Origin of the sequence: Stakelama sediminis, assembly GCF_014199335.1 — a bacterium.
Classification (GTDB): Bacteria; Pseudomonadota; Alphaproteobacteria; order Sphingomonadales; family Sphingomonadaceae; genus Sphingomonas; species Sphingomonas sediminis.
The window spans coordinates 113114-563679 of the sequence record NZ_JACIJI010000001.1 but is presented as its reverse complement, the minus strand read 5'-3'; the positions used below and the strand labels follow the sequence as shown (position 1 = coordinate 563679).

457 protein-coding genes, 5 tRNA genes, 2 pseudogenes and 1 riboswitch (2 of these 465 running past the window's edge) are annotated in these 450566 nt (G+C 62.3%); of the genes and pseudogenes, 267 read left to right on the top strand and 197 right to left on the bottom strand.

The features are described from left to right. From rplB to FHR23_RS02685, 39 genes are all read left to right on the top strand, one after another. On the top strand, nucleotides 1-629 hold the 3' portion of the coding sequence (gene rplB, locus FHR23_RS02875; RefSeq protein WP_184001407.1) for a 50S ribosomal protein L2. The gene continues 208 nt to the left of window position 1, outside the view; the window shows 629 of its 837 coding nt (coding positions 209-837); the start codon falls outside the window, past its left edge; its stop codon occupies nucleotides 627-629. 6 nt (nucleotides 630-635) lie between these two features. Next, nucleotides 636-911, top strand: a complete 276-nt coding sequence (gene rpsS / locus FHR23_RS02870; RefSeq protein ID WP_184001406.1) for a 30S ribosomal protein S19 — start codon at nucleotides 636-638, stop codon at nucleotides 909-911. Next, on the top strand, nucleotides 911-1288 hold the full coding sequence (rplV, locus tag FHR23_RS02865) for a 50S ribosomal protein L22 (RefSeq protein WP_184001405.1): 378 nt from the start codon (nucleotides 911-913) through the stop codon (nucleotides 1286-1288). Before rpsS ends, rplV begins: the two co-directional genes overlap by 1 nt. A gap of 3 nt (nucleotides 1289-1291) precedes the next feature. Further along, entirely contained in the window at nucleotides 1292-1999 is a 708-nt protein-coding gene (gene rpsC / locus FHR23_RS02860; protein WP_184001404.1) for a 30S ribosomal protein S3, read from the top strand. Between the two features lie 17 nt (nucleotides 2000-2016). Further along, nucleotides 2017-2448 (top strand): 50S ribosomal protein L16, encoded by a 432-nt coding sequence (rplP, locus tag FHR23_RS02855; protein WP_184001403.1) that lies wholly within the window; start codon nucleotides 2017-2019, stop codon nucleotides 2446-2448. A gap of 5 nt (nucleotides 2449-2453) precedes the next feature. Continuing rightward, on the top strand, nucleotides 2454-2657 hold the full coding sequence (gene rpmC, locus FHR23_RS02850) for a 50S ribosomal protein L29 (protein ID WP_184001402.1): 204 nt from the start codon (nucleotides 2454-2456) through the stop codon (nucleotides 2655-2657). Between the two features lie 13 nt (nucleotides 2658-2670). Further along, nucleotides 2671-2943, top strand: a complete 273-nt coding sequence (gene rpsQ / locus FHR23_RS02845) for a 30S ribosomal protein S17 (protein ID WP_184001401.1) — start codon at nucleotides 2671-2673, stop codon at nucleotides 2941-2943. A gap of 90 nt (nucleotides 2944-3033) precedes the next feature. Continuing rightward, complete coding sequence (gene rplN, locus FHR23_RS02840) at nucleotides 3034-3402, top strand: 50S ribosomal protein L14 (protein ID WP_184001400.1); 369 nt, start codon at nucleotides 3034-3036, stop codon at nucleotides 3400-3402. Continuing rightward, nucleotides 3402-3719 (top strand): 50S ribosomal protein L24, encoded by a 318-nt coding sequence (gene rplX, locus FHR23_RS02835; protein ID WP_184001399.1) that lies wholly within the window; start codon nucleotides 3402-3404, stop codon nucleotides 3717-3719. Before rplN ends, rplX begins: the two co-directional genes overlap by 1 nt. Further along, nucleotides 3712-4290 (top strand): 50S ribosomal protein L5, encoded by a 579-nt coding sequence (gene rplE, locus FHR23_RS02830; protein WP_184001398.1) that lies wholly within the window; start codon nucleotides 3712-3714, stop codon nucleotides 4288-4290. The genes rplX and rplE overlap by 8 nt, the downstream gene beginning before the upstream one ends. A gap of 19 nt (nucleotides 4291-4309) precedes the next feature. Beyond that, on the top strand, nucleotides 4310-4615 hold the full coding sequence (gene rpsN / locus FHR23_RS02825) for a 30S ribosomal protein S14 (RefSeq protein WP_184001397.1): 306 nt from the start codon (nucleotides 4310-4312) through the stop codon (nucleotides 4613-4615). A 12-nt stretch (nucleotides 4616-4627) separates the two neighbouring features. Beyond that, the gene (rpsH, locus tag FHR23_RS02820; protein ID WP_184001396.1) at nucleotides 4628-5023 is read left to right on the top strand and encodes a 30S ribosomal protein S8; all 396 of its coding nucleotides are present in this window, start codon (nucleotides 4628-4630) and stop codon (nucleotides 5021-5023) included. Beyond that, nucleotides 5023-5556, top strand: a complete 534-nt coding sequence (gene rplF, locus FHR23_RS02815) for a 50S ribosomal protein L6 (protein ID WP_184001395.1) — start codon at nucleotides 5023-5025, stop codon at nucleotides 5554-5556. Before rpsH ends, rplF begins: the two co-directional genes overlap by 1 nt. Further along, nucleotides 5556-5912, top strand: coding sequence for a 50S ribosomal protein L18 (rplR, locus tag FHR23_RS02810; RefSeq protein ID WP_184001394.1), 357 nt, complete (start codon nucleotides 5556-5558; stop codon nucleotides 5910-5912). Before rplF ends, rplR begins: the two co-directional genes overlap by 1 nt. 2 nt (nucleotides 5913-5914) lie before the next feature. Next, on the top strand, nucleotides 5915-6640 hold the full coding sequence (gene rpsE, locus FHR23_RS02805; RefSeq protein WP_246359669.1) for a 30S ribosomal protein S5: 726 nt from the start codon (nucleotides 5915-5917) through the stop codon (nucleotides 6638-6640). A 6-nt stretch (nucleotides 6641-6646) separates the two neighbouring features. Further along, nucleotides 6647-6844, top strand: coding sequence for a 50S ribosomal protein L30 (gene rpmD, locus FHR23_RS02800; protein ID WP_184001393.1), 198 nt, complete (start codon nucleotides 6647-6649; stop codon nucleotides 6842-6844). 91 nt (nucleotides 6845-6935) lie between these two features. Further along, nucleotides 6936-7466, top strand: a complete 531-nt coding sequence (gene rplO, locus FHR23_RS02795; protein ID WP_184001392.1) for a 50S ribosomal protein L15 — start codon at nucleotides 6936-6938, stop codon at nucleotides 7464-7466. A gap of 113 nt (nucleotides 7467-7579) precedes the next feature. Then, on the top strand, nucleotides 7580-8944 hold the full coding sequence (gene secY / locus FHR23_RS02790; protein ID WP_184001391.1) for a preprotein translocase subunit SecY: 1365 nt from the start codon (nucleotides 7580-7582) through the stop codon (nucleotides 8942-8944). A 48-nt stretch (nucleotides 8945-8992) separates the two neighbouring features. Beyond that, nucleotides 8993-9649 carry an adenylate kinase gene (locus FHR23_RS02785; RefSeq protein ID WP_184001390.1) on the top strand — a complete coding sequence of 219 codons (657 nt, stop codon included), beginning with the start codon at nucleotides 8993-8995 and terminating at the stop codon, nucleotides 9647-9649. 125 nt (nucleotides 9650-9774) lie between these two features. Then, a complete protein-coding gene (locus FHR23_RS02780) occupies nucleotides 9775-10467 on the top strand; it encodes a winged helix-turn-helix domain-containing protein (protein WP_184001389.1) in 693 nt (230 codons plus the stop codon). Further along, nucleotides 10467-11819, top strand: coding sequence for a sensor histidine kinase (locus tag FHR23_RS02775; RefSeq protein WP_246359668.1), 1353 nt, complete (start codon nucleotides 10467-10469; stop codon nucleotides 11817-11819). Before FHR23_RS02780 ends, FHR23_RS02775 begins: the two co-directional genes overlap by 1 nt. Before the next feature lie 217 nt (nucleotides 11820-12036). Further along, nucleotides 12037-12405 (top strand): 30S ribosomal protein S13, encoded by a 369-nt coding sequence (gene rpsM, locus FHR23_RS02770; protein ID WP_184001387.1) that lies wholly within the window; start codon nucleotides 12037-12039, stop codon nucleotides 12403-12405. 92 nt (nucleotides 12406-12497) lie between these two features. Next, the gene (gene rpsK, locus FHR23_RS02765; RefSeq protein ID WP_184001386.1) at nucleotides 12498-12887 is read left to right on the top strand and encodes a 30S ribosomal protein S11; all 390 of its coding nucleotides are present in this window, start codon (nucleotides 12498-12500) and stop codon (nucleotides 12885-12887) included. A gap of 91 nt (nucleotides 12888-12978) precedes the next feature. After that, nucleotides 12979-14037, top strand: a complete 1059-nt coding sequence (locus FHR23_RS02760) for a DNA-directed RNA polymerase subunit alpha (protein ID WP_184001385.1) — start codon at nucleotides 12979-12981, stop codon at nucleotides 14035-14037. Nucleotides 14038-14238: 201 nt separating this feature from the next. Continuing rightward, on the top strand, nucleotides 14239-14661 hold the full coding sequence (gene rplQ, locus FHR23_RS02755) for a 50S ribosomal protein L17 (RefSeq protein WP_184001384.1): 423 nt from the start codon (nucleotides 14239-14241) through the stop codon (nucleotides 14659-14661). Between the two features lie 92 nt (nucleotides 14662-14753). Then, entirely contained in the window at nucleotides 14754-16910 is a 2157-nt protein-coding gene (locus FHR23_RS02750; protein ID WP_184001383.1) for a prolyl oligopeptidase family serine peptidase, read from the top strand. A gap of 88 nt (nucleotides 16911-16998) precedes the next feature. Further along, a complete protein-coding gene (gene guaA, locus FHR23_RS02745) occupies nucleotides 16999-18558 on the top strand; it encodes a glutamine-hydrolyzing GMP synthase (protein WP_184001382.1) in 1560 nt (519 codons plus the stop codon). Nucleotides 18559-18578: 20 nt separating this feature from the next. Then, entirely contained in the window at nucleotides 18579-19112 is a 534-nt protein-coding gene (locus FHR23_RS02740; protein WP_184001381.1) for a hypothetical protein, read from the top strand. Further along, nucleotides 19112-20065: a cobalamin-binding protein gene (locus FHR23_RS02735; protein ID WP_184001380.1), complete on the top strand. Its 954-nt coding sequence runs from the start codon at nucleotides 19112-19114 to the stop codon at nucleotides 20063-20065. The genes FHR23_RS02740 and FHR23_RS02735 overlap by 1 nt, the downstream gene beginning before the upstream one ends. Next, a complete protein-coding gene (locus FHR23_RS02730; protein WP_184001379.1) occupies nucleotides 20056-20691 on the top strand; it encodes a hypothetical protein in 636 nt (211 codons plus the stop codon). The genes FHR23_RS02735 and FHR23_RS02730 overlap by 10 nt, the downstream gene beginning before the upstream one ends. Nucleotides 20692-20711: 20 nt before the next feature. Then, complete coding sequence (locus FHR23_RS02725; RefSeq protein WP_184001378.1) at nucleotides 20712-21320, top strand: hypothetical protein; 609 nt, start codon at nucleotides 20712-20714, stop codon at nucleotides 21318-21320. Then, nucleotides 21317-21664, top strand: coding sequence for an ArsC family reductase (locus tag FHR23_RS02720; RefSeq protein WP_184001377.1), 348 nt, complete (start codon nucleotides 21317-21319; stop codon nucleotides 21662-21664). The genes FHR23_RS02725 and FHR23_RS02720 overlap by 4 nt, the downstream gene beginning before the upstream one ends. Nucleotides 21665-21726: 62 nt before the next feature. Next, entirely contained in the window at nucleotides 21727-22164 is a 438-nt protein-coding gene (locus tag FHR23_RS02715; protein WP_184001376.1) for a hypothetical protein, read from the top strand. A 122-nt stretch (nucleotides 22165-22286) separates the two neighbouring features. After that, nucleotides 22287-23162 carry a 3-methyl-2-oxobutanoate hydroxymethyltransferase gene (panB, locus tag FHR23_RS02710; protein ID WP_184001375.1) on the top strand — a complete coding sequence of 292 codons (876 nt, stop codon included), beginning with the start codon at nucleotides 22287-22289 and terminating at the stop codon, nucleotides 23160-23162. A gap of 59 nt (nucleotides 23163-23221) precedes the next feature. Next, a complete protein-coding gene (locus FHR23_RS02705) occupies nucleotides 23222-23944 on the top strand; it encodes a tetratricopeptide repeat protein (RefSeq protein WP_184001374.1) in 723 nt (240 codons plus the stop codon). After that, nucleotides 23941-25260: an outer membrane protein assembly factor BamB family protein gene (locus FHR23_RS02700; protein ID WP_343042954.1), complete on the top strand. Its 1320-nt coding sequence runs from the start codon at nucleotides 23941-23943 to the stop codon at nucleotides 25258-25260. Before FHR23_RS02705 ends, FHR23_RS02700 begins: the two co-directional genes overlap by 4 nt. A 121-nt stretch (nucleotides 25261-25381) precedes the next feature. Then, complete coding sequence (der, locus tag FHR23_RS02695; RefSeq protein ID WP_184002140.1) at nucleotides 25382-26734, top strand: ribosome biogenesis GTPase Der; 1353 nt, start codon at nucleotides 25382-25384, stop codon at nucleotides 26732-26734. A gap of 1 nt (nucleotide 26735) precedes the next feature. After that, entirely contained in the window at nucleotides 26736-26930 is a 195-nt protein-coding gene (locus FHR23_RS02690) for a sulfurtransferase TusA family protein (protein WP_184001373.1), read from the top strand. Between the two features lie 309 nt (nucleotides 26931-27239). Then, on the top strand, nucleotides 27240-27665 hold the full coding sequence (locus tag FHR23_RS02685; RefSeq protein ID WP_184001372.1) for an Hpt domain-containing protein: 426 nt from the start codon (nucleotides 27240-27242) through the stop codon (nucleotides 27663-27665). 17 nt (nucleotides 27666-27682) lie between these two features. Here FHR23_RS02685 and bfr read toward each other — a convergent pair whose 3' ends face one another. Continuing rightward, complete coding sequence (bfr, locus tag FHR23_RS02680; RefSeq protein WP_184001371.1) at nucleotides 27683-28168, bottom strand: bacterioferritin; 486 nt, start codon at nucleotides 28166-28168, stop codon at nucleotides 27683-27685. Nucleotides 28169-28276: 108 nt separating this feature from the next. Here bfr and FHR23_RS02675 point away from each other — a divergent pair, with 108 nt between their 5' ends. After that, nucleotides 28277-28726: a nucleoside deaminase gene (locus FHR23_RS02675; RefSeq protein ID WP_246359666.1), complete on the top strand. Its 450-nt coding sequence runs from the start codon at nucleotides 28277-28279 to the stop codon at nucleotides 28724-28726. A 29-nt stretch (nucleotides 28727-28755) separates the two neighbouring features. Here FHR23_RS02675 and FHR23_RS02670 read toward each other — a convergent pair whose 3' ends face one another. Next, nucleotides 28756-29442 (bottom strand): YiaD family glycine zipper/OmpA-like lipoprotein, encoded by a 687-nt coding sequence (locus FHR23_RS02670; RefSeq protein WP_184001370.1) that lies wholly within the window; start codon nucleotides 29440-29442, stop codon nucleotides 28756-28758. Nucleotides 29443-29577: 135 nt separating this feature from the next. Between FHR23_RS02670 and FHR23_RS02665 the strand changes: the two genes are divergently transcribed. Beyond that, nucleotides 29578-30894 carry a hemolysin family protein gene (locus tag FHR23_RS02665; protein ID WP_184001369.1) on the top strand — a complete coding sequence of 439 codons (1317 nt, stop codon included), beginning with the start codon at nucleotides 29578-29580 and terminating at the stop codon, nucleotides 30892-30894. A 30-nt stretch (nucleotides 30895-30924) separates the two neighbouring features. On the opposite strand, the gene FHR23_RS02660 is transcribed toward FHR23_RS02665, so the two are convergent. Both FHR23_RS02660 and purD read right to left on the bottom strand, forming a co-directional pair. Next, entirely contained in the window at nucleotides 30925-31551 is a 627-nt protein-coding gene (locus tag FHR23_RS02660) for a hypothetical protein (RefSeq protein WP_221227329.1), read from the bottom strand. 105 nt (nucleotides 31552-31656) lie between these two features. Beyond that, nucleotides 31657-32922: a phosphoribosylamine--glycine ligase gene (gene purD, locus FHR23_RS02655; protein ID WP_184001368.1), complete on the bottom strand. Its 1266-nt coding sequence runs from the start codon at nucleotides 32920-32922 to the stop codon at nucleotides 31657-31659. On the opposite strand from purD, the gene xseA reads away from it, so the two are divergent. From xseA to FHR23_RS02640, 3 genes are read left to right on the top strand one after another with little or no spacing between them, the layout of a single operon-like run. Continuing rightward, nucleotides 32921-34303: an exodeoxyribonuclease VII large subunit gene (gene xseA / locus FHR23_RS02650; RefSeq protein ID WP_184001367.1), complete on the top strand. Its 1383-nt coding sequence runs from the start codon at nucleotides 32921-32923 to the stop codon at nucleotides 34301-34303. The two genes, purD and xseA, sit on opposite strands and share 2 nt — an antisense overlap. Before the next feature lie 33 nt (nucleotides 34304-34336). Continuing rightward, nucleotides 34337-34537 (top strand): DUF2093 domain-containing protein, encoded by a 201-nt coding sequence (locus FHR23_RS02645; RefSeq protein ID WP_184001366.1) that lies wholly within the window; start codon nucleotides 34337-34339, stop codon nucleotides 34535-34537. After that, the gene (locus FHR23_RS02640) at nucleotides 34537-35478 is read left to right on the top strand and encodes a peptidoglycan DD-metalloendopeptidase family protein (RefSeq protein ID WP_184001365.1); all 942 of its coding nucleotides are present in this window, start codon (nucleotides 34537-34539) and stop codon (nucleotides 35476-35478) included. Before FHR23_RS02645 ends, FHR23_RS02640 begins: the two co-directional genes overlap by 1 nt. Before the next feature lie 33 nt (nucleotides 35479-35511). Here the strand turns inward: FHR23_RS02640 and FHR23_RS02635 are convergent, their stop codons facing one another. Beyond that, complete coding sequence (locus FHR23_RS02635; RefSeq protein ID WP_184001364.1) at nucleotides 35512-35991, bottom strand: hypothetical protein; 480 nt, start codon at nucleotides 35989-35991, stop codon at nucleotides 35512-35514. Between the two features lie 287 nt (nucleotides 35992-36278). Between FHR23_RS02635 and FHR23_RS02630 the strand changes: the two genes are divergently transcribed. From FHR23_RS02630 to FHR23_RS02615, 4 genes are all read left to right on the top strand, one after another. Then, nucleotides 36279-39512 carry a TonB-dependent receptor domain-containing protein gene (locus tag FHR23_RS02630; protein WP_184001363.1) on the top strand — a complete coding sequence of 1078 codons (3234 nt, stop codon included), beginning with the start codon at nucleotides 36279-36281 and terminating at the stop codon, nucleotides 39510-39512. Between the two features lie 148 nt (nucleotides 39513-39660). Then, nucleotides 39661-41184: a putative 2OG-Fe(II) oxygenase gene (locus FHR23_RS02625; protein ID WP_184001362.1), complete on the top strand. Its 1524-nt coding sequence runs from the start codon at nucleotides 39661-39663 to the stop codon at nucleotides 41182-41184. 65 nt (nucleotides 41185-41249) lie between these two features. Continuing rightward, entirely contained in the window at nucleotides 41250-43070 is a 1821-nt protein-coding gene (locus tag FHR23_RS02620) for a tetratricopeptide repeat-containing sulfotransferase family protein (protein ID WP_184001361.1), read from the top strand. Between the two features lie 233 nt (nucleotides 43071-43303). Continuing rightward, nucleotides 43304-46363 carry a TonB-dependent receptor domain-containing protein gene (locus FHR23_RS02615; RefSeq protein WP_246359665.1) on the top strand — a complete coding sequence of 1020 codons (3060 nt, stop codon included), beginning with the start codon at nucleotides 43304-43306 and terminating at the stop codon, nucleotides 46361-46363. A 46-nt stretch (nucleotides 46364-46409) separates the two neighbouring features. On the opposite strand, the gene clpB is transcribed toward FHR23_RS02615, so the two are convergent. Continuing rightward, nucleotides 46410-48989 (bottom strand): ATP-dependent chaperone ClpB, encoded by a 2580-nt coding sequence (gene clpB / locus FHR23_RS02610; RefSeq protein ID WP_184001360.1) that lies wholly within the window; start codon nucleotides 48987-48989, stop codon nucleotides 46410-46412. 127 nt (nucleotides 48990-49116) lie between these two features. Here clpB and FHR23_RS02605 point away from each other — a divergent pair, with 127 nt between their 5' ends. Together FHR23_RS02605 and FHR23_RS02600 are read left to right on the top strand one after the other, a co-directional pair. Further along, nucleotides 49117-51252, top strand: a complete 2136-nt coding sequence (locus FHR23_RS02605) for a penicillin acylase family protein (RefSeq protein WP_184001359.1) — start codon at nucleotides 49117-49119, stop codon at nucleotides 51250-51252. 214 nt (nucleotides 51253-51466) lie between these two features. After that, nucleotides 51467-51766, top strand: a complete 300-nt coding sequence (locus tag FHR23_RS02600) for a hypothetical protein (RefSeq protein WP_221227328.1) — start codon at nucleotides 51467-51469, stop codon at nucleotides 51764-51766. Nucleotides 51767-51996: 230 nt separating this feature from the next. Here FHR23_RS02600 and radC read toward each other — a convergent pair whose 3' ends face one another. Further along, a complete protein-coding gene (radC, locus tag FHR23_RS02595) occupies nucleotides 51997-52680 on the bottom strand; it encodes a RadC family protein (RefSeq protein WP_184001357.1) in 684 nt (227 codons plus the stop codon). Nucleotides 52681-52783: 103 nt separating this feature from the next. On the opposite strand from radC, the gene FHR23_RS16750 reads away from it, so the two are divergent. From FHR23_RS16750 to FHR23_RS02505, 18 genes are all read left to right on the top strand, one after another. Continuing rightward, entirely contained in the window at nucleotides 52784-55978 is a 3195-nt protein-coding gene (locus FHR23_RS16750) for an intermembrane phospholipid transport protein YdbH family protein (RefSeq protein WP_184001356.1), read from the top strand. Then, nucleotides 55975-56211, top strand: coding sequence for a YnbE family lipoprotein (locus FHR23_RS02585; RefSeq protein ID WP_246359664.1), 237 nt, complete (start codon nucleotides 55975-55977; stop codon nucleotides 56209-56211). Before FHR23_RS16750 ends, FHR23_RS02585 begins: the two co-directional genes overlap by 4 nt. 5 nt (nucleotides 56212-56216) lie before the next feature. Further along, nucleotides 56217-56600, top strand: coding sequence for a YdbL family probable chaperone protein (locus FHR23_RS02580; RefSeq protein WP_184001355.1), 384 nt, complete (start codon nucleotides 56217-56219; stop codon nucleotides 56598-56600). 167 nt (nucleotides 56601-56767) lie between these two features. Next, nucleotides 56768-57076, top strand: a complete 309-nt coding sequence (locus tag FHR23_RS02575) for an AtpZ/AtpI family protein (RefSeq protein WP_184001354.1) — start codon at nucleotides 56768-56770, stop codon at nucleotides 57074-57076. A 12-nt stretch (nucleotides 57077-57088) separates the two neighbouring features. Further along, nucleotides 57089-57847, top strand: coding sequence for a F0F1 ATP synthase subunit A (locus tag FHR23_RS02570; protein ID WP_221227327.1), 759 nt, complete (start codon nucleotides 57089-57091; stop codon nucleotides 57845-57847). A 39-nt stretch (nucleotides 57848-57886) separates the two neighbouring features. Continuing rightward, nucleotides 57887-58114 carry an ATP synthase subunit c family protein gene (locus FHR23_RS02565; RefSeq protein ID WP_184001353.1) on the top strand — a complete coding sequence of 76 codons (228 nt, stop codon included), beginning with the start codon at nucleotides 57887-57889 and terminating at the stop codon, nucleotides 58112-58114. A gap of 34 nt (nucleotides 58115-58148) precedes the next feature. Continuing rightward, nucleotides 58149-58631: a F0F1 ATP synthase subunit B gene (locus tag FHR23_RS02560; protein WP_184001352.1), complete on the top strand. Its 483-nt coding sequence runs from the start codon at nucleotides 58149-58151 to the stop codon at nucleotides 58629-58631. A gap of 2 nt (nucleotides 58632-58633) precedes the next feature. Further along, entirely contained in the window at nucleotides 58634-59203 is a 570-nt protein-coding gene (locus tag FHR23_RS02555; protein ID WP_246359663.1) for a F0F1 ATP synthase subunit B family protein, read from the top strand. Between the two features lie 95 nt (nucleotides 59204-59298). Further along, nucleotides 59299-59619, top strand: coding sequence for a DMT family transporter (locus FHR23_RS02550; RefSeq protein WP_184001351.1), 321 nt, complete (start codon nucleotides 59299-59301; stop codon nucleotides 59617-59619). Nucleotides 59620-59843: 224 nt separating this feature from the next. Further along, nucleotides 59844-61610: a glucans biosynthesis glucosyltransferase MdoH gene (gene mdoH / locus FHR23_RS02545; protein ID WP_184001350.1), complete on the top strand. Its 1767-nt coding sequence runs from the start codon at nucleotides 59844-59846 to the stop codon at nucleotides 61608-61610. A 92-nt stretch (nucleotides 61611-61702) separates the two neighbouring features. Further along, nucleotides 61703-62035: a hypothetical protein gene (locus tag FHR23_RS02540; RefSeq protein ID WP_184001349.1), complete on the top strand. Its 333-nt coding sequence runs from the start codon at nucleotides 61703-61705 to the stop codon at nucleotides 62033-62035. A gap of 62 nt (nucleotides 62036-62097) precedes the next feature. After that, the gene (gene uvrC, locus FHR23_RS02535) at nucleotides 62098-64044 is read left to right on the top strand and encodes an excinuclease ABC subunit UvrC (protein WP_184001348.1); all 1947 of its coding nucleotides are present in this window, start codon (nucleotides 62098-62100) and stop codon (nucleotides 64042-64044) included. Between the two features lie 161 nt (nucleotides 64045-64205). After that, complete coding sequence (locus FHR23_RS02530; RefSeq protein WP_221227326.1) at nucleotides 64206-66980, top strand: DUF3857 domain-containing protein; 2775 nt, start codon at nucleotides 64206-64208, stop codon at nucleotides 66978-66980. 109 nt (nucleotides 66981-67089) lie between these two features. Continuing rightward, the gene (locus FHR23_RS02525) at nucleotides 67090-68043 is read left to right on the top strand and encodes a polysaccharide deacetylase family protein (RefSeq protein ID WP_184001346.1); all 954 of its coding nucleotides are present in this window, start codon (nucleotides 67090-67092) and stop codon (nucleotides 68041-68043) included. After that, complete coding sequence (locus tag FHR23_RS02520) at nucleotides 68040-68957, top strand: GNAT family N-acetyltransferase (RefSeq protein ID WP_184001345.1); 918 nt, start codon at nucleotides 68040-68042, stop codon at nucleotides 68955-68957. Before FHR23_RS02525 ends, FHR23_RS02520 begins: the two co-directional genes overlap by 4 nt. Before the next feature lie 269 nt (nucleotides 68958-69226). Continuing rightward, entirely contained in the window at nucleotides 69227-69958 is a 732-nt protein-coding gene (gene recO / locus FHR23_RS02515; protein ID WP_184001344.1) for a DNA repair protein RecO, read from the top strand. Nucleotides 69959-70016: 58 nt separating this feature from the next. Further along, the gene (gene leuB, locus FHR23_RS02510; protein ID WP_184001343.1) at nucleotides 70017-71066 is read left to right on the top strand and encodes a 3-isopropylmalate dehydrogenase; all 1050 of its coding nucleotides are present in this window, start codon (nucleotides 70017-70019) and stop codon (nucleotides 71064-71066) included. Continuing rightward, a complete protein-coding gene (locus FHR23_RS02505) occupies nucleotides 71063-72181 on the top strand; it encodes a glycosyltransferase (protein ID WP_184001342.1) in 1119 nt (372 codons plus the stop codon). The genes leuB and FHR23_RS02505 overlap by 4 nt, the downstream gene beginning before the upstream one ends. On the opposite strand, the gene FHR23_RS02500 is transcribed toward FHR23_RS02505, so the two are convergent. Beyond that, nucleotides 72182-73474, bottom strand: coding sequence for a phospholipid carrier-dependent glycosyltransferase (locus FHR23_RS02500; protein ID WP_184001341.1), 1293 nt, complete (start codon nucleotides 73472-73474; stop codon nucleotides 72182-72184). It lies immediately after the preceding gene. A 99-nt stretch (nucleotides 73475-73573) separates the two neighbouring features. On the opposite strand from FHR23_RS02500, the gene FHR23_RS02495 reads away from it, so the two are divergent. Further along, the gene (locus tag FHR23_RS02495; protein WP_184001340.1) at nucleotides 73574-74881 is read left to right on the top strand and encodes a M28 family metallopeptidase; all 1308 of its coding nucleotides are present in this window, start codon (nucleotides 73574-73576) and stop codon (nucleotides 74879-74881) included. A 24-nt stretch (nucleotides 74882-74905) separates the two neighbouring features. Here FHR23_RS02495 and FHR23_RS02490 read toward each other — a convergent pair whose 3' ends face one another. The 4 genes from FHR23_RS02490 to FHR23_RS02475 all read right to left on the bottom strand — a co-directional run bounded on the left by FHR23_RS02490 (nucleotide 74906) and on the right by FHR23_RS02475 (nucleotide 77681). Beyond that, entirely contained in the window at nucleotides 74906-76003 is a 1098-nt protein-coding gene (locus tag FHR23_RS02490) for an RcnB family protein (protein WP_184001339.1), read from the bottom strand. A 144-nt stretch (nucleotides 76004-76147) separates the two neighbouring features. After that, nucleotides 76148-76624, bottom strand: coding sequence for a GAF domain-containing protein (locus FHR23_RS02485; protein ID WP_184001338.1), 477 nt, complete (start codon nucleotides 76622-76624; stop codon nucleotides 76148-76150). Between the two features lie 6 nt (nucleotides 76625-76630). Further along, a complete protein-coding gene (gene arfB / locus FHR23_RS02480; RefSeq protein WP_184001337.1) occupies nucleotides 76631-77038 on the bottom strand; it encodes an alternative ribosome rescue aminoacyl-tRNA hydrolase ArfB in 408 nt (135 codons plus the stop codon). Then, entirely contained in the window at nucleotides 77031-77681 is a 651-nt protein-coding gene (locus tag FHR23_RS02475; protein WP_184001336.1) for an RluA family pseudouridine synthase, read from the bottom strand. The genes arfB and FHR23_RS02475 overlap by 8 nt, the downstream gene beginning before the upstream one ends. A gap of 73 nt (nucleotides 77682-77754) precedes the next feature. Here FHR23_RS02475 and FHR23_RS02470 point away from each other — a divergent pair, with 73 nt between their 5' ends. Next, nucleotides 77755-78510 carry a M15 family metallopeptidase gene (locus tag FHR23_RS02470; RefSeq protein ID WP_184001335.1) on the top strand — a complete coding sequence of 252 codons (756 nt, stop codon included), beginning with the start codon at nucleotides 77755-77757 and terminating at the stop codon, nucleotides 78508-78510. Here FHR23_RS02470 and FHR23_RS02465 read toward each other — a convergent pair. The 3 genes from FHR23_RS02465 to FHR23_RS02455 form a co-directional block, all read right to left on the bottom strand. After that, complete coding sequence (locus FHR23_RS02465) at nucleotides 78500-79504, bottom strand: zinc-dependent alcohol dehydrogenase family protein (protein WP_184001334.1); 1005 nt, start codon at nucleotides 79502-79504, stop codon at nucleotides 78500-78502. The two genes, FHR23_RS02470 and FHR23_RS02465, sit on opposite strands and share 11 nt — an antisense overlap. Before the next feature lie 98 nt (nucleotides 79505-79602). Beyond that, a complete protein-coding gene (wrbA, locus tag FHR23_RS02460; RefSeq protein ID WP_184001333.1) occupies nucleotides 79603-80205 on the bottom strand; it encodes an NAD(P)H:quinone oxidoreductase in 603 nt (200 codons plus the stop codon). Between the two features lie 82 nt (nucleotides 80206-80287). Beyond that, nucleotides 80288-80986, bottom strand: a complete 699-nt coding sequence (locus FHR23_RS02455; protein ID WP_184001332.1) for a pirin family protein — start codon at nucleotides 80984-80986, stop codon at nucleotides 80288-80290. Nucleotides 80987-81066: 80 nt separating this feature from the next. Here FHR23_RS02455 and FHR23_RS02450 point away from each other — a divergent pair, with 80 nt between their 5' ends. From FHR23_RS02450 to ctrA, 3 genes are all read left to right on the top strand, one after another. After that, the gene (locus tag FHR23_RS02450) at nucleotides 81067-81966 is read left to right on the top strand and encodes a LysR family transcriptional regulator (protein ID WP_184001331.1); all 900 of its coding nucleotides are present in this window, start codon (nucleotides 81067-81069) and stop codon (nucleotides 81964-81966) included. Nucleotides 81967-81970: 4 nt separating this feature from the next. Then, complete coding sequence (locus FHR23_RS02445) at nucleotides 81971-83014, top strand: AI-2E family transporter (RefSeq protein ID WP_184001330.1); 1044 nt, start codon at nucleotides 81971-81973, stop codon at nucleotides 83012-83014. 172 nt (nucleotides 83015-83186) lie between these two features. Next, the gene (ctrA, locus tag FHR23_RS02440) at nucleotides 83187-83894 is read left to right on the top strand and encodes a response regulator transcription factor CtrA (protein WP_184001329.1); all 708 of its coding nucleotides are present in this window, start codon (nucleotides 83187-83189) and stop codon (nucleotides 83892-83894) included. Nucleotides 83895-83979: 85 nt separating this feature from the next. Here the strand turns inward: ctrA and FHR23_RS02435 are convergent, their stop codons facing one another. From FHR23_RS02435 to FHR23_RS02410, 6 genes are all read right to left on the bottom strand, one after another. Further along, entirely contained in the window at nucleotides 83980-84264 is a 285-nt protein-coding gene (locus FHR23_RS02435; protein ID WP_184001328.1) for a PspC domain-containing protein, read from the bottom strand. Between the two features lie 173 nt (nucleotides 84265-84437). Then, nucleotides 84438-84974 carry a GNAT family N-acetyltransferase gene (locus FHR23_RS02430; RefSeq protein WP_184001327.1) on the bottom strand — a complete coding sequence of 179 codons (537 nt, stop codon included), beginning with the start codon at nucleotides 84972-84974 and terminating at the stop codon, nucleotides 84438-84440. Beyond that, complete coding sequence (locus FHR23_RS02425; protein WP_184001326.1) at nucleotides 84971-85762, bottom strand: LysR family transcriptional regulator; 792 nt, start codon at nucleotides 85760-85762, stop codon at nucleotides 84971-84973. The genes FHR23_RS02430 and FHR23_RS02425 overlap by 4 nt, the downstream gene beginning before the upstream one ends. 7 nt (nucleotides 85763-85769) lie before the next feature. Then, nucleotides 85770-86168 carry a Co2+/Mg2+ efflux protein ApaG gene (apaG, locus tag FHR23_RS02420; RefSeq protein ID WP_184001325.1) on the bottom strand — a complete coding sequence of 133 codons (399 nt, stop codon included), beginning with the start codon at nucleotides 86166-86168 and terminating at the stop codon, nucleotides 85770-85772. Further along, entirely contained in the window at nucleotides 86165-87370 is a 1206-nt protein-coding gene (locus FHR23_RS02415; protein ID WP_184001324.1) for a trans-sulfuration enzyme family protein, read from the bottom strand. The genes apaG and FHR23_RS02415 overlap by 4 nt, the downstream gene beginning before the upstream one ends. A 69-nt stretch (nucleotides 87371-87439) precedes the next feature. Further along, nucleotides 87440-87895, bottom strand: coding sequence for a universal stress protein (locus FHR23_RS02410; protein ID WP_184001323.1), 456 nt, complete (start codon nucleotides 87893-87895; stop codon nucleotides 87440-87442). Nucleotides 87896-88046: 151 nt separating this feature from the next. On the opposite strand from FHR23_RS02410, the gene FHR23_RS02405 reads away from it, so the two are divergent. The 5 genes from FHR23_RS02405 to FHR23_RS02385 all read left to right on the top strand — a co-directional run bounded on the left by FHR23_RS02405 (nucleotide 88047) and on the right by FHR23_RS02385 (nucleotide 92138). Next, nucleotides 88047-89345, top strand: coding sequence for a pyruvate dehydrogenase complex dihydrolipoamide acetyltransferase (locus FHR23_RS02405; RefSeq protein WP_184001322.1), 1299 nt, complete (start codon nucleotides 88047-88049; stop codon nucleotides 89343-89345). A 21-nt stretch (nucleotides 89346-89366) separates the two neighbouring features. Further along, entirely contained in the window at nucleotides 89367-89573 is a 207-nt protein-coding gene (locus tag FHR23_RS02400; RefSeq protein WP_221227324.1) for a hypothetical protein, read from the top strand. Beyond that, nucleotides 89566-89949, top strand: a complete 384-nt coding sequence (locus FHR23_RS02395) for an acyl-CoA thioesterase (RefSeq protein WP_184001320.1) — start codon at nucleotides 89566-89568, stop codon at nucleotides 89947-89949. Before FHR23_RS02400 ends, FHR23_RS02395 begins: the two co-directional genes overlap by 8 nt. 29 nt (nucleotides 89950-89978) lie before the next feature. Beyond that, complete coding sequence (gene lpdA / locus FHR23_RS02390) at nucleotides 89979-91376, top strand: dihydrolipoyl dehydrogenase (protein ID WP_184001319.1); 1398 nt, start codon at nucleotides 89979-89981, stop codon at nucleotides 91374-91376. 120 nt (nucleotides 91377-91496) lie between these two features. Further along, nucleotides 91497-92138, top strand: coding sequence for a DUF4142 domain-containing protein (locus tag FHR23_RS02385; RefSeq protein ID WP_184001318.1), 642 nt, complete (start codon nucleotides 91497-91499; stop codon nucleotides 92136-92138). Between the two features lie 9 nt (nucleotides 92139-92147). On the opposite strand, the gene FHR23_RS02380 is transcribed toward FHR23_RS02385, so the two are convergent. From FHR23_RS02380 to FHR23_RS02370, 3 genes are all read right to left on the bottom strand, one after another. Beyond that, entirely contained in the window at nucleotides 92148-92951 is an 804-nt protein-coding gene (locus FHR23_RS02380; RefSeq protein ID WP_184001317.1) for a glycosyltransferase family 2 protein, read from the bottom strand. Beyond that, nucleotides 92948-94006, bottom strand: coding sequence for a glycosyltransferase (locus FHR23_RS02375; RefSeq protein ID WP_184001316.1), 1059 nt, complete (start codon nucleotides 94004-94006; stop codon nucleotides 92948-92950). Before FHR23_RS02375 ends, FHR23_RS02380 begins: the two co-directional genes overlap by 4 nt. Before the next feature lie 89 nt (nucleotides 94007-94095). Next, nucleotides 94096-95214 (bottom strand): glycosyltransferase, encoded by a 1119-nt coding sequence (locus FHR23_RS02370; protein WP_184001315.1) that lies wholly within the window; start codon nucleotides 95212-95214, stop codon nucleotides 94096-94098. Nucleotides 95215-95453: 239 nt separating this feature from the next. On the opposite strand from FHR23_RS02370, the gene FHR23_RS02365 reads away from it, so the two are divergent. After that, on the top strand, nucleotides 95454-96431 hold the full coding sequence (locus FHR23_RS02365) for a hypothetical protein (RefSeq protein ID WP_184001314.1): 978 nt from the start codon (nucleotides 95454-95456) through the stop codon (nucleotides 96429-96431). Nucleotides 96432-96569: 138 nt separating this feature from the next. After that, on the top strand, nucleotides 96570-96872 hold the full coding sequence (locus tag FHR23_RS02360) for a hypothetical protein (protein ID WP_184001313.1): 303 nt from the start codon (nucleotides 96570-96572) through the stop codon (nucleotides 96870-96872). A 67-nt stretch (nucleotides 96873-96939) separates the two neighbouring features. Here FHR23_RS02360 and FHR23_RS02355 read toward each other — a convergent pair whose 3' ends face one another. From FHR23_RS02355 to gpmA, 4 genes are all read right to left on the bottom strand, one after another. Beyond that, nucleotides 96940-98010: a 5-(carboxyamino)imidazole ribonucleotide synthase gene (locus FHR23_RS02355; RefSeq protein ID WP_184001312.1), complete on the bottom strand. Its 1071-nt coding sequence runs from the start codon at nucleotides 98008-98010 to the stop codon at nucleotides 96940-96942. Beyond that, the gene (gene purE / locus FHR23_RS02350) at nucleotides 98007-98492 is read right to left on the bottom strand and encodes a 5-(carboxyamino)imidazole ribonucleotide mutase (RefSeq protein ID WP_184001311.1); all 486 of its coding nucleotides are present in this window, start codon (nucleotides 98490-98492) and stop codon (nucleotides 98007-98009) included. The genes FHR23_RS02355 and purE overlap by 4 nt, the downstream gene beginning before the upstream one ends. Nucleotides 98493-98623: 131 nt before the next feature. Continuing rightward, the gene (locus FHR23_RS02345; protein WP_184001310.1) at nucleotides 98624-99454 is read right to left on the bottom strand and encodes a TIGR00266 family protein; all 831 of its coding nucleotides are present in this window, start codon (nucleotides 99452-99454) and stop codon (nucleotides 98624-98626) included. A 29-nt stretch (nucleotides 99455-99483) separates the two neighbouring features. Further along, complete coding sequence (gpmA, locus tag FHR23_RS02340; RefSeq protein ID WP_184001309.1) at nucleotides 99484-100170, bottom strand: 2,3-diphosphoglycerate-dependent phosphoglycerate mutase; 687 nt, start codon at nucleotides 100168-100170, stop codon at nucleotides 99484-99486. 173 nt (nucleotides 100171-100343) lie between these two features. On the opposite strand from gpmA, the gene FHR23_RS02335 reads away from it, so the two are divergent. Further along, nucleotides 100344-101168, top strand: a complete 825-nt coding sequence (locus FHR23_RS02335) for a hypothetical protein (protein WP_184001308.1) — start codon at nucleotides 100344-100346, stop codon at nucleotides 101166-101168. Between the two features lie 109 nt (nucleotides 101169-101277). Here the strand turns inward: FHR23_RS02335 and FHR23_RS02330 are convergent, their stop codons facing one another. From FHR23_RS02330 to FHR23_RS02315, 4 genes are all read right to left on the bottom strand, one after another. Beyond that, nucleotides 101278-101439: a hypothetical protein gene (locus FHR23_RS02330; RefSeq protein ID WP_184001307.1), complete on the bottom strand. Its 162-nt coding sequence runs from the start codon at nucleotides 101437-101439 to the stop codon at nucleotides 101278-101280. Between the two features lie 62 nt (nucleotides 101440-101501). Then, nucleotides 101502-101984, bottom strand: a complete 483-nt coding sequence (locus FHR23_RS02325; RefSeq protein ID WP_184001306.1) for a GNAT family N-acetyltransferase — start codon at nucleotides 101982-101984, stop codon at nucleotides 101502-101504. A gap of 26 nt (nucleotides 101985-102010) precedes the next feature. Beyond that, the gene (locus FHR23_RS02320) at nucleotides 102011-103129 is read right to left on the bottom strand and encodes a M14 family metallopeptidase (protein WP_184001305.1); all 1119 of its coding nucleotides are present in this window, start codon (nucleotides 103127-103129) and stop codon (nucleotides 102011-102013) included. Beyond that, a complete protein-coding gene (locus FHR23_RS02315) occupies nucleotides 103126-103737 on the bottom strand; it encodes a DUF4136 domain-containing protein (RefSeq protein ID WP_184001304.1) in 612 nt (203 codons plus the stop codon). Before FHR23_RS02315 ends, FHR23_RS02320 begins: the two co-directional genes overlap by 4 nt. A 192-nt stretch (nucleotides 103738-103929) precedes the next feature. Here FHR23_RS02315 and ykgO point away from each other — a divergent pair, with 192 nt between their 5' ends. Both ykgO and FHR23_RS02305 read left to right on the top strand, forming a co-directional pair. Then, nucleotides 103930-104055: a type B 50S ribosomal protein L36 gene (ykgO, locus tag FHR23_RS02310; RefSeq protein WP_184001303.1), complete on the top strand. Its 126-nt coding sequence runs from the start codon at nucleotides 103930-103932 to the stop codon at nucleotides 104053-104055. Nucleotides 104056-104062: 7 nt separating this feature from the next. After that, the gene (locus FHR23_RS02305) at nucleotides 104063-104692 is read left to right on the top strand and encodes an HAD family hydrolase (RefSeq protein ID WP_184001302.1); all 630 of its coding nucleotides are present in this window, start codon (nucleotides 104063-104065) and stop codon (nucleotides 104690-104692) included. Nucleotides 104693-104698: 6 nt separating this feature from the next. Here the strand turns inward: FHR23_RS02305 and FHR23_RS02300 are convergent, their stop codons facing one another. Together FHR23_RS02300 and FHR23_RS02295 are read right to left on the bottom strand one after the other, a co-directional pair. After that, entirely contained in the window at nucleotides 104699-105214 is a 516-nt protein-coding gene (locus tag FHR23_RS02300; RefSeq protein WP_184001301.1) for a GNAT family N-acetyltransferase, read from the bottom strand. A gap of 13 nt (nucleotides 105215-105227) precedes the next feature. Beyond that, a pseudogene (locus tag FHR23_RS02295) lies at nucleotides 105228-105524 on the bottom strand (4a-hydroxytetrahydrobiopterin dehydratase); the annotation flags it as partial. A gap of 62 nt (nucleotides 105525-105586) precedes the next feature. Here FHR23_RS02295 and FHR23_RS02290 point away from each other — a divergent pair. Genes FHR23_RS02290 through FHR23_RS02280 form a run of 3 tightly spaced genes read left to right on the top strand, consistent with a single transcriptional unit; the run spans nucleotide 105587 to nucleotide 107216 of the window. Further along, complete coding sequence (locus FHR23_RS02290) at nucleotides 105587-105982, top strand: metallopeptidase family protein (protein ID WP_246359661.1); 396 nt, start codon at nucleotides 105587-105589, stop codon at nucleotides 105980-105982. Continuing rightward, nucleotides 105982-106575 carry a heme ABC exporter ATP-binding protein CcmA gene (gene ccmA / locus FHR23_RS02285; protein ID WP_184001298.1) on the top strand — a complete coding sequence of 198 codons (594 nt, stop codon included), beginning with the start codon at nucleotides 105982-105984 and terminating at the stop codon, nucleotides 106573-106575. Before FHR23_RS02290 ends, ccmA begins: the two co-directional genes overlap by 1 nt. Further along, nucleotides 106572-107216 carry a heme exporter protein CcmB gene (locus tag FHR23_RS02280; protein ID WP_184001297.1) on the top strand — a complete coding sequence of 215 codons (645 nt, stop codon included), beginning with the start codon at nucleotides 106572-106574 and terminating at the stop codon, nucleotides 107214-107216. Before ccmA ends, FHR23_RS02280 begins: the two co-directional genes overlap by 4 nt. A 65-nt stretch (nucleotides 107217-107281) precedes the next feature. On the opposite strand, the gene hemW is transcribed toward FHR23_RS02280, so the two are convergent. Continuing rightward, nucleotides 107282-108448 carry a radical SAM family heme chaperone HemW gene (gene hemW, locus FHR23_RS02275; RefSeq protein ID WP_184001296.1) on the bottom strand — a complete coding sequence of 389 codons (1167 nt, stop codon included), beginning with the start codon at nucleotides 108446-108448 and terminating at the stop codon, nucleotides 107282-107284. Nucleotides 108449-108472: 24 nt separating this feature from the next. Here hemW and FHR23_RS02270 point away from each other — a divergent pair, with 24 nt between their 5' ends. Beyond that, complete coding sequence (locus tag FHR23_RS02270) at nucleotides 108473-109045, top strand: CAP domain-containing protein (RefSeq protein WP_343042950.1); 573 nt, start codon at nucleotides 108473-108475, stop codon at nucleotides 109043-109045. A 130-nt stretch (nucleotides 109046-109175) separates the two neighbouring features. Here the strand turns inward: FHR23_RS02270 and rdgB are convergent, their stop codons facing one another. Together rdgB and rph are read right to left on the bottom strand one after the other, a co-directional pair. Continuing rightward, nucleotides 109176-109826: an RdgB/HAM1 family non-canonical purine NTP pyrophosphatase gene (rdgB, locus tag FHR23_RS02265; protein ID WP_184001295.1), complete on the bottom strand. Its 651-nt coding sequence runs from the start codon at nucleotides 109824-109826 to the stop codon at nucleotides 109176-109178. After that, the gene (gene rph, locus FHR23_RS02260) at nucleotides 109823-110539 is read right to left on the bottom strand and encodes a ribonuclease PH (RefSeq protein WP_184001294.1); all 717 of its coding nucleotides are present in this window, start codon (nucleotides 110537-110539) and stop codon (nucleotides 109823-109825) included. Before rph ends, rdgB begins: the two co-directional genes overlap by 4 nt. A 143-nt stretch (nucleotides 110540-110682) precedes the next feature. Between rph and hrcA the strand changes: the two genes are divergently transcribed. The 3 genes from hrcA to FHR23_RS02245 are packed head-to-tail and all read left to right on the top strand — an operon-like array spanning nucleotide 110683 to nucleotide 115133. Then, nucleotides 110683-111726, top strand: coding sequence for a heat-inducible transcriptional repressor HrcA (gene hrcA, locus FHR23_RS02255; protein ID WP_184002132.1), 1044 nt, complete (start codon nucleotides 110683-110685; stop codon nucleotides 111724-111726). A gap of 32 nt (nucleotides 111727-111758) precedes the next feature. After that, complete coding sequence (grpE, locus tag FHR23_RS02250; protein ID WP_184001293.1) at nucleotides 111759-112340, top strand: nucleotide exchange factor GrpE; 582 nt, start codon at nucleotides 111759-111761, stop codon at nucleotides 112338-112340. Nucleotides 112341-112385: 45 nt separating this feature from the next. Further along, nucleotides 112386-115133, top strand: coding sequence for a [protein-PII] uridylyltransferase (locus FHR23_RS02245; protein ID WP_184002131.1), 2748 nt, complete (start codon nucleotides 112386-112388; stop codon nucleotides 115131-115133). Nucleotides 115134-115144: 11 nt separating this feature from the next. On the opposite strand, the gene FHR23_RS02240 is transcribed toward FHR23_RS02245, so the two are convergent. Next, a complete protein-coding gene (locus tag FHR23_RS02240) occupies nucleotides 115145-117031 on the bottom strand; it encodes a cation:proton antiporter (protein WP_184001292.1) in 1887 nt (628 codons plus the stop codon). 95 nt (nucleotides 117032-117126) lie between these two features. Between FHR23_RS02240 and FHR23_RS02235 the strand changes: the two genes are divergently transcribed. Both FHR23_RS02235 and FHR23_RS02230 read left to right on the top strand, forming a co-directional pair. After that, nucleotides 117127-117513 (top strand): VOC family protein, encoded by a 387-nt coding sequence (locus FHR23_RS02235; RefSeq protein ID WP_184001291.1) that lies wholly within the window; start codon nucleotides 117127-117129, stop codon nucleotides 117511-117513. Nucleotides 117514-117570: 57 nt separating this feature from the next. Continuing rightward, nucleotides 117571-119412, top strand: coding sequence for an AsmA family protein (locus FHR23_RS02230; protein WP_184001290.1), 1842 nt, complete (start codon nucleotides 117571-117573; stop codon nucleotides 119410-119412). 9 nt (nucleotides 119413-119421) lie between these two features. On the opposite strand, the gene pth is transcribed toward FHR23_RS02230, so the two are convergent. Together pth and FHR23_RS02220 are read right to left on the bottom strand one after the other, a co-directional pair. Continuing rightward, the gene (gene pth, locus FHR23_RS02225; RefSeq protein WP_184001289.1) at nucleotides 119422-119997 is read right to left on the bottom strand and encodes an aminoacyl-tRNA hydrolase; all 576 of its coding nucleotides are present in this window, start codon (nucleotides 119995-119997) and stop codon (nucleotides 119422-119424) included. Between the two features lie 111 nt (nucleotides 119998-120108). Continuing rightward, the gene (locus FHR23_RS02220; protein WP_184001288.1) at nucleotides 120109-120765 is read right to left on the bottom strand and encodes a 50S ribosomal protein L25/general stress protein Ctc; all 657 of its coding nucleotides are present in this window, start codon (nucleotides 120763-120765) and stop codon (nucleotides 120109-120111) included. 156 nt (nucleotides 120766-120921) lie between these two features. On the opposite strand from FHR23_RS02220, the gene FHR23_RS02215 reads away from it, so the two are divergent. Beyond that, nucleotides 120922-121575, top strand: a complete 654-nt coding sequence (locus tag FHR23_RS02215; RefSeq protein WP_184001287.1) for a GNAT family N-acetyltransferase — start codon at nucleotides 120922-120924, stop codon at nucleotides 121573-121575. Nucleotides 121576-121577: 2 nt separating this feature from the next. On the opposite strand, the gene FHR23_RS02210 is transcribed toward FHR23_RS02215, so the two are convergent. After that, the gene (locus tag FHR23_RS02210; protein ID WP_184001286.1) at nucleotides 121578-122459 is read right to left on the bottom strand and encodes a TraB/GumN family protein; all 882 of its coding nucleotides are present in this window, start codon (nucleotides 122457-122459) and stop codon (nucleotides 121578-121580) included. A 162-nt stretch (nucleotides 122460-122621) separates the two neighbouring features. Between FHR23_RS02210 and FHR23_RS02205 the strand changes: the two genes are divergently transcribed. The 3 genes from FHR23_RS02205 to ppdK all read left to right on the top strand — a co-directional run bounded on the left by FHR23_RS02205 (nucleotide 122622) and on the right by ppdK (nucleotide 128756). Beyond that, nucleotides 122622-123488: a glycine--tRNA ligase subunit alpha gene (locus FHR23_RS02205; RefSeq protein WP_184002129.1), complete on the top strand. Its 867-nt coding sequence runs from the start codon at nucleotides 122622-122624 to the stop codon at nucleotides 123486-123488. Then, nucleotides 123485-126004: a glycine--tRNA ligase subunit beta gene (locus tag FHR23_RS02200; protein WP_184002130.1), complete on the top strand. Its 2520-nt coding sequence runs from the start codon at nucleotides 123485-123487 to the stop codon at nucleotides 126002-126004. Before FHR23_RS02205 ends, FHR23_RS02200 begins: the two co-directional genes overlap by 4 nt. An 88-nt stretch (nucleotides 126005-126092) precedes the next feature. Beyond that, entirely contained in the window at nucleotides 126093-128756 is a 2664-nt protein-coding gene (ppdK, locus tag FHR23_RS02195) for a pyruvate, phosphate dikinase (RefSeq protein ID WP_184001285.1), read from the top strand. A 165-nt stretch (nucleotides 128757-128921) separates the two neighbouring features. Here ppdK and FHR23_RS02190 read toward each other — a convergent pair whose 3' ends face one another. From FHR23_RS02190 to FHR23_RS02145, 10 genes are all read right to left on the bottom strand, one after another. Next, on the bottom strand, nucleotides 128922-129848 hold the full coding sequence (locus FHR23_RS02190; protein ID WP_246359660.1) for a hypothetical protein: 927 nt from the start codon (nucleotides 129846-129848) through the stop codon (nucleotides 128922-128924). A gap of 94 nt (nucleotides 129849-129942) precedes the next feature. Continuing rightward, the gene (locus tag FHR23_RS02185) at nucleotides 129943-131721 is read right to left on the bottom strand and encodes an adenylyl cyclase (RefSeq protein ID WP_246359659.1); all 1779 of its coding nucleotides are present in this window, start codon (nucleotides 131719-131721) and stop codon (nucleotides 129943-129945) included. Between the two features lie 101 nt (nucleotides 131722-131822). Beyond that, nucleotides 131823-132371 carry a hypothetical protein gene (locus FHR23_RS02180; protein WP_221227323.1) on the bottom strand — a complete coding sequence of 183 codons (549 nt, stop codon included), beginning with the start codon at nucleotides 132369-132371 and terminating at the stop codon, nucleotides 131823-131825. A 75-nt stretch (nucleotides 132372-132446) separates the two neighbouring features. Beyond that, nucleotides 132447-133445, bottom strand: coding sequence for a type II secretion system F family protein (locus FHR23_RS02175; RefSeq protein ID WP_184001283.1), 999 nt, complete (start codon nucleotides 133443-133445; stop codon nucleotides 132447-132449). 14 nt (nucleotides 133446-133459) lie between these two features. Then, nucleotides 133460-134434, bottom strand: coding sequence for a type II secretion system F family protein (locus FHR23_RS02170; protein ID WP_184001282.1), 975 nt, complete (start codon nucleotides 134432-134434; stop codon nucleotides 133460-133462). A 48-nt stretch (nucleotides 134435-134482) separates the two neighbouring features. Further along, nucleotides 134483-135763, bottom strand: a complete 1281-nt coding sequence (locus FHR23_RS02165) for a pilus assembly protein CpaE (protein ID WP_184001281.1) — start codon at nucleotides 135761-135763, stop codon at nucleotides 134483-134485. Continuing rightward, nucleotides 135760-136398, bottom strand: a complete 639-nt coding sequence (locus FHR23_RS02160) for a CpaD family pilus assembly protein (RefSeq protein ID WP_184001280.1) — start codon at nucleotides 136396-136398, stop codon at nucleotides 135760-135762. The genes FHR23_RS02165 and FHR23_RS02160 overlap by 4 nt, the downstream gene beginning before the upstream one ends. Before the next feature lie 26 nt (nucleotides 136399-136424). Continuing rightward, nucleotides 136425-137975 (bottom strand): type II and III secretion system protein family protein, encoded by a 1551-nt coding sequence (locus FHR23_RS02155; RefSeq protein WP_184001279.1) that lies wholly within the window; start codon nucleotides 137973-137975, stop codon nucleotides 136425-136427. A 2-nt stretch (nucleotides 137976-137977) separates the two neighbouring features. Further along, nucleotides 137978-139009: a Flp pilus assembly protein CpaB gene (gene cpaB, locus FHR23_RS02150; RefSeq protein WP_184001278.1), complete on the bottom strand. Its 1032-nt coding sequence runs from the start codon at nucleotides 139007-139009 to the stop codon at nucleotides 137978-137980. 50 nt (nucleotides 139010-139059) lie between these two features. Beyond that, on the bottom strand, nucleotides 139060-139533 hold the full coding sequence (locus tag FHR23_RS02145) for an A24 family peptidase (protein WP_184001277.1): 474 nt from the start codon (nucleotides 139531-139533) through the stop codon (nucleotides 139060-139062). A gap of 49 nt (nucleotides 139534-139582) precedes the next feature. On the opposite strand from FHR23_RS02145, the gene FHR23_RS02140 reads away from it, so the two are divergent. The 4 genes from FHR23_RS02140 (at nucleotide 139583) to mgrA (ending at nucleotide 143038) form a co-directional block, all read left to right on the top strand. Then, nucleotides 139583-140530 carry an alpha/beta fold hydrolase gene (locus FHR23_RS02140; protein ID WP_184001276.1) on the top strand — a complete coding sequence of 316 codons (948 nt, stop codon included), beginning with the start codon at nucleotides 139583-139585 and terminating at the stop codon, nucleotides 140528-140530. Next, a complete protein-coding gene (locus tag FHR23_RS02135) occupies nucleotides 140530-141609 on the top strand; it encodes an NAD(P)/FAD-dependent oxidoreductase (RefSeq protein ID WP_184001275.1) in 1080 nt (359 codons plus the stop codon). Before FHR23_RS02140 ends, FHR23_RS02135 begins: the two co-directional genes overlap by 1 nt. A gap of 59 nt (nucleotides 141610-141668) precedes the next feature. Beyond that, nucleotides 141669-141845 carry a YegP family protein gene (locus tag FHR23_RS02130; RefSeq protein ID WP_184001274.1) on the top strand — a complete coding sequence of 59 codons (177 nt, stop codon included), beginning with the start codon at nucleotides 141669-141671 and terminating at the stop codon, nucleotides 141843-141845. Nucleotides 141846-141976: 131 nt separating this feature from the next. Then, nucleotides 141977-143038: an L-glyceraldehyde 3-phosphate reductase gene (gene mgrA / locus FHR23_RS02125; protein ID WP_184001273.1), complete on the top strand. Its 1062-nt coding sequence runs from the start codon at nucleotides 141977-141979 to the stop codon at nucleotides 143036-143038. A gap of 24 nt (nucleotides 143039-143062) precedes the next feature. Here mgrA and FHR23_RS02120 read toward each other — a convergent pair whose 3' ends face one another. The 4 genes from FHR23_RS02120 to ispH form a co-directional block, all read right to left on the bottom strand. Beyond that, nucleotides 143063-143716: an FABP family protein gene (locus FHR23_RS02120; RefSeq protein WP_184001272.1), complete on the bottom strand. Its 654-nt coding sequence runs from the start codon at nucleotides 143714-143716 to the stop codon at nucleotides 143063-143065. Between the two features lie 81 nt (nucleotides 143717-143797). After that, the gene (rnhA, locus tag FHR23_RS02115) at nucleotides 143798-144241 is read right to left on the bottom strand and encodes a ribonuclease HI (RefSeq protein ID WP_184001271.1); all 444 of its coding nucleotides are present in this window, start codon (nucleotides 144239-144241) and stop codon (nucleotides 143798-143800) included. Then, a complete protein-coding gene (thrB, locus tag FHR23_RS02110; protein WP_184001270.1) occupies nucleotides 144238-145203 on the bottom strand; it encodes a homoserine kinase in 966 nt (321 codons plus the stop codon). Before thrB ends, rnhA begins: the two co-directional genes overlap by 4 nt. 6 nt (nucleotides 145204-145209) lie before the next feature. Next, complete coding sequence (ispH, locus tag FHR23_RS02105) at nucleotides 145210-146160, bottom strand: 4-hydroxy-3-methylbut-2-enyl diphosphate reductase (RefSeq protein WP_184001269.1); 951 nt, start codon at nucleotides 146158-146160, stop codon at nucleotides 145210-145212. Nucleotides 146161-146283: 123 nt separating this feature from the next. On the opposite strand from ispH, the gene FHR23_RS02100 reads away from it, so the two are divergent. The 8 genes from FHR23_RS02100 (at nucleotide 146284) to FHR23_RS02065 (ending at nucleotide 153987) form a co-directional block, all read left to right on the top strand. Next, nucleotides 146284-146937 carry a hypothetical protein gene (locus tag FHR23_RS02100; RefSeq protein ID WP_425506348.1) on the top strand — a complete coding sequence of 218 codons (654 nt, stop codon included), beginning with the start codon at nucleotides 146284-146286 and terminating at the stop codon, nucleotides 146935-146937. A gap of 107 nt (nucleotides 146938-147044) precedes the next feature. Next, nucleotides 147045-147139, top strand: a riboswitch (glycine riboswitch). Nucleotides 147140-147317: 178 nt separating this feature from the next. Next, nucleotides 147318-148448, top strand: a complete 1131-nt coding sequence (gene gcvT, locus FHR23_RS02095) for a glycine cleavage system aminomethyltransferase GcvT (protein ID WP_246359658.1) — start codon at nucleotides 147318-147320, stop codon at nucleotides 148446-148448. Continuing rightward, nucleotides 148445-148816, top strand: a complete 372-nt coding sequence (gene gcvH / locus FHR23_RS02090) for a glycine cleavage system protein GcvH (RefSeq protein WP_184001267.1) — start codon at nucleotides 148445-148447, stop codon at nucleotides 148814-148816. Before gcvT ends, gcvH begins: the two co-directional genes overlap by 4 nt. Nucleotides 148817-148925: 109 nt before the next feature. After that, on the top strand, nucleotides 148926-150284 hold the full coding sequence (gcvPA, locus tag FHR23_RS02085; RefSeq protein ID WP_184001266.1) for an aminomethyl-transferring glycine dehydrogenase subunit GcvPA: 1359 nt from the start codon (nucleotides 148926-148928) through the stop codon (nucleotides 150282-150284). A 29-nt stretch (nucleotides 150285-150313) separates the two neighbouring features. Continuing rightward, entirely contained in the window at nucleotides 150314-151852 is a 1539-nt protein-coding gene (gene gcvPB / locus FHR23_RS02080; protein WP_246359720.1) for an aminomethyl-transferring glycine dehydrogenase subunit GcvPB, read from the top strand. A 36-nt stretch (nucleotides 151853-151888) separates the two neighbouring features. Next, on the top strand, nucleotides 151889-152773 hold the full coding sequence (locus FHR23_RS02075; RefSeq protein WP_184001264.1) for a formate/nitrite transporter family protein: 885 nt from the start codon (nucleotides 151889-151891) through the stop codon (nucleotides 152771-152773). Nucleotides 152774-152834: 61 nt separating this feature from the next. Beyond that, the gene (locus tag FHR23_RS02070) at nucleotides 152835-153362 is read left to right on the top strand and encodes a CcdC protein domain-containing protein (protein WP_184001263.1); all 528 of its coding nucleotides are present in this window, start codon (nucleotides 152835-152837) and stop codon (nucleotides 153360-153362) included. Beyond that, entirely contained in the window at nucleotides 153355-153987 is a 633-nt protein-coding gene (locus FHR23_RS02065; protein WP_184001262.1) for a DUF938 domain-containing protein, read from the top strand. The genes FHR23_RS02070 and FHR23_RS02065 overlap by 8 nt, the downstream gene beginning before the upstream one ends. A gap of 3 nt (nucleotides 153988-153990) precedes the next feature. On the opposite strand, the gene FHR23_RS02060 is transcribed toward FHR23_RS02065, so the two are convergent. Beyond that, nucleotides 153991-154884, bottom strand: coding sequence for a DMT family transporter (locus FHR23_RS02060; protein WP_184001261.1), 894 nt, complete (start codon nucleotides 154882-154884; stop codon nucleotides 153991-153993). 145 nt (nucleotides 154885-155029) lie between these two features. On the opposite strand from FHR23_RS02060, the gene proS reads away from it, so the two are divergent. The 5 genes from proS to FHR23_RS02035 all read left to right on the top strand — a co-directional run bounded on the left by proS (nucleotide 155030) and on the right by FHR23_RS02035 (nucleotide 160081). After that, nucleotides 155030-156565: a proline--tRNA ligase gene (proS, locus tag FHR23_RS02055; protein WP_184001260.1), complete on the top strand. Its 1536-nt coding sequence runs from the start codon at nucleotides 155030-155032 to the stop codon at nucleotides 156563-156565. Between the two features lie 90 nt (nucleotides 156566-156655). Then, nucleotides 156656-157939 carry a DUF2254 domain-containing protein gene (locus FHR23_RS02050; RefSeq protein ID WP_246359657.1) on the top strand — a complete coding sequence of 428 codons (1284 nt, stop codon included), beginning with the start codon at nucleotides 156656-156658 and terminating at the stop codon, nucleotides 157937-157939. A gap of 62 nt (nucleotides 157940-158001) precedes the next feature. After that, nucleotides 158002-158862, top strand: a complete 861-nt coding sequence (gene nadC, locus FHR23_RS02045; protein ID WP_184001258.1) for a carboxylating nicotinate-nucleotide diphosphorylase — start codon at nucleotides 158002-158004, stop codon at nucleotides 158860-158862. Nucleotides 158863-158930: 68 nt separating this feature from the next. Next, a complete protein-coding gene (locus FHR23_RS02040) occupies nucleotides 158931-159371 on the top strand; it encodes a hypothetical protein (RefSeq protein ID WP_184001257.1) in 441 nt (146 codons plus the stop codon). Next, complete coding sequence (locus FHR23_RS02035) at nucleotides 159368-160081, top strand: ribonuclease T2 family protein (protein ID WP_184001256.1); 714 nt, start codon at nucleotides 159368-159370, stop codon at nucleotides 160079-160081. The genes FHR23_RS02040 and FHR23_RS02035 overlap by 4 nt, the downstream gene beginning before the upstream one ends. A gap of 136 nt (nucleotides 160082-160217) precedes the next feature. On the opposite strand, the gene FHR23_RS02030 is transcribed toward FHR23_RS02035, so the two are convergent. After that, the gene (locus tag FHR23_RS02030; protein WP_184001255.1) at nucleotides 160218-160676 is read right to left on the bottom strand and encodes a copper chaperone PCu(A)C; all 459 of its coding nucleotides are present in this window, start codon (nucleotides 160674-160676) and stop codon (nucleotides 160218-160220) included. 167 nt (nucleotides 160677-160843) lie between these two features. Here FHR23_RS02030 and dnaK point away from each other — a divergent pair, with 167 nt between their 5' ends. Next, nucleotides 160844-162772 (top strand): molecular chaperone DnaK, encoded by a 1929-nt coding sequence (gene dnaK, locus FHR23_RS02025; protein ID WP_184001254.1) that lies wholly within the window; start codon nucleotides 160844-160846, stop codon nucleotides 162770-162772. A 105-nt stretch (nucleotides 162773-162877) separates the two neighbouring features. Next, nucleotides 162878-164008: a molecular chaperone DnaJ gene (dnaJ, locus tag FHR23_RS02020; protein ID WP_184001253.1), complete on the top strand. Its 1131-nt coding sequence runs from the start codon at nucleotides 162878-162880 to the stop codon at nucleotides 164006-164008. A gap of 161 nt (nucleotides 164009-164169) precedes the next feature. Here the strand turns inward: dnaJ and FHR23_RS02015 are convergent, their stop codons facing one another. The 3 genes from FHR23_RS02015 to purB form a co-directional block, all read right to left on the bottom strand. Beyond that, entirely contained in the window at nucleotides 164170-166728 is a 2559-nt protein-coding gene (locus FHR23_RS02015) for an HWE histidine kinase domain-containing protein (protein WP_184001252.1), read from the bottom strand. Between the two features lie 2 nt (nucleotides 166729-166730). Further along, complete coding sequence (locus FHR23_RS16745) at nucleotides 166731-167207, bottom strand: biliverdin-producing heme oxygenase (RefSeq protein ID WP_343043040.1); 477 nt, start codon at nucleotides 167205-167207, stop codon at nucleotides 166731-166733. Between the two features lie 65 nt (nucleotides 167208-167272). After that, entirely contained in the window at nucleotides 167273-168583 is a 1311-nt protein-coding gene (gene purB / locus FHR23_RS02005) for an adenylosuccinate lyase (protein WP_184001251.1), read from the bottom strand. Between the two features lie 268 nt (nucleotides 168584-168851). On the opposite strand from purB, the gene FHR23_RS02000 reads away from it, so the two are divergent. Further along, the gene (locus FHR23_RS02000; protein ID WP_184001250.1) at nucleotides 168852-169157 is read left to right on the top strand and encodes a hypothetical protein; all 306 of its coding nucleotides are present in this window, start codon (nucleotides 168852-168854) and stop codon (nucleotides 169155-169157) included. Between the two features lie 70 nt (nucleotides 169158-169227). Here FHR23_RS02000 and pyk read toward each other — a convergent pair whose 3' ends face one another. Then, a complete protein-coding gene (gene pyk, locus FHR23_RS01995) occupies nucleotides 169228-170691 on the bottom strand; it encodes a pyruvate kinase (protein WP_184001249.1) in 1464 nt (487 codons plus the stop codon). A gap of 72 nt (nucleotides 170692-170763) precedes the next feature. On the opposite strand from pyk, the gene FHR23_RS01990 reads away from it, so the two are divergent. The 9 genes from FHR23_RS01990 to ruvB all read left to right on the top strand — a co-directional run bounded on the left by FHR23_RS01990 (nucleotide 170764) and on the right by ruvB (nucleotide 176545). Further along, entirely contained in the window at nucleotides 170764-171150 is a 387-nt protein-coding gene (locus FHR23_RS01990; RefSeq protein ID WP_184001248.1) for a DUF1244 domain-containing protein, read from the top strand. A gap of 112 nt (nucleotides 171151-171262) precedes the next feature. Then, nucleotides 171263-171505 carry a GapR family DNA-binding domain-containing protein gene (locus tag FHR23_RS01985; protein ID WP_221227382.1) on the top strand — a complete coding sequence of 81 codons (243 nt, stop codon included), beginning with the start codon at nucleotides 171263-171265 and terminating at the stop codon, nucleotides 171503-171505. Nucleotides 171506-171705: 200 nt separating this feature from the next. Next, nucleotides 171706-172449 (top strand): YebC/PmpR family DNA-binding transcriptional regulator, encoded by a 744-nt coding sequence (locus tag FHR23_RS01980; protein WP_184001246.1) that lies wholly within the window; start codon nucleotides 171706-171708, stop codon nucleotides 172447-172449. A gap of 130 nt (nucleotides 172450-172579) precedes the next feature. Then, the gene (gene ruvC, locus FHR23_RS01975) at nucleotides 172580-173071 is read left to right on the top strand and encodes a crossover junction endodeoxyribonuclease RuvC (RefSeq protein ID WP_343042944.1); all 492 of its coding nucleotides are present in this window, start codon (nucleotides 172580-172582) and stop codon (nucleotides 173069-173071) included. A gap of 87 nt (nucleotides 173072-173158) precedes the next feature. Then, entirely contained in the window at nucleotides 173159-173488 is a 330-nt protein-coding gene (locus tag FHR23_RS01970) for a WYL domain-containing protein (protein WP_184001244.1), read from the top strand. Nucleotides 173489-173548: 60 nt separating this feature from the next. Continuing rightward, nucleotides 173549-174148, top strand: coding sequence for a Holliday junction branch migration protein RuvA (gene ruvA / locus FHR23_RS01965; RefSeq protein WP_184001243.1), 600 nt, complete (start codon nucleotides 173549-173551; stop codon nucleotides 174146-174148). Between the two features lie 13 nt (nucleotides 174149-174161). After that, nucleotides 174162-174704, top strand: a complete 543-nt coding sequence (locus FHR23_RS01960; protein WP_184001242.1) for a DsrE family protein — start codon at nucleotides 174162-174164, stop codon at nucleotides 174702-174704. An 81-nt stretch (nucleotides 174705-174785) separates the two neighbouring features. Next, a complete protein-coding gene (locus tag FHR23_RS01955) occupies nucleotides 174786-175526 on the top strand; it encodes a ParA family protein (RefSeq protein ID WP_246359654.1) in 741 nt (246 codons plus the stop codon). Continuing rightward, the gene (ruvB, locus tag FHR23_RS01950) at nucleotides 175523-176545 is read left to right on the top strand and encodes a Holliday junction branch migration DNA helicase RuvB (protein WP_184001240.1); all 1023 of its coding nucleotides are present in this window, start codon (nucleotides 175523-175525) and stop codon (nucleotides 176543-176545) included. Before FHR23_RS01955 ends, ruvB begins: the two co-directional genes overlap by 4 nt. A gap of 426 nt (nucleotides 176546-176971) precedes the next feature. Here the strand turns inward: ruvB and FHR23_RS01945 are convergent, their stop codons facing one another. The 3 genes from FHR23_RS01945 to FHR23_RS01935 all read right to left on the bottom strand — a co-directional run bounded on the left by FHR23_RS01945 (nucleotide 176972) and on the right by FHR23_RS01935 (nucleotide 179414). Beyond that, complete coding sequence (locus FHR23_RS01945) at nucleotides 176972-178408, bottom strand: hypothetical protein (RefSeq protein WP_246359653.1); 1437 nt, start codon at nucleotides 178406-178408, stop codon at nucleotides 176972-176974. Further along, the gene (locus FHR23_RS01940; protein WP_184001239.1) at nucleotides 178405-179139 is read right to left on the bottom strand and encodes an ABC transporter ATP-binding protein; all 735 of its coding nucleotides are present in this window, start codon (nucleotides 179137-179139) and stop codon (nucleotides 178405-178407) included. Before FHR23_RS01940 ends, FHR23_RS01945 begins: the two co-directional genes overlap by 4 nt. Before the next feature lie 80 nt (nucleotides 179140-179219). Beyond that, nucleotides 179220-179414: a hypothetical protein gene (locus FHR23_RS01935; RefSeq protein ID WP_184001238.1), complete on the bottom strand. Its 195-nt coding sequence runs from the start codon at nucleotides 179412-179414 to the stop codon at nucleotides 179220-179222. 142 nt (nucleotides 179415-179556) lie between these two features. Between FHR23_RS01935 and ybgC the strand changes: the two genes are divergently transcribed. The 9 genes from ybgC to FHR23_RS01890 all read left to right on the top strand — a co-directional run bounded on the left by ybgC (nucleotide 179557) and on the right by FHR23_RS01890 (nucleotide 185610). After that, the gene (gene ybgC, locus FHR23_RS01930) at nucleotides 179557-180012 is read left to right on the top strand and encodes a tol-pal system-associated acyl-CoA thioesterase (protein ID WP_184001237.1); all 456 of its coding nucleotides are present in this window, start codon (nucleotides 179557-179559) and stop codon (nucleotides 180010-180012) included. 17 nt (nucleotides 180013-180029) lie between these two features. Then, entirely contained in the window at nucleotides 180030-180710 is a 681-nt protein-coding gene (gene tolQ, locus FHR23_RS01925; protein ID WP_425506338.1) for a protein TolQ, read from the top strand. A 3-nt stretch (nucleotides 180711-180713) separates the two neighbouring features. Continuing rightward, nucleotides 180714-181151: a protein TolR gene (gene tolR / locus FHR23_RS01920; protein WP_184001235.1), complete on the top strand. Its 438-nt coding sequence runs from the start codon at nucleotides 180714-180716 to the stop codon at nucleotides 181149-181151. 13 nt (nucleotides 181152-181164) lie between these two features. After that, nucleotides 181165-182010 carry a cell envelope biogenesis protein TolA gene (locus FHR23_RS01915; RefSeq protein WP_184001234.1) on the top strand — a complete coding sequence of 282 codons (846 nt, stop codon included), beginning with the start codon at nucleotides 181165-181167 and terminating at the stop codon, nucleotides 182008-182010. Between the two features lie 16 nt (nucleotides 182011-182026). Next, nucleotides 182027-183373, top strand: coding sequence for a Tol-Pal system beta propeller repeat protein TolB (tolB, locus tag FHR23_RS01910; RefSeq protein WP_184001233.1), 1347 nt, complete (start codon nucleotides 182027-182029; stop codon nucleotides 183371-183373). A gap of 81 nt (nucleotides 183374-183454) precedes the next feature. After that, nucleotides 183455-183976, top strand: coding sequence for a peptidoglycan-associated lipoprotein Pal (pal, locus tag FHR23_RS01905; RefSeq protein ID WP_184001232.1), 522 nt, complete (start codon nucleotides 183455-183457; stop codon nucleotides 183974-183976). Between the two features lie 139 nt (nucleotides 183977-184115). After that, complete coding sequence (locus FHR23_RS01900) at nucleotides 184116-185015, top strand: SPFH domain-containing protein (protein ID WP_184001231.1); 900 nt, start codon at nucleotides 184116-184118, stop codon at nucleotides 185013-185015. A 15-nt stretch (nucleotides 185016-185030) separates the two neighbouring features. After that, nucleotides 185031-185237 (top strand): type II toxin-antitoxin system antitoxin, encoded by a 207-nt coding sequence (locus tag FHR23_RS01895; protein WP_184001230.1) that lies wholly within the window; start codon nucleotides 185031-185033, stop codon nucleotides 185235-185237. A 91-nt stretch (nucleotides 185238-185328) separates the two neighbouring features. Then, complete coding sequence (locus FHR23_RS01890; protein WP_184001229.1) at nucleotides 185329-185610, top strand: hypothetical protein; 282 nt, start codon at nucleotides 185329-185331, stop codon at nucleotides 185608-185610. Nucleotides 185611-185626: 16 nt separating this feature from the next. Here the strand turns inward: FHR23_RS01890 and FHR23_RS01885 are convergent, their stop codons facing one another. From FHR23_RS01885 to FHR23_RS01870, 4 genes are all read right to left on the bottom strand, one after another. Then, on the bottom strand, nucleotides 185627-185998 hold the full coding sequence (locus FHR23_RS01885) for a DUF1801 domain-containing protein (RefSeq protein ID WP_184001228.1): 372 nt from the start codon (nucleotides 185996-185998) through the stop codon (nucleotides 185627-185629). Between the two features lie 99 nt (nucleotides 185999-186097). Then, a complete protein-coding gene (locus FHR23_RS01880; protein ID WP_184001227.1) occupies nucleotides 186098-186952 on the bottom strand; it encodes a S1/P1 nuclease in 855 nt (284 codons plus the stop codon). A gap of 60 nt (nucleotides 186953-187012) precedes the next feature. Then, nucleotides 187013-187969 (bottom strand): isoaspartyl peptidase/L-asparaginase family protein, encoded by a 957-nt coding sequence (locus tag FHR23_RS01875; protein ID WP_246359717.1) that lies wholly within the window; start codon nucleotides 187967-187969, stop codon nucleotides 187013-187015. A gap of 76 nt (nucleotides 187970-188045) precedes the next feature. Continuing rightward, nucleotides 188046-189224, bottom strand: coding sequence for an acyltransferase family protein (locus tag FHR23_RS01870; protein ID WP_246359651.1), 1179 nt, complete (start codon nucleotides 189222-189224; stop codon nucleotides 188046-188048). 129 nt (nucleotides 189225-189353) lie between these two features. Here FHR23_RS01870 and ispG point away from each other — a divergent pair, with 129 nt between their 5' ends. Continuing rightward, entirely contained in the window at nucleotides 189354-190478 is a 1125-nt protein-coding gene (gene ispG / locus FHR23_RS01865) for a flavodoxin-dependent (E)-4-hydroxy-3-methylbut-2-enyl-diphosphate synthase (protein ID WP_184001225.1), read from the top strand. Nucleotides 190479-190485: 7 nt separating this feature from the next. Here ispG and FHR23_RS01860 read toward each other — a convergent pair whose 3' ends face one another. Beyond that, entirely contained in the window at nucleotides 190486-191136 is a 651-nt protein-coding gene (locus FHR23_RS01860) for a DUF1345 domain-containing protein (RefSeq protein ID WP_343042939.1), read from the bottom strand. A gap of 64 nt (nucleotides 191137-191200) precedes the next feature. Here FHR23_RS01860 and FHR23_RS01855 point away from each other — a divergent pair, with 64 nt between their 5' ends. Both FHR23_RS01855 and FHR23_RS01850 read left to right on the top strand, forming a co-directional pair. Then, on the top strand, nucleotides 191201-192088 hold the full coding sequence (locus FHR23_RS01855; protein ID WP_184001223.1) for a DMT family transporter: 888 nt from the start codon (nucleotides 191201-191203) through the stop codon (nucleotides 192086-192088). Next, nucleotides 192085-192567, top strand: coding sequence for a GNAT family N-acetyltransferase (locus tag FHR23_RS01850; protein WP_184001222.1), 483 nt, complete (start codon nucleotides 192085-192087; stop codon nucleotides 192565-192567). The genes FHR23_RS01855 and FHR23_RS01850 overlap by 4 nt, the downstream gene beginning before the upstream one ends. Before the next feature lie 41 nt (nucleotides 192568-192608). On the opposite strand, the gene FHR23_RS01845 is transcribed toward FHR23_RS01850, so the two are convergent. Beyond that, nucleotides 192609-192685: transfer RNA gene (locus tag FHR23_RS01845), tRNA-Pro, on the bottom strand. 157 nt (nucleotides 192686-192842) lie between these two features. On the opposite strand from FHR23_RS01845, the gene yajC reads away from it, so the two are divergent. The 4 genes from yajC to FHR23_RS01825 are packed head-to-tail and all read left to right on the top strand — an operon-like array spanning nucleotide 192843 to nucleotide 196123. Continuing rightward, nucleotides 192843-193187: a preprotein translocase subunit YajC gene (gene yajC / locus FHR23_RS01840; RefSeq protein ID WP_184001221.1), complete on the top strand. Its 345-nt coding sequence runs from the start codon at nucleotides 192843-192845 to the stop codon at nucleotides 193185-193187. After that, nucleotides 193187-194779 carry a protein translocase subunit SecD gene (secD, locus tag FHR23_RS01835; RefSeq protein ID WP_184001220.1) on the top strand — a complete coding sequence of 531 codons (1593 nt, stop codon included), beginning with the start codon at nucleotides 193187-193189 and terminating at the stop codon, nucleotides 194777-194779. Before yajC ends, secD begins: the two co-directional genes overlap by 1 nt. A 10-nt stretch (nucleotides 194780-194789) precedes the next feature. Further along, nucleotides 194790-195749: a protein translocase subunit SecF gene (gene secF / locus FHR23_RS01830; RefSeq protein WP_184001219.1), complete on the top strand. Its 960-nt coding sequence runs from the start codon at nucleotides 194790-194792 to the stop codon at nucleotides 195747-195749. Continuing rightward, nucleotides 195749-196123 (top strand): Mth938-like domain-containing protein, encoded by a 375-nt coding sequence (locus tag FHR23_RS01825; RefSeq protein ID WP_184001218.1) that lies wholly within the window; start codon nucleotides 195749-195751, stop codon nucleotides 196121-196123. The genes secF and FHR23_RS01825 overlap by 1 nt, the downstream gene beginning before the upstream one ends. On the opposite strand, the gene FHR23_RS01820 is transcribed toward FHR23_RS01825, so the two are convergent. The 3 genes from FHR23_RS01820 to FHR23_RS01810 form a co-directional block, all read right to left on the bottom strand. After that, a complete protein-coding gene (locus tag FHR23_RS01820; RefSeq protein ID WP_184001217.1) occupies nucleotides 196108-197286 on the bottom strand; it encodes a glycosyltransferase in 1179 nt (392 codons plus the stop codon). The genes FHR23_RS01825 and FHR23_RS01820 overlap by 16 nt on opposite strands. A gap of 117 nt (nucleotides 197287-197403) precedes the next feature. Continuing rightward, nucleotides 197404-197772: a glycine zipper 2TM domain-containing protein gene (locus FHR23_RS01815; protein ID WP_246359650.1), complete on the bottom strand. Its 369-nt coding sequence runs from the start codon at nucleotides 197770-197772 to the stop codon at nucleotides 197404-197406. Between the two features lie 57 nt (nucleotides 197773-197829). Beyond that, on the bottom strand, nucleotides 197830-198153 hold the full coding sequence (locus FHR23_RS01810; RefSeq protein ID WP_343042936.1) for a glycine zipper 2TM domain-containing protein: 324 nt from the start codon (nucleotides 198151-198153) through the stop codon (nucleotides 197830-197832). A 161-nt stretch (nucleotides 198154-198314) separates the two neighbouring features. Between FHR23_RS01810 and FHR23_RS01805 the strand changes: the two genes are divergently transcribed. Further along, nucleotides 198315-198746 carry a cupin domain-containing protein gene (locus FHR23_RS01805; RefSeq protein WP_184001216.1) on the top strand — a complete coding sequence of 144 codons (432 nt, stop codon included), beginning with the start codon at nucleotides 198315-198317 and terminating at the stop codon, nucleotides 198744-198746. 699 nt (nucleotides 198747-199445) lie between these two features. On the opposite strand, the gene FHR23_RS01800 is transcribed toward FHR23_RS01805, so the two are convergent. Continuing rightward, nucleotides 199446-200885: an NAD-dependent succinate-semialdehyde dehydrogenase gene (locus FHR23_RS01800; protein ID WP_184001215.1), complete on the bottom strand. Its 1440-nt coding sequence runs from the start codon at nucleotides 200883-200885 to the stop codon at nucleotides 199446-199448. A 204-nt stretch (nucleotides 200886-201089) separates the two neighbouring features. Here FHR23_RS01800 and FHR23_RS01795 point away from each other — a divergent pair, with 204 nt between their 5' ends. The 7 genes from FHR23_RS01795 to FHR23_RS01765 all read left to right on the top strand — a co-directional run bounded on the left by FHR23_RS01795 (nucleotide 201090) and on the right by FHR23_RS01765 (nucleotide 211700). Continuing rightward, on the top strand, nucleotides 201090-203483 hold the full coding sequence (locus FHR23_RS01795; RefSeq protein ID WP_246359649.1) for a hypothetical protein: 2394 nt from the start codon (nucleotides 201090-201092) through the stop codon (nucleotides 203481-203483). A gap of 156 nt (nucleotides 203484-203639) precedes the next feature. Beyond that, nucleotides 203640-206672, top strand: a complete 3033-nt coding sequence (locus FHR23_RS01790) for a YncE family protein (RefSeq protein WP_246359648.1) — start codon at nucleotides 203640-203642, stop codon at nucleotides 206670-206672. A 170-nt stretch (nucleotides 206673-206842) separates the two neighbouring features. Then, nucleotides 206843-207550 (top strand): CoA transferase subunit A, encoded by a 708-nt coding sequence (locus FHR23_RS01785; protein WP_184001214.1) that lies wholly within the window; start codon nucleotides 206843-206845, stop codon nucleotides 207548-207550. Continuing rightward, nucleotides 207550-208443 carry an HAD family acid phosphatase gene (locus tag FHR23_RS01780; protein ID WP_184002118.1) on the top strand — a complete coding sequence of 298 codons (894 nt, stop codon included), beginning with the start codon at nucleotides 207550-207552 and terminating at the stop codon, nucleotides 208441-208443. The genes FHR23_RS01785 and FHR23_RS01780 overlap by 1 nt, the downstream gene beginning before the upstream one ends. A 2-nt stretch (nucleotides 208444-208445) precedes the next feature. Then, nucleotides 208446-209081: a CoA transferase subunit B gene (locus FHR23_RS01775; protein WP_184001213.1), complete on the top strand. Its 636-nt coding sequence runs from the start codon at nucleotides 208446-208448 to the stop codon at nucleotides 209079-209081. Next, nucleotides 209078-209944 carry an alpha/beta hydrolase gene (locus tag FHR23_RS01770; protein WP_343042934.1) on the top strand — a complete coding sequence of 289 codons (867 nt, stop codon included), beginning with the start codon at nucleotides 209078-209080 and terminating at the stop codon, nucleotides 209942-209944. The genes FHR23_RS01775 and FHR23_RS01770 overlap by 4 nt, the downstream gene beginning before the upstream one ends. Before the next feature lie 268 nt (nucleotides 209945-210212). Continuing rightward, nucleotides 210213-211700, top strand: coding sequence for a SulP family inorganic anion transporter (locus FHR23_RS01765; RefSeq protein WP_184002116.1), 1488 nt, complete (start codon nucleotides 210213-210215; stop codon nucleotides 211698-211700). Nucleotides 211701-211989: 289 nt separating this feature from the next. On the opposite strand, the gene FHR23_RS01760 is transcribed toward FHR23_RS01765, so the two are convergent. Beyond that, a complete protein-coding gene (locus FHR23_RS01760) occupies nucleotides 211990-212865 on the bottom strand; it encodes an aldo/keto reductase family oxidoreductase (RefSeq protein ID WP_184001212.1) in 876 nt (291 codons plus the stop codon). Between the two features lie 97 nt (nucleotides 212866-212962). Here FHR23_RS01760 and FHR23_RS01755 point away from each other — a divergent pair, with 97 nt between their 5' ends. The 10 genes from FHR23_RS01755 to FHR23_RS01710 all read left to right on the top strand — a co-directional run bounded on the left by FHR23_RS01755 (nucleotide 212963) and on the right by FHR23_RS01710 (nucleotide 221532). Next, nucleotides 212963-213880 carry a LysR family transcriptional regulator gene (locus FHR23_RS01755; RefSeq protein WP_184001211.1) on the top strand — a complete coding sequence of 306 codons (918 nt, stop codon included), beginning with the start codon at nucleotides 212963-212965 and terminating at the stop codon, nucleotides 213878-213880. A 65-nt stretch (nucleotides 213881-213945) separates the two neighbouring features. After that, nucleotides 213946-215388 carry a 3-isopropylmalate dehydratase large subunit gene (gene leuC, locus FHR23_RS01750; RefSeq protein WP_184001210.1) on the top strand — a complete coding sequence of 481 codons (1443 nt, stop codon included), beginning with the start codon at nucleotides 213946-213948 and terminating at the stop codon, nucleotides 215386-215388. Continuing rightward, nucleotides 215385-215528, top strand: coding sequence for a hypothetical protein (locus tag FHR23_RS01745; RefSeq protein ID WP_184001209.1), 144 nt, complete (start codon nucleotides 215385-215387; stop codon nucleotides 215526-215528). Before leuC ends, FHR23_RS01745 begins: the two co-directional genes overlap by 4 nt. Before the next feature lie 112 nt (nucleotides 215529-215640). Then, a complete protein-coding gene (gene leuD, locus FHR23_RS01740; RefSeq protein WP_184001208.1) occupies nucleotides 215641-216282 on the top strand; it encodes a 3-isopropylmalate dehydratase small subunit in 642 nt (213 codons plus the stop codon). Further along, a complete protein-coding gene (locus FHR23_RS01735) occupies nucleotides 216245-217246 on the top strand; it encodes an NADPH:quinone oxidoreductase family protein (RefSeq protein WP_184001207.1) in 1002 nt (333 codons plus the stop codon). The genes leuD and FHR23_RS01735 overlap by 38 nt, the downstream gene beginning before the upstream one ends. 129 nt (nucleotides 217247-217375) lie before the next feature. After that, nucleotides 217376-218806 carry a serine hydrolase gene (locus FHR23_RS01730; RefSeq protein WP_221227321.1) on the top strand — a complete coding sequence of 477 codons (1431 nt, stop codon included), beginning with the start codon at nucleotides 217376-217378 and terminating at the stop codon, nucleotides 218804-218806. Between the two features lie 89 nt (nucleotides 218807-218895). Beyond that, nucleotides 218896-219219, top strand: a complete 324-nt coding sequence (locus FHR23_RS01725; protein ID WP_184001206.1) for a DUF1476 domain-containing protein — start codon at nucleotides 218896-218898, stop codon at nucleotides 219217-219219. A gap of 3 nt (nucleotides 219220-219222) precedes the next feature. Beyond that, the gene (locus tag FHR23_RS01720; protein ID WP_184001205.1) at nucleotides 219223-219462 is read left to right on the top strand and encodes a BolA family protein; all 240 of its coding nucleotides are present in this window, start codon (nucleotides 219223-219225) and stop codon (nucleotides 219460-219462) included. A 4-nt stretch (nucleotides 219463-219466) separates the two neighbouring features. Continuing rightward, the gene (gene grxD / locus FHR23_RS01715; RefSeq protein WP_184001204.1) at nucleotides 219467-219793 is read left to right on the top strand and encodes a Grx4 family monothiol glutaredoxin; all 327 of its coding nucleotides are present in this window, start codon (nucleotides 219467-219469) and stop codon (nucleotides 219791-219793) included. Between the two features lie 185 nt (nucleotides 219794-219978). After that, complete coding sequence (locus FHR23_RS01710) at nucleotides 219979-221532, top strand: glycosyltransferase family 39 protein (RefSeq protein ID WP_184001203.1); 1554 nt, start codon at nucleotides 219979-219981, stop codon at nucleotides 221530-221532. A 380-nt stretch (nucleotides 221533-221912) separates the two neighbouring features. Here the strand turns inward: FHR23_RS01710 and FHR23_RS01705 are convergent, their stop codons facing one another. After that, nucleotides 221913-222197, bottom strand: a complete 285-nt coding sequence (locus tag FHR23_RS01705; RefSeq protein ID WP_184001202.1) for a hypothetical protein — start codon at nucleotides 222195-222197, stop codon at nucleotides 221913-221915. Nucleotides 222198-222490: 293 nt separating this feature from the next. Here FHR23_RS01705 and FHR23_RS01700 point away from each other — a divergent pair, with 293 nt between their 5' ends. Then, nucleotides 222491-223513 (top strand): M48 family metallopeptidase, encoded by a 1023-nt coding sequence (locus tag FHR23_RS01700; protein WP_221227320.1) that lies wholly within the window; start codon nucleotides 222491-222493, stop codon nucleotides 223511-223513. A 15-nt stretch (nucleotides 223514-223528) separates the two neighbouring features. Here FHR23_RS01700 and FHR23_RS01695 read toward each other — a convergent pair whose 3' ends face one another. The 3 genes from FHR23_RS01695 to wecB form a co-directional block, all read right to left on the bottom strand. After that, nucleotides 223529-224332, bottom strand: coding sequence for a metallophosphoesterase family protein (locus FHR23_RS01695; protein WP_184001200.1), 804 nt, complete (start codon nucleotides 224330-224332; stop codon nucleotides 223529-223531). A gap of 146 nt (nucleotides 224333-224478) precedes the next feature. Further along, a complete protein-coding gene (wecC, locus tag FHR23_RS01690; protein ID WP_184001199.1) occupies nucleotides 224479-225780 on the bottom strand; it encodes a UDP-N-acetyl-D-mannosamine dehydrogenase in 1302 nt (433 codons plus the stop codon). Nucleotides 225781-225882: 102 nt separating this feature from the next. Beyond that, nucleotides 225883-227019 carry a non-hydrolyzing UDP-N-acetylglucosamine 2-epimerase gene (gene wecB, locus FHR23_RS01685; RefSeq protein ID WP_184001198.1) on the bottom strand — a complete coding sequence of 379 codons (1137 nt, stop codon included), beginning with the start codon at nucleotides 227017-227019 and terminating at the stop codon, nucleotides 225883-225885. Between the two features lie 101 nt (nucleotides 227020-227120). Between wecB and FHR23_RS01680 the strand changes: the two genes are divergently transcribed. Next, entirely contained in the window at nucleotides 227121-227597 is a 477-nt protein-coding gene (locus tag FHR23_RS01680) for a low molecular weight protein-tyrosine-phosphatase (protein WP_184001197.1), read from the top strand. Next, the gene (locus FHR23_RS01675) at nucleotides 227594-228397 is read left to right on the top strand and encodes a fructosamine kinase family protein (protein ID WP_343042933.1); all 804 of its coding nucleotides are present in this window, start codon (nucleotides 227594-227596) and stop codon (nucleotides 228395-228397) included. Before FHR23_RS01680 ends, FHR23_RS01675 begins: the two co-directional genes overlap by 4 nt. Nucleotides 228398-228519: 122 nt before the next feature. Here the strand turns inward: FHR23_RS01675 and FHR23_RS01670 are convergent, their stop codons facing one another. Then, the gene (locus FHR23_RS01670; protein ID WP_184001196.1) at nucleotides 228520-230787 is read right to left on the bottom strand and encodes an NADP-dependent malic enzyme; all 2268 of its coding nucleotides are present in this window, start codon (nucleotides 230785-230787) and stop codon (nucleotides 228520-228522) included. 202 nt (nucleotides 230788-230989) lie between these two features. Here FHR23_RS01670 and FHR23_RS01665 point away from each other — a divergent pair, with 202 nt between their 5' ends. The 4 genes from FHR23_RS01665 (at nucleotide 230990) to FHR23_RS01650 (ending at nucleotide 235815) form a co-directional block, all read left to right on the top strand. Continuing rightward, complete coding sequence (locus FHR23_RS01665; protein WP_184001195.1) at nucleotides 230990-232006, top strand: SDR family oxidoreductase; 1017 nt, start codon at nucleotides 230990-230992, stop codon at nucleotides 232004-232006. Further along, on the top strand, nucleotides 232003-233814 hold the full coding sequence (locus FHR23_RS01660) for a glycoside hydrolase family 15 protein (RefSeq protein ID WP_221227319.1): 1812 nt from the start codon (nucleotides 232003-232005) through the stop codon (nucleotides 233812-233814). The genes FHR23_RS01665 and FHR23_RS01660 overlap by 4 nt, the downstream gene beginning before the upstream one ends. An 88-nt stretch (nucleotides 233815-233902) precedes the next feature. Beyond that, nucleotides 233903-234850 (top strand): right-handed parallel beta-helix repeat-containing protein, encoded by a 948-nt coding sequence (locus FHR23_RS01655; protein WP_184001194.1) that lies wholly within the window; start codon nucleotides 233903-233905, stop codon nucleotides 234848-234850. Between the two features lie 62 nt (nucleotides 234851-234912). After that, nucleotides 234913-235815 carry a mechanosensitive ion channel family protein gene (locus tag FHR23_RS01650; RefSeq protein WP_184001193.1) on the top strand — a complete coding sequence of 301 codons (903 nt, stop codon included), beginning with the start codon at nucleotides 234913-234915 and terminating at the stop codon, nucleotides 235813-235815. Here FHR23_RS01650 and FHR23_RS01645 read toward each other — a convergent pair. Further along, a complete protein-coding gene (locus FHR23_RS01645) occupies nucleotides 235770-236501 on the bottom strand; it encodes a L,D-transpeptidase family protein (protein ID WP_246359647.1) in 732 nt (243 codons plus the stop codon). The two genes, FHR23_RS01650 and FHR23_RS01645, sit on opposite strands and share 46 nt — an antisense overlap. Nucleotides 236502-236929: 428 nt before the next feature. Here FHR23_RS01645 and rplJ point away from each other — a divergent pair, with 428 nt between their 5' ends. The 3 genes from rplJ (at nucleotide 236930) to FHR23_RS01630 (ending at nucleotide 238964) form a co-directional block, all read left to right on the top strand. Further along, nucleotides 236930-237445, top strand: coding sequence for a 50S ribosomal protein L10 (gene rplJ / locus FHR23_RS01640; RefSeq protein ID WP_184001192.1), 516 nt, complete (start codon nucleotides 236930-236932; stop codon nucleotides 237443-237445). 52 nt (nucleotides 237446-237497) lie between these two features. Then, nucleotides 237498-237875: a 50S ribosomal protein L7/L12 gene (gene rplL / locus FHR23_RS01635; RefSeq protein WP_184001191.1), complete on the top strand. Its 378-nt coding sequence runs from the start codon at nucleotides 237498-237500 to the stop codon at nucleotides 237873-237875. Nucleotides 237876-238052: 177 nt separating this feature from the next. After that, nucleotides 238053-238964 carry a S1 family peptidase gene (locus tag FHR23_RS01630; protein ID WP_184001190.1) on the top strand — a complete coding sequence of 304 codons (912 nt, stop codon included), beginning with the start codon at nucleotides 238053-238055 and terminating at the stop codon, nucleotides 238962-238964. 77 nt (nucleotides 238965-239041) lie between these two features. On the opposite strand, the gene FHR23_RS01625 is transcribed toward FHR23_RS01630, so the two are convergent. Next, a complete protein-coding gene (locus FHR23_RS01625) occupies nucleotides 239042-239671 on the bottom strand; it encodes a hypothetical protein (protein ID WP_221227318.1) in 630 nt (209 codons plus the stop codon). After that, nucleotides 239668-241296 (bottom strand): amidohydrolase, encoded by a 1629-nt coding sequence (locus FHR23_RS01620; protein WP_184002110.1) that lies wholly within the window; start codon nucleotides 241294-241296, stop codon nucleotides 239668-239670. The genes FHR23_RS01625 and FHR23_RS01620 overlap by 4 nt, the downstream gene beginning before the upstream one ends. Nucleotides 241297-241448: 152 nt before the next feature. Between FHR23_RS01620 and FHR23_RS01615 the strand changes: the two genes are divergently transcribed. Together FHR23_RS01615 and FHR23_RS01610 are read left to right on the top strand one after the other, a co-directional pair. Then, a complete protein-coding gene (locus FHR23_RS01615) occupies nucleotides 241449-242693 on the top strand; it encodes a threonine ammonia-lyase (protein ID WP_184001189.1) in 1245 nt (414 codons plus the stop codon). Nucleotides 242694-242930: 237 nt separating this feature from the next. Next, entirely contained in the window at nucleotides 242931-243713 is a 783-nt protein-coding gene (locus tag FHR23_RS01610) for an arginyltransferase (protein ID WP_184001188.1), read from the top strand. A 33-nt stretch (nucleotides 243714-243746) separates the two neighbouring features. On the opposite strand, the gene FHR23_RS01605 is transcribed toward FHR23_RS01610, so the two are convergent. From FHR23_RS01605 to FHR23_RS01585, 5 genes are all read right to left on the bottom strand, one after another. Beyond that, the gene (locus FHR23_RS01605) at nucleotides 243747-244565 is read right to left on the bottom strand and encodes a transglutaminase family protein (protein WP_184001187.1); all 819 of its coding nucleotides are present in this window, start codon (nucleotides 244563-244565) and stop codon (nucleotides 243747-243749) included. Next, nucleotides 244565-245500 carry an alpha-E domain-containing protein gene (locus tag FHR23_RS01600; protein ID WP_184002109.1) on the bottom strand — a complete coding sequence of 312 codons (936 nt, stop codon included), beginning with the start codon at nucleotides 245498-245500 and terminating at the stop codon, nucleotides 244565-244567. Before FHR23_RS01600 ends, FHR23_RS01605 begins: the two co-directional genes overlap by 1 nt. Before the next feature lie 13 nt (nucleotides 245501-245513). Then, nucleotides 245514-247004 (bottom strand): circularly permuted type 2 ATP-grasp protein, encoded by a 1491-nt coding sequence (locus FHR23_RS01595; RefSeq protein ID WP_184001186.1) that lies wholly within the window; start codon nucleotides 247002-247004, stop codon nucleotides 245514-245516. A 94-nt stretch (nucleotides 247005-247098) separates the two neighbouring features. After that, complete coding sequence (locus tag FHR23_RS01590) at nucleotides 247099-247710, bottom strand: redoxin domain-containing protein (protein WP_184001185.1); 612 nt, start codon at nucleotides 247708-247710, stop codon at nucleotides 247099-247101. A 17-nt stretch (nucleotides 247711-247727) separates the two neighbouring features. Then, nucleotides 247728-249800 carry a thioredoxin family protein gene (locus tag FHR23_RS01585; protein ID WP_184001184.1) on the bottom strand — a complete coding sequence of 691 codons (2073 nt, stop codon included), beginning with the start codon at nucleotides 249798-249800 and terminating at the stop codon, nucleotides 247728-247730. A gap of 139 nt (nucleotides 249801-249939) precedes the next feature. On the opposite strand from FHR23_RS01585, the gene FHR23_RS01580 reads away from it, so the two are divergent. Further along, nucleotides 249940-251571 (top strand): alkaline phosphatase family protein, encoded by a 1632-nt coding sequence (locus FHR23_RS01580; protein WP_425506347.1) that lies wholly within the window; start codon nucleotides 249940-249942, stop codon nucleotides 251569-251571. Between the two features lie 18 nt (nucleotides 251572-251589). Here FHR23_RS01580 and FHR23_RS01575 read toward each other — a convergent pair whose 3' ends face one another. The 3 genes from FHR23_RS01575 to rplK form a co-directional block, all read right to left on the bottom strand. Further along, nucleotides 251590-253392: a diguanylate cyclase gene (locus FHR23_RS01575; protein WP_184001182.1), complete on the bottom strand. Its 1803-nt coding sequence runs from the start codon at nucleotides 253390-253392 to the stop codon at nucleotides 251590-251592. A 108-nt stretch (nucleotides 253393-253500) separates the two neighbouring features. Continuing rightward, the gene (gene rplA, locus FHR23_RS01570; protein WP_184001181.1) at nucleotides 253501-254199 is read right to left on the bottom strand and encodes a 50S ribosomal protein L1; all 699 of its coding nucleotides are present in this window, start codon (nucleotides 254197-254199) and stop codon (nucleotides 253501-253503) included. 4 nt (nucleotides 254200-254203) lie between these two features. Then, nucleotides 254204-254635 carry a 50S ribosomal protein L11 gene (gene rplK, locus FHR23_RS01565; RefSeq protein WP_184001180.1) on the bottom strand — a complete coding sequence of 144 codons (432 nt, stop codon included), beginning with the start codon at nucleotides 254633-254635 and terminating at the stop codon, nucleotides 254204-254206. A 320-nt stretch (nucleotides 254636-254955) separates the two neighbouring features. Here rplK and FHR23_RS01560 point away from each other — a divergent pair, with 320 nt between their 5' ends. Further along, nucleotides 254956-257103 (top strand): TonB-dependent receptor, encoded by a 2148-nt coding sequence (locus FHR23_RS01560; RefSeq protein ID WP_184001179.1) that lies wholly within the window; start codon nucleotides 254956-254958, stop codon nucleotides 257101-257103. A 189-nt stretch (nucleotides 257104-257292) separates the two neighbouring features. On the opposite strand, the gene nusG is transcribed toward FHR23_RS01560, so the two are convergent. The 3 genes from nusG to FHR23_RS01545 form a co-directional block, all read right to left on the bottom strand. Beyond that, complete coding sequence (gene nusG, locus FHR23_RS01555; RefSeq protein WP_184001178.1) at nucleotides 257293-257829, bottom strand: transcription termination/antitermination protein NusG; 537 nt, start codon at nucleotides 257827-257829, stop codon at nucleotides 257293-257295. 12 nt (nucleotides 257830-257841) lie between these two features. Then, nucleotides 257842-258039, bottom strand: a complete 198-nt coding sequence (gene secE, locus FHR23_RS01550; RefSeq protein ID WP_184001177.1) for a preprotein translocase subunit SecE — start codon at nucleotides 258037-258039, stop codon at nucleotides 257842-257844. Nucleotides 258040-258229: 190 nt separating this feature from the next. Continuing rightward, complete coding sequence (locus tag FHR23_RS01545) at nucleotides 258230-258694, bottom strand: carboxymuconolactone decarboxylase family protein (protein ID WP_184001176.1); 465 nt, start codon at nucleotides 258692-258694, stop codon at nucleotides 258230-258232. Between the two features lie 66 nt (nucleotides 258695-258760). Between FHR23_RS01545 and FHR23_RS01540 the strand changes: the two genes are divergently transcribed. Continuing rightward, the gene (locus FHR23_RS01540; RefSeq protein WP_184001175.1) at nucleotides 258761-259258 is read left to right on the top strand and encodes a MarR family winged helix-turn-helix transcriptional regulator; all 498 of its coding nucleotides are present in this window, start codon (nucleotides 258761-258763) and stop codon (nucleotides 259256-259258) included. 26 nt (nucleotides 259259-259284) lie between these two features. Here the strand turns inward: FHR23_RS01540 and FHR23_RS01535 are convergent. The 3 genes from FHR23_RS01535 to FHR23_RS01525 form a co-directional block, all read right to left on the bottom strand. Next, nucleotides 259285-259361: transfer RNA gene (locus FHR23_RS01535), tRNA-Trp, on the bottom strand. Between the two features lie 49 nt (nucleotides 259362-259410). Then, nucleotides 259411-261768, bottom strand: coding sequence for a putative bifunctional diguanylate cyclase/phosphodiesterase (locus FHR23_RS01530; RefSeq protein WP_343042929.1), 2358 nt, complete (start codon nucleotides 261766-261768; stop codon nucleotides 259411-259413). An 86-nt stretch (nucleotides 261769-261854) separates the two neighbouring features. Next, the gene (locus FHR23_RS01525) at nucleotides 261855-263606 is read right to left on the bottom strand and encodes a fatty acyl-AMP ligase (protein WP_184001174.1); all 1752 of its coding nucleotides are present in this window, start codon (nucleotides 263604-263606) and stop codon (nucleotides 261855-261857) included. A gap of 126 nt (nucleotides 263607-263732) precedes the next feature. Between FHR23_RS01525 and FHR23_RS01520 the strand changes: the two genes are divergently transcribed. From FHR23_RS01520 to FHR23_RS16740, 5 genes and pseudogenes are all read left to right on the top strand, one after another. Then, the gene (locus FHR23_RS01520) at nucleotides 263733-264266 is read left to right on the top strand and encodes a regulatory protein RecX (protein WP_184001173.1); all 534 of its coding nucleotides are present in this window, start codon (nucleotides 263733-263735) and stop codon (nucleotides 264264-264266) included. Between the two features lie 79 nt (nucleotides 264267-264345). Beyond that, a complete protein-coding gene (locus tag FHR23_RS01515; protein ID WP_184001172.1) occupies nucleotides 264346-264918 on the top strand; it encodes a cold-shock protein in 573 nt (190 codons plus the stop codon). Between the two features lie 10 nt (nucleotides 264919-264928). After that, nucleotides 264929-265429: a DUF192 domain-containing protein gene (locus FHR23_RS01510; protein ID WP_184001171.1), complete on the top strand. Its 501-nt coding sequence runs from the start codon at nucleotides 264929-264931 to the stop codon at nucleotides 265427-265429. A 97-nt stretch (nucleotides 265430-265526) separates the two neighbouring features. Beyond that, nucleotides 265527-265919 (top strand): NADH:ubiquinone oxidoreductase subunit NDUFA12, encoded by a 393-nt coding sequence (locus FHR23_RS01505; protein WP_184001170.1) that lies wholly within the window; start codon nucleotides 265527-265529, stop codon nucleotides 265917-265919. Then, nucleotides 265916-266377, top strand: a pseudogene (locus tag FHR23_RS16740) (DUF2155 domain-containing protein); the annotation flags it as partial. The gene FHR23_RS01505 and the pseudogene FHR23_RS16740, both read left to right, overlap by 4 nt. 23 nt (nucleotides 266378-266400) lie before the next feature. On the opposite strand, the gene aat reads toward FHR23_RS16740, so the two are convergent. The 3 genes from aat to FHR23_RS01485 all read right to left on the bottom strand — a co-directional run bounded on the left by aat (nucleotide 266401) and on the right by FHR23_RS01485 (nucleotide 269073). Next, on the bottom strand, nucleotides 266401-267168 hold the full coding sequence (gene aat, locus FHR23_RS01495; RefSeq protein WP_184001169.1) for a leucyl/phenylalanyl-tRNA--protein transferase: 768 nt from the start codon (nucleotides 267166-267168) through the stop codon (nucleotides 266401-266403). A gap of 121 nt (nucleotides 267169-267289) precedes the next feature. Beyond that, the gene (locus FHR23_RS01490) at nucleotides 267290-267670 is read right to left on the bottom strand and encodes a hypothetical protein (protein WP_184001168.1); all 381 of its coding nucleotides are present in this window, start codon (nucleotides 267668-267670) and stop codon (nucleotides 267290-267292) included. 107 nt (nucleotides 267671-267777) lie between these two features. Continuing rightward, nucleotides 267778-269073: a Y-family DNA polymerase gene (locus tag FHR23_RS01485; protein ID WP_184001167.1), complete on the bottom strand. Its 1296-nt coding sequence runs from the start codon at nucleotides 269071-269073 to the stop codon at nucleotides 267778-267780. Between the two features lie 104 nt (nucleotides 269074-269177). Between FHR23_RS01485 and FHR23_RS01480 the strand changes: the two genes are divergently transcribed. Genes FHR23_RS01480 through FHR23_RS01470 form a run of 3 tightly spaced genes read left to right on the top strand, consistent with a single transcriptional unit; the run spans nucleotide 269178 to nucleotide 270947 of the window. Further along, the gene (locus tag FHR23_RS01480) at nucleotides 269178-269513 is read left to right on the top strand and encodes an Mpo1-like protein (RefSeq protein ID WP_184001166.1); all 336 of its coding nucleotides are present in this window, start codon (nucleotides 269178-269180) and stop codon (nucleotides 269511-269513) included. A gap of 57 nt (nucleotides 269514-269570) precedes the next feature. After that, the gene (locus FHR23_RS01475; protein WP_184001165.1) at nucleotides 269571-270554 is read left to right on the top strand and encodes a cysteine synthase A; all 984 of its coding nucleotides are present in this window, start codon (nucleotides 269571-269573) and stop codon (nucleotides 270552-270554) included. Nucleotides 270555-270596: 42 nt separating this feature from the next. After that, a complete protein-coding gene (locus FHR23_RS01470; RefSeq protein WP_184001164.1) occupies nucleotides 270597-270947 on the top strand; it encodes a hypothetical protein in 351 nt (116 codons plus the stop codon). A gap of 57 nt (nucleotides 270948-271004) precedes the next feature. On the opposite strand, the gene FHR23_RS16445 is transcribed toward FHR23_RS01470, so the two are convergent. Beyond that, nucleotides 271005-271265, bottom strand: a complete 261-nt coding sequence (locus FHR23_RS16445; protein WP_221227317.1) for a hypothetical protein — start codon at nucleotides 271263-271265, stop codon at nucleotides 271005-271007. 715 nt (nucleotides 271266-271980) lie between these two features. Here FHR23_RS16445 and FHR23_RS16735 point away from each other — a divergent pair. The 24 genes from FHR23_RS16735 to nagZ all read left to right on the top strand — a co-directional run bounded on the left by FHR23_RS16735 (nucleotide 271981) and on the right by nagZ (nucleotide 300530). Further along, nucleotides 271981-272487, top strand: a complete 507-nt coding sequence (locus FHR23_RS16735; protein WP_184001163.1) for a division/cell wall cluster transcriptional repressor MraZ — start codon at nucleotides 271981-271983, stop codon at nucleotides 272485-272487. Then, nucleotides 272484-273434: a 16S rRNA (cytosine(1402)-N(4))-methyltransferase RsmH gene (rsmH, locus tag FHR23_RS01460; protein ID WP_184001162.1), complete on the top strand. Its 951-nt coding sequence runs from the start codon at nucleotides 272484-272486 to the stop codon at nucleotides 273432-273434. Before FHR23_RS16735 ends, rsmH begins: the two co-directional genes overlap by 4 nt. Beyond that, a complete protein-coding gene (locus FHR23_RS01455) occupies nucleotides 273431-274027 on the top strand; it encodes a hypothetical protein (protein ID WP_184001161.1) in 597 nt (198 codons plus the stop codon). The genes rsmH and FHR23_RS01455 overlap by 4 nt, the downstream gene beginning before the upstream one ends. Then, nucleotides 274024-275751 (top strand): peptidoglycan D,D-transpeptidase FtsI family protein, encoded by a 1728-nt coding sequence (locus FHR23_RS01450; protein ID WP_246359646.1) that lies wholly within the window; start codon nucleotides 274024-274026, stop codon nucleotides 275749-275751. Before FHR23_RS01455 ends, FHR23_RS01450 begins: the two co-directional genes overlap by 4 nt. Further along, on the top strand, nucleotides 275748-277163 hold the full coding sequence (locus FHR23_RS01445) for a UDP-N-acetylmuramoyl-L-alanyl-D-glutamate--2,6-diaminopimelate ligase (protein ID WP_184001160.1): 1416 nt from the start codon (nucleotides 275748-275750) through the stop codon (nucleotides 277161-277163). Before FHR23_RS01450 ends, FHR23_RS01445 begins: the two co-directional genes overlap by 4 nt. Further along, nucleotides 277160-278536 carry a UDP-N-acetylmuramoyl-tripeptide--D-alanyl-D-alanine ligase gene (locus tag FHR23_RS01440; RefSeq protein ID WP_184001159.1) on the top strand — a complete coding sequence of 459 codons (1377 nt, stop codon included), beginning with the start codon at nucleotides 277160-277162 and terminating at the stop codon, nucleotides 278534-278536. Before FHR23_RS01445 ends, FHR23_RS01440 begins: the two co-directional genes overlap by 4 nt. Continuing rightward, the gene (mraY, locus tag FHR23_RS01435) at nucleotides 278536-279606 is read left to right on the top strand and encodes a phospho-N-acetylmuramoyl-pentapeptide-transferase (RefSeq protein WP_184001158.1); all 1071 of its coding nucleotides are present in this window, start codon (nucleotides 278536-278538) and stop codon (nucleotides 279604-279606) included. The genes FHR23_RS01440 and mraY overlap by 1 nt, the downstream gene beginning before the upstream one ends. Beyond that, nucleotides 279603-280886: a UDP-N-acetylmuramoyl-L-alanine--D-glutamate ligase gene (gene murD / locus FHR23_RS01430; RefSeq protein ID WP_184001157.1), complete on the top strand. Its 1284-nt coding sequence runs from the start codon at nucleotides 279603-279605 to the stop codon at nucleotides 280884-280886. The genes mraY and murD overlap by 4 nt, the downstream gene beginning before the upstream one ends. Continuing rightward, nucleotides 280883-282109 carry an FtsW/RodA/SpoVE family cell cycle protein gene (locus FHR23_RS01425; protein ID WP_184001156.1) on the top strand — a complete coding sequence of 409 codons (1227 nt, stop codon included), beginning with the start codon at nucleotides 280883-280885 and terminating at the stop codon, nucleotides 282107-282109. The genes murD and FHR23_RS01425 overlap by 4 nt, the downstream gene beginning before the upstream one ends. Then, nucleotides 282106-283239: an undecaprenyldiphospho-muramoylpentapeptide beta-N-acetylglucosaminyltransferase gene (murG, locus tag FHR23_RS01420; RefSeq protein ID WP_184001155.1), complete on the top strand. Its 1134-nt coding sequence runs from the start codon at nucleotides 282106-282108 to the stop codon at nucleotides 283237-283239. The genes FHR23_RS01425 and murG overlap by 4 nt, the downstream gene beginning before the upstream one ends. Further along, nucleotides 283239-284672 (top strand): UDP-N-acetylmuramate--L-alanine ligase, encoded by a 1434-nt coding sequence (gene murC / locus FHR23_RS01415; protein ID WP_184001154.1) that lies wholly within the window; start codon nucleotides 283239-283241, stop codon nucleotides 284670-284672. The genes murG and murC overlap by 1 nt, the downstream gene beginning before the upstream one ends. 2 nt (nucleotides 284673-284674) lie before the next feature. Continuing rightward, complete coding sequence (murB, locus tag FHR23_RS01410; protein ID WP_184001153.1) at nucleotides 284675-285571, top strand: UDP-N-acetylmuramate dehydrogenase; 897 nt, start codon at nucleotides 284675-284677, stop codon at nucleotides 285569-285571. Further along, entirely contained in the window at nucleotides 285564-286508 is a 945-nt protein-coding gene (locus FHR23_RS01405) for a D-alanine--D-alanine ligase (RefSeq protein WP_184001152.1), read from the top strand. Before murB ends, FHR23_RS01405 begins: the two co-directional genes overlap by 8 nt. Beyond that, the gene (locus FHR23_RS01400) at nucleotides 286505-287473 is read left to right on the top strand and encodes a cell division protein FtsQ/DivIB (protein ID WP_184001151.1); all 969 of its coding nucleotides are present in this window, start codon (nucleotides 286505-286507) and stop codon (nucleotides 287471-287473) included. Before FHR23_RS01405 ends, FHR23_RS01400 begins: the two co-directional genes overlap by 4 nt. Nucleotides 287474-287503: 30 nt before the next feature. Next, on the top strand, nucleotides 287504-288763 hold the full coding sequence (gene ftsA / locus FHR23_RS01395) for a cell division protein FtsA (protein ID WP_184001150.1): 1260 nt from the start codon (nucleotides 287504-287506) through the stop codon (nucleotides 288761-288763). Nucleotides 288764-288864: 101 nt separating this feature from the next. Further along, nucleotides 288865-290358 (top strand): cell division protein FtsZ, encoded by a 1494-nt coding sequence (ftsZ, locus tag FHR23_RS01390; RefSeq protein ID WP_184001149.1) that lies wholly within the window; start codon nucleotides 288865-288867, stop codon nucleotides 290356-290358. A 148-nt stretch (nucleotides 290359-290506) separates the two neighbouring features. Next, the gene (locus FHR23_RS01385; RefSeq protein ID WP_246359645.1) at nucleotides 290507-291808 is read left to right on the top strand and encodes an SPOR domain-containing protein; all 1302 of its coding nucleotides are present in this window, start codon (nucleotides 290507-290509) and stop codon (nucleotides 291806-291808) included. Then, nucleotides 291809-292987 carry a deoxyguanosinetriphosphate triphosphohydrolase gene (locus FHR23_RS01380; protein ID WP_184001147.1) on the top strand — a complete coding sequence of 393 codons (1179 nt, stop codon included), beginning with the start codon at nucleotides 291809-291811 and terminating at the stop codon, nucleotides 292985-292987. It abuts the gene before it with no gap. A gap of 66 nt (nucleotides 292988-293053) precedes the next feature. After that, nucleotides 293054-294493 (top strand): DUF1800 domain-containing protein, encoded by a 1440-nt coding sequence (locus tag FHR23_RS01375; protein WP_184001146.1) that lies wholly within the window; start codon nucleotides 293054-293056, stop codon nucleotides 294491-294493. 3 nt (nucleotides 294494-294496) lie between these two features. After that, nucleotides 294497-295651: a DUF1501 domain-containing protein gene (locus FHR23_RS01370; protein WP_184001145.1), complete on the top strand. Its 1155-nt coding sequence runs from the start codon at nucleotides 294497-294499 to the stop codon at nucleotides 295649-295651. Between the two features lie 341 nt (nucleotides 295652-295992). Beyond that, entirely contained in the window at nucleotides 295993-296916 is a 924-nt protein-coding gene (gene rarD / locus FHR23_RS01365; protein WP_184001144.1) for an EamA family transporter RarD, read from the top strand. Nucleotides 296917-296984: 68 nt separating this feature from the next. Beyond that, a complete protein-coding gene (gene argS / locus FHR23_RS01360) occupies nucleotides 296985-298712 on the top strand; it encodes an arginine--tRNA ligase (protein ID WP_184001143.1) in 1728 nt (575 codons plus the stop codon). Continuing rightward, nucleotides 298712-299440: an SPOR domain-containing protein gene (locus FHR23_RS01355; RefSeq protein WP_184001142.1), complete on the top strand. Its 729-nt coding sequence runs from the start codon at nucleotides 298712-298714 to the stop codon at nucleotides 299438-299440. Before argS ends, FHR23_RS01355 begins: the two co-directional genes overlap by 1 nt. A gap of 82 nt (nucleotides 299441-299522) precedes the next feature. Continuing rightward, a complete protein-coding gene (nagZ, locus tag FHR23_RS01350) occupies nucleotides 299523-300530 on the top strand; it encodes a beta-N-acetylhexosaminidase (protein ID WP_184001141.1) in 1008 nt (335 codons plus the stop codon). Between the two features lie 60 nt (nucleotides 300531-300590). Here the strand turns inward: nagZ and FHR23_RS01345 are convergent, their stop codons facing one another. The 11 genes from FHR23_RS01345 to hisB all read right to left on the bottom strand — a co-directional run bounded on the left by FHR23_RS01345 (nucleotide 300591) and on the right by hisB (nucleotide 307692). After that, on the bottom strand, nucleotides 300591-301229 hold the full coding sequence (locus tag FHR23_RS01345; RefSeq protein WP_184001140.1) for a septation protein A: 639 nt from the start codon (nucleotides 301227-301229) through the stop codon (nucleotides 300591-300593). A gap of 23 nt (nucleotides 301230-301252) precedes the next feature. Then, nucleotides 301253-302182, bottom strand: a complete 930-nt coding sequence (ftsY, locus tag FHR23_RS01340; RefSeq protein WP_184001139.1) for a signal recognition particle-docking protein FtsY — start codon at nucleotides 302180-302182, stop codon at nucleotides 301253-301255. Continuing rightward, nucleotides 302179-303411, bottom strand: coding sequence for a tRNA (N(6)-L-threonylcarbamoyladenosine(37)-C(2))-methylthiotransferase MtaB (gene mtaB / locus FHR23_RS01335; RefSeq protein ID WP_184001138.1), 1233 nt, complete (start codon nucleotides 303409-303411; stop codon nucleotides 302179-302181). Before mtaB ends, ftsY begins: the two co-directional genes overlap by 4 nt. Before the next feature lie 71 nt (nucleotides 303412-303482). Beyond that, a complete protein-coding gene (locus FHR23_RS01330; protein WP_184001137.1) occupies nucleotides 303483-303809 on the bottom strand; it encodes a phosphoribosyl-ATP diphosphatase in 327 nt (108 codons plus the stop codon). A gap of 31 nt (nucleotides 303810-303840) precedes the next feature. After that, nucleotides 303841-304047 carry a hypothetical protein gene (locus FHR23_RS01325; protein ID WP_184002237.1) on the bottom strand — a complete coding sequence of 69 codons (207 nt, stop codon included), beginning with the start codon at nucleotides 304045-304047 and terminating at the stop codon, nucleotides 303841-303843. A 58-nt stretch (nucleotides 304048-304105) separates the two neighbouring features. Then, a complete protein-coding gene (locus FHR23_RS01320; protein ID WP_184001136.1) occupies nucleotides 304106-304336 on the bottom strand; it encodes a PEP-CTERM sorting domain-containing protein in 231 nt (76 codons plus the stop codon). Between the two features lie 136 nt (nucleotides 304337-304472). Further along, a complete protein-coding gene (gene hisF / locus FHR23_RS01315; RefSeq protein WP_184001135.1) occupies nucleotides 304473-305231 on the bottom strand; it encodes an imidazole glycerol phosphate synthase subunit HisF in 759 nt (252 codons plus the stop codon). A gap of 97 nt (nucleotides 305232-305328) precedes the next feature. Further along, nucleotides 305329-306057, bottom strand: coding sequence for a 1-(5-phosphoribosyl)-5-[(5-phosphoribosylamino)methylideneamino]imidazole-4-carboxamide isomerase (gene hisA, locus FHR23_RS01310; protein ID WP_184001134.1), 729 nt, complete (start codon nucleotides 306055-306057; stop codon nucleotides 305329-305331). A gap of 127 nt (nucleotides 306058-306184) precedes the next feature. After that, nucleotides 306185-306787 (bottom strand): imidazole glycerol phosphate synthase subunit HisH, encoded by a 603-nt coding sequence (gene hisH, locus FHR23_RS01305; RefSeq protein WP_184001133.1) that lies wholly within the window; start codon nucleotides 306785-306787, stop codon nucleotides 306185-306187. Further along, entirely contained in the window at nucleotides 306784-307071 is a 288-nt protein-coding gene (locus FHR23_RS01300; protein WP_184001132.1) for a YciI family protein, read from the bottom strand. The genes hisH and FHR23_RS01300 overlap by 4 nt, the downstream gene beginning before the upstream one ends. 27 nt (nucleotides 307072-307098) lie before the next feature. Next, a complete protein-coding gene (gene hisB / locus FHR23_RS01295; protein WP_184001131.1) occupies nucleotides 307099-307692 on the bottom strand; it encodes an imidazoleglycerol-phosphate dehydratase HisB in 594 nt (197 codons plus the stop codon). A 73-nt stretch (nucleotides 307693-307765) separates the two neighbouring features. On the opposite strand from hisB, the gene FHR23_RS01290 reads away from it, so the two are divergent. The 3 genes from FHR23_RS01290 (at nucleotide 307766) to galU (ending at nucleotide 310756) form a co-directional block, all read left to right on the top strand. Continuing rightward, nucleotides 307766-308242: an SspB family protein gene (locus tag FHR23_RS01290; RefSeq protein WP_184001130.1), complete on the top strand. Its 477-nt coding sequence runs from the start codon at nucleotides 307766-307768 to the stop codon at nucleotides 308240-308242. 89 nt (nucleotides 308243-308331) lie between these two features. Further along, a complete protein-coding gene (gene fumC / locus FHR23_RS01285; RefSeq protein WP_184001129.1) occupies nucleotides 308332-309723 on the top strand; it encodes a class II fumarate hydratase in 1392 nt (463 codons plus the stop codon). A gap of 166 nt (nucleotides 309724-309889) precedes the next feature. After that, entirely contained in the window at nucleotides 309890-310756 is an 867-nt protein-coding gene (galU, locus tag FHR23_RS01280) for a UTP--glucose-1-phosphate uridylyltransferase GalU (protein WP_184001128.1), read from the top strand. 73 nt (nucleotides 310757-310829) lie between these two features. Here galU and FHR23_RS16730 read toward each other — a convergent pair whose 3' ends face one another. From FHR23_RS16730 to FHR23_RS01230, 10 genes are all read right to left on the bottom strand, one after another. Continuing rightward, nucleotides 310830-312278 carry a sugar transferase gene (locus FHR23_RS16730; protein WP_343042926.1) on the bottom strand — a complete coding sequence of 483 codons (1449 nt, stop codon included), beginning with the start codon at nucleotides 312276-312278 and terminating at the stop codon, nucleotides 310830-310832. A gap of 255 nt (nucleotides 312279-312533) precedes the next feature. Continuing rightward, entirely contained in the window at nucleotides 312534-312896 is a 363-nt protein-coding gene (locus FHR23_RS01270; RefSeq protein WP_184001127.1) for a DsrE family protein, read from the bottom strand. Beyond that, nucleotides 312875-313627 (bottom strand): HesA/MoeB/ThiF family protein, encoded by a 753-nt coding sequence (locus FHR23_RS01265; RefSeq protein ID WP_184001126.1) that lies wholly within the window; start codon nucleotides 313625-313627, stop codon nucleotides 312875-312877. Before FHR23_RS01265 ends, FHR23_RS01270 begins: the two co-directional genes overlap by 22 nt. Continuing rightward, entirely contained in the window at nucleotides 313624-314031 is a 408-nt protein-coding gene (locus FHR23_RS01260) for a hypothetical protein (protein WP_246359644.1), read from the bottom strand. The genes FHR23_RS01265 and FHR23_RS01260 overlap by 4 nt, the downstream gene beginning before the upstream one ends. After that, a complete protein-coding gene (gene dut, locus FHR23_RS01255; protein WP_184002104.1) occupies nucleotides 314028-314477 on the bottom strand; it encodes a dUTP diphosphatase in 450 nt (149 codons plus the stop codon). The genes FHR23_RS01260 and dut overlap by 4 nt, the downstream gene beginning before the upstream one ends. Beyond that, the gene (locus tag FHR23_RS01250; RefSeq protein WP_246359643.1) at nucleotides 314474-315280 is read right to left on the bottom strand and encodes an alpha/beta hydrolase; all 807 of its coding nucleotides are present in this window, start codon (nucleotides 315278-315280) and stop codon (nucleotides 314474-314476) included. The genes dut and FHR23_RS01250 overlap by 4 nt, the downstream gene beginning before the upstream one ends. Further along, nucleotides 315270-316451 (bottom strand): bifunctional phosphopantothenoylcysteine decarboxylase/phosphopantothenate--cysteine ligase CoaBC, encoded by a 1182-nt coding sequence (gene coaBC / locus FHR23_RS01245; protein ID WP_184001125.1) that lies wholly within the window; start codon nucleotides 316449-316451, stop codon nucleotides 315270-315272. The genes FHR23_RS01250 and coaBC overlap by 11 nt, the downstream gene beginning before the upstream one ends. Continuing rightward, nucleotides 316448-317557, bottom strand: coding sequence for a hypothetical protein (locus FHR23_RS01240; RefSeq protein ID WP_184001124.1), 1110 nt, complete (start codon nucleotides 317555-317557; stop codon nucleotides 316448-316450). Before FHR23_RS01240 ends, coaBC begins: the two co-directional genes overlap by 4 nt. Next, nucleotides 317557-319089 (bottom strand): 2-polyprenylphenol 6-hydroxylase, encoded by a 1533-nt coding sequence (gene ubiB, locus FHR23_RS01235; protein WP_184001123.1) that lies wholly within the window; start codon nucleotides 319087-319089, stop codon nucleotides 317557-317559. The genes FHR23_RS01240 and ubiB overlap by 1 nt, the downstream gene beginning before the upstream one ends. 28 nt (nucleotides 319090-319117) lie before the next feature. Then, nucleotides 319118-319849 (bottom strand): class I SAM-dependent methyltransferase, encoded by a 732-nt coding sequence (locus FHR23_RS01230; RefSeq protein ID WP_184001122.1) that lies wholly within the window; start codon nucleotides 319847-319849, stop codon nucleotides 319118-319120. Between the two features lie 129 nt (nucleotides 319850-319978). Here FHR23_RS01230 and mutM point away from each other — a divergent pair, with 129 nt between their 5' ends. The 4 genes from mutM (at nucleotide 319979) to dnaA (ending at nucleotide 323033) form a co-directional block, all read left to right on the top strand. Next, nucleotides 319979-320791: a bifunctional DNA-formamidopyrimidine glycosylase/DNA-(apurinic or apyrimidinic site) lyase gene (gene mutM, locus FHR23_RS01225; RefSeq protein WP_184001121.1), complete on the top strand. Its 813-nt coding sequence runs from the start codon at nucleotides 319979-319981 to the stop codon at nucleotides 320789-320791. A gap of 95 nt (nucleotides 320792-320886) precedes the next feature. After that, nucleotides 320887-321150: a 30S ribosomal protein S20 gene (gene rpsT / locus FHR23_RS01220; protein WP_184001120.1), complete on the top strand. Its 264-nt coding sequence runs from the start codon at nucleotides 320887-320889 to the stop codon at nucleotides 321148-321150. 69 nt (nucleotides 321151-321219) lie between these two features. Beyond that, on the top strand, nucleotides 321220-321411 hold the full coding sequence (locus FHR23_RS01215; protein WP_184001119.1) for a hypothetical protein: 192 nt from the start codon (nucleotides 321220-321222) through the stop codon (nucleotides 321409-321411). A 167-nt stretch (nucleotides 321412-321578) separates the two neighbouring features. Beyond that, nucleotides 321579-323033: a chromosomal replication initiator protein DnaA gene (dnaA, locus tag FHR23_RS01210; protein ID WP_184001118.1), complete on the top strand. Its 1455-nt coding sequence runs from the start codon at nucleotides 321579-321581 to the stop codon at nucleotides 323031-323033. A gap of 80 nt (nucleotides 323034-323113) precedes the next feature. Here dnaA and FHR23_RS01205 read toward each other — a convergent pair whose 3' ends face one another. Further along, the gene (locus FHR23_RS01205; RefSeq protein WP_184001117.1) at nucleotides 323114-324160 is read right to left on the bottom strand and encodes a rod shape-determining protein; all 1047 of its coding nucleotides are present in this window, start codon (nucleotides 324158-324160) and stop codon (nucleotides 323114-323116) included. Between the two features lie 219 nt (nucleotides 324161-324379). On the opposite strand from FHR23_RS01205, the gene FHR23_RS01200 reads away from it, so the two are divergent. After that, nucleotides 324380-326611, top strand: a complete 2232-nt coding sequence (locus FHR23_RS01200; RefSeq protein ID WP_184001116.1) for a DPP IV N-terminal domain-containing protein — start codon at nucleotides 324380-324382, stop codon at nucleotides 326609-326611. Nucleotides 326612-326627: 16 nt separating this feature from the next. On the opposite strand, the gene FHR23_RS01195 is transcribed toward FHR23_RS01200, so the two are convergent. Then, nucleotides 326628-327437 (bottom strand): DUF2189 domain-containing protein, encoded by an 810-nt coding sequence (locus FHR23_RS01195; RefSeq protein WP_184001115.1) that lies wholly within the window; start codon nucleotides 327435-327437, stop codon nucleotides 326628-326630. 225 nt (nucleotides 327438-327662) lie between these two features. Between FHR23_RS01195 and FHR23_RS01190 the strand changes: the two genes are divergently transcribed. The 3 genes from FHR23_RS01190 to FHR23_RS01180 are packed head-to-tail and all read left to right on the top strand — an operon-like array spanning nucleotide 327663 to nucleotide 329906. After that, on the top strand, nucleotides 327663-328691 hold the full coding sequence (locus FHR23_RS01190; protein ID WP_184002102.1) for an aspartate-semialdehyde dehydrogenase: 1029 nt from the start codon (nucleotides 327663-327665) through the stop codon (nucleotides 328689-328691). Nucleotides 328692-328708: 17 nt separating this feature from the next. After that, nucleotides 328709-329155, top strand: a complete 447-nt coding sequence (locus FHR23_RS01185) for a GFA family protein (RefSeq protein ID WP_184001114.1) — start codon at nucleotides 328709-328711, stop codon at nucleotides 329153-329155. After that, entirely contained in the window at nucleotides 329136-329906 is a 771-nt protein-coding gene (locus FHR23_RS01180) for an alpha/beta fold hydrolase (RefSeq protein WP_184001113.1), read from the top strand. The genes FHR23_RS01185 and FHR23_RS01180 overlap by 20 nt, the downstream gene beginning before the upstream one ends. A gap of 111 nt (nucleotides 329907-330017) precedes the next feature. Here FHR23_RS01180 and FHR23_RS01175 read toward each other — a convergent pair whose 3' ends face one another. The 3 genes from FHR23_RS01175 to FHR23_RS01165 all read right to left on the bottom strand — a co-directional run bounded on the left by FHR23_RS01175 (nucleotide 330018) and on the right by FHR23_RS01165 (nucleotide 332320). Further along, nucleotides 330018-331457, bottom strand: a complete 1440-nt coding sequence (locus FHR23_RS01175) for an AMP nucleosidase (RefSeq protein ID WP_184001112.1) — start codon at nucleotides 331455-331457, stop codon at nucleotides 330018-330020. A gap of 65 nt (nucleotides 331458-331522) precedes the next feature. Continuing rightward, entirely contained in the window at nucleotides 331523-331735 is a 213-nt protein-coding gene (locus FHR23_RS01170) for a hypothetical protein (RefSeq protein ID WP_184001111.1), read from the bottom strand. 105 nt (nucleotides 331736-331840) lie between these two features. Beyond that, nucleotides 331841-332320, bottom strand: coding sequence for a peroxiredoxin (locus tag FHR23_RS01165; RefSeq protein ID WP_184001110.1), 480 nt, complete (start codon nucleotides 332318-332320; stop codon nucleotides 331841-331843). 119 nt (nucleotides 332321-332439) lie between these two features. Here FHR23_RS01165 and FHR23_RS01160 point away from each other — a divergent pair, with 119 nt between their 5' ends. Then, nucleotides 332440-333000: a YqgE/AlgH family protein gene (locus tag FHR23_RS01160; protein WP_184001109.1), complete on the top strand. Its 561-nt coding sequence runs from the start codon at nucleotides 332440-332442 to the stop codon at nucleotides 332998-333000. A 129-nt stretch (nucleotides 333001-333129) separates the two neighbouring features. After that, nucleotides 333130-334533 carry an adenosylhomocysteinase gene (ahcY, locus tag FHR23_RS01155; RefSeq protein ID WP_184001108.1) on the top strand — a complete coding sequence of 468 codons (1404 nt, stop codon included), beginning with the start codon at nucleotides 333130-333132 and terminating at the stop codon, nucleotides 334531-334533. Nucleotides 334534-334609: 76 nt separating this feature from the next. On the opposite strand, the gene tyrS is transcribed toward ahcY, so the two are convergent. Beyond that, complete coding sequence (gene tyrS / locus FHR23_RS01150) at nucleotides 334610-335836, bottom strand: tyrosine--tRNA ligase (protein WP_184001107.1); 1227 nt, start codon at nucleotides 335834-335836, stop codon at nucleotides 334610-334612. A gap of 66 nt (nucleotides 335837-335902) precedes the next feature. Between tyrS and FHR23_RS01145 the strand changes: the two genes are divergently transcribed. From FHR23_RS01145 to FHR23_RS01125, 5 genes are all read left to right on the top strand, one after another. Beyond that, nucleotides 335903-336460: a DOMON-like domain-containing protein gene (locus FHR23_RS01145; protein WP_184001106.1), complete on the top strand. Its 558-nt coding sequence runs from the start codon at nucleotides 335903-335905 to the stop codon at nucleotides 336458-336460. A gap of 100 nt (nucleotides 336461-336560) precedes the next feature. Continuing rightward, a complete protein-coding gene (locus tag FHR23_RS01140; RefSeq protein ID WP_184002101.1) occupies nucleotides 336561-337760 on the top strand; it encodes an exo-beta-N-acetylmuramidase NamZ domain-containing protein in 1200 nt (399 codons plus the stop codon). Between the two features lie 62 nt (nucleotides 337761-337822). Next, nucleotides 337823-338998 (top strand): hypothetical protein, encoded by a 1176-nt coding sequence (locus FHR23_RS01135; protein WP_184001105.1) that lies wholly within the window; start codon nucleotides 337823-337825, stop codon nucleotides 338996-338998. Nucleotides 338999-339098: 100 nt separating this feature from the next. Then, nucleotides 339099-340187 (top strand): DUF2336 domain-containing protein, encoded by a 1089-nt coding sequence (locus FHR23_RS01130; RefSeq protein WP_184001104.1) that lies wholly within the window; start codon nucleotides 339099-339101, stop codon nucleotides 340185-340187. Continuing rightward, nucleotides 340180-341559 (top strand): PAS domain-containing sensor histidine kinase, encoded by a 1380-nt coding sequence (locus FHR23_RS01125; protein ID WP_184001103.1) that lies wholly within the window; start codon nucleotides 340180-340182, stop codon nucleotides 341557-341559. The genes FHR23_RS01130 and FHR23_RS01125 overlap by 8 nt, the downstream gene beginning before the upstream one ends. Before the next feature lie 91 nt (nucleotides 341560-341650). Here FHR23_RS01125 and FHR23_RS01120 read toward each other — a convergent pair whose 3' ends face one another. Beyond that, entirely contained in the window at nucleotides 341651-342934 is a 1284-nt protein-coding gene (locus FHR23_RS01120; protein WP_184001102.1) for a citrate synthase, read from the bottom strand. A 33-nt stretch (nucleotides 342935-342967) separates the two neighbouring features. Continuing rightward, complete coding sequence (gene gltX / locus FHR23_RS01115) at nucleotides 342968-344407, bottom strand: glutamate--tRNA ligase (RefSeq protein WP_343042923.1); 1440 nt, start codon at nucleotides 344405-344407, stop codon at nucleotides 342968-342970. 79 nt (nucleotides 344408-344486) lie between these two features. Here gltX and FHR23_RS01110 point away from each other — a divergent pair, with 79 nt between their 5' ends. Next, nucleotides 344487-346625, top strand: coding sequence for a ComEC/Rec2 family competence protein (locus tag FHR23_RS01110; protein ID WP_184001100.1), 2139 nt, complete (start codon nucleotides 344487-344489; stop codon nucleotides 346623-346625). Here FHR23_RS01110 and lexA read toward each other — a convergent pair. The 7 genes from lexA to FHR23_RS01075 form a co-directional block, all read right to left on the bottom strand. Beyond that, entirely contained in the window at nucleotides 346619-347293 is a 675-nt protein-coding gene (gene lexA, locus FHR23_RS01105; protein ID WP_184001099.1) for a transcriptional repressor LexA, read from the bottom strand. The two genes, FHR23_RS01110 and lexA, sit on opposite strands and share 7 nt — an antisense overlap. 56 nt (nucleotides 347294-347349) lie before the next feature. Then, entirely contained in the window at nucleotides 347350-348537 is a 1188-nt protein-coding gene (locus FHR23_RS01100; protein WP_184001098.1) for a molybdopterin molybdotransferase MoeA, read from the bottom strand. A gap of 9 nt (nucleotides 348538-348546) precedes the next feature. Further along, on the bottom strand, nucleotides 348547-349353 hold the full coding sequence (locus FHR23_RS01095) for a hypothetical protein (protein WP_184001097.1): 807 nt from the start codon (nucleotides 349351-349353) through the stop codon (nucleotides 348547-348549). A gap of 110 nt (nucleotides 349354-349463) precedes the next feature. Beyond that, nucleotides 349464-349931, bottom strand: coding sequence for a cyclic pyranopterin monophosphate synthase MoaC (gene moaC, locus FHR23_RS01090; protein ID WP_184001096.1), 468 nt, complete (start codon nucleotides 349929-349931; stop codon nucleotides 349464-349466). Next, nucleotides 349928-350716 carry an indole-3-glycerol phosphate synthase TrpC gene (gene trpC, locus FHR23_RS01085; protein WP_184001095.1) on the bottom strand — a complete coding sequence of 263 codons (789 nt, stop codon included), beginning with the start codon at nucleotides 350714-350716 and terminating at the stop codon, nucleotides 349928-349930. Before trpC ends, moaC begins: the two co-directional genes overlap by 4 nt. Then, a complete protein-coding gene (trpD, locus tag FHR23_RS01080) occupies nucleotides 350713-351708 on the bottom strand; it encodes an anthranilate phosphoribosyltransferase (protein WP_184001094.1) in 996 nt (331 codons plus the stop codon). Before trpD ends, trpC begins: the two co-directional genes overlap by 4 nt. Then, nucleotides 351705-352289, bottom strand: a complete 585-nt coding sequence (locus tag FHR23_RS01075) for an anthranilate synthase component II (RefSeq protein WP_184001093.1) — start codon at nucleotides 352287-352289, stop codon at nucleotides 351705-351707. Before FHR23_RS01075 ends, trpD begins: the two co-directional genes overlap by 4 nt. Before the next feature lie 122 nt (nucleotides 352290-352411). On the opposite strand from FHR23_RS01075, the gene FHR23_RS01070 reads away from it, so the two are divergent. Next, entirely contained in the window at nucleotides 352412-352867 is a 456-nt protein-coding gene (locus tag FHR23_RS01070; RefSeq protein ID WP_246359642.1) for a hypothetical protein, read from the top strand. A gap of 105 nt (nucleotides 352868-352972) precedes the next feature. Here the strand turns inward: FHR23_RS01070 and trpE are convergent, their stop codons facing one another. Together trpE and FHR23_RS01060 are read right to left on the bottom strand one after the other, a co-directional pair. Beyond that, entirely contained in the window at nucleotides 352973-354475 is a 1503-nt protein-coding gene (gene trpE / locus FHR23_RS01065; RefSeq protein WP_184002099.1) for an anthranilate synthase component I, read from the bottom strand. Between the two features lie 2 nt (nucleotides 354476-354477). Then, nucleotides 354478-356427 (bottom strand): peptidylprolyl isomerase, encoded by a 1950-nt coding sequence (locus tag FHR23_RS01060; protein ID WP_184001092.1) that lies wholly within the window; start codon nucleotides 356425-356427, stop codon nucleotides 354478-354480. A gap of 157 nt (nucleotides 356428-356584) precedes the next feature. Here FHR23_RS01060 and tpiA point away from each other — a divergent pair, with 157 nt between their 5' ends. After that, complete coding sequence (gene tpiA / locus FHR23_RS01055; RefSeq protein WP_184001091.1) at nucleotides 356585-357334, top strand: triose-phosphate isomerase; 750 nt, start codon at nucleotides 356585-356587, stop codon at nucleotides 357332-357334. 110 nt (nucleotides 357335-357444) lie between these two features. Here tpiA and FHR23_RS01050 read toward each other — a convergent pair whose 3' ends face one another. From FHR23_RS01050 to secB, 5 genes are all read right to left on the bottom strand, one after another. Next, complete coding sequence (locus FHR23_RS01050) at nucleotides 357445-358836, bottom strand: leucyl aminopeptidase family protein (protein WP_184001090.1); 1392 nt, start codon at nucleotides 358834-358836, stop codon at nucleotides 357445-357447. Between the two features lie 70 nt (nucleotides 358837-358906). Further along, on the bottom strand, nucleotides 358907-360373 hold the full coding sequence (locus tag FHR23_RS01045) for a serine hydrolase domain-containing protein (RefSeq protein WP_184001089.1): 1467 nt from the start codon (nucleotides 360371-360373) through the stop codon (nucleotides 358907-358909). Between the two features lie 114 nt (nucleotides 360374-360487). After that, complete coding sequence (gene trpS, locus FHR23_RS01040) at nucleotides 360488-361495, bottom strand: tryptophan--tRNA ligase (RefSeq protein ID WP_184002098.1); 1008 nt, start codon at nucleotides 361493-361495, stop codon at nucleotides 360488-360490. 41 nt (nucleotides 361496-361536) lie between these two features. Further along, nucleotides 361537-363123: a murein biosynthesis integral membrane protein MurJ gene (murJ, locus tag FHR23_RS01035; RefSeq protein ID WP_184001088.1), complete on the bottom strand. Its 1587-nt coding sequence runs from the start codon at nucleotides 363121-363123 to the stop codon at nucleotides 361537-361539. Nucleotides 363124-363161: 38 nt separating this feature from the next. Beyond that, the gene (gene secB, locus FHR23_RS01030) at nucleotides 363162-363677 is read right to left on the bottom strand and encodes a protein-export chaperone SecB (protein WP_184001087.1); all 516 of its coding nucleotides are present in this window, start codon (nucleotides 363675-363677) and stop codon (nucleotides 363162-363164) included. Between the two features lie 161 nt (nucleotides 363678-363838). On the opposite strand from secB, the gene FHR23_RS01025 reads away from it, so the two are divergent. The 4 genes from FHR23_RS01025 to FHR23_RS01010 all read left to right on the top strand — a co-directional run bounded on the left by FHR23_RS01025 (nucleotide 363839) and on the right by FHR23_RS01010 (nucleotide 368022). After that, the gene (locus tag FHR23_RS01025; RefSeq protein ID WP_184001086.1) at nucleotides 363839-364483 is read left to right on the top strand and encodes a Tim44/TimA family putative adaptor protein; all 645 of its coding nucleotides are present in this window, start codon (nucleotides 363839-363841) and stop codon (nucleotides 364481-364483) included. A gap of 4 nt (nucleotides 364484-364487) precedes the next feature. After that, nucleotides 364488-365738 (top strand): murein transglycosylase A, encoded by a 1251-nt coding sequence (mltA, locus tag FHR23_RS01020; RefSeq protein ID WP_184001085.1) that lies wholly within the window; start codon nucleotides 364488-364490, stop codon nucleotides 365736-365738. Beyond that, nucleotides 365719-366291, top strand: a complete 573-nt coding sequence (locus FHR23_RS01015) for a Smr/MutS family protein (RefSeq protein ID WP_184001084.1) — start codon at nucleotides 365719-365721, stop codon at nucleotides 366289-366291. The genes mltA and FHR23_RS01015 overlap by 20 nt, the downstream gene beginning before the upstream one ends. A gap of 72 nt (nucleotides 366292-366363) precedes the next feature. Next, a complete protein-coding gene (locus tag FHR23_RS01010) occupies nucleotides 366364-368022 on the top strand; it encodes a putative bifunctional diguanylate cyclase/phosphodiesterase (protein WP_184001083.1) in 1659 nt (552 codons plus the stop codon). Here the strand turns inward: FHR23_RS01010 and dapE are convergent. Continuing rightward, entirely contained in the window at nucleotides 368012-369154 is a 1143-nt protein-coding gene (gene dapE, locus FHR23_RS01005) for a succinyl-diaminopimelate desuccinylase (protein WP_184001082.1), read from the bottom strand. The two genes, FHR23_RS01010 and dapE, sit on opposite strands and share 11 nt — an antisense overlap. An 11-nt stretch (nucleotides 369155-369165) precedes the next feature. Between dapE and FHR23_RS01000 the strand changes: the two genes are divergently transcribed. Further along, the gene (locus FHR23_RS01000; RefSeq protein ID WP_184001081.1) at nucleotides 369166-369612 is read left to right on the top strand and encodes a cupin domain-containing protein; all 447 of its coding nucleotides are present in this window, start codon (nucleotides 369166-369168) and stop codon (nucleotides 369610-369612) included. Nucleotides 369613-369761: 149 nt separating this feature from the next. On the opposite strand, the gene FHR23_RS00995 is transcribed toward FHR23_RS01000, so the two are convergent. Together FHR23_RS00995 and FHR23_RS00990 are read right to left on the bottom strand one after the other, a co-directional pair. Beyond that, nucleotides 369762-369968, bottom strand: a complete 207-nt coding sequence (locus FHR23_RS00995; RefSeq protein ID WP_184002236.1) for a glycine zipper domain-containing protein — start codon at nucleotides 369966-369968, stop codon at nucleotides 369762-369764. After that, entirely contained in the window at nucleotides 369940-370602 is a 663-nt protein-coding gene (locus tag FHR23_RS00990; protein ID WP_184001080.1) for a glutathione S-transferase family protein, read from the bottom strand. Before FHR23_RS00990 ends, FHR23_RS00995 begins: the two co-directional genes overlap by 29 nt. Before the next feature lie 147 nt (nucleotides 370603-370749). Here FHR23_RS00990 and FHR23_RS00985 point away from each other — a divergent pair, with 147 nt between their 5' ends. Next, nucleotides 370750-371664 carry an MBL fold metallo-hydrolase gene (locus FHR23_RS00985; RefSeq protein WP_184001079.1) on the top strand — a complete coding sequence of 305 codons (915 nt, stop codon included), beginning with the start codon at nucleotides 370750-370752 and terminating at the stop codon, nucleotides 371662-371664. 11 nt (nucleotides 371665-371675) lie between these two features. On the opposite strand, the gene FHR23_RS00980 is transcribed toward FHR23_RS00985, so the two are convergent. Next, complete coding sequence (locus tag FHR23_RS00980) at nucleotides 371676-373403, bottom strand: M1 family metallopeptidase (protein WP_425506337.1); 1728 nt, start codon at nucleotides 373401-373403, stop codon at nucleotides 371676-371678. Between the two features lie 52 nt (nucleotides 373404-373455). On the opposite strand from FHR23_RS00980, the gene lon reads away from it, so the two are divergent. The 3 genes from lon to FHR23_RS00965 all read left to right on the top strand — a co-directional run bounded on the left by lon (nucleotide 373456) and on the right by FHR23_RS00965 (nucleotide 376428). Further along, nucleotides 373456-375858 carry an endopeptidase La gene (gene lon, locus FHR23_RS00975; protein ID WP_184001078.1) on the top strand — a complete coding sequence of 801 codons (2403 nt, stop codon included), beginning with the start codon at nucleotides 373456-373458 and terminating at the stop codon, nucleotides 375856-375858. Between the two features lie 146 nt (nucleotides 375859-376004). Further along, nucleotides 376005-376277 carry an HU family DNA-binding protein gene (locus FHR23_RS00970; protein ID WP_184001077.1) on the top strand — a complete coding sequence of 91 codons (273 nt, stop codon included), beginning with the start codon at nucleotides 376005-376007 and terminating at the stop codon, nucleotides 376275-376277. A gap of 76 nt (nucleotides 376278-376353) precedes the next feature. Beyond that, nucleotides 376354-376428 (top strand) — tRNA-Val (locus tag FHR23_RS00965). 224 nt (nucleotides 376429-376652) lie between these two features. Here FHR23_RS00965 and FHR23_RS00960 read toward each other — a convergent pair. The 4 genes from FHR23_RS00960 to FHR23_RS00945 all read right to left on the bottom strand — a co-directional run bounded on the left by FHR23_RS00960 (nucleotide 376653) and on the right by FHR23_RS00945 (nucleotide 379183). Continuing rightward, the gene (locus tag FHR23_RS00960; protein ID WP_184001076.1) at nucleotides 376653-377324 is read right to left on the bottom strand and encodes a prolyl hydroxylase family protein; all 672 of its coding nucleotides are present in this window, start codon (nucleotides 377322-377324) and stop codon (nucleotides 376653-376655) included. 52 nt (nucleotides 377325-377376) lie between these two features. Beyond that, nucleotides 377377-377616 (bottom strand): hypothetical protein, encoded by a 240-nt coding sequence (locus FHR23_RS00955; RefSeq protein WP_184001075.1) that lies wholly within the window; start codon nucleotides 377614-377616, stop codon nucleotides 377377-377379. Between the two features lie 62 nt (nucleotides 377617-377678). Then, nucleotides 377679-378221, bottom strand: coding sequence for a 16S rRNA (guanine(966)-N(2))-methyltransferase RsmD (gene rsmD / locus FHR23_RS00950; protein ID WP_184001074.1), 543 nt, complete (start codon nucleotides 378219-378221; stop codon nucleotides 377679-377681). Then, a complete protein-coding gene (locus FHR23_RS00945) occupies nucleotides 378218-379183 on the bottom strand; it encodes a pseudouridine synthase (RefSeq protein WP_343042921.1) in 966 nt (321 codons plus the stop codon). Before FHR23_RS00945 ends, rsmD begins: the two co-directional genes overlap by 4 nt. Nucleotides 379184-379308: 125 nt before the next feature. Between FHR23_RS00945 and FHR23_RS00940 the strand changes: the two genes are divergently transcribed. Both FHR23_RS00940 and FHR23_RS00935 read left to right on the top strand, forming a co-directional pair. Next, entirely contained in the window at nucleotides 379309-379740 is a 432-nt protein-coding gene (locus tag FHR23_RS00940; RefSeq protein WP_184001073.1) for a response regulator, read from the top strand. 97 nt (nucleotides 379741-379837) lie between these two features. Beyond that, complete coding sequence (locus FHR23_RS00935) at nucleotides 379838-381178, top strand: AmpG family muropeptide MFS transporter (RefSeq protein ID WP_184001072.1); 1341 nt, start codon at nucleotides 379838-379840, stop codon at nucleotides 381176-381178. On the opposite strand, the gene FHR23_RS00930 is transcribed toward FHR23_RS00935, so the two are convergent. From FHR23_RS00930 to FHR23_RS00895, 8 genes are all read right to left on the bottom strand, one after another. Next, a complete protein-coding gene (locus tag FHR23_RS00930) occupies nucleotides 381175-381603 on the bottom strand; it encodes a DUF6628 family protein (RefSeq protein ID WP_184001071.1) in 429 nt (142 codons plus the stop codon). The two genes, FHR23_RS00935 and FHR23_RS00930, sit on opposite strands and share 4 nt — an antisense overlap. A gap of 71 nt (nucleotides 381604-381674) precedes the next feature. Beyond that, on the bottom strand, nucleotides 381675-382997 hold the full coding sequence (locus FHR23_RS00925) for a bifunctional folylpolyglutamate synthase/dihydrofolate synthase (RefSeq protein WP_184001070.1): 1323 nt from the start codon (nucleotides 382995-382997) through the stop codon (nucleotides 381675-381677). A 23-nt stretch (nucleotides 382998-383020) separates the two neighbouring features. Then, the gene (gene accD / locus FHR23_RS00920) at nucleotides 383021-383875 is read right to left on the bottom strand and encodes an acetyl-CoA carboxylase, carboxyltransferase subunit beta (protein WP_184001069.1); all 855 of its coding nucleotides are present in this window, start codon (nucleotides 383873-383875) and stop codon (nucleotides 383021-383023) included. Continuing rightward, on the bottom strand, nucleotides 383872-384726 hold the full coding sequence (gene trpA, locus FHR23_RS00915; protein WP_184001068.1) for a tryptophan synthase subunit alpha: 855 nt from the start codon (nucleotides 384724-384726) through the stop codon (nucleotides 383872-383874). Before trpA ends, accD begins: the two co-directional genes overlap by 4 nt. A gap of 75 nt (nucleotides 384727-384801) precedes the next feature. Next, nucleotides 384802-385071, bottom strand: a complete 270-nt coding sequence (locus FHR23_RS00910; protein ID WP_184001067.1) for a hypothetical protein — start codon at nucleotides 385069-385071, stop codon at nucleotides 384802-384804. Nucleotides 385072-385137: 66 nt separating this feature from the next. Further along, nucleotides 385138-385365 (bottom strand): hypothetical protein, encoded by a 228-nt coding sequence (locus tag FHR23_RS00905; RefSeq protein WP_184001066.1) that lies wholly within the window; start codon nucleotides 385363-385365, stop codon nucleotides 385138-385140. Then, nucleotides 385362-386591: a tryptophan synthase subunit beta gene (gene trpB / locus FHR23_RS00900; RefSeq protein WP_184001065.1), complete on the bottom strand. Its 1230-nt coding sequence runs from the start codon at nucleotides 386589-386591 to the stop codon at nucleotides 385362-385364. The genes FHR23_RS00905 and trpB overlap by 4 nt, the downstream gene beginning before the upstream one ends. 47 nt (nucleotides 386592-386638) lie before the next feature. Continuing rightward, nucleotides 386639-387277 carry a phosphoribosylanthranilate isomerase gene (locus FHR23_RS00895; protein ID WP_184001064.1) on the bottom strand — a complete coding sequence of 213 codons (639 nt, stop codon included), beginning with the start codon at nucleotides 387275-387277 and terminating at the stop codon, nucleotides 386639-386641. 105 nt (nucleotides 387278-387382) lie between these two features. Here FHR23_RS00895 and FHR23_RS00890 point away from each other — a divergent pair, with 105 nt between their 5' ends. Further along, entirely contained in the window at nucleotides 387383-387532 is a 150-nt protein-coding gene (locus FHR23_RS00890) for a lmo0937 family membrane protein (RefSeq protein WP_184001063.1), read from the top strand. Between the two features lie 11 nt (nucleotides 387533-387543). Here FHR23_RS00890 and pyrF read toward each other — a convergent pair whose 3' ends face one another. From pyrF to FHR23_RS00845, 9 genes are all read right to left on the bottom strand, one after another. After that, nucleotides 387544-388218 carry an orotidine-5'-phosphate decarboxylase gene (gene pyrF, locus FHR23_RS00885; protein WP_184001062.1) on the bottom strand — a complete coding sequence of 225 codons (675 nt, stop codon included), beginning with the start codon at nucleotides 388216-388218 and terminating at the stop codon, nucleotides 387544-387546. Then, nucleotides 388218-388595: a LapA family protein gene (locus FHR23_RS00880; RefSeq protein ID WP_184001061.1), complete on the bottom strand. Its 378-nt coding sequence runs from the start codon at nucleotides 388593-388595 to the stop codon at nucleotides 388218-388220. The genes pyrF and FHR23_RS00880 overlap by 1 nt, the downstream gene beginning before the upstream one ends. Before the next feature lie 68 nt (nucleotides 388596-388663). Beyond that, the gene (locus tag FHR23_RS00875; protein WP_184002096.1) at nucleotides 388664-390955 is read right to left on the bottom strand and encodes a patatin-like protein; all 2292 of its coding nucleotides are present in this window, start codon (nucleotides 390953-390955) and stop codon (nucleotides 388664-388666) included. A gap of 28 nt (nucleotides 390956-390983) precedes the next feature. Further along, complete coding sequence (locus tag FHR23_RS00870) at nucleotides 390984-391676, bottom strand: endonuclease/exonuclease/phosphatase family protein (RefSeq protein ID WP_184001060.1); 693 nt, start codon at nucleotides 391674-391676, stop codon at nucleotides 390984-390986. A 59-nt stretch (nucleotides 391677-391735) separates the two neighbouring features. Next, a complete protein-coding gene (locus FHR23_RS00865; RefSeq protein ID WP_343042920.1) occupies nucleotides 391736-393082 on the bottom strand; it encodes a sensor histidine kinase in 1347 nt (448 codons plus the stop codon). Then, complete coding sequence (locus FHR23_RS00860; protein ID WP_184002094.1) at nucleotides 393079-393798, bottom strand: response regulator; 720 nt, start codon at nucleotides 393796-393798, stop codon at nucleotides 393079-393081. Before FHR23_RS00860 ends, FHR23_RS00865 begins: the two co-directional genes overlap by 4 nt. Nucleotides 393799-393916: 118 nt before the next feature. Continuing rightward, the gene (locus FHR23_RS00855) at nucleotides 393917-394633 is read right to left on the bottom strand and encodes an EF-hand domain-containing protein (protein WP_184001059.1); all 717 of its coding nucleotides are present in this window, start codon (nucleotides 394631-394633) and stop codon (nucleotides 393917-393919) included. 125 nt (nucleotides 394634-394758) lie between these two features. After that, complete coding sequence (locus FHR23_RS00850; protein ID WP_184001058.1) at nucleotides 394759-395457, bottom strand: glutathione binding-like protein; 699 nt, start codon at nucleotides 395455-395457, stop codon at nucleotides 394759-394761. 94 nt (nucleotides 395458-395551) lie between these two features. Further along, complete coding sequence (locus tag FHR23_RS00845) at nucleotides 395552-396796, bottom strand: TetR/AcrR family transcriptional regulator (protein ID WP_184001057.1); 1245 nt, start codon at nucleotides 396794-396796, stop codon at nucleotides 395552-395554. 166 nt (nucleotides 396797-396962) lie between these two features. On the opposite strand from FHR23_RS00845, the gene FHR23_RS00840 reads away from it, so the two are divergent. The 3 genes from FHR23_RS00840 to FHR23_RS00830 are packed head-to-tail and all read left to right on the top strand — an operon-like array spanning nucleotide 396963 to nucleotide 400084. Then, a complete protein-coding gene (locus FHR23_RS00840) occupies nucleotides 396963-398246 on the top strand; it encodes an acyl-CoA dehydrogenase family protein (protein ID WP_184001056.1) in 1284 nt (427 codons plus the stop codon). 9 nt (nucleotides 398247-398255) lie between these two features. Continuing rightward, nucleotides 398256-399281 (top strand): phosphotransferase family protein, encoded by a 1026-nt coding sequence (locus FHR23_RS00835; protein WP_184001055.1) that lies wholly within the window; start codon nucleotides 398256-398258, stop codon nucleotides 399279-399281. Further along, nucleotides 399278-400084 (top strand): SDR family NAD(P)-dependent oxidoreductase, encoded by an 807-nt coding sequence (locus FHR23_RS00830; protein ID WP_184001054.1) that lies wholly within the window; start codon nucleotides 399278-399280, stop codon nucleotides 400082-400084. Before FHR23_RS00835 ends, FHR23_RS00830 begins: the two co-directional genes overlap by 4 nt. 235 nt (nucleotides 400085-400319) lie before the next feature. Here the strand turns inward: FHR23_RS00830 and FHR23_RS00825 are convergent, their stop codons facing one another. Then, nucleotides 400320-402986: a TonB-dependent receptor gene (locus FHR23_RS00825; RefSeq protein WP_184001053.1), complete on the bottom strand. Its 2667-nt coding sequence runs from the start codon at nucleotides 402984-402986 to the stop codon at nucleotides 400320-400322. A gap of 208 nt (nucleotides 402987-403194) precedes the next feature. Between FHR23_RS00825 and folE the strand changes: the two genes are divergently transcribed. Then, nucleotides 403195-403818: a GTP cyclohydrolase I FolE gene (gene folE / locus FHR23_RS00820; protein WP_184001052.1), complete on the top strand. Its 624-nt coding sequence runs from the start codon at nucleotides 403195-403197 to the stop codon at nucleotides 403816-403818. Between the two features lie 30 nt (nucleotides 403819-403848). Here the strand turns inward: folE and FHR23_RS00815 are convergent, their stop codons facing one another. Next, complete coding sequence (locus tag FHR23_RS00815) at nucleotides 403849-405726, bottom strand: energy transducer TonB (RefSeq protein WP_184001051.1); 1878 nt, start codon at nucleotides 405724-405726, stop codon at nucleotides 403849-403851. Nucleotides 405727-405859: 133 nt separating this feature from the next. On the opposite strand from FHR23_RS00815, the gene FHR23_RS00810 reads away from it, so the two are divergent. Continuing rightward, nucleotides 405860-406423, top strand: coding sequence for a TlpA family protein disulfide reductase (locus tag FHR23_RS00810; protein WP_184001050.1), 564 nt, complete (start codon nucleotides 405860-405862; stop codon nucleotides 406421-406423). Here the strand turns inward: FHR23_RS00810 and leuA are convergent. The 7 genes from leuA to miaA all read right to left on the bottom strand — a co-directional run bounded on the left by leuA (nucleotide 406404) and on the right by miaA (nucleotide 414034). Next, nucleotides 406404-408071, bottom strand: coding sequence for a 2-isopropylmalate synthase (gene leuA / locus FHR23_RS00805; RefSeq protein WP_184001049.1), 1668 nt, complete (start codon nucleotides 408069-408071; stop codon nucleotides 406404-406406). The genes FHR23_RS00810 and leuA overlap by 20 nt on opposite strands. Nucleotides 408072-408276: 205 nt before the next feature. Next, a complete protein-coding gene (locus FHR23_RS00800) occupies nucleotides 408277-408882 on the bottom strand; it encodes a TMEM175 family protein (RefSeq protein WP_184001048.1) in 606 nt (201 codons plus the stop codon). 1 nt (nucleotide 408883) lies between these two features. Further along, nucleotides 408884-409492 (bottom strand): YceI family protein, encoded by a 609-nt coding sequence (locus FHR23_RS00795; RefSeq protein ID WP_184001047.1) that lies wholly within the window; start codon nucleotides 409490-409492, stop codon nucleotides 408884-408886. Between the two features lie 107 nt (nucleotides 409493-409599). Further along, nucleotides 409600-410619, bottom strand: coding sequence for a ketol-acid reductoisomerase (ilvC, locus tag FHR23_RS00790; protein ID WP_184001046.1), 1020 nt, complete (start codon nucleotides 410617-410619; stop codon nucleotides 409600-409602). 115 nt (nucleotides 410620-410734) lie between these two features. Beyond that, complete coding sequence (ilvN, locus tag FHR23_RS00785; protein WP_184001045.1) at nucleotides 410735-411250, bottom strand: acetolactate synthase small subunit; 516 nt, start codon at nucleotides 411248-411250, stop codon at nucleotides 410735-410737. A 4-nt stretch (nucleotides 411251-411254) separates the two neighbouring features. Then, the gene (locus FHR23_RS00780; RefSeq protein ID WP_184001044.1) at nucleotides 411255-413003 is read right to left on the bottom strand and encodes an acetolactate synthase 3 large subunit; all 1749 of its coding nucleotides are present in this window, start codon (nucleotides 413001-413003) and stop codon (nucleotides 411255-411257) included. Nucleotides 413004-413086: 83 nt separating this feature from the next. Beyond that, entirely contained in the window at nucleotides 413087-414034 is a 948-nt protein-coding gene (gene miaA, locus FHR23_RS00775; protein ID WP_184001043.1) for a tRNA (adenosine(37)-N6)-dimethylallyltransferase MiaA, read from the bottom strand. On the opposite strand from miaA, the gene serB reads away from it, so the two are divergent. The 3 genes from serB (at nucleotide 414027) to FHR23_RS00760 (ending at nucleotide 417194) form a co-directional block, all read left to right on the top strand. Beyond that, nucleotides 414027-414908, top strand: coding sequence for a phosphoserine phosphatase SerB (gene serB, locus FHR23_RS00770; RefSeq protein WP_184001042.1), 882 nt, complete (start codon nucleotides 414027-414029; stop codon nucleotides 414906-414908). The two genes, miaA and serB, sit on opposite strands and share 8 nt — an antisense overlap. A gap of 94 nt (nucleotides 414909-415002) precedes the next feature. Then, nucleotides 415003-415992 carry an aspartate carbamoyltransferase catalytic subunit gene (locus tag FHR23_RS00765; RefSeq protein ID WP_184001041.1) on the top strand — a complete coding sequence of 330 codons (990 nt, stop codon included), beginning with the start codon at nucleotides 415003-415005 and terminating at the stop codon, nucleotides 415990-415992. Continuing rightward, complete coding sequence (locus tag FHR23_RS00760) at nucleotides 415989-417194, top strand: dihydroorotase (protein ID WP_184001040.1); 1206 nt, start codon at nucleotides 415989-415991, stop codon at nucleotides 417192-417194. Before FHR23_RS00765 ends, FHR23_RS00760 begins: the two co-directional genes overlap by 4 nt. A 34-nt stretch (nucleotides 417195-417228) precedes the next feature. Here FHR23_RS00760 and FHR23_RS00755 read toward each other — a convergent pair whose 3' ends face one another. Genes FHR23_RS00755 through FHR23_RS00745 form a run of 3 tightly spaced genes read right to left on the bottom strand, consistent with a single transcriptional unit; the run spans nucleotide 417229 to nucleotide 419969 of the window. After that, on the bottom strand, nucleotides 417229-418590 hold the full coding sequence (locus FHR23_RS00755) for an SPOR domain-containing protein (protein WP_184001039.1): 1362 nt from the start codon (nucleotides 418588-418590) through the stop codon (nucleotides 417229-417231). Nucleotides 418591-418606: 16 nt separating this feature from the next. Next, complete coding sequence (locus FHR23_RS00750; RefSeq protein ID WP_184001038.1) at nucleotides 418607-419248, bottom strand: hypothetical protein; 642 nt, start codon at nucleotides 419246-419248, stop codon at nucleotides 418607-418609. 4 nt (nucleotides 419249-419252) lie between these two features. Beyond that, on the bottom strand, nucleotides 419253-419969 hold the full coding sequence (locus tag FHR23_RS00745; RefSeq protein WP_184001037.1) for a ParA family protein: 717 nt from the start codon (nucleotides 419967-419969) through the stop codon (nucleotides 419253-419255). A gap of 172 nt (nucleotides 419970-420141) precedes the next feature. Here FHR23_RS00745 and FHR23_RS00740 point away from each other — a divergent pair, with 172 nt between their 5' ends. Continuing rightward, nucleotides 420142-421104 carry an SPOR domain-containing protein gene (locus tag FHR23_RS00740; protein WP_184001036.1) on the top strand — a complete coding sequence of 321 codons (963 nt, stop codon included), beginning with the start codon at nucleotides 420142-420144 and terminating at the stop codon, nucleotides 421102-421104. 3 nt (nucleotides 421105-421107) lie between these two features. On the opposite strand, the gene ruvX is transcribed toward FHR23_RS00740, so the two are convergent. From ruvX to FHR23_RS00725, 3 genes are all read right to left on the bottom strand, one after another. Beyond that, a complete protein-coding gene (gene ruvX, locus FHR23_RS00735) occupies nucleotides 421108-421572 on the bottom strand; it encodes a Holliday junction resolvase RuvX (RefSeq protein ID WP_184001035.1) in 465 nt (154 codons plus the stop codon). Between the two features lie 87 nt (nucleotides 421573-421659). Continuing rightward, the gene (locus tag FHR23_RS00730; protein WP_184001034.1) at nucleotides 421660-422082 is read right to left on the bottom strand and encodes a DUF4168 domain-containing protein; all 423 of its coding nucleotides are present in this window, start codon (nucleotides 422080-422082) and stop codon (nucleotides 421660-421662) included. A 120-nt stretch (nucleotides 422083-422202) separates the two neighbouring features. After that, nucleotides 422203-423312, bottom strand: coding sequence for a DUF3089 domain-containing protein (locus tag FHR23_RS00725; protein ID WP_184001033.1), 1110 nt, complete (start codon nucleotides 423310-423312; stop codon nucleotides 422203-422205). A 173-nt stretch (nucleotides 423313-423485) separates the two neighbouring features. On the opposite strand from FHR23_RS00725, the gene gatC reads away from it, so the two are divergent. From gatC to FHR23_RS00700, 5 genes are all read left to right on the top strand, one after another. After that, entirely contained in the window at nucleotides 423486-423773 is a 288-nt protein-coding gene (gene gatC / locus FHR23_RS00720) for an Asp-tRNA(Asn)/Glu-tRNA(Gln) amidotransferase subunit GatC (protein WP_184001032.1), read from the top strand. Between the two features lie 109 nt (nucleotides 423774-423882). Continuing rightward, the gene (gatA, locus tag FHR23_RS00715) at nucleotides 423883-425367 is read left to right on the top strand and encodes an Asp-tRNA(Asn)/Glu-tRNA(Gln) amidotransferase subunit GatA (RefSeq protein WP_184001031.1); all 1485 of its coding nucleotides are present in this window, start codon (nucleotides 423883-423885) and stop codon (nucleotides 425365-425367) included. Between the two features lie 96 nt (nucleotides 425368-425463). After that, the gene (gatB, locus tag FHR23_RS00710) at nucleotides 425464-426966 is read left to right on the top strand and encodes an Asp-tRNA(Asn)/Glu-tRNA(Gln) amidotransferase subunit GatB (RefSeq protein ID WP_184001030.1); all 1503 of its coding nucleotides are present in this window, start codon (nucleotides 425464-425466) and stop codon (nucleotides 426964-426966) included. Next, nucleotides 426959-427363, top strand: coding sequence for a GFA family protein (locus tag FHR23_RS00705; RefSeq protein ID WP_184001029.1), 405 nt, complete (start codon nucleotides 426959-426961; stop codon nucleotides 427361-427363). Before gatB ends, FHR23_RS00705 begins: the two co-directional genes overlap by 8 nt. Before the next feature lie 22 nt (nucleotides 427364-427385). Then, nucleotides 427386-428072, top strand: a complete 687-nt coding sequence (locus FHR23_RS00700) for a peptidylprolyl isomerase (protein ID WP_343042917.1) — start codon at nucleotides 427386-427388, stop codon at nucleotides 428070-428072. On the opposite strand, the gene FHR23_RS00695 is transcribed toward FHR23_RS00700, so the two are convergent. Further along, nucleotides 428035-428982 (bottom strand): acyl-CoA desaturase, encoded by a 948-nt coding sequence (locus tag FHR23_RS00695; protein WP_184001027.1) that lies wholly within the window; start codon nucleotides 428980-428982, stop codon nucleotides 428035-428037. The two genes, FHR23_RS00700 and FHR23_RS00695, sit on opposite strands and share 38 nt — an antisense overlap. Nucleotides 428983-429065: 83 nt before the next feature. Between FHR23_RS00695 and FHR23_RS00690 the strand changes: the two genes are divergently transcribed. Both FHR23_RS00690 and FHR23_RS00685 read left to right on the top strand, forming a co-directional pair. Then, a complete protein-coding gene (locus FHR23_RS00690; RefSeq protein ID WP_184001026.1) occupies nucleotides 429066-429401 on the top strand; it encodes a metalloregulator ArsR/SmtB family transcription factor in 336 nt (111 codons plus the stop codon). Then, a complete protein-coding gene (locus FHR23_RS00685; protein ID WP_184001025.1) occupies nucleotides 429398-430351 on the top strand; it encodes a cytochrome c oxidase assembly protein in 954 nt (317 codons plus the stop codon). Before FHR23_RS00690 ends, FHR23_RS00685 begins: the two co-directional genes overlap by 4 nt. A 143-nt stretch (nucleotides 430352-430494) precedes the next feature. On the opposite strand, the gene FHR23_RS00680 is transcribed toward FHR23_RS00685, so the two are convergent. Further along, nucleotides 430495-431118 (bottom strand): SCO family protein, encoded by a 624-nt coding sequence (locus FHR23_RS00680; RefSeq protein ID WP_184001024.1) that lies wholly within the window; start codon nucleotides 431116-431118, stop codon nucleotides 430495-430497. A gap of 41 nt (nucleotides 431119-431159) precedes the next feature. Next, nucleotides 431160-431399 carry a hypothetical protein gene (locus FHR23_RS00675; protein ID WP_184001023.1) on the bottom strand — a complete coding sequence of 80 codons (240 nt, stop codon included), beginning with the start codon at nucleotides 431397-431399 and terminating at the stop codon, nucleotides 431160-431162. 116 nt (nucleotides 431400-431515) lie between these two features. Between FHR23_RS00675 and FHR23_RS00670 the strand changes: the two genes are divergently transcribed. From FHR23_RS00670 to FHR23_RS00660, 3 genes are all read left to right on the top strand, one after another. Beyond that, nucleotides 431516-431600 (top strand) — tRNA-Leu (locus tag FHR23_RS00670). 71 nt (nucleotides 431601-431671) lie between these two features. Then, the gene (gene tig / locus FHR23_RS00665) at nucleotides 431672-433396 is read left to right on the top strand and encodes a trigger factor (protein ID WP_184001022.1); all 1725 of its coding nucleotides are present in this window, start codon (nucleotides 431672-431674) and stop codon (nucleotides 433394-433396) included. Between the two features lie 89 nt (nucleotides 433397-433485). Beyond that, entirely contained in the window at nucleotides 433486-434418 is a 933-nt protein-coding gene (locus FHR23_RS00660; protein WP_184001021.1) for a glycosyltransferase family 2 protein, read from the top strand. Here FHR23_RS00660 and FHR23_RS00655 read toward each other — a convergent pair. Continuing rightward, nucleotides 434388-435758, bottom strand: coding sequence for a hypothetical protein (locus FHR23_RS00655; protein ID WP_184001020.1), 1371 nt, complete (start codon nucleotides 435756-435758; stop codon nucleotides 434388-434390). The two genes, FHR23_RS00660 and FHR23_RS00655, sit on opposite strands and share 31 nt — an antisense overlap. 123 nt (nucleotides 435759-435881) lie before the next feature. Between FHR23_RS00655 and FHR23_RS00650 the strand changes: the two genes are divergently transcribed. From FHR23_RS00650 to FHR23_RS00640, 3 genes are all read left to right on the top strand, one after another. Next, nucleotides 435882-436523, top strand: a complete 642-nt coding sequence (locus tag FHR23_RS00650; protein ID WP_184001019.1) for an ATP-dependent Clp protease proteolytic subunit — start codon at nucleotides 435882-435884, stop codon at nucleotides 436521-436523. Between the two features lie 219 nt (nucleotides 436524-436742). After that, nucleotides 436743-438011 carry an ATP-dependent Clp protease ATP-binding subunit ClpX gene (gene clpX / locus FHR23_RS00645; protein ID WP_184001018.1) on the top strand — a complete coding sequence of 423 codons (1269 nt, stop codon included), beginning with the start codon at nucleotides 436743-436745 and terminating at the stop codon, nucleotides 438009-438011. Nucleotides 438012-438101: 90 nt separating this feature from the next. Then, entirely contained in the window at nucleotides 438102-438800 is a 699-nt protein-coding gene (locus tag FHR23_RS00640; protein WP_184001017.1) for a phytanoyl-CoA dioxygenase family protein, read from the top strand. A 13-nt stretch (nucleotides 438801-438813) separates the two neighbouring features. Here FHR23_RS00640 and yihA read toward each other — a convergent pair whose 3' ends face one another. From yihA to FHR23_RS00610, 6 genes are all read right to left on the bottom strand, one after another. Then, complete coding sequence (yihA, locus tag FHR23_RS00635) at nucleotides 438814-439461, bottom strand: ribosome biogenesis GTP-binding protein YihA/YsxC (RefSeq protein WP_184001016.1); 648 nt, start codon at nucleotides 439459-439461, stop codon at nucleotides 438814-438816. Continuing rightward, complete coding sequence (gene yidC, locus FHR23_RS00630) at nucleotides 439458-441170, bottom strand: membrane protein insertase YidC (RefSeq protein WP_184001015.1); 1713 nt, start codon at nucleotides 441168-441170, stop codon at nucleotides 439458-439460. The genes yihA and yidC overlap by 4 nt, the downstream gene beginning before the upstream one ends. Nucleotides 441171-441189: 19 nt before the next feature. Further along, nucleotides 441190-441429 (bottom strand): membrane protein insertion efficiency factor YidD, encoded by a 240-nt coding sequence (gene yidD, locus FHR23_RS00625; RefSeq protein WP_184001014.1) that lies wholly within the window; start codon nucleotides 441427-441429, stop codon nucleotides 441190-441192. Continuing rightward, entirely contained in the window at nucleotides 441426-441752 is a 327-nt protein-coding gene (gene rnpA, locus FHR23_RS00620; protein ID WP_184002093.1) for a ribonuclease P protein component, read from the bottom strand. Before rnpA ends, yidD begins: the two co-directional genes overlap by 4 nt. Continuing rightward, entirely contained in the window at nucleotides 441749-441883 is a 135-nt protein-coding gene (gene rpmH / locus FHR23_RS00615) for a 50S ribosomal protein L34 (protein ID WP_010545931.1), read from the bottom strand. The genes rnpA and rpmH overlap by 4 nt, the downstream gene beginning before the upstream one ends. Nucleotides 441884-441973: 90 nt before the next feature. Continuing rightward, nucleotides 441974-442261 carry a hypothetical protein gene (locus FHR23_RS00610; RefSeq protein ID WP_343043036.1) on the bottom strand — a complete coding sequence of 96 codons (288 nt, stop codon included), beginning with the start codon at nucleotides 442259-442261 and terminating at the stop codon, nucleotides 441974-441976. Nucleotides 442262-442377: 116 nt separating this feature from the next. On the opposite strand from FHR23_RS00610, the gene FHR23_RS00605 reads away from it, so the two are divergent. From FHR23_RS00605 to FHR23_RS00595, 3 genes are all read left to right on the top strand, one after another. Beyond that, nucleotides 442378-443886 carry a YifB family Mg chelatase-like AAA ATPase gene (locus tag FHR23_RS00605; protein WP_184001013.1) on the top strand — a complete coding sequence of 503 codons (1509 nt, stop codon included), beginning with the start codon at nucleotides 442378-442380 and terminating at the stop codon, nucleotides 443884-443886. 67 nt (nucleotides 443887-443953) lie between these two features. Next, a complete protein-coding gene (locus FHR23_RS00600; protein WP_184001012.1) occupies nucleotides 443954-444466 on the top strand; it encodes a DUF805 domain-containing protein in 513 nt (170 codons plus the stop codon). Nucleotides 444467-444531: 65 nt separating this feature from the next. Beyond that, nucleotides 444532-444616 (top strand) — tRNA-Leu (locus FHR23_RS00595). Nucleotides 444617-444656: 40 nt separating this feature from the next. Here the strand turns inward: FHR23_RS00595 and pyrC are convergent. Further along, nucleotides 444657-445688, bottom strand: a complete 1032-nt coding sequence (pyrC, locus tag FHR23_RS00590; protein ID WP_184001011.1) for a dihydroorotase — start codon at nucleotides 445686-445688, stop codon at nucleotides 444657-444659. An 88-nt stretch (nucleotides 445689-445776) separates the two neighbouring features. On the opposite strand from pyrC, the gene ygfZ reads away from it, so the two are divergent. Further along, nucleotides 445777-446490, top strand: coding sequence for a CAF17-like 4Fe-4S cluster assembly/insertion protein YgfZ (gene ygfZ, locus FHR23_RS00585; RefSeq protein WP_184001010.1), 714 nt, complete (start codon nucleotides 445777-445779; stop codon nucleotides 446488-446490). 110 nt (nucleotides 446491-446600) lie between these two features. Here the strand turns inward: ygfZ and FHR23_RS00580 are convergent, their stop codons facing one another. Further along, a complete protein-coding gene (locus FHR23_RS00580) occupies nucleotides 446601-447074 on the bottom strand; it encodes a MaoC family dehydratase (protein ID WP_343043034.1) in 474 nt (157 codons plus the stop codon). Nucleotides 447075-447179: 105 nt separating this feature from the next. Between FHR23_RS00580 and FHR23_RS00575 the strand changes: the two genes are divergently transcribed. Both FHR23_RS00575 and FHR23_RS00570 read left to right on the top strand, forming a co-directional pair. Then, nucleotides 447180-448058: an HpcH/HpaI aldolase/citrate lyase family protein gene (locus FHR23_RS00575; RefSeq protein ID WP_184001008.1), complete on the top strand. Its 879-nt coding sequence runs from the start codon at nucleotides 447180-447182 to the stop codon at nucleotides 448056-448058. Between the two features lie 60 nt (nucleotides 448059-448118). Further along, nucleotides 448119-449762 carry an acyl-CoA dehydrogenase family protein gene (locus FHR23_RS00570; protein WP_184001007.1) on the top strand — a complete coding sequence of 548 codons (1644 nt, stop codon included), beginning with the start codon at nucleotides 448119-448121 and terminating at the stop codon, nucleotides 449760-449762. Nucleotides 449763-449769: 7 nt separating this feature from the next. Here the strand turns inward: FHR23_RS00570 and FHR23_RS00565 are convergent, their stop codons facing one another. After that, nucleotides 449770-450566, bottom strand: partial view of an efflux transporter outer membrane subunit gene (locus tag FHR23_RS00565; RefSeq protein WP_184001006.1) — the 3' portion only. Its footprint extends 622 nt past the window's final position; 797 of the gene's 1419 nt are visible here — the last part of the coding sequence; the start codon falls outside the window, past its right edge — the gene reads right to left on this strand; the stop codon is at nucleotides 449770-449772.

Genomic DNA, 450566 nt, shown 5'->3' with positions numbered 1-450566 from the left:
GCAAGTGGGACGTTGAGGGTACGGTTGAACGGATTGAATATGATCCCAACCGCACCGCGTTCATCGCGCTTATCAAGTATGACGATGGCGAGCTGGCCTATATCATCGCACCGCAGCGACTTGCTGTTGGCGACAAGGTAGTTGCGGGCAAGAAGACTGATGTGAAGCCGGGCAACGCCATGGAACTTGGTCAGATGCCGGTCGGCACCATCATCCACAATGTGGAGATGAAGCCGATGAAGGGCGGTCAGATTGCCCGGTCGGCAGGTGCCTATGTGCAGCTCGTCGGTCGCGATCGTGGTATGGTGATCGTTCGCCTGAACTCTGGTGAGCAGCGCTATATCCCCGCTAACTGCATGGGGACGGTCGGCGCGGTGTCGAACCCTGACAACGCCAACCAGAATTTCGCCAAGGCGGGGCGCACCCGTTGGAAGGGCCGTCGTCCGCTGACCCGCGGTGTCGCGAAGAACCCGGTCGATCACCCGCACGGCGGTGGTGAGGGCCGGACCTCGGGCGGTCGCCATCCGGTGACCCCGTGGGGCAAGCCGACCAAGGGCGCGCGTACGCGCAATAACAAGAAGACCGACCGGATGATTATCCGTTCGCGTCATGCGAAGAAGAAGGGCTAAGCGCACATGGCTCGTTCGGTTTGGAAAGGTCCGTTCGTCGACCTCCATCTGCTGAAAAAAGCGGAAGCCGCGCAGGAGGCCGGTGGCCGCGCGCCGATCAAGACCTGGTCGCGTCGCTCCACCATCCTGCCGCAGTTCGTAGGACTGACGTTCAGCGTCTATAACGGCCGCAAGTTCGTGCCGGTGTCGGTGAACGAAGACATGGTCGGCATGAAGCTGGGTGAATTTGCGCCGACGCGCTTCTTCCCCGGTCACGCTGCCGACAAGAAGGGTAAGCGCTGATGAGCAAGCAGGCAGCTCCGCGCCGCGTCGCCGATAATGAGGCGCTTGCGGTGGGTACCACCATTCGCGGTTCCGCGCAGAAGCTCAATCTGGTCGCCGGTCTGATCCGCGGCAAGAAGGCGGGCGATGCGATGAACATTCTCGCTTTCTCCAAGCGGGCAATGGCAGTCGAGGCGCGCAAGGTGCTCGCATCGGCGATCGCCAATGCGGAAAATAACCACAATCTCGACGTCGACGCACTGGTCGTCGCCGAGGCATCGGTCGGCAAGTCGATCACGATGAAGCGGTTCCACACCCGTGGCCGCGGCAAGTCGACGCGCATCCTGAAGCCGTTTTCGAAGCTTCGGATCGTCGTGCGCGAAGAGGAAGAGGCGTAAGTCATGGGTCAGAAGAGCAATCCGATCGGGCTGCGGCTCCAGATCAACCGCACCTGGGACAGCCGCTGGTTCGCCGAAGGTCATGACTATGGGCGTTTGCTCATGGAAGACATCAAGATCCGCAAGTATATCCTGAAGACGGTGCCGCAGGCAGCGATCTCCAAGGTAGTGATCGAGCGTCCTGCCAAGCTGTGTCGCATTTCGATCTATGCTGCGCGTCCCGGCGTCATCATCGGCAAAAAGGGTGCGGACATCGAAAAGCTGCGCCGCACGCTTTCCGACATGACGCAGAGCGATGTGAGCCTGAATATCGTCGAAATCCGCAAACCGGAAATCGACGCCAAGCTCGTTGCTCAGGGTGTTGCCGATCAGCTGGAGCGCCGCATCGCCTTCCGTCGCGCCATGAAGCGCGCGGTGCAGTCGGCGCTGCGTCTGGGTGCGGAAGGTATCCGTATCAATTGCGGCGGTCGTCTGGGCGGCGCGGAAATCGCGCGGACCGAATGGTATCGCGAAGGTCGCGTTCCGCTGCACACGCTGCGCGCGAACGTCGATTATGCCGAGGCCGAAGCGCACACCGCCTACGGCGTTTGCGGCGTGAAGGTCTGGATCTTCAAAGGCGAGATCATGGCGCATGATCCGCTGGCGCAGGACCGCTTGATGATGGAAGCGCAGACTTCGGGCGTTCGCCCGGCGCGCGACGATCGTCGCTAAGGTTGGGATAAGAGAAAATGCTGCAACCGAAACGCACCAAGTTCCGCAAGGCCTTTAAAGGCCGCATCCATGGTGAGGCCAAGGGTGGCACGTCGCTGAACTTCGGCTCTTACGGGCTGAAGGCGATGGAGCCGGAGCGGATCACCGCTCGCCAGATCGAGGCTGCTCGTCGTGCGATCACGCGTCACATTAAGCGTCAGGGACGTTTGTGGATCCGCGTGTTCCCCGATGTGCCGGTATCGAAAAAACCTGCCGAAGTTCGTCAGGGTAAGGGTAAGGGTTCGCCGGAATATTGGGCGGCCCGTGTGAAACCCGGTCGTATTCTGTTCGAGCTGGACGGCGTTGCCGGCCCGCTCGCCGCCGAAGCGTTTGAGCGTGCGGCGATGAAGCTGCCGATCAAGACCAAGGTCGTGGCGCGTCTTGGCGACACGTCGCACCTGGAGGGTTGAGGACAATGACGAAGACCGCTGATCTTCGCGTGAAGAGCGATGACGAACTGGCTACCGAGCTGGGCAACCTGAAGCGTGAGCAGTTCAATCTGCGCTTCCAGGCCGCAACCCAGCAGCTCGAAAAGTCGAGTCGGGTGCAGGAAGTCCGCCGCGACATTGCGCGTATCAAGACGCTGCAGAACGAGCGCGTGCGCTCGGCTGCGAAGTAAGGAGTTCGACAACATGCCGAAGCGCGTGCTGACGGGAGAGATCGTCTCCGACAAAACGGACAAGACCGTGGTGGTCAAGGTAGAGCGCAAGGTGAAGCACCCGCTCTACGGCAAGATCATGCGGCGTTCGAAGAAGTATCACGCCCATGACGAGGCGAATGAGTACAAAGCTGGTGAAACGGTGCGGATCGAAGAGACCAAGCCGATTTCGAAGCTGAAAACCTGGAAGGTCATTGCTCGGGTCAACACCCATGCAACGCCCGAAAAGGCTTCGGCAGAAGGCTGAAACGTGGTTTGGACGGCTGGTCCGTCCGACGATTGAGCAACGGAACTACCGGGCATGTCCCGGCAAGCCTAGTGAGAAGGAATTGGATCGATGATCCAGATGCAATCCAATCTCGACGTCGCCGATAACAGCGGCGCGAAGCGGGTGCAGTGCATCAAGGTGCTGGGCGGCTCGAAGCGCCGCTTTGCCGGCGTGGGCGACATCATCGTCGTCTCCGTCAAGGAAGCAGCACCGCGCGGCCGCGTGAAAAAGGGTGACGTCCACCGCGCGGTGATCGTGCGCACTGCCAAGGACATCCGTCGTCCCGACGGTTCGGTAATCCGCTTCGATTCGAACGCGGCCGTGCTGGTCAGCAAGAACGAGGAGCCGATCGGCACCCGTATCTTTGGCCCGGTGGTCCGCGAACTGCGTGCAAAGAAGCACATGAAGATTATCAGTCTTGCGCCGGAGGTGCTGTAATGGCTGCCGCGAAGATCAAGAAGGGCGATCAGGTCGTCATCCTGTCCGGCAAGGATAAGGGGCGCACCGGTGAGGTCGTCAAGGCGATGCCGCGTGAGGACAAGGTCGTCGTGTCGGGCATCAACGTGATGGCGCGCCATCGCAAGCCGACGCAGGAAAATCCGCAGGGCGGGATCGAGCGCCGTGAAGCGCCGCTCCACATCTCCAAGGTCGCGCATGTGACCAAGGACGGCAAGCCCACTCGCGTCCGCTTCGAAGAGCGTGACGGCAAGAAGGTCCGTGTGGCCGTGAAGTCCGGGGAGGTCATCAATGGCTGACAAATATGTGCCGCGGATGAAGAAGCTGTATGACGATGAAGTCGCCAAGGCGATGCAGTCGAAGTTCGGTTACAAGAACATCATGGAAGTTCCGCGGATCGAAAAGATCGTGCTCAACATGGGTGTCGGCGAAGCCACCCAGGACCGTAAGAAGGTCGAGCAGGCGGTTTCCGAAATGGAACTGATCGCGGGCCAGAAGCCCGTCGTCACCCGTGCCAAGAAGTCCATCGCCCAGTTCCGTCTGCGCGAAGGCATGGCGATCGGTTGCAAGGTCACGCTGCGTCGCGAACGCATGTACGAGTTTCTCGATCGTTTCGTGACGATCGCGATGCCGCGCATCCGCGACTTTCGCGGCCTGAACCCGAAGTCCTTTGACGGTCGTGGCAACTATGCCATGGGCGTGAAGGAACAGATCGTGTTCCCCGAAATCAACTATGACCGCATCGATAAGGTGCGCGGCATGGACGTGATTGTCACCACCACCGCGAAGACCGACGACGAAGCGCGCGAGCTGCTGCGTCTCTTCGGCTTCCCGTTCCCGCAGGATGCGGAAGCGAAGCAGGCGGCATAAGGAAGGAAGAACTTAAGTCATGGCGAAACTGAGTTCGATCAACAAGAACGAACGGCGCAAGAAGCTTGTTAAGAAGTATGCGCCTAAATATGCGAAACTGAAGGCCATCGCGAACGACAAGTCGCTCGATGAGACCGAGCGTCTCATCGCACGGCTCAAGATGGCGGAGATTCCGCGGAACGGTAATCCGACCCGCGTGCGTAATCGCTGCGAGCTCACAGGGCGTCCGCGCGGTTATTACCGTAAGTTCCGTCTGGCGCGCGTGATGCTGCGCGATCTTGCCAACAAGGGCATGATCCCCGGCCTCACCAAGTCGAGCTGGTAAGGATATTCAAAGATGGCATTGACCGATCCTTTGGGTGATATGCTCACCCGCATCCGCAACGGCCAGCGCGCGCGTAAGGACTCTGTCCTGACGCCGGCGTCGAAGCTGCGCACCCGCGTGCTCGACGTTCTGCAGCGTGAAGGTTTCATCCGCGGCTATTCCGAAGAGCAGATGGGGCCGGCAGCCGGCATCCGCATCGAGCTGAAATATTTTGAGGGCCAGCCTGCGATCAAGAAAATCGCGCGCGTCTCGAAGCCCGGCCGTCGCGTCTATTCGGGGTCGAAAGACCTGCCGCGCGTGCGCAACGGCCTGGGCATCACCATCGTTTCGACGCCACGCGGCGTTCTGTCCGACGCTGAGGCGCGTGACCAGAATGTCGGCGGCGAAGTGCTGGCGGAGGTGTTCTGATGAGTCGTACAGGCAAACGGCCGGTCGCGATTCCGGCGGGTGTCACCGCCAATATCGACGGCGACGAAATTTCGGTGAAGGGGCCGAAGGGTGCGCTCACCATGCCGAAGGATCCGCTGGTCTCTTATGAGATGACCGATCGCGGTATCCAGTTGCAGCCGGCGAACGACACCAAGCGCGCACGCTCCTTCTGGGGCATGCAGCGTACGCTGGTGCAGAACCTGGTGACGGGTGTGACCGAGGGCTTTTCGAAGCGGCTTGAGATCAACGGTGTTGGCTATCGTGCCAGTGCGCAGGGCAAGAAGCTTAAGCTTCAGCTCGGTTTCAGCCACGATGTCGATATCGACGTGCCGGAAGGCATCGAGATCAAGACGCCGGACCAGACAACGGTCGAAATCTCCGGCATCGACAAGCAGAAGGTTGGTCAGCTCGCGGCTGAAATCCGGCGCTGGCGTCGTCCCGAGCCCTATAAGGGCAAGGGCATCAAATATGCGGGCGAGTATATCTTCCGCAAGGAAGGGAAGAAGAAGTAATGACCAAGGGTCTTTCCCTCTTCGAGAAGCGGCGTCGCCGCAACCGCAGTGCGCTTCGCGGACGCGCCGGTGGCCGTCCCCGGCTGTCGATCCATCGTTCAGGCAAGCATATCTATGCTCAGGTGATCGACGATCAGGCGGGCAAGACCGTCGCTGCTGCGTCGACACTGGAGAAGGATGTGCGCGGCACCTCCGGCGCCACCATCGACGCTGCCAAGGATGTCGGCACGCGCGTTGCAGAGGCCGCGAAAAAGGCTGGTGTGACGCAGGTCGTGTTCGATCGCGGCGGGTTCCTGTTCCACGGTCGTGTCAAGGCGCTTGCCGATGCGGCGCGTGAAGGCGGATTGGAGTTTTAAGAATGGCTGACGAAAATACGACCGGCCAGGGCAATCAGCCCGAAGCGAAGACTGCGCCCGAAACCACGGCGCAGGATGCCACCCAGCCGCAGCAGAATCGCGGCGGCCGTGGCGGTCGCGGACGCGGCGGTGACCGTGGTGATCGGGGCGGCCGTGGCCGTGGTCGTCGCGACGACCGTCGCAACAATCAGGACGACGGCGAAGAGCTGATCGAAAAGCTGGTGCATATCAACCGCGTCTCCAAGACGGTGAAGGGTGGTAAGCGCTTCGGCTTTGCTGCACTCGTCGTGGTCGGTGACGGCAATGGCCGGGTCGGCTTTGGTCATGGTAAGGCGCGAGAAGTGCCTGAGGCCATCTCCAAGGCGACCGCCTCCGCAAAGAAGAAAATGATTCGCGTGCCGCTGCGCGAAGGCCGGACGTTGCACCATGACGGTCGCGGCACCTTTGGCGCTGGTCGCATTTATGCGCGTTCAGCACCTCCGGGAACCGGCATCATCGCTGGCGGTCCGATGCGTGCGGTGTTCGAGGCGTTGGGCGTTGCGGACGTCGTGACCAAGTCGGTAGGCACGTCGAACCCCTATAACATGATCCGTGCGACCTTTGAGGCACTGGGCGATCAGTCCAGCCCCAAGGCGGTGGCACAGCGTCGCGGCAAGAAGGTCGCCGACCTGCTGGGCCGTGGTGGATCGCAGACCGCCGAGGCCGATGCCGCGGCGATCACGGAGTAAGGCCCCATGGCTGCGAAGAAGAACGCGAAAAAGACGGTGAAGGTTACCCAGACGGGTTCGCCCATTCGCCGTGACAAGAGCCAGCGCGCGACGCTGATCGGTCTGGGCCTCAACAAGATGCACAGGACGGTCGAATTGGAAGATACGCCGGATGTACGCGGCATGATCGCCAAGGTCGCCCATATGGTGTCGGTCGAAGGCTGAACGCCTTTTCGATCGTGACAAACACGGGGTAGGGGGCTAATGGCCCCCTTCCTCTATTTCAGCGCGAACAAAGCGAAAGCGAGTGCATATTATGAAAATCAACGAACTCAAGGACAATGAAGGCGCTCGTAAGGGCCGGATGCGCATCGGGCGCGGGATCGGTTCGGGCAAAGGCAAGACCGGCGGTCGTGGTCAGAAGGGTGCGAAGGCGCGCTCGGGCGTCGCGATCAATGGCTTTGAGGGCGGTCAGATGCCGCTTCACATGCGCCTGCCGAAGCGCGGCTTCAACAACATCTTCGCCAAGGATTATGCCGAAGTGAACCTGGGCGCGGTGCAGAAGGCCGTCGATGCAAAGAAGCTCGATGCCAAGGCCACCGTGGACCATGACGCGCTGAAGGCTGCCGGTCTGGCACGTGGCGGCAAGGACGGTGTGCGTCTGCTGGGCAAGGGGGAACTGTCGGCAAAGCTGAAGTTCGTTGTCGCCGGTGCGTCCAAGTCAGCCAAGGAAGCTGTCGAAAAGGCAGGTGGTTCGGTCGAGGTGATCGAAGTCGTCGCCGCTTCGGAAAAGGCCGCTGCCAAGAAGGGCAAGGGCCAGTCCAGAGGAAAAAAGGCGGACGCTTAATCGGCACGCCGCGCAATCGGGCTTAGACAAGTCGGATTGCATGACTATATGAAGCGGCGGGGGCGGAGGAACCGATCCCGCCGCTTTGTTTATATCGGGATTCAGAAACGATTATGGCAAGTGCTGCCGACCAGATGTCCGCCGGGTTGAGCCTGGCCAATTTCAGCAAGGCGACGGAGCTGAAGAAGCGCCTGTGGTTCACCATCGGTGCGCTGATTATCTTCCGCATGCTGACCTATGTGCCGCTACCCGGAATCGACCCCACCGCACTTGGCGTGCTGGCCGAGCGCACCTCGGGCGGGGTGCTTGATTTCTTCAACAACTTCTCAGGCGGATCGCTCAAGCGGATGAGCATCACTGCGCTTGGCGTGATGCCCTACATCACCGCCTCGATCGTGGTGCAGCTCGCGACATCGCTCAGCCCGCAACTGGCGGCGATCAAGAAGGAGGGCGAATCGGGCCGGATGCGCCTGAATCAATATACGCGCTATGGCACGGTCGCGCTGACCGCGGTGCAGGGCTATGCGCTTGCCGCCGGGCTTGAATCGTTCGGCGCATCGGCAGGCGTGCATGCGGTGGTGCAGCCGGGATGGTTGTTCCGTATCGGCGCAGTCGTCAGCCTGATCGGCGGTACGATGTTCCTGATGTGGCTGGGTGAACAAATCACCAGTCGCGGTGTTGGCAACGGTATCAGCCTGATCATCATGGCGGGTATCGTCGCGCGGCTGCCTATCAGCCTTGCCCAGTTGTTCGAAGGCGGCCGTTCGGGCTCGGTCAATCCGCTGACCGTGGCGGTGCTGATCGCGGCGGTGGCAGCGATCGTACTGTTTATCTGCTTCATGGAACATGCTCAGCGGCGAATTCTGATCCAGTATCCCAAACGCCAGACGGCACGCGGTATGCAGGCGGAGCGCAGCCATCTGCCGCTGAAGATCAACACTTCGGGTGTGATTCCGCCGATCTTCGCGTCGTCGCTGCTGCTGCTGCCGCTGACCATCACGCAGTTCGCGGGCAACCACGTCGCGGGTCAGAGCTGGTGGGGCGATGCCATTATTACGCTCAACCAGTATCTGCAGCACGGGTCGCTCACCTATATGCTGCTTTATGGCGCGGGTATCGTCTTCTTTGCTTTCTTCTACACCGCTGTGGTGTTCAACCCGGAAGAGACTGCGGACAATCTGAAGCGCTATGGCGGGTTTATTCCCGGCATTCGTCCGGGTAAGAATACCGAGGTCTATCTCGATTATGTGCTGACCCGGATTACCGTGATTGGTGCTGCCTATCTGGCGCTGATCTGTCTGGTGCCCGAATATCTGGTTTCGGCGATGGGCATTCCCTTCTACCTTGGTGGGACTAGCCTTCTGATCGTGGTCAACGTAACCATGGACACGGTTGCACAGATTCAGTCGCATCTGCTTGCCCATCAATATGGTGACCTGATCAAGAAGGCCAAGCTGAAGGGCGGCCGCAGGCGCTAAGGCCGGGCTGGCAGACTCAAGACTGACGAGAAACAGGGGGGAAAGCCTGTGAACATCATTCTGCTCGGCCCGCCGGGAGCTGGCAAGGGCACTCAGGCAAGCCGCCTGGAACATGATCGCGGTATGGTCCAGCTATCGACCGGCGACATGCTGCGCGCTGCGGTGAAGGCGGAAACCCCGGTGGGGTTGAAAGCCAAGGCGGTGATGGAGGCGGGCGAACTGGTGTCCGACGATATCGTCTCTGCGATTATCGGCGAACGCCTCGATCAGCCCGATACCGAAAAGGGAGCGATCTTCGACGGCTACCCCCGGACAGCGGCACAGGCGGAGTCGCTTGACGGGCTTCTGGCCGAACGCGGACGCAAACTCGATTATGTCATCGAACTGAAGGTCGATGAGGATGCGCTGGTCGATCGCATCGTCGGTCGTTTCACCTGCGCGAACTGCGGTGAGGGCTATCACGACAAGTATAAGCTGCCGAAGGTTAAAGGCACTTGCGATGTGTGTGGCGGACATGAGTTCAAACGTCGCCCGGACGACAACGCCGAAACCGTACGTACTCGCATGGCTGAATATCGCGCCAAGACTGCGCCGATCCTGCCGATCTACGAAGCGCGTGGTCTGGTTCGTCGAGTCGACGGCATGGCTCAGATCGATACGGTGACTAAAGAAATCGAAGCGGTACTCGACGGCAAGGTCATCTGAATCGGTTCCACGAATGCCGGTGAATCGTCTGCGTCGCAAAGGCGTGGGCCATCTATGCTTTACTGCCCCTTTTCCGCGCGTGGACGGGCGGCTATAGCGGCGGAAACTGTAATGGCGTGGATACTATGTCCGGCAAGCTCCTGTTGATCGAAGACGACGATGCAACCGCGGCCTATATGGCCAAGGGGCTGAAGGAGGCGGGCTTCGTCACCGAGCATTGCGACAACGGCCGAGACGGCCTGAAACTTGCGGGCGAGGGCGTTTTCGACCTGATGATCGTCGACAGGATGCTGCCCGGCATGGACGGCCTGTCGATGATCGGGGCAGCACGGGATTCGGGCAATCGCATTCCGGCGCTTGTTCTGTCGGCGCTGGGAACCGTCGATGACCGGGTCGACGGCCTGCAGGCAGGAGCGGACGACTATCTGACCAAGCCCTTTTCCTTTACCGAATTACTGGCGCGGGTCGAGGCGCTGCTACGGCGCGCGCGGCCTGATGACGAAGCCACCGAACAGGCAAAATTGCGGGTGGGCGATCTGGAAGTCGACTTGCGTGCTCGCCGGGCAACACGGCAAGGGTGCATGATCACGCTGGGTGCACGGGAATTCAGCCTGCTTGAATATCTTGCGCGTAATGCCGAACAGGTAGTGACCCGCACGATGATGCTGGAAAAGGTCTGGAATTATCATTTCGATCCGGGGTCGAATGTCGTCGATGTGCATATCGCGCGCCTGCGCCGCAAGATCGATGACGGTTTCGAACAGCCATTGCTTCATACCGTACGCGGCGCGGGATATATGTTGTCCGTGCAGAATTGATGCGCGTTACGATTACCGCCCGGCTGGCGCTGCTGGCGGTGACGATGACATTGGCGACGAGCCTGTTGCTGATCGGGTTCATCTGGCAGCAAAGCCATGGCGACGCGATTAATGAGCTACGCCGTGATACCATCGAGCAATCCGACACGCTGACAGCGTTGTGGCGGTCGGGCGGAATGCCTGCCCTGCGTCAGACGATATCGAATTCGGTGGGCGCAGGCGACCGGGCAATGATTGCCGAAGTGGTAACTGCACAGGGTCGCCGGATCGCCGGACAGGGACCGCTTGCGCCTTCGGTGCCGCTGACACGGGATCGTTTCCGGATCGGCAAGATCGCGCAATCAGGCCAGTGGTCTGAGCGGGAAGCGGGCGTGGCCATCCAGCCGGTCGGGCAGTTCTGGCTGATCAACGGCCATATGCTCGATGATGTGCAACATGCGCAGCGGACGATCGAGCGTGCGCTGTTGCTGGCACTGGGACTGGCACTGATATTGGGATGCCTGGGCGGATGGGTGTTGACGCGCTACGTCACCCGTCGCCTGAACCGAATTGCCAATGTTGCCGAAGCGGTGACGCAGGGCGCGCTGAGTCATCGGGTCGGTGCGCCGAAACATAGTGCCGATTCATTTGACCGACTTGGTCGGCAGATGGATGGGATGCTGGACAGGGTCAACGCGCTGGTCGCGGAGCTGCGGCTGGTTACCGATAGTCTGGCGCATGATTTGCGTTCGCCGCTCGCTCGCTTACGCACCCACGCTGTAACGGCAGCCAAGGCCGACGACCCACTGGAACGCGATTCGGCGCTTACCGCATTGATCAGCGAAGCCGATATGATGACGCGGCTGTTATCGACCATGATGGAAATCACGCGCTCAGAAGCAGTTCCGGCCGACTCACTGAAGCCTGCCTCTCCATTGTCCGTGGTTCAGGAACTGGCCGATCTCTACGCGCCTGTAGTGGAGGAACATGGCCTGAACTTTGCATTTCACGGTGAAGTGCAAGCCTCCCTGAAAATACCGCTGCATCGCCAGTTGCTGTCACAGGCGCTGGCAAATCTCATCGAGAACGCCATGGTCTATGGCAAATCCGGTGACACGGTCGAACTGACCATCGTGCTGAATGGCGGGGAAGTGCGCATTGAAGTCGGCGATCATGGACCGGGTATTGCGCCCGAAGACCATGACCGAGCCCTCAGCCGGTTCGGGAGGCTGGATGGAGCGCGCACCACGCCGGGGGCGGGGCTGGGGCTGGCACTGGTGGCGGCGGTCGCGCGAATGCATGGTGGCCGATTCGAACTGAGGGATAACATGCCGGGGTTGCGGGCAACGCTCATTTTGCCCGCGGTCGGATGAAAAGCCCGTTGAGCAGTGATTTATATCGCTTGACAGTGCGGGCTTCGCTTGACAACAAAAGCGACCGCCCCTAATTGGGCGCCATTCCGAAACACCGGTGATTCCGGCGGCGCTATTTTGCGCACGCCGCTGTCATGCTTTGTTGTCGGATTGAAACGCGACGAGATGGGGCGAATGCTGCCATGCTGCGCCTCGTGGAGCTGGGAGAATATAATCCATGGCACGTATTGCGGGTGTTAACATCCCGACCAACAAGCGCGTAGTGATCGCGCTTCAGTATATTCACGGCATTGGCCAGGCCAAAGCCAAGGAAATCACGACCAAGCTGAACATCGCGCCGGAGCGCCGGGTTCAGGATCTGACCGATCAGGAAGTGCTGCAGATTCGTGAGGCGATCGATGCCGGTTACACCGTTGAGGGTGACCTGCGCCGTGAAACCGCGATGAACATCAAGCGGCTGATGGATCTGGCCTGCTATCGCGGCCTTCGCCATCGTAAGGGCCTGCCGGTTCGCGGTCAGCGTACGCATACCAATGCGCGCACCCGCAAGGGCAAGGCGAAGCCGATCGCAGGCAAGAAGAAGTAATTCGCGCGACGCGTGAATTACTCCGCCGGAGGCAGGCTTGGGGCTGATCGCCCGCCGGTTTCCGCATAGAGATTTCAGGTCAGGAACACCAAATGGCACGTGAACCACAGCGCATTCGCCGTCGCGAGCGCAAGAATATCACCGCCGGCGTCGCCCATGTGAACGCCAGCTTCAACAACACGATGATCACGATCACGGACGCGCAGGGCAATGCGATTTCTTGGTCGTCGGCCGGGATGATGGGTTTTAAGGGCAGCCGCAAGTCGACGCCTTATGCTGCTCAGGTCGCCGCTGAAGATGCGGGCCGCAAAGCAGCCGATCATGGCGTCCGCACGCTGGAGGTTGAGGTCAAGGGTCCGGGTTCGGGTCGCGAATCCGCCCTTCGCGCGCTGCAGGCGGTCGGATTCCAGATCACCTCGATCCGTGACGTGACGCCGATCCCGCACAATGGCGTGCGTCCGTCCAAGCGTCGCCGCGTCTGATTTTTCGCCGTTCGGCCGTTCCTTCAAGGGGCGGCTTTTCGGATTTTTCGGCGGGAGGTGCCCCTCTTCCCGCCCAACCTAGGGGAAGCCCGTGTCTGTCAACGCAAAGAACTGGCAGGAACTCAAGAAGCCCAACGGCCTCGACAAGAAGCCCGGTGGCGATCCCAAGCGCAAGGCAACGTTCGTCGCGGAGCCGCTGGAACGCGGCTTTGGCCTGACGCTCGGCAATGCGCTGCGTCGCGTGTTGCTGTCGTCGCTTCAGGGCGCGGCCGTAACGTCGGTCAAGATCGAAAATGTCCTGCACGAATTCTCGTCGCTTGCTGGCGTGCGTGAGGATGTCACCGATATCGTCCTGAACGTAAAGCAGATCGCACTGAAGATGGAGGGCGAAGGTGCCCGCCGGCTTCAACTCTCTGCAACCGGTCCCGGTGCGGTAAAGGCCGGTGACATCGCAGTTTCCGGCGATATCGAGGTCATGAATCCCGATCTGGTCATCTGCCACCTTGACGATGGCGCAACGCTGAACATGGAACTGACTGCCGATACCGGCAAGGGCTATGTTCCTGCGGTTGCAAACCGTCCGGCCGATGCGCCGATCGGCCTGATCCCGGTCGATGCGCTGTACTCGCCGGTGCGTCAGGTCAGCTACAAGGTCGATCCGACCCGCGTCGGGCAGGATCTGGACTATGACAAGCTGGCGCTGACCATCGAAACCGACGGAACCGTGGCACCGGAAGATGCGCTGGCCTATGCCGCGCGTATTCTTCAGGACCAGCTCACGCTGTTCGTGCACTTCGACGACTCGGCAATGCCTGCACAGGCACCGGCCGGGCAGGCACAGCAGTCGGGCGAGGGTTCGGGCGATGCCGCTCAGATCAACCGCTATCTGCTCAAGAAGGTCGACGAGCTGGAACTGTCGGTGCGTTCGGCCAACTGCCTGAAAAACGACAACATCATCTATATCGGCGATCTGGTCCAGAAGACCGAGGCCGAGATGCTGCGTACGCCGAACTTCGGCCGCAAGTCGCTCAACGAGATCAAGGAAGTCCTGTCCTCGATGGGTCTGCGCCTTGGCATGGAAATCCCCGGCTGGCCGCCCGAGAATATCGAGGAAATGGCCAAGAAGCTGGAACAGGAAATCCTCGGCTGATAACGCAGGAGCTTATTCTGTCATCCCGATAAAGATTGGGGTCGCTGGCCGTAGTAAATGCGTATGCGGTTGGCGATTCCAGCGTTGGCTGGAATGACGGTTAAGGGTTTGTTGGCGGTGGCCCGAAACACTGCCTGGTCTGGGGTACCTGGGGGGGGGAATTTCCCTCGCGCGGCCCCTTAACGAACGAAGGAATGAACTATGCGTCATCGTTATGGCGGCCGTAAGCTGCAACGTACCTCCGCCCACCGTATTGCGCTGCTGCGCAACCTGTCGGCGGCGCTCATCAAGCATGAGCAGATTACCACGACCGTCGCGAAGGCGAAGGAACTGCGCCCTTACGTCGAAAAGCTGATCACGCTGGCGAAGAAGGGTGGCCTGTCCAACCGTCGTCTCGCCCATGCTCGGCTTCTCGATGACACGCAGCTGGTGAAGCTGTTCGACGTGCTGGCGGAACGCTATGCCGATCGCAACGGCGGCTATACCCGCATCATCAAGGCCGGCATTCGCGCATCCGACGCATCGCCGATGGCGGTGATCGAATTCGTCGACCGCGATGTCGATGCCAAGGGGCAGGACTCCGGTCCGGTCCAGGGCGACGAGGACTTTGAGGACGCGGCCTGATTTCCCCCCAATTGATCAGGTTCGCGATTGCTCGAACGGAAGGCCGCACCTAAGGTGCGGCCTTCTTTGTTTTCGGGGGGAAACCAGTCACCATGCGTCGCCTGAGCCTGATCGCTTTGCCGCTTCTATTCGCTACCGGGCCCGTTTTGGCCCAGGACAAGCAGGAGACAACTGTCACCATGTCCGCACCTCTTTCCTATCCGCAGACCCGCCGCGACGATATTGTCGAGGACCATTTCGGCATCAAAGTCGCCGATCCCTATCGCTGGCTGGAAAACGATGTTCGTACCGACAAGGAAGTCGCCGATTGGGTGGCAGCAGAAAACAAGGTGACGAACACCTATCTGAGCACCTTGCCGGGGCGTGACATTTTCAAGAAGCGCCTGGAAACGCTGATGGATTATGCGCGATCGGGAATGCCGGTGCGCAAGGGCGGGCGCTATTTCTACATGCACAATGCGGGCCTGCAGAATCAGGCGGTGCTGTATGAACGCGACAGCCTGAACGGTGAGGGCCGGGTGCTGATCGACCCGAATACATGGTCGAAGGACGGTGCAACCGCGATGGCGGAATGGGTCCCGTCGGAGGACGGCACGCGCATTGCGTACGGTGTGCAGGACGGCGGCACCGACTGGCGCACGATTCGGGTGCTGGATGTAGCGACAGGCGACGTGCTGCCCGACGAAGTCAAATGGGTGAAGTTCAGCAATATCGCCTGGGTCAAAAACGGCTCGGGCTTTTTCTATTCGCGCTTTCCCGAACCGGCGGCAGATGCGGAATATCAGGCGCTGAACATGAATCAGACCGTCTATTTCCACAAGCTCGGTACCCCGCAATCGAGCGATATCAAGGTCTATGCGACTCCTGATCGGCCAAAACTGGGCCATTTCGGGCAGGTGACGGACGATGGGCACTGGCTGGTCATCACCAGTTCGGAAGGCACCGACAGCCGCTATGAAATCACGCTGATCGACCTGACCGATCCTAAGATGAAGCCGGTGAAGCTGATCCGCGGTCTCGAACATGACTGGCAACTGGCGGGCAATGAAGGCAGCACCTTTTATTTCCTGACCGATCTCGATGCGCCGCGCGGGCGTGTAGTGGCAATCGATGCCTCCAGTTCGGTTCGCAAGATGCAGGAGGTGGTGCCGCAGCAGCAATCAACGCTGCAGGGGGCAAGCATCGTCGATGGCGTGCTGCTGACCAATTATCTGGAAGATGTGAAGTCGGCAGTGAAACGCTACAGCCTTGACGGTAAGCCGCTGGGGGATGTCACGCTGCCGGGTATCGGCACCGCTTCCGGGTTCGGCGGCGAGCCGGGCGACCCCGAAACCTTCTTCGCCTTTACCAGCTTCGCGACGCCGACCACCATCTATCGCTATGATGTGAAGACCGGGGAAGCAAGCATCTGGTCAAAGCCCGATGTCGATTTCGACCCTGCCCAGTATGTGGTTCGCCAGCGTTTCTTCACGTCGAAGGACGGAACGCGCGTGCCGATGTTCATTGTCCATAAAAAGGGCATTACCGAACCTGCACCGACGATCCTGTACGGCTATGGCGGCTTCGACATTTCGCTGACGCCGGGCTATTCCTCCACCCGGCTGGCCTGGATGGAGCAGGGCGGCGTGTTCGTCGTTGCCAACCTGCGTGGCGGCGGAGAATATGGCAAGGCCTGGCACGATGCCGGACGCCTGCATAACAAGCAGAATGTGTTCGACGACTTTATCGCCGCGGCTGAGGATCTGATCGCCGAGGGCGTGACGACGAAACAGCAGCTTGCGATACAGGGAGGGTCGAACGGCGGTCTGCTGGTCGGTGCGGTTACCAATCAGCGGCCTGATCTGTTTGCGGCGGCACTGCCTGAAGTCGGCGTCATGGACATGATCCGTTTCGACAAGTTTACCGCCGGACGCTATTGGGTCGACGATTACGGCTATCCGGAAAAGGAGGACGATTTCAAAGTCCTCTACAGCTATTCGCCCTACCATAATATTCATTCAGGCGAGACCTATCCGGCGATTATGGCACTGACCGCCGATACCGACGACCGCGTGGTGCCGGGTCATACGTTCAAATATACCGCCGCGCTTCAGCATGCGGATATCGGCGACAAGCCGCATATCGTCCGTATCGAGACTCGCGCCGGGCACGGTTCCGGCAAGCCAACCGACAAGATCATCGAGGAATATGCCGATATGTGGGCCTTTGCCGCGCACTGGACCGGTATGAGAGTGAAACCGGTCGAATAGGGCGATTGCCGGTTCGAATGCGGCGGGGCGCGAGGCATTCGCGTCCCGCGCGCTTTACATGCGTGCACAGGCTTCCTATCGCGCGTCCATGAGCGCGCATCCGTCCGATTCCATCCTGATCGTCGATTTCGGCAGCCAGGTGACTCAACTTATCGCCCGTCGCGTGCGCGAAGCGGGTGTCTATAGCGAAATTTCGCCGTTCAGCATGGCCGAAGAGGCGTTTGAGCGGTTGCAGCCCAGGGGGGTGATCCTGTCCGGCAGCCCTGCCTCCGTGCTGGACGAGGACAGTCCACGCGCGCCCGATTGCGTGTTCGAAAGCGGCGTGCCCGTGCTCGGCATCTGCTATGGCCAGCAGACGATGATGGCGCAGCTTGGCGGCGCAGTGCAGTTGGGCGACTCAGGCGAGTTCGGACGCGCCTTCATTTCCATCGACGACCGTTGCGAACTGTTCGACGGGCTGTGGACCGAAAGCGAGACGCATCAGGTCTGGATGAGCCATGGCGATAAGGTGACGGCGCTGGCCGAAGGCTTTCGTGTCGTCGCCACCAGTGAAGGCGCGCCTTATGCCGTGATCGCCGACGACACGCGGCGCTATTACGGGATGCAGTTTCACCCCGAAGTCGTGCACACGCCGGACGGTGGGCGCCTGATCGCCAATTTTGCGCGCCATGTCTGCGGGCTGGCGGGCGACTGGTCGATGGCGGAATTTCGCGACGCGAAGATTGCCGAGATCCGCGAACAGGTTGGTGACGGCCGGGTGATCTGCGGCCTGTCGGGCGGTGTCGATTCAGCGGTCGCTGCGGTGCTGATCCACGAAGCGATCGGCGACCAGCTTACTTGCGTGTTCGTCGACCACGGCCTGATGCGCGCTGGAGAGGCGGAGCAGGTCGTGGGACTGTTCCGCAACAGCTATAATATTCCGCTGGTGCATGTGCAGGCGGAGACGCTGTTCCTGAACGGGTTGAAGGGTGTCACCGATCCTGAGGCCAAGCGCAAGTTCATTGGCAAGACTTTCATCGATGTGTTCGAGGAAGAGGCGAAGAAGATCGGCGGCGCGGAATTTCTGGCGCAAGGCACATTGTACCCCGATGTGATCGAGAGCGTCAGCTTTACCGGCGGTCCGAGCGTGACGATCAAGAGCCACCATAATGTCGGTGGCTTGCCCGAACGCATGAACATGAAGCTGGTCGAGCCGCTGCGTGAGTTGTTCAAGGACGAAGTGCGCGCGCTGGGACAGGAACTGGGGCTGCCCAAGGCATTTGTCGGGCGGCATCCCTTTCCCGGACCGGGACTGGCGATCCGTATTCCCGGCGAGGTGAGCAAGGACCGTTGCGACATTCTGCGCAAGGCCGATAGCATCTATCTGGCGGAAATCCGCAATGCCGGTCTCTATGATGCGATCTGGCAGGCGTTTGCGGTGCTGCTGCCCGTGCGGACAGTGGGCGTGATGGGGGACGGGCGCACCTATGACCATGTCCTCGCCCTGCGCGCGGTAACCTCCACCGACGGCATGACGGCGGAAATATATCCTTTTCCCAGCGAATTTCTGGCGCGGGTCGCGACAAGGATCGTCAATGAGGTGCGCGGCGTGAACCGTGTAGTATATGATTATACGTCGAAACCCCCCGGCACGATCGAGTGGGAATAGGCATAACAAGGGATACAGACATGCAGACGACCAACCCTGTGATTCGCACGGTCCTGTGGCCGGTAACGCTGGCGATCTTCGCGGTTGCCGGGTCGTGGGTGTTCAAATGTGTGACCCCGTTCGTCGCGCTGTCGGTTGCGGCGGCGGTAACGATGGACAAGCGCCGCGGTGCGCTGACCGTACTGGCATGCTGGCTGGCCAATCAGGCGATGGGATATTGCGTTTCGGACTATCCGGTCGACGCCTATTCGATCGGCTGGGGTGCTGCGATTGCGGGCGGGACGATGCTGTCCTATTTCGTCGCACGCAAGGTTGCGGGAGAGAATGCTGCGCTGCCCAAGGTGCTGTTGGCGGCGATTGCGGCATTCATTGCTTATGAAGGTTCGCTCTACATCGTCGCACTGTTCTTTGGTGGCCTTCCGACTTTTGCGCCGCAGATCGTGCTGGGCATTCTGGCCAATGACGCGCTGTGGCTGGCTGTGCTGCTGGCTGCACATGCACTGCTCGCCAGCACGTCGCCGCGCCTGTTCGGTTCGCGCCTCCGCCTCGCCTGATGCAGGGCGCCGGTTCGCGCATCGTTTCCCTGCTCCCCAGCGCGACGGAGATTGCCGTAGCGCTGGGTTTCGGTGACGCGCTGGTCGGACGCAGCCATGAATGCGACTGGCCGGATGGCGTATCGGCACTGCCGCCGGTCACGCGCAGCAAGCTGGAAAAGGGGCTGACATCGCGTGCGATCGAGGATCGGGTGCAGGAAATCGTCGCCAGCGGTCTGTCGGTGTATGAAGTCGATGCGGCTCTATTGCGGAGACTCGACCCGCAGGTCATCCTGACCCAGACACAATGTGCCGTGTGTGCGGTGACGCCCGACGACCTGACCCAGGCGCTGAACGACTGGACCGGTGCAAAGCCGGACTTGGTCAGTCTGGCGCCGGATGATCTTTCTGATGTCTGGGGCGATGTACGGCGGGTGGCCGACGCGCTGGATGCGCCGGAAGCGGGCGAGCGGCTAGTGACAGAGTTACAAGCGCGGCTGGCGAGTGTCGCTGCGGTAGTCGAGGGGCGCTCGCGTCCGAAGGTTGCTGCGATCGAGTGGATGGACCCGTTGATGGTGGCGGGTAACTGGGTGCCCGAACTGATCGATGTAGCAGGGGGCGAGTCGGTCCTGGCGACGCCGGGGCAGCATTCGCCCTGGATTGGCTGGGAAGCGCTGGCCGAAGCCGATCCCGACATGCTGGTGCTGATGCCGTGCGGATACCGGATCGCCCAGACGCTTGCCGAACTGCCGACGCTTGCCGCCGATCCGCGCTGGCAGGACTTGCGCGCGGTGCGTTCAGGGCAGGTTTTCGTCACCGATGGTCAGTATTTCTTCAACAGGCCAGGGCCGCGCCTGATCGAATCGGCCGAGATTCTGGCTGAAATCGCGCACCCCGATATTGCCCGATTCGGACATGAAGGCACGGCGTGGATTCGCGCCTCCAAAACGGTGGAGGCTGCGTCATGCGCGTGACGGTTGTGGCGCTGCTGGCAGGGCCGATGCTGCTCGCCGCCTGCAACAGTTCAACCCGTATGCCCAATAGCGAGCAGAGTGCGACACCTGATGCGAATGTAGAGAGTGCGATGCCGGCCGGTGTCGCCGCCAATAGCACGGCGGAAAACAGCACGGTCGCGACTCTTGCATCGAAGCTGTTACTGAATATCGCCCCGGACGGGCTGACACTTGTCGATCCGCAAAACGGACACAGTCGCCAGTTGCCGTTCGGCACTGCACAGGATGTCGTACTGTCGGCGCTGAGTCAGATAGCAGGCGAGCCGGTGAAACAGGAGCGCAATGGCGAATGTCCCGCAGGCGCGATGGATATCGCTCAATTCGCAAACGGGCTGCGCCTGTCCTTTCAGAATGCGACATTCGTCGGCTGGACAGTGCCGAATGACACCGGAAAGCTGACGACCGCGGCCGGTGTGGGAATCGGTTCCACGCTGAACATGTTGAAATCGGCCTATGACGTGCGGCTTTCGACAAGTTCGCTGGGGCAGGAATTTCGGGCAGGGGATATGGCAGGACTGCTCGGCGGCAGCGGTTCCGATGCAAGGATTACGACATTATGGGCGGGGACGACCTGCATCTTTCGCTGAAGCGCCGAGTATATGGCGCCATGGCGACTGCGCTTCTGATGCTGTGCGCTGCCTGTTCATCCTCGGACAAGGGGGCGGACAATACGACAGATACGGTGGAGCCGCTGAACGTCGTTGGTGCGGCGGCGAAATCCGTGCGTTCTCCCAATGACGATAATGAACCGCCGCTGGTAAAGCCCACTCCGGCCCCGCCGGGCACCGCGATGCCGCCACTACCACCGCGTGAGGGGCATTGGAGCTTTCAGGAGGATAGCAACGGGGCGGTGGCGCTATTTGGCTCGGGCAGTGATGACGCAAGCCTGTCGGTACGCTGTGACCGCGCCGATAATGCCCTGACCTTCAGTCGTCCCGACGAGGAGGCGACCGCTCCGGTGGAAATTCTCAACCTGTCGCTTCCCGCCGGAAGCACGCTGGTGCGGGTGTTTCGGGAAGACGATGGCAAGGAACGGAGCGGGGGCAGTGCGCGCTATTCGGGCAAGATGCCGTTGCGCGCGCCCTGGCTGAGCATCTTGATGCAATCGAGCGGTACACTGGAAACCGACCTCGGCGGGCGAGTGCCGCTGTCGGTGCCGGTGGAGGATGCGCTCAAACAGGTGGTTGCACGCTGCCGCGACGGAGAGAGAGAATGACAATACAGCTTTATGGCATCCCCAATTGCGACACGATGAAGAAGGCGCGGCTGTGGCTGGATGAGAACGGCATTTCCTATACCTTCCATGATTATAAAAAGGAGGGGGCGGATGCGGCGCGGCTGGCGCGCTGGGCCGAAGCGGTGGGCTGGGAAAAGCTGCTCAACCGGGCAGGCATGACCTTTCGCAAACTGCCCGATGCCGACAAGCAGGATATCGATCGCGACAAGGCAATCGCGCTGATGGTCGCCAGTCCGTCGATGATCAAGCGGCCGGTGCTGGAATATCCCGGTGGGGTGCTGGTCGGGTTTTCCATCGACCGCTACGCCGACGCCTTGCTGTAGCGCAGGCTTGCAATTCCCCGGCATTGCGCGAAGATCGCGATACAATTTGGGGGAGAGGTCGAATGGCTTCGCAATTTGAGAAACGGCCGCCGCTGTGGTTCAGCATCGTGGCAATCATCCTGATCGTCTGGAACGCTTTGGGCGTGCTTGCCTTTTATGCCGATGCGATGATGTCGCCCGCTCAGGTGGCGGCAATGCCCGAACCCGATCGCCTCTTGCGCGCATCGATTCCGGTGTGGCTGCACTGGGTTTACGGCATAGCCACCTGGGGCGGCCTGCTGGGCGCGATTATCCTGTTGTTGCGCCGGTGGTACGCCGTGCCGCTGTTCGCGCTGTCCTTTATCGCGGTGGTGTTGCAGTTCGGTTATTTGATCGGTGCGACCGATATTCTCGCGCTGCGCGGCATGGCGTCGGTCATTTTTCCGCTGATCGTCATCCTGATCGCTGCGGGTGAATGGTGGTTTGCCGCCCGGTCGCGCCAGCGCGGCTGGATTCGCTGAGGGCGTATAGACAGGGCCTGGCATTCCAGTTTTGCCCCGAACGCATCGTTTAACGCCAAAATCCCGGCTCATGGTCGGGAATTCCTTGGCGAAGCATGCGGATATTCGCTAGAGCGCGCTGCATGTCCACCACCTATACGATCGACACCGCGACCAGCCGTGCGAATCCGACCCCGGCGCCGATGAAGCGGGTGACGGTGCCCGCGATCCGGCGACGCAAGGCCGGGGCGGAAGCGTGCGGCGAACCGCTGGTGATGCTGACCGCTTATACGGTGCGCATGGCGCAGTTGCTCGATCCGCATTGCGATATGCTGCTGGTCGGCGACAGTCTGGGCCAGGTGATTTACGGTTTGCCGTCGACGGTACCGGTGACGCTGGAGATGATGGCGGCGCATGGCGCGGCGGTGGTGCGCGGCAGCTATCACGCGCTGGTCGTGATCGACATGCCGTTCGGCAGCTATGAAGGTTCACCCGAACAGGCCTTTGCCAGCGCATCCCGGCTGCTCAAGGAAACGGGCGCTGCGGCGGTGAAGATGGAAGGCGGCGAGGCGATGGCCGATACCGTCCGCTTCCTGACCGAACGCGGCATTCCGGTGATGGGCCATGTCGGCCTGACCCCGCAGGCGGTAAACATGCTGGGCGGCTATGGCGCGCGCGGACGCAGCGAGGCCGAGGCGAAGAAGATTGTCGGGGACGCTACAGCAGTGGCGCAGGCAGGTGCTTTTTCGGTGGTGATCGAAGGCGTGGTCGAACCGATCGCGGTGGAGATCACGCAGGCCGTTGATTGCCCGACCATCGGTATCGGTGCATCGGCGCAATGCGACGGGCAGGTGCTGGTGGCGGAAGATATGCTGGGCCTGTTCGAACGTACGCCACGTTTCGTGAAGAAATTCGACGATATGGCTGGCCGTATTTCCGCCGCGGTTGGGCAGTATGCGTCCGATGTGCGCAGCAGGGCCTTTCCGGGTGAGGAACAGATTTACGTTCCGAAAAACTGAACTAGGTTTTCCGGCGGCGCGCGGTTAAGGTCCGGCGCCCTTATCCATGGAGTTTTCGTTTGGCGCAGTCCCCCCAATCCAATGAAGTCTTTTTCCGCGAGGTCGATGAGGAACTTCGCCGCGAGGAACTGGCCGAGTTCGGCAAGCGCTGGGGCTTGTGGATCGCCGTTGCGGTGGTTCTGGCGATTGTGGCCGCCGGTGGCTGGATGTACTGGCAACATCATCACAATACTATCGCCGGCGAGCAGGGGCGCACCTATGACGACGCGCTGAAGCAATTGTCGGGTACCGAGCCGCAAAAAGCCGCACAGCCGCTTGCGAAGCTCGCCGATTCGAAGATTGCGGGCTATCGCGCGATGGCGCTGTTCTCCGAAGGCGACATGCTGCTCGATAAGGGCGACGAGAAAGGCGCAGCCGCCAAGTTCGCGTCCATTGCCGCTGACAACAGCCTGCCGCAGCCGTACCGCGATCTCGCCACCATTCGCGAGACGGCGGTGCAATTCGACACGATGAAGCCGGATGCGATCATTCACCGGCTCAGCCCGCTGGCGACGAAGGGAAGCCCCTGGTTCGGTAGTGCGGGCGAAATGGTTGCCATCGCCTATCTGCGCGCCAATCGCCGCGATCTGGCGGGCAAGATGTTCGGCGATATCGCCGCCGCCGACAAGGTGCCGGACAGTATCCGGCAACGTGCGGTTCAGATGGCGGCCGTATTAGGGGTGGATGCGGTCGACAAATACAAGGGCGCTGACACGGATGCTAAGGACAAGACTGCGGGATGATGAAATTAAGAAGCGGCGCCGCCATCGCGGCGCTCATGGCGCTTAGCGCGTGCGGGATTTTCAAGGCCAAGACGAAGACGACGCCGGTGCTCGGCGCGCGGATTCCGATTCTGGCATCCGAAGACGACATCACCGTCGACAAAACGATCAAGGATGTGCGGGTCACGTTGCCCGCGCCAACGGTCAACCCCAGTTGGGCGCAGCCGGGCGGTAGCGCGGCCAAGTCGGGCGGCAGCTTTGCGCTCAACGACAATCTGACACTTGCCTGGAGCGCGCGCATTCCCGGCAGTACCAATCGTACCCGGCTGGCGGCGGCGCCCGTTGTCGCCGACGGCCATCTGTACGTTATGGATACCGACGGCGTGGTCCATGCCTTTGCGGCCGATACCGGCAAGCAGCTCTGGACCAAGGATACCGACAAGAGCAAGGCGGACAGCCGCGTCGTATTCGGCGGTGGTGTCAGCTACAGCGACGGGCGGCTGTTCGCGACCAACGGCATCGGCGAAGTGATCGCGATGGATGCCAGCGACGGCAAGGAATTGTGGCGTCAGAAGCCGGGTGGCCCGCTGCGCGGTTCGCCGACTGTCGCAGACGGCAATGTCTATGTGCTGAGCCAGGACAACCAGCTCTTCGCGCTTTCCTATGATGACGGGCATGTCGTCTGGACCCAGTCGGGGTCGATCGAATCGCAGGGCGTGTTCGGCGTAGCGGCTCCGGCGGCGGGACGCGGCAGTGTGATCGCGGGCTTCTCCTCCGGCGAGCTCAATGCCTATCGCTATGAGAATGGCCGCAACCTGTGGGGCGACGTATTGGCGCGTACGCGCATGTCGACCTCGGTGTCGTCGCTGGTGGATATCGATGCTGACCCGGTACTCGATAATGATCAGGTCTATGCCATCGGGCAGGGCGGCCGGATGGTTGCGCTCGATATTCTGAGCGGACGCCGTTTGTGGGAACAGAATATCTCCGGCGGATCGACGCCGTGGGTCGCGGGGAACTGGATCTTCGTCGTCACTGACAATGCCAAATTGCTATGTATGGCGCGCGATACCGGCAAGATCCGCTGGATTGCCCAGCTTCCCGAATATCGTAAGCCCAAGAAAAAGAAGGATGCGATCAGTTGGGTAGGTCCGGTACTGGCGGGCAACAAGCTGTTGCTGACCAATAACCTGGGTCAGGTGACCTTTGTCGAACCGACCAAGGGCATGATCGGCAAGACGATGGAGCTGAAGGGCAGCTTTTATCTGCCGCCGGTGGTGGCGAACAATATGCTGTATCTGCTCACTGATAATGGCGACCTGAAGGCCTATCGCTGATAACGAGGTGGGGCGGTCAGGTTTCGCCCCATTATCGCCCATGATCTGAAACCCTGCGCCGTTTGGCCATGACCGTTGATTGGGCGTGGCGAAGCGGCGCGCTTTGGCTATACCCTTTGTTATGCAGCTTCCCACCGTTGCCATTATCGGCCGCCCCAATGTCGGCAAATCGACGCTGTTCAACCGGCTGGTCGGCAAGCGGCTGGCGTTGGTCGACGACCAGCCCGGCGTGACCCGTGATCGGCGGGAGGGCGAGGCGCATCTGCTCGACCTCGATTTCCGGGTGATCGATACCGCAGGCTATGAGGATGAGGACGCCGCCACTCTGCCGGGGCGGATGCGCACGCAGACCGAAGCGGCAGTGCGCGATGCCGATGTCGCGTTGTTCCTGATCGATGCGCGTGCCGGCATTACGCCGCTGGACGAGGAAATCGCCCGCTGGCTGCGCGTCTCGGAAACGCCGGTCGTGCTGGTCGCGAACAAGGCCGAGGGTCGTGCGGGTGAGGCAGGTGTGATCGAGGCGCTGGCGCTGGGCATGGGCGATCCCGTGCAGCTTTCGGCCGAACATGGTGAAGGTGTCGCCGACCTGTTCGAAGCGCTGTTGCCGCATTGCGAGCGCATCGAGCAGGAAAATGCCGAAGCAGAGGAAGACGATTCTCCCGATGCGCCGCTCAAACTGGCGATCGTCGGGCGGCCCAATGCGGGCAAGTCGACGCTGATCAACCGGATGCTGGGGCAGGACCGGCTGATTACCGGGCCGGAAGCCGGAATTACCCGCGATTCGATTGCCATCGACTGGGAATGGCAGGGCAGGCGGGTACGGCTGATCGATACCGCCGGAATGCGCAAACGTGCGCGTGTTCAGGAAAAGCTGGAGAAACTGTCGGTTGCCGACGCCCTGCGCGCGGTGGATTTCGCTGAGGTCGTGGTGCTGCTGCTCGACGCCACCAAGGGGTTGGAGGTACAGGACCTGAAAATCGCCGACACCGTGCTTCGCGAAGGTCGTGCGCTGGTCATCGCACTCAACAAATGGGATGTTGCGGAAAATGCCAGCAGCCTGTTCAACGGGGTGAAAGGCGCGCTTGACGAAGGGCTGGCACAGGTGAAGGGCGTGCCGCTGCTCACCGTGTCGGCAGCGACCGGCAAGGGGATCGACATGCTGATCAAGGTCGCGTTCGAAACGCGCGATGCCTGGTCGCGGCGCGTGTCGACGGGCGCGCTCAACCGCTGGTTCGAGCGTGCGATGGAGGCCAATCCACCGCCTGCACCGGGCGGTAAGCGGATCAAGCCGCGCTATGTCACGCAAGCGAAGACGCGGCCGCCCAGCTTCATCCTGTTCGGCACGCGGGTCGACCTGTTGCCCGAAAGCTATCGTCGCTATCTGATCAACGGCATCCGGCGCGAATTCGGCTTTGGCGCGGTGCCGGTACGGCTGACCGTGCGCGCACCGCGCAACCCCTTTGACCGGGACTGACATGCGGATAGACGCCAGAGGGATGCGTTGCCCCTGGCCCGCGATACGGCTGGCGAAAGCGCTTCGCGAGAATAGCGGCACCGTGGAAATTCTGGCCGATGATCCGGCAGCGGAAAAAGAATTAGCGGCAGTTGCCTCGCAAGCAGAGCGCGAATTCGAGCGGATTGCAGTCGATCGGTTCCGAATAGTGGGCTAGGGTCAGGCCCCATTGATTTCGTGGTCGTGACGGAGGCAGCAAAGTGGTGGAACAAGGCGCGCGTGCAGGCAGATAGCAGCGCTATCTGCCAATCGAGCAACGCCGTCCCGGCGCTTTGCTGCCCCGCCCTTCGGGTGCCGCCCCGCCTTCGGCCATTTTCCTCGCCACAAAACCGCATGGCGATATCACGATCCACGAAGTTAATGGGGCCTGACCCTAAAATCGGATAGCGATATCAATCGGCTGTTTACACTCTTTGCGATACTAAGGGGCCGTGTCCGGTAAAAGTAAGCTTGGAGATTGAGTATTATGAACGGAGCGAGCGCAGAAAGGGGGCTGATCGACTGGACTGCCTTTGCGAGCGCACGTGCCCAGCTCGGCGCCAATTTCGTTCGAATCCTTGGGTATTTCCGGGAAGACGGGACTAAATCGGTCAGCCAGATCGAGCAGGCGATGCGCGCCCAGGACGCTGCGGCGCTGGTCATCCCGGCCCATACGCTGAAGGGCGAATCACGGCAATTTGGGGCCGAGGCGCTGTCGGAACTGGCAGAAACGGTGGAAGTGATTGCGCGTGCCTGTGTCGAACGGCGCGAGCAGCCGGGCGATGCGTTACAGCATGTCGTAAAACTGCGCCCGTTGTTCGAATCTACCTTGTCAGCGCTGGAAAGCGAAGCCAATCCGCTGGTCTCACGTAAATCCGGCGGCTTCGGACGCCGCAACACCGCGATGCATTGATCGCGATAGGCGAGGATTCAGTCCTCGCCTTCTTCCGGTTTGGCGTTGAGCTGAATGTAGTTTTCCAGTCCCATCCGTTCGATCATGTCGAACTGACGCTCCAGCGTGTCGATATGCTCTTCCTCACTGTCCAGAATGCGGCGGAACAGGTCGCGGCTGACATAATCACGCACTTCCTCACAATGGGCGATGGCATCGCGCAGGTCGGTGACCGCTTCCATTTCGAGTGCGAGGTCTGATTTAAGGACTTCCTCGACCGTTTCGCCGATGCGCAACCGCCCGAGCAATTGAAAATTGGGCAGGCCATCCAGAAACAGAATGCGTTCCGACAGCCAGTCGGCATGTTTCATCTCGTCGATCGATTCATGCCGTTCAAATTCGGCGAGCCGTTTGACGCCCCAATGATCGAATAACCGGTGATGCAACCAATATTGGTTGATCGCGGTCAACTCGTTCTTGAGCACGGTGTTGAGAAATTCGATGACGCGATCGTCGCCCTTCATAGATCCTCCTGACGGCAGCCTGTGAGACCCTAGGCTGTGGCGCCGATGGGTTCAATAACGACGGGATCGCAATTGCCTTGGATAGGGGCGCAGTTTAGGCAGTGCGCCATGTTTCCCTTGCCCGACCCCATGCGAGCGGCGCTGGAGGCCGCACAGGCGGCGGCCGATGCCGGTGAAGTGCCGGTCGGTGCAGTGGTGGTGCGCGATGGTGCGATTATCGCGGTTGCGGGAAATGCGCCGCGCAGTCTGTGTGATCCTACCGCTCATGCCGAAATGCGCGCGATTCGGGCGGCCGCGCGCGCGCTGGGGCGTGATCGACTGAACGGATGCGATTTGTGGGTGACGCTGGAACCCTGCGCGATGTGCGCGGGCGCGATCAGTCATGCGCGGATCGACCGGCTTTATTACGGGGCCTCCGATCCGAAGGGCGGGGCGGTCGAGCATGGCCCGCGTTTCTTTGGGCAGTCCACCTGCCATCACCGGCCCGAAGTCTTTTCCGGCATCGGTGAAGGCGAGGCGGCAAAGATGCTGCGCGCCTTCTTTGCCGACCGGCGGTGAAGGCGCGCAGTTTCGTTAGTCGTTAAAGATCAATAGCCGCTTTGTACGTCGCTCCGGCTGATCGGGACCAGCTTGATTTCGACACGGCGGTTTTCCGCACGGCCCTCTTCGGTATCGTTGGATGCGATCGGCTGGGTCTCGCCGAAACCGCGCGTGGCGATCCGCGCGGCCTGTACGCCGTGGCTGGTCAGATAGCCCGCGACCGACTGCGCGCGGCGTTCGGACAATGCCTGATTATATTGGGCCGAGCCGGTTGAATCGGTATGGCCGTACACATCGACATAGGTGTCGGGATATTGTTGCAGCACCTGCGCGACCTGATCCAGCGTTGAGCGGAACTGCGGCTGGATATTGGCGCTGTCGGTGGCGAAGGTGATACCCGACGGCATCCGCAACAGCAGATCGTCGCCCTGGCGAATCACCTGCACGTCGGAACCGGCGGTGCGCTGACGCAGGTCGCGCTCCTGCTTGTCCATATAGGCCCCGATGCCAGCACCGGCGATGCCGCCGATCCCGGCACCGATGATTTTCTCGGTACGGTCATGGCGTCCGCCGACCAGATCGCCGAGCAGATAGCCGCCCACCGCGCCGCCGATGCCGCCGATCGCGGCTTTCGAAATCTTGCGCTGGCCAGTCACCGGATCAGTGACGCAGCCACTGGTGAGCACCAGTGCCGATAAGGCGCCTGCAACGGCCAGTTTAGATGTGAATCGCATCAAAATCCTCCCTTTGTAATCAAAATACTGTCTGGAAACGCTACAATTATACGCTCTGTTCCGCATCCGGCATGAACAGGCGCTTGCCGGATATTGTCGAACCGCCCCGGTTGCGGCTATGGGCAACAAACGCCAATGGACGCGCTTGCTCCCTATCCCTGGTTCGACGTGGTGATCATCCTCGCGCTGATTGCCCTGAACGGACTGTTCGCCATGTCGGAACTGGCGATCGTATCTGCGCGCCGTGCACGGCTGGAGGGTGCGTCGCGCGCGGGCAAGCGCGGGGCCGAAACCGCCATCCGGCTGGCGGAAGACCCCGGCAAGTTTCTGTCCACGGTACAGATCGGCATCACCCTGATCGGCATTCTGGCGGGTGCCTATTCGGGGGCGAGCCTGGGCGAGCCGACGGCGGCACGGTTGCAGGCGATGGGGGTCGCAGCGGATACCGCACAATCGCTCGGCTTTGCGCTGGTGATCGGGGTGACGACCTATGTCTCGCTGATCATCGGTGAATTGGTGCCCAAGCAGTTCGCGCTGCGTTCGCCCGAGCCGATTGCGATGCTGGTGGCGACGCCGATGCTGTGGCTCGCGCGAATCACGGCACCGATCGTCTGGCTGCTCGATTCGACCAGTGCGCTGCTGTTCCGGATCATGGGGCTGAAGCGCGAATCGGAAAACCGGGTGACGGCGGAGGAACTGCAACTGATCGTTGCCGAGGCGACCCGGTCGGGTGTGATCGAAGAGCATGAGCGGTCGATCATCTCCGGCGTTGTGCGGCTGGCCGACCGGCCGGTGCGTGAGGTGATGACACCACGCACCGATGTCGACTGGCTGGACGTTGATCTGGATGCCGACGCGATCCGTGAAGCACTGCTGGCAACGCCGCATACGCGCCTGCCGGTGGCGGAAGGATCGGTCGATTCGGTGATCGGTGTGGTGCAGTCGCGCGATATCGTCGCCGCATTGTTCCGGCATGAGCCGCTCGACCTGCGCGCGCTGATGCGGCCCGCGCCGGTGCTGCCCGATCAGGTCGATGCGATGGATGCGCTCGATGCCTTGCGCGTGGCCGAGGTGCCGATGGGTTTCGTGCATGACGAATACGGCCATTTCGAAGGCATTGTGACGCCTTCCGACCTGCTCGCCGCGATTGCGGGCGAGTTTGCCTCGGACGTCGAGCACGGTGAATCACCGCATGTCGTCGAGCGCGAGGACGGCAGCCTGCTGGTGTCCGGGCAGATGCCCGCCGACGCGCTGGCCGACCGGCTCGACATCGACCTGGACGAGGATCGCGATTACGCCACCGTTGCCGGACTGGCGCTGGCGGTGCTCAAGCACCTGCCCGAAGAGGGCGAGCATTTCGTCGAACAGGGCTGGCGCTTCGAAATTGTCGATCTGGACGGACGCAAGATCGACAAGCTGCTGGTCAGCGCAGCGCGAGACGACGAGGAATAAAGCGTTTTTCCGTGAAATCCGTGGCTGGTTTCAGCCGAGTTTGCCGAATTTCGCTTCAAAACCTTCGCGGTCGCCTTTTGCCAGGAATTCGGCCTGTTCCTGCCAGCGGTCGCGCGCCATCCGTCCTTTGAAGTTGCCAAGCTGCCCATCAAGCGCTGCCGCCTGATCCGGGGTGAGCGTCGCGATCTGCTCAAAGCGGATGATGCCCAGCTCGTTCAGTTTCGTCGCGAGTTTGGGACCGACGCCTTTCAGCATCAGAAGGTCGTCGCCCCCTGACGATGTGGCGGCCTGCGGTTTTGCGGGCGCAGAGGGTTGGGGCGCTGGAGCGGGCGGTGTCGCCGGGGCGGGAGCCTTCGCAACGGTTTCGCTGTCGGCAATGGGCGGCGGGGGAGGGGCTACCGGCGGCGGTGCGGTTTTGATGGGCGGGGGAGGCGGGGCTTTCTCTTGAACGGGCGCATCGGCGTCGGCGCGTTCCAGCCGTTGTTCTTCTTCCAGTTCGTGCAGCGCCTCGTTGTTCTTGCGGCGCATGCGGACGCCCCACCAGATTGCGATGATCACGGCGATGGCAAACAGTGCAATCAGGATGAGATGGGTAATGGTGAACGGCAGCATGTGGTCCGCGACCCCCACTGGCGATTGCGCTTGCTGTTCGTCCATTCGTCATTCTCCCGCAGGCATGGCAACTATGTCTTGCAGTGCTTTTAGCGTGGCTGTCGCGTCAGTCCAATGCGGGATCGGCTGCGCAGTAGCCCTTCGGCACCGTCAGCCTGCTTCGCGTTCCACTTCGCGCCAGCCGATGTCGGTGCGATAGAAGCCGGTGGGGAAATCGACCGCCTCAACTGCCGCATAGGCGTTGCGTTGCGCTTCGGCCACAGTCGCGCCGGTCGCGGTGACGTTGAGGACCCGGCCGCCATTGGCGATTAGTGTGCCGCCTTCTTCGCGGGTACCCGCCTGAAACACTTTCGCGCCGGTGGCTTCGGCCGCGTCGATACCGTCGATCGTACCGCCCTTTTCCGGCGTGCCGGGATAGCCCTTTGCCGCCATGACCACGGTAAGCGCGGTTTCGTCGCGGAATGTCGGGGCGGGCAAATCGGCCAGCGTGCCGCTGGCAGTCGCCAGCATCAGGTCGAGCAGGTCGTCTTCCAGCCGCAGCATCAGCACCTGGCATTCGGGATCACCGAAGCGGACATTATATTCGATCAGCTTCGGACCCAGATCCGTCAGCATCAGCCCGGCATAGAGTACGCCCGAATAGGGCGTTCCGGCATCGGCCAGCGCCTTCACCGTCGGGCGGATGATCCGGTCCATCGCCTCGCGTTCCAGCTTCGGCGTCAGTACGCTCGCGGGGCTATAGGCGCCCATGCCGCCGGTATTGGGGCCGGTATCGCCGTTGCCGACGCGCTTGTGATCCTGCGCCGAACCGATGGCCATGACCGCTTCGCCGTCGGTTAGGACGAACAGGCTGGCCTCTTCGCCGGTCAGGAACTCCTCGATCACCGCCTCGCCGCCCGAACGGTCGAACAGGTCGGCGACCGCGGCTTCGGCCTCTTCGGGCGTATAGGCGATGGTGACGCCCTTGCCCGCAGCCAGCCCGTCCGCCTTGATGACGACCGGCAGACCGAAATCGTTGAGTGCTGCACGCGCGCCCTCAATCGATTCGACGCGGACATAGCCTGCGGTGGGGATTTCCGCTGCCGAGCAGAGATCCTTGGTAAAGCCCTTTGACCCTTCCAGCTGCGCTGCCTCGCGGCCCGGTCCGAACACCGCAATGTTCATGGTACGCAGATTGTCCGCCAGCCCTTCGACCAGCGGTGCTTCCGGCCCGATTACGACAAATTCGATCGAGTTGCGCAGGCAGAAATCGATAATTCCGCGCTGGTCGGTTGCAGAGATGTCGGTACATTCGGCATAATCGGCGATGCCGGGATTGCCCGGTGCCGCATATAGTTTAGTCAGACGGGGCGATTGCGCCAGCTTCCACGCCAGCGCATGTTCGCGCCCTCCCGATCCGATCAGCAGGACGTTCATGCCCGATTCCCCCTTTGATTCCGGTTCGCAGCGACTGGTAGCCGAGAGCCAGCCCGGCGACAACGCCGCAGCCGTCAGTGTCAGCGATTTGTCCAACCGGTTGAAACGCATGGTCGAGGGGGAGTTCGGTCATGTGAAGCTGCGCGGCGAAATTTCCGGGTTCAAACGCGCGGCATCGGGCCATGTCTATATGGCGCTGAAGGACGACAAGGCGGTGATCGACGCGGTGATGTGGCGCGGCACGGCATCGGCGGTGCCCTTTGCACCGCAGGACGGGATCGAGGTGATCGCCACGGGGAAGCTGACCACCTATCCGGGCCGGTCCAAATATCAGATCGTTATCGAACGGATGGAACTGGCGGGCGAAGGCGCGCTGATGGCGCTGTTCGAGAAGCTGAAGGCAAAGCTGGGGGCGGAGGGGCTGTTTGATAGCGAGCGTAAGAAGCCGCTGCCGTTCCTGCCCAGGATGATCGGTGTTGTAACCTCGCCCACCGGCGCGGTGATCCGGGACATTCTCCATCGGCTGGAGGATCGCTGTCCCAGCCATGTCGTATTGTGGCCGGTCAAGGTACAGGGCGAGGGTTCCGCCGAAGAGGTGGCGCGCGCGGTACGCGGTTTTGATGCACTACCGGGCCAAGGAGGGGCGGTGCCGCGCCCCGACCTGCTGATCGTCGCGCGCGGTGGCGGGTCGATCGAGGATTTATGGGCGTTCAATGAGGAAGTGGTGGTGCGCGCCATTGCCGATTGCTCGATTCCCGTCATCTCGGCGGTCGGGCATGAAACCGATACCAGCCTGTCGGACCATGCCGCTGATCTGCGTGCGCCGACGCCGACCGCTGCCGCCGAACTGGCGGTGCCGGTGGTGGCCGAATTGCGTAACGGCATCGCCACTTTCGGCCTGCGCGCGGAACGCTGCGCGCGGCGGTATCACGAGCGTGGACAGGAGCGGCTTTCGGCACTGGTGCGTGTATTGCCCAGGCGGGATGCTCTGCTGGGGCCGCAGCGGCAAAAGGCCGATGATCTGGGCCATCGGCTGGGACTGGCACTGGAACGGCGCGTGGCATTGGCGCGCCGCCAGCTTGACCGCAGCACCGGAGCGTTGCGTCCGGCAATGTTGGAACAGCGATTGAAGGCGGCGCGACAGCGGCTGGACGGGGCGGGGCGGTTGCTGGACTCAGTCCATCCCAACAAGCCGCTGGAACGCGGCTATGCCTGGGTATCGGCGCGTACCACCGGGCAGGTGACGGCCAATGCGCAAGCGGCGCGTTCGGCGGGTGCTCTGACACTGCATTTCAACGATGGCGAGGTCGATGTGCGGGTTGAGCGCAGCGGCACCAAAGCCTATATCCCGGACAAGCCGGAGCAGCCGAAACTGCTTTGATCCCCAGTATCTTCGTATCCACGGGAGCCAATCATGCTGATGTCCAACCGTTCGCGCACCGCGCGGCTTCATTATCTCGCCAACGGATTCCGGGTGCTGTCGCCGGGCGATCATGTGCTGTGCGCGATATCGGGGGAGGCCATTCCGCTGGATGATTTGCGCTATTGGGATGTGCGCTCGCAACAGGCCTATGCGACTGCGGAGATTGCCACCAAAGCGCTGCTCGACCAGTAATGCGGATCATCGGCAAGGAAATCGTCGGCGCGGCGGCACTGGTCCTGCTCGCCGGATGTGCAGTTGTTCCCAACGGGGCTGAGGCGGCGGCGCCTGCGGGCACTCAGGCGCAGGTGCCGGGTGACCGGGTTGCGTCGCCACCGGTGGCGCCCGCCACGCCGGTACAGGCTCCGGTTTCAGAGACATTTACCCTGAACGGTCATTTCGAACAGGGCGGTGCGGTGCTGGGCACGGTACCGACAGGCACGACGACACTGACGTTCGACGGAAAGACGATTCCCGTCGCTTCCGACGGCGAATTCCTGATCGCGTTCGACCGCAATGCCGGGCCGCAGGCAACGCTGGTCGCGACACTGGCGAACGGTGCGCAGCTGACGCGCGATATTAGCGTCGCACCGCGTGCGTGGAAGATTTCGCGCCTCAACCGCCTGCCGAAATATCCTGTGCCTTCCGCCGAGTTCAAACGGCTGCGCCCACCCGAACTGGCGCAGATCCATGCCGCGCGTGCCATGACCACCGATGCACATGGCTGGCGGCAGAAGTTCATCTGGCCCACCACCGGGCGCATCTCTACGCTGTTCGGTGCGCAGCGTATCTATAAGGGCGGACAGAAGGGCTCCTATCATTCCGGTATCGACATCGCGGTGCCGGTCGGGACCCCGGTGCGCGCGCCCGCCGATGGTGTGGTGATTCTGGCCACGGCCAAGCCCTTCACGCTGGAGGGCAATCTGCTGATGGTCGATCACGGTATGGGGCTGAACAGTGCGTTCCTGCACCTGTCGAAAATTCTGGTGCATGTCGGCGATCATGTGAAGCAGGGGCAGGTCATCGCCTATAGCGGTGATACAGGCCGTGCCACCGGCCCGCATCTGCACTGGGGCCTGAAATGGGATGCGGCGCGCATCGACCCGCTGCTGCTGGCGGGGCCGATGCCGCAATAAGTGTGTTTCGTCCCGTCGGGGTCGTTCAGAGCGTTATTTGACGCGCTGAACCCGCATCGAACTGCTGCCCTTGAAGTCGGCAAAATAGCTTCCAAAGGCAGCGGTCTTGATCGTGACCTGCGTGCCGGGACGGACGCCGACGACCACGCGGTCGCCAATCTGATGCCACTTGGCGCCGCCCTTCACGGTGAAGATCATGCGGTTGTTCTGATCGTGCGATATTCCCGTAACAATGGTTGTAATGTGGTCGATCTGATCCTTGTCACCACCGAACAGTTTGATTTTCGGAAGCGAGAAACCGAACAGCGATTTGCGGGCTTTATGCACCTGATCGCGATCGACGATGTAAACCTCGTCCTTCTTTTGGGCCGCATCGAGCGCACCAACGGTGCGGTCGTAACAGGCCAGCCGTTGATCGCTGTCGGCGATCTTTCGACACGCCACTGCCTGATCGAAAAGCTGTGAGCGCTCATCGGACTTATTTTGCGCTGCGGCAAGGTGAGGGCTAAGCAATCCCAATCCCATGACCAGGACGAACGTGTTTCGTATTTGCCTCTGCATGCAGCGCTCCCAAAACCAGTATTTTCTTTACATTCCGCGCTTGGGGGGCGGTGTCAACGGGGTGAATTGTTGCAAACAGGCTACACTCTATAATGAATGCGCCCTGTACGGAGAATTCAGTGTTTACACGCATACGCACAATAGCGCATCGGGGGCACATTCGTCGACATGCTGCTAAAATAGCGTGATTCAGGCGAGGGATTGGCCCGAAAAGGGCCGTCAAAAAAGGGATTAGTATCTTGACCAAGCATCAGCTCATATCCGCGCTGAAGTCGGGCGCTGCGCCGTTCGTTCTCAGCCTTGCTGTCGTGGCTGCGCCTGCGTACGCGCAAACTACGACCGGCAGTACGACTTCCGACCAGGATTCGACCGCCGTCTCATCGCAGGACAGCACGACCGCCACTCCGGCTGCTACTGCTCAAGGCGCTGCAACGCAGGGACAGGACCTGATCGTTACCGGTTCGCGCATTCCTCAGCCGAACCTGACGTCGGTCAGCCCGGTAACCGTGGTTAACAGTCAGGAGTTCAAGCTCACCGGCACGACTCGTACCGAGGATTTGCTGAATTCGCTGCCGCAGGTGTTTGCGGACCAGGGCGGCGGCATCGCCAACGGTGCGACCGGTACTGCAACCGTCAACCTGCGTAACCTTGGTGCCAACCGTACTCTGGTCCTGATCGACGGTCGCCGACTTGTCCCGGGTGACCCGACGGATTCCGCAGCTGACCTTAACTTCATTCCTGCTGCGCTCGTGAAGCGCGTTGACGTGCTGACCGGCGGTGCGTCGTCCACCTATGGTGCGGACGCTGTCGGCGGCGTTGTCAACTTCATCATGGATAAGGATTTTACCGGCTTCAAGATTGATGGCCAGTATAGTTTCTATCAGCATAGCAACAGTGCAAGCAGTGCCATTCGCGATGCTCTGGACGCGCGCAACTTCGGTTACCCCAGCGGTGATGTCGCGGATGGGGGTACCGTTGATACCACCGCAGTAATTGGTGCTGGGTTTGACGATAATCGTGGCCACGTCGTAGCATACGCCGGATATCGTCGGATCAACGCAGTTACGCAGGCCGCGCGCGATTACAGCGCCTGTGCATTGGGGGCTTCTGCATCGGGCTCTCTCAGCTGTGCGGGTTCGTTCAACTCGGCAAACGGTTCCATCGTCTCTTACGGGGACGGCACTCCGGGTTACGTTGATCCGGATAGCGGCCAGGCTCTGCCTTACGGTGATGGTACATCGCTGTCCTATCAGATCGGCCCGAACCAGACCATTATTCCGGGCTATACGCCGTATAACTATGCGCCGTATAACTATTATCAGCGTCCGGACGAACGCTACACGGCCGGCTTCTTCGCGCATTACGATGTCAGCGATCATTTCAAGCCCTATATGTCGGGCATGTTCATGGACGATCGTTCGGTCGCCCAGATCGCGCCGTCGGGCACGTTCGGTAACGTCTATTCGATCAACTGCGATAATCCGCTTCTCAGCGCACAGCAGAAGAGCATTATCTGTTCGCCGGGCAATCTTGTAACGTCCTCGATCGACCCGGTTACCGGCAATCTGGTGCCCCCGCCGATGAATGCTCCGCCGACGACGGTTACGTCGGCTGCTCAGGCAGGCTATGCGCTGACGCCGTATCAGTTCACTGATGCCAGCGGGAACACCTATGAGCGTGGCTTCGCACAAATCTACAAGCGCAATGTCGAAGGTGCGGCGCGTCAGGACGACCTGCAGCATACGGCGTATCGTCTGGTTGTCGGTGCCAAGGGTGATATCAATGACGCATTCACCTATGATGCATACTATCAGTATGGTCGGACCAACTTTTCCGAAACCTATGTGAACGATCTGTCGATCAGTCGTATGCGCAAGTCGCTTGACGTGGTCACCGATCCGAACACCGGTCAGGCGGTTTGTCGTTCGGCTCTGGATGGTTCAGATCCGAACTGTGTTCCGTACAATATCTTCACCGCTGGTGGAGTGTCGCAGGCCGCGCTGAACTACATTACAGCGCCCGGTTTCCAGCGTGGTATCGTGTCGGAACAGGTGGCGTCGGTCAACGTGACCGGCCTGCTCGGCAAATACGGTGTCAAGTCGCCCTGGGCCGAAGACGGTGTGGGTATCAACGTCGGTACGGAGTATCGTCGTGAAGCCCTCGACTTCAAATCGGACCTTGAATACCAGACGGGCGACCTTGCCGGTCAGGGTGCGGCGACGTTGCCGGTCAGCGGTGCGTTCAACGTATATGAAGCCTATGCTGAACTGCGCGTTCCGATCGTGCAGGACAGCTTCTTCTATGACCTGTCATTCGATGGCGGTTACCGTCATTCACGCTATGAAGTTGCAAGCCGCAACTACAGCACTGACACCTATAAGCTGGGTGCGGACTTCGCGCCGATCCGTGCGATCCGCTTCCGCGGTGCATATAATCGTGCGGTTCGCTCGCCGAACATTCAGGAGTTCTTCGCACCGCAGCGTGTTGCTCTGGACGGCAGCACTGATCCCTGTGCGAAGGTTGACAAACAGGGTAACCCGGTTCCGATTACGGCTGCGGATACCGGATGCCTTGCTCAGGGCTTGACCGTGGGTCAGACGGTTGTCGGTAACCCGGCGGCGCAGTATAATGGCCTAATCGGTGGTAACATCAACCTGGAACCGGAAATCGCAGATACCTACACGGCGGGCCTCGTGCTGCAGCCGGGTGATTTGGTGTCAGGCCTGCGTGGTCTCGCTCTGACTGTTGATTATTACAACATCAAGGTGAAGAACACCATTCAGGGTATCGGGGCTGATACGATCGTTCAGAGCTGTACTGCAGATGCAAACTCGCCTCTGTGCGATTATGTGCATCGTGATGCTACCGGATCGCTGTGGCGCTCCTCAAATGGCTATGTGGTCGATCTGACGCAGAACATCGGTAGCGTGAAGACCAGTGGTGTTGATGTCGGTGCCAGCTATTCGCGTGATCTGGGCTTTGCGCAGATCAACATGAATTTCAACGGCACCTATCTCGACAAGTTTGTCACCGACAATGGCGTTTCTACGCCATATGACTGCGCGGGTTACTATGGCGTTCAGTGCGGCACGCCGATGCCGAAATGGCGGCACAAGCTGCGGGTCGGCTTCACACTTCCGAGCGGCATTGGCTTGTCGGGTGCATGGCGCTACTTTAGCGGTGTCGACGTGGACAAGAGCAGCAGCAATCCGTCGCTGGCGGGTAACTACTCTCAGTTTGCTGCGCATCTTCCGGCACAGAGCTATTTCGACCTGACGATGACAGCGAGCATCGCGGATCATTATCGCTTCCGTCTTGGTGTGCAGAATCTGCTGGATCGCCAGCCGCCGATCGTTTCCAGCTCGGGCAGTTTGTCGAGCTGTGCGTCGGTCTATTGTAACGGCAACACCTATCCGGTGGTGTACGATTCGCTGGGTCGTTACATCTTCACCGGCATTACGCTGGACTTCTAATTCAGAAGACAGTGTGGATTTCGGAGGGTCGGCAGAGCATTCTGCCGACCCTTTTTTTATGCAATTCGTAGAACGGCTTGCCTAAGGCCAATTGGGTTTTGGCAACGGCTTTGATAAAGTTTCCGGCACAGTTGCGCGAGGAAGGTGAATGGCAAGCCACAGGCCGGGCTTTAGTGCGAGCGTCATGGCACCGGGCGACTTTGCAGCCCTGGCGTCGCGGGCGCTGCGTGAACAGACCGAAGAACAGGCAATTCCGGTACTGAAAGAGGGCATTCGCCGCTTTCCGAACATCGCCGCGCTGCACCAATGGCTGGCGCTGCTGCATCGCGCGCTGGACCAGAGGGAATCGGCCCTGCGCGCATTTGTGGAGGCCAGGAAACTCTCCCCGACAGATGGTAAAATAGCGCATGGACACGCGCGAACCCTGTTGGAAGCCGGGTTGCCTGCCGTTGATGCTTTTGAAGAGGCCCGGCGACTGACACCGCAGGACGGAAGCGTTGTGCTGGGGCTCGCAGCCGCAAGCTTTGCGGAAGGGGATGTGGAACGCGCCATAGCGCTGGTGGCAGACGCGGTACGCTTTAACCCCGGCTGGCTGGATGGACATGCGCAACTGGCGAGATTGCGTTGGATGGCCGGGCAGCAGGACGACCACATGCAGTCGTTCGAACAGGCGGTAGCAGATGGGAACGATAGTGCTGATCTCTGGCACCTGTGGTTGCTGACGCTGCAACAGGCGGAAGCGTATGAAGATGCCGCTGTCATATCGGGGCGGGCACGAAAGCGGATTGGCGACGTACAGTTTCTCGACGCAACCGACGCGGTTATTGCGTCTGAGACCGGTCATAAGGAACGGGCGGATCAACTATTTGACATGCTCTCGTCATTGGAAGACCCGGCTTTCGATGTGCGCAAGGTCCGGCATTATCTGCGAACCGCACAAATTGAGCGCGCGCTTCCGGTCATTGACAAGGCGCTGGGCGGGACAGGGGCAGCGATCATGTGGCCTTACGCTTCGATCGCATGGCGGCTGTCCGACGACGCCAGAGCGGATTGGCTCGATCGCCCGGAAGCGCTGGTGCAATATTATGATCTGAGAGAATTTCTTCCGCCGCTGGAGGTGTTTACCGATCATCTGCGCGGTCTGCACCAGGCACGCGCGCAGCATCTCGATCAATCGGTTCGGGGCGGTACACAGACCGATGGTGCGCTGTTCGCGCGGATCGAACCGCAAATTCGTACATTGCGCGAAGCAATCGTCAAGGCGGTGCAGCGCTATATCGATGCTTTGCCTTCGCAGGAAGATGGCCACCCGCTGCTGGACGTTCGGCGGGATCGACCGGTGCGGTTCGCCGGGTCATGGTCAGTGCGGCTGGCAGGGAAGGGGCATCACGCCAATCATGTGCATCCCGCCGGCTGGATCAGTTCAGCACTCTATGTCTCGCTTCCGGAAGAGGTGCTCGCATCGCAGGCCGATGGCGACACAAAGGATGGCGCACTTGTTCTTGGTGAACCGCAGAAGGAGCTCGGAATCGCACTGCCGGCATATCGCACTATCCAGCCAAAACCGGGACATCTCGCGCTGTTTCCGTCGACCATGTGGCATGGAACCCGACCTTTCGACACTGGTGAGAGGTTGACAGTTGCGTTCGACGTTGCGCATCCAGCGGCATGACTGCTCCCACCCAAGAAACCAATGCGTCGCTGCTTCGAGCACTTGAAAAATATCAAGCCAGAGATTTGAACGGTGCCCTGAAGATTGCCGAAGAGGCTATCTCATCGGGGGACGATTTCGCGCCCTTATTGTCTTTCGCCGGGTTGGTATCTTGCCAGCTCGGTGATCCCTCCCGCGGTGTCGAATATCTGCGTCCGGCCAGTGCGGCGTTGCCCGAAGACCTTTCCGTTCGCCGTAATCTGGTCACGGCGCTGATAGAAACAGGGCAGTGGGAGAATGCAGAAAAGGAAGCGACGGCTGTTTCCGAGGATATTTCGCTGCGTCGTCTGGCGGCCTATGTGCAGCAGCATCTCGGCAAGCTGACCGATGCGGCAAAATCCTATGAATATGTGCTGGCACAGGCTCAGAACGATTTTCAAAGCTGGAACAACCTGGCCAATATTCGCTCGGCGCTCGGTGATCGAAACGGGGCGATCGACTGCCTCTATAAAGCGATGCGACTGGCCCCGGGAGAAGTCCCGCTGCAAAAGAATCTCGCTTATCTGCTCAACGATGCCGAACGGTTTGAAGAGCGCTTTCAACTGCTGCGCCGAACCCGGGATATGGCACCGCTCGACGCGGAAGTGCTGACGGAGTTTGCGCGTGCTGCGGCCAGCGTGCAGCGACTGGAGCAGGCGGAAAGCGCCTTTGCCGATGCGATTGCTGCGAACAAGCATTATTTGCCCGCATATCTCGAACTCGGCATGTTATTCGAAAATCTCAACCGGTTGGACGCACTGTATCGCCTTGCCGATCTGGCAGAGGAGAATGGCCTGCCGGAAGCGGAAGTGCGTTTCCTCAAAGCATGGGCCTTGTTTCGGCAGGGGCGAGCTGTCGATGCCCTGCCGTTAGCGGAAAATGCTGCGGATACAATCAACCCTGTGCGGCGGTCGCATTTGATTGCCGGGATCGCTGAGCGACTGGGCGACACCGATAAGGCATTCGCCGCCTATAGCGACATGAATCGCGCCGCAGTCGAAGCCAGGCCGCAGGCGCCGTTCCAGGCCGCCGGATATCTGGAAGAGGTGCGGGCCTATACAGCACAGCTTGAACCCAAAAAACTTGCTGGCTGGACGACGGTGAGCGTACCGAAAGAGCCAGCCTCCCCGATCTTCATTGTCGGCTTTCCACGTTCGGGAACGACGCTGCTTGATACTCTGCTGATGAATCTTCCCGACGTGCATGTACTGGAAGAGCAAATGGTGTTGCGCCCGGTGGAAACGATGCTGGGCGATATCGACCGCATCGCAACACTGACGCAGGGCGATATAGTGAAGTTGCGCAATGCCTATTTCGACGCGCTGCGCATTATCGCATCGCCGGAACCGGGCCAGACGGTTATCGATAAATTTCCTCTGCACATGGTAAAGATGCCCCTGATTCATCGCATCTTTCCCGATGCGAAGGTGGTGTTCGTCGAGCGTCATCCCTGTGACGTCGTGCTAAGCTGCTTCATGGCGAATTTTCAGCTCAACCGCGCAATGGCCAATTTTACGACACTCGAAGATGCGGCGCGCCTTTACGATGCGGCGCAAAGCTGTTGGACGCTGGCTGAGCGAAATTTGCCGCTGAACGTGCACCGCATCCGCTATGAGCGGATGGTTTCCGATCTGGAAGGTGAGATGCGGCCGTTGCTGAAATTTCTGGACATCGATTGGGATCCGGCGGTGCTCGATAATCAGGCCAGTGCGGCCCGGCGCGGGCAGATCAAGACGGCCAGCTATTCGCAGGTGACCGAGCCATTATATACCCGCGCCTCCGGGCGATGGGAACGGTATCGCCATCATCTGGAGCCGGTATTGCCGACGCTGAAACCATGGGCAAAAAGCATGGAATATGACCTTTAGGTAAGATGGTCAGCGCAGGTAATCTTCGCGTCATGGCGGTGTGATATTTCTGTTACACATCCCCTAAAAGGGAAGGTGGTGTCGAGCGACCCCTTTACAGTTTCCTGAACCCTCGTTCATTCTGAATACATGTTGGCAACCGGCGCGTGTGGCACGTTGCGTCAAAGCCAGCGGGGGTCTCGCAGAAGCAGTCTGAAAGGATTGCAGCTGTGGATAAACGAGGGAAATAGTACATGAAATCGAACGATAGCCTGACGCGAACGAAGCTTCGTGGAAGTACCGCCTTGCAGGCGTTGGCACTAATTTGCATGGGGAGCGCAATTTCGATTGCTAGTCCGGCTGCAGCGCAAACAAACGATCAGAATGCGTCCGATCAAACGGCGGTTAAGACGCAGCAGGCGCAGCAAAAGCAGGGCAAGGCAGGCGACAACGTCGTCGCACCGGAAACCGATAACGGCGATATTGTTGTGACGGGTTCGCTTATTCGTCGCGATGCGTTTTCAACGATGGAGCCGCTGACTGTCATTACGGCGGATGAAATTACACAGTCCGGATTCGACTCCGCTGCTTCAGCTTTGCAAAGCACTGCGGTCACCCAAGGTGCCAGTCAAATCAACAACTATTTTGGCGGCTATGTCACGAACGGCGGCACGGGTGCGAATACGCTTGGTTTGCGTGGCCTTGGTCCAAACCGCACCCTTATTCTGTTGAATGGCCATCGCTTGGCACCTGCTGGCACGCGCGGTTCGGTCGGTGCGGCCGATCTGAACGTTCTGCCGACTGCATTGATCAAGCGTATTGAAATCCTGAAGGCGGGCGCTTCGTCCATTTATGGTTCCGACGCTATCGCAGGTGTTGTGAACATTATTACCGACACTGAGCTGAACGGACTGGTGCTCGATGGGCAGGTCAACGTTCCTGAAGTTGGAGCAGGTACCTCTTATCGTCTGTCGGCATCCTTTGGTTATTCCGGCGAGCGGTTGAAATTGATCGGTTCGCTTGAATATTACAAGCGGCAGAGTCTTGCCAGAGAAGATGAAAACTTTACCAAATGCCCGATTGGTGGATACCTCTCTGGTGAAGGGACTGCTTTTGGCTCGGGTGATTATATCGACCCTGCCACGGGTAAGCCAAAGTGCTTTACGCTCGACAACGGCGGCGTAACCATCAATACGGTCGCCCTTCCTACGCGTCAGGCCTATGATCGGCTCACGGGTGCTTTGGGTAACTATAACCGGTTTGTTCCGGCCCCGTCCGTTACCGGTGGTCCCACGCCGGGTTTGCTGGGCGTCGATTACTATACCCGTGACAGCTTCGATCCGCGTCAGGAGAAGGAGCAACTCGTAACCCCTGCGGAAATCTACACCGGCTATCTTCAGGCCGGCTATCAGCTTGATATTTTGGGGGATGCCGAGGTTTACGTCGAGCTTCTCGGTAACCAGCGGCATTCATCCAATTTGGGCTATCGTCAGCTTACTCTCGATTATGCGCAGGGTAGTCCGTTACTTCCTGCTGAATATCGCAACGGAGCGCTCTACAATCCAAATGAGATTTCGAACGGCAATATTGTCGCCGCGCGTTCATTCATCGGATATGGTAACCTCAACTCGAAACAAGAAGTCAGCTTTGCTCGCCTCGGTGGCGGGCTTCGCGGCAATTTCTTCTTCTCTGGCTGGAAATATGATTATTTTGCCAGCAAGACATTCAGTGACGGTACGTACGAGACTGAAACGTTCCTGACAGATCGTATCGCGCGGTCTCTTGATGTCGTTTCCGACGGCAACGGCGGGTTTGTCTGTGCTACGACGACGGATCCGAACTGTGTGGCTGCGCCGCCGCTCAATGCCGCGTCGGTTGGTGGTAATCTGTCCGATGCGTACAGGAATTATATCACGAAGAATGTCGTCGGTACGACGAAATATCGTGAATTCCTGACGTCGTTGAACGTCAATGGTCCGATCTTCCACTTGCCGGGCGGTGACGCGCAGCTTGCTCTTGGTCTCGAGTACCGCGATGCCAGTATCAACGATACTCCGCCTCAGGATAGTCAAGATGGAAATCTTTATAACCTGACATCAGCAGCTATCACACGCGGTAGCGACAATGTGTGGGAGGCGTTTGGCGAAGTCTATCTGCCGTTGGCTGCAAATGTGCCATTTGCCTATCGGCTCAACCTGGATGCTTCGGGGCGGTACACCGATTACAAATCCTATGGATCGGGCTGGACGTACAAGGTTTCCGGTGAGTGGCAGCCGGTTCGCGGAGTCGGCTTCCGGGCCAGCTATGGTACGTCCTATCGTGCTCCTGCGCTGTTCGAACAATTCCTGGGTGCGACCAGCGGCTTCTTGTCCAGTTCAACAGACCCGTGCGACGATTACGCGAACTCACAGAATCCGATTATCCAGAAAAACTGCGCGGCGATCGGCCTTCCGGCCGATTTCCAACAAACTAGTGGTGTTACAGTACTTAGCGCAGGTGGTCGAGAATCAGGGCTGAAAGCGGAAACCTCCACCAACTTCTCAGGTGGGATTGTATTGCAGCCGGTATTGCCGCAGTCCGTGGGTTCTTTCTCTCTGTCGGTTGATTATTTCAGAATTGAAGTAAGTAACGGCGTTAACCGCGCTGGCGCAGCGAATATTCTGAACTTGTGCTACGGCGATACTAATTTTCAGCCAGGCCAAGGCTATTGTCGATTGGTTAATCGAGACAATAACAACGCTCTAACGGTCAATAATAACTACATCAACCTGTCGACCGATATTCGACGGGGTGTCGAAGCGAATATCCGTTACTCGCGTGACATCGGCCCCGGCCGCTTTATCCTGAACGGAAACGTAATCCATTATCTGGAGCAGTCGAGCAAATTGTTTCCGGATGATCCGCTTGAGGATGCGAATGGAACAATTACGACACCGGATTGGGTCGGGAGTTTCAATGCGAGCTATCGCATTGATCAAGTAACCTTCCACTATGGCCTAGATTGGATCACTGGAGACAAGAATGCGACCTATAATTACTTTTCATTAAATCCAGATGGTACGATTGATCAGGATTATAAGCAGTTCCTTAAGGACAATTACTACTTTGAAGTTCCTGACTATTTTCTTCACAATGCGTCTGTACAAATTTCTCTTAAAAAATTCCAGATTACTGCTGGTGTGCGTAACCTGTTCAATGCAAAGCTGCCCCGCATTACTGCTGGGGGCTATAATATGGTAGGAAATACCCCGCTTTATTCGGGATATGATTATGTTGGTCGTACGTTCTTTGTGAATACAACCGCAAAGTTCTGATTTAATATGAAATTAAGGGGGTTCCAGAAAACTGGAGCCCCCTTTTTTAATTTACTCTCAGCGCCAACGACCCATCACCTTCGTCGATCTTAACCGTGGCGCCGTCCTTGACCTCGCCTTTCAGGATCAGGTCGGCGAGCGGGTCCTGCAGATATTTCTGCACCGCGCGTTTCAACGGACGGGCGCCGTAGACGGGATCGTAGCCGACCCGGCCCAGCCAGGCGCGTGCCGCGTCGGTCAGGTCGAGGCTGATCTTGCGATCGGCCAGCAGCTTTGCAACGCGGTTGACCTGAATATCGACGATCGGTGCCATATGCTCCGCACCCAGCCGGTGGAACAGGATGACCTCATCCAGCCGGTTGAGAAATTCCGGTCGGAAATGTGCACGTACGATATCCATGACCTGCGGCTCGACCGACTCCACGCTCTCGCCGTCGCCCAGATTGGTCAGCAACTGGCTGCCCAGATTGGAGGTCAGGATGATGATCGTGTTGGAGAAATCGACCACGCGGCCCTGACCGTCGGTCAGGCGACCATCGTCGAGTACCTGCAACAGCACGTTGAACACGTCGCCATGGGCTTTCTCGACCTCGTCGAACAACACGACCTGATAGGGGCGGCGGCGAACGGCCTCGGTCAGCACGCCGCCTTCTTCATAGCCGACATAGCCCGGAGGCGCGCCGATCAGCCGCGCGACCGCGTGCTTTTCCATGAACTCGCTCATGTCGATGCGGACCATGGCGTTTGAATCGTCGAACAGAAATTCGGCGAGCGCCTTGGTCAGTTCGGTCTTGCCGACGCCGGTGGGGCCCAGGAACAGGAAGCTGCCCAGCGGCCGGTTCGGATCCTGCAACCCGGCCCTTGCGCGGCGCACCGCGGTGGAGACGGCCCTGACCGCATCGGCCTGACCGATGACGCGCTTGCCCAGCTGATCCTCCATATGGAGCAGCTTTTCGCGTTCGCCTTCCAGCATCCTGTCGACGGGCACGCCGGTCCAGCGGCTGACCACGGACGCAATGTCGTCGGCGGTCACCTCTTCACGCAGCATTGCGCCTTCGGTCGCGCCATGCGCCTCAGAGAGCTGCTTTTCGAGCTCGGGAATGGTGCCATAGGACAGCTCGCCGGCACGCCCCAGATCGCCTGCGCGCTGCGCCTGTTCCAGTTCGATGCGTGCGGCGTCAAGCTGCTGCTTGAGCGTTGCTTCGGACTGAATCTTCACCTTTTCCGCTTGCCAGCGTTCGGTGAGCGCAGCCGATTCCGCTTCCAGTCCGGCAAGTTCGTCCTCAAGCCGTTCCAGCCGATCGCGCGATGCGTCGTCGGTTTCTCGACTCAGCGCTTCGCGTTCGATCTTGAGCTGGATGATGCGGCGATCCAGCGCCTCGATCTCCTCCGGCTTGGATTCCACTTCCATGCGGATGCGCGAGGCGGCTTCGTCCATCAGGTCGATGGCCTTGTCGGGCAGGAAGCGGTCAGTGATGTAGCGGTTGGACAACGTTGCCGCAGAAACGATTGCGCCGTCGGTGATCCGCACGCCATGGTGCAGTTCGTATTTCTCCTTCAGCCCGCGCAGGATCGAGATGGTGTCCTCGACCGTCGGTTCGCCGACGAACACCGGCTGGAACCGCCGCTGAAGTGCCGCATCCTTTTCGACATATTTGCGATATTCGTCGAGTGTCGTCGCGCCGATACAATGGAGTTCGCCGCGGGCTAGGGCGGGCTTGAGCAAATTGCCCGCATCCATCGCGCCCTCGCTTTTGCCCGCACCGATCAGGGTGTGCATCTCGTCGATGAACAGGATGATCTGACCCTCGGCACCTTTCACTTCGTCGAGCACGCCTTTCAGCCGTTCCTCGAACTCGCCGCGATATTTGGCACCGGCGATCAGGCTGCCCATGTCGAGCGCCATCAGCTGCCGGTCTTTCAGATTGTCGGGCACGTCGCCATTGGCGATGCGCAGCGCCAGCCCCTCGGCAATCGCGGTCTTGCCGACGCCGGGTTCGCCGATCAGTACGGGGTTGTTCTTGGTGCGCCGCGCGAGAATCTGGACGGTGCGACGAATTTCCTCATCACGCCCGATTACGGGGTCCAGCTTGCCGTCGCGCGCTGCCTCGGTCAGGTCGCGGGCGAATTTCTTGAGTGCGTCATAGCGATCCTCGGCGCTGGCGGTGTCGGCGGTACGGCCGCCGCGCAGATCGTTGATCGCGGTATTGAGCGCTTCGGCGGTGACGCCGGCATCCTTCAGCGCCTTACCGGCGGCAGTGTTCTGCGACAGCGCGAGTGCCAGCAACAGCCGTTCGACAGTAACATAGCTGTCCCCCGCCTTTTGCGCGACCTGCTCAGCCTGATCCAGCACGCGCACGGCATCATTGTCGAGACCCGGCGTCTGCTGCGCGCCGGAGCCGGACACAGACGGCACTTTGGCCAGTGCCAGATCGATATCGGACTGCGCGCGTTTGGGATCGCCGCCTGCCTTTTGAATCAGGCCGGACGCCATGCCCTCATTGTCTTCGAGCAGTGCTTTCAGCAGATGCTCGGGTGAAATCCGCTGATGCGACATGCGGATGGCAACGGTTTGCGCCGATTGAAGAAAACCCTTGGCGCGATCAGTAAATTTTTCGAGATTCATGGTGATTCCCTGCTACGCTTTGATCCAAGAGATAGTGTTGTAAATTTACAACACAAGGGGGTGTTCGACATTTCGACTATCTGTGTTGTCGCGGTGTGGGATGCAATCGGTACGGGGGAGGAAAACTATGCGTCGGGTGTGGCGGATCGGCGGCGGAATATTCGTTTTGGTGCTGCTGGTCGCGATCGGGTTGATGGTGTGGGAGCCGCTCACGGCGCATCGCGCATCGCCCCCGCCGCAGCATCGGTACGATGTTGTCATCAAGCGTGACACATTCGGTGTGCCGCATATCTTCGGAAAGACCGATGCCGGTGTCGCCTATGGCATTGCCTATGCCCATGCCGAGGATGATTTTCCGACCTTGCAGGAAGTCATGGCGGCGACACGCGGGCGGCTGGGGGCGCTGACCGGAGAGGACGGTGCCAGAACCGATTATATCGTCCACCTGCTCGATGTGCGCGGTACGGTGGCACGGCATTATGACGAGCAGCCCGCCGATGTCTGGGCGCTGCTCGACGGCTATGCGGCGGGCCTGAACCATTATGCCGATACCCATCATGACGAGGTGAAACTGTCCCGCCTGTTCCCGATCGACGGGCGGGATGTAGCGGCTGCCTTTGTACTGCGCTCTCCCTTTTTCTTCGGACTGGGCGATCAGTTGAAGGCATTGAGCGGCGGCGATCCCTTGCCGAAGGAAAGCGCAGGCGCGATGCCGCAGGCACCGAACATCACGCCGGGCGGTCCGCCCGAAGTGCGCAACGGCTCCAATGCCTTTGCCGTGGCACCCGGCCGCTCCGGCACCGGCGTGACACGGCTGGTGTCGAACTCCCACCAGCCATGGAGCGGTGCGGTCGCCTGGTACGAACTGGTCGTGCATTCCGGGCAGGGATGGGACTTTGCCGGGGCAACCTTTCCCGGCGCGCCTTATCCGTTGCTGGGGCATAACAGGACGCTGGGCTGGACCAACACCGTCAACCGCCCGGACCTGACCGATATCTACAAGCTGGTGCTCGACAAGGCGGGCGACAAATATCGTTTCGACGGAGTGTGGCGGCCGCTTGAAAAGCATCGCGTCTGGTTACGGGTCAGGATGGGGCCGTTCGTGCTGCCGGTGCCGAAAATGGTCTATCGCGCGGTGCAGGGACCGGTGATCGAGAACGCAAAGGGCGCCTTCGCCATCCGCTATGCCGGGATGGATGAATTGCGCATGGTCGAGCAATATTATCGCCTGAACAAGGCGCGCAACTGGACCGAATGGAACCGGGCGATGGCGTTGCAGGGGGTGCCCGCCACCAATTTCATCTATGCCGATGCGGCGGGCAATATCGGCCTGATCTACAATGCGATGTTTCCAAAGCGGAAGCCGGGATATGATTACAGCAAGATCCTGCCCGGCGATACGTCAAAGGATTACGAGCCCGGCACCGTGCCCTGGTCGATGGTGCCGAAAAACATGAATCCCAAATCGGGGTTCATCATCAACGCCAACGATACGCCTTATCTGGCGGCGGGGAAGGGCAGCGAGCTTGATCCGAAGGATTTCTCGCCCTTGCTGGGCATCGAGACCGATCTGACCAACCGCGCGGTGCGTGCGGTCGAGCTGATGGAGGGAGCGCCCGAAATTACCGAGCAGGCGCTGGAAAATATCAAGTTCGACACCGGGGTGAGTCGGCAAAGCTGGGCCTATGGCTGGATGCGGTCGGTGCAGGCGGTCGACCCGAAGGGCGACCCCCTGTTGCAGCGCGCGCACGACGTGCTGGCACGCTGGGACTGGAACTTTGACGGACATGGTCCCGCCGATGCGCTTGCCGCGATGGTGATGCGCGACGGCGTTGTGCGGAACTATCCGCGCAAGCCGCTCGGCAACCCGCGGACGGCGCTGCGCAAGGCGGCGGAGCATTTGCAGAATTATTTCGGCAGGCTCGATCCTCCGCTGGGGCAGGTGCTGCGCCTGCACCATGGCAAGGTGGATTTGCCGCTCGACGGCGGGCCGGATGTGCTGCGGGCGATGGGGCGCTGGGAATCCGGTCCCAATGGTCGCCTGAAGGTGGTGCACGGCGACAGTTTCATCATGTTCATGATCTGGGACCGGAACGGCAAGGTGCATTCGAAATCGATCGTGCCCTATGGCGCGGCGACGAGCCGACCCGACTCCCCGCATTATTCGGATCAGGCGCCGCTTTTCGTCGCTCATCGATTCAAGCCGGTTTTATTTACCTCAGATGAACTAAAGGGGCATGTGGAAAAAAGTTACAGACCCTGAAAAACAAACTTCTATTTCATTTTATCGCGAATCACGCACAAATTCCGATGATATGCCCGGATCGGTAGATGGAAGACGCAAGGAGCGGAGCCGGAATGGGATCGAATTAAATGCGATGCGGTTTATTTCCTCGTGAACTGACTGAAAGAGTTTCAGTCCTTACATGGAGAGAATAATGCGTATCAGTTCAATTTCTTTCGCTGGAGCAGCTCTTTTGGCACTGCCGATGGCTGCGCAGGCGCAGGCGCCACAAACCACGCCTCCGGCACAGCCCGGCATGACGACCCCGGGGGCACCGATGCAGACAACGCCGCCGCAAACTCCGCAAACCATGCCGGAAACGACGCCCCCTCCATCGGCAACCCCGAACAGCGACGACGATACCGACAACAGCATGGCGCCGGATACGAATACGACGCCTGATGCCAACAGTTCGGACGATGCGGACACTTCCAACAGCATGGCGCCGTCCGACCCCCATTCCACCCCGAATACGGACGAACCGCACCTGTAATATCCGTTTCTGTCCTACGGAAAATACCCGCATCGTTTTCGGTGCGGGTATTAGGCCGTAAACCCATAAACGGCACCGTTGAGTCGCCCAAATGGCGAACAGATCGGGCCGAACGACGCGCGGCAAAGGCTCTTTGCCTTTGCAAGCGGCGTTCGGTTCGAGATGGAAGCCATTTTGGCCCAAACCGCGATGGTGCCGTTTATAGGTTTACGGCTTAGTGTGTCCGGATGTTACAACAGCCCCATGGCACGCAGGCTGCTATGTCCCTGCGTGCCGATGATGATGTGATCATGGACGGCGATTTCCAGCCGCTTACCCGCTTCGATGATGGCGCGGGTAATATCGATGTCCGCGCGGCTGGGGGAGGGGTCGCCGCTGGGGTGGTTGTGGACGAGAATGATCGCGGCTGAGCCGATATCGATCGCGCGGCGGATGACTTCACGGACATAGACGGCGGCTTGATCGATCGAGCCCTCACTCATCAATTCGTCGCGAATCAGCATGTTGCGGGTGTTGAGATGCAGCACGCGCACTCGTTCAATCGGCGAATGCGCCATCTCGGCACGCAGATAGTCGAGCAGTGCCTGCCAGTTGGAAAGAACCGGCCGCTCGGCAACTTCGGCACGCAGCAGGCGGATGGCGGCGACATGCGCGATTTTGACCGCCGCTATTGCGCTTTCGCCCATGCCCGGCACGCGTTGAATTGCGTCGGAATCTGCGGTCAGCAGGCCCGCCAGCCCGCCGAATTCGCGTAACAATGCCTTGGCCAGCGACTTGGTGTCGCGGCGCGGGATGGCCAGCGTCAGCAAATATTCAACTAACTCATGATCTAGTAGCGCATCGCCGCCGGTGCCCAGCAGGCGCTGGCGAAGCCGGGCGCGATGGCCGGCATTGTCTTCGACGGAACCTGCCATGGTTCAGACGATTAAGGCGAAGTGGCGATAGACGCAATCGCAATGGCTTGACCTTGGGCCGGGCAAAAGCAAGGTAACGGGACGGGTCGTGTGAAAGGGTGGCGTGACAGCGGAAATCGAACAGGATGACGATTCCGCAGGCGCGCCCCGACGGGTCCGCCGCCTGATACCCGCGTCAGTCATCGGTCGGGTGCTCGCGGTTTTCGCGCTCATCCTGCTGATCATCGTCCTGTTCATCTGGATTCAGCGCAAGCCGATTGCCAACGGCTATATTCAGCGCGCACTGGCCAAGCGCGGCGTCACCGCACGCTATCATATTGCCGATCTGGGCATTTCGACCCAGCGCCTCACCAATGTCGTGATCGGAAATCCCAATCATCCCGATCTGGTTGCCGACTGGGTGGAGGTCGGTACGCATGTTTCGCTGAACGGAGTCAGCGTGCAGGCCATTCGCGCCGGTCATGTGCGAATTCGCGGCAAGCTGGTGAACGGGAAGCTGTCATTGGGGGAGATCGACCGCCTGATGCCGCCGTCGACCGGCAAGCCATTTGCGTTGCCTACGATCGATGCAGACATACAGGACGCCCGGATGCATCTGGAAACGCCTTACGGCACGGTGGGTCTGAAACTGACCGGCAGCGGCGAACTGGACGATGGTTTTTCGGGTGTGCTGGCGGCGGTGACATCGAAGCTGACGGTCGCGGGATGCAGTTTTGACCGTGCTTCGGCCAAGTTGCGGATCGCGGTGTCGGATACCCAGCCGCTGATCAAGGGGCCGCTGGGTGCGCAGCAAATCCGTTGCGGCAATGTCGCGCTCGACCACCCTGCCTTACAGGTCAATGCGCTGTTGAACGGGGCGCTTGACCGGTGGAAGGGGCAGGCAGGGTTGAATGTGCGGACGATGGAAAGTGCGGCGGGACGCGCACAGTCTCTGTCGGGTGCCGTCCATTTCAATGGCGGCCCGGAGCGCACGACCGGAACGGTGGATCTGAACGGCCAGTCCTTCGCGACGAAGAGCGCCAGTGGCGGCGTTTTTGCGCTGGACGGAAATTATACCGCAGGCAGCGCGGGTAACAGTTTCGACGGCACCGTTGCGGCGCATAATGCACAACTCGCCCCCGCCATGATGGCGTCGTTCATCCGGGTGCTGCACGGCACCCAGGGCACACCGGTTGGCCCACTCGCCGCTAAGCTGGGTAGTGCGGCATTGCGTGCGGCGCGGGATGCCGATCTGAACGCGCAGCTTGCGGTCGATATGAACAGCCGGATTGTTGCGGTATCGCGGCTGAACCTGACTGCGGCAAGCGGCGCGCAGGTGGCGATTTCGGGCAATCAGGGCGCGCGATATCGCTGGTCGGACGGCGCGCTGACGCTCAACGGGCTGGTGTCCACCAGTGGTGGTGGCCTGCCCGAAACGGCGATTCGCCTTGCACAGGAGGCCCCGGACGGTGCTGTGACCGGCACCGCGATCATGCGCCCCTATCAGGCGGGAAGCGCACGGCTGGCGCTGACTCCGGTCAGGTTCAGTGCAGGGGGCGGCGACAGTACCCGCATTTCAACACAAGTCACCCTGTCCGGGCCGCTGGGTAATGGCGCGGTCGACCGGATCAGCATGCCGGTCGATGCGCGTTGGAACGGGGCCGGGCGACTGGACATCAATCGCGGCTGTGCGCCGCTTACTTTTCGGAAGCTGGCGGTGTCGGGGCTGGTCCTTGATCCGGCGAAGCTGCTGGTCTGTCCCCAAAGCGGAGCGCTGCTGACGGTGCAGAAGGGGCGCATGCGCGGTGGTGCGCAGATCGCTGCCCCGCAATTGAGCGGCCATATCGGCAGCACACCGCTGACGCTCGCTGCCAAGGGTTCGGAATTCCGTTTCGCCGATAACGGCTTTCACCTCGCCGATGTCGCCGCGCGACTGGGCAGTGCGGATAGCATGACGCGGCTGGACATCGGATCGCTCGACGGGAAAATTCAGGGCGGAAGCGTCGGCGGCAGCTTTGCCGATTCCGCCGGACAGATCGGCAATGTACCGCTGCTGATGTCGAAGGCCGCAGGCGACTGGAAATTGATCAATGGAGCGCTGACGCTTGATGGCGGGCTTCAGATCGCGGATGCGCAGACCGACAGCCCGCGCTTCAAGCCGCTTGTCAGCGACGATTTTCACCTCAAGCTGGTGTCGAGCGACATTACCGCCGGTGGAACGCTGAAGACGCCGCAGCGCGGTGCGCTGGTGACAAAGGTGGCGATTACCCACGATCTGGCCACCGGTACGGGACATGCCGACCTCGACGTGCCGGGAATATCCTTCAAGACCGACGGCCTTCAACCCGACGATGTGACGCCGCTGACCTATGGTGTGATCGCCAATGTCGACGGGACGGTATCGGGGCAGGGGCATATCGCCTGGAATGCGAAGGGGGTGACCAGCAACGGCGATTTCAAGACGACGGGCACCAACCTTGCCGCAGCCTTCGGCACGGTGACCGGGCTTTCGACCACGGTGCATTTTACCGATCTGCTCGGCATGGTGTCCTCACCCGACGAAGTGGCAACAGTGGCGGAGGTGAATCCCGGCATCGCGGTTGAGAACGGCGTGGTGCATTATAGTCTGCCGGGCGATCAGCGGGTGAAGGTTGCCGGTGCGCAATGGCCCTTTGCCGGCGGGCAGCTCGTGCTGGAACCGACGCTTCTCGATTTCCATGCACATCAGGAACGGCACATGACCTTTCGGGTCAGCGCGCTGGATGCGGCGCAGTTTCTGCAACAGTTCGATTTTGACAATCTGAACGCTACCGGCACGTTTGACGGTATCCTGCCGATGGTATTCGACGATAATGGAGGCCGGATCGTCGACGGGCATCTTGAATCACAGGGTGGCGGAACGCTCGCCTATGTCGGATCGGTCAGCCAGAAAGATCTCGGCACATGGGGCAATATGGCGTTTCAGGCGCTCAAATCGCTCAAATATCGTAACCTGAATATCACCATGAACGGGCCGTTATCGGGTGAAATGGTCACCAGGGTCCGGTTCGGCGGCGTGAAGCAGGGCAAGGGAACGAAGAGCAATTTCCTGCTCAAGCGCCTGACGAAGCTGCCGATCGTGTTCAACGTGACGATTCGCGCGCCCTTCCGCCAACTGATCGATTCGGTCCGTTCCTATTACGACCCCACCACAATGATGCAGCAGAACCTCCCCGCCCTGATCGAGGCGGAAAAAGCCAAGGACGAGAAGAATGCGGCTGAAAGCAAAACAGCGCCTGACGCGAGCGTTCAGCCCCCGGAAAGCAGGAATATGCCATGATCGAAACAATGTTGATTAACCGGGTGCGGCAGGCAATGATTGCACCCATGTGGAGAAAGACGGCCCTTGGCGTACTGATGTCCGGTATGGTTGCATTGACCGGGTGCGTTACGATCAATGCACCGACAAAACCGATCCAGATCGACCTGAATATCAATATTTCTCAGGAAGTGGTCTATAAGCTGGACAAGGACGCAAAGAGTCTCATCAAGGATAATCCGGGTATTTTCTGATGAAAATGATGACCAAAAAAATGCTGATGGCGCTGGGCGCGGTGGCGATGCTGGGTGGCGTTGCAAGCGCGGCCTATGCGCAGCGTGATCCTGCCTATTCTGCTGCGAAGGCCAAGGGATTGGTCGGCGAACAGCCCGATGGGTATCTGGGGATTGTCGGCTCCGCAACGCCGGAGCTGCGCAAGATGGTGAATAACATCAATATTCAGCGCAAGGCGGTCTATACCCAGAAGGCGCAGGCTACCGGCTCTACGGTCGAGCAGATGGCCTTCACCACCGGGTGTAACCTGATCGCCAACCTGTCGGCGGGCGAAAAATATCAGACGCCGTCGGGTCAGTGGAAAACCATGACCTCGGCCCCGCCGGAGCGGGACGCGCGCTGCGTGTAATCAGACAAATCGTAAGCGACTGAACGCCTTGCCGTAGTCGACTCTCAAGGTTGACTTGGCGGGGCGCGCTTTTTAAACGGGCCAGCAATCGGGGGCATAAGTCCGCGATGGTGTATGTATGTCGCCGCCCGATTGGTGTGGCGGCATTTTCATATCAGGATTGAACCTTGTCTGACGACCGCCGAAACGGCCAGGATGATCTCGAACGCCGCATCGCCGATGCGAAAGCCCGTAACACCCACAAGGTGCACGGGCCGCAGGAAGGCGTGTCGGAAAACCGCGGCTGGGCGGTCGGCATCGAATTTGTCGGCTCCGTACTGGTCGGTGCCGTTGTCGGCCTGCTGCTCGACAAGTGGCTGGGCACCGCGCCATGGATCATGATCGTGCTGCTGCTGCTCGGCTTTGTTGCCGGGCTTCGCCGCGCAATCACCATGTCGAAACAGTTCGACACCGATTTCACGAACGACAAGCAATAGGCCGTAAAGACCATGTCCTCCGCCACCAACCCGATGGAACAGTTCGCGATCACGACGATCCACCCGTTGAGCGTCTTCGGGCAGAACGTGTCGTTCACCAATTCCGCGCTGTGGATGCTGATCGCGCTGGGTATCGTCGCGACCTTCCTGATCGTCGGCACGATGAAGCCGCAAATGGTGCCGGGCCGCTGGCAGGCGGCGGTCGAATATATGTACGATTTCGTGCTGGGCGTGGTGGATGAGAATATCGGACCGAAGGGCAAGGCATACGTCCCGCTGATTTTTTCGGTCTTCGTGTTCGTGCTCGCCTGCAACCTGCTCGGCATGATCCCCTGGGTGGGGTCGTTCACGCCGACCAGCCATATCGCGGTGACACTTGCACTGGCGCTGATCGTTTTCGCGATCGTGCTGGTGGTCGGTTTCGTGAAGCACGGGCTGCACTTCCTGACCTTTTTCTGGCCGAAGGGCATGGCCTGGCCGCTGGCGCTGTTCATCATGCCGATCGAGGTGGTGAGCTTCTTCGTACGGCCCTTCACTCTGGCCATTCGACTTTTTGCCAATATGACGGCGGGTCACGTTCTGCTGAAGGTGTTCGGTACCTTCGTCGTGGCGCTGGGGTCGTTCGGCGCGCTGCCCTATGTCTTCGGTGTGGTGCCGCTGGCGGTGAACGTGGCGCTGTCCGCGCTCGAACTGCTGATCGCGCTGATTCAGGCTTATGTTTTCGCACTGCTCGCTTCGATCTATCTGAACGACGCGATCAACCTTCACTGATTTTTTCAGCACTATATTTGACCAAAAAGGGTATCTGAAATGGACGCAGAAGCAGCAAAATATATTGGCGCCGGTCTTGCCGCCATGGGTGCGGGTCTCGCCGGTATCGGTGTCGGCTACATCTTCGGTTCGCACCTGCTCGGCGCGTTCCGCAACCCCGATGCAGAGCCGCGCATTGCCGGTCGTCTGTTCCTCGGCTTCGCCGTGGTCGAGGCTCTGGGCCTGATCGCTGCGGTTGTCGCGCTGTACCTCGCCTTCGCGGGCTGAACCTGAAATCCGGCGCTTGTCGGGAGTTTGACCAATGCCTCAGTTTGAACCGGGTAATTTCATCCCCCAGATGGCGTGGCTCGTCGTCGCGTTCGCGATCCTGTATTTCGTGATCGTGCGTTCGACTCTGCCGCGTCTGGGGCGGACGATCGATGCCCGCACCAATCAGATATTGGGAGACCTCGACAGCGCCCAGCAGGCGAAGACCGAGGCCGACCGCATGCAGGCCGAATATGATGCCGGTGTCGCGTCGGCGCAGGACAAGGCACGTGCCCGGCTGGCCGAAGCACGCACCGGGTCTGCCAAGGTGATTGAGGCGAAACTCGCCGAATCCAATGCGGTTCTTCACGACAAGGCGGAAGCCGCGCAGGCGTCGCTCGACGCCGCGCGTGCCAAGGCGGTCGGAGAGATTGAGGCCATTGCTGCCGACGCCGCTGCCGGGATCGTCGAAAAGCTGACGGGCACCCGCCCGGCAGACAGCGATGCGACATCGGCTGCCCGGGCGGCATTGGGCTGACGATGATGATGGTCAATACGGAACATGTGGTGGACGCAATCGACGCACATCAGACAGTAGGACACGGAGCGCACGGACCCGAACTGCTGGGTCTGAGCGCCGAGGGCTGGGTCTATGTCGGGATCACGATCTTCCTGATCCTGGCGTTCACCAAGTTCAAATTTCATCGCCTGATCGCGGATGCGCTGGACAAGCGCATTGCCGAGGCGAAGCAGCAGCTTGAAGAAGCCAAGGCTATCCGAGCCGAGGCCGAGAAGCTGCTTGCCGATGCCAGGGCGCGTCATGCCGCGAGTGCTGGCGATGCCGATGCGATCATCGCCCATGCCGAGGAAGAGGCGAAGGCGATGCTGGCCAAGGCCGAAAAGGACGCCGCTGAGCTGACTGTCCGGCGCGCCAAGATGGCCGAGGACAAGATCGAGGCTGCCGAGCGTCAGGCGTTGGCGGAAGTACGCGCGACCGCCGCCGAAGCCGCCGCCAAGGCCGCCGGGACGATCATCGCGCAGAAACACGGTGCCGACGCCGACAAGGCGCTGGTCGACCGCACCATTGCGGGGCTGAACCGCCTCAATTAATTTTCCGGGGCGTTTCATGCCCCGTTGCCTATCAGCCGCTCGCCCTTCGGCGGGCGGCTTCTTTATTGATTGATTAGCTGCACGGAGCCGCTTGCATGGCCTGGATCATATTGGGAATCGCCGTATTCACCGAAATCAGCTGGGCACTGAGCCTCAAATGGGCATCGACGGCAGGGAACTGGATGGTGTCGATCGTGCCCATCGTCCTGTCTTTCGTGAATATGGGGCTGCTGGCGCTTGCCATGCGCGGAATCCCGGCGGGCACCGCTTATGCGGTCTGGACCGGGCTGGGAGCGGTCGGCGTGATTATCGGCGGCGCGGTGCTGTTCGGTGATAAGGTGTCGGGTGTACAGGCGCTGTTCCTCGCGCTCATCGTGATCGGCGTGGTGGGTGCCAAACTGACCTCGGCGAGTTAGGCCGTACGGTCTTTGTGCACGCAATTTATGGGAACTGCCCCTCGATTACCCCGTAATATCTGAATCGTTGCCGCATGGAGCGATACAATGCCGTGCTGCCGACTGTGCGATGTCGGCATAGGGCAAGCAGTGCGACAACGATCAGGCGGATGGATGCGGGCAGTTGATGGAATGGCGGCACGGGGCCGACGGTCGGGCGCGCCATATGTTGTGCTTTCTGTCCGATGACCCGGCCGCCGCTTCTTCCGCTGGAGTCGCCGCTCGATATGCCGGGACAGGTGTCGCAGGTGATGGCCGAAGCATATCGGCCGCCCCGATATCTGATCGTGCGGCGGGCGGCGTTGCTGGGCATCGCGTTGGTGCTGGCAATAGCGGCAACATCGGCATTCGCTATCGCCTTGCTCCGTGACGGGTGGCAGGTTGGGGATGTCGCCCTTCCGGCCCTGTTTTTCCCGCTGTTCGCCGGTGCCGGGTTCGGTTGTGCCGAGGCACTGGCCGGATTTGTGACGATGGTTGCTCAGGGCAAGCATCCCGCCTTTGTGCCGTTGCTGCGGCCACGCGGCGATCTGGTGGCACGGACGGCGGTGCTGGTTTCGATCTGCGATCAGGATGCTGATGCGGTGTTTACCCGGATCGCCGCGATGATCCGGTCACTGTCGCGCGCGCAGGGGTATGACAGTTTCTGCTTTTTCGTTTTAAGCGAATCTACCGATGAAAAGGATGCGGCGGAGCGGGGCGCATGGGAAAAACTGGCGGTGCGTTCCCCCGTGCCGGTCTATTATCGTAAGCACTCGCCAACGTTATCCGATTCAGTCGACGGTATCACGGCATGGGTGCGCAGCTTCGGCGGCGGTTACGATCATATGCTGATACTCGACGCCGATAGCCTGATGAGCGGGCGGGCCATGATCGGTCTGGCCGCGATCATGCAGGAACGGCCATCGATCGGATTGTTGCAGACCGTGCCGACGATCATCGAGGGGCGCACCCTGTTCCAGCGATGGCAGCAGTTCGCCGATCGTCTTTATGCTCCCCTGAGCACGGCGGGAATATTGTGGTGGTCGGGACAGGAGGCAGCCTTTCAGGGTACCAATGCGATGATCCGTACCCGTGCCTATGCCCAAAGTTGCGGCGCATCGCTTCCGGCGGCGACGGGTAAATTGCGCTTCGAAAGGACTGCAAGCAGCAGCGATCCGGCGGTGGCATCCTTATTGCGCTGGCGCGGCTGGGAAACGCATATAGTGGTGATGGACGGCAGCTATCGTGAATGGTCGCCGACCATGCCCGATCAGGCCGTATTCGATCGCCAGAAGCTGACGGGACGACTGGCACTGTTCCGGCTGTCCGATGCGCCGGGCTTCAGTGTTTCAGGCAGTATGCCGATGTTGCGGACGATGGCAGCCTATGGGGCGTCACTGCTGTGGCTGGCGACGCTGGGTATGGTCTGGATCAGCGCGATGGTCCGGCGCAACATGCCGATGGGAACGTTGCTATGGATGACCATATCGTTGCTGCTTCTGCTATGGTTGCCAAAGGTTCTGGCCACTGTCTGGACGATGGTTTCGGGCGAACGGCGCGGCCAGTTTGGTGGCGGCCGTGCGACCCTGCGATCCCTGTCGGCTGAATGGTGCCTGTCCCTTCTGTCGGCGCCTGTATGGATGGTAAGCCGGGCCATCGATCTGGCCGAAACGTTACTATCCGAATTCTGCCGAAAGCAGGGCGATCACAAACCGCCGATGGGAGAGGTGATGGCGCAATATCGCTGGTATCTCGCATTCGGGCTGTTGCTGCTTACCCTGATCCCGCGCGCGCCGATACTGGCGGCATGGCTGTCGCCGGTGATGCTGAGCCTGATATGCGCTCCGTGGCTCGTGAAGTGGACTGCCGACCCGGCGCTGGGCGTCCGGGCGGGGCGCGCGGGGCTTTTCATCGGTATGGCACTGCCGGGAAGCCGGATTTCCGCCGACAATCTCAGCCCGATTTACAAGTAGTGTCATTGCGGCTTTGCCGTGGAACCTTTGGCGGGCTAAAAGCGGTTTGTGGTTGCCGCGCCCCGCGTGCGGTTTGTTGAGAGTATATGGTTATGAAGTTGTTTGTCGTCTTGCCGTTACTGATGGCCGTTACCACGGTGCCCGCCTTTGCTCAGGATGCTGCGCAAAAGCCCGCAAAGACCCCTGAATCCGCCGATGCCGGATTTCAGATGTCGCTGTTTACGCTGGATACGCCCATCGAGACGCTGATCGCGGACAAGCGGTCGCGAGCGGTGCTCGACAAGGATTTGCCGGGGCTGAGCACCGACGAAAATCTCGACAAGTTCAAGGCTATGAGCCTGCGCAAGTTTCAGCCTATGACCGGCGGTCAGCTTACCGATGCAATGATGCATAAGGTTGCGAAGGATCTGGCCGCGATCCAGTAATTGCGTGGCTGGCGGGTGGTGCACGGCTTCCCGCCGATGATGCTTGCCATTACATAGTTTTCATGCCGCCCAGTAAAGCCGACCGCCCCGATCTGCCCAACGCTGCCTCCCGCTTCAATGAGGAGAAGCAGACCTATACCGTGCGCGGGTCGGAGCAGCCCGATCTGGAAGCCGGGGTGGCGGCAATCCGCAATGTACTGAACACGCTGCCCGCGCGGCCCGGCGTCTATCGGATGCTCGATGCGCGGGGTGACGTGCTGTATGTCGGCAAGGCGCGGGCGCTGAAAAACCGCGTCACCAACTATGTACAGGTCAATCGCCTGCCGAAGCGGTTGCAGCGCATGGTCGCGCAGACCCGCGACATGACCATCGTCACAACGAACAATGAGGCGGAGGCGCTACTGCTGGAGGCGCAGCTTATCAAGCGCTACCGCCCCGCCTACAACGTACTGCTGCGCGACGATAAAAGTTTCCCCTTCATCCTGTTGCGTGCCGATCATGATTTTCCGCGCATCCAGAAACATCGCGGCGCGCGGCGGGCGAAGGGTAATTATTACGGCCCGTTCGCCAGCGCCGGATCGGTCAACAACACGCTGAATGCCTTGCAGAAACTGTTCCTGTTGCGGTCGTGCACCGACAGCTTCTTCAACAATCGCGACCGGCCCTGCCTGCTCTATCAGATCAAGCGTTGCTCGGCACCGTGCGTCGGGCGGATCGATGCGGCGGGGTATGCCGAGCTGGTCAGCGATGCGAAGGACTTCCTCGCGGGGAAATCGACCAGCGTGCAGGAAAAGCTGGGCGCGCAGATGGAGGCGGCGGCTGAAAACCTTGATTTCGAACATGCCGCGATTCTGCGCGACCGGCTGAAGGCGCTGACCTTCATTCAGGGCAGTCAGGCGATCAATGCCGAGGGAGTGGGGGACGCCGATATTTTCGCCATGGCGATGAAGGAAGGCGCGACCGGCATTCAGGCGTTTTTCATTCGCGGCGGGCAGAATTGGGGACATCGCAGCTTCTTTCCGCGCCATGCCGGCGATGTGCCGGAGGAAGAGGTGCTGCAAAGCTTCCTCACCCAGTTTTATGAGGAGGTGCCGCCGCCGCGCACGCTCCTGCTCGACCGCATCCTGAGCGACGGCGACCTGCTGGCCGAAGCGCTGGGCGAGCGTGCGGGACACAAGGTGGCGATTTCGGTGCCGCAGCGCGGGAGTCGCCGCAAGCTGATCGATCAGGCGACCCGCAACGCGGTGGAGGCGCTCGACCGGCGGTTGGCGGAAAGCACGACACAGGCGAAATTGCTGCGCGAGGTGGCGGACCTGTTCGAACTGGACGGCCCTCCCGACCGGATAGAGGTATACGACAACAGCCATATTCAGGGTACGAATGCACTGGGCGCGATGGTGGTCGCGGGGCCGGAAGGGTTTCGCAAGGGCCAGTATCGCAAGTTCAATATCAAACGGAAGGAAACCGAACCCGGCGACGATTATGCGATGATGCGGGAGGTGTTCGAACGCCGCTTCGCGCGCGCACAGGCGGAAGACCCGGATCGCGACCGCGGCGACTGGCCCGATCTGGTGCTGATCGACGGCGGACGCGGGCAGTTGAACGCGGTGATGGGCGTGCTGGAGGAAATTGGGATCGAGGACGTCAATCTGGTCGGCGTGGCCAAGGGACCGCATCACGGACGCGAGGGGCGGGAGATATTTCACCTGATGGACGGGCGCGAACTGACGCTGCCGGTCAATTCGCCGGTGCTGTTCTATCTGCAACGATTACGCGACGAGGTGCACCGCTTCGCCATCGGCGCGCATCGGCAGAAACGGGCAAAGGCGATGGGCGCGTCCCCGCTCGATGAGGTGCCCGGCATCGGCCCGGCACGCAAGAAAGCACTGCTGATGCATTTCGGCACCGCGCGCGCGGTGCGTAACGCCAGTCTCGACGATCTGCAACGCGCGCCGGGCGTCAGCAAAGGTGTGGCACAGCAGGTCTATGATTTCTATCATGCGCGGTAGGATGCGGCTTTCTGGCAGCGTGCAACCGTTGCCTTCGGCAGTCATGATTTCTCAATTGATTCTGCACAGGCTTTTCACTTGCCTGATCGCAGCGGCGCGATAGGCTGTGCTGAAAATACGGGGAGCAGTATATGTTGTTGAGGGGTTTGGCGGTCACCACCATGTTGGTCAGTGCGACCGCCGCCTGGGCCGGAGAAAAGCCGGTCTATGCACCAGCGCCGAAATGGGTGAAACCGGCGCCGCCGATCGACAGCACGAAGCTGACCGATGCATCCCCCATCCTGTTGCGCAGCGATCAGCAGCAGCGGCTGGAGAAGGGGGAGGTCTGGTCCTATACCGACACCGCAATCCGCATCGCCAGCAATCAGGTGCTGACTCAGGTCGGTACGCTGACCCTGCCGTGGAAGCCGGATTCGGGCGACCTGATCATTCACAAGGTCGAAATCCTGCGCGACGGCAAACACATCAACGTGCTGGACAACGGCAGCAAGTTCACGGTGCTGCGCCGTGAACAGCAACTGGAACGATACGAACTCACCGGCATCCTGACCGCGACCATGCCGGTACAGGGTCTGCGTGTCGGGGACGTGCTGCATGTCGTCGCGTCGATCACCGTCAAAGACCCGGCGCTGAAAGGCAATGTCCAGACGGCGGTGCCGCTGATTTCAAAGCCGGTGCGCGTCGGTTTTGCCCGCGCCATCCTGTCCTGGCCGAAGGGGGAGGCGATCCACTGGAAGTTGCAGGACAAAGACCAGCATCCTCAGGTCGTCGACGATAACGGCTATTCGACGGTGCAGGTGCAACTGCCGCTCGACAAGGCGCCGGAACTGCCGGACGATGTGCCGCAGCGGTATCAGCGGCTGCCGATCCTTGAGGCGGGCAGTTTCGCCGACTGGCAATCGGTGTCGAAGGTGATGGCACCGCTCTACAAGACCGACGGGCTGATCGCACCCGATGGCCCGATTGCTGCCGAGGTTGCGGCAATCGAGAAGAAAACGACCGACCAGAAAGTGCGCGCCGCCATGGCACTGCGCGTGGTGCAGGACAATATCCGCTATCTTTTCAACGGCATGGCCGGCGGCAATTACGTGCCGCAGACCCCGGCGGACACCTGGAAGCTGCGCTATGGCGATTGCAAGGCGAAGACGCTGCTGCTGCTTGCCATGTTGCGCGATATGGGGATCGAGGCCGAACCTGTGATGGCCAGCAGCAAGCTGGGCGGTACGCTGGTCGAGCGGCTGCCCGATCCGCTGGCGTTCGATCATGTGCTGGTGCGTGCGACCATTGACGGGCAATCGCTGTGGCTCGACGGCACGCGCACCGGAGACCGGCTGGCCGATATCATGGACACACCCGATTTTCATGAGGTGCTGCCCATTCGCCCCGATGGCGCGAAACTGATGCCGATCCCGATGCGGGTGCCGGGACGGCCATCGGTGAAGGTGGCGATGACGCTGGACGAGACGGCGGGGATCAATCTGCCGAGCCTCTACACGATGGACATGACGCTGCATGGGTCGATCGCGGAAATGCTGACGACCGCATGGAATCAGGCGGATGCTGATCACAAGGACAAGATGGTCGGGTCGTTGATCGACAGCTATCTCGGCACCAATTACCGGACTGGCAGCGCGCTGACCCCCAATGACGATGCCGGAACGGTCACACTGCATGTCACCGGCATTGCCGATCCCGACTGGAACAAGAGCGACGACCGGTATCGCACGACGCTGGATCAGGCGGTGTCGTCGATCAGCTTTTCGCCCGACCGCACACGGGTGGCATGGCGCGATATTCCGGTGGCGCTGGGCGATCCCGACGGTCGCGTAGTGGAGACGAAGGTCATTCTGCCCGATGGCGGGAAGGGCTTTACGCTGGACGGCGATACCACGCTGCCCGCGCAACTTGCCGGATATACGCTCAATCGCCAGACCAGCCTGAAGGACGGGGTGCTGACGGTCACCGACAGCGCCTTCACCAAGGGCGGAGAAATTCCGGCGGCGGATATTGCCGATACACGTTCAAAGGTTGCACTGGCCAAGACCCGGCTGCTGCGCGGGGTGGCCCCTGCCGATTATCCGGCGCTGTGGAAGCAGGTGATGGCGGACAAGAGCGGCCATCGTCTGGAGCCGTTGCGTGCCGCCTTTACGAAGCGGATTGCGCAGGCCGACAGCGATGACAAGGCCAACCGTTATACCGAGCGCGCGCAATTCTTCATTCGTGTCTATGACTGGCAGGACGCGCTGACGGACATCAACAAGGTGATCGAACTGTCACCCGACGCCGATAACTATCAGTGGCGGTCGCGCTTGCTGGCCAACATGGGCGAACGGCAAAAGGCACTGGCCGACCTGTTGAAGGCGCAACAGCTCAATCCCGGTTCCGCCAGTATCGAATCCGAGCTTGTGGCGCTTTATTCCGACCTCAATCAGCCGGACAAGGCGTTGGAGATCGCCGATCAGCGGATTGCGCTGGGCGGCAAGGACAAGCGGCAGTTCGTGATGGCGAAGGCCGATGTGCTGGCGCGCGACGGCAAGGTGGATGACGCCCTGTCGGCGCTGGATGGAGAGATCAAGACCAATCCCGGCAATCCGGCGCTGCTCAACGAACGTTGCTGGCTGAAGGGCACGATGAAGGTCGAACTGCCATCGGCACTGAAGGACTGTACCAAGTCGATCGAGCTGGCCGACAGCCCGGCCGCCGCGCTCGACAGCCGGGCGATGGTCTATTTCCGCATGGGGCGGATGAGCGATGCGCTCGCCGACCTGAATGCGGCAATCAACATCGCACCGGACCATTCCGCCAGCCGGTACATGCGCGGTGTCATCCGCATGCAGCAGGGCGATGCCAAAGCGGCGAAAACCGATCTGGAAGCGGCGCGGATGATTCAGCCGACCATCGATACGAAATATGCCCGCTGGGGGATCAAACCCTGAATTTCGGGTGAGCCTTTCCCGCGAAAGCGGGGAGGCTCGCTTTCACCGGGCCAGACCCTACGGACCGTCTTTGCAATCTGTTCATGTCCTGCCGGTATGAACGGGGCCGATGGCAAAGGCATTTTTCACGATCGACACCGAACTGGCGTGGCGGCATCATGCCGCCAACCTGCCGCTGGAGGAGATTGTCGAACGCTCTCTGGAACCGGCGGGGGTGGGGGTTTCCTGGCAGTTGGAAAAGCTGGCCGAACATGATCTGAAAGCGACCTTCTTCGTCGATCCGATGCCGGCGCTTCTCTACGGTCTGGAGCCGATTCGACAGATTGTCGAAACCATTCTCGACGCCGGGCAGGAGGTGCAGCTTCACCTCCATGCCAATTGGGGCGGTGCAAAAGTCGGCGATGGCGGAGCGGCGCATGGGGCCTTCGAACTGACCGAACTGAACTATGAGGAACAACGCAATCTGATTGCGGGTGCGACGGAGCTGCTGGTGGCAGCGGGTGCCCCGCAACCCATCGCGTTCCGGTCGGGAAGCTATTCGGCGAATGACGACACGCTGGCCGCGTTGTCCGATCTCGGTTTTGACTATGACAGCTCGCACAACGGATCGGAACATCCATGGCCCAGTGCCATCGATCTGCCGCCCGAACAGGTTGCGCCCGTCGAACATCATGGCGTTGCTGAGGTGCCGGTAACGGTGATTGAGGATCGGCCCGGCAGGCTGCGCCATTTCCAGATCTGCGCCCTGTCGGCACGCGAAATGCGCGCAGCACTGGACCATGCGATTGCGGAGAATCATGCCACGACGACCATCGTCGGCCATGGCTTTGAGCTCGCCAACCGGGCGGGCACCCGCGCCAATAAAATCCATGTGCGGCGGTTCGAATCGCTGTGCCGGATGCTGTCTGATCGGCGTGACACGATACCCACGACGCATTTCACGGATTTGTCGAGGCTTCGGCTGGGCAGCGATGACAAGCCGCTGGGGCCGAGCATGTTGCGCACCGGCTGGCGTCAGGCAGAACAGCTTTGGTCGAACCTCGTGGAGGAACGCCCGGCATGAGTGTCGCGGTACGCTGGCCGTTGAAGTTTCAGATTGGCGCGAGGACGCTGTGGTCGGTACGCCGGGAACTGATCCGCGTGCCGCTCTCGCTGAACGAGGCGCTCGGCGAAGCGGCACCGGTGCTGCCGCCTTTGCCGCGCGCGGGACACGGCTATTTGTTGACATCCCTGCCTGATCGCATGTTGCCGTCGTTGATCGCCTCATCCGCCGGAATGGTGGCGTTCACACGGCAGCGATATACGCGCTATTATATCGATCTGACATCCGGGTTCGACGCGTGGTTCAGCGGTTTGTCGGGCAACACCCGGTCGCAGATTCGCCGTAAGGAAAAGCGTATCAGGGCCGCTGATGGCGGAATACTCGACGTGCGCCGGTTTGATACGCCCGACGGCATGATGGAATTTCATCAGGCGGCACGCAAAGTCGCCGTGCACACTTATCAGGAACGGCTATTGGGAGCGGGCCTGCCGGACACGCCTGAATTCGTCGCAAACATGCTGGCACAGGCGGCGGCCGGACACGTGCGGGCATGGCTACTCTGTCTGGACGGGGAGCCTGTGGCGTATCTTTATTGCCCGATTCATGGCGGTACGGTGCTGTATGAATATCTGGGCCACGACCCGGCCCATAGCGATCTGTCGCCCGGGACCGTGCTGCAGGTCGAAGCATTGCGATCGCTGTTCGCTGAGGACGGACTGAACCGGTTCGATTTTACCGAAGGTGAAGGGCAGCATAAGCGGCAGATGGCGTCGGCCGGGATCGATTGCGTCGACCTGTTGCTGTTGAAACCGACGCTGGGCAACCGTTGTGTCGTTCTGGCGCTTGCCGGATTTGACGGTGCCGTGCACGCGGCCAAGCGGATGGTCCGGCAACTCGGCCTCGGCCGTATGGCGAAGCGGTTGCGCCGCGGCTGAGCGGATCAGGCCAGACGCGCCCCATTCGGTGTGCCGTGTTCGACACCGGCAAGCAGGTGATGGCGGGCTTATGCGCTTCGGGAAAGGGCAGGCCTTCACGGATCATCCCGGCGCGAATGTCGACCTTCAGAAAGGCATCGAATGCGATTTCGTCGGCGGTCGGGCTGTCAGGGTCGTGAGTCAGGTGCATGAAGATGTTCCCTTTTCGACAACAGGCAGAAGATATGGCGGTAATTCCCCTGCTACCCGCTTTGTTCTAGCAAGGGTGCATGTATCTCCGCGCGCCTGCCATCATCCTGTCGGTTCGTCCGCATGGCGAGAACGGCGCGATCGTGCGTGCACTGACCGAGGAATCGGGGGTGCAGCCGGGCTATGTCCGCGGGGGGCATTCGCGCCGTTTTCGACCCGTTTTGCAACCGGCCAACAGCGTGCTGGGCGAATGGCGCGCACGCCACGAAGGCCAGTTACCCGCACTGACGGTCGAACTGACCGCCAGCCGTGCACCGCTTTACGGCGAACCGCTGGCGGCGGTGGCGCTGGACTGGGTAACGGTTCTGACGGCGGCGGCACTTCCCGAAGGACAGCCCTATCCCGCGCTCTATGCCGCGCTCGACGGCGTGATCGGCGCGGTCGAGGCAGCACCGGCGGCACGCGGCTGGGCAGTGGCGCTGGTGCGCTATGAACTGCTGATGCTTTCGGTGCTGGGGTTCGGGCTTGACTTGTCACGCTGTGCGGTGACGCAGGGGGCGAACGACCTGGCCTGGGTCAGCCCGAAAAGCGGGCGTGCGGTCAGCCGGGCGGCCGGGCAGGGCTATGCCGACCGGCTGCTTCCCTATCCGACGTTTTTGCAGGAAGGCGGCGGAGCGGACTGGGGAGATATTCTCGACGGGTTACGGCTGACGGGCCATTTCCTCGCACGCGATTTGCTGACCGACCGCCAGAAGTCGGCACTTGCCGCGCGCGAACGACTGGTCGAGCGGTTGAAAAGGGCGGTTGCCTAACGCAGGTTCGCTGGGGCATGGCGTGCGGCGAGCACCGACCAGCATGAAGGGAATGCGAATGCCATTGATCGCCATCTTGCCGGGGGACGGTATCGGCCCCGAAGTGACCGCCGCGGCGCGCCGGGTGCTGGAAGCGGTGGCGAGTGACCTGGAATTTGCCGAAGCGCCGGTTGGCGGTGCCGCGTATGAGGCGAAGGGGCATCCCTTGCCCGAAAGCACGCTCGACCTCGCGCGAAAGGCCGATGCGATCCTGTTCGGCGCGGTCGGTGACTTCCGCTTCGACACGCTGGAACGTGCCCTCAGGCCCGAAGCAGCGATTCTGGGCCTGCGCAAGGAATTGTCGCTGTTCGCGAACCTGCGCCCCGCAGTGTTGTTTGAGGGGCTGGAGGATGCCTCCGCGCTGCGTCCTGAAGTGGCGCGCTCGATCGACCTGATGATCGTGCGCGAACTGAACGGCGATGTCTATTTCGGGGAAAAGGGACGCGGCACCACTGCCGATGGCCTGCGCGAAGGGCATGACCTGATGCGCTATGATGAGGGCGAGGTCCGCCGGATCGCACGCGTCGGGTTCGAAACCGCACGCGCGCGCAACGGCAAGCTGTGTTCGGTGGACAAGGCCAATGTGCTGGAAACCTCTCAATTGTGGCGCGACGTGGTGATCGAGGTCGCGGCCGACTATCCCGATATCGAACTCAGCCATCTCTATGTCGACAATGCCGCGATGCAGCTGGTGCGCGATCCGGGCCAGTTCGACGTGATCGTCACCGGCAACCTGTTCGGCGATATCCTGTCGGATCAGGCCAGCATGTGCGCCGGGTCGATCGGCATGTTGCCGTCCGCCGCGCTGGGTGCCGACGGGAAGAAGGGCATGTTCGAGCCGATCCACGGCAGCGCGCCCGACATTGCCGGTCAGGGCAAGGCGAACCCGTGCGCGGCGATCCTGTCGGCGGCAATGCTCCTGCGCTATTCGCTGGGACGTGGAGAGGCTGCGGACCGGGTGGAACAGGCGGTGCGCGGCGCGATTGCCGATGGTGCGCGTACCCCCGATCTGGGCGGGTCGCTGTCGACGGACGCCATGGCGGAACAGGTGCTGGAGCGGCTGGGGTGAACGCCGCGCTTGAGCTTGCGATCGTTATTCCCGTTTTCAACGAACGGGCCAATGTGCCCGTGCTGATCGACAAGCTCGACGCCGCGCTGAAGGGCCGCGCCTGGGAAGCCATTTTCGTCGATGACGACAGCCCCGACGGCACCGCCGATGCCGCGCGCGAACTGGCGCGGATCGACTCGCGCGTGCGGGTGATTCAGCGGATCGGCAGGCGCGGGCTTTCCACCGCGTGCATTGAGGGGATGTGCGCGACCGCCGCGCCGATGGTGGCGATCATCGACGGCGATTTGCAGCATGACGAAACCCTGTTGCCGAAGATGCTCGATGCGCTGGAGGACGATGCCGCGCTCGATCTCGTCATCGGATCGCGGTTCATGGAGGGCGGCGGCACCGGCGAATGGGATCGTGATCGGGTGGCTAAGTCCGCCTTTGCCACGCGGCTGTCGCGACAGGTGCTGAAGGCCGATCTCAGTGACCCGATGAGCGGTTTTTTCATGATCCGCAGCCGCATTGTGCGCAATCTGGTGCCGCGCTTGTCGGGGATCGGGTTCAAGATCCTGCTCGACATCATGACCGCCAGCCCGAAGCCGTTGCGCTTTACTGAACTGCCCTATGTTTTCCGCACGCGCGAGCAGGGACAGAGCAAGCTGGATCATGTCGTCGCGCTCGAATATCTGATCGCGCTGTATGACCGGATGTTCGGGCGGATCGTGCCGGTGCGCTTTGCCATGTTCTCGGTGATCGGGGCGCTGGGCGCGGTGGTGCATCTTAGCGTGGTGGCGACGCTGTTCCTGCTGGCGGGAATGACCTTTGTCGCTGCGACGATCATCGCTGCGGTATCGGCGATGACCTTCAACTTCTTCCTGAACAATGCGCTGACCTATCGTGACCGGCGGTTGAAGGGCGCGCGTGAACTGATCGACGGCTGGATATCCTTTTGTATCGTCTGTTCGGTGGGGGTGATCGCCAATGTCGGCGTCGCGTCGTTCAGCCACAATGTCGAAAATGGCGGCTGGGCCTTTTCCTCGCTGCTGGGGATCGTTGTCGCAGCGGTGTGGAATTTCGCGCTGTCATCGCGCTTCACCTGGGGCCGCTATGGTCGCAAGGTGGTGGTGTAGTTACCGCCAGCTCATAAACCAGGTCCAGTGTGCGAACGCCATCCTGCCCGCAAGCGGTCCGGCGGACAGTACCGGATAGAAATAGATGAACAGGCCGAGCGCCAGTATCGCGAACCACTCGTCCGCTTCCTTCCATCGGCCCTTGCCGAAATGGTTGAAGGCCGCCGGGATGGCGAGGCACAGGAATATCCCCGATAAATAATAATAGTAATAAAAACCCAGCGATTTGGGGATGATCGCCCAGACGGCGAGCGATGCAACCCAGAGCAGGACGATGGCAAGCTGGCGAAGCCCGCCGCCGCGCCACCAGGCGATCAGGCAGGCGATCAGCGCCGGCAACCCGCCCCACATGATCGCCGGATTGCCGAGCAGGATCACGCCGCGCCAGCTTCCCATATCCTGATCGTAAAAATACCAGATCGGCCGCAGCATCAGCGGCCAGCTCCACCATTGCGACTGATAGGGATGGGCGGCCAGAACTTCGGTCTGAAGCTTCCACATCTCAATTTGAAAGGGCAGAAGCGTGGCGATGGTCAGCGGCTGGTGCGCGTAGAAAAAGGCAGGTGCGAACGTCACGAAATAAACGGCGATGCTGACCAGCCCGACGATCAGCAGTGCCGGGATTGTTGCGATCTCCGGCCAATGCGGCTGATTGCGGCTGGACAGGACGCTTGCCCATCCTTTCCCGCTTAGCCGGGCATTGCGTAATCGCACGACTATCATCGCCATACCGGCAAAAGCGACATAGGGCACGGCAGTCCATTTGACGCCGACCGCAAGCCCCAGCAGCACTCCGGTCAGCACCAGCCGCCATCGTGTCTGCCTTCCCGTGCGCGCCCGCATCGCCCAGAGCATCGCTGCCATGGCAAGGATGGTGAAGGCGCCCATAAACCCGTCGAGCATGGCGATACGCGCCTGAATGAACACCATCTGGTTGACGATGACCAGAAGCGCGCCGAATGCGGCGGTGCGCAGCCGTCCGAAGGTCAGCCACAGGATTGCGAACACGCCGGCCACCGTCGCGGTCCCGGCCAGTGTCGCAAAGAATCGCCAGCCCCAAGGCTTGTCCCCGAACAGCGCGATTCCGGCGGCGATAATCTCTTTCGCCAGCAGGGGGTGTTCCTGATTGACCGGGTGGTCGAGCGTCAGCAGCACCCGCGCGGCGGGTACATAATGCACCTCGTCGAACATCAGCACATCGGGACGGCCGAGATGCACCATGAACAGGATTTGCGCCGTCAGCGCGATCAGCAGGGCCGCAAGCCAGGGACGATCGCGAAAACGGTCGAGCATGGCGGGCAGGTGTAGAACCAAAGGCAGCGATTGAAAAAGGCTAATCTCGTCCGGTTAACGGCGTTGCGGCTTCACAGGCTTTCGGTAAGGTGCGCGACCATGCGTATGAAAACCCTGCTCGTTTCCGCCCTTCCCCTGATCGCGCTAGCCGCTCCGGCCGCTGCTCAGGACAAACCCGACCCGGTCCGGATGAAAGCGACGGTGGAGAAGCTGGTCAGCTTCGGCACCCGCCATACGCTGTCGGACCCGGATAATCCGACGCGCGGGATCGGCGCGGCCCGACGCTGGGCAGCGGCGCAGCTTACCCATATTTCGGATGCGTGCGATGGCTGCATCACAGTGTCGAATATCGGCCGTGGTTTTACCGGCAGACGCTCGCCCAAACCGGTGCAGGTCGTCGATGTACTGGGGTTTCAGCAGGGGCGCGATCCCAAGCGGCTGGTGATCGTCATGGGCCATATCGACAGCCGTGCGACCGATGTGATGAATTCGACCGGTGACGCGCCGGGCGCGAACGATGACGGGTCGGGCGTGGCACTGGTGCTGGAGGCGGCGCGCATTTTGTCGAAGCAGAAATTCGATGCGACCATCCTCTATGCCATCACCTCCGGCGAGGAGCAGGGGCTGTGGGGCGGACAGTTGCTGGCCGATACCGCGAAGCAGAAGGGCTGGGACGTTACGGCGGTTCTCAACAACGATATCGTCGGGAACAGCGTCGGACAGGACGGGCGCGTGGTCGCCGACAAGGTGCGCGTCTTTTCCGAAGGCATCCGCGCCTCCGAAGACCTGAAGCAGCAGATGGAACGCCGCGCCGACGGTGGGGAGGATGACGGGCCGAGCCGCGCGCTTGCCAAGGCCGTGGACAATGTTGCCGAAACCATTCCCGGCGGGTTGAAGGTGGAGATGATCCGGCGCCCGGACCGATTCGGGCGCGGTGGCGATCAGTTGCCGTTCCTGCAACTGGGCTATCCGGCGGTGCGCTTCACCTCCGGCGTGGAGAATTACCGCCGCCAGCATCAGGATCCGCGCGTCGAAAACGGCGTGACCTATGGTGACACGGTTGAAGGCATGGACTTCGACTATCTGGCGAAGGTCGCGGCGATCAATATCGATACCATCGCGCGGCTCGCCTCCGCACCGCCCGCGCCCGATGGCGTGTCGGTGGCAGGCGCGGTTTCGACCGACAGCACCGTGCGCTGGCAGCCGGTTTCCGGTGCCGCGGGTTATCGCGTGTTCTGGCGCCCGACCGACGCCCAGAACTGGACCGAACATCGCGATCTGCCCGCCGATGCGACCTCTGCCGTGCTGAAGGGCGTGATTGTCGACGACAATTTCTTCGGCGTCGCGACGCTGTCGCCCAAGGGCGCGCAAAGCCTCGTTACCTTCGCCGGTCGCGCGCGCAGATGACGTGATCTCCGGAAGGGTTACGGCCTAGCGGTTGCGGCGCAGGCGCTTGTCATGGCGGGGAACCAGCTTGCCCTTGCGGCGGATCAGCTTGGTGTGAACCCGGCGTTTCACTGGCACATATTCGACCCATTTCTTCGTCACCGATTTGGTGGCGCAGCTATCGCAGGAATCGACGGTGATCACCGTGGTCGTCGTCGGCGGGTAGTAATAGCCGCCCGCGACATAGCCGGGCTGGGTAATCTGCTGCCGCACATGCACACCATGGTCACCGCAATCGCCGCTGCACGTCACCTGTGGCGGTGCATATCCCGGCGGTGGTGCGTAGCCGGGAGGCGGAGGCATGTCGTTCATCGCAACCGGTGGCGGCGCATAATCCGGTTCCGGCGCAGCATAAGGCGCACCATAGCGATCCTCATAATCGCCCGGACGATCCCAGTTCACATCGTTCTGCCAGTCGCAGACATCGCCGCTCGCATCGACGAGGACCGCGTCGTCATAATAGCGAACCCAGTGATAGCCGGCGGGCGGCACTGAAAGGCCCCAGTCGCGATAGTCGGAAAGGGCGTAGCGTTCGCTCATCCATCGCGCAGGCAGACGCTCGCCACGCTGTAACGGGCGATACCCCTGACGCTCGCCATGGTGGCGATGGTGCCAGCGGCCGGCCTGTTGCGCCACAGGAGCCGCTTGTGCAACGGGCGCGGGCGGTGCGGGTACAGCGGGAGGCGGCGGAGCGGGCGGCGCAGCCGCGACCGACGGTTTCTGCTCGATGCCGGGGGCGGGTCGGCTTTCATTCGAGAAAGCGGGTTTCGGTGGCGGAGCGGCGGCGGAGGGCAGCGGTTGCACCACTGCCCTAGGTGCGGCGAAAGTTACGCCCGGGCTGACATCGGCAGACGGGCCCGGCGGCGCAGGGGCAGGGGTGACGGCTGCTGGTGCTGGAGCGGGGGTATCTGCGGGCGGAGGTGGCGGCACGTCGGGGGCGACCGGCGGTTCGGGCGCGACCGGTGCAGGCGTCGCGGTCGGCGGCGTCTGATCTACCCAGCGGCCGTTTTCAATCTGCGCGCTTGCCGGTTGCGCGAACAGTAACGGCGCGGCGAGCAAGGCTGCGGCGGACAGGGTGCGCATGGATCGGTCCTCCCATTGCTGGTGCGGCCCTTCGAACAACAGCCGCCGGTCAACGCGCCGGATGACACGTATCTTTACGACTTTTTAACCCAGACAAGGTTCCGGCAGGAGTCGGTATTGCGCGCCCGAATGTCCCGTATCGGGTCAGGCAATGCGCGGCGCGAGGGTGCGGACCAGTGCTTCGCACCCCTTTCGATCCATTTCGGTAAAGCGTTCCGGTAGCGGACTGTCCAGATCCAGGACACCGATCGGGCGCCCTTCATGGACCACCGGTACGACCAGTTCCGACCGGCTGGCGGCATCGCAGGCGATATGGCCGGGAAAGGCATGCACATCGGCGATCAGTTGGGTTTCGCGTGTTTGCGCCGCCGTGCCGCACACGCCCTTGCCCAGCGGGATGCGGATGCACGCCGCCTTGCCCTGAAACGGGCCGAGCACCAGCTCGCCGCCGACCAGCCGATAGAAACCCGCCCAGTTGAGGTCAGGCAAATATTCCCAGATCAGCGCGGCGGCATTGGCCATATTGGCGATGGCGTCCGGTTCGTCCGCCGTCAGCGCATCCAGCGCCAGGGCAAGGTCGCTATACAGGCTGTCGCCACCGGCAATGTCGAATTGGTACATGCAGTTTTAGTCCAGTTTGGGTTTGCCGCGCGCGGCCTTCACCCGCGAACGGTTTTTCTTGGCATCGACGCGTTTCGCTTTCGCGGTGCGGCTGGGTTTGGTTTTGATCCGCTTCGCCTGACGCTCATGCGCGCGGGTAATCAGGTCGGCCAGCCGTTCGCGCACATCGGCGCGGTTGGCTTCCTGCGTGCGGAACTTGCGCGCGGTCAGCACCAGTTCTCCGGCGCTGTTGATCCGCGAACCGGCCAGTTGCTTCAACCGGTGATAGGCATAAGGCGGCAGGCCGAGGCGGAAGATATCGACCCGCATCTGTACGGCGGTCGCCACCTTGTTGACATTCTGCCCGCCCGGCCCACTCGCGGCAATGAAGCGTTCCTCGACAATCGCGTCTTCGGGGATCGCAGGGTCAGCCATGGCCGAACCCGGCATCGATAAAGCGCTGCGGCAGCGGTGCATCGGCATGAACATCGCGTTTGCCATCGCGGGGCATGGTCAGTTCGACGGCATGCAGCATCATCGCCGGCCCGCCCGCGCCATAGACGGGATCGCCCATGATCGGAATCCCCAGTCCCTCTGCGGCGTGGACGCGAAGCTGATGCGTGCGTCCGGTTTCGGGGAAGAAGGCTATCAGCGCGCGCTGGTCGCCACGGTTCAGCATCCGCCACCGGGTGCGCGCCGGCTTGCCCTTCGCATCGCCGCGCATTCGCCAGCCGGTTTCGGCACTCGATATTTTGGAAAGCGGCAGGTCGATCAGCCCGGAGTCCTCTTCGGGCACGCCGTCCAGAATGGCGAGATAGCGCTTGGTGACCTGCCCCGCTTCGAACGCGGCATGGAATCGCTTGTGCGCCTTTGGGTTGCGCGACAGCAACAGGCATCCCGAAGTATCCCGGTCGATCCGGTGAACGGGCATGGGCAGGCGCTGAAATCCGAAGGTCAGGTCGCCCAGCATCGCCTCCACCGACGGGCTGTTGTCGCGCGGACGGTCGACGGCCAGCCCGGCGGGCTTGTCGATGACGATCGCTTCGCCGTCGATGAACAGGACATGATCTTCCAGCATAGGGACGCTATTGCCATTGCTGCGTCGGCCATGCCAGTGTTTCTGTGCTCGTCCGTCGGGAGAGAAGTTTGAAATGTACCGTGTTGCCCGACCGATTGCCCTGTTCTTTGCCGCGTTCGCCCTGCTGGTTTCCGGCGCACAGGCGTTTGCCGCCGATTGTACCGCGAAACTGTCCGCGCCCGATGCCGATGGCCGCCAGCTTGGACATTTCACCTATCCAGACACGCCGAAATCGGTGCTGGTGAAAGCACCCGAACAACTGGCGCCGGGTGGGCGCTGCTATGTCCGCAAGGAGATGTTGCCCGATCTCAAGCGGCTGCTCGAAGCCGCCGACAAAGATCCGGCGATAAAAGGGAAGATACGCGCCATATCGTGCCACCGCTCGATTGCGGTGCAAAAGATGCTGTTTTGCGGGCGCATCGGTCATGATGGAGCGTCGGGCGTGCATGAACGCGCCTGGGCCTCGGCACCGCCGGGACATAGCGAACACGCCACCGGATATGCCATCGACTTCGGCACCACTGAACCGGGCGGCTGCGGCCATGCCGTCGGCTGTTTCGGTGCGACCAAAGTGGGTAAATGGCTTTATGCCAACGCTACGAAATACGGGTTCGAAATGTCGTTTCCCGCAGGCAATAAACAGGGCGTAGAATGGGAGCCGTGGCACTGGCGCTGGGTCGGCTCCAGCATCGACGAACCGGGGGCGGAGTCTGCACGGCGTCTGTTTGCGAAGGCGCGGGCGCAATTTCCCGCCAATCCGGCTGTCGGGGATGCAGCGGCGACGCCATCGTCTGATGTCGATGCGCCGCCGCCCACGGTCAAATCGTAACGCCGATCTTGCCGAAATGCTCGCCGCGCTCTTCCATGCGGAAGGCGTCGGCCAGTTCCTCCAGCGGAAAGCAGCGGTCGATCACCGGCTTGATCCCGCCTGCGTTCAGCGCGCGGACGAAATCGCGCTGGTGATCGCGGCTGCCGACGATCAGCCCTTGCAGCCGGACCTGTTTGGCCATCAGCTTGGCGGTCGGCACCTCTCCGCCGCGCCCCGTCAGCACGCCGATCAGGTGGATATGACCGCCGATGCGCACCGCGTCGATGGATTGCGCCAGTGTGCCGGGGCCGCCGACCTCCACGACATGATCGACACCGCCGTCAGACCAGTCGCGAATTTTCGCGCCCCATTCGGGCGTCTCATGATAGTTGAGCAGATATTCGGCGCCGAGTTGGCGGGCACGGTCCAGCTTCGCGTCGGATGAGGAGGTAAGCGCGACCCGAGCGCCCATCATCCGGGCAATCTGCAACGCCCAGATCGAAACGCCGCCGGTGCCGAGCAACAGCACGCGGTCACCTGCCTTCAGTCCGCCATCGGCCACCAGCGCGCGCCAGGCGGTCAGCCCGGCGGTGGTGATCGCCGCCGCTTCTACCGCGTCATAGCCCTGTGGAGCTTGAGTGAAGGCAGTTGCGGGACGGACCACATATTGTTGTGCGAAACCGTCGATGCCGTCGCCGGGTGTGCGGGAAAAATCGCCCAGCCGGGGCGGACCGCTCTGCCAGTCGGGGAAGAAGCAGGAAACCACCGAATCGCCCACGGCGAATTCCTCGACCCCGTCGCCGACCGCTTCGACAGTACCGCCGCCATCGGCCATCGGCACCCGGCCGTCCTCGCTGGGCATATTGCCGGTTGCGACGCCATAATCATGATAGTTGAGCGTGCTGCCATGCACGGCAACACGGATTTCGCCGGGGCCGGGGTCGCCGGGGTCCGGCAGATCGGTGAGGGTCAGCCGATCGAGGCTGCCGGGCGCGGGGATGGTAATGGCTTTCATGCGGTCGCTCCGTTGATTGGGATACTCTGCGGTGAACGTGGCGGCGCACAATTGGATGCACCGCCGGAAGAATGATCGACCGGCGGTGTCCGTCAGGGTCAGACGGAGAGCTTCGCCGCGGTTTCGGCGATGCGACGGCCCTGATAGCGCGCGCCCGCCAGATCGGTTTCGCTGGGCAGGCGACTGCCGTCGCCGTCCGCCAGCGTGGTCGCGCCATAGGGTGATCCGCCCTTCACCTCATCGACGCCCATCTGCGCCTGATGCCCGTAATCCAGCCCGACGATCGTCATGCCTAAATGCAGCAGGTTGGTGATGAGCGAGAACAGTGTGGTTTCCTGCCCGCCATGCTGACTGGCGGTGGAGGTGAACGCACCCCCGACCTTGCCGTGCAGCGCACCGCGCATCCACAGGCCGCCCGCGGTGTCGAGGAACGCCGCCATCTGGCTGGGGATACGCCCGAACCGGGTGGGCGCGCCGACGACGATCGCGTCATAGTCGGCCAGCGAATCGATGCTCTCAATCAGCGGATGCGAATCATCGGTCTGGAATCCCGCAGCCTGCGCAACTTCCGCCGGGGCGGTTTCGGGAACGCGGCGTACAGCGACTTCTGCACCGGCGCTGCGTGCGCCTTCGGCAACGGCATCAGCCATTTTCGCAATATGGCCATAGGAAGAATAATACAGAACGAGAACCTTGGTCATGACAGTGGCTCCTTGGATATGAGGGGAAAACGACCGGGCAGGGGGGGAGGGAGCGAACCCTGCCCGGTCAGGGGGGAAGAAACTATTCGGAATCGACCAGTACGATTTCGGCATCGTCGAGTGCCGTGATCGTAACGCTCTGACCACCGTCCAGGGCGGCACCGTCGCGCGGTTCAAAGCGCTGGCCGTCGATGTCGATGCTACCGGTCGCCGATACCAGATAGGCATGGCGTCCATCGCCGACGCTGTGCATCACGCTTTCACCAGCCTTTAAAGTCGCGCCCAGTACGCGCGCATCTGCGCGGATCGGCAATGCGTCTTCGTCCCCGGCAAAGCCGGAGGCGAGTGTCACGAACCGCCCGGACCGATCGCCCTTAGGAAAGGGCTTTGTGCCCCAGCTTGGGCTGCCGCCAGCGGAGCGGGGCTCAATCCAGATCTGGAACAGCGTCGTTTTCTCCGGTTCCAGATTATATTCGGCATGACGCACGCCGGTGCCTGCGCTCATCACCTGCACATCGCCCGCGGCGGTGCGACCTTTATTGCCCATCGAATCCTGATGGGTAATCGCGCCGGTGCGGACATAGGTAATGATTTCCATGTCGCGATGCGGATGGGGCGGGAAGCCGTTATTGGCGGCGATCTCATCGTCATTCCATACGCGCAACGCACCCCATCCCATGCGGTCGGGGTCATAGTAATTGGCGAACGAAAAATGATGCCGGGCGTTCAGCCACCCATGGTCGGCATGGCCCAGACTATCGAATGAACGTTTCTCGATCATTGCAAATCTCCATTGCTTGCACAGGAGATAGGCCGCATGATTGGTACGTAAATGGAAACATCTGAAACGGATCGTTTCGAATGGCGTTGCCTGATTTCGAAGCATGGGCGATTTTCGCGCGCGTAGTGGAGCATCGCTCGTTCAGCGGCGCTGCCGAAGCCATCGGCATATCCAAGGCGACGGTGTCAAAGGCGATCGGGCGGCTGGAACAGCGGCTGGGCGTCAGCCTGTTTCATCGTACATCGCGGCGGTTGACCCTGACCGACAGCGGGCGGGAGCTTGCCGAACGCGCACAACGCATTCTGGACGAAGGACTATGTGCTGAGGAATCGGCACGCGATTCGGTCACTGCCTTGTCCGGGCTGGTGCGGGTGGCGGCCCCGATGCATTTCGGCAAGCTGCGCGTGGCACCGTTAATTGCCGACTTTCTGGAACAGCATCCCGATGTCAGTATCGAGCTGCATCTGTCGGATGCGAAGGTGGATATCGTCGCGGAAGGGTTTGATGTGGCGCTGCGGATCGCCAACTTGCCCGACAGCAGCCTGCGTGCGCGACGACTGGCCGGGGTTCGGATTCATACGGTTGCGGCACCTGCCTATCTCGACCGTCGGGGTAGGCCGCGCCATCCCGCCGACCTGAGCGATCATGCCTGTTTCGGCTACACGAATGCGCCAAGCCCGAATGTCTGGACCTATCGTGGCCGCGACGGCAGCGAAATTGCAGTACGTCCCGACGGCCCCTTACGCAGCAACGCGGGTGAGGGAATGATACCGTCGCTGCTGGCGGGGCTGGGCATTGCGCGCCTGCCCGATTTCATCGTCGATACGCATCTGGAACAAGGTGCGCTTGAAGCGGTTCTGACAGAATGGTCTTCCCCCCCTGTTGCCCTGCATCTGATGACACCGCCGGGTACCCTGCGTCCCGCACGGGTCGAAGCCCTGATGGATTTTCTGACGGCGCAATTGCGGTCAAAAGGATGAAGCGGTGAAGCGTCTGGCGCCCGATGAACAGGATGCGCGCTATCTGCGTCGCCTGATCCTGACGATTTTCGTGATCGCAGTGGCGGTGTCGATCTATCTGTCGCTCGACCTGCTGATTCTGGCGTTCGGATCGATGCTGGGCGCCATCACCATCCACGCGCTTGCCGATTTGTACGAACATCGCCTGCATGTTCCAAAGCGGGCAGCGGTCCCGATGGGAATGCTGAGCGTGGTTGCGGCGGTCGCCTTTCTGGTCTGGCTGGTCGCCTGGCAGTTCGGCGAACAGATAAACACGCTGGTAACCGCGTTGCCGGGCCTGCTCCAGAAGCTGGAACACAGCATGTCGCAGTCGCCGGTGGGCGCAAAGATCGTCGACGCGGTAACCGCGGCCTTTGCCGGATCGCGCATCGCAAAGGATGCGGCGGGCTTATTGAAGGGGTCGGTCGAACTCTTGCTGAACTTCATCCTGCTGATCGTCGGCGCGCTGTTTCTGGCCGCCGATCCGGGGATTTATAAGCGCGGTTTCCTGTTGCTCATCCCGCAATCGAAGCGGGCGGCGTTTTCCGACGCGCTGGAGGATACGGCCGATACACTGCGGTTGTGGCTGCGCGCGCAACTGATCCAGATGACGACGATGGGGGTGATGGTCGGTGTCGGGTTGGCGATTGCGGACGTGCCGTCGGCGGCGGCACTGGGGTTTCTGGCGGCTTTAAGCGAGTTTATCCCTTATGTCGGTCCCACGGCGGCGATGCTGCCTGCATTGGGTCTGGCAGCGACACAGAGCAACAACGCCCTGATCGGTGCACTGGTCGTGTATCTGGTCGTGCGGCTGATTCAGAGCAATTTCATCACGCCCTATGTCACTGCGCGGGTGATTGCGATCCCACCCGCCATGACGCTGTTCACGATCATCGCCATCGGTATGGTGTTCGGTCTGTTCGGGCTGTTCTTTTCGGCTGCCCTGCTGGTGGTGTTCTTCACGCTGATCCGCAGCCTGTACCTGCGCGAGGTGCTGGGCGAGGATATTCCGCCGCCTCAAAAGGAATAGTAACCTTATCGGGTATAGTTTCTGATTTCCTGCACTGATTCGGCCTGCGACTCATGCTTATTGGCGGGTTAGGAAGAAATTAACCTTTTGCCTTCATCCCTGTTTAGGTTAATGAATCCTGGTGAGTGCGGCTGATGAGGTAAATCGCGCTCGCGACGGACGGGGGAAACCGATGCGCGTACTGCTGATCGAAGACGAGCCGACGACCGCCAAGGCGATTGAGCTGATGCTCACGACCGAGGGGTTCAACGTCTATAATACCGATCTGGGCGAAGAAGGCCTCGATCTGGGCAAGCTTTATGATTACGACATTATCCTGCTCGACCTGAACCTGCCGGACATGCACGGCTATGACGTGCTGAAAAAGCTGCGCGTCGCACGTGTGCAGACACCGGTTCTGATCCTGTCGGGCGTTTCCGAAATGGATTCGAAGGTGCGCAGCTTCGGCTTCGGCGCTGACGATTATGTGACCAAACCTTTCCATCGCGAAGAACTGGTGGCGCGTATTCACGCTGTGGTGCGCCGCTCCAAGGGGCATTCGCAATCGGTTATTCGCACCGGCAAGCTGGCCGTCAATCTCGATGCCAAGACGGTCGAGGTCGATGGCGCGCGGGTGCATCTGACCGGCAAGGAATATGCGATGCTGGAACTGCTCTCGCTGCGCAAGGGTACGACGCTGACCAAGGAAATGTTCCTCAACCATCTCTATGGCGGGATGGACGAGCCGGAACTGAAAATCATCGACGTGTTCATCTGCAAGCTGCGTAAGAAGCTTTCGATGGCCACCGATGGCGACAATTATATCGAAACCGTGTGGGGGCGCGGCTATGTTTTGCGGGAGCCGGATGAGGAAAAGGTAGCCGAAGCACAGGTTGCCTGAACTTCATTCTACTACCGGGGCAGGGGCCGCGCCATTCGGGGGGATGGCGCGGCCCCATTCATTTTAGGGCTATGGGTTTTCGGGTTCAGGCGGCCAGGCGCTCTTCTTCAACCGGCATGGCCGGGACGGTCGCTGTTTCTTCGGCCGGTGAGGATGATGTCTTCGGAACCGGAGCGAGCCAGCGCGACACATGCACGGCAATACCCAGCACGATGTAGGTGGCGATCACAATTTCCGGGTTCCACAACAGGCCGACCGCGAAGATCACGCGCAGGATATTGGGATGAAAGCCGAAATCGCGGCCCAGCCCTTCGCAAACGCCGAAAAACGTGTCCGGGCGATTGAACAGCTTGTCATTGGCGTCGGTCACGAAAATCTCCCTTGGCATGATGTCGGGGTGGCAACCCCGGCGGCTATGCCAACAGGTAAGCAATCGTCATGCCAATATTAAAAAATAATGAATTTCAGCATCTTAAAGGATGGTGTTATAGAGAGGTAGAGCAGAAAAATGCAATACTCGCCATTAATTGGCAAAAATAACCATCATTCGGTGGGGTGGTGCCAGTCTGTAGTCAGCAGGCCATAAATGACGCTGTCGCGAATCCCGATATGGGTTTCCCATTCTCCGCGCAACTGCCCTTCCAGCGTAAAACCCAATGATTCGAGAAGGCGGCGGGAAGCAAGATTGTCCGGGTCGGTATCGGCAAAAATCCGGCGCTGTCCTTCGGCAAAAATCTGATCGATCAGCAGAGTAACCGCCTCACGCGCGATGCCCTGCCGCCAATAGGGGCGGGACAGCATATAGCCGATTTCAGTGACGTTTCCCTGCCGCTTTTCCCCCGCAGCAAGAAATCCGATGGCGGTATCGTCCGCGTTTGCCAGGGTGATCGCCCAGGCGCGCCAGTCGGGCGAATGACGGGCAAAACTCTCACGCGTCTGCTCTACATTGCTGTGCGGCGGCCCGGACCACCATTGCATCAGGTCGGTATCGGCAAAGCTTGGGAACAGGGCGTCGGCGTCCGCAATCCGACGGGGGCGCAGGGTCAGCCGTTGCGAGGTGAGGACCGGCGTTTCTCTCACTGCGCCAGTGCGTCGATCAGCGCCTGCACCTTCTTCTGGCGCCACTGGGGCAGCGGTGCGACCAGCCAATAGCCCAATCGTGAGGCCTTTGGCTCGCCGATCCGGGCTACTCTGGCGGTCTCGATATCTGTACGGACCAGTATTTCGGGCACGGTTGCGCGACCCAGTCCGGCAGCGGCAGCATCGATGGCGAGGCCGGCATCACCGACGCGCAATAAGGCACTCGCATCCTCGGCCATGCAGCCGGGCCAGCCGATGCGCATGTCCGCACCGCCGCCGGGCCGTTCGATCGTCACCATGCCGTCTGATTCCAGCGCTTCGCCCTCATGCTCGCCGGGGCCTTCGCCCCACTGGATGGCAAGGTCGAGATTGGCCTCGGTGAAATCCGGGGTTTCGTCGGCGGGAATCAGTACGAAGCGGATTTCGCCGTCGCGTTTCGACAGTTCCGCCAGTTTCGGCATCAGCCATTTCTGCGTCACGTCGCGCGGCGCGGCGATGGTCAGCGACTTGGACGACTGGCCCGCCTGCATCGCGCGCACGGCCTCTTCGAATTGCAGAAAACCGGTGCGCAGCGCTTCCAGCCCCGCTTCCCCCTCGGGCGTGAGTTCCAGCCCGCGTGTGGTGCGGCGGAACAGCACCACGCCCAGCGTATCCTCCAGAGCGCGGATCTGCTGTCCCACAGCTGCAGGGGTCACTGCGAGCTCATCGGCGGCACGGGTGAAGGACAAATGCCGTGCGGCAGCGTCAAGCACGCGCAAGCCGTTGAGCGGAAGGTGGGTGCGTTTCACCGGCGCCTCAGTCCGCTTCCGCCGGGGCGACGAGGGTGAATTTGGGAATGGTCACGTCGAACGCCCGCCCGTCGCCCGCGACCATGTGATAGCTGCCCTCCATCGAGCCGCTGGGCGTGGAAAGCGGGCAGCCGGAGACGTAATCGAAATTGTCCCCCGGCACGATCAGCGGCTGCTCGCCGATCACGCCTTCTCCCTCTACAGAATGTTGAGAGCCGCTTCCATCGGTGATGAGCCAGTGGCGGGTCAGTAATTGCACCGGCTGCACACCGCTATTCTCGATGCGGATGTGATAGGCCCAGAACCAGCGACCACGCGCCGGGTCGGATTGTTCGGCCAGATAGCTTACCCCGACGCGGACAATGACCCCGCGGGTTTCCGCTACATGGGTGAACAGTCCCTTCACAACCCCGCCCGGCCGAGCGCCTGATCGAGGTCGGCGATCAGGTCGTTGGCATCTTCAAGCCCGACATTGAAGCGCAACATGCCCTCACGAATGCCCATTTCCAGCCGCTTGTCCTCTGCCACGCCGCTATGCGTGGTCGAAGCGGGATGCGTCATCAGCGAGCGCGAGTCGCCGATATTGTTGGAAATGTCGATCAGTTCGAGCGCGTCGAGCAGCGCGTGCGCCTGTTTGCGGTCCTCCACCTCGAAGGAGAAGATCGGGCCGCATGCGTCCATCTGCTGCATCGCCAGTTCGTGCTGCGGATGGCTGGGCAGGCCGGGATGGTTGATATGCGGCACGCGCCCTTCGAGGAAGCGGCCGAGTTTCAGCGCATTTTCGCTTTGCCTGCGAATGCGCAGATCCAGCGTTTCCAGCCCCTTCAGTACCACCCAGGCGTTAAACGGGCTGAGCGTCGGGCCGGTGTTGCGGGTGAAGGGCAACAGCGTTTCGTTGATGAATGCATCGGTGCCGCACACCGCGCCCGCCAGCACGCGGCCCTGACCGTCCATCATCTTGGTGGCCGAATGGGCAATGACATCGGCGCCGAATTCGATGGGGCGTTGCAGGGCAGGGGTGGCAAAGGCGTTGTCGACCACCGTGGTGATGCCGCGTTCGCGCGCAACGCCGCACACCGCCTTCAGGTCGACGATATCCATGGTCGGATTGGCGGGCGTTTCGAAGAAATAGACTTTCGTATTGTCGCGCGTCGCATCGACGAACTGCTGCGTATCGCGGGCATCGACGGTAGTGGTGGCGATGCCGAATTTGGGCAGCAGCGTGTCGACCAGCCAGCGGCACGAACCGAACGCTGCACGCGCGGCAACGACGTGATCGCCGGTTTCGAGCTGGCACAGCAGCGCCGCCGTCATCGCCGCCATGCCGCTGGCGGTGGTGCGGCACGCTTCGGTCCCTTCCATCAGCGCGATGCGATGCTCCAGCATCTCGACCGTCGGATTTTGCAGCCGCGAATAGGTCATGCCGTCCTGTTCACCGGCGAAGCGCGCTGCCGCATCGCCCGCACAGTCATAGGCATAGCCGGAGGTCAGAAACATCGCTTCGGAGGTTTCGCCCCATTCCGAACGTGCGGTGCCGCCCCGAATGGCCCGCGTTGCGGGGCGCCATTGGGTGGTGATGGAACGGTCCTGACCAGTCTTTCGCTTCATGGCCGCTGCTTTGCAGCCATGGCGCGGCTGCCGTCAAGCGCGCTCGGCAAAATCGCCGATGCTTTCCGCTCAGCTCAACCGGTCGATTTCCTCCCGGTTCAGGCGGCCGGGGATAATCATGACCGGCACCCGCAGGCTTCCGGCATCCTGCCCTGAAAAGTGTGTGACCAGCGGGCCGGGGGCACCTTCCGGCGCAGCGCCCAGCACGAGCGCCGCGATATTGGGATTGGCCTCAATCATCTCGCGAACGATCTTCGGCCCGTCGCCCTGCCGCACGGTGATCGAGGGTTTCAGCCCCGATTCCTCCAGCAGAGTGCCGGCGGCACCCTGCACCAGCGCCTGCGCACGCTGATGCGCTTCCTCTTCCATGGTCGCCATCACGCCGCCCCACTGTACGAATTCGGGGGTGGGGATGAGCGCAAGAATTTCGACATCGCCGCCGGTCTTTACCGCGCGGCGCGCGGCGAAGCGCATGGCGATTTCCGATTCGCGGCTTTCGTCGATCACCACCAGATAGGTGCGCATGGATATTCTGCCTCCGTTCCAGCGTTCACTGGCGTAGAGCCGCCCGTTGCGCAAGGGGAGAGGTATTTTCCCCGTCCACATGGGCTTGACCAAGGCCCCCCGGATGGTGATGGAGGGCTTCCTCCCAAGGACTCAAGGATCAGGACCGTTCATGGCGATTGAAATCAAGATGCCCGCCCTCTCGCCCACCATGGAAGAAGGCACGCTGGCCAAGTGGCTGGTGAAGGAAGGCGATACGGTTTCATCCGGCGACCTGATGGCGGAAATCGAAACCGACAAGGCGACGATGGAATTCGAGGCCGTCGATGAAGGCACGATCGCCGAAATCCTTGTGGCCGAGGGTTCGGAAAATGTGAAGGTGGGCGAAACGATCGCTATCCTTGCCGAAGAGGGTGAGGATCCGGCATCGGTGGAAGCACCTGCCGGTGGCGAAGCGAAGGCGGAAGCGCCGAAGGCTGAAGTCGTCGAGGACAAGCCTGCGCCTGCTCCCGCGCCGACCGAGGCGAAAGCTGCTGCTCCGGCGGCTCCGACTGCCGATGGCGATCGCGTCAAGGCCAGCCCGCTTGCGCGCCGCATCGCTGCCGACAAGGGTATCGATCTGGCCGCGGTGCAGGGTTCCGGTCCCAATGGCCGGATCGTCAAGGCGGACGTCGAATCGGCCAGGCCGGGTGCCGCGCCCGCCAAGGCAGCACCTGCCGCTGCCGCCGAAGCACCCGCAGCCGCACCTGCCGAAGCCAAGGCGATCTGGTACGACGATTCGATCCCGCATGAGGAAGAGAAGCTTTCCAACATCCGCAAGACGATTGCGCGCCGCCTGACCGAATCGAAGCAGCAGGTGCCGCATATCTATCTGACCGTCGATGTGCGGCTGGATGCGCTGCTCAAACTGCGCGGTGAACTGAACAAGTCGCTGGAAGCGCGCGGGATCAAGCTGTCGGTCAACGACATGCTGATCAAGGCGCTGGGCGTGGCGCTGGAAGCCAGCCCGAAATGCAACGTCACCTATGCCGGTGACAAGATGATCAACTATAGCCGCGCCGATGTGTCGGTGGCGGTCTCCACGCCGACGGGCCTGATCACGCCGATCATTCGCGACGCTGCGAACAAGAGCATCTCGGCAATCTCGACCGAGATGAAGGAGCTGGCCGGGCGCGCTAAGGAAAACAAGCTGCAGCCCAGCGAATATCAGGGCGGCACGGCGTCGCTGTCCAATATGGGCATGTTCGGCATCAAGCAGTTCGAAGCGGTCATCAACCCGCCGCAGGGCATGATCCTGGCGGTCGGCGCGGGGGAGAAGCGGCCCTATGTCGTCGATGATGCCTTGCAGGTTGCGACGGTGATGAGCGTGACCGGCAGCTTCGACCACCGCGCCATCGACGGCGCGGATGGCGCGGCGATGCTGAAACTGTTCAAGCAACTGGTCGAGGCGCCGCTGGGCATGATCGCGTAAGGACGCGGCGTGCGGGTCCTGATGGAAGTTTTATGGGTCGTTGCCGGGCTTGCCGTGGCGTTTACGCTCGGCTGGCTGTCAGCATGGTCCTATCCGCTGGGACGGCAGGATATCTGGCTGGTCACAGGAGCCGGAATGGTGCTGATCGTGGCGATGGCTCTCCCTGCGATCATCCGTGCGGCCCGTGCCGATCTGACCAGAGTGAAAAGGGCGCAACGCCATGGATGATTGTACACCGCCCGATGCCGAGCCGGCATTGCGCGTCACCGCCATGCCCGCCGACACCAACCCTTATGGCGATATTTTCGGCGGCTGGCTGATGAGCCAGATGGACATGGCCGCCGGGCTGGTATCCTCGCGCTATTCGCGCGGGCGGGCAGTCACCGTCGCGGTCGAGGGGATGAAGTTTCACCACCCCGTATCGGTCGGCGACGAAGTGAGCGTATATGCCGAACTGGTGGCAACCGGTCGCACCTCGATGACCATCGAGGTGGAGGCGTGGCGCCGGGGGCGGTTCGGCGAATCCCATGATTGCGTGACACAGGCACGGTTCGTCTTTGTCGCGGTTGACGAGAATAAGAAGCCCCGGTCGCTTGTCGGCTGATTGCGTGGCTGTTTTGCAGGAGCATTATTGTGGCTGATACATATGACCTTATCGTTCTGGGTTCGGGACCGGGCGGCTATGTCGCGGCGATCCGTGCGGCACAGCTCGGGCTGAAGACCGCTATCGTCGAACGCGAGCTGCTGGGCGGCATATGCCTCAACTGGGGCTGTATCCCGACCAAGGCGCTGCTGCGCTCGGCGGAAATCTTCCACTATATGAGCCATGCCAAGGATTACGGCCTTGCCGCCGACAAGATCAGCGCCGATCTGGAAGCGGTGGTGAAGCGTTCGCGCGGGGTCGCCAAGCAGCTCAATCAGGGCGTCACGCACCTGATGAAGAAGAACAAGATCACCGTCCATATGGGCGAGGGCAGGCTGGTCGGCAAAGGCAAGCTGGAGGTGAAGAGCGACAAGGGCACGGAAACCCTGACTGCGAAGAATATCATCGTCGCCACCGGTGCGCGTGCACGCGACCTGCCGTTCGCAAAGGCCGACGGCAAGCGCGTCTGGACCTATCGCCACGCAATGACGCCGCCGGAAATGCCGAAAAAGCTGCTGGTGATCGGATCGGGTGCAATCGGTATCGAGTTCGCCAGCTTCTACAACGATATGGGCGCTGAAGTGACGGTCGTGGAAATGCTCGACCGCATCGTGCCGGTCGAGGATGCCGATGTTTCTGCCTTCCTCGAAAAGGCGCTGAAGAAACAGGGCATGACGATCATGACCGGTGCAGGCGTCGGCGGGCTGGAAGTCGGCGCGAATGGCGTGAAGGCGAAGCTGAAGGACAAGGCGGGCAAGGAAACCACGACCGAATTCACCCATGTCATCGCCGCCATCGGCATCGTGCCCAACACCGAGAATATCGGCCTGAAGGAATTGGGCGTCGCGATGGACGATCGCGGCTTCCTGAAAACCGATCCGATGTGCCGCACCAATGTCGACGGGCTGTGGGCGATCGGCGACATCACCGCGCCGCCGTGGCTGGCGCACAAGGCAAGCCATGAGGGCGTGATCGCGGCCGAAGCGATTGCGGGCAGGCATCCGCACGCGATGGACCCGCTCAACATCCCGGCCTGCACCTATTGCCATCCGCAGATCGCCAGTGTCGGGATGACGGAAGCGAAGGCGAAAGAAGCGGGCTATGAGGTCAAGGTCGGCACCTTCCCGTTCATCGGCAACGGCAAGGCGATTGCGCTGGGCGAGGCGGAAGGCTTCACCAAGACCATTTTCGACGCAAAGACCGGCGAGTTGCTGGGTGCGCACATGGTCGGTGCGGAAGTGACCGAAATGATCCAGGGTTATACCGTGGGCAAGACCGGCGAGCTGACCGAAGCCGAATTTATGGAAACGGTCTTCCCGCACCCGACGATCAGCGAAACGATGCACGAAAGCGTGCTCGGCGCCTACGGCCGCGCGCTGCATATCTGATCCTACGGACGAAGCGCCAATATATTGAATCATCCGGCGCTTCGTCCTTTTACCGATCCTTCCTCGCTATCGGGAACGTCACTCCACTGCATGCGTTGGCGCGGGTGAGGGAGATGGCGTATGAAATATTCGGTGCTTTCACTGACCATGGCGCTGGGCGGCGCGCTGATGCTCAGCGCGTGCGGCAGCAGCACGCCCGTCGGAAACACTGCCGATGCCTATAATGACAGCGTTGCCAGCGACAATCTGATGGTGTCGAATATGATTGTCGATGACAGCGGCAATATGGCGATGACGGCCCCCGACAATGCGTCGATGCCGATGGACGTTTCCACGATGTCGGCGCAGCAGTTTGCCAATCTGGTGGCGGCGAGCGATGCCTTTGAAATACAGTCGGCGAAGCTGGCTGAGTCCAAAGCGACAGACGCGAAGCTGAAAGACTTTGCGAAGCTGATGATCCACGATCATGACCAGTCGACGGCGGAGTTGAAGCAGGCCGCAAAAACGATTCCGGGGGTGACGCCGGACGCCACGCTGTCGGCGCAGCAACAGGCTGATCTGTCAGCATTGAAGTCTGCCAGCGGTCGGGCCTTTGATACGTTGTACGCGCAACAGCAGACGCTGGCGCATCAGCAGGCGATCGGCCTGTTGCAATCCTATGCGGCCAGTGGCGGCAACGCGACGCTGAAGGAATGGGCGGGCAAGGTCCTGCCGATCGTGAAGGGCCATCTCACCAAGATTCGCTCGATCGGCGGCGTATAAGCCTGCCAGTCAGACGGAAGGCTTTTGCCAGGGCTTTTCGCGCAGGTTGAGATGGGTCAGCCGCCGTTTTTCCAGTCGTGGCCCCAAAAAGCGATAGAAATACCAGTCCTTCGCCGCGAACGGGGTGAAATGGTAGAGCAGTCGCTCGGCCAGCGTCCAGCGTACGCGTGTGCGATTGGAACGGCGCGGAGAGGGAATGCACCACAGATCAGGCGGATAGATCGCCCGGCCCAGTTTCAGCACCCGCTGCATGATTTCATGGTCCATCAGAACATAGGGCCAGTAGCCATGCGCATACCCGCCCGCGCGGCGTAGCGCATCGGTACGAAAGGTCTGGCCGAACCCGCCGGTGTGCGTCTGTCTGGGCCATAGCCGACTGGCAATGCGCGAACGTAGGAAACGCTTGCGGCGGGCCTCCGGTCCATCGGGCGGCGCGGGTACATCGACCGCCATCACCGCGACGACGCGTTCCCCGCCTGCATCAAAAGCGCGCCCGGCCTTTTTCAGATAATCCGGCGGATAAAAGGTGTCGGCATCTCCGAACGCCACCAAGGGTGTTTCGATGTGCGGCATCGCGGTTTCGAGTGCATGGATTTTGCCGGGTTTTGCTTCGTGCAGATGCAGCGTTTCCAAACCTTTCATGCGTGCGGTTTCGTTGCGGGCGATGGCTGCAGAATGGTCGGTCGAGCCATTGTCGACCAGAATCAGACGAAAGGGCTTCACCGTCTGGCGGGCGAGCGATTCCAGTGTCGCGGCCAGGAAATCCGCCTCGTTGTAATAGGCGATTACAAAGGTCCAGCGGGTGTCGGTCATTGTGCGAGTGTCACCAGTGTGCGGCATGCATCAATGCTGGAATCAGGCCCATTTGTTTCCAGCACATGTGCGCGCGCCGAACGGCCCATTGCCGCGCGATGCCGTTCATCGGCAAGCAGGCGATCGACCATCGCCGGATATACCGAGTCGTTGACGAGTGCACCGCACCCCGTCGGGACGACATCGAAGCCGATCCGTCCCTCCATCGCTACCACCGGCAGACCGCAGGCCATCGCCTCTGCAATCCCCAGCGGGAAATCATCGCGGCGCCCGGCATGAAAATACAGCCGTGCCCGGTTGAGCAGTGCCGGTACGCCCTCATGGCGAATATGCCCCAGCCAGGTGACATGGGGATATCGGGTGGCGAGTGCGGATGCCTGTGGTCCGTCGCCGATGACCGCGACCCGGTACGTCGTGGAAAGGGCGCCGATCTCATCGAAGCGCTTCCATCGGTTCAACCGGCTGATGGTGATAATGTCCCATTGTTTCGGCAGATCGGGTTCGGGCCGGAAACGGTCTGTATCGACTGCCTTGGCCAGTCGCTGCATATGGTGCGGGCTGATATGCCGCCTCCAGAACCGCCAGCCGGGATGGGAAAGCACCTGTTCCTGTCGCGCGGATTCGGAAAACAGGAATGCGGCATGAGGAACGATCCGGCTCCAATACTCGCCGTTGAGGATAACTGCGAACCGGCGTTTCCCGGGCTTCAGCACCTTGTCGTACAGGCGATAGCCCGCGCTGCCGGTAGCACCGATCAGCACGAACAGGTCGGCGGGATCACCCCGTGCCGCGTCAACCATTGCGTCGCTGTAGGCATCGCGACTCTTTGCGCCGCCGCCGGACGCAGCGAAAATGCGGATGGGATAGGGGGCTATGCCGGGAAGGTCGGACATCAGGCTGTGTTCTTCCCGGCCGACTGCCCATAGCTCGACATCCGCGCCCATTGTCGCCACGATTGCGGGCATCCTGCGGTTGCGATTGTCCATGGCGAGCCATTCCGACAGGTCGTCGATCCGCTGATAGACGGGGCAGGTCAGGACGAAGATGATGCGCATTGCAGCGTCGCGCTATCAGGCGTCGGCATCGCTGGCTAGAGCGGTTTTTACCTGATTCCGCATCTCTGAATCGGTAGGGCCGCAGGCGTTCATGGTGCGCCGATCGCGGCTTCCACCATTTCCAGATAGCGTCCGGCGACCGCTTCCGGCGTGAAGCGGTCGAGATGTTCTTCAAAGGCAGCCGATACCGGTGCGGTCAGCCTGTTTTCTGCGATATCTTCAATCGCCCTGGCAAACCCTGCGATATCTTCAGGCTCGACCAATCGGCCGAACCGTCCTTGCCCGACCAGTTCGCTGACACCGGGAACGCGCGAGGTCACGACCGGCAGATGCGCAAGCAGCGCTTCATGCACGACCAGCCCGAAGCCCTCTCCCCGCGTTGCGAAGACGAACCCCCGTGCATGGTCCATCCATGTGTTCAGGCTTTTGCGAAAGCCGCCGAGAATGATTCGCCGGCTCATGCCGAGGCGTTCGATCTGCCGTTCCAGCTTTGGCCGCAATGGGCCATCGCCCAGAATGACGAGTTTCCAGTTCGCCGGAATATCGGCCCGGGCAAAGGCTGCAATCAGAGTGTCGAACCCCTTGATTTCGACCAGCCTGCCCGCACTCAATATATAGGGACTTGCCGCTTCGATCTCAGCCGTCGGGTCAGCCTCGTCCGGGTCGTCGATGCCGGAGGTGCCAGGACCGGAAGCGGAATTATAGGTGACGTACAACCGCTCGCGCGGGACGGAGAACAGGGTTTCGCACTGATCGGCAAGCTGGTCGGAAACCGTCTGCACGAAACGCGCGCGGCGATACAGAAAACGTTCGGGCGCGTGGCCGAACCAGCGGCGGATCCACCACTGGTCCTTCGGGCGCTTGATCAGCGTATTATGGACGCTGACAATCACCGGAATGTCGGGGAAGAACCGCATTCCGACCCCGGAGATGAAATTGGCCGAATGGACCAGCGAAATGACGAGATCGGGCCGGGTGCGGCGTAAATACCCCAGATAACGGTCGAGCGCGAGCATCGGGTCGTCGCGATGCAGATCGACAAGGTGCGCACTGATAAAGGGATCGTCCTGCAACCCGCCGCGACACCGCGCGACGACCATATCCACCGTATAGCCTTTTTCCGCTAATATAGTGCCGATAAAGAGTGCGGATTTCTCCGCACCGCCGGCGGTCAGCGAAGGAAAGAAGATGGCGATGCGCTTGGTCAAGGTCGGGCTATCCGCTCATGAAAGACAGGAACGATATCGTTGGCTGAACCCCGATATTGCTGTATCAGCACGGCCAGTCCCGCTTTGCTTATCGGCGCGGTTGCACGGTTGACAAGGGCCATGTCGCACTCCAGCACTTTTGCCGTGATCGTTGAACGTCCAGTAAGGCTATCCGATATGCAGCCCGTTGCACCGGAGGAGCGGCAAGTGCCGGGATCGGCCATGCAAGGGAAATACCATTGACCAACTGGCTCGGCGCCTATCGCGCCTGGACGGAAAGCACGACCGGTAAACGCGTTCTCAGGATCATCCGCTGGCTCTTCGTGATTGCCATGCTGGTCTGGATGACGCTGAAGGTGAACGCGATAGGCTGGCGCAAGGTCAGCGACTCGCTGCCGGTGACACCGTGGTTCTACATCCTGTTTCTGGCGATGTTCCTGACGCTTCCGATTTCGGAAACCGCGATATTCCAGCGGATTTACGACCGACCCATGGCCCGGCATCTGGCGGTGTTCATTCGCAAGCGCGTACTGAACAGCGCGCTGGTCGGATATTCGGGCGAGGTCTATTTCTTTCTCTGGGCGCGGCATAATCTTTCGATTCCCGCCAAGCAGCTACTGGTCGGGCTGAAGGATAATGCCATTCTGTCAGCTGTTGCGGCCGCAATGGTGACGGCGGGTCTGGTCGTCCTGTTTCTCCTGAGCGGGCAGGCGGATCTGGTGACCCGCTGGTTGAACGGGGAGGTGAAATGGTTCCTGGCCGCCGCATTGATCGCCGCATTTCTGCTGCCGGTGATGCTGGCGTTCCGCAACAAGATCATCGGCCTGTCGCTGGGCGTGGCAGGCAGCGTACTGGGCCTGCATGTCGTGCGTACCGTCATCGTCATGGGGCTGCAGGTGACGCAATGGGCGGTGGTGATCCCTGATCAGCCATGGAAGGTGTGGCTGTTCTTTTTGACCATGCAGATGGTGATTGCACGCCTGCCGTTCATTCCCAACCGGGAGTTGCTGTTCCTGTCGGCGGGGCTGGAGATGAGCAATGCGATCGACGGCCCACGCGAAGCGATGGCCGGGCTGTTACTGGCGGGCGGGGCGCTGACGCAGGGGAGCAACCTGATCTTTTTCCTCCTCACCTCGATCCGCCGTCCCAACGAGGTTCCGATCGGGGAATCCCTGCCCAGCGACGAAACCATGCTGGCAACGCCGCCTGCAAAATAAAGTACAGCGCCCTGACGTTACGGCATTGCGATTGACCGCAAACCGGCACTGGTTCGGTGCTTGACAGATGGCGGCGCGCTACCGAGTTGAAGGAATGGGAATTCCGCGCGATCTGCGCGCGATTAAGGAGAGACGATCATGGCGAATGTGGACGGAAGCTGGGACACGGTAACGAAATCGCCGATGGGCGATCAGCAGGCGGTGCTGACCATCGATAGTTCGGGCGACAGCTTCACCGGCACCTATACCGGCGCAATGGGCAGCGCCGAGGTGAAGGACGGCAAGGTGGACGGCGAAACGCTGACCTGGAAGCTCAATATTTCGGTACCGATGCCGATGACGCTCGACTGCACCGCGACGGTCGACGGTGACGCGATGAACGGTTCGGTCACCGCCGGTGCGTTCGGCAGCTTTCCGATGACGGGCACGCGCAAGGCCTGATTTCCGTCAGTTCGAGACAAGAGCCCGCTACCCTATGGTGGCGGGCTTTTTTGTGTGAAAATTCCGGTCAGTCGCGCCGGACGCGCGTCACATGGCCCATCTTGCGGCCGGGGCGGATCTCACCCTTGCCATAGAGGTGCAGATGCGCCTCTGCCTCGGCCACCAGTTCCGGCCAGCGGCGGGCGTCCTCGCCGATCAGGTTTTCCATCTCGACATGGTTGCCCGTGACTGCGGTCTCACCCAGCGGCAGGCCGCAGATCGCGCGGACATGATTTTCGAACTGCGAGGTGACGGCGCCCTCAATCGTCCAGTGGCCGCTATTGTGCACGCGCGGTGCCATTTCGTTGAAAACGGGGCCGTCTTTACCGGCAAAGAATTCCAGCGTCAGCACGCCGACATAATCGAGCGCATCGGCCACCCGGCCCGCCAGTGCGGCGGCTTCGGTCCATTGCGCCGCGACCGGGGCGGGGGCGGGAACGGTGGAGCGGGCAAGGATGCCGTCCTTATGCTCGTTGTGCGGCGGCGGATAGCTGACCATCGCGCCGTCCATGCCGCGCGCCAGCACGATCGAAAATTCATGCTCGAACGGGACGAAGGCTTCCAGAATTGCCGGACTGCCCTTGATCGCATCCCATGCGGCATCGGCATCGTCGGCGCTGTGCAGCCGTGCCTGCCCCTTGCCGTCATAGCCGAAGCGGACGGTTTTCAGGATGGCGGGTGTGCCCAGTTCGGCGATTGCGGTGTCGAGATCGGTGCGGCTGTTGACCTCTCGCCAGGGGGCGGCGCGCCCGCCGAGATTTTCGACGAAGCTTTTTTCCTCGACCCGGTTCTGTGCGATGGTCAGCGCGCGGGCGGACGGGCGTACCGGCATGATATCGGCAATCGCGGCGATGGGCGCGGCCTCGATATTCTCAAACTCATAGGTGACGACATCGACCGACTGCGCAAAGGTGGCCAGTGCCTGCGGGTCGTCATAAGCGGCCTGTGTAAACGCGTTGTTGACGTCGCAGGCAGGGCCGGGGGCGGGCGCAAGCACATGGATGCGATAGCCGAGCTGTGCTGCGGCGACGCCCAGCATCCGGCCAAGCTGGCCCGCGCCGATGATGCCGATGGTCGATCCGGGGGGTAGCGTCTTCATTGCGGATCGTTCGCCACGCTGTCGGTCTGGGTCGCGCGCCACGCGTCGAGCCGTTCGGCCAGCACGTCGTCGGCAGTGGCAAGGATCGCGGCGGCCATCAGCCCGGCATTGGTCGCGCCCGCCTTGCCGATGGCGAGGGTTCCGACGGGCACGCCGCCGGGCATCTGGACGATCGACAACAGGCTGTCCATGCCACTCAGCGCTTTTGATTCCACCGGTACGCCCAGTACCGGCAGGCGCGTCATCGCCGCCGCCATGCCGGGCAGGTGGGCGGCACCGCCTGCGCCCGCGATCACGACCTTCAGCCCGCGTCCGGCCGCGCTTGTGGCATAGTCGTAGAGGCGCTGCGGCGTGCGGTGCGCGGATACGACCTTCACCTCATGCGCGACGTTCAGCGCCTTTAAAATATCGGCGGCGTGGCGCATCGTCTCCCAGTCGGAGGTGCTGCCCATGATGATGCCGACCAAAGGTGCTTGCGCCATGCGTCCCGCTCATTTGCTGTCTTGGGAAGCGCCGGTTCCTAGCGGCGCAGGGCGGCAAGGGCAATCGAAGTTTCGTGCAATACGGGCCGGTGCCGTACTGAGTCAGCGGCGCCGAATCACGAACCAAACCGTCAGTTCCCGCTGATCAGGTCGCCCAGCGGCCCCAGCGCCGATCCTTCGCCGCGATTCTGCCCACCGACCGGCCCTGCTGCCGCCAGCATCCGTCCGGCAAGGCGGGAGAAGGGCAGCGACTGAATCCATACCTTGCCCGGACCGGTGAGCCGCGCAAAGAACGCGCCTTCGCCGCCGAACACCATGCTTTTCACGCCGCCCGCGCGGATCAGATCGAAATCGATCCCGCTGGTAAAGGCGGCGATGCAGCCGGTATCGACGTGCAGTTCTTCCCCGGCGCGCAGTTCGCGTTCGATGACGGTGCCGCCCATCTGCACGAACACCCAGCCTTCGCCGTCCAGCCGCTGCATGATGAAGCCTTCGCCGCCGAACAGGCCAGTCAGGATGCGTTTCTGAAAGAAGATGCCCATTTGCACCCCGCGCGCTGCGCACAGAAATGCATCCTTCTGACAGATCAGCGTGCCGCCCAGATCGGAGAGTTTGAGCGGCAGGATGGTACCCGGAATCGGCGCGCCGAACGCCACCCGCGCCTTGCCCGATCCGCGATGGGTGAAGACGGTGGTGAACAGGCTTTCGCCCGTGACAAGCCGTTTGCCCGCACCCAGCAGCTTGTCCATGAAGCCGCTGCTCTGCCCACGCCCGTCGCCGAACACGGTGTTCATCTCGACCGGCGCATCCTTCCACACCATCGCGCCCGCTTCGGCGACCGCGCTTTCGCCGGGATCGAGTTCGATCTCGATAAATTGCAGCTCATGGCCCTTGATCTCGAAATCGATATCGTCGGCGCTCGACGTGCTGCGCTGATGCGACCAGGGGCTTGGGGGCTGCATGGCGTTATCCTCTGTCGGGTTGGCGAAACTTAGTGTTCGTTCAGATAATAGCGGTCGCTCGCGGTCAGGTCGTCGTCGAGTTCATAGACGATCGGCTGGCCCGTGGGGATTTCCAGACCGGTGATTTCTTCGTCGGGAATGTTCGACAGATGCTTGACCAGCGCGCGCAGCGAATTGCCGTGCGCGGAAATCAGCACGCGCTTGCCCGCCTTCAGCTCCGGCGCGATTCTGCCCTCCCAATAGGGCAGGACGCGGGCGATCGTGTCTTTCAGGCTCTCGGTCTGCGGAATGTCGATCCCGGCATAGCGGCGGTCGGCCGACAGGTCGAACTCGCTGCCCGCTTCCATCGTCGGGGGCGGCACGTCGAAGCTGCGACGCCAGATATGCACCTGCTCGTCTCCATGCTTTGCCGCGGTCTCCGCCTTGTCGAGGCCGGTCAGCCCACCATAATGCCGCTCGTTCAGGCGCCAGTCTTTTTCCACCGGCAGCCACAGCCGACCCATGCGGTAGAGCGCGATGTTGAGCGTGCGGATCGCGCGTGTCTGAAGGCTGGTAAAGGTCAGGTCGAAATCCAGTCCCTTTTCGGCCATCAGGTCGCCCGCCGCCTGCGCCTCGGCAACGCCCTTGTCGGTCAGGTCGACATCCCACCAGCCGGTGAAGCGGTTTTGCAGATTCCATTCCGACTGGCCGTGGCGGACAAGGACGAGGGTGGGCATGGGCATCTCCTGAAAAGCGTTCGATGGCGACCTACCCGGTTTCGGCGTCGGGCGGCAAGGGGCGCAACGCATGGCCGCCACCCCGATTCGCAGCAAAATAATCCTTGGGGATGGATTAAATCCGTGACCGCACTCGTTGCCGGTTCAAACGACCAAAAGGATTTGAACCGACCATGCGTTTCCTGCCCATCCTGTTTGCCGCAACCCTGATTCCCGCTGTTCCCGCGCTCGCGCAGCAGCGCACGACGCAATCGTCCGCTGACGACGCGCATCTGCAGGTCGGCACCGGCGTGGATTATCAAAGCGGCTATTACCAGACCGGGCAGAAGGTGGAGCTGGTATCGGTGGTCAACACCGCGCGCCTGCAAAAAGGGCGCGTGATCCTGACCGCTTCACTGCCCTGGCTCAGCCTCAACGCGCCGGGGTATGTGGTTGCGAGCGGCGGTGGGGCAGGGGGGCTGTTCGGCCTGCCGGTACTATCTAGCCCGACGAGCAACACCACCACAACCGAGCGCGTGCATCGCGAAGGGTTAGGCGATTTGCGGCTGGGGGCGGGTTATGTGCTGCCCGTCCATGCGGTCGATATTACTGCTTATGGTCAGGTGAAGCTGCCCACTGCGTCGGTCAGCAAACAGCTTGGCACCGGCAAGACCGATTTCGCGGTCGGCGCGCAGGTGTCGAAGCGGGTCGGCGGCGTCACCCCCTTCGCCAATGTCAGCTATACCATGCCGGGCAAGCCCGACGCCTATCCGTTGCGCGACAGCTTGTCGGTGCAGGCGGGGCTGAGCACGAAGCTGGGCAAGCATGTCGCAGGCCAGATATCCTATGCCTATGCGCAGGGGATCAGCCCGCAACTTCCCGACCAGCAACAGGTGGCCACCCGGCTGGACGTCGGTGTCGGAAAGCACCTGCAGGTCGGTGTCTATGGCAGCGCGGGCGTTACCCCCACCGCGCCCGATGTCGGCGCGGGCCTGCAACTGGGCTGGTCGGTGTTTTGATGGGGAAGATTGGCGATCCGGCTTCCTCAATCTTCAAAAGAATTAGAGTGTTATCCAGCGTGCTTTCGCGCCTTCGCAAGAAGGATCGGGTCAAAGCGAAAATGGACCGTCAGCGATTGCGGGCTTTGTAGTCTATTGCGGCATCAGCGAGAAACCACAAAGAACCAATTCCAATTGCAGCGACAAGAGACAGAATCCACCCAAGTCCTGCGGAACCGATGATGCCGCCGATCAGACATGGCATCAGGATAACTGTTACTTTCTTGCTCATAAAGCCTCTTTAGATTGCTTACGCCCAGTCACAAAGTGTTGCAATTGAAGGGGAAGGCAATTCTAATCCTTCAACCTTCCATCGCCCTTCAACTCCAGTGTCAGGAAACGGCTGAAGGAATCGCCGTCCCGATAGCTGCCGAAAGCGGCGCAGGGCGTGAAGCCGAAGCGGTGATAGAGCGCGTGGGCGGCGTCGAAGGCAGGGCCGGAGCCGGTTTCAAGGCTGACTCGGCGATAGCCGCGGGCGCGGGCGACCGAGAGGATATGCGTCAGCAGCGCCGCCGCCACGCCCTTGCGCAGATGGATGGCGGCGGTGCGCATGGACTTGATCTCGCCATGATCGGGCGCAAGCTGTTTCAGCGCACCGCAGCCCAGTAGCTCGCCCGATTCCAATGCCGTCCAGAAGGTGACGTTCGGGTGCTGCAACCCGCTCAGATCGAGGAAATGGCAACTGTCCTTCGGCGACTGGGCGAGCATGGCGGCGGCGTGCTCGTCCAGCAGCGCAATCACCGCCGGGTTGGTCAATCCGCCTTCGACAATCTCCATGCCCGCCTCCCCCCAAGGCATCGCGATCAGATTTCGTCGATCATCCCGGCCAGCGTGTCGAGGCACGAATGCGCCAGCGTCTTGCAGCGGTCGGGCGACCAGCCGAATTCGGCATCCGGGTTCGGGTCGTGGTCCTTGAACGGCATTTCCAGCGTCATGCTGACCGCGCCGAAACGCTCGGCAAGCTGGTTGGTCGACATGGACAGGTTGGCCTTGCCCGGTTCCGCCTTGCCATAGCCTTTTTCGGTCTGAAAGTCCGGCGTCGCCGCTTCCAGCCTGCGTCCATAGCTATAGAATTTCTCGCCCAGCTCCTCGGTCCAGCTGGGAATCCCTTCGAACCCGGCAAGGAAATTGGCCGGAATCGCTTCGTCGCCATGCACGTCCATCGCGAAATCGACGCCGGTTTCGTCCATCCGGTTGCGGACCAGCAACACTTCGGGGCTGCGCTCCATGGTCGGCGAATGCCATTCGCGGTTCAGGTTCACGCCAGCCGCATTGGTACGCAGATGGCCCCTGAACGAACCATCTGGGTTCATATTCGGGACGATGTGGAACGTCGCCTTGCGCCGCAGCGCCTGAGCAGTGGCGTCGTTGGGATCGGTGAGCTTTTCCAGCGCCCCTTCCATCCACCATTCGGCCATGCTTTCGCCCGGATGCTGGCGGGCATAGAGCCAGACCTGCTTCGCGCCGTCGCCCAGCGTCAGGCAGTCGATCGACCGTCCGTCAAGCGTCTGGCCCAGTTCACGATGCGCAACGCCGGGGCGCGTCGCCATGTCGGCGACAAGCTGGTTGTGCCGCTCCACCGTATAGGGCGCGAAATAGGCGAACCAAACAAGGTCGGTTGCAAAGGTGTGGGTGAAGGTCAGCACCCCGTCGTCATAGCTGGTATCGGTGGTGCGCCAGCTTTTCCGGTCCGTGCTGATCCGCGTGCGATAGCCCGGCCAGCCAAAGGCATAGGCGGACGTGCCCGCATTGACGATGCGAAAGGTCAGCGTGCGGCCCTTTACACCGGAAACGCGGAAATAGAACCATTGATAGAAATCGGAATGATGGTCCTTCACGATTTCCAGGTCGATCCGGTCGTTGGCGATACTGACCAGGCGGATGTTGCCGCCGTCAAAGGCGGCGTTGATCTGAATGCTCATTTGACCGTGATAGTAATCCCGGACTCGCCGGGGAACCCCTTGAACAAGGCGGCAGCGAGTTTCTGGGCAATTGCGGCGGTACTCGAATCCTTGCCGCCGATCACGGTCTGGGTGACTGCGCGGCCTTCCCAGACCACGGTATTGTCGCTGCGGCGGCGCAGTTGCACCGAAAGCTGGGTGCCGATTACCTGTCGCACGCCGCCGCCGATGCCGAAGCTTGCCCCGCCGCCTACGCCGACATCGCCGCCGAACGATCCACCGCCCAGGCCGATGGATAGCGGCGGGCGTTTACGCACGGTCCCTACCGGCGCGCGCGTATAGGACATGGCGGCGATGTAACCGGACTTTCCGATGTCGTTGTCGTCATTGCCGGCACTGGCGGGCGCAAAGCCCAGAGCATTCAACTGAGTCGCGACCGCATCGGCATATTGCTGATATTCCTGGCTGATCGTCGGCTGGGTCGACAGCGGCTGGATGGTATAGGTCATCCGCGCGATCGGCGGGTCGAGGTGATAGCGGGTAACGTCCACCGGTATATGCGGTGTCGTTGAACATCCCGCCGTCAGCAACGCCAATCCTGCCGCCGCCATGATTCCTGTCCGTCGCATGCCGTTCTCCCGTCGCAGATACATACCGGCTTATCCTGCTGAACGCATGACAAAGGCAATGGGGTTCCTATCTGCTGCGATGAACCGAGGCGGTTCGGGTGCGGTCAGGCCGGGCGCTTGACTTCGCGCGCCATCGCCAGTAGGCGGGCGCCTCACTTTTTCCGACACTAATTATCGAGAAGCGAATCGGTCATGAAGATCGTGAATTCATTGAAGTCGCTCAAGGGACGTCACCGCGATAACCGCGTGATCCGTCGCCGCGGTCGCACCTATGTCATCAACAAGACGGTGCGCAAGTTCAAGGCGCGCCAGGGCTGAACGCCATATGGGACAGGCACGATCCGCCGTTATCTTCGATATCGGCAACGTCCTGTTCCATTGGGATCCCCGCTATCTGTACGAGCGTCTGATCGACGACGATCAGGCGCTTGATGCGTTTCTGCGCGATGTCGTCACGCATGAATGGCATTTTCAGCATGACGCCGGGCGCGACTTCGCCGACACCAGCGCGGAGTTGAGCGCGCGCTACCCCGAACATGCCGATCTGATCGCGCAATGGGGGCCGCGCTTCAACGACAGCATCACCGGTCCCGTCGACGGGATGATCCCGCTTGTCGAGGAACTCGATGCAGCGGGCGTACCGCTGTTCGCGATCACCAATTTCTCGCACGAATTTTTTCCACCCTTCCGCGCGGCATGGCCGGACTTGTTCGACCGGTTCCGCGATATCGTGGTGTCGGGGGAGGAACGTCTCGTAAAGCCGGACCCCGCAATCTACCGCCGCGCGCTCGATCGTTTCGGCATTGCCGCGACCGACGCTGTGTTCGTAGACGATAACCCCGCCAATGTCGCCGCCGCCAATGCGCTGGGCATCCATGCGGTGCAGTTCACCGACGCCCCCGCATTCCGCGCCGAACTGGTGCAACTGAATCTGCTCACCAACGAAACCGTCTGACGGCGCTCACAGGCTGAGCGCCAGCACATAATCGTCGTAGGTCTGTGCGCCGACGGTGAAGCGCCGCGTACCCACGGTTTCGAACCCGCATTTAGCGTAAAAGGCAAGCGCGCGGGCATTGCCGTTATAAACGCCCAGCATCAGCCGTTTGGCACCTCGTTTACGCGCCGTGTCGATGGCGGGTTGCATCAGTGCGCGCCCTATACCGCTGCCGTGCAGGCGCGACAGGGCATAGATACGCTTCACTTCCCAGTCGCCTTCACCCACCCCCGGCAGGTCGGCGGTGCACAGGATGCTGTAGCCGACCGGGGCACCGCCATGATCGGCCTGGGCGAGCCATGCCGACACGTCCGGACGGGCGAGCAGGGCGGTATAGGCATCGGGGGCGTGCTGCTTCGCGCAATGGGCGACAATGGCGTCGCCGTCGATCACGCCGGCAAATCCATCGAGAAAGGTTGCGGCACCGACCAGTGCCAGCCGCGCGGCATCTGCGGCGTCCGCGCGCCGCACCGTCCAGTCCATGCGGGAAGCTCCGTTATTCGACCAGCGCGTCGATTGCCTGCGCCATTTCGATATCGCGTTCCGATAGCCCGCCTGCATCGTGCGTGGTCAGCAGGATTTCGACGCGATTATAGACGTTCGACCATTCGGGATGATGGTCCGCCTTTTCCGCAAGCAGGGCGACCTGAGTCATGAACGCGAAGGCCTGGCTGAAATCGTCGAAGGTGAAACGGCGGCTGATCGCGTCGCGGCCGTCGTCGAAATCCCATTCAGGCAGACCGTCCAGCGCGTCTTCGCGTTCTGCCGGGCTCAACTGTTCTACCATCTTCGCCTCCTTGCCGGATCCTCGGCTTCGGGCCTATGGCTTTTGGCATGTCGGCACAAGCACCCGGAATGAATCTGCCTGATTCGGCGACGTTCGAACGTCTCGCGCGAGAGGCGATGGCGGAAATTCCTGCCCCTTTTTCCAGCTATCTCAGCGACATCGTGCTGGTGGTTGAGGAAGTGGCGGACCCGGCCACGCTGCGCGCGCTGAGCATCCGCGATCCGATGCGGCTGGCGGGCCTGTATCGCGGGCGGCCGATCGGGGAGAAATCCTCGTTCGACGTCACCAGCTACCCCGACGAAATCCATCTCTATCGCCGCCCGCTGCTTGCCGAATGGATGGCGACCGGGGAAACGCTGGGTGCGATCATCCGCCATGTCGTCGTGCATGAGGTGGGCCATCATTTCGGCCTGTCGGACGCCGATATGCACGCGCTGGAGGATTCGGCAGGGGATGACGATTGATGCCCGGCGGCGCCATCGCCTTTCGAGACGTGACCTGCGAAAGGGGCGGGCGCGTGCTGTTCGAAGGGCTGACCTTCGCGGTTGAGCAGGGGCAGGCAGGGGTGGTGACGGGGCCGAATGGTGTCGGCAAATCCAGCCTGATCCGCATTGCCGCCGGATTGTTGCAGCCGGTCGAGGGCACCGTCGCCTATAGCCCGCCACGCGCGCTGATTACCGAGGATGCAGCGCTGGATCGCGAACTGCCGCTGGACCGCGCACTACTGTTCTGGGCACGATTCGATGACAGCGAGCGGGCGGCGGATGAACGGGTGGCCGATGCGCTGGAAGCATTCGATCTGACGCATCTGGCGCCGGTGCCGGTGCGGCTGCTGTCGACCGGGCAGCGGCGGCGAGCCGGACTGGCACGCGTACTGGCAGCCGATTCGCCAACCTGGTTGCTCGATGAACCGGCGAACGGTTTGGATGCCCATGCCCTGACATTGTTTGAAGCAGCCATTGCCCGCCATCGCAAGGCCGGTGGCGCGGTCCTGATCGCCACGCATCAGCAACTCGATGTGCCGCGCGCGCAGATGATCGTGCTGGAGGCGGCATGAAGGGGTTTGCCACGCTGGTGATGCGCGAATTGCGCGGGGCGTGGGTCAGCGGTGGGATGCTGCTACCCATCGCCTTCTTCCTCCTCGTCGCCATTCTTTTTCCGTTCGGGATCGGTCCGGACAGCAAATTGCTGGCGCGCGTCGGCGGCGGCGTGATCTGGGCAGCGGCGCTTTTGGCGGCACTGTTGCCGGTCGAGCGGCTGGTCGCACCGGATCTTGAGCGCGGTGTGGTCGATCAACTGGCGGTGCGTGGGGCGAGCGAGGCGATGATTGCAACCGCGAAGCTGGTCGGGCACTGGCTGGGCTTTGCGCCGCTGCTGATGCTGGCGAGTGTGCTGGCGGCGGGATTACTGGGTCTGTCGGGGCATACGCTGCTTGCCATCGAGTTGGGCTTGCTGATCGGTACACCGGGGCTTGCTGCGCTGGGGGTGGCGACGGCGGCGCTGACCGCAGGTCTGCGCGGTAGTGGCGCAGTGGCCGGGCTGGTGATGCTGCCGCTGGCGGTACCGCTGCTGATTTTCGGGGCAGGTTCGATCGAGGGTGGTCCCGGCGCGCTTAAATTGCTTGGTGCGGTCAGCCTGTTGCTGGTTGCGGGTACACCGTTCGTAGCGGGTGCAGCAATGCGCATGGCGGGGGATTGATCATGGCCGAACCCTCGATAGAGGAAATGGCGGCCATGATAGGCCCCCCCGATTTCCCGCGGCGGTTAGGTAAGGGCGTTTTCTCGCACGATGGTGCGCAGTACCGCGTCGAGCACGGGCATTCCGGCATCGGTGACGCATAGCCGCTCGCTGTCCAGCGCGACCAGTCCTTCGTCTTCCAGCACCGCAATCCCCTTATGGTCGAGAAACGTATCGGCAGGCGCTTCGCCCAGCGCTGCGATACGCGTCAGCGGCACGCCCTCGTCGAGGCGCAGACCCATCAGCAGTGCCTCGACGGCACGCGTTTCCGCGCTGAGCGGCGTTTCTTCGCGGATGCCATGGCCGTTGCGCGCCATCGCCGCCAGCCAGTTTTCCGGCTTTTTATGTCGCACGGTCGCCAGTCCGCCGCGCCTGCCATGCGCGCCGGGGCCGACTCCCGCATAGTCGCCATAGCGCCAATAGGTCAGATTGTGGCGGCTCGCTTCGCCGGGACGGGCATGGTTCGAAATCTCATAGGCGGGCAGGCCGGCCTCGGCGGTCAGGCTGCGCGTCGCGGCGAACAGGTCAGCGGCGTCATCGCCCTCGGGCAGCGTCAGTTCCCCCTTTGCCGCGAGCGTGGCGAAGCGCGTGCCCGGCTCGATGGTGAGCTGGTAGAGCGACAGATGCCCGGTGCCGAACCCCAGCGCACGCGTCAGCTCCGCCTCCCACGCGGCGAGCGTCTGGCCGGGGCGGGCATAGATCAGATCGAAGCTGACGCGTGCGAACGCCCGCTGTGCGGTATCGAGTGCCGCCAGCCCCTCGGCCACATCATGTGCACGGCCCAGAAAGCGCAACGCATCGTCGTCCAGCGCCTGTAACCCCAGCGATACGCGGTTGACGCCCCCTGCCGCCAGATCGGTAAAGCGTGCCGTCTCGACCGAGGACGGATTGGCCTCCAGTGTGATCTCGATTTCGTCGGTGAAGCCCCAGTGTCGCTCCGCCGCCTCAAGCAATGCCGCAACCGTCGCGGGCGGCATCAGCGAGGGCGTGCCGCCACCGAAAAAGATCGATCCCAGCCGCCGGTCCGGCAGCAAGGAGGCCTCGTGCGCCATGTCGGCGAGCAGCGCGTCGCGCCACGCCGCCTGATCGACACTTTCGCGGACATGGCTGTTGAAATCGCAATAGGGACATTTGGAAACGCAAAACGGCCAGTGGATATAAAGCGCCAGCGGCTGCGTTCGGTCGGCATTCATGGAAAGCGCGATAGGGTTTTGTGCGTGTCGAAGCAAAAGATACTATGGATGGGTGCCATATTCCTGCTGACCGGTTGCATCCCGCAGGGACAGGAGAAGGCGCCGACGGTGGTCGAGCCGCGCGCCTTTGCCGGCGATGCCCCGCGCGGAGAGGCCTTGCTGAAACAGGCGATGCTGACCGTGCAAAATCGCGCTCGCGCGGCGGTGGGCGAACAGCCGCTGGAGTGGGACGACGGGCTTGCTGCGGACGCGCAACGCTATGCCGACGAACTGGCGCACACGGAAATATACGAACATTCCGATCCGGCAACGCGCGGGCCGCAGCCCGAAGGCGAGAATTTGTTCAAGGGCACGCGCAGTGCCTATCGCTACACTGAAATGGCGCAGCTCTGGGTCGATGAGAAACGCTATTTCCGCAACGGTCCTGCACCGGATTTTTCCACCACCGGTAACTGGCGCGAAGTGGCGCACTATACGCAGATCATCTGGGCGAACACGAAACGGATGGGCTGCGCAATGGCGAGCAGCCGCACCCAGGATTATCTCGTTTGCCGCTACACCCCGCCCGGTAATGTCGTCGGGCAAAAGGCGTATTAAGGCCGATCGCCTGTTAATTTCTCGTCATTGCGAGCGGCGAAGCCGCGCGGTAATCCAATTGCGGCATGGATTGCTTCGCCTCGCTGGCGCGAAACTCGCAATGACGGGATGGCGTGGTGGTGGCGTGAACTCAGAATACCGCTGCGACAAGCTGGCGAAAGGCATCGGCGCGGTGGCTGATGGCGTGTTTTTTCGCCGGGTCCATTTCGCCGAAGGTTTCGCTTTCGCCCTCGGGAACGAAGACGGGATCGTAGCCGAAACCGCGTTTGCCGCGCGGCGGCCAGACCAGATGGCCTTCAGCGCGCCCTTCGAACCATTCGACATGCCCGTCGGGCCATGCCAGCGCCAGAGTGCAGGCGAAATGCGCCGAACGGCTGACATCCGCACCCTGTTCGGCAAGTTTGCCCTCAACCTTGCCCATGGCAAGATACCAGTCGCGTCCCGGTGGTCCTTCGCGCGGCTGCCGTTCCGCCCAGTCGGCGGTATAGACGCCCGGCGCACCGTTCAGTGCCTCGACGCACAGCCCGCTGTCATCGGCCAGCGCGGGCAGGCCCGACAGGTCGGCCGCCTGCATCGCCTTCAGTTCGGCGTTTGCGACAAAGGTCGTGCCGTTTTCAACAGGCTCCGGCAGGTCGAGTTCCGCCGCCGACACCGGTTCGATGCCATAGGGGGCGAGCAGTTCGCGAATTTCCGCGACCTTGCCCTCATTATGGCTGGCAATCACCAGCTTGCCGGGGGTTAGCTTGCGGATCGCCTGCGGGGTGTCGCCTTCGCCGCTCATTTCCCGAGCGCCTTGCGCTGCGCGGCGAAGATGTCGTTACAGCCGATGCGGGCAAGGCGGAGCAGGCGCAGCAGCCCTTCCTCGTCATAGGTCGCGCCTTCGGCCGTTGCCTGCGCCTCGGCAATGTTGCCGTCGGAAAGCAGCACGAAATTGGCGTCGGCGTCGGCATTCGAATCCTCGTCATAATCGAGGTCGAGGACCGGCGTACCCTGATAGATGCCACAGCTTATGGCCGCGACCTGCTGCGTGATCGGATCGGCCGTCAGCTTACCCTCGGCCATCAGCTTGTCGACGGCCATGCGCAGCGCCACCCATGCGCCGGAAATCGACGCGGTGCGGGTGCCGCCATCGGCCTGAATCACGTCGCAGTCGAGCGTGATCTGCCGCTCGCCGAGTAGCTTCAGATCGGTCACGGCGCGTAAGGAGCGTCCGATCAGCCGCTGGATTTCCTGCGTACGGCCGGACTGCTTGCCCCTTGCAGCTTCGCGATTGCCGCGGGTGTGGGTAGCGCGCGGCAGCATGCCATATTCCGCCGTTACCCAGCCTTCCCCCTTGCCGCGAAGCCAGGGCGGCAGCCGATCCTCGACGCTGGCGGTCACCAGCACGCGGGTGTCGCCAAAGGAGATCAGCACCGATCCCTCGGCATGGCGGGTGAAATTCGGTTCGATGGTGATGGTGCGCATTGCGTCGGGCGCGCGGCCGGATGGGCGCATGATGATTTTCTCCTTCGTGTTGACCGGGCACCTAACGCCGTGAACGCCAACGCGCCAGTGGCAAGCGATGTTGCATGAAGGATTAAAGGGGAAGGACAGCAAAGCCGTTGAGCGATGGCGTAACGATACCTAAATTGGCGGCGATGAACATTCCGCCGATCCTTGAACTGACTGACCGCGCCCGCGATGTGTTTCGCATCACGGTCGAATCCTATCTCGATTCGGGGCAGCCGGTGGGATCGCGCACGATCGCCAAGATTTCCGGTCTCAATCTCTCGCCCGCCTCGATCCGCAACGTGATGCAGGATCTGGAGGAAATGGGTCTGCTCGCCGCGCCGCATACCAGTGCGGGGCGAATGCCGACCGATGTCGGGCTGCGCCTGTTCGTCGACGGGATGATGCAGGCGCTGGAGCCGAGTGCGGAGGAACGCGCGGCGATCGAACAGCGCGCAGGAGCGGCCGGGTCGATCGAAGAGGCGCTGGCCAACACCACCGCCGCGCTGTCGGGTCTTTCGGCTTGTGCAGGCATGGTGATGGTGCCCAAGCGAGAGCCGGTGCTGCGCCAGTTCAGTTTTGTGCCGCTGTCGCAGGATAAGGCGCTGGCCGTGCTGGTGGGCGATGACGGGTCGATCGAAAACCGGGTGGTCGACATGCCGTCCGGCATGGGACCATCAGCGCTGGTCGAGGCGGGCAATTATCTGACCGCGCGTTTGAACGGCGTGACCCTGGCCGAAGCACGAAGCCGGATCGAACGCGAAATCGCCGCCGAACGTGCTGCGCTGGATAGTGCCGCACGCACATTGGTCGAACGCGGTATTGCGATGTGGAGCGAGGATGGTGAACACCGACCGGTACTGATCGTGCGCGGGCAGGCGCGGTTGCTCGACGAGGCGGCGACCGACGATCTGGACCGTGTGCGCCAGTTGCTCGACGAGCTGGAGGGCAAGCGTGAGATCGCGCGTCTGCTCGACAGTGCGCGTGAAGGCGATGCGACGCGCATCTTTATCGGATCGGAAAACAAACTATTTGCATTGTCGGGCTCCTCCGTGATCGCCCAGCCGGTCCGCGCGATGGACGGACGGGTGGTCGGCGTAGTGGGGGTAATCGGTCCGACACGGTTGAACTATGCGCGGGTTGTGCCAATGGTGGACTTCACCGCCACAACCGTGGCGCGGCTGCTCGGCTGAACGAAATTCCAGACACTAAGAACGGTAATAGCATGAACGAAGACGACAAGATCGCCGGACAAGCGACGAACGAGGCAGAAACCCTGCGCGAGGAAACCGCAAGCGAAGCCCCCGAAGTGGCCGAGCATGATGCGGTTGCCGAAGAGCTGGCGCGGCTGCGCTCCGATCTGGAAGCGCAGAAGCAGGAAGTGCTCTATGCGCGCGCCGATACGCAGAATGTTCGCCGCCGCGCCGAAAAGGAAGTGGCGGATGCACGCGCCTATGCGGTGACGCAGTTTGCGCGCGATATCCTGTCGGTGTCCGACAACCTGATCCGCGCGCTGTCCGCAATCCCGCAGGACATGCGCGAGGACGCGAAGTTCAAGGGGCTGGTTACTGGGCTGGAGGCGACGGGCCGCGAACTGGAAACCGTCTTCACCCGTCACGGCATCGTCAAGGTGGAGGCGCAGGGCCAGCCCCTCGACCCCAACCGGCATCAGGCGATGATGGAAGTGCCGAGTGCGGATGCCGAACCCGGCACGATCGTGCAGGAAATCCAGAGCGGCTATATGCTGAACGACCGCCTGTTGCGTCCCGCGCTGGTGGGCGTCGCCAAAAAGCCCGACGGAGCCTGATCCATCCCGGTGAGGCGCGACCCGTCCCTGTCCAAACCGGCGACCATGTCGGACCGGATCAATGCGATTCCCCGGCGCAGGGGGATTATCGATCGTCGCGCATTGAGCGATCAACTGACGGCGCTGCCCGAAGCTCCGTCAGCCGAATTGCGTCAGGCGGCGACCGCGATCCTGAAAAAGGCGCTGGCCGAGGGCAGGGCGGAGATCGAGCGACGGTTCATGGAACATCCGTCGGCGGGGCTGTCCACCGCCGCGTCGGGGGCGTTCCTGATCGACCAGATTCTGCGCCTGTTATGGGATTTCACGCTGCAACGGCTGTATCCCAACAACAACCCGACCGCCGCCGAACGGATGACGCTGATCGCGGTCGGTGGTTATGGCCGGGGAGAGATGGCGCCGCATTCGGATGTCGATATCGGCTTTCTGACCCCGTGGAAGCAGACTGCATGGTCCGAACAGGTCATCGAATCCATGCTCTATGCGCTGTGGGATCTGGGGCTGAAGATCGGCCATTCCTCACGCTCGCTGGATGAAATGGTGCGTCAGGCGAAATCGGATGTCACGATCCGCACCGCGCTGCTGGAAGCGCGCTATGTCTGGGGCGATACCGAGCTGTATGACGAGGCGGCGCATCGTTTTCGCACCGATGTACAGGCCGACACCGCGCGTCAGTTCATCGCCGACAAGCTGGAGGAGCGCGAGGTACGGCACCAGAAGATGGGCGACAGCCGCTATGTCGTCGAACCCAATGTGAAAGAGGGCAAGGGGGGGCTGCGCGACCTGCAGACGCTCTTCTGGATCGGCAAATATGCTTATAATGTCCGCCGTGCCGCCGATCTGGTGGAAACCGGGCTGTTCGACGCACACGAATATCGCCAGTTCAACCGCGCGGAAAATTTCCTCTGGGCGGTGCGCTGCCACCTGCACCTGATTACCGGGCGTGCCGAGGAACGGCTGACCTTTGACGTCCAGCGCGAGATTGCCGAGCGGATGCGCTATGCTGACCGGCCCGGCAAGTCGAAGGTCGAGCGGTTCATGCAGTTCTATTTCCTGCAGGCGAAGCGTGTCGGCGATCTGACCGGTATCTTTCTGGCGCATCTCGACGAGAAATATGCGGCGCGCGGGCGGCGGTTCGGCCTGCCGCGTCTGCGCCGAAAGCCCCGCAAGCTGAAAGGGTTTGTGCTCGATCGTGGGCGACTTGCGCTCCCATCGGACGATTATTTCGCGCAAAAGCCCATTCGGCTGATCGAAATCTTTGCGCTGGCGGAACAGCACGGGCTGGAAATTCACCCCCTGGCGATGCGCGCTGCTTCCCGCGATGCCAAGCTGGTCGACGATGTGCGGGACAACAAACGCGCCAATGCGCTGTTTCTCGATATCCTCGCATCGAAGAACGACCCCGAAACCGTGTTGCGCTGGATGAACGAAGCGGGTGTGTTCGGCCGGTTCATGCCTGATTTCGGCCGCGTCGTCGCGCAGATGCAGTTCGACATGTACCACCATTATACGGTGGATGAGCATACGATCCGTGCCATCGGGCTGCTCAGCAGGATCGAACGCGGCGAATTGAAGGAGGACCATCCGCTCGCCAGCGGGTTGTTCGACAAGATCGTGCAGCGCCGCGCGCTCTATGTCGCGGTATTGTTGCACGATATCGCCAAGGGGCGTGGCGGCGATCACTCGGTTCTGGGGGCGGAGGTGGCGGAGCGGCTGTGCCCGCGACTTGGCCTCACGGCCGCAGAGACCGAAACCGTCGCCTGGCTGGTGCGCTATCACCTGCTGATGTCGGCGACCGCGTTCAAGCGCGATCTGGCCGATTTCAAGACGATCCTGGATTTCGCCGAACAGGTGCAAAGCCCGCAGCGGCTGATGATGCTGCTGGTGCTGACCATCGTCGATATCCGGGCGGTGGGTCCCGGCGTGTGGAACGGCTGGAAACGGCAGTTGCTCGGCACGCTATACGAATCGGCCGAAGAGGTGCTGCGCCTCGGCCACAAGCAAAAGGGACGCGGCGAGCGGATCGCTGCCAAGCAGGAGGAACTGGGCGCGTTGCTCGGTCTGGATGGCGACCGCCTGCGTCACTGGTGCCGGGTGCTGCCCGACAGCTACTGGATTGCCGAGGATGTCGAGGTGATCGCAGGCAATATCCGGATGCTGGATGCCGCCGAAGACGCGCCTCTGGCCATCGACGCAGTGGTGCAGGACGATAATGACGCCACGCTGGTAACGGTGGCGGCGGCCGACCATCCCGGCCTGTTCTATCGCATCGCCGGCGCGATCCATGCGGCGGGCGGCAACATCATCGACGCGCGTATCCACACGACACGTGAGGGCAGGGCGCTGGACAATTTTCTGGTGCAGGACCCGCTGGGCGGCACGTTCGACGATGCCGGGCAACTGGAGCGTCTGAAACAGGCGATTACCGAAGCGCTGACCAACCGGGCAAAGATGACGGAGCGACTGCGCCGCAAGCCCCTGCCGCGGCTGCGTGCCGAGGCGTTCGACATTACCGCCAACGTCCTGATCGACAATCGCGCCTCGAACCGGTTCACGGTGATCGAGGTCAATGCCCGCGATCGTCCGGCGCTGCTCAATGCGCTGGCGCAGGCACTGTTCGAATCGAAGGTGACGCTGCATTCGGCGCACATCGCCACCTATGGCGAACGCGCGGTCGATACTTTTTACGTCACCGACCTGCTGAACGACAAGATCGTCAATAGCGGGCGGTTGAAGGCGTTGGAGCGGCGTCTGGCCAAGGCTGCCGATAAGCCGGATGTGCAGGCAGCGGCGTAACTTGCGCAGCGTTATTGTTGTTCCGTGTCTCGTTCTTCCTGTTCCGCCCTGGCATCGGCGGTTGCCTTCGCGGCTTTAGCCTCGCTGGCGCGCGCTTCGTTGCGGGCGGCCTTCTCCGCTTCGGGTTCGGGTGGCAGAAAGCTGATGATCTGATCATCTTCCTCGACAAAGGGCTTTTGTCCGGCGGAAAAGAATTCCAGTTCCCCATCCTCTCGGCGTACCGCCACCGGCTCGCCTCCTTCCGGCAACCGCTCGCGATAGTCGGAAAAGCTGAATTTCTCAGTGATGCGCGTGCGCCCGAAACTCCAGCCTTCCGACATCAGGCGTTGCAGGTCGTCGATGGAGCGGCGGCTTTCCAGCAATACGCGCCCGCGTGAGGGCACACCGCCGCGCCGCACCTCTCCCGGTGCCGTCTGGATCATCCGTTCGAATCCCATTTCGGGGCCGAGATCGGCGCAGACCAGCGCGTTATAGGCATCGTTGTCGGAAGCGGCGAGCATCTGCTGAAACTGGCCCATGTCGATATGATCCTGCGTCACCTCGTCGAGAATATCGCCGCGATAGACCGCCAGTTCCTGTCGCCGCGGCCGCCGCAACGCATAGGTGGAGGTGTCGGCGATCGTGACGGGGTAGCCCATATCCTTCAGATAGACGCCCAGCGCGGTCGTCCAGTCGTTTGCACCGACGATCAGCACGCCTTCGCCCTTGCCGCGGTCGATGCCCAGCCGTTTCGATACCCATTTGGCGGAAAAACCGTGCGCGAGAATGGTGACGATGACGACACCGAAACTCAGCGGTACCAGCGCATCGGCGTCGGGAATGCCATACTGGCTAAGCCGGATCGCGAACAGGCCGGTGATCGCCACCGCGACGATACCGCGCGGCGCGATCCAGGCGATGAACAACCGCTCACGCCAGGGCATGCTCGACCCCAGCAGGCTGACCAGCACCGTCACCGGGCGGACCACGAACAGCAGCAGGATGAGGAAGATCACGAAGCGTGCGCGGAACGCCTCCAGCGTATGCCAGTCGAGCGACGCCGACAGGATGACGAACACGCCGGAGATCAGCAGGACGGTCAGATCCTCCTTGAACCGGCGCAGCAGATGCGTGGAGTGGATCGGGCGGTTGGCCATCACCACGCCCATCAGCGTGACGGTGACGAGGCCGGTTTCATGCTTGATGATATCGGCAACAACGAAGCCGGCGATTACCGTAATCAGCAGCACCGGGGATTTCAGGAATTCGGGCACATAACCACGCGGAAACAGCCAGGTGACGGCAAAGCCCAGCGCCACGCCGATCACGCCCGCCGCTACGGTTGCAATGCCGATGTCGAAGGCGACCGGCCCGATGCCGGTGTCCGGGCCGAGATAGGTGATATAGCCGAAGATCGCGACCGCGAGCAGCGCGCCGATGGGGTCGTTGACGATGCCTTCCCAGCGCAGCGTGTCGCTGACCCGCGGGGGCAGGCGCAGGGTACGCAGCATCGGGCCGATGACGGTCGGGCCCGTCACCACCAATATGCCGCCGAACAACAGGGAGACTTCCCAGCCCAGCCCGGCGCCGTATCGCGCCGCCAATGCGCCGAGCGCCCAGCCGATCGGTACGCCGAAGATGACAAGGCGCAGAACGGGCCATCCGGCGTGGCGCAAATCCTTGAAATTCAGGCTCAACCCGCCTTCGAACAGGATGACGGCGACCGCCAGTTTGATGATCGGTTCCTGCAAATGGCCAAGGTCGCGTTCGGGCACGATAATCTGAAACACCGGCCCCGCCAGAATACCTGCGACCAGCATCAGCGCAATCGCCGGTCGCCCGGTACGCCAGGCGATCCACTGCGCACCAATGCCGATCACGCCGATCAGCGCCAGTTTGACGAGAAGCGAATCGATCATGCGTGTCGTCGGGTCACGAAAATGGCCATTAGGCGCGACAAGCCTTTGCGGTTATTATGCCCGACCAAGACTGGGGATGGACGAGGGGAAAGGCAATGGGTGTTCTCGGCATCGGCGGATTGTTCTTTCGTGCAAACGATCCTGAAACATTATCGCAATGGTATCAGGACCATCTGGGTGTCGGCGCGGGCTGCGTCGCGGAAGGCGCGGGCGACGTCAATGAATGGTGCTGGATGGCGCAGGGCGGCCCGGTCGTGTTTGCACCATTCCCATCCGACAGCGGCTATTTCGCCACCGACAAGGCATTCATGCTCAACCTGCGGGTCGAGGATATGGACGGGCTGCTGGAACAGCTAAACGCCGCCGGTATCGTCATTGAAACCCGTGAGGAATGGGACAGTCCCGAAACCGGCCGTTTCGCGCGCATCCATGATCCGGAGGGGAATCCGATCGAATTGTGGGAGGCCCCCGCAGAAAACTGACAGCGAAAGCATTTTGGCGGAACCTTCGTCGCGTCGGGTCGTCCATTCAGGATGGCAGTGTTTCAGTCCCGCCGCGTGCGTGCATTGGCTATCGCGGTAGCAGGACTGGTCCTGTTGATCCTGCTCGGCGTGGCGATGTTTCCCTTCGGACGATTCAGGGGTGAGATCGAAAATACGCTGAGCCGGTCTTTCAATAGCCCCGCCCGGATCGCCTCCATCCATCGGGAGCAGGTGTTTTCGTTCAGCCCCGTCGTAGACCTGACCGATGTGCGCGTGGCGCAGCCGGGCTGGGTAGGCAAGGGGATGCTGGCGACCATCCGGCACCTGCGCGTGCGGGTGCATCCGCTGTCGTTTCTGGTCGGTGATTTCCATGCCGAACTGGTGTCGGCACAGGGTGTGCGGCTCGATCTTGTGCGCAATGCACAGGGCCGGGAGAACTGGTCGGACCAGTCATCGGGAGGCGGTCTGGCGGACATGGCCGGTGTGGCCGTGCGGGATGCGGTCATTCGCTATCGCGACGCCAAACAGAAGCGGCAATTCCTTATCGCGGTGGCCATTGATCCGGATAAGGGACTGCTTGCAGAGGGACAGGGGCAGGTCAACGGCGCCGATGTGCACGTTTCTGCACGTGGCGGCGCTATGCGGTCGGGGCAGCGTTGGCCGTTCGACGCGCGGATGACCGGCGAGTTGCTCAATCTGCACGCGCATGGCAGCATGGCCGGGCCGCTGAAAATCGACGATATGCGATTTCACATGCGCGCGCGTGCCGACAATCTGAAGCGTGTCGACCGGGTAATCGAGGCAGGGCTGTTCGGTACGCAACCGGTCGATCTGAATGCCGATGTCGAGCGACAGCCCGATCGCTGGATCGTCGAAAAGCTGACCGGGAAGATCGGCAACAGCCCGCTTTCCGGCAAGGTCACCGCGCGCAAGGTGAGCGGGCGTACCGAACTGGACGGCGACGTGCATTTCACCCGGTTGAATTTCGACGATCTGGCCAGCGATGCGGGACTGGCGAAGGCACAGGCATTGAAGCAGGCAAATGGCGCGAAGCTGGTGCCCGATACCCGCGTCAATATGACGAAGATGGGCAAAACCGACGGACGCATCGCTTTTGATGTCGACCGGCTTGTCTCTTCCGACGGTTCCTCGGCATTGACCAGCATTCGCGGCGTTCTGTCGCTTGACCATCGTATCCTGACGGTCGAACCGCTGCATATCGGGCTGAAACACGGCGACATTACCGGCAAGGTGGTGGTGGATCAGCGTGGTGGACCGCCCAAGCCGAAGGTCACGCTTAACCTCTATCTGACCAACGGCACGATCACCGAACTGGCGGGCGGAGAAGCGAAGGACGTGGACGGCAGCGTGCAGGCGCGTATCCGCCTGACCGGTACGGGCAGCACGATTCGGGAAGCGGTGGGCAATGCCGATGGCAGTATCGGTGCGGTTGCGCGATCGGGATCGATGCCCACCAAGATTGCCGCGCTGATCGGTTTCGATATCGGCAAGAAGATTCTGACGGGCGATGATGACCGGTCGGCATTGCGATGCGCGGCGGTGCGGCTGAAGATGCATAATGGGCTGGGTACGGTCGATCCGCTGGTGATCGACACCGGGATCAGCCAGTCGCGCGGATCGGGGGCGGTGCGCTTTCCGACGGAGCAGATCAACGTCCGGCTGGCAGGTGCGCCCAAGGACAAGGGTGTGTTGCGCGTGCCGGGACTGGTGCAGTTCAATGGCACGATCCGTAATCCGCAAATCGTCGTGCCGCACAAGACCAAGTCGTTCGGCAATATTCTGAAAGCCGTCGGCAAGGCGATTTTCGGTAGCGACGATCCCTATGCGTCCGACGCCGATTGCGCAGCGCTCAGCCGTCTCGCCATCGGGCGCGACTGACCTTCTGGATCAGGCGGGCGGCTGCATCCGCAAGGCGACATCGTTCATGAAGCGCACATCGTCCTTCTTCGCCAGCCAGTCCGCCTCTGCCGCGATCGCACCCAGCAGGTCGCTCAGATCCTCGATCTCCGCCTTGGCATAATTGCCCAGCACATAGCCGTGCACCCGGTCCTTATGCCCCGGATGACCGATGCCGATGCGAACCCGGCGATAGTCCTGCCCGATATGCTGATCGGTCGAGCGCAGGCCATTATGTCCGGCCGCCCCGCCGCCGGTTTTCACCTTCACCTTGAACGGTGCGAGGTCGAGTTCGTCGTGAAAGACGGTGACGTCGCTTGTTTCCAGCTTGTAGAAATCCAGCGCCGCACGGATTGAACGCCCGCTGTCGTTCATAAAGGTGGCGGGTTTCAGCAGCACGATCTTTTCGCTGCCGATGCGCCCTTCCTGAGTCCAGCCCTGAAATTGCTTTTTCGCGGGGGAAAAATCATGCACTTCGGCAATGGCATCGACCGCCATGAAGCCGACATTATGCCGCTGCATCGCATGTCGCGGCCCCGGATTACCCAGTCCTGCCCAAAGCTGCATTGTCGCCTTTCCTTCACAAATGAAAACGGGGCCGGGAGGACGGTATGAGCACCGCCGTCACCGGCCCCGTGAACAGCATATCCCGGCGCAATCGCCCGGACGCTATCCGGCTTATTCTTCTGCGGTACCTTCTTCGGCAGCCGCTTCCGCTTCGCCCTCTTCACCATCCTTGGTGGTGTCGCCTTCGCTCGACTTGAGCGCGGACGGAGCAACCAGGGTGGCGATGGTGAAGTCGCGGTCGGTGACGGTCGGGCTGGCGCCGTCGGGCAGCTTCACATGCGAAATGTGAACCGAATCGCCGACATCGAGACCCTTGAGCGAAACTTCGATCTGGTCGGGGATGCTGGCGGCATCGACTTCCAGCTCCAGTTCGTGACGAACGACGTTCAGCACGCCACCGCGCTTGATGCCCGGTGCTTCCTCTTCCTCGACGAACACGACCGGCACGTTGACCGTAACCTTGGCATGTTCGGAGATGCGCAGGAAATCGACATGCATCGGACGATCGGTCACGACGTCGAACGCAACATCCTTGGGCAGGGTGCGCACGGGCTTGCCGTCGCCGGTGTCGATCATGATGACCGAGTTCATGAAATGCCCGGTGCCGAGCAGTTTCATCAGGGCGCGTTCCTCAACATGGACGCCCACAGGGTTCTTCTTGTTGCCGTACAGAACGGCGGGTACACGGCCTTCACGACGAAGCGCGCGGGAGGCTCCCTTGCCAACCCGGTCACGCGTCTCGGCGTTAAGCGTAAGCTGATCGCTCATGCTGATTTCTCCGAATGCGTATAAATGGTTTCAATGCTTTCCCGCCCACGCCTCCAGGGATGACCATGGCCGGAAAGAGCGCGCCTATAGGCGTCTGCGCGCGAATTAGCAAGGTTGAAGCTTTGCGTCGACGCGCAAGCTGCTAAAGGCGGCGCAATGACACATATGCACAGTGCGGTCGATCCCGACCTGTTTCACGGCTGGACAGTGGCACGGTCGGTGTCGCGCGCGCTGCCCGTACCGGTCGCCGATCATGGAGGCTGGCGGGTGGATACCAATTCGCCAGTCGAGTTTCGGCGCTATTTCTTTGCCGCACCCTCGCCGGAAATTACGGCGCTGGCCGACAGCATAGTGCAGCCGCGAATCTTTCTGAAACTCTGTGCCACGACGCAGGCGCTGGGCGAACTGACGGGGCCGCGCTGGACATTGATTCCCACCGGATACTGGATGACGCGCGATGAGGCACCGATCGGGCCGGGCATTCCGCCCGATGGCTTCATCCTGTCGCAACATCGCGATGGTGATGTCGTCAGCGTGACGGTGCATCACGAAGACGGCACGCTGGCGGCGAGCGGCTATGCGGCGGAAACCGCAGGCGTCTATGCCTATGACAGGATCGTCACCAATCCCGATTTTCGCCGTCTTGGGCTGGCGCGTGCGGTGATGGCGGAACTGGCGGCGGCGCGGCGGTCGCCCGATTCGCGTCATGTACTGGTCGCCAGTCAGGAGGGGCAGCCGCTTTATGCCAGCATGGGCTGGGCCACGGTATCGCCCTATGCGACCGCGGTGATCGAAAGCAGCGGAGACTGAACCTATTGCAGCCGCTGAACCGTTAGTCCGGCTGCACGTAATTGTGCGATCACCGATTGCGGACCCGCCAGATGGCCTGCGCCGACCGCGACGAACAGCGTTCCGGGTTGCGTCATGCGATGGCGAATCCAGCCGACCCAGCGGTGGTTGCGGTCGGTAAGGATGGCGCTGGAAAAATCCGGCGGCAGCGCACCCAGTTCGCGGTTCAGCGCCGCGCCGACTCCGATCACGTCGCCCCGGCCCCATGCCTGCACCGTCGCATCCATATTCGTGACCGCATCGGGTAGGCCCTGCGCAGCGCGTATCAGCATATATTTCTGCTGTGCTGGCGGCAGGGCCGCGAACAGGCCAAGCTGAAACCGCATCGTTTCCAGCCCCGAAACCGGCTTGCCCCGATGCTTTGCGGCATCGGCCAATATGGTTTCGGGTGCCGCGCTCAACCGATATCCCGCCTGTTCGAGCGGCTTCACGCCCAGCGCCTGCGATGCCAGCCATGGCCGGTCATTGTCGAGCGCGTCGGGGGGCATCCCCAGTTTCGCCATCGCCCCTTCATATATAGCAAGCTGTTGTTTCGACAGATGATCGCGCAGTTCCGGGCCGGGATATTCGCCCAGTTCCGCCACGATCCGCTGGGTCGCCAGCCGGTCGGGCGGCGGTACTTCCAGCACCAGCCGGTCGGAACGTGCAAAAGTATCCGCAATTTTGCCGCTGAACCAGACCTGTTCGGGGCGCAGGAAATGCACCGTACCGAACAGATAGATGGTGGTATCGGCATCGCGTACCGCCCACAGCGCCGGTCGCGCCAGCATTGCGTGCGGCGATGCGCCCAGCCCCATGATCAGAAAGGCGAGCAGCAACAGCAGGAATCTGGCGAACCGGGTCATCGCCTCTGCCTATCGCGCCCGATCCACAGTTGGGAAGCGGCAATGCGCGCTGCCATTGACCCGATGCCCCCCATGCGCCAAAGCGGCCAGCGTTTTCATACCGTTTTTTGCGACAGAGAGCCGAATCGAACCGTGGCCGAAACCGCCCCCAGCTTTCAACGCATGATCCTGACGCTCCATGACTATTGGAGTGCGCGGGGCTGCGTCATCCTGCAACCCTATGACATGGAAATGGGCGCGGGCACTTTTCACCCCGCCACCACGCTGCGCGCACTGGGGCCGGAGCCGTGGAACGCCGCGTTCGTTCAGCCGTGCCGCCGTCCGACCGATGGCCGCTATGGCGAAAACCCCAACCGGCTGCAGCATTACTACCAGTATCAGGTGATCCTGAAGCCAAGCCCGTCCGACTTGCAGGACCTCTATCTGGGCAGTCTCGCCGCGATCGGCATCGATTTTACCCGGCATGACATCCGCTTTGTCGAGGATGACTGGGAAAGCCCGACACTGGGCGCATGGGGGCTGGGCTGGGAGGTCTGGTGCGACGGCATGGAAGTCACCCAGTTTACCTATTTTCAGCAGATGGGCGGGTTCGACTGCAAACCGGTGGCGGGCGAGCTGACCTATGGCCTCGAACGCCTCGCCATGTATGTGCAGAATGTCGACAATGTGTACGATCTGGCGTTCAACGACAGCGGCGTGAGCTATGGCGACGTGTTCCTGGAGAATGAACGCCAGATGTCGACCTGGAATTTCGAGGTTGCGGATACCGAACGGTTGTTCGACCTGTTTCGGAAGGCGACCGCGGAGTGCGAGAACTGCCTGAATGCCGGACTGCCCATCGCCGCCTATGAACAGGCGATCAAGGCCAGCCACACCTTCAACCTGTTACAGGCGCGCGGCGTGATCTCGGTCGCCGAACGGCAGGCCTATATGGGCCGTGTGCGCGATCTGGCGAAGGGAAGCTGTCAGGCATTCATCGCGAAGAAGACGCCCGAATGGGAAGCGAAGTTTCCGGGGTGGACGGTATGAGCGATTTTCTTCTCGAACTGCGGTCGGAGGAAATTCCCGCACGGATGCAGGAACGCGCGCGCGCCGATCTGGAAAAGCTGTTCTCGGCCGAACTGGACAAGGCGGGGCTGAAGGCGGGTGCCGTCACCACCTATGCCACGCCGCGCCGGCTTGCGCTGATCGCGCGTGGCCTGCCCGACGCGACCGAGGCGGTGTCGGAGGAACTGAAAGGTCCGCCCGAAGGTGCGCCCGATGCCGCGATCGACGGCTTTTGCCGTAAGGCGGGTGTGGCACGCGACCAGCTTGAGGTGCGCGATGTAAAGGGCCGCGCGACCTATTTCGCAGTGTTCGATAAGCCGGGGCGTGCGACGGCGGACGTGCTGGCCGAGGCTGTTCCGGCGGTCGTCCATGCCTTTCCCTGGCCCAAATCGATGCGCTGGGGCGAAGCCTCGCTGTCGACCGAAAGCCTGCGCTGGGTGCGTCCGTTGCAGGGGATCGTCGCACTGTTCGGCGGCGATGTCGTGCCGTGCGAAGTTGCCGGCATTGCGAGCGGGGCGACGACGGTCGGCCATCGCTTTCACCATCCGCAACCGATCACCATCGGTTCGGCGGACGATTATGTCGAAAAGCTGCGCATGGCGCATGTCATCGTCGATGGCGCCGAACGCCGCGCGACAATTGCACTGGGCGCGAAAATGGCCGCGCAAAAGGCCGGGCTGACGCTGATCGAGGATGAAGGTCTGCTCTATGAAAATGCCGGGCTGACCGAATGGCCGGTGCCGCTGCTCGGTCGTTTCGACGAGGCGTTTCTGCAAGTCCCGCCCGAGGTGATCCAGCTCACCGCGCGCGTGAACCAGAAATATTTCGTGTGCCAATCCTCCCCGGAACGGGGAGGGGGACCGTCCGAAGGACGGGGGAGGGGGGCATCCCCGAACGCTGCGTCCGGCGGCACGCCCCCTCCGTCAGGCGCTGATGCGCCTGCCACCTCCCCGGGGCGGGGAGGATTAGCCAACGCCTTTATCTGCGTCGCCAATATCGATGCCGAGGATGGCGGGGAGAAGATCCTCGCGGGCAACCGCAAGGTGCTCGCGGCGCGCCTGTCCGATGCGAAATTCTTCTATGACACCGATCTGAAGACGAAGCTGAAGGATTGGCGTCCCAAGCTGGAAAAGATCGTCTTCCACGAAAAGCTGGGCACCGTCGCCGACAAGGTCGAGCGCGTCGCGAAGCTGGCACGCTGGCTGGTTGAATCCGATATCGTCACCCCAGCGAAAGCTGGGGTCGCTGGCGAAAGCGCGGGTCAAGAGCCGCAAGCGATGCCAGCTTCCGCTGGCATGACGAAAGAGGCGCTGGCCGATCTCGCCGAAAGCGCGGCGCGGTTGTGCAAGGCCGATCTCGTCACCGGCATGGTCGGCGAATTCCCCGAACTACAGGGGCTGATGGGCGGCTATTACGCGCTCGCCCAGGGCGAAGACCCGCGCGTCGCCGAAGCCATCCGCGACCATTACAAGCCGGTCGGGCAGGGCGATGACGTGCCCACCGCTCCCGTGACGGTGGCGGTGTCGCTGGCGGACAAGCTGGATACGATCTATAATTTCTTTGAGGTCGGCGAGGCTCCTACCGGCTCGAAAGATCCATTTGCCCTTCGACGCCAGGCCCTCGCTGTCATTTCGTTGTTAGTCGCAAATAACATCAGCACGAAACTTCGTTCCGCGCTCTTTCAATCAGGGCAAGAGCGCTTCAACCAGGTTATGGATCAAGCAGTCGCAAATCGACCGGAATTGAACAAATTTCTAGTTGAGGGACTGAGGGGTGAGCGGGTTGGAGACGACTGGATCGCTCGTCTCAAAGCGGCTTTAAATACCGATGTTGGGCCGGCCCAGTTGACGCTAGCTGATAACGGCATGACCGAGGTGGTCTCTGCATTCAAAATGCAGGATCACTGGCCGAAGTTGGCTCGTCGTCTACTGGCCTTCTTCGCCGACCGCCTCAAGGTGCAGCAGCGCGAGGCTGGCGTTCGGCATGACCTGATCGATGCGGTGTTTGCGCTTGGGGGTGAGGACGATCTCGTCCGCCTGCTCGCGCGGGTGAAGGCGTTGCAGGCGTTTATGGAGACGCCCGACGGGGCGAACCTGCTCGCCGGGTATAAGCGTGCGGCGAATATCCTCAAAAAAGAAAACGTCATCCCAGCGGAAGCTGGGATCGTGGGCGATGAAGGGGAACCAGAGTCGAGAGCGATGCCAGCTTCCGCCGGCATGACGGGTGCGGCGCTGTCCTACACGCCCGAACCGGCCGAGGCCGGTCTGATCGCGGCACTCGATGCTGCGGAGCCGCGCGCGCAGGCGGCGGTTGCGGCGGAGGATTTCGAAGGCGCGATGGCTGCGCTCGCCACGTTGCGCGCCCCGATCGATGCGTTTTTTGAGAGCGTTACCGTCAACGACAGCGATGCTGACAAACGGAGTAGCCGACTTGCGCTGCTTGCCCGGATGCGTGCCGCAGTGCACAATGTTGCCGATTTTTCACGGATCGAAGGATAGGGGCAGTACGTTCATCGTTCACTCAGGCCATTGAAGGCGCTTTGTTTTTCCTCCCCGGAAATGAGCACCGAAACCAGCAGGGACGACCATGACCAAATATGTGTACCGCTTCGGCGGCGGAATTTCGGAAGGCGGGAGCGGGGACAAGAATCTGCTCGGCGGCAAGGGGGCGAACCTTGCCGAAATGGCTTCGATCGGACTGCCGGTGCCGCCCGGTTTCACCATCTCGACCGAAATGTGCACCCGCTATTATGAGGAAGGCGAGACCTTTCCCGACAGCCTGCGCCAAGAAGTCGCCGACGGCGTTGCACATATTGAGAAAATCACCGGCAAGACGTTCGGCGATCCGTCCGATCCGCTGCTCGTGTCGGTGCGTTCGGGCGCGCGCGTGTCGATGCCGGGCATGATGGACACGGTCCTCAACCTCGGCCTGAACGACGAAACGGTCGAGGGGCTGGCGAAAAAGGCGGATGACGAACGCTTCGCCTGGGACAGCTATCGTCGCTTCATCCAGATGTATTGCGACGTCGTCCTCGGCCTCGACCATGGCCGGTTCGAGGAAGCGCTGGAAATCGCCAAGGAAGATCGCGGCTACAATCTCGATACCGAGATGACGGCGAAGGACTGGCGCGCGCTGGTCGATGAGTACAAGGAGTTGGTGAAGGAAATGTGGGAAAAGCCGTTCCCGCAGGACGTCAACGACCAGCTCTGGACCGCGATCGGCGCGGTGTTCGGATCGTGGAATGCCGAACGCGCCAAGGTCTATCGCCGCTTGAACGACATTCCCGGCGACTGGGGCACCGCCGTCAATGTGCAGGCGATGGTGTTCGGCAATATGGGCGAAACCTCTGCCACCGGCGTTGCCTTCACCCGCGATCCGTCGACGGGGGAGAAAGGCTATTACGGCGAATTCCTGATCAACGCGCAGGGGGAGGATGTCGTCGCCGGCATCCGTACGCCGCAATATCTGACCAAAGCCGCGCGCGCGAAGGCAGGCGCGAAGCCGCTCAGCATGGAAGAGGCGATGCCCGCCACCTATGCCGAGCTGGCGGAGGTCTTCGCAAAGCTCGAAAACCATTATCGCGATATGCAGGATATCGAATTTACGGTGGAGCGTGAGCATCTGTGGATGCTGCAGACGCGCACCGGCAAGCGCACGGCCAAGGCGGCGCTGAAGATCGCGATCGACATGGCGGGCGAGGGGCTGATTTCGCAGGATGAGGCGGTGCTGCGCGTCGATCCGGCCGCGCTCGACCAGTTGCTGCACCCCACGCTCGACCCCGAAGCGCATCGCGACGTGCTGACCAAGGGGTTACCGGCCAGCCCCGGCGCGGCGTCGGGCAAGGTGGTGTTCGATGCCGATACGGCCGAAAAGGCCGCCGCGAACGGTGAAGCGGTAATTCTGGTGCGGATCGAAACCTCGCCGGAAGATATTCACGGGATGCACGCGGCAAAGGGCATCCTGACCGCACGCGGCGGGATGACCAGTCACGCCGCCGTGGTCGCGCGCGGCATGGGACGCCCTTGCGTCTCCGGCGCGGGCACGCTTTCGATCAAGGCCAAGGAAGGCGTGATGCGCGTCGGCAGCCGCGAGGTGAAGGAAGGAGACATCATCACCATCGACGGCGCGACCGGTGAAGTGATGGTGGGGGCGGTGCCGACGGTGCAGCCCGAACTGGCGGGCGATTTCGGCACGCTGATGGAATGGGCGGACAAGGGGCGGCGGCTGAAGGTCCGTACCAATGCCGAAACGCCCACTGACTGTCAGACCGCGCGCGATTTCGGCGCGGAGGGTATCGGCCTGTGCCGTACCGAACATATGTTCTTCGATGCCGGACGCATTACCGCCGTGCGCCAGATGATTCTGGCCGAAGATGAGGCGGAGCGGCGTGCCGCGCTCGACAAGCTGCTGCCCGAACAGCGCGGTGACTTCACCCAGATTTTCGAGGTGATGGCGGGCCTGCCCTGCACGATCCGGTTGCTCGATCCGCCGCTGCACGAATTCCTGCCGCATGAGGATGGGGAATTTTCCGAAGTGGCAAAGGCGACCGGCGTCGATGTCGAAACGCTCAAGCGCCGCGCAGGTGAGCTGCACGAATTCAACCCGATGCTGGGCCATCGCGGTTGCCGTCTGGGCGTCACTTACCCCGAAATCTATGAGATGCAGGCGCGCGCGATTTTCGAAGCCGCGTGCGACGTCGCCGATAAATCGGGCGAGGCACCCATCCCTGAGGTGATGATCCCGCTGGTCGCGACCAAGAAGGAACTCGACCTGATGAAGGCGGTGGTGGTCGCCGCCGCCAAGGCCGTGTTCGAGGAGCGCGGGCGCACCATCGACTATCTGGTCGGTACGATGATCGAACTGCCGCGTGCCGCACTGATGGCCGGAAAGATCGCGGAGACGGCGGAGTTTTTCAGCTTCGGCACCAACGACCTGACCCAGACCGCGCTGGGCGTCAGCCGCGACGATGCCGGACGGTTCCTGTCGACCTATGTCGAAAAGGGGATTTACCCGCGTGATCCGTTCGTCAGTCTGGATGTCGAGGGCGTGGGCGAACTGATCGAGATTGCCGCCGAACGCGGACGTGCGACCCGGCCCGATATTAAGCTGGGGATTTGCGGTGAACATGGCGGCGATCCGGCCTCTATCGCATTCTGTGAGAAGACCGGACTCAACTATGTCTCCGCCTCGCCCTATCGCGTGCCGATCGCGCGGCTGGCGGCGGCGCAGGCGGCGTTGAATAAAGGATGACCGTCCTCCCGGCGGGTGCCGTGTGCGCTCGCCGGGGTATAGCGTTGCTGGATTGCCACGCGCCTATGGCGCTCGCAATGACGATAGCGGTGCCGTCATTGCGAGGAGCCGCAGGTGACGAAGCAATCCAGCCAAGTAGGCAAAGCCGTTCAGCGCTGCACGTCCCTATTTTCCGTAGGACCGTACTTCCTTACGCTCATAGTCGATTTCGATGCGCACCCAGTCGCCGATCTGCGGGACGCCGCCGATCTGCGGAGGGCGGACGCGGAATTGCCATGAAGCGGCGAGCACCGCGCGGGCAAGCCCCGATCCTTCGGGATATTCGTCGACCTTGACGCAATCCTCGACGCGGTAATTCGGTGCGGTCTTGCATGCGATCAGCCCCCAGCCGGGGCCGCGTGCGGTCGAGAGATAGCCCGCCAGTTCCTCGTTCGTCGGTTCACGATACCAGCGCGCGGCATAGAGAGGCGCGCCGTTGGGGGCAGTGCCCACGCGCTTGCTGTCGCCGCTGTCTGAGGCGCTGGCGAGTAACGGGTCGGCCACCGGGCCATAGGTGCCACCCGACGGTTTTGCCGGAGGGGCATGCTTGACCGGCCTGGCATTGGTAATGTCGGTCGATGCCATCTGGTCGGTCGACAACTGGATAAAGGGCAGGGGCTTTGGCGTCTGTTCGGGCTTCGGCGCCGGTTTGGGTGGTGTAGGAGCGGGCTGCGGCGTGGTTTGCGGCTGATGCTGCACCGGCTTGGGCTTTTCCTGCCTGCCCGTTTTCGGGGTCTGCTCCGCTTCGGATGGCGTGGGCGCCTGTTTCGGTGTGTAGAAGCTCAGGACCGGCGCTTCTTTCGCCTTGTGATGGAATTGGGGTGCTGCGAGGCTGAGCAGCAGCAATGCCAGCAACGCCTCGCACAGCAGCGCCAGCAGCATTCCCGCCGCGCGCTGTCCAAAGCGCGAGTCCAGCCAGTCGCGCACCTTGCGATACGCGGATGTAACGGGTTGAAAAGGGGAACCTCGATCCGGAGAGGCGGCGGAATAAGCGGGCAAGGCGGTTTCGGCAGCAGGAGGGTCTGGCAATACGCGGCATTGCGTCGGTTTCATGTCTGACGCCTTTCCCGTTTATCGTTTCTCCCCCTGCCTACGCAATCCGCAAAGTCATTTTACCCTGCGCCCGGTCGCATAATCGCAACGGGCCTCAACCGGGCGGATAGCGTACCAGCGTCTGGCGAATGGCACCCCTGGTCGCTGCTGCCCCCGTATCGTTGACGATGTGTTCGATCGTTCCCATGCCGCCGCCCAGCGAAATGGTGGTTACGTCGCGAAACACCACGTCGGGCTTTTTCGGCGCTTCGATGGCGCTTTCCAGCACGATCGAAGGATCGGCGGTGAAGTTCGAGTAGATCCCCATGCCGACGGCAAGGTGATGGTCGACATGATCGGCAACTTTGTAGGCAGCCCATCCGCGCGTTTTCCCGGCCATATAGGCGGCCTGGCTGGGCGGGTCGTAGGGCAGTTCGTTCTGGTAGAAATAGGTGCGCCCGCGTTCGCCGTTCCACAGGGTCTGATATTTTTCGAAATGCTCGACGAACAGGCCGTACATGGTGATGTCATCGCCGTTGACGACCAGCCCCTGATTGCCGCGATTTTCTTTCCAGCCGACAAAGACGCGGTGATGCGCGCGGTCGCCGTGATCGGCCCGCCAGATCCACAGATGGTCGCCGATGACATGATGGCTGTTGATTTCCAGACAGGTATCGACCAGCCCCGGTGCCGCGCCGCCGACCCGAAAAAACACATCGTGGAGTGAGATGGGATTGGCGCGGTGGTCGCCCGATGCGTTGCGCTGCCCGATTTGCAGTAGGATCGGCGACTCCACGGGGCCGGCATCGAACAACAGTCCGGAAACCGTCGCGCCGGGCAGGTCGTCGACCACCATCGCGGTGCTGCCCTTTTCGGCGAGCAGGGTGGCAAGGCCAAGGCCCAGCACGATGGTGTCGGGGCGGGTGACGCGGATCGGTTGCGACAGGCGATAGACGCCCGGTGTCAGCAACAGGTGCCGTCCGGCGGCAAGCGCCGCGTTGATCCGGCTGACCGCCATGTCGGGCGTGGCGATCAGGAATTTGGTGAGCGGTACCGATGTGCCTTTCGGCATCCCGTCAGCCCAGCTCTGGCCGCTGCTCGTATAGCGCAGGGCGGGGCGGAATACTTCCCACGATCCTGCCTGCGTGACGTAGAGAAAGGGCTTGTCGCGAATGACCGGCGTGGTCGCAATGGTCGTATAGGGCGGTTCGGGAAAGCTGGTTTTCGGCGCGCCATTGACGCCGACGAAGACCATGTTCCAGTTCGACCCCTGCCAGCCGCCGATGCTGCTGTCGCGGGTGAACCATTGTTGCTGCGTACCCGAATGGATGGTGCCGTCTACCTTCGTATCGGCCATGAAGCCGCCGCTCGACCATCCGCCGTCGTCGAGTGCCAGATCGCCCATCAGATGCATCCGGCGATAGGGGGCGGCCTGCGACACCGCCCAGCGATCCTTGCCGTCCGGCGGCCGAACCGCCATATTTTCTGCCCCACGCCAGAAATTGACCAGGGCGTTGCCATGGTTCCAGTCCGCCTCCACATGGACGTGACCATCGACCGTCACGTCATCGGGCATCGCGCCCAGACCCGCGATCTGCGTAAGGAAGCCGACATTGATGTCGAGCCTGTGCCGACCGGGCTTCAACAGGACCGCGTAGCGCGCATCGGTGAAATGCGCGCTTTCCTGCTGCTGGAAGATGCTGTTCAGCCGCGTCTGGACCATGTCGGCCGGCATTGCGGGATCGACAATCAGGACATTGGGGCCGAGGTCGGGATCGGATGCGGTTGCCGCATGGGCGCGTACCGGCAGGTTCAATGAGGCGGCTACGCCTGCACCCGCCAGTCCTGCCAATACGGACCGCCGTGCCGTGCCGCTATCCTGCTCCGATGCCATCGCTCTCTCCATCCGTTACGATTTTTGAGAACGTTATCAATAAAATGTCTTTGCTATGCAAGAGCTGAAGGATGGCACAGGAAAGCGGCGCGCCGAAACGCCTACAGATAATCGCGCCTGTGCTCTTCTTCGCGGCCTTCACGCAGCATCGCGGCCTGTTCACGCCAGCGTTCATTGGCGATGCGTCCGCGTGCCATGCCCAGCCTTTCCTCCAGTGCGCTGGCATCGCTTTCGCTCAGCGCCTCGATGGCGGCATAGGTTTTGATACCTTCGGTGTGCAGGGCCTTTTCGTCGGCCTCGTCAATACCGCGAATGCGCGACAGATTGTCGCGGCCCCAGCCGAACCAGCCGCCCCGGTTTGCCGGGCGATCTTCGGTCACGGCGCGTCCGGTAACGGTGGACGCGGCAACCGGGGAAGCCCTGGCGATACGGTCGCGTTCGGCTTCTGCCTCACGAATGCGGGCATCGCGTTCCTTGATTGCGGCTTCCTGTTCCAGCCGATAGCTTTTGTGTTCGGCCTCCAGCGTCCGATAGCGATCGCGCCATTTGCGTCCGCCGGGATGGCTGGCCAGACCGAAAAACCAGCCCGCGATAATCGCCAGCGCCAGCAGCAGAAACTGGGTCGGTGTTTGAAACAGCATGTCGTGCACGATATCCGTCTCCCGATTGATACGGGAAGATAACGGTTATCGGGGGACCAGCGTTCCCGGCCCCCTGAAAACGCATCAGCGATGAATGAGCTGATCGCTGATCGAACAGGCCGCCGGGCCCAGAATGACGACAAACAGCGTCGGCAGGATGAACAGGATCAGCGGCACCGTCATGATCGCGGGCAGGCGGGCCGCCTTTTCCTCGGCGCGCATCATGCGCTCGTTGCGGAATTCGGCCGACAGAACGCGCAATGCGGAGGCGAGCGGCGTACCGTATTTCTCCGTCTGTATCATCGTTGTCACGACGCCTTTCACGGCGTCGAGGTCGATGCGCATGGCGAGATTTTCAAATGCCTGTCGCCGGTCGGTTAGAAAGCCGAGTTCAATCGCCGTCAGCGAAAATTCCTCACCCAGTTCGGGATAGGCACGCCCCAGTTCGCGCGCGACGCGGGCAAATGCGGCATCGACGGTAAGGCCCGCTTCTGCACAGATCACCAGCAGATCAAGTGCATCGGGAAGCCCCTTGCGGATCGCATCCGACCGCTTGGTAATCTTGTTCTTCAGATAGATGTCGGGTGCCTTGTACGACAGGATCAGCGTACCGGCGACCAGTCCATAGGCCTTGAGCGGGCTCCAGGTCGCAACCATGTCGGTACCGTACACCAGATAGATGATCAGCCCGCCCAGCACGATCGGTGCCACCATCCGGCCGAAAATCACCGCGACCGCATAATCCTTGTTGCGGATACCGGCCTGCATCAGCTTGATCTGCGCAGCCTTGACCTGATCGTCCTGCAGCACTTTCAGTGAATTGAGCAGGGCGCGGATGCGGTCGGTCGTCTCGTTCTTCTGAACCAGCTTGGCGCGGCGTTTCGACGTGGAGGCGGTAATACCGGCCTTCAGTTGTTCGCGCCGGTCGTTAAGCGCCTTGACGCGTTTTGACATCGGATTGCGAACCGTGGTCACGGCATAAAGGGCAACCAGCATTGCGCCCGCTGCCACTGCCGCGAGCAGCGTCGCTACCCAGAAAACGTCTACACCCAGGATTGTGGGGCCACCGGAGGCTGTCGTCATGGAAAATGCCTCCCTTAAATCTCGAAACTGACCATTTTGGCCATGATGAACACACCGATGCCCATCCAGATCAGGCCGCCAAGCCCGGCGACCATCAGCCGTTCGTCGGTGAAGAAGTTCTTCATATAGTCGTTGTTGACCATCCAGATCAGGCCGAAGACGATGAAGGGCAGGGACCCGACGATATAGGCCGATGCCTTGGATTCCGACGACATCGCCTTGATCTTCAGCTTCATCTGCGCGCGCTGGCGCAGCACGGTGGCGAGGTTGGCCAGCGTTTCGGCCAGGTTGCCGCCGGTTTCGCGCTGAATGGCGATGGTGATGACGAAGAACTGAAATTCGGGCGTGCCAAGCCGGTCGGAGGTTTCCTGAAGCGCAGCATCGAGCGTCCGGCCGATCTTCATCTTGTCGGCAACGGAGCGAAACTCGTCGCCCACCGGGCCTTCGACCTCATGCCCGACAACTCCCATGGTTTCGGTAATCGGCAGGCCAGAGCGCAGGCCGCGCACCAGCAATTCAATGGCATCGGGGAACTTGATCGTGAACTGGTTGATGCGGCGCTTGATGAAATAGCCGACCGCCATGTGCGGAATGCCCAGCCCCAGAAAAACCCCCAGTAACAGCGCCAGCAAAAACGGAGCGCCCTTGATCGCAAGCAATAAGGCAGTGACGATCGTAATACCGCCTGCCGCCATGCCATATTGACTTACCGTCCAGTTTTTCCCCGTCATTGCCAGGCGTTTTTTGAGCAATACAGGACGGGGAACGAACCGGGCGAAGGTTTCGTCCATCCGTGTATCGTTCTTGGCGGTAATGCGCCGCATCTGCGCTTCCATCTTGACGGAAGCGCTTTGCGAATGACGGGTTTTCAGCTCCATCATGCGACGCTCAACCGCGCGCGCGGCGGAAGGGCCGGAAAAGGCGATCACGAGCAGCGCGAGCACGCCGAACGTACCCAGAGCCAGCAAGATTATCGGCAGCATTTCCATGCTTTTATACCGTCCTTCCCTCTCATCCCCGCCAACCGGCGGCGATGATTATTTGGCGTTCTGCTTGGCAGGCTTTTTCGGCTTGAGTGCGCTCAGCTTGTCGAGCAGCGATCCGCCTTTACCCGCCTTGTTCTTATCGCCGTCGATCTCGTCCTCATTTGCCGCCAGCAATTGCTGGGACAGCGAAACCAGCGGGGCGATCGTTTTCGATCCCTTGCCGGCCTCCGCCAGCGGACGACCCAGCTTGGCCGCCTGAGTGGCAAGCTTCTGGTCGAAGGCGATGACATAATCGACCTTGCGTTCGATCGAGCTTTCGAAATCCTTGCGGCTGATCTCCAGTTGAGCAGCCGGATGGACCCGATTGGCAACCAGTATGACCGTTGCCTGCGGAGCATTGGATTTCAGCCAGCTCAACAGCCGGATGGAATCGCGTGCCGCAGCAAGCGTGAATTCGGTGACCAGTACCACGGTCTGAATGTCGGTCAGAAGATGCGGATACTGCACCATCACCGAGCGCGGCAGATCGACCACCGAGCAGTCAAATGCGTGGCGCAGTTCTTCCTGCAACTGGTAATAGGCCGACCCGTCCGTAACGATGGGTGCATTGATCGGTGCTTCGGCCGAAAGGATGGCCAGCCGGTCGGATGCACGCACCATCGCGCGTTCGATGAACAGCCCGTCGATACGGCTGGGATTTTCGATCGCGTCGGTCAGGCCACGTCCCGGCTCCAGGTCGAGCGACAGGGCATCGGTCCCGAAATGCACGTCGAGATCGAGCAGACCGGTCGTGCGCTCGCCCTTGCTGCTCAACAGCCAGGCCAGCGAAGTGGCGACCGACGACGCGCCGACCCCGCCGCGTGTGCCGATGATGGCCAGCGCGCAATGCGGGTGCTCGTTGCCTCCTTCCGCCATTTTGGGGGCGGAGAGGGTCGCCTGTGCCTGTGCGAAACAATCCCGCAGCATTTCAGGATTGAGCGGCTTCAGCAGATAATCCTGAATGCCGCTGGCAAGCAGGTCGCGATACAGGCGAACATCGTTCACCTGCCCGGCGGCGATCACCACCGTGCCGGGTTCGCAGACTTCCGCCAGCGCGTTGATATCGTTGAGAGGGTCGCCCGATTCGGAAAGATCGACGAACAGGATCGACGGGCTGGCCGATACCGACAGCGACTGAACCGCGTTACGCAGGCCTCCCTTGTTGACCTTCTCCGGCGACCAGCCCTGCTCGACCGCGATCGAACGCAGAGCGTCGGCAGAACTTTCGTCGCAGACAAAGGCGGTAAAGGGTTCGCGTTGCCCGGTGCGTCCGGGGGTCCAGGGTGCGTTCACTGGCTGCCTCCCGATGAAGTGGATTCGGTCTTCAGGCCGTTTGCGCCGGTTGGTTTGGCATCGCGCAGCGTGTCGATCGCCTTTGCCGCGGTGTCGGGATCGCTGACCCCGGTGCCGGGTTGACCGCGTACCAGATCTTCCGGTTGCGCCACCATTGCGGCGAGGTTCTGGTTCACCGCGCAGCCGAAATCGGTGCTGGTATGGCCGTTGAAATTGGGTTGTCCGGAGCCCGACCAGTCGGGGCATCCCGGAACCGCAGCGTGCATACGGGTGACGATGACGCGCACGGTACCGGGCGTCACCGCGCCGGGCGGTACAGGTGCCGCGCCGCTCAGCAGCAGGCCATATTGCGCTGCCTGGGCCGCGACCTGTTCGCGGGCGACGGCTGAATCGCCGGCCGGATCGTACACATAGACATGGTCGCCATAGCCAAGGCGGAGCGACGACATCCATCCGGCAAGGCGCTGCACCTCACTGGGTGCCAGACCGGAACCGCCGGTCGTAAGATCAAGCATATAGCTCTGACGACTGACCACAGGCTGATGCTGGCTTTCCATGCCGCGATAGCCGGAACTGCACCCGGCCAGCAGGATCGCCGGAAGCGTGGCCGCGAGGATCGAGGTACGAGAGAACATGGGTGTCTCCTAAAAGCTGCGACGCATCAGGGCTGGCTGAAGCCGGGCATGGCGGATTTGCCATCCTGCCGCTGGGCGGGAAGGGCGGTCGGTTTGTCGGCGTCCTGCGACTTTTTCTTCTTGTTGCGGTCGCCCGGCAGATCGGGACCGGCGGGCAGCGCTGCCGCCGCGCCCAGCGAGGGAGCAGGCGAATCCTGCGGCGCCATGGTCGGCGTCGGTCGCGAAGCGCTGTTGCCGCTCGACAATTGCCCCATCAGCACGCGCTGAAGGTCGGTCGGTGCCTTGTAGCCGTCGGTCGGCAACGCGATCTGATTGGCGTTGACCGGTTTGACCAGATAGGGCGTGATGACGATCACCAGCTCGGTTTCGTTGCGCTGGAACCCGTTCGAACGGAACAGCGTGCCGAGGATCGGGATGTCGCCCAGACCCGGAGCCTTGTCGATCGAGTTCTGATGGTTGTTCGACAACAGGCCCGCGATCATGAAGCTCTGACCCGATCCCACCTCGACCGTGGTTTCCGCGCGCCGGGTGGTCAGGGCGGGAATGGTGGTGCCGCTGATCGTAACCGCGCCCGCATCCGAAAGCTGCGACACTTCGGGGCGCACACGGATCGAGATCCGGCCGTCGGCGAGCACCGTCGGCGTGTAAGACAGGCTGACGCCATATTGTTTATATTCGACCGAGACCGCACCCAGCCCCTGACTGACGGGGATCGGAATCTCGCCGCCTGCCAGAAACGACCCGGTTTCACCCGAAAGCGCCGAGAGGTTGGTGGTATTGAGCGTCGTCACCTGACCGTCGCGTTCACCCAGGTTGAGCGCGCCAAGGATGTTCAGGCCGAGCAGCTTGCCAGCGGCCCCCAGCGTGGTGCCGTACTGCCCCATCGGAAGCTGCGGCTGGGACGCGCCGCCGCCGATGCCGTCGAACGTGCCCTGCGTGCCTTGTGCGATACCGAACTGGAACCCGTTGGAGGTGTCCTGAGACGTCAGGTTCATGCCGATATTCTTGATGAAGCTGCGGCTGACTTCGGCGAATTTTACCTGCAGGTTAACCTGCAAAGGCGTTGCAGTCTTCAGCCGCGTAATCACCTTCGTCTTGTCGCCGACAAATGCCTGAACCAGTTGTTTCGCTTCGGCGGCGTCGTCGGGGCTGGCGACGGTACCAGTCAGCAGGACCAGTCCGTTCATTGTCGTCGCGCGGATTTGCGCATCCGGCATGGCGAGACCCAGCATCGATTGTACCGACGTGATGTTCTGGCCGACGCGGACACTGGTCGCATAGACCACCTTGCCCGATTTGGCGGTGGCATAGACGTTGGTTTCACCAGGTCCCTTGGCGAAGATATATACCTTCGTCGGGGACTGGACCTGGACATCCGCAACCTTGTCATCAGCGACGAAGACGTTGGACACCGGAGTTGCCAGGTTGACCAGACGGCCCTGACCCAGATTGAGTTCGACGGTCGTTCCCGGTTCGGGCAGCGTCTGCGCCACACCGGGAGCGGTCGCGACCGCCACGGTGGCGAGGGACGCTGTCAGCGCGAACGCCATCGTCAGTTTATTTGCCTTGAGTCGCATGGTTATTTCTTCCCCCCGACCGGGACGACGGTCACGGTATTGCCGCGGGCAACCCTGACCACCGGGCCGGTAACAGCCGGTGTCGCACCACCGGGAAAGGACGGTCCCGAAGGAGCCATGCCCATATTCCCGCTTTCGCTCGACGCTTTGCCGGGCACGGTGCTGCGCTGGAAACGGGATACATCGGCACCCGTTGAATAGGTTTTGCGTGCGTCGATCGGCATGGCGTCGACGGCGGCAAGCATTTCCTTTTCCTTCTTCGGATCGCCGTCGTCGGGGACATTGATTTCCCCGGACGCGATGGCCGCTTCCAACTGGCGTTTGTTGTCGGCGATCGAGCGCAGCGACAGCGACAGCGTGCCAAGCGTTTGCGCGACCGCGATTTCTTCCGCGATCTTGGGCGTCGCCTCGACGGTTACCGTCGAATAAGGCTTGATGACCGGTTTACCGTTTTCGTCGGTTTCATTCTCGGTGCTCTGGTCAGTGGCCAGCACGCGCAGATTGCGCAGTATGGTTTCCGCAGCTTTAAGAGGCGGGCCATCGCCGCCGCCGGGCACCGACTGAGTCAGCAACAGGTCGACCCGATCGCCGGGAAAGACGAAGCCGGCAACCGCGCTTTGCGCAGAAACCGGAACGGTGACTGCGCGCATGCCCGGTGCGAGTGCCGCCGCCAGGAAGCCACGGTCGCCCGGTTTGATCAGCGCACCCTGCGTGATCGGCTGACCCGCAGGGATCGCATAGCGCACGACAGTGCCGAGCAGCGACTTCTGGTCGGTCTTGCCCTCGATATAATAGGCGTTTTCCACCAGATCCTTGGGCCATGGCTGAAAGGTGAAGGAATCGGTCGTCAGGATCGTGCCCACGGGCAACGCCTTTTTCGCGATCAGCACCTTCGGGCCGGTGACGACGGTCGGCGGCGGTGCCGCACTGACCTCCGGAGCGGTCGAGCCCATCATCAGGCTGCGCGCCATAAACGCGGTGAGCCCTGCGACGACGAGCGCGCCTACCAGTAGAATGATTTTCCGTGCATCCATGTCAGTCTTGGCCTTTCGGAAAAAAGCGGGCCGGTTGATCCGGCGTTAAGCTATCCGGTAAAATGGTTAAAAATCGGTTCGCGAAGTATGATCAGGCTGGCGAGCACGATGGCGACGCCGTAGGGAATCTCCGGCACCGTCTTCGACTTGCGCAGCCATTTTTCGATCAGCATGATCAGCGTCAGCGCGCCGCCGAGCAGCGACATCAGCACCAGCATCCAGATCAGCGGTTGCAGCGGCAGCCACAGCGCCAGTGCAGCGAGCAGCTTCACATCGCCGCCACCCATCTGACCCAGCGCAAATGCCATGGTGAAGAGTGCCAGCACGCCCGCGCCCAGGCCGAACTGAATCGCCATGTCGGGCCATATCGGCAGCCCGTTGGCGACCCACCACAGCGGTGCGAGCAACGCGATTACGGCGTTTTTCCAGTTCGCAATCTCACGCGTGCGCACGTCCTCGATGCCGGCCGAGACCAGCAGGATGACCAGAGCGGCCAGCAAACCTGGAATAATTAATTCCCCCATCACGCCTAATCCCTAGACGCAATGGCTTTCCAAAAAGTAACCAACGGTCATGGCTGCATCCGCTCTCTTTCGCCGTGCGATTCCCGCCGGTGCCGAAATCACCCGCTGGCACGCCTCCGATGGCTGGGCGCTGCGTCGGTTCGACTGGCCCGCCGAAGCAGGCAAGGCGCGCGGCTCGATCCTGTTTCAGGGCGGCCGCGGCGACATTTTCGAAAAATATCTGGAAAGCTTCGCGCACTGGCACGCGCTCGGCTGGTCGATCACTGCATTCGACTGGCGCGGACAGGGCGGTTCGGGGCGGTTATCCCCCAACCCGCATTGCGGCCATGTCCGCGACTTTGGCATCTATATTGACGATTTGCGGGGTTTTTATGCCGATTGGGCACCTGCGGCGGCGGGTCCGCGCGTGGTGTTCGGCCATTCAATGGGCGGGCATCTGATCCTGCGCGGACTGGTCGAAGGGGCGATTGATCCCGATGCGGCGGTGTTGGTGGCGCCGATGCTGGGCTTGAAGACACCGGTCGGCCCGGTGATCGGCGAGCTGGCCGCGCGGCTGATGACGAAAATCGGCGATCCCGCGCGGCTGGCATGGAAGGCGAATGAAAAGCCCAGTCGCACTGAAACACGCGAATCGCTGCTTACCCATGACCATGCCCGTTATGAAGATGAACTATGGTGGCAGACGGCGAAGCCCGAACTGATGCTTGGACCGCCAAGCTGGCAATGGCTGGTCGAGGCCTTTGCCTCTACCCGGCGCTTGCGCGCGGACAAGCGACTTGGCGCAATGCGGGTGCCGCTGCTGATGCTGATCGCGGAAGCCGACGGGCTGGTCGATGCGAAAGCGGCGATCGCGCTGGCCGGGAAATTGCCCGATGCGGAGTTGATCCGCTTCGGCCCGGAATCGGCGCATGAAATTCTGCGCGAAGCCGATCCGGTGCGTGATCAGGCATTGGCAGAGATTGACCGCTTCCTGACGAGCAGAGTACCGCCCGCCTGATGCCGTTCGATATCGCCATTGTCGGTGCCGGAATCGCGGGTGCCAGCCTTGCCGCTGCGATTGGCGACCGCGCGCGCGTGCTGTTACTGGAGGCGGAGGACCAGCCCGGTTATCACGCCACCGGGCGGTCGGCGGCATTCTGGTCCGAAACCTATGGCGGTCCGGATATTCAGCCTCTGACCACTGCGTCAGGACCGGCTTTGCGGGCAGGCGGGTTTCTGGAGCCACTCGGATCGTTGGGGATCGGTCAGGCGAGTGATAGTGCTGCCATTGAGGCATTTCTGGAAAAGTTTGACGGATCGGGAGTAGAACTCTCCCGCGTCGATCCGCGCGACCATGTGCCCGGTTTGCGCGATGCGTGGTGCGACGCGGTGTGGGAGCCAAGCTGCACCTATATCGATGTTGCCGGCCTGCATGGCGATTGCCTGAGCCGTGCGCGGCGGACAGGAGCGGTGCTGTCGACCGGGGCAACTTTACGCGCGGCGCGGCGTGAAAACGGGCAGTGGCTGCTCGACACGGCGTCGGGCGTGGCGCGTGCGTCGGTGCTGGTTAATGCCGCCGGTGCCTGGGCCGACCCTGTGGCTGCGATGGCGGGAGCGAGACCATTGGGCATCGCGCCGTTCCGCCGGACGATGGTGCAGCTACGCACCGATCCGCCGGTTCCGGACGGTGTCCCGCATGTCGCCGAAATCAACGGTCGTTTCTATTTCAAGCCGGAAGCGGGCGGTAAATTGTGGCTCAGCCCGCATGATGAAATCCCGACCGTGCCCTGCGATGCTGCGCCGGAAGAAATTGATGTCGCGCTTGCCATCGACCGGCTGGAAGGCGCGGTGGACTGGCGGATCGAAGCGGTCGAACGCAAATGGGCGGGTCTGCGCAGCTTTGCCCCCGACCGGCGGCCCGTTTACGGGTTCGCCGCCGAGGTGCCCGGCTTTTTCTGGTTTGCAGGGCAGGGCGGCTTCGGCATCCAGACCGCGCCTGCCGCAGCCGCACTCGCTGCCTCCCTGCTTCTCAACGACCCTGCGATGATGCCGGAGGGTATCGATCCGGATCGCTATGCAGCGACACGCTTTTCCTAGCGAATCGCGATTTGCCTCGTTAACTTCGATCAATCACTTCAACCGGAAAGGGAATGTCGATGGCACACAAGTTCGAAATCTATAAGGACAAGGCTGGCGAGTTTCGAGTCCGCTTCAAATATAATTCGGAAGTGATGTTTTCGACTGAAGGCTATAGCAGCAAGTCCTCTGCTCAGAACGCCATCGACTCCATGAAAAAGAACGGCCCCGGCGCACCTGTCGAAGACAATAGCTAAACGCATAATTTCGGCCTGTTTGCGGGCTGACGCGGAACTCTCTCTGCGCTAACGACATCTGATACCGGTACCGGGCATTCGTTCCGGTCGTTTTCAGAGCCTTTGCCGCTACTCGATGGGAGAGTTCCGCCATGTCCTTTGCGCCGCCCTATATCGCCGATGCCGATCGCTATGACGGTCGCATGCCCTATCGCCGCTGCGGGATTTCCGGACTCGATCTGCCCGCGATCAGCCTTGGCCTGTGGCAGAATTTCGGCGGCGAGGATGTGTTCGAAACGGGCCGCGCGATTCTGCGCCGCGCGTTCGACCGCGGCGTCACGCATTTCGACCTCGCCAATAATTACGGCCCGCCCTATGGCTCTGCGGAGGAGAATTTCGGGCGCGTGCTGGCAAAGGATTTTGCCGGCCATCGCGACGAACTCATCATTTCCAGCAAAGCGGGTTGGGACATGTGGCCCGGACCCTATGGTGATATCGGGGGCAGCAAAAAATATCTGATCGCCAGTTGCGACCAGTCGCTCAAGCGGCTGGGCGTCGATTATGTCGATATCTTCTATTCGCATCGCGTCGATCCGCAAACGCCGCTGGAAGAAACGGTGGGCGCGCTTGCGCAGATCCATCGTCAGGGCAAGGCGCTGTATATCGGTATCTCAAGCTACGAACCGGGACTGACGAAAAAGGCTGTCGCGCTCCTCGCTGAACATAAGGTGCCGTTGCTGATCCATCAGCCGAGCTATTCGATGCTCAACCGCTGGGTGGAAAAGGGGTTGCTCGACACGCTGGGCGATCTGGGCGTCGGCTGCATCGCCTTTTCACCGCTGGCGCAGGGACTTCTCACCAGCAAATATCTGAACGGCATGCCCGACAAGGCGCGCGCGACGAAGGGCGGGTCGTTCGGCAAGGGACTGCTGACCGAGGATAATATCGAACGCGCACGCGCGCTCAATGCGATTGCCGAGCGGCGCGGGCAGACGCTGGCGCAAATGGCGATCGCCTGGGTGCTGCGCGACAAGCGGGTGACCTCCGCACTGATCGGCGCGCGCACCGTCGAACAACTCGACGACTCGCTCGATGCGGTGAAGAATCTCGATTTCACCGAAGCCGAACTGGCCGAGATCGAGCCCTATGCCGTCGATGGCGGTATCGACATCTGGGACAGCTCGACACAGATCACCAGCCTGCCGGAGCGGTAGGTGTAACGCACGCCTGTTCCGGCATCACGCCCCGGACTTCGATGCATTGAGTATTCCCTGCCAGGGGTTGCAATCGGGCGATGCGATCAGCGTCAGCCGGTTGGTGTCGTGGTGCAGGAACGGTTCGTCCTCACCACGAACGGCCAGCATGGTTCGCGAATCGTAGCTCCATGTCCCATCGTCGTGAAACCGGATTTCCAGCCGATAGGAATCGGTGCGGAATGCGCCTTCCAGAAAGTCGGTCGAGCAGATGCCGTAATTGGTCTGGCCGCGCTTCGCTTCGACGACAAAATGGTCGGCATCGGCTTTGGTGTGCCCTGCCGCCAGCAACACCTGCCCGCGCGGAATGGCAAGCGTCTGCTGAATCAGACCGGTTGCCGGTTCCCACAGCCAGTATCCGACCTGATCGTGAAAGGTAATTGCCTCTTCCGGGTCGTTGATATGCGTGTGATAGCGCAGGCCATAGAAGAGCTGCGGCCCGTTGGGCTGGGCGTCGATCGGCTGTAATTCGATGCGTTCGGTATAGCCGCGCCGCTGCGGACCGTCCGCCTTGGGATTGACGTCCTGACCGGCCTTGCCTTCCCAAACCCCCGCCAGCCGCAGCAGCGGCCCCAGATTGGCCAGCGTGTCCGGGTCGATGTTGGCGGGCTCGGTGAAAATATCGTCGGGCAGTTGCATATCGGCTCTCTTTCGTCGGCGATCAGTCAACCGCAGCCGCCATGCCGCGTCAAGAACGGTAATGGCCGGATCGGGAACGCTTCAGCGTGCGGCGAGTGCTGCGTCGCTGGCCAGCCGGTCGGCGCGTTCATTGTCGGGGTGGCCTGCATGGCCCTTCACCCACACCCAGTCGACCTTGTGCGGTTTGGCGGCGGCGAGCAGTTCCTGCCACAGATCGGCATTCTTGACCGGTTTCTTTGCCGCTGTTTTCCAGCCATTACGCTGCCAGCCGTGAATCCATTTGGTCAGGCCGTCCATGACATATTTGCTGTCGGTGGACAGCGTCACCCGGCAGGGGCGTTTCAGTGCGTTCAGCCCGCGAATCGCCGCCATCAGCTCCATGCGGTTGTTGGTGGTGTCGGCCTCTCCGCCCGACAGTTCCTTTTCCGTCGTGCCGGAACGCAGCACCACGCCCCAACCGCCGGGACCGGGATTGCCCTTGCATGCGCCATCGGTCGCCATTTCGACATGGGGAAGGGCCGTCATGCGCAGGTTGTCAGTCGGGCAAGGGCGGGGTCATACACCTTCGCACGCCGCCAGAACGCCAGCGGGTCCTTGCGCGTCACCATCGCGTCGGCGGGTGTATTCAGCCAGTCCCACGCGCGAGACAGAGTGAAGCGGATGCACGATCCGACAGCACAAGTCAGCAACTGGCTGCGTTCGTGACCGTTGAGAGGGAACTGCCCCTCATATCCGGTGGTCAGTGCGTCGGCGACCGCCTTGTCGAAGCGATGTCCCGTGGCATCGAACGACCATGCCGTCAGCGCAACCGCAAGATCGTAAATACGAAGGTCGGTACAGGCGAAATAAAAGTCGATGACGCCGGTTACCCGATCCCCCAGCATCAGCACATTGTCGGGGAAAAGGTCCGCGTGAATCACGCAGCTATCCAGCCCGTCGGCCGACCATGCCGACACTGTGTCGTCCAGTGCGAAGCCAAGATCGTCGTATAATCCCGGAACGATATCGTTCAGGCTCTTTCCGCAGCGTTCGAACAGGGGGCGCCAGTGATCGACACCCATCGTGTTTTCACGCGCCGGTTCGAAATCGGCGAGCGCCCGGTGCATCCGCGCCATCGCCTGTCCGGCGGCGCGCGCCTGTGCGGGAGTAGGGTGGGACACCGACACGCCCGACAGGAATTTGATCAGACAGGCAGGCCGTCCGCACAGTTCGTGAATTTCGCGGCCAGTACGGTCGGGAATGGCGGGCGGCACGGGCTGGCCGCGCTCGGCCAGATGGTCGAGCAGCGCCATGAAAAAGGGCAGGTCGTCCGCCGCCACGCGCTTTTCATAAAGCGTCAGGATGAAGCGGCTCTGCGTCGTTTCGACCAGATAATTGCTGTTTTCGACGCCTTCGGCGATGCCCTTGAACGATACCAGTTCGCCGACGTCGAACCGCGTTAGAAACTCGCCCAGATCTTCCGCCGATACCTGCGTGTAGACTGCCATCCGGAATCAGGCGGTTTGCAGGCCGCGGGGCAGCTTGAAGGTGATGTTTTCGCGCGCGATCTCAACCTCCTGCTCGGTTACGGCAAATCGGGTGGCGATATGATCGACCAGTTCGCGCACGAGTTTTTCCGGGGCGGACGCGCCTGCGGTGATGCCCAGCCGCTTCACACCGTCCAGCCAGGCGAAGTTGAGATCGTCGGCACGCTGCACCAGAATCGCGTCAGCACCGTTGCGTTTCGCCACCTCGACCAGCCGCAGCGAGTTGGAGGAATTGGGTGCGCCGACTACCAGCACCTTGTCGCATGATCCGGCAATCGCCTTCACTGCTGCCTGCCGGTTGGAGGTGGCGTAGCAGATATCGTCGCCCTTGGGCGCGACGATGGCCGGGAACCGTGCCTGCATGGCCGCCGCCACTTCGGCGGTATCGTCCACTGACAGGGTGGTCTGGGTCAGAAATGCCAGGTTGTCGGGATCGGCAGGTTCGAAGGCAGCGACATCGGCAACGGTTTCGATCAGTGTCATGCCGCCTTCGGGAACCTGTCCGAAAGTGCCGATCACTTCCGGGTGCCCGGCATGACCGATGAACAGGATGTGGCGTCCCGCCTCGATCAGGCGCTCGGCCTGCCGATGGACCTTGGACACCAGCGGGCAGGTGGCATCGACATAGGTGAGGCCGCGCTCCTCTGCCTTGGCCGGTACCGCCTTGGGCACGCCATGCGCGGAAAATACCACCGGTGCGTCGTCGGGCACTTCGTCCAGTTCCTCGACAAAGATTGCGCCCTTCGCCTTCAGCGTATCGACCACATATTTGTTATGGACGATTTCGTGGCGGACATAGACCGGCGTGCCATAGCGTTCGATCGCCAGTTCGACGATCTGAATGGCGCGATCCACGCCCGCGCAGAAGCCACGCGGTGCGGCGATCAGGAGTTCGAGCGGGGGAGCGTTTTCAACCATTATCCATTGCCTCTACGCGATTGCTTGCGTGGTGCAAGGGCGCTTCCTATGGTGCGCCGCGTTTTGCCGGTCCGGTGATTGTGTTGCATGACCCGGCGATGAGTATGAAAGGTGTGTCGAACCGTGAATTTCCGCAAGTACGGAATAGCCGCTGCGCTGGCTTTTGTCCCGTTGGTGGCGGGGTGCTCCAAAACCGGGGACATCTCAACCGCAGGCGGAGTGGGTATTACCGCCATCCGCACCTCCTGCCCCGAAGTCGCGGTTCCAGCGGGGACCGGTGACATCACGCTGTTCAACCCTGCCACCAGTCAGGATGCCAGCGCGATCGACGTGACCGCGACAATCACCGATGTCCGTTCGACCTGCAACGACTCGGGCGCCAATGTGCTCACCAACATCACGTTCAATGTTGAGGCGCGCCGCAGCAAGGCGGACGGTGCGCGCGACGTGACCTTCCCCTATTTCATCACCGTGGTGCGCGGTGGTTCGGCGGTGACGGCGAAACGGATCGGTCATGCGACGGTGCATTTTGCCGCCGGTCAGTTGCGCGCGCAGGTCAGCGCCCAAGGTGCGACGTCGATCAATCGCGCTGCCGCGACGATCCCGCAGGATATTCGCGACAAGATCACCCAGAAGCGCAAGGCAGGACAGGCGGATGCGGCGGTCGATCCGCTGTCCGAACCCGATGTGCAGCAGGCGATTCAGCGTGCCACGTTCGAGGCGCTGGTCGGCTTCCAGCTGACCGAGGATCAGCTCAAATATAACGCAACGCGCTGACGCGTGCATTCCGGCGCGGAAAAACGCCGCGCCGGCATATTCGCCAATTGACTCGCGGTCGGCATCTGACGCACTAACAAGAGCGTCGATGCCGGTTTTTCCGGCATGGGCCGCGCACGGGAGAGTGCCGGGGTTTCGACCCTGGCCGCCGAAGGAGCAACCGCCCCGGAATCTCTCAGGCAATCGGGACCGCGCGCGACCTGGCGACACTCTGGAAAGCGAGGCGGTGTTTATGCGTCGTCTCCACCGAAGGGGTAAGCAGGCAGGGGTAAACCCCCGATGCCCGTGAAAGCTCTCAGGTTCCGTGACAGAGGGGGCGATGGAATGCGGAGCCGACGCACCGCATGAAATCGCGTTTTTCTGTTTGCCGGAGACCCCGATTGAGCGAAACGAACGAAACCGAACTGGAAACGCTGACCCTGCCGCTCGACGGCTGGCACCGGGCGCATGGCGGGCGGATGGTGCCCTTTGCCGGATACTGGATGCCGGTGCAGTTCGACGGAATCATGGCCGAACATCAATGGACGCGCGAATCGGCCGGGCTGTTCGACGTCAGCCATATGGGCCAGTTGCATCTTTCCGGTGACGATGTGGTCGCAGCGCTGGAAACGCTGGTGCCCGGCGATATTGCCGCGCTGAAACCGGGACGGATGCGCTATTCGCTGCTGCTTGCCGATAATGGCGGCATTCTCGATGACCTGATGGTCACCAATGCGGGTGACACTCTCTACATGGTCGTCAACGGTGCGGTGAAATGGGACGATATCGCGCATCTGCGTGAATATCTGTCCGACAAGATCACCATCAACCATCTGGAGGATCAGGCACTGCTGGCGCTGCAGGGACCAAAGGCGGTGGATGCGCTGGCACGGCTGGTGCCGGGCGTGACCGATCTGGTGTTCATGCGCGGTGCGGGGTTCGAATGGCAGGGGCATGCGTTGTGGATCAGCCGTTCGGGCTATACCGGTGAGGACGGGTTTGAGATTTCGCTGCCTGCCGAAGCCGCGACCGCCTTTGCCGATGCACTCTGCGCCGAACCGGAGGTGAAGCCGATCGGGCTGGGCGCGCGCGATTCGCTGCGGCTTGAGGCCGGGTTGCCGCTCTATGGCCATGATCTCGACCCCGAAACCACGCCGGTCATGGCCGATCTGGGTTTTGCGTTGTCCAAGCGCCGCCGCGAAGAGGGCGGTTTTCCGGGTGCCGAGCGCATTCTGGCGGAGCGCGAAAACGGTGCCGTGCAAAAGCGTGTCGGCCTGATCATCGACGGACGCCAGCCGGTACGCGAAGGTGCCGATGTGCTGGACGCCGAAGGCAATATGGTCGGCCGCGTCACTTCCGGAGGGTTCGCTCCCAGCGTCGGTAAGCCGATCGCCATGGCCTATGTGCCGGTCGCGATGGCCGAGCCCGGCACCGCCGTGCAACTGGGCCAGCGCGGCAAGATCCATCAGGCGAAGGTTGCAGCCATGCCCTTCGTTCCCCATCGCTATGTTCGTGCAGGAGCATCGAAATGAGCCGTTATTTTACCGAAGACCATGAATGGATCGATCTCGACGGCGATATCGCGACCGTCGGCATCACCGATTATGCGCAAGGCCAGCTCGGCGACATCGTGTTCGTCGAAACGCCTGAAGACGGCAAGCAGTTCGCCAAGGGCGACGAAGCCGCGGTGGTTGAATCGGTCAAGGCTGCGTCCGACGTCTATTCGCCGGTTTCCGGCACGGTGACCGAAGGCAACAGCGCACTCGACGACAATCCCGCGCTGGTCAACGAAGATCCCGAAGGCGAAGGCTGGTTTTTCAAGCTGGAACTGCGCGATGCGGGCGAACTCGACGGCCTGATGGACGAATCCAAATACAAGAAGTTCGTCGAATCGCTGTAAGGAAGCCAACGTCATGCCGGCGTAAGCCGGCATCGCTCGCGGCAGGCGACACTGGCTTGCTGCATGAGACCCCGGTCCGCGCCGGGGCGACGCCATTCAGGAATTTTTGATGCGGTACCTTCCCCTCACTCCGTCCGACCGGCAGGCGATGCTTGCAAAGGTCGGCGCAAAAACCATCGACGATCTGTTCGCCGACGTGCCCGAAGCCGCACGGCTCGACGGGCCGATCCGTGATCTGCCTCCCCATGCCAGTGAGATGGCGGTCGAGCGGCATATGTCGCGGCTGGCGGCGAAGAATCAGACGGCGGGCGATGGCCCGTTCTTCCTCGGCTGCGGCGCATACAAGCATCACGTGCCCGCGACCGTCGATCACATCATTCAGCGCGGCGAGTTTCTGACCGCCTATACGCCCTATCAGCCGGAAATCGCGCAGGGCACGCTGCAGATGCTGTTCGAGTTCCAGACTCAGGTCGCGCGCCTGTTCGGTGTCGATGTCGCCAACGCGTCGATGTATGATGGATCGACCGCCTGCTGGGAAGCGATCACGATGGCGCGCCGGGTGACGAAGCGGGCAAAGGCGATCCTGTCGGGCGGGCTGCATCCGCATTATGTCTCGGTCGCCAACACCATGGCGAAGTTCACCGGGGATCACCTTGTCACGGCGACGCCGACACTGACAGCCGAACCCGACACCGCCGACCTGATCGGGCAGATCGATGACGATACTTCGTGCGTGGTCGTGCAATATCCCGATATTCTCGGCCGGATCGGCGATCTGTCCGACCTTGCCGATGCCTGCCATGCGAAAAAGGCGCTGCTGATCGCGGTCGTGACCGAGCCGGTGGCGCTGGGCGCGATCAAATCGCCCGGTGAGATGGGTGCCGATATCGTCGTCGGCGAAGGCCAGTCGATCGGCGTCGGCCTGCAATTCGGCGGGCCGTATCTGGGGCTGTTCGGCTGTTCGCAAAAGCTGGTGCGGCAGATGCCGGGGAGACTGTGCGGCGAAACCACCGATTCGGAAGGCAAGCGCGGTTTCGTACTGACGCTGTCGACGCGCGAGCAGCATATCCGTCGTGAAAAGGCGACGTCGAATATCTGCACCAATTCCGGCCTGTGTGCGCTGGCTTTTTCGATCCACATGACGCTGCTGGGCGAGGCGGGGTTGCGCAAGCTCGCCGCCGCCAACCATGCCCGCGCCTGTCAGGCCGCCGAACGACTGTCAAAGGTGCCCGGCGTTGAACTGGTCAGCGATGCTTTCTTCAACGAATTCACCGTGAAACTGTCGCAGGAAGCGCGCCCGGTCGTCCGCGCACTGGCGGACAGGGGCGTGCTGGCGGGCGTGTCGCTGGGTCGGCTGTTCCCCGAGGCGGCGGAACTGGCCAACGGGCTAGTCGTCGCTGTCACCGAAACCGTGACGGATGAGGATATCGAAGCCCTGGCAACAGGGCTGCAGGAGGCGCTGGCATGAGCATCAATCAGAGCGGATGGCGCCCGGAAATGGGCAATAGCGGCAATGGCTGCGGCGGCCCGGCGACCTATACCGGCAATCGTGCGCTGATGCTGGAAGAGCCATTGCTGTTCGAGATCGGCAAGCTGAGCAATACCGGTCTGGATATCGAGGAGGTAAAGGCTCCGGCCTCGCGCCTCGGCGGTCTGGAGCGCAAGGCAGATATCGGTTTGCCCGGTCTTTCCGAGCCGGAAACGGTGCGCCATTATACCCGCCTCAGCCGTCAGAATTACGCGATCGACCTCGGCCTCTTCCCGCTGGGAAGCTGCACGATGAAGCATAATCCGCGCCTCAATGAGCGCGTCGCGCGGATGCCGGGTTTCGCCGATATTCATCCGCTGCAACCCGTCGACACGGTACAGGGGGCGCTGGAGGTGATCCATCAGCTTGCGCACTGGCTGGTAACGCTGACCGGTATGCATTCGGTGGCGATGAGCCCGAAGGCGGGCGCGCATGGCGAACTGTGCGGCATCCTTGCCATCCGTGCGGCGCTGGAAGCGCGCGGCGATACGCGGTCCGTGATTCTGGTGCCCGAAAGCGCGCACGGCACCAATCCTGCCACCGCCGCCTTTGCCGGGTACAAGGTCGAGAATATCCCGGCGACGAAGGACGGCCGCGTCGATCTGGCCGCGTTGCAGGAACGGCTTGGGCCGGACGTCGCCGCGGTGATGATCACCAACCCCAATACCTGCGGGCTGTTCGAACGCGATATGAAGGCGATCTCGGACGCAGTGCACGCGGCGGGCGCGCTGGTTTATTGCGACGGCGCCAATTTCAACGCGATCGTCGGGCGCGTGCGCCCCGGCGACCTGGGCGTCGATGCGATGCACATCAACCTGCACAAGACCTTCTCCACCCCGCATGGCGGCGGTGGACCCGGCTCCGGCCCGGTGGTGTTTTCCGAAGCGCTGACTTCCTTCGCGCCGCTGCCCTTCGTCGAAAAGACGGCGGACGGTTTCGCGCTGGTCGAGGAGGAAACTGCCGGCGAACATCATGCCCGCTCGTTCGGGCGCATGGTCGCGTTCCACGGTCAGATGGGCATGTTCACCCGTGCGCTCGCCTATATCCTCAGCCACGGCGCCGACGGGCTGAAACAGGTGGCGGAGGATGCCGTGCTCAACGCCAATTACATCCTGCGTAGTCTGGAGGATGTGCTCGACGCGCCGTTCGCCGCGTCGGGTCCGTGTATGCATGAGGCGATCTTCTCCGATGCCGGTCTGGCCGAAGGTTTCACTACGCTCGACATCGCCAAGGCGCTGATCGACGAAGGGTATCATCCGATGACGATGTATTTCCCGCTCGTCGTTCACGGCGCGATGCTGGTCGAGCCGACCGAAACCGAGTCGAAGGATACGCTGGATCAGTTCATCGGCGCACTGCGTTCGGTGGCGGAACGCGCCAAGGCAGGCGATGAAGCGTTGAAGGGTGCGCCCTATTATGCGCCGCGTCGTCGTCTCGATGAAACGCAGGCTGCGCGCAAGCCAGTCCTGGTGTGGAACGAACCGCAACAGGCCGAGGCGGCGGAATAACCGGGAACCTTTGCCGTCGCCCGGCGTCGTCGGGCGATGGCAACAGGCTCTTCCGATCATCGCGGGCATCAGGCCCGCACCGGCGAGGCACCTCCCGATAGCGAGGAGGGTGCGACGCATCTCAGCCATGATGAGGAAATCGACGTTGAGGAGCGCCGCGCGCCCCCGGCGAAAATCGTGCATGAGGCAATCCGGCGACAGGGACTGGAGGAACTGAAACGTCCCGCGCTGTCACTGCTCTGGTCGGGGCTGGCGGCGGGCGTGGCGATGGGCATGTCGATCCTTGCCGAAGCGATCCTGACGCTGAACCTGCCCGAAGGCCCGGCGCGCCCGATCATCGCCAGCTTCGGTTATGCCTTCGGCTTTCTGATCGTTATTATGGGACGGTTGCAATTGTTCACCGAAAGTACGGTGACGGCGGTGCTGCCGCTCGCCACCCAGCCAAGCTGGCCCAGTTTCGGCCGGACCGCCCGGCTCTGGGCGCTGGTGCTGGTCGCCAATCTTGCCGGAACCTTCGCGTTTGCGCTGTTCACGCTGGCGGGCGGGTTCGGGTCGCCGGAAATCGGCGGCGCAATCAGCGCGGTCAGCCGCGGCATTCTGGGGCATGGGTTCGGCCATGTGCTGTTGAGCGGCATTCCCAGCGGGTTCCTGATTGCGGCGCTGGTGTGGATCTTGCCCAGCGCGTCGGGTGAACGGGTGCTGATCATCGCGCTGCTTACCTGGCTGATCGCGCTGGGCGATTTCGCGCATGTCGTGGTCGGATCGGCGGAGGCATGGCTGCTGATGCTGGAGGGTACGATGAGCCCGCTCGATGCGGTCGGCGGTTATATCCTGCCTGCCTTTATCGGCAATGTCATCGGCGGCACCGCACTGTTTGCCCTGCTGGCCCACGCACAGGTGGTGCGCGAGATCCATCACTGACTGGCATCGGGCAATGACTGTGATAGAACCCCGTCGAAGAAAGCGGCCGGGGGATTGAAAGATGCAGGTTCATACGGGTCATCCGACGCCCTGGATTTCCTATGTGATCATGTTCGCGGTGATCGGCGTCGTGCTGGCGTTCCGGATGCGGCGCATGAGCAGGATGCGGCCACTGCGCCTTGAATATCTCTGGGTGGTTCCGGCGCTATATGGTGCCATCGCGGTGCTGGCATTCGCATCGCATCTGCCGTCGCCGCTCGGCTGGAGCCTGTCGCTCGTCGGGCTGGCGGCGGGCGGCGCAATCGGCTGGCAGCGCGGGCGGATGATGCACATCCATATCGACCCCGAAACCCATGCGCTCAACCAGAAGGCGTCGCCTGCGGCGATCCTGTTCATCGTCGCGCTGATCGTCGTGCGAGAGGGCGCGCGAATGCTGGCCGAATCGGGCAGTGCGACAAGCATGCACATTAACGCACTGCTGGTCACGGACGTCCTGATCGCCTTTGCGTTGGGGATGTTCGCGCTTCAGCGACTTGAGATGTTTCTGCGCGCGCGGCGGATGCTGAACGCGGCGCGCGCGCGTGCCTGATCCCGAACCCTGGATTGCGGGCGAACAGAGGGGCGACGTGCGCAAACACGCGCCAGCCACGCTGCGCAACCGCGAAGCGATCGCCGAGCGCCTGCAGGAAGTGTTGCCGATCACCGGTACGGTGCTGGAAATCGCAAGCGGGTCGGGCGAGCATTGTGCATGGTTCGCGAAACTGTTTCCCGGCCATATCTGGCAACCCAGCGATGCCGATCCGACCGCGCGTGCGTCCATCGCCGCATGGTGCGAGGGGCTGGCAAATGTCCGTCCGCCGCTGTTTCTGGATGCCAGTGACGCGCAATGGCCGATCGAACATGCGGATGCCGTGCTGTGCATCAATATGATCCATATCAGCCCGTGGGAGGCTACGCTGGGGCTGATGGCGGGAACAGCAGGATTACTGTCGCATGGGGCGCCGCTGATCCTTTATGGTCCCTTTCTGCGCGATGCGGTCGAAACGGCGGAGTCCAATCTGGCCTTCGATCAGTCGTTGCGAATACGCGATGCCCATTGGGGGTTGCGGCGACTGGAGGCGGTCAGCGCGGCGGCGAAGGAACAGGGGCTGGTGTTCGACCGCCTGTTCGAAATGCCCGCCAATAATCTGCTGGTCGTCTATCGTCGCGACTGATGGTTACGCCGCAGTGGTGGCAGCGCGCAGTTTCAGCCGGTGTTCGCGCCAGACGATATACAGTCCGCTGATGATAATCACCGGCGCGCCTACCCATGTCGCAGCGGGCGGCAGTACCGCAAACAGCCACCAGCTATAGACCGTTGCCCAGACCAGACTTGAATAGTCCATCGGCACTACGGTGGAGACGGGGGCGAAGCGCACGCTGGACGTCAGCGCCAGTTGCCCCAGGCCGCCGACCATTCCGATCGATGCAAGAACGATCCATGTTTCCGCCGGGTGTGGCTGCGCAAAGAAGAAATAGGGTATTGTCAGCACGGGCACCGAAAGCAGCGAAAACCAGAATACGGTGGTGAGCGGATGTTCGGTCTGGCCGATATGGCGCAACAGGATTGCGATCGAAGCGATCAGGAATGCCGCCGTCAGCCCGACCAGTGCTCCGGTAAGCGGAATATCCCCGCTGCCCGGCTGTGCCACGATCAACACACCGACAAAGCCCAGCGCCACCGCGCCCCAGCGATGCCAGCCGGTTGGTTCGCGCAGGACCAGTGCCCCGAGAATCGTGGCGAAGATCGGCGCGGTGAACTGCAACGTCGTTGCTTCGGGAAGCGGCAGCAGCAGGATCGCTCCGAAATTAAACACCATGCCGATCAGGCCGACGATGGTGCGCACGACGATCGGGCGAAAGCGTTTTGGACGCAGCACGGACAGTCCCGGCCCGGCGGCAATGATGATGAACAGCATCGGCACGGCGACGCATTGGCGGAAGAACATGATCTCAGGCAACTTCGCGCCTTGTGCTTGCGCCAGCTTGATCAGCGCGGCGAGACTGGCGAGGCAGAAAGCCGAAAGCAGGCGCAGGGCCAGCCCGGTCAGGATGCGATCTTCACGCGGCATCGCATGGCACTACGGTCGATGCTGCGATGCGGCAATGGCCAGAGCCGACTATTTTGTCTGTTCAAGTTGTCAGACTAGGGCTTTGCCGCGGCGACTGATGTCGCTAAGCGGGAACTTTGGCATACTTACGACTTTGCAGGAATTCATGGCCAAGCACGCGCTTTCGGTTACTCGCGACGAAGATTTCGCCCAATGGTATCAGGCCGTCATTGCCGAGGCCGACCTGGCCGAGGAATCGGGTGTTCGCGGTTGTATGGTCATACGGCCATGGGGCTATGGCATCTGGGAACGTATTCAGCGGCTGCTTGATGACCGGATCAAGGAAACCGGCCACGACAACTGCTATTTTCCGATCTTTATCCCGCTGTCGAATTTCGAGAAAGAGGCCGAGCATGTCGACGGCTTTGCCAAGGAAATGGCGGTCGTCACCCATCATCGGCTTGTCCAGGATGAAAGCGGCAAGCTGGTGCCCGATCCTGAAGCGAAGCTGGAAGAGCCGCTGGTCGTGCGTCCGACCTCTGAAACGGTAATCGGCAACGCTTTTGCCCGTTGGATTCAAAGCTGGCGCGATCTGCCGGTGCTGATCAACCAATGGGCTAATGTCGTGCGCTGGGAAATGCGCACGCGCATGTTCCTGCGCACCAGCGAATTTCTCTGGCAGGAAGGGCATACCGCCCATGCCACCGAAGAAGAGGCGCGTGAGGAAACGCTGCGGATGCTGGAAGTCTATCGCAGCTTTGCCGAGGAATGCGTGGCGATGCCGGTGATCGCGGGCGAAAAGCCGGAGAATGAGCGCTTTCCGGGCGCCGATGCGACCTGGTCGATCGAGGCGATGATGCAGGACGGCAAGGCGCTTCAGGCGGGGACGTCGCATTTTCTGGGCCGCACTTTCGCACAGGCCCAGAATATCAAGTTCCAGAATCGCGATGGCCAGTTCGAACATGCCTGGACGACAAGCTGGGGCATGTCGACACGGATGATCGGCGGGATGATCATGACGCATGGCGACGATGACGGGCTTTGCGTGCCGCCGCGGATCGCGCCGCAACAGATCATCATCGTACCGCTGCTGCGCGGTGGTCCCGAGGATGAGCAGATCAAGCGCTATTGCAACGAACTGTGGTACGAACTGCGCAAACAGACCGCGTTCGGCGAACCGCTGCGGGTGTGGATGGACACGCGTGAGGTCAAACCCGTCACCAAGCGCTGGGGTTGGGTAAAGAAGGGCGCGCCGATCGTCATCGAGGTCGGCGGGCGCGATGTCGCGGGCGGCAATGTCTCGGTCGTGCGCCGCGACCGGCTGTATCGAGAAGACGGCAAGCTCGACAGCGTGGCGGTGCCGCGTGGAGAGTTGCTGGGCAAGGCGAAGGCTATCCTTGAAAGCATGCAGACCCGGATGCTGCTAGGCGCGCGCGAACGTATGGAAGCGAGCATCTCGCGCTCGATTACGGATTTCGACAAGCTGGCCGATTATTTCGACAAGAACGGCAAATATCCGGGCTGGGTCGAGGTACAGTGGTCGCGCCCGACGGGGGCGGCGCTGGACAAGGTGGTCGAGCGGCTGAAAGCGCACAAGCTGACCTTCCGCAACGTGCCGCTGAATGCGAAACCGGCGGACGGTGCCTGCATCTTCACCGGCGAACCGGCGGTGGAGCGTATTCTGGTCGCAAGGGCGTATTGAGACGGTTTTCGTGCAGCGGCCGACGACTGACTGTGCCGTTGCACTGAACCGTTTCGTGACCGGTACGTTCATGCTGCCATGAAAGCCCGGTTGCGCAAGATCGCCGAAGATCTGAATTCCAGTTACTGGTTCCTGCCCGCCGTGATGACGGTCGGGGCAATTTTCCTGTCGCTCATCACCTATGCGATCGATGTGCGCATGGGGCAGCACTGGGTGCAGGAAGTGGCCTGGATTCACGGGTCGAAACCGGATGGCGCGCGGTCACTGCTTTCCACCATCGCCGGATCGATGATTTCCGTGGCGGGTACGGTGTTCGCGATCACCATCGCCGCGGTCGTCTATGCCTCCGGCAATTACGGTCCGCGCCTGCTGACCAACTTCATGTCCGATCGCGGCAACAAGTTCACGCTGGGCACCTTCATCGCCACCTTCGTCTATTGCCTGCTGGTATTGCGCACGATCCGCAGCTCGGGCGAGGGCGGCGAAAGCGCTTTCGTTCCGGAGGTTTCGCTGATCGTCGCGATGGCACTGACGCTGTTGTCGGTCGGCGTGCTGGTGTTTTTCCTTCACCATGTGCCCGACAGCATCCGGATCAACAGCGTCGTTTCCAATATCGGCGAGCGTGCGATGCGGGAGATCGAGGGACGCTTTCCTGATCCCGATCGCGGTGCGCTGATGCGAATGCCGCCCGCCGCTGCGACCGTTCCCGTGCGGGCGCGCAAGACCGGTTATGTCGAGGTGATCGATTTCGACACGCTGGCGGGGGTGGCGCAGGAATGCGACGTGCGAATCCGGCTGACGGTGCGCCCCGGCGACTTCGTGCATCCCGCCATGCCGATTGCGGAGGTGGAGGGGAAGGATGCGCTGGCCGACCGGGTGGAGCGTGCCGTTCATTCTGCCTTTGCGGTGGGCGAATTCCGCACCCCGCGTCAGGATATCGAATATTCGCTCGACGAACTTGTCGAGATCGCTCTGCGTGCGCTGTCGCCGGGCATCAACGATCCCTTCACCGCGATTACCTGTATGCACTGGCTGTCGGCGGCTACCGCGCAACTCGCCATGCGCAACCTCGAATGCGATGTCGACCAGCGGCCCTATGGCGAGCATGGTGTCTATGCCGTGCCCGACGATTTCGACCATTTCGTGCGGCGCGGCTTCGGATCGGTGCGCGCTTCGGCCGCTGAAAACGCCATTGCGTCACGCATGTTTGTCGAGGGGCTGTCGGCAGCGGCCCAGGGCGATGTGTCGCCGTTGCGGGTCGCGGCGCTGCGGCGCGAGGCACGTCTGTTGCTTGAACAGGCGGAACACACGCTGGCTGGGCCGACGCTGGACGAATTGCGTGCTGCGGTCGAACAATTCGCTCCTGTGGCGTGAAGGGGCTGTCGCGTCCGTACGCGATATGCCATCGGCGTGTCGCGCCATGAAAGGAAATTGCGATGCCGCATGATCAGCCTGCCTTCCAGCTTGATGGATTCGACATAGAGGCTTTTGTCCGTTCGACGCTGGCCGAGGATCTGGGCGAACGCGGGGATATTACCTCCGACGCGGTAATTCCGGCGGATGCGCGCTTTACCGGTACGATGGACAGCCGCGATGCGATCACCGTCGCGGGCCTGCCGGTCGCCGTCGCATTCTTTCGGACGCTCGACCCGGAGGTTGAGGTCGAATCGCTGGTCACCGACGGGGGCAGCGTGCAGCCCGGGGCCGACCTGATGCGGCTGAACGGACGGGGCAGGGCGATGCTGACGGCGGAGCGCTCCGCGCTCAACACGGTGCAGCATCTGTCGGGCATCGCGACGATGACGCGCGCCTATGTCGATCGCATTCGCGGCACCGGCGCGACGCTGCTGGACACGCGCAAGACGCTGCCGGGGCTGCGGGTGCTGGAAAAATATGCGACCCGCATGGGCGGTGCGAAGAACCATCGCATGGGGCTGTGGGACGCGGCGATGATCAAGGACAATCATATTGCGGTTGCCGGATCGGTGGCCGAAGCAGTGCGCCGCGCGGTCGATGCCGGGATTGCCGAGATCATTGTCGAGGTCGACCGGGTGGACCAGATCGAGCCCGCGCTTGCGGCGGGCGCCACCCATTTGCTGCTCGATAATATGGAGCCTTCTATCCTGCGCGGTGCGGTGACGCTGGTCGGCGGGCGCGTGCCGACCGAAGCATCGGGCGGGGTGCGGCTGGAAACCATTCGCGCAATTGCGGAAACCGGGGTTACCTATATCAGCGTCGGCAGGCTGACCCAGTCGGCCCCTGCCGCAGACATCGGCCTTGATTTTTACGCTGCCTGATCCGGTTGGGGGTTGGCGCGGGACGATAAAGCGCGGTAGCAACGATTATACGCAGGGGGAGAAATTTGATGCGTCCGCAATCCATTGTCCGGTTTGAGATTTTTTACTGGCTGTCTTTTGTCGTCAGCATTGCCGAAACCGCGCTGGCATGGAACGATACCAAGGCGCAGATGGCAGCCGCCAATCCGGTAGCGTTGCAGTTTTTTCCGGCAATGATGGTCGCGGGCATCGCGATCAGCCTGATCATCACGGCGGTGCTGTGGTATTTTGCGGCACGCAAGGCGAGCAACGTCGCGCGCTGGATTGTGGCGATCTTCTATGGAATTGGTCTGGTGTTCTGGCTGATCTCATTGGTCGGCGGTAAGCTTCCTGTCGGCATTCCCGGGGTTTTGCAGGTTGTCGGCATCGTGTTGCAGACGCTGGCGGTGATCATGCTGTTCCGCCCCGATGCGAAAGCCTGGTTCGAAAAGACGCCGACGGAAGCGGAAACGACGGAAACCTTCGAATGAAAGTCACATTCGGGCTGGCTGCGGCACTGACCGCGGCGATCCTGCCGCAGGCCGCGTCCGCGCAAGCCTATAGCTGCAAGATTCCGCAGACACTGCCGGTGCCCGAACCGGCGCTGCCGTCGCCGCGCCAGCCCCGGCGGATCATGCCTGTCGGCGGCTATACGCTGGCGCTGATCTGGGCGCCGCAAAGCTGTCACGAACGCGCAGGCGACGGTTTTTCGGGTTTTATGTGCGGGAGTGAGAACAGCTTCGGCTTCACGCTGCACGGGTTGTGGCCCGATGGGCAAGGCAAGAGCTGGCCGCAATATTGCCGCTCGACCGCGATCCTGCCGCCGCGCGTGGTGCGGCGCAATCTGTGCGCCACGCCGTCGGCCAATTTGCTCCAGCATGAATATGCCAAGCACGGCACCTGTATGGGGATCAGCCCGCAAGCCTATTTCAAGCGTTCGACGGGGTTGTATGCGAAACTGCGCTATCCGAACATGCAGGCGCTGTCGCATCGCAGGACGCTGACCGTGGGGCAGTTCGCCGCAGCCTTTGCGCAGGCCAATCCCGGCATCTCGCCCGACATGCTGAAGGTGCGGACAAACCGCAAGGGCTGGCTGGAGGAGGTCTGGCTCTGCCTCGACACTCGCTTCCGCTACAAGCGCTGCAAGGAGGCAGGGGCGCCCGCCACCGCGCGCGTCAAGATCTGGCGCGGGGCGCGGTAAGGGGCAATGTCATCGCAAGGGTCGCAGGCCCGTAGCGATCCACCGTAGCGACCCATTTCAGTCTATCTCGGACAGGTGGCTGGATTGCTTCGTCGCTGCGCTCCTCGCAATGACGGGGTATCGGGAATAACCGTGGTCACCCCTTTGGTGCCGGATCGCCTGCCGCGATCACTTTCGCGCTGACCTGCACATTCGTCCCACTGGCGAAATGCAGGGTCAGCGGTGCGGTGTCACCTGCCTGTATTTTGGGCGATACGTCGAACAGCATGGCGTGCCGTCCGCCCGGCGCGAACTTCACCGTTTCGCCCGCCGGGACCGCAACCTGCCTGATGGCTTTCATCGTCATCATCATCGGAGCGCCGTCATCGCCACCGGTTTTCATGCTTTCATGCAGTTCGACCTTGTTGGCAATCGGCGTCGATACCGACAACAGCGCATCGTCCTGCTGTCCGCCATGCATGGTGAAATAGGCCGCGGCCGGTCGGCCCGACACGGCGGCGAGGCGTATCCAGCCATGATCGACGGTCGGCTTTTCGGCAAGCGGATGGCAGGCCGCGAGCACACACAGGGCGATGGCGGCAGTCACGTGGCGCATGGCAAATCCCCTCCCAAATCGGGAAAGTGTAATTTCCTATCGTCACGATGATCTTGCGGCAAGGCGAACCCCACCTATATCGCTGAACGGAACGGTTGCGTGCCGCATGATGGGCGTGACCATTTGGTATTGGACTATTTTGTAATCCGGGGGCCACAAGAGGAACTATGGCTAAAGTAATCGGTATCGATCTCGGCACCACCAACAGCTGCGTAGCGGTGATGGAGGGTGGCAAGCCCAAGGTGATCGAAAATGCGGAAGGCGCGCGTACCACGCCTTCGATCGTCGCATTCGCCAAGGATGGGGAGCGACTGATCGGTCAGCCGGCAAAGCGCCAGGCGGTGACCAATCCCGACAATACGGTTTTTGCGGTAAAGCGCCTGATCGGCCGCCGCTTCGACGATCCTGTGACGAAGAAGGACACCGAACTGGTGCCCTATACCATCGTCAAGGGTTCGAACGGCGATGCCTGGGTGCAGGCGGGCGGTGAGGATTATTCGCCGTCGCAGATTTCCGCCTTCATCCTGCAGAAGATGAAGGAAACCGCCGAAAGCTATCTCGGCGAAACCGTGTCGCAGGCGGTCATCACCGTGCCCGCATACTTCAACGACGCCCAGCGTCAGGCAACCAAGGATGCCGGCAAGATCGCGGGGCTGGAAGTCCTGCGCATCATCAACGAGCCGACGGCTGCCGCGCTCGCCTATGGGCTGGAGAAGAACGAGAACAAGACGATCGCGGTCTATGACCTTGGCGGCGGTACGTTCGATATCTCGATCCTTGAAGTCGGTGACGGCGTGTTCGAGGTGAAGGCCACCAACGGCGACACCTTCCTGGGCGGTGAGGATTTCGACACCAAGGTCGTCGAATATCTCGCCGAGGGCTTCAAGAAGGACGAGGGCATCGACCTCACCAAGGACAAGCTGGCGCTGCAACGGCTGAAGGAAGCCGCTGAAAAGGCGAAGATCGAGCTTTCCAGCGCACAGTCGACCGAGGTCAACCTGCCGTTCATCACGGCCGACCAGAACGGTCCCAAGCATCTGGTCAAGACGATCAGCCGTGCCGACCTTGAAAAGCTGGTCGAGGGCCTGATTCAGCGTACGCTGGAGCCGTGCAAAAAGGCGATGGCCGATGCCGGTGTGAAGTCGAATGAAATCGACGAAGTCGTGATGGTCGGCGGTATGACCCGCATGCCCAAGGTGCGTTCGGTCGTGAAGGATTTCTTCGGCAAGGAACCGCATGTCGGCGTGAATCCGGATGAAGTCGTCGCTATCGGTGCCGCTATTCAGGCGGGCGTGCTGCAGGGCGACGTCAAGGACGTGCTGTTGCTCGACGTGACGCCGCTGTCGCTGGGTATCGAGACGCTGGGTGGCGTGTTCACCCGCATGATCGACCGCAACACGACGATCCCGACCAAGAAGTCGCAGACCTATTCCACCGCTGACGATAATCAGCAGGCGGTGACGATCCGCGTGTTTCAGGGCGAGCGTGAAATGGCGGCCGACAACAAGCTGCTCGGCCAGTTCGATCTGGTCGGTATCCCGCCTGCACCGCGCGGCGTGCCGCAGATCGAGGTCACGTTCGACATCGACGCCAACGGCATCGTCAATGTGTCGGCCAAGGACAAGGGCACCGGCAAGGAACAGCAGATCCGCATTCAGGCGTCGGGCGGCCTGTCCGACAACGACATCGAACAGATGGTGCAGGACGCTGAGAAGTTCGCTGAAGCCGACAAGCAGCGGCGTGAAGCGGTTGAGGCGAAGAACAACGCCGAAAGCCTGATCCACACCACCGAGAAGCAGCTTGCCGAAAATGGCGACAAGGTGGACGCCTCGCTCAAGTCGGAAATCGAAAGCGCGATTGCCGAAGCCAAGAGCGCCGTTGAAAGCGACGATGCCGAAGCGATGAAGGCGAAGTCCGAAGCGCTTGCCCAGGTCGCGATGAAGCTGGGTCAGGCGATCTATGAGAAGCAGCAGGCAGAGGCCGGCGCAGAAGGTGCGGCGGGCGCCGCAGGCGCAGCCGGTGCCGGAGCTGAGGCGGCAGGCGATGATGATGTAGTCGACGCCGAATTCTCTGAGGTGGACGACAACAAGGCGTAAAGCCATGAAACACTGTCCGGCTTCGTCTGATTGGCCCCATGGATGCGAGACTTCTGGCATCGGGACGCTCAGGCGGAGCCGGAGCAGGTTTCCGGGCGGGGCAGTATGACCACCGAAATAGACTATTACGAAATTCTCGGCTGCGAGCGGACGGCGGATCACGGAACGATCAAGTCGGCCTATCGCAAGCTGGCAATGAAATACCATCCGGACCGTAATGCCGGATGCAAGGACAGCGAAGCGAAGTTCAAGGCGGTCAGCGAAGCCTATGACTGTCTGAAAGACCCGCAGAAGCGGGCTGCCTATGACCGGTTCGGTCACGCCGCGTTCCAGAATGGCGGCATGGGCGGCGGCGCCGGTGCAGGTGCGCAGGATTTCGGCGCGTTCAGCGATATTTTCGAAAGCGTGTTCGGCGAATTCATGGGCGGCGGCCGCGGTGGCGGCCAGCGTCAGGCGCGGCGCGGTGCCGACCTGCGCTACGATATGGAAATCAGTCTGGAAGACGCATTCAACGGTCGCTCGACGGAAATCACCGTCGATGTGTCGGGCCAATGCGATGCCTGTCAGGGATCGGGTGCAGCGCCGGGAACGGCAGCGCGCACCTGTCAGACCTGTGGCGGTGCGGGCGCAGTGCGTGCGCAACAGGGCTTTTTCGTGGTCGAGCGAGCCTGTCCGACCTGTCATGGTGCAGGGCAGGTGATTGCCGAGCCGTGCGGTGAATGTCGCGGCGAGGGCCGGGTCGACAAGACGAAAACGCTGACCGTCAATATTCCGCCGGGCGTCGATGACGGCACACGCATCCGCCTGAATGGAGAAGGCGAAGCAGGCGCGCGTGGCGCACCTGCCGGCGACCTTTATATTTTCCTGCATATCAAGCGCCACGCGCTGTTCGAGCGCGAAGGGACGACGCTGCATGCTCGCGCGCCGATCAGCTTCACGACTGCTGCGCTGGGCGGGGAGATCGAAATTCCCGGTATCGACGGCAATCCCGTGCCGATCAAGATCGCGGCGGGCACCCAGTCGGGTCGCGAAGTGCGGCAGCGTGGCGGCGGAATGCCGGTGTTGCAAGGCCGCGGGCGCGGTGACATGGTCGTGCACCTCGAAGTAGAGATGCCGCGCAAGCTGACCGCGAAACAGCGTGAATTGCTGGAGGCGTTCCGCGAAACCGAAACGGGGGAGGAATGCCCTCAATCGACCGGATTTTTCGCGAAGATCAAACAGGCGATGGGCGGGTAATACTATCGCCTGATAGTCCTGACGGTCTGCAAATAGGACATTCCGAGCTTCCGGCATTTACCCTCTGAAAATGCGGTGCGCCGGTGTAAGCTCGTCCGGATGACACGGCGCGGCTGGACCGCCGCGCCGTTTGCGTTTTTCGCAATTGTTTTCCAGTTACCTCATGCGTCCAGCAGGACTTTCAATATGCTGGCGATATTGGCGGCGGTGTACGGCTTTTGCAGGATGCGGACATCGGCATGCTGGGCAGGTGCGTTAAACTGTTCACCATAGCCGCTGGCAAAGACGAACGGCACCTTGCGGTCGAGCAACGCGTCGGCGATCGGCAAACTCGTTTCCGTACCCAGATTGATGTCGAGCAGCCCAAAGTCGATACTTTGGGTTTCGATGGCGTCCAGCGCCTGTGGCACCGATGACGCGACGATAACGTGATCGACGCCGAGCCGAGTGAGAATATCCTCCACATCCATGGCGATGATCAGGCTGTCCTCGACCAGCAGCGCGGTGCCGTTCAGGGCGGGCGCTTTCGTTGTTTCCGGCTTGCTATCGTCGATTTCGGCCGGAATGATGTGCGGCATGTCTTCGCCGCCGGACACGATGTAGCGTGCGGGAACGCAGAAATCGGCTTCCAGTCCGGTCAGCGGATAGCGCACCTCCGCTTTGCCGCCGAGATCGTAGGGAATGGAGCGCTGGATAATTGTGCTGCCGAACCCCTGCCGCGTCGGCGGTTGCACGGCGGGGCCACCCAGTTCGCGCCAGTGGATCAGGCAATCACCGACATTGTCGATCTCAATCGTCACGGTGATCTCACCATTGTCCGACAAGGCGCCGTATTTCGCCGAGTTGGTAATCAGTTCATGGATCACCAGTGCAAGGGTCGAAAAGGCTTGCGGACGGAACAGGGCCAGCGGCCCTTCCACCCTCAGCCGATCCGCCTTGCCGTGCAGATAGGCAGCAGCTTCGGTGCGGAGCAGATTGCGGATCGGGGCGGGCGCCCAATGATCCTGCGTAATCTGGTCATGTGCGCGCGCCAGTGCCTCGATCCGTCCTTCCAGCAGGTTGATATAGGCGGGAAGGTCGGTGGTGCCGTCACGGCTTTGCCGCACCAGCCCACGGATCAGGCTCAAAATGTTGCGCACCCGGTGATTGAGCTCGGCAATCAGCAATTCCTGTCGTTCCGCAGCGCGAGCACGCTCTTCCTGCGCCTCGTCGGACATGCGCAGGACCACTTCGATCAGCGAAACCCGCAGCATTTCTGCAACGCGCAGTTCGGCGTTGGTAAAGGGCTGAGAACGGCCGCGTACTTCCTCGCTCCACGCCTCGAAACTCTTGCGCGGAGTCAGGCGCGGACCGTTCGGGCCGTATTCCGCCGGTTTATGCGGGTCTCCCGCCCAGGTGACCGAGCGGATGCGTTCCTGTCGAAACAGCAGGACGTAATCGCGGGGCGTGCGGGAGATGGGAATGGCGAGCAGGCCGGATGCCTGATCGACATAATCCTGTGCGCGGGGCAGAATGCCGGCAAGATGGTCGGTCGCATAGACGCGGCCCGCGGCCATGGCGTTCAGGCGCCGGACGATATCGGGGAGTGCCTCGGGCGGTGGAGTAATGCCGCTATGCGCCACCCGGCCGTCATTCCAGATCGCAATGCCGTCGCACGGGACGGTCTTGCTCAGCATCTGCCCCAGCCATTCCGGCTGTTCGAGCAGGGTCGAATCACTGGCGACAGCGGCGAGCAGACGGTCGCTGATCGCACGCGCGTCCTGTTCATATTTCGCCATTGCCGCACGTTCGCGGCTTTCCAGTTTCAACGCGAACATCTGCCCGAACAGTTCGGCGATCGACCGGCGTTGAAAGGTGGGGCGTTTGGCGGAATAATGGTGGCAGGCGAACAGGCCCCAGAGCTTGCCTTCAACGATAATCGAAATCGACATTGAGGCGCCGACGCCCATGTTGCGCAGATATTCGATATGAATAGGCGAAACCGATCGCGTGACCGACAGCGACAAATCCAGTGGCGTGCCGGTTTCATCCACCTGCGGGACAATCGGTACCGGTGTATCTTCGACATCGACAATGATGCGAAAGGGGTTGCGCAGGTAAAGCTGACGCGCCTGTTGCGGAATGTCGCTCGACGGATAGCGCAGGTCGAGGAAACTGCCGATCCCTGCTTTCGCGGATTCGGCGACAACGATTCCCGAACCGTCGCGATCGAAGCGATAGATCATCACCCGGTCGAAACCGGTCAGTGCGCGAACCTGCCTGGCGCCTTCACGGTAAAAAGCGGTCAGTTCCCCGGTCAGATCCAGCCGCGCCATCATCGCTCGGATTGCGCTGGCGGTATCGGTATGCTGCGCGTCGCCGGTGGGCTCGCCTTCCAGAATGACCGTATCGCCGATCATGTGCAGCGCGAAATCATAGGGCTCGCCGCCCTCCCGGAGGGGGAGATCGAAAACACGTTCCACCGCATCTTCACCGCGTAGCATGGTCAGCCGGTTGCGAAGCGCGTGGATAGTGCTTTCGGCAATATGGTCGGCGACCGGCGTGCCCAGAATATCTTCCGCCGCCACGCCCAGCACGTCGCCGATATTGGCCGATGCACGCTTGATCAGCCAGTCGCCGGACAGCGCGAGCAGGAAGCCGAAAGACTGTATCGTTCCTAGCTGATGGATGGGTTCGCGATCGCAATTGGTCAGGTCGACGGCGAACTGGGGCTGGGTCACGCTTACTCTTTCGTCAGCCAATGCTCGCCGAAATGCGCAAAATATTCGAAAACACGGCGCGCGGCGGCAATGGCGATTTCCAACTGTCCGGCGTCGTACAGGATAGTATCAAGCGTTTCCAGTAAAACCGGCCATTTTTCAGCCTCTTGATTTGGATTAAGATAGTGACGTGGTAAATAATCGGGCACTTGTCTGTAAATAAACTTTCCGCCCAGACGTGACCCCTCCAGTACATATACAGTACCGGCAATTGCGGCGCCTTGTGTATTCAGCGAAAAACTATGTTCCGGTGCAGGATGGGGAAGGTCGAGTGCGTCAAGATCGGCCAGCAGGGCCGAGCCGCGACGCCGTTCGGGCCAGTCGGAAATGACCCGTTTCGCATTTGCACGGTCGAGCGCCGCTTCGATGGGAAGCAGCGCGTCAGCATGGGCGCGCAGGAACCGGCCATAGCCTTCACGACTGGTAAGATCGAAACGCAGGAACAGGGTGTCGAGCGTTTCATGTTCGTTGCGCGTGCCTTCACGCAGGGCGCGACGCGCGGGGTTCAGGTGAACACCCGGTCGAAGATCGTGTCGACATGCCTGAAGTGATATTCGGGATCGAATTTTTCCTCAATCTCGGCGTCCGACAATGCGGCGGTCACGTCCGCATCGTTTTTCAGCAATTCCTTCAGCGACAAGGCACCGTCCGATTCCCACACCTTCATCGCGTTGCGCTGGACGAGGCGATAGGCATCCTCGCGGCTGACACCGGCCTGGGTCAGCGCCAGCAGAACGCGCTGCGAATTAGTAAGGCCGCCCATCCGGTCGAGATTCTTCTGCATCCGTTCGGGATAGACGAGCAGCTTGTCCATGACGCCCGTCAGCCGCGCCAGTGCGAAGTCGAGCGTGATCGTGGCATCGGGGCCGATATAGCGTTCGACCGACGAATGACTGATATCGCGTTCATGCCACAGTGCGACATTTTCCAGCGCGGGCGTGACATAACCGCGCACCATGCGGGCCAGCCCGGTCAGATTCTCGGTCAGCACCGGATTGCGCTTGTGCGGCATCGCGCTCGATCCCTTCTGACCGGGCGCAAAATATTCCTCCGCCTCCAGCACTTCGGTGCGCTGCAGATGGCGTATTTCGGTCGCCAGCCGTTCAATCGATGAGGCGATGACGCCCAGCGTCGCAAAGAACATCGCATGGCGGTCGCGCGGAATGACCTGCGTCGACACCGGTTCAGGGGTCAGCCCCATCTTTGCGGCGACATGCGCTTCCACCGCCGGGTTGATATTGGCGAAGGTGCCGACCGCGCCTGAAATCGCGCAGGTCGCGACATCGGCGCGTGCGGCAGCCAGTCGGTCGCGATTGCGCGCGAATTCGGCATAGGCCTGTGCCAGTTTCAGGCCGAAGGTCGTAGGCTCGGCATGGATGCCGTGGCTGCGCCCGATGGTCGGTGTATATTTATGCTCCTCTGCCCGCCGCTTCAGTACGACAAGCAACTGGTCGAGATCGTCGAGCAGAATGTCGGACGCGCGCGCGAGCTGGACGGCCAGACAGGTGTCGAGCACATCGGAACTGGTCATCCCCTGATGCAGGAAGCGCGCGGACGGGCCGGTGCGTTCGGCGACGTGCGTCAGGAAAGCGATGACGTCATGCTTTGTCTCCGCCTCGATCGCGTCGATCCGGGCGATATCGAAGGGTGGGGCATTGCGGTCGGCTTCCCAGATCGTCGCCGCAGCCTCTTTCGGTACCACGCCCAGATCGGCCAGCGCGTCAGTTGCGTGCGCCTCAATCTCGAACCAGATGCGATATTTGGTTTCCGGCGACCAGATGTCGGTCATTGCCGGACGGGCGTAGCGGGGGACCATGGGTTGTTCTTTCCATCAGCAAGGGGGAGTGCGGGTGCGCGCTAGCATCCCTTCGGGCACCCTTCAATCTGATGATTCGAACACGCTGTTTTTGGGAGGGACAGTATATCGGCGCCAGAATGTTTACGGCTTGCGACAAAAACAGGTTTCGACATGAAAATAGAGCGCGCCGAAGGGTGGAGAAGCGCAGTATATTGAACATGTTCGCAACCCATGCCCCCAATCATGGCTAAAGCTGGGTCATTTGCGAGCATCTATGGAGACATGAATGCGCAAATTTCTTGTGCTTGCCGGTATTTCGATGCTGTCGCTCGTCGCAGCCCCTGTTGCCGGTGCTCACGGTCATGCCAAACATAAAAAGGCAAAGGCCGAAACGAGCCAGCCCGCTACGCCGTCACCGGATTCCACATCCGATGCGGCACCAGCGGACAGTGATGACTCCACCACGGCGACGCCGGCAGCGGAATCCGATACCAACGTTTCGCTGGACCAGCAGGCTTCCGACGATCAGCAATCATCCGACGATGCGGCAAGTTCGGATTCGGACGACGATCCGCAGATCGTTCTGAACTGACGTCAGGCCTTACGGTTCATCGGCCGCCGGTTCGTCAGGAACCGGCGGCTTTTTCATGCCGGTCCTGACCCTAACCCTGCTTGTCGTATTTCTTCAGTTCGTCGCCCAGTATGCGCACCACATGCAGCACATTGGTCGAGCCCGGCGTTCCGAACGGTACGCCTGCACAGATGATCAGGCGGTCCCCGGAATCCGCCATATGATGCCGCAGCGCCATGCGCTTCGCCTTGGCGACCATTTCCTCGAACGACCCGACGTCGCGGGTATGGACGGCATGGACGCCCCAAAGGAGTCCGAGCCGCCGCGCCGTATCGATATTGGGCGTCAGCACCAGAATCGGCACCGGAGGCCGTTCGCGCGCCATGCGTCGTGCGGTCGAGCCAGAGGAAGTGAAGCAGGCAATGGCGCTGGCCGAAATGGTGCCGGCGATATTCTTCGCAGCTTCGGATAGCGCGTCAGCCGTAGTCGGGTCGGGGCGCAGCACCGTGAAGTGCACCCGGTCGCCATGGGCGGGGTCGCGCTCGACCGACTGGGCGATCGAATCCATCATCGTGACCGCTTCGACCGGCCAGTCCCCCGCCGCGCTTTCCGCCGACAGCATGATTGCATCGGCGCCGTCATAGACTGCGGTCGCGACGTCGGAAACCTCGGCGCGGGTCGGGGAGGGGGAGGTGATCATCGATTCGAGCATCTGCGTTGCGACGATCACCGGACGACCCAGTCGCCGGGCAACCTCGACGATACGCTTTTGCAGCGGCGGCACCGATTGCGGCGGCAGTTCGACACCCAGATCGCCGCGCGCGACCATCACGCCGTCGCACTGTTCGACAATCTCTTCGATCCGTGCGACCGCGCTCGGCTTTTCGATCTTGGCGAGCAGCGCGGCCCGACCCTGGATCAGCTTGCGCGCCTCGGCCAGATCCTCGGGTCGCTGCACGAAGCTCAATGCCACCCAGTCGACCCCCTGATCCAGCGCGAAGGTCAGATCGGATCGGTCCTTCTCGGTCAGGGCGGCGAGCGGCAGGACGACATCGGGGACGTTCAGTCCCTTGTGATTGGACAGCTTGCCGCCGACCTCAACCTTTGTGACGATGCGGTCCTCGTCATGTTCGGTAACGCGCAGCACCAGCTTGCCGTCGTCGAGCAACAGTCGTGCGCCGTCTTCCACCGCGTCGAAAATCTCGCGATGCGGCAGGCGCACCCGGCTGGCATCGCCGGGCGCATCGTCATGATCCAGCGTAAAGGTCGCGCCGGTTTCCAGCATGACGCTGCCGCCGTCGAACTTACCGACGCGCAGCTTCGGTCCCTGCAGATCGGCAAGGATGGTGGTAGGACGGCCCAGTTTCTTTTCGAGCGATCGAATCGCAGCGATGACGGGGGCTTTCGATTCCTGATCGCCGTGGCTCATATTGATGCGGAAGGCATCGGCACCGGCGAGAAACAGTTTCTCGATCATTTCGGGCGTGTTGGATGCAGGGCCAAGCGTGGCGAGCACGCGGACCTTGCGCAGGCGGGGCATGATAGCCTGGGTCATGGGGAGGAATCCTCGGCTTGTTCGTGCCCGCCTCTACCCCATATTGAAACAGGATCAACCGCGGAGGGATGAATGGCCGATCTAAATTCGCTCGATGATGCCGTGGCGGCAGCAGCATTTCGCCGGCTGGTACGCCATTTGAGGCATCGCACCGACGCGCAGAATGTCGATTTGATGGGGTTGGCGGGTTTTTGCCGCAACTGCCTGTCCGACTGGATTCAGGAGGCGAGCGCGAAAACCGCCGATCCGCTGGACAAGGACAGCGCGCGCGAAATCATCTACGGCATGCCCTATTCTGCGTGGAAGGCACAGCATCAGGGCGATGCCACGCCGGAGCAGCTTGAGCGCATGCGCGAAAGCATGGCGAAGAACCCGACCGAGGCCGATCTGGACGAAGCACTGGACGAAAGCTTCCCGGCAAGCGATCCGCCCGCGATGACCGAGCCCGGACGGGGTTGAGCAGACGCGCTCCACCGCTTAGAGGCAGTCGCTTCGCATCGTCACCCGACGATGCGGCTCCATTCACATAATCAATCGGGCAGTCAGTATGGACCAGGTGCGGGAAGAAGGTATGGGCGGCGGTCAGGTCGCGGCGGATGAGCTTCGGCTTCTGATCGAGCGCGCGGAGCGGCTTGAAGAAGAGAAAAAGGGCATCATGGACGACATTAAGGACGTGATGGCGGAGGCCAAGGGCCGCGGATACGATGCCAAGGCGATCAAGAAGATCATGGCGATCCGCAAGAAGAAAAAAGAAGAATATCAGGAAGAAGAGGCGATCCTCGAAACCTATATGCACGCTTTGGGAATGCTCTGAGGCCTCGAGACGTTCCGGCGGCGTTCGTCGCCGGGGCGCCCCCCGGTTCGTGTTGGCGACCCACGCAGGTCGATTGGTACACAGCTAGCCGATTCGACTCTGCCGCTTGTCGAACGGGCGGGTTTTGCATTAACGGCGTTGAGGGAGAGGGACCGGTGCTGCCGGTTCCATGGTTTTGGACATTCTAATCAGGCTGGAACATGGCAGGCCATAGTAAATTCAAGAACATCATGCACCGCAAGGGCGCGCAGGACAAAAAGCGCTCGGCGATGTTTTCGAAGCTCAGCCGCGAAATCACCGTTGCGGCGAAGATGGGGATGCCCGATCCCGACATGAACCCGCGCCTGCGCGCCGCCGTCAACGCGGCCAAGGCGCAGTCGATGCCCAAGGACAATATCCAGCGCGCCATCGACAAGGCGACCGGCGGCGAGGGCGATAATTACGAGGAAATCCGCTATGAGGGCTTCGGTCCGGGCGGGGTGTCGCTGATCGTCGAGGCGCTGACCGACAATCGCAACCGCACCGCGACCAATGTCCGCACCGCGATCACCAAGAATGGCGGCAATATGGGCACCGCCGGATCGGTCAGCCACGGGTTCGACCGGCTGGGCCTGATCAGCTATCCGGCCAGTGTCGGCGGTGAGGAAAAGGTGCTGGAAGCCGCGTTGGAGGCGGGGGCCGACGACATCACCTCCAGCGAGGACGGCCATGAAATCTGGACCGCTCCCGACGCGCTGCACGAAGTGGCGGGCGAACTGGAAAAGGCGCTTGGCGAGCCCGAAAGCGCGAAACTCGCCTGGCGCCCGCAGACCACGGTGGAGGTCGATGAAGGTGATGCCGGTACGCTGTTCAAGCTGATCGACGCGCTTGACGATGACGACGATGTCCAGACCGTCTGGGGTAATTACGAAGTCTCCGACGAGGTGATGGAGAAGCTGGGTTGAATCCCCATCCTCCCCTGCAAGGGGAGGGGGACCATGCACAGCATGGTGGAGGGGTATTGCAGGTCATTGACGCACCACACCCCTCCGTCATCGCTTCGCGATGCCACCTCCCCTGCCAGGGGAGGATCGGGTGGCATTGATCCTCGGCCTTGATCCCGGTCTGGGTACGACCGGCTGGGGGCTGATCCGGGCGGAGGGCAACCGCCTGTCGCATCTCGCCAACGGGCATTTGAAGACCGATACGAAGGCTGCCTTGCCCCGGCGGCTGGCGCAGCTTGACCTGATGGTCGAGGCATTGGTCGCCGACCATCACCCCGACAGCGCGGCGGTGGAGGAGGTGTTCGTCAACGCCAATCCGCAATCGACGCTGAAACTGGGGCAGGCGCGCGGCGTCGTCATCTGTGCCGCTGCGCGCGGCGGGCGGGATGTCGGCGAATATGCCGCCCGGCTCGTCAAAAAAGCGGTAGTCGGGGTCGGTAATGCCGACAAGAAACAGGTTCATGCGATGGTGCAGCGCCTGCTTCCGGGTGTGAAGATTGCCGGAGCCGATGCCGCCGACGCGCTGGCGGTGGCGATCTGCCACGCGCACCATCTGGCCAGCGCCAGTGTGCTCGCACGCTAATGGCAGTTGCAATTTTGGACAGCGGTTCGTCGAAACGGCGGCATTCTCCCCCTTGCGATTAATGCTGCGTTGCACCATTTTGGCGCGATGACACAGAATGCTGACCCTGCGGCGCCGGTCGCTCGGAAATTTATCGAAGCCATCGCGCTCAAACGCCTGATCGTCGCGCAATATAACGGAGCGGAGATGCACCTTGCGCCACACCAGTTGTTCAGCCGCCACGGTGACCTGTATGTAAGCGCTTTCAATCCGCACAAGAACTGGCGCAGTCTGGAAGAGCGCAGGCTTGGCCATTTCAAGCTGGATGGTCTGTCCAATGTGGTGGTAACCGAAGAGGCGTTCGAGCCGTTGCCGACCTATGACAGCAGCCTGCCGCGCGAAAGTGACGAACAGCTTTTTGAGGTCAGCGCCGCCTGATCCGTCGGAAGGGGTGCCTTTGGGCTTTCCTCTCGCGCTGCGTTCTGTTTATGTACCGGCATGATTGCGCATCTGACCGGACGTCTGGCCTCTGCCGATAGCGACCATGCGGTGATCGATGTGGGCGGCGTCGGCTATCTGGTCGGGGCGTCGGCGCGCACGCTGACCGCGATCGGCCCCGTCGGCGGCACGGTGACCATCCATACCGAAATGCTGGTGGCGGAAGATTTCATCCGCCTGATGGGTTTTGCGACCGCAGAGGAGCGCGACTGGTTCCGCCTGCTCACCAGCGTTCAGGGGGTGGGTGCGCGCGTCGCGCTGGCGATCCTGTCCGTGCTCTCGCCCGAGGAAACGCATCAGGCAGTGGCGCGCGGGGACAAGGCGATGGTGGCCCGCGCCAACGGAGTAGGTCCGAAACTGGCGCAGCGCATCGTTAACGAACTGAAGGACAAGGTCGGTGCGGTGGCGCTGGGCAGCGGCGGTTCGGGCGCGCCGGTTGCCGCGACGGGCGTGACGGCAGACGCGGTTTCGGCGCTGCTCAATCTCGGTTTCAAACCGGCGGAGGCGGGTAATGCGGTCAAGGCGGCCGAGGATGAACTGGGTGACGGCGCGGGGCTGGATGCGCTGGTGCGTCTCGCACTGCGCAAGGCCGCGAAGTAGAAAGGGAGGGAGTATGCGAATTTTCCTGACGGCGCTTGCCGTTTCATTGTTGGGAGCGACGCCCGCCATGGCGCAGATGAGCAAATTTCACCCCGGCCCGGTTTTCAGCGATTTCGGCAAGATCGCTCCGGTCGAATCCGACCTGCCCATACCGAAGGACAGTGTGTTCAAACTCCTGTTCGACAGCAATGCCGCATCCGACCCCGCGACGCTCAACCGTATTATCGACCGCGCCGCGCGCTTCATCAATATGCAGGTGGAAGCCGGTGTGCCGGAGGCGAATATCCATGTCGCGATCGTGCTGCACGGTCCCGCGGCCTATGACGTGACGAAAGACGATTTCTACCGCACGCGTCATGACGGCAAACCCAATCTGAATGTCCATGCGGTGTCCGAACTGATTGCGCATGGCGTGCAGATCTATGTCTGCGGGCAAAGTGCGACGGCGATGGATATCGGCAAGGACAAGCTGTTGCCGGGGGTGAAGATGGCGCTGTCGGCGATGACGGCGGATGCGCTGCTTCAGCAACAGGGCTATACGCTCATTCCGTCCTGATCCGATGTCGGCGTCCGCGATCCTGACCTTGGCCGTTGCCCGTACACGCAATCATCATGCTTGTGTGGCATGGTTGCTGTCATGAGCGGAAAAATCATTGCGGTGTACAGCCTGAAGGGCGGAGTGGGGAAAACCACGCTGGCGGTCAATCTTGCCTGGGCGGCGGCGGCGCTGTCGGCGCGCCGCACGCTGTTATGGGATCTCGATGCGCAGGCGGCGGCAAGCTGGGTACTGGGCCATGATGCGGGCGGCGAACCGGCGGAAGCGGCGATTACCGGCGAAGTGCGGCCGAAAAAGCTGATTCAGGAAACCGCTGTCGAGCGGCTCGACCTGCTGCCTGCCGATGCGACGCTGCGCGACCTCGACATCGCCTTTCACGAACTCGACAAGAAAAAGCGCGTGGCAAAGATCGCCGCGCGGCTGGCGCGCGATTACGACCGGATCGTCATCGACTGTCCGCCCGGCTTCACGCATACGTCGGAACAGATTTTGCGTGCGGCCGATCTGGTCGTGGTGCCGGTAATCCCGTCGGCACTCTCGCGCCGTGCGCTCGATGTGATCGTGCGCCATGTCAGCGCGAAAAAGGGGCCGAAAGTGACGCTGGCGCCGGTATTTTCGATGGTGGATCGTCGTCGCTCGCTGCACCGCGCCGCGCTGGAGGACGAACCCGGCTGGCCCGTCATCCCGATGGCGAGCGCGTTCGAGGCGATGACCGAACGGCGCGAGCCGCTGGGCGCCTATGCCCCGCCATCATCGCCGGGGGTGGTCGCCATCGCCGCATTGTGGCAACGCCTCGAACGCGCGCTGGATAAGAGTAAATGACCGATAGCGACCGTATCCTGACCAGTCAGCGCCGCGCGGAGGATGTCGATGCCGCGCTGCGCCCCAAAAGCCTCGACGAATTTGTCGGGCAGAAGGGCGCCCGCGACAATCTGCGCGTGTTTATCGAGGCGGCACGCACGCGCGGCGATGCGCTCGACCATGTGCTGTTCTTCGGCCCGCCGGGGCTGGGTAAGACGACGCTGGCGCAGATTATCGCGCGCGAAATGGGCGTCGGCTTTCGCGCCACGTCCGGTCCCGTCATTGCCAAATCGGGCGATCTGGCCGCGCTGCTGACCAATTTGGAGGACGGCGACGTCCTGTTCATCGACGAGATCCACCGCCTCAATCCGGCGGTCGAGGAAGTGCTTTATCCGGCAATGGAGGACCGCGCGCTGGACCTGATGATCGGGGAGGGGCCGTCGGCGCGCAGCGTGCGGATCGATCTGCCGCGCTTCACGCTGGTCGGGGCGACCACGCGACAGGGGTTGCTGACCACGCCGCTGCGCGACCGGTTCGGCATTCCGGTGCGCCTGCAATTCTATTCGGTCGATGAGCTGGAACATGTTGTGACGCGCGCGGCCAACCTGCTCGACCTGCATATCGCGAGCGATGGCGCGCGGGAGATTGCCCGGCGCTCACGCGGAACGCCGCGCATTGCCGGGCGGCTGCTGCGCCGGGTGCGCGACTTCGCTAATGTGGCGGGGGCCGAAACCGTGGACGCTGGCATGGCGGATCAGGCGCTCAACCGGCTGGAAGTCGATTCACTGGGGCTGGACGCGATGGACCGGCGCTATCTGACGATGATCGCCGACATTTATCGCGGCGGTCCGGTCGGCGTGGAGACGCTGGCTGCGGGGCTTTCCGAACCGCGCGACACGATCGAGGAAGTGATTGAACCCTATCTGATTCAGCTCGGCCTGATCGCCCGCACCGCGCGGGGGCGCTGCCTGAATGCGGGCGGCTGGAAACATCTCGGCCTCAACCCGCCCAGCGACGTGCAGGACGGGTTGTTCGATTAGATCGAGGTGGTGACCGGTCGTGTGGCGCAACGTCTGCTGTCTATGTTTTCTGGAGAGCAAAGCCGCCTGTCAGGATACGACCCCAATTGCGTACGTGGTGGCCCAAGCGTATTCGGGTGTCATGAAGAGTATGAAGCGAGTTGCGATTTCAATCGCAGTAGGTGCACTGGCGCTGGCGCTGACGTTCGCGTTGATCTTCGGAGGTGGCCTTGCATGGGAGGTTTATCGTTATCCGCACGATGGACAAGCGGGAATGGGGCCGTTCTTTCTGGCGCTTTTGCTCGCACCCGTGATAGGTGCATTAGCCTCCGTAGCGACGTTCAGGAGACTGCGGCGCTAGTCAGCTTCCCACCCCAATTTCGGACGTAAGGCCAACGGGTGGCTGGCTCCCGAAAGCCGTCGGTCTTTGTCTACACGTCCTGACAATTACAGCAATACGAAGACCAGTACGCCCGCGATGCCGCCGAAGACGAAGGTGACAAGCATCGTCAGGATTCCGGCGGCGAGCGATCCTGAGCGGCGGCGCGCGAAAGTCTTGCGCGATGCGGGTTTGGACAGTTTCAGTTCGATAAACCCGGCCAGCGTGCCCGCAATCGCGGTCATTACCAGCGTTACCAGCGCGCCCGCGACCGTCTCGGTGGCGATGACGATGGGCAGGATCAGTGCCAGGGGCGCTGCCATGGCCAGCGCGGATGCCAGCTTGACCCACTCTACCGTCGATTTTTCGACCGGCGCGACGGTCAGCAGGTCGGGCGAATCCTCCGCCGAAATCGCCAGCCAGGTAAAGCTGCCGACCAGTTGCCCGGTCACCAGCACGCTGAAAAAGGCGGCTCCCGGTGCGATGGGCACATCGTTGTTCTTGGTCAGCACGATGGTCAGCGGGATCAGATAGACCAGCCGCAGCACGATGCGGAACGCCAGCGCAGGATCGCGGATCAGCAACCGCCATTCCTTCATGAAGATACTGGTGAACAGCGATGCGCGAAACTGACGGCCGATACCCTTTTTGGACACGGTGCGGCGGGTCATATGCTTGCCCGCGTCGTGGAAGCCGGACTGGAACAGGCGCTGGAACGCCGCTCCGGTAAGGGCGAACAGCAGGATTCCGCCGCCCAGCAGGATCAGGATGGCCAGCGGATCGCCGAAGCTGGCGCGACCGGGCAGCAGCCCCCACCAGCTATCCGCCCAGCCGCTGGCCTGTACCCAGCGGAACACTGCCTCAAACCCCGACTCATTGCTGTGCCGCCCGATGGCCTGCGACAGGATGAAGAAGCCGCCGCCGAGCAGTCCGGCTGCGATCTGCCCGACGGTGCGCGCCGCGCGTGGTCCGGCGGCCTTTGCGATGGCAAGCGCCAGCGCCAGCCCGATACAGGCCGCGATCAGCGCCAGTCCGATCAGTGTCGCGACAAACCCCAGCAGGCGCGGATGCCCGACGATTGCAATCGGCAGGACAAAGGGCAGCGACAGTGCGCCGAAGGTCAGCATCACCGTGGCGGCGATCGCCAGCAGCTTTGCGCGCAGGATCGTGCGCGGTGCGACCGGGGATGAAAACAGCAGGTCGAGATCGCCGCGCTCATACAGCGTCTGTTGCGTACCGATCATCGCCTGCGTGGTCATCAGGCTGGTCGCTGCAATCGCCGCCACGAGCAGTCCCGCATCGAACGTTGCATCGGGGCGGATCGGAACATTCGCCAGCGCCACTGCGGTCAGGATTCCGGCGATCAGAAACGCAGCGAGCAGGATATAGCGCACGATCCGCACCCGCGTCGTCGCCTTGCCGCCGCGCGTCGCCAGTCGCAGCTCATGGGCGACCAGCCAGCCCAGCGATCCGGCGGGCAGCCGTTCGATGATGCGCGTCATCATGCCGGGCTGGTCAGCCGGATAAAGGTATCCTCCAGCGTGGCGTTCTCTTCGCCCGCCATCGCGCGCAGTTCGTCGAGCGTGCCCTCGGCATGGAGGGTGCCGCCCGCGATGATGCCGATCCGGTCGGCCAGTCGTTCGGCAACCTCCAGAATATGGGTGGTGACGATGACGGTCGCGCCCGCATCGACCTGCGCGCGCAGGGCATCCTTCACACTGCGTGCCATGGTCGCGTCCAGACCGGTCAGCGGTTCGTCGAGGATCAGCAGGCGGGGCTTGTGGATCAGCGCACCCGCCAGCGCGACCTTTTGCTTCATGCCGCGCGAAAAGCCTTCGCAGCGGGTGTCGCGCACGTCCCACAGTTCCAGCCAGCGCAGCAGGCGCTCGGCCTCCGGCGCTGCCTCTTCGGGCGGGATTTTCCACAGCCCTGCAACAAAACCCAGATATTCGGACGGGCTGAGCTTGTCATAGAGCATCGGCTCGTCGGGCAGCCATGCGGTGATCGCCTTTGCCGCCAGCGGGTCGCGCCGTGTATCGATGCCGTAAATGCCGATTCGCCCGCGATCCGGCTCGCTCAGCCCCACGACCATGCGCAGGGTCGTCGTCTTGCCCGCGCCGTTGGGACCGAGCAGCGCGTATAGCTGTCCCGGCTCGATGGTCAGGTCGAGATTGGTGATGACAGGCTTGTCGAAGGACTTCGACACGCCGCGCAGGGCAAGGGCTGGTTCGTTCATCTGCCGTACAGCTTATGGATACCGCGTCGTGTTCGTCCAGTCTTTATCGTCGCGTGGAAAAGACACGTATCGGAAGATGTTCAGCACCGTTCCCGGCGCATCCGCAGCAATCCCATCAGCGAGAGGCCGAGCAGTACACCGATTGCCAGCCCGTTGCCGAAATCACCGGTGTCGCCGGCGGGGAAAAGCCCGTGGCCGGTGCTCATCGTCGATGCCAATATGGTAGCAAGACAGGCGAACAGGACCGTCTGCCTGCGGTTTGGTGCCTTGAACATGATGCTCCGCCTATCCCCCTGATATTTGTGATGCGGCACTCTATGGCACACTGGGCGTCACCGCAATCCTCCGACAATTGGAGGCATAGGCGCGACGAAACTGCTTTCTTCACGCGCGCTGCTCGGTTAACCAGCCTCGTTCATGACTTTGCCTGTTCAGGACATCTTGATCGAAGGCCGTTTCGATGGCGTTGAGCACCGGTTTCCGGTGCGCATCTATTTTGAGGACACCGATCTGTCGGGCATCGTTTATCACGCCAATTATCTGCGTTTCATGGAGCGCGCGCGTTCGGACATGCTGCGGCTTGCAGGGGTCGATCAACGCGCGGCGTTCGAGGGCGGAGAAGGGGCCTATGCGGTGCGTCAGATTGCGCTGAAATATCTGGCGCCCGCGAAACTGGACGATATGCTGATCGTTATCAGCAGGCTGACGCGGCTGCGTGCCGCATCGGTCGATATTCAGCAACGAGTCATGCGCGGCGGCGATTGTCTGGTCGAAGCCGATGTGGAGGCTGCGTTCGTCGCACCTTCGGGTCGGCCACGACGGCAGCCAAAGCCATGGATGGAGGCGTTCGCGCCGCTGGTTTGGAAAGGGTGAAGCACTAGATGAATGTCATGCTGAACACCGATGCGGCGACGCTTTCGCCGATCGCGCTGTTTCTACAGGCCGACTGGGTGGTCAAGCTGGTGATGCTGGGCCTTATCCTGGCCAGTGTCTGGACCTGGATGATCATCATCGGCTTTTCCTCACGGATGCGCGGAACCAACAATACGATCCGGCGATTCGAGCGCGATTTCCGAAAATCGGACAATATCGACGACTTTCATCGCGTGCGGGGCGACGATGACAGCCCCGTTGCGCGGGTGTTTGCGGCAGGCGTCACCGAATGGCGGCGCTCGACCGGCCAGCGCAGCATTGACCGCGACGGTACGCGCGAGCGGCTGGCGACGGTGATGGGCGCGGCAGTCGCTGCCGAGGTCGATCGCATGGCCGACCGCCTCAATATCCTTGCCACCATCGGGTCGGTCGCCCCGTTCGTCGGCCTGTTCGGTACGGTGTGGGGCATTATGCGTGCCTTCACCGCGATTGCGGGCGAGCAGAATTCGTCGCTCGCGGTGGTCGCGCCGGGCATTGCCGAGGCGTTGTTCGCGACCGCACTGGGTCTGTTCGCAGCCATTCCGGCAGTGATCGCCTATAACCGGTTCAGCCATTCGATTAACCGCGTGGAAGCGCGGTTGAGCCGTTTTGCCGATGGCTTCCACACCACGCTCAGCCGCCAGCTGGAGGCGCGCTAGGCGATGGCGATGCAGCTTCCTTCCGCCCGTGCGAAGGGGCGCCGGACGCCGATGGCGGAGATCAACGTCACGCCGCTGGTCGACGTGATGCTGGTGCTGCTGATCATTTTTATGGTGACGGCGCCGCTGCTGACCGCGGGCGTCAAGGTGAACCTGCCCGACAGCCGCGCCAAGCAGCTCGATCAGGATAATAAGCCGGTGGAAATCGCCATCGATTCAGACGGCCGTATCTATGTCGGCAAGGATGAAGTGACCGAAGGTATTCTGCCCGATGTGCTGGCGAAGATCGCCGCGCAGGCCCCCGACGGCAAACCGCCGCAGGTGATGCTGCGCGCCGACCGCGCCCTGCAATATGGCAAGGTGATGCTGGTCATGGGCGAGCTGAACCGTGCCGGGCTGAACCGGGTCGCGCTGGTCACGGTAAGCAACGACAAGCGGTGAGGGAGGTGCAGCCTTGACTCGTCGGGACAGTTTTGCGCTGAGCGGATCGGCGCTGGGCCATGTGGCCGTATTCGCGCTGTTGTCGCTGAGTTTTCTTCATGCGGAAAAACCGGTCGATGTGACGCCGCCGATCGACGTGTCGCTGGTCAGCGACGTGGCGATGAAATCGCAATCGCCCAACCTGACGGCTCCGCCCGCCGCGGCAAGTGCGCCCGACCTTGGCCAGATGTCCAAGGCGCCGCCGCCGATTCCCGCACCCGAACAGCCCAGGGTGGCCGCACCTACGCCGGAGAAGAAATCGGCGCCTGCACCCAAACCCGCTGACAAGCCTGCACCGGAAAAACCCAAACCTGCGCCCAAAAAGCCTGAAAAGGCGAAGTCCGCTGCAACGCCGGAAAAAACCGCGAGCAGCAAAAAGAAGACCGAAGAGAAAACGGCCGCCAAGGGGCCGAAAATCGACAAGGCGTTTGAGCGCAGCATGGCCGCAATTGGCAAGGGAAGCGCGGATGCGCCGCGTGCCGCCGAACTGGGCGACGCGATCATCGCCGATTTGTCGAGCGTCATCCAGCGACAGGTACAGCCCTGCGCCAACCGTTTGACGAGTCCCGGCCCGGGCGCCAACGAAATTTCGTCCAGGCTGCGTATTCAGATGAATCGCGACGGATCGCTCGCCGCGCGTCCCGAATTACGCGGTCAGACCGGAATTACGGCGGAAAACCGCCGCTATGCCCAGCGTGTAGCCGAACTGGCAAAGGGGGCGTTCATTGCCTGTGCGCCCTATCATCTGCCCGACAAATATTATGATGTTGGCGGACGCGGCTGGAAAGATATCATCCTGACCTATAAGCTGCCCGGATAACGGGCGACAGCGGAGAATGACGATGCCGACACGCCTATGGACCCGGATCGCGCGCCTGATCCTCGCGCCGCTGGCCCTGTTGCTGTTTCACCAGGCTGCTTTTGCGCAGGTGGAGGTGAATGTGGTGGGCGGTGCATCCGCGCCGACACCGATCGCGGTGCCCGCCATGCCGACTGATACGCCGGTGAACACCGCTGCCGGACCGACCGATCAGCTCGGCAGGCAGCTTGCGCAGGTGATTTCCGACGATCTGAAGAATTCGGGCCTGTTCCGGCCGCTTTCGCCCGACGTGTTGCGCCCCGTCAGTTTTCAGCAGGTCAGTGCGCCGACCTTCGATTACTGGAGCACGACGGGTGCGCAGGCGCTGGTCCAGGGGTTTGTAAAGGCGAACAGCGACGGCACGCTGACCGTCGGCTGTTATCTCTATGACGTGTTTGCGCAGAATGAGTTGCAGCGTCAGGGCTTTGTGGTTTCCCCCGGCGAATGGCGCCGCGCGGCGCATAAATGCGCTGACATGGTCTATACCCGGATGACGGGCGATGGCCCCTATTTCGACAGCCGTATCGTCTATGTCTCCGAAACCGGACCCAAGACGCATCGTATCAAGCGGCTGGCGATCATGGATCAGGACGGCGCCAATCACCGTTTCCTGACCAATGGCCAGTCGATCGTGCTGACGCCGCGCTTCGCGCCCAATCAGCAGACGATCGTCTATATGAGCTATGCCAATAAACAGCCGTCGATCCATGTCTATAATCTGGGCTCGGGTCATTCGCGTGAGCTGGTTTCGGGACGGCACCTGACTTTTGGTCCGGTCGTGTCGCCGGATGGGCGCTGGGTACTGTTTTCCATGGCGATCGGGGGGAATACCGACCTGTATCGTATTCCCATCGGTGGCGGCACGCCGCAGCGCCTGACGAATTCGCCGGGCATCGACACCGGCGGCAGCTATTCGCCCGACGGCAGCCGGATCGCGTTCGAAAGCGATCGGTCCGGAACGCAGCAAGTCTATATAATGAACGCCGATGGTTCGAACCAGCACCGCATCAGCTTTGGCTCAGGGCGCTATGGGACGCCCGCCTGGAGCCCGCGCGGCGACCTGATCGCCTATACGCATATCGGGGCAAATTTCCGCATCGGGGTGATGAAGCCGGACGGCAGCGGCCAGCGACTGCTCACCGACTCATGGCAGGATGAGGGGCCGAGCTGGGCCCCGAACGGCCGGGTCATCGTGTTCCAGCGGACGCCCAGAGGAAGTGGCCTGCCGCAAATCTGGACAGTTGATCTTACCGGACAATATGAACATCATATCCCCACGCCTCTGGGTGGATCTGACCCGGATTGGGGTCCGTTACGGAAGTAATTGTACGGGTTGAGGGAACCAAGTACGTCCTTCGGCACTGTATCGGAAGCGAAACAGACGTTCAGCAGCAATGGAGCGGTTATGCCCAGAATGACATCTCGCCTGATTATCGCCGCGGCACTGGTGGCTACCGCCGGCTGTGCCAAGAAGCGTCCCGACGTGCTGCCTCCCGCGCCGCCGTCCACGCCGCCGGCGGCCACACCAACGCCGACCCCTCCGCCCCCGCAGACGGGCGTGGTTCCGGGGTCGAAAGCCGATTTCGAACAGTCGGTGGTCAGCGATACGATTCATTTCGACACAGACGCCTATAATGTCGATCCGCAGTCGCAGCAGATTCTCGACAGTCAGGCGACCTGGCTGAAGAAATATCCCAATGTCCATATCACGGTCGAAGGACATTGCGACGAACGCGGCACGCGCGAATATAACCTTGCGCTGGGCGACCGGCGTGCCAACGCGGCCGCCAATTACCTGATCGCGCAGGGCGTGGATTCGTCGCGTATCACGACGATCAGCTATGGCAAGGAACGCCCGATCGCACTGGGCGACACGCCGCAGGACTGGGCGCAGAACCGTCGCGCCGTGACGGTGGTGCTCAACTAGCATCGCCGAATCTTTCGTCGCGCGCGGGCGTCACCGGAACCGACCGGTGGCGCCTGTTCGCATTTTGCGTGCTGTCGATTTCACTTGCCGTCTTATCTGATTCGATATAAATATAATATCATATTTAACGGAGGGTGAGATGGTTGAATCTATTGCCCGGCCTCATGCGTTGCGCACGTCGGCCGAACGGTCCGCGCAAACCACCAGCGGCTATCCGATGCTGCTGGTCGTGCTTGGCGGTTTGGTGCTGGTGGCGCTCGGTATTTATCATGCGAGCAATGTTCCGCTCGGTCCGGTGCTGATCGCGTCGGGCATTCTCATCGCAATCTTTTTCGCGTCGGGCTTTTATCTGCTTCAGCCCAATCAGGCGGCGGCAATCCTGTTGTTCGGCGATTATCGCGGCACGGATCGTTCGACCGGGCTGCGCTGGGTATGGCCGTGGATGATCCGCAAGACGATTTCGGTGCGTGTGCACAACATCACCTCGGAACGGCTGAAGGTGAACGATCTGCGCGGCAATCCGATCGAGATTGCCTCCAACGTCGTGTGGCGCGTGTCCGACACGGCGCAGGCGCTTTATGACGTCGATGACTATATGCAGTTCGTGAACATCCAGATCGAAAGCGCGGTGCGGGTGATCGGATCGCGCTATCCCTATGACGATTTCAGTCATGGAGAGAAGACGTTACGCGGCGATGCTGACCATATCAGCGAAGAACTGCGCGTCGAATTGCAGGACCGCGTGGCGGTGGCGGGTATCTCTATCGACGAGTGCCGGTTGACGCACCTTGCCTATGCGCAGGAAATTGCCCAGGCGATGCTGCGCCGTCAGCAGGCCGAGGCGGTTATCGCTGCCCGGCAGAAACTGGTGGAAGGGGCGGTGACGATGGTCGAAACCGCGCTCGACCAGCTTTCGGAAAAGAATGTCGTCGAACTGGATGACGAACGCCGTGCCGCGATGGTCTCCAACCTGATGGTCGTGCTGTGCGCCGAACGCGATACGCAGCCGGTCGTCAATGCGGGTTCGCTGTACCAGTAAGCGGGGAAGGGCGTTTTGGCCAAGGCTTCGAAAAAGGCATTTCCGCTCCGTCTCGATCCCGCACTGCATGCGGCGATCGAGCGGTCGGCGGCGTCCGACCTCCGAAGCGTCAACGCCCAGATCGAATGTCTGTTGAGAGAGGCGCTTGGCAAGCGCGGCGTCAGGCTCGCTGATCCGGTGCGACCGCGGCGCGGGCGTCCCCCCAAAGGAGAAGAGAAATGATGATGGCGTTCATAGCTCCCAAAAAGCATCGGCCCTGGCTGATCGCCGGCTTCGGCGCGCTGCTTACTATCGGCATCGCACTGGTGTTGGCATGAGGAAGCAGGGCATCGTCGATAGTGTTCGCAGAGCATATGCGGTGCGTCCCGGCTATTGGTTTGCGCCGAAGCTGTTCGGCTGGGGCGCGACGCCGGTAACGTGGCAGGGATGGCTTTCTACCGGGGCGTTTGTGCTGTTACTAATGGTGGGGATGCGCATCCTTCCCAATCATGCTGCGCGCCTTGCCTATGCCCTCCCGCTGACGCTTGGTTTTGCGCTCCTGGCCTGTCGCAAGACCGACGGCGGCTGCCGCTGGCACTGGGGAGCGCGACGGTAGCGGCGAGTTCTCGCGGTCAGGCGCGCTTGCGGTTTGCGGCGATCGCCTCTTGGATCAACGCCTGAAAGGCGGCTGCATCAACGACGTCTCCCTCGTACAGGTCGATGGCACGCCGGACTTTGCCGTCCATGCTTGCGTTGAACATCCCGGCCGGATCTTTCAGCGACGCGCCCTTGGCAAAGGTCAGCTTCAGCTTGTCCCTATAGCTTTCGCCCGTGCACACCATGCCGTCCCGATACCAGACGGGAACGCCGCGCCATTTCCAGTCTTCGGTAATTGCCGGGTCGGTTTCCAGTATCAGCGCGCGTAGCCGGGAAAGCATCTCCCCGCGCCAGTCGGCAAGTTCCGCAATCCGTGCGTCGATCTGCTGCGAAGGCGTTTGCGTCATCGTCTCTCTCCTGCTCTCGGGCGATGCAGGAGGGTAGATCAATGCCGGAAGGAAGCAATCGGACGATATAGTGTCCTTGTTCCTGCACCGCCGGGCAGCTTAGCCGAGCGCCTCGTCGAGCAGTTTTGCCAGACGCAATCCGGCGCGCTCCACCTGCAGGCGTGCCGCCGGGATGAGCTTCGCGATGGTCTTGTTGCTCAGTGTTACATGCTTCGGCTCGGGCTTCGCACAGGGATCGCCGCCCTCCGCACTGGCATAGGCGATGTCGCGGCTGACTTCCCAGTTCTGGCGGCTCCAGTCCTTTACCGTGCCCGCCGCAATCTTCTTGCGTACCGCTGCCGGATAGCGCTTCACCAGTGACGGCGGCGTGGTGATGGCGCGTTCGGCCAGATAGCCGTCCCATATCATGTGCAGATTGAGTTTCGGCGTGGAATAGATGCCATAGGTGGCCTTCAGCTTATTGCCGCCCAGATCGCCGTGATCGGCGGCGTGCAGCGGCTGGTGCAGATCACCGACGAAATGGATGAGGAACGCGAGCGCCTGCACGCGTTCGCGCAGCGGCACCTTTTTCCTGTCCTTCAGCAGGCGCACATCGCGTTCAATCTGCGCCGACACGCAATTACCGTCCTTACATGCGGGTTTCAGGTTGAACGGCTTGCAGATGTTCACATTCTGATAGTGCCAGGAATAGGCATAGCTGAACCGGTCACCCAGTTTCTTGATACAGTCGGGCCACACGCTTGCTTCCGCCACCGTGCGCGCCGGACAGGTCGGCGTGTCGAGCAGCGCCGAATGGCTGAGCAGCCGGTCGATCGCCGCGCGCGTTTCGGGCTTTACGTTCAGATAGGCGATGCGCCCGATCGTCTCATGCCCATATTCCCAATAGGCTGACGCCGTAGCGGGCGCGAGAAGGGCGGCGAACAGCGTGGCGAGCGCGAGAAGGCGACGAATCATGGACGCGGTTTAGAGGGTGTCCCGGTCGGGCACCAGCCCGGTTTGCCACAAGGGCAGGGGCTATTCTTCTTCGTACATTTCAACGATGCGCGGCGTATCGGCGCTGACCTTTGCCCGATACATGCCCGGCGTGTTGAAGCTCCATGCCATCTCACCCGTCGGGCCGGTCAGGATCACGCCACCGGTGCCGCCCAGGTCCTTCACCTCTGCCATTACCGCATCGGCGGCCTGTTTCAGCGTTTCGCCGGTGAAGCGGACGCGTGCGCAGATTTCATGCGCCACGCCTTCGCGGATGAAATATTCGCCCGCGCCGGTCGCGGAAACCGCACAGGCCCGGTCGTCGGCATAGGTGCCCGCGCCGATGATCGGGGAGTCGCCGATCCGGTCCCAGCGCTTGCCGGTCAGGCCGCCGGTGGAGGTGGCGGCGGCGACATGGCCCTGCGCATCGCGCGCAACCGCGCCGACGGTGCCGTATTTCAGGTCGATGTCGAACCAGCTCAGCTTGTCATTGCCGCGCAGTCTGTCGAGCTGCTCGCGGCGGCGTTCTGTTCCGAACCAGCCTGGCGGCACGATTTCCAGCTTCTGTTCGCGGGCAAATTCCTCCGCGCCCTTGCCGGACAACATGACGTGCGGGCTGTGCTCCATGACTGCGCGGGCAAGACTGATGGGGTGACGCACCACACCGACGCCCGCCACCGCGCCTGCATCGCGCGTCCGTCCGTCCATGATCGAGGCGTCGAGTTCGTTGCGCCCGTCCCAGGTATAGACCGCGCCGCGTCCTGCGTTGAAATTGGGGTCGTCTTCCAGCACGCGGATCGCGGCCTCGACCGCGTCCATGGCGCTGCCGCCCTGTTTCAGCACGGCGGTTCCTGCGTCGAGCGCCGCATTCATGCCGGTGCGCACGGCGACTTCCTGTTCGGGCGTCACCCGGTCGCGCTCGATAATCCCTGCGCCGCCATGGATGACGAGCGTCCAGCCGGTTGCATCCTCCTTCGCGGCGGCGGGCGTGGCGGACATCAGCAAGGCTCCCAGCAACACAAAGAAACAGCGCATGATTCGAACTCCCCCGATTCGAGGGCAAGAGTATGCCGCTTCATACCACCGCGAGCGAGGATTCCTTGCGTTGCGGCTTATGCAGGCGCAGGCCGACCAGCGGGCGCAGCGGCACGATCGCGCGGCCCACCCGGTAAAACAGCCAGCACCCCGCCACCGTCGCCACCAGCAGGATCGCGAACTGTGCCCAGCCCGGCAAGCCGGCGGGCAGCAACAGGTACATGCCGAACACGATGATCGTCTGATGGATGATATAGAAAGGGAACACCGCCTCCGTCAGGGTCGCGCGGATGGGGTAGTTGTGGTTCCAGAACCGGTCGGCAATCCCGATCAGCGCGATGACGGCGCTTCCCTGTTGCACGGCATGGGCACCGGCATAAACGGTAATCCGCGTGCCGCCTTGCAGGAAATTGTCGGTCCAGTGCAGTTCGATCGCAAGGATCGTTGCATACCCAAGCATTGCCAGTACGGCGGCAACCGTCCACCAGCGACCGATGGCGCGCATTACCGTTTCCGACCCGCCCAGCGCGAAGCCGAACAGAAAGGCAGGGAAATAGGCGGCGTGCGCAATCCCGTCGTCGAACAGCATGTGCGTTTCACCGACCATCGGGAACCACCATGTATGGACCATCAGCAGCCATGCCATCGGGATCAGCAGCACGCCGATGCCGCCGAACAGCCGGTCGAAAAACTGCTGCACCCGGTTGCTGCGGATCAGTGCGGCCCCGGCGATGAGGACCATCGTATAGACCCATAGATAGCCGACGAACCACAAATGGTTCCAGTTGGGCAGGAACAGTCCGTCGATGGTCCGGAAGCTGAAAAAATCATGCAGCCAGAACCAGGCGAAGCTGTGCGTGAAGCCGTATTTGGTAACGAGTTCGACCCAGGGCTGCACGGGCACCACGACGATTATGCCGAAAGCGAGCGGGATCAGCAGGCGCAGGGACCGGTTGCGCGCGAATTCTCCAGGATTGCCGGTACGGCGCAGCAATGCGCGACTGGCATAGCCCGATACGACGAACAGCAGGCTCAGCCGCCACGCGTTGATCGCCAGCATCGGCAGCACCGCCCAGTGCACGATGTGCGTCGATTTCACATGGTAGTTCCACGGAATGAACACCATGGCGATATGATAGAGGATGAGCAGCGCGAAGGCGCCGACCCGCAACCAGTCCATGCCGTAATGGCGCATTGATGCGGGTTTTTGCGTCGTCATCGGGTCGGCCCTAGCAGGCGGTGAACATTGGCGATACCGGCATGGCCCTCTTTTTCCCGCCTTCGCCTTTTATGTGTCACGCGGGACGGTTATATATGCGGCAATCAGCGAAGCGTTAGTGAGGCCTGCATGTCCGTTCGTCCCTGGCGGGATATTATCCGCCGCAAAAGCCGTCAGATCATGGTCGGCGACGTACCGGTGGGCGGCGATGCGCCGGTGACGGTGCAGACCATGACCAATACGCCGACAAGCGATGCAAAGGCGACGATCGACCAGATTCGCCGGTGCGAGGAAGCGGGTGTCGACATTATCCGTGTCTCGTGTCCCGATGTGGAAAGCACCACCGCGCTGAAACAGATCGTGCGCGCGTCGCGCGTGCCGATCGTGGCGGACATTCACTTTCACTATAAGCGCGCACTGGAAGCTGCGGACGCGGGTGCGGCATGCCTGCGCATCAATCCCGGCAATATCGGCTCCGAACAGCGGGTGCAGGAAGTCATCAACGCGGCAAAGGCGAATGGCTGTTCGATCCGTATCGGCGTGAATGCGGGCAGTCTGGAAAAAGACCTGCTCGAAAAATATGGCGAGCCGTGCCCGGATGCGCTGGTCGAATCCGCGATGGATCATATCAGGATCCTGCAGGACCATGATTTCCACGAATTCAAGGTGGCGGTGAAGGCGTCAGACCAGTTCCTCGCCGTCGCCGCCTATCAGCAGCTTGCAGAGATGGTCGATTGTCCCCTGCATCTGGGCATTACCGAAGCGGGCGGCTTCGTCGCGGGCACCGTAAAGTCGGCAATCGGCATCGGCTCTCTGCTATGGTTCGGGATCGGCGACACGATCCGCGTCTCGCTGTCGGCCGAGCCGGAGGATGAGGTACGCGTCGGCTTCGAGATTCTGAAGGCGCTGGGCATCCGCAATCGCGGCGTGCGCGTGGTGAGCTGTCCCAGTTGCGCGCGGCAGGGCTTTGACGTCATCCGTACCGTGCAGAAGCTGGAGGAACGCCTTCAGCACATTCGCACGCCCATGTCGCTGTCGGTGCTGGGCTGCGTCGTCAACGGCCCCGGCGAGGCACGCGAAACCGATATCGGCATCACGGGCGGCGGTGCGGGCAAGCACATGGTCTATCTGTCGGGCGTCACCGACCATCATGTGCAGGATGCCGACATGATCGACCATATCGTCAAGCTGGTCGAGGCCAAGGCCGCCGAGATCGACGCGGGTGAGGCAACCGCGATGGAAGCGGCGGAGTAGTCGCTGCCTAGCTCCCGCCCAGCACGTTGATCGTGAAGGCGATCACACCGAGATTGAATACGAATGCTGCCATCGAATGAAGCGTGACGATGCGGCGCAGTCGCGTCGTGCATATGCCGGTGTCGGACGTCTGGAATGTCATGCCCAGCGTGAAGGCGAAATAGATAAAGTCCCAATAACGCGGCTCCGGCGTGTCGGGAAAATCCAGCCCGCCTGAATCGCCGTTCTTGTCCGTCTGAACATAAAAGAGATGCGCATAGTGCAGCGCATAGACGAAATTGCCGAAAATCCAGGCGAGGATCAGGGTCGCCAGTACCAGAACCAGTATTGCCACGTCGGGCCTGCCTTTGCCGCTCAGTTCGGTGGTGACCGAGGCCAGCACGGCAAGTACCGAGACGCTGGTGATACCGAGCAGGATCGCGCGGTTGGCGTCGTTGCGGCGGGCAAGGTCGCGCATATCGACGCTGTCTGCCTTATGGACCAGCGGCGCATAGCTGACCAGAAACGCGAATACCGCGATGTCGAATCCGATCATGGTGCCGGTCGACCAGCTACTGCGACTGATGGCGAGAGGGATGGCGACGACTGCCAGCACACAGAACAGCACGAACCGCGGAGGCGCGAGCCAGTTGCCAAGGGATTTTCGTTGTCTGTGCACGCCAGTCTTATATGGCGCTGTCATGCGGGAGGATAGCGCGAAACCGATGGGGCAAGGGGCAGTAATGACGCCGGCGCGGGCGTTCCTGATCGCCGTCATCGGTATCGCGACCTTTTCGATGATGGACGCGGCGATGAAGGGGCTGGTGCTTGCGACCGGCGTTTATAACGCGATGCTTTGGCGCGGGTTTGTGATCGTGCCGCTGGCCGCGTTGATCCATTTCGCGCGCGGCCCCGCCATGCCACCGCCGGGGGTGATCGGCCTGCACGCGCTGCGCGGGGCAGTGTCGCTGGCGATGGGAATGCTGTTCTTCTGGGGGCTGGCGCGGGTGCCGATGGCGCAGGCGATTTCGCTCAGCTATATCGCGCCGCTGATCGCCATCTTTCTTGCGGCAATCCTGCTCGGTGAACGGGTGGGGCGGGCGAGCATCGTCGGTTCGCTGGCAGCGCTGGCGGGAATCGGCATTATTCTGTTCGGGCAGAGCCGCAGCGATCTGGGCGATGCGGCGATGTGGGGCGCGTTGGCGATCCTCGGTTCGGCGCTATGCTATTCCTATAACCTGATTCTCGCGCGCCAGCAGGCGTTGCGCGCCGATCCGCGGGAAATCGCCTTTTGGCAGAACGGGTTCGTGCTGATCGGGCTGTTGAGCGCATCGCCTTGGCTCGCCGTAGTGCCGCCGAGCGGGCAATGGCCCGCCATCGGCATTGCGGCGGTGCTGGCCACGGGATCGCTGATGCTGCTCGCCTGGGCCTATCGCCATGGCGAAGCGAGCTATCTGGCCCCGACCGAATATAGCTCGTTCGTCTGGGCCTCTCTGTTCGGATGGCTGTTTTTCGGCGAGCATGTATCGCCCTGGACGCTGGCGGGGGCGCTTTGCATTGTCGCCGGTTGCCTTTATGCCGCGCGGCGCAAACCCCAACCCTTTGCCGAAGCGGAAATCCAGAACCCATGATCGATATCCGACCCGCCGAGCGCGCCGATGTGCCGCAGATTCTGTATTTCGTGCGCGAACTCGCCGCCTTTGAGCGCGAACCCGATGCCGTCGAGGCAGATGAGGCGATGATCGCACACGCTTTGTTCACGGAGCATTCCGCCGAAGCGTTAATCGCCGAACTCGATGGGAAAGCAGTGGGTTTCGCGCTGTTCTTCCATAATTTCTCGACCTGGACGGGAAAGAAGGGGCTGTATCTCGAAGATCTGTACGTGACGCCGGACGCGCGCGGGGCAGGGGTGGGGACGGCCGTGCTGCGGCATCTGGCGGGCGTGGCGTTGGAACGCGATTGCGGCCGCTTCGAATGGTCGGTGCTCGACTGGAACCAGCCCGCGATCGATTTTTATCGCAAGATGGGCGCGACCGGCATGGACGAATGGCGAATCCAGCGCGTCACGGGCGATGCGTTGCGCGAACTCGCTTCACCCGGCGGGCGATAGTGGCGCGTTACGGTTAAGCTGTTGAGGGGGTGGAAATTAGTTGGTCGGGACGACTGGATTCGAACCAGCGACCCCCACACCCCCAGTGTGATGCGCTACCAGGCTGCGCTACGTCCCGACCGAGGTGGGGGCATCTATGCCGAACGCGTTCGCGATGCAAGGGGGTGTTGGCACATCATGCCGGGGGAGTTGCACGCGCCGCCGCCGCGTGATAGCGCGCGCGGCTTGACAGCGAGTGTTTTGATACACTCGTCCCACAGCTTTTTCAGGACACTATGTTCATAACCCCAGCCTTTGCCTCGACCGCCGGAGCCGCAGGTGCCCAAGGCAGCACCGCCGGTGCCATCCTGTCCTTCGCGCCGCTGATTCTCATCTTTCTGGCCTTCTGGTTCCTGATGATCCGGCCGCAGCAAAAACGGATGCGCGATCATCAAAAGGCGGTGAATGCCGTCAAGCGCGGCGATCAGGTCGTGACCGGCGGCGGGCTTGTCGGCAAGGTGACCAAGGTCGATGATCAGTATGCAGAGATCGAACTGGCGCAGGGCATGAAGGTCCGCGCCGTGAAATCGACGCTCTCTGAGGTGATCACACCCGGCACCGCGAAGCCGGCGAACGACTGATGCTCGATTTCCCCCGCTGGAAGGTCTGGACCGTCATCGTGACGATTATCGTCGCGATGCTGTTTGCCGTGCCCAGTTTCTTCCCCAAGACCGCGCGCGAATCCTGGCCGAGCTGGGTGCCGAAGCCCGCGATCAATCTGGGTCTCGACCTTGCCGGCGGCAGTTATATCCTGCTGGAAGGCGATACGCAGGGATTCGAGCATGACCGGCTCGACCATATGCGTGACACGGTCCTCAACGACATGCGGCAGGGGCCGTCGATCGCCATCGGGGACATTTCGACTCGCAACGGGCAGGTCAGCTTCATGGTGCGCGACGCGTCGCAGGTCGATGCCGCGCGTGAACGCCTGCTGAAAAGCACAGGCAGCGGGGCCGGACTGACCGGCCAGCGCGAATGGAATATCGACGTTGTCGACTCGAACCGCTTCGTTATCACGCCGACCAAGGCAGGCGATGCCGAGGCGCTGAACCGTGCGATGAACGACGCGCGAGAGGTGGTGGATCGCCGCATCAACGCACTCGGTACGCTGGAACCGACGATTGTGCGTCAGGGCGATAACCGCATTGTCGTGCAGGTGCCGGGACTTCAGAACCCGGCGCAGCTAAAGGCACTGCTCGGCAAAACGGCCAAACTTGAATTCAAGATGGTCGATGAAAATGCCGACCCGCAACAGGTGGCGAAGGGCGATGCGCCGATCGGCGACGTGATTCTGCCCTATCCATCGGCGGGGACGAAGATCGCGCTGAAGCGTCCGACGATCATCAGCGGCGACATGCTGACCGATGCCCGGCAGGAATTCAGCCAGCAGACCAACCAGCCGATCGTGACGATGAAGTTCGACGCGACCGGTGGCCGCCGTTTTGCCCGCACGACGCAGCAAAATGTCGGCAAGCGCTTTGCGATCATCGTCGATAACGTCGTGATTTCCGCACCCGTTATCAATCAGCAGATTCTGGGCGGCAGTGCGATGATCGAAGGCGGTTTCACCGTCGATTCGGCCAATGAACTGGCAATCGCCTTGCGGTCGGGCAAGCTGCCCATCGCGCTGAAGGTCGTCGACCAGAACACGATCAGCCCCGAACTGGGTGCCGATTCGATCAGCAAAGGCGGGCTGGCGGCCGGGATCGCCACCTTCCTGGTGATCGTCTTCATGCTGGTCACCTATTTCCGCTTCGGCGTCTATGCGACGGTCGCACTGATTGCGAATATCGTCATGATCATCGGCATCATGGCCCTGTTCAACGCAACGCTGACCCTGCCGGGTATTGCGGGCTTTGTGCTGACGATCGGTGCGGCGGTGGACGCCAACGTGCTGATCAACGAGCGTATTCGTGAGGAGCAGCGACGCGGGCGCAGCATCATCCAGTCGGTCGAGGTCGGCTATAAGGAAGCCAGCCGCGCCATTTTCGACGCCAACATCACCAACGTGATTGCGGCGGTTATCATGTTCATTTTCGGTTCGGGGCCGGTTCGCGGCTTCGCGGTGGTGTTGACCATCGGTATCGTGACGTCGGTGTTCACCGCCGTCACTTTCACCCGACTGATGGTTGCGGAATGGCTGAAAAAGCGTCCGCGCGAACTCGTGATTTGAGGACCGGATTATGCGTCCGCTAAAACTAGTACCCGAAAATACCAATATCGACTTCCTGCGCTGGCGCTACATCGCCATGGCGATTTCGATTGTGCTGATGCTGGCTTCGATTGCGCTGGTGGCGACCCGAGGTCTGAACTTCGGCATCGACTTTGCCGGTGGTCAGATGGCGCGGGTGACCTTTGCCCAGTCGGTGCCGATCGAGGATCTGCGCAAGCGCGTCGATGGTCTGGGCTTCGGCGAGGCGACCATTCAGGAGTTTGCCGGCGACAAGACGGTGTCGATCCGCCTGCCGGTGCCCAAGGGCAAGGAGGATGCCGCCGCCAAGGCCGCGACCGCGCTGCGTCAGTTGATCCAGAATAACTATCCCGGTGCGCAGATCGGCTCGATCGCCGCAGTGTCGGGCAAGGTGTCGTCCGAGCTGTTCCGCAAGGGCGCGCTGGCGCTCGGCCTCGCGATGCTCGCCATCTGTCTGTATATCTGGATTCGGTTCGAATGGCAGTTCGGTATCGGCGCGCTGTTCTCTCTGTTCCATGACGTGACGATCACGCTGGGGTTTTTTGCGCTGACACGGCTGGAGTTCAACCTGAACATCGTCGCGGCGATCCTGACGATTATCGGCTATTCGCTAAACGATACGATCGTCGTTTATGACCGCGTGCGCGAGAATCTGCGTAAATACCGCAAGATGGACATCGTGCCGTTGCTCAACCTGTCCGCCAATGAAACGCTGTCGCGTACCATCGTCACCTCGCTGACGCTCATCATTGCCCTGCTGACGCTGGTGCTGTTGGGGCCGGAAGTGATCTTCGGATTCTCCTCGGCCATGCTGCTGGGCATTGTCATCGGCACCTATTCGTCGATCTATATCGCCAACCCGATTCTGATCTGGGCGAAGGTCGGTCCGCATAGCTTCGTGCCCAGGGAAGCGGGGCCGAAGGGGGCGGAACGGATCAAGGAACTGCCCTGATGCGGATGGACCGCGAACAGCGGTCCGAAGGGCCGGTTATCAGCGGGATCACCGGTCGCGGTTTCCGCGTCGATGAAGGCGTATATGAAGGGCTGCTGATTTCCCCGGAACGTGCCGATACATGGTCGCCGCCGCCGCTTGCGGAATTGCGTGAAGCGGATCTTGCGCCCTTGCTGACGCTCGATCCGCTGCCGGAGTTTCTGTTGCTGGGTACGGGCAACCGACTGGTGCGGCCTGCACCGGCACTGGTGCACGCGCTGGAAGACAAAGGGATCGGGATAGAGGCGATGGACAGCCGCGCCGCTGCACGGGCATGGGGTGTGCTGCGATCGGAACTGCGCTGGATTGCCGGAGCGCTTTATCCGCTCGATTGATTGGCGACGAGCGCGCTCAGATGCGCGTACAGCGTGTCCCGGTTGCGATCCCAACTGAAGCGATCGGCCATCGCCTTTACCCATTCGGTTGCCGGTGGCGCGGTCAGCAATTGTCGTATCGCCATTGCAAATGCCTGGGGTGAACGCTCCACAATTCTGCCGGCACCCATGCTGGAGACCACTTCCTTTGCACCGCCGGCATCCGGAATGACGAGCGGCGTGCCGCTGGCCAGCGCTTCCACCCAGACATTCGCAAGGCCTTCGGAAGCAGAGGCCAGCGCCATCACGTCGGCAGCAGCGAAAATCGGCGGCAGCTCGTCATGCGGTATAGCCCCGGTAAATCGTACCCGTCGGGCCACGCCGATGCGCTCTGCCTGTGCTCGCAGCCGCGTTTCCTCCGGTCCTGCGCCCACCACCCACAGGTGGGCGGAGGGCAGGTCCGCCATCGCAGCGATGACGATATCGTGTCCCTTGCGCGGAATCAGCGCGCCGACCGATAGTATAAGCGAGCCGCGGATATTCAATCCGGCCTTCGCCTGTGCCCGGGTTATCGTGCCGAAGCGGGTGCGGTCTATTCCGGTGTGATGCACGCGAATGCGATCGCGCGGCATTCCCAGCGCCGCCATATCGTCGGCCATGGCAGCGGATACGGCGAGCGTTCCTGCGGCTTCTTTCCCTGCCGCAAGAACCTGATCGCGCGTAGCAACGGCGGTGCCCCAGTGATGGATATCTGCGCCGCGTGCCTTGATCGAAACCGGAACGCCGTATCGTTTACCCAGCGCAATTGCCGCCGGACCGTCGGGAAAAAAGAACTCTGTGTCGAGGATGTCGAACGGGAAATCTTCGCGGATGCCGTCGAGCAGCCTGACCAGCGCTCTGGTCAGCATGGCCGCATGACGACGCCCCTGTGTGCCGGGAATATTCAGGAAACGCGGGCGATAGATTTCCAGCCCCTTGCGATATTCATGATAGGGCTGAGCGGCGAGCGTCCGGTAGCGTGGATGCCGATCAAGCGGGAAGGGCGGGAGGCCGATCGGCGCGACCACTTTCAACGCGACATCGGGATGGGCGGCAAGACCAAGCGTCTGCCGTTCGACGAACACGCCGAAATTAGGGCGCGATGCGTCGGGAAACAGGGTCGAGAGGGTCAATACGCGCAGCATCACAACGATGCTGATAGCCTATCAGGGTTAACCGGCCGCTTACGCAATTGCGAAAATGACAAGGGCCCCGGCATTTCTGCCGGAGCCCTTTTGATTCAGTCGACGATTATCACTGCATCACTTGCACTTGATATCGCCCTTGTCGACCTGTTGACCGATCAGTGCGCCACCGGCCGCGCCGATGATCGTACCCAGCGTCTTCGAACCCCCCGGTGCGATCAGGTTGCCCAGCACACCGCCGCCGATACCGCCGACGATAGCACCGGTCGTGCCGTCATCGCGCTTACAATAGTATCGACCGTCCTGGCCGCGATATATGCGGTCACCGCGTCCCAGCGAGCGTTCTCCATATTGCCCACGATGATGCCGCCCTGCGGGGGCATAGTTGTCACTGGCGTAGCCCGGACCACCCATACCGTACTGCGAGCAGGCACCCAGCGGCATCATCGCTGCTGCCCCCAATGTCGCGATCATAATCTTTTTCATTATGTGTCTCCTGTTCCTGTCCTTATCCGCGGATCAACGACGCTGCCGCGTCTTTGTTCACCGGCAGTGACTGCTGCTGCGTTCGATGGCGTGTCCGGCAAGGGCACCCGCTGCTGCGCCGATCACGGTTCCCGCAGTGCGATCGCCATGCGTATCGATGGAACGGCCGACCAGCGCACCGGCTACGCCGCCCACGACCAAACCAACGGTACCGTCGGATTTGCGGCAATACATCCGGCCGTCACGACCGCGCCACTGTTTGTATTTATAATGACGATGATGGCCGTGATGCTCGCGCGCCTGCGCCATGCCGGTCGGCAGGGCGATACCGGCGGGAACGGCAAGCGATGCCGCGCCAAGCGCGACCATGAACTTACGCACAATGATTCTCCGTACGTTATTAACTCAACTGCCCCTCCAACGTGCGGGATCATATAACGGTTTCATGAACGAAACGACAGGAACCCGCATTTCTGCGGGATAGACCCTTTTGGGGAGCGGCGAGTGCGGTATGAGTTGCGACCAGTTGAGGAGGAACAGGCGTGGAAACGGCGGAAAAGATTATCGAAACCCTGCAATTGAAACCCCATCCCGAAGGTGGCTGGTATCGGGAAACCTGGCGTGCTGCCGCGGCCGAAGGAGAGCGGGCGGGAGGAACGGCGATCCTGTTTCTGCTGGAGCAGGGGCAGCGGTCGCACTGGCATCGGGTCGATGCGGAGGAACTATGGCTATGGCATGCGGGCAGCCCGCTGGATCTGCATATCGCCGACACGGAAACCGGGCCGGTCCATACGACAAGGCTTGGCGGCGATGTGCTGTCCGGCTATGCGCCCCAGCAACGCGTGCCTGCGAATCGCTGGCAGGCCACGGACGCACCGCACGGCTCGGCACTGGTAAGCTGTATCGTGGTGCCCGGTTTTGACTTTGCAGGCTTCGATCTCGCGCCGCCGGGCTGGTCTCCACAACAGCGATAGAGCTTATCCACGATATCCACGTTTTCCACAGGCTTGAACGCGTGTTTTTCGCTTTGCGTGAATCGGAATTGGTGACACCATCTGTCTTGTAGCCGGATGATCGGAGCGCGGGAAACCGAAGGAAGATCAAAGGGTTGCGAAGGACGGTTGGCGGATGCAGGTGCCTTTTGGAAACCGCGAAAGCCAGCCGGACAGGAATGGTTTGAACGCCCGGTGAGGCGTGATCCGGAAAGCCCCCTGGGGTGGACTGTCACGAGTAACCGATACGCAAAAACCGTTCCGGGTGTCGCCCTGACCCCAGGTGAGGGCGGTGCCTGTCGAAAGGCGGTTTGCCTGTGATCTTCGGATCGTGGACGAAGCAGCGTTCGACAAGGCGATGTTCCGGTTTCGGCCGGAACGACGCTGGCCGCCGAGGTCGGAAAGATGCGGTTCCCCAGTGGATCAGGCAGTTCCGGCCCCGGTGACCGACGCGGCGGACGGTACAGCCTTTATGGCGGTGCAGGTCGACGCGATGCCGCCGAAGCGCACGCGCAGCATTTCTATCCGAGTGCGGCGCAGCAAATCGACGACACGGGGAGCTGACAGCGATGTCGGCTCCCCTTTTGCATGGCCTTTTTCATGGTGCCGATCCGCGAAAATCGTAGCGGACACGCGACAAACGGCCTTCGAAGTTGGCACCCGCTATCCGTGTTCGCTTCGTTATGCCTGATGGACAGCCTTTGTAACCTGATAGGCGGCAAGACCTTCGGGGCCGCCCTCGCTTCCGAAACCGGACAGTTTTACGCCGCCGAACGGGGTGTCCGCACCGCCGATGGCAAAGGTGTTGATGCCGACCATCCCGGCCTCGATCGCATCGCCGAGGATGTTTGCCCGCCTGCCACTTTCGGTGAACGCAAAGGCGGCAAGGCCATAGGGCAGGCGGTTGGCCTGTTCGATCGCCTCCTCCATGTCGTGAAACGGGCGCGTGACGGCGACCGGACCGAAGGGTTCGCTGTTCATGATATCGGCCTCCAGCGGCACATCGGCGAGCAGGGTGGGTTTGAAGAAAAAGCCCTGATTGCCCTCTCGCTCTCCGCCGGCGGCGATCCGCGCGCCCTTTGCCGCCGCATCGCGCACCAGCGCCTCGATGGCGTCCGGTCGGCGGGTGTTGGCCAGCGGCCCCATGGCATTGGCGCTATCCATGCCGTCGCCCGTCCGGACCTTTGCCGTGCGTTCGGCGAAGCCCTTCACGAACGCTTCGTAGATCGGTTCCTCGACATAGAAGCGGGTGGGGGAGACGCAGACCTGACCGGCATTGCGGAATTTCTGCGGCACCACCTTGTCGAGCGTCGCGTCGAGATCGCAATCGGCGAAGATCAGCACGGGCGCGTGTCCGCCCAGCTCCATCGTCGTGCGCTTGACGCCCTCGGCGGCGAGTTTGAGCAGGTGCTTGCCGACCGGGACCGATCCGGTGAAGCTGATATGGCGGATCACGTCCGACCCGATCAGGTGGCGGCTGACCTGATCCGGCACGCCGAACACCAGTTGCGCGGCATCGCCGGGCAGCCCGGCATCGGCGAGGCAGCGCATCAGCGCGCTGGTGCAGCCGGGCGTTTCTTCCGCAGGCTTGGCGATGACGGAGCAGCCGGCGGCAAGCGCGGGCGCGACTTTCTTTGCCATCAGATAGAGCGGGAAGTTCCACGGAGAGAAGGCGGCGACCGGCCCGACCGGCTGAGGCAGCACCATTGAACGCTGCCCGGTCGGGCGCACCAGCACGCGGCCATAGGCGCGCTTCGCCTCTTCGGCATAATAATCGAAAAGCTGGGCGGAGGCGGTGACTTCGGAACGCGATTCGGCGATCACCTTGCCCTGTTCGCGGGTCATCAGCGTGGCGATGGCTTCGGTGCGTTCGCGCATCAGCGCCGCCGCCTTGTGCAAAATCGCCGCACGCCGGTTCACATCGGTATCGCGCCAAGTGCGAAAGCCGCGATCCGCGGCGGCGAGCGCGGTATCCAGATCCGCCGCGGTCGCCAGCGGCAATTCGGCCAGTGTGTTTCCCGTTGCCGGGTTGATGACGGGCGCGGTGTCGCGGCCTTCACCTGCCTGCCAGGCGCCGTCCAGAAACAGGCGCAGATCGGTATCATAGCTGTTGTCGGACATGGCGGGCCTCCTGATATGTCGTTGTGAATCGTTCATATAGGAAGTGCTTTTACGCGGACGAGGTGACGCCGGATATTTGATGGAAGCTGTCGAAATATGACGCGTCGCCGATGCTTTTTTACGGAACCGGTCAATATCTCGTCACATTATGCTGGTGATGAACAGCCCCGCGATGGTGGGCATGAGGAACCGGCCAGGAGGAAGATGATTCGCAGGCTGATCCAGTTGTGGGTGTCCGTGTTGCTGCTGGCCGGAATGGCCGGTGCGGCGCATGCCGATTCATCGCCGTTCGATCTGGCGGGACCGCATATCCGGATTGCGGTGACGCATGACGGCGTCACCCTGCCGATCGAATTCGTCCCCAATCTGGCCGAAGGCGACCGGCTTTCCGTCACGCTGGACGTGCCCGGCGGCGACCATACGCGCTATCGGCTGATCGGGGCTTTTCTGCGCGGCACCACCGATCGTCCGCCCAGGGAGTGGTTCCACGATATCAGGACCTGGAAGAAAAAGGACAGCACCCTTTCGCTGACGGTACCGGCGGGGGCGAAACAGGCGCTGTTGTTCCTGATGCCGGAAAAGGGGGGCGATGTCGGTGCGGTCGTCGATACGGTACGAAAGCGGCCGGGAACATTCGTGCGCGCGGCACAGGAACTCAATCAGGCAGCGCTCGACCGGGCGCGGCTGGACGCCTTTCTGACCCAGCTTCGGGCTGTCGAAAAGGATAATCCGGAAAAGGTGGCCGCAGCATCGCAGGCATTGACCCGCAGCCTGTCGATCAAGCTGAAGACCGATTGCCTGAAGCAACCGGCGGACCTGCAGGCGGCGTGCCTGACGAAGAACAGCGAAACGATGTTGCTGGCCGACAGCCATTCCTCTGCACTGGCATCGACGCTGGTGGGGGCACCGACCGATCTGGCGTTTCAGCTCAGCGCGACGCCGCAGGGCAATTTCGGCTATTACAGCCCCTATATCGGCGTCGTGCGCGATATTTTCCGGATTTTCGGCGCGTTTCAATCGACCCAGCTCCAATATATCCCCGCCCTGCTGCGGCTGAACGCAGGGCATGGCGGCCTGTTGCTGAATGCGCCGATGTCGTTCGGCAAACCGATTTCGGTGATGGTGGCGGCGCTCCCCGCGATCGAAGCGCCGCAGCCGCCGCCGCTGCATACGCCCGATCCCAATCAGGTCATGTGCCTTGCGCCCGGACATGTCCTGCCGATGGAAGGCGCGCCGCTGGTCTATGCCTCTCACTATGCGCGCAACATGGTGCTGACCCTGAAAAAGAGCGACGGCAGCCGTGTGACGGTACCGGTGTCGGCCGATGCGCAGCGCGGCGGGTTTGTGCTGAACGGTGCAGTTCCGGCAAGCGGGCTGGGAGATGTGGTCGAGGGCAGTCTGCACGGGCAATGGGGGTTCACCCCGTTCGACGGGCCGCGGCTGCTGTTTTCCAATCCCGGTGCAGGGAAGTGGAAGGCGAAGGATGACGCCAGTCTGGTGATCGGGCGGGACAATATGCTGACGCTTGCGGGCGGTCCCGCCGGATGCGTTACGTCGATTGACATGCGACAGGGGGACGATGCGCCGCAGCCGGTCAAATGGTCGGCACAGCGGCCCGATCAGGTGTCGCTGAACCTGCCGCTGCAAAAGGCTTCGGTCGCCCCCGTCACACTGGAAATCCACCAGTCGGGCGAGACGCAGCCGGTCGCGATCACGGTTCCCACGCTGAAACAGGAAGCGCATATCGATGCGGTGGTGATCCATGCCGGGGACGATCATGCGGTGCTGAAGGGAACGCGGCTGGATCAGGTCAGCGGCCTTTCGGTGGGACCGATCACGTTTCAGCCCGGCACGCTGACGCGCGAGGGAGAGCAGGATCGGCTGACCCTGAATACGAGCGATCCCGATGCCGTAAAGGCGCTGAAACCGGGACAGAAGCTCAAAGCGGTGGTGACGGAGACCGGCAGGCGCCGAAGCCGGTTGTCCTTTACCGTCGCTGCCGCCCGCCCGGAAATCTCTCTGGCGGACATGTCGGTGCAGCCGCCGGTATCGTCCGGTGCAATGCCGATCACGCTCAGCCCGCAGACCGCGATCCCCCAGAATGCGGCGATGACCTTTTCCTTTCGGCTGGACGATTCGAATGGGTTGAGCGGCAATGAGACGGTCGAAGTCGCGACCGCCGACGGGCGGCGCGACGTCATGCTGTCGCCCGGCAAGGGGTATGATTTGCAGGATGCGCATACCGGGATCGTGTCGCTGACCCCGGCGCAGGCGCTGGGGCCGCTGGTACGCGGGCCGATCCGGTTCCGACTGGTCAGTGCCGGCGGCCGGTCGGACTGGGTACCGCTGGCGACCATCGTGCGCCTTCCCGACATTCGTTCCGTAACCTGTCCGCAAGACGCGCAAGCCTGTGTGCTCAAGGGCAGAAAATTATATCTGATCGACAAGATTGCGGCGCAGAAGACTGCGGGCCATGCGGTTACGGTGCCGGACGGCTATACCGCGGCCCGGATCGGGGTTCCGAGGCCGAAGAGCGGTCGGTTGTACCTGACCCTGCGGGACGATCCGGAGGTGCAGGCGAGCGTGCAAATCCGGTAGCGATGCCCTTGCAAAGGGCGCCGGGAAACGGACACGGCAGGAGTCCGTAAGCATCCGCGCCGTTATCATATATTTGTCATAGCCTGCTTCTATGCGATTGGTTGCCGGTGCGTTTTTCAGCGCTTGCCAGTCCCGATACACGAAAGGATTCCCCCCATGCGTTTGTTCAGCCCGGTATGGGGATGGGTGGCTTTGCCGGTGTTGGCGGGTGCCTTATTATCGGGCGACAGTCTGGCGGGGCAGCCGCTGGAAAAAGCGCAGGCTACGGTTCTGTCCACGTCGAAGCGGATCACGCCGACCGCTGCGCCGGGCGCGCAGTTCGGTGCGCTGAACCCCGGCCTGAAGGACTATCCCGACTATACCGCCGACCATGCGGTCAACAGCGCGCTCAGCCCGGACGGCAAGACGCTGCTGGTGCTGACCAGCGGGTATAACCGCGTCTATGCACCGCCGGTGAAGACGTTCGACAAGGATACCGGCAAGTTCACCTTCGTCTATCCGACCGGCAAGACGGTGGCGTCGGCATCGAACGAATATGTCTTTATCTATGCGCTGACGGATGCGCGTCCGAAACTGACGCAGGTCATTCAGGTGCCCGATACCTTCAGCGGGATTGCCTGGAACCCCGATCAGGCGGCGCATCCCGAATTCTATGTCGCGGGCGGCGTCGATGACGATGTGCATGTCTATCGCATGGCGGGCGGCACATGGCGGGAAGCGGGCGCGCCGATTGCGCTGGAGCACAAGGCGGGGCTGGGGCTGGCCGACAAGCCGATGGCGGCGGGTCTGGCAGTCAGTCCCGACGGATCGCGGCTGATGGTGGCGAATCTGGAAAACGATTCGGTGTCGCTGATCGACCTTGCCGCGCGCAAGGTGGTTGCCGAACAGGATTTGCGGCCGGGCAAGATCGACCCGGCGAAACATGGCGTGCCGGGCGGCGAATATCCGTTCGATGTCGTCTTTCAGGGCAATGACAAGGCCTATGTCTCCAGCCTGCGCGACCGGGAAGTGGACGTGCTGAAGATCGCTCCGTCGGCGATTGCCGTGACGGGGCGTATCCGGCTGGCGGGACAACCGAACCATATGCTGCTCGACAAGTCCGGAAAACGGCTGTTCGTGACCTCCGACAACAGCGATACGCTCGACATTATCGATACCGGGGACGAGCGCGCGATCGAGCATGTCCGCACGGTTGCACCGCCCGCCGTCTTTCCCGACAGTGCGGGGCTGAAGGGTGCCAATCCCAATAATCTGGCGCTGTCGCCGGACGGGCGCACGCTGTTCGTTACCGATGGCGGTACCAATGCGGTCGCGATCATTCGGCTGGGCCGCGATGCGCTGCCGTTGGCCGGGGATGATGACGATGATCGGGCAGCAGATGCGAAGGGCGATGACGACGATGACGCGTTGCCCGCCGCCAGCAAGGTCGTCGGCCTGATCCCCACCGGCTGGTATCCCGATGCGGTCGCGATCAATCCGCAATCGGGCCATCTGATCGTGCTCAACGCCAAAAGCCCGCCCGGACCCAATGCGGGGCACTGCAATACCGAAAGCTATAAGCGGGTGGTTGGTCCGTGCATTCCCAAGAACCAGTATGTGCTGCAACTGGAGAAGGCGGGGATGCTCGACCTGCCGATGCCTGACGGCGCGACGCTGGCGGAACTGACGCGGCAGGTCGCGGCGAACAATGCGTTCAACCGGCCGGAAGAAGATGCGAAGGATCGCCGGGTGATGGCCTTCCTGCATCAGCATATCCATCACGTCATTTACATCGTTCGGGAAAACCGCACCTATGATCAGGTGCTGGGCGATCTGGACGAAGGCAATGGCGATCCGTCGCTCGCCATTCTCGGCCCCTATGCGCCGAACGCCCATCGCTGGGCCGATCAGTTCGTCGATCTCGACAATTTCTACGACAGCGGCGAAGCGAGCAACACCGGCTGGGACTGGTCGACGGCAGGACGGACCAACGACTATCTGGAGAAGAATGCGCCGGTCAATTATGCCGGGCGCGGGCTGACCTATCCGTCCGAGGGGGCCAACCGCAATATCAATGTCGGCTATGGCGATCTCGCCCAGCGCCGCCGCGCCAATCCCGAAACCCCCGACGATCCCGATCTGATGCCGGGTACTGCCGATGTCGCGGCGCTCGACGGCCCGGACGCGAATGAGGCGGGGCAGGGCTATTTGTGGAATTCAGCGCTGCGGGCCGGGTTGTCGTTGCGCAATTATGGCTTTTTCGGCGACCTGACGCGCTATTTCGCGCCGGAGAAAAGTGCCGCGTTCGTAAAGATGCCGCACGATCCCTTTGCCGCGAAGGTGCGGCAGTTCTTCCCGACCAAGGCGGCGTTGCGGGAGCATAGCGATCCCTATTTCCGGGGGTTCGACAATAAATATCCCGACTACTGGCGCTATCGCGAATGGAAGCGCGAGTTCGACCTGTATGCCGCGCACAGGGATTTGCCGACGCTCAATCTGGTGCGCCTGATGCACGACCATTTCGGCGATTTTTCCGACGCGATCGACGGGGTGAACACGATCGCGACCGAAATGGCGGATAATGACTATGCGGTTGCGCGGCTGATTCAGGATGTCGCGCACAGCCCCTATGCCAGGGATACCCTGATCTTCGTGATCGAGGACGATGCGCAGGCCGGTGCCGATCATGTCGATGCGCATCGCAGCGTCGGTTTCGTCGTCGGCCCCTATGTGAAGCATCATGCGGTGGTTTCGACCCACTATACGACCGTCAATATGCTGCGCACGATGGAGGAGGTGCTGGGCATGAAACCGCTGGGCCTGAATGACGGGCTGGCGCGGCCGATGAGTGATGTGTTCGACACCGGCCAGGCGGACTGGACCTATGATGCGGTGGTGCCGAAGGTGTTGCGCACGACGAAGCTGCCGTTGCCGCCGCAGCGTGTGGCGGCGAACGATAGCGTCGAGCCGTGCGCGGGCAAGTCGATGCGCAGCGCCGCCTATTGGGCGCGGGCCATGCGCGGGCAGGATTTCACGCAGGAGGATCATCTCGATACGCCGCGCTTCAATGCCGCGCTGTGGCGCGGGCTGGCACCGGGCGCGCCCTATCCCGCTGCACGCAACGATGTGGATTTGCGCAAAGGCCGTGCTGCGCTGCTGAAGGCGCATTTTCGCAAGATTGCGCAAAACTGCACCGTGGCGAGCCGTTGAAGCGTTCAGCCTGAACGCGACGGGGACGGATCGGGAACCGTGGCGATGCGCCATGGTTTCAAGGACAGGCGGCGTTGAGCCGGGCCAGAAAGTTGAAAGTCGGTTCAGGTTTGCTTGACCGTGTCGCCCCGGCTTGAGTATCCGCTCTGGCACATAGGGAGAATCGGTGCATGAAAAAGCTCTACCCCAATGCCGAAGCCGCGCTGGAAGGCGTGTTGAAGGACGGCATGACGATTTGCGCAGGCGGGTTCGGCCTGTGCGGCATTCCCGAACGGCTGATCGACGCGATTCAGGCATCGGGCGTGAAGGATCTGACCATCGCGTCGAACAATGCGGGCATCGACAATGAGGGGCTGGGCAAGCTGCTGCGCACCCATCAGGTGAAAAAGATGATCTCCTCCTATGTCGGCGAGAACAAGGAGTTCGAGCGGCAGTTTCTGTCGGGCGAGCTGGAGGTCGAGTTCTGTCCGCAGGGAACGCTGGCCGAACGCTGCCGCGCAGGCGGTGCGGGGATTGCGGGCTTCTATACCAAGACCGGCGTCGGTACGCAGGTGGCCGAGGGCAAGGAAGTGAAGAGCTTCGACGGGGAGGACTATATCCTGGAGCGCGGCATTCGCGCCGACCTGTCGATTATCAAGGGCTGGAAGGCGGATGAGGCGGGCAATCTGCTGTTCCGCAAGACGGCGCGCAATTTCAATCAGCCGATGGCGACGGCGGGCAGGATCTGCATTGCCGAAGTCGAGGAAGTGGTGCCGGTGGGCAGCCTTGATCCCGATCAGATTCACCTGCCCGGCATCTATGTGAACCGGATGATTGTCGGTGCGCCCTATGACAAGAAGATCGAATTCGTGACGACGCGCGAGCGCGAGGCGGCGTGATGCGCAGGACAGCGCTGCTGGGCGCCTGTGCGTTGCTGGCGGGATGTGCGACGACACCCGCGCCGCAGGCTCCGCCACCGCCGCCGATGCAGCATTCGAACCCGCCGCAGTTCGTCAGCCCGCCGGTTCCGGCCGGGATGCAGTATCTTTATGGCTCCGCCGAAGCGTCAGCGCTGACGCGGGGCGTGTGGCACGATCTGGTCACCTATGTCGCGGCGAAGGTGAAGCACCGGCCCGCAGACAGCGTCGTGCTGGCGCAGGGTGCGACACTGTCCGACCCGCGCTATGTTTCGTGCGGCGACAAGCCGTTTGCCGCGGTGTTCGACGCCGATGAGACCGTGCTGCTCAACTATGGCTTTGAAAGCTGGCAGGCGAAGGGCGGCAAGTTCAGCCCCGAAATCTGGTCGCAATGGGAACGGACCGGCATGGCCGATGTCGAACCGACGCCGGGGGCGGTCGCCGCGCTGAACCAGCTTCGCGCGATGGGGGTGACGGTGGTGTTCAACACCAACCGCTCCGCCGCGAACGCCGCGTATACCGAACAGGCGCTGGACCATGCGGGCCTTGGCCCTGCCAAACATGGCGATACGCTGTTCCTGCAAGGCGATGACGCGACCGGCGGGCATAAGGACGGTCGCCGCGCGACCATCGCCGCGCGCTATTGCGTGCTGGCCATGGGCGGCGATCAGCTTGGCGATATCAGCGACCTGTTCAATGCCGTTTCGAACGTGGCGCAGCGGCGCGCCGCCGTTGCCACGCCAGCCATCGACGCCAACTGGGGCGCGGGCTGGTTCCTGTTCCCGAACCCTGTCTATGGCCCGCAGATCAAGGGCGGCATGGACGATGTGTTTCCCCGTGACAAACGCTGGAACCCGCCAGCGGAGGAGAAGTAAGGATGCCCTGGACTCGCGATCAGATGGCGGCGCGCGCCGCACAGGAACTGGAAGACGGTTTCTACGTCAATCTGGGCATCGGCATTCCGACGCTGGTGGCCAACCATATCCCCGATGGGGTCGAGGTGACGCTGCAATCCGAAAACGGCATGCTGGGCATCGGCCCGTTTCCCTATGCCGGGGAGGAAGATCCCGACCTGATCAATGCGGGCAAGCAGACGATCAGCGAACTGCCGCAATCGGTTTATTTCGGGTCCGATCAGAGCTTTGCGATGATCCGCGGCGGGCATATCGACCTGACCGTGCTCGGCGCGATGGAGGTTGCGGAAAATGGTGACATCGCCAACTGGATGATCCCCGGCAAGATGATCAAGGGGATGGGCGGTGCCATGGACCTGGTCGCGGGCGTGAAGAAGATCATCGTGGTGATGGAACATGTGTCGAAGCACGGCGATCCGAAGTTCATTCCCGAATGCACCCTGCCGCTGACCGGCAAGAATGTCGTGGATATGATTATCACCGATCTGTGCGTGTTTCAGCGGCCCGACCATGAAAGCCCGTTCAGACTGATCGAACTGGCACCGGGCGTGACGGCGGAAGAAGTCGCCGAAAAGACGACCGCGACATACGAGCAGTGACACGGCGCGTGCCGGGGGCAGCGGCGCTGGCGCTGCTGCTTGCCGGATGCACGGGGCCGTCGCTGCTGAGCAAGATCGACCGGGTTGCCGGGGGCGGTGCGGGCACGCGGCGCGTGGCCGATGGGCTGGCGTTCGGCACGCATGGGCAGAAGCTTGATATCTGGGCACCGAAGGGGAAGGCGGCGACGCCGCGCCCCGTGGTGATCTTCTTCTATGGTGGCGGCTGGGTGGACGGCACGCGCGGCGGCTATGCCTTTGCCGGACGCGCCTTTGCGCGCAATGGCTTCGTCACGGTCGTTCCCGATTATCGCAAGGTGCCCGACGTCCGCTTCCCGGCCTTTGTCGAGGATGGCGCGCAGGCGGTGGCGTGGGTGCGCGCGCATATCGCGGACTATGACGGCGATCCGGGCAGGATCGCGCTGGTCGGGCATTCGGCGGGTGCCTATATCACCGCGATGCTGGCGCTGGACCGGCAATTCCTGAACGATGCGGGCGTGCCCGACGGTACGGTGAAGGCGGCGGTGGGGCTGAGCGGGCCGTATGATTTCCTGCCCTTCACCGACAAGCGCGCGGTCGATGCGCTGGGCCACTGGCCGGACCCGAAGCAGACGCAGCCGATTAGCTATGCCCGTGCCGATGCGCCGCCGATGATGCTGGTGACATCGGGCAAGGACACGGTGGTAAAGCCGCGCAACGCGGTGGCACTGGCTAAGCGACTAGAAGCGCTGGGCGTGCGGACGGAATTTCACGACTATCCCGGTCTGAGCCATGAAGGCGTGGTCATGGCGCTGTCCAAGCCGTTTCGCGGCAAGGCACCCGTACTCGCCGATACGGTCCGGTTCCTGAAGATGCACATGAAGTAGCCAATGCATCGTCATTGCGAGGAGCGTAGCGACAAAGCAATCCAGCGGTCGCCATTTCTGGATTGCTTCGCGCCTTTGGCGCTCGCAATGACGGGGAGGGGGTTGTCGAAGTGTGGCGGGGTTGATCCTGTCGCGATAGGGGGGTAATTGCCGATCAAAGCCGCTTTGTTGCGGTGCAGCAATCTCAAACGATCCCGACCGAGGCGCGAAACGTTGCGCGCTTTCGCTCGCCAGACGAGGAACCCGCCCCGCCATGGCCGATGTCCGCATGTCCTTTGCCTCCAATATCCGCCGCGACTGGCTGGAAAATCCGGGGCGCGAATTCCTGTCCGGCCTGATGGTCGCGCTGGCGCTGATCCCCGAAGCGATCGGCTTTTCGATCGTCGCGGGCGTCGATCCCAGTGTCGGGCTGTATGCCAGCTTCTCGATTGCCTGCATCATCGCGATCACCGGCGGGCGGCCGGGAATGATCTCCGCGGCAACCGCATCGGTGGCGGTGCTGGTCGGGCCGCTGGTGCGCAATCACGGTGTGGAATATCTGTTCGCGGCGACGATCCTGATGGGTGTGTTTCAGGCGATTGCCGGGCTGTTGAAACTCAACCTGCTGATGCGCTTCGTATCGCGGTCGGTGATTACCGGCTTCGTCAATGCGCTGGCGATCCTGATCTTCATGGCGCAGTTGCCGCAACTGACGGGCGTGCCGTGGGTCGCCTATGTGCTGGTCGCGGTGACGCTGGCGATCATTTACGGCTTTCCGAAGATCACCACGGCAGTGCCCGCGCCGCTGGTCGCGGTGGTGCTGGTCGCGGCCTATACGATGCTGACGGGCACGCACGTCAACACGGTGGGCGATATGGGCAATCTGCCGTCCACCCTGCCGATGTTCCACCTGCCGCATGTGCCGTTCACCTGGGAAACGCTGCGCATCATTGCGCCCTATTCGCTGGCGATGGCGGCGGTCGGGCTGCTGGAGACGATGCTGACTGCGGCGATTGTCGACGACATGACCGAGACACGCAGCGACAAGCGGCGTGAGTGCGTCGGGCAGGGGATCGCCAATTTCTTCACCGGCTTCATCGGTGCGATGGGCGGGTGCGCGATGGTCGGCCAGTCGGTGATCAACATCACCTCGGGCGGGCGCCGCCGCGCCTCCACCTTTATCGCAGGCGTCATGCTGCTGGTGCTGATGGTGGTGCTGGGGCCGTGGGTGGCGCAGGTACCGATGCCCGCGCTGGTCGGTGTGATGATCTTCGTATCGATCAGCACCTTCCGCTGGAAATCCTTCACCGAAGTTCGCCACCATCCGCTGCCGTCCACCGCCGTCATGCTGGCGACGGTGATCGTGGTGGTGTGGACGCACGACCTGTCGAAGGGGGTGCTGGTCGGGGTGCTGATGAGCGGCATCTTCTTCGCCGCCAAGGTGCGCAATCTGGTGACGTTCGATACCGCGCTGTCAGAGGATGGGCGGGAGCGGCGCTATACGATCGGTGGGCAGATCTTCTTTGCCTCCACCGACCGGATCATGGAGTCCGTGCTGTTCCGCGAAGAAGGCGTGGAGCGGGTGGTTATCGACCTGACGCATGCGCATTTCTGGGACATCTCGGCGACCGGCGTGCTCGACAAGATCGTCCTGAGGCTGCGCTCCGAGGGGAAGGAGGTCGAGGTGATCGGCCTGAACCAAGCCAGCGCGACGCTGATCGACAAATATGGCGAGCATGACAAGCCGTTCGCATCGCTGGGCGTGGTCGGCCACTAGGCCGTAAACCCATAAACGGCACCATCGAGGCGTCCAAATGGCGAACAGATGGGGCCGAACGACGCGCGGCAAAGGCTCTTTGCCTTTGCAAGCGGCGTTCGGTTCGAGATGGAAGCCATTTGGACGTCCCTGCGGGATTTGGCCAAAATGGCCCGGTGCAGCGTCGAAAAGTCTGAAAATATTGACATATTCCTGCGCCTTTCCTCCTTGCACCACGTCATTTTGGCTCAAACCTCGATAGTGCCGTTTATGGGTTTACGGCCTAAGAAGCGGCCGACCAGGTGCCGCGTCAGACGGCGGTGCCGATCGTATCGAGCTCGGCAACGGCATCGGCGGGCAGGGTGATATCCGCCACGGCCAGATTTTCGCGCAGGTGCGCGACCGACGACGTGCCGGGGATGAGCAGGATGTTGGGCGACCGCTGAAGCAGCCATGCCAGCGCGGTCTGCATCGGGGTGGCACCGATCCGCTTTGCCACGTCCGACAACATGGTCGATTGCAGCGGCTCGAAACCGCCCAGCGGAAAGAAGGGGACATAGGCGATCCTGGCTTCCGCCAGTTCGTCGATCAGCGCATCGTCGCTGCGATTGGCGACATTATAGAGATTCTGGACGCAGACGATATCGGTCAGCGCGCGTGCTTCCGCCACCTGTGTCGGCGTGACGTTGCTGAGGCCGATGTGCCGGATCAGCCCTTCGTCGCGCAGCGTCATGAGCGTGCGCAGCGTCGGTTCGACCGAGCCTTCCGCCGGGGCGAGCGCTTCGCTGAACATGAGGCGCAGATTGACGACATCCATCGACTCCCGGCCAAGGTTGCGCAGATTGTCTTCGACTGCACGACGAAGCTGATCGGGTTCCATGGCAGGATTCCAGGAGGCATCGTCGCCACGCACCGCACCGACCTTTGTGACGAGGGTCAGATTGTCGGGATAAGGATGCAGTGCCTCCCGGATCAGGCGGTTGGTGACATGGGGGCCATAATAATCGCAGGTGTCGATATGATCGACGCCCGCTTTCACCGCTTCGCGCAGCACGGCGATGGCGGCGTCATGATCTTTTGGCGGGCCGAATACACCGGGACCGGCAAGCTGCATCGCGCCATAGCCGATGCGATGGACAGTGCGGTCGCCGAGGGTGAAGGTGCCGGCGGAGGACAGATTGGTCATGGATCATCTCCCATTGATGTGGCGATGATGTGGGAAGGGCCACGCAGTGCGATAAGGCGTGTATATCGGCACAAGTTGTGCGATATATCGAACAATCATGCATGACTTTCAGGATCTGAGTGCCTTTGTCGCGGTGGCGCGGCACGGCGGATTTCGCGAGGCGGCCAAACGCGAGCAGCTATCGGCTTCGGGGTTGAGCGAGGCGGTCCGGCGGCTGGAGGTGCGGCTTGGCGTCCGCCTGCTGAACCGCACGACGCGCAGCGTGGCGACGACCGAGGCAGGACAGCGATTGCTGGAGCGATTGCGTCCCGCGCTCAGCGAAATCGATTCGGCGCTGGATGTCGTGAATGATTTTCGCGACCGGCCGACGGGGACACTGCGCCTGAACGTGCCGGGGAGTGCGGCCAAGCTGATTCTGGCGCCTATCATCGCACCGTTTCTGCGCACCTATCCGGATATCCGGGTGGAGATCACGGTCGAGGAAAGCTTTGTCGATGTGCTTGCCGAAGGCTGCGACGCGGGCATCCGCTATGGCGAGATGCTGGAACAGGACATGATCGCCACTCCCATCGGCCCGCGTGAACAGCGTTTCGCGGTCGGGGGCGCACCATCCTATCTCGATCGCAAGGGGCGACCCGATCATCCCCGCGACCTGCTGAACCATGATTGTCTGGAGGGGCAGTTCGCGAGCGGCAGGCTGGCGGCGTGGGAGTTCGAACGCGACGGTGAGACGATCCGCATGGACCCGAGCGGGCCGTTACGGGTGACTGTCCGCGGCGGCATCGACCTGCTGATCGGAACGGCGGTGCGGGGCGCGGGGCTGATCATGCTGTTCGAGGACTGGTTACAGCCCCACTTCGACAGCGGCGAACTGGAGCCGGTGCTGCAGCCATGGTGGGAGCGTTTTCCCGGCCCTTTCCTTTATTATCCGGGCAGGCGCTATCTGCCGAGCCCGTTGCGTGCCTTTGTCGATTTCGTCAAAACATGGCCGTCAGACCCCGGCAACCTGACCTGATGCGTGCGTAATAATCGGAAAGATTTTCATTGCCAGCGGGCATGATTCGGTTAATGGCTCCCCGCATGACTGAACAACCCCGCACGCTGTACGAGAAAATCTGGGCCGATCATGTCGTCGAACGACGCGATGACGGAACCTGCCTGATCTATATCGACCGGCACCTTGTCCATGAGGTGACGAGCCCGCAGGCGTTCGAGGGACTACGTGCAAACGGTCGCCCGGTGCGGCGGCCGGAGCTGACGCTGGCGGTGCCGGACCATAACCTGCCGACGACCGCGCGGGTGGACGCGTCGGGCGCGCGCCTGCCGATCGAGGACCCGCAAAGCGCGGGGCAGCTTGCGGCGCTGGAGCGCAACACGGCGGAGTTCGGCATCGATTATATCGACGCGGTCGCGCCGGAGCAGGGCATCGTCCATGTCGTCGGGCCCGAACAGGGCTTTACGCTGCCGGGCATGACGCTGGTATGCGGCGACAGCCATACCGCCGCGCATGGGGCGCTGGGCGCGCTGGCGTTCGGCATCGGCACCAGCGAGGTGGAGCATGTGCTGGCGACGCAGACGCTGTTGCTCGCGCCGTCGAAAACGATGGAAGTGCGTGTCGACGGCAGCCTGGGCTTCGGTGTGTCGGCCAAGGACGTGGTGCTGGCGATTATCGGGAAGATCGGCGCGGGCGGCGGCACCGGCCATGTTATCGAATATACCGGTGAAGTGATCCGCAACCTGTCGGTCGAGGGGCGGCTGACGGTTTCCAACATGTCGATCGAGGGCGGCGCGCGTGCGGGACTGATCGCGCCGGACGCGGTAACCTATGCCTATCTGAAGGGCAGGCCGATGGCCCCCAGCGGCAGTGCGTGGGACCATGCGGTTGCCTATTGGAAAACGCTGCCCAGCGATGCGGGGGCGCAATATGACCGCGTGGTGCGGCTGGACGCGACCGACATCGCGCCGCAGCTGACCTGGGGCAATAGCCCGGAGGATGTGGTGCCGATCACCGGTCATGTTCCCGATCCCGACAGCTTTGACGACCCCGCCAAGCGCGAGGCGGCGGCACGTTCGCTGGACTATATGGGCCTGACCGCAGGGATGCGGATGCAGGATATCGCGATCGAGCATGTCTTTATCGGGAGCTGCACCAACAGCCGGATAGAGGATCTGCGCGCGGCGGCGGAAGTGGTGCAGGGCCGCAAGGTCGCCGACCGTATCCGTCAGGCGCTGATCGTGCCCGGTTCGGGGCTGGTCAAGCGGCAGGCGGAAGCCGAGGGGCTGGACCGTATCTTTATCGAAGCCGGGTTCGAATGGCGCGAACCGGGATGTTCGATGTGCCTGGCGATGAACCCCGATAAAGTACCGTCGGGCGAACGTTGTGCTTCCACTTCGAATCGAAATTTCGTAGGACGGCAGGGGCCGGGGGCCCGGACACACCTGCTTTCACCCGCAATGGCGGCGGCAGCGGCGGTGACGGGGCGGCTGAGCGATGTGCGAGAGCTGGTGGGACGCAACGAATGAAACGAGCATTGGTGATGCTGCTGACGGGAACGATCGTCAGCGGAATGGCGGCGGCGTATGCGGGGACGCTGAAACGGCCTGAAGAGGCGCGAACCCTGACCAACGCCGATATTGTCAGCGCGGCATCGCTACACCGATAAGCCAGTCGCTCCGCCGGTAGCCTGAATTGCGCGCACCGGTGGGGTGTGCGTACCAGTAAGGAGAACCGGCCATGATTGTCGACAGCACCCTTCGCCTCGCAGGAGGCGTCTGATGGAACCTGTTCGTCAGGTGGAAGGCCGTGCCTATCCCTGGGGCGCGGAAAATATCGACACTGATATCATCATTCCGGCCCACTGGCTGAAAACCATCAGTCGCGAAGGGCTGGGCAAGGGCGCGTTCGAAACCGTCCGCGCAAAACCGGGCAATGTGTTCGACGATCCTGCCTATGCCGGCAGTCCGATCCTGATCGCGGGCGATAATTTCGGCTGCGGGTCGAGCCGCGAACATGCCGCATGGGCGCTGGCGGACATGGGCATCCGCGCGGTGATCGCGCCCAGCTTTTCCGACATTTTCTCCGGCAATGCGTTCAAAAACGGCATCGTCACCGTTGCCTTGCCGCAGGAGGTGATCGACCGGCTGATGGAGGTTGCCAAAACCGATCCGATCCGCATCGACCTGGAAAGTATGACGGTGACGACCCCGTTTCAGGATCGCTTCACCTTTCCGCTCGACCCGTTTCGTCGCCAGTGCCTGATGGAAGGGCTGGACGAGATAGGGCTGACACTGGCACAAGATACCGCAATTTCGAAATTCGAGGGGCGGGACCAGAATATGCGCCCCTGGATGATACCGGAACATGCGGGAGAGCGCCGAAATGAAAGCATTGCTGTCGAAGGAACCGGGCGGACCTGAAACACTGGAACTGGCTGACCTGTCCGATCCCGTCGCGGGAAAGGGGCAGGTGCTGATCGCCGTCAGGGCCTGTTCGGTCAATTATCCCGACGTCCTGATTATCGAGGACAAATACCAGTTTCGCCCCGAACGCCCCTTTGCGCCGGGATGCGAAGTCGCCGGTGTGGTTGAAGCGGTGGGTGAGGGTGTGGCGCATGTCGCACCGGGCGACCGGGTGGTGGCGACCACCGGCCATGGCGGCATGGCGGAGAAGGTGGCGGTGCCCGCGCATCAGGTGTTCGCTTTGCCCGACAGCCGCAGCTTTGCCGAAGGGGCGGCGCTGCTGCTCACCTATGCGACCTCGATCCATGCGCTGCTCGATCGCGGGCATCTGAAGGCCGGGCAGACATTGCTGGTGCTGGGCGCGGCGGGCGGCGTCGGTCTGGCTGCGGTCGAACTGGGCAAGGCGCATGGTGCACGGGTGATTGCAGCGGTCTCGTCGGAGGAAAAGGCGGAGGCCGCGCGTGCGGCGGGGGCCGATGACGCCATCGTCTATCCGCGCGCGCCCTTCGACAAGGCGCAATCGAAAGCACTGGCCGAACAGTTCAAGGCGGCGGTCGGTCCTAATGGCGCCGACGTGATCTACGATCCGGTGGGGGGTGATTATGCCGAACCGGCCCTGCGCGCAATCGGCTGGGAAGGGCGCTATCTGGTGGTCGGTTTTCCGGCGGGGATTCCGAAGCTGCCGCTCAACCTGACGCTGCTCAAAAGCTGCGACGTGTGCGGGGTGTTCTGGGGAGCCTTCGCGATGCGCAACCCCGATGCCAATGCAGCGCATGTCGCGCATCTGTTCGACCTGTGGGAAGCGGGCAGGATCGCCCCGCGCGTGACGGAGACTTTTTCGCTGGCGGATGGCGGCAAGGCGATTGCGAAAATGGCCGCGCGGCAAGCCATCGGAAAGCTGGTGGTGGCAATCGGCGGCTGAACGCGCATCGGTAGTACAGACCGATGCTGCTCTGGACAACAAAATACTGTATTGCGTAAGTAATACGGCTTTTGTTTGGGGGAGCAGATGGTCGCGATAGGCATTGATCGGCGTGAATTGAGCGCGCGGGTGGCAAAACTTTTCTTTCTGCTGCTCCTGTTGACCCTGTCCGTTACGGCGGCGGATGCGCGTGCAGAGACGCCGGATCGGGCCATTCAGGCGTTTATCGGGAGCGAGATGCCCGCCTCGGGTGCGCCGGGGCTGGCCTATGCGATTGTCGATGATGGCCGGATTACCGTCCGGGCCTATGGCCATGTGGTGAAGGGTGGCGAACGGAAGGTCGCACCCGACACGCCCTTCCTGCTCGGGTCTATTTCGAAGAGTTTTACAGCGGTCGCCGTACTGCAACTGGTCGAAGCGGGCAGGGTGGGGCTGGACACGGAAATAGGACAATATCTGCACCAATTCGCCGACCGCCCGTCCGGCAGGATTACGGTGCGCCAGCTTCTCAGCCACACCAGCGGCTTTTCGACCGTTCAGGGCAATGCGGGCCATCAGGATGACAGCCGTACCACGGACACGCTGAAACAGCGCGTGGACCGGATCGCGCAATGGGTGCCGGCAACGACGCCGGGCACGCGCTGGGAATATTCCAACGCCAATTATCTGATCCTCGGCAGGCTGGTTGAGGTGGTAAGCGGCGAGGGATATGCCCGCTATGTCGAGGATCATATCCTGAAACCCATCGGGATGACGGACAGTTTCGTATCCGACGGTCGGGTTCACGCCGGCATGGCGAGAGGGCATGAACCCTGGTTCGTAACCAAGCGCGCGCTTCCCCGACATGCGACCGTGCAGGCGATGGCGCCGGCGGGCGGCGTGGTTGCCAGCGCCGGTGACGTGGCGCGCTACCTTGCCGTCCTGATGAACGGGCGCGACGATATTCTGAGCGCGAAGATCAAGGCGGCCATGTTTCGTCCGGCGACCGTCCAATCCCCCTATTATGGCTTTGGCTGGTTCCTCGACCCGCAGGACGGGACGGTTTTCCATACCGGCACCAGCCCCGGCGTGGAAACCCTGGCCGTGATGATCCCGGCAAGGAAGAAAGGTGTCGTGGTTCTCGTCAATGCGAGCAGCGGGATCGGCTTTGGGGAAACGCTGCCTCTGCGTAACGGCATTGCGGTGCGCGCACTGGGACTGCCCATACCGCAACCGGATGGCCGCTGGTTTCAGAAATTCCTGTTTGTCGCAATGGCGCTGTTGCCTGTGATTTTCGTCGCCTGCATGGTCTGGGCCTGGTTTCACCGCAGGGAACTGCGCGCGAAATCGGGAGCATTCGGTCGGTTCAGCTTGTGGTTTCCGTTGATCATTACACTGGGAATGACGGTGTTGTTCTATTGGTATTTCGACCGGTTTTTCGGTGTGTCGCTGGCGACGCTGAGACTATATCAGCCGGATTTTGCGATGGTGCTGGAGGCGAGCGCCATGACAGGCGTGCTTTGGGCGGCGTTGCGGCTGGTACTGGCCTATGGCGACATTCGCGGTCGCAGCGATCGCTGAATCTCGCCAGACTTAATCGCCCGTTGTCACTGCGACCGGTCATGCCTACATCAGTTCCCTGAACAGATTATCAGGGGTGCCGCTGGACCATGACGACCTTTAATGACCGGGAAAGGGCTTTTGAGGCGAAATTCGCCCAGGATCAGGAGATCGCCTTTCGCGTGACCGCGCGGCGTAACCGGCTGCTCGGCGAATGGGCGGCGGTGAAGATGAACCTGACCCCGGAAGAAACCGACGCCTATGCCAAGGCGGTGGTGCAGGCCGATTTCGAGGAAGCGGGCGATGAAGACGTCATCCGCAAGCTGGTCGGCGACCTGACGGCGGCAGGGGTGGAAGCGGATGACGCGCAGGTGCGCAAGGCGCTCGACGAAATGGCGATCGAGGCGCGCCGCCAGTTGCTGGAGTCGAAATAAGCGATGCCGATGGCGGCCGACGAGATCAAGGCGATGATCCGGGATGCGATTCCGGATGCCGAAGTGGAAATCACCGACCTGGCAGGCGACGGCGACCATTATGCCGCGCGTGTTGTGAGCGAAAGCTTTCGCGGCGTCCCGCGCGTGCGTCAGCATCAGGCGGTTTATGCGGCGCTGGGTGGCCGGATGGGCGGCGTGTTGCACGCCCTGCAACTGACCACGGCAGCGCCGGTACAGGAGTAAGAAGATGAGCGATGATGTGAAAACCCGGATCGACGGGCTGGTGAAGGACAAGAATGTGGTGCTGTTCATGAAAGGCAGCCCGCTGTTCCCGCAATGCGGTTTTTCCAGCCGTGCCGTTGCAATTCTCCAGCATTTGAATGTCGAATTCGACAGTGTGGACGTGCTGCAGGATCAGGAAGTGCGGCAGGGGATCAAGGCCTATTCCGACTGGCCCACCATCCCGCAGCTATACGTAAAAGGCGAATTTGTCGGCGGTTCGGACATCATGATGGAGATGTACGAATCGGGCGAACTGGCCGAACTGATGAAGGAAAAGGGCGTCGCTGCCTGATCTTCAGCAGGTGCCGGTGACGGTATTGCGATGATGGAAAGGCCTTCCCGGCGCAAGGTTGGGGAGGCCTTTTCTGTAAGGGGCTTTCGGATGCGGTGAGGGCATTAAACCCGGCCGTTTTTTCCGCATGTGGACATCCGCCACCCTCCACTGTATTGCCCGAGTGATACAGTGGAGGGTGGCGGATGGCAGAGGCCTCTCAACATAGCATTGAGCATAATGCGAAACGGGAATGGCGAAGGGCGGACATTGCCGCCCTGATCCCGGCGTTGATCGTTTTCGCCGTGCATGGGGTGCTGGCTGGACGCTACGACCTGTTTCGCGACGAACTTTATTTCATTGTCTGTGGGCTGCATCCCGCCTTCGGCTATGTCGATCAGCCGCCGCTGGTGCCGTTGGCCGCGGCGTTTCTCTATAAGCTTGGCCTTGGGGTATGGGGCTTGCGGCTGCCGACGGCGGTGGCAGCGGGGGCGCTGGTGTGGCTGTCGGTGCGTTTCGTCCGGCTGCTTGGCGGCAACGGTCTGGCCATCGCCTTTGCCGCGCTGGCGTGCGCGATCGCGCCGATGATGATGGGGCTGGTTGCAACGCTCAACACCTCGGCCTTTGGCCCTCTGGCCTGGACGCTGGTCGCCTATCTGATGGTCAGGACGGCGCGCGACGGAGACAGTCGTGCGCTGATTTGGGCCGGGCTGGTGGCGGGAGTGGCGCTGCAGGTCAAATATGCCATGCTGTTCTGGATGGTTGGGCTGACCATCGGCCTGTTGCTGACGCCTGAACGCCGGCTGCTGTTGCGGCCTGCCTTCTGGATCGGCGCTACGCTGGCCGCGGTGATCGCCGTGCCGTCCTTTATCTGGCAACTGGTCCACGGTTTCCCGTTCCTCGAACTCGGCGAGGCAGCGAAGGCAAAGAATGCCGATATCGCGCCGCTGCCGTTTTTCACCAATCAGCTGATGGTGATGAATCCCGTTTTCGCGCCGCTGTGGATCGCGGGGCTGATCGCGCCTTTCACCGTCAAACGGCTGCGGGATTTGCGCTTTCTGGTGATCGCGGCCGTGGTGGTGGTCGTCATCGTTCGGGTCGGTCACGGCAAGGACTATTATCTGGCACCGCTCTATCCGACACTTTTCGTGATCGGTGCGGTGACACTCGCACCGCTGGTGCGCGGCATGACGGCCAGGATTCTGGCAGGTGGTGCGATTGCAGCGGCGGTTGTGTTCTCCGCGCTGGCGGCGCCGATGGCGCTCCCGATCCTGTCTCCGCAGGCACTCAGCGCGTATATAACCCGTATCGGCGTTGCGCCGCAGCAGCAGGAACGCAGCTTCAAGGGCACCGTTCTGCCGCAGCTATTTGCGGACCAGTTGGGCTGGCGCGATTTCACCCGACAGGTAGAAGCGGCGTGGAGCCGCATTCCGGTCGCCGAGCGTGCCGTAACGGGAATCAAGGCGGACAATTACGGCGAGGCTGCTGCACTTGACCTCTATGGGAAAGGTTTGCCCCCTGCGCTGAGCGGGCATAATCAATATTTCCTGTGGGGGCTGCGTGGGCAGCACCCCCGTGACCTGCTGGTGATCCAGCACGACCTTCCTGCGTTAAGGCCGTATTGCCGTCAGGTTGTTGTTCTGGGCACGACCTGGTCGCGCTATGCGATGGCCTATGAAAATGGGAAGGTGATTGCGCTATGTCGGGGTGTGACGCCGCCCCTGGCGACATTGTGGCCGTCGCTTAAAATGTATCGGTAGGAGAGCCGGGTAGGGCGGGCGGCAGGAGACCGGATATAGACTGCCTGCCCGCCCCTTGAAGCGTCGCGATGGACGGAAGCGTAAGATGCAGGCGCCGTGCCAATGTTGCAGAGAGCCGGATTTACGGGCGATATAAAGGTTAACGACGATCCCGCACTGCCATCGACTGTAAACTGGACCGACAGGGGCGCATATCCGCTGAGGCGCTACGATATCGGGCATTGAAGCTATGAGTTTCAGGCCTGCGGACTTCTGGAAATTCTGCCATGCCATGCCGACATGGAAATAACGCGTAATCCGCTATAAACTCGCGTTGTTACCCATAAAAAAAGCGCGCCTGCATCAGCAGACGCGCTTTCTTCAAATCTCTGCAGTGCAGTTCAGCCCGGGCTGGACGCACCGTTGTTGTTGTCGCTGGCAGCGGCGACGATGCCGCCGACAACTGCACCAGCAGCCAGAACGGCGATGATGATGCCACCGGTGGCGAGCTGGCTGGTCTTCTTCGTGTGCGAAGCATTACGCACGCCGCTGACCGGTGCCTGAAGCGCCGTTGCCGTGGTCGGCAGCGCGGTGCTTGCACGCGTAGCGGTACCGGCAAACGCCATCGTCGAGCTCATCAGCCCGGCTGCTGCGGTTGCGGCAACAACAATCTTTCCAATCCGCATATCAAACTCCCTTTTTGCAAAAACTTGCTGCAAAGCAATAAATGTAGATATCCCGAAACTCAAGCCCTGTTTATCTACCTGTCTACGTAAAACCCCGTATCGGCGTATTTTTCAACCCTGCAATCAAAATGGTTCGATCGATTTTCGATGATCGATTTGGAGCTTGTCGGATATCAATGATTGGCGATAATGGCGGTTCCATGCCTGATTGTACCCAAAATGGCCGAGTTTGCTCCATTCCGGATCGCCCCGACGAAACCCCGTCCGACAAGAAATCATCTTCCCCCGGACGGGTGCTTCTGTCCCAATTTATCTTCTTCCTGTTGCTGTTGGGCAACATTGCGATGGTGCCGATACCGGCGCATGCCGAATCGGTGGCCAGCACGGGACAGGGGCCGCAATCGACGGACATAATGCAGTTGCGTGCATTGCATGCCGCCGACCAGCGGCTTGCGACTATTTTCTGGCGGATATCGACCGGTAACGTTGCGCTTTGCGATCCGACGCGGGCTGCGATCGGCGTGTTGCTGCATGCGCGGTCGAGTTATGAAGGGTCGTATCGGGATGCTGCGCAGAAATTATTTCATTTTGCAGGCGAAGTCGCCGTGGAGAGCGTGTTCGCCGATGGACCTGCGGCAACGGCCGGGCTGGAGCCGAACGATACCATCATTGCGGTGAATGGCAGTCCGCTTGGCGATGAAAAGGGCCCCGAAGCGGTAGCGGCGGCGGATCGCGCCATCGCGACGGCGGGGCGTGGCGGCGTTGTGCGCCTTACCATTATCCGTAACGATGAGCGCCACACGATTGCGATTACCCCGCGGAAAGCCTGCCCGGGGCGCGTGGAACTGGATGTCGAATCGGGCCGCGGCGCCGAAACCGATGGAAAAGTCATTCAGGTATCGACCGCGATGGTGAACGCGGTGCCGTCCGACGATCAGCTTGCCGCCATACTTGCGCATGAATATTCGCACGTGATCCTGCGCCATCCCGAACGGCTGACCGCCGCGGGCGTGCATCGCGGGCTGCTGAGCGTATTCGGAAAGAGCCATCGCCTGATTCGGCTGACCGAGGAACAGGCGGACCGGTTGAGTGTCTATCTGATGGTGAACGCCGGATACGATCCGATGGCGGCGTCGCGTTTCTGGCACGGGGTGGGGCGTCAGATCTCCGGCGGCTTCCTGTCCAGCGGAACGCATATGGGATGGAAGCAGCGGGCGGAAATGACGGCGCGTGAAGCACGTAAGGCGCTGGCCATGCCGACCCGACCGGCGATCCCCGCCGCGTTGTTAGAGACGCGGAATAAGCCCCTAAAATAAAATGTAAATGTGCGGTCAGGCGACCTGAAGAGCAGCGCTTTTACCGGCGTCTTCCGGCCAGGTCTGAACGATCCAGCGGTCGCCGCCTTCCAGACCAAGCGCCGTGAGCCGCCCGGTCGCGAAGGCACCGGTGTCGATGCCGATGCGATTGTCCCGCCATTCCACATCGTCACTGATGGTATGGCCATGGACGATCATTTTCCCGAAATCTTTCGGGTGATCGAGGAATTTACTGCGAATCCAGCGCAGATCGCTCTGCCGCTGGGCGTCGAGCGCATTGGCCGGATGCACTCCGGCATGGACGAAGGCATAGTCGCCGACGGCGATCAGGTCTTCGAACGACTCAAGAAATTGGCGATGCGATTGCGGCACGGCCGCGACCAGCCGGTCATGCAGCGCGTCATAATCGAGCGAGGCGAGTTCATGTTCCGAAATGCCATAGCTCAGCATCGTCTGATGCCCGCCGATGCGATCGAACAGACGCAGCGAGTCGCGCTTGCCCTCCAGCGCGAGCAGCATCACCTCTTCGTGATTGCCGGTCAGGAAACGCATATTGCCGCGCTCGGCGCTGAGCGTGCGAAGCCGTTCGACCACACCGGCTGAGTCCTGACCACGATCGACAAGGTCGCCGAGGAATATCCAGTCGGTGCCGCCCGGCGCGGGACCGCGCTCCGCATCATCGGCATCGATGCGTTCGATCAGACTGTCGAGCAGATCCAGCCGACCGTGAATATCGCCGATGGCATATACCCGCTTGCCTTCGGGAACATGATGTTCAACCGCGGGCTGGGTGGCGCGTTTGCGAAATAATCCTAGCATCTGCCTGAAAATAATGATCCGGACGCATGAAATACAATGGGTCTGAATAACGCTTATTGTGCAGTGCGCCAAGCAGTGTGTCGGTCAGGCGCGCCATTTGCCGGATCAGAGGACTATATTCCGACTTCTTTCCGCCTTCGAAACGATTAGCCGGCGGCGATGCGTACTGTTGGCGTTTCTGTCGAGAGAGCCGGCTGATCGGGCCAGATGCCGCGCATGTCGAGAACATGCTTGTCGCCGCGTTCTTCCAGCGGGATCGATTTGAACACGTCATGATCGACCAGCACGATCAGGGCAGGGCACTGGTCGATGGCGGTGTCGACGTCGATCAGTTCAGCCCCTGTGCCGTCGAAAGCGGCGGGCAGGGTGTCGACAAAGGGTTCGACGATCCTGATCCGACTGCCGAACCGCTTTGCCAGTTCGGACGCGACCTTGACCGCCGGGCTTTCGCGCAGATCGTCGATATTCGCCTTGAAGGCGAGGCCAAGACAGGCGACCGGCATACCGCCCATTTTGCGGACCAGTTCAGCCGCGCGTTCGACGGTGAAGTCGATCTTGGCATCGTTGACCTGTCGCGCGGTGCGGATCAGCGGAGTGTTTTCGGGGTCCGAATGCACCAGGAACCACGGATCGACCGCGATGCAATGACCGCCGACACCGGGGCCGGGCGACAGGATGTTGACGCGGGGATGGCGATTGGCGAGGCGGACCACCTCCCACACATCGACGCCCATCCGGTCGGAAATGACCGACAGCTCGTTGGCGAAGGCGATATTGACGTCGCGAAAGGCGTTTTCCGCCAGCTTCGTCATCTCCGCCGCCTTGGACGAGGTGGTAACGCAGGTACCGCGCACGAAACGGCGATAGAATTGCAGCGCCTTGCGCGCGCAACGCGGGGTGATGCCGCCGATTACGCGGTCGTTATCGACCAGTTCGACCAGCGTGCGTCCGGGCAGCACGCGTTCCGGGCAATAGGCGATGGCGACATCCGGCGTGGAAGGACAGTGCCCGGGAATCTTCAGGTCGGGGCGGAGTTGGGCGATCTGTCTCGCCACCTCTTCGGTCGTGCCGACGGGCGAGGTGGATTCGAGGATGATGGTATCGCCTGTTTTCAAGACTGCCGCGATATTCGTTGCTGCCTGAAGGACATAGCCGATATTGGGCGCGTGATTTTCCCCGAACGGTGTCGGTACGGCGATGACGAACACGTCCGCTGGTTCGATCCGGGTCGAGGCGCGCAGCGTTCCGCGTGCGACCGCGCCGGACACCAGCGCGTCGAGGTCGATCTCCTCAATATGCACCTTGCCCGAATTGACGGTTTCGACGACCTGTTCATTGACATCGACGCCCAGCACGCGCGCACCGGTGCGCGCGATCACCGCCGCCGTGGGTAGGCCGATATAGCCCAGCCCGACGACTGCAACATCGATTTCCTGATTCCAGACCATGTTCATCCTTGCCGTTAGCTGCGCGAGACGTTCGCTTTCGTGCTGCTGTGGCAGGACAAGGTTGATATTTCGGTAAGAATGCGCGGCTTTTTGGGTCAGGCCCTAGGCGATCAGACTATCGGCCACGCGCTCGGCGATCCGCGCGGATGCCCTGCCGTCGCCGAACGGATTGTGCGCGCGCGCCATGGCGTCATAGGCGCCCGCATCGTCCAGCAGATGCGCCATTTCCGCGACGATGCGGTCGGCATTCGATCCGACCAGCTTCGCGGTGCCTGCCTCTACGCCTTCGGGCCGTTCGGTGGTTTCGCGCATCACCAGCACCGGTTTGCCAAGGGCAGGGGCCTCTTCCTGCACGCCGCCCGAATCGGTCAGCACGATATGGGCAAGGCCGAGCGCGCGGATGAAATGCGGATAATCGAGCGGGTCGATGCGCGCGATATTGGCGCGATGGCCCAGCTTCGCGTCCATCACCGACACGACATTGGGGTTCGGGTGGACCGGAAACAGGATGGCGACATCGTCGCGATCGGCAATCCGGGCGATGGCGGTGGCGATTTCCTCCATCCCGCCGCCGAAATTTTCGCGGCGATGCGTGGTGACGAGGATCAGGCGACGTCCGGCGAAGCGTTCGGCAATGGCATCGAGGCCCGCGGCAAGCGCCGGTTCCGCCTCGATCCGTGCAGTGGTGGCGTGCAGCGCGTCGATCACCGTATTGCCGGTGACGAAGATGCTGTCCGGCGCAATATTTTCGGCGCGCAATGCCGATGCTGCCGTTGCGGTAGGAGCGAAATGCTGATCGGCGATGGGCGCGACGATGCGGCGGTTCACCTCCTCCGGCCAGGGTTGATAGATGTCGCCCGAACGCAGGCCCGCTTCGACGTGCGAGACGGGAATCTTGCGATAATAAGCGGTGAGCGCGCCGACCATCGCGGTGGCGGTATCGCCCTGCACGATCACCCGGTTCGGCTTTTCGCGATCCATCACCTCGCCAAGCCCGGTCAGCAGGCGCGCGGTCAGCCGGTCGAGCGTCTGCCCCGGTTCCATCAGGTCGAGGTCGATGTCCGGCGCCAGCCCGGCAATGGCCAGCACCTGATCGAGCAGGCCGCGATGCTGCGCCGTGACGCAGGTACGAACGTTCAGCCTTTTCGTATCGCGCAGCGCGTGCACGACGGGAAACAATTTGATGGCTTCGGGACGGGTGCCGAAGATGACGAGAATGCGCGGTGCGGATGCGTTCATAGGAGCGGTGGCTAGCACAGGATGCTTAAGCAGGCGCTAAACCTGCGGTGAAAATGCCGATCAAGGTTGAACGGGGCAGGAGGGGCGATAGGTAAAGAGACATGTCCTCCTCTTCTTCCGCACCATCCGTGCTGTTCGTCTGTCTGGGCAATATCTGCCGTTCGCCCCTGGCGGAGGCGGCGTTGCGGGCGCAGGCGCAGCGTGCCGGGCTGGCGGTGACGGTCGACTCAGCCGGTACGGGGCACTGGCATGTCGGCGAACCGCCCGATCCGCGTGCGCAGGATACGGCGTTGCGCCATGGGGTCGATATTTCCGGCTATCGCGCGCGGCAGGTCGGCGGCGACGATTTCCATCGGTTCAGCCATATCTTTGCGCTGGATCACGACAATCTGAAAAACCTGCGACGACTGCGCCCGGACAATGCCGCTGCCGAACTGGCGCTGCTGCTCGATTGCGTGCCGGAATTGCAAGGGCAGGCGGTGGCCGATCCCTATTATGGCGGTGAAGAGGGTTTCGAGCGTAGCTGGCATCAGGTCGAGCGCGCCGCACAGGCACTGGTCGAGCGTTTGCGGACGTGACCGGCCCGGCGGAGCGGGTGGCGCACCTGTTGCGGGCGGAGGTTGCCGGAATATCCGCCATGGCGGGGGGCGATCTGTCCGACGTGTTTGCCGTGACGCTGACCGATGGCAGGGCGTGTGTTGCCAAGCTGGGCGGCGATGCCGGGGCGGAAGCCGCGATGCTGCGCGCGATTGCGGCGACGGGGGCACCGGCGCCCGGCGTGCTTGCGGTCGATGGCGACCTGCTGATCCTGGAAAGGCTGGAGGCGCGGGGCGGACCGTCGCTGGCATGGCCGGACCTCGCACGGGTGTTGGGGAAACTCCATGCCGCGCAGGGCGATCGCTATGGCTGGGATGGCGATCACCGTTTCGGCGCGGTGGCGGTTGAGAATGGGCGTGGCGATGACTGGCCTGCATTCTGGGCTGATCATCGATTGCGCTGTCATCTCCGCCATCTGTCGGCAGGGCTGGCGCGGCGTATCGAGAGGCTGGCCGATCGGGTCGGGGAGTATGTACCGAAGGCGCCGCCGCCATCGCTGTTGCATGGTGATTTATGGGGCGGAAATGTGCTTGCGACTCAGGGCGGCATCAGCGGGCTGATCGATCCGGCCTGCTATTATGGCGACCGCGAAGTCGATGTCGCGATGCTGACCCTGTTCGACCATCCGCCGTCCAGTTTTCTTGATGCGCTGAACCTCGAACCCGGCTGGAGAGACCGGCTGCCGCTCTACCGATTATGGCCGCTGCTGGTGCATTTGCGGCTCTTCGGGAGTGCCTATGCCGGGCAGGTTGCGGACAGTCTGGATGTGCTTGGGATATAGTCCGAAAAAATAGCTTTTCATTGTTGTCGTAAACGGATAGCCCCGTGTCGGTTTTCTTTACAGGGGAGGGCGAGGCGCGGCTATTCTCCCGGTTGCAGCCTCGCCTGTTCCTGAATCTGAAGTCAGTGTTTGCTCGTGGCCTCGACCGCCGCGATGGCGGTCAGGTTGACGATGCCGCGCGACGTGGTGCTGGGCGTCAGCACATGGATCGGTTGCGACAGGCCGAGCAGCATCGGGCCGACGGTGACGCCTTCATGTGAGGCGTGGAGCGCGGTCAGCGTGATATTGGCGGCGTCCAGATTGGGCATCACCAGCAGGTTGGCCGAACCGCTGAACGCCGAATCGGGCACCAGCCGTTGCCGCAGCGCCTGCGACAGGGCTGCATCGGCGTGCATTTCGCCGTCGATGGCAAGGGCAGGCGCCTGATCCTGCACCAGCTTGAATGCGGAACGCATCTTGCGCGCGCTCCTGCTGTGCGACGATCCGAAATTCGAATGCGAGAGCAGTGCCGCACGCGGTGTCAGGCCGAAGCGTTCGACCGCACGGGCCGCCAGCAGCGTCATCTCCGCAATATCTTCCGCGCTGGGATCGGTGTTGAGATGGGTGTCGGTCAGGAACAATGCGCCCGCGTCGATGACCAGCGCGGTCACCGCATAAGCGCGATTGACGCCTTTGCTGCGTTCGATCACGCGCAGGACGTGCCGGATCTGGCTCCAATATTCCGAATTGCCGCCGACCAGCGCCGCCTCGACCAGACCTGCGCGTAAAAGCATCGCCGCGGTTACGGTGGGACGGCGATAGATATGGCGTTTGGCTTCGGTCCGGGCGATGCCGCGACGCCCTGCGATCCGATGATATTTTTCGATCAGCGGGGCCAGGCGTTCATGGTCGGTTTCGGGGTCGATGACGTCGATATTGACGCCGGGTTCGAGCTTCAGTCCCAGTTCCTCGATCCGGGGCAGCAGGATGCGTTTGCGCGCCACCAGCACGGGCTGGGCCAGCCGCTCGTCGATCGCCACCTGCACCGCGCGCAGCACCCGTTCGTCCTCTCCCTCGCCATAGGCGATTTTCGGCAAGCTGCCGCGGGCGGCGTCGAACACCGGGATCATCAACTGGCTGGAACGCGCATTCTGCTGCGCCAGCGACTGGCGATAGGCGGGAATGTCGAGGGTGCGGGTGGCGACCCCGCTCTGTTGCGCAGCACGCGCGACCGCAGGGGCGACCTCGACGATCAGCCGGGGATCGAACGGGGTCGGGATGACATATTCCTTGCCGAAAGCGAGGCTGCGCCCGCCATAGGCCTGCGCAATGCCTTCGTCGGCCGGTTTGCGCGCCAGTTCGGCAATCGCCTCCGCAGCGGCGATTTTCATCGCCTCGTTGATACCGGTCGCACGGGTGTCGAGCGCGCCGCGGAAGATATAGGGGAAGCACAGGACGTTATTGACCTGATTGGGATAGTCCGAACGCCCGGTCGCGATAATCGCATCGGGGCGATGTTCCTGTACCAGTTCGGGCAGGATTTCCGGTTCGGGATTGGCGAGCGCGAAGATCAGCGGCTTGTCCGCGAGCAGGGGCAGCATCTCCGGCTTCAGGACGCGCGGTGCCGACAGGCCGAGGAAAATGTCCGCGCCTTCCAGCACGTCGCCCAGCGTGGCGGCGTCGGTATGCCGGGCATAGCGGGCCATGTTGGCGGCCATGCCGGGACGGTCGGCTTTGACCACGCCGTCCTTGTCGGTCAGGGTGACGTTTTCGACCGGCAGGCCCATCGATACCAGCAGGTCGACACAGGCAAGCGCCGCCGCACCCGCGCCGGAGGTGACGAGGCGCACCTGATCGAGCCGCTTGCCCTGCAGCACCAGCCCGTTGCGCACCGCCGCCGCCACGACGATCGCGGTGCCGTGCTGATCATCATGAAAGACCGGGATGTTCATCCGCTCGCGCAGCGCCGCCTCGATCGCGAAGCATTCGGGCGCCTTGATATCTTCCAGATTGATGCCGCCGAACGTCGGTTCCAGCGACGCGACGGTTTCGATGAAGGCATCCGGGTCGGTCAGATCGACCTCGATATCGAAGACGTCGATTCCGGCGAACTTCTTGAAGAGGACCGCCTTGCCCTCCATCACCGGCTTTGACGCCAGTGCGCCGATCGCCCCCAGCCCGAGCACCGCGGTACCGTTGGAGATGACCGCGACCAGATTGCCGCGCGCGGTATAATCATTGGCGCAGGAAGGGTTTGCCGCGATTTCCTCACACGGCGCGGCGACGCCGGGCGAATAGGCCAGCGACAGGTCGCGCTGGTTGACCATGCGCTTGGTCGGCTCGATCTCCAGCTTACCGGGGCTTGGATAGCGGTGATAGTCAAGCGCCTGACGGCGGAAATTGTCGTCCATGGTGATGCTGTCTCGTCCTGAAGCTGGAATAGGCAAACCGGCGGATAAGACGCCTGTAGAACGATTTCGCCGTCGGGGAAAAGCCATGCCGTAGCGAAAAGGCGATTTTGGTCTCGCCTCTGCCGTTTGAACGGTTGCCGGTGCAGCGGAACTTTTGACGGCTTTCAATGGTCCTATGGGCAAACCCCCAAGGAGATATTCCATGCCGAAGAACAGCCGCCCGCCCGTCGTCGTGATCACCGGAGCTTCGGCCGGTGTCGGCCGCGCCGTGGTGCGGGAGTTTGCGAAGGACAAGGCGCGGATCGGCCTGATCGCGCGCGGCAGGGACGGGCTGGAGGGAGCAGCGCGAGAGGTCGAGGCGGCGGGCGGCGAGGCGATGATCCTGCCGCTCGACGTGGCCGACGCACAGGCCGTGGACGAGGCCGCCGACAAGGTTGAGGAGCGGTTCGGCCCCATCGATATCTGGGTCAATGTCGCCTTTGCCGGAGTCGTATCGCGCTTCGTCGACATGACGATGGAAGAATATAAGCGCGTTACCGAAGTGACCTATCTGGGGCAGGTGCATGGCACCTATGCTGCGCTGAAGCGGATGATGCCGCGCAACAAGGGCAGTATCGTGCTGGTCGGGTCCGCGCTCGCCTATCGCGGCATTCCGTTGCAAAGTGCCTATTGCGGGGCAAAACACGCCATTCAGGGGTTTGAGGATTCGATCCGGGCCGAACTCTTCGCGGCAAAAAGCAAAGTGCGGTTGTCGATGGTGCATCTGCCGGGCGTGAACACGCCGCAGTTCGACTGGATCAAAACGAAGATGCCGATGCAGCCCAAGCCGGCCAGCCCGCCCTATCAGCCCGAAATTCCGGCGCGCGCGATCCATTTCGCCGCGCACCATAAGCGCAAGCAGATTTTCCTGGGCTGGCCGACCTGGGAGGCGATCTGGGGCGACCGGTTCGCGTCCGGTCTGCTCGACCGTTATCTGGGGGCGACCGGCGTGTCGGGGCAGCAGGACAAGGAACCGATCTCGCCCGAGCGGAAGGACAATCTGTGGGAACCGGTGCCCGGCGATCATGGCGCGCACGGACGTTTCGACGATAATGCGCGGACGGGTTCGTCCCAGCTCTGGCTGACGATGCATCGTGCGAAGGTCGCGCTGGGGATGGCGGGTTTGGCGGGTGCTGCGATTGCAGGTCTCTTCGTCAATCGCCGGAGTGCCCGCGCATGAGCGATATGCTGCAGAAGAATATCGGCGACTATGCGATTATCGGCGATGGGGAAACGGCGGCGCTGGTCGGCAAGGACGGTTCGATCGACTGGCTGTGCATGCCGCGTTTCGATTCCTCCGCCTGTTTCGCGGCGTTGCTGGGCAATACCGAAAACGGTTGCTGGAGCATGCGTCCGGTAAAGGAAATCAAGCACAGCAGCCGCAGCTATCTGGGGGATACGCTGATCCTCGAAACGGTGATGGAAACCGAAACCGGGGTAGTGGCGATCATCGACTTCATGCCGATACGCGGCGAGGCACCCGATATCGTGCGGATCGTCGAATGCCGCGAGGGCGAGGTGGAAATGTCGTCTCAACTCGCCTTGCGGTTCGACTATGGCCAGTTCCACCCGCTGGTCCAGGCGTTGTCCGACGTGCGGGCAATTGCGATTGCCGGCCCCGATGCGGTGGCGCTCGATTTCGATGCGCCGATCAATTTCGAGGATCGCTGGTTCACCAGTCGCTTCACCGTGAAAGAAGGGGATCGATCGGCATTCGTGCTGACCTGGTTTCAGTCGTTCAAGGAACCGCCCCAGCGCGTGGACCCGGAAAAGGCGCTCAAACAGACGAAAAGCTGGTGGACGAAATGGGCAGGCCATATCGATTATGACGGCCATTACCGCGACGAGGTGGTCCGGTCGCTGATTAGTCTGAAGGCGCTGATCCATCACCCCAGCGGCGGGATTATCGCGGCGCCGACATCGTCGCTGCCCGAACGTCCGGGCGGTGCGCGCAACTGGGATTATCGCTTCTGCTGGTTACGGGATGCGACCTTTACCCTGCTCGCCTTTGTGCAGGCGGGGTTGAAGGACGAGGCGGAGCAATGGGTGGCCTGGCTGCGCCGGGCCGCGGGCGGAGAACCGATCGACCTGCAACCCTTTTACACCGTCGATGGCGACCGCCGGTCGATCGAATGGGAAGCCGACTGGCTGGACGGATTCAACGGGGCGAAGCCGGTACGGTTCGGCAATGGCGCGGTAGGACAGCTTCAGCTCGATATCTATGGCGAGGTGATCGACACGCTCTACTTCGCGGCACAGCGCGGCATGACGACAAGTGAAGACGCCGATATATTGGTGCGCCTGCTTGCCGAGAATCTTGCCGAAGTATGGGATCAGCCGGATGCCGGTATCTGGGAAAGCCGGGGCGGACCGAAACAGCATGTCTATTCAAAAGTGATGTGCTGGGTCGCGTTCGACCGGGCGGCATGCTGGTTTGCGGAGCGTGATGAAGCATTCTCCGAACGATGCCGCGAACTGGCGCAGCGCATTCACGCGCTGGTGTGCGAAGAAGGATTTCATCCGCAGCGCAACGCCTTCACCCAGACGTTCGGGGAGGAGGCGCTGGACGCTTCCGCCCTGCGCATTCCGCTGGTCGGGTTTCTGCCCGCCGATGACGAACGCGTGCGCAGTACGGTGGCGGCGATTGAACGCGAACTGGTGCGGGACGGGTTCGTCCTGCGCTATTCGACGGAAAAGACCGATGACGGCGTCGGCGGAAGCGAAGGGGCATTCATTGCCGCCAGCTTCTGGCTGGCCGATGTCTATGCCTTGCAGGGGCGGCAGGACGATGCCTGCAACCTGTTCGAGCATCTGCTGAAACGAGCCAATGACGTCTACCTTCTGTCCGAAGAACTCTCCTGGGAAGATCGCCGGTTACTCGGCAATTTCCCGCAGGGGCTGTCGCATCTTTCATTGGTGTCCACCGCGATGAATTTGCAGGATGCCGGCGGACCGGGGCATGCGCGTTCCGTCAGTCGGAAGAAATAAAAAGCGCGGTGAGCCGGTCGGTTAACCTTCAATTTGCCTTTTGGAGGCGCTGAAAAGCGGGCACATCGGATGGGAAAGGAACCCGCCCATGCGCCCGCTTGCCGCCATCGCTATCCTCTCCTCGCTCGCTCTTGTGCCGACATCGCAGGCGCTTGCCCAGCAAGCGAGCGCGCCGTTCGTCATCGCCCAGACGGGGCGGGGTTTTGCCAATCTGGACGATGCGGTGCAGTCGGTGCGCGAAGGTACCGCGACGATCCTGATCGCGCCCGGCGTCTATCACCAGTGCACGGTGCAGCAGGGCGGTTTCATCACCTTCAGGGCGCGCAAACCCGGCACGGCGATTTTCGACGGCACCGCGTGCGAGGGCAAGGCGGCGTTCGTGCTGCGCGGGCGCGGTTCGGTGGTCGACGGCATCGTGTTTCGTAACATGCATGTGTCGGACGGCAACGGGGCGGGTATCCGGACCGAGATGGGCAACCTGACCGTCACCAATTCGATGTTCCTGAACAGTCAGGAAGGCATATTGGGCGGCGAGCCGACCGACCAGAAAATCGTTATCGACCATTCGACCTTTTCGGGTCTGGGCCAGTGCGATGAAACCACGGATTGCAGCCATTCCATCTATCTGGCGAACAAGGGCAGCGTCACCGTTACCCGTTCCCGCTTCGAACGCGGAACGGGCGGGCATTATGTGAAGTTGCGCAGTCCGCATGTCACGATCACCGACAATAGTTTCGACGACAGTCAGGGGCGCAAGACCAATTACATGATCGACCTGCCCGACGGTGCCACCGGCCTGATCGCGCATAATGTCTTTGTGCAGGGATCGCACAAGGAGAACTGGTCGGGGCTGATCGTCGTCGCGGCGGAATCGCAGACCTATCCTTCTGCGGGGCTGACGGTGGAGGACAATGTCGCGTCGCTGGCGCCGGGGGCGAAACGGGGGACGGCGTTCGTCGCGACGCTGAGCCATGATCCGATTACGATCAGCGGCAACCGGCTGGGGGCGGGGATCGTCCGTTTCCAGCAGCGCTAAACGGAACTTACCAGTCCGTTTTCCGGTTGGTTCGTAGCGCAGGTGCAACGAACGAGGCCGGAATGAATACGCTCAACATCCTGATCCATCAGCTTGAGGCGATGTGGAAATCGGCGGTGCAATTGCTGCCCAGCCTCGTCATCGCGGTTGTTGTCCTGATCCTTACCTGGCTGATCGCTAAATTCGCGCGGCGGATTTCGGACCGGCTTACGACACGCACCAGCATGCGGCCAAGCCTGCAGGCACTGGTAGAAACGCTGATCGGCATCGCCATCTGGATTGTCGGAATATTGACGGCGGCGACCATCGTGCTGCCGGGGCTGACGCCCGCCAGCCTGCTTGCCGGTCTGGGCATCGGTACGGTGGCGATCGGCTTCGCCTTTCAGGATATTTTCGAGAATTTCCTGGCCGGTATCCTGATCCTGCTGCGCAAGAAGATGCGGATCGGCGACATGATCTCCTGCGACGGGATCGAGGGCAGGGTGGAACAGATCATGCTGCGCGAAACCCATGTCCGCAAATTGTCCAACGAACTGACGGTCGTGCCCAATTCAAAGCTGTTCAAGAATCCGGTGGAGATTCTGACCGACAATGACCAGCGACGGCATGAGATTGTCGCAGGCGTTTCCTATGACACCGATCTGGAGCAGGCGCGTGCCGTCATCCTGAAGGCGGTCGAGGAAGCCGAGGGCGTCGATACCGACCAGCGGATCGATGTATTCGCGCGGGAGTTCAATTCAAGCTCCATCGACTTTACCGTGCGCTGGTGGGCGGGATCGAAGCCCATCGACATGCATCGCACGCGCGACAGCGTCATCCGCAATATCAAGCGCGCGCTGGACGAAGCGGGGATCGAGATTCCCTTCCCCTATGTCACCAATACGTTCAAGGAGCCGTTGCGGATCGTCGGCGAAGACGATCAGGGGACGGGCGAATCCGCCGGTGCCGGAGCGGGTGCTGCCTGAGCCGGTGCAGCGGGTGTTGCGGGAGCAATCGCTGCCGGCACCGGTGCCTGTTGCGAGGCTCTTTGTTCGACCTGTGCATTGGCGAGCCGCGCAAGCTCCTCCTGCGCCTTGTCGTCATAGAGTTTCGGCAGCCAGTTGCGGGTAATGAGGACCGGATCGCCCTTGCGCGCGACATGGAACAGCTTCTTCGCGAACGCGACCGGCACGCCGACACAGCCATGGGTGGCATAGCGGGTATCGACTTCGGTCCCGTGAATGGCGACTCCGCCCCAGGTCAGCCGCAGGTTCCACGGCATCGGCGCATGGTCATAGGTGGCGGAGAAATGATCCGCATCCTTGTTGAGGATGGGGAACACGCCCATCGGCGTCGGTTTGTTGTCCGCGCCATACAGAATGATTGTGCGACCGATTTCGGTGCCCCCGCGATAAACATACAGCATTTCACGCGCCAGATCGACGACAACGCGAACGGGCTGGGTTTTCGATCCGTCGTCGTCCCAGGCGAAATCGCCTCCCTTCAAAGGTGCGTTCAGCGACAGCACGGTATGCACCTCATTCGGGCGCATCGCACTTTCCTTCGCCGCTGCGGGCTGAACCGTCAGCAAACTCATGCCCGCACATGCCGTGGCGGCGATCAGAACGGTCTTGCGGAGTACGCGGCGGATCGAAGAGGAGTGCTGAGCCATGATAGGTGGGATATGGAGCGATTCCGGGGTGTTGGGAAGCCGCCAAAATTCACCTGTCCCGGCGTGAGACGCGGTTAAGAGGCGTTAACTTTTGGCGGAAAATGCCATCCGCAATTGACTTCGGCGACGATCGCGTTATGTGCGCGCCTTCATCGGCTGCGGTTCGCCGTGACCGATATCCGTCCGAGACAGCAGGTGCACCCGATCCGTGGTGCTTAATTTCCGGCCAAGACGGGGACAGAATTTATACCGGACGCGCTTTCACGCGGGTTCGGGTCAGGCCGGGGATATTCCGGCAGTGACGATTCAACGCCCCTCGGACAATTACGGGTCGCAAGGCCCGGACGCTTCGCGCCATCCGGTGCGAAGTGCGTGAACCGGACGCGGGCGGCCCATGGCTTCCCAAGTCCATAGTTGAGGAGACCGGCATGGATCGTTCCCAGAAGACCGAAGCCGTTGCCGAGCTGAACCGCACCTTTAACGAGGTTGGCGTGGTGGTTGTCACCCGCAATCTCGGCCTCACCGTCGCGCAGTCGTCGGACCTGAGGAACAAGATGCGCGAAGCCGGTGCGAGCTATAAGGTCGCGAAGAACCGCCTTGCCAAGATCGCGATCGACGGCACCGATTATGCAGCCCTTGCGGACCTGCTGGTCGGACCGACGGCGCTTGCCACATCGGAAGACCCGGTCGCCGCCGCAAAGGTGGTGGTCGATTTCGCCAAGACCAACGAAAAGCTGGAAGTGCTTGGCGGCGCGATGGGCAGCACCGTGCTCGACGTGAATGGCGTGAAGGCGCTGGCTGAACTGCCGTCGCTGGATGAACTGCGTGCGAAGATGGTGGGCCTGATTTCGGCTCCCGCCACGAAGCTGGCGCAGATCACCCAGGCCCCGGCGGGTCAGGTTGCGCGTGTGTTCGGCGCTTATGGCGCCAAGGAAGCCGCATAAGGCTTTCGCGACCGACTATCCCTTTATCATCTGATTTTTACTGGAGTTTATCATGGCTGACCTGAACGCGCTGGTGGACCAGCTTTCCGAACTGACCGTCCTTGAGGCGGCTGAACTGTCGAAGATGCTCGAAGAAAAGTGGGGCGTTTCTGCCGCTGCTGCGGTTGCGGCTGCTCCGGCTGCCGGTGGCGCCGGCGGCGCTGCTGCTGAAGAAGCCAAGGACGAATTCGACGTCATCCTGACCGGCGACGGCGGCAAGAAGATCAACGTCATCAAGGAAGTCCGCGCCATCACCGGCCTGGGCCTGACCGAAGCCAAGGCGCTGGTCGAAGGCGCTCCGAAGGCCGTCAAGGAAGGCGTGTCCAAGGACGAAGCCGAAGAGCTGAAGAAGAAGATCGAAGCAGCCGGCGGTACCGTCGAGCTGAAGTAATCGGGCAGGGGCGTTTCGGCGCCCCACCGGTTATCCCGGCCGCCATGGCGGTTGCGGAAACAATAGAAAGGGCGGCTCGCGCAACGGGCCGCCCTTTTTTGTTCGGGAGGCCTCAACCATACTCCGCATCAGAAGGCGGCGGCTGAATCCCCAAGTAACCTTGGGGGGATTTGAACGATGCCATCGAAGTATGGCGTTTTCGTTGGCGTGCTATCGCTGCTCCTGTCGGCGATTCCCACGCCAGCATCCGCCATCGTCAGACGTCATGATGTCCCCGATGCGCGCTACAGGATCGACCCGCAAGCCATCCCGGCATTGGCAGATTTGCCATATGAAGGACATGGTGCCTTGATCGCGCCGTCCTGGGTCGTCACCGCCGCTCATGCTGTGCGCTACATGAAGGATTATCCGAAAGACTGGTTCGTCACGATCCATGGTAAGCGCCGAGCGGTGGCTCATATTATTGTGTATCCCGGATTCGAGGCTGCGGCGCTTGCCTGGCAAGCAATGTTCAAACCCCTTTTCGACAAGACAAGTTCGTTCGATTCCGTCGCCTGGATGAAGCAATACAAAGCGGCAATGGCGAACATGCGGGATATCGCGCTGCTCGAACTAAAAGATCCGGTTTCAGACGTCAGGCCGATGCCATTCTATACTGGCTCCGCGGAAGTCGGCCAAGTTGCGCAGATTTTCGGCAAAGGGGCGACGGGGACCGATCAGACCGGAGCACCTGCCAATGCCCCGCACCGCGGTGCGCTGAGAAGGGCAGAGAACCGGATTACTGACGCTCATGGCCCCTGGCTGCGTTATGTATTCGATTGCGGTTCGCGGGCACTGCCACTGGAGGGCGTGATCGCCGGTGGTGACAGTGGAGGGCCGGTTTTGATCAAGGTTGATGGCAAATGGATGCTGGCCGGTGTGACCCATGGTCTAGATGGGTCAAGTGCAGATGTTGCGGCTACACGCGCCGGAATCTTTAAGCAGGGAGTCTGTGGTCAGACATTTGCCAGTACGCGCATATCCTTTTTTACAAAGTGGATTACGCGTCATTTGGGCGTCCCGGCGACTACCAACCCTGTCGGCCAATAGCTTTCGCGGCTCTTTTATCGTCCCCAAGTTGCCCCGAACTTCAGTTCCCATGCCTTGTTGCGGCCTCGCCGCATCCGTCACATGTGATATTCGACCTTTTTCAGCAGCGTCCGGCGGCGCGCCATCTGGCGGATCTGGTCGGTGGCGAGGTTGAGGGGGCGGACGCGTGCGCCGGTTGCGGCTTTGTGGTCGAAATGGAAGCTGCGAACCGCACCCACCGGCAGGTCTTCGCGCGAGTAGAAAGCGACGACGGTGAGGTCGAGCTGTTCGACTTGCGGCATGTCCACTTCCGTTTCTTCATTGGCGGCCAGCATGACTTCCACGATCTCGTGGAAATGCCCGATGTCGAGATACTGGCCCGTGTTGAGGCTGCCCTGACGCATTTTTGAACGTGGGTCGTCGCCCAGATCTCCCGGCAGATCACGCAAGTCGGTCAGCGGCAGCTCGATGAGTCTGTCACCGACGTGCAGCGTGCCGATCAGGCTGGTTACATAGAGCGGCTGGCTGCTCATATTGGTGACGAGGCAGCGGCTTCGCATGCCGCGTCCTGCGGCGCGGGTAATCAGGATCGAGGATCGCCGGGTTGCACGAAACTGAACCAGCAGAAGCTGAAGATAGGTTATCCAGACAACGACCATCAGAAAGTTGAAAAAGATGCTGATCGTTGGGGCGTTCGCTGCCAGCCAGCGTCCGAAATCGTCCATCATTGTGCGTTCCCCTTACGCTCCCATACCGGTTTGCCGCCGACCCAGGTTTGCAGCACCTGCGTCTGGCGCAAGTCGGTGGGTGAGACGAGCAGGGGGTCGCGGTCGACGATCAGGAAGTCGGCCTGTTCGCCGGGTGCCAGCGTGCCGAAATCCTTTTCCGCGAAGCTGGCATAGGCGCCCGTCTGGGTGAAGGCGCGCCATGCCTGCACCCGGCTGACCGCCTGTTCGGGCGTCCAGCCGCCGAACGGACGGCCATCGGCGTCCTGTCGGGTGAAGGCGACGGCCCAGCCGATAAAGGGGTTGGGTTCCTCAACCGGGTAATCCGACCCGAATGCCAGCGGCACCTTGTTTGCCAGCATCGCATTCCAGGCGAACGCGCCTTTCAACCGGTCCGGCCCCAGCCGGGCGGTCGCCATTGCGCGCTCCGAAACCGCGCGCACCGGCTCCATCGAGGCAATGATGCCATGTTTGCCGAAACGCGGCAGGTCGTCCGGATCGACGATCTGCGCATGTTCGATCCGCCAGCGCCGGTCGCCCTTGTACGTTTCGGTAAGCTCGTCGATCGAGTCGAGCACGGTCTGGTTCGCCTTGTCGCCATAGGCGTCCACCGCGACCTGAAAATGGTCCATCGACGCGCGGCTCATCAGGTTGAGTAGCTGGTCGGTGGTCAGCAGGGGCAGGCCCGTATCCTTGGGCGCATCGGCATAGGGCGCCTTCAGCCACGCACCGCGTGTTCCCAGCGTGCCGTCTTCGCCATATTTGATGCCGATGCAGCGCAGCTTTCCATCGTACAGCCAGGGCGTCGGCCCCGGTCCGGCGATCAGCGTCGCGGTCTTCACGCTGTCGGCATAGCTGACGATGCGCAGACGGAGCTGCCCCTTGTCGCCCGCACGGCGAAACGCCATCCAGTCGGCGACCGAGGTGCCCATATCGTCGGTCGCGGTGATGCCGACGCTTAGCAGCGCTTCCTGTGCGGCCTGAAACGCGGCGTCGAGATCCTTGGGCGACGGCTGGGGAACGACCTTTTCCATCAGCTTTTGCGCGGTGCCGATCAGGATGCCGGTGGGATTGCCCTTCGCATCCCTGATGATCCGTCCGCCCTTTGGCTCCGAGGTTTTGGCGGTGATGTCCGCGGCCTTCAGCGCGGCGCTGTTCGCCCATCCGGCATGGCCGTCGGCGCGCGTCAGCCAGACGGGGCGTTCGGATACCGCCTTGTCGAGATCGGCCGCGGTCGGAAAGTTGCTCATGCCCCAGCTTTCCTGAGTCCAGCCGCCGCCCAGAATCCATGGACGCCCCTGATTCTTGTCCGCGAATGTCGCCAGCTTCGCCTGTGCCTCGGCCAGCGAGGTCGTGTCCGACAGGTCGAGCGACAGCTTGCGCAGGCCAAGTTCCATGACATGCCCGTGCGCGTCGACCATGCCGGGGATCAGCGTCTTGCCGTGCATGTCGGTGCGCCAGTCGGGATGTTTGGGGCGCTTGTCATGATCGCTGAGCAGCGCGGTGATACGTCCGTCCTGACCGATCGTCAGGCCGGTGAAATGGACCACTTCCCCGTTGCGGTCGAGCGCGATGCCGTTGACATTGTCGATCAGTCCGTCGGCATGGGCAAGGGTCGCACCGCACATCAGAACAATCGACGCGGCAAGGGCAAGCAAACGAGAAATCACGCAATTACGCTCCCGAAACAGGATGGGCGGTGAAACAATCCGCCGTGAAAGGACGAACGGGGCATAAGACGTGTTCCACGATAGCGCCAGATGCTCTAGGGCCATGCGCCATGGCTACCAATGTTGCACCCTCCTCCGCTGCGCTTCCGCTCACCGTCGATGACGTCCATGCCGCCGCCGAACGGATTGCCGGCGCGCTGGTCCGCACGCCGACGCTGTACAGCAAGACGCTGTCCGACCTGACGGGGGCGAAAGTCTATCTGAAGTTCGAGAATCTTCAGTTCACCGCCGCGTATAAGGAGCGCGGCGCGCTCAACACGCTGCTGCAACTGGATGAGGAGGCGCGCTCCAAGGGCGTGATCGCCGCATCGGCGGGCAACCATGCGCAGGGCCTTGCCTATCACGCGACGCGGCTGGGCATTCCGTCCACCATCGTCATGCCGCGCCCGACGCCGACGGTGAAGGTGACGCAGACCGAAGGCCATGGCGCGACCATCGTGCTGGAGGGCGAAACCTTTGACGATGCCTATGCCCATGCCCGTATGCTGGAGGCGGAAAAGGGCTATACCTTCGTCCATCCGTTCGACGATGCACGGATCATGGCGGGGCAGGGGACGGTCGCGCTGGAGATGCTGGCGGATGCGCCCGAGATCGATACGCTGGTCGTGCCGCTGGGCGGCGGCGGACTGATCTCCGGCATTGCGACGGTAGCCAAGGCGCAGGATCATCCGATCGAGGTGATCGGGGTGGAGGCGGAACTGTTTCCGTCGATGTTCAACCGCCTGAAACATACCGAACTGCCGTGCGGCGGCGACACGCTGGCCGAAGGGATCGCGGTGAAGGAGCCGGGCAAGCTTACCAGTCAGGTCATCAAGGCGCTGGTCGACGACATCGTGCTGGTCAACGAACGGATGCTGGAAGAGTCGGTCAGCCTGTTGCTGCAGATCGAAAAGACAGTGGTCGAAGGAGCAGGCGCGGCAGGGCTGGCGGCGCTGCTTGCCTATCCGGAGAAGTTCAAGGGCAAGACCGTGGGCACGGTGCTGTGCGGCGGCAATATCGATACCCGGCTGCTCGCCAATGTGCTGCTGCGCGATCTGGCGCGTTCGGGACGGCTGGCGCGTCTGCGCATCCGGCTGCAGGATCGCCCCGGTGCGCTGTTCAACGTGGCGAAAATCTTCCACGAACAGGGCGTCAACATCATCGAGGTCTATCACCAGCGGGTGTTCACCTCTCTGCCTGCCAAGGGGCTGATCACCGATATCGAGTGCGAGACGCGCGATGCGAAGCATCTCGACCGGCTGATCGCGGCGCTGCGCAATACCGGCTATTCGGTCAGTCCCGTCGAACTGGCGTGACGAAGCGAATCGCATCTGCGGTGAGTTGAGTCGGCCGCGGATTCACTGCCCCCGTCCAATTGGATACACTGTTCCCCAAGGCAAAAGGGGGCGGTTTTCGGCTTTTGCGAAATCAGCGAAATTATTCCTGCCGCGTTAACTTTCTTTTATGGTGAATCCCCTTTTCATCATCCGCGCGGCGTTCCATAGTCGGGTTGTCACACGATCAGCGACCAGACTGGAAAGGGGCATGGACAGGTGAGCGCGCCGTTTAGATTTCCGCGATTTTTCGTAACCAGTCCAACCCCTTGCCCCTATCTTCCCGGCCGTCAGGAGCGGAAGGTTTTTACCGAATTGACGGGGCAGCATGCGGGTGAACTGAACGATGCGCTCGGCCGGATCGGCTTTCGCCGCAGCCAGTCCGTCGCCTATCGGCCAAGCTGCGCGGGGTGCAATGCCTGTGTGTCGGTGCGGGTCGTTGCCGACGAATTTCGACCCAATGCGACGCAACGCAAGCTGCTGCGCCGGCATTCGGATCTGGAAATCAATGCCTGCCGCCCATGGGCGACGGATGAGCAGTTTCAGTTGCTGCGCCGCTATCTGAAGGCGCGCCATCCCGAGGGCGGCATGGCGACGATGGATGAGGGTGATTATGCCGACATGGTCGAGCAAAGCCCCGTTACCTCTTATGTGATCGAATATCGCGAACCGTCGGTGGACGGACGCAAGGGGCGACTGGTGGGCGCGTGCATCACCGACCAGCAGGCGGATGGCCTGTCGATGATCTACAGCTTCTTCCTTGCCGACGATGACAGCCGTCCCGGCCTGGGCAACTTCATCATTCTCGACCACATCCTGCGCTCGCGTCGGGCGGGACTGCCCTATGTCTATCTCGGCTATTGGGTGAAGGGGTCCGCGCGCATGGCGTACAAGACCCGCTACAAGCCGATCGAGGCGCTTGGCCCCGACGGCTGGGCATTGCTCGATGAGGAACGCGAGGTTCCGGCCGCACCGGCTTCGCGCGTACACGAACCGGCCTGATATAAAGCGTCGAGTGAGGGGGCGGGCTTTCCGCTAATGCTGCCCGGCGCCCAGCATATGCGCGTCGATGTCCACATCCATGGCCTCTTCGCCGCCGCCGGTGCGCGAACCCGAACTGGCCGCGGTGTCGGAGGCATCCAGCCCGGCGGCAACGCGGACATAGCGTTCGTCCGGCGAAATGCCGCAGGCGGGATCGAAGCCGACCCATCCCAGATCCTCGATATAAGCTTCGGCCCAGGCATGGAGGCTTGCCATCCGCTTTTCCGTTTCAGACACGCGATATCCGGCGATGAAACGGGCGGGGAAGCCGCATGTCCGGGCGATGGAGCAGAATAATTCGGCCAGCTCGTGCGGAGAAGCCGATTTTGTGGCGAAGGTTTCACCGACCGGTTGCATATGGTCGGGACGGACCGGCACGATTTCAAACCGGTCGCACAGGGCGGAGCATAGCGCGTGTAGCCCGCCGAGTGCGTCCTTTTCCATATTCAACCCATCCGCATAGTCGCGAATAGCGTCGTCGGGACGGGTTCGCGCGGTCTGGCGCAGAAACAGGGCAGGCGGCAGCGGTTCCGGCGCGCCATGCACCACGCCCGCCGCTTCGTTGTCGGTCAGGATTTCGCCGGTGACCTCTATGGTGATCGATTCCAGCGGGCCGTCGGCATAAACCATCGTCACTTCATTGCCGAAACCGTCCTCATGCTTGCGCAGCCGAGCGTCGCAATCGATGTCGACGCGCCAGGCGACTACAGTCTGATGATTGGTGTCGCACGGGCGCATGTGCAGCAACTGCACCACACGGGCCTGTGGTTCTTCGAACCGGTAGCGGGTCTGATGGTCGATGGAGATACGCATTATACAAACCGGAACTGGCGGGCGATTGCCGCGTCGAGCATGGCATTTTCCCGAATGAAAGCCTGAAGATATTCATGCAGGCCGGAGGTGATGACTTCCTTGCTGCGCGTCTTGTGCATGCGCGCCAGACGTGCCCGCGCCATGCGGTCGGCCTCTCCCTGAAGTCCGGTGCGCTTGCCCAGAATGGCCAGCAGTTCGACCGTATCCTCGACACAGGCGGCCAGCGAGCGCGGCAGTTCGGGCCGCGTCATCAACAGGTCGATGACCAGATCGGGCTTCAGTCCTTCGCTGTAGAGCCAGCGATAGGCGGTCACCGCCGACACGGTTTGCAGGATCGTCGTCCACTGATCGCGATCGACCACGCCGCCGACTTTTTCGTCCTTCGGCAACAGCAGGTGATATTTGACGTCGAGCAGGCGCGCGCTGTTGTCCGCCCGTTCGATCGCGCCGCCCAGCCGGATGAAGGCGGTCGCTTCATTCTTCATCATTCGGTGCAGCGCGCCTTCGAAACCCTGCGCCTCCGCCTTCACCGCTTCGATCAGGCTCAGCGTGGCAGCGGAATTGTCGAGGCCGGCGCAGTTCTGAAACAGCAGCCACGCCCGGTTGATCGCCGTCCAGCTGTCGCGGGTCAGGGCGGTACGGACGGCACGGGCGTTGTTGCGCGCCATCGTCATACATTGCTGGATCGACCCCGGATGCGTCTTGTCGAGCAGCAGGAACCGCGCAACATTCTGCGCGGTCAGATTCTCGCCCGTTTCGGCGAACGCCTCTTCATTATAGGTCACGGTCAGCGCACTGCCCCAGGCGTCTTCGCCCGCCGGGCGCGCCGACAGCGCATCCAGCCGCACGGTGGCTTCGACCAGTCGCGCGATGAAATCGGCACGTTCGATATAGCGGCCCAGCCAGTATAGCGACGCAGCGGTGCGGGATAGCATCAGCATGGCGGCTTCACCCCCGACCCTGCGATTGCGTTTGCCCGCCGCCGGACTGCGACTGGCTCTGGCCGCTGTCCGCCATCAGGACGAAACTGTCCTTGGTGCCGCCGCCCTGACTGGAATTGACGACCAGCGACCCGGCTTTCAGCGCGACGCGGGTGAGGCCGCCCGGCACCACCTGCGGCCTGCCGCGTCCGGTCAGCAGGAAGGGACGGAAATCGACATGGCGCGGCGCCAGCCCCTGATCGGCAAAGGTCGGCACGGTGGACAGCGCCAGCGTCGGCTGCGCGATATAGCGGTGCGGCTCGGCGACCAGCGCTTCGCGGAACCGGGCGATTTCCTCCTTCGTCGCGGTCGGCCCGACCAGCATGCCATAGCCGCCCGACCCGTCGACCAGTTTCACCACCAGTTCGTCGAGATGGTCGAGCACATATTTGAAGGAGTCGGGTTCGCGACAGCGCCAGGTTTCGACATTGGGCAGCTTCGCCTCTTCACCGGTATAGAAGCGCACGATTTCGGGCATATAGCTGTAGATCGCCTTGTCATCGGCAATGCCGTTGCCCGGTGCGTTCATCAGCGTGACATTGCCCGCGCGATAGGCGGACATGATGCCGGGCACCCCCAGCATGGAGTCCGGGCGGAACACCAGCGGGTCGAGAAAATCGTCATCGACCCGGCGGTAGATCACATCGACGCGCACGCGCCCGGCAATCGTCTGCATCCACACAATATCGTCGTCGACCAGCAGATCGGCAGGCTCGACCAGTTCGATCCCCATCGAGTCGGCCAGGAAGCTGTGCTCATAATAGGCGGAGTTGAAATGGCCGGGCGTCAGCAGCACGCACACGGGATTGGACTCGCGACCCTGGGGGGCCACGGAGCGCATCGTATCGTGCAGCAGATCGGGATAGCTGTCGACCGCCGCGACCCGGAATTCGCGGAACAGTTCGGGGCACAGCCGCAGCATCGCCTCGCGATTTTCGAGCATATAGGAAACACCCGATGGCGTGCGGGCATTATCTTCCAGCACAAAGAATTCGTCCGGTCCGGTGCGCACCAGATCGATCCCGCAAATATGCGCGGCGACACCATGCGGCGGCCGGATACCGGCGACTTCGGTGCGGAATTGCGGGTTGCCCAGCACCAGTTCGGGCGGCAGCACGCCTTCATCGAGTATTCGGCGCTCGCCGTAAATGTCGTTCAGAAAGGCGTTGATCGCCTCGACCCGCTGGACCAGCCCTTCGGACAGGCGCGCCCATTCGTCGGCCATGAAGATGCGCGGCACCAGATCGAAAGGGATGATCCGCTCGGACGAATCCTCCTCACCATAGACGGCGAAGGTGATGCCGAGTTGGCGGAAGGTCGCTTCCGCCGTCTGCAGCCGTCGTTCAAATTCGGCCGCCGGCGTATCGCGCATCCACGCGGCCAGCGCGGCGAATTCCTCTCGCGGCTGTTCAGGGCCGCCATGGCCCCAGATCTCGTCAAACGCGGTTCGTGTACCCATTCCTTCTCCCAAGTCGCCGGAATGGCAATTGTTCCCATGCTGCAACGCTTTGCTGCATTGCACAAGGGGGAGTCGGAATTTCTGTCGTCCGGATTCAGTTCGCGTATTTGACCGAACAGCCATAGGGCCGGGTCTCGGCGACCGAGACGGGCTGTCCGGCACGGATTTCCTTCAGCGCCGCCAGCACATGATTGCGTGCGCCCGCGATGTCGGCGGGATCGGCGGTCGGTTTGTCGTCGATGCCGCCCTGATAGACCAGTGTTCCGTCACTATCGACGATATACATATGCGGTGTCGTTTTGGCGGCATAGGCATGGCCGACCACGCCCTTGGGATCGAGCAGATAGTGGGTCGGCGTTGCTTTTTGCGACGACACGAACTGCTGCGCCTCGGCACCGTTCATATGCCCCTGCTTGCCCGGCGCGCCGGAGTTGACGGTCAGCCACACCACGCCGCTTTCGCGCGCCGTGGCCTGTGTCTTCTGCATATTCCCGCTGCGATAATGTTTCTGCACGAACGGGCAGCCGGGATTATTCCATTCCAGCACCACGACTTTTCCGAGGTAGTCGGACAGGTGAACCGTCTTTCCATGCATGTCGGTCAGGGCGAAATTCTGTGCGTGCCGGCCATTGACCTGTTCGGCGAGCGCTGGGGCGGCGACCATGGCAGCGACGATCGCGGCACCGGTAAAAAGGCGATGAATCATCAGCTTTCTCCGTCTGTTTATGTCCCCGCGCCGTGCCTTTCGGGTAGTGCGGCAAGCATCGCCGGTGTCAGAATCTGCGGCAATATGCGCGGAGAGTCGGCACCCGGAGCATACCACAGATAGAGCGGAACCCCGGCACGATTATGCGCCTCGATAAACCGGCCCAGTGTCGGGTCGCCATCGGTCCAGTCACCGACCAGCACCGCGACATTGTTCTGTTTGAAGGCGCGGGCGACTTCACTGGTGTCGATCGCCGTCTTTTCATTGACCTTGCAGGTCAGGCACCAGTCGGCGGTGAAATAGGCAAAGACCGGGCGGCCGGACGCGCGCAGTTCCTGCAACCGTGCCTCGGTGAACGGTTGTGCGTCGAGCGGCATGGCGGCTGTTTCAGCCTGTGCGGGTGCGCGTTCGACCAGGGCGATGCCGCCCAGCGCGATCAGGACGGCGAGCGCGGCGGGAAGCCATGCGGCTGACTTTCCACGCGACTGTCGCCGTCCGGTCCACCACAGACCGAACGCCGCCAGCAGTGCCGCCGCCAGCCCCAGCGTCATGCCGTTGACGCCCGCCTGTCGCCCCAGCACCCAGGCGAGCGCCAGCGCGGTCAGGAACATCGGAACGGACAGGATGTGCCGGAAGGTTTCCATCCAGCTTCCCGGCTTTGGCAGGCGCGCCCGCAATGCCGGAATGAATCCGATGGCGAGGAAGGGCAGGGCGAGGCCAAGTCCCAATCCGGCAAAAATTGCGAGTGCCAGCGGCCAGGGCAGGACCAGTGCGGCACCCAGCGCGACGCCCATGAACGGACCCGTGCACGGCGTGGCGATGAACGCCGCCAGCGCGCCGGTCGCGAAGGCGCCGCCGGTACCGCGTGCCGCCGCCTTGTTGACGACGCCGGGGGCCGACAGTTCGAACAATCCGGCAAGGTTGAGCGCAATCCCAGTCACGAGCAGGAGCAGGAACAGGATGACGCGCGGGTCCTGTAGCTGGAATGCCCAGCCTGCGGTCGCACCGGCGGCCCGCAGCGCGAGCAGGATGCCGCCGAGCGCCACACAGACCAGTACCACGCCTGCCGTATAGGCGAGCGCTTCGGCTCTGGCCGCGTGTTCGGTTTCGCCGGAGCGTGCGAGGCTCAGCGCTTTCAGGCTGAGGATCGGAAACACACAGGGCATGATGTTGAGGATCAGCCCGCCCAGCACGGCGCCGAAAAAGGCTGCCAGCGCGCTGCTCCAGAGCCAGCCGGATTGCGTCGTGGCGGTGGAGGGAACCGGAACCGCGCCCGGTGTGGCACTGACCAGAAAGCCGGTATCGCTTCCCAGCTTCAACACACCCTGTATCGTGCCTTTGGGATCGCTGCCCGCGCCCGTTTCGACGATCAGTGTGTCGCCGTCGCGGACCAGCTTTTGCGGGTCGGCATAGGAAATCGCGCCATCGGTGACGGGGAAGAAATAGGCGTTTGCGGGATCGACCTTCATGCTTTGCGGAAACGGAATGGCGATGCGCAGGGATTTGCCCGCAACGGCATAGTGCGCCGCGCTGCCCAGCGGTCTGGGAAGCGCCTGTCGCCACTGGTCGAATTGCGCGCGTATCTGTGGAGAAATGCCGCCGTCGCCGACGGTCAGCGCCGTGGTCAGCGTCTTCGTTTCCGGCACGCAGATTTCGTGGGTACAGACGAGATAGTCGAGCTTTACCCGGATCGGCAGGCGCGTGCCCGCTTTCGCATCGGCGGGAATGGTGAGGTCGGCAAATTGCGTGAACGGCCCTTCGAAAACATAGTTCATGATGCCCGCCAGCATCAGCCGTTGCGGTATCGGATAGCGTAGCGGCCCTGCCTTCACACCGGCAGGCAGTGTCCAGTCGGCAGTGGTTTTGACACCCGCATCGCCCGGATTCTGCCAATAGCCGTGCCACCCCTTTTCCGGCGTCGAGACAAAGGCTAGGGTGACGGTGCCGCCCGGCGCAGGACTGTCGGTTTCGGGTACGAGCCGGATCGCGATATGATCGCTGTTCCCCAGCGTCTGCGCGGCGGCGGGCAGGGCAAGCGCGCTCAGCAGCGCCGCCATGACTGTCATCAATACGAAACGCAGGTGCCGCACGATCCCTCCTTGTACCCGGTTGCACTGTATCGGTGCGGACCGGTATGCCGCGTATCTTAGCCTCGTCTTAGGGGCAGGGGGAACCAGACCGATGTCCTTTTTTCGTTCGACGGCGATGATGCTTGCCGCCGCGCTGTTGATGAACGGTTCTGCCGGGGGTGCGCAGGCGCCGCAATCCGCGCCGCGTTCCGCCGCCGACGCGGCGCAACCGCAAACGCCGCCAAAGCTGATCGTGGTGATTTCGGTCGACCAGTTTTCGGCGAATCTGTTTGCCGAGTACCGGCCCTATTTTTCGAGTGGGTTTGCGCGCCTGATGCAGGGTGCGGTATTCCCGTCGGGCTATCAGAGCCACGCCGCGACAGAGACCTGTCCGGGGCATTCGACGATTCTGACCGGGGACCACCCCTCACGCACCGGGATCATCGCCAACACCTGGTATGACCTGAATGCGAAGCGAGCGGACAAGCGGATATATTGCGCCGAAGATGAAAGCGTGTCCGGCAGCAATTCGGATCACTACACCGTTTCCGACAGGCATTTGCTGGTGCCGACGCTGGGCGAGCGGATGAAGGATGCCGATCCGCGCACGCGCGTCGTGTCGGTGGCGGGCAAGGATCGCGCCGCCGTGATGATGGGCGGGCACAAGGTCGACCAGCTCTGGTGGTGGGACGGCAGGAAGTTCACCAGCTATGCCGGACGCGAAGTGCCGCCTGCGGTCGTGCGCGCCAACAAGGCGGTGGCCGCACAAATCGCTCACTCGGAACCGCCGCTCGCCCTGCCGCCGGTGTGTCAGGCCCGTGACAGGGCGGTGCCGGTGGGTAGCGACGGCTTTACGGTCGGCACGGGAAGGTTTGCACGCAAGGCAGGGGATTATGACGCGTTCAGGCGCTCGCCCGAGGCCGATGCGTCGGTGCTCGCGCTGGCGGCGGCGCTGGTGCAGGATATGAAGCTGGGGCAGGGGCCTGTCACCGACATCCTTTCGGTCGGCGCTTCGGCCACCGACTATGTCGGGCACGCATATGGCACGCAGGGCAGCGAGATGTGCCTGCAACTGCTGTCGCTCGATCGCGATCTGGGGCAGTTCTTTCGCGTGCTCGATGCCACCGGCGTCGATTATGTCGTCGCGCTGACCGCCGACCATGGCGGCAACGACCTGCCCGAACGCGAGCGGATGCACGCCATTCCCGATGCTGCGCGCAGCGATCCCGCCCTGGCGGCCAAGGCGATGGGGGCGAGGATCGCCGCCGACCTTGGGCTGTCGGGACAGCCGATTTACGGGGGCGCACCGGGCGATTTCTGGATCGATCCGACGCTTTCCAAGAAACAGCATGATGCCGTGCTGGCGGAGGCGGTAAAGCTGTATTCCGCGCATCCGCAGGTCGCGGCGGTGTTCACACGTGCGCAGATCGAGGCAACGCCCGCACCCAAGGGGCCGCCGGAAAGCTGGTCGCTGATCGAACGGGCGAAGGATTCCTTTTACGCGCCGCGTTCGGGCGATTTCGTGGTGGCGTTGAAGGAGTGGGTGACGGCGATTTCCGATCCCGGCCCCGGCAAGGTCGCCACCCATGGCAGCTTCTGGAACTATGACCGGCGCGTGCCGATCCTGTTCTGGCGCAAGGGGATGAACGGGTTCGAACAGCCGCTGGCGGTGGAAACCGTCGACATTGCGCCGACGCTTGCCGCGTTGATCCATTTTCCGTTGACGCCCGGCGCGGTCGATGGGCGTTGCCTCGATCTGGATGCGAGTGCGGCAAGCAGTTGCCCCGATTGACCGCTGTGCGGCTGCAGGTCAGGCGGCGGATTCGGCCCGGCGGGGCTGGGCGACCACCACGCGATTGCGGCCCTCCTTCTTGGCGCGATACAATGCGGCATCGGCCGTGCGTACCAGCCGTTCGGAGGATGTATGGGTGGGGATGGTCGCAACGCCCGCCGACACGGTGACGGTGTCCAGATCCTTGCCGTCATGGCTGACCTGTATGGTTCCGACCCGGTGCCGGATCGTCTCCGCGCGTTCCAGTGCCTGATCGGCGTCGAGGCCGGGGAGCAGCAGCACAAATTCCTCTCCGCCATAGCGGAATGCCTGCCCCTCTTCGCGCACCGCCTGATCCAGCACCTTGGCAACCGCTTTCAGCACCGCGTCGCCGGCGTCATGGCCGAATGTATCGTTGACGTGTTTGAAATGATCGATATCGACCATCACGCAGCTCAGCGGCTGTTGAAGCCGTTCGCTTTCCAACAGCTTTTCGGTGAAAATGGCGTCGAACTGCCGACGATTGGCCAGTCCGGTGAGCGGGTCGGCCATCGCCATCTGACGCAACGCATCGCGCAGACGAAGATTGGCAAGCGCGAGGCCGATATTTTCCGCCAGCATTTTCAGATAGGTATCGCTGGTTTTTACAATTCCGTCGAACTCTGACGCCGGTTCGAAATAGAGCAGGCCCAGCATCTCGCGCTGTGCCGTCAGCGGCAGGCAGATCGAATCGATGATGTGGTTGCTGTCGATATGATCGCACGGAATGTCGATCGTCGCTCCGACCGGGCGGTGCGGCATGTTCCGGCGCAGTGCCCAGCACGCCATCGGTGCGAAGCTGTCGCGCGAATGGATGGGGGATTGCCAGTCGCAGCATTCGACCATCGCGTTGCGCTGAGGATCGAAGAGATACAGCCGCCCGGCAAGGTCGGGCGCGATTTCCGGTGCGAAACGCTGCACCACCGCTTTCAGGTCGCTGACCGTGTCCGCACCCTGCATCCGTTGCGTCATGCGCGACAGCAGGTCGCGGATCGAACGGTCCTGATCGCGTTCGGCCTCCAGCCGCTGTCGCGCGATGCCGTTCTGGCGGAATATCTCGAACGCCTCCGCCATGTCGCCGATTTCGTCGACGCGCTGATAATCAGGCGGTTCGACGTCATAATCCTGTTCGGCAAGACGCCCGACGACATCGCTCAGCCGGACCACGGGGCGCAGGACGCGTTGTTTGAACACGAAATACAGGACGCAGAGGAACAGCAGCCCGGTGATCGCCAGCACAATTTCGGAAACAGTACGCAACGTCCGCGCCAGAGCGGTGGCGGCGTGGACATCTTCATTGGTGCGCTGATCGAGCCTGCTCTGGAAACGGTCGACCAGCGTCCGTACATGGCCCAGTTCGCGTTCATATTCCGGGCCGAACAGGATTTTCCGGGCGCGGGTGGCGTCGCCACGCTGATAGCTGGCGATGGCGTTGCGCTGTTCGTCCTGCAGCGTGTCGATCCATTGCAGAGCTTGCCGAAGCGCGTGAAGTTCGCGGGGATCGGCACCGGCATCGCGGATTTTTCCGATGCGCGATTCGACGCTACCCAAAGCCGCCTGTTCATGGCGATAGGCGATCACATGCGCCGGATCGCCGGTAATGATGTATTGCCGCGCCTGATCGCTGAGCGTGTAGATGTCCTCGACCGTCACGCCGGTCGCCTTATCGAGCAGATAGCGCTGGGCGACGGCTGCGCGCTCCTTTTCCTGCGCGCTGGATGCCAGCAGCATCGTACCGCCAGCCGCGACGGTCAGGACAAGCGTGGCCCCATAGGCCCAGTTGGTAATGGTGGCGAGGCGCATACCGACGGATTCTAGGTACGACCCTGCAAATAAAGGTTAACGACTGCGCATGAAAAAAGGGCCGGGATCGCTCCCGGCCCTCCTTTATCTGGTTCGCAGGCAAGTGCCTCAGGCGGAGGCGACTTCGGCCACGTCGACCTTCACGCCCGCGCCCATCGAGGACGACAGCGCGACCTTGCGGACATATTTGCCCTTGGCGCCCGACGGCTTCGCCTTGACGACCGCATCGACCAGCGCATCGAAATTGGCGCGCAGATCAGCGTCGGAGAAGCTTGCCTTGCCGATGCCGGAATGGATGATACCGGCCTTTTCGACGCGATATTCGACCTGGCCGCCCTTGGCCGCCTTCACGGCTTCAGCGACGTTCATGGTCACGGTGCCCAGCTTCGGGTTCGGCATCAGGCCCTTCGGACCCAGCAGCTTGCCCAGACGGCCGACGACACCCATCATGTCGGGCGTGGCGATGCAGCGGTCGAAATCGATCGTGCCGCCCTGAATGGTTTCCATCAGGTCTTCGGCACCGACGATGTCCGCACCGGCTTCTTTGGCTTCATCCGCCTTGGCGCCGCGCGCGAACACGGCAACGCGCACCGTCTTGCCGGTGCCGCCGGGCAGGGTGACGACGCCGCGCACCATCTGATCGGCGTGACGCGGATCGACACCGAGGTTCAGCGCGACTTCGATCGTTTCGTCGAACTTGGCGGTAGCGTTCTTTTTCACCAGCGCGATCGCTTCGTCGACGCCGTAAAGCTTGTCGGCGTCAACCGCCTTGGCCAGCGCCTGTTGCTTCTTGGTCAGCTTTGCCATGGGTTCAGCCCTCCACCACTTCGAGGCCCATCGCGCGGGCCGAGCCTTCGATAATGCGGGTTGCCGCTTCGATATCGTTGGCGTTCAGATCCTTCATCTTGGCTTCGGCGATTTCCGACAGCTTCGACCGCGTGATCTTTCCGGCCGAAACCTTGCCCGGCTCCTTCGAGCCCGACTTCAGGTTGAGCGCCTTCTTGATCAGATAGCTCGCCGGCGGCGTCTTCGTTTCGAAGGAGAAGGAACGATCCGCATAGACGGTGATCTTCGTCGGGATCGGCGCGCCCTTTTCCATGTCGCCGGTCGCGGCGTTGAACGCCTTGCAGAATTCCATGATGTTGACACCACGCTGACCGAGCGCAGGGCCGATCGGCGGGGAAGGGTTGGCGGCGCCCGCGGGCACCTGCAAATTGATATAGCCGGTAATTTTCTTGGCCATATGGTCCTCACTCTGTTGCTGGACATGGGGCGCGTTGCCCGCCGTCCGGTTCAAGTTTAGCGGTTCCGGCGGTTCGCGAACGAACCTCCCGCACACTCCATTGCAATGCTCTGGAAGCGCGCGCCTTTATCGCAATCGTCGATGCAAAGCAATGGCAGGATGGCAATATTCGGCACGGTGCGTGACGAAGGGGCAGGGCAGGACGGAAATACTGCCCGCTCGTTCATGGAGATGTTGTAACATCAACATGAACGCAATATGACAGATTCCGATGGCGCGCGAAGCGCGGTCGCCATGCCAGTTAAGTTGTAGGGGAAACCATGCGAACCGAATTGTTGAAATCGAGCTGCGCCATCGGCGCGGCGTTGCTTTTTGCGTCTGCCGCGCAGGCGCAGGATACCGACAGTGCCGCACGCGATGATCGCGAGCGGATGGAAAGCGGCTATCACACCGAACCGGCCGAAGACATTATCGTGACCGGCGTCCTGCCGATCGACCGGCAGGACCTGCTGTCGGGAGTCGCGGTGCTGAAGGGGCAGAAACTGACCCAGGCACTGCGCCCCTCAATCGGCGAAACGCTGGCGCACACGCCCGGCGTATCGGCAACCTCTTTCGGGCCGAGCGCATCGCGCCCGGTGCTGCGCGGGCTTCAGGGGGAGCGCGTGCGCGTGCTGACCGACGGGATCGGTTCGATAGACGTGTCGAACACGTCGGTCGATCACGCGGTGGTGGTCAATCCGCTGCTCGCCCAGCGGATCGAGGTGCTGCGCGGGCCGCAGTCGCTGCTCTATGGGTCTTCGGCAATCGGCGGGGTGGTGAACGTCATCGACAAGCGTATTCCGCGTGCGGTGCCCGATGAGCCTGTGCATGTCGACATGCTGGCAAGCTATGGCTCCGCCGCGAATGAACGGTCGGTGGCGGGATCGGTGGATGTGCCGCTGGGTAAGCGCTGGGTGGTGCATGCAGACGGCAGCTATCTGAAGACCGACGACCTGCGCATCGGCGGCTATGCGCTGACGCCCGCCCTGCGGCGGCAGGCGCTGGCGTCGGCCATGCTGCCGCCCGAGCCGGCGGAGGATGGCGAAGAGCCAATCGACTTCGCCGCCAACGCGGCGGTGAAGGACAAGCTGCCCAACAGCGCCAACAAAACCTGGACGGCGGGCGCGGGTATTGCCTACATCACAGACACCGGCAATTTCGGCGTTTCGTACAGCCATTATGACAGCCTGTACGGTGTACCCATCCGGTTCGCGACCGAGCCGGGGCAGGAGCAGGAGGCACCGCGGCTGAGCCTGTTGCAGAACCGGATCGATTTCCGGGCCGAGGTGGATGCCGGTGGCGGCGCACTGGACCAGATCCGTTTCCGCTATGGCTATGCCGATTATCGCCATTTCGAACTGGAGGAATCCGGAGAGATCGGCACCGCTTTCTACAATCAGGGCATGGAAGGGCGGCTGGAACTGGTTCAGGCGAAACATGGCGCGTGGAATGGTGTGACCGGCGGCCAGTTCTTTATCCGCGATTTCAATGTCGTCGGCGACGAAGCGTTTCTGCCCAAGAACCGGACCGAACAGCTTGGCCTGTTCACGTTGCAACAGCTTGATTACGGCGCGCTGAAGCTGGAAGCGGGCGCCCGGTTCGAACACAGCACGCTGACCGCCGTACCGTTCGAAGAGCAGCCGCAGTTTTTTGCCGGCACGCGGCAATTCGATGTCTTCTCCGCTTCGGGCGGCGCATCCTATGGCGTGGCGCAGGGGTGGCGTATTGGCCTCAATCTGTCGCGAACTGAACGTGCGCCGGCGGCGGAGGAATTGTTCGCCAACGGTCCCCATGCGGGTACCGAGGCGTTCGAGGTCGGCAATCCCGATTTCCGCACCGAAAAATCCTGGGGGCTGGAAGCGATCCTGCGCGGCGGCGGACAGAATTACAGCCTTGAGGCCTCCGCTTATTACAACTGGTTCAGCGACTTCATTTATGAAGATCTGACCGGCGAATATGAGGATGGCCTGCCGGTCTATCAGTTCCGTCAGGCGGATGCCCGCTATTACGGGTTCGAGGTGCAGGGATCGGCGACGCTGGCGCGTGTCGGCAGTGTCGAGATCGTTGCCGATGCACAGGGCGATTATGTCCATGCCGAGATCGTGGATATCGGTCCCGCACCGCGTATTCCGCCGCTGCGTCTGCTCGGCGGGCTGGGCGTCAACTCGCCAAAGATCGATGTGCGCGGGGAAGTCGAATGGGTCGATGCCCAGCATCGGGTGTCGGAGGTCGAGACGCCGACCGATGGATATACGATGGTCAATGCGGAGATTAACCTGCGTCCCTGGGGCGGGGAACGTCCGCTCAGCTTTGCGCTGTCGGCCAATAATATCTTCGACGTCAATGCCCGGCGGCATGCATCCTATCTGAAGGATTATGCGCCGCTTGCGGGGCGCGATCTGCGTGCCACCGCACGGCTGAGTTTTTAGGATGAAACGCGGGCGATCCGCACCGTCATCGTGAGGAGCATCGCGGCAAAGCAATCCGGTTCAGCGCGCCGATGCCGGGTTGCTTCATGCCTTTGCTGTTCGCAATGACGGGCCGGGTTTATCCGGATGCACAACGAAAACGGGCCGCGTTTGCAGCGCGGCCCGTTTTTCTTAACGCAGAGAGGGCGCTTATTTGGAGCGTTCGACCTGTTCGAAATCGAGTTCGACAGGCGTGGCACGGCCGAAGATCGACACCGACACCTTGACCTTCGACTTGTCGAAATCCAGTTCCTCGACGACGCCGTTGAAGCTGGCAAAGGGGCCTTCCAGCACCTTGACCGCATCGCCGATTTCGTAATCGACCTTGACCTGCTGCTTCGGCGCGGAAGCAGCATCGTCCTTGGTATTCAGGATGCGTGCGGCCTCTGCCTCGCTGATCGGCTGCGGCTTGCCGCTGGAACCGAGGAAACCCGTCACCTTCGGCGTGTTCTTCACCAGGTGATAGACATCGTCGTTCATGCTGAGCTTCGCCAGCACATAGCCGGGGAAGAATTTGCGTTCGGACTGCACCTTCTTGCCGCGACGCACCTCCGTCACGGTTTCGGTCGGCACCTCGATCGATTCGACCAGTGCGTCAAGGCCCATACGCTCGGCCTCCGCCATGATCGCATCGCGAACCTTGTTCTCAAAGCCCGAATAGGCGTGAATGATGTACCAGCGCGCCATGTGCCTCAATTCTTATTTTGCGAGAGAAAGCAGATAGTTGACGATCGCTTCGAAGATCGAATCGATGCCGAGGAAAAACAGCGCCAGAATCGTTGTCATGATAACGACCATCACCGCGGTCATCACCGTCTGCCGCCGGGTGGGCCATACCACCTTGGCGGTTTCGGTGCGGACCTGCCGCATGAATTCCATCGGAGACGTTTTCGCCACTTCGTTCACTCGCTTCGTCAAACCTGTCGGCAGCGGGACACGGAGCCGCTGCCCGGTTCTTTCAGAAGAAACCGGTGCAGCCTATCCACACTGTCGGAATAGGCACTGCATCTAGCGACTTCATCCGCCAAGGGCAAGAGCAGCAGTAGATCGGGTCACATCGGGTATCCCGACCAAAAAGGCGGTTGCTTCACGCCGCTGTCGGGGGAGCGAACCGCAGCCCCTTCGCAATCCGGTTCCAGGCGTTGATGGTGCCGACCGTGATCGCCAATAGCCGCGTTTCTTCCTCACTGAAATGTCGATGCAGGCCGGTACGTACCTGCTCCGGCAGCGATGCACGGACGTTCATGGTCAGATGCTCTGCCCATGCCAGTGCCGCCATTTCCCGTTCGGTGAAGATTTCGGCATCCTGCCACGCGGCAATGCGGTCGAGCCGTGCGGTATCCACACCGATTTTACGGGCGATGTTCAGATGAAGCTGAACACAAAAGACGCAGCCGTTGATCTGCGAGATGCGTAGCTTCACCAGTTCCGTAAGCTCTTTTTCCAGCCCGCGCCCATCGACGAATTTGCCCAGCGATACCAGCGCATCCTGCGCCTCGCGATATTCCTTCCGGAACTGATCATAGGATAGTGCGGCGGGAGCGCCCGACATGGCTGGTCCTTTTCGGGTTAAAACATTAATGTCAAAGTTCGATCATTATATAAGAGTTCTGATATTATGCGCAAGCGCCCCGAGGAAATCCGCGATGCCATTCCCGCGCCCGGTGAGGGTAAGCGGGGCGAAGGCGGCTATTTCGGCTATCTTTTGCGACAGGCTGCGGGGATGTATCAGAACCGGCTGGCGCGTGAGCTGGACGATCTGGCGATGACGCCCCCGCAATTTTCCGTGCTGACCATGATCGGTGCCTATGACGATGTTTCCGGCGCGGAGGTTGCCCGGCTGACATTGCTGACTCCGCAAACGGTGAGCGTCATTGTCGGCAATCTGGTCCGGGACGGTCTCGTCGTTCGTCAGGCACATGCGACCCATGGTCGAATCCGGCATCTTGCACTGACGGCGCAAGGGCGATCCCTGCTGCGCGTTGCACGCGAAAGGGCGCAGGGGCTGGAACGCGCGCTGGCCGCCGACTGGCCCGAGGACGAGCAAATAGTCGTGCGTCGCTGGCTGGCGGCGGTGCCGGGCGCCATGATGCGGGATTCGCAATCAAGGCGTTAGATCGGAAACCGCTCTAAACTGAAGGATGGCAGGGGCGCTCGGATTCGAACCGAGGGCCTTCGGTTTTGGAGACCGACGCTCTAACCAGCTGAGCTACGCCCCTATGCGAATGGCGGCTTTAGCGACGGCGGAGAAGATCGGCAAGAGGCTGTTCACGCCACCGCGCTTTTGTTGGTCATATGCCCGGCAATCAGCGCGCGTGCCTCTTCGACGGGAAGCGGTCGGCCGAAATAATATCCCTGTATTCTGGAACAGCCGAGATGCTGGACCATCTGATATTCGTCCTCGGTCTCGACGCCTTCGGCCGTGGTCGTCATCCCCAGGCTGTCGGCGAGCGCCACCACCGCGCGGATGATCGCGACCGCCTCAGGGACATTGCGCGAGGCGCTCTGTACGAAGCTGCGATCGACCTTGATCGAGGAAAAGCGCGTTCGCGACAGATAGCCCAGCGAGGAATAGCCGGTACCGAAATCGTCCAGGCTGAGCCGGACGCCGAGATTGAGCAGCTTGTCGAGCACCTGTACGGCACCGGTGCCTTCGCGCATGAACACGCTTTCGGTGACTTCCAGTTCCAGTCGTTCGGGGGCAAGGCCGCTTTGGGCGAGCGTCTGCGTCACCATCGTCACGAAATTCGGGCTGTGAAGCTGTTCGGCAGAGACGTTGACCGCGACGCGCACGGAGCCGTCCCAGCGGGCTGCCTCATGACAGGCATTGCGCAAGACCCATTCGCCGATCGGTGCGATCAGCCGAGCCTCTTCCGCCATCGGCACGAATTTGGCGGGTGAGATGGCGCCATATTCGGGATGCGTCCAGCGCAACAGCGCTTCGAACCCGGTCAGCGCGCCGTCGATCGTATTGACCACCGGCTGATAGGTCAGGTGAAGCTGATCCTTGTCCAGCGCCTCGCGCAGCGCGATTTCCAGCACCCGGCGTTCCTCCGCCACGACATGCAGGTCGGGCGCATAGGCGTGGAAGACGCCGCCGCCCTGATCCTTCGACCGGTAGAGCGCAAGGTCGGCGGATCGTACCAGTGTTTCGCCCGTGCGTCCGTCGCGCGGGCCGATGGCGATGCCGACGCTCGCACCGATATACAAGGTATGCTGATCGACCTCATAGGGTCGTGAGAGCGTTTCGATAATCTGGCGTGCCAGCGCCTCGACCGCTTCGGTGTCCGAGGCATCGCGAATGACCACCGCGAATTCATCGCCGCCCAGCCGGCCGATCATCTCATTATCGGACATCAGCTCCTTCAGGCGTTTGGATACCCGGCTGAGCAGGCGATCGCCGACCGGGTGGCCGAGCGTGTCATTGACTGCCTTGAACCGGTCCAGATCGATCATCATGAAGGCGCAGCGCCGGTTCCAGCGATCCGCCTCCATCACCGCGCGGCGCAGCGTTTCGTTGATCAGCATCCGGTTGGGCAGGCCCGTCAGTGCGTCATAGCGTGCCATGCGGTTGATCTTGTCGGCGGAAGCGCGGGCTTCGGTCACATCGGAACCGACGCCGCGAAAGCCGGTGAAACTGCCCTGCTCGTCGAACCGGGGGCTGGCGGTCATTTCCCACCAGCGTTCCTCTCCGTCGACATAGACGGGCAGCAGCAATTCCCGGAAACTTTCGCGGCGCTTCAAATGGTCGGAAAATACCCGCAGACCCTGAGGAAAGTTGCCGCTTTCCCAGGCCGACCCCGCCAGTATCTCCAGAAAGGGTTTGCCGTTGATGGCGGTGGGGTCGACGCCGATCGAGTTGGCGAAGCGCGGGCTGGCGCGCAGGATGCGGCGCTGTGCATCGGTTTCCCAAAGCCAGTCGGCATTGGCGTCTTCGAACTCGCGCAGCAACATGCTGACGGTTTCGTTGCGTTCGGACAGCGACAGCTCACTGGCGCGGATCAGTACCAGCGCCTTACCGCGTCCATAGCAGATGATCGACAGCAGCAGGGTGAACAATATCGTGGTTGCCGCAAGCGTAGGAGAGCCGTTGATCAGCAGGGTCGTCGAAAAACTTCCCCCTGTGACGATCAGGAAGATAATGGTCGCCAGCGGTAGCGATGCCATCGCATAGGCATAGGCGGTCATCAGCACCGACAGAACGATCCACAGGGCGAGTGCGGCATGAATGTCGGCAACCTGACCGAACGCCAGCGGGGCGACCGACCAGACCGCCGCAAGACCGGCCCCCTCCAGCCAGGTATCGCGAACCCGGCGGATGGTCGCATCGGTGCGGGTATGGCGTCGAATCGCCAATCGGTGAAAAGTAACCGCCGCCGATACCGCGGCAACCAGCGCGGCCCATGCGAAAAGATGCTGCAACGGTAATAGCGGCGCAAAGATCATGACGATGATCGACGCGCCGATCACATTGGCCGCGAACATGAACAGCGCGCGCTGACCGGCGTCGTTCAGTTGCGCGGCGCGAATGGCGCTCCAGCCGGCCTGATCCTTCGGGTCGTACAGACCGAGCAATGCCCGGGTGTCGATTTTCGGATCGGCAAATTGGGATGTCTGCTCCGTCACATTGTCAGGGTAACGGGGGTCAGGTTTACGGATGGTTAGGAGATGGCCCGCAGCGGATTATTTTTTGCCGCGGGCCGTCCAGAAAATCAGGCGGCGATATCGTAGGGCTTGATTTCGCCTGCGAGGTAGAGATTGCGTGCCTTTGCGCGGCTCAGCTTGCCCGAACTGGTGCGGGGCAGGGTGCGCGGCGGTATCAGCTCGATCACGCAGTTCATGCCGGTGACGGAGCGTACCCGGTCGCGAATGTCGTCGCGCAGGCGCAGGCGTTCGCTCTCATCCGACGTGCGGCACTGGACCAGCACCGCAGGCGTTTCCTCGCCGCCCGGCGTGGTGATGGCGAAAGCGGCGATATCGCCTGCCTTGAACCCCGGAAGCTGTTCCACCGCCCATTCGATATCCTGCGGCCAGTGGTTGCGGCCGTTGACGATGATCATGTCCTTGGCGCGACCGACAATGTAGATATAGCCTTCGGAAATATAGCCCATGTCGCCGGTATCGAGCCAGCCGTCCTTCATGCAGGCTGCGGTCGATTCGGGATCGCGGAAATAGCCGACCATGACCGACGGCCCCTTGCACCAGACCTTACCGATCGCCTTTTCGGGCAGCGGGGTGCCGTCCTCCTCTCGGATTTCGACGGTCATGTCGCGCACCGGCTTGCCGCAATTGACGATCGCGCGATAGCGTTGCGGACGGTCGTCCATATGCTGCTGGCCGGAAAGCTGGGTTTCCTCGACCAGTTCCACCTGAATGCCTTCGCCCGGCGGCATGATGGATACGGCCAGCGTCGCTTCGGCAAGGCCATAGCTGGGCAGGAAGGCGGAGGCCGGAAAACCTGCATCGGCAAAGGCATCGACGAAGCTTTGCATCACATCGGGCCGGATCATGTCGGCGCCATTGCCCGCGATACGCCAGCGCGACAGGTCGAACCGGTCGGATGCCCTGGTCTGGCTCGACATGCGGCGCGCACAAATATCATAGCCGAAGGTCGGCGAATAAGAGATGGTGTTGCCTTCGTTGCGGGTGACGAGATCGAGCCAGGCCAGCGGACGGCGCGCAAAATCCTCGGTCTTCAAATAGTCGGTCGAGACCTGATTGGCGACGACCGACAGGAAACAGCCGACCAGCCCCATATCATGATACCAGGGAAGCCAGGAAATGCAGCGGTCGTCTTCGACCAGTTCCATCCCGTGACTATGCGCCGCGAGGTTGTTGAGCAGCGCATGATGGGTGATCGCGACGCCGTGCGGGAAGCGGGTCGAGCCGCTGGAATATTGCAGATAGGCGATATCGTCGGTCTTTGCCTGGGGCAGGGGGGCCTCCACCGCCTCACGCGCACCGAAGCTTTCGAAATCGATGCCTTCGACATTTTCCACATGCGAGGCTTCGCCGGCCATCCCGGCCAGTTCCGCCGGGTAGAACAGCATCTTGGGGTCACAGCTCTGCAACTGCACCTTCAACTGGTCGATATAGGATTGCGCTCCGCCGAAGCTGGTAGGAAGCGGCAGCGGTACCGGCCAGGCACCCGCATAGATCACGCCGAAGAAAAGGCTGGCGAAATCCTGCCCGGTTTCGGCGATCAGCGCGATCCGGTCCTGGGGCTGCACCCCGGCGGCGATCAGGCGATAGGCCTGCGCCAGTGCATCCTGACGCAGCTCGGCGAAGGAATAGGGTTGCAGCAACCGGCCGCGGGCATCGTGAAAATTCAGGCCGCGCACGCCCTGTGCAGCATAATCGAGTGCATCGCCGAGCGTATCGAAATCGGCAAAGCGACGGGGCAGGCTGTCCTGCGTAGGCGTTGGCCGTACAACCCCGTCTTCGTCCATTTCTGCAATCGTCATAGTTGCGACATCACCATTCATTATCTGTTTCATCCCGGATTTCCGGTGCAGGCATGGAGTCCATCAATACTCCGTGCTGCGCATCAGCGTTCAAAATCCACTGTCAGTGTGGCATAATCATGGCGCATGGCCAGAACCCGTAAACCCGCACCGCCACTGAACGCTGATGCACTGGAGCAACTGGCCCTGCGCTATGTGGAGCGATACGCCACCACGCGCGCAAGACTGTCCGCCTATCTGGCCCGTAAGGTACGCGAGCGCGGAACGGAAGAGGAAAGCGTCGATACGGTCATTGCCGCGCTGGTCGAGCGGATGGCGGAACTGGGCTATGTGAACGACCGGATCTTTGCAGAAGCTAAGGCCGCCGCAATGGCGCGCCGGGGATATGGAGCGCGGCGCGTGTCGTCCGCCCTGCATCATTACGGAATCGAATCGGTCGATGCGGATGCGCTCGTGCCGGAAATCGACTCGCGGGCGATGGACGCGGCGCTGGCGTTTGCGCGCCGCCGCCGTATCGGTCCGTTCGCCGACGATGCAGCGGAGCGAGACCGGCAACAGCGGCAAATCGCCGCTATGGTGCGGGCCGGGCATGACTATGCGCTGGCCCGAAAAATCGTCCAGACGGCACCAGGCGCGGACCTTTCCTGCTTACAGGAATGAAAATTACGCATGAAAGTGCCGTATATCTTGGCGAAGCGGGCAATGCTGTGATACAGAAATCACAGGGGGAAACAGGATCATGCGTGCCGATATACAGCGCGCGCCAGTAGAGTATGGCGACGGCGCATCCTCGCAAACGGAAGTCGGGGCCGATGGTGCGGTGCACCATGGCGTCGTCAAATGGTTCGATGTCACGCGGGGCTTCGGCTTCGTCGTGGCCGATGATCCGACCGTCGGCGATATCCTTATCCATTTCTCGATATTGCAGCAGCATGGCCGCCGCAGCCTTCCGGAAGGTGCGCGGGTGGAATGCGTCGCGGTGGAACGGAGGCGCGGTTATCAGGCGCGGGAAATCCTTTCGATCGATTTGAGCGACGCGGTGGAGCCGCATGCACGCGACCATGCCGATCGTTCCGACCGGGTGCGGCTGATCGAAGCGGCAGGGCCATTCGAACCGGTTTCAGTAAAGTGGTTCAACCGACTGAAAGGATATGGCTTTCTGGTTCGCCCCAATGATAGCGGCGACATTTTTGTGCATATTGAGACATTGCGCGCCGCCGGGATTGAAGAGGTCGAGCCCGACCAGCCGTTGCAGGCACGGGTGGTCGATGGGGAGAAGGGGCCGCTGGCGGTTGCCGTCGAGGCAGCGTAGCGCACGCACGATGCGATACCGTTTCGCCTCGATCCTTGGTCCGGCGATGGTGATGCTGTTGTCGGGGTGCCACAATAGCGGTCAGGCCGATCATGCCGCCGTTACGGCTGAGCAGACCGGTCGGGCGACCGTCACCATTACCACAGCAGGCGGCGAACAGGTTTTTCACGTCGATGTTGCCCGCACCGCCGCTGCGCAGGAACGCGGGCTGATGTACCGCACCGATATTCCGGCGGACGGGGGGATGTTGTTTGCGCCCTATCCGCCCGATGGCGGGACACCGAAAATGGCGGCATTCTGGATGAAGAACACGCCCAGCGCGCTCGACATCCTGTTCATCCGCCCCGATCGCACCATTGCGAAGATTGCCGAAAACGCGGTTCCCTTCGATCAGACCCCGATCAGTTCCGGTGAACCGGTAAGCGCGGTTCTGGAAATCAGCGGCGGCAAGAGCGCCGAACTGGGCATCGCCACGGGCGACCGGGTCGAATGGAGCCTGTCGAAAGACTGATTTGCGTCGATCCGGACCGGCTGGTTGCAAAAAATTGCTGCGATAAGCGCAAGCCGGGCATTGCCCAGCGGCGTCGTCCGGGGTAATCGCGCAGGCCATGGGCATCAATATCAATCCGTTTACCTGGTGGAACGGCGCGAGCTGGGGAACCATGCTCGGGCTGCGTGGCAAGAAGCGTGTCGGCGAGGATTCGCTCGGCAATGTCTATTATGAAGGCGGCAAGGATACCGCCGGAAACCCGCGCCGCTGGGTGATCTACAAGGGTTCGAACGATGCCAGCCGGGTGCCGCCGGAATGGTTTAGCTGGCTGCATCACCATATCGAAGGAACCCCCGACGAATCGGGGCCGCCGCAGCGTAGCTGGGAAAAGCCGGCTGTTCCGAACATGACGGGTACGGCACTTGCCTATCGCCCGCCCGGCGCGCTTGAGGCGGGCGGGCATCGTGTTCGCGCCACCGGCGATTATGAGGCGTGGAACCCCGACGCATGAGTCGAAAATGGCTGCTGGCCGGCGGCGGCATCGTCGTGGCCTTGCTGGCGGCTGCGGGCATCTGGTTCTGGGGCTTTTCCGGGGATCGCCAAAAAGACGAATCGACCTTTACCTCGGTCGTGCCGAATGCCGACGAATCGGCACTCGATCATACAGCGGGCACAGGCGATGTCGTGACGGTCGATGTCGATGGGCAGAACAACCCCAATCGCGGTGCAACGCCGATGAAGGACCGGGTCGCGGTACTCGGCGTCCTCAACAAACGGACCGGCGACAGCCGCGACATCACCCTGAAACCGGGGCAGGCGGTTCGGCTGGGCGATGTGATCGTCCGATTGCGTGCTTGCGAGAAAACGGCGCCGTGGGAACCGGAAGACTATACCGGTGCATTCGTGCAGGTCGATGTGCAGCAGCCCGACCAGCACTGGAAACGCGTCTTTTCGGGGTGGCTGTATAAGGAGCGTCCGGCGCTGAACGTCGTTCAGGATCCGGTGTACGATGTCTGGCCCAAAAGCTGTGCAATGTCTTTCCCCAAGGGCGGTTCGGACGATGCCGCATTGAATGCGCCGCAACCGGCCGCACCCGCCAGCGCGTCCAGCCTGAAGAAATCGGGGGATGGCAATGAATCATCCGCCACGCCTGCTGCCGGGTCTTCGCCGTCGGCAGTGCCCAGCGCGTCGGCCAGCAACAGCATGTAATCGTCGCGGGGAATCTCGACCGCCCCAAGCGACTCGAGATGATCCGTCTGAAACTGGCAATCGAGCAGGCGATATCCGCCGACTTTCAGCCGTGCGACCAGCCACGCCAGTGCCACTTTCGATGCATCGCGCGCACGGCTGACCATGCTTTCACCGAAAAAGGCCCGCCCCAGCGCCAGCCCGTACAGACCGCCGACCAGTTCACCGTCCTGCCAGCATTCGATCGAATGCGCATGTCCGCTGTCGTGCAGGCGCAGAAATACCTTCTCGATCGCCCCGTTGATCCAGGTGTCCGGCCTGTCGGCGGCTGCCTCCGCACATAGGGTAATGATCCGGTCGAATGCCTTGTCCGCGGTGACGGTGAACCGGTCGCGGGCGATCGTCTTGCGAAGCGAACGCGACAGATGAAAGCGGTCCAGCGGTAAAATCCCGCGCTGTTTGGGCTCCACCCAATAGACGCTGCCTGCATCGCGGTGATCGGCCATCGGAAACACGCCCATCGCATAGGCGCGCAGAACAAGATTGGGGTCGAGCAGGTCCGGACCGTGCATGGTGCGTATCTTCTCCTTATGCCGCATCGGCGCAAGTCCCTGCATGTTGTCGCAGCGCATAGGCGACATAAAAAAGGGCGACGCAATCGCTTGCGCCGCCCATTTTGCGATGAAAAGAAAATCAGGCCTTACAGGTCAGCGACTTGTCGCCCTTCGTGTAGGTGATCTTCTTGGTTGTGCCGGAAACCTTCAGCGTGTCGTTGGCCCAGGGGCCGCCGTCGGTGTCGGAGGTCAGATGCGTCGGCGGCTCGCTCTTATCCGTGGAGAAATTGATCTGCTTGCCACCCTGGAAGAAATCCACAAAGGCAAGGGTATTGTCGCTGCACCGGAAAGTGACGCTGGAGCTGATCGCGGGCGGCAGTTCCACCTTTGCAGCGTTCTGCAATGCGGCGGCCTGCGGATCGGGACCGCGCGGATCGACAACCTGGGGCTGATTCTTGTGACAGGCGGCCAGGGGGGCAGCCGCTGCCACGGCGAGGAGGGGCAGGATGAGCTTTTTCATAACGGAATGCTGCTTCGCGTATGCAGCAGGAATCGTCAAGACAGTAGAGCGCAAGGATAGTCCCTTCATGTTGCGACGCGAGTGGTAGCGATAACCTTTCTCGCGCATTATTCATGGAATTCATGGGCTTCTGGAATACGGCCAAAAGCGATTTTCGTTCCCACCCGATCGATCCTGCCTCCGTGCAGCGGCCCGACGGACACGGCATGGCGGCCAAATCGTTCGTTGATTCGATCCATCGCCCGGCTGAGGGATAAGGTGCGGGTGTCGCGGGCCAGCGGATCGTCGGGGTCTAGTGCGCCGAACAGCGAGCCCTGTTCCCCGTTCACCGGTTCGATTTCGCACAGGGTGACGCCGACCATCCGGACCTGAAATCCGCCGGGCTTTTCTCCGCCTGCCTTGGCCAGACGGGGAAACAGCATGTTGAGCGCGCCAAGAATGGCAAAACTGTCCTGTGTCACGGGCATCCGGATACTGGTGTGCCAGCGCGTCTTGTCCTGTTCGAAGCGCGCATGGAGGACCAGCAGGCGGGAGCGATAGCCCTTGCGGCGAAGCCGGCTGGCGGCCTTCAGCGCAAGGCGGCGGGCGGTCAGCCGGGTCGATTCCAGCCCGCGCTTTTGCGGACTCAGCACATGGCTGTGCCCGATGGTGCGGTTTTGCGTCGGCTTTTCGGGAAGGTCGACGCCGTGCAGCAGATACCAGAGCCGGTCGCCATTGGTGCCGCCCCATGCCGTTCCCGCGTCGCGCGGGCGGCGCTCACAAAGCTGGCGGATGTCGAGCACGCCGTCGCGCGCCAGCCGCCGCTCCATCTTCGCACCGATTCCGGCAATATCGCGTAAGCGAAGCGAAAACAGCCGGTCGGGCAGTTGATCGGCGGTCAGCACCACCAGCCCGTCGGGTTTCTGCATGTCGGACGCCAGCTTGGCGAGCAGGCGGTTGGGGGCGATGCCCACCGAACTGGTCAGCCGTTCGCCCACCTGCCTGCAAATGCCCGCCTTGATCCGTCGCGCCAGCGCGATTGCCTGATCCGGTGCGTTTTCGTTATCGAGCAGGCGGCAGGCGACTTCGTCGATCGAGCAGACCTTCGTCACCGGGATGTGGTTTTCGATTTCCGCAAGGATCGCCTCATGAAATTCGACATAGCGATTGTGCCGGGCAGAGGTGACGATCAGGTCCGGACATTTGCGCTTCGCTTCCCACACCGGGGTTCCGGTCGAAATGCCATAGCGTTTCGCCTCCACCGACGCCGCAATGGCGACGGTGGTGTCGCTGTCCACCGGCGCGACGATCACCGGGCGCCCGCGCAGGGCAGGCTGCAATTGCTGCTCAACGCTGGCGAAATAGCTGTTGAGGTCCAGAAACAGCCAGCGCAACGGGCGCGGGGGCAGGGTAAGGTCGGCCATGGTCGGGATGCCGCGAGTCCAGCGTGAAAACGGGAACAAGTGTAGAACAAATCGACGGCCGCCGCAATCGCGACAATGCCTTCGAAAGGGCGTATGAAGGTCGCATGGCCCGGACCATCACCCGCTATGCCGATTTCTGGCCCTATTATCTGCGCGAACATGCGAAGCCCGCGACGCGCAGGCTGCATTATATCGGCACCGCACTGACGTTTCTGTTTGCGGCACTGGCGATTTTGTACGGGAGCTGGTGGTGGATCGCGGTGCCGCTGGCGGGATATGGGTTTGCCTGGGTGGCGCATTTTCGCGTCGAACGAAACCGGCCCGCGACCTTTACCTATCCGCTCTGGTCGCTGGTCAGCGATTATCGCATGTTCTTTCTGGCGCTCAGCGGGCGGCTGGGGCCGCATCTGCACCGGGCGGGCGTTGCAACCGGCGGTTGATACGCTGACAGCAGCGCTTGCTTGCCGGGCGGGGGGATCGCCCCCTATCTATGGCCCATGCAAGTGACACAAGATACGCTCGCCCTGATCGGCAATACGCCGCTGGTGCGCCTGAAAGGCCCCAGCGAAGCCGCAGGTGCGGAAATTTTCGCCAAGTGCGAATTCACCAATCCCGGTGCGTCGGTAAAGGATCGTGCCGCCCTGTTCATCGTCGAGGATGCCGAGGCGCGCGGCCTGATCCGTCCCGGCGGCACGATCGTCGAGGGCACGGCGGGCAATACCGGTATCGGCCTGGCGCTGGTCGCCAATGCCAAGGGGTATCGGACGATCATCGTCATGCCCGAAACGCAAAGCCGGGAGAAGATGGACACGCTGCGCGCGCTGGGCGCCGAACTGGTGCTGGTGCCCGCCGCGCCCTATGCCAGCCCGTGCCATTTCGTCCACACCTCTCGCCGGATCGCGGAAGAGACGGAAAATGCGATCTGGGCCAATCAGTTCGACAATGTCGCCAACCGTCGCGCGCATATCGTCGGCACGGCGGAGGAAATCTGGGAACAGATGGACGGGCGGATCGACGGCTTTACCTGCGCGGTCGGCACCGGCGGCACTTTTGCGGGTGTCGGGCTGGGCCTCAAGCAGAAGGATGAGCGCATCACCATCGCGCTCAGCGATCCGTTCGGGGCGGCGCTGTACGAATATTATGCCTGTGGCGAACTGAAATCCGAAGGATCTTCGGTGGCTGAGGGGATCGGGCAGGGGCGGATCACCGCCAATCTGGAAGGCGCGCCCGTCGATACGCAATTCCGTATTTCGGATGAGGACGGGCTGCACTGGGTGCGTCGCTTGCTGGATGAGGAGGGACTTTGCCTCGGCCTTTCCTCCGGCATCAATGTCGCGGGAGCGGTGCAACTGGCCCGGAAACTGGGGCCGGGAAGCCGGGTGGCGACGATCCTGTGCGATACCGGATTTCGTTATCTTTCAACGCTCTATAATCCCGAATGGCTGGAAGCGAAAGGTCTGCCGCTGCCGGAGCGCGACTGACCGTATCGACAGCCGCGCCCTTTGGGCATAGATTGCCCCGCAGTGATCGAGCATCCCAAACAGGAAAGCGCACAGGTGGTGCAGCGGGTCCGGGTCGGTATGACCGGGCTTGCGCTGGTGCTCGTGCTGATCGCGGCGGGCAGCGCGGTTTTCCGGTCGGCAGGGGACACGCAAAGCGTGGCGACAGTCGGCTCTTCGAAATCCGATGTCGTGGCGAACATGACGGTGACCGGCAACACCGTCGATACGGCGGACACCGGCAAGAAAACCGACGAGCCGCTGGCGGAACTGGGTGCGGCACCCGGCGCGTCCGCCATGGAACCGATCGGCACCAACAAGATCGCCAGCCAGATTTCCGCCGAGCAGCAAAAAGACAGCTCGAAAGTGCATTAGGTGGGGCCGGGGTTTGATCGTCCGAAGTTATGGGCGGCCCCTAAAGAGGGGTGACGGTTATCGCCTCAATTTTCGCCATTCATCTTGATTTTCAGTAAGCTCGTTAGCCGACACCCCCAGCGTGGAGGAAGCGCGCCAGTAATCTGAAAACCAAGTTTCTGCATCGGGTCGGAAAAGCATGATAGTTGCTGTGATGTAGAGAAGCGGTCTCACAATCACAAACATGACGCTTGCAAGGTTGATATGATTAAATATCGCACCAGGACGGACTGCTGTCATTGCAATCCCGATTGGAATGGTGGCGAGCAATATCGGCAACGTCCACTTGCCGATTTTACTATGGTATCGGGATATCGCTATCCAAAACCCGCACATAATCAAAAAATAGGATATCTCCACTCCAGTGAATAGTAGGGCGTTTCCTGTATGAGATATATGCAACCAGTCGCGCGCGCGGATAATTCTTAGGACAAGTTCAAGGGTGAGTCCTGATAGAAACAGCCTGTCGAACCACTGGATTGATATTGGACGCAAACCCGTTCTCCCAAAAGCGCCGACAACATCGCTCTCCTTTCGTCAACTTACAATCTTCTCCAACCAGAAACTGCCTTTCGGCAAACCACCCCATCGCGGTCATTCGGCCTGATCCGACATCGGATGATGGATGCGGCTGGCCGCCTGCTGAAGCTGGCACGCGTCGCCTGAAGCGATCCGGCTCGGTTAGTCGTCCCGGTTTGACGTCATCCGTTCCCATCTCATCCCACGCTATCCCGTCCGGGCGCAGGCGAACGCCTCTTCCCCATCAGCAAAACTACGTACAGCGCGCAGAACAAAATAAAAACATACCTGCTTTGCCCATAAAAGTGGGGGTAATTACCCTAATTTCCCGTATTCTCCCATTGAGTTCCCAGGGGGGTTAGGTTAACGCTTTAGACAACGGGGACGGATTCCCAGCTTCCGACAACATGACGTCGTCGGGCGACGATGGTCGTCCGGCGGAAGCGGGGAGTTTGTGCGCCAAAAAGGGCGAAGCGTGGCAGAACGGGGCAACTATTTCGGCAATGGGCTGCAGTTGGTGGACGACAAGGGTCGTGTCGCCATCCCCGCCACCCTGCGCGCCACGCTCGAACGCAACTGCAATGCGGAGCCGGGGTCGAAAATCGCGCGGCAGTTCATCATCAGTGCGCATTCGCGGGCACCCTGCATCCTCGCCTATGATTTCGATCAGGGAGAGGCGCGCGTGCGTGAGGCGGAGGCGCGCGCGGCCGCTCTGTCCGAGGACCGGGCGGTCGATGCCGACAATATGATTCGCGATGCCGCGATGGGTGCCGATTATTATCAATATGACAGCAGTGGCCGCTTCATCCTGAGCGGCTTTCCGCGGTTCCACGCCAATATCGGCAAACACGCCCTGTTCGTCGGTGCGGGCAAGGAAATCGAAATCTGGGACCCGGCAACGCTGCTTTCCTATGACGGCGCATCACCGCGCCTGGTGTCGCTGTGCAAATTCCTGCTGGCGGAAAAGGGGATTGCGCTGTGACGGTCGTCGCTCCCCATGTTCCGGTGCTGCTGGATGAGGTGCTCGCCGCCCTCGATATCGTTCCCGGTGAGCGGCACGTCGACGCGACGTTCGGCGCGGGCGGCTATACGCGCGCGATGCTGGCCAGCGGCGCGGAGGTGATCGCGTTCGACCGCGATCCCGATGCGGTACGCGAAGGGCAGGCGCTGGTGGCGGAGGCCGAAGGGCGGCTGACGCTGATCGAGGCACCTTTCTCTGCGATGGCGGAAGAGCTGGCGCGACGCGACCTGCTGCCGGTCGATGGCGTCACCATGGATATCGGCGTGTCGTCGATGCAGCTTGACCGGGCGGAGCGGGGCTTTTCCTTTCAGGCCGAAGGGCCGCTCGACATGCGGATGAGTCAGTCGGGGGAGACCGCCGCCGATTTCGTCAATCAGGCGGATGAGGCGCTGATCGCCGACGTGCTGTATCAATATGGCGAGGAGCCGCGCTCGCGCCGGGTGGCGCGGGCGATCGTCGCGGCACGTCCGATTACGACGACGCTGGAACTGGCGAACGTCATTCGCAAGGCGCTGGGATATCGTCCGCACGACCGCAAAGACCCGGCGACGCGCAGTTTTCAGGCGCTGCGTATCTATCTCAATCGCGAGCTGGACGAACTGACCGACGGGCTGGCAGCGGCGGAACGCTGCCTGAAGCCCGGCGGGCGGCTGGCGGTGGTCAGCTTTCACAGTCTGGAGGACCGGATCGTCAAGCGGTTCCTGCGCGAACGCTCGGGCAAGGTGTCGGCGGGATCGCGGCATCGCCCTGCGGTCGAACCGGTTCGCGAAGCAAGTTTCGAAAACCCGGCGCGTGCGGTGCGGCCGGGTGAGGCGGAGGTGGCGCGCAATCCGCGTGCGCGCTCCGCAACATTGCGCGCTGCCCGGCGGACGGCGGCGCAGGCCTGGCACGGCAAGGGAGGAGAATGATGGCTGCCCAGGGGTTCAAGGGATTCGGATGGTTGCTGGGGTGCCTGATCGTGGCGCTGAGCTGTTATCTGGTAACGTCGCGGGTGGCGGCGGAGCGGGCGCGGCTGGATTCGGTGCAGCGTTCGATCGTCGATGCGCGCAAGGATATTCGCGACCTGGACACCGAGTTCAAGACGCGCGCGAATATGGCGCAGCTTGAACGCTGGAACGGTCAGTTGTTCGCGCTTGCCGCACCGACGCCCGACCAGTATCTGGACCCCGGCGCGCAGGGTGTGGCCGAACTGGATTCGGGACAATTCGGCAAGGGAGATGTTCAGGTGGCTGCGCTGATCGTGCCCAGGGCGCCGGTGCTGACCGATGGTGCCGATGCTCCCTCCGCGATTGCAGCGCCCGCATCGGCGATCCACGAGAAGGAACCGGAAGCCAGAATTCAGACTGCGGCTGTAACCGATTCCCGGCCGACGGCGTCCTCTGCCGTACCTGCCGTGCAGGCGACCCAGCAAAAGGTTGCCATGCTGGACCGCAAACTGTTGAGCGATTCCACGCTGGGTGATCTGATGAAGGGCGCGAAAATGGAGGCTGGTCTGCGTTGATCGTCCTTGTTTCCCCATCTGAACGCGCGGATCGTCAGACGCTGGTGACGACGGCGCATATGCGCCTGATGGTGTTGCTGCTGCTGTTCCTGGCGGGCGCGGTGCTCATCCTCGGGCGGTTGACCCAGCTTGCCTTTTCGGCGGAACCCTATCATTCCGGTGCGATCGACGGGCGCTATGTGCCCGCGCGCGCCGATATCCTCGATCGCAACGGCGCGCCGCTTGCGCGGACAATCGACGGCTGGTCGATCGGCGTGCATCCCGACAAGGTGATCGGCGACAAGCAGCAACTGGCGCAAGAACTGGCAAATGTGCTGCCCGCGCATGATGCGGCATGGTATTATCGCAAGCTGAATCTGGATGTGCCGTTCACCTATCTGGCACGTCGGGCGCTACCGGAAACGGTCGAACGGGTTAATGCCATCGGTGAGCCGGGCATTGCGTTCGGGCGGGAGCCGGAGCGGCTTTACCCGCAAAGCACGCTGGCGGCGCATGTGCTGGGCTTTGTCGGCGCCGACGGGCATGGATTGCGGGGGATAGAGCGTTCGCTGGATGCGCGGCTGACCGATCCCGACAAGCGGGCCGATCCGGTCGAACTTTCAATCGATTCACGGGTTCAGGCGGCGATGGAAAGCGAATTGTCCTCCGCCATGGCCGAGTTCAAGGCGGAAGGGGCAGCGGGCATCGTGCTCGACGTCCATACCGGCGAAGTAATCGCCATGTCGTCGCTGCCGACCTTCAACCCCAATGACATCAAGCACGCGACGCAGGCGGAGCTTCGCAACAATGTGACGCAGGCGCGCTATGAACTGGGGTCGGTGTTCAAGCCGCTGGCCATGGCGCAGGCGATCGACACCGGTACCGTCACGTCGATGGCGCGGCGGTTTGACGCGACCAAGCCGCTGAAGGTCGGTCGCTTCACCATTCATGACGATCCCGGCGATGAACAGCGCCGCTGGCTGAACATTCCCGAAACCCTCATCTATTCCTCGAACATCGCGACGGCGCGCATCGCCGACCTGATGGGCGAGGACAAGATGAAGCAGCTCTTCCACAAGCTGCATTTCGATCAGGAATCGCAAATCCAGATCGAGGAAAAGATGCCGCCGCTCTGGCCGACCTATTGGGGGCGGACGACGACGATGACGACGGCGTTCGGTCACGGCATCGCGATTACGCCGATTCAGCTTGCCACCGCCTATGCCGCGCTGGTCAATGGCGGCATCTGGCGCCCGGCGACACTGTTGAAGGTGGCGCCCGGCCATGCGGCGAAGGGGCAGCGCGTATTTTCGCAAGCCACCAGCGACCGGATGCGGCAGTTGCTGCGACTGGTCGTCCTCGACGGCACGGGGCGCAAGGCTGCGGCACCCGGCTATCGGGTCGGCGGCAAGACCGGCACGGCGGAAATCGCTAATAACGGACGGTATGAGAAGCATAGCAACGTTTCGACCTTTGCCGGGGTCTTTCCGATGGATAATCCGCGCTATGTCGTCATCGCTACGCTGGTGGCACCGGTCGGCAACGCCAGTACCTATGGTTTCACTACCGCTGCATGGACGGCGGGGCCGGTTGCATCGCATGTCATTACGCGCGTGGGATCGATGCTGGGGGTTACGCCGAGCATGCATCGCGATATTGATGTGTCGGACCTGACCCCGCTTCTGTGGCATCGACCCGGAAGCACCGACGGAGCGAGTGAAACCAAAGTGGCATCGACGCAATGAAATTGGGGACACTGACCGAGGGATCTGAAAACGAAACCGTCACCGGCTTTGCCATCGACCATCGCAAGGTGGCGCCCGGCACGATATTCGGCGCGTTCGAAGGCGCGCGCGTGAATGGTGAGGATTTCATCCCGCAGGCGGTGGCGAGCGGTGCGATTGCCGTGGTCGCGCGGCCCGAAGCGGAGGTTGAAGGCGCGGTGCATATCGCCGACCGGCGTCCGCGGGAAAGATTTGCCCATCTGGCGGCGCGTTTTTTTGCACCCTTTCCCGAAACGGTGGCCGCCGTTACCGGCACGAACGGAAAGACATCCACGGTCGAACTGACGCGCCAGCTCTGGCGGATGGCCGGGCATTCCGCCGCGTCGATCGGTACGCTGGGCGTCAGTACGGCGCAGGAGAGCGTCAAGACCGGCCTGACGACCCCCGATATTGTTACCTTTCTGTCGAACATGGCCGGGCTGGCGCGCGAAGGCGTGACACATGCGGCGTTCGAGGCATCGAGCCACGGCCTGTCGCAATATCGCAGCGAAGGGGTGTCGGTGACGGCGGCGGCCTTCACCAACCTGTCGCGCGACCATCTGGATTATCATGGCGACATGGCGGCCTATTTCACCGCCAAGCTGCGCCTGTTTTCGGAAGTGCTCGATCCGAAGGGCACGGCGGTCGTGTGGGTGGACGACCCGCATTCCGACCGGGTGATCGATCTGGCACGCGCACGCGGCAACAGGCTGGTGACGGTGGGCGAGCATGGCGATACGCTGCGGCTGATATCGCGCGAGCCGACGCTGCTGGGCCAGCAACTGGGGATCGTGGCGGACGGGAAGGAGTATCGGGTGACCCTGCCGCTGATCGGGGCGTATCAGGCCGCCAACGCATTGACGGCGGCCGGGCTGGTAATCGCCACCGGCGGCGACGCGGCGACCACGCTTGCCAATCTGTCGCGGCTGGCCCCGGTGCGCGGGCGGCTGGAGCGGGCGACGATTACGCGGGCCGGTGCGCCCGTCTATATCGACTATGCCCATACCCCCGACGCGCTGGAAGCCGCGATTGCGGCGTTGAAGCCGCATGTCGACGGGCGGCTGATCGTGGTGTTCGGCGCGGGCGGCGACCGCGATCAGGGCAAGCGCGAGCCGATGGGGCAGGCGGCGGCGGCCGATGCCGATCTCGCCATCGTCACCGATGACAATCCGCGCGGGGAAGATGCAGCGGCGATCCGCGCGATGATTTTGAAAGGCGTTCCTCAGGCGCGGGAAATCGGCGACCGCCGCGCAGCGATTGCCGAAGCCGTCGGAGAGGCCGAAAGCGGCGATATCGTGCTGGTGGCGGGCAAGGGGCATGAGCAGGGCCAGATCGTCGGCGACATGGTGTTGCCCTTTGACGATGTGAGCGTTGCGCGTGAGGTGGCGGCGTGAGCGAACCGCTATGGACCTCCGCAGCGATTGCCGAAGCCGCCAGCGGCTCGGCGAACGCGGATTTCACCGTAAACGGCGTGACGTTCGACAGCCGTGAGGTCGGCGCGGGCGATCTGTTCCTTGCGCTGAAGGGCGAAGTGACCGACGGGCATCGTTTCCTGGACGCGGCGTTCGATCGCGGTGCCGCGGGTTCGGTGGTGAGCGATGCAACCGCACATCCGCATGTCCGGGTTGCCGATACGATGGCGGCGCTTAATGCCCTTGGCGTAGCGGCGCGGGCACGCACGGACGCCAAGATTATCGGCGTGACCGGATCGGTGGGCAAGACGGGGACGAAGGAGGCGCTGTTCGCGGCGCTCGACCGGTGCGATCCCGGTGCCGCGCATCGTTCGGTCAAAAGCTATAACAATCATACCGGCGTGCCGCTCAGCCTGTCGCGCATGCCCGCCGCAACTCGTTTCGGCATTTTCGAAATGGGGATGAATCATGCCGGTGAGCTGGCGGCGCTGACCCGGCTGGTGCGGCCGCATGTCGCCATCGTCACCGCGATTGCGCCCGCGCACACCGCCTTCTTCAAGGACGAAAGCGCGATTGCCGATGCCAAGGGGGAAATTTTTCAGGGGCTTGAACCCGGCGGTACGGCCATCGTGCCGTTCGACAGCCCGCATCGCGACCGGTTGATCGCCGCCGCACAGCCCCATGCCGCGCGAATCGTCACGTTCGGATTGAACGAAGGCGCAGATGTGCGCGCGATCGAGCATATGCGCGTACCGGAAGGGGGTACGTTCGTGACGGCACGGCTGGGCGAGCATGAACTCAGCTACACGATGCGCCAGCCCGGCGCGCATTGGGTTTCCAATTCGCTGGCGATCCTGGCGGCGGTGGATGCGGTCGGTGCCGATCTGGGGCTGGCCGGACTGGCGCTTGCCGATTTCGGCGGGCTTGCCGGACGGGGCGCGCGGCTGAAAGTCGCGCTGGACGGCGGCGAGGCGCTGGTCATCGACGAAAGCTATAATGCCAACCCGTCCTCGATGCGGGCAACGCTGGCGGTGCTAGGACAGGAGCCGGCACGGCGCAAGCTGGCGGTGCTGGGCGATATGCGCGAACTGGGCAGCGAAAGTGCGGCCTATCATGCGGCTCTGGCCGATCCCGTCGACGAAGCGGGCGTTGTGCGCGCCATATTGGTGGGCGAGGAGATGACGGCGCTTGCGAATGCGCTTGAGGGGCGCGTCGATTTCGTCCATGTGCCCGACGCAGCGGCGGCGCGCGATCGACTGACGGCGGAACTGACGCCGGGCGACGCCGTGCTTATCAAGGGTTCCAATGCCATCGGGCTTGCGTCGGTCGTTTCGGCGCTGGCGGGAAGGGGATAATGCTTTACCTGATTGCCGAATATCTGGGCTTTCCGGGCGTTTTCAATCTTTTTCGCTATCTCAGCTTTCGCTCCGGCGGGGCGATTGCGACGGCGCTGCTGATCGGCCTGATCATCGGGCCGCGCTTTATCGGCTGGCTGCGTGTGCGTCAGGGCAAGGGACAGCCGATCCGCAGCGACGGGCCGCAAAGCCATCTGGCCAAGCGGGGTACGCCGACCATGGGCGGGCTGATGATCCTGACCTCGCTCACCCTGGCGATCCTGTTATGGATGGATCTGAGCAATCCGTTCGACTGGGCATGCCTGTTCGTGACGCTGGGTTTCGGTTCGATCGGATTCCTCGACGATTACGACAAGGTGAAGAAGGCGAGCACCGCCGGTGTGTCCGGCAAGGTGCGGTTGCTGGCAGAATTCGTGATCGCCGGTCTGGCGTCATGGCTCATCATCCGCCAGACGGGCACCGAGCTGTATGTGCCGTTCTTTTCGGGCGTGTCGATCGATCTGGGCTATTTCTATATCATCTTCGCCGCGTTCACGATCGTTGCATTCGGCAATGCGGTGAACCTGACCGACGGGCTGGACGGGCTGGCGACCATGCCGGTCATCATCGCGTCGATGGCGTTCATGGTGATCGTCTATCTGGCGGGTAATGTGAAGTTCGCCGATTATCTGGGCATTCCGCATGTGCCGGGTGCGGGCGATCTGGCGATCTTCTGCGGCGCGATGATGGGGGCGGGACTGGCGTTCCTGTGGTTCAATGCGCCGCCCGCGGCCGTGTTCATGGGCGATACGGGCAGCCTTGCGCTGGGCGGCGCGCTGGGCACCATCGCGGTCGTCGCGCATCATGAAATCGTGCTGGGCATCATCGGCGGCCTGTTCGTGGTCGAGGCGATGAGCGTCATCATTCAGGTGTTCTTCTACAAGCGCACCGGCAAGCGCGTGTTCAAGATGGCGCCGATCCACCATCATTTCGAACAACTGGGCTGGAGCGAGCCGACGGTCGTCATCCGTTTCTGGATCATCGCCTTCGTGCTGGCGCTCGCCGGTCTGTCGACGCTGAAGCTGCGGTGATTACGAGCCGAAGCTGGCGCGGCAAACGCTATGCGGTGCTGGGGCTGGCACGTTCGGGCGCGGCGACGGTGCGCGCGCTGGCGGCGAGCGGGGCGGCAGTGTTCGCATGGGACGGCGATGCCGAACGCCGGGAAGAAGTGCAGGGCGCAACGCTGGCCGATCCGATGGAACTCGACCTTGCCGGGTTCGCTGCGGTCGTGGTGTCGCCGGGCGTGCCGCTCAACCGCCATCCGATAGCAGCCAAAGCACGCGACGCGGGTGTTCCCCTCATCGGCGACATCGAACTGTTCGCACAGGCGCGCGCCGACCTGCCGCCGCATCGCGTGGTCGGCATTACCGGCACCAACGGCAAGTCGACCACCACCGCGCTGGTCCATCACATCCTGCAAACCGCAGGCGTGCCCAGCCTGATGGGCGGCAATATCGGTCTGCCGATCCTGTCGCAGGAGCCGTTGCCGGAAGGGGGCGTCTATGTGCTGGAACTGTCGAGCTATCAGATCGACCTGACGACCGGCCTCGATTGCGATGTCGCGGTGCTGCTCAACATCACGCCCGATCATCTCGACCGGTATGAAGATTTCGCGGCCTATGCGGCGTCGAAGGCGCGGCTGTTCGCGATGCAGTCGCCCGATCACGCGGCGGTAATCGGGATCGGCGATACGCCGTCCTACGAAATTGCCCGGTCGCTGTCGGTACGCGGCGAGCATCTGACCAAGATCGCACCGGGCGTGTGCATGAACCAGTCGAAATGGCCTGCCCTGCAAGGGCCGCACAATGCCCAGAATACGCTGGCGGCCATTGCGGTGTGCGAAGCGCTGGGCATCGAGCAATGGGCGATCGATCGCGGGCTGGAGAGCTTTACCGGCCTGCCGCATCGTATGGAGACGGTCGCGATGGTGCGCGGCGTGCGCTACGTCAACGATTCGAAGGCGACCAATCCCGAATCCGCCGCGCCCGCGCTGGCGGCGTTCGACGGTATTCACTGGATCGTCGGCGGGCAGGCAAAGGGCGACGGGCTGGAACCCTGCCGCCCCGGTTTCGGTCATGTCCGCTGCGCCTATACGATCGGGCAGGCGGGACCGCGCTTTGCCGACGTGCTGGCACCCGACATGCCGGTGGAGCCATGCGAGACGCTGGAGCGTGCGGTAAAAGCGGCTGCCGAGCGTGCCCAACCCGGCGATACCGTGTTGCTTTCCCCCGCCTGTGCCTCGTTCGATCAGTTTCGCGATTTCGAAGCGCGCGGAACAGCGTTCCGCAAGGCGGTGGAGGCGTTGCGATGACCGACTATCTGCGCAAAGAGCCGCAAACGTCGAGCATGAAGGCGCGCGTCGAGCAGCAACTGGGCCGCGCGAGCCGTTCGCCCATCGGGGCCTGGTTTCGCGATATCGACCGTGTGCTGCTGCTGATCGCGCTGCTACTGATCGCCATCGGGCTGGTGGCGGTGGCGGCGGCATCCCCGGCTTCGGCCGAACGCTATTCGGATGCGTCGCACCATATTCCGCCGATGTTCTATTTCTGGCGGCAGGTCCTGTGGGTGACATTGTCGATCCCGGTGATGCTGGTCGTGTCGATGCTGCCGATAAAGGCGGCGCGTCGGCTGGCGATTGTCGGCGCGGCCGCGTTTCTGGTGATGCTGGCGGCGGTGCCGTTCATCGGGGTGGAAGTGAACGGGGCGCATCGCTGGCTGGGTGTCGGTATCGCGCAGTTTCAGCCGTCCGAATTCCTGAAACCCTTTTTCATCGTCACGATCGCATGGATCCTGTCGTTCCGCGCCAAGGACGAACACCTGCCGGTGACGGTCATTACATTGGGCATGACCGCGATTGTCGGCGTGCTGCTGATGTTGCAGCCCGATTTCGGGCAGACGATGGTGTTCGGGCTTGTCTGGCTGATCCTGGTGCTGTTGTCGGGCGTTTCGCCGAAGATGCTGGCGCTGCTGGGCGTGATGGGGCTGGGCGGCGTTGTCGCGGCCTATTTCTTTTACGGCACGGCACGCGCGCGTATCGACAGCTTCCTGTTTCCCGATGCCGCGGGGAATGCCGCCGATACCTATCAGATGGATATGGCGCATGACGTGCTGACCGCAGGGGGGATTACCGGTCGGGGGCCGGGGGCGGGAACGGTGAAGTTCCGCTTACCCGAAGCGCATACCGACTATATCTTCGCCGTGGTGGGGGAAGAGTTCGGCCTGATCGCCTGCGCCGTTATCGCAATCCTCTTTTTCGCGCTGGTCACCCGCGTTTTTGTCCGCCTGCTGGATGAACAGGATGCGTTCCGGGTGCTGGCGGCCGCCGGTCTTGCCTCGCAATTCGGCGTGCAGGCGATGATCAACATCGCGGTCAATATCGGCATTGCGCCGTCAAAGGGGATGACGCTGCCGTTTATCAGCTATGGCGGATCGTCGATGATTGCGCTGTCGATCGGGATGGGACTGCTGCTCGCATTCACGCGGCGAAACCCGTATCTCAGCCGATCTTCTTACAAGACCGGATGGAAGGCATGAACGAACATTCCCGACACTATGTTTTGGCGGCCGGAGGCACCGGCGGGCATATGGTGCCCGCGGCCGCGCTGGCGGCGGAGTTGCGACGGCGCGGGCATAGTGTCGCGCTGGTCAGCGACGACCGTGGTGTGCGCTTTCCGGGGTTGTTCGAGGATGTGCAGACCCATGTCCTGCCCGCCGGGCGATTCGGCAAGAATCCGATGGGCTGGCTGCGCGGCATCAGTCAGGTGCGCAAGGGCCGGGCGATGGCGATGGAGCTCTATCGCAGTTTCAAGCCCGCAGCGGTGATCGGCTTCGGCGGCTATCCGGCGCTGCCCGCGCTGCTGGCGGCGTTCAGGATGAAGGTGCCGACCGTCATTCACGAACAGAATGCGGTGCTGGGCCGCGTCAACCGGCTGGTGTCGGGCAAGGTCGATGCGATCGCCACATCGTATGAGGAAGTCGCGCGGCTGAAGCACAAGCATATGCAAAAGGCGGTGCTGGTCGGCAATCCGGTGCGCGAAGCGGTGCTGGCGCTGCGCGAGCGGCCCTATCCGCTGCTGGAGGAAGACGGCATTTTTCGCGTGCTGGTGACGGGCGGCAGTCAGGGCGCGAGCATCCTGAGTCAGGTCGTGCCCGACGGGCTGGCGCTGCTCCCCGTCCATTTCCGCCGCCGGATGCAGGTAACGCATCAGGCGCGGATCGAGGATATCGATCAGGTGCGCGCCAAATATGCCGAGCATGGCATCCCCGCCGACATTGCGACGTATATTGAGGATATGCCCGAACAGCTTGGCTGGGCGCATATCGTGATTGCACGGGCAGGGGCTTCCACTATCGCCGAACTGACGGCGGCGGGGCGGCCTGCGATTCTGATCCCGCTGCCGATCGCTACCGACGACCATCAGACCGCCAATGCGAAGGAGATGACGGCGGCGGGCGGCGCACGCACGATTCCGCAGCCTGCCTTCACGCCCACCGAACTCGCCAAGCAGATTCAGCGGCTGGGCCTCGATACGGTCGGGCTAGAAAACGCCGCCCGGCGCGCGCGCCAGTGCGGGCGTCCGCATGCGGCACGCGATCTGGCCGATCTGGTCGAGCGTATCGGCGGCGGTACGACCGGCATGGCCGTGGCCGGAGGGGCGGACTGATGCGCGGCGTTGAGACCGATATCGGCACCATCCATTTCATCGGCATCGGCGGCATCGGCATGTCGGGCATTGCCGAGGTGATGCACAATCTGGGCTATAGCGTACAGGGATCGGACATCGCCGAAAGCTATGTCGTGCAGGGCCTGCGCGATTACGGCATTCCGATTGCCATCGGCCACAAGCCCGAAAATCTGGGCGATGCGGCGGTGGTGGTGACCTCCACGGCGGTCAAGCGCGGCAATCCGGAGGTCGAAGCGGCGCTGGAACGGCGTATCCCGGTGGTGCGTCGGGCGGAGATGCTGGCCGAACTGATGCGGTTGAAATCGACCGTTGCGATTGCGGGCACGCACGGCAAGACGACGACCACCTCCATGGTCGCGGCGCTGCTGGACGCGGGCGGGATCGATCCGACCGTCATCAACGGCGGGATCATCAACCAGTATGGGTCCAACGCGCGGCTGGGCGACAGCGACTGGATGGTGGTCGAGGCGGATGAAAGCGACGGCAGCTTCCTGCGCCTCGACGGCACGTTTGCGGTCGTCACCAATATCGATCCCGAACATCTCGATCATTACGGCTCGTTCGATGCGGTGAAGAATGCCTTTATCGAGTTTGTCGAGAATGTGCCTTTTTACGGCGCGGCGCTGCTGTGCCTCGATCACCCGGAGGTGCAGGCGATCATCCCGCGCGTGCGCGACCGGCGGATCGTCACCTATGGCTTTGCCGGGCAGGCCGATATTCGCGGCGTCAATGTAACGCCGGTGCCGGGCGGCAATCGTTTCGACGTGATGGTGCGCGACCGCGATGGCGAGACGCGCACGATCGAAGGCATCGAACTGCCGATGCCCGGACGTCATAATGTCCAGAACGCGCTTGCCGCCATCGGCGTGGCGATCGAACTGGGCTGCGACGATGCCGTCATCGCCAACGGCTTTGCGCGGTTCGGCGGGGTGAAACGGCGGTTCACGAAGGTCGGCGAGGTCGATGCCGGTGAAGGCGCGCCGGTGACGATCATCGACGATTACGGCCATCATCCGGTGGAAATCCGCGCGGTGCTCGCTGCGGCCTGCGAAGGCGGGCAGGGGCGCGTCATCGCGGTGATGCAGCCGCACCGTTATTCACGGCTGGGCGAGTTGATGGACGATTTCGCACAGGCGTTCAACGATGCCGATGCGGTGCTGGTGACGCCCGTTTATGCCGCCGGAGAGCAGCCGGTCGAGGGCGTCGATGCCGAAACGCTTGTCGCCAATATCCGGCGGCGCGGGCACCGCTCGGTCGCGACCGTGGACGGTGCCGACGATCTGGCGCAGCGGCTGGCGGACATGATCCGGCCGGGCGATCAGGTGATCTGTCTGGGCGCGGGCGACATTACCAAATGGGCCGCGGGACTGGCCGATGCGATCGCGTCGGTGCGCACGGAAGCGGCGGCGTGAGCATGGCGGATACCCTTCCCATGGTGCGCGGCAAGCTGACGCCCGATGCGCCGCTGGCGCCGCTGGTGTGGTTCAAGTCGGGCGGCAGTGCCGACTGGCTGTTCGAGCCGAAGGATGCCGACGATCTGGCCGGGTTCCTGCGCGAACTGGATCCGGCCGTGCCGGTGATGGCGCTGGGGCTGGGGTCCAACATGATCGTGCGCGACGGCGGTGTGCCGGGGGTCGTGGTGCGGCTGGGCAAGGCGTTTGCGCAGGTCGAGCAGCCCGATATTGTGACGATGCGCTGCGGCGGCGGCGCGTCGGGAATCCTGGTCTCGTCGAAAGCGCGCGATGCGGGAATTGCGGGGCTGGAATTCCTGCGCGGCATTCCCGGTACGGTCGGCGGTTTCGTGCGGATGAACGGCGGAGCCTATGGGCGCGAGGTCAGCGACATCCTGCTGAACTGTGACGTGGTGCTGCGTTCGGGCGAGCGCCGGACGCTGGAGGCGGCGGACCTGCGCTATTCCTATCGCCATTCCGAGTTGCCCGACGGTGCGATCGTGGTCAGTGCAACCTTTCGGGGAACCCCCGGCGACCCGGCGACCATCGGTGCGGAGATGGACCGTATCGCCGCCGAACGTGAGGCGTCGCAGCCGCTGCGCAGCCGTACCGGCGGTTCCACTTTCAAAAACCCGGACGGGCACAAGGCATGGGCGCTGGTCGATGCCGCCGGGTGTCGGGGCTTGCAGATCGGCGATGCGCAGGTGAGCGAGAAACATTGCAACTTCCTCCTCAACCTCGGCAACGCGACCAGCGCCGATATCGAGGGGCTGGGCGAGGAAGTGCGCCGCCGGGTGAAGGCGCAGTCGGACATCGAGCTGCAATGGGAAATTCAGCGGGTGGGGGAACATCATGGATAAGCTCCACATCGCGGTGCTGATGGGCGGATGGTCGGCGGAGCGTGACGTGTCGCTGATGTCCGGCAAGGGCATTGCGGATGCGCTGGAATCGCTGGGGCATCGGGTGACGCGCATTGATATGGATCGCGATGTTGCGCAGCGGCTGGCCGAGGTGAAGCCCGATCTGGTGTTCAACGCGCTGCACGGGACGCCCGGAGAAGACGGGCGCGTGCAGGGGATGCTCGACCTGATGGGGTTGCGCTATACCCATTCGGGCATGGCAACCTCTGTCATCGCGATCGACAAGCAGCTTACCAAGCAGACGCTGGTGCCGCACGGTATCCCCATGCCGGGCGGGAGGATCGTTGATACCGAAAGCCTGTATGCGCGCGATCCGCTGCCACGCCCCTATGTGCTGAAACCCGTCAATGAAGGGTCGTCGGTCGGGGTCGCCATCGTCACGGACGAAGGCAATACCGGCAATCCGATTGCACGCGATGCGACGGGACCGTGGCAGGAATTTGAGCAACTGCTGGCCGAACCGTTCATTCGCGGGCGCGAACTGACGACCGCAGTGCTAGGCGATCAGGCGCTGGGCGTCACCGAACTGAAACCCAAGAGCGGCTTTTACGATTACACCGCCAAATATACCGACGGGCTGACCGACCATATTTGTCCGGCGGACATTCCGGCGGACATTGCCGATGCCTGTTGCCGGATCGCGGTGGAGGCGCACCGCCTGCTCGGTTGCAAGGGGACGTCGCGCGCGGATTTCCGCTGGGATGATACGCAGGGTGTGGAAGGGCTGTTCCTGCTGGAAGTGAATACCCAGCCGGGGATGACGCCGTTCAGTCTCGTGCCCGAACAGGCGAAGCATCTGGGCATTTCCTATGCCGATCTGGTGGGGCGGATCGTGGAAGAGGCGATGCACGACGCAGATGAAGAGGCGCCGGTATGAGCCGCGCGGCCACCCGACGCAGCCCTTCGCAGCAGCGGGGGCGCACGGTGAAACCGCGCCGTCGCCCGCAAAAATCGCGGGCCAAACGCGCCTCGATCCTCGATCGCACGGTGGCCGCGCTGCCGGTGAGCGAACATACGCTGCACCGGATCATCGCCTGGGCCATCTTTCTGGGCGTGGCGGCGCTGGCGATCGCCGGGGCGACCTGGCTGCGCCTGCCGCAGGCGGCGTATGTTTCGGCGGCCGAAGGGCTGGGCAAGATGGGGCTGCGCGTCGATCAGATCGAGGTGAAGGGCCTGCACCGGATGGATCGCATGTCGGTTTATGCCATGGCGCTGGACCAGCAATCGCAGGCGATGCCGCTGGTCAATCTGTCGGAGGTTCGCAACCGCCTGCTCAATTACGGCTGGGTGGAGGATGCGCGTGTGTCCCGCCGCCTGCCCGACAAGCTGGTCATCGATATCGTCGAGCGCAAACCGGCGGCGATCTGGCAATATGACGGGCAGTTGATGCTGGTCGATGCCAAGGGTGTGCTGTTGCAGCCGGTGTCGCCCGACAAGATGCCCGACCTGCCGCTGCTGATCGGCGATGGTGCGAATGCGCAGGCGCCCGATTATCAGAAGCTGATGGAGGCCGCGCCTGCGCTCAAGCCGCGGGTGAAGGCGGCGACGTGGATCGGCAACCGGCGCTGGGATCTGACCTTCAACACCGGCGAGAAGCTGGAACTGCCCGAAGGACTGGCCGTGGCGCAACGGATGCTGGCCAAATTCGCCGCGCTGGACGGGATGGAAGGGCTGCTCGGCAAGGGCTATCTCTATTTCGACATGCGCGATCCGACCAGACTGGTGGTCAGGATGCCGGGCGATGCGATTCGTACCATCCCCAATGGCGCAAAGACCCCGGAAGCGGATAATAAAACAGGCGATACCGGCAATGCGTCGCAATCGGGCGGAGCGGACGCATGATCTTTCAGCGAGCGGACAAGGGGCGGTACGATGGCTAAGACGGCACCCGATGGCGTCATCACGGTTCTGGATATCGGTTCGTCCAAGGTTTGCGCGATGATCGCGCAAAAGGGCGATGGCGACGAACTGGTGGTGCTGGGCACCGGTCAGCGTGAGAGCAAGGGCGTCAAGCGCGGCTATATCGCCGATATGGGCATGACCGAACTGGCCGTGCGCGAAGCGGTGGAGCAGGCCGAACGCATTGCCGGTTTCAATATCGAGGATGTCTGGGTCAGCTTTTCGGCGGGCGGCCTGATTTCCGATCTGGTCAAGCTGGAGGTCGATCTGGGCGGCCACCGGGTCGAACAGTCGGATATCGACCATCTGTTGAAGACCGGGCGTAACGCCATCGATCCCAATGGCCGCATGGTGCTGCATGCGCAGCCGACCCGCTATGCGCTGGACGGGCTGGCGGGGGTGAAAAAGCCGCTTGGGCTGCACGCCGACCGGCTGGGCGTTGAAATCCATGTCGTCGCCACCGACGGATCGCCGGTACGCAATCTGGACCTGTGCGTGCGTTCGGCGCATCTGGAGGTGCGCTCGATCGTCGCTTCGCCGCTGGCGACCGGCCTGTCCTGCCTGTCGGAAGAGGAGCGGGAGCTTGGCGTGGCGCTGATCGAAATCGGGGCTGGCGTGACCAATGTGTCGGTCTTTTCCGGCGGAATGCTGACCGGGCTTGCGTCGATCCCGATGGGGGCGTCCGATATCACCGATGACATTGCCAGCGCCTTCGGCACCAAACGTGCGCAGGCCGAGCGGATGAAATGCTTCTACGGCTCCGCCAATATGAGCCCGCGCGACAATCATGACATGATCGACATTGCCCCGATTTCGGAAGAGGAGGGCGCGGAGGCAAACCGGATTACCCGTGCGCAACTGATCGCGGTGATCCGGCAGCGGCTCGACCGGCTGATGGAGGAAATTCAGAAGGAGTTGCGCAAGCTGAACTTCGACGATCCGGTCGGGCGCCAGATTGTGCTGACCGGCGGCGGCGCGGACCTGAACGGTATCGCCGATTATGCGCAACAGGCGCTGGGCAGGGCGGTGCGCGTGGGGCGTCCGCGCGGGCTGACGGCTTTGCCGGAGGCGCATGCCACGCCGGGGTTTTCGACGCTGGCGGGCATGGCGATGTTCGCGGCCGCCGATCCGGTGGATCTGCGCGCCCTGGAAACGCCCCAGCTTACCGTAGTGCGGTTGACGCCAATGTCGCTGTTGAGGCGATTGTTGGCGGCATTTCGCGCGAATTATTAAGGAAATGCGACATTTCCACTAGAGTCGCGTTTCGCAATAGTGCACAACGCACGTAGTTAACGTTGCGCCTGCCCGTCGCGGGCGCAGGGGGAGACAGGAAGATGAGTATCGAATTTCTTCCGCCGGACACGGACGAACTGAGCCCGCGGATCAGCGTGGTCGGTGTTGGCGGAGCCGGTGGCAACGCAATCGCCAATATGATCCGGGCAGAGGTGCAGGGCGTCGAGTTTCTCGTCGCCAATACCGATGCGCAGGCGTTGAAACAGTCGTCGGCCGAACAGCGCATTCAGCTCGGCACCAAGATCACACAGGGTCTGGGTGCGGGGTCGCGTCCCGAAATCGGGCGTGCGGCAGCCGAGGAAACGATCGAGCAGGTGCAGGAAGCGCTGCAGGGATCGCATATGTGCTTCATCGCCGCCGGCATGGGCGGCGGCACCGGCACCGGCGCTGCCCCCGTCATCGCCAAGGCGGCGCGCGATATGGGCATCCTGACCGTCGGTGTCGTGACGAAGCCGTTCGCGTTCGAGGGCAAGCGTCGTTCCAAGGCGGCGGATGCCGGTATCGAGGAGCTGCAGAAGTTCGTCGATACGCTGATCGTCATCCCGAACCAGAACCTGTTCCTGATCGCCAATGCGAACACGACCTTCAAGGAAGCGTTCGAAATGGCGGACGAGGTGCTGCAACAGGGCGTTCGCGGCATCACCGACCTGATGGTCATGCCCGGCCTCATCAACCTCGACTTTGCCGATGTGCGTTCGGTGATGCAGGAGATGGGCAAGGCGATGATGGGCACCGGCGAGGCCGAGGGCGACAGCCGCGCCATCGAAGCCGCGCAAAAGGCGATCGCCAACCCGCTGCTCGATGGCGTGTCGATGCAGGGCGCCAAGGGCGTGATCGTGTCGATCACGGGTGGCGAGGATATGCGCCTGCTCGAAGTCGATGAGGCCGCCAACCATATTCGCGAACTGGTGGATGAAGACGCCAACATCATCTGGGGTTCGGCCTTTAATTCCGATCTGGAAGGCAAGATTCGCGTGTCGGTGGTTGCCACCGGTATCGAGGATGAGGTCGAGGGCGATGCGCAGGTAACGAGTAGCGCACCGTCGGAACCGACCCGCAGCTTCTCCTTCACCGCACCGCGCAAGCCCGAACCGACAGCGCCTGTGGCGGCGGACGCGGAAGAGAGTGCGACCGCAGCGGAAGCGACCCCTGAACCGGTTAAAGATGACGAGTCCGCGCCGGTGGCGGCTGAAATGGGCGCGCCTGAATCGGACGATCCGGCACCGGTCGAGTCGAAGGATAGCGATAGCGGGGATGACGACGAACTGCTGCTGGGATCGGATACGATGGTCCCGCAGGAGCCTGAACCGGCACCGTCCGCACCTGAATCGTCACCTCGTCGCCGCTGGCTGACTCCGGCATCGGAAAGCGAGGCCGCGCCGGAAGCGGAAAGCGAGCGTCCGGCGAAAAAGCCGGGCGGCACGTTGTTCGAACGTATGTCGGGTGCACGCAGCGCAGCGCGAAGCGATGACAAGGGCGAGGAGGATCGTTCCCTCGACATTCCGCGCTTCCTGCACCGTCAGAACAACCAGTAAGCGCAAAACCATGGATGCCGGGCCGTTGTTGGATAACAGCGGCCCGGTTCCGTTTTGCGAGTCAGCGGTAGTTCAGGCAGAGACGGCTATTCTTTCTACACCCATGAAATGCGTTTCCTTCCTTCTTCGGAGCGGTATCGCTCCGGCGTTGCTGCTTGGTGTCATCGCCTCTCCGGTTCCTGCACAGGAGGTGGTACCGCCACCGACCCCGCACGCCGACAAGCTTGCCGCCGATATGAGGGTGCTGGCGAAAAATCCGGACGATGTCGATGCGCTGATCAGTGCCGGTACGGTCAGTGTGCGGCTGGGCGATCCGGTCGTCGCGCTGCAATTTTTCAAGCGGGCCGAGGATGCGGATGCAAAAGATCCGCGAGTATATGGGGGCAAGGCGGCGGCGCTGGTTGAGCTGGAACGTCCGGGCGAGGCCTTGCGGTTATTTGCAAAAGCCGATGCGATGGGGCTGGCGCCCGATGCCTTTGCCGCCAATCGCGGGCTTGCCTATGATCTGACCGGGCATTCCGTGCTGGCGCAGCAGGCCTATCGCACCGCGCTCGCGCAGCAGCCGGATGCGCAGACGAAGCGCTGGCTTGCCCTCTCGCTGGGCATTTCCGGTAAGCAGAAGGAAGCGTCCGCGCTGCTCGATTCCCAATTGCGCAAGCAGGACAAGGGGGCGTGGCGGGCGCAGGCGTTCATTCTGGCGATGAACGGCGACGTGAAGGGCGCGGAACATATCGCCCGGACGATCCTGCCGAATGTGGGCAGCGAACTGTCCCCCTATTTCCGGCGATTGCGCAGTATGTCGGCGGTTCGGCGCGCCTTTGCCGTGCATTTCGGCGAATTGTCGCTGTCGCCTGCAATTCGTGCCGACGCCAGGCTCGCACCGCCGCTGCCGGGACAGCGCATCCGCGGTGGCAGGGACGATGCCGATGTCGCGGTTGCAGCACGAACGCAGCCGCCAATGACCGCGGCGGGACCGGCGGGCGACACGGCCGAATCTTCGCTTATGGTGGAAAATGTCGAGCGCGCCCGCGCCACGGAGAAAGCGGCGGCGACCGGACAGCCGGAACGATCGGATAGGGTTGTCCCGGCAAAGGCACCGCCCCCTGTTTCGAAAAAGCCGGAGAAGTCGGAAAAACGTACCGAGGTTGCCAAAGCCGCAAAGAAAAAGGTTGAGGCCGAACCCGCGCGCGAATGGGTGCAGGTGGCGGGCGGTGCCAACAAGGCGACGTTACCGCGGGCCTATGACCGGCTGGTCGCCAAGGCGCCGAAACTGTTTCGCGGCAAACAGGCATGGACGACGCCGTTGCGGTTCACCAACCGCTTGCTGGTCGGCCCGTTTTCCAGCAAGGGGGCGGCGCAGGCATTCGTCAACAAACTGGCAGGCGACGGTATTTCGGCCTTTGCCTGGACGAGTGCCAGGGGACAGAAAATCGAACGGCTGAAACCTTAAATGACCCAATTGGCCCCATGGGCATCCGATCCGCAGCACAGCAAAGGGCGCCTGCACCCCGAACGCAGCGAACTGCGCGGCCCGCGCGACGCTTTTCAGCGGGACCGTGATCGCATCATCCACTCGATCAGCTTTCGCCGCCTGCGTCACAAGACCCAGGTGTTCATGGCGCCCGATGGCGACCATTTCCGCGTTCGCCTGACCCATAGTCTGGAAGTGGCGCAGATCGGCCGCACGGTGGCGCGGGTGCTGGGGCTGAACGAGGATCTGACCGAGGCGCTGTGTCTGGCCCATGATATCGGCCATCCGCCCTTTGGCCATGCCGGAGAGCGCGCGCTGAAAGAGGCGCTGGATGCCGATGGCGGGTTCGATCATAACGGCCACACGCTGCGCACGCTGACGCTGCTCGACAATCCCTATCCGCGCTGGCCGGGCCTGAACCTGAGCTGGGAGACGCTGGAGGGACTGGCCAAGCATAATGGCCCGGTGCGGCATCCGGGCTGGGCCTTGAAAGAGGCGGATGCGGCGTTTCCGCTGGCGCTGGGCGAATGGTCGTCGCTGGAGGCGCAGGTCGCGGCGATTGCCGACGATATCGCCTATGACAATCACGATATCGACGATGGCCTGCGGTCGGGACTGCTGACGCTGGAACAGTTGCTGGAGGTACCGCTGGTTCGCCGCAACTGGGATGCGGTGCGTGCGCGCCACCCCGATATCGCCGAACCGAAGCTGATCGGTGAACTGATCCGGTCGCAGATCGGGGTGATGGTCAACGACCTGATCGCCGAATCCCGGCGGCGCATTTCCGAATCGGGTGTGAAGCGCGTTGAGGATGTGCGTGCCGCGGGGCGCTGTCTTGCCGGGTTTTCGGACTCGATGCGTGACGACGAACGCACCCTGAAACGCTTCATGTACGCCAACCTCTATCACCATCCCAGTCAGCGGAAAGCTGCCGACACCGCCAGCCGCGTCGTGACCGGCCTGTTCGACGCTTATCGCGTCGAACCGGAACGCATGGCCGAAGGGTGGCGCAGTGCTGACGAACGGGATGCCCCCTGGCGCGAGCGGCACATCGCCGATTTCATCGCCGGGATGACCGACCGCTATGCCATCAACCGCTATCGCGAGGTGGTCGGAGAGATTTCGCTGGACGAAGGGTTCGGGGCGGCGCGCGCCTGACAAACTTTTGCGACAAATAAGGAGTATTGCCCGGATGGTAGTATAGTAGCCATCAGGGTGCGCGGGATGTCCGATGCCGTTATCGCCGCCAATCGTTTCGGTCTGGGTGCACGCGCCGACGACCCGCCCATCACTGCGCCTCGCCGCTGGCTGATTTCGCAGTTCGATCAGTTTCAGCCGCGTCCCGCCGCTATTGCCGAGCTGCCGGACAGCAGCACCATAGCCACTGAGACGGCGCAATATTACGCCCAGATCCGGCAATTACAGCGGGCGGCAAGGCAGGGCGGCCAGAGTGTCGATGATAGCGCATCAACCAAAAGTGAAGCCATGGCGATCCGCAAAATGATGCGGCAACAGGCGCGGGCGCATTATATCCCCGCCGTGGGTGCGCGCGCACAGTCGGCGCTGACCACGCCTGCGCCCTTTGTCGAAAGGCTGGTGCATTTCTGGGCGAATCACTTCGCGGTGTCGGTGGACAAGCCCGGCGTGGTCGGCTGGGCAGGCTATTTCGAATTCGAAGCCATTCGTCCGCATGTGCTGGGCAATTTTCGCGATATGCTGTTTGCCGTCGAACAACATGCGGCGATGCTTTTCTATCTCGATCAGGTGGTTTCGATCGGTCCGGACAGTGCGGTGGGCAGGCTGGTTGCCCGACGCGGCAGGCGTAAGCTGGGGATCAACGAGAATCTGGGCCGGGAAGCGATGGAGTTGCACACGCTGGGCGTGCGCACCGGCTACAGTCAGGCGGATGTGACCGAATTTGCCCGCGCGCTGACCGGCTGGACGGTGGCGGGTATCGCGCAGGGCCCAGCGGCACGGCTGGCAGGCGTGCGGGACGGCAAGCCGGGTAGCTTCATTTTCGCCGGGCGGCTGCACGAGCCCGGTGCCCGTACGATCATGGGCAAGCGCTATGACCAGTCGGGGGAGCAACAGGCGGTTTCGGTGTTCGACGATCTGATCCGTAATTCCGCGACCGCGCACCATATCGCGTTCAAGCTTGCCCGACATTTCGCGGGCGACACGCCGCCGCCGACGCTGGTGGCGCGGCTGGAAAAGGCGTTTGTGCGATCCAATGGCGACCTGCCGACGCTTTACAGTGCGCTGGTCGAAGCGCCCGAAGCCTGGGTGGCAAAGCCGCTGAAGTTCAAGACGCCATGGGAGTGGACGATTTCGGCATTGCGCGGACTGGGCGCGCAGAACGTCCCTGCCAAAGCGGTGTTCGGGCTTCAGAAACAGCTTGGCCAGCCGGTTTGGAACCCCGGTTCGCCAGCCGGTTACGATGATATCGCGGCAAGCTGGATGGGCCCCGATGCGATCATGCGGCGGGTGGAGGCGGCATCGCGGCTGGCGGCGCAAACGCGTGGAAGTCTGGATGCCCGCACGCTGGCACCGAAGCTGATCGGTGTCGCAACCGGCAGCGATACCGAACGGTGGATCGGACGGGCCGCCAGTCCGGATCAGGCGCTTGCCCTGATGCTCATATCCCCTGAATTCATGCGGAGATAGGCGATGATTACGCGACGCGGTTTCGTATCGGGGGCGACGGTCGGCATGGCCTCTCTCGGCTTGGTGCCGGGCATGGCGTTTGCGCGCACGGCGGGCAACCGGCGATTCGTCTTTATCATTCAACGCGGTGCCGCCGACGGGCTGCATATCGTCGCGCCGGTCGGCGATCCGGCCTATGTTTCCGCGCGCGGGGCGCTGGCAAAGGATTTTGCCGACGCGCCCCGGCTGGACAGCATGTTCGCGCTGCATCCCGCACTGGAACGGATCGGCGGCCTGTTCAAACAGGGCGATGCGCTGTTCGTCCATGCCATCGCCTCTCCCTATCGCGACCGATCGCATTTCGATGGCCAGAACGTCCTCGAATCGGGCGGGGTGGCCGCCTATCGGATCAAGACCGGGTGGCTGAACCGGATATTGCCGCTGTTGCCGGCCGATGAAGCGCGCGCGATTGCAGTGTCGGAGACGGTGCCGCTGACGTTGCGCGGATCGGTGCAGGTCGCATCCTATGCGCCCTCGCGGCTTCCCGGTGCATCGGCGGACCTGCTCGACCGGGTTTCCGCGCTCTATGCCCATGACCCGCAGCTCGATGCGGTATGGAGCAAGGCGCTGGGAACGCGGGCGATGGCGGGCGACCTCAGCCGGGCCAATGTGCAGGATGCCGCACAAATGGGCGCGCTGGCGGCAAAATTGCTGGTCGGGGACAAGGCTGCGCGGATCGCGATGATCGAGACGGAAGGGTGGGACACCCATTCGGCGCAGTCGGGACGGCTTCGTACACAGTTGAAACGGCTGGATGCGATGGTCGGGGGCCTGCGCGACGGGCTGGGCGAGGCCTGGGCCGATACGGTGGTGCTGGTGGCGACCGAGTTCGGCCGCACCGTGGCGATCAACGGCACCGGCGGTACCGACCATGGCACGGCCTCTCTGGCGATGCTGCTGGGCGGGGCGGTACGCGGCGGCAAGGTGCGCGCCGACTGGCCGGGACTGGGGCAGGGGGCGCTGTATCAGGGACGCGACCTGAAACCGACGGCGGGTCTGGACGCGCTGATTACGGGTGCGATGGCCGAGCATTTCGGTCTCGATCCCGTGCGCGTGAAGCAACAACTCTTCCCCGAACTGTCCGCCGCGACACCGATGCAAAGCCTGATCCGCACCTGACCAAGGCCGTAAACCCATAAAGGCCACCATCGCGGTTTGAGCCAAAATGGCGTGGTGCAAGGAGAAAAGACGCAGGAATATGTCAATATTTCCAGAATTTTCGACGCCGCACCGGGCCGTTTTGGCCAAATCCCGCAGGGACGTCCAAATGGCTTCCATCTCGAACCGAACGCCGCTTGCAAAGGCAAAGAGCCTTTGCCGCGCGTCGTTCGGCCCGATCTGTTCGCCCTTTGAACGCTTCGACGATGCCGTTTATGGGTTTACGGCCTAGCAATTCTTTCGCCGTACAAAGCGTAAGCGGCTTTGACCAATGGCCAAAGCGCCTCTACCTGCGGCGCGTCATGACCCGTCTGCCCGCCCCCGAACCGATCATCGTGCGCGACACGCGCGGCCTGTTGCAGGGGGTCGGGGCCTATCTGATCTGGGGATTGCTGCCGATCTTTCTGGGCCTGATTGCGCAGGTCGACGGACTGGAGATCATCGCCAACCGGATTTTGTGGGCGCTGGCGATCCTACTGGTGGTGGGGCCGGCGCTGGGGCGTACCGCCAAATTGCGAGCGGCGCTGGGCAATCCGCGGCTGATGGCGACGCTGATGATCAGTGCCCTGCTGATCGGCGCGAACTGGACCGGCTATGTCTGGGCGGTGCTGCACCAGCATGTGCTGGCGGCCAGTCTGGGCTATTTCCTCAACCCGCTGATCAACGTGCTGCTGGGTACGATGCTGCTGGGTGAGCGGCTGGATCGCGTGCAGGGGATTGCCGTGGCGCTGGCGGCAGCGGGCGTGGCGATCCTTGCGGCGGAAGCCCCGGATGCCTTGTGGGTCAGCCTGTTGCTGGCCTTTTCCTTCGCCTTTTACGGCTATGTGCGCAAACGCGCGCCGGTGGAGCCGATCGAGGGGCTGACGGTGGAGACGCTGTTGCTGGCATTGCCCGCGTTCGGCTATCTGGTCTGGCTGGGCGAACAGGGTAGCCTGTCCTTTGGCAGTGACGTCAAAACGACGCTGTTGCTGATGACGATGGGACCGCTGACGGTCACGCCGCTGTTGCTGTTTGCCGCCGCGGCCAGGCGATTGCGACTGACGACGCTGGGGCTGTTGCAATATATCGCGCCGAGCCTGCAGTTCCTGATTGCCGTCACGCTGTTCCACGAACCGCTGTCGATGCCGCATCTCGCCTGTTTCGTGCTGATCTGGGCCGGGCTGGTGCTCTTTGCGCTGCACAGCATCCGGCTGGCCCGTCGTCCGGTATTGGTACCGGCACGATAACGACGTGCTTCAATGCGGCGCGCTAATCCGGTAAGCGCGGTCGCAACGGTATATTTTACGGAAACGGCATGACTCTCTACGCACGCTTTGCTGCCCATCTCGACACGATTCTCGACACGCTGACCGCTTCCGGCGACCTGCCGGAAGGGCTGGATCGCCGCAATGTGACGGTGGAGCCGCCACGCGACCACAGCCATGGCGATCTGGCGACGAATGCGGCGATGGTGCTGGCGAAACCGGCAAAGACAAATCCGCGTGCGCTGGCCGAGAAAATCGCCCCGCAACTGGAGGCACTGGATGCAGTGGCATCGGTGAGCATTGCCGGTCCGGGCTTCATCAACATGACGCTGACCGATGCGACCTGGCGCGAGGAATTGAGCGCGATCCATGCAGCAGGTGACGGCTATGGCCGCTCGAAAATGGGTGAAGATATTGCCGTAAACATCGAATATGTATCGGCAAATCCTACGGGACCGATGCATATGGGCCATTGTCGCGGCGCGGTGGTCGGCGATGCGCTGGCCAGCCTGCTGGAATTTGCCGGGCACAAGGTCATCCGCGAATATTATGTCAATGATGCGGGCGGGCAGGTGGATGTGCTCGCCCGGTCGGCGCATCTGCGCTATCGCGAAGCGCTGGGCGAGGAAATCGGCGCGATCCCCGAAGGTCTGTATCCGGGTGATTATCTGAAGCCCGTGGGTGAGGAACTGGCGAAGGAATATCGCGGCAAGTTCCTGACCGCGCCGGAGGATGCATGGCTGGCGCTGTTCCGCAAACGCGCGGTGCTGGCGATGCTGGAGCGAATCAAGGCGGATCTGGCGCTGCTGGGCATTCACCACGACATTTTTTCTTCGGAAGCCGAGTTGCAGGCGGCGGGCAAACCCGAAGCGGCGGAGAAATGGCTGCGCGAGCACGATCTGGTTTATGACGGGATATTGGAAGCGCCGAAGGGCGAGACGCCCGAGGATTGGGAGCCGGTGGAACTGCCGCTGTTCCGCTCGACCCGGTTCGGCGACGATCAGGACCGGCCGATCAAAAAGTCGAACGGGCAATGGACCTATTTCGGTGCCGACCTGGCCTATCATTTCCAGAAGAGTCAGTCGGCCGACCAGTTGATCGACATCTGGGGTGCCGATCATGCGGGGACGGTCAAGCGGATCGTCGCGGCGGTAAAGGCGCTGACCGGCGGCAAGACGAAGTTCGACGTGAAGCTGGTGCAGATGGTGCGGCTGCTGCGCGGCGGGGAGCCGGTCAAGATGTCGAAGCGGGCGGGCAACTTCGTCACGCTGGCCGATGTCGTGAACGAGGTCGGCAAGGATGTGGTGCGCTTCACCATGCTCACGCGCAAGGCCGATGCGCAGATGGATTTCGACTTTGCCAAGGTCGTTGAGGCGTCGAAGGACAATCCGGTCTTCTATGTCCAATATGCCCATGCCCGAGTCGCGTCGCTGAAACGGCGTGCGGCGGACGCCGAAATCCAATGTAATTCCGCGGACTTGTCCCGTCTTGATACGGCGGAACTGGCGCTGGTGAAGCGCGCGGCGCAGTTTCCACGCGTCGTGGAAGGCGCTGCAACGGCGCGCGAACCGCATAGAATTGCATTTTATCTCTATGATTTGGCATCCGACTTTCACTCTTTGTGGAACCTCGGCAACGATCAGCCCGAGCGCCGGTTCGTGATTGCGGAGGATTCGGGCCTGACCTGCGCGCGACTTTATCTGGCCGATGCGATCGGGCAGATTATCCGCAACGGGCTGGGGATCATGGGGGTCCGGGCCGTTGAGGAGATGCATTGATGGCCGACACGCACGTGCCGGAGGATGACGAGGACCGGCTGCCCTGGCTTGAAACGGTCGAGGAAGACGGTGAAGACGGACCATCGCCCTGGCGCGTACTGGGACTGGTGCTGATCGGGCTGGCGATCCTTGCCGCGGTGATTTTCGGCTGGTGGATGTGGCAGCGCCATGAAACCACGGGCGGCAACGGCGCGCTGATCAATGCGCAGGAAGGCGATTACAAGGTCAAGCCGACCGACAGCGGCGGCATGAAAGTCGCCGGGGAAGGCGACACCCGTTTCGATACCAGCGAAGGCGTGGTGACCAACGGTTCGATCGACGTCAACGCACTTCCCGAAGCACCGGTCGACGGCAAGAAGGTTCAGCCTTCGTCCAAGCCCGAAGGCAAGGGATCAAGCCGGGTGGTGGCATCGGTTCCGGCGACGACATCCGGTTCCGGCAAGGGTGGTTCGACGAAAGCGCCGAGCGCTAAGGGCGTCGATACGGCGGGCGGCGCGATCGTGCAGCTTGGTTCCTTCCCCAGCCGTTCGGGTGCCAATGCGGCGTGGAAGCGTATGTCCGAACGCTTCAGCTATCTCGCCGCGCTGGGCCAGTCGGTGGAGCAGGCGAAGGTCAACGATACGACCGTCTATCGTCTGCGCGTCAATGCAGGCAGCGCATCGGCGGCAACGGAGTTGTGCAACAAGCTGAAGGTCGCGGGTGAGGCCTGCTATATCCCGAGAGATTGAATGCGGCGAACGCTGCATTCAATCTCCTATTGTATAGTAAAGCGGATTTGCGCGGGCGCGGGGATTTGCTAGCGCAGGCCGCATGAAGCCAGTGATTTACGGCCTGTCGGGGCTTTGCCTGACCGACGATGAGCGCGCGTTTTTTCGTGAGAGCGAGCCTGCGGGCTATATCCTGTTCAAACGCAATGTCGCCGACCGCGCCCAGTTGCGGGCGCTGACCGACGAGCTGCGCGGGCTTTCGGGGCGCGACGATTTGCCGATCCTGATCGATCAGGAGGGCGGCCGCGTGGCGCGGATGGGACCGCCCGAATGGCCTGCTTTTCCGGCGGGACCGGCTTTTGCCGCCCTGTATCGAAAGGCTCCGGCCTCTGCGATTGAGGCGGCGCGTGCGAATGCGCAGGCGATCGGCATGATGCTGGCTGAAGTGGGAATTACCGTCGATTGCCTGCCGCTGCTCGACGTGATCCATGATGAGACGACGCCTGCGATCAGCGAACGCGCCTTCGGGGCCGACCCGATGCAGGTGGCGGCACTTGGCCGCGCTGCGCTGGACGGGCTGCGGCGCGCCGGAGTGGTCGGTGTGGTCAAGCATATGCCGGGTCATGGCCGCGCGGTGGTGGACAGCCATTACGAACTGCCGGTGGTGAAGGCGGACGCGGCGGCGCTGGAACAGGATATCGCGCCGTTCCGCACGCTCAACCACGCGCCGATGGGGATGAGTGCGCATGTCGTATACGCGGCATGGGATGCCGAACATCCGGCAACGCTGTCGTCCAGAGTGATCGGCGACATCATTCGTGGTGCCATCGGCTTTGACGGCCTGTTGATGAGCGACGATATCGACATGAAGGCGCTGCGCGGCACGGCGGCCGACAAGGCGGCGGCGGCGGTTGCGGCCGGATGCGATCTGGCGCTCGATTGCTGGGCGCGGATGTACGAGATGACCGAGATTGCCGGGAAGCTGGGTACCATTTCGGACGCAAGCCGCGCGCGGCTCGACCGGGCGATGGCGAGCATTGCCGACGGGCGTGAGGAAGCGGACATGGCCGAGCTGATCGCGAAGCGGGATGCGCTACTTGCCTATGCCTGATTAAGGGCAGGGGCGTGGGGCCAGCGATCCCAGCTTTCGCTGGGATGACGTGGGAGGGCCTTATCCCTCCGGCGGGATGGGCGGGTCTTTCTCGCCTTCGGTGGTCAGGCCGTGGCGCAGCAGCATGGGGATATTGGCGGCGGCAAAGATCATGGTCAGCGGCACCGCGCCCCACAGTTTGAACGCCACCCAGAAGTCGGTGCTCTGCGTCCGCCAGACGCATTCGTTCAGCACCGCCATGCCGATGAAGAAGATCGTCCAGTTGATCGTCAGCTTGCGCCAGCCGGTCTGGTTCAGGCCCGGATAAGCGGTTTCCAGCAGCGATTGCAGCACCGGCCTGCCCGAAACAAGCCCATAGCCGAGCACGATCGCGAAGATCAGGTACACGATGGTCGGCTTCATCTTGATGAAGGTTTCGTCGTGAAAATAGAGCGTCAGCCCGCCGAACACGATAACCAGCCCGCCCGAAATCCACAGCATGGGTGAGATATGGCGGACCTTGATCAGCGATGCCGCCATGGCGATGACCGTGGCGACGATGAAGGCGACGGTGGCGACCAGAAACTGTCCCAGCCCCTGCACCATGTCGGGGATCGGCAGATATTTCGACAGGAAATAGGCAAGGAAGAAGACCGCCAGCGGGCCGAAGTCGATTGCCATGCGCATGCCGGGGGAAAGCGGCGTTTTTTCGTCAGCCATTCGGGGTGTCCTTGTCCGCGATCCTATAGCAACTCATCGACGCCCGCGATGATCCGCGAAACCTCATGCGCGTCAAAGGGGCGCAGGTCGTCGACCTTTTCCCCGATGCCGATGGCATGGATGGGCAGGCCGTATTTTTCCGCCGCGTTGACGAGCACGCCGCCGCGCGCGGTGCCGTCCAGCTTCGTCATGACAAGGCCGGTGACGCCCGCCACCTCCTTGAACACCTCAATCTGGTTGAGCGCATTCTGCCCTGTCGTCGCGTCGAGCACGAGTACCACATCATGCGGTGCTTCGGGGTTGAGGCGGCCCAGCACGCGCCGGATCTTGGCGAGTTCGTCCATCAGCTCGCGCTTGTTCTGCAACCGCCCGGCGGTGTCGACGATCAGCACGTCGGTGCCGATGGCGGTCGCCTTTTTGACGGCATCATAGACGATGCCCGCCGCGTCGCCGCCTTCGGGACCGGTGACGATGGGCACGCCGATGCGGTCGGCCCATGTTTTCAACTGGCCGATGGCGGCGGCGCGGAAGGTATCGCCCGCGGCCAGAAGCACCTCGTAATCCTGATCGAGGAACAGGTTGGCGAGCTTGGCGATGGTCGTGGTCTTGCCCGATCCGTTGACGCCGATGACCAGGATCACCTGCGGACGCGGAAAGGCCTCGATTTCCAGTGGTTTGGCGACCTTTTCCAAGGTTTTTTCGACCTCTTCGGCGACGACGAGGCGGATGCCGAGTTCTTCCATATTGCGCTCGAACTGCCCCTCGGCCAGCCGGGTGCGCACGCGCGCCGCCATTTCGGGGCCGAGGTCGGAGGCGATCAGCGCATCCTCAATCTCGTCCAGCGTATCGTCGTCGAGGCGCGCGGCGGACAGGCCGACCAGATTGCCGGTCAGCCGGTCGGACGTGCGCTTGAACCCGCCGAGCAGGCGTTCGTGCCAGCTACCATTGCTCATGCCGGTACTCCGATAAGGTGTTGATCCTTGATCGCGGTAATCTGCACGGGGATGATGTCTCCGATTGGGGCGGGGCCGTCGAAACGGACCTGAGCAAAATTGTCGGCATGACCGCGCGTGCCGGGCTTTTCGACCAGCACCGACCGGCGCGACCCGATCTGCGATTCAAGCCAGCGTCGGCGATGGGTTTCGGCCGTGTCGCGCAGGGCGGCGGCGCGTTCCTTCACCACCGTGCGGTCAAGCTGCGGCATACGCGCTGCGGGCGTGCCTTCGCGTGGGGAAAAGGGGAAAATGTGCGCATAGACGATGTCGCAATCGGCGATCAGCGCGCGGGTGTTGGCGGCCATCGCCTCCGTCTCGGTCGGGAACCCGGCGATCAGGTCGGCGCCGATGGCGATATCGGGGCGTGCCGTCTTCAGCCGTTCGACCAGCCGCACGGCATCGGCGCGCAGATGGCGGCGCTTCATGCGTTTCAGGATCATGTCATCGCCCGCCTGAAGCGACAGGTGGACATGCGGCATCATCCGGGCTTCCTGAGTCAGCAGCGCGAACAGCCGGTCGTCGATCTCAATCGAATCGAGCGAGGACAGGCGCAGGCGCTCGACGCCGGGAAGATGGGTCAGGATACGTTCGACCAGATGGCCGAGGGTCGGCTGCCCCGGCAGGTCGGGACCGTAGCTGGTCAGGTCGACGCCGGTCAGCACGACTTCGCGATGGCCCGCTTCGACCAGTGTCGCGATGCGTTCCACCACCGCGCCCGCAGGGACCGAACGGCTGTTACCGCGTCCGAAGGGAATCGCGCAAAAGGTGCAGCGATGGTCGCAGCCATTCTGCACCTCGACAAAGGCGCGGGCATGGCCGTCGAAACTTGCGGCGAATTGCGGTGCGGTTTCGGTCAGGCCCATGACGTCGCCGACGACCACCGGAGCGGCATCGGCGACGATCCAGGCAGCGGGTGAGAGTTTGTCCGTATTGCCGACGACGCGCGCCACCTCCGGCATGGCGGTGAAACTGTCGGGGGCGATCTGCGCGGCGCAGCCGGTGACGATGACCGGGCGGTCAGGGTGCTTTCGATGCGCCCGGCGGATGGTCTGACGCGTCTGGCGCACCGCCTCGTTCGTCACGGCGCAACTGTTGACGACCGTCACCTCCCGCTCACCCAGCAGCGTGCGGATCGCTTCGCTTTCGGCAATGTTGAGGCGACAGCCCAGGCTGATGACGTCCGCCATCGCTCAGGCCCGCCGGGATACGGTCAGGAACGGCATAGCGGTGATCTAGGGATGTGCAGCAGCGAAGTCCATTATTCCGGTGCGCGCGACGCTTTTTCGACCAGACCCGACACGCCTTCGCGGCGTGCGAGTTCGGCGTAAACGTCTTCAAGCGTCAAGTCGCATTCGGCGAGCAGCACCAGCAGGTGAAAGATCAGGTCGGCGGCCTCTCCGGTCAGCGCAGCCTTGTCCTGCGCCAGCGCGGCGATCACGGTTTCGACCGCTTCCTCGCCGACTTTTTGCGCGATCTTGGCGCGTCCTTTTGCGTGCAGGCGTGCGACATAGGAACTGTCGGGGTCCGCGCCCATGCGGTTGCGGATCACGGATTCGAGGGCGGACAGGGGATCGGATGCGCTCATGCTGCCCGACATCGCAGGTCGCGCGGCGCTGTCAATCCTTCGTATCGTCGCGGCGGCGGGCAAAGCGCGCGCGCAGCGAGCGGCGGACGAACCAGATCGCGACGGCGGCGAAGATGAACAGCGCCACGTCCGACGGTTTGAAGCCGGTGCGGTCGATCAGCCCGGAATGCGGCGCGACACTGGCATGTGCGGGCAATGCCAGCAGCAGAGCGGTCAGTAAGGGGTGAAGGGGGCGCATGGCGATGATCCTACTCCCCCTTTACGGCGAAACGGTTAACCGGCGCCGCATTTACCCCTCAATCTCGGTCTTTTTTCTTCTTTGCCATCCGGCGACCGACATAGAGGCCGGCAAGGCCGGTCGCGAACAGCGCCAGCACACCCGGTTCCGGCACCGGCGCAGGGCTTCCGGTGGTCGGGTGACCACCCGAAGGCGGGCTGCTGGGCGGGCGCTCACTCATGGCATGCGCGGCGGTCAGCGGCATCACCGTGGCGGCGAGAACCAGCGACAGGTCGAACAGTTTAGACATGCGGTTTCCCCGATATTGTGCGTGTCGGTGAAAATCACGCAAACAACGGGCCAGATCGGGCTATGGCGCTGTATAGCGGCATAAACAGGGTTAACGCACTTCCGCCGGAGATGGTTACTGTAAAGCTAACCGACGATCAGCGGCGCGCGGGGATGCCCGCAGCGGTCAGGGCGGCATGGGCGTCGGCAATGGTGGCTTCGCCGAAATGGAAGATCGAGGCGGCGAGGACGGCGCTGGCATGGCCGTCGCGCACGCCCGCGACCAGATCGTCAAGATTGCCGACACCCCCCGACGCGACGACGGGGACGGAGACGGCATCGGCAATGGTGCGGATGAGCGTCAGGTCATAGCCGTCGCGCGTGCCGTCACGATCCATCGAGGTGACGAGCAATTCGCCCGCGCCCAGCTTTGCGAGCTTCAGCGCGTGTTCGACCGCGTCGATGCCGGTGGCGCGGCGGCCGCCATGGGTGAAGACCTCCCAATGATCGTCCACCCGCCGCGCATCGACCGAGGCGGTGATGCACTGGCTGCCGAAACGGTCGGCGATGTCGGCGACGACTTCGGGACGGGAAACGGCGGCGGAATTGACCGCGACCTTGTCTGCGCCCGCGAGCAGCAGCGCGCGGGCATCTTCGGCACTGCGCACGCCGCCGCCGACGGTCAGCGGCATGAAACATACCTCTGCGGTGCGGCGCACCACGTCGAGGATGGTGCCGCGCGCTTCATGACTGGCGGTGATGTCGAGGAAGCAGAGTTCGTCGGCCCCGGCAGCGTCATAGGCGCGCGCCTGCTCAACCGGATCGCCGGCGTCGATCAGGTCGACGAAATTGACGCCCTTGACCACACGGCCATTGACGACGTCGAGACACGGGATGACGCGGGCACGGACGGTCAAACGACGTCTCCGTTTGTGTCGAGCGACGTCGAGACACACGGAATCACGCACCCGCTTCTCGACTGTGCTCGAAGCGAACGGGTGGAGAGGATGCGCTTCATTGTGCCGCCACCCGGATCGCTTCCGCCAGATCGAGGCGGCCGTCATACAGTGCACGGCCGGTAATGACGCCTTCGATGCCGTCGCCGACATGGGCGGTGAGCGCCTCGATATCCGCAATCCCGGCGACCCCGCCGCTGGCAATGACGGGGATGGTGGCGGCGCGGGCGAGAGCCACGGTCGCTTCGACATTGCAGCCTTTGAGCAGGCCGTCGCGCCCGACATCGGTGAACAGCAGGGCGGCGACGCCCGCATCCTCGAACCGGCGGGCGAGGTCGGCTACTGGAACGTCCGACACATCGGCCCAGCCATGGGTGGCGACCATGCCGTCGCGCGCATCGACACCGACAACGATACGGTTCGGGTATGCGCGGGCGGCGGTGCGGACGAAATCGGGGTCGGTCAGCGCGGCCGTGCCGATGACGACACGCTCGACACCCAGACCGAGCCAGCGTTCGACACCGGCCATGTCGCGGATGCCGCCGCCCAGCTGCACCTTGCCGGGGAAGGCGGCGATGACGCTCGCGACCGCATCGCCATTGACCGAATGCCCGGCAAAGGCGCCGTCGAGATCGACCATGTGCAGCCAGTCCGCACCCGCTTGCGCAAATGCCTTTGCCTGCGCGGCGGGATCGTCGCCATAGATGGTGGCGCGGTCCATATCGCCCTCGGCCAGACGGACGACCTGACCGCCCTTTAGATCGATGGCGGGGAAGATGGTCAGCATTGGTTCCTCCCCTTGCAGGGAAGGGGGACCATGCGAAGCATGGTGGAGGGGTTTCTCGCTAGCCTGCGGGCGGTAACACCCCTCCGTCGCGCTAAGCGCGCCACCTCCCCTTGCAGGGGAGGAATGATTACGGACGCCATGCGAGGAACCTTTCCAGCAGCGCGATGCCGTAGCGCTGGCTTTTTTCGGGGTGGAACTGCACGCCCAGCAGATTCTCGCGGCCGATTGCCGCCGTCACCGGACCGCCATGATCGGTAGTGGCGAGCACGTTATCGCCCTCGAACGCATAGCTGTGCAGGAAATAGGCTTCGCCCGCTTCGATCAGCGGCGCGTCGGCGACCGGCACGACATCGTTCCAGCCCATATGGGGGACATGGATGCCGGGGGCGGGGGTGAGGGCACGTACCGTGCCGGGAATCCAGTTCAGGCCGGGATGGCTGCCGAATTCCTCTCCGGTGGTCGCGAGCAACTGCATCCCCACACAGACGCCGAGAAACGGCACGCCGTCACCCAGCACGCGTGCCTCCATCGCATCGACCATGCCGTCAATCGCGCGCAATCCGTCGGCACAGGCCCGGAATGCGCCGACACCGGGCAGCACCACGCGGTCGGCGCGACGCACCGTATCGGGATCGGCGGTAACGGCAATATCGGAAGCACCCGCCGCCTTCAGCGCATTGTGCACCGAATGCAGGTTGCCCGCGCCATAGTCGATCAGTGCAATCGTCACGCGGTCAGTTGCTCCAGCCCCGGCTCGACAAAGGTCGGTGCCCATTCGATCACCTTAACCTCTGCCGCGCCGTTGGCGACGAAGGGGTCGGTTTTCGCCAGTGCTTCGATTTCTGCACGGCTATCGCCTTTGGCAAAGATCACACCGCCTTCGCGCGGAACCTTGCGCCCCCATGCCATGAAAATCCCGGCTTCATGCTGACTGCGCAGCCAGGCGACATGATCGGGAAGCAGTTCGTCGATGCGCTCCATCGGCGCGGTATAGCGTAGCGACAGAATGAACATGGGCATTCTCCCTTGCCGGATGGTCGGTCAGCCGCCGAGCGTTCCCTTGGTGGAGGGAATGGCATCGGCCTTGCGCGGGTCGATCTCGGTTGCCGTGCGCAGTGCCCGCGCCAGCCCCTTGAACGCGCTTTCGGCGATATGGTGGTTGTTCGACCCGTAGAGCGTTTCGATGTGCAGCGTGATGCCTGCATTCTGTGCGAAGCTGTGGAAGAAATGTTCGAACATTTCGGTGTCCATCTCGCCCAGTCGCTTTTGCGAAAATTCGGTTTTCCACACCAGCCAGGGCCGTCCGGAAATGTCGAGCGCGACGCGGGTCAGCGTCTCATCCATCACCGACATGGCTTCGCCGTAGCGGCGGATGCCGCGCTTGTCTCCTAGGGCTTTCGCAATCGCCTCACCGATGGCGATGCCGGTATCCTCAACCGTATGATGCTGGTCGATATGCAGGTCGCCCACCGTCTTCACGTCCAGATCGATCAGCGAATGGCGCGAAAGCTGTTCGAGCATGTGATCGAAAAAGCCGATGCCGGTCGACACCTGATAGGTGCCGGTGCCGTCGAGATTGACGGTGACGTCGATCGACGTCTCGGCGGTCTTGCGGGAGAGGGTGGCGGTGCGCATAGTGTGACCACATAGCGCCCCTTTCGCGCCATGCAATCTTGACCGTACGGCAAAGGAGGTTAGCAGTTGCACCATGAGTGATGCCGTAGCCGACAGCCTGATTCCCTATGACGAGATCGTGCAGGAAGCCCTGCGCGCGGTGGTAGGACGCGTTCTTGGACAAATTCAGGAACAGGGCGGTCTTCCCGGCAGCCACCATTTTTATATTACTTTCAAGACTCAAGCGCCCGGTGTGGACATTCCCCAGCGGCTGATCGACCGGTTTCCGGACGAGATGACGATCGTCATGCAGCACCGCTATTGGGATCTGACGGTCGATGACGAGCGCTTTTCGGTGGGGCTGAGTTTCAACCAGATTCCGTCGACTCTGGTGATTCCCTATTCGGCGATCACCGGATTTCACGATCCGGCGGTCAATTTCGAACTGCGCTTTCAGGCTGCCGAAGGGCCGGAAGGGCCGGAGCCGCACGAATCGAGCGAGAATGACGATACCGGCGAGAGTGCGGACGGGTCGAACGTCGTCGCGGTGGATTTCAAACGCAAAAAGTGATGCTTCAGCCGGTGCCCTTTATGGGTTTGCGGCCTTGTTTCGGGCTGGAACGCTCCCAAGTCATGGCAGCATGACTTGAGGAGGCCCGAATGCCCGACACCCGCACCGAAAGCGACTCGATCGGCAGTATTGAAGTCCCTGCCGACGCCTATTGGGGCGCGCAGACCGAGCGCAGCCTGGAGAATTTTCCGTTCGGCAGTCGTGAGCGGATGCCGGTCGAGATCGTTCATGCGCTGGGGATCATCAAACAGGCGGCGGCGCGCGTAAATCGCGGGCATGGGCTGGACGCACAACTGGCCGATGCGATCGAGGCGGCGGCGGCGGAAGTGGCCGCGGGCAAGCTGGACGATCAGTTTCCATTGGTCATCTGGCAGACCGGATCGGGCACGCAATCGAACATGAATGCGAACGAGGTGATTGCGGGCCGCGCCAACGAAGCGCTGACCGGCAAACGCGGCGGCAAATCGCCGGTGCATCCCAATGATCACGTCAACAAATCGCAAAGTTCCAACGATACTTTTCCGACCGCCATCCACGTCGCTGCCTCTCTGGCGGTGACGCGGCGGTTGCTGCCCGCGCTCGACCGGTTGCACAAGGCGCTGGATGCAAAGTCGACGCAATGGGATGGGATCGTCAAGATCGGGCGCACCCATTTGCAGGACGCGACACCGCTGACGCTGGGGCAGGAATTTTCGGGCTATGCCAACCAGCTTTATCGCTGTCGTCGGCGGATCGAACCGGCGATCGAACATGGCACCAACCGGCTGGCGCAGGGCGGTACGGCGGTCGGCACCGGCCTGAACGCACCCAGGGGATTTGCGGTGGAAATCTGCAGGGCGATCAGCGAAATCGCCGACAATCCGTTCATTCCGGCGGAAAACAGTTTCGAGGCGCTGGCGTCGAATGACCCGGTCGTGCACCTGTCGGGCACGCTCAACACGCTGGCCGTAGCGTTGAGCAAGATCGGCAACGATATCCGCCTGCTGGGATCGGGGCCGCGCTGCGGGCTGGGCGAGCTTGATCTTCCCGCCAATGAGCCGGGCAGTTCGATCATGCCGGGCAAGGTCAACCCCACCCAGTGCGAGATGCTGACCATGGTGGCGGCGCAGGTAATGGGCAATCATCAGGCGATTACCGTCGGCGGATTGCAGGGACACCTCGAACTCAACGTGTTCAAGCCGATGATCGGTGCGGCGGTGTTGCGCTCGATCGATCTGCTCGCCACCGCGATGCAGAGCTTTGCCGAGCGTTGCGTCGAGGGGATGGAGGCCAATGAGTCGCGGATCGCTGAGCTGCGCGACCGATCGCTGATGCTCGTCACCGCGCTGGCGCCCGAAATCGGCTATGACAATGCGGCAAAAATCGCCAAGCATGCACATGAAAAAGGACTGACATTAAAGGAATCCGGGCTGGAACTGGGGCTGGTAGATGCCGACACGTTCGATCGGCTGGTGCGGCCGGAAACCATGGTCGGGCGGTAAGCCCATGACAGCGCCGTGCTGCGGTCGCGATACCGCGGGAAAGCTGCGGTATAACCCGCCATGGGTGGTAAAAACCTCCTTCAGCGGCCATGATAGGGCAATTCTGGATAGGTGCACTGTCAGTCAGGTTCATGGCATAGCGCAGTGAAATCACAGGGAGTATTGAATGACGAAGCCGCTGAAGAAGGCTGTTTTTCCGGTTGCGGGACTTGGTACCCGTTTCCTGCCCGCGACCAAGGCGGTACCGAAGGAAATGCTGCCGGTCGTCGACAAGCCGCTGATCCAATATGCGGTCGATGAAGCGGTCGAAGCAGGGATCGAGCAGATGATCCTCGTCACCGGGCGCGGCAAGGGCGCGATCGAGGACCATTTCGACATCGCCTATGAACTGGAAGCGACGATGAAGGCGCGCGGCAAGTCGCTGGAAGTGCTCGAAGGCACGCGGCTGAAGCCCGGCAGCTTCGCGTATGTCCGGCAGCAGGAGCCGATGGGGCTGGGTCATGCGGTATGGTGCGCGCGCGACCTGATCGGCGATGAACCGTTCGCGGTGGTGCTGCCCGACGATTTCATGCACGGGAAGCCGGGGTGCCTGAAACAGATGGTCGATGCCTATGAAAAGGTCGGCGGCAATCTGATCTGCGCGATGGAGGTGCCCGATGAAGCGACGCAGAAATATGGCATCATCACACCGGGTGCGCGCGACGGTGCGCTGACCGAGGTGAAGGGACTGGTGGAAAAGCCCGCGCCGGGAACCTCGCCATCCAATCTGGCGGTGATCGGGCGCTATGTGCTGCAACCTGAAGTCATGCGCCTGCTGGAAAATCAGGAAGCGGGTGCGGGCGGCGAAATCCAGCTTACCGATGCGATGGCGCGGATGATCGGCGACCAGCCTTTCCATGGCGTTACCTTTGCCGGTGTGCGGCACGATTGCGGCGACAAGGCCGGGTTTCTGCACGCAAACCTGGCAGTGGCGATGGAACGTGCCGATCTGGCCGGGCCGGTCGGGGATTTCGCGCGCACGCTGCTGGGGTAATCCGGCGGGACAATCATGTTCACAAAAAAGGCGGCGCCGGGAACGGCAGCCGCCTTTTTCATGCCCGCTCTTTTTAAAAAGCGTTGCGGTGGAAAACCACGCCGACTGTCTGAAACACAATCTTGAAATCGCGCCAGATGGTCCAGCCCTGAAGATATTCCAGATCGGAGTTCAGGCGGTCCTGAAGATCGCGCTCCACCAGCGTCGCACCCCGGAAGCCGCGCACCTGTGCCAGACCGGTGACGCCGGGCTTTGCAGCGTGGCGATCCCAATAGCGACGGTCGACCTCCCAGAACAGCTTGTCGGCAGCGCGAGAAGCCACCGCATGCGGGCGCGGGCCGACAATGCTCATCTCACCGCGCAGGACATTCAGCAATTGCGGCAATTCGTCGATGCTGGTCTTGCGCAGAATGTTGCCGACACGCGTAATCCGATCATCACTACGCGATGTCGAACGGCTTCCCTTTGCATCGCAAAGATCGGCGTACATGCTGCGGAATTTATAAACGCGGAACAAATGGTTGCTGCGCCCGATCCGTTCCTGACGGAAGAAAACGGGCCCGCGGCTGTCCAGCTTGATCCAGATCGCCACCGTGATCAGCAGCGGCGACAACAGCAGCAGCGCAATCGACGCTACGGCCAGGTCGAACAGGCGCTTGGTTGCACGGTCGAACAGGTTGAGAGGGCCCGTGGCGACGATGATCGACGGCGTACGACGATCCCGACCCATGCCGGAGGGGGCATATTCATGTAGTTCGGGCATATAGATTTCGCCCTGAACATTCGTGCCCTGCAATGCTCTGGTCCAGGCCATCCTGCGACGTGGTTCGCAAACGACCAGAACCCGATCCGCCGCGCCCAGTGCTTTCGCCATGCGCTGATACATTCTGGGGTCGTTAAGATCGGGATTCAGCAGCGGATCGGCCATGACCACATAATCATGATTGCCCTTGGGAACGGGCAGGTTTCCATCAACAATCACCAGCGTCTGGAACGGATGCCCGCCGATCAGCCGATCAAGCCAGGACACGACGCCAAACCGCGCTATCGACAGGAGTACCACAGCGCTGACCGAACTCAGCCCGATGGTAAGGCGAGGGAAAGATTCACTGGTTTTCGTGTAAAACAATGCCAGCGTAGCAGCGGCCGTTGCCAGCAGCAGTGAACGAACCCCTTTGCGCACGGCTACGTAAGGACTGCGCATGGCGTTGGACGTATAAGCGTGCTGATTACCGCCAATCACCAGATACAGCAGGACCAGCGCAGTGGCATACAGGCCGGGTGCCGTCGAACCGCTGACGGTCCGGAGGGCGCTGATAACCGGAAACGGAGCTCCAATCGCGACGATATCGACGAGCAGCAGGATCAGGATGGCGCGACCATGCAGCGCGGAATTGTTAGGCGCCGAGCCTGGATGCGCGGGAACGGTCGCAGTCGGCAGCGGCGCGACCGGCGTCAAGTCCTGATCCATCGGATCATTTTCCTGAAATGCCGCTTTTGCAAGCTTACTGGCGGTTGCCACCCATGCCTCCAGATGCCGTGGACGGTGAAAGCTATCGGATCATGATCAGGATAGCAACATATTGCGTCGCACAAGAATGGGACAGGGCTTTGAAAAGCAACCATTCATCGATCATTTGACGGTTGGATCGGGTTTATGAGGGGGGCCGCATGCTGCCGTACGGGATCGACTGTCCATGCCCCAAAGGAAGGAGGTACATGATTCGCAAGGCGTAGAACGGATGATTCGTTTTACTTCGTAAAACCTGCTTCCGGATCAGAATGCGATCAGCGCGTCATCCGGCCGATCGGCAAGAAGCTGGATGAGTCCGGCAATCTCAACATTCGCGACAAGGGTTTCGGGCCGGTTTTCCGTGATCGTCAGCCCGGTGGGGCAGGCATATAGGCGCACCCCGCACTCCGACGCGGTTGCCAGCAAGCTGAGCCGGTCGGGCAGGCCATGTTCCGGCGTAGTTGCATCTCCCTTTTCCGAAAGCAGGCTAACCGCGCGCTCATGGCAATAAACGCGCACTGGATCGGCGCTGGTGGCGGCCCTGGCACAGGCAAGCGTCAGCGCCGCGCGGAAGCGTTCGGGATCATCGGTGGCAACGAAGATGGTCAGGCCGCACATGCCGGACATCCCGGATCCTTGGGCAGGGTGAGCGTGCGGAAACGCAGCGACAGTGCGTCGACGAGCAGCAGTTTTCCGGCGCTGTCTTCACCGAACGGGACGATGGCCCGAACCGCCTCGATCGCGGCGAGGCTGCCCATCATGCCGGTCAGGGCACCGAGGACGCCCTGTTCGGCGCAGCTTGCCTCCTCGCGTTCCGGCGATCCGCCTACGAAACAGCGATAGCAGGGCTTGTCCGCTTCCCAGCCGCGAAAGACGCCCAACTGGCCCTCGAACTGACCGACAGCCGCCGACACCAGCGGAATCGACAGCGCCAGTGCCGCATCCGCAACCGCGAGCCGGGTGGCGAAATTGTCGCTGCCGTCGACCACGACATCGGTACCGCTCAGCATCGCCTGCGCGTTTTCGGCATCGATACGATGTACGAGGCCCTCGACCCGGACGTCAGGATTGAGGGCGTCGACATAGTGCGCCGCCGCTTCGGTCTTGAACTTTCCGGTGTCAGCGGTCCGGAACAGGGTCTGGCGTTGCAGATTGGACGGATCGACATGATCGTCGTCAATGATGGTCAGCCGCCCCACACCGGCAGCGGCCAGATATTGAATGACCGGCGATCCGATCCCGCCCGCGCCGATCACGGCAACATGCGCGTCGAGCAGGCGTGCCTGACCGGCGCCACCGATTTCTTTCAGAATGATGTGGCGGGCATAGCGTTCGAGCTGGCTGTCGCTCAGCATCAATGTTTCCAGCTATAGACGACCGATGTGCGATACCAGGTTTCAGGCGCTTCCGCAGGAAGAAGGAGGTTGTTGCGGGCAAAGCCGGTGACCAGCCCGGCAGTATATTGCTCCACCGTGGCGCAATTGATGGCATGGGGGATGGTTGCCCGAATGGTCCCGTCCCCCGACAGCATGACGGCAACCTTTACAGTGATGACGTGCTGGCCGTTGATGCGCGGCGGCATCGGGCAGTGCTCGGTCGCCATTTCCTGCGCTACATATTGGGTCATTTGCGGGGTGACGACCGGTCGCGTCTGATAGGGAAGCGGCGGCAGGGCATCCCAGTCCATCGCCGTTTTGAGCGAGGGCAGATCGGCCTGATCTGTCGCAAAGGCCATCATCAGCAGGGCGACGGCTTCCTTCATCGCCCGGTCGACCCGAATCCGCCCGCGCCACGCACGGTTGCGTCGAGTTCTGCGACCGTTTCAATCACAGCCTTCTGCACGGCGGCGGGCACGAGCTGGGCAATCCTCTCCCCACGGCCAACCGCAAAATCCTCCTGCCCCAGATTGGCAAGAATGACCTTCACCTCGCCGCGATAATCGCTGTCGATCGTGCCGGGAGTGTTGAGGCAGGTGATGCCGTGCTTGAGCGCAAGGCCCGAGCGGGGGCGCACCTGTACCTCAAAGCCCGGCGGTATGGCGATGGCGAAACCGCTTGCCACGGCCGCCCTTTCACCGGGGCTGAGCGTCAGATCTTCGGCGGCAACGATATCCATGCCGGCGGCACCCTCGGTCGCATAGGCCGGGACCGGCAGGTCCGCTCCGTGCGGCAGCCGTTTGAACAATATCCGGATCGGCTCCACCGTCAGCGTTTCCCTGTCAGCGCTGCGGCAAGCCGCTCGGTTGCCTTCAAAGTTTCGGGATCATTCAACAGCCTATGCCCTCTGTTCGGCAGAATGTGATAATCGGTCGCAATGCCGCGAAGTGCAAGAGCTTCTGCATAGGGGCCGGAAAAACGCCGCGGTGCTATGGTATCATCGGCACCCACCAGAATGGCCGCGCGCATGTCGGCGGCAACGCCACCGGCGGTTTGTAGCGGGTCGAGGCTTTCAACCGGGGCGCTCCATTCCGGCGCTCCGGTCTGTTTTGCCATATGACGCCGCCATTCGGGCAGCGTGCAGGGACAGGACAGCAGTACCATACCGTCGATGATGCCCGATTCGATCCCGGCCAGATCGGCGGCGATCGCGGCGCCGCCGTTGACGCCGACCACAATGACCTTGGCGTGCGGCATCCGCGTGCGCCAGGCGGCGATGGTTTCGCCAACAAGGTTGATGCGGTCGCGCGTGTAATTGTCACCGCTTCCGTCCCCGCGCTCGCCCGGCGAGCGATTGCCTTCCTGATCCGCATAGCCGGGGCGCAAGATGGTCAGCACGGCGCTGTCGGGAATGGTTTTGGTGACCTGCGCGGCAAAGTCGGCGGGGTCGGTGCGTTTGTCCGCAGTGCCGTCACCGGGCAGGATGACAACCAGCGTTTTGACCCGCGACGCAGCGGTATCGCCGGTACGTTGCGCATATAGCGGCGTTTCCGGCGGCGGCATGACCTTTGTGGCCATGCATCCGGCCAGTGCGAGCGGCAGAGCGAGCAGCAGCGTTTTCCGGTTACAGCGCATCGGCGATCCGTTCCGCCAGTCGCCGGGCGACCTCCTGCTTGTCCATGCGTTCCCAGCTTTCGGTGCCGGTTTTGGTAATCAGGTGAATGCTGTTCGCATTTCCCCCCATGACATCTCCCGAAACATCATTGGCGACGATCCAGTCGGCATTTTTGCGCGTGCGTTTGGCTGTCGCATGTTCGACCACCTTGTCGGTTTCCGCCGCAAAGCCGACCAGCAGATGCGGGCGGCGCGGACTGGCTCCCAGCATGGCGAGGATATCCGGATTCTCCACCAGCGCCAGTTCGGGTGCGGCACCGCCGTCCTTCTTGATCTTGTGATCCGCCTGTTCAACCCGCCAGTCGGCGACTGCGGCGACCATGACGGCGGCATCCGCAGGCAGGGCGGCGGCGACGGCATTGGCCATTTCCTGCGCGGTTTCGACATCGATCCGCGCGACACCGGGCGGGGTGGGCAGCGCCACCGGACCCGATACCAGCGTCACGCGCGCGCCAAGCCGCGCCAGTGCACCGGCAATCGCAAATCCCTGACGCCCCGAAGAGCGGTTGGCGAGATACCGTACCGGATCGATCGGTTCATGCGTCGGCCCCGCAGTGACGAGGATGTGCTTCCCCGCCAGCCGGTCGGACGCCGGAGCCTCTCCAAGGGCGTCCGTGATCGCGGCGACGATCGCCTCCGGTTCGGGCAGGCGACCGGGGCCGTATTCGCCACAGGCCATCGCGCCTTCATCGGGTTCGAGTACGGTAATGCCGTCACCGCGCAGTTGCGCGACGTTGCGGCGCGTGGCGGCGTGCTGCCACATGCGGACATTCATCGCGGGTGCGGCGAGCACCGGCTTGTCGGTCGCAAGCAGCAGCGTGGTGGCAAGGTCATCGGCAATTCCCGCCGCCATCTTTGCCAGCAGATCGGCGGTGGCGGGCGCGACGACGACCAGATCGGCATCCCGACTCAACTGGATATGCCCCATCTCCGCCTCGTCCTTCAGATCCCACAGACTGGTATGGACGGGATTTTCGGACAGCGCGGCCAGCGTCATCGGCGTTACGAACTGCGCACCGCCATCGGTCAGTACGCAGCGCACGCCCAGTCCCGCCTTGCGGCACAGGCGGATCAGCTCGCAGGCCTTATAGGCAGCGATCCCGCCGCCGACGATCAGCAAAATGCGCTTCATCGGCTGATCCTCTGCACGCGAACGCGCCGCGTGTCGAGCATTGCGCGCACCGCGTCGCGCAGGCCGTCGGGTACGAAGATCAGTCCAACCAGCAGCAGCGGTGCCACCATCAGCCCCCAGTAAAAGGTATCGGTGCGGCCCATCACGCTGATAAACAGGGCATAACTGAGCAGTGTCGCCAATACCCGCAGCCCGGCGGCACCGGGACAGCTTGCCCAGCCGAACAATGCCAGCGCGATCAACGGTGCCGCGATCCACAAGGGCGCACCCTGGAGCGCAGTGGCAAGAACCACCGACTTCACGAACAGGCCGAAGCCGTGCAGCCCGTGCCATCCCGGCGAGGCGGGATCGAGCGGGCCGACCACCTTGTCCACGGCCATGGCGTGCAGCGTCAGCGCGACGAAGAAAATACCGAGCGCGACCGCCCAGCCGATTGCTTCGCGCCGATGCCCTCCGGCAAAAGCAAGGATCGCCATGACCAGTATGTAGAGCGCTGCCGTTTCGCGGATGAGCATGGCGCAAAGCCCGAGCGCCACCGCGTCGATCCAGCGATCCGGCTTACGCAGTGCCAGCGACAGGGCGATCAGCAGTGCCGACCAGATTTCGTGGAACGGGGCCAGCGCGGGCTGGATACAGGCAAGCATTCCCGCCAGCATCAGCAACATCGCGACGGTGAGGGGAAGCACGCCGGACAATAACGGGCGAAGGCGTCGATACCAGGCGATTGCCGCAGCCAGTGCCAGTAGTTCGAGCAGCGCGGTCACCCCCCATGGAGGAAGCATGGCCTGTACCATGGCAAGGGTCGGCAGGCGGAAAGTGAGAAAGGGCTTCAGCGGAAAATTGCCTGCACGCAGGGCGGAAGCGGTCACGCTGTAATATTTGCCGCCCGCGCGGATGCCGTCGACGATGGAGCCGTAGAGATAGAGGTCGGTCTGTTCCGCGACGACGGGTGCGCCGGGCTGATGGCCCGCCGGGGTCGAAAACGCGGTAAGCGATGCGATCAGCAGCAGCGCGAGCGCGGTCAGCGTCCAGATGCCCTGACGGTGCGAGATGCCGGAAAACCGGCTCGGCTCGCGAAGCCATAAGGGCGGAAGGACGCGGGCCATCAGTGCAGCAGCAGCGTCGCGATCACGCCGAGCGCGGCGGCGAGGATGGCCACCGCCAGATAGCGCCAGCCGCCGCCGACGCGCACGACCTGAATATCCTTGAGCGGAGGTGCGGGCGGGGCGCCCCCCGGTGTCGGGAAATGGCGTTCGATATTGCGGACAAGTTGCGGCAGGCGGGCAAGCGTGCGCATATCCTCGATGAGCCGGTCTGCAACGGCGGCTTCGGGGCCGAGTTCGCCGCGGATCCATTCGCGGATGAACGGTGCCGCCGTGTCCCACAGGTTGATGTCGGGATCGAGCGTGGTGGCTACACCCTCCACCATCACCATCGTTTTTTGCAGCAGCAGCAGATGCGGCTGGGTCTGCATGTCGAAATCGCGGGTGATATTGAACAGCGAATCGAGCATCAGCCCGACCGACATGTCCTTGACCGCCATGCCGCGCATCGGCTCTCCCACTGCGCGCAGGGCCGTCGCGAACTCGGCGACATTATGGTGGGCAGGGACATAGCCTGCCTCGAAATGAATTTCGGCGACACGGCGGTAATTGCCGGTGATCAGGCCGTAGAGGATTTCCGCGAGCCAGACGCGTGCACGGCGGTCGATGCGGCCCATGATGCCGAAATCAATCGCGGCGATCCGTCCGTCGGCAAGCGCGAACAGATTGCCCTGATGCATATCGGCATGGAAAAAGCCTTCGGCAATCGCCTGACGCAGAAAGGCACGCACCAGCTTTTGCGCCAGATCGGTCAGGTCATGCCCCGCCTCGATCAGTCTGTCGCGGTCGGACAGTTTGATGCCGTCCACCCATTCGAGCGTCAGCACCTTGCCGCTGGTGCGCTGCCAGTCGATTGCGGGGATCAGGAAATCCGGCTCCGCCTGCATTCCGTCGGCCAGTTCGGAAGCCGAGGCGGCTTCGCGGCGCAGATCGAGTTCGCGCGCGGTCCAGCGCTTGAAGGTATCGATGACCAGCCGGGGGCGCAGCCGCGCGGCCTCGCCGCCCATCGCCTCCACCTGCGCGGCGGCCCATTCATAGGTGTCGATGGCACGGGCGAACTCCGCCTCGACGCCGGGGCGCAGCACCTTCACCGCGACGGTGCGGCCGTCGGTGGTGGTGGCGCGATGCACCTGTGCGATGGAGGCAGCGCCGATCGGTTCCTCTTCGATTTCGCTGAACAGCGTGTCGACGGGATTGGCGAAACTGGCCTCGATGGCGTCGCGGATGACCGGGAAGGGCAGGGCGGGCAGCGCATCCTGCAACCGCCGGAGGTCGTTCGCCGCCTCTTCGCCGACCAGATCGGGACGGGTCGCGAGCGTCTGGCCCAGCTTGATCGCGGCAGGACCGATCGCCTGAAACGCGTCGGCATAGCCGGGAGTTTTCGGCATACGGGCACCGAAGCGTAGCAATCGGGCCAAACGTCGCACCGACCGTGGGGTGTTGCGGTCGCGCTCGATCCCGAGCAGCGCGCCATGCCGGGCGAGGATGCGGCCCCATTTGCGCAGCCTCCAGAGGTGAACGAATGACGGGGTCACGATACCCCCTGCAACGCGGGCTGCACCGTCAGATCTTCCAGCCGCTGTGAATCGCGACCAGTCCGCCGAGCACCGGTTCGACCCGCGTGCGTACGAACCCGGCCTCTGCGATCATTGCCTCGAACGTCGGCATGTCGGGGAAGCGGCGGATCGATTCGATCAGATAGCGATAGCTGTCCTCGTCATCGGCCAGCAGCTTGCCGAGTTTCGGTACGAGGCGATGCGAATAGACTTCATAGACATCGGCGAAACCGGGCCAGAGCGTCGTTGAAAATTCCAGGCAGAAAAACCGCCCGCCGCGTTTCAGCACGCGATATGCCTCACGCAGGGCGGCGGGAATGTCGGTGACGTTGCGGATGCCGAAGGCAATCGTATAGGCGTCGAAGAAGCGGTCGGGAAATTGCAGCGTTTCCGCATTTGCCTCGGTCCAGACCAGCCCGTCGATCCCGCGCTGGGCAGCGCGCTCCATGCCGACCTCCAGCATCGCGGCATTGATGTCGGCGACCGTGATCGCGGCACCTGAACGTTCCATGCGAAAGGCGATGTCGCCGGTGCCGCCCGCCATGTCGAGGATCTGCTCGCCCTTTTGCGGCTTGACGCGGCGTACGAAGCGATCCTTCCACAAGCGGTGCATCCCGCCCGACATGGCGTCGTTCATCAGGTCGTAGCGGGCAGCCACATTGCGGAACACATCGCCCACGCGGCGGGTCTTTTCCGCCGGAGCGACGTCTTCATAGCCAAAGGAAACTGTGTCGGTCATCGAATATCCAAGCAAGCGGTGCGTTGCGCCGCTCTAGCCAAGGCTTGTGGGGCTGGCAAACCCCAGATAGTTCTGGCTTTGAAGAAAAGGGCACCGGCCCGCTCCCCCACCGTTTGAATCGAAACCCAAATGCCCGAACTTCCCGAAGTCGAAACCACCGTGCGTGGACTGCGCCCCGTGCTGGAGGGACAGCGGATCGCCGCCATCGTCGCGCGGCGGCCCGACCTGCGCCGCCCCATCCCGGAAGATCTGGGGCAACGGATGACCGGCGCTGTGGTGACGGGGCTGGGGCGCCGCGCAAAATACGGGCTGATCGAAACCGATCGCGGCGACACGCTGATCTTTCATCTCGGCATGTCGGGGCGCTGGCGAGTCGATCCGTCGGAAACGCTGACCCATGATCATGTGGTGATCGAGACGGGGGAGGGACGGCGGCTGGCGCTGAACGATCCGCGGCGGTTCGGTTCGCTGGACTTCGTACGAACGGCGGATCGCGAAAGCTGGCCGCCCTTTGCGGCAATGGGACCGGAACCGTTGGGGACCGGTTTTACCGTCGATCATCTGGCAACGGCGTTTGCCGGGCGGGTTGCGCCGGTCAAGGCCATGCTGCTCGACCAGAAGGTCGTGGCGGGACTGGGCAATATCTATGTGTGCGAAGCGCTGCACATGGCGGGAATCGCACCGTCGCGCGCCGCGGGACGAATCGCGCGCGCGCGGCTGGAACGGCTGGTGCCCGCGATTCGGCAGGTGCTCGAAGCGGCGATTGAAGCGGGCGGATCGTCACTGCGCGATTATGCCCGTCCCGATGGCGAACTGGGCTATTTTTCAAAGCAATGGCGGGTTTATGGCCGCGAGGGAGAGGTGTGCGTATGCGGGTCGGTGGTGCGCAGACGCACCGAAAGCGGCAGATCGACCTTCTGGTGCCCGAAATGCCAGCACTGATGGTTGACCGGCGAGGGGGAAACCGCTAAAGGCCCCGCTTTCCCGGGCGGTGATGGAAGTCATGCGCCCTTCCACGCACAGAATTTGAGGACGGCATGGCGAACACGCCACAGGCGAAAAAACGTATCCGGCGCAATGCGCGTCGCGCGGAAATCAACGGGGCGCGGGTCAGCCGCATCCGGACCCAGGTGAAGAAGGTCGAGCTGGCGCTGGACGCTGGTGACAAGGATGCCGCGCAGGCTGCGCTGAAGCAGGTTCAGCCGGAACTGGCGCGTGGTGTCGCCAAGGGCGTGATGCACCGCAACACGGCTGCGCGCAAATTCTCGCGCCTGACCAAGCGGGTTTCCGCACTCGCCTGACGTCCCTGTTTCGTAACATATTCGAAACATTCGGCTTTGCGCCCCACCGGGAAACCGGTGGGGTTTTTCGTGTTTGGCAGCCGAATTACAGACGCCATGGTAAACGCGCGATTCGGCGTGAGTCGTGCCGAATGGTTTTTGAGTGCTTTGCAGCAAGTAATTGAAATTAAACAAAAATCAAAAAAATTTGACGCATTTCCTGCGCTGGCGCGCTGTCAACAATTATATTTCGGTTCGATGACAGCCAGCCCTCTTGATTGACCGGTCCCTCTCTTCTTAAACAGTTCTTCCCGGTGAGCTTCTCGCCGGGGTCTCAAACTGAGTTTTGGGGTTCAGTCGGAGGGCGATTCCGACTGTAGGGGGCTTTTTGCTTGTGACGTAGTACCTTCGGAGACGGTCGTTTCCGGGGAAGGGAGAGCTTTGTCGTAATGGCCGAACAGGTGGGACAGCACAGCGACGGCAAGACGCGCGCCTGGGAACAGGTGCGCGGCAAGCTGCGTGCGGCCGCCGGTCAGCGCCTGTTCGACCAGTGGCTGAAGCCCATCCGCCTGATCGACTGCGGCAATGACGACGTCGTGCGTCTGGGGCTGCCCTCCACCTTCATGGCCAACTGGGTGCGCAACCATTACGCAGAGCGGCTGCGCTATGAATTTTGTGCGCTGCTGCCCGAAGTGCGGGTCGTATCGATCGAGACGATTCGCGAACCGGCGATCACCCGGCTGGCGGTCGAAGCGCCGGTCAGGATAGCAGCGCCGAGCGAATCGGAATCCGTATCGCAGCCCAAGCGGCCGGCACCGCCCGCGCCTGCGGCGATCGCACGGACGACACCTGTCACGGCGGCGGCAAAGCCGGTTGGAGAACGATTCGCGTTCGATCCGCAGTTCCGGTTCGACCGGTTCGTAACCGGGCAGTCGAATCGCATCGCTTTCAATGCGGCCAGGGCAGTGGCCGAGCCGGGCGTCCCGCGCTTCACCCCGCTCTATCTGCACAGCGCGACGGGGCAGGGTAAAACCCATCTGATGCACGCCATCGGTAATGCTTTGCTGGCCGAAGACCCGCAGGCGACGGCGATCTACATGCCCGCCGAACGCTTCATGTTCGAATTCGTGCAGGCGCTGCGCAACAGGGATACCTTTGCGTTCAAATCGCGGCTGCGCGCGGTGGATATGCTGATGATCGACGATCTGCAGTTCATCGCGGGCAAGGGATCGACGCAGGAAGAGTGCCTGCACACCGTCAACGAGTTCATGAGTGCGGGCAAGCGGCTGGTGATTGCCGCCGACCGCCCGCCGCACGCGCTGGACGGAGTCGATTCGCGGCTGGTGAGCCGGCTGTCCTCCGGACTGGTGGCCGACATTCAGGCACCTGAGCTTGATCTGCGCCGCGCCATCCTTGCGGCCAAGCTGGCCGAGACTCCCGACATTCCGGTGCCGCAGGACGTGCTGGACGTGCTGGCAGGACGGATCACCGCCAATGTCCGCGAACTGGAAGGCGCACTCAAACGGCTGATTGCCTATTCGCAACTCACCGGAGAGGCGGTCACGATGGATTTCGCCGTACGCACGCTGGGCGATGCGCTGCGCGGGCCGCAGCGGCGGATCACCATCGACGATATCCAGAAAGCGGTGTCGACGCATTTCGAGCTGCGTCAGCTCGATCTGGTATCCGCGCGCAGGGCGGTGTCGGTGGCACGACCGCGCCAGATCGCCATGTATCTCGCCAAACGGCTGACGACCCGCTCGCTTCCGGAGATCGGTCGCAAGTTCGGCAATCGCGATCATTCGACCGTCATCCACGCGGTACGCCGGATCGAGGATCTGCGTGCCAGGGATTGCGAAATCGACGGCGCGGTGCGCACACTGTTGCGGGAACTCGAAGGATAAGCATCCACGCCAGCGACGCCGAACAGGCTGCTGGATGCTTTCTCGCTTTACGCTTCTCGTAATGCCCCGATCAACGCCTGTCAGTTGGCGATGAGCACGCCCGCATAATCCCTGTTTTCCAGCGCCACGCCCGCACCATAGGCGACGCTGAGAAGCGGGTCTTCGGCAATGACGACCGGCAGACCGGTAGCCTGGCTGAGTTCCGCATCGATATTGCGTAGCAGCGACCCGCCGCCCGTCATCACGATCCCCTGATCGCACAGATCAGCGGCCAGTTCGGGTTCGGTATGTTCGAGCGCGGTACGCACCGCATGGACGATTTGCCCCACGGTTTCGGAGAGCGCCTCGACGATTTCGCGCTGGCTGACCTCAATCTCGCTGGGCATGCCACGGACGAGATCGCGCCCTTTGACGTGCATGATTTCGCCGTCGCCGCCGTCATAGGGTAGTTGCGCACCGCCGATGGCCATCTTGATCCGTTCGGCAGTGGATTCGCCGACCATCAGGTTATGCTTGCGCCGGATATGGGCGACGATAGCCTCGTCCAGCTTGTCGCCGCCGACCCGGACGGAGGTTGAATAGGCCAGCCCCTCCAGCGACAGGACGGCGACTTCGGTGGTGCCGCCGCCGATATCGACGACCATCGCGCCGATCGGATCGCGTACCGGCAGCCCCGCGCCGATCGCGGCGGCCATCGGCTCCTCGATCAGATGGACTTTCGACGCGCCCGCCTTATCTGCCGCCTGACGAATGGCGCGGCGTTCGACCATCGTCGCGCCGGAGGGCACCGAAAGTACGATTTCGGGGTGGCGCGGAAGGCGCGACTTGCCGCCATGCGCCTTGTCGATGAAATATTTGATCATCTGTTCGGCAGTGTCGATGTCCGCGATCACGCCATCGCGCAGGGGACGCACGGTGCGGATATTGTCGGGCGTCTTGCCCAGCATCAGCTTTGCATCGGCACCGATCGCGCGGACGCGCTGAAACCCGCTTTCGGTTTCCAGTGCGACGACCGAAGGTTCGTTGAGGACGATCCCGCGCCCGCGAACATGCACCAGCGTGTTCACGGTGCCGAGGTCGATGGCCATATCGTGCGAGCGACGTTGAAAGAGATTCGGAAATGCCATGCAGTGGTACGCTTACCCGGAAGATTCGCCCGGACAGGGCGGTTGAATAGTGCCGCGACGCTGTTGCTGCTTATGTGACAGCGTCAATATCACTGCGCCGGAACGGGCTGGACGGGCGGCGGACGCATGGAACCCGCCCTCTTTACTGTCCCGCGGGGTGTCGCGATAAGGCGTGCCGGATAGCCCTTTCGGGGGAGCGACAGTGGAGATTGTACGGCGATGCGAATGGAATTGATCGGGCTGGCGCTCATGCTGATGGGGGGAAGCGCAATGGCCGCGGAAGCACCGAAAGCCGGGCAATCCAAAACGCTGACGCTGCAACGCCTGTTCACCAGTCCCGACCTGTCGGGTGCGGCGCCCCGCGCGCTGAAGCTGTCGCCCGACGGCAGCCTGTTGACGGTGCTGCGCAATCGCGCGGATGAAAAGGACCGCTATGACCTGTGGGCGATGGATACGCGCACGGGCAAATGGCGGATGCTGGTCGATTCGAAGAAGATCGGCAGCGGCGCGGAACTGAGCGAAGCCGAAAAGATGCAGCGTGAGCGCGAGCGCATCAGCAATCTGAAGGGGATCGTCAGCTATGACTGGGCGCCCGACGGCAAGTCGATTCTGGTGCCGATCGACGGCGACCTGTTTCTCGCCACGCTGGACGGCAAGGTCCGGCGGCTGACCGACAGCAAGGAAAGCGAACTCAATCCGGTCATCAGCCCGGACGGCGCCTATGTCAGCTTCGTGCGCGACCAGAATCTGTATGTGCAGCCGCTGAACGGCGGGGAGGCACAGCGGATCACGCCCGATGGCGAGGGGACGGTACATTGGGGTGAGGCGGAGTTCGTCGCGCAGGAGGAAATGGATCGCTCCACCGGATATTGGTGGTCGCCCGACGACCGCCATATCGCGGTCGAACGCTTCGATGCCGCGCCGGTGCAGGTCGTCACCCGTTCCGCCATCGGCGCGGACGGCACGCGTACCTATAATCAGCGCTATCCGGCGGCGGGCACGCCCAATGTGCTGGTTTCGCTCTATGTGATGAAGCCCGATGGAAGCGGCCGGGTGAAGGTCGATCTGGGCAGCGATCCCGACATCTATCTGGCGCGGGTCGACTGGACGCCGGACGGCAAAACGCTGCTCGTCCAGCGGGAAAATCGCGCGCAGACCGAACTCGACATGCTGCGCGTCGACCCGGAAACGGGCAAGGCGACCCTCTGGTTTGCCGAGAAGGCGAAGCCGAAAAGCTGGATCAACCTGAGCTACGCCTATCGCCCGTTAAACGACGGCAGCCTGATCTGGTGGTCGGAACGCTCCGGCCATGGGCACCTCTATCGCCTTGTCGGAGACAAATGGACGCAGTTGACGCATGGCGACTGGGATGTGGCCGCGCTGGTCGGGGTCGATCAGCAGGCGGGCAAGCTCTATTTCCTCGCCAACAAGGACGGGGTGCTGGAACGGCACCTCTATTCGATGCACTATACCCATCCCGGCGCGATCACCCGGCTGACCGAACCCGGCTGGTGGAACACAGCGACGATGGACGGCAAGGCGACGCGGGCGATCGTCACGCGATCGAATCCGGATCAGCCGCCGCAGGTCTATCTGGCGGATACCAGCGGCAAGCGGCTGGCATGGATCGCGCAGAACGACGTGCATGACGCCGATCATCCCTATCACCCCTATCTGGCCGGGCATAACGAAACGAAGTTCGGGACGATCAAAACCGCCGACGGCGCGACGCTGCATTGGGAGATGATTACGCCGAAGCTGGTGCCGGGGAAGAAATATCCCGTCTTCTTCCAGCATTATGGCGGCCCGCATGTGCAGACGGTCAGCCGTGCATGGGGCGGAGCGATGCAGCAATATATCGTCGATCAGGGCTATATCTTCTTTCAGATCGACAATCGCGGTTCGGCCAATCGCGGCACCGCGTTCGAGGATGCGATCTGGCACGCCATGGGTTCTGTCGAGGTGCAGGATCAGCTTGCCGGGGCGCATTATCTGAAGTCGCTGGATTTCGTCGATCCGAAGCGGATCGGCATCTATGGCTGGTCCTATGGCGGCTATATGACACTGAAAATGCTGGAGGCCGATCCCGGCCTCTATGCCGCGGGCGTTTCGGGCGCGCCGGTGACGAAATGGGAGTTGTACGACACCCATTATACCGAACGCTATATGGGCAATCCGAACACCGACCCGGATGCCTATGCAAAGGCGGACGCGCTGCCCGATGCGGATGCGATCCGCGATCCGATGCTGCTGATGCACGGTATGTCCGACGACAATGTGGTGTTCGAAAACTCCACGCTTCTTGCCGCGAAACTGCAGGCGGACGACCGCCCGTTCGAAATGATGTTCTATCCCGGCAAGACCCATGCCGCGGTGCGCGACATCCATGTCTGGACGACGCTGTTCGATTTCTTCGACCGGAATGTGAAGAACCGGCCGGAGGCGAAGTGACCGGGGCGGCACCGGCCTAAACGGTGGGTGCCGCTCCTTCGCGTTCGACGAGTCGTGTGTAGAGGTGCCAGGTGGCATAGCCGAGCACCGGCAACACGACCGCGAGGCCGATCAGCAGCGGGATCGCGCCCAGTATCAGCAGCACCGCGACCGTGAAGCCCCAGCGCAGCATCATGCCGGGATTGGCGCGAAAGGCGGCGATGGAGGTCGCGATGGCGTCGCCCCCGCTGATGTTCCGGTCCACCAGCATGGGAAGCGATACGGTGCTGATGGCGAGGACGATGACGGCAAAGGCAAAGCCCACCAGATTGCCGACCAGCATCATCTGCCACCCGGCGGACGTGGTCAGGACGGTGGTCACCATCGCCGCAATCGAATTGGGTGCGAGACCCAGAAACGCGGTGTAGATGCCTGCGGCGACCAGAATCCACAGGCTGAAAATCAGAAACAGCAGCGCACCGATTGCCGCGATGGAGGGGAAGGACGGACGCCCGGTCACATCGAGAAAATGGTTCCAGCCCGCATCCCTGCCTTCCTCCCGCCGCTTGGCGAGTTCGTAGAAGCCGGTCGCGACCAGAGGACCGAGCAGGGTCAGCCCTGCGAATAGGGGAAACAGCAGGTCGATATGGAACCCGTTCCGGCTGGCGACGATGGTGAAAAATCCCACCAGCGGATACAGCAGGCCAAGCAGGATCAGGTCGCCGCGCCGTTCCATGAAATCCGCCCAGCCGTCGCGCAGGCTGGCCTTCAGGTCGGCGGTGGTGATGGTGTGTATGTGCGGCATCGAAGGGGCCGGGGCCGCGTCCGGGCTGTGCGTGATTGCCATGCTCTCTCTCCCGAAACGCGCGTTCGCCGTCTTGCGGCGGGCGCGCGCAATCGCCATGTGCGTTGATCGGGCTGGAGCCTGTCCGAAAAATGCACCGGCGCCATTTTGAAAGCGTATCTTAGCACAAATCGTGCGTCTTTTTGCCTCTAAACGTATTTTTGTTGGCAAATGCGGGGTAGGCGCGATAGGGCGCGGCGCGAATGTCAGAAGGGATTGAACAAGATTATGGGCTATCGTGTGGTGGTGGCAGGCGCGACCGGGAATGTCGGGCGCGAAATGCTGAACATCCTTGCCGAGCGTGCATTTCCGGCCGACGAGATTGCGGTGCTCGCCTCGTCGCGCTCGACCGGGGATGAGGTTGAGTACGGAGAAACCGGCAAAAAGCTCAAGGTCAAGAATATCGAGCATTTCGATCCGACCGGATGGGACATGGCCCTGTTCGCCATCGGATCGGAAGCGACGAAGGTCTATGCGCCTAAATTCGCAGCCGCCGGATGCACGGTAATCGACAATTCGTCGCTGTACCGGATGGACCCGGACGTGCCGCTGATCGTGCCGGAAGTGAATCCGGAAGCGATCGACGGGTATCGCGCAAAAAACATCATCGCCAACCCCAATTGCTCGACCGCGCAGATGGTCGTGGCGCTGAAGCCGCTGCACGATGCCGCCAAGATCAAGCGCGTCGTGGTCGCTACCTATCAGTCGGTATCGGGCGCGGGCAAAAGCGGTATGGACGAACTGTTCGAGCAAAGCCGTAACATCTTTGTCGGCGATCCCGCCGATCCGGTGAAGTTCACCAAGCAGATCGCCTTTAACGTCATCCCGCATATCGACGTCTTCCTGGAGGACGGTTCCACCAAGGAAGAGTGGAAGATGGTGGTCGAGACCAAGAAGATCATGGACCCGAAGGTGAAGGTCAGCGCCACCTGCGTGCGTGTTCCGGTGTTCGTCGGCCATGCCGAAGCGATCAATATCGAGTTCGAGAACGAGCTGTCGGCCGAAGAAGCGCAGAACATCCTGCGCGAAGCACCCGGCGTGATGCTGGTCGATAAGCGCGAGGACGGCGGCTATGTCACGCCGGTCGAATGCGTCGGCGAATATGCCACCTATATCAGCCGCGTGCGCGACGACCCCACGGTCGACAACGGACTGGCGCTGTGGTGCGTGTCCGACAATCTGCGCAAGGGTGCCGCATTGAACGCGGTGCAGATCGCGGAACTGCTGGGACGGAGGCACTTGCAGAAAGCGGCCTGACGCCGAAGGAGACAGCAATGGCGGAGAGGATGACGGGCGGGTGCCAGTGCGGGCGCATCCGCTACAGCGTCGCCATCGACAGCGACGAAGCGTATCTCTGCCAATGCCGGATGTGTCAGCGTGCGACCGGCGGCGTCGCTGCGGCGTTCAAGGAAGTGCCGGAGAGCGCGGTGACATGGCACCATGAACCGGATCAGTTCCAGTCGTCGCCCATTGCGCGGCGAGGCTTTTGCGCGCGATGCGGCACGCCGATCAGTTTTTCCTATGTTAGGAGCAGTGGCTATATCGACCTGACGGTCGGCAGTTTCGACGATCCGGGATATTTCAGGCCGACCAGCCAATTCGGGACGGAAAGCATGCACCGCGCATGGGTTGACACCAGCGCCCTGCCCGAACATCGCAGCGACACGCACAAACCCCTTGTCGAACGATGGATGAAAGCTGTTGGCAAACTCCCCAACTGACCTGCCCGAACCGCAATTTTTCGATAGTTTCGATGGCGAGCGTATCGCCTGGCGTGAAGCCGGGCAGGGGCGGCCGGTGGTGTTGATCCACGGCTATTTCTCCAACGCCTACACCAACTGGATTCGCTACGGCCATGCGAAGCGGATCGCGGAATCGGGCTTTCGCGTCATCATGCCCGACCTGCGCGGCCATGGCGACAGTGCCACGCCGCACGATGCGAGCGCCTATCCGCCCGATGCGCTGATGCGCGACGGGATGGCGCTGATCGCGCATCTGGGGCTGAGCGACTATGATCTGGGCGGCTATTCGCTGGGCGCGCGGACCACGGTGCGGATGCTGGCCAATGGCGCCGCGCCGCGCCGGGTTATCGTGTCGGGCATGGGGCTGGAAGGGCTGCTCCACACTGCCGGGCGGGGCGACTATTTCCGCCATGTGCTGACCAGTCTTGGGAGTTTTCAGCGCGGATCGTCGGAATGGATGACCGAGGCGTTTCTGAAGACAACCAACGGCGATCCGCAGGCGTTACTCCATATCCTCGACACGTTCGTCGATACACCACGTGACGATATCGCCGCGATCCGTCAGCCGGTGCTGGTAGCGTCGGGTGTGGAGGATCAGGATAACGGTTCGTCCGAAGCGCTGGCCGAATTACTGCCGGACGGGCGCTATGTCGAAGTGCCGGGCAACCATATGAGCGCGGTGACGAAACCCGAACTGGGCGAGGCGATCGCGCGGTTCCTGTCGGCCTGAACCGATAGTCGTCATGGCGACCCCGGCTTAGCCGAGGACAGCAATCCGGCCGCTATGAAAGGTGCCGGACTGCCGCGTCGTTTTGCTCCTCGCAGTGACGATGTTGGTCGATCAGCGAAAGGGCGGTTCGTTGAAGGCGCGCAGCTTGCGACTGTGCAGTTTCGGCCCTTCGCGGCGCAGTTCCTCGACCGTCTGGATGCCGATGCGCAGATGCTCGTTGATGGCGCGCTCGTAGAAGCGGTTGGCCTGACCCGGCAGCTTCAGCTCGCCGTGCAGCGGTTTGTCGGACACACAGAGCAAGGTGCCATAGGGTACCCGGAAGCGATAGCCCTGCGCCGCGATGGTCGCGGACTCCATGTCGATGCCGACCGCACGGCTGAGCGAGAAACGCAGCGCGCTTTGCGAGAAGCGCAGTTCCCAGTTGCGGTCGTCGGTGGTGACGATGGTGCCGGTGCGCAGACGGCGTTTCAGCTTGTCGCCGGACTGGCCCGACACGACCTCTGCGGCACGCGCCAGCGCCTGCTGTACCTCGGCAATGGCCGGGACCGGAATTTCCGGCGGCAGCACTGCATCGAGGACATGGTCGTCGCGCAGATAGGCGTGGGCCAGCACATAGTCGCCAATCCGCTGGCTGGGGCGCAGGCCGCCGCAATGGCCGATCATCAGCCATACTTCCGGGCGCAGCACCGCCAGATGGTCGCAGATCGTCTTCGCATTGGACGGGCCGACGCCGATATTGACCAGCGTGATGCCGCTGCGGTTGGGGCCTATCAGATGGTATGCGGGCATCTGGTGCCGGCGCCAGGCGCTGTCGCCCATCAGCCGCTCGACATCCTCACTCGATTCGATGACGACACCACCCGCACCCGAAACGGCGGTGTAGCGGCTGTCGGGACCAAGCTGGGATGCCGCCCAGCGGACGAATTCATCGACATAGCGGTGATAGTTGGTGAACAGGATATAGCGCTGCGTATGTTCCGGCGGCGTGCCGGTATAGTGGCGCAGCCGGGCGAGCGAGAAGTCGGTGCGCAACCCGTCGAACAGCGCCAGCGGGCGATCCGCATCCTCTTCCTCGATCCACAGACCGTCGGCGATTTCGTCGCCGATTTCCGCAAGCTCGGTCGCCGGGAAGAAACGCGCCAGTTCGGTCGCGGAAACCTCGTCCAGGCTCAGCGCATGGCCGGGATCGAGTACGTAGGGAAAGGGTATTTCCTGACGTCCGGGGATGGCATCCACCTCGACGTCATAATCTTCCATCAGCAGGGTAAGCTGTTCGGTCAGATAATCCGCGAACTGCCCCGGCTTGGTCACGCTGATCCTATAGACGCCCGGAGATACGAGCCGCCCGAACGAACGCGCCGGGGTCGGGCGATCCTCACCACCGCGAAATCGCAGCCGGATTTCGGGATAGGCAAAGGAACCGTCGTTGCGCGTTGCGGGCGCAGGCGGCTTGCCGGACGTGAGATAGGTATCGAGTGCTGCTTTCAGCCGCTCGACCGATGCCTGATACAACCGGTCGAGTTCGGCGACGATATCGGATGCTTGCGTCATCCGTCGCGGCTAAAGCCTTCTTGTGACATCTGCAAGACCGACGGGCCAAAAGACCCGCTGATATTTCAGTCGGCGGACGGCGTAACCTTCGGCGGAACCGGCGTATCTTCGTTCGCGGCGGATTTTTTCCTCTTACGCAGCTTCTTCAGGCCGAAAATGCTCCCGCCGATCGCCGCAAGCGCACCCGTCACGATCGCTGCGGATTTGAACGGGCGCTTTTTAGTTTCTTCTACCGTGGCTTCCGCAGTTTCTTCGACGGTTTCCTTGGCCTTCGCCATATCGATACGCTCCCTGTTTTTTGCAGTTGCACAATCAACTCGCATGCAAGCCCCGGGTTCCATAAGAACGCCGGGGCTTGTTACGAAATCGTATCGTTATGACGGTCAGAGCGTTTCGAGCATGTGTTCGGCCGAGCTGACCTTGAACTCACCCGGCGCTTCGACGTTCAGTTGCTCGACCACGCCGTCCTTCACGATCATCGAAAAACGCTGGCCGCGCGTGCCCATGCCGAAACCGCTGCCGTCCATGGTCAGGTCGAGCGCCTTGACGAAATCGGCATTGCCGTCGGCGAGCATGGTGATGGCGTCGGCATTCGCGCTCTTGCCCCATGCGCCCATGACGAACGCGTCGTTGACCGCAGTGCAGGCGATTTCGTCGACGCCTTTGGCCTTCAGGTCGTCGGCCTTTTCGACGAAGCCCGGCAGATGCTTGGCCGAGCAGGTCGGCGTGAAGGCCCCGGGAACGGAGAACAGCGCGACCGTCTTGCCTTTGAAATAATCGGTCGTATCGACCTTTGCAGGGCCATCCGCCGTCGCCTTTACCAGTGTCGCGTCGGGAAGCCGGTCACCAACCTGAATCGTCATCGCCATTCTCCTGAAAATCTGCGCCGCGCGGGAAAGGCGCGGCTGGTGCAAGGGTGGTGGTGCATGTCCGCAATTTCAAGCGTGACGGAACACACCGAAAGCTCTTATGTTCAAAGACCATGGAAACGCATTCGTTCCTGACTGGCCAGTTCCTGCTGGCGCTTCCCGGTATCGGCGATCCGCGATTTGAACGCGCCATCCTGGCGATCTGTGCGCATGATGAAGAGGGCGCGCTGGGTATCGGTGTTGGCGATACGGTCGAGGGGCTGGGCCTGCATGAACTGCTTGAACAGTTTGAGATCGAACCGGGGACCGCGCCCGACGCGCCCATTCATTTCGGCGGTCCGGTCGAACCGCGTCGCGGTTTCATCCTGCACAGCACCGACTGGGGAGGGCAGGATACCGTCGATGTCGCCGGGCGCTGGGGGTTGTCCGGCTCGCTCGACGTGCTGAAGGCGATTGCCGACGGAACCGGGCCGTCGCGCTATCTGGTGGCGCTGGGCTATGCCGGATGGGGGGCGGGGCAGCTTGACGAGGAAATGACACGCCACGGCTGGTTCAATGTTGAGGGGAATAGCGGGTTGTTGTTCGATACTCCTGCCGAGGCGCGCTGGTCGACGGCGTTCAATACCGCCGGGATCGACCCCAGTTTACTGGCAAGCAGGGGCGGAACTGCCTGAACATCGGGATATAAAGAAATCTTTATATTGGGTTTGCTTTCGCCCGCCGAAGCCTCTAGGTGAGGCACATCTTCCGGGGCGGGCCGTCCTGCCCCCGAGCCATTGTTCATTATTTCAGGAGATCGACCTGTGGCCACCGTTGCCGAACGTGCCGATTACGTCATCAAGGACATCAGCCTTGCCGATTACGGCCGGGCCGAAATCAACATTGCCGAAACCGAAATGCCGGGCCTGATGGCACTGCGTGAAGAATTCGGCGCTTCGCAGCCGCTGAAGGGTGCGAAGATCGTCGGGTCTCTGCACATGACAATCCAGACCGCGGTCCTCATTGAAACGCTGGTGGCGCTGGGTGCGAAGGTGCGCTGGGCGACCTGCAACATCTTTTCCACGCAGGACCATGCCGCCGCCGCCATCGCCGCAGCGGACATTCCGGTGTTCGCGATCAAGGGCGAGAGCATCGCTGACTATTGGGACTATGTCGGCCGCATTTTCGACTGGGGCGACGAAACCTGCAACATGATCCTCGACGATGGCGGTGACGCCACGATGTTCGCGCTTTGGGGCGCGCGCGTCGAAGCGGGCGAAGACCTGCCCGAGCCGGAAAATGAGGAAGAGGTCGAGATGCAGCGGGCGCTGAAGGCGTTCCTGGCGAAGAAGCCCGGCTACCTCACCGAGACGGTGAAGAACATCAAGGGCGTGTCGGAAGAGACGACCACCGGCGTCCACCGCCTCTATCACCTGTCGAAGCAGGGCAAGCTGCCCTTCCCGGCGATCAACGTGAACGACAGCGTCACCAAGTCGAAGTTCGACAACCTGTATGGCTGCAAGGAATCGCTGGTCGACGCGATCCGCCGCGCCACCGATGTCATGCTGGCCGGCAAGGTCGCGGTCGTCGCCGGCTTCGGCGATGTCGGCAAGGGCTCGGCGCAATCGCTGCGCAATGGCGGCGCACGAGTCCTCGTCACCGAAATCGATCCGATCTGCGCGCTGCAGGCGGCGATGGAAGGGTTCGAGGTCGTGACGATGGACGAGGGCGTGAAGCGCGGCGACATCTTCGTCACCGCGACCGGCAATGCCGACGTCATCACCGCCGATCACATGAAGGCGATGAAGCCGATGTCGATCGTCTGCAACATCGGCCACTTCGACTCCGAAATTCAGATTTCGGCGCTGAGCAACTATAAGTGGACCGAGATCAAGCCGCAGGTCGATCTCGTCGAATTCGACGACGGCAAGCAGATCATTGTGCTCGCCAAGGGTCGCCTGGTCAATCTGGGCTGTGCCACTGGTCACCCCAGCTTCGTCATGTCGTCGAGCTTCACCAACCAGACGCTGGCGCAGATCGAACTGTTCACCAAGGCGGATGAGTATAAGAACGACGTGTACGTCCTGCCCAAGCATCTCGACGAAAAGGTCGCGGCGCTGCACCTCGAAAAGCTGGGCGTCCAGCTTTCCAAGCTGAGCCAGAAGCAGGCGGATTATATCGGCGTGCCGGTCGAAGGGCCGTTCAAGCCGGATCATTACCGCTACTGATTGCAGGCGAAAGCCGAACAAAAAAGGGCCGCATCCGGCGAGGGTGCGGCCCTTTTCGTATCTGTAGGAAGGGCGATCAGGCCGGGTTGAGCAGGCCGTGTTTTTTCTTGCCCGCTGATATTTTTACCGGCGCTGCGCCGACGGGCACGACCGCATTTTCGTCATCCACCTTTTCGCCGTCGATGCGCGCGCCGCCGCCCTTGATCAGGCGGCGTGCCTCGCCCTTGGATGCGCACAGGCCGAGGCCGGTGAGGGCGTCGAGGATGCCGATGCTGCCGGATACCGTCATATCGGGCAGCGCTTCGCCGCCGGCCCCTTCCTCAAAGGTGCGGCGTGCGGTTTCGGCGGCTTCTTTCGCGGCATCCTCCCCCCGGCACAGCGCGGTGGTGGCGTCGGCGAGCACCTTCTTCGCCTCGTTGATCTCCGCGCCTTCCAGCGCTTCGAGCCGTGCGATTTCGTCGAGCGGCAGGTCGGTGAACAGGCGCAGGAAGCGGCCGACATCGCGGTCGTCGGTGTTCCGCCAGAACTGCCAGTAATCATAAGCGGAAAGCTGGTCTTCGTTGAGCCACACGGCCCCCGATGCGGTCTTGCCCATCTTGGCGCCGTCCGCAGTAGTCATCAGCGGCGTGGTCAGCCCGAACAGTTCCGTACCGTCGATCCGGCGCGACAATTCGATGCCGTTGACGATATTCCCCCATTGGTCGGAGCCGCCCATTTGCAGCCGGCAGTCATAGCGACGCGACAATTCCATAAAGTCATAGGCCTGCAGGATCATGTAATTGAATTCGAGAAAGGTCAGCGGCTGTTCGCGGTCGAGCCGGAGCTTCACCGAATCGAAGGTCATCATCCGGTTGATCGTGAAATGCGGACCGATGTCGCGCAGGAAGGGGATGTATTCGAGCGACTCAAGCCAGTCGGCATTGTTGACCATGACGGCATCGGTTTCGCCGTCGCCAAACGTCAGGAAGCGTTCGAACACACGACGGATCGAGGCGATATTGCCCGCAATCGCGGCATCGTCGAGCATCTTGCGCGATTCATCCTTGCCGGACGGATCGCCGACCTTCGTCGTGCCGCCGCCCATCACGACGATCGGCTTGTGCCCGGCCTGTTGCAGGCGACGCAGCATCATGATCTGCACCAGACTGCCGATATGCAGCGACGGGGCGGTCGCATCGAAGCCGATATAGCCCGGCACCACCTGTTTCGCGGCCAGCGCGTCGAGACCCGTCGCGTCGGTAAGCTGGTGGATATAGCCGCGCGAAGCGAGCAGGGTGAGCAGATCGGATTTATATTCGGTCATGACGCAATCGCGGTTAGCATGACGGCAAGCAGAGACAAGCCCGTTCGGGGTATCATCGGAGGTAAAATGACGGCGGAATACAATCCGGGGACACAGATTTTACATGCGCATCCGGCATCGCCCGCGAGGCGGATCGACCGGGTGGAATGTGCGCTGTCATCGCGTGACGACGGAATCCGGACGCTGCGTTATGCGGTCCATGGCGATATCGCGGCACTGGTCGTTCCGGAGCAGGCAGCACCCGAACGTACCGACGAGCTTTGGAAAACCATCTGCTTCGAACTGTTCGTCCGTGCAGGGGAGGGAGAGGCGTATCAGGAGTTCAACCTGTCGCCATCCTCCCACTGGGCAGCCTATGGCTTTGACGGGTATCGCAGCGGGATGCACGACCTGCGCGTCAACATGCCCCCGATGATTACATGCAATCGCGGGGAAAGCCTGCTGGAACTGACGGCGCAGGTCGATTTGTCGTGTCTGCCAAAAGATATCGGCTGGCGAATCAGCCTGTCGGCCGTGATGGAAGAAGTGGACGGGACCAAAAGCTATTGGGCGCTGGCCCATCCGCCGGGGAAACCCGATTTCCATCATCCTGCCTGCTTCGTGCTTGAACTCCCTGCGGCCTAAATTGTCATTGCGAGGAGCGCGCCGACACGGCAAGCCATGGTGACCTTTCGCGGTGCGCTGGATTGCATCGTTCCGCTCGCAATGACGAGATATGCATATGATTCAATTCGGTATCGATCGCCTGCTCGCAGAGCCTGAACTCCGTCGCCCGCTGGAGGGCAAGCGTGTGGCGCTGCTCGCGCATCCGGCTTCGCTGACCGCCGACCTGACCCATTCGCTCGATGCGCTGGTCGCGGCGGGGCTGAACGTCACTGCGGTGTTCGGGCCGCAACATGGCGTTCGCGGCGATTTGCAGGATAATATGATGGAAAGCCCGGATGAAACCGATCCGGTCCATGGGGTGCCGGTGTTCAGCCTGTATGGCGAGGTGCGCAGGCCGACCGGCCAGTCGATGCACACTTTCGATGTGCTGTTGTTCGATCTTCAGGATCTGGGCTGCCGCATCTACACCTTCATCACCACGCTGCTGTACGTGCTGGAGGCTGCGGCTGAGCACGGCAAGCAGGTCTGGGTGCTCGATCGTCCCAATCCGGCGGGGCGGCCGGTCGAAGGGACGACGCTGCTCCCCGGCTGGGAAAGTTTCGTCGGCGCTGGTCCGATGCCGATGCGGCACGGGCTGACGCTGGGCGAACTGGGGCACTGGTTCGTCGATCATTTCGGACTGAACGTCGACTATCGGATGATCGGCATGACGGGATACGATCCAGATGCCGCGCCGAGCCATGGCTGGCCGCTGGGCAAGCGGATCTGGGTCAACCCCAGCCCGAATGCACCGAATCTGTGGATGGCGCGCGCCTATGCCGGCACGGTGATGCTGGAGGGAACGACGCTGTCGGAGGGACGGGGCACGACCCGGCCGCTCGAACTGTTCGGCGCGCCCGATATCGATGCGCGCGCGGTGATGGCGGAGATGGCGCGGATCGCCCCCGACTGGCTGGCGGGATGCCGGTTGCGCGACTGCTGGTTCCAGCCGACCTTTCACAAGCATGTCGGCGAACTTTGTTCGGGCGTGCAAATCCATGCCGAGGCACCCTTTTACGACCATAAGGAGTTTCGCCCCTGGCGGTTGCAGGCTCTGGCGTTCAAGGCGATCCGGCGGCTCTATCCGGACTATCCGCTGTGGCGTGATTTTCCGTATGAATATGTCTTCGACAAGCTGGCAATCGACGTCATCAACGGCGGCCCGGCGCTGCGCGAATGGGTGGACGACGCGGAGGCTGCACCGGGCGACCTCGACGCGCTGGCATCGCCCGACGAGGCGGCATGGATGGAGGTCCGTCGCCCCCATCTGCGCTACTGACGCGTCGGAGCGTTTACCATGACGATTGTTTCCGCCGTGACGAACGCCTAACAGCGGTCGCTATGCTTGCGGGGCTCATATTTGCGACTGAGGATGCCGAGGACCGGCCGGACATGCTGGCGGCGACGCTGCCGTTCGGCGGGATGACGCTGTTCGAATATCAGGCGCGCTTGCTGATCGCGGCCGGCGTCGGGCATATTCTGGTCGCGGTCGGGCGCGTGACACCGGCACTGCTGGGCGCGGTCAGCCGGGTGACGAAGCGCAACGTGACCGTCGATGTCGTGCGGTCGGCGGAGGAAGCGGCGGCGCGGGCGCACCCGTTATCGACGATTATCGTGGTCGCCGACGGGCTGGTCACGACGGACGTGGCGGTGCTGCATATCGCGGGGGAAACGCCGGAAGCGATTCTGGTCACCGCCGACACCAATGAACAGGCGGCGGTCGAACGGGTCGATGCCGCGCGATGCTGGGCAGGCATGGCGGCGATCAGCGCCGGGCGGCTGGCCGAAATCGCAGCGCTGCCCAGCGATTATGATTTTCAATCGACGCTGTTACGGGTGTGCGTGCAGGAAGGCGCGCATCATGTCGCCCTTCCGGCGTCGGCCGTGCGCGCGGGCCACGGGGTCGAGCGCAATGCAGAGGCGCTGGCCAGCCGCAGCAATGCAGTTCTGGCGGCGCTCGCCAATCAGCGGATCGGCTGGGCCGACCGCTATGTCTTTACGCCGATCACGCGGCTGAGCCTGCCGTTGCTGGTGCGCAAACAGGTGCCGAACTGGAGCGTGATGGCCGCTGGCTTCGTGCTTGGGCTGGCGGCACTGGTGCTGTTGGGCCTGCGCCACCCGGCCTGGGGCCTTGGCGTGGCGCTGCTCTCGATCATTTGTTTGTCGGCGGGGTCGCTGCTGAGCTGGCTGCGCGGCGACGACACGCGCGCGCGCTGGCAGGAAACGGCGATTATCGGGCTGTGCGCGCTTTCGGGACTGCTGGCCGCGGTCGATGCCAGTCTGGAGAGCGGCACGCTGACCGCCATTGCGCTGGGGGCGATGCTGGTCGCGGTCGCGGCCATTGCCCGGCGGGTGCCGGTACGCAGGCGACCATGGTTCGGCAATGCGCCCTCTTATCTGTTGCTGCTGACCCCCTTTGCCATCGCCGGTTATATCACCATCGGGCTGGCGGCGATTGCCGTCTATGCGCTGGCGACACTGGCTGTTGCGGTTGAGGGGCTGCGCGAAGACGCTTAAAGCATCGTTCAGGTCGCAATCGCGATCCGGTCGCACGATCCGGTTTGCGTAGCACAAAAGCTTAGTGCTGTTTTAACGACAGTTGCGCTAGCAGGGTGTCATGTCCGCTGAACCAAGCGAGCCGCGCGCCGGAAATTCCGTCAGCGCCGAAACGATGCTGGCCTGTGCCGCAGCGGCGCGTGCGCGCGCCATTGCCGCGCGGGCGGGGCAGGTGCGCGACTTTCTGCTGCCCGATGCGCATCGCTTAAGCGAGCATGTCCGCCATCTGACGCTGCAACGCCTGTCCGCCACGATCGATTCGGTTGCGCGCGAAATCGGCGAACATGCGGTGCGGCTGCTGGAACGCGACGGCAAACAGGGCGCTGCCGCCCGGTTGAAGCAGCGGGACACCATTCCCGAGACGCTGCTGGCCGCGCAAGCGTTTCAGGGCAGCGGCATTATCGACGAAATTCTGGCTGCGACATCGCTTGACCTGCTGACCGACAGCTTGCCGGTGGAGGCCAAGGAAGACCCCGATCAGCCAAGCCTGCTCGTCCGGCTGAGCCAGTCGGAGGATCGGCTGGTCGCCACCGCTGCGGTTGCACTGATGCACGCCGATGGCCGGAAACAGGGCGGGGTGATTCTGCCTGCCGAACTGCACCACCGTCTCGTCTGGATTGTCGCGGCGGCGCTGGGGCGTACAGGCGCGGGAGATGCAGACATTGACGGTGCGTTGATCGAAGCGACGCGCCGCAGTCTGGCCGCGCATGATGAAGGCGACCGGGCAGAGGCGGTGGCAATGCGGCTGGCGCTGACACTGGACCCGACGGCGGAGATGCGCGACGCGCTGATGACCGAGGCGGTGCAGGACCGGCGTTTATTGTTGCTGGCGGCATTGATGGCCCAGGGGCTGCGAATCGAATTTACCGATGCCCGCGACCTGTTGCTGGATCGCGAGGGCAGTGGATTATGGGTGGCTTTACGGGCGCTTGACCTTGCGCGCCCTGCGATTGCACGGATCGGCTATGCCCTGTGTGAAGGCGATCCCGCGCGCGATGTCGAGCAATTTGCCGCGCAGATCGATGCGATTATGAAAATTTCGCCCGATTACGCCCGGAGAGCAATTGCGCCGATGCGACTCGATCCCGATTATCGGCAGGCGATGATGATGCTGGATATCGGAAAGGAGGGCGGCGCAAACGATGCTTGAAACCGCACTTCCGGTTTCGAACGGCCGGGTGGATAGCGAAAACCGGCTGGTCGAGGCGGATACCCGTCTGGCCGATCTGAATCGCCGCGCAGGCGGTGAACCGGGTGCGCCGATTGCGGTGCCGCAACTGGCGGCGACCGTGCGGCTGGCACGGCGACTGGGTATCACCATTTCCCGACAGATCATCGCGGCGGACGATGATCTGGACCTTGATCTGTGGGTGCGCGCCGCACCGTCGGGCGACGATATTCTGCTCGAAGTCAGCGGATGGCGGCCAACCCCTGACTGGCCGACGGCGGATCATGGCGCGCGCCGCGAAGCCGACTTCCTGACCGCCGATGCCGACTGGACCTGGGAAACCGATGCGGCGCTATGCCTTGTCAGCCTGTCGGCAAAGGTCGGGGAGGCGCATGGAATCGATGCGCGCGACTTGCTGGGGCAGCCGCTGACGCAGCTTTTCGTGCTGGCCGAAGATGGTGACGGATCATTCCCGATTCTCAGTGCGCTGGCGTCGCCGGGGCATTTTGACGGGCAGCATGCGCGTATGCGCGCAACGGGAGAAACCGTTCGGCTTGCCGCCGCGCCGCGAACCGATGCGGCGGGGCGTTTCGCAGGCTTTATCGGTGCCGCTTATCGGGCGAACACGGATGACGAGCCCGGCGTGGAACAGGGTACCGTCGATACAGCGGCGGAAGAAGCGTTCCCGCAGGAATTTGGCGACAGGCTGGGTCGCGCGCTGCGGATGCCGCTCAACCGGATCATCGCCAATGCCGACAGCATTCGTGAAGAGGGCGGAGAGGCGCTGGGTGAGGCCTATGGCGGCTATGCGGCGGATATCGCCAGCGCGGGACGGCATCTGCTGGCGCTGGTCGACGATCTCGCCGATCTGGAAGCGGTTGAGCGCGACGATTTCGCGGTGGATTCCGATCCGCTCGACCTTGCCGATGTCGCGCGACAGGCGGCGGGGCTGCTGTCGGTTCGGGCGGATGAGGGACAGGTGCGGATCGACAAACCCGCGCTTGACGAAAGCCTGAGCGCCACGGGCGATTACCGCCGCTGCCTGCAAATTCTGGTCAATCTGATCGGGAATGCGGTGCGCTATTCGCCCGAAGGCGCGATGGTCTGGATCCGGCTGGAGCGTGAGGGCCAACGGGCCTGTGTAATCGTCGCGGATCAGGGCAAGGGGATCGCGGCGGAGGATCAGGCGCGCATTTTCGAAAAGTTCGAACGGCTCGACCCCAGCGAACCGGGGGGGAGCGGGCTTGGCCTGTATATCGCGCGACGACTGGCACGGGCGATGGGCGGCGACATCGTCGTGGACAGCGCGCCGGGGCAGGGTGCGCGGTTTATCTTCACGCTACCCGCGCGTTAGATCGGAAACCGCACTAATCCCTGCGGACAAAGAAAAGCCCCCGTATCAGAGCGATACGAGGGCTTCTTTCTTGCTATCGAGGTCGTGACGATCAGCGCTTGTCGATCGGCACGTAATCGCGTTGCGTCGGGCCGGTATAGAGCTGACGCGGACGACCGATCTTCTGAGCGGGGTCGGAGATCATCTCGTTCCACTGTGCCACCCAGCCGACGGTGCGTGCCAGCGCGAACAGCGCGGTGAACATCGAGGTCGGGAAGCCGATTGCCGACAGCACGACGCCCGAATAGAAATCGACATTCGGGAACAGCTTCTTCTCAACGAAATAGTCGTCGTTGAGTGCGATCTCTTCCAGCTTCAGCGCGACGTCGAACACCGGATCCTTGACGTTCATCGCCTTGAAGACTTCGCGAACCGTCTGCTGCATCACCGTCGCGCGCGGGTCGTAATTCTTGTAAACGCGATGACCGAAGCCCATCAGGCGGAACGGATCGTCCTTGTTCTTCGCGCGTGCGATATATTCGGGGATACGTTCCGGCGTGCCGATTTCGCGCAGCATGTTGAGCGCGGCTTCGTTCGCCCCGCCATGCGCCGGACCCCACAGACATGCGATGCCCGCCGCGATGCACGCAAACGGATTGGCGCCCGACGACCCGGCGAGCCGGACGGTCGAGGTAGACGCGTTCTGTTCATGGTCGGCATGCAGGATGAAGATACGGTCCAGCGCCTTTTCGACGACGGGATCGACCTCATAATGCTCTGCGGGCACGCCAAAGGTCATGCGCAGGAAGTTGCCGGTGTAGGACAGTTCGTTGTCGGGATAGAGAAACGGCTGACCGATCGTATATTTATACGCCATTGCCGCCAGCGTCGGCATCTTCGCGATCAGCCGGTGGCTGGCGATCATGCGTTGCTGCGGATCGGTAATGTCGGTCGAGTCGTGATAAAAGGCCGACATCGCGCCGACCGCGCCGCACATCACCGCCATCGGGTGCGCGTCGCGGCGGAATCCGCGGAAAAACGTTGCGAGCTGTTCATGCACCATGGTGTGGCGCGTGATCGTCCAGCGAAACTGTTCGAATTCCTCCGCCGTCGGCAGTTCGTTGTTGAGCAGCAGATAGGCGACTTCCATGAAGCTCGCATTCTCGGCGAGTTGCCCGATGGGATAGCCGCGATGCAGCAGTACGCCTTCGCCGCCGTCGATATAGGTCAGCCCCGACTCACAGCTTGCGGTCGAGGTGAAACCGGGATCGTAAGTGAACTTGCCCGTCTGCGCATAGAGTTTGCGGATATCGATTACATCGGGACCAACGCTTCCCGACAGGACAGGATATTCCGTCTCCTGTCCCGGAACCTGCAACTTCGCGGTATCGGTCATCGGGTCAGTCCTTTCCAGTTGTTCTTACTATGGTCACGCCGCCGGCCGGGCCATCTGGTCAGCAATCCGCGCCAGGCTTTCGTCGCGGCCCAGAAGGGCGAGCACGTCGAAAATCCCCGGCGACGTCTTGCGTCCGGTCAACGCCGCACGAAGCGGCTGCGCGACCTTGCCGAGCTTCAATTCATGAGCTTCGGCAACGTTGCGTACCGCATCTTCGAGCGCTTCCGTATCCCAGTTTACGAGCACGTCAAGTGCCGCATGAACTTCGGCCAGCAGAGTAGCTGCGTCGCCCTCTAGCAGAGCCGCAGCCGATTCGTCCAATTTCAGGGGGCGGGTGCGAAAAAGAAATGCCGCGCCTTCGGCAAGTTCGTTGAGATTCGTGGCCCGCGGCTTCAGTACCGGCATGGTGCGGCGCAACAGATCGCGCTGCTCTACCGTGCATTCGAAGCCGAGTCGCGGGACGACCAGATCGGTCAGACGATCATCATCGGCCTCGCGGATATAATGGCCGTTGAGATTGGCCAGCTTCTTGAAATCGAAGCGCGAAGGCGATTTGCCGACGCCGTCCAGATCGAACCATTCGATCGCCTGATCGCGGCTGATGATTTCCTCATCGCCATGTCCCCAGCCGAGCCGCAACAGGTAATTGTCGATCGCTTCGGGCAGATAGCCCATCTCGTCACGATAGGCGTCAACACCCAGCGCACCGTGGCGTTTCGAGAGTTTGGCGCCGTCCGGCCCGTGGATCAGCGGCACATGGGCATAGACCGGCACATCCCAGCCCATCGCCTGCATGATCGGAATCTGGCGGAATGCATTGTTCAGATGATCGTCGCCGCGAATGACATGGGTGACGCCCATATCGTGATCGTCGACGACAACCGCGAGCATATAGGTGGGGGTGCCGTCGGAGCGCAGCAGTACGAAATCGTCGATTTCGCTGTTGTTGACGGTGACCTTGCCCTGCACCCGATCCTCGATCGTCATGCTGCCGTCCTTCGGTGCCTTCAGGCGGACGACGAAGGGTGCACCTTCCGGGGCATCGGCGGGATCGCGGTCGCGCCAGCGGCCGTCATAGCGGATCGGCTTGCCGGCGGCACGCTGTTCCTCGCGCAATGCGGCCAGTTCTTCGGCGCTGGCATAGCATTTATAGGCATTGCCGGAGGCGAGCAGCGCTTGCGCGACCTCGACATGGCGGTCGGCGCGCGATGCCTGATACGTGACGTCCTCGTCCCAATCGAGGGCGAGCCAGCGCATCCCGTCCAGAATGGCGTCGATGGCCGCCTGCGTCGAGCGCGCGCGATCGGTATCTTCGATGCGTAACAGGAACTTGCCGCCGCAATGGCGGGCATAGAGCCAGTTGAACAGCGCGGTGCGGGCGCCGCCGATGTGGAGAAAACCCGTTGGCGACGGCGCGAAACGGGTGACGACCTTCGTGTTCGCCGGTGCGGCGGTATCAGTTGTTGCGCTCACGCGCGCATGCTCCCAAGCTGGAAATACAATGGCCAGTTCAGCCGCGCATGCCCGTAGCACGGGGTTTCGACCGCTTCAAATGGCGGATCGATTTCGTGTGTCCAATGCGCGCGCAGGGCTGGAACGCTGGCTGGAGCGTGAGCGCGATCAACTGCCCTTGTGGTTGCCGGTCGCACTGGGGGCGGGCGTTGCCGCCTGGTTCCTGTTGCCCGGCCCGGCGCAATGGATCGGCATGATGATGGCGGGCGTTGCCGTGGCGCTGATAGGCCTGATGCTGAGCGATGGCGGGCGTTTTGGTCGGATGCTGTTGATCGGCGGCGTGGCGCTGGCGTTGGGATGCGGGCTCGCATGGTGGCGGGCGGAACGTGTGGCTGCACCGGTATTGGCGCGGCCCGGCGTCGTGAGCATGACGGGGCGGGTGGAGTCGGTTGAACCGCTCGCGGCACGGGGCGTGGTGCGCGTCCGGCTGGCGGTCGAGACACCAAAGGGAATGCCGCCGGTGGTGCGGGTCAATATCCGCGAACAGGATGTGCCGGCGGGGCTGAGCAGGGGCGCATATCTCCGATTGCGTGGCTGGATGATGCCGCCGCCGCAACCGGGCGTGCCGGGGGCGTATGATTTCGCGCGAACCGCGTGGTTTCACGGGATCGGCGCAACCGGCAGGGCGTTTGCGCCCGTAACCGTCCTGCAAGCGGGCGATCCGCCAGGCAGCAATCTGCGTATGCGTTTGTCCCGTCATATTCAGGCGAGGATCGGCGGTGGTGCGGGCGCGATTGCCGCGACGCTGGCAACCGGCGATCGGGGAGCGTTGAGCGACAGCGATGCCGATGCGATGCGCCGGTCGGGGCTGGCGCATCTGCTGTCGATCAGCGGATTGCATGTGACGGCGGTGGTCGGTGCGACCATGCTGCTGGTGTTGCGGTTACTGGCCTTGTTTCCGGGGCTGGCGTTGCGGGTGCGGTTGCCGCTGGTCGCAGCCGGAGCGGGCGCACTGACGGCCATCGGTTATACGCTGCTGACCGGTGCGCAGGTTCCGACGGTGCGCGCCTGTGTCGCGGCACTACTGGTGCTGGCGGCGATGGCGATGGGGCGCGAAGCGATCACGCTGCGGCTGGTTGCGGCGGCGGCACTGTTCGTGCTGCTGGTCTGGCCGGAAACGCTGGCGGGACCGAGCTTTCAGCTCAGTTTCGCCGCCGTCACGGCGATTGTGGCCCTGCACGAGCATCCGCGGGTGCGCGGCTGGTTCGCGCGCCGGGAAGAAGGTTGGGGAAGGCGGATTGGGCGGGGTCTGCTGTCGCTGTTCCTGACCGGGCTGGTGGTCGAAATCGCGCTGATGCCGATTGCGCTCTATCATTTCCACAAGGCCGGATTGTATGGCGCGGCGGCCAATATCGTCGCAATCCCGCTTACGACCTTTGTCATCATGCCGTTCGAGGCACTGGCATTGTTGTTCGATGCCGTGGGGCTGGGCGCGCCCTTCTGGTGGATTGTGGACGAAGCCTTGCGGTTTTTGCTGGCGTTGGCCCATGCCACGGCGACGGCACCGGGGGCGGTCGCGTTGTTGCCCGGAATGCCGAAAGCAGCCTTTGCGCTGATACTCCTTGGCGGGCTGTGGATTGCGCTGTGGCGAAGCAGAATGCGCTGGGTGGGACTGGTGCCGGTGGCTGCCGGGGTGTTCTGGGCGGTCATCACGCCCGCGCCGGACCTGATCGTCGGCGGAGAAGGGACGCATCTGGCACTGCGGACGGCCGACGGCACGATGGCGCTGCTGCGTGACCGGTCGGGCGAGTATACTCGCAGCATGATGGGAGAGGCGGCGGGAAGCGATGCTGATCCTGCGGCGCTGGACGAACAGCCCGGCGCGCGGTGCAGCCATGACTTCTGCATGGCCGATATCCGCAGAGGCGGACGGGTCTGGCGGATTTCGGCGACCCGCAGCGATTATCTGTTACCCTATGCGCAACTGGTGTCGGCGTGTCGTGTTTCCGACATCGTGGTCAGCGACCGGCGACTGCCCAAAGGCTGTGTCCCGCGCTGGCTGAAGCTTGATCCCGTCACGCTGGCGAAAACCGGCGGTGTGGCCATCAACCTGACATCAGGCAAAGTCCGGCGTGTCCATGCCGCGCACGACCGTCACCCCTGGGTCTATCCACCGATCACGCGCCCGGTAAAAGCACGGGGCGGGGCCGCCAGGCACCCCCGCCATCCGTCTCAATAACGGCGCAGCAGGCCTGATAACCGTCCCTGAACGCGTACCTGTTCCGCCGGATAGCGTTGCGGATCATAGCTGCGGTTGGCCGGATCGAGCCGGATCATCGCGCCTTCGCGATGGAAATATTTGAGCGTTGCGTCCTGATCCTCGATCAGCGCGACGACGATTTCGCCGTCATGCGCGGTTTCGGTGCGGCGGATCAGTGCATAATCGCCGTCGAGAATGCCGGCTTCCACCATCGAATCGCCTGCAACTTCCAGCGCATAATGCTCACCGGAGCCGAGCAGCGCGGCGGGAACGGGCAGCATCTGCGCGCCCTCCATCGCCTCGATCGGAACACCGGCAGCGATGCGGCCGTGCAAGGGGATTTCGATCACGTCATTGGCCGGTTCGGGCATCGCCGGACGCGTGGGTGCCTTGCGAACCACCGCCGTTGCTGAGCGTCCGGGCGTGCCGCTGCGTTCGGGCATGCGCAACACTTCCAGTGCGCGGGCGCGATTGGGTAGGCGACGCAGGAATCCGCGTTCCTCCAGTGCGCTGATCAGGCGATGGACGCCCGATTTCGACTTGAGATCGAGCGCTTCCTTCATCTCTTCGAACGAAGGGGAAACACCGGTCGCGTTAAGCCGGTCGGCAATGAAACAAATCAGCTCGTGCTGCTTGCGCGTGAGCATTGAAGCCTCCGTCATCGGAACAGACGGGGAACTTCTAGGCAACGTTGCGGAACAAGTCAAGCAAGCGGCAGGATTTCCACACTTTCCCCCGCACTCGCCGCTGGCGCTTGGGCTGCGCGGATGATCAGGCAGTCGGCCCGCGCCAGCGTGCGTAGCATCGAACTGTCCTGAATAGCGGCAGCGCGCACGCGACCGTCGATGGTCGCGGCGCGCATATAGTCGGTGCGCGGCCCGTTGGCGGGCAGGTCTTCGCCCAGCACCGCCCATTGGGTGCGCGGCATGGGATCGGAAGCACCGGAGAGTGCCGCGATCAGCGGGCGCAGAAACAAGGTGGCGGTGGCAAAGGCGGAAACCGGATTGCCCGGCAGGCCGAGCAGGACGGTTCTGCCCAGCGTGCCCGCCATCATCGGCTTGCCGGGACGCAGAGCGATTTTCCAGAAGTCGATGACCGCACCGCACGCCTCCAGCGCGGGACGGACAAGGTCATGGTCGCCGACCGATGCGCCGCCGGTGGTGACGAGGATGTCGGCATCCACCGCTGCGAAGGCCGCCTCCAGCGCGTCGCGCCGGTCGGGCAGAATGCCCAGGTCGCGGATTTCAACCGGCAGGTCGCCGAGCAGTGCGATCAGCATCGTGCCGTTCGATTCGGGTAACTGCCCGCTGCTCAGCGGTTCGCCCGGCGGCACCAGTTCATCGCCAGTGGCAGCAATCGCGACCCGCACCTGGCGGTGCACCGGTACGACGCCATGACCGCCCACCGCCGCCAGCGCCAGCCGGGCCGGTGTCAGGCGTTCCCCGGCGGCGATCAGCGTTTCGCCTTCATGAAAATCCAGCCCGCGCTTGCGGACATTGCGTCCCCGATGCGCGGGGCCTTCGCCATCGAGCAACAGCCGGTCGCCGTCCCGCGCCGCCTCCTCCTGCACCAGCACGGTGTCGGTGCCGGGCGGCAGGGCTGCCCCGGTGAAAATGCGCACGGCTTCCCCCGATCCGACCGAAGCGGAGAAGGGGTGTCCGGCAGCACTCTCCCCCGTCACCGTCCAGGGGCCGGGCATATCATCGAACCGGATCGCATAGCCGTCCATGGCCGACAGGTCGCAAACAGGCTGGGTGCGCAGCGCCACCACGTCCGCCGCCGCCCAGCGCCCGGCCGCAGTGCGAACCGATACGGTTTCAACCGGCGTTGAATCCCCCAGCGCGAACAGGCGCGCCATGGCCTCGTCAATCGGCAGCAGAGGCTGGTTCATACAGCCGGATCAGCTAAACGAGTCGATGTGAAAATTGCCGAACAACAGGCTTGCGCCATGGTCGTACCGCACGGGTGCGCTGAGAAAGAAATAGCGGGCGGGTTCATTGCCGAACATCCGCGAATCGCCGATTTTCTGATGATCGATATAGACTTTTTCCATCGTGCCGTTGACGTCGATGGAGACATGCATCGGCTGATTGGTATAGCCGCTCCAGTCCATGGAACCGGCATGGTGATAGCCGGTGGCGCTGCTGCTGACCGTGGTATCCCGGTCGAATCCGACGTCCACGGCGTTGATCGCGCCGCCATTATAGGCATCGGAAATATATTGGCGCGCGCTGTTGTCCTTCGCGAAGCCGAAGATGAATTCACCCACATCGCGCGCGGTGTCGGCCGCAGGGATGATGTCGAATTCCACCGTGAAATGGCTGGGCAGGTGCGGCGGGGTGGTGAGCTTGTAGGTCGCGAACGGTTGCAGCGCGAGCCATTTGCCCGGTACGCCGTCAACGGTGACGATTTGCCCCGACCCGTTGGTTTTCCATGCTTTGGGCATGGCGCCGACGGGGGCGGTGGTGAAATCGCTGCGGACGACAGGGTGCGTGCCGGCGGTGAAATCGAAGCCGTGATTGATGGTCAGGTGATGCCCGGCCTGTTGCGTCGTTTCGCCCTGATCCTGTCCTTTGCGAATCTGCTGCTCCACCTTGTTCTTCACCTGATTGAGCAGACCACCCAGTTGTGCATGGCCGGGTGTGGCAATGGTGAGCGACAGAAGTGCCGTGGAAATCATCGTGGTTTTCAGCAGATGCGACCGCATGTTCAACCTTCTCCCTGTTTTACGGGCCGTGCGCCCGGTCCTTCCGCTACAAGAGCAGAGCGACTCCCCGCACCGCAACCCCATTTGCCAATCGGCTGTAAACAATGAGGTCAGGCGTGCCAGTCTCCTGACTTGCCCCCGGTTTTGGAAAGCAGGCGCACGTCCTCGATGACCATTGCCTTGTCGATCGCCTTCGCCATGTCATAAATTGTCAGCAATGTAACGGAAGTAGCAGTAAGCGCTTCCATTTCTACGCCGGTTTTACCATCGGTCTTTGCGGTTGCCGTGGCGGTTACGCTGTCATTCCCCACGGTCAGTTCAATCGCAATGCGGGAGAGCGGCAGCGGATGGCAAAGCGGGATCAGCTCGCTGGTCTTTTTCGCCGCCATGATGCCTGCAACCCGCGCGACGGCCAGCACGTCACCCTTTTTGACGGCACCCTCGCGAATGGCGGTCGCGGCCTCTGCTGACATGCGGATGCGGCCTGTTGCAACGGCCTCGCGGGTAGTCACTGCCTTGCCGCCGACATCGACCATATGCGCAGCGCCATCGGCGTCGAGATGGGTGAGGTTGCTCATCCCACCAGTTCCCGCGTCGCCGCCTCGACATCGGTTTGCCGCATCAGAGCTTCGCCGATCAGGAAACAGTGCACGCCATGGTCGGCCATCGCATCGAGGTCGGCGCGGGTCGACAGGCCGCTTTCAGCAACGAAAGTGCAGTCGCCGGGCGCACTGCCGATCAGTTCATAAGTGCGCTGAAAATCTACCGTGAAGTCTTTAAGATTGCGATTATTTACGCCGATGAGGCGCGATTTCAATTGAAGCGCGCGTTCCAGTTCATCGGCATCGTGCACCTCGACCAGCACATCCATACCGAGTTCTAGTGCCGCTGTCTCAATCTCCGCCAGTTGCGTGTCCTCCAGCGCAGCAACGATCAGCAGGATCGCGTCCGCGCCGATCGAGCGGGCCTCGACCGCCTGCCAGGGGTCGATCATGAAATCCTTGCGCAGCACCGGCAGGGTGCAGGCAGCACGCGCGGCGATCAGATAGTCCTCCGAACCCTGAAAATACGGCGCATCGGTCAGTACCGACAGACAGGCGGCGCCGCCCTTGGCATAAGCGGCGGCATGGGCGGGGGGATCGAAATCGGCGCGGATCAGACCTTTCGACGGGCTGGCTTTTTTCACCTCCGCAATGAGCGCGTGACGACCCTGTGCTGCCCTGGCGTCAAGCGCTGCGCGAAAGCCGCGCGGCGGGGTCTGTGCCGCGATTCGGGCGTTGAGGTCGGCATGGCTGATCGCTGTCTTGCGTACCGCAACCTCATCCGCCTTGGTTGCGAGGATTTTGTCCAGCATCGTGCTCATATCAGTGCAATCCATCGGTCGAGCAGGCGCCGTGTCGCGCCGCTGTCGAGTGCTTCGGCAGCCATCTCCGCACCTTCGTTCAATATATCGGTTTTGCCCGCGACAATCAGCGCGGCGGCGGCATTGAGAAGCACCGCGTCGCGATAGGCGCTGTTCTCCCCCGCCAGCAGAGCGGACAGCGCGGCGGCATTATAGGCGGGATCGCCGCCGCGAATGGCGCTGAGCGGATGGCGGGGCAGGTCGGCATCCTCCGGCGCGATCCGCTCCGGCAGGCGGACATTGCCGACCGACACCGCAATGCTGGGTCCGGCGCAGGACAGTTCGTCCAGCCCTTCCTCGCCCGCGACCACGGCCGCCGCTTCGCATCCCAGCGCGGCGAGTGCGTCGGCATAGACCGGTGCATAGTCCGGTCGCGCTATGCCGATCAACTGACGTTCCACCCGCGCCGGATTGGCGAGCGGCCCCATCAGGTTGAAAATGGTGCGTCGTCCGATCCGGCGGCGGATGGGGGCGATCCGTCCCAGCGCCGGGTGATGGTTGACCGCGAACAGAAAGGCGATGCCGCATTCGGCCAGTGTCTGCTCCGCCGCAGCGGCTGCACGGGTGAGGTCGAGGCCGAGTGCTTCCAGCGTATCGGCAGCGCCTGCCTTGCTGGAGGCCGCGCGATTGCCGTGCTTCGCGACCGGCACTCCGCACGCTGCCACAACCAGCGACACCGCGGTCGAGACGTTGAGCGTATGCTGCCCATCGCCGCCGGTGCCGCAGACGTCGATGGCGCCCGGCGGGGCATTGACCGGCACCATGCGCTCGCGCAGCGCCCGCGCCGCTTCGGCAATTTCGATGCTGGTTTCGCCGCGTTCGGAAAGCCGGGTGAGGAACAGCTCGATCTCCGCATCCGGAGCGGTGCCGTCGAGGATTGCGGCAAAGGCTTCGGCCGCGCTTTCGTGCGCAAGCGGGCTTGCCGGATCGGGGAGCAGCGCCAGCGTCGTCACGCCAATTCCTGCACCGCGATGCCGGCGATCTTCAGGAAATTGGCGAGCATGGCGTGGCCATGTTCGGTGGCGATGCTTTCGGGATGGAATTGCACCCCATGGATCGGCAGCGTGGCATGGCGGAAGCCCATGACCGAACCATCCTCTGCCGTGGCGTTGACCAGCAGTGTTTGTGGTATGTCTTCGACGATCAGCGAGTGATAGCGCGTCGCGGTAAAAGGGGAGGGCAGGCCGGTGAACAGGCCGGTGCCGTCATGTTCCACCGGGCAGGTTTTGCCGTGCATCAGCCCGCCACGCACGACTCGCCCGCCGAAATACTGGCCGATTGACTGATGCCCCAGACAGACGCCCAGCAACGGCTTTGCCTGATCCGCGCAGGCCGCGACCAGATCGAGCGAGATACCGGCTTCGTTGGGTGTGCAGGGTCCGGGTGAGATCAGAAACGCCTCGGCACCGCTGGCCATAGCGTCTGTCGCGCTCAGCGCGTCGTTACGTTCCACTCGCACTTCTACCCCCAGTTCCATCAGATAATGGACCAGGTTCCAGGTGAAGCTGTCATAATTGTCGATGACGAGGATCATGAGTCTGCCATAACGCCGCCGTAATCCAGCGCAACCGTGCGCGTGTCCGGGCGTTGATGTGAAAATTGCCGGAAACACCGGTTCGTCATAATGAACCGCCGAAAGAAGAAGGATTGAATACGATGACGACCCGGTTCTGGACATTGGTGATGTGCGGCGCGGCGCTGGCGGCTTCTCCGGCATTGGCGCAGGACAACACCACCACGACCCAGGGGCAGACGGAGGTTCACACCACTGCTGCATCGCAGGATAATCCGCCCAAAAAGGTGCGTTCGGTCATCCTTTATGGCAGTGATAAATGTCCCAAGGCGCAGGGTGACGAGATCGTGGTGTGCTCCAAGGCAGACGAATCGCCCTATCGCATTCCCAAGCGGTTCCGGCAGTTGCCCAACGACGTCGCCCATTCGGCATGGGGTCGCAAGGTCGAGGTGCTGGAGGATCAGGCCAAGATCGGCCTGCCTGATAGCTGTTCGCCGGTGGGCACCGGGGGACAAACGGGATGTACCGCCCAGATGCTGCGCCAATGGCGCGCCGAACAACGCGCCAAGCAGCAGGAAGAGTCCGATATTCCGAATTAAGGCCGATTCAGGCGGGATGATGCGGGAGTGAGCATATCATCGCGCGGGTGAGACACGGGTTTGACTACCGCGTCGCTGCGCTCCCCACCGTGACGAGATGCTGGGCTACTGACCGAAACCCGGTTCTGAAGCCTGGGCGATCGCTTCGCGGGCGGCGGCGAGCAGCGCGCCTGCTTTGGCCTCGCACTCGCGCTGTTCATAAATGGGGTTGCTGTCGGCGACGATGCCTGCGCCCGCCTGCACATGCAGCGTGCCGTCTTTGACGATGCCGGTGCGCAGGACGATGCAGGAATCCATCGATCCGTCGGGGGAAAAATAGCCGACGCCGCCCGCATAGGGACCGCGCTTGTCGTGTTCCAGTTCAGCGATGATCTGGCAGGCGCGAACCTTTGGCGCGCCGCTGACCGTGCCGGCGGGAAAGCCTGCGAACAATGCGTCCAGCCCGTCGCGATCGTCGCGCAGGGTGCCGACCACGTTGGAAACAATGTGCATCACATGGCTGTAATATTCGACCATATAGCTGTCGGTGACATGCACGCTGCCCGCCTGTGCGACGCGGCCGACATCGTTGCGGCCGAGATCGAGCAGCATCAGATGTTCCGCGCGCTCCTTCGGATCGGCGAGCAGCGAGTCGCGATTGGCGCTGTCTTCGGCGGCGGTGCGGCCCCGCGGGCGGGTGCCCGCGATGGGGCGGATCGTAACCTCTCCATCGCGCGCGCGGACCAGAATCTCCGGGCTGGAACCGGTAACCGAAAAGCCCGGCAGGTTGAGATGATAAAGGAACGGCGACGGATTGATCCGGCGCAACGCGCGATAGAGTTCGAACGGCGGGAGGGGAAAGGGCGCGGTGAAGCGCTGCGACAACACGACCTGAAAGATATCGCCCGCCTCGATATATGTCTTCGCGCGCGTCACCATCTCCGCATAGCGTCCGGGCGGCAGCACCGGCTCCAGCGCGATGTCGGTCGCGTCCATGCGCGGGCTGTCGGGCAGCGCGGCGTTGGCGAGTTTCGCCGCAGCTTCGTCGATCCTGTCGCGCGCATCGGCGATTGCGGTGTCGGCGTCTGCGCTGCCCTCCGGCCAGACGGGGGCTACCAGAAACAGCGCATCGGCCAGCCGGTCGAAAACCAGCAGCACCGTCGGCCGCACGAACAGCATGTCGGGAAGGCCAAGCGGATCGTGGGCAGGCGCGGGAAGTTTTTCGACCAGACCCACCGTTTCGTAGCCGAAATAGCCGACCAGACAGGCAAGCGCGCGGGGCAATGCCTCCGGCACATCCATGCGGCAGGCGGCGACCAGATCGCGCAGGGCCTCCAGCGACGGCTTCGCTTCCGGCGTGAAGGCGTCGCGGTCGCTTGCCCAGTGGCGGTTGATCTCCGCACGCTGCCCGGTGGCGCGAAACATCAGGTCGGGGGCCAGGCCGAGCAGGCTGTAGCGACCGCGTACCGATCCGCCCTCCACCGATTCGAGCAGGAAGTCTCCGCGCCCCGGCTCGATCAGCTTCAGCGCGGCAGCAACCGGCGTATCGGTATCGGCAACCTGCTTGCGCCAGACGAGCGCGGGCTTTCCCGCCGTCAGCGCTGTCCGTGCCTGCGCTTCGCCGTGCAGCGTCACTGGGCCGGTGCGGCGGTGCCGGTCAGTTGCGCCTTCAGACTGGCAATTGCCGCGGCATTGCGCTTGACGCCGACCTCATCGCTGACGGCATTGGTGAATTCCTCGGCATATTCCGATCCCAGCACGCTGCTTAGACCCTTTTGCGTCTTCTGGACCATGTCGGGATCCTTCGACGCATCGCCACGGTCGATCTTGTCGAGATAGACGATTGCCCAGCCCGCATTGTTCGGCGCGGCGAGCAGTTTCGCCTTTTTCTCGGTCATGCTGAACAGCAGCGCCAGCGGCGGCGGAATGCGGTTGCCCATCTGGGTAAGCTGCTGACGCGACAGGTCGATATTCTGCGGGCGTTCGGTCCGCACACCGGTATCGGCAATCGCCTTGATCAGTGGCGTGCCCTTGTTGACCGCATTCACGACCTTGGTGGCGATTGCATGGGCCTCCTCATTCGCCTTGTCGGCGAGATAGTCCTGCTCCACCTGATCGTGGATCGCGGTGAGGGGGCGTGGTGCTGCCGGAACGATCTTGCCGAGCGCGACCAGTGCGAAGCTGCCGTCCTGACCCAGTTGCACGAATTGCGGCTGGTCGCCCTGCTGGAACTGAAATCCGGCCTGAATGACCGGCTGAAGCGCGGGATCGGGTTTCTGCTCAGGATGTTCGAGATCGACCCCGCTGGGCAGCACGGCAGGCGTCTGCTTGCCGTCCAGCTTGTTGTCCTGCACGAGCTGGGCGAAAGTCGAGCCGTTGGTGATGCCGTCGTCCAGCTTGTCCTGCATATCGCCGAGCAGCGTCTGTTCCTTCTGCTGCGTCAGATCTTTTGCAATCTCCGGCGTGGCCTCTGCCAGCGTCTTGCCGGGCACATCGGTGACGGCGGTGACGCGACCGATATACCAGCCGAGCGTTGCCTGAACCGGCCCGACCGCATCGCCCTTTTTCGCGGCGAAAACAGCCTTGGCGAAATCGGCGTTGGACTGATCCGTCATGTCCTGCTGATTGAGCGAATCAAGCGTGGTCGCATCCAGCCCGGCGGCACTGGCCGCAGCCTTGACCGACTGTCCGCCCTTTACCGCAGCGGCGATTTTCTGCGCCGTGCCCTTGTCGCTGACGATCACCATTTCAGCAGAACGTTTCTGATGCGCCTGATATTTGCTGCCGGCAGCCTTGTACGCCTGCGCAATTTCGGCCTGACTGGGCTTGGCGGCATCGGCGACCTGAGCGGGCGTAATCATTGCATAGCGGATCACGCGGCGTTCGGGGATCGTGTATTTGGCGATGTTCTTTTTGTAATAGGCCGCCAGTTGCTTGTCGTCGGGCTTCGCCGGCTGCTTCATCGTCGCGGTCGGAATGAAGCCGATCGTCCCATGCCGCTTTTCAAGCATCAGCGAAGCATAGGGCAGCGCCAGCGATTTCGGGAAATGGCTGGCGAGCAGCGTCGGCCCGATCAGTCGCTGGGCCAGCGTCGAACGGCGCACTTCGTCACGCAATTGCGCGACCGTCAGATTCTGGGCGGCCAGTACCTGATTGAATTTTTCCTGGCTGAACTTGCCGTCAAGCCCCTGAAAGACCGGCAGGTCGGCGATCTGGCCGTCAATCACCTGTTTCGACACCACCATGCCGGATTTATGCGCGAACTGATCGAGCGCATCGCGCTGGATCATGTCGGTCAGCGTCTGGTCCATTCCACCCTGTTGCACGAACTGCGTCATGTTCAGGTCCGGCTGCTGCTGCCGGGCGTTCTGCACCGCGACCTGCAGGCGCGATTGCAGGGCCGTATCGCTGATCGAGGTTTTTCCGATAGTGGCCACGGTATTGCCGCTGGGGCCGCCGCCGGAAATATTGGTGGTGTTCACATCGGCAAGCGCGAAGGCGAGTGCGATGATGACCAGAACGATCAGGGTGACGATGACGCCGATCCGCGATTTCGTCAGACGGCGAAGCAAGCTGAGCATGAAGGGCCTTTGGTCCTGATAACAGTTTGCGACGCTTTAGGGCCTGTGCCGGGAAACGGCAACCGCATCCTTGGCGCATCCCTGGCAGCGATGGCTTCGGGCTTGTGCGGTGTTCGTGCGTTGCTAGATGGGATGCAGGTAACAGGGGAACAGGCGAATGACGCGACGCAAAATGGTGGTCGGCAACTGGAAAATGCACGGCCTGAAGGCGGATTTGCCTGAAATCGAGGCGATTGCGCAGGCGGCGGCGCAAAAACCGATGGTGGATGTGGCGCTGTGCGTCCCGGCGACGCTGATTGCTCCTGCGACGGGGGTGGCGGGAACGATGCCGATCGGCGCCGAAGATGTGCATGCCGCCGACAAGGGCGCGCATACCGGCTGTCTGTCCGCACAGATGGTAAAGGAAGCGGGGGCCAGTCTGACGATCGTCGGCCATTCCGAACGTCGGGCCGATCAGAATGAGACGAGCCATGACGCCTGGGCGAAGGCGGCGGCGGCGCGTGCGGCCGGACTGAACGTTATCCTGTGCGTCGGCGAAACGGAAGCCGAGCGCGATGCAGGTCGTGCCGAACGCGTGGTGCAGGCGCAGATCGAAAAGTCGGTGCCCGATGCGGCGGCGGCAAGCTGGTTCACGCTGGCCTATGAACCGCGCTGGGCTATCGGCACCGGACGCACGCCGAAGCTTGAGGAAATCGAATCGATGCACGCCATTGCCCGCGCCAAGCTGAGCCGGATGGTCGGAGAAGAGGCGGCGGGCATTCGTATCCTCTATGGCGGGTCGATGACCGGCGCGAACGCGGCGAGCATTCTTGCGGTCGACAATGTCGATGGCGGGCTGATCGGCGGCGCGAGCCTGACCGCGGAAAAATTCATTCCCATCATTCAGGCGGCGGCAGCGCTGTCATAAACCACGCATCAGGGTTGTTGACCGTCCTTGCGGCGGAGGAAGCAATCCATCGCGTCCGACCTTATGGCTGGCCTGCCGCGTCGCTGACGCTACTCGCAGTGACGAAGCGGTTAGCTGTCGTAGCGTTGTTTCAGCATTTTCCACGCGGCGCGCAGGCCGAGCGCCTCGCCGCCTTTGGGGCGACCGGGCTTGGCGGCGGGGCGCCAGGCGAAGACGTCGAAATGCGCCCAGGGCGTGTTTTCCGGTACGAAACGGCGCAGGAACAGCGCGGCGGTGATCGACCCGGCAAAGCCGCCATCGGGTGCGTTGACCAGATCGGCGATTTCGGATTTCAGCATTTCGTCATAGCCGTCCCACAAGGGGAGTTGCCATAGCGGGTCGGTTTCGTCTTCCCCCGCCTTCAGCAGCGCCGCCATCACCTCTTCGTCATCGCTGAACGTCGCGGGCAGATCAGGGCCGAGCGCCACGCGCGCCGCGCCGGTCAGGGTCGCGAAGTCGAGGATCAGGTCCGGTTCGCTCTCGCCCGCCTTGGTCAGCGCATCGCCCAGGATCAGGCGCCCCTCGGCATCGGTATTGGTGTTTTCGACTGTCAGCCCCTTGCGGGTTTGCAGCACATCGCCGGGACGGAAGGCGTTACCAGCAATGGCGTTTTCAACCGCAGGGATCAGCAGATGAAGGCGCACCGGCAGCTTCGCCGCCATCACCAGCCCGGCGAGCGCGAGCGCGTGTGCGGAGCCACCCATATCCTTTTTCATCAGCCGCATTCCGGCCGCGGGCTTGATGTCCAGCCCGCCCGAATCGAAGCATACCCCCTTGCCGACCAGTGCGAGGCGGGGGTGATTCTCTGTGCCCCATTCGAGTTCGATCAGGCGGGGGGCATGTTCGGGTGCGGCGGCTTTCCCGACCGCGTAAATCATCGGATAGTCTTTTTCGAGCGCTTCGCCCTGGGTGACGATGACGCGCGCGCCATGTTTTTCGGCCAGCGCCTTCGCCTCCGCCTCCAGCGTCGCCGGGCCCATGTCGGACGCGCCGGTATTGACGAGGTCGCGGACTTTTGCCGTCGCCTCGGCCAGCAATACGGTTTCCTCGATCCGCGCCGGTTCACCGGTCAGCAGGACGCGCGGCCCTTCGGCGTGTTTGTCCTTGTGATAGCGTTCGAAGCGATACTGGCCGAGCAGCCAGCCCAGCATGGCGGGGCCGGGTTCCTTGCCCGCCACGCGATAACTGCCTTCGGGCAGGGTTTCAGCCAGTCTGGCCAGACACCATGGCGAAAATTGCTCGACATCGGCGACGACGGTGACCACCGACCAGTCATCCGCCGTATCGCCGGGCAGGATGGCATGGGCATAGCCGGTGGGCCGCATCCGCTGTGCCGTGATGGCCGTGCGGTGTCGTGCGGGCTGCACGCCCAGCCAGGCGTCGAAGCTCGATTTGTCGACGATATGGATGGTGTGGGCGGGTTGCCCGCGATCGGGCTGCAGCAGCGCGGAAAAATAGGTCATGGCGATGATCTAGGGAGCGTACCGATAAACGGCAACGGCGGTCGCCGTTATCGGTACGCTACCCGGTAAATCATCCCGCAGGCATGACGATGAACTGTTCGAACTTTCCATCCGCGCCCGGTTCGGCATAGGTGACGAGCAACAGCTTCTGATCGGGATAGGTGATCCGGTAGTTGCGGTTGACGAAACCGCCGCGCAGGCGCGGGCCACCCAGTTCCTCGAACGCGGTCGGCTTGCCGAGCGGGCCGAGACTGTCGGCATAATCCTTCACCGCTTCGGGGGTGAAATAATATTGGGCATCGGTGGTCAGCCAGGCGGTATCGGGTTTGCCCTGCTGCAACTCGGCATAGAGCGTCTTCGCCATGTTGGTCCGCTTCGCCTCATCCGCACCCGCGCTCGCCTTCGCAGGAAGCAGCAAATTGGTGATCCCCTGCGTGATCGCGCTGGTTGCGCGGCCGAAATCGGCATTGACCAGCGCTACCACCGCATATTTCTGCGACGGGATAACGACGTTCTCACTCAGAAAGCCGACCGCTTCGCCGCCATGGCTGACGACCTTGTGCCCGTCGCGCGTGCTCAGCGATACGCCGAGGCCATAGCCGCTGGGCTTGCCGTCGGTCAGTTTGATCTCGGTTTCCTGTTCCTGCCAGTCCTGTTTGGGGAGTACGGTGCGGTCGATGCGGGCAATGTCCCAGCGGGCCAGGTCGCTGGCGGTCATCGACAGTTCGCCAGCCGCCCACAGCCAGCCGGGTGCCGCCGGTTTTTCGGGGCGAACCGGACCCAGCGCATAGCGGTGATAGCCGGTCGGGAAGCCGGGGCCGATGGCGGTATCCTGATTGACCGGATTCATGCCCAGCGGCTTGAAGATATGTTCGCGCAGAAAGGGCATCAGCTTTTCGCCCGACACCTTTTCCACGATCATCCCGGCAACGACATAGCCGGTATTGGAATATTGCCATTGCGTGCCGGGTTTGAAATCGAGCGGCTTTTTCGCCCAGCGGTCGACGATCTGCTGCGGCGTGACGGCATGTTCCATCGCGGCAAAGCTGTAATCCTGCGGCCAGTAATCCTGTAATCCCGACGTATGGCTCAGCAGTTCGCGGATGGTGATCTGGTCGGCATCGGTGATGTCGGGAAAATATTTGGACAGCTTGTCGTCGAGGCTGAGCTTGCCCTCATTCTGAAGCAGCAGGATGGCGGCGGCGGTGAACTGTTTCGAAATCGACGCGATCTGATAACGGGCATTGACGGTGGTTTTGGGAACGTTCGGCCCCTGATTGCCATAGGCTTTGGTGTAGACGATCTTGCCGTCGCGCACGATGGCGATGGAGGCGGAAGGCACCTTGCCGGCGGTCAACGCATCCTTGACGATCGAGTCGACCTTTGCCTCCTGCGCGGGCGTCAGCGCCTGTGCCAGCGCTGGGAGCGGGGCAAGGAGCAGCGTGGCCGCGCCCAGCCGTATAAAGGCGGTGGCAATGCGCGAATGGCTGGGACGGGCGGCGGGGGCGCGGTCGGCGCGAAGGGAAAATCCGGTCATGCCCCAACCCTGCCAAGAGGGGCGGGGCACGACAAGCCGAAATCCCGCTTGTCGTTCAGCGCAACGGGGCTTTTCGTTCCGGGTGCCGGATCAGGTCCGGCATGACGCGATTGATCAGACCTGAAGCCCGGTCGCCTGTTGCGCTGCCTTCAGCGTCGAGGCGGCGAGTGCATCGGCGCGTTCGGCCCCGGCCTTCAGATGCGCGGCCACTGCTGCCTTATCATCAAGCAGGCGGGTCAGACGGTCGCGGATAGGGCCAAGCTGGGCGATGGCGAGATCGGCCAGCGCAGGCTTGAACGCACCAAAGCCCTGTCCGGCAAATTCCTCCACCACCGATTGCGGCGTGCGGTCGGCAAGGGCGGCATAGATCGTCACCAGATTGCGCGCCTCCGCCCGTTCCGCCAGCGCATCGAACGAGTCGGGCAGAGGATCGGGGTCGGTGCGCGCCTTGCGGAATTTCTGCGCGATCAGATCGTCGTCATCCGTCAGGTTGATGCGCGTCATGTCCGACGGATCGGACTTCGACATTTTCGCATTGCCGTCACGCAGGCTCATGATGCGCGGTGCCGCCTTCGAAATGAACGGTTCGGGCAGGGTGAACAACTCGGTTTCGAAGTCGGTGTTGAACTTTTCGGCAATGTCGCGGGCAAGCTCCAGATGCTGTTTCTGATCCTCGCCCACCGGCACATGCGTCGCCTGATAGACGAGCACGTCTGCGGCCTGCAGCACCGGATAGGTGAACAGGCCGACACTGGCGCCTTCACGGTTCTTGCCCGCCTTGTCCTTCCATTGCGTCATGCGGTTGAGCCAGCCCATGCGTGCCGTGCCCTGCAGGATCCAGCACAGTTCGGCGTGCGCCGGCACGCGTGCCTGATTGAACAATACCGCCTTTGCCGGGTCGATACCGGCGGCCATCAGCGTCGCCGCCATCTCGATCGTCGTCGCAGCGCGCTCGGCGGGCGGAATGGCGATGGTGAGTGAATGGAGGTCGGCCAGAAAGAACAGGCAGTCGCCGCCCTTCGCCGCCACATCGTCCTGCATCGACACCCATTGTTTGATCGCACCCAGATAGTTGCCGAGGTGCAGATTACCGGTGGTCTGAATGCCGGAGACGATGCGCATAGTGGTCATGGCCCGCGCTGTTGCGCAAGCGCGCGGCAAGGTCAAGCGCGACGGCGGCGCAGCAGTTCTTTCAACTCCGACACCCGGAAAGCGCCGAACAGGAAGGCGCAGGCGAAATAGACCGCTGCCGCCGGAACGATCAGCGCGATCAGGCCGCCGACGCGATGCAGGAAACCGCCGCCCATGAAGGGCAGCAGGCGCGGTTCGAGGAACAGCAGCAACGCCGCCATCGCCAGCGTTGCGAGCAACAGGCGGATGGCGCGGTGCTTGAGCTGGGCGTCGATGGAAAACTGTCCGCGCCGGTGCAGAACGTAATAAAGCAGCCCGGCATTGATCCACGCACACGACGCGCCCGAAATCGCTAGCCCGACATAAGAGAGGTTGGTGCCGAACACGAAGAACAGGTTGAGCGCCATGTTGCATGCCATTTCGATCATGGCGATGCGCACGGGCGTTTTGGTGTCGGTGCGTGCGTAAAATCCGGGCGTGAATACCTTGATGAGGATGTATGCCGGCAGGCCGCAGGAAAAGGCGGTCAGAACGGCGGCGCTGGCGCGCGTGTCGGCGGCGGTGAAATGCCCGGTCTGAAACGTCGCCTGAATGAGCGCGGTGGAGGCGAGCATCAGTCCGGCGGTGGCGGGCAGGCACAAAAACAGCGCCAGTTCGACCGCGCGGTTCTGGGTATGGATCGCTTCCTTTTCCTGTCCCGCTCCGATCTGACGCGAAATGACGGGCAGGATGGCGGTGCCGACGCCGATCCCGACCAGCGCCAGCGGCAACTGGTTCAGCCGGTCGGCATAGTAGATATAGGAGACCGCGCCTTGCCCCAGAAAACCGGCGGCAAGCGCGCTGATGACCACCAGATTGAACTGCACCGCGCCCGCGCCGACCGCTGCGGGCCAGATCATCTTCAGCAACTGTTTGACCTGCGGGTCGAGGGTAGGGCGTTTCAGTTTCAGCACGACGCCCGCCCTGCGCGCTGCGAAGATCAGCCAGAGCAGTTGCGCCACGCCCGACACGGTGACGGCGATCGCCTGCGTATGCGCGGTCTGCACCGGGTCATGTCCGCGAAAGAACAGCAGGCCGCCGATCATGCAGACATTGAGCAAAATGGGGGCGGCGGCGTTCACCCAGAATCGGTTCAGCGAATTGAGGATGCCGCCCATCAGCGAAACGAGAGAGATCAGCGCCAGATAGGGAAAGGTAATCTGCGTCAGATGCGCGGCGAATTCGAACTTCGCATGGCCGCCGCCATCCTTGAATCCAAAGGTGATCAGCCAGACGATCGGTTTGGGAAAAGCGATGATGATCGTCGTGAATACCGCCAGAAACGGCAGCAGGATGGACAGCACATCCTCGGCAAAGCGGATGCCGACCGGCAGGCCTTCGCGCCCGTCACGTTCGGCAGCGCCGACGACGCGGTTGAACATCGGCACGAAGGAGGCGGCGAACGCCCCTTCGGCAAACAGTGCGCGAAACAGGTTGGGCAGGCGCCAGGCGATCAGGAACGCGTCGTTCGCGAAGCCTGCGCCGACGAAATGCGCCATCAGCATGTCGCGAACGAAGCCCAGCACGCGGCTGACCAGCGTCAGGCTGCCGATCGTCGCGGTGTTGCGGACCAGGCTCATCGCTATGCGCCTAAGCGTCTGCCCCCTGTTTTACGGCGTCAGGCCTGGCCCATATCGGTACCGGCCATGCCCTGCTGTTCCTGATGCGCAGCAAGCTGCTGCTCATACAGGCTGGCGAAATCGATCGGTTCCAGCAGCAGCGGCTGGAAACCGCCGTCGCGGATCGCGTCGGCAACGATGCGGCGCGCGAACGGGAACAGGATGCGCGGTGCCTCGGCCAGCATGAACGGCTGCACATGCTCTTCGGGAATATTGCGCATCGCAAACAGCCCGCCATAGCTCAGATCGACGAGGAATGCGGTCTGACCTTCCATCTCCGCCTTGACCTCGATCTTCAGCACCACTTCATGCACATCGTCGCCGACCTGATTGGCGCCGATGTTGAACTGCACATCGATCTGCGGCTGGCCCTGCTGCGAATAGATGGCAGGTGCGCTGGGATTTTCGAAGGAAAGATCCTTCACATATTGCGAAATGACGCCAACGCTGGGTGCGGTGTCCGCGCCATTGGGTAGGGGTTCGCCGGGATTGGCGCCGGTTTCCTGCTCGGCCATTAAAAATCCTTCTCACACTCGGATATCATCGCGGGGGTTCCGCGTTCATTACAAGCCGCCGCGCGTAGCAGCCGGTGCCGGATAGTTCAACGACCTGATTTAGGAGGTTTGAAACCGGCCGCCGTTACGCCTATGTATTCCGGAACGAACTTGGAGGGATAGTGCTTTACATCGTTCTTCTTGCAATGGTGGCGGGATTTCTGGCGCTGCGGCTCTATTCGGTGCTGGGTAAGCGAACCGGGCACGAACAGCCGCTGCCGCGCCCTGCCGAAGACCGCCCGAAGCCCGTGGCGGTGCCGCGCACGCTCGATATCCCTTCCGAGCCGCGTGATACGGCCGGCGCGCTGATCGACGAAAAGGCGCAGCCGGGCATCCGCGCGCTGGTTTCCGCCGATTCCGGTTTCGACGTCATGCAGTTTCTGGATGGCGCCAAATCCGCCTACCGGATGGTGCTGGAAGCATTCTGGAAAGGCGACAAGGACACGCTCGACTGGCTGGTCGGCGATGACGTCAAGGGGGCGTTCACCCAGGCGATCGAGGAGCGCAAGGCTGCGGGGCACACGCTCGACAACCGGCTGGTGTCGATCGAAAATGCCCGAATCGTCGAAGCATCGATTGCCGGTCGCGACGCGACCGTGGCGGTGCAGTTCGACGCCGATATCGCCGCCGTTACCCGCGATGCCGACGGCAATGTCATTGCGGGGTCGATGAGCGATGCAGTGCAGACACACGATATCTGGACCTTTGGCCGTACGTTGGGCAGTAACGATCCGAACTGGAAGCTGATCGAAACCGACGAGGCCTGAATTCATGAAAAAATGGGGGGGGATAGCGCTGGCCCTGATGCTCGGGGGCTGCGCAACACTGGTTCCGTCCAGCGGTCCTGCCCCCAATAGCGGTGGAATTCCGGCACGCCCACCGGCCCGACAGCCCACGCCCGCCACGCCGATCGCACCTGTTTCGAACACGACAGCCGTTTCCGGCGCGGCAACTGCGGTTGCCGCGGGCCTTGCCGCCGGTCCGCCGGTATCCAGCCTTCCGTTCAGCAATGACGATGCCGCACGCGCGCTTGACGCATTTCGACTGTCCTGCCCTTCGTTGCAGACCCGGCCCGATGCGTCCGGGCTGACACGCGGCAGCGACTGGGCGGCCGCCTGCGCCGCCGCGCAAACGACAAGCGGCGGCAATGCAAAGGCGTTTTTCAACCGCTATTTCGAAACCGTGCAGGTGGGCGACGGAAAGCTGTTCGCAACCGGCTATTACGAACCGGAAATCCGCGCCTCCCTGCATCGCCACGGCATCTATCAGACGCCGATCTATGGTCGGCCGGGCGACCTGATCGATGTCGATCTGGGCCAGTTTTCAGACAGCTTGCAGGGCAAACATATTCGCGGACGCGTACAGGGCGACGATCTGGTGCCCTATTATGACCGCACTCAGATTGAAGAGGGCGCGTTGTCCGGGCGCAATCTGGAAATCGCCTGGGCAGCAGATCCGGTCGAAGCCTTTTTCCTGCAAATTCAGGGTTCGGGGCGGTTGCGCCTGCCCGACGGCAAGGTCATGCGCGTTGGCTATGCCGGGCAGAATGGCCGCAGCTACACCAGTATCGGCAAGCTGATGCGCGAACGCGGGCTGCTCGCGCCGGGGCAGGCGTCGATGCAGGGCATGGTGGCATGGCTGCACGCGCATCCGGCGGAAGGGAAGCAGCTTCTGCGTGAAAACAAGAGCTTCGTGTTCTTCCGCGTGCTGAAAGGGGCAGGGCCGCTGGGCGCGCTCGGCCTGCCGGTGACGCCGCGTGGCAGCGTTGCCGCCGACCCGCATTTCATCCCCCTGGGCGCGCCGGTATTCCTGTCCGCCGATCGCACGGACGCCACGGGATTGTGGGTGGCGCAGGATACCGGTGGTGCGATCAAGGGGGCGAATCGCTTCGACACCTATTGGGGGGCAGGAGCGGATGCCCGGGCGATTGCAGGCGGTATGTCGGCACATGGCACTGCCTTCATCCTGCTCCCACGCGGCACGCTTGCCCGGTTGCAGGCCGATGGCCCGGCGACCCCTTAGTCCCCAAGAAGCGGCGCTATGGGCAAAGGTGGCGGCGACGGTGCGGCCGATGCATCCGCCGTCCGTGCCGGCGAAACCCGCGCGCGGTAAAGCGGAGACGGTTGCGCCCGAACCGGTGCGTGCCGTCCGGCATCCTTCCAAACCGGCGACACCGCACCCGGTACGGCGTTCATCGCCGCCGGTGCCGCCGCCATCGACCCTCGACAGCGGCTGGGATCGGCGGATCACGCGAGGGCGTGTTCAGCCGGACCTGACGATCGACCTGCACGGGCATACGCTTGCCTCTGCCCATGCGTTGCTCGATGCCTCGCTCGACCGGGCTGTGCGGGAGGGCGTTCGGGTGATCTTGCTGATTACGGGAAAGCCGCCGCGACCGGGGCTGGAGCGGCCTTTCTCACGCGGCGCGATCCGTGATGCGGTGCCCGACTGGCTGGGCGTATCACGGCACAGCGATCGCATCGCGGCGGTGCGCGGTGCCCATCCGCACCATGGCGGCGCGGGCGCGCTGTATATTATTCTGCGCCGCCACCGGGATCAGTCACCAGTTTTTTAATGTTTTTCGGGCATCAGAGTTCCGGAAGCGCATGCACGCCCGCATGTGCGAGCCGGGGGATCACGCCGCGCAATGGAACGATTTTCGCTTACCGGCCGGGCGGTGGTCTTTGCGCTGTGCGCGGGCGCAGTGGCGTTCATCCTTGCCTTGTTCGCCACGGCGCATGGCGACTGGACAGCCGACCATGCCATCCATGCGCTGATTCCGGCAATCGTCTGTGCGGCCTTGTGCTGGGCCTCGGCGGAGCGTGTGCTGTCGGCGACGGCATCTGCACTGGATGCAGCGATTCTACGGCTGGCTGAGGCTGCACAGGGCGATCTGCAGCGCCCGATCCCGCAATCGGTGCAGGAACAGGTACCGTTGCTCGCCGATGCAATGCGCAAGCTTTTCCGTCAGTTGCACAGCAATATGGAGGATATTGAGCGGCTGGCCCTGTTCGATCCGGTGACGGGATTGTCCAACCGGGTGCATTTGCGTCGCCGTTGTGAGCGGGTGCTGAGCCGCATGGGCGACGATGACATCGCGGCCCTGTTCTTTATCGATCTCGACCGGTTCAAACAGGTGAACGATACGCTGGGTCATGCGGTGGGTGACGCGCTTCTGGCGATGGTCGCCGACCGGTTGCGCAGCGTGGCGACGCGGGCGGGCGGTGATGGCGAAGCGATCATAGGCCGGTTGTCGGGCGACGAATTCATGATGTTCCTGTCCCAGGTAAGCTGGCAGGAACAGCCCGACGAAGCCGCGCGCGCCATTCTGGCCGCATTGAGCGAACCGTTTCTCATCAGCGGGCAGAATATTTCCATCGGGGCGTCGATCGGTATCGCCATGTCCCCGGACCATGGGCGCACGCTGAGCGATCTGATGCGCGCCGCGGATGCGGCGATGTATGAGGCGAAGTCGACCGGGGGCGGACAGGTAGCCAGCTTTTCCCAGGCGATGGCCGACGAAGTCGAACGCCGCAGCGCCGTTGAGCGCGATTTGCGCATGGCGGTGGCGCATCGTCAGTTCGCGCTGGTGTTTCAGCCGCAGGTTAATGCCCGCACCGGCGATATCGTCGCTGCCGAAGCGCTGTTGCGCTGGCGCCATCCGCGGGGCCTGCGGATGCCGTCCGGGTTTCTGCAGCGTGCGGAGGAAACCGGGCTGATCGTCGATATCGGCAACTGGGTAATCGCCGACGTGGCCGATACACTGCATCGCTGGGCGGAACAGGGTGTCGAACAGCGGCTGGCCATCAATATCAGCCGGCGCCAGCTTGCCCATGCACCGTTTTTTCACAGCCTGCGCGAATCCCTGCTGGACGCGGGCGCGCCGGTGTCGATGCTGGAACTGGAATTTACCGAGACGGTGCTGATGCAATGCGGGCCGGAGGCGTTGCGCGCGATCGGCTGGTTGCGGGAGGATGGCGCGCGGATCGCGATCGACAATTTCGGAACCGGCTATTCCAACCTGTCGCGGCTGCGTTCCATGCCGATCGACCGGATCAAGATGCACAGCAGCCTGACCATGCATGTCGCCACCAACGCCGATGCGCGGGCGATCACCCAGGCGGTGATCGGTCTGATTCACGGCATGGGGTGCGAGGCGATTGCCGAGGGCGTGGAAACCGATGCCCAGACAGAGGTGCTGCGGGTTATCGGCTGCGACACGCTGCAGGGTTATGCGATCGCCCGTCCGATGGCGGAAGAGGCGTTTCTGAACTGGTCCCAGCGCGAAGGCCGGATCAGCGCGTAAAGGCGCGTTTCAGCACGCTTTCATAAATATCGGTGAGCATGGCGAGGTCAGCGACAGCGACTGCCTCGTCCAGTTTGTGCATCGTCGCGTTCAGCAGGCCGAATTCGACCACCGGGCACAGCGCATGGAGGAAACGTCCGTCCGACGTGCCGCCGCTGGTCGATAGTTCGGGTCGGATACCGGCATGATCCTCGATGGCATCGGACAGGATGTCGGACAGACGCCCCGGTTCGGTGAGGAAGGATTCGCCCGAAACGATGCCCTTCACTTCGGCATCCGGAGTATGGACATGGACGGCGCGTTCAATCCGTTCGACCAGTTCCGTGCCGCGATGCAGGTCGTTGAAGCGGATCGACAGCCGTGCCTGTGCAGCGCCGGGGATGACGTTGTGCGCGGTGTTGCCGACCTCCAGATCGGTGACTTCGATATTCGACGCCTGAAACCAGTCGGTGCCTTCATCCAGCACGATCGCGTCGATATCGGCCAATGCGCGCACCAGCTTCGGAATGGGATTGTCGGCCAGATGGGGATAGGCGACATGGCCCTGATGTCCCGGCACGGTGATCCAGATATTGACCGAACCACGCCGCCCGATCTTGATCGTGTCGCCCAGCCGATTGACCGAAGTCGGCTCCCCGATCAGGCAGAAATCGGGCGCGATTCCGCGTTCGCGCATCCGGTCGATCAGCGCGCGGGTGCCATAGACCGCCGGACCTTCCTCATCGCCGGTGATGATCAGGCTGACCGTACCGTGATCGGGCAGCGCACGGGCGAGCGCCGCGACGAACGCGGCGACCGCACCCTTCATATCCACCGCGCCGCGCCCATAGAGCAATGCACCGCGCTGTTCGGCGCGGAAAGGGTCGGTGGTCCAGCCCTTGCCCGGCGGCACGACGTCGAGATGCCCGGCAAAGGCAAAATGCGGCGCACCGCTGCCGCGCGTCGCCAGCAGATTCTCGACCGGGCCGTCGGGTGCTTCGCCCACGGTGAAACGGTCGATGGCAAAGCCCAGCGGCTTCAGTGCCGCCTCCAGCACGTCGAACACCGCGCCGCGTGCGGGCGTAATGCTCTCGGCGTCAATCAGCGCCTTGGTAAAGGCAAGGGAATCGGGCAGGGTGCTGGCATCGGTCATAGGAGGCGACATTGCCCAAGCTTGATCTGGATACAATCCCGCAAACGAACGCGACCGGATATCCGGTCGCGTATGCAGGCGTGGTGGAGGGGCGCTGGTACCAGCGGCTGGCGGCCGTATCGGGGCTTTCGGATTTCGGCGTCAGCCATGTCACGCTGAAACCCGGCGCATGGTCGGCGCAGCGCCACTGGCACGAAGACGAAGATGAGTTTGTCGTGATGCTGACGGGCGAAGCGGTGCTGGTCGATGATTCGGGTGAAACCGTGATGCGAGCGGGCGACTGCGCCGTGTTTCCGAAGGATGACGGCAACGGCCATGTTCTGCAAAACCGGTCGGACACGGAATGCGTGTTCATCGCGGTAGGCAGGCCGTCGCAAAGCGATTGCCACTATCCCGATATCGACATGCACCTGACCGGTGGTCGCTTCGTTCGCAAGGACGGGAGCGCGTTCGGGTAGCGTTTCCAAACAGAAAGAGCGCGCTCAGACTCCGTCATCCCAGCGAAAGCCGCGATCGTTTTCGGTACATCGCCAGAGATCCCAGCTTTCGCTGGGATGACGAATGGGACGATAGGTGGCGGGCCGGCACCCCGGAAAGACGATTCAGCCTAAGGCTGTTCTTCCTCGCTGTCGGGGGTGGGGCCTGCGCGCATACTGCCGAAGGCGGCGCCGAGCGCTACACCGATGGCGATGCCGAGCGCGATGTTGCCGAATGCCAGCCCCAGCGCAACGCCGAGTGCCACACCGATGCCCAGATACTGGGGCGAAAAACCGTCGGGTTGTCGTTCAGGTCGCTGGTTGTTCGAATTGTTCAATGACCCAATCCTCTTCCTGTGCGCCCGCGATCCAGTCCTGCATGAACGGATGGCTCAACACCGCCTGCATATAGGCAGGGGCAAAGCGCGCCACCGGTAGCGAGTAGGTCACGATCCGCGTTATTACCGGTGCGAACATAATGTCGGCGGCACCGAAATCGCCGAACAGAAAATCGCCGTCTCCTCCAAATCTTGCTCGTGCCTGTGCCCATAATTCCATGATTCGGGACATGTCGGCAAGTACATCCGCGTCGGGCTGTTGCGCTGGAAAGATCTGGCGAATGTTCATCGGGCATTTGCGTCGCAGCGCGGCATAGCTGGAATGCATTTCCGCCGCCATGGATCGCGCCATGGCGCGCGCGGCATCTCCCTTTGGCCAAAACCGCGTATTGCCGGTCTTTTCATTGAGATAGTCGATGATGGCAAGGCTGTCCCACACCACCGCGTCGCCGTCCCACAGGATCGGTACCTTGCCGGAAGAAGGCGCGAACTCATCGCCTTCGCGCCGCTTATCCCAGTCAGCGTTATAGAGCGGGACGACCACTTCCTCGAACGGCAGTCCCGATTGCTTCGCCGCCAGCCAGCCGCGCAGCGACCAGGAGGAATAGGCCTTGTTCCCGATGATGAGTTTCATGGGCGACGGGATAGCGGGACAGGTGCGGTGGAGCAATATTTGCGCAGCGACGGCGCCGGAACGACATGCCGGGCTATTCCCATGTGCCGCCAGTTGTGCGAATTTCCGACGCAAGGATATGGGGCGAAATGCCGTCAGGAGGACAGGATGCAGCGTACCCGAAAATATGCCGTGATGGCGGCGGCGCTGGCCACGATATTTTCAGCAAGGGCACTTGCCGGGCCGGAAGCGGTGCCGCCCGCGGCAACCCCCTTTCATGTCGGGGCGTATGAACTCGTGTCCCTGCGCGACATGGCGTTTGTCGAGCCGAACGACGGCAAGACCTTTGGCGTGGGAGAGCCGGAAAGCGCGGTCGCGGATGTGCTGCGCAAGGCAGGTGCGCCGACCGACAAGATCATGCTGAGCGTCGATGCGCTGCTGGTGAAGATGCCGGGGCATGTGGTGCTGATCGACACCGGGCTGGGGCCGAAAATCGGCGGCGACCTGATGCAGAGTCTGGCCCTGGCGGGGGTGAAACCGGATGCGGTTACGGATGTGCTGATCACCCACAGCCATGGCGATCATGTCGGCGGGCTGGTTATGGCGGACGGCAAATCGGCCTTTCCCAAGGCGGTGATCCGCATGTCGAAAACCGAATGGGCGTGGATGCAGGGACACAAGGGGGCTGCGACCATCGTCAGGGCGGTGGCGGGGCAGATGAAGCCCTTTACCCCCGGCACACCGATCCTGCCGGGGATCACGCCGATTGCCATTCCGGGGCATACCCCGGGCCATGTCGGCTATCAGATCGAATCGAAGGGCCGGCATCTGTTCGATGTCGGCGATACGGTACACAGCTCGATCATTTCGCTGGCGAAACCGCAATGGGCGATGGGCTTCGATAATGACGAGCAGCAGGGTGAGGCGAGCCGCGAAAAGGTGCTGGCGAAGCTGGCGGCGGATCACGAACGCATTTTCGCGCCGCATTTTCCCTATCCCGGCGTCGGGTATATCGTGAAGAAAGGCGACGGCTATGGCTGGGTGCCCGACCTGAAACCGGCGGTGGACAAAACCGGCGAATAATATCCCTCTTCTTAGTGGCTTGCCTGCCATGCACGCAGGCGTTCGACGCGTTCGGAGCGTTTGAGGTCGCGGTCATAGGGATCGATGACGATATGCGCGTCTGCGGGGACGGTGATCGTCTCGCTGCCGCCGGTCATTGCCAGCTTCCGAAGCTTGCCGTTTACCTGTATCTCGACCGGAAGGGGGAAAGGCTTCCCATTCGGCGCTTTCCAGCGCAGCGTCAGCCGGTCGCCCGCGCGCTGCTGCTCCAGTTCGGGAAGCGCTGCGTGGCGCAGATAGATGTCGAAGAACCAGCCATAGTCCTTGCCCGTCACCTGATCGACGATCTTCACGAATGCGTCCGTTGCGCCGTATCGGGGCGCAAAATTGCCCGGCTTCGGATCGGGGCGGCCATAGACGAGGCGGCGGGCCGCATCGAAAAATGCCTTGTCGCCGATGGCGTTGCGCAGCGTGTGCAGCACCCACGCGCCCTTGTAATAGATATCGCCGCCGGGACCGCCGTCGCTGCCTTCATAGACCTGCTCCTCGGTCAGCACCTTGCCGGATACGATGGGTACCTTGTTGGCGATCTGCACCCGCATCTTCTGCATCAGATAGTCGTAGAGCGCCTCGCCAGAGCGCCAGCGGGCATAGAGCGGCTGCATATATTCGCCGAATCCTTCATGCAGCCAGTAATCGTCCCAGTTGGCGGCGGTAAGCTGATTGCCGAACCATTCATGGCTGAATTCATGCTGGAACAGCCAGTCGAACCCCTCGATCCCCGGCTTATAGTGGTTGCCATAAGCGTTAATCGTCTGATGCTCCATGCCGAGATAGGGTGTCTCCACCACGCCCATTTTCTCGGCACCGAAGGGATAGGGGCCGATATTCGCCTCAAAGAAATCGAGCGTCGGCGCGAATTCGGAAAACAGCCGTTCGGCCCCTGCCTTGTGGCTGGGCAGATACCAGAGCTGCATCGGGATGGTGTTGCCGTAACGGCTTTTATAGCTGCCGGTCAGTTCCGCATACGGCCCGACATTCAAAGCGATGGCATAGGTGTTGGGATGCGTGATCGACCAGTTCCAGGTGGTGCGCCCGTCGGGAAGCATGGTCACGCCCTGCAATACCCCGTTGCCCGGTGCTTTCAGCCCTGCCGGAACCGTAATGTGCATATCCACCCGTCCCGGCTCTCCGGTGGGAAAGTCGAGGCACGGCCAGAACAGGTCGCAACCATAGCCTTCATCGGTACTCGCTGCCCAGGGTTTGCCCGACGGCGTTTGCGACCAGACCATGCCGTCATCCCAGGGTGCGTTGACCGCGACATGGGGTGTGCCGTCATAGCGGATGCGCGCGACGACTTTGCCGCCGGTTTCTACCGGATGGGGAAGGGCGATGATCAGGCGCCCTTCCGGGTTGCTCCATGCCGAGCGGGCGAGCGGCGTCCCGTCTATGGCGATGGCCGAAACCGGCAGGTTGCGATCGAGGTCGACCACCAGCTTGTCGAGCGGTGCCTTTGCCGTGAAAGTCAGGGTGGCAGTGCCCTCAATCGTCTCGGTCTTCGGGAACACGGCAATGGCGAGATCGGCGAGATCGAAATGCAGCTTCGCCTGATCGGGGTCGATCGGGCCGCCCGATCGCATGGTCTGCGCGGTCAGCGGCGGTTGCCCTTTTTCCGGAAGCGTGGCGGCGGTCAGCATGACCAGCGGGAGAATCGACAGGGCAAAGGACTTCGTAACCGTGACGATTGATGCCCGCTTCATTCTCCCCATATAAGGAGAAAGTTCGTGCCCGCCGGGCGCATTCGGAGTTTTCATGAAACAAGCCTATCCCGTACTGCCGCTTCGCGACATCGTCGTTTTCCCACATATGATCGTGCCGTTGTTCGTCGGTCGCGACAAGTCGGTCGCCGCGCTGGAAGCCGCGATGGCCGATGACAAGGAAATCTTTCTCGTCGCCCAGCTCGATCCTGCCGAGGACGATCCCGATCGTGACGACCTGTACGATACCGGTGTATCCGCAGAGGTGCTGCAACTGCTGAAACTGCCCGACGGCACGGTGCGCGTGCTGGTGTCGGGCAAAGAGCGCGGCGCGCTGAAGGATATTCAGGCGACAGGCGATTATCTGACCGCCAGTGTCGAGCCGGTGGATGAAAAAGAGGTCGACGACGACAACCGCGAATTGCAGGCGCTGATGCGCTCCGTGGTCGACCAGTTCGAAAATTACGCGAAGCTCAACCGCAAGCTGCCTTCCGAAACGGCGGTGCAGCTCGGCGAACTGGACGATGCTTCGCGCCTGTCGGATGCGGTGGCCGCCAATATCGCCATCAAGGTGGCGGACAAGCAGGCGCTGCTGGTCGAAATGGACCCGGCCAAGCGGCTGGAAATGGTCTATGCCTTCATGGAAGGCGAACTCGGCGTGTTGCAGGTCGAGAAGAAGATCAAGAGCCGCGTCAAGCGCCAGATGGAGAAGACGCAGCGCGAATATTATCTCAACGAGCAGTTGAAGGCGATTCAGCGCGAACTCGGCAATGAGGGCGAAGAGGGCGAGGGCGACGAGATCGCCGAACTCACCCAGAAGATCGCCAAGCTGAAACTGTCCAAGGAAGCGCGGTCCAAGGCGCAGGGCGAGCTGAAGAAGCTGAAGTCGATGGCCCCGATGTCTGCGGAAGCGACGGTGGTGCGCAACTATCTCGACGTGCTGCTCGGCCTGCCCTGGGGCAAGAAATCCAAGCTGAAGAAAGATCTTTCCGAGGCCGAAACGGTGCTCGATGCCGATCATTACGCGCTGGAAAAGGTCAAGGACCGGATCATCGAATATCTGGCGGTTCAGGCGCGTACCAACAAGCTGAAGGGACCGATCCTGTGCCTTGTCGGCCCTCCCGGCGTGGGCAAGACCAGCCTCGGCAAGTCGATCGCCAGGGCGACGGGGCGCGAATTCGTGCGCCAGTCGCTCGGCGGCGTGCGCGACGAGGCGGAGATCCGCGGCCATCGGCGCACCTATATCGGGTCGCTGCCGGGCAAGATCGTGTCGAACCTGAAAAAGGCCGGCACCTCGAACCCGCTGTTCCTGCTCGACGAGATCGACAAGTTGGGACAGGATTTCCGCGGCGATCCGGCATCGGCGCTGCTGGAAGTGCTGGACCCCGAACAGAACAGCAAGTTCAACGATCATTATCTGGAAATCGACATCGATCTGTCGGACGTGATGTTCGTGACCACGGCGAACACGCTCAATCTGCCGCAGCCTCTGCTCGACCGCATGGAGATCATCCGGCTGGAAGGCTATACCGAGGATGAGAAGGTCGAGATCGCCGAACGCCATCTGGTTGAAAAACAGGTGGAGGCGCATGGCCTGAAACAGGGCGAGTTCACGCTGACCACCGAGGGCCTGCGCGACCTGATCCGCTATTATACGCGCGAAGCGGGTGTACGAACGCTGGAGCGCGAGATTGCCAGGCTGGCGCGCAAATCGCTGCGCCGGATTCTGGAGGGCAAGGTGCAAAGCGTCACCATCACGCCCGACAATCTGGCTGATTTTGCTGGTGTACGGAAATACCGTTTCGGCATCGGTGAGGAGGAAAACCAGATCGGTGCGGTGACGGGGCTGGCCTGGACCGAGGTGGGCGGCGAATTGCTGACCATCGAGTCGGTGACGGTGCCCGGCAAGGGCGCGATCAAGACGACCGGCAAGCTGGGCGATGTGATGAAGGAATCGGTCGAGGCCGCGATGAGCTTCGTCAAGGCGCGCGCCCCGACCTATGGCATCAAACCCAGTCTGTTCCTGCGCAAGGATCTGCACGTCCACCTGCCCGAAGGCGCGGTGCCCAAGGACGGTCCCTCGGCGGGGATCGGGCTGGTTACGTCCATCATCTCGACCCTGACCGGCGTGCCGGTGCGCAAGGATGTGGCGATGACGGGTGAAGTGACCCTGCGCGGCCGGGTGTTGCCGATCGGCGGATTGAAGGAAAAGCTGCTCGCGGCGATGCGCGGCGGCATCACCACGGTGCTGATCCCGACCGAGAATGAGAAGGATCTCGCCGAAATCCCGCAGAATATCCGCGAGGGACTTGAAATCGTGCCGGTGGGGCATGTCGACGATGTGCTGCGACTCGCACTGGCCGAGTCGCTGACGCCCATCGACTGGACCGATGCGGACGAACTGGCTGCCCAGCCGCAGCCCGGTTCAGGGCCCGCAAGCGGCAGTCTGCCGCATTAAGAGGATATTTTTGCAGTTTTTCGACCAAAAACCCCTGTTTTGCTTTGACATGCTGGGGTAGGACGCGGCTTATTACGCGTTCGGTCTGAACGCCGCAAAAGATTACGAACTGACTTCCAACCACAAGACAGGGGGTTCCCAGAAAGATGAATAAACAAGAACTGATCGGACAGGTTGCCGACCATTCCGGGCTGAGCAAGGGCGATGCCGGCAAGGCCGTTGAAGCCGTTTTCGAAACCATCAGCGGCGCGCTGAAGAAGGGCGACGAAGTGCGTCTGGTCGGCTTCGGCACCTTCTCCGTCAGCAAGCGCAAGGCCTCCACCGGCCGCAACCCGCGCACCGGCGAACCGATGACCATCAAGGCGTCGACCCAGCCGAAGTTCAAGGCCGGCAAGGGCCTGAAAGACGCGGTCAACTAAGATCCGTTTTCGGAACTGGACAAGGGGCGCGGGCTTTACTAAAGGCTCGCGTCCCTTCCGGTTTTGTGAAGGTCTCGGGCGCGTAGCTCAGTGGTAGAGCACTGTGTTCACACCGCAGGGGTCGCTGGTTCAATCCCAGCCGCGCCCACCATCAAAAAAGGCCCGTCGGATATTCCGGCGGGCCTTTTTTGATGGGCGAACCGTTGAACGTCATTCGGTGATGATGGTCCATTGTGGCACCCTAGGAGTCCATCCATGGCGTATTATCCATCGCCCTTGCGAGCGTAGCGAAGCAATCCAGCGCCATTATGAAAGCTGGACTGCTGCGTCGCTCCGTTCCTCACGGCGATACTTCAGCCTTGCGGCCTCCGCCGCTTACCCCCAGGGACGTTCGCGAAACCATTTGGTGACGACATATTTGGTGCCGCCGCGTACCTTCATCGCGTGATGCAGCGTGGAAGGGTTAGGGCTGCCGTCAGGACGCAGATTGTTCCAGGCGAGCAGCTTTCCTGTCTCCGGCTTGACGATCTTGTCGATCGCCCTGAACCGGGTGGCTCCGCCTGCTTCGGGTTCGTTGAGGTAGAGCATGACCGTCCAGGTGCGTTGTCCGGCGACGCTGCAATATTTGTCATAATCGACACCTGACGGTTCGAAATAGTCGGTGTGCGCCTTGAACTCCTGCCCCACGGCGTACCGCTGCCCCTGAACGGGTTCACCATGCGCGGGATCGAGACCGGTAAAGGCGATGATCCGCCGGTTCAGTTCGGCGACGACCGGGTCTTCTCCGTTCAGGTCGCAGGTTTCGCTTGTCCGGAAATAATGGTCGCCGTTGAAATCGCTGACGGTCGAGGGGCGACGTTCTGCATCGATCCGCTGCATGATCGCCGCGCAAAAATCTGGGTCGAGGAAGCGCTTGCAGGTGAACAGAGTCAGTTTCGGGCTGGGTGTTTTCTGCACATCCGGCCGGGCCATAATACGTTCAATAACGGGCTCGGCCGGATAGTCGGAACCTAAATTCGGCATACTGTCGATGGCAGTGCTGGTCATGCCGCCCTTTTGACAAAAAGAGGGGCGGGCGTCAGCCCCCCCCGATCGGAAATCAGGCGTGCATTCGACGAAGGGCGGGGGGCGTCGGTGTGCGGTTCTGCAACGCGCTGGAGGCGCGCATCGCGATTTGTTCGGCTCGCGCAAAATCGCTGTCGACATGATGTTCTATGCGGTCGGTGGGGTTGTGATAGGCGGCAAGCCAGCCTGCCGCCAGAGCAAGGGCACCGGCTGCAACAATACGTTTCCAGGGCGATTCGGGCATGGCACTCTCCGACAGAACCAATATACCCATGCATCACATTATGGCTTACGCGACGATGAACGGGACAACGAAATTACGCCACAGTGCCGGATTTAAGCGTCGGGACGTAATAGCGTCAGCTTCGCTTTGCCATGATTGCGCTCTGAGTCGATCGTGAACCCCTTCACCTGCACGGGTTCGTTGCGTGCGGTTTCGATGCTGATCCAGCTATGCGGTGCGACCCAGCCCAGCCGTCCGAGCTTGTCCAGAGCCACTGCGCCTGCACCGGTGCCATAGGGCGGATCGAGCAACAGGATGTCGAGCGGCTTCGGCGCGGGGCCAAGCGCGAGGACGGAGTGCGCGCGTACCTCCGCACCGCCTGCACCCAGCCGGTCGATATTGTCGCGCAGGGCGGCGATTGCATTGCGATCCTGTTCGACGAACAGGCAATGGGCGGCACCGCGAGACAGCGCCTCCAGCCCCAGCGCACCGGACCCGGCGAACAGATCACCGACCGCCAGACCGTCGAAATCGCCGACCCGGCTGGCGAGCATCGAAAACAGCGCCTCGCGGGTACGGTCTGCGGTAGGGCGCGTGGCGCTGCCCTTTGGTGCCGCGAGCGGGCGGCCGCGCCATTGCCCGGCGATGATCCTCACGCTTTGGGCTTTCGTGGGCGGCGCGGTTTCGGGACGGGGCGGGCAGGTCGCGCAGCGCGCGTGCGCGGCGTCGGCCCTTTGCTATCGGTTGGCTTGCCACTGGCCCGCTGACGCGCCTTGAACGCGGCGGCCCGGTTCGGGCGCTCGGGTCTGGGCGGCGTGTCCTTCGCTGTTTCGGTGACAAGCGTGCCGACGATCGGCGTGCTCATGCGGCGATCGGACGGCAGGTCGAGCGTCTTGCGAAAGGCGACAATGTCATGGCGGCGGATTTCCGCGACCTGACCGGGTTCCAGATCGCCCAGCACGAACGGGCCATAGGCTAGCCGGATCAGCCGCGAAACCTTTAGCCCCAGATGTTCGAGCACCCGGCGGACTTCGCGGTTCTTGCCCTCGCTCAACCGCATCTCGATCCAGACATTGGCACCGGTGCGGCGTTCCAGATTGGCGTCGATCCGGCCATAGCGCACGCCGTCGATTTCGACACCGTCGATCAGTTCCTCCAACTGATCCTGACTGACCTTGCCGAAGGCACGGGCGCGATACACACGTTCGACCTGACTGGCGGGCAGTTCAAGCTGACGCTTCAGCCCGCCATCGGTGGTCAGCAACAACAGTCCCTCGGTATTGAGGTCAAGGCGCCCGACCGGCACCAGTCGCGGCAATCCCCTGGGCAGGCGATCGTAAATAGTCGGACGGCCTTTCGGATCGCGTTCGGTCACAAGCACGCCTGCAGGCTTGTGAAACAGGAACAGGCGGGCGGGTGCAGGTGCCTCCACCGGGTTTCCATCGACCGTCACACCACGCAGCGATGTGATCAGCGTGGCGGGCGTATCGAGCACCTTGCCGTCTATGGCGATACGGCCATCGGCGATCATGCGCTCGATTTCGCGGCGCGAGGCGATACCGGCGCGGGCAAGCAGCTTGGCAATGCGCTGCGCTTTGCTGGATGAAGACTGAGTCACGCGCGCGGTGATAGTTGTTTTAGCGGCGAGAGCAAAAACTTTGCTGCAGGAAACGAACGGCGCGATATGGCGTTGGATGGTACAGGGCGGTCGCAGGCCGTTCGGGTTCAGGGTTAGCGGGTGTCATGCTGTTCAGCAAAAAGAAGAGAAAAATCAAAAAGATTCTGATTGTCGAGGACGAACCGCTCGTCGCGTTCGACACGGAGCATATGCTGGGCGATGCCGGGTTCGAGATTGTGCGGACGGTGGACCGTGTGGCCGATGCTGTCGCCACCATCGGCGAAGGCATCGAGATCGATCTGGTGCTGGTCGATGTGAATCTGGCCGATGGCAGCGGGATCGACGTGGCGCGCACTGCCCATGCACGAAGCATACCGGCGTTGTTCGTCACCGGCGCCTGTCCGACCGAAGCGCGCGAAGTTGCCGCGGGATGCCTGGCCAAGCCCTATTCCCATCGCGATCTGCGCGCGGCGATCGATGCTATCGACCGGGTCATGGCCGGTAACAAGCTGGGCAAGCTGCCGAATAATTTCAGCCTGTTTCTGGAAACCGCCTGAACCGCACGCCGCACCGCGCGTGACGGTAAACAGGGCTGGGAATTCCGTCGATTGTCGTTAGGGTTGCGCCGGAAAAGCGGACCGGGGAGCGTTGTTGATGGATGAAGCCAAAGGGCAGTCGGAGCGGGGATGGGCAATCGCGGTTGCCCCTTATCTGGAAAAAGCTCCGCTGGCGGCGCTGGCGCTGGGCATTTCCTCCGGCTTTCCCTTTGCGATGATTGCGGCAACGCTGACCACGCGGCTGGCGCAGGACGGCATTAAGAAATCGACGATCACGGCATTCAGTCTGGCGTTCCTTGTCTATAGCTTCAAATGGCTTTGGGCGTGGATTGTCGACGGGGTCCATATTCCGCTGCTGGGTCGATTGGGGCAGCGCGTATCTTGGCTGATCGTGACCGGGATTCTGGTGATGGCGGCTGTCGTGAATCTGGCGATTCAACGGCCGACAAGCGATATTGGTGCGACCGCAGTGGCCGCTATTCTGGTGGCATTCGCAAGTTCCACGTTCGACATCGTCATCGACGCCTATCGCATTGAGATACTGGAGCCGCGTCAGCTGGGTGTCGGATCGGGAATGTCGCAATATGGCTGGCGTATAGGTTCTGCGGGGGCAGGCGCGCTGGCGCTGGTCGTGGCGGAACGGTCGGGCTGGCAGGCGGCTTATCTGGTTTGCGCCCTGCTGGCGCTGCCGGCCATCGCGACGGGCCTGTTGCTGGGTGAGCCGCCACGGCACCGTGATCCGGTCGAGCGCAAGGGGTTCGACGCCATAGCGCGTACCGTATGGGAACCGATCGTTCAGTTCTTCAGCCGCGAAGGCGCGATCATCGTGCTGATCTTCATCCTGATCCACAAAATCGGCGATACGCTGGCCAATCTGACGTTCCGGCTGTTGTTCGACGATCTCGGCTTCACCAATGACGAAATTGCTTTTTACGATGTCGGGCTGGGCTTCTGGGCCTATCTGATCGGCATTTTTGTCGGTGGGATCCTCTACGAAAAGATGGGGATGAAGCGGTCTGTGTTGTTTGCGCTGATCCTGATGGCGGTTTCGAACCTCAGTTTTGCAGGACTGGCTGCGGCAGGGCATTCCAATATCGGCATGGCGGGCGCAATCGGGTTCGAGAATTTCGCCAGTGGCTTCGGTGGCGTTGTCGTCGTCGCTTATTTCTCGGCACTGTGCGACTTGCGATTCACCGCGTCGCAATATGCCTTGATTTCGGCTGGCGCCGCGATCGTTGGGCGGTTAATTACCGGCACCACCGCAGGCGCGCTGATCGAAGCGATGGGCTATGTCAATTTCTACATCCTGACGACGGTGATCGCGCTGCCCGGAGTGTTTCTTTACGCCTGGATGCTGAAAAGCGGGCTGGTCGACCGGTCGATCGGCAGCGCCGGGATCGAAGGACCGGGCGACGTCCGCGACGACGGAGAAGCCTAATCCTCCAGCGGGTGGCCGCCATCGGCGAAGGCAGCGGCGAGGAGATGAGCCGTGGGCAGGACGGCACCGCTGCGCGGTGCGGCGAGCAGATCGTCCAGCAGAAGGGCCGCACTCGCGGGGCGGGTGCAGACACGCGCCAGCAGGTCGATCAGCATCCGTTCGTCGGCGGTCATGCGCGGGCAGCAACACGGTGCGAGCGTAATCGGTCGTGCAGAGAGGCGCGACATGTCTGCCATCAATGCGCGCAACAGCGTCAGCGGCTGCTGAAACCCCTTGCCGAACAGATTGAAGAATGCGTTCGCCGCACCGGCTTCGTGCAGGCCACCGCCACCGATCCGGCGGATTGCATAGAGCAATATCCGGGTGGCGAGCCGGTCCGGCTGGCGATGGGGCAGGGCAGTTTGAATGCCGCTTTGCAATTGCATGATCGACTCCCGTGGCGTGTGATGCAGACAAGTCATCACATTTCGCTATTGATAGTCAATCGCAATATCACTTAGTCAGGAAATTCATCGTTTGCGGCCAACGCCTCACCGGCAAGATAGAGCGAGCCGAGAATCAGGACGATCGCCTCATCGGACAAGGTGTCCGCAATCTCCTTTAGCGCGACAGCCGGGTCGGTCGCGGTGGCGGTTGTCGCGATGCCCAGCTCCCCTCCCAGTGCAGCAAGCATTGCCGGCGGATGGCAGGCATGGCCCGGCACCGGTACGGCGTGGAGCGAGGCAGCGAGGGGCGCCAGCGGTTCCAGCAATCCGCGAGCATCCTTGTTGGCGAGCATTCCGAGCACGAGATGCACCGGGCGCCCGGCTGCGCGCGTGGCCAGCGTATCGTGCACCGCCTGCGCTGCCGCGGCATTGTGGCCGCCATCGAGCCAGAGTTCGGTCGCCTGCGGCAAAAGGCCACGCAACGGCCCCGGCGCCATGGGCTGCATCCGTGCGGGCCAGCGTGCGGCGACGGCGGCGGTCATCAGCGCCTTGTCGGAAACGGTGACGCGATCCTGCGCGCGCAGCATGGCGGCGGCGAGCGACAGATTGGTTGCCTGATGGGCACCGGGAAGGGCAGGGAGCGGCAGGATGAGTGTACCCTGAGCATCTTCGATCCGTATGCCGTCGTCGGTCAGATGGGCATTCCACGCGGTTCCGCGCATATGGAGCAGCGCGCCGCGTGTGGCCGCGGTCTCGGCAATCGCCTGCTTGACGGCATCCGGATAGGAGAGTGTCACCAGCGGGCGTCCGGCCTTGGCAATCCCTGCCTTTTCCCGCGCGATCTGGGGCAGGCTGTCGCCCAGAAATGCCTGATGATCGATGCCGAGCTGGGCGATGCCGCAAACGGCCGGATCGGACAACGCATTGGTCGCGTCGAGGCGTCCGCCCAGCCCCACCTCGATCACACAGGCATCCGCCGGAATGCGGGAAAAGGCCAGAAACGCGGCTGCGGACGTTACCTCGAAAAAGCTGGCCCCGATACCGTCGCCGCGGGTCAGCACTTCGTCCAGCAATACCGCCAGCGCGGCATCGTCGATCAGCTTTCCTGCCAGCCGGATGCGTTCGTTAAAGCGCACCAGATGCGGGCTGGTGAAGACATGAACGCGCTTGCCGTCCGCCTCCAGAGCGGCGCGCAGGAACGCGCAGGTCGACCCCTTGCCGTTGGTTCCCGCAACGTGAAACACCGGCGGCAGCATCGCTTGCGGGTTGCCGAGCCGGTCGAGCAGCCGTGTAATGCGGTCCAGCCCCAGCACATCGGCACCGGGGCCGTGCGCGAACAGCCGGTCGAGCTGTTTCTGGACCGCCGGGTCGGCGGAAACGGCGAAATCAGGCATAGGCCCCAGCCTCTTTCGCGCGGTTACGCCGCCTGTTTTTCCGACGCCATATAGCCGATCAGCATGCTCAGCGTTTCGCGCAGTTCCTTGCGGTGCGTCACCATGTCGATCAGGCCGTGATCGCGATAATATTCGCTGGTCTGAAAATCGTCGGGCAGCTTTTCGCGGATGGTGTTCTCAATCACCCGGCGTCCGGTAAAGGCCAGCGTTGCCTTGGGTTCGGCAATATGCACGTCGCCCAGCATGGCATAGGCCGCCATCACGCCGCCCGAAGTCGGATCGGTCAGCACGACGATATAGGGCAGGCCCGCTTCATGCAGCATCTGGATGGCGACGGTCGAGCGCGGCATCTGCATCAGCGACAATATGCCTTCCTGCATGCGCGCGCCGCCCGAAGCGGTGAAGACAATGAACGGCGCATGGTCGGCAATCGCCGCTTCGACCCCCTGAATAAAGGCTTCGCCTACGGCCTGACCCATCGACCCGCCCATGAACGCGAAATTCTGCACGCCGATGACGGCCTTCTGTCCGTCGATGGTGCCGCGCGCGTTCAGAAACGCATCCTGATCGCCGGTATCGGTGCGCGCGGTTTTCAGGCGATCGACATAGCGTTTGGAGTCGCGGAATTTCAGCGGATCGTCGGCAACCTGCGGGGCGGGCAATACGGCAAAGCTTCCCGTGTCGAACAAATGGGCAAAGCGCGTGGCCGGGCCGATGCGGCCATGATGGTCGCATGACGGGCAGACGAACAGATTTTCTTCATATTCCTTCAGGAACACCATCTGCCCGCATCCCTTGCACTTGTGCCAGAGATTGTCGGGCGTCTCCCGCTTGGTGACGAAGGGGATCGCGTTGCGGACGCGGTTGAGCCAGCTCATGCAGGTTCCTTTCGTGCCGCGCGCAGTGCAGCGGCGAGTTGTTCGATATAGCTACGCACCGGCTCCGGCGCACCGCTTCCATGCTTGCCGACCAGGTCGACGATGGCCGAGCCGACAACGACGCCGTCCGCGACACGGCCGATATTGGCGGCCTGTTCCGGCGTTCGCACGCCGAAGCCGACGGCTACGGGAATGTCGGTAGCACTTTTCAGGCGCGCCACCGCTTCTTCGATCGAGGTTTGTGCCGCCTGTTGCAGGCCGGTGATCCCGGCAACCGAGACATAATAGAGAAAACCGCTTGCACCATCGAGTACAGCAGGAAGTCGCGCGGTATCGGTGGTCGGTGTGGCGAGCCGGATCAGGTGCAGCCCGGCATCGCGCAGCGCCGGGCCGAGCGCGTCGTCCTCTTCCGGTGGTACATCGACACAGATCACGCCATCGACGCCCGCATCTTTGGCGGCGTTCGCGAACCAGTCGGCACTTCGGCGCAGCATCGGATTGGCATAGCCCATCAGTACCAGCGGCACATCGGGGTGGCGGGTGCGGAACGCCTTGGCGATGGCCAGTATGTCGGCGGTTTTCGTTCCGGCGGCCAGGCTGCGCAGATTGGCCGACTGGATCGCCGGACCATCGGCCATCGGATCGGTGAACGGCATTCCCAGTTCGATCACATCCGTGCCACCAGCCACCAGCGCATCGAGAATGGCACCGGTGGCGCCGGGTGTCGGATCGCCGGCGGTCACAAACGTCACCAGCGCAGCGCGACCCTGCGCCTGCGCATCGGCAAAGGCGAAGCGCAGCCGGTCGAGGCCGTTATTGGAAGGCTCGGAAAGCGGAATGGGAGAATTCATAAAAGTCTGTCAGGCGCTTTGGTAGGTAAAAGTAAGCAAAAAATCCGATGACCCCTGAAGGAGCGGAAAGTCAATTCATTGCGGAGAAGTATATTGAACCTGATTTTGCGCACGCTCAATCTGATGACGATTTTCTGCCTGTACATCCGCTGCTTGTTTGTCGAGCTGTTTCCATTCCGTGTCGGTATGGCAAATCAATTGAGGAATATTCGAGCCGGTAACTTCATACTTCCTGCATTGCCTGTGCTCCTTCTTTTCCTTGCTATGATCCTTGGCGAGCACGGGCGAAGTCACCGTCATTGCAAGAGAAAGAACCGAAACAGTACCGATTAGTTTCAACATCATATTCTCCAGTAAGATTATGCGGGACGTATAACCCGTCATCGAGCCGGTATGAACGGAAACAATTGTTCAATCCAGACTCAAACGCATTTTCATATTACGCAGAAAAGCCACCGCACAGGCGGTGCCGCCAACTATACCGAGGAGTAGTGTGCGTGCGATATGGTCCGTTTCCATTCCACGCGTCGTCAAAGCAAACCGGTGAAACTCACCGAGCTGATATGCGGTAAAGGCAATTGCCGTCATGGCGGCCCAGCAAAGGAGGAGCGTCGTCGTCCAACCTATTGCGGTTTTCATATCGCTACCCCCAGTGCCTCTGCCACGGTGAAGATGTCCTTGTCGCCGCGACCGCACAGATTGGCGAGGATGATCTGATCCTTGTTCATTTGCCGTGCCTTGTCAGTCACTGCTGCGATGGCGTGGGAGGGTTCCAGTGCGGGGATGATACCTTCCGTCCGGCACAATAGCTGAAAGGCGTCGAGCGCCTGCGTGTCGGTGACTGCGGTATATTCGACACGGCCGATATCCTTCAGCCAGGCATGTTCGGGGCCGATACCGGGATAGTCCAGCCCCGCGCTGATCGAATGCGCCTCCGCGATCTGGCCGTCCTCATCCTGAAGCAGATAGGTCTTGTTGCCATGAAGCACGCCGGGAAAGCCGCCCGCCAGACTTGCCGCATGGCGTTTGTCCAGTCCTTCGCCCGCCGCCTCAACGCCCAGCATCTTGACGTCGGGATCGTCGAGGAACGGGTGGAACAGACCGATGGCGTTCGATCCTCCGCCGATCGCCGCGACCAGCAGGTCGGGCAGGCGGTCGATGCGTTTAAGCATCTGTTCGCGTGCTTCCCGCCCGATCACGCTTTGAAAATCACGGACCAGTTCGGGATAGGGGTGCGGACCCGCGGCAGTGCCGATGATGTAGAAGGTGTCATGGACGTTCGCGACCCAGTCGCGCAGCCCTTCGTTCATGGCATCCTTCAGCGTCTTCGCACCCGACTCGACGGGACGCACTTCCGCGCCCAGCAGCTTCATGCGGAACACATTAGGCTGCTGACGCTCGACATCCTTCGCGCCCATGTAAATGACGCAGGGCAGGCCGAAACGTGCGGCGACGGTTGCGGTGGCGACGCCGTGCTGACCCGCGCCGGTTTCGGCGATGATCCGTGTCTTGCCCATTCGCATGGCGAGCAGAATCTGACCGATGCAGTTGTTGATCTTGTGCGCGCCGGTGTGATTCAGTTCGTCGCGCTTGAACCAGATTTGCGCGCCCTTGCCGGGGGTGGCGTCCTTGCGCACCGCCTCGGTCAGCCGCTCGGCAAAATAAAGCGGGCTGGGACGGCCGACATAATGTTCGAGCAGGTCATCGAATTGCGCCTTGAAAGCGGGGTCGGCCTTTGCGCGTTCATATTCGCGACCCAGTTCGAGGATCAGCGGCATCAGCGTTTCGGCAACATAGCGTCCGCCGAACTGGCCGAAATGACCACGTTCGTCGGGCTGCGCACGGAAGGAGTTGGGGGCATTCATAACGCCTGCCCGTTTAGCAGGAACTGCGCGCGATCCAATCCCCAAGCTCAGGCCTGTGCCACTGCTTTCAGAAACGCGACGATTTTTGTGCGGTCCTTCACGCCGGGGCCGGTTTCCACGCCTGAGGAAACATCGACCAGCCGCGCCCCGGTGCGGGCGATGGCTTCGCCGACATTCGAGGTGTCCAGTCCCCCCGACAAGGCCCAGGGCAGGGGATGGCGAAACCCGTCAAGTAGCGCCCAATCGAAGCGAACGCCCATACCGCCGGGAAGTGTGGCCTTTTCGGGCGTTTTAGCGTCGTAGAGGATTCGATCAGCGGCATCACGAAAAGTGCGGGCGGTATCGAGGTCGGCGCGCGTCTTGATCGCCACGGCGGCCCAGACTTCTTGCCCGGTGCGCTGCCGTATCTGTGCAGCGCGTTCCGGGGTGGTCTTGTGCAATTGCAGGACGTTCAGCCCGGCAGCGGCGATGGCGGCATCGAGCAGCGCGTCATCGGGATCGACGAACACCCCGACCTTGCCGACATGAGCGGGCACCCGCGTGCCGAGTGCAGCGGCCGTATCGAAAGAGACATGGCGCGGGCTGGGCGGGAAGAATATAAAGCCGACATGACTTGCGCCTCCGCCTAGTGCGGCTTGGAGTGTTTCCGGGGTGGAAAGACCGCATATCTTGGCGGTGGCGGGCATGGACGGTCCTTGAAATATGCATGTTACGCGATCGCGGTGGAACGTTCATCTTCCTGAAAGGTTGGAGCGGATCAAGGGGCTTGCCCCGTTTTCAGGGAGACGACGATGCTTTGGACGATTGCTGTAATTCTTTTGATCCTCTGGCTGCTGGGCTTTTTCGCCTTTCATGTCGCCGGGGGCCTTATCCACCTGCTGCTCGTCATCGCGGTCATCGTGGTGCTGTTCCAGCTCTTCACCGGTCGCCGCCGGTTATAGGTCCGCGCTGGCTATAACGTAGCTTCAATCGCACGGGCGGCCCCGTCGGGGTCGTCCGCCTGTGTAATCGGGCGACCGATGACGAGGATCGAGGCACCTGAATCGAGGGCGGCGCGCGGGGTCACCACGCGTTTCTGATCGCCGCTATGTACGTTTTCGGGGCGAACGCCGGGCACGACGAAAAAGCCTTCTTTCCACGCGGCATGGGCAGCGGCGACTTCTTTTCCGGAACAGACAATCCCATCAACACCGGATGCGCGCGCCAGTTCGGTGAGGCGCAGCACCTGTTCATGCGGGTCGCCGGTAACGCCGGTTGCGCGCAGATCGTCCCCGTCCAGGCTGGTCAGCATCGTTACCGCGACCACCTTCGTCCCGGTGGGTGCTGCCGCCTTGGCATCTTCCAGCATGGCCTGTCCGCCCGAGGCATGGACCGTCAGGATCGCCGGTTCCAGTAAATGAAGCGCCTGTATCGCCTTGGCGACGGTATTGGGAATGTCGTGCAGCTTCAGGTCGAGAAAGACCGGCAGCCCCAGATGCGCCATTGTCTGCACGCCCGCCGGGCCGTTCGCGCAGAAAAATTCCAGCCCCAGCTTGATGCCACCAACATGCGGTTTGACCCGTGTGGCGATGGCTTTCGCCCGGTCGAGGTCGGTGGTGTCGATAGCGACGAAGATTGGGGAATGCATCAACGATCCTTTGCGGAACCGGCAGGAAGGGATTCGAAAAGCGGACCGTCGCCTGCCGGTGCAATGCTTGTATCGACATCGCTTTTCGGAGGGGCGGGCGCATTGGAAACATTCGGCGCAGCATGGGCGGTACGCAGATCGTTCATCGTTCTTTCCAGACTGGAAATGCGCTGCCGCATCCGCCAGCGGCTGGTGTAGTGGACCAGCAGCATCGGCACGAACCCGATCAGGAAGCAGACCAGCATCAGCAGCGGCAGGTTCACCTCCGCCACCAGATCGCTCCACAGGTTCAGGTCGACGGGAAACCAGTTATTATAGGCAAATGCCGCCGCGAGGCCGATGATCAGCGCCCAGAACAGGGTTTTGAGAAATTGCATGGCGATCCGTGTTGATGGTCCGAAAACTCGAAGGGCAGTTTAGGCGTGACTTCCGCGCTTGACCAGCATCAGCCGATTTCGCCGCGAAGCTGCTCAATCAGCGACGAAATCTGGGTAAGACGCGGCTCCTCTTCGTCAAGAATTGCCCGAAATGCAGCGCGCTTGATCTCCAGCACGCGACCCGGCGGCAACCGGGTGGAGGCGGTCAGGGTCGACAATACGATATCGACCAGACGGTCGGCACCGTGCAGGCGTCCCCATAAATAGTCGTTTTCGCGATAGCTGCGGCTGAAAAACGCTCCGAACGTATTGAACTGAATTCCCTTCAGCGTCGCCTGCGCCCCGCCGCTGCGGATCGCCGTGGCATCGTCGGGGGAGATGCGGTCGACCCGGATCGGGTCATATTCGCCCAGTCCCTCGCCCTGCAGCAAGGGCAGGGTAGCGAGATCGAAGAAGGAAAAGCCCAGATAGGAGAGCAGTACGGGGCGCCGGGTTTCGCGCGACAGCTTGCTCATACCCTCTGCCAGGCGGGCATCGACCAGCATATCGAGCGCCTGCAGGTCCATCCGCTGTGCAATGGCATCGAGAACGTCGCCCGCGTCATCCTTCATCGCCCGAACCTGTTTGCGCAGGTCGGCATAATGCTGGGCACGTTCCAGTTCGAGATAGTCGGCCAGCGCCTCATAGGCCGCATCGCGCATGGGCGTCAGTTCCGCGCTGACATATTCGCTGTCGAGTTCGGTGATCCGGCGCAGCAGCAGACGCAATCGGCGGATGCGGAAGGACAGGTCGTGCGCGCGCAGAAATTCGAGTGCGGCGGGAGACACGCCGCTGGGATGGCTGGTGGCGAAATCGTCATAGCCGCGCTCTTGCACCACTTTTGTCACAGCGCGGCGAACGCGACGGCGATCGGCGGGGCCGGACTGGTCGGCGATCAGCAGCAGCAGGTCGGTCAGCCGGTCGATCATCCCGTCCACCTTCAACCGGCCATAGGCGGTGTGGCTGTACCCTGCCTTGTTCGCGGCACTGATCTGCGCACGGCGGCGCCATGCGGACAGCCGCTTGGGCGTCGGATAGTCGAGGAAGAGGGTATAGCCGAACAGCGACACGACCTGCGCCTCCACTTCCTCGCGGATCTTGTCGATGATACCCAGCATCCGTTCGATCCGGCGCGAGCGTTCGTCGATGGCCTCCAGATTGTCGCGGATCGGTTGCTGGCGGGGTAATTCGGACAGTGCACCGATGATCGTCTGGAAAAAGCCGGGAGTCTCCCCCGTCTTGCGATTGATGCCGAAACGCATGTCGGGAACGGGGTCGATGAACACGAACCGCCGATCGACCTGCCGGCGTGCCGGGCGCTGGCGAAGCGCGTCGATGGCGGGCTTGAATGGCGCATTGGCCAGCACCGATCCGTCGATCAGGGCGACGGTGTCCAGCGCGTTGGCGGCATATTGGCGCGGCAGGATGCGCTCCAGAAACGCATCGCGACTGGGCCAGTCGATCTCCCGTTCTTCCGTCACCCGGTCGAGTTCGGCGATCGTGAACGGCGGAAAGGCGCCGGGGAAGCTGGAGGTGCCGCGTGCAGCAAAGGTCAGTTCCGCCGGATGCGCGATTTGTGTCACCGGGCCCAGACCGCGGTCGGTGAAGCTGCACACCAGCCGGTGTTCGGTTTCCACCACTTCGGGCGGCGAATTGAGGCGCAGCCGTTCGGGATGGCCGCCGAAATCGGTCAGCGTGACGAACAGGTCCAGCGGCTGCCCCGGTGGCAGCAGGCGTTCGCCGGAGGTTTCGGCCATCGCGTCGAGCGCGTTGAACAGCAGGTGAAGAAACTGCTCCCCGCCAAAGGGTGGTTCGAACCATTGCGACCGAACGAACTTTTCCAGCTTGCCGCGCACTTCGTCGCGGGTGGCCGGATCGACATCTTCCTCGATTCCGGCTTCGCGCCGCGCCATCATCCAGGCGATCGGCAAGGCCCAGAATTTGGTCATCTTCGATCCCGGAGCGCGGTCGGGGGACAGTAGCGCCTCGATATCCGCGACCTCCAGCCACATGTCGGTGAGCGGTTCCAGCGACTGGCCGGTCGCGATAGCCTGTGCCAGGAAGATGCCGTTGATGCCGCCCGCGCTGGCGCCCGCAACGATATCGACCATCGCGCGCAGATTGATCTGGCCGGAATTCGCGATTTCGTCGAACATCCGGCAATAGACATGTTCGCTGCCGTCGGGGCAGTGCTTGCCGTCGCGTACCGCCTTGCTGGCACGGGCCAGCCGCCAGATCTCCTTGGTGATGCCGTGCATATAGATGGCAAGGCTGATGCCGCCGTAGCAGACCAGTGCCAGCCGTAATTCCTTGTCGCGCATCCCCGTCAACCCGGTTCCGTTTGTATCGTTACAGCTTCACCTTAGCCCAGATCGGCAAGTGATCGGAAGCGGTGCGTGCCGCCGCGCTGTCATGCACGCCCGCATCGACGATGGTCAGGTCACGCGATGCCATGATCCGGTCGAGCCTGCCCACCGGTCTGCGCGCATGGAAGCTGGCACCGCAATCGGCGAGCGTGAAGTCGCGCGCGAAATCGCGCAGGCAGCCGGATCGCCGGCTCCATTCGTTGAGGTCGCCCATCATCACCGTCGGCAGCGGAGTCGCGGCAGCATCGATATGCGCAAGGATCGCATGTGCCTGCCGCCGCCGCCACAACCCGGAAAGGTCAAGGTGCATACCAACGACCCGGATCATCGTGCCGTTGATGCGGACGTCGGCGGCGACCGCACCGCGCGGTTCCAGCGTCGGCAGGTGAATCGGCTCGCAATCCACGATCTGCGCATCCTTGCGCACCAGCAGGACATTGCCGTGCCAGCCCATGCTGGCCGCCCGCATGGTGACGGGTACCGGTTTCCAGGGAGTGTGTTCTTCCAGTAAATGGGGTGAAATGACGCTGGCGCGGCGGCCGAGCCGGCGGTCTGCCTCCTGCAAAGCAATGACATCGGCATCGACTTCGCACAGTACGTGCAAGGTGCGTTCCGGGTTGCGGCGGCGGTCGGTGCCGACCGATTTGTGCATGTTGTAACTGGCGACCTTGATCATTCCCGCCCCATCGTTCCTTTGTCCTGAACGACCGAAGCCGCCTTCGGGTCCGTCGCCATTTATCCGCGCGGCAGGCGGATTGTCGCCAGCAGGCCGCCGCCGTCGCGATTGTCGAGCAGGATTTCACCGCCCGCATCGTGCACAATCGCCCGTGCCAGAGCCAGTCCCAGTCCGATGCCGCCGGTTTCGCGATTGCGGGAACTTTCCAGACGTGTGAACGGGTCGAACACCGCCGCCAGCTTGTCGGGTGGAATGCCGGGGCCGTGATCGGCGATTTCGATCCGCACTTCCTGTGGCGAGGGTACCAGCCGGACTTCTGCGCTGACCCCGTATTTAACGGCATTTTCGATCAGGTTGCGAACCGCGCGCCGCATCAGGGCGGGGCGCAGGCGAATGGGCAGGCGCGGGCTTTCCTCTGCCGTCACGTCCGCGCCGATATCGCGAAAATCCTCGACCACCGCGTCGACGAGCGCCGACAGGTCAACCTCGGTCGCCGCTTCGCTGGGACGACCCAGCCGGGCGAGCGAGAGAATATCCTCCAGCGTGTGATTCATCTCCTCGATGATATCGGCCATGCGCGCGCGGTCCTGCTCGTCCTCAACCGACTCGATCCGCACACGAAGGGCCGCGAGCGGGGTGCGCAGATCATGACCGATGGCGCCGAGCATCCGGTCCTTTTCCTCCAGCATCGCGCGTACCCGGTCGCTCAGCCCGTTAAACGCACGGGTGACGGCGCGGACATCCTCCGGCCCGTGTTCCTCCAGTGGATCGACCTTGGCCGATGGATCGAATTGCCGTGCTGCGGTTGCCAGCGACTGGAGCGGACGCGCCATGCGACGCCCCACCCATAGCAGCGGCACCAGCGTGATGATGTAGAGGATCAGAGTCTGTGCGATCAGCGGCCAGAGCAAGGTCACGTCGCCGCGCGGCCAGGGCGCCCGGAAGGTAAACCAGCCCCGGCCTTCGACCTGAACGCCGACACGCAGTTCGCGATCATACCGGGCAAAGCGGGAGTTGCGCCTTCTGTCGTTCAGATGCTGTCGCTCGCCGATTTTGCCAATGCCGGCATGAACGGTCGTGAAGGAAATATCAGATTCTTTCAGCCCCTTGCGGACGGCGTCTTCCACCTTGTCGGACGACTGCATGTCCGGCGTTACCGGATCACTGGCCGCGATCCGGATACGGCTGTGCCAGCGATCCTGAAACGGCATGGGAGTGCCGCGATCCCGCTCCAGCGTGTCGACCACGCGGTTGACGACCGGCGTGACGAACTGCGCCTGACGTAGCTGTCTCCTGCCGCTGAGCAGCAGCGCGAAGTTGATCGATTGCGCCAGAAACAGCGCGATGGCGACGAGCATCGCCAGCTGCCCCGCAAGGCTGCGCGGCAGGAGGGAGGGCGCTTTCACAGCCGGGTTACTTCCGCAGACAGAGTATATCCGCCGCCCCAGACGGTTTTCACGATTTCCGGGTTCTTGGCATCGGCTTCGATTTTCTTGCGCAACCGGCTGACCTGATTGTCGATCGCGCGGTCGAAGGCGGCGGCCTCTCGTCCCTGGGTCAGGTCGAGCAACTGGTCGCGCGTCAGCACCTGTCGGGGACGCGTCACCAGCGCCAGCAACAGATTATATTCGCCGGTGGACAGCGGTACCGTCACCCCTTCGCGGTCGACCAGCGTGCGTTCGCTGGTTTTCAGCACCCACCCGGCAAAGGCGTAGGAACCGCTTTCGTCGGCATGTTGGCGTGTGCCGCCCGCTTCCATCCGGCGCAGCACGACCTTGATGCGGGCGGCGAGTTCGCGCGGCGAAAAGGGCTTCACGACATAATCGTCGGCGCCCATTTCCAGCCCGACGATGCGATCCGTCTCTTCGGTCTTGGCGGTGAGCAGGATGACCGGCGTCTCGCTGGTCGCGCGGATATGGCGACACAGGCTCAGCCCGTCCTCACCCGGCATCATGATGTCGAGAATGACCAGATCGATGGCATAGGCGTTAAGCCGCGCACGCGCCGCTTCGGCATCGCCGACCTGCGTTATACGGAAACCCTGCTTGGTGAGATATTGGGCGAGCGGCTCCCGGATCGAGCGTTCGTCATCGACAAGCAACAGGTGCGGAGTTTCGGGCATGTCCATGAGCTAGCACATCCTGGCGTCGGGAAAAGAGGGCGGGGTGCGACGAAATGCCGCACCCCGCTTTCAGGTAAAGGCCGGACGGACCAGGGGGAGTAACCGTCCGGCTCGGGGATCAGTTGCCCTGTGGTACGGGCTGCGGCTTGTTCTGGCCCTGCCATTGCTTGTGCTTGGCGCGCATTTCCTGCCGCTTGGCCTTCATCTGTGCATGCACCTGCTGGCGCTCTGCCGGCGTGACCGTGCCGTCATGGTTCAGGTCCATCCGGTCGAAGCGTTTCAGTGCCGCGGCCTCGAACTCCTGTTTGCTGACCACGCCGTCCTTGTTGGTGTCGGCGCGGGTGAACATCTTCACCATGCGGTCGCCATGATGGCGATGGCCGTGACGGTGGCCCTTCATTTCGCCGTCATGTTTGCCCTTGAACTGGGCGCGGGCGGCCTGACGTTCGGCCTGAGAAACCGTGCCGTCGCCGTTGGTGTCGAAACGCGCCATCATCTTCGCGCGCATCGCCTGACGCTCTTCAGGGGAAACGGTGCCGTCCCCATTGGTATCGGCCTGCTTCATCATGCGGCCGCGCATGCCCTTGTGGAACTTCTTGCCCATCGCCTTGCGCGCGGCGCGTGCTTCCTCAATGGTCAGCTTGCCGTCATGGTTGGCATCCATCTTAGCGAACATTGCGTCGGCGCGAGCCATCGCTTCGCTGCGCGTGACGGTGCGGTTGCGATCCATCTTGTGCGTTTGAGCAGTGGGCGCATTCTGAGCCGCAATCGCGGCGCTGGTGATGCCGGTAAGCGCAGTCGCACCCAGTGCCACGCCGAGAAACAGTTTCTTCATGATATTTCGTCCTTTCACAGTGCGCGGGGGTTCCGCGATGGAAAGGTTTTCGCCCATGGCTGTCACATCTTGTTGTCAGATCAGCGGAAAATTGTCGCAAATTGTCGCAAGATACGTACAGCCTCTTACCGCCCGGATTGGGCATTCTGACCGAACAGAATTTTCTTCTGTTCCTCGGTCATCGGTGCGTCGGACGGGCGGATTTCCTCACCCCTGGCATAGGCGCGCTTCGTCGCCGGGCGCTCGGCAATGGCATTGAACCAGCGGGCGAGGTTGGGAAAATCCTCCAGCTTCTGTCCCTGCGCTTCATAGGGAACGATCCAGGGGTAACAGGCCATGTCGGCGATCGAATAATCGCCGGCGATGAAATCGCGCCCCGCCAGTTGCCGGTCGAGCACGCCGTACAACCGGTTGGTCTCATTCACATAGCGGTTGACGGCATAATCGATCTTTTCAGGGGCATAGCGGCTGAAATGATGGTTCTGCCCCAGCATCGGGCCAAGCCCGCCCATCTGCCACATCAGCCATTGTATCACCGTATAGCGGCCGTGAATGTCGCTCGGCAGAAACCGACCGGTCTTTTCCGCGAGATAGAGCAGGATCGCCCCCGATTCGAAGATGGCTACCGGTTCTCCGCCGTCCTTCGGTTCATGGTCGACAATCGCGGGCATCCGGTTGTTGGGCGCGATTTTCAGAAAGTCGGGCCTGAACTGCTCACCCGTGCCGATATTCACCGGGCGGATGGTGTAGTCGAGGCCGGTTTCTTCCAGAAAAAGCGTAATCTTATGGCCGTTGGGGGTGGGCCAATAGTGCAGATCGATCATGACGGTTCCTGCCTGATGGGGAGGTCAGGCAGATGGGAAGGGCGGCAGGAAGATGCAACCGACCGTCGCGGTTCCGGCAGACCGCACGCGGCGTTCAGTCTTCGACAAACCGGTCGTCGAACATGCCGAAGGCGATGGTCGAAGCGTAGAAGGCGACGGCCTTTTCACGCGGCATGGCCGACGCCCATTTGCGCAGGTCGAACGCGGCATTCTGCGCCGCCATCAGCACTTGGCTGGCGACCAGCGGGTCGATTGCGCGGATCGATCCTTCGCTGATGCCGTCGATCATCGTCCCGGCATAGCGGCGTGCAATGCGGTTCGACCGGTCGATCAGGCCCTGTCGCACGCCCGAAGGCAGGCCGGTGAGTGCGGTGCTGCGCAGCAACGGACTGTGTTCCGAAAACTGGATATCGAGCAATGATGCGATCATCGAGGCCAGCCGTTGCCAGTGGCTGCCCCCGGCGGCATCCGCTTCCCGCTGCGCTTCGATAATCGTGTCGAAACTGCGTTTATAGCATTCGATGACCAGATCGTCCTTGGCATCGAGATGATGGTAGAAGCTGCCCTTCGTCACGTTGAGTTCGGACGCGATCTTCTGCACGGACGCCCCGCGATAGCCCAGTTCGTTGATCAGCCGGGTGGCGGCGACCAGAAACGCTTCGCGTCCCGGTTCCGGTTCCTCATAGGCAACGTCGAGCAGGGCGGGCGTCCATGGTGCCTTGTCGAGCGCAATGCCGCGCCGGAACACGTCCATCAACCGCTCACAAACCCGGTCATATTGTTCGGGTTGATAGCGGTCGAGCCAGGCGGGCAGCCAGAAGATGTTTTCGAGCAGGACATGCGCGCGCGCGCCGAACAGCGCCTTGTGCGCCTCAGAGGCCGGATCGCCCCATAATGTCCGTGTCGTGCGGAAAACGCCGCGCCAGCCGGTCAGCAATTCCTGTTGCAGGGGCCCTTCCATCGCGCGCAGGTCGGACAGGATGGCGAAGTCGCGTTCCTCCCCCGCCTCGACACGCTTGAGCCGCTCCATATTAATCGTCAGCAGCCGTTCGACGCGCCGTTCCGGCGTCGGTTCCTCCAGCGCCTCGGCCAGCATGGCGTTGAGCAGATCGAGCGTTTTCTGAAAGCAGGCGGCGGCCAGATCTTCCTTGCGCTTGAAATAATAGGTGACGCTGGTGGTGTTGAGGCCCACACGCTGCGCAACATCGGCAAAGGTCATGCCCTTTGCACTATGTTCGTTGATCGCATCGGCGGCGGCCGACAGGATCGCATCACGCTTCGCACGAAAGCGGCGGGTTCCGCTTTCGGCCTTCTCTCCAACGGTTTCTGTCGCGGTCATTTCGCCAGATTAGCAAAACCGGTTCGAAGGGCCAGCATTTTTTAGGCATCGACAAAGCGCCGAAAACCCGGCCTCAATTGCTGAAGTTGTGCTGACTGTAGTCCCTTTACCGAATGTCGGGTACGCTCTACACCAATAGGCGAATGACGAAATATGGAGAGGCAGGATGGATTTCACGCTGAACGACCGCGAGACGCATTTCCGGGATCGCGTCAAGGCGTTTATCGAAACCCATATCCGTCCGCGACAGGCCGATTATGCCGCGCAATCCGCCAATGGAGAGCGCTGGAAGGTCATCCCGGTCATCGAGGAGGTGAAGGAAGAAGCGAAAGCTGCGGGGCTGTGGAATTTCTTCATGCCGCCGCATTCCGGGCAGCAGCATGTCGATGACAGCTTTGTCTTTGAAGGCGAGCAGCTCAGCAACCTCGAATATGCGTTATGCGCGGAGGAGATGGGGCGGATCGGCTGGGCGTCCGAATGTTTCAACTGTTCCGCGCCCGATACCGGCAATATGGAAGTGCTGCACCGCTACGGTACGCGCGCGCAAAAGGATGCCTGGCTGCGCCCCTTGATGGAGGGAGAAATTCGCTCCGCCTTTCTGATGACGGAACCGGCGGTGGCGTCGTCGGATGCGACCAATATCGAAACCTCCATGGTGCGCGACGGCGACCATTATGTCATCAACGGCCGCAAATGGTGGTCTTCGGGCGCAGGCGATCCGCGCTGCAAGATTGCCATCGTCATGGGCAAGACCAATCCGGATGCGGCGCGGCATGCGCAGCAAAGCCAGATTCTCGTTCCGCTCGACACGCCCGGCGTAACGATCAGGCGAATGCTGCACGTTTTCGGCTATGACGATGCGCCGCACGGGCATGCCGAAATCCTGCTCGAAAATGTGCAGGTGCCGGTGGATAATCTCTTGCTGGGCGAAGGGCGAGGGTTCGAAATTGCGCAGGGGCGGCTGGGGCCGGGGCGCATCCATCATTGCATGCGCACCATCGGCATGGCCGAGGAAGCGATCGCAGCGATGGCGAAGCGGCTGGTGAGCCGGGTAGCGTTCGGCAAGCGCATTTCCGATCATTCGGTATGGGAACAGCGCGTGGCGCGTGCACGCATCGATATCGAGATGACGCGGCTGCTCTGCCTGAAAGCCGCCGATATGATGGACAAGGCGGGCAACAAGGCGGCGCGCAACGAGATCGCGATGATCAAGGTGCAGGCACCGATGATGGCATTGCAGATCATCGACGACGCCATACAGGCGCATGGCGGTGCGGGTGTGTGCCAGGATTTCGGACTGGCCTATGCCTGGGCGGGTATCCGCACGCTAAGGCTCGCCGATGGACCCGACGAGGTGCATGCGCGTGCCATCGCGCGCAACGAGTTCGGCAAATATGCCGAGTTCAAGGTGGACCGGCCCGATAGCGGCCAGCTTGCGGTTGCGCGCTGAGGCGATGCAATGACCGACGCGGTGGATTTCGATCTCGAACGGTTGTCCGGCTGGATGACGCAGCATGTTGCGGGCTTCGCAGGGCCGGTGACGGCGCACAAATTTTCCGGCGGGCAGAGCAATCCGACTTATCGGCTGGATACACCGGAGGGCAGCTATGTGCTGCGGCGCAAGCCATTCGGTGCGTTGTTGCCTTCTGCCCATGCGGTGGACCGCGAATATCGGCTGATTGCGGCGTTGCATCCGACCGGTTTTCCGGTGCCGCGTCCCTATGCTCTGTGCGAGGATGTCGAGGTTATCGGCGCGATGTTCTATGTGATGGCGATGGTCGAGGGACGGACGCTGTGGGACGGCACGCTGCCCGACATGGCGCCCGGCCAGCGCCGCGCGCATTATGAAGCGATGGTCGATACGCTTGCCGATCTCCATGCCATTGATCCGGAGTCAGTGGGGCTGGGTGATTATGGTCGCCCCGGCAATTATTTTGAGCGGCAGGTGGGGCGCTGGACCAAGCAGTATCGCGCGGCGCAGACCGACGACATTCCTTCGGTCGAGCGGCTGATCGACTATCTGCCGCGCACCGTGCCCGCACAGACGCGCAGTGCGATCGTGCATGGCGATTACCGCATCGACAATATGATTTTTGCCGCTGAGGAGCCGCGCATCCTGGCGGTGCTCGACTGGGAATTGTCGACGCTGGGCGATCCGCTCGCCGATTTCGCCTATTTCGCGATGAACTGGGAAACCGAGCCGGAGGGCAATGCCGGGATCAAAGGCAGGGCAGGGGGCGACAGCGGCATTCCGACGCTCGACGCAATCACCGAACGTTATTGCGCGCGCACGGGTCGCGACAGCGTGCCCGACCTCAACTGGTATTTCGCCTATAATCTCTTCCGACTGATGAGCATCGTGCAGGGGATCAAGAAGCGCTGGCTGGACGGTAACGCGTCGAATGCAAAGGCAGAGGGGATGGCTGCGAAAGTGCCGTTTCTGGCCGATGCGGCATGGCAGTTTGCGCAAAAGGCGGGGGCATGACGGGAATGCGGTTTCAGGACAAGGTGGTGATCGTCACCGGCGCGGCCTCCGGCATCGGGCGCGCGGCGGCGCTGCAATTCGCGCGAGAGGGCGCCAGCGTGGTGGTGACCGATCTGGACGCGTCGGTCGAAGCGACGGCGCGCGCGATCATCGATGCCGGGGGCCGTGCGCTGGCGATGACGCTGGACGCAGGGAATGAGGGCGATGTCGAGCGCATGATCGCCACCGCGTGCGAACAGTTTTGTGGACTGGACGTGCTGTTCGCCAATGCCGGGATTTCGGGCGGCTTCGCCAATATCTTCGATACCAGTGTCGAGCTGTTCAGCGACGTGCTGCGGGTTAATCTTATCGGACCGTTTCTGGCGATCAAACATGGCGCCCCGCATATTGCCGAGCGCGGCGGCGGCGCGATCGTGCTGACCGCCAGCGTCGCGGGGCTACGTTCCGGGGCCGGGTCGCCCGCCTATTCGGCGTCAAAGGCGGGTGTCATCAATCTGGCGCAGGTCGCCGCGCAACAGCTTTCAGGATCGAATGTGCGCGTAAATGCGCTGTGCCCCGGCCTGACCGAAACCGGGATGACTCAGCCGATTTTCGACGCAGCGCGCGAAGCGGGGAAGGGCGACCGGATCGGCCAGCTCAACCCGTTACGGCGCGGCGCGCAAGCGGAAGAACTTGCCGGCGTCGCCACCTTCCTCGCCTCCGACGAAGCAAGCTATATCAACGGGCAGGCGATTGCGGTCGACGGTGGTCTGTCGTCCAGCCACCCCATCCGGCGACAGGAATATGGACAGACCTCGGTGTAGAGGTCGAACCTGAGTGTGATCAGGAGACTGTAGCTTAGCATGCGAATATGTTGAGTGGGTGAAGAGCAGCCAATCCAATTTCGTCATGCTGAACCTGCTTTAGCATCCAGAGCCGCAAGCGCTTCAGATTCTGGATTCTGAGTTTCGTCAGAATGACGAGGGCTGCAGGTGTATTCCCACACAAAAAAGGGCGGCCTTGCGGGGCCGCCCTTGTGTTTGCGTCGATTGCTCCGGGTCAGAAACCGGCGCGTAGCGTTGCGCCATAGAAGCGTGGGGTGCTGGGATAGCCGGCATAGGTGCCGGTCTGTTCGGGCACTGCAAAGCCGGTGATGTTGTAATATTGGTTGGTCAGGTTCTCGACCCAGAATTCCAGCCGGTATTTGTCGTCGCTGGTTTGCAGGCCGATCCGTGCATTGACGATCGGATAGCCCGGATTGTTGACATAGCCGCGGCCCGTCACCGGGTTCAGACCGGCGATGTCGACGCGGCTGTTATAGCGCATATCGACATGCACCAGACCGCGCAGTTTTTCGGTGATCGGCGGCGTCCAGGTGCCTGCGAGCGTGATGACATTGTGCGGCTGGTTCTGGAACTGGCGTCCCTGAAACCCTTCCAGCGGGGTGCCGGTGAAGTCGTTGCTCTTGTCATAGCTGGCGTCGAGATAGGTGTAGCCGATGTTGAAGGTCAGATCCTCGACCGGGCGGACGATGGATTCGACCTCGATACCCTTGCTGACGGAGTGAGGTACATTCTGCACGACGAAATTGTTGCCGCTGAAGATCAGCGACTGCAGCCCGTAATATTTGGCGTAGAAGCCCGCGATGTTGAAGGTGAATTCCGGGCTGATGCTGGTCTTTGCACCGACTTCGAACGAATCCACCGTTTCGTCGCCAAAGGCAAGGTCCGAACCCTGCGCCCCGTTGCCGCCTAGTACGACTGAATCGAATGTCGCCTGATCGAGGTTATAGCCGCCCGATTTGAAGCCGCGATCATAGCTGGCATAGCCCAGGATATGCGGCGTGAATTCATAGGCGATTTTGGCCGTGCCCGTGATCTTCGTATCCGACTGGTGATCGGTATAGTTGCCGTTAAATTCGCTGTTCACCGCCGGGTTGCAGCTGATCAGATAGAAGTTCGCATAGCTTGAGCCGAGCGCCTGCTGCATCAGCGAGCGATAGGTCGCCGCCAGCGGATTGGTGCTGGTAAAGAACGGGCAGGCCGCGGTGTTGTTATAGATCGACGCATTCAGCTTCTTACGCTCATAATTCAGGCGTGCACCCAGCGTCACGGACAGCTTGTCGGTGACATGGATGATGTTATGCGTGAACAGCGCCAGCGCGTCTGTCTTCACCTGGAAATTGTCGTTGTTATTACCCTGTCCCGGAGAGTTGCCGGTCAGCGGTGTGTTCAGATAGTTGAACAGCGGCGATCCTGGCGGGGCCGCGCCCTGAAGCTGCGGACTGTTGAGATAGATGAGCTGACCCAACAACGGTACCGTGCCGGCCGGAAGCGCAGGCCCGCCGGTATACGCGCCGACGAGCTGCGGGAAGGTGGGGACATTGTACGATCCGTAGAACTGGAACCCGGCAGACGGGTTAAGTGCAAACAGGCTGTCGGCATAGAGGTTGCCGTCATTGCCGATCCGCACCGTGTCACGCAGCTTCAGGGTCTCGTTGAGATAGAAGCCGCCGACGAGGAAATCGACCACACCGCCGAATAGCGGCCCCTGCAACCGGACTTCCTGTGTAAAGTCGTTCAGGCTGGTGCGATAGTCCTGACGATAAGAGCGGTCCATGCCGGAAAAGTCGATATCCTGATTACGCAGCGCGCTCCAGTTACGATAGGCGGTGATCGAGGTCAGTTTGAAGTCGCTGAGATTGTAATTCAGCTCACCCGAAACGCCCCAGTCCTGCACCTGCTCCAGATACCCCCTGCCCGGACTGACTGCCTGAGTCCGGTCGGACGGAGGGCCGGTGTAAATGCCGACCAGCCCATGCTGAGCCGCGATGAAATTATCGATCGGTGTAGTGGAGCCTGCGACGACGTTGACCGCGCCACAACAATTCTCGTCCGTTTTGTAATAGTCGCCGATCAGCCGGAAGGTCAGGTCGCCATTATCGTACAGCGCCTGCCCGCGGACATAATAGCGGTTAATGTTGTTGAGTTTCCGGTCGCTGTTCGCGTCGTTGATATAGCCGTCGCGCTTGCGCATCCCGGCATCGACGCGCAGCGCCAGATTCTGGGTGACCGGACCGGTCAGCGCACCTTTCAGCGACCAGGCATTATAATTACCATAGCCGCCCTCGATATAGCCTTCGGGTTTGAACTTGGGACCGGCGGTAATGATGCTGATCGCACCGGCGGAGGTGTTGCGGCCGAACAGCGTTCCCTGCGGCCCGCGCAGCACTTCCACGCGTTCAAGTTCAGGCAGGTCGGAAATGGCGATACCGGCACGTGCGCGGAATACGCCGTCGATGAACACGCCGACCGCCGGTTCGAAGCCCGGATTATCGCCAGCCGTGCCGATGCCGCGAATATAGAGGATCGCGCCGGTCGCCGAGGACTGACCGGTCGTCGCCTGCAACGACGGTGCAATCTGTTCCAGCCCGCGCACATCGGTGACACCGGCATTTTCCACCTGCTGATTACTGATCGCGGTAATGGCGATCGGAACGTCCTGCACCGTCTGGTTACGGCGCGTTGCGGTAACGACGATTTCGTTGCCGCTGGCAAAAGGCTGGTTCTGATCCGGTTTGGCCGGGGTCTGCTGGGTCGGCCCGGCATCCACCGGTTTCGCCTGCGTGGTGGTATCCTGGCTCGTGTCTTTGGTGGTCTTTGCCTGTGCCGGAAGGGCGACCATCATGGATAAAGCAGTCGCGGCAAGCAGCTCGAGCTTCTTCATCTTTCCTCTCCTGTTGACGACCGGCTTTATTCTCCGGCGTTTTTCTTATTGTTTTGAAAATAACGGTATGTTTACGGGTACGTCAACGGCATAAGCCGCAGTTAACCGCCATTTTTGCAATGTTGCGGTGCAAGGTGTAACGCACCTGCCACAGTCATTGCCGCAATATTCAGCTTGCCGTAGCGTAAAGTGAATTTGGAGTTCCCCCATGCCTTTTGACCATAGCAGCCCGGACGATGGCGATATTGCCGACTCCCCGGCCAAACCCCCGGTGCCGGAAGATGTCGCGGATGCTATTCGGACGCTGATCCGCTGGGCAGGCGACGATCCGGATCGCGAAGGGCTGATCGATACGCCCAAGCGTGTCGCGCGGGCGTGGAAGGAATATTGTCAGGGCTATGCGCAGGATCCGGCGCATCATCTGTCGCGCGTGTTCGAAGAAGTCGGCGGCTATGACGAGATTGTGCTGCTGAAGGACATTCCGTTTCAGTCGCATTGCGAACATCACATGGCGCCGATCATCGGCAGGGCGCATATCGCCTATCTGCCGCAGGACCATGTGGTCGGTATTTCAAAGCTGGCACGCGTGCTTCACGCCTATGCGCGACGGTTGCAGGTGCAGGAACGGCTGACGGCCGAAGTTGCCGATTGTATCTGGGAACACCTCAAGCCGCGTGGCGTGGCGGTGGTGATCGAAGCGAGCCATGCCTGCATGACTGCGCGCGGAGTGCGCACCCCCGGTGTGATGATGATGACCAGCCGGATGATGGGCGTGTTCCGTGACGATGATCGCAGCCGCAAGGAAGTGCTGGCGCTGATGGGGTTTGAATAGGCAGGCGCCACACCGCATGGAGATGGCAGATCAGCCGTTCTGGAAGTGTACTGACTGACGTTCACCGCCGCAGCCCAGATTGCCGTCCGGGCGATAACTTTCTGTATAGAGCGACCGTTTGACAATGCCGGTGGCGGCATTGTCAAATACAAAGGGTGGGTAGGAAATCAGCGCGCGCTGCTCGGCGGTATGTCCATCAGCGGTGATGTTGAACTCCGTCATCACCCAGCCTGCGAAACCCCATTTTTGGGCACTGGTGGGATAATCATTTGCACCGTAACTCGAGTGCCGCAATGTCGGGGGTGTGGCCATCAAAGCACATTGCTGGGCAGACAGGCCGGTTTGCTGATAACTGGCCTGTGCGGCCTTCAGATTGCCGTTATCGGCCTGCGCATTGGCGAGTTGTACCAGTGCGTTGACGCGTAAGGGATCGCGCTTGTCGAGCCGCGGATCATTGACGACCTGATTAAGCAACGCGACCTGATCGTCAGGGGCCTTTGCGTGCCAGTAGGGGCGAGCGATCATCAATTCCAGCGCAGCGCTGGCCTTTGCATTGGCCTGCACATTCGGATGATCGAGAAGTGCACGCAGCGCCCGTCGATAGTCTTTGCCGCTGATATGCTCCTTCATGTCATGATGAGAGGTGCTGAAATATAATTGTGTCAGCAGATTCGGTTTAGCCGCCTCAACCAGTGCGCGAGCACGGTCGAAATAGACTTTGCTGGGGGCGTAATCGAGATAGGGGTGGTCGGCGAGAGCCAGCAATACAGGAACCGGAGCCAGAGGGTTGGAATCCTTCTCGCGGCTGGCAAGTTTGGCTTTTAGTGCCGGTATCGTCAGTGTCTTTTCCTGGGAATCGAGAGGCTTTACACCTTTGCCAGCCAGCCATTCAGAGAGCGCATCTTGGAATATGCTATAGATATTCGGGCGCTTGATGGACATCGTGCAGCGAATTTCGACCCGCATGGCCGCGCGCAGGACCGGAGGAATCTTGTTGATTGTCTTCGGTTGCCAGGACCAGTCCGAAACGGCTTTGGCAAACACCGCCGCCGCGTTGCCATGACGAGATGAATAGATGGGCTGCGCAAAACCGACCGTGCCATCATTGCCGATGCTGAACTGTATTACGGCACTGTCATCCGGACTCAGTCCGTTTTCTCCACCGCACGCCGGGGAGTCCACGACGCGTGCCGTATCGAATGGCGAATGTTCGAGGCGGCCCGCGCCGGTATAGGCAAGAAATTTGCGGGCATCCTCCGCCTTATCATCGAGCAGTGCCGCAAGGGCGAGGTCGCTGCGAGTAACGATATCCGCAACATTCACTCTCAGGCCCAGTCCACCCTGCGCATCAAGCGCTTTTTTCAGTTCCTTATAGGCGGCGTCTGCCTGTCCCTGATTGAGAAGCGCGCGTGCGTGCAACGTCTGAAGGCTGGCGAAAACATCCTTGTTTGTAACGCCCTGAGCCTTGGCGATGGCAAGTGCGCGGGCAGCAAAGTTGATCGCATCGTCACCTTTGTCGAACATGGTCGCGCGGGCCGACCAGATCATCGTGTCGAGCGTGGGGGTATCGCCTAACAGGGCACGCGTTTTGCGCAGGGCGCGCTTGGCCGCGTCGAAATTGAGCGTGTAATAGGCGGCTTTGCCCAGTGCCAGATACGCGTCTGCCACGTCGAATTTGAAGTTCGGCTTGTCGGACAGAACCGGAATCGCCGCCTCGATCATATCCCGGCCCTGCTGCAAATCGCCGCGCCGTATCAGGCAACCGCCCTTGCGCAGGCCGATTGCCGCCCTGGCAATGGTATTTTTCTGTACCGCGCTACTGTTTTCGATACTGGAAAAGAGCGTGATCGCCTTGGCGCAATCCCCGGCTGCAGCCGCTTTCGAGGCAGCGTCGAAAATCTGCTGCATGGTCTGCGGTTTTGCTGCTTCCTGTGCATGTCCGATTCCGGGCATGGCCACCGATGCGACCAGTAATGCGGTAATGGATTTGATCATGGTTCCCCCTACCTCGAAAGGATAGGCGCCCGGAAGAAATTGGCAAGTGGTCGAACGGGTTGCACGCTTCGTCTACAGCGCACATAGTATTTTCGATATACTGGAGGTGGCGAGGGTGCGGCTTTTATCGGTGATCGGGGCGTGCCTATGCGCGGTGGTGCTGGTTAGTGCGCAGCATTTGCCAGCCATCCATGCTCCGGCTGGGCTACGTGATGGTAACGGTCGTGTGGCGGAGATTCCGGAGCCTTCGATAATCCTGTTCTGGGCGGTCTGGTGCGCGCCGTGTCAGAAGGAGATCGCGTCGCTGGATGAACTGGACCGTGCCGCAGCGCCGGTGCCAGTGCTGATTGCGCCTATGGAAGATGATGCGCGAAGCCGTGACGCACTGGGAGGGATCGATCCGAAACAAATGCGATTCCAACGCTTCCACGCCTTCGAATGGATGCAGCGAGCAACCGGGGGCAGTGCAGGCTTGCCCGCCAGCGTTGCCGTCAACGCCAAGGGTCAGATATGCGGCATCGCGCGCCGCGCGCTGACGCCCGAACGGATCGGCAAATGGCGGGTGCAGTGCGGCTGGACTGCGCCGCCGGCTAGCCCCCCGCCGAATTGACGGCCGACAGCACCGCCCGGACGCTGGCGGTGGCGACGTCTTCGTCGATGCCGACGCCCCAGTGCACCGTGCCGTGTGCGTCCGTCGTTTCGACATAGGCAGCGGCGTGCGTGCGCGATCCCTGACCGATGGCGTGTTCGGAATAGCTCTGAATGTCGAGCGCCGGGCCATTAGCATCTGCAATCGCCGCCAGCACCGAAGAGAGCAGGCCGTTGCCGCGCCCGCTGACGCTGCGCTTCTTCCCGTGCATGTCGAGCGTGCCGGTAAAGATACGGTCGCCGTTTTCGGCGCGGCGTTCGTCCCAGTCGGTCAGTTCGACCGGTTGCGCGCCCTCCAGACGATAGGCTTGCGCAAAGGCGGTCCAGATATCGTCGGCATTGAGTTCGCGGCTGGTTTCGTCAGCGAGTTGCTGGACATGGCGGGAGAAATGCGCCTGCAACCGCTTGGGCAGCTTGAGGCCTTTGTCCTGTTGCAGAACCCAGGCGACACCGCCCTTGCCCGACTGTGAATTCACGCGGATCACCGCCTCGTAATCGCGGCCCAGATCCTTAGGGTCGATGGGCAGATAGGGGACGTCCCACATCTCGTCATTGCGCGCTTCCTGTGCGGCGAAGCCCTTCTTGATCGCGTCCTGATGGCTGCCCGAAAAGGCAGTGAACACCAGATCGCCGGCATAGGGATGGCGCGGATGCACCGGCAGGTTGTTGCAATAGGTGACGGTGCCGATCACGCTGTCGATATCGGAAAAGTCGAGTTGCGGATCAACACCTTGCGTATACATGTTGAGCGCCAGCGTCACCAGATCGACATTGCCGGTACGCTCTCCATTGCCGAACAGGCAGCCCTCGACGCGGTCGGCACCGGCCAGCAGGCCGAGTTCTGAAGCGGCGACGCCGGTGCCGCGATCATTATGGGTGTGCAGGCTGATGACGACGCTGTCGCGGTCGGGCACATTGCGGCAGAACCATTCAATCTGGTCGGCATAGATATTGGGGGTGGCCGCCTCTACCGTTGCCGGCAAGTTGAGGATCAGCGGCCGGTCGGGGGTAGGGCGCAATATGTCCATTACCGACGCGCAGACCTCTACGGAGAAATCCAGTTCGGCGGTCGAGAAGGTTTCCGGGCTATATTCGAAATGCCACTCGGTATCGGGCTGCTTCGCAGCCTCATCGCGCAGAATCTTCGCCCCTGTGATGGCAATCTCAAGCACTTCGTCGCGGCTCATGTCGAACACGATCCGGCGCCATGCGGGCGAGACGGCGTTGTAGAGGTGGACAATCGCCTGTTTGGCACCGCGCAGGCTTTCGAAGCTCTTTTCGATCAGGTCGCGCCGCGACTGGGTGAGTACCTGCACGAACACATCGTCGGGGATGCGGCCCGAGCGGACGAGACCGGAGATGAAGTCGAATTCGGTCGCACCTGCGGATGGGAAACCGACTTCGATTTCTTTCAGGCCAACCTTTACCAGCAGGTCGAAAAAGCGCTGTTTCTTCTCCGCATCCATCGGGTCGATGAGCGCCTGATTGCCGTCGCGCATATCGGTGGACAGCCAGCGCGGTGCGCGGTCGATGGTGCGACCGGGCCATTGGCGGTCGGGCAGGTCGACCTGCGGAAAGGGTCGATACTTTACGGACGGATTGGTCAACATGACGATTTTACTCAGGCTTCCCGGCGCTGTGCGCGGGGTTTGGACAAAGACGGTCGGCACTATCCCCTTAGGGTCAAACCGCGCGCACGCCGCGCGCTTCGCCCTAAGGGCGAATAAGTCGTAGGCCTAGCGTCTCCGGCGTAATCATCATGCGGCTTCTATGGGCATCCCGCACGATCTTGTCCAGCCCGAAGGTCAATTTGTTTCAGTCGAAAAGGCGGTCGGCCGGGCCGCTGGGCAAAATCCACAGGGCAGCAACCAGTGCGGCGGCTGCGATGCCGAGCCATGGCGTAATAAAACCCAACGGTATGCCGGCGGCATAGATCAGTGCGGCGACGCCGCCCTTGCGGGTCGTTGCGCGATGATAGCGGTTGGCCGCAGCGCCTTGCACCCCGGTGCCCCGGATGATGGTCTGTAACCAGACATAGGCGAGTGCGGGCAGCAGCATCGTGAAGAGATAGAGCATCGTCGCGTCCCGCGAAAAATGATGCTCGCCCAGATAGGCAGTGGAAAAGGGCACCAGCGACAGGGTGAACAGCAACAGCATGTTCGACCAGAGCAGGGCGTTGGTAACCCTGCGGGCATGGCTGAACAGCCGATGGTGGTTCACCCAGTAAATCGCCACATAGGCATAGCTGAGCATATAGGCGAGGAAGACCGGCCACAGGGTCCATAGCCGGTCCAGCCCGTCGGCAACCGGGGGATGCAGTTCCAGCACCATGATGGTGATGACGATGGCAAGCACGCCGTCGGAAAACGCTTCAACGCGTCCGATTCCGGGTTGCCCTTCCGCTTCTTCTCCCGTTGCCATGCTACTCCCTGATAAAGCCCGCGTGCAGCGTCAGTTTGACGCTATCCGACACCAGCGGCACATATTTGCCAACCCCGAAATCGCTGCGCCTGATCGTCGTCTTGCCGTAAAAGCCGATATAGCCCTTCTTGTTCATCGGGTTCGTCCCCGCGCCCATGAAGGTGGCGTCGAGCGTCACCGGTTTGGTGACGCCGTGAATGGTCAGATTACCGGTGATGGTCGCGTGGGTACCGCTGGCCACGACCTTTGTCGAAACGAAGTGGATCGTCGGATATTTTTCTGCATCGAAAAAGTCCGGGGTCTTGAGGTGGTGGGTAAACTCTTCGACGCCGCCTTCGATATTGTTCACGTCGAAGGTGACGTCCACCTTCGCTTGGCCGGGATGCGCCGGGTCAATGGTCAGAGCGCCTTTCGCACCGGCGATCATGCCGGAAAGCGGGGTGAAGCCCATATGATCGACGGTGAAGATCGCCTGTGTATGGTCGGGGTCGACGCTGTAGGTGCCCGCCGCGACGCGGCTGACCTCCGCCTTGCCGGGGACTGGCATCGGTTGCTGAGCCAGAACGGGAGAGGCGGCCAGCAACAAACCGCCGATAAGAAGAACACGCATGAAAAACCTCCTGTCAGAACACCGGTGAAGATGTGCCGACAGGAGGTTGGTGCGCAAACATAAATCAAGAAACGGATCGTTTCGTATGCGCTATGCGCCGGTGACGATCAGTTCTTTTCCTTGTCCACCAGCTTGTTGGCGCCGATCCACGGCATCATCGCGCGCAGTTCGGTGCCGACCTGTTCGATCTGGTGCGCAGCCGCCGCCTTGCGGCTGGCCTTCAGTTCCGGCTGACCCGCACGGTTATCGAGGACGAAGTTTTTCACGAAGCGACCGCCCTGAATGTCGGCGAGGACGCGCTTCATTTCCGCCTTGGTTTCATCGGTGATGATCCGCGGGCCGGTGGTGATATCGCCATATTCGGCGGTGTTGGAGATCGAATAGCGCATATTGGCGATGCCGCCTTCATACATCAGGTCGACGATCAGCTTCACCTCATGCAGGCACTCGAAATAAGCCATTTCGGGGGCATAGCCCGCTTCGACCAGCGTTTCGAACCCGGCGGTGATGAGGTGGGTCAGGCCGCCGCACAGCACCGCCTGTTCACCGAACAGATCGGTTTCGCATTCCTCGCGGAAATTGGTTTCGATGATCCCCGAACGGCCGCCGCCGACGCCGCTGGCATAGGCGAGCGCTATGTCATGCGCGTTGCCGCTGGCATCCTGATCGATCGCGATCAGGCAGGGCACGCCGCCGCCGCGGACATATTCGCTGCGCACGGTATGGCCCGGCCCCTTGGGCGCGATCATGATGACGTCGACATCGTCGCCCGGCTCGATCAGGCCGAAATGAACGTTCAGGCCATGGGCAAAGGCAATCGCGCCGCCGGGCTTCATCCGGCCCTTCAGATCGGCGTCCCAGATTGCGGCCTGATGCTCGTCGGGTGCAAGCATCATCAGGATGTCGGCCCATTCCGCAGCTTCGGAATTGGTCATCACCTTGAAGCCCGCACCTTCCGCCTTGGCGCGGCTGGCCGATTCTTCGCGCAGGGCGATCGCCACATCCTTCACGCCCGAATCGCGCAGGTTCTGGGCATGGGCGTGGCCCTGACTGCCATAGCCGATGATGGCGATCTTCTTGTCGGAGATGAGGTTCAGGTCCGCATCGCGATCATAATAAACACGCATATTTGGTCTTCCTCTTTTCAGCATAGCGTCATGCCAGCGAAAGCTGGCATCTCATGTCGCCAGCCAGCCGTGGGTAGTAAAAGACCCCAGCATTCGCTGGGGTGACGTATAGGTTTCAGGCCGGTTCCTTCCCGCGCGAAATGGCGACGATTCCGGTTCGCGCGACTTCGACCAGGCCGACCTCACGCATCAGTTCGACGAACTTGTCGATTTTTTCGGTGGCGCCGGTCACTTCGAAGACGAAGCTTTCGATCGTCGCATCGACCACGCGGGCGCGATAGACATCGGCAAGACGCAGCGCCTCGATCCGGTGCTCGCCCCTGCCCACGACTTTGACGAGCGCCAGTTCGCGTTCGACATGTTCGCCCAGCACGGTCAGGTCGGCGACCTTGTGCACCGGGATCAGCCGCTCAAGCTGCGCGATGATCTGTTCCATCACCGGCGGGCTGGCCGAGGTGACGATGGTGATCCGGCTGACCAGATCGTCCTCACTGATATCGGTCACGGTCAGCGACTCGATATTATAGCCGCGTGCGGTGAACATGCCGGCGATCCGCGCCAGAATCCCCGGCTCGTTATCGACGATGACGGCGAGCGTGTGCCGCTCTTTCGTTTCTTCTTTGATATGCATGATGTCAGACCAGCGCCTTCGCTTCATCGTCCATGGTGCCGGACACCTCATTGGCCTGCAGCAGCATTTCGGTATGCGCCGCGCCGGAGGGGATCATCGGCAGGCAGTTGGCGAGTTGCGCCACCGAGCAATCGACCATCACCGGTCCGTCGTGCGCCAGCATCGCGGCGATGCCGTCGTCCAACTGGTCGCGGGTTTCGATACGAATGCCCTTCCAGCCATAGGCCTCGGCCAGCTTTACGAAATCGGGCAGGGCGTCGGAATAGCTTTCCGAATAGCGGCTGGAATAGGTCAGTTCCTGCCACTGGCGGACCATGCCCATATACTGATTGTTGAGGATGAAGATCTTCACCGGCAGACGATACTGGCTGGCGGTGCCCAGTTCCTGAATATTCATCTGGATCGACGCTTCGCCCGCAATGTCGATGACCAGCGCGTCCGGATTGCCGAGCTGCGCACCGATGGCGGCGGGCAGGCCGTATCCCATGGTGCCGAGACCGCCCGATGTCAGCCATTTATTCGGTGCTTCAAAACCGAAATGCTGGGCCGCCCACATCTGATGCTGGCCGACCTCGGTAGTGATGATCGGTGCTTTGTTCTTCGTCGCTTCCCACAGCGCACGGATGGCGCGTTGCGGCATGATCGCCTGCGGATCGCTTTCCGGAAATTCCAGACACTTTGTCTGACGCCAGCCGTCGATCCTGCGCCACCATTCGCCCAGATCGGGTTTCGGATGCTGATGCGCCTTCCAGACGCGGATCATATCCTCCAGCGCGTGGCCGACATCGGCAATGATGGGCAGATCGACGCGGACATTCTTGTTCACGCTCGACCGGTCGATATCGACATGCACCTTGCGGCTGTTCGGTGCGAAGGCGTCGAGGCGGCCCGTAACGCGGTCGTCGAAGCGTGCACCCAGCGCAAGGATCAGGTCGGCCTTGTTCATCGCCAGATTGGCTTCATAGGTGCCGTGCATCCCCAACATGCCGAGCCACTGGTCGGACGAGGCGGGGAAGGCGCCCAGACCCATCAGAGTCGAGGTAACGGGGGCGCCGGTGATCCGCGCCAGTTCGCGCAGCAGTTGCGACGCGCCCGGACCGGCGTTGATGATGCCGCCGCCGGTATAGAGGATCGGGCGTTCGGCCGCGGCCAGCATGGCGACCGCTTCCTCGATCTGGGTCGGTTCGGCCTTCAGTGCGGGGCGATAGGTCTTGTGCCGGATCGGGCCGGGCCTCTGATAGCGGGCACTGGCGACCTGCACATCCTTGGGGATATCGACGACCACCGGGCCGGGGCGACCCGAAGTGGCGATATGGAACGCCTCGTGAATAATGTCGCCCAGCCGGTCGGGGCTTTTCACCAGATAATTATGCTTGGTGCAGTGGCGGGTGATGCCAACCGTATCCGCCTCCTGAAAGGCATCGGTGCCGATCAGGGTCGTCGGCACCTGACCGGTGATGACGACCATCGGGATCGAGTCCATCAGCGCGTCGGTAATGCCGGTGACCGCGTTGGTCGCGCCGGGGCCGGAGGTGACAAGCACCACGCCCGGCTTGCCGGTGGCGCGGGCATAGCCCTCCGCCGCATGGGTCGCGCCCTGTTCGTGGCGCACGAGAACGTGGCGGATGCGCGAATGTTCGAACAGTGCATCGTAAATCGGTAGCACCGCGCCGCCCGGATAGCCGAACACGACTTCTACGCCGAGATCGACCAGCGCCTCGACCAGAATGTCTGCTCCGCTTTTCTCCGTCACAACCTGTCTCCTCGGTTCGTTCGCACACGCAATATCACGCATGAAGGGGCGCTGCTAAAGTTATTAAAACTGTGCGTCAACCTCTATATTAGAAATATAGTTTCAAATTTATCCATAAGATCGTTTGTTTGTGTCTCGCTCGTGCGTCGCCAGTCGGGTGGCGGCTGGCGGCGGAACCAGGTGTACTGGCGTTTGGCATATTGGCGTGTCGCGGCCTGTGCCTCTGCAAGCGCCTGTTCACGGAAGAGCGTACCCCCTTGCCAGGCGAGGATCTGCGGCACGCCGATTGCCTTGCGGATTGAGGCTTCAGTGGGGATGTCGGTGCGTGCGTCGAGGGCAAGCGCTTCTTCCACCCCGCCATGATCGAGCATCCATGCAAAGCGCCGGTCGCAGCGTTCGGTCAGCCATGCCCGGTCGGGCAGCAGGATGAGCGGCATCAGTGTTATCGAGTCGCCTATCCCCCCGACCCGCTCTGCTTGCCATGCGTTCAGGGTGCGCGCCGTAGAGCGGATGACTTCCAGTGCGCGGGCGATGCGCGTGGTGTCGGTTTCGCGCAGACGTTCGGCGGCTTGCGGATCGAGCAGCGTCAGTTGCCGACGCGCTTCCGCCACCGGCAATGCGCGGACTTCGGCGCGGATCGCCGGATCGATCTCCGGTACCGGCGCAATCCCGTCGATCAGCGTGCGCAGATACATGCCGGTGCCGCCGACCAGAATCGGCAGTCTCCCGGTATTCAGGCTTTCGGCAATCGCGCCCTTGGCTTCCTGCGCCCAGCGCGCCGCCGAATAGGGTTCCGCGCCGCCGACATGGCCGAACAGGCGATGGGGTGCGCGGGCCTCTTCTTCGACGGAAGGGCGCGCCGACAGGACGCGCAGCTCGCGATAGACCTGTGCGGAATCGGCGTTGATGACCGTACCTTCATGCTTTTCAGCAAGCGCCAATGCGAGAGCGGACTTGCCGCTGGCGGTCGGCCCTGCGATGAGCGCCACGCGCGGTTTGTCGTGTGAGGAAGGAAAGGGCGCCATGTTCATCGCAACGCTGATAGCAAATGGAACGCTGACTGCGGGGGATATTTCCGAAGCACGCGACCGGCTGGAAAATGCGGGCTGCGCCCCGACCGCGCAGGCGTGGATCGAAGAGGGATATGCCGCCGATATCGGCTTCGGCATGTCGCCCGATCAGGCGCGCCTCGCGGTGGAGGGCGTGTTCGCCGGGACCGATGTGGTGGTGCAGCCGCTCGTCAACCGGGTGAAGCGGTTGCTGGTCGCGGACATGGATTCGACGATGATTACCGTCGAGTGCATCGACGAACTCGCCGATTATGCCGGGATCAAGGCAGAGATCGCCGCTGTCACCGAACGCGCGATGCGCGGTGAGCTGGACTTTGCATCGGCGCTCGATGCGCGGGTGGCGCTGCTGAAGGATTTGTCGGCACAGGCCATTGGTCAGTGTCTGGAAGAGCGGGTGCGGATTACCGACGGGGCGGTCACGCTGATCCGCACGATGCGCGCGCGCGGTGCTCATACGGTGCTGGTGTCGGGCGGCTTCACCCATTTTGCCGAGCCGGTCGGGCGTGCCATCGGGTTCGACCGCATGGTCGCCAATCGACTGGGCATTGCCGAAGACAAGCTGACCGGGCTGGTCGAAAAGCCGATCGTCGATTCCTCCACCAAGCTGTCGGTGCTGGAGGAAGAGCGCAAGGCACGCGGGCTGGCTATCGAACAGGTGCTGGCGGTGGGGGACGGCGCCAATGACCTCAACATGATTCGCGCCGCTGGACTGGGCGTTGCCTATCACGCCAAGCCGGTGGTGGCGGCTGCCGCAGGAGCCCGCATCGACCATACCGACCTGTCGGCGCTGCTCTATGCGCAGGGGATTGCCCGCAAGGACTGGATCGAGGGATAGCAGTATAGCGATTCCGCTCATGGCGGGCGCAAATGCTGACGGCCCATAATGCTGCCTTGCCAGTCGGCAGGATGGTCGCTAGGCGGTCCCTTTAATGTCAGCTTCCGATCACCGACCCGCCGCCGTCCTGCACGGTCGCGAAGCATTCCCGCACCGGCATTTGACCGGCATCGACGGATTGCAGCCGCATGAGATCATGTTCCTGCTCGATGAGGCGGAAAATTGGGCGGAGGCGAACCGCAGCCATGCCAAGAGCGACCACCGCCTTGACGGGCTGACACAGATCAACGCGTTTTTCGAAAACTCCACCCGCACATTGTTGTCGTTCGAGATTGCCGGCAAGCGGCTGGGCGCCGATGTCGTCAATATGCACGCCGCGCAGTCGAGCGTGAAAAAGGGCGAGACGCTGATCGACACCGCGATGACGCTCAATGCCATGCGCGCCGATGTCATCGTCATCCGCCACGGCAGTTCGGGCGCGGTGCAACTGATCGCGGACAAGGTGAACTGCCCTGTGCTGAACGCAGGCGACGGCTGGCACGAACACCCGACTCAGGCGCTGCTCGATGCGCTGACCATCCGGCGACGGCGGGGCAGCATCGCGGGGCAGCGCGTGGTGATTTGCGGCGACCTGATGCACAGCCGGGTGGCACGGTCGAACATATTGGCGCTGACCGCGCTTGCAGCCGAAGTGCGGGTAGTAGCACCGACGACGCTGATGCCGCCCGCCGTCGAGCAGATGGGCGTGACGCCGTTTACCGATTTCGATGCGGCGCTGGATGGGGCCGATGTGGTGATGATGCTGCGGCTTCAGAATGAACGTATGTCAGGTGCCTTTATCCCCTCCACGCGCGAATATCATTTGCGGTACGGCCTGACGCCCGAGCGGCTGGCACTGGCGAAGCCCGATGCGCTGGTCATGCATCCGGGGCCGATGAACCGGGGCGTGGAAATTGTGTCGAGCGTGGCCGACGACCCCGAACGCTCGGCAATCACCGAACAGGTGGCGATGGGCGTCGCGGTGCGTATGGCCTGCCTCGACGTGCTGACGCGCGGCGCGCGCGGCGTGGAGGGCTGGGCATGAGCGGGACGACTTTCACCAACGCCCGGATTGTCTGCCCCGATGGCGGCGACCGCGCAGGAACGCTTTCGGTTCGCGATGGCGTGATTGCTGCGGATGCGGGCGGCGAAACTATCGACCTCAAGGGCAAGCTGCTAGCCCCGGCGATCGTCGATCTCGGCGTGTTTGCGGTGGACAAGGCGGCCTTTGCACGGGGCGGTATCGCGCGCGTCGGACTGATGCCCGATCAGTCGCCGGTGCTCGACGATCCCGGCATCATCCAGCGCGCGGCGGCGATGGGCAAGCCCGACCTGTGGGTACATCCGATTGCCGCTGCGACGCGCGGGCTGGCCGGAGCGGACATTGCGGAGATGGCGCTGGCCGCCGATGCGGGCGCGAAAGCGGTGGCGACAGGGCGCGAATGGATCGCCGACAGCGGCGTGATGCGCAAGGTGCTGGCCTATGCCGCCGATTGCGGGATGATCGTGATTTCCCATGCCGAGGATGGCGGGCTGGCCGCAGATGCCGTGGCGACCGAGGGGGAGACAGCGACCCGGCTCGGCCTGCCCGCGGCACCGGCACTGGCGGAAGTGCTGGCGGTGGCGCGTGACGTGATGCTGGCGGAGGAAATGGGCGCGCGGCTGCATTTGCGGCAGGTGACGACTGCTGCCGGACTGGATCTGGTGCGCCGGGCAAAGGCGCGCGGCGTGCGCGTGACCTGCGGCATCACCCCGCCGCATCTCTATCTGACCGATATCGACATCAGCGACTATCGCACCTTCACCCGGCTATCGCCGCCGTTGCGTTGCGAGTCGGACCGACAGGCGGCGCGGGAGGCGCTGGCCGACGGTACCATCGACGTGCTGTGTTCGGGCCATGATCCGCGCGGGCCAGAGGAAAAGCGGCTGCCCTTTGCCGACTCGCTGCCCGGATCGGCTGGTGCGGAGACGCTGCTGGCGCTGGGGCTTGGGCTGGTGCGCGACGAACTGATTTCGCTCGACCGGCTGTTTGCGCTGCTGGCACGAAATCCGGCCCGAATTCTGGGGTTGGAGACGGGCGCGCTGACGCCGGGAAGTCCGGCCGACCTGGTCGTTGTCGATGCCGATGCGCCGTGGAAGATCGATGCCGAGCAAATGGCGGCGTCCGCGGGTAACACGCCGTTCGACGGACTGCCGGTGCAGGGCAGGGTGTTGCAGTTATGGAAAGGCGGCGCCCGCTTACGCTGACGCCGCCTTCCTGGGAGAAACCTGTTTTCGCCTGTTAGCGAGAGGCGAGCTGAATATTCTTGTTGGCGACCCAGTTTGCCGTCTGATAGCCCGCATCGGCGCGGACGAAGCAGCGACCGCCATTTGCCTTGACCGACCGGCACAGGCTGACGGCATCGTTGCGGGCAAAGCCGCCGACCGACAGGCGATAGAAGCTCTGGCCGTTGACCTTGGCCTCCATTCCCGATGGCGTCAGCGATGCGAGCCGCTGGTTACGGCGGCTGATACGATGCCATTTTTCCTTGGCCACAGCGGCGTTTTCATAGGCACCGAGCTGGACATAATAATTGCCGGCGCTGAGCGTCGGTGCCTTTTCAGGCGCTTTCCGGACGGCGACCGCTTGCTTGGGAGCGGCCTGAGCGGCGGCTTTGCGAACCATATGCGCGGGAATGGCCTGAGCCACTTCACGCGGCGGTGCGAACGATACTGCCGGGCCTTGTGCAGCCATCGGCATGACCGGTGCGGCCTGCGCAACCTGTTGCGGAGCGCGAGCAGGAACGGCTGCCGCTTCGGCAACCTGCGTATCAGTCTCTGCCGGGGCCGTGTCGGCATCCGGCGTTGCTGATGCCACGGGTGCAATCGGCGCAACCGCAGCCAGTTTCGTATCGCTGTCCTTCAACGCGAGCTGTACCGGCTGACCGGCATCGGCACCGACCGATTTGACGCCAAGCAGCGACGCGACCTGATCATAGGCATGGGTCGGACGTGCGAACGCGGCCCATTGCGCGATGCGGTCGTCAATCTCACCCGGAGCGACGTCCACGGCGGCAATCGCACGCGCCTCGCGCCAATGGCCGGCGAGCGCTAGTGCCAGCGCCAGATTCTGCCGTGCGGTAGCATTGGCGTTGGGCTGACGCGCAACCTTCGCCAGAATTTCAACCGCGCCTTTCGGATCGCCTGCCAGCGCCAGCGCCAGCCCTCGATCGGCGGGGGCAATCTGGTTCTGATGGGAGTTCAGCGTTGCGCGTGCGTCATCCCAATGGCCAAGTGCAGTCTGCGCGAGAGCAAGGTTGAGCGCTGCCCGGCCATTATCGGGGTTGAGGCTCAACGTATCCTGAAGCGCCTGTTCTGCCGAAGCGAAACGGCCGTCATGCAGATAGCTCTGGCCCAGCAGCGCACGATAGGCGGCGTTTTGCGGTGCCGTCGCCACCGCCTGTTCAGCGTAGCGTACCGCCTTGTCATTGTCGTGCTTCGCCAGTGCCTCACCCGCCTTGTCGGCAGATTTCTGCGCCTTGCGACTGTCCGGCTTCACTGTGCCGGCACTGGCGAGCATATTGTGCGTAGCCGAGCAGCCGACCATGGTGCCGCCAAGCAGCAGCGCCGAAATGCCGAACATCAAAGCTGTACGGGTCTTCATGCTAATTCCCCCCGGATCAACGACCCTGCCCGGTGGCGAGCTGATCCATCAGATCGTCGACTTCGGGCATGTTTTCGAGAAAGGCGTCGAGCGCCTGCGTCACCAGATTCTGCGCCGATTGGTTGCACACCGCTGAGGCGAGGCGCAGGCGCAGATGGCGTTCGGAATCGAGGCGCAGCGTAAAGGCCGCCTTGCCGCGTTTCTTGGTGGTTTCCTTACGCAGCCGTTTGGCCGTGTTGAGCGATACGCCGCGCACGGCATCGGGGGCTGCAAGCTGTGGTTCGACGACCGGCGCGGGCTGAACCGGATCAGCTGCGACCGGCATTTCCGTCGCTTCGTGAATATCCACGAGGTCAGAGGTCGAGGTTGCACCGTCCATCGGGGTCAGGCCGCCAAATTCATGGTCAAGGCGTTCGCGTTGACGCAGCACCGGCGGAGGTGCTTCCTGTGCTGTCGGAGCAGGAACCGACGGCGTCAGCGGTGTCGCGACGTGATCGATCGGCGCATGGTCGCCCATGTCGTTCCAGCCAAGGTCTTCCAGCGTCTCATGGGTCATGCCCACAAAACCCTGGGGGCGCATGGCCGGGCGTGCCTGTCCCTTGCGGGCGAGCAGGCCGGAAGAGAGCGACGCGGCGGGTTTGGTGTTGAACATATTCATGATGTCAGCTCACCACCCTGCGGCCGAAGCCGCTCGCCGGACGAACCGCTCCGAAACCGGCCGCGGCAGCGCTGGGCGCGGCGAATACGGTGCGACGGAAGTTCTTTTCGAGGCGATCGGAAACATATTCCCACAGCGCTTCGACTTCCTGAGCCGAGCGACATTTGGGATCGACCTCCATCACCGTGCGTCCGTCGATCATCGACGCGGCGAAATCCGTGCGGTGATGCAGAGTGACAGGCGCCACCGTGCCGTGTTGCGACAGGGCGACCGCGGCTTCGGAGGTGATCCGGGCCTTGGGTGTGGCAGCGTTGACCACGAAGATCAGCGGCTTGCCCGCGCGCTCGCACAGATCGACCGTCGCGCCCACGGCACGCAGATCGTGCGGGCTGGGACGCGTTGGAATGATAATGAGTTCGGCCACCGCGATCACGCTCTGGATCGCCATGGTAATGGCGGGCGGCGTGTCGATGACCGCCAGCTTGAATCCCTGCTGACGCAGAACCTCCAGATCAGAGGCAAGCCGTGCGACCGTGGTTTGCGCATAGGCGGGATATTCGCTCTCCCGCTCGTTCCACCAATCGGACAACGATCCTTGCGGGTCGATATCGATCAGCACGACCGGGCCATGGCCCGAACGTTGCGCCTGAACGGCCAGATGCCCGGAAAGAGTCGTCTTTCCCGATCCGCCTTTTTGCGATGCCATCGCGAGAACGCGCATTGAATCCCCTGAATTCCCGGTTACCCGAAGGCTTCAATGCCATGCGGAATGATAAGAAGCGGTTAACGCAGGCAATCGCCACCCCGTCCGTCAAGGCGGGATGGTTAGGAAGGCTTTGCAAATTCCGGTTAACGCGCGATATTCACAACAATAAGTTTTTTGCGGGGGCGACATGAAACGCGGCGTATCTGGTATCCTGGCATCGACGGTGTTGCTGATTGCGGTGGCTGCGCCTGCGCTGGCCGATGTGAAAGAAGGCATCGATGCGTGGGAACGCGGGGATTATGCCAAGGCGGTTGCCGAATGGCGCGGCCCTGCCGAACGCGGCGATGCCGATGCGGAGTTCAATCTGGGACAGGCATACAAGCTGGGCAGGGGGGTTCCCGCCGATCTGAAAACCGCCGAGCAATGGTATCGCAAGGCGGCGTTGCAGGGGCATCAGCAGGCAAGTGACAATTACGGGCTGGCATTGTTTCAGAATGGCAAGCGGGTCGAGGCGCTGCCCTGGTTGAAGAAATCAGCGCAACGCGGCGACCCGCGCGCGCAGTTCGTGCTGGGCACCATGTATTTCAACGGCACCGTCATTCCGAAAGACTGGGTGCGTGCCTATGCGTTGATGTCACGCGCATCGGCGGGCGGATTGCCGCGCGCGTCGAAAACGCTGACGGATATGGCGCGCTATGTAACCTTGTCCGACCGGGAGCAGGGGCTGGCACTGGCGCGCAAATATGAAGCGGCCACCGACAAGAATAGCGTCGACCTGGCCGGGATGCAGGTAGCGGCGCTGCCGGTGCAGGTGGCTTCGAACGCACCGGAGACGAAGCGGACGCCACCACCATCGTCGCCCGCACCGAAGCCGAAGCCGGTCAAGGGTCCGGTCCAACAGCAACCGAAAATCGTCGATGGCGGCTGGCGGGTACAGCTTGGTGCGTTCGGGGAGGACGGCAATGCTCGCCGATTGTGGGCGAAGCTGGGATCGCGCGTGGCGATGCTGAAAGGGCGTCAGGTCTATTATGTGAAGGCCGGGAAGCTGACCCGGCTGCAGGTTGGTCCCTATGCATCCGCGGCAGAGGCCATGCGCGCCTGTGCCGAGGTCAAGCGCGCGGGTAACGGTTGTCTGCCGACGCGCAAATAATGTTCATCCGCGCATCGCAAGGCCGTCGATCGCCCCTTGCAGGATATAGGCGGCAGCCATCTTGTCGACCAGTCTGGACCGTTGCGAACGGCTGCGATCCTCCGCGATCATCTGACGCTCGACGGCCTGTGTCGACCAGCGTTCATCCCATAGCAGGATGGGCAATCCCAGATCCTCGACATTACGGGCAAAGGCGCGGGTCGACTGGGTGCGGGGTGAATCGCTGCCGTCGAGATTGAGCGGGAGACCGATGACCAGACCGCGCACTGCCTGCGCGGCTGTCAGAGCCGAAAGCGCGGCCTTGTCTTTGGCGAATTTGGTGCGGCGGATGGTTTCGGCCGCGGTGGCGAAATGCCATTGCGCGTCGCACAGGGCGAGGCCGATAGTGCGGGTGCCGACATCCAGCCCGGCAAGGCGGCCGCCATCGGGCAGGGCGGTGTGAAATTCGGAAAGGTCGGTCGTGATCACGTACGACCGCTTAGCCTCGGCGACCTTCCCGGCCAAGCGGCAAGTGCGGTGGCCGGCTAAATCCGGCCACCGCGATCTGGTATGCGATTACTGCGCGCCGCCGGCCGAAGGTGCCGGAGCCGCGGGAGCGGGCGTGCTGGACCGCTGGGCAACAATCGCCTTTTGCACGCGTGCCATCAGCGTCTGATCGGTACGGACTTTGCTGCCGATTTCATTGAAACGCTCCGGCGTCAGGCCGGATGCGGAGATCACTGCACGCATCTTCGTCTGCTTATCGGTGGCAGGAATGGTGGTGTCCTTCTGAACATCCTGCACCTTCAGTACCGCGGAAGCGAACTCGCTGACTTCCTGATCCGTCACCGGTGCTACAGGCGCGGTATCCGCAGCACTCGGTGCAGCCGGTGTGGCGGGCGCAGCCGGGGCCGGAGTGGTCTGTGCCGAGGCGACCGATGCCGCGCCAACCATTGCAATTGCCAGTGCCGATTTGCCGATGAAATTCATACTTGTCATTTCCTTTGCCGTTACAAAAATCGAGGCGACATCTGGGTGCCGCCGGAAATATCGTCCAGCCTGTTATAGACCAGGGGTGCTGCAGCTCCGATGAACGAGCCTGAATAGCCGATAGAGACTTTACTGGCGCTGTTCAAATGCAGCGTAGCGCCGCTCCGCATCTTTGCGGATATTCGCCCAGAACAGTGAATAGTCGAACACATGATAATTGTTGCCGGGAAGGACGTAGGGACCGATATCCGGCGGCGATCCGATCAGCAGCAACCCGCGCCCGGAACAGCGGGCAGGAATGCGTCCGGCGATGATCTGTGCCGATTTCAGGTCGGCGGAAGGGTAAAGCGCCCCCAGATTGTCGCTGGCGGGGGCGGTGGCGTCGGCAGTGCCGGTCAGCGGGTTGGTGCAGACCATCGCCGTTCCCTTGCGCGGTCGGCCGTTAAAGCCGGTGCTGGCATCGAACGTGTCGAAAATGAGCGACGGGTCGGCGGGTTCGGCAAAACTCTGCCAGGACAGGATGCAGCCCGCTTCGTCTGCATGGGTGCATTCGGGCAGACCCATTTCCGGCAGGTCGGTGGTTTTCGAAACCGGCCAGCCGACGACATAAGCCGCCACGATCCGTTTTGCGAGCGGCGTGCCTGCTACCCGGTCCTTCAACAGGCGTGACAGATGCAACGCGCCCTGGCTGTGCCCGGCAAGGATGATCGGGCGGTTCGGGCCGATTTCCTTCAGAAATTCGTCAAATGCCGCTTGGATATCGCCATAGGCGAGGTCCAGCGCCTGATGCGCTGCTTCCTCATTGGTCAGGAAAGCGCCGAACGTCGCCTGACGATAGCGCGGAGCCCAGATCGCACCGATTCCGTTGAAGGCGCTGGCCTGTCCCTGAAGGAACAGGGCGGCACGGGCATTCGCTTCCTTGTCGTCCAGCGGCGCGTTCCAGTGACTGCGTTGCAGATAGGATGTCGGGTGAATGAAAAACACCGCGACCGGCGGGTTGCTTGCCGGATGATAGCCCGGCGGATCCCATAGTGCCGGATTGCCGGGCTTGTCGGGGCGCGCGAGCCACATATCGGCATTGGCATAGGCATTGACCGGTGTTTTCGGCGCAGGTTCGAACTTCGCCGATGGCACCAGTGCCTGTTTCAGGATGGCAGCCCCGAAATAGCGATAGGCAAAGGCGGATGCGAGCGCGAGCATGATTAATCCAGCAACGACATACAGAAATTTCCGAGCCAATCCGGCCTCTCCATGTTGCAATGCAGCATAACGCACGAACCTGCAAACAGCTTCCGTGCGCCATGGTTGCGAATGTTGCAACCGTCGAAGCGGATGATGCGATCGGGAAATGCCGGTGCGTTTGTATCGAAAGCCGTTGCGCGGGCGCGCTTGGGAGTGCTAGCGGCGCTTGTATGTCCGTAGACAAAGCAACCGTGGAGCGGATCGCGAACCTTGCCCGGATCGCGCTTTCCGACGAAGAAATCGAACGGCTGGCGCCGGAACTCGACAATATCCTTGGCTGGGTGGAGCAACTCGGTGAGGTGGATACGTCGAATGTCGAGCCGATGACCGCCGTCATCCCCAACAAACTGCGCCTGCGTGACGATATCGTCACCGAGGGCAATCAGCGCGACGCCGTGCTCGCCAACGCGCCGCAGGCCGAACACGGCTTTTTCGCCGTGCCGAAGGTGATCGAATGATGCCGTATCTCGTCATCCCAGCGAAAGCTGGGATCGCGTGCCGTAAGCGCGCATTTCCATGTTACCAGACCCCAGCTTTTGCCGGGGTGACGTTTATGGGAGAAGCGGCATGACCGACCTGACCGATCTTGGTGTCCGCGCCCTTCGCGACGGTGTCCGCGCCGGAGAATTTTCCGCCCGTGAAGTGGCCGATGCGCATATCGTGAAGGTAGCGGCGGCAAAGCCGCTCAACGCCTTTCTGGTCGAAACGCCCGATCACGCCATCGCGGCGGCGAAAGCGGCGGACGATGCGCGTGCGGCCGGAGAGACGCTGAAACCGCTGGCCGGCGTGCCCATCGGCATGAAGGATCTGTTCTGCACCAAGGGCGTGCAGTCGGCGGCGGCCAGCCACATCCTTGAAGGGTTCAAGCCGCCTTACGAATCGACCGTCAGCCAGAAGCTGTGGGACGCAGGCGCGGGCATGTTGGGCAAGCTCAACATGGATCAGTTCGCGATGGGTTCGTCCAACGAAACCAGCGCGTTCGGTAATGTCATCTCGCCCTGGCGGCGCAATGACGGCGGCAATGCCGCGCTGGCACCCGGCGGGTCGTCGGGCGGCAGTTCCTCGGCCATCGCCGCGCGGCTGTGCCCGGCGGCGACCGGCACCGATACTGGCGGTTCGATCCGCCAGCCCGCGGCGTTTACCGGCATTGCGGGGATCAAGCCGACCTATGGCCGCTGCTCGCGCTGGGGCATCATCGCGTTCGCTTCCTCGCTCGATCAGGCAGGGCCGATGGCCCGCGACGTCACCGACTGCGCGATCATGCTGGAAGCGATGGCGGGCTTCGATCCGCGCGACGCGACCTCACTCGATGCGCCGGTGCCGCAGTGGGAAGCCGGGCTGAACCCCAGCCTTGCCGGTAAGACAATCGGTATTCCCAAGGAATATCGCGTCGACGGCATGCCCGCCGAAATCGAGGCGCTGTGGCAGCAGGGGATCGACTGGGCAAAGGATGCGGGCGCGGAGATTGTCGAGGTGTCGTTGCCGCACACCAAATATGCGCTTCCGGCCTATTACATCATCGCGCCCGCCGAGGCGTCGTCCAACCTCGCGCGCTATGACGGCGTGCGCTATGGCCTGCGCGACCTGCCAGACGGGGCGGGGTTGCAGGACATGTACGCGGCGACTCGTGCCGACGGGTTTGGCGATGAGGTGAAGCGCCGTATCATGATCGGCACGTATGTTTTAAGCGCAGGCTTTTACGACGCATACTTCACACAGGCTTCGAAGGTCCGCACGCTGATCGCGCAGGATTTCGACAATGCGTGGGAACAATGCGACCTGCTGCTGACGCCGACCGCGCCGAGCGCGGCGTTCGGGCTGGGCGAGAAATCGGACGATCCGCTGGCCATGTATCTGAACGATGTCTTCACCGTGCCGAGTTCGCTGGCGGGCTTGCCCGCGATGAGCGTTCCGGGTGGCCTCGATAAGCAGGGCCTGCCGCTGGGGTTGCAGATTATCGGCAAGGCGATGGACGAGCAGGGCGTGCTGAACGCGGGCCTCGCGATCGAACAGCGGGCCGGGTTCGCGGCGCGGCCGGAGGCCTGGTGGTGATCCAGCGCGTCATTCCAGCGCAAGCTGGAATCGTCAGCCGGGTTGCGCGATACAATAGAAAGATCCCAGCTTTCGCTGGGATGACGGTGTAGAGATATGACTGAATCAACCTATCGCATTCAGGGCGCAACGGGCGAATGGGAGGTCGTGATCGGCCTTGAAGTCCATGCGCAGGTTTCGTCGAAGGCGAAGCTGTTTTCGGGCGCGCCGACCGCGTTCGGGGCGGAACCGAACACGCAGGTAAGCCTTGTCGACGCGGCGATGCCGGGGATGCTGCCCGTGCCCAACCGCGAATGCATCCGTCAGGCGGTGCGCACCGGCATGGCGATCAACGCGGCCATCAACAAATGGTCGCGGTTCGACCGCAAGAATTATTTCTATGCCGACCTGCCGCAGGGGTATCAGATTTCGCAGCTTTACCACCCGCTGGTGGGGGAGGGCGTGATCACCGTCCAACTCGACGAGAAAGACCCCGCCAGCCCGATCAAGGAAATCGGGGTCGAGCGCATCCATGTCGAACAGGATGCCGGAAAGCTGATGCACGATCAGCATCCGACGCGCTCTTATGTCGATCTCAACCGCACCGGCGTCGCGCTGATGGAAATCGTGTCGAAGCCGGACATGCGCTCACCGCAGGAGGCCGGTGCCTATCTGTCGAAGCTGCGCACGCTGCTGCGCTATGTCGGCAGTTGCGACGGCAATATGGATCAGGGCTCGATGCGCGCCGATGTGAATGTCAGCGTGCGCAAACCCGGCGGTGAACTGGGCACGCGCACGGAGACGAAGAACGTCAATTCGGTCCGCTTCGTCATGCAGGCGATCGAGCATGAGGCGCAGCGCCAGGTCGATGTGCTGGAGGCTGGCGGCAGGATCGTGCAGGAAACCCGCCTGTTCGACCCCGATAAGGGCGAGACGCGGTCGATGCGGTCGAAGGAAGACGCGCACGATTACCGCTATTTCCCTGATCCCGATCTGTTGCCGCTCGAACTCGACGACGCGTTTCTGGACGAATGCCGCCAGTCACTGCCCGAACTGCCTGATGCCAAGCGGTTGCGTTATGAGGAGGAACTGGGGCTGCCCGCCTATAATGCCGCGGTGCTGACGGCCGATGCCGATACCGCGCGCTGGTTCGAGGCGCTTTTGGCCGAAACCGCGCGCATCCAGAAAAAGGGCGAGGCGGAGGTTGCGAAAGCGGCGTCCAACTGGCTGATTTCCGACCTGTTCGGCGGGCTGAACAAGGTTGGTATGGGGTTGGAAGGTGGCCCCGTAAGTCCCGAACATGGCGCGGAATTGCTGGCATTGATCGGCGACGGCACGATTTCCAATACCATCGCCAAGCAGGTGCTGGAGATCATGCTGGAAACCGGCGGCGCGCCGGGCGCGATCGTCGAGGAAAAGGGGCTGAAACAGACCAGCGATACCGGCGCCATCGAGGCCGAAATCGCCAGGGTGCTGGACGCCAATGCCGACAAGGTTGCCGACTATCGCGGCGGCAAGGAGAAACTGTTCGGCTTTTTTGTCGGGCAGACGATGAAGGCGATGCAGGGCAAGGCGAACCCGCAGGTCGTCAACGAATTGCTGAAAAAGGCGCTTGGCTGAGGCGGAAACCCGCATCGCGCGCTGCACCTGCGGGCAGGCGCGCGCGGTCTGCTCCGGGGAGCCGGAGCGGGTTTCGGTCTGCCACTGCCTCAACTGCAAGCGCCGGTCGGGCAGCAGCTTTGCGGTGCAGGCACGCTTTGCCGCGGCGAATGTCACAATAACCGGCGATTTCGCAACATTCGAGCTGGTCGGTGACGAGGGCGGCCGCAGCGTCCATCGCTTCTGCACCGGGTGCGGCGCGACGCTTTTCTACACGTTCGACGCGCAGCCGGGCGTGCTTGCCATCCCATTGGGACTGTTCGACGATCCGTGGTTCGCGCGGCCCGCATATTCGGTGTATGAAGAGCGCAAGCATGACTGGGTCGAAATCACCGGCCCGGTCGACCATTACGACTGATGCGGAGAGGGTAATGCGGTTCGTGGCGAAGATTCTGGTGGCGCTGTTGCTGGTTCTGGGCGGCGCTGTTTCGGCGCTGGCACAAACGGCTGCGCCGCAGGCTGTGCCGACGCCCACGCCGTCGCCGAGCCCAACGCCAGACGCGACGCCGACCCCCAAACCGGGCGAGGTGTGGGTGCGCATCGATACCACCGCCGGGCCGATGGTGGTCGCCGCCGATGTGAAGGATGCGCCAATTACCGCGAAGAATTTCCTCCATTATGTCGATACGAAGCGCTTTGACGGCCGCAAATTCTATCGCGTAGTGAAGGTCGACAAGGAATATGGCTTCGTCCAGTTCGGAATGCAGGGCAACCCGAAGCTGGATTTTCCCCCGATCAAGCATGAGCCGACGACTGAAACCGGGTTGCATCACACCGACGGCACGCTGTCGATCGCGCGGCTGAAACCCGGCAGCGCGCGCGGCGAATTCACCATCGTCGTCGGCGATCAGCGCGCCAGTTTCGACGCGCACCCGGACAAGCCCGGCGACAATCTGGGCTATGCCGCGTTCGGCCATATCGTGTCGGGCCGCGATGTCCTGATCAGGATTCTCGATAGTACCATCGCCCCCGACAAGACCGACCGGGGCGCGTTCAAGGGCGAAATGCCCGCCGACCCCGTCACCATCATCAGCGCCCGCCGGGTGAAGCCATCTGATTCTGAATAAGCCGGTCGAGTTTGTTTTCGACACGATGAAGCAACTTTCGGGTCGCTAACGTCTCTGGCGTTTTGATGTCCCATGCCAGCCCGACGCGTTCGAGCGCCTTCAGGAACACAAAGCCCGGATCGCTTTGACCGGGATATAATCCCAGTCTGGCTGATTCGGGGAAGGCATGGTGGTTGTTATGCCACGCTTCGCCCATCGTAATCAGTCCTGCCCATGGTACGTCATGTGCCTGAACGCCTGCGCCATCGACCAGCCAGTGCTGCGGGCCGCGACGATGGGCCAGATGGCCGACCAGCCAATGGCCGTGGACGCAGATGAAGATGCGCGCGCAGCCGCCCCAGACGACGAAGCTCCATCCGCCCAGCCAGAACAGCAGTGCCATGACCGGTAGCTGCTGCACCATCCAGCTATGTTCGAGGAAACGATAGAATCGGTCACGACCGGCGCGGCCAAGCTCGAACGCTGGTGGATTGTCGAGTTTCAGGCGGCAATGCACCTGCCACCAGTAATCCTTCAGCATCGGGCTGGCGTGGGAAAGATAGGGATGGCAGCCCGGTTGCCGCTGCGCCCAGTCGCGAAGATCATGGGTGCGGATCATCCAGAACGGGCCGCTCATGCCTACCAGCGTGCCGAACCACACGAGAATGCGTTCCAGCCACAAGGGGCAGCTAAAGCTCTCATGGATGAGCCTGCGATGAAATCCCACCGAATGGCCGAGCAGCAGGACAGTGCCGGTGGCGATCAGGAAAACGAAAATGGTGGCTTCCGAAAAAGTGAAGGGGGCGGAGATTAGCGTGATCGCCGCCATGATGCCGTTCCACAGGGAATGGACCGGATCCCAGCGAACCCTGCCCTTGACCGCGCTGGCTTTCGAAGAGGCACGCACACTGCCGACAATCTGAATCGTCATTCCTGCACTCCATTCATTATTTAACGAAAGACTTAAATATATTTCGCGTGACAGGCAATGAAGAAATTTCTTAAATACAGGGCATGCAGCGCGTTTTCGAAGCCCTGTCGTCCACGGTGCGGCGGAAGATTCTGGCCTATCTTAGCCATGCGGAACTGACGGCGGGGGAAATTGCCGGTCGGTTCGACATCTCCAAACCGGCGGTTTCCCAGCATCTTTCGGTGTTGCAGAATGCCGGTCTGGTCGAGAGTGAGAAGCGAGGCCAGTTCGTCCACTATCGGCTTGTCGAGGCCAATCTTGCCAACGCGCTGAACGGCTATCTTCAGGAAGTATGCCCGGTTTCCCGCCCCTTGAAGCGGGAAAGCGCGGGATTGAAAAACCAGTCGCGCACTGCCGCACAGACGGATGAGGCGCCATGACCGCACGGCGCAACACCATGCCGGCGGTTTCGCCCGTTGATGACCGGCGGGGCATCGGCTTGCTGCTCGCGGTGACGGTGTTGTTATGGCTGGTCAGCCATTTCCGGGCGTCATGGATGCCGGTCTGGGCACCGTGGGATTTCTCGCCTGCGTGGTTTCTGTCCTTTGCCTTCACGCTGTGGTGGTTTTTTCGCGGACTGCGCAGCGTGCCGCTTGCTTGGTGGCGCATCGGCTTTTTTCTGGCCGGGATGGGTGTCATCTGGGCGGTGTTGCAGACGCATTTCGAATATGCCGCGCAGCACATGTTCTTTCTCAACCGCATTCAGCATCTGGTGATGCATCATCTGGGGCCGTTCCTGATTGCGATTGCCTGGCCGTGGGAGACGATCGTCGCCGGGATGCCCGAACCGGTGCGGCGGATTACGCGCCATGCCTGGGTTGAGCGCGTGCTTGGCTGGGTACGGCAGCCGGAGATCGCGGTGTCGCTGTTCGTCGGGCTGATCGCGCTATGGCTGTGGCCGCCGGTCCATTTCGTCGCGATGATCGACCCGGCGCTCTACAGCGTGATGAACTGGTCGATGGTGGTGGACGGCGTGCTGTTCTGGGCCGTGGTGCTGGACCCGCGCGGGCCGGAACGGGCGGGCAACAGCTTCGCCATGCGCGCAGGAATGACGGTGGGCGTCATCCTGCCGCAGATCGCGATGGGTGCGGTGATCGCCTTTGCGGACAAGGATATCTATACCTTCTACGCGTGGTGCGGACGGCTGTATCCCGGTATGGATGCGCTGTCGGATCAGCGGCTGGGCGGGCTGTTCGTGTGGATTCCGCCCGCAATGATGAGCCTGATCGGGCTGTTGCTCGTCCTCAACAATATGCGCCGCGAACAGGAACGCACCGCGCCCAAAAGCGACGGCAGCGGCATTTCCAGTGCAAGCTGGACGGGGCGGTGATGGAATAGCAATACGCGTTGCGGCGGGGCTGAAGTCGTTATTGCGAGCGCCGTAGGCGTGCGGCAATCCATAGCTTACGTGCCATCGAGGTGTTGGATTGCTTTTCCCGGCGCAGGACCGGGATCGCAATGATGATCGGGGCCTCAATCCTTCTCCCCGACCAGGCGTTTCAGGTCGGCGGTGGTGCCCTTGATATCGGGTTTGTCGCTTGACAGCGAACTGACGAGCAGGCGGGCATTGCCCTGTTTGTCGAAGACGTAGAGCGCGGAACTGTGCGTCACTTCATACTTCGCCGGGTCGGGCGAGGGCGTGACCGAATAGGCGACGCGATAGCGTTTGGCGACGCGCGCAAGCTGGTCCGCAGTGCCGTACAGCCCTTCGAAGTCCGGGCCGAACGCCTTCACATACTGGCTGAGCACCGCAGGCGTGTCGCGGTTCGGATCGACGGTGACGAACAGCACGCGCACATCCTTTGCCGCCGGGCCGAGTGTGCGCACCGCCTGCGCCATGTTCGACAGCGTCATCGGGCACACGTCGGGGCAGTAGGTGTAGCCAAAATAAAGCGCCACCACCTTGCCGCGATAATCGCCGGCGTCGACCGCCTTGCCATCGCCCGCCCGCGTCAGGGAAAGCGAAAGATCGGGAACGCTGCCCGACACATTGGTGGCGTGCCATTGGCCGCCGCCTCCGGAACAGGAAGCCAGCATCGCGACGGCCGCGACGGTCGCTAGCGGACGAAGTTTTACGGAATGGCGCGATGCGATCATGCCTGAACCTTATCGGCGAAAATCGCGCCGGGCCATAGGCGCTAGTCGATCGGCTGTCCTGGGGCTGGTGCGGGTGCCGGAATAGTGCCGGGATCGGGCACGTCCACATCCGGTCCCGGAGGATTGATCTCCGGCGGTGGTGCGGCGGGCTGACCCGGTTGCGGTTCGCCCGGCGTTTCGGGCGGGCGCGGTGTGGGTTGCGGATCGGGCGCGGGCGGCGCTTCGGGGGGATTGCCGTCCGGCAAAGGGAACGGTTCGGGCGATGGCGACGGATTCGGCATTCCAATTTCCTTTAATTACTGTCATTGAAACGCCCTTATGCGGCAATGAGTTGCTTCATGCCCTTGCCCCGTGCAATGCGCCTGCTATAGACCCCGCCGACCGGCGGTGTCCGCTAGCGGGCGTGGCGGAACTGGTAGACGCGCTGGATTTAGGTTCCAGTATCGAAAGATGTGGGGGTTCGAGTCCCTTCGCCCGCACCAGTTTCCGCCCGATGCAAGGGGCGCCGGACGCCGCGAAGAAATTCAGCAATCAATTATTTGAAAGCGTGGGAATGCAGACTGTCGAGACGTTGAACGAAGGCCTGAAGCGCGCCTACACCCTGACTATCACTGCCAAGGATATCGACGCGCGCGTCGAAGCGGAAGTGAAGCGGGTGGCGCCGCAGGTGCGGATGCCCGGCTTTCGCCCCGGCAAGGTTCCGGCGAACCTGATTCGCAAGATGCATGGTGAAGCCCTGGCGCAGGATGCGCTGAACAGCTCCATTCAGGACGGGGTGCAGTCGATCATTGCCGACAACAGCCTGCGTCCCGCGATGCAGCCTTCGGTCAATCTGGAAGATGGCTATGAAGTCGGCGGCGATGCCGAGGTGAAGGTCGAGCTGGAAGTGCTGCCCGACGTGCCGACGCCGTCGATCGAGGGACTGAAGCTGGAGCGCCTGACCGTACCGGCCGAGGACGAAGCGGTCGATGCGCAGCTCGAACAGCTCGCGCAGCAGCAGAAGCGCCACAAGGATGCGCCCAAGACCCGCAAGGCGAAGGAAGGCGATCTGGTCGTCATGGACTTTGCAGGGTCCGTCGACGGCACAGCGTTCGAGGGTGGCACCGGCGAGGATATGTCGGTCGAGATCGGTTCGGGTCGTCTGATCCCCGGTTTCGAGGATCAGCTTGTCGGTGTGAAGGCCGGTGATGAAAAGACCATCGAAGTAACCTTCCCCGAAGATTACGGCGTTGCCGAACTGGCTGGTAAGCCTGCCCAGTTCGCGCTGACCATCAAGGCGATCAAGGTTCCCGAAGAGACCAAGGTGGATGAGGAATTCGCCAAGTCGCTGGGTCTGGAAAGCCTGGAACAGCTGAAAGGCCTGTTGAAGGGGCAGGTGGAGCAGGAACTGAACGGCCTGACCCGCACCTATATGAAGCGCAAGCTGCTCGATCAGCTTGCCGCCGGTCATGATTTCCCGGTTCCGCCGACGATGGTCGAGGCCGAGTTCGACCAGATCTGGCATCAGCTTCAGCACGAAGCCGAGCATGAAGACGATGTCGAGGCGGCGAAGAAGGAACTGGAAGACGAACGCGACGATTACCGCGCGATCGCAGAGCGCCGCGTGCGTCTGGGCCTGTTGCTGTCCGAAATCGGTCAGGCAAACGGCGTCGAAGTGACCCAGCAGGAAATGAGCCGCCTGATCATGCAGGCAGCCCAGCAGTACGGCCCCGAGGATCGCGAGCGGTTCATCCAGTATGTCCAGCAGGAACCGATGGCGGCAGCCCAGCTTCGCGCCCCGCTCTATGAGGACAAGGTCGTCGATTTCCTGTTCGAAAAGGCGGAAATCAGCGAACGCGAAGTGACCCGCGAGGAACTGGAAGCGGCGATCGAATCGGACGAGGGCTTCTCGACCGGCACGCACAGCCACGACCACGACAAGCCGAAGAAAAAGGCTCCCGCCAAGAAGGCAGCCGCGAAGAAGCCTGCTGCCAAGAAGGCGGATGCAGCGAAGGACGACGACAAGGCCGAGGCAGCCGACGCCAAGCCTGCCGCGAAGAAGGCTCCTGCGAAAAAGGCCCCGGCCAAGAAGGCGACGACGGCCAAAGCCGCAGCCGCCGATGCGGACAAGCCGGAAGCCAAACCGGCCCCTGCGAAGAAGCCCGCAGCCAAGAAAGCGCCCGCCAAGAAGGCTGACGCGGACGTGGAAGAAAAGCCCGCTGCGAAAAAGGCTCCGGCCAAGAAGCCTGCGGCGAAGAAGGCACCGGCCAAGAAGGCCGCCGCCGCCAAGGAAGGCTGAGCGGAAGTCAATCGCATGTTCTTGTCGAAGGCCCTGCCATTCCCTAGGGAGTGCGCAGGGCTTCGCATATCTAGGCGGGAAGGGGTTGCATGATGGCCGGTGGTGCGCGGATTGCCGTCCTGCTGCCCTGTTACAACGAGGAAACCGCGATCGAGCGGACGGTTGCCGGGTTTCGCGTCGCGCTGCCCGAGGCGGTCATCTATGTCTACGACAATAATTCGCGCGACCGGACCCGCGACGTGGCGCGTGCCGCCGGAGCCGTGGTGCGCACCGAGAAGATGCAGGGCAAGGGCAACGTCGTGCGCCGCATGTTCGCGGACGTCGATGCCGATGTCTATGTCATGGCGGATGGCGATGCGACCTATGACGCCGCGGCTGCACCCGAAATGGTCGCGCGTCTGTTGAACGAGCAACTCGACATGGTCGTCGGTGCACGCATCACCGATGAAAGTGCGGCCTATCGGCTGGGGCATGTCATGGGCAACCGGGCGATGACCGGGCTATTGTCGGGGCTGTTCGGGCGCAGTTTCACCGATATCTTTTCCGGCTATCGCGTGTTTTCGCGACGGTTCGTGAAGAGCTTTCCGGTATTGTCGGAAGGCTTCGAGATCGAGACCGAAATTTCGGTCCATGCGCTTGAACTCAAAATGCCGGTGGGCGAGGTGGCAACCCGCTATTTCGCCCGGCCGGAAGGGTCGCAGTCGAAGCTGAATACCATTGGCGACGGGCTGCGCATCATGCGTACCATTGCGATGCTGTACCGGGTGGAGCGGCCGCTCTGGTTCTTCGGCCTGATTGGGGCGTTATTGGCGCTGATCTCGATCCTGCTGGCAATTCCGCTGATCCTGACCTTCATGCAGACTGGGCTGGTGCCGCGCTTTCCGACGGCAGTGTTGTCCACCGGCCTGATGATTCTGGCGTGTCTGTCGGGTTTTGCCGGGCTGATCCTCGATACGGTGGTGCGGGGTCGGCGAGAAATACGTCGGCTGGCCTATCTCACGCATCCTGCGCCGTTGCCGTAGAGCGGGTCCTCCGATGTTTGATTGTGTAGCGTAAGCCGTCTTCGTACAGCGCCGATCGCGGCCAGCACGGCCTCCGCCGCCGGAAAGGCGAGCAGCCCCCAGATCAGGAAGCTGTAGCGCGGTACGGGCTGGAATGCGGCATAGGGAAAGGCGATCACGACCAGATAGAGCAGCAGGATGCCATAACCGCGACGCCTGCGGATGAGGCCGAGGCCCATGCCGAGCAGCCCCAGAAAGGAGACTGTCGTGACGGTAAGCGAGCGGGCGGTGCGCATCCCTTCCCATTCGGAAAAATAGAATTGCCAGGGCCGCGGGAAGAAATACTGGCCGAGATGACGCATCCATAGCCGCGCAAAATCGCCCGGATGCTGTTCGATCCAGCCGATCGTGCGCTGCGCGAGCATGTGTGAATAGCCGCTTTCTCCGGCGGGGAGCCTCACCAGTGCCCTTGCCTGCGCATTGGCGGCCGGGTGGATGGCGTCGATGCGGTCGGAAAAGCTGCGCGCCGGCGTATCCTGATTCAGGGCGCCGGGATAATTGGCGATCGCCAGTTCCAGCCCGAAATTGCTGCGCGTCAGGATGGGGTTGCCCAGTTCCCGCTGATTGCGGATGGCCCAGGGCGCGACCATGACTGCCAGCGCGATTGCCGAAGCGGCGGCGAACAGCATGGCGCGACGAAAGGGGAGGCGGCGCAACGCCACCATGCCCCAGCAGCAGTCGACCGCCAGTGCCACGGCGGGCGACACCATGAAGGTGGCGGCTGAAAGCAGCGCAGCCATGATCAGGCGGGGACGGTTCAGGGTGGCTGTACGGTCCATGTCGAGGATGAGGATCAGGTTCGCCGCCGCCAGCACTGCCGCGAGCGCACCCTCCCAATAGCGGAAATCAATGACTTCCTGCGGGACGAAGGGGATAAGAAGAAACAGCAGCGCGCTGCCCCAGCGCAGGGTCGCGGCATCGCTGCCCATGCGCGCGAACAGCAGGCGGTACAGCAGATAGGCCCCCATGACCTGTATCAGGCTCCAGCTCAGCAGCGTCAGATCGGCGGCAGTGGAGCCGGGGCCGAACAGGCGCATGATGCCGCCCGCGATCATCGGGGATACCGGCATCAGATGAGCGCTCGGCCCCTGACCCGCAAAGAAGATATTGCCCAGCGTGCCCGTGCGCGCGATCGACAGCGCCGCATCGGTCGCCTCGGAAGCGCGTGGGAACACATCCATACCGCCCTGCACACGAATGAGCCATATCAGGCGCAGCAGGATGCCGCCCGCGATCAGCAGGAGCAGGAAGCGCGTTTCCGATCGTCCGGGACGGGCAATCTGTGCGGGGCGGTCCGTCATGGCGCTTTTACTAGCGTGAGAATGCCTAACGCCCGGTAACGATACGGGTGGAGGGAAACAGGCCCTTGCGCTCGTGCACGGCAGCGCCGATGTATGGGCATCATTGCCAAAGAGCGGGATTTTATGAACGACCATTACGACCCCATGAGCGCCCTTGTTCCCATCGTTATCGAACAGTCGAGCCGGGGTGAGCGCAGCTTCGACATTTTTTCGCGCCTGTTGCGGGAGCGTATCGTGTTCGTCACCGGGCCGGTGGAGGACAATATGGCCTCGCTCATCACCGCGCAGCTGCTGTTCCTCGAATCGGAAAATCCGACCAAGGACATCTGGATGTACATCAACTCGCCGGGGGGCGTGGTGACGGCCGGCATGGCGATCCATGATACCATGCAATATATCCGTCCGCGCGTCGGCACGGTATGCATCGGTCAGGCGGCGTCGATGGGCAGCTTCCTGCTCGCCAGCGGTGAGGCCGGGATGCGCGTGGCGCTGACCAACGCGCGGATCATGGTCCACCAGCCGTCGGGCGGCGCGCAGGGCATGGCGTCCGATATCGAGATTCAGGCCAAGGAAATCCTGCGCATCAAGCGCCGGATGAATGATCTGTATGTCAAATATACCGGCCAGTCGCTGGAAAAGATCGAAACGGCGATGGATCGCGACACCTTCCTCGAAGCCGAAGAAGCAAAGGCATTCGGTCTGGTCGATGAAGTCTATGACAAACGCCCGAGCGCGCCTTCGGAAGAAAAGAAGGCGGCGGACTGACCGGCGCGGATTGAGGTGTAGCGGCGCGATCGGTTCCAAAATCGGCCGCTACGCATTTGCCGCAGTAGAATATCAACGGCTTGTTTCGATTTCATGGAATAGACATATTAGCTGTTGGCGTGGCACATAGTACGGTAGAGTATGGGGTCCGGCCCTGCCGATCGCTGGCCGGAAGATCCGGCGGCCCCTTTCGGGTCGGACTGAAAAGGTATTGATTTTATGACGAAATTGAGCGGTGGCGACTCGAAAAGTACGCTATATTGCTCCTTCTGCGGCAAGAGCCAGCATGAGGTGCGAAAGCTGATCGCCGGACCCACCGTGTTCATCTGCGACGAATGTGTCGAGCTGTGCAACGACATCATTCGCGAGGAAACCAAGTCCTCGCTGGTCGCAAAGAAGGATGGTGGCGTACCCACGCCGCAGGAAATCTGCGACGTGCTCGACGATTATGTCATCGGTCAGGGGCAGGCCAAGCGCGTGCTCTCTGTCGCAGTGCATAATCATTACAAGCGGCTCAACCATGGCGCAAAGGGCGCGGATGTCGAGCTTGCCAAATCGAACATCCTGCTTGTCGGTCCGACCGGTTGCGGCAAGACCCTGCTGGCGCAGACGCTGGCGCGCATCCTCGACGTGCCGTTCACCATGGCGGATGCGACGACGCTGACCGAGGCGGGCTATGTCGGTGAGGATGTCGAGAACATCATCCTGAAGCTGCTTCAGGCGTCGGATTACAATGTCGAACGTGCCCAGCGCGGCATCGTCTATATCGACGAAATCGACAAGATCACGCGCAAGGCCGAAAACCCCTCGATTACCCGCGACGTATCGGGTGAGGGCGTGCAGCAGGCGCTGCTGAAGATGATGGAAGGCACGGTTGCCAGCGTTCCGCCCCAGGGAGGCCGCAAGCATCCGCAGCAGGAATTCCTGCAGGTCGATACGACCAACATCCTGTTCATCTGCGGCGGTGCGTTTGCCGGACTGGAAAAGATCATCGGCGACCGTTTGCAGCGCAAATCGATCGGTTTCGGTGCCTATGTCGCCGCACCCGAAGAACGCAGAACCGGCGAAACGCTGCGTCAGGTGGAACCGGAGGATCTGCTCAAATTCGGTCTGATTCCCGAATTTGTCGGTCGTCTGCCCGTCATCGCGACGCTGGAAGACCTCGACACCGACGCGCTGGTCAAGATCCTGACCGAACCCAAAAACGCGCTCGTCAAACAGTATCAGAAGCTGTTCGACATGGAGGGCGTGGAACTCGGCTTCAACGAGGATGCTCTGGTCGCGGTTTCGAAAAGGGCGATCGAGCGCAAGACCGGTGCGCGTGGCCTGCGTTCGATTCTGGAAGGTATCCTGCTCGATACCATGTTCGACCTGCCCAGCATGGACGGCGTGGACGAGGTGATGATCGACAAGGATGTGGTCGAGGGCCGCAAGGAACCCGTCCGCGTCTATACCAAGAAAGAAAAGGAAGCCGGCGGCGCCGCCTGAGAGCACTTGCCGGTACCGGAATGAAAGGGGCGGTGGCGCGAAGGCGCTGCCGCTCTTTTTTTGATGTGGCGACATGGCTGAACGGAGAAAATGCAAACTTTTGATGCTGAGACTGCTGGCCCGAAAGCACTGAACTTTTCTGAGCATGGTGCACAGCGTTTTCCCGGTGCCGTAAAACACGAACTGGAAGATATCCTGTCGGCGGTAGCACCGGTTATAAGCGACAGGCCGGGGGTACGGGTGCACGCTATCGAACCGCTTCGCCCCTATCTGAATGCGGGTGGCTCTATCGGTTCGCTGGCGGCGAGCGTAGTTGGACCGGATGCCTGTGCTGTCCGGGCTATCTGGTTCGACAAGGCACCGGGCCTCAACTGGTCACTGGCATGGCATCAGGACCGGACGATTTGCGTTAAAGAGCGGATTGAGATTTCCGGGTTCGGGCCGTGGACGGTGAAGCAGGGAATGCTTCACGTTGCGCCGCCTTTCTCTGTGCTGAAACGCATGGTGACACTGCGTATCCATTTCGATGATGTGGGAGAGGATAACGCGCCGTTGCTGATCGCGCCGGGATCGCAACGGGCCGGGCTGATCCCGGTTACGGCTATGGATGCAGTCGTTCGCGAATATGGAGAGTTTGCCTGCCTCGCTCACGCGGGCGATGTCTGGATCTACGCTACCCCGATCGTGCACGCTTCCCGTGCGTCGGACATATGCGGGCATCGACGGGTCTTACAGGTTGATTATGCCGCGGAGGCGCTTCCCGGCGGTCTCGAATGGCTGGGTGTGTAGCGCGTAACGGCAATCAGTCCGTCACCGCCCCCAGGATGGCGGCGCGCAGTTCGGGGATGCCCATGCCCTTTTCGGATGAGGTGGCGAGGATGTCCGGGTGTGCGGCGGGACGTTTGCGGGCGTTGGCACGGGTGCGTTCCAGTACGGCGTCCAGCTCGGTCGCCTTCACCTTGTCGGCCTTGGTCAGCACGATGTGATAGCTGACGGCGGCACCGTCCAGCATGTCGAGGATTTCAGTATCGACCGGCTTGATGCCGTGGCGGGAATCGATCAGCACCAGCGCGCGTTTCAGCACCGCGCGGCCGCGCAGAAAGTCGTTCACCAGAAAGCGCCATTTCCTGACGACATCCTTGGGCGCCTTGGCAAAACCATAGCCGGGCATATCGACCAGCCGGAACGCCAGCGGGTCGCCGACATCGAAGAAGTTCAGTTCCTGCGTGCGGCCCGGCGTATTGGATGTGCGCGCCAGTGCGTTGCGCCCCGTCAGGGCATTGAGCAGCGACGACTTGCCGACATTCGACCGGCCCGCAAATGCCACTTCCGGCACCACCGGGTCGGGCAGGAATTTAAGCTGCGGTGCCGATTTCAGAAAAGCGATCGGACCGGCGAATAGCTTGCGCGCGGCCTCGATCGCCTCTGCATCTTCCTCCGGCCCGGTCACGTCTTTTTCGGCGTCCTGAGCGCGGGATGGCGGCTGTAGAGATATTGCTGTTGCGCAATGGTCAGCAGGTTGGAGGTGATCCAGTAAATCTGCAGGCCCACCGCGAACGGCGCCATGATGAACATCATCACCCATGGCATCAGCCCGAAAATCTGCTTCTGCGTCGGGTCCATCGCCTGCGGATTGAGGCGGAACTGGAAGAACATAGTAACGCCCAGCAGGATCGGGATCACACCGATGGCGAGGAAGTGCGGCGGCGTGAACGGCAACAGGCCGAACAGGTTCACCGGCGTCAGCGGGTCGGGAGCCGACAAGTCCTTGATCCACAGGATGAACGGCTGATGCCGCATCTCAATGGTCAGTTCCAGCGCCTTGTAGAGCGCGAAGAATACCGGGATCTGAAGGAGCGTCGGCGCACAGCCGCCCAGCGGGTTGAGCTGTTCCTCCTTGTAGAAGGCCATCATCTCCTGCTGCAGGCGCGCCTTATCTTCCTTGTGCCGTTCCTGCAGCGCCTTGATCTTGGGCTGGGCGGCACGCATTTTCGCCATCGATGCGAATTGCTTCTGCGCGATGGGGAACATCAGCAGGCGGATGGTGAAGGTCAGCGCGATGATCGAAAACCCGAAATTGCCGATCATCCGGAACAGCCAGTCGAGATAATAGAAGATCGGCTTTTCGACGATTTCGAACCAGCCCCAGTCGATCGCCTTGTCGAACAGTTCTACATGCCCGGCATTTTCATAATGCTGGAGCAGCGACACGTCCTTCGAACCGGCGAAAAAGCGCGAGGTATAGCTTTTCTGCTGCCCCGGCTGCACCAGCATCGGGTTGGTAGTGAAATCGGCCTGGAAGCTGTCATTGTTGCCCGCGCGGAACTCACCATTTGCGGGCGCAGCCTGATCGGGCACCAGCGCGGTCAGCCAGTATTTGTCGGTAAAGCCCAGCCAGCCGCCGGTGGTGGTGAATTTGGACGGACCCTTTTTGCGTAGATCCTTGAAATCCACGTCATAATCGGCCGACCCATTATGTACCGACATCGGGCCGGTATGGATCGTCCAGGTATCCTTGTCCTTCGATTCGCCGTCGCGGCTGACAAAGCCATAGGGTGTCACCTGCACCGGGCCGTTGCCGGTGTTGGCAATCGTCTGACGCACCGTGAACATATATTTGTCGTCCACGGAAATCTGAATCCGGAAGCGCTGGCCGCGGCCATTATCTGCTTCCAGCGTTACCGGCTTGCCCGGTGCCAGCATGGAACCGCTTGCTTTCCACAACGTGTTCATGCCGGGAGCGGGGATACCGTCGGCATGCCAGCCGAAACCGGCGAAATAGGCATTCGGCGTTCCGTCCGGCGACAGCAGGCGGATGGGCGGCGAATTCTTCGCCACCGTCTGCTTGTAATCCTTCAGCACCAGATCGTCGATCCGCGCACCCTGCAGGTCGATCGACCCTTTCAGCGTCGGTGTGTCGATGGGGATGCGCTGCGCCTTGCTTCCGCCCAGAACCTGATTGAGGTTCCGGGTGCTTTTGGCGGCGTTGACGGCCGGTCCGGCGCTGGGCGTCGGGGTGGGTTGGGGCGTGGCGCCGCTCTGCGTTGCGGCGGGCTTGGGGCTGGACGGGAAGAAGTGACGGGCGACGGGCTGCCACGCGAACAGCACAACGGCTGCAATCACCGCGAAGATCAGGAAATTTTTTTGTTCTTCTTTCACCAGTTCTACCCCGCCAGGATCAATGCCCCGGACAATCCTTGTGACGTTCCGGCACGGGGTCGTAACCAGACCCCCCCCATGGATGACAGCGCGCCAGCCTTTTGGCGGCGAGCCAGCTTCCCTTCACAGCGCCATAGCGGCGAAGTGCCTCAATTGCATAGGCTGAACAGGAAGGGGAATATCGGCAACTGGGCGGCAAGATCAGCGACGGTCCCAATTGCCATGCGCGGGCCAGCAGGATCAGCAGTTTCGCGATCACCGCCGCACCTTGCGCAGCGCCTTGATCAATTCGGCGCTTAAACTGGAAAATGCCCGCTCGATCCCGCCCGGTCGGCCGATCAGCACATGATCGGCGCCATGATGGCCGTGTTCCGGCAGAATCTCTTTGGCAAGCGCGCGAAAACGGCGCTTCATACGGTTGCGGGTGACGGCGTTGCCGACTTTCTTGGAAACCGTGATACCGATCCGCATGCCGGGATCGCCGTCTTCCCGGCGGCGGACCAGCAGAACGAAACCGGGCATCGGCGCACGCGCGCCGCGGTTTGCCGCCAGATAGTCCGCGCGCCGGGTAAGGCGTGTCAGGCCGACAGCTTCTTGCGACCGCGCGCGCGACGGGCGCGGATCACATTGCGGCCGCCCGGCGTCGCCATGCGCGCGCGAAAGCCGTGGCGGCGTGCACGCACCAGGTTGCTCGGCTGAAAGGTCCGCTTCATCGTTCATTCCCACAGTTTCGACAATTAAAAAGGGCCGCCACAGGGGGCGGCCTTGCTGGTCGATGCCCTTAATGGAGGATGGCGTGCAAGTCAACGCGCAGAATCCCGCTTTTTCTGCCGCCTGCGCGCAGCACTGCGGCGACGCAGCGCCCGGTCGGCGAGATCACCGAACCATGGCCAGCGGCGCTTGATGCGCGCAAAGTGCCGCCGTGCCCAGAGCGAGTTGCGCAACACCAGCACCAGTCCGGCGGCAAATACGAAGATCCCTCCCGGACCCGGCAAAATACCGACAATGGGCGCTCCGACCATCAGCACCAGCCCGGTGAGGATCAGGATGAAACGCCATAGCGGCGGGGGTGGGGCGGGCTTGTTCGGCACAACCGGCAATGTGGGTGTGCTGTATTGGGTTAGCAAGACAGCAGAAAAACGGATGCGACAATCGGTTCCAACCGGGCGCAATGCCGCTATGGAAGGAGGCAGGGGGAAAATACACCATGGTCGCAATCGTCTCGACAGTGGCATATCTCGGGCTGGAGGCGCGCGGCGTCGAGGTGCAGGTGCAGGTCGCACCGGGTGTTCCGGCATTCGTTGTCGTCGGTCTGCCCGACAAGGCGGTTGCCGAAAGCCGGGAGCGGGTGCGCGCGGCACTGGCGGCGATCGGCCTGTCGCTGCCGCCCAAGCGGATCACCGTCAACCTGTCGCCCGCCGACCTGCCCAAGGAAGGATCGCATTTCGACCTGCCGATCGCACTCGGCCTGCTCGCCGCGATGGGTGTGGCGGATGCAGAGACGCTGGCGGGCTATGTCGTGGTCGGCGAACTGGGGCTGGACGGGCGGATCGCGCCGTCGCCGGGGGTGCTGCTGGCGGCACTCCATGCGGGCGAGGAGGATAAGGGGCTGATCTGTCCGGCCGCACAGGGGGCGGAAGCGGCATGGGCGGGATCGGTGGAAGTGCTTGCCGCGCCCGACCTGATCGCGCTGCTCAACCATTTGAAGGGTCAGCAACTGCTGAGTGCCGCCAAACCGGGCGAGGTGGCGGTGCAAACATCCGGTCCCGACCTGAAACAGGTAAAGGGGCAGGAAACCGCGAAACGCGCGCTGGAGATTGCTGCTGCGGGCGGCCACAATCTGCTGATGATCGGCCCGCCGGGTGCGGGCAAGTCGCTGATGGCGGCGTGCCTTCCGGGCATTTTGCCGCCGCTCGATTCGGCGGAGGCGCTGGAAGTGTCGATGGTCGCCTCGGTCGCGGGCACGCTGGAGGGTGGGCAACTCACCCGTACGCGCCCGTTTCGCAGCCCGCATCACTCCGCTTCGATGGCGGCGCTGACCGGCGGCGGACTGAAGGTGAAGCCGGGGGAGGTCAGCCTCGCGCATCTGGGAGTGCTGTTCCTCGACGAACTGCCCGAATTTCAGCGCGCGGTGCTCGATTCGCTGCGTCAGCCGCTCGAAACCGGCACGGTCAGCGTCGCGCGCGCCAATGCGCATGTGACCTTTCCGGCGCGAGTGCAGATGATTGCGGCGATGAACCCGTGCCGGTGCGGGCATCTGGGCGACCCTGCGCTGGCCTGTGCGAGAGCGCCCAGATGCGCGGCGGACTATCAGGCGAAGGTTTCGGGGCCGCTGCTCGACCGCATCGACCTGCATGTCGAGGTGCAACCGGTGAGCGCCGCGGACCTCGTCCTGCCGCCTCCGGCCGAAGGATCGGCGGAAGTCGCGGAAAGGGTGGCGGCGGCACGCGCGGTTCAGCGCGACCGCTTCAGGGATATCAAGGCGCGTACCAATGCCGAAGCAGATGGCGACGTGCTGGAGGCGGTGGCAACGCCTGACGAAGCGGGACGCGCCTTGCTTGCACAAGCGGCGGAGGCAACCCGCATGTCGGCGCGCGGCTATATGCGTGTGTTGCGGGTGGCACGCACGATTGCCGATCTGTCAGGCGCGGATGCGGTCGGGCGCGTGCATATCGCCGAAGCGCTCAGCTATCGTCGGCGCGCGCCGGTCAACTGACTCATATTATCTTGTCAAAACAGCCGATGCGGTGCAGCCTGCGTGCAAATTGAAGGGGGTAGTTCAGATGGAATGGATGCTGATGCCGTTGCGGCGCTATGCCGATTTTCAGGGCCGGTCGCGCCGTATGGAATTCTGGATGTGGCAGCTATTCAAGATTCTGATCAATTTCGTTTTCACGATCCTGTTGATGGTGGTCGGGGGCGGCGCCATGGCGCTGGCGGGACTGGAGCGCGGCGGCGAGCCTGGGCTGGCGGCCATCGGGGCAGGTACCATCTTGCTCTATGTGGCGTATCTTATCCTGATGCTTGCGATCATCATTCCGGATATCGCGGTTTCGGTGCGGCGACTGCACGATACCAATCGAAGCGGTTTCTGGCTGCTGGCGCCGATTGCGACCTATATTCTTGTCATCGTCGGGCTGCTGTCGCAGTCGCGCGCTATTTCCGGGATCGGTCTGATTTTGACGCTGGTTGCTGCTGTCGCTTTACTGGTCTTCTATTTCCTCGACGGGACTGCGGGCGATAATCGCTTCGGGCCGGACCCGAAGAGCCGGGGCAATGAAGAAGTCTTTATCTGAACCGTTGGACGGCAAGAATAGCGGTTGGCGAGGGCGATTTCCCTGCCTATAGAGGCGGCCCCAGTGCGGATGTGGCGAAACTGGTAGACGCACGGCACTCAAAATGCCGCGACTTCGGTCATGTCGGTTCGAGTCCGACCATCCGCACCACTTTTCCCGAAAACATGCTCAGGGCCGGGCGCGCGCTGCTTCAGCCGACGAACCGCCAGGGTAGCGTCTGTCCGGCGTGGAAGGGAACCAGCCGGTCATCGGCGACGCGGTCCGGCACGCTGGTTTCGACGCGTTCCAGCGTCACGGTTCCTTCGTTAAGCGGCAGGCCGTAAAAGCGCGGGCCATGTTCGGAGGCGAACCCTTCCAGCCGGTCGAGTACGCCGTCCTCCTCAAACGCCATGGCATAGCTTTCTAGCGCATAGGGTGCGTTGAAAATGCCCGCGCAGCCGCACGCCGATTCCTTTGCTTCATGCGTATGCGGGGCACTGTCGGTGCCGAGGAAGAATTTGGGCGAGCCGGAGGTCGCGGCCCTGCGCACTGCCAGCCGGTGCCGTTCGCGCTTGGCGACGGGCAGGCAATAGGCATGCGGGCGCAACCCGCCTTCGAACAGCGCGTTGCGGTTGATATGCAGGTGATGCGGGGTAATCGTCGCGGCGACGTTCGGCCCCTGCGCGGTCACGAAATCCGCCGCATCCGCCGTGGTGATATGTTCGAGCACGACCTTCAGCGCGGGAAAATCGCGGACCAGACCCGACAGGGTGCGCTCGATAAACACCGCTTCGCGATCGAAAATATCGATGTCGCGGCTGGTGACTTCTCCGTGGATAAGCAACGGCATTCCGGCCGCCTGCATCGCCTCCAGCACAGGATACAGGTTGCGGATATCGGTTACGCCCGCGGCCGAATTGGTGGTGGCATTGGCAGGGTAGAGCTTGCACGCCGCGAACACGCCCTGCCGATAGCCGTCGACGATGTTGCCGCCATCGGCACGGTCGGTCAGATAACAGGTCATCAGCGGGGTGAAGTCGCTGCCTTCGGGCAGGGCGGCGAGGATACGCTCACGATAGGCGGTTGCGGCTTCCACGCTGGTCACAGGCGGCGCCAGATTGGGCATGACGATGGCGCGGCCGAACTGGCGCGCGGTGTAGCGGGCCACCGTTTCCAGCATCGCACCGTCGCGCAGGTGCACATGCCAGTCGTCGGGGCGGCGGATGGTGAGGCGTTCGGTCATATGCCGTGCTCTAGCGGCGTTGCCCGTGCTTCGCCAGTATGGTTCGACGGCCCTTGGGATTTGCGCAGCCAGTGCCTATTTCGCTCGCATGACAGAACCTGCAACCCTGCTCGCCGACCGTTCTTTACTGCGTTTGTCCGGAGAGGATGTGCGCGGGTTTCTGCAGGGACTGGTGACGCAGGACGTGACGAAGGTCGCGCCCGATGCGCCGCAATGGGGCGGGCTGCTGACCGCCCAGGGCAAGGCGCAGTTCGATTTCCTGCTGTGGGACGATGGCGACGCGATCCTGATCGATTGCGAGGCAGAAGCGCGCGATGCGCTGGCAAAGCGGCTTTCCCTGTATCGCCTGCGCCGCAAGATCGAGATCGCGCCCGTGGAAGGCGGCGCGCACTGGTCGCCACAGGCAGGGCAGGGCGTGCCCGATCCGCGGCTGGCGGCGCTTGGTTTTCGCTGGCTGGGCGATGCGGACGGTGCGCCTGCGAACGGCTGGCTGGAGCATCGCCTGCGGCTTGGCGTGACCGAAGGGCAGGGCGAACTGGGCAGCGACAAGACGCTCTGGCTGGAATGCAATGCGCGCGAACTGAACGGGGTGAGCTTTACCAAAGGCTGCTTCATCGGGCAGGAAAACACCGCGCGGATGCACCATCGCAGCAAGGTCAACCGGCGGCTGGTTGTCGCTCCGCTGGGCGAGGCGGGCGACCGGACGCGCGCGATCTATCCCGAACTCGGCCTGATGGTCGAGCATCGCCGGGTCGAGGATCTGGGCGATGCGATCCGCCCGGACTGGCTGGTAGCTGCCTAGTGAAATTACGGCAACGGCCCGCTTCCCCTCCCGACCACCCAACAGGGTATGGTAACTGGGTGGTCGGGAGGGGGAGCGGGCCGGTGCCGAACCTTCAATTGAAACGCAAATCAGCCCTCTTTATTTTTCAACAGCGCGGAACGCTCGCATTCGCAGACCACTTCGTCGCGCTGATTGAGCATCCGGTGTTTCCAGGTGACGATGCCCTGACCGGGGCGTGAGCGCGACGGGCGTGTGGCGATCACTTTGCTTTCGGCGCGCAGCGTATCGCCCAGAAACACCGGCTTGGGCATGACCAGCTTGTCATAGCCCAGATTGGCGACGAGCGTGCCGGCGGTGGTGTCGCCCACGGTGATTCCCACCATCAGCGCGAAGGTATAGGTGCCGTTGACGAGGATTTGTCCGAACTCGCTGGCGCGGGCGGCTTCGGCATCAAGGTGCAGCGGCTGGCTGTTGTGAGTCAGCGTCGTGAACAGCAGATTGTCGGTCTCCGTCACCGTACGGCGCAGGCTGTGCGCGACCGTATCGCCGACCTGCCATTCATCGAAAAACCGTCCTGCCATTGTCGCATCCTTTTTAGAAATTTTGACGCCTGTGTAGCGGAAGGCGGCGCGCGCTCAACCCATGCGGCTTGACCTTCGCGCGTCATCGTGCGGAAAGGACGGCAAAACCTGACTGGAGGATGCCCCTTGGCCGATATTCGTCCCTTTCCCGCACGTTCGCTGCTGTTCGTGCCGGGGGATAGCCCGCGCAAGCTGGAAAAGGCACTGGGATGCGGTGCTGATCTGTTGCTGCTCGATCTGGAGGATTCGGTGGCGGAGGCAGCCAAGCCGGAGGCACGCCGGATGGTTGCCGAGGCGCTGGCGAAGCCCGACCGGGGGGTGCCGCTTTGGGTACGCATCAATCCGCTCGACACGCCGCACGCGCTGGCCGACCTCACGGCGGTGGTGCCGTCGCGGCCAGACGGCATCATGCTGCCCAAGGCGGTGCGCACCGATGCCGAACGGCTGCACCATTATCTGACCGCGCTGGAGGCGTCGGCGGGCATCGAAGCGGAGTCGATCCGCACGATCGTCATCGCCACCGAAACCCCCGATTCGCTGTTCCGGCTGGGTGACTATCCGGGCACGCCGCGCCTCGATGCGCTGACCTGGGGTGCGGAGGATATTGCCACTGCGCTGGGCGCGAGCGGCAATCGCGATGCGGAGGGGCAGTATCTCTTCCCCTATCAGCTTGCCCGCACGCTATGTCTGGCGGGCGCGGTATCGGCGGGCGTTGCGCCCATTGAGACAATCTATCCCGAATTTCGCGATCTCGACCGGCTGGAGCGCGTGGCGAACGAAACCCGTGCCGCCGGGTTTCGCGGGATGATGGCGATCCACCCGGCACAGGTGCCGGTCATCAATCGCGCCTTTTCGCCCAGCGAAGAGGAGCTTGCCTATGCCCGTCGCGTGGTCGCGTTGTTCGATGCCAATCCCGGTGCGGGGACGCTGGGACTGGACGGAGAGATGGTGGATGTACCGCACCTGAAACGCGCCCGCGCGCTGCTGGCGATGGCGCACGACTGACACAAAGCGTTCGACCTGAACCGGTGTCATGGCTTATGCTGACGGCACAGGAGCAGGATCATGCAGGTTTATAAACCCGCCACGCGGCTTGAAACGCATGAGGTGACCAACCAGCCGCCGCCGCTGGTGAACCGTAATTTCTATCATGACGACGTGGCGTTGCGCGAAGGGGTGCTGCGCGGCGCGGGGCAGTGGCTCGACGAACGGATGACGGCGCTGGGCGCGGCGGTCGGGTCGGACGCGGTGCTCGACCTGGGAGTCGAGGCCAATCGCAATCCGCCGGTGCTGGAGCAATTCGACCGCTATGGGCGGCGGATCGACGCGGTGCGCTTTCACCCCGCCTATCACCGGCTGATGGCGCTGGCGATGGAGCACCATATCCACGACATTGCCTGGACGACCGAAGCGCCGGGTCGCCACCTCGCCCATGCCGCGATGTTGGCACTGTTTACCGAGGCGGAGGCGGGCGTGATGTGCCCGATCAATATGAGCTATGCCGGCGTGCCCGCATTACGCACCCAGCCCGATGTGGCCGCGCCATGGCTCGATGCGCTGCTGGGCGGCAGCTATGATGCGCCGTTACGGCCCATCGCGGAGAAAGCGGGCATCACGCTCGGCATGGCGATGACCGAGAAACAGGGCGGCAGTGATGTACGTGCCAACAGCACCCGTGCCGAACCCGTGGACCGCGCCGCACGGCTGTGGCGGCTGACGGGGCATAAATGGTTCTGCTCCGCGCCGATGAGCGACGGGTTCCTGACGCTGGCCTATGGCGAGACGGGGCTGAGCTGCTTTCTGGTGCCGCGCATCGCCCCGGACGGCGAACGCAACGCCATCCATGTCATGCGGCTGAAGGACAAGCTGGGGAACCGGTCCAACGCATCGAGCGAGATCGAATATCACGGCGCGCTCGGCTGGCTGCTGGGGGAGGAAGGGCGCGGGGTACAGGTCATTATCGACATGGTGCACCACACCCGGCTGGGCACCATTGCGGGCACGCTGGGCATCATGCGCCGCGCACTGGCCGAAGCGGTCAATCACGCGCAGGGGCGCCGGGTGTTTCAGAAAAAGCTGATCGACCAGCCTGCGATGCGCGGCGTACTGGCCGATCTTGCGCTGGAATATGAAGCGGCGGTGGCGCTGGTGGTGCGGGTCGCGTGCGCCTTTGACGATGAAGATGCGGCGGGGCGCGCCTTTGCGCGGCTGGCGGTGGCGGTCGCGAAATACTGGCTGACCAGGCGTAATCCGGCGTTTGTGTTCGAGTGCATGGAGTGTCTGGGCGGTGCGGGCTATGTCGAGGAAGGGCCGATGCCGCGCCTGTTCCGCGAATCGCCGTTGAATGCGATCTGGGAAGGGTCCGGCAATGTCATCGCGCTTGATGTGCTGCGGACACTGGCAAAGGCGCCGCTGTCGGGCGAGGTGTTTCTGGCCGAACTGGCGAGCGAACGCGGGAAACATGGCCGTTTCGATGCTGCGCTCGACAGCCTGAGTGCCGACCTGTCCCGGCCTGTGGGGGAAGCGCAGGCCCGCGCGCTGGTCGGACGGATGGCCCTGCTGTTGCAGGCGGCACTGTTGCTGCGTGACGCCCCCGCCGCGGTGGCGGAGGCGTTTTGCGAGACGCGGCTGGCGGGCGATGGGCGGCTGTTCGGGACACTGCCCGACAATGCCGATGTCGAAGCGATTCTTGCACGGCAGCTTCTTTAACTCGATTCTAGCTCTGACCGGTTTGCTGCCAGCCGCCGCCCAGCGCCTTGAACAGGTCGATCTGATCGTCTGCAATCTTCGCGTCGATATCGGCGACGGCGGCCTGGGCATCCGAATAGGTGCGCTGGGCATCGAGTAGGTCGAGTGAGTTCACTGCGCCCTCGCGCTGCTGTGCGGTGGTGATTTGCAGCGCCCGGCCCGCCTGATCGAGCGCGGCCTTCAGTGCCGTCCGCCGGTCGAGATCGTGGCTATAGGCGGAAAGCGCGGTTTCGGTTTCCTGAAGCGCGGTCAGCACGGTGCCGTCGAACGTTGCCAGCGCCTCCTGTGTATCGGCCTTCGCGGCTGCAATCTTGGCGCGTGCTGCGCTTTGATTGGGGAAGGACCAACTGATCAGCGGTCCCAGCAGCCAGCGCAGCGGCCCGGCACCGAAAATATTGCTGAGCACGTTACCGGTCGATCCCACCGAACCGCCGAGTGAGATGGTCGGATAGAGGTCGGCGGTCGCCACCCCGATGCGGGCGGTCGCGGCAGCCAGTCGGCGTTCGGCGGCGCGCACATCGGGGCGGCGGGCCAGCAGATCCTTGCCGTTTCCGACCGGAATCGGTTGCGTAATCTCCAGCGCCGTCGTGCGTTCTCCCGCGATCGGCGGCAGGTCGGCAGGCGCACGTCCGGTCAGTGTCGCCAGTTGAAACAACGCCGCCTGACGCTGGGCCTCGATTGTCGGAATATCGGCTGCGCGCTGATTGCGCAGCGCCGCGATGCGCGCAGTGTCCAGTCCCGTCGCCAGCCCCGCCGAATGGCGTT

Excerpts from the sequence above, each read along its gene's own strand:
- FHR23_RS01165 (WP_184001110.1), bottom strand. The coding sequence starts at position 332,320 with ATGACGATTCAGGTTGGTGACCGGCTTCCCGACGCGACACTGGTAAAG.
- ilvC (WP_184001046.1), bottom strand. The coding sequence starts at position 410,619 with ATGCGTGTTTATTATGATCGCGATGCGGACCTGAACCTCATCTCCGAC.
- FHR23_RS01580 (WP_425506347.1), top strand. The coding sequence starts at position 249,940 with ATGAACGGTTCTGCCGGGGGTGCGCAGGCGCCGCAATCCGCGCCGCGT.
- FHR23_RS01795 (WP_246359649.1), top strand. The coding sequence starts at position 201,090 with ATGATTCGCAGGCTGATCCAGTTGTGGGTGTCCGTGTTGCTGCTGGCC.
- galU (WP_184001128.1), top strand. The coding sequence starts at position 309,890 with ATGACGAAGCCGCTGAAGAAGGCTGTTTTTCCGGTTGCGGGACTTGGT.
- FHR23_RS02410 (WP_184001323.1), bottom strand. The coding sequence starts at position 87,895 with ATGCGCACCTATCTGGTGGTGATCGACGAAAGCCGCGAATCGGAAATC.
- FHR23_RS02320 (WP_184001305.1), bottom strand. The coding sequence starts at position 103,129 with ATGAGCATTCAGATCAACGCCGCCTTTGACGGCGGCAACATCCGCCTG.
- FHR23_RS02290 (WP_246359661.1), top strand. The coding sequence starts at position 105,587 with ATGAATCTGCCTGATTCGGCGACGTTCGAACGTCTCGCGCGAGAGGCG.
- FHR23_RS02525 (WP_184001346.1), top strand. The coding sequence starts at position 67,090 with ATGGCAAAGGCATTTTTCACGATCGACACCGAACTGGCGTGGCGGCAT.
- FHR23_RS01375 (WP_184001146.1), top strand. The coding sequence starts at position 293,054 with ATGTCCGATGCCGTTATCGCCGCCAATCGTTTCGGTCTGGGTGCACGC.
- FHR23_RS01745 (WP_184001209.1), top strand. The coding sequence starts at position 215,385 with ATGAAACGAGCATTGGTGATGCTGCTGACGGGAACGATCGTCAGCGGA.
- FHR23_RS01990 (WP_184001248.1), top strand. The coding sequence starts at position 170,764 with ATGGCCGATCTAAATTCGCTCGATGATGCCGTGGCGGCAGCAGCATTT.
- mltA (WP_184001085.1), top strand. The coding sequence starts at position 364,488 with ATGAAAAAATGGGGGGGGATAGCGCTGGCCCTGATGCTCGGGGGCTGC.
- recO (WP_184001344.1), top strand. The coding sequence starts at position 69,227 with ATGTATCTCCGCGCGCCTGCCATCATCCTGTCGGTTCGTCCGCATGGC.
- ruvA (WP_184001243.1), top strand. The coding sequence starts at position 173,549 with ATGATTGCGCATCTGACCGGACGTCTGGCCTCTGCCGATAGCGACCAT.
- FHR23_RS02530 (WP_221227326.1), top strand. The coding sequence starts at position 64,206 with ATGTTGGTCAGTGCGACCGCCGCCTGGGCCGGAGAAAAGCCGGTCTAT.
- FHR23_RS02185 (WP_246359659.1), bottom strand. The coding sequence starts at position 131,721 with ATGGCATCGGAGCAGGATAGCGGCACGGCACGGCGGTCCGTATTGGCA.
- FHR23_RS01300 (WP_184001132.1), bottom strand. The coding sequence starts at position 307,071 with ATGTTCATTCTGTCGCTACGCTATACCGCGCCGATGGAGCGCATCGAC.
- FHR23_RS02605 (WP_184001359.1), top strand. The coding sequence starts at position 49,117 with ATGCGTCGGGTGTGGCGGATCGGCGGCGGAATATTCGTTTTGGTGCTG.
- FHR23_RS01645 (WP_246359647.1), bottom strand. The coding sequence starts at position 236,501 with ATGGCTCAGCACTCCTCTTCGATCCGCCGCGTACTCCGCAAGACCGTT.
- FHR23_RS01600 (WP_184002109.1), bottom strand. The coding sequence starts at position 245,500 with ATGCTATCCCGCACCGCTGCGTCGCTATACTGGCTGGGCCGCTATATC.
- FHR23_RS01615 (WP_184001189.1), top strand. The coding sequence starts at position 241,449 with ATGGCTACCAATGTTGCACCCTCCTCCGCTGCGCTTCCGCTCACCGTC.
- FHR23_RS01705 (WP_184001202.1), bottom strand. The coding sequence starts at position 222,197 with ATGCGGATTGGAAAGATTGTTGTTGCCGCAACCGCAGCAGCCGGGCTG.
- wecC (WP_184001199.1), bottom strand. The coding sequence starts at position 225,780 with ATGGTCTGGAATCAGGAAATCGATGTTGCAGTCGTCGGGCTGGGCTAT.
- FHR23_RS02330 (WP_184001307.1), bottom strand. The coding sequence starts at position 101,439 with ATGAGCAAGAAAGTAACAGTTATCCTGATGCCATGTCTGATCGGCGGC.
- FHR23_RS00740 (WP_184001036.1), top strand. The coding sequence starts at position 420,142 with ATGAAACGCGGCGTATCTGGTATCCTGGCATCGACGGTGTTGCTGATT.
- hrcA (WP_184002132.1), top strand. The coding sequence starts at position 110,683 with ATGAACATTCCGCCGATCCTTGAACTGACTGACCGCGCCCGCGATGTG.
- lon (WP_184001078.1), top strand. The coding sequence starts at position 373,456 with ATGAAACAAGCCTATCCCGTACTGCCGCTTCGCGACATCGTCGTTTTC.
- FHR23_RS00955 (WP_184001075.1), bottom strand. The coding sequence starts at position 377,616 with ATGGGTATATTGGTTCTGTCGGAGAGTGCCATGCCCGAATCGCCCTGG.
- FHR23_RS01575 (WP_184001182.1), bottom strand. The coding sequence starts at position 253,392 with ATGCGCCTCGCCACCATTACCAACTGGGCCTATGGGGCCACGCTTGTC.
- FHR23_RS02385 (WP_184001318.1), top strand. The coding sequence starts at position 91,497 with ATGAAATATTCGGTGCTTTCACTGACCATGGCGCTGGGCGGCGCGCTG.
- rdgB (WP_184001295.1), bottom strand. The coding sequence starts at position 109,826 with ATGAGCGGCGAAGGCGACACCCCGCAGGCGATCCGCAAGCTAACCCCC.
- FHR23_RS01455 (WP_184001161.1), top strand. The coding sequence starts at position 273,431 with ATGATGGCTGCCCAGGGGTTCAAGGGATTCGGATGGTTGCTGGGGTGC.
- FHR23_RS00640 (WP_184001017.1), top strand. The coding sequence starts at position 438,102 with ATGCAAACTTTTGATGCTGAGACTGCTGGCCCGAAAGCACTGAACTTT.
- ybgC (WP_184001237.1), top strand. The coding sequence starts at position 179,557 with ATGACTTTGCCTGTTCAGGACATCTTGATCGAAGGCCGTTTCGATGGC.
- FHR23_RS01110 (WP_184001100.1), top strand. The coding sequence starts at position 344,487 with ATGGCGGATCGATTTCGTGTGTCCAATGCGCGCGCAGGGCTGGAACGC.
- rplQ (WP_184001384.1), top strand. The coding sequence starts at position 14,239 with ATGCGTCATCGTTATGGCGGCCGTAAGCTGCAACGTACCTCCGCCCAC.
- FHR23_RS00895 (WP_184001064.1), bottom strand. The coding sequence starts at position 387,277 with ATGCCCGCCACCGCCAAGATATGCGGTCTTTCCACCCCGGAAACACTC.
- FHR23_RS01170 (WP_184001111.1), bottom strand. The coding sequence starts at position 331,735 with ATGGCGAAGGCCAAGGAAACCGTCGAAGAAACTGCGGAAGCCACGGTA.
- gcvH (WP_184001267.1), top strand. The coding sequence starts at position 148,445 with ATGAGCCGTTATTTTACCGAAGACCATGAATGGATCGATCTCGACGGC.
- FHR23_RS01010 (WP_184001083.1), top strand. The coding sequence starts at position 366,364 with ATGGAACGATTTTCGCTTACCGGCCGGGCGGTGGTCTTTGCGCTGTGC.
- FHR23_RS01130 (WP_184001104.1), top strand. The coding sequence starts at position 339,099 with ATGTCCGCTGAACCAAGCGAGCCGCGCGCCGGAAATTCCGTCAGCGCC.
- FHR23_RS02740 (WP_184001381.1), top strand. The coding sequence starts at position 18,579 with ATGCAGACGACCAACCCTGTGATTCGCACGGTCCTGTGGCCGGTAACG.
- FHR23_RS02360 (WP_184001313.1), top strand. The coding sequence starts at position 96,570 with ATGGCGAATGTGGACGGAAGCTGGGACACGGTAACGAAATCGCCGATG.
- FHR23_RS00925 (WP_184001070.1), bottom strand. The coding sequence starts at position 382,997 with ATGCCTGATTTCGCCGTTTCCGCCGACCCGGCGGTCCAGAAACAGCTC.
- FHR23_RS01875 (WP_246359717.1), bottom strand. The coding sequence starts at position 187,969 with ATGTCCGCCACGCCCGCCGCCGCGAAGGAGGATGCAACCGGCTGGACG.
- FHR23_RS01955 (WP_246359654.1), top strand. The coding sequence starts at position 174,786 with ATGAGCGGAAAAATCATTGCGGTGTACAGCCTGAAGGGCGGAGTGGGG.
- rplR (WP_184001394.1), top strand. The coding sequence starts at position 5,556 with ATGACCAAGGGTCTTTCCCTCTTCGAGAAGCGGCGTCGCCGCAACCGC.
- FHR23_RS01325 (WP_184002237.1), bottom strand. The coding sequence starts at position 304,047 with ATGCGCCCCCTTCACCCCTTACTGACCGCTCTGCTGCTGGCATTGCCC.
- wrbA (WP_184001333.1), bottom strand. The coding sequence starts at position 80,205 with ATGACCAAGGTTCTCGTTCTGTATTATTCTTCCTATGGCCATATTGCG.
- dnaA (WP_184001118.1), top strand. The coding sequence starts at position 321,579 with ATGGCCGAACAGGTGGGACAGCACAGCGACGGCAAGACGCGCGCCTGG.
- FHR23_RS01720 (WP_184001205.1), top strand. The coding sequence starts at position 219,223 with ATGCCGATGGCGGCCGACGAGATCAAGGCGATGATCCGGGATGCGATT.
- FHR23_RS02550 (WP_184001351.1), top strand. The coding sequence starts at position 59,299 with ATGGCCTGGATCATATTGGGAATCGCCGTATTCACCGAAATCAGCTGG.
- FHR23_RS00570 (WP_184001007.1), top strand. The coding sequence starts at position 448,119 with ATGCAGGTTTATAAACCCGCCACGCGGCTTGAAACGCATGAGGTGACC.
- FHR23_RS01680 (WP_184001197.1), top strand. The coding sequence starts at position 227,121 with ATGTCCTCCTCTTCTTCCGCACCATCCGTGCTGTTCGTCTGTCTGGGC.
- FHR23_RS02305 (WP_184001302.1), top strand. The coding sequence starts at position 104,063 with ATGGGACAGGCACGATCCGCCGTTATCTTCGATATCGGCAACGTCCTG.
- FHR23_RS02405 (WP_184001322.1), top strand. The coding sequence starts at position 88,047 with ATGGCGATTGAAATCAAGATGCCCGCCCTCTCGCCCACCATGGAAGAA.
- FHR23_RS02720 (WP_184001377.1), top strand. The coding sequence starts at position 21,317 with ATGACAATACAGCTTTATGGCATCCCCAATTGCGACACGATGAAGAAG.
- FHR23_RS01595 (WP_184001186.1), bottom strand. The coding sequence starts at position 247,004 with ATGGGTACACGAACCGCGTTTGACGAGATCTGGGGCCATGGCGGCCCT.
- rpsH (WP_184001396.1), top strand. The coding sequence starts at position 4,628 with ATGGCATTGACCGATCCTTTGGGTGATATGCTCACCCGCATCCGCAAC.
- FHR23_RS00815 (WP_184001051.1), bottom strand. The coding sequence starts at position 405,726 with ATGCAGCAGATTTTCGACGCTGCCTCGAAAGCGGCTGCAGCCGGGGAT.
- dnaJ (WP_184001253.1), top strand. The coding sequence starts at position 162,878 with ATGACCACCGAAATAGACTATTACGAAATTCTCGGCTGCGAGCGGACG.
- bfr (WP_184001371.1), bottom strand. The coding sequence starts at position 28,168 with ATGAAGGGCGACGATCGCGTCATCGAATTTCTCAACACCGTGCTCAAG.
- ispG (WP_184001225.1), top strand. The coding sequence starts at position 189,354 with ATGTCCGTTCGTCCCTGGCGGGATATTATCCGCCGCAAAAGCCGTCAG.
- FHR23_RS01970 (WP_184001244.1), top strand. The coding sequence starts at position 173,159 with ATGACACAGAATGCTGACCCTGCGGCGCCGGTCGCTCGGAAATTTATC.
- FHR23_RS01380 (WP_184001147.1), top strand. The coding sequence starts at position 291,809 with ATGACCCAATTGGCCCCATGGGCATCCGATCCGCAGCACAGCAAAGGG.
- nadC (WP_184001258.1), top strand. The coding sequence starts at position 158,002 with ATGCCGCATGATCAGCCTGCCTTCCAGCTTGATGGATTCGACATAGAG.
- FHR23_RS01630 (WP_184001190.1), top strand. The coding sequence starts at position 238,053 with ATGCCATCGAAGTATGGCGTTTTCGTTGGCGTGCTATCGCTGCTCCTG.
- FHR23_RS02700 (WP_343042954.1), top strand. The coding sequence starts at position 23,941 with ATGATGAAATTAAGAAGCGGCGCCGCCATCGCGGCGCTCATGGCGCTT.
- FHR23_RS02395 (WP_184001320.1), top strand. The coding sequence starts at position 89,566 with ATGGATGATTGTACACCGCCCGATGCCGAGCCGGCATTGCGCGTCACC.
- grxD (WP_184001204.1), top strand. The coding sequence starts at position 219,467 with ATGAGCGATGATGTGAAAACCCGGATCGACGGGCTGGTGAAGGACAAG.
- FHR23_RS02660 (WP_221227329.1), bottom strand. The coding sequence starts at position 31,551 with ATGGACGAACAGCAAGCGCAATCGCCAGTGGGGGTCGCGGACCACATG.
- FHR23_RS01370 (WP_184001145.1), top strand. The coding sequence starts at position 294,497 with ATGATTACGCGACGCGGTTTCGTATCGGGGGCGACGGTCGGCATGGCC.
- FHR23_RS01230 (WP_184001122.1), bottom strand. The coding sequence starts at position 319,849 with ATGACCGACACAGTTTCCTTTGGCTATGAAGACGTCGCTCCGGCGGAA.
- rpsE (WP_246359669.1), top strand. The coding sequence starts at position 5,915 with ATGGCTGACGAAAATACGACCGGCCAGGGCAATCAGCCCGAAGCGAAG.
- FHR23_RS00760 (WP_184001040.1), top strand. The coding sequence starts at position 415,989 with ATGAGCGGGACGACTTTCACCAACGCCCGGATTGTCTGCCCCGATGGC.
- FHR23_RS00835 (WP_184001055.1), top strand. The coding sequence starts at position 398,256 with ATGACCGACGCGGTGGATTTCGATCTCGAACGGTTGTCCGGCTGGATG.
- FHR23_RS01510 (WP_184001171.1), top strand. The coding sequence starts at position 264,929 with ATGCGATACCGTTTCGCCTCGATCCTTGGTCCGGCGATGGTGATGCTG.
- FHR23_RS01270 (WP_184001127.1), bottom strand. The coding sequence starts at position 312,896 with ATGTCCGGCATGTGCGGCCTGACCATCTTCGTTGCCACCGATGATCCC.
- mraY (WP_184001158.1), top strand. The coding sequence starts at position 278,536 with ATGCTTTACCTGATTGCCGAATATCTGGGCTTTCCGGGCGTTTTCAAT.
- FHR23_RS02375 (WP_184001316.1), bottom strand. The coding sequence starts at position 94,006 with ATGCGCATCATCTTCGTCCTGACCTGCCCCGTCTATCAGCGGATCGAC.
- FHR23_RS01890 (WP_184001229.1), top strand. The coding sequence starts at position 185,329 with ATGAGGAAGCAGGGCATCGTCGATAGTGTTCGCAGAGCATATGCGGTG.
- gpmA (WP_184001309.1), bottom strand. The coding sequence starts at position 100,170 with ATGCCCACCCTCGTCCTTGTCCGCCACGGCCAGTCGGAATGGAATCTG.
- FHR23_RS01815 (WP_246359650.1), bottom strand. The coding sequence starts at position 197,772 with ATGAAAAAGATTATGATCGCGACATTGGGGGCAGCAGCGATGATGCCG.
- FHR23_RS01290 (WP_184001130.1), top strand. The coding sequence starts at position 307,766 with ATGAGTGATGCCGTAGCCGACAGCCTGATTCCCTATGACGAGATCGTG.
- gatA (WP_184001031.1), top strand. The coding sequence starts at position 423,883 with ATGACCGACCTGACCGATCTTGGTGTCCGCGCCCTTCGCGACGGTGTC.
- nusG (WP_184001178.1), bottom strand. The coding sequence starts at position 257,829 with ATGGCGCGCTGGTACATCATTCACGCCTATTCGGGCTTTGAGAACAAG.
- radC (WP_184001357.1), bottom strand. The coding sequence starts at position 52,680 with ATGGCAGGTTCCGTCGAAGACAATGCCGGCCATCGCGCCCGGCTTCGC.
- proS (WP_184001260.1), top strand. The coding sequence starts at position 155,030 with ATGGCCAAGCACGCGCTTTCGGTTACTCGCGACGAAGATTTCGCCCAA.
- FHR23_RS02160 (WP_184001280.1), bottom strand. The coding sequence starts at position 136,398 with ATGTTCTCTCGTACCTCGATCCTCGCGGCCACGCTTCCGGCGATCCTG.
- rpsQ (WP_184001401.1), top strand. The coding sequence starts at position 2,671 with ATGCCGAAGCGCGTGCTGACGGGAGAGATCGTCTCCGACAAAACGGAC.
- FHR23_RS02685 (WP_184001372.1), top strand. The coding sequence starts at position 27,240 with ATGAACGGAGCGAGCGCAGAAAGGGGGCTGATCGACTGGACTGCCTTT.
- FHR23_RS01195 (WP_184001115.1), bottom strand. The coding sequence starts at position 327,437 with ATGGCAATCACGCACAGCCCGGACGCGGCCCCGGCCCCTTCGATGCCG.
- FHR23_RS01475 (WP_184001165.1), top strand. The coding sequence starts at position 269,571 with ATGCAAGTGACACAAGATACGCTCGCCCTGATCGGCAATACGCCGCTG.
- tolR (WP_184001235.1), top strand. The coding sequence starts at position 180,714 with ATGGCGATGCAGCTTCCTTCCGCCCGTGCGAAGGGGCGCCGGACGCCG.
- FHR23_RS02355 (WP_184001312.1), bottom strand. The coding sequence starts at position 98,010 with ATGAAGACGCTACCCCCCGGATCGACCATCGGCATCATCGGCGCGGGC.
- FHR23_RS02625 (WP_184001362.1), top strand. The coding sequence starts at position 39,661 with ATGGCAAGCCACAGGCCGGGCTTTAGTGCGAGCGTCATGGCACCGGGC.
- ftsZ (WP_184001149.1), top strand. The coding sequence starts at position 288,865 with ATGAGTATCGAATTTCTTCCGCCGGACACGGACGAACTGAGCCCGCGG.
- FHR23_RS01060 (WP_184001092.1), bottom strand. The coding sequence starts at position 356,427 with ATGCTCAGCTTGCTTCGCCGTCTGACGAAATCGCGGATCGGCGTCATC.
- FHR23_RS02455 (WP_184001332.1), bottom strand. The coding sequence starts at position 80,986 with ATGATCGAGAAACGTTCATTCGATAGTCTGGGCCATGCCGACCATGGG.
- FHR23_RS01820 (WP_184001217.1), bottom strand. The coding sequence starts at position 197,286 with ATGCTGCGCGTATTGACCCTCTCGACCCTGTTTCCCGACGCATCGCGC.
- FHR23_RS02075 (WP_184001264.1), top strand. The coding sequence starts at position 151,889 with ATGGCAACAGGCTCTTCCGATCATCGCGGGCATCAGGCCCGCACCGGC.
- rpmH (WP_010545931.1), bottom strand. The coding sequence starts at position 441,883 with ATGAAGCGGACCTTTCAGCCGAGCAACCTGGTGCGTGCACGCCGCCAC.
- FHR23_RS01505 (WP_184001170.1), top strand. The coding sequence starts at position 265,527 with ATGGGCATCAATATCAATCCGTTTACCTGGTGGAACGGCGCGAGCTGG.
- FHR23_RS01880 (WP_184001227.1), bottom strand. The coding sequence starts at position 186,952 with ATGATTCGTCGCCTTCTCGCGCTCGCCACGCTGTTCGCCGCCCTTCTC.
- FHR23_RS00830 (WP_184001054.1), top strand. The coding sequence starts at position 399,278 with ATGACGGGAATGCGGTTTCAGGACAAGGTGGTGATCGTCACCGGCGCG.
- FHR23_RS02325 (WP_184001306.1), bottom strand. The coding sequence starts at position 101,984 with ATGGAGATTGTCGAAGGCGGATTGACCAACCCGGCGGTGATTGCGCTG.
- tyrS (WP_184001107.1), bottom strand. The coding sequence starts at position 335,836 with ATGACCGAATATAAATCCGATCTGCTCACCCTGCTCGCTTCGCGCGGC.
- rplX (WP_184001399.1), top strand. The coding sequence starts at position 3,402 with ATGGCTGCCGCGAAGATCAAGAAGGGCGATCAGGTCGTCATCCTGTCC.
- hemW (WP_184001296.1), bottom strand. The coding sequence starts at position 108,448 with ATGAATGCCGACCGAACGCAGCCGCTGGCGCTTTATATCCACTGGCCG.
- guaA (WP_184001382.1), top strand. The coding sequence starts at position 16,999 with ATGAGCGCGCATCCGTCCGATTCCATCCTGATCGTCGATTTCGGCAGC.
- FHR23_RS01695 (WP_184001200.1), bottom strand. The coding sequence starts at position 224,332 with ATGCTAGGATTATTTCGCAAACGCGCCACCCAGCCCGCGGTTGAACAT.
- folE (WP_184001052.1), top strand. The coding sequence starts at position 403,195 with ATGCCTTTTGACCATAGCAGCCCGGACGATGGCGATATTGCCGACTCC.
- FHR23_RS00910 (WP_184001067.1), bottom strand. The coding sequence starts at position 385,071 with ATGATGTTGAAACTAATCGGTACTGTTTCGGTTCTTTCTCTTGCAATG.
- FHR23_RS00695 (WP_184001027.1), bottom strand. The coding sequence starts at position 428,982 with ATGACGATTCAGATTGTCGGCAGTGTGCGTGCCTCTTCGAAAGCCAGC.
- FHR23_RS02580 (WP_184001355.1), top strand. The coding sequence starts at position 56,217 with ATGATGACCAAAAAAATGCTGATGGCGCTGGGCGCGGTGGCGATGCTG.
- ftsY (WP_184001139.1), bottom strand. The coding sequence starts at position 302,182 with ATGAGCAATGGTAGCTGGCACGAACGCCTGCTCGGCGGGTTCAAGCGC.
- FHR23_RS00660 (WP_184001021.1), top strand. The coding sequence starts at position 433,486 with ATGATGGCCGGTGGTGCGCGGATTGCCGTCCTGCTGCCCTGTTACAAC.
- FHR23_RS02570 (WP_221227327.1), top strand. The coding sequence starts at position 57,089 with ATGTCCTCCGCCACCAACCCGATGGAACAGTTCGCGATCACGACGATC.
- FHR23_RS02030 (WP_184001255.1), bottom strand. The coding sequence starts at position 160,676 with ATGCGCCACGTGACTGCCGCCATCGCCCTGTGTGTGCTCGCGGCCTGC.
- FHR23_RS01250 (WP_246359643.1), bottom strand. The coding sequence starts at position 315,280 with ATGCGCTGTAACCGGAAAACGCTGCTGCTCGCTCTGCCGCTCGCACTG.
- FHR23_RS00750 (WP_184001038.1), bottom strand. The coding sequence starts at position 419,248 with ATGAATATGTTCAACACCAAACCCGCCGCGTCGCTCTCTTCCGGCCTG.
- secD (WP_184001220.1), top strand. The coding sequence starts at position 193,187 with ATGCTCGATTTCCCCCGCTGGAAGGTCTGGACCGTCATCGTGACGATT.
- hisB (WP_184001131.1), bottom strand. The coding sequence starts at position 307,692 with ATGCGCACCGCCACCCTCTCCCGCAAGACCGCCGAGACGTCGATCGAC.
- gcvPB (WP_246359720.1), top strand. The coding sequence starts at position 150,314 with ATGGGCAATAGCGGCAATGGCTGCGGCGGCCCGGCGACCTATACCGGC.
- FHR23_RS01735 (WP_184001207.1), top strand. The coding sequence starts at position 216,245 with ATGAAAGCATTGCTGTCGAAGGAACCGGGCGGACCTGAAACACTGGAA.
- FHR23_RS01405 (WP_184001152.1), top strand. The coding sequence starts at position 285,564 with ATGGATAAGCTCCACATCGCGGTGCTGATGGGCGGATGGTCGGCGGAG.
- FHR23_RS01980 (WP_184001246.1), top strand. The coding sequence starts at position 171,706 with ATGGCAGGCCATAGTAAATTCAAGAACATCATGCACCGCAAGGGCGCG.
- FHR23_RS00675 (WP_184001023.1), bottom strand. The coding sequence starts at position 431,399 with ATGCCGAATCCGTCGCCATCGCCCGAACCGTTCCCTTTGCCGGACGGC.
- FHR23_RS01490 (WP_184001168.1), bottom strand. The coding sequence starts at position 267,670 with ATGAAAAAGCTCATCCTGCCCCTCCTCGCCGTGGCAGCGGCTGCCCCC.
- FHR23_RS01015 (WP_184001084.1), top strand. The coding sequence starts at position 365,719 with ATGGCCCGGCGACCCCTTAGTCCCCAAGAAGCGGCGCTATGGGCAAAG.
- aat (WP_184001169.1), bottom strand. The coding sequence starts at position 267,168 with ATGCACGGTCCGGACCTGCTCGACCCCAATCTTGTTCTGCGCGCCTAT.
- FHR23_RS02120 (WP_184001272.1), bottom strand. The coding sequence starts at position 143,716 with ATGCAACTGCCCGACGATATTTTCACCGAGCCCGCCAACATCGACCCG.
- fumC (WP_184001129.1), top strand. The coding sequence starts at position 308,332 with ATGCCCGACACCCGCACCGAAAGCGACTCGATCGGCAGTATTGAAGTC.
- FHR23_RS01175 (WP_184001112.1), bottom strand. The coding sequence starts at position 331,457 with ATGACGCAAGCATCCGATATCGTCGCCGAACTCGACCGGTTGTATCAG.
- rpsC (WP_184001404.1), top strand. The coding sequence starts at position 1,292 with ATGGGTCAGAAGAGCAATCCGATCGGGCTGCGGCTCCAGATCAACCGC.
- purB (WP_184001251.1), bottom strand. The coding sequence starts at position 168,583 with ATGGTCCCCCGCTACGCCCGTCCGGCAATGACCGACATCTGGTCGCCG.
- FHR23_RS01670 (WP_184001196.1), bottom strand. The coding sequence starts at position 230,787 with ATGGACGACAATTTCCGCCGTCAGGCGCTTGACTATCACCGCTATCCA.
- FHR23_RS02565 (WP_184001353.1), top strand. The coding sequence starts at position 57,887 with ATGGACGCAGAAGCAGCAAAATATATTGGCGCCGGTCTTGCCGCCATG.
- FHR23_RS01330 (WP_184001137.1), bottom strand. The coding sequence starts at position 303,809 with ATGAGCGCATCCGATCCCCTGTCCGCCCTCGAATCCGTGATCCGCAAC.
- FHR23_RS01960 (WP_184001242.1), top strand. The coding sequence starts at position 174,162 with ATGCGAATTTTCCTGACGGCGCTTGCCGTTTCATTGTTGGGAGCGACG.
- FHR23_RS01935 (WP_184001238.1), bottom strand. The coding sequence starts at position 179,414 with ATGTTCAAGGCACCAAACCGCAGGCAGACGGTCCTGTTCGCCTGTCTT.
- FHR23_RS01800 (WP_184001215.1), bottom strand. The coding sequence starts at position 200,885 with ATGTCCGACAACAGCTATGATACCGATCTGCGCCTGTTTCTGGACGGC.
- rnhA (WP_184001271.1), bottom strand. The coding sequence starts at position 144,241 with ATGACGGCCCTTCCCCATGTCGAAATGGCGACCGATGGCGCATGCAAG.
- FHR23_RS00970 (WP_184001077.1), top strand. The coding sequence starts at position 376,005 with ATGAATAAACAAGAACTGATCGGACAGGTTGCCGACCATTCCGGGCTG.
- tig (WP_184001022.1), top strand. The coding sequence starts at position 431,672 with ATGCAGACTGTCGAGACGTTGAACGAAGGCCTGAAGCGCGCCTACACC.
- FHR23_RS01240 (WP_184001124.1), bottom strand. The coding sequence starts at position 317,557 with ATGGCCCGCGTCCTTCCGCCCTTATGGCTTCGCGAGCCGAGCCGGTTT.
- FHR23_RS01320 (WP_184001136.1), bottom strand. The coding sequence starts at position 304,336 with ATGTCTAAACTGTTCGACCTGTCGCTGGTTCTCGCCGCCACGGTGATG.
- FHR23_RS02240 (WP_184001292.1), bottom strand. The coding sequence starts at position 117,031 with ATGATCGATTCGCTTCTCGTCAAACTGGCGCTGATCGGCGTGATCGGC.
- FHR23_RS00730 (WP_184001034.1), bottom strand. The coding sequence starts at position 422,082 with ATGACAAGTATGAATTTCATCGGCAAATCGGCACTGGCAATTGCAATG.
- ftsA (WP_184001150.1), top strand. The coding sequence starts at position 287,504 with ATGGCTAAGACGGCACCCGATGGCGTCATCACGGTTCTGGATATCGGT.
- clpX (WP_184001018.1), top strand. The coding sequence starts at position 436,743 with ATGACGAAATTGAGCGGTGGCGACTCGAAAAGTACGCTATATTGCTCC.
- FHR23_RS01120 (WP_184001102.1), bottom strand. The coding sequence starts at position 342,934 with ATGACCGATACCGCGAAGTTGCAGGTTCCGGGACAGGAGACGGAATAT.
- ilvN (WP_184001045.1), bottom strand. The coding sequence starts at position 411,250 with ATGCATATCAAAGAAGAAACGAAAGAGCGGCACACGCTCGCCGTCATC.
- FHR23_RS01070 (WP_246359642.1), top strand. The coding sequence starts at position 352,412 with ATGACGACCCGGTTCTGGACATTGGTGATGTGCGGCGCGGCGCTGGCG.
- FHR23_RS01355 (WP_184001142.1), top strand. The coding sequence starts at position 298,712 with ATGGCCGACACGCACGTGCCGGAGGATGACGAGGACCGGCTGCCCTGG.
- FHR23_RS02640 (WP_184001365.1), top strand. The coding sequence starts at position 34,537 with ATGCGGATCATCGGCAAGGAAATCGTCGGCGCGGCGGCACTGGTCCTG.
- FHR23_RS02135 (WP_184001275.1), top strand. The coding sequence starts at position 140,530 with ATGCCGTTCGATATCGCCATTGTCGGTGCCGGAATCGCGGGTGCCAGC.
- pyrC (WP_184001011.1), bottom strand. The coding sequence starts at position 445,688 with ATGACCGAACGCCTCACCATCCGCCGCCCCGACGACTGGCATGTGCAC.
- FHR23_RS01525 (WP_184001174.1), bottom strand. The coding sequence starts at position 263,606 with ATGACGATTGCAGAAATGGACGAAGACGGGGTTGTACGGCCAACGCCT.
- FHR23_RS02675 (WP_246359666.1), top strand. The coding sequence starts at position 28,277 with ATGTTTCCCTTGCCCGACCCCATGCGAGCGGCGCTGGAGGCCGCACAG.
- FHR23_RS00935 (WP_184001072.1), top strand. The coding sequence starts at position 379,838 with ATGGATGAAGCCAAAGGGCAGTCGGAGCGGGGATGGGCAATCGCGGTT.
- tpiA (WP_184001091.1), top strand. The coding sequence starts at position 356,585 with ATGACGCGACGCAAAATGGTGGTCGGCAACTGGAAAATGCACGGCCTG.
- FHR23_RS02750 (WP_184001383.1), top strand. The coding sequence starts at position 14,754 with ATGCGTCGCCTGAGCCTGATCGCTTTGCCGCTTCTATTCGCTACCGGG.
- tolQ (WP_425506338.1), top strand. The coding sequence starts at position 180,030 with ATGCTGAACACCGATGCGGCGACGCTTTCGCCGATCGCGCTGTTTCTA.
- rplF (WP_184001395.1), top strand. The coding sequence starts at position 5,023 with ATGAGTCGTACAGGCAAACGGCCGGTCGCGATTCCGGCGGGTGTCACC.
- uvrC (WP_184001348.1), top strand. The coding sequence starts at position 62,098 with ATGCCGCCCAGTAAAGCCGACCGCCCCGATCTGCCCAACGCTGCCTCC.
- FHR23_RS00755 (WP_184001039.1), bottom strand. The coding sequence starts at position 418,590 with ATGAAGACCCGTACAGCTTTGATGTTCGGCATTTCGGCGCTGCTGCTT.
- FHR23_RS02175 (WP_184001283.1), bottom strand. The coding sequence starts at position 133,445 with ATGACGACAGCCTCCGGTGGCCCCACAATCCTGGGTGTAGACGTTTTC.
- FHR23_RS00860 (WP_184002094.1), bottom strand. The coding sequence starts at position 393,798 with ATGCCCGAAACTCCGCACCTGTTGCTTGTCGATGACGAACGCTCGATC.
- FHR23_RS02555 (WP_246359663.1), top strand. The coding sequence starts at position 58,634 with ATGATGATGGTCAATACGGAACATGTGGTGGACGCAATCGACGCACAT.
- FHR23_RS00985 (WP_184001079.1), top strand. The coding sequence starts at position 370,750 with ATGCAGCGTACCCGAAAATATGCCGTGATGGCGGCGGCGCTGGCCACG.
- FHR23_RS02000 (WP_184001250.1), top strand. The coding sequence starts at position 168,852 with ATGCGCAAATTTCTTGTGCTTGCCGGTATTTCGATGCTGTCGCTCGTC.
- accD (WP_184001069.1), bottom strand. The coding sequence starts at position 383,875 with ATGAGCTGGCTCAACCGCGTCCGCAACGCGATCCCCTTCGTCACCAAG.
- rph (WP_184001294.1), bottom strand. The coding sequence starts at position 110,539 with ATGCGCCCATCCGGCCGCGCGCCCGACGCAATGCGCACCATCACCATC.
- rpsK (WP_184001386.1), top strand. The coding sequence starts at position 12,498 with ATGGCACGTGAACCACAGCGCATTCGCCGTCGCGAGCGCAAGAATATC.
- gatB (WP_184001030.1), top strand. The coding sequence starts at position 425,464 with ATGACTGAATCAACCTATCGCATTCAGGGCGCAACGGGCGAATGGGAG.
- FHR23_RS01560 (WP_184001179.1), top strand. The coding sequence starts at position 254,956 with ATGCGAACCGAATTGTTGAAATCGAGCTGCGCCATCGGCGCGGCGTTG.
- FHR23_RS02300 (WP_184001301.1), bottom strand. The coding sequence starts at position 105,214 with ATGGACTGGACGGTGCGGCGCGCGGACGCCGCAGATGCCGCGCGGCTG.
- FHR23_RS02200 (WP_184002130.1), top strand. The coding sequence starts at position 123,485 with ATGAGCGATTTTCTTCTCGAACTGCGGTCGGAGGAAATTCCCGCACGG.
- FHR23_RS01850 (WP_184001222.1), top strand. The coding sequence starts at position 192,085 with ATGATCGATATCCGACCCGCCGAGCGCGCCGATGTGCCGCAGATTCTG.
- FHR23_RS02280 (WP_184001297.1), top strand. The coding sequence starts at position 106,572 with ATGAAGGGGTTTGCCACGCTGGTGATGCGCGAATTGCGCGGGGCGTGG.
- FHR23_RS01400 (WP_184001151.1), top strand. The coding sequence starts at position 286,505 with ATGAGCCGCGCGGCCACCCGACGCAGCCCTTCGCAGCAGCGGGGGCGC.
- FHR23_RS00880 (WP_184001061.1), bottom strand. The coding sequence starts at position 388,595 with ATGCAATTTCTCAAAACCCTGTTCTGGGCGCTGATCATCGGCCTCGCG.
- moaC (WP_184001096.1), bottom strand. The coding sequence starts at position 349,931 with ATGAGCAACCTCACCCATCTCGACGCCGATGGCGCTGCGCATATGGTC.
- trpA (WP_184001068.1), bottom strand. The coding sequence starts at position 384,726 with ATGAATTCTCCCATTCCGCTTTCCGAGCCTTCCAATAACGGCCTCGAC.
- FHR23_RS01605 (WP_184001187.1), bottom strand. The coding sequence starts at position 244,565 with ATGCGTATCTCCATCGACCATCAGACCCGCTACCGGTTCGAAGAACCA.
- FHR23_RS02730 (WP_184001379.1), top strand. The coding sequence starts at position 20,056 with ATGCGCGTGACGGTTGTGGCGCTGCTGGCAGGGCCGATGCTGCTCGCC.
- purE (WP_184001311.1), bottom strand. The coding sequence starts at position 98,492 with ATGGCGCAAGCACCTTTGGTCGGCATCATCATGGGCAGCACCTCCGAC.
- miaA (WP_184001043.1), bottom strand. The coding sequence starts at position 414,034 with ATGAACATGGCGCCCTTTCCTTCCTCACACGACAAACCGCGCGTGGCG.
- FHR23_RS02715 (WP_184001376.1), top strand. The coding sequence starts at position 21,727 with ATGGCTTCGCAATTTGAGAAACGGCCGCCGCTGTGGTTCAGCATCGTG.
- ppdK (WP_184001285.1), top strand. The coding sequence starts at position 126,093 with ATGACCAAATATGTGTACCGCTTCGGCGGCGGAATTTCGGAAGGCGGG.
- FHR23_RS01590 (WP_184001185.1), bottom strand. The coding sequence starts at position 247,710 with ATGATTCATCGCCTTTTTACCGGTGCCGCGATCGTCGCTGCCATGGTC.
- FHR23_RS01900 (WP_184001231.1), top strand. The coding sequence starts at position 184,116 with ATGGTTGAATCTATTGCCCGGCCTCATGCGTTGCGCACGTCGGCCGAA.
- rplO (WP_184001392.1), top strand. The coding sequence starts at position 6,936 with ATGAAAATCAACGAACTCAAGGACAATGAAGGCGCTCGTAAGGGCCGG.
- FHR23_RS01760 (WP_184001212.1), bottom strand. The coding sequence starts at position 212,865 with ATGACCAATCTGTCCTCCGCCGGCACCTTCACCCTCGGCGACCGCACT.
- mtaB (WP_184001138.1), bottom strand. The coding sequence starts at position 303,411 with ATGGCGGACGTCATCAGCCTGGGCTGTCGCCTCAACATTGCCGAAAGC.
- FHR23_RS01885 (WP_184001228.1), bottom strand. The coding sequence starts at position 185,998 with ATGACGCAAACGCCTTCGCAGCAGATCGACGCACGGATTGCGGAACTT.
- FHR23_RS02060 (WP_184001261.1), bottom strand. The coding sequence starts at position 154,884 with ATGCCGCGTGAAGATCGCATCCTGACCGGGCTGGCCCTGCGCCTGCTT.
- cpaB (WP_184001278.1), bottom strand. The coding sequence starts at position 139,009 with ATGGATGCACGGAAAATCATTCTACTGGTAGGCGCGCTCGTCGTCGCA.
- FHR23_RS02500 (WP_184001341.1), bottom strand. The coding sequence starts at position 73,474 with ATGCTCGACCGTTTTCGCGATCGTCCCTGGCTTGCGGCCCTGCTGATC.
- FHR23_RS02780 (WP_184001389.1), top strand. The coding sequence starts at position 9,775 with ATGTCCGGCAAGCTCCTGTTGATCGAAGACGACGATGCAACCGCGGCC.
- FHR23_RS00845 (WP_184001057.1), bottom strand. The coding sequence starts at position 396,796 with ATGACCGCGACAGAAACCGTTGGAGAGAAGGCCGAAAGCGGAACCCGC.
- ispH (WP_184001269.1), bottom strand. The coding sequence starts at position 146,160 with ATGGTTGAAAACGCTCCCCCGCTCGAACTCCTGATCGCCGCACCGCGT.
- FHR23_RS01785 (WP_184001214.1), top strand. The coding sequence starts at position 206,843 with ATGAAAAAGCTCTACCCCAATGCCGAAGCCGCGCTGGAAGGCGTGTTG.
- FHR23_RS00685 (WP_184001025.1), top strand. The coding sequence starts at position 429,398 with ATGACCGCACGGCGCAACACCATGCCGGCGGTTTCGCCCGTTGATGAC.
- rplJ (WP_184001192.1), top strand. The coding sequence starts at position 236,930 with ATGGATCGTTCCCAGAAGACCGAAGCCGTTGCCGAGCTGAACCGCACC.
- gcvPA (WP_184001266.1), top strand. The coding sequence starts at position 148,926 with ATGCGGTACCTTCCCCTCACTCCGTCCGACCGGCAGGCGATGCTTGCA.
- rplL (WP_184001191.1), top strand. The coding sequence starts at position 237,498 with ATGGCTGACCTGAACGCGCTGGTGGACCAGCTTTCCGAACTGACCGTC.
- FHR23_RS00875 (WP_184002096.1), bottom strand. The coding sequence starts at position 390,955 with ATGCGCGACAAGGAATTACGGCTGGCACTGGTCTGCTACGGCGGCATC.
- rarD (WP_184001144.1), top strand. The coding sequence starts at position 295,993 with ATGACCCGTCTGCCCGCCCCCGAACCGATCATCGTGCGCGACACGCGC.
- thrB (WP_184001270.1), bottom strand. The coding sequence starts at position 145,203 with ATGGCAGTCTACACGCAGGTATCGGCGGAAGATCTGGGCGAGTTTCTA.
- rplV (WP_184001405.1), top strand. The coding sequence starts at position 911 with ATGAGCAAGCAGGCAGCTCCGCGCCGCGTCGCCGATAATGAGGCGCTT.
- FHR23_RS02520 (WP_184001345.1), top strand. The coding sequence starts at position 68,040 with ATGAGTGTCGCGGTACGCTGGCCGTTGAAGTTTCAGATTGGCGCGAGG.
- FHR23_RS01655 (WP_184001194.1), top strand. The coding sequence starts at position 233,903 with ATGCGCCCGCTTGCCGCCATCGCTATCCTCTCCTCGCTCGCTCTTGTG.
- FHR23_RS01660 (WP_221227319.1), top strand. The coding sequence starts at position 232,003 with ATGAGCGATATGCTGCAGAAGAATATCGGCGACTATGCGATTATCGGC.
- FHR23_RS02380 (WP_184001317.1), bottom strand. The coding sequence starts at position 92,951 with ATGACCGACACCCGCTGGACCTTTGTAATCGCCTATTACAACGAGGCG.
- FHR23_RS01480 (WP_184001166.1), top strand. The coding sequence starts at position 269,178 with ATGGCCCGGACCATCACCCGCTATGCCGATTTCTGGCCCTATTATCTG.
- FHR23_RS01260 (WP_246359644.1), bottom strand. The coding sequence starts at position 314,031 with ATGAAGGAAGCCGTCGCCCTGCTGATGATGGCCTTTGCGACAGATCAG.
- dapE (WP_184001082.1), bottom strand. The coding sequence starts at position 369,154 with ATGACCGATGCCAGCACCCTGCCCGATTCCCTTGCCTTTACCAAGGCG.
- FHR23_RS00855 (WP_184001059.1), bottom strand. The coding sequence starts at position 394,633 with ATGAAGAAACTGTTTCTCGGCGTGGCACTGGGTGCGACTGCGCTTACC.
- FHR23_RS02540 (WP_184001349.1), top strand. The coding sequence starts at position 61,703 with ATGAAGTTGTTTGTCGTCTTGCCGTTACTGATGGCCGTTACCACGGTG.
- FHR23_RS02220 (WP_184001288.1), bottom strand. The coding sequence starts at position 120,765 with ATGAGCGATCAGCTTACGCTTAACGCCGAGACGCGTGACCGGGTTGGC.
- FHR23_RS02665 (WP_184001369.1), top strand. The coding sequence starts at position 29,578 with ATGGACGCGCTTGCTCCCTATCCCTGGTTCGACGTGGTGATCATCCTC.
- FHR23_RS01765 (WP_184002116.1), top strand. The coding sequence starts at position 210,213 with ATGTCCTTTGCCTCCAATATCCGCCGCGACTGGCTGGAAAATCCGGGG.
- FHR23_RS02235 (WP_184001291.1), top strand. The coding sequence starts at position 117,127 with ATGGGTGTTCTCGGCATCGGCGGATTGTTCTTTCGTGCAAACGATCCT.
- rplK (WP_184001180.1), bottom strand. The coding sequence starts at position 254,635 with ATGGCCAAGAAAATTACCGGCTATATCAATTTGCAGGTGCCCGCGGGC.
- rpmC (WP_184001402.1), top strand. The coding sequence starts at position 2,454 with ATGACGAAGACCGCTGATCTTCGCGTGAAGAGCGATGACGAACTGGCT.
- FHR23_RS00930 (WP_184001071.1), bottom strand. The coding sequence starts at position 381,603 with ATGCAATTGCAAAGCGGCATTCAAACTGCCCTGCCCCATCGCCAGCCG.
- FHR23_RS00605 (WP_184001013.1), top strand. The coding sequence starts at position 442,378 with ATGGTCGCAATCGTCTCGACAGTGGCATATCTCGGGCTGGAGGCGCGC.
- FHR23_RS01045 (WP_184001089.1), bottom strand. The coding sequence starts at position 360,373 with ATGACCGGATTTTCCCTTCGCGCCGACCGCGCCCCCGCCGCCCGTCCC.
- clpB (WP_184001360.1), bottom strand. The coding sequence starts at position 48,989 with ATGAATCTCGAAAAATTTACTGATCGCGCCAAGGGTTTTCTTCAATCG.
- rpsM (WP_184001387.1), top strand. The coding sequence starts at position 12,037 with ATGGCACGTATTGCGGGTGTTAACATCCCGACCAACAAGCGCGTAGTG.
- hisA (WP_184001134.1), bottom strand. The coding sequence starts at position 306,057 with ATGCTGACCATCTTCCCCGCCATCGATCTAAAGGGCGGTCAGGTCGTC.
- rplN (WP_184001400.1), top strand. The coding sequence starts at position 3,034 with ATGATCCAGATGCAATCCAATCTCGACGTCGCCGATAACAGCGGCGCG.
- FHR23_RS01160 (WP_184001109.1), top strand. The coding sequence starts at position 332,440 with ATGGAAACGCATTCGTTCCTGACTGGCCAGTTCCTGCTGGCGCTTCCC.
- panB (WP_184001375.1), top strand. The coding sequence starts at position 22,287 with ATGTCCACCACCTATACGATCGACACCGCGACCAGCCGTGCGAATCCG.
- FHR23_RS02130 (WP_184001274.1), top strand. The coding sequence starts at position 141,669 with ATGGCACACAAGTTCGAAATCTATAAGGACAAGGCTGGCGAGTTTCGA.
- FHR23_RS02170 (WP_184001282.1), bottom strand. The coding sequence starts at position 134,434 with ATGGAAATGCTGCCGATAATCTTGCTGGCTCTGGGTACGTTCGGCGTG.
- murC (WP_184001154.1), top strand. The coding sequence starts at position 283,239 with ATGCGCGGCGTTGAGACCGATATCGGCACCATCCATTTCATCGGCATC.
- coaBC (WP_184001125.1), bottom strand. The coding sequence starts at position 316,451 with ATGAAGCGCATTTTGCTGATCGTCGGCGGCGGGATCGCTGCCTATAAG.
- FHR23_RS00795 (WP_184001047.1), bottom strand. The coding sequence starts at position 409,492 with ATGCGTGTTCTTCTTATCGGCGGTTTGTTGCTGGCCGCCTCTCCCGTT.
- ykgO (WP_184001303.1), top strand. The coding sequence starts at position 103,930 with ATGAAGATCGTGAATTCATTGAAGTCGCTCAAGGGACGTCACCGCGAT.
- FHR23_RS01125 (WP_184001103.1), top strand. The coding sequence starts at position 340,180 with ATGCTTGAAACCGCACTTCCGGTTTCGAACGGCCGGGTGGATAGCGAA.
- FHR23_RS02400 (WP_221227324.1), top strand. The coding sequence starts at position 89,367 with ATGGAAGTTTTATGGGTCGTTGCCGGGCTTGCCGTGGCGTTTACGCTC.
- FHR23_RS00990 (WP_184001080.1), bottom strand. The coding sequence starts at position 370,602 with ATGAAACTCATCATCGGGAACAAGGCCTATTCCTCCTGGTCGCTGCGC.
- FHR23_RS01940 (WP_184001239.1), bottom strand. The coding sequence starts at position 179,139 with ATGAACGAACCAGCCCTTGCCCTGCGCGGCGTGTCGAAGTCCTTCGAC.
- rpsN (WP_184001397.1), top strand. The coding sequence starts at position 4,310 with ATGGCGAAACTGAGTTCGATCAACAAGAACGAACGGCGCAAGAAGCTT.
- FHR23_RS01825 (WP_184001218.1), top strand. The coding sequence starts at position 195,749 with ATGCGGATGGACCGCGAACAGCGGTCCGAAGGGCCGGTTATCAGCGGG.
- FHR23_RS00600 (WP_184001012.1), top strand. The coding sequence starts at position 443,954 with ATGGAATGGATGCTGATGCCGTTGCGGCGCTATGCCGATTTTCAGGGC.
- FHR23_RS02145 (WP_184001277.1), bottom strand. The coding sequence starts at position 139,533 with ATGGGGGAATTAATTATTCCAGGTTTGCTGGCCGCTCTGGTCATCCTG.
- FHR23_RS02415 (WP_184001324.1), bottom strand. The coding sequence starts at position 87,370 with ATGAAGCGAAAGACTGGTCAGGACCGTTCCATCACCACCCAATGGCGC.
- FHR23_RS01775 (WP_184001213.1), top strand. The coding sequence starts at position 208,446 with ATGCCCTGGACTCGCGATCAGATGGCGGCGCGCGCCGCACAGGAACTG.
- FHR23_RS00905 (WP_184001066.1), bottom strand. The coding sequence starts at position 385,365 with ATGAAAACCGCAATAGGTTGGACGACGACGCTCCTCCTTTGCTGGGCC.
- FHR23_RS02155 (WP_184001279.1), bottom strand. The coding sequence starts at position 137,975 with ATGCGACTCAAGGCAAATAAACTGACGATGGCGTTCGCGCTGACAGCG.
- trpS (WP_184002098.1), bottom strand. The coding sequence starts at position 361,495 with ATGCGCATCGTCTCCGGCATTCAGACCACCGGTAATCTGCACCTCGGC.
- FHR23_RS00680 (WP_184001024.1), bottom strand. The coding sequence starts at position 431,118 with ATGATCGCATCGCGCCATTCCGTAAAACTTCGTCCGCTAGCGACCGTC.
- FHR23_RS01520 (WP_184001173.1), top strand. The coding sequence starts at position 263,733 with ATGGCCAGAACCCGTAAACCCGCACCGCCACTGAACGCTGATGCACTG.
- FHR23_RS01985 (WP_221227382.1), top strand. The coding sequence starts at position 171,263 with ATGGGCGGCGGTCAGGTCGCGGCGGATGAGCTTCGGCTTCTGATCGAG.
- rplE (WP_184001398.1), top strand. The coding sequence starts at position 3,712 with ATGGCTGACAAATATGTGCCGCGGATGAAGAAGCTGTATGACGATGAA.
- gatC (WP_184001032.1), top strand. The coding sequence starts at position 423,486 with ATGTCCGTAGACAAAGCAACCGTGGAGCGGATCGCGAACCTTGCCCGG.
- FHR23_RS02490 (WP_184001339.1), bottom strand. The coding sequence starts at position 76,003 with ATGCGCACCCTGTCCGCCGCAGCCTTGCTCGCCGCGCCGTTACTGTTC.
- FHR23_RS01095 (WP_184001097.1), bottom strand. The coding sequence starts at position 349,353 with ATGCGGTCGCATCTGCTGAAAACCACGATGATTTCCACGGCACTTCTG.
- FHR23_RS02615 (WP_246359665.1), top strand. The coding sequence starts at position 43,304 with ATGAAATCGAACGATAGCCTGACGCGAACGAAGCTTCGTGGAAGTACC.
- pyk (WP_184001249.1), bottom strand. The coding sequence starts at position 170,691 with ATGACCCAGGCTATCATGCCCCGCCTGCGCAAGGTCCGCGTGCTCGCC.
- rplA (WP_184001181.1), bottom strand. The coding sequence starts at position 254,199 with ATGGCAAAGCTGACCAAGAAGCAACAGGCGCTGGCCAAGGCGGTTGAC.
- FHR23_RS00980 (WP_425506337.1), bottom strand. The coding sequence starts at position 373,403 with ATGAAGCGGGCATCAATCGTCACGGTTACGAAGTCCTTTGCCCTGTCG.
- FHR23_RS01135 (WP_184001105.1), top strand. The coding sequence starts at position 337,823 with ATGCTTGCGGGGCTCATATTTGCGACTGAGGATGCCGAGGACCGGCCG.
- arfB (WP_184001337.1), bottom strand. The coding sequence starts at position 77,038 with ATGGCTGACCCTGCGATCCCCGAAGACGCGATTGTCGAGGAACGCTTC.
- FHR23_RS02645 (WP_184001366.1), top strand. The coding sequence starts at position 34,337 with ATGCTGATGTCCAACCGTTCGCGCACCGCGCGGCTTCATTATCTCGCC.
- FHR23_RS02465 (WP_184001334.1), bottom strand. The coding sequence starts at position 79,504 with ATGAAAGCCATTACCATCCCCGCGCCCGGCAGCCTCGATCGGCTGACC.
- FHR23_RS01625 (WP_221227318.1), bottom strand. The coding sequence starts at position 239,671 with ATGATGGACGATTTCGGACGCTGGCTGGCAGCGAACGCCCCAACGATC.
- FHR23_RS01710 (WP_184001203.1), top strand. The coding sequence starts at position 219,979 with ATGGCAGAGGCCTCTCAACATAGCATTGAGCATAATGCGAAACGGGAA.
- yajC (WP_184001221.1), top strand. The coding sequence starts at position 192,843 with ATGTTCATAACCCCAGCCTTTGCCTCGACCGCCGGAGCCGCAGGTGCC.
- FHR23_RS01205 (WP_184001117.1), bottom strand. The coding sequence starts at position 324,160 with ATGGCATTTCCGAATCTCTTTCAACGTCGCTCGCACGATATGGCCATC.
- FHR23_RS00825 (WP_184001053.1), bottom strand. The coding sequence starts at position 402,986 with ATGAAGAAGCTCGAGCTGCTTGCCGCGACTGCTTTATCCATGATGGTC.
- FHR23_RS02470 (WP_184001335.1), top strand. The coding sequence starts at position 77,755 with ATGTACCGTGTTGCCCGACCGATTGCCCTGTTCTTTGCCGCGTTCGCC.
- leuA (WP_184001049.1), bottom strand. The coding sequence starts at position 408,071 with ATGTTGACCAATCCGTCCGTAAAGTATCGACCCTTTCCGCAGGTCGAC.
- FHR23_RS01725 (WP_184001206.1), top strand. The coding sequence starts at position 218,896 with ATGACGACCTTTAATGACCGGGAAAGGGCTTTTGAGGCGAAATTCGCC.
- wecB (WP_184001198.1), bottom strand. The coding sequence starts at position 227,019 with ATGAACGCATCCGCACCGCGCATTCTCGTCATCTTCGGCACCCGTCCC.
- FHR23_RS00840 (WP_184001056.1), top strand. The coding sequence starts at position 396,963 with ATGGATTTCACGCTGAACGACCGCGAGACGCATTTCCGGGATCGCGTC.
- purD (WP_184001368.1), bottom strand. The coding sequence starts at position 32,922 with ATGAACGTCCTGCTGATCGGATCGGGAGGGCGCGAACATGCGCTGGCG.
- murJ (WP_184001088.1), bottom strand. The coding sequence starts at position 363,123 with ATGAGCCTGGTCCGCAACACCGCGACGATCGGCAGCCTGACGCTGGTC.
- rplP (WP_184001403.1), top strand. The coding sequence starts at position 2,017 with ATGCTGCAACCGAAACGCACCAAGTTCCGCAAGGCCTTTAAAGGCCGC.
- FHR23_RS02725 (WP_184001378.1), top strand. The coding sequence starts at position 20,712 with ATGGCGACTGCGCTTCTGATGCTGTGCGCTGCCTGTTCATCCTCGGAC.
- FHR23_RS01755 (WP_184001211.1), top strand. The coding sequence starts at position 212,963 with ATGCATGACTTTCAGGATCTGAGTGCCTTTGTCGCGGTGGCGCGGCAC.
- FHR23_RS01870 (WP_246359651.1), bottom strand. The coding sequence starts at position 189,224 with ATGACGACGCAAAAACCCGCATCAATGCGCCATTACGGCATGGACTGG.
- ctrA (WP_184001329.1), top strand. The coding sequence starts at position 83,187 with ATGCGCGTACTGCTGATCGAAGACGAGCCGACGACCGCCAAGGCGATT.
- pyrF (WP_184001062.1), bottom strand. The coding sequence starts at position 388,218 with ATGCATTCCCCAATCTTCGTCGCTATCGACACCACCGACCTCGACCGG.
- FHR23_RS02070 (WP_184001263.1), top strand. The coding sequence starts at position 152,835 with ATGCAGGTTCATACGGGTCATCCGACGCCCTGGATTTCCTATGTGATC.
- FHR23_RS02775 (WP_246359668.1), top strand. The coding sequence starts at position 10,467 with ATGCGCGTTACGATTACCGCCCGGCTGGCGCTGCTGGCGGTGACGATG.
- mutM (WP_184001121.1), top strand. The coding sequence starts at position 319,979 with ATGCCCGAACTTCCCGAAGTCGAAACCACCGTGCGTGGACTGCGCCCC.
- tolB (WP_184001233.1), top strand. The coding sequence starts at position 182,027 with ATGACGATGCCGACACGCCTATGGACCCGGATCGCGCGCCTGATCCTC.
- FHR23_RS01345 (WP_184001140.1), bottom strand. The coding sequence starts at position 301,229 with ATGGCTGACGAAAAAACGCCGCTTTCCCCCGGCATGCGCATGGCAATC.
- FHR23_RS01855 (WP_184001223.1), top strand. The coding sequence starts at position 191,201 with ATGACGCCGGCGCGGGCGTTCCTGATCGCCGTCATCGGTATCGCGACC.
- trpB (WP_184001065.1), bottom strand. The coding sequence starts at position 386,591 with ATGAATGCCCCCAACTCCTTCCGTGCGCAGCCCGACGAACGTGGTCAT.
- FHR23_RS01185 (WP_184001114.1), top strand. The coding sequence starts at position 328,709 with ATGGCGGAGAGGATGACGGGCGGGTGCCAGTGCGGGCGCATCCGCTAC.
- FHR23_RS00870 (WP_184001060.1), bottom strand. The coding sequence starts at position 391,676 with ATGATCAAGGTCGCCAGTTACAACATGCACAAATCGGTCGGCACCGAC.
- trpC (WP_184001095.1), bottom strand. The coding sequence starts at position 350,716 with ATGAGCACGATGCTGGACAAAATCCTCGCAACCAAGGCGGATGAGGTT.
- FHR23_RS02245 (WP_184002131.1), top strand. The coding sequence starts at position 112,386 with ATGTCGGACCGGATCAATGCGATTCCCCGGCGCAGGGGGATTATCGAT.
- FHR23_RS01190 (WP_184002102.1), top strand. The coding sequence starts at position 327,663 with ATGGGCTATCGTGTGGTGGTGGCAGGCGCGACCGGGAATGTCGGGCGC.
- FHR23_RS02205 (WP_184002129.1), top strand. The coding sequence starts at position 122,622 with ATGATCCTGACGCTCCATGACTATTGGAGTGCGCGGGGCTGCGTCATC.
- leuD (WP_184001208.1), top strand. The coding sequence starts at position 215,641 with ATGGAACCTGTTCGTCAGGTGGAAGGCCGTGCCTATCCCTGGGGCGCG.
- FHR23_RS01790 (WP_246359648.1), top strand. The coding sequence starts at position 203,640 with ATGCGTTTGTTCAGCCCGGTATGGGGATGGGTGGCTTTGCCGGTGTTG.
- secF (WP_184001219.1), top strand. The coding sequence starts at position 194,790 with ATGCGTCCGCTAAAACTAGTACCCGAAAATACCAATATCGACTTCCTG.
- FHR23_RS00850 (WP_184001058.1), bottom strand. The coding sequence starts at position 395,457 with ATGATCGATCTGCACTATTGGCCCACCCCCAACGGCCATAAGATTACG.
- FHR23_RS02450 (WP_184001331.1), top strand. The coding sequence starts at position 81,067 with ATGGCGTTGCCTGATTTCGAAGCATGGGCGATTTTCGCGCGCGTAGTG.
- FHR23_RS02140 (WP_184001276.1), top strand. The coding sequence starts at position 139,583 with ATGGCTGCATCCGCTCTCTTTCGCCGTGCGATTCCCGCCGGTGCCGAA.
- FHR23_RS02035 (WP_184001256.1), top strand. The coding sequence starts at position 159,368 with ATGAAAGTCACATTCGGGCTGGCTGCGGCACTGACCGCGGCGATCCTG.
- FHR23_RS01485 (WP_184001167.1), bottom strand. The coding sequence starts at position 269,073 with ATGGCCGACCTTACCCTGCCCCCGCGCCCGTTGCGCTGGCTGTTTCTG.
- ccmA (WP_184001298.1), top strand. The coding sequence starts at position 105,982 with ATGCCCGGCGGCGCCATCGCCTTTCGAGACGTGACCTGCGAAAGGGGC.
- FHR23_RS01445 (WP_184001160.1), top strand. The coding sequence starts at position 275,748 with ATGAAATTGGGGACACTGACCGAGGGATCTGAAAACGAAACCGTCACC.
- FHR23_RS02585 (WP_246359664.1), top strand. The coding sequence starts at position 55,975 with ATGATCGAAACAATGTTGATTAACCGGGTGCGGCAGGCAATGATTGCA.
- FHR23_RS02475 (WP_184001336.1), bottom strand. The coding sequence starts at position 77,681 with ATGCTGGAAGATCATGTCCTGTTCATCGACGGCGAAGCGATCGTCATC.
- FHR23_RS02335 (WP_184001308.1), top strand. The coding sequence starts at position 100,344 with ATGCGTTTCCTGCCCATCCTGTTTGCCGCAACCCTGATTCCCGCTGTT.
- FHR23_RS02690 (WP_184001373.1), top strand. The coding sequence starts at position 26,736 with ATGCGGATAGACGCCAGAGGGATGCGTTGCCCCTGGCCCGCGATACGG.
- serB (WP_184001042.1), top strand. The coding sequence starts at position 414,027 with ATGTTCATCGCAACGCTGATAGCAAATGGAACGCTGACTGCGGGGGAT.
- FHR23_RS00960 (WP_184001076.1), bottom strand. The coding sequence starts at position 377,324 with ATGACCAGCACTGCCATCGACAGTATGCCGAATTTAGGTTCCGACTAT.
- FHR23_RS02040 (WP_184001257.1), top strand. The coding sequence starts at position 158,931 with ATGCGTCCGCAATCCATTGTCCGGTTTGAGATTTTTTACTGGCTGTCT.
- FHR23_RS02215 (WP_184001287.1), top strand. The coding sequence starts at position 120,922 with ATGACACATATGCACAGTGCGGTCGATCCCGACCTGTTTCACGGCTGG.
- nagZ (WP_184001141.1), top strand. The coding sequence starts at position 299,523 with ATGAAGCCAGTGATTTACGGCCTGTCGGGGCTTTGCCTGACCGACGAT.
- FHR23_RS00890 (WP_184001063.1), top strand. The coding sequence starts at position 387,383 with ATGCTTTGGACGATTGCTGTAATTCTTTTGATCCTCTGGCTGCTGGGC.
- FHR23_RS00800 (WP_184001048.1), bottom strand. The coding sequence starts at position 408,882 with ATGGCAACGGGAGAAGAAGCGGAAGGGCAACCCGGAATCGGACGCGTT.
- FHR23_RS01545 (WP_184001176.1), bottom strand. The coding sequence starts at position 258,694 with ATGTCGGGCGCTCCCGCCGCACTATCCTATGATCAGTTCCGGAAGGAA.
- grpE (WP_184001293.1), top strand. The coding sequence starts at position 111,759 with ATGAACGAAGACGACAAGATCGCCGGACAAGCGACGAACGAGGCAGAA.
- ygfZ (WP_184001010.1), top strand. The coding sequence starts at position 445,777 with ATGACAGAACCTGCAACCCTGCTCGCCGACCGTTCTTTACTGCGTTTG.
- FHR23_RS01075 (WP_184001093.1), bottom strand. The coding sequence starts at position 352,289 with ATGATCCTCGTCATCGACAATTATGACAGCTTCACCTGGAACCTGGTC.
- FHR23_RS02190 (WP_246359660.1), bottom strand. The coding sequence starts at position 129,848 with ATGAAACCGACGCAATGCCGCGTATTGCCAGACCCTCCTGCTGCCGAA.
- FHR23_RS00690 (WP_184001026.1), top strand. The coding sequence starts at position 429,066 with ATGCAGCGCGTTTTCGAAGCCCTGTCGTCCACGGTGCGGCGGAAGATT.
- leuC (WP_184001210.1), top strand. The coding sequence starts at position 213,946 with ATGACTGAACAACCCCGCACGCTGTACGAGAAAATCTGGGCCGATCAT.
- FHR23_RS01620 (WP_184002110.1), bottom strand. The coding sequence starts at position 241,296 with ATGTGCGGTGCGACCCTTGCCCATGCCGACGGACTGATCGACAATGTC.
- lexA (WP_184001099.1), bottom strand. The coding sequence starts at position 347,293 with ATGCTCACGCGCAAGCAGCACGAGCTGATTTGTTTCATTGCCGACCGG.
- FHR23_RS02670 (WP_184001370.1), bottom strand. The coding sequence starts at position 29,442 with ATGCGATTCACATCTAAACTGGCCGTTGCAGGCGCCTTATCGGCACTG.
- FHR23_RS02735 (WP_184001380.1), top strand. The coding sequence starts at position 19,112 with ATGCAGGGCGCCGGTTCGCGCATCGTTTCCCTGCTCCCCAGCGCGACG.
- dnaK (WP_184001254.1), top strand. The coding sequence starts at position 160,844 with ATGGCTAAAGTAATCGGTATCGATCTCGGCACCACCAACAGCTGCGTA.
- pal (WP_184001232.1), top strand. The coding sequence starts at position 183,455 with ATGCCCAGAATGACATCTCGCCTGATTATCGCCGCGGCACTGGTGGCT.
- FHR23_RS01780 (WP_184002118.1), top strand. The coding sequence starts at position 207,550 with ATGCGCAGGACAGCGCTGCTGGGCGCCTGTGCGTTGCTGGCGGGATGT.
- FHR23_RS01425 (WP_184001156.1), top strand. The coding sequence starts at position 280,883 with ATGACCGACTATCTGCGCAAAGAGCCGCAAACGTCGAGCATGAAGGCG.
- secB (WP_184001087.1), bottom strand. The coding sequence starts at position 363,677 with ATGGCCGAGCAGGAAACCGGCGCCAATCCCGGCGAACCCCTACCCAAT.
- FHR23_RS01945 (WP_246359653.1), bottom strand. The coding sequence starts at position 178,408 with ATGATGACGCGCATCATCGAACGGCTGCCCGCCGGATCGCTGGGCTGG.
- FHR23_RS01200 (WP_184001116.1), top strand. The coding sequence starts at position 324,380 with ATGCGAATGGAATTGATCGGGCTGGCGCTCATGCTGATGGGGGGAAGC.
- FHR23_RS01540 (WP_184001175.1), top strand. The coding sequence starts at position 258,761 with ATGCGCAAGCGCCCCGAGGAAATCCGCGATGCCATTCCCGCGCCCGGT.
- mdoH (WP_184001350.1), top strand. The coding sequence starts at position 59,844 with ATGACCCGGCCGCCGCTTCTTCCGCTGGAGTCGCCGCTCGATATGCCG.
- ruvB (WP_184001240.1), top strand. The coding sequence starts at position 175,523 with ATGACCGATAGCGACCGTATCCTGACCAGTCAGCGCCGCGCGGAGGAT.
- murB (WP_184001153.1), top strand. The coding sequence starts at position 284,675 with ATGGCGGATACCCTTCCCATGGTGCGCGGCAAGCTGACGCCCGATGCG.
- rpsS (WP_184001406.1), top strand. The coding sequence starts at position 636 with ATGGCTCGTTCGGTTTGGAAAGGTCCGTTCGTCGACCTCCATCTGCTG.
- xseA (WP_184001367.1), top strand. The coding sequence starts at position 32,921 with ATGCCCGATTCCCCCTTTGATTCCGGTTCGCAGCGACTGGTAGCCGAG.
- FHR23_RS00650 (WP_184001019.1), top strand. The coding sequence starts at position 435,882 with ATGAACGACCATTACGACCCCATGAGCGCCCTTGTTCCCATCGTTATC.
- leuB (WP_184001343.1), top strand. The coding sequence starts at position 70,017 with ATGCCATTGATCGCCATCTTGCCGGGGGACGGTATCGGCCCCGAAGTG.
- rpsT (WP_184001120.1), top strand. The coding sequence starts at position 320,887 with ATGGCGAACACGCCACAGGCGAAAAAACGTATCCGGCGCAATGCGCGT.
- der (WP_184002140.1), top strand. The coding sequence starts at position 25,382 with ATGCAGCTTCCCACCGTTGCCATTATCGGCCGCCCCAATGTCGGCAAA.
- FHR23_RS02560 (WP_184001352.1), top strand. The coding sequence starts at position 58,149 with ATGCCTCAGTTTGAACCGGGTAATTTCATCCCCCAGATGGCGTGGCTC.
- argS (WP_184001143.1), top strand. The coding sequence starts at position 296,985 with ATGACTCTCTACGCACGCTTTGCTGCCCATCTCGACACGATTCTCGAC.
- FHR23_RS01515 (WP_184001172.1), top strand. The coding sequence starts at position 264,346 with ATGCGTGCCGATATACAGCGCGCGCCAGTAGAGTATGGCGACGGCGCA.
- murG (WP_184001155.1), top strand. The coding sequence starts at position 282,106 with ATGAACGAACATTCCCGACACTATGTTTTGGCGGCCGGAGGCACCGGC.
- rpmD (WP_184001393.1), top strand. The coding sequence starts at position 6,647 with ATGGCTGCGAAGAAGAACGCGAAAAAGACGGTGAAGGTTACCCAGACG.
- FHR23_RS01100 (WP_184001098.1), bottom strand. The coding sequence starts at position 348,537 with ATGAACCAGCCTCTGCTGCCGATTGACGAGGCCATGGCGCGCCTGTTC.
- FHR23_RS00940 (WP_184001073.1), top strand. The coding sequence starts at position 379,309 with ATGCTGTTCAGCAAAAAGAAGAGAAAAATCAAAAAGATTCTGATTGTC.
- FHR23_RS02345 (WP_184001310.1), bottom strand. The coding sequence starts at position 99,454 with ATGCAGCCCCCAAGCCCCTGGTCGCATCAGCGCAGCACGTCGAGCGCC.
- FHR23_RS02315 (WP_184001304.1), bottom strand. The coding sequence starts at position 103,737 with ATGCGACGGACAGGAATCATGGCGGCGGCAGGATTGGCGTTGCTGACG.
- FHR23_RS02210 (WP_184001286.1), bottom strand. The coding sequence starts at position 122,459 with ATGACCCGGTTCGCCAGATTCCTGCTGTTGCTGCTCGCCTTTCTGATC.
- FHR23_RS01145 (WP_184001106.1), top strand. The coding sequence starts at position 335,903 with ATGACGGCGGAATACAATCCGGGGACACAGATTTTACATGCGCATCCG.
- FHR23_RS01050 (WP_184001090.1), bottom strand. The coding sequence starts at position 358,836 with ATGACCTATTTTTCCGCGCTGCTGCAGCCCGATCGCGGGCAACCCGCC.
- mgrA (WP_184001273.1), top strand. The coding sequence starts at position 141,977 with ATGTCCTTTGCGCCGCCCTATATCGCCGATGCCGATCGCTATGACGGT.
- secY (WP_184001391.1), top strand. The coding sequence starts at position 7,580 with ATGGCAAGTGCTGCCGACCAGATGTCCGCCGGGTTGAGCCTGGCCAAT.
- FHR23_RS00745 (WP_184001037.1), bottom strand. The coding sequence starts at position 419,969 with ATGCGCGTTCTCGCGATGGCATCGCAAAAAGGCGGATCGGGAAAGACG.
- FHR23_RS01650 (WP_184001193.1), top strand. The coding sequence starts at position 234,913 with ATGAATACGCTCAACATCCTGATCCATCAGCTTGAGGCGATGTGGAAA.
- FHR23_RS02495 (WP_184001340.1), top strand. The coding sequence starts at position 73,574 with ATGCGTATGAAAACCCTGCTCGTTTCCGCCCTTCCCCTGATCGCGCTA.
- FHR23_RS01665 (WP_184001195.1), top strand. The coding sequence starts at position 230,990 with ATGCCGAAGAACAGCCGCCCGCCCGTCGTCGTGATCACCGGAGCTTCG.
- FHR23_RS00655 (WP_184001020.1), bottom strand. The coding sequence starts at position 435,758 with ATGACGGACCGCCCCGCACAGATTGCCCGTCCCGGACGATCGGAAACG.
- FHR23_RS00765 (WP_184001041.1), top strand. The coding sequence starts at position 415,003 with ATGTCAGCTTCCGATCACCGACCCGCCGCCGTCCTGCACGGTCGCGAA.
- FHR23_RS02485 (WP_184001338.1), bottom strand. The coding sequence starts at position 76,624 with ATGTACCAATTCGACATTGCCGGTGGCGACAGCCTGTATAGCGACCTT.
- pth (WP_184001289.1), bottom strand. The coding sequence starts at position 119,997 with ATGCAGCTTTGGGCAGGACTGGGTAATCCGGGGCCGCGACATGCGATG.